312 protein-coding genes and 1 tRNA gene (1 of these 313 cut by a window edge) are annotated in these 351,688 nt (G+C 64.0%); 116 read left to right on the top strand and 197 right to left on the bottom strand.

The window, feature by feature from the left end; translation table 11 throughout:
- Positions 1 to 205: 205 nt before the first annotated feature.
- The 23 genes from AC1Q64_RS09435 to surE all read right to left on the bottom strand — a co-directional run bounded on the left by AC1Q64_RS09435 (position 206) and on the right by surE (position 23,041).
- A complete protein-coding gene (locus AC1Q64_RS09435) occupies positions 206 to 730 on the bottom strand; it encodes a phosphoribosyltransferase (RefSeq protein ID WP_060986468.1) in 525 nt (174 codons plus the stop codon).
- A 55-nt stretch (positions 731 to 785) separates the two neighbouring features.
- On the bottom strand, positions 786 to 2,162 hold the full coding sequence (locus AC1Q64_RS09430) for an adenylosuccinate synthase (protein ID WP_291437944.1): 1,377 nt from the start codon (positions 2,160 to 2,162) through the stop codon (positions 786 to 788).
- Between the two features lie 27 nt (positions 2,163 to 2,189).
- Positions 2,190 to 3,338 (bottom strand): ATP phosphoribosyltransferase regulatory subunit, encoded by a 1,149-nt coding sequence (locus tag AC1Q64_RS09425; protein ID WP_291437945.1) that lies wholly within the window; start codon positions 3,336 to 3,338, stop codon positions 2,190 to 2,192.
- 90 nt (positions 3,339 to 3,428) lie between these two features.
- On the bottom strand, positions 3,429 to 3,608 hold the full coding sequence (locus AC1Q64_RS09420) for a DUF2065 domain-containing protein (RefSeq protein ID WP_492251132.1): 180 nt from the start codon (positions 3,606 to 3,608) through the stop codon (positions 3,429 to 3,431).
- A 31-nt stretch (positions 3,609 to 3,639) separates the two neighbouring features.
- Positions 3,640 to 4,548 (bottom strand): protease modulator HflC, encoded by a 909-nt coding sequence (gene hflC, locus AC1Q64_RS09415; protein ID WP_291437947.1) that lies wholly within the window; start codon positions 4,546 to 4,548, stop codon positions 3,640 to 3,642.
- 9 nt (positions 4,549 to 4,557) lie between these two features.
- The gene (gene hflK, locus AC1Q64_RS09410) at positions 4,558 to 5,928 is read right to left on the bottom strand and encodes an FtsH protease activity modulator HflK (RefSeq protein WP_291437948.1); all 1,371 of its coding nucleotides are present in this window, start codon (positions 5,926 to 5,928) and stop codon (positions 4,558 to 4,560) included.
- Positions 5,929 to 5,981: 53 nt separating this feature from the next.
- The gene (hflX, locus tag AC1Q64_RS09405; RefSeq protein ID WP_291437949.1) at positions 5,982 to 7,127 is read right to left on the bottom strand and encodes a GTPase HflX; all 1,146 of its coding nucleotides are present in this window, start codon (positions 7,125 to 7,127) and stop codon (positions 5,982 to 5,984) included.
- A gap of 93 nt (positions 7,128 to 7,220) precedes the next feature.
- Complete coding sequence (gene hfq, locus AC1Q64_RS09400; RefSeq protein ID WP_492251131.1) at positions 7,221 to 7,475, bottom strand: RNA chaperone Hfq; 255 nt, start codon at positions 7,473 to 7,475, stop codon at positions 7,221 to 7,223.
- A gap of 105 nt (positions 7,476 to 7,580) precedes the next feature.
- Positions 7,581 to 8,924, bottom strand: coding sequence for a ribosome biogenesis GTPase Der (gene der, locus AC1Q64_RS09395; RefSeq protein WP_291437959.1), 1,344 nt, complete (start codon positions 8,922 to 8,924; stop codon positions 7,581 to 7,583).
- 13 nt (positions 8,925 to 8,937) lie between these two features.
- The gene (bamB, locus tag AC1Q64_RS09390; RefSeq protein WP_291437951.1) at positions 8,938 to 10,101 is read right to left on the bottom strand and encodes an outer membrane protein assembly factor BamB; all 1,164 of its coding nucleotides are present in this window, start codon (positions 10,099 to 10,101) and stop codon (positions 8,938 to 8,940) included.
- Positions 10,102 to 10,103: 2 nt separating this feature from the next.
- Positions 10,104 to 10,802, bottom strand: coding sequence for a YfgM family protein (locus AC1Q64_RS09385; RefSeq protein WP_492251130.1), 699 nt, complete (start codon positions 10,800 to 10,802; stop codon positions 10,104 to 10,106).
- Between the two features lie 14 nt (positions 10,803 to 10,816).
- Positions 10,817 to 12,079, bottom strand: a complete 1,263-nt coding sequence (gene hisS, locus AC1Q64_RS09380) for a histidine--tRNA ligase (RefSeq protein WP_492251129.1) — start codon at positions 12,077 to 12,079, stop codon at positions 10,817 to 10,819.
- Positions 12,080 to 12,232: 153 nt separating this feature from the next.
- Positions 12,233 to 13,513, bottom strand: a complete 1,281-nt coding sequence (ispG, locus tag AC1Q64_RS09375; protein WP_492251128.1) for a flavodoxin-dependent (E)-4-hydroxy-3-methylbut-2-enyl-diphosphate synthase — start codon at positions 13,511 to 13,513, stop codon at positions 12,233 to 12,235.
- Entirely contained in the window at positions 13,513 to 14,448 is a 936-nt protein-coding gene (locus AC1Q64_RS09370) for a helix-turn-helix domain-containing protein (RefSeq protein WP_492251127.1), read from the bottom strand. Before AC1Q64_RS09370 ends, ispG begins: the two co-directional genes overlap by 1 nt.
- Entirely contained in the window at positions 14,441 to 15,274 is an 834-nt protein-coding gene (gene pilW / locus AC1Q64_RS09365) for a type IV pilus biogenesis/stability protein PilW (RefSeq protein ID WP_291437955.1), read from the bottom strand. The genes AC1Q64_RS09370 and pilW overlap by 8 nt, the downstream gene beginning before the upstream one ends.
- A 33-nt stretch (positions 15,275 to 15,307) precedes the next feature.
- Positions 15,308 to 16,420, bottom strand: a complete 1,113-nt coding sequence (gene rlmN, locus AC1Q64_RS09360; protein WP_492251126.1) for a dual-specificity RNA methyltransferase RlmN — start codon at positions 16,418 to 16,420, stop codon at positions 15,308 to 15,310.
- A gap of 90 nt (positions 16,421 to 16,510) precedes the next feature.
- The gene (ndk, locus tag AC1Q64_RS09355; protein WP_015013410.1) at positions 16,511 to 16,936 is read right to left on the bottom strand and encodes a nucleoside-diphosphate kinase; all 426 of its coding nucleotides are present in this window, start codon (positions 16,934 to 16,936) and stop codon (positions 16,511 to 16,513) included.
- A 90-nt stretch (positions 16,937 to 17,026) separates the two neighbouring features.
- Positions 17,027 to 18,595 (bottom strand): pseudouridine synthase, encoded by a 1,569-nt coding sequence (locus AC1Q64_RS09350; protein WP_291437957.1) that lies wholly within the window; start codon positions 18,593 to 18,595, stop codon positions 17,027 to 17,029.
- On the bottom strand, positions 18,595 to 19,332 hold the full coding sequence (gene scpB / locus AC1Q64_RS09345; RefSeq protein WP_492251125.1) for an SMC-Scp complex subunit ScpB: 738 nt from the start codon (positions 19,330 to 19,332) through the stop codon (positions 18,595 to 18,597). The genes AC1Q64_RS09350 and scpB overlap by 1 nt, the downstream gene beginning before the upstream one ends.
- 147 nt (positions 19,333 to 19,479) lie before the next feature.
- Positions 19,480 to 20,523 (bottom strand): RluA family pseudouridine synthase, encoded by a 1,044-nt coding sequence (locus tag AC1Q64_RS09340; protein ID WP_291434385.1) that lies wholly within the window; start codon positions 20,521 to 20,523, stop codon positions 19,480 to 19,482.
- Between the two features lie 5 nt (positions 20,524 to 20,528).
- The gene (locus tag AC1Q64_RS09335; protein WP_291434387.1) at positions 20,529 to 21,458 is read right to left on the bottom strand and encodes a peptidoglycan DD-metalloendopeptidase family protein; all 930 of its coding nucleotides are present in this window, start codon (positions 21,456 to 21,458) and stop codon (positions 20,529 to 20,531) included.
- 12 nt (positions 21,459 to 21,470) lie between these two features.
- Positions 21,471 to 22,253, bottom strand: a complete 783-nt coding sequence (locus AC1Q64_RS09330; protein ID WP_492251124.1) for a protein-L-isoaspartate(D-aspartate) O-methyltransferase — start codon at positions 22,251 to 22,253, stop codon at positions 21,471 to 21,473.
- Entirely contained in the window at positions 22,253 to 23,041 is a 789-nt protein-coding gene (gene surE / locus AC1Q64_RS09325) for a 5'/3'-nucleotidase SurE (RefSeq protein ID WP_291434390.1), read from the bottom strand. Before surE ends, AC1Q64_RS09330 begins: the two co-directional genes overlap by 1 nt.
- 169 nt (positions 23,042 to 23,210) lie before the next feature.
- Here surE and AC1Q64_RS09320 point away from each other — a divergent pair, with 169 nt between their 5' ends.
- The 5 genes from AC1Q64_RS09320 (at position 23,211) to AC1Q64_RS09300 (ending at position 30,469) form a co-directional block, all read left to right on the top strand.
- Entirely contained in the window at positions 23,211 to 24,185 is a 975-nt protein-coding gene (locus tag AC1Q64_RS09320) for an NADPH:quinone oxidoreductase family protein (protein WP_492251123.1), read from the top strand.
- A gap of 159 nt (positions 24,186 to 24,344) precedes the next feature.
- Positions 24,345 to 25,880 (top strand): GGDEF domain-containing protein, encoded by a 1,536-nt coding sequence (locus tag AC1Q64_RS09315; protein ID WP_492251122.1) that lies wholly within the window; start codon positions 24,345 to 24,347, stop codon positions 25,878 to 25,880.
- Between the two features lie 139 nt (positions 25,881 to 26,019).
- On the top strand, positions 26,020 to 27,615 hold the full coding sequence (locus AC1Q64_RS09310; protein WP_492251138.1) for an alkaline phosphatase D family protein: 1,596 nt from the start codon (positions 26,020 to 26,022) through the stop codon (positions 27,613 to 27,615).
- A gap of 276 nt (positions 27,616 to 27,891) precedes the next feature.
- On the top strand, positions 27,892 to 29,739 hold the full coding sequence (locus AC1Q64_RS09305) for a gamma-glutamyltransferase family protein (RefSeq protein ID WP_492251121.1): 1,848 nt from the start codon (positions 27,892 to 27,894) through the stop codon (positions 29,737 to 29,739).
- Positions 29,740 to 29,830: 91 nt separating this feature from the next.
- Entirely contained in the window at positions 29,831 to 30,469 is a 639-nt protein-coding gene (locus AC1Q64_RS09300) for a hypothetical protein (RefSeq protein WP_492251120.1), read from the top strand.
- Between the two features lie 147 nt (positions 30,470 to 30,616).
- On the opposite strand, the gene AC1Q64_RS09295 is transcribed toward AC1Q64_RS09300, so the two are convergent.
- From AC1Q64_RS09295 to AC1Q64_RS09280, 4 genes are all read right to left on the bottom strand, one after another.
- Positions 30,617 to 32,566, bottom strand: a complete 1,950-nt coding sequence (locus AC1Q64_RS09295) for a sensor domain-containing diguanylate cyclase (RefSeq protein ID WP_492251119.1) — start codon at positions 32,564 to 32,566, stop codon at positions 30,617 to 30,619.
- 79 nt (positions 32,567 to 32,645) lie between these two features.
- Positions 32,646 to 33,401: a sulfite exporter TauE/SafE family protein gene (locus AC1Q64_RS09290; protein ID WP_492251118.1), complete on the bottom strand. Its 756-nt coding sequence runs from the start codon at positions 33,399 to 33,401 to the stop codon at positions 32,646 to 32,648.
- Positions 33,402 to 33,576: 175 nt separating this feature from the next.
- Positions 33,577 to 34,206, bottom strand: coding sequence for a pyridoxamine 5'-phosphate oxidase family protein (locus AC1Q64_RS09285; protein ID WP_492251117.1), 630 nt, complete (start codon positions 34,204 to 34,206; stop codon positions 33,577 to 33,579).
- A 220-nt stretch (positions 34,207 to 34,426) separates the two neighbouring features.
- Positions 34,427 to 34,993: a carboxymuconolactone decarboxylase family protein gene (locus AC1Q64_RS09280; RefSeq protein ID WP_492251116.1), complete on the bottom strand. Its 567-nt coding sequence runs from the start codon at positions 34,991 to 34,993 to the stop codon at positions 34,427 to 34,429.
- A 131-nt stretch (positions 34,994 to 35,124) separates the two neighbouring features.
- Between AC1Q64_RS09280 and AC1Q64_RS09275 the strand changes: the two genes are divergently transcribed.
- Positions 35,125 to 36,018 carry an AraC family transcriptional regulator gene (locus AC1Q64_RS09275; protein ID WP_492251115.1) on the top strand — a complete coding sequence of 298 codons (894 nt, stop codon included), beginning with the start codon at positions 35,125 to 35,127 and terminating at the stop codon, positions 36,016 to 36,018.
- Between the two features lie 166 nt (positions 36,019 to 36,184).
- Here AC1Q64_RS09275 and AC1Q64_RS09270 read toward each other — a convergent pair whose 3' ends face one another.
- From AC1Q64_RS09270 to AC1Q64_RS09260, 3 genes are all read right to left on the bottom strand, one after another.
- Positions 36,185 to 37,831, bottom strand: coding sequence for an acyl-CoA synthetase (locus tag AC1Q64_RS09270; RefSeq protein WP_492251114.1), 1,647 nt, complete (start codon positions 37,829 to 37,831; stop codon positions 36,185 to 36,187).
- A gap of 102 nt (positions 37,832 to 37,933) precedes the next feature.
- The gene (locus AC1Q64_RS09265) at positions 37,934 to 39,592 is read right to left on the bottom strand and encodes a diguanylate cyclase domain-containing protein (protein ID WP_492251113.1); all 1,659 of its coding nucleotides are present in this window, start codon (positions 39,590 to 39,592) and stop codon (positions 37,934 to 37,936) included.
- A gap of 12 nt (positions 39,593 to 39,604) precedes the next feature.
- Positions 39,605 to 40,699, bottom strand: coding sequence for an ABC transporter substrate-binding protein (locus AC1Q64_RS09260; RefSeq protein WP_492251112.1), 1,095 nt, complete (start codon positions 40,697 to 40,699; stop codon positions 39,605 to 39,607).
- 58 nt (positions 40,700 to 40,757) lie between these two features.
- Here AC1Q64_RS09260 and dnaG point away from each other — a divergent pair, with 58 nt between their 5' ends.
- The 4 genes from dnaG to AC1Q64_RS09240 all read left to right on the top strand — a co-directional run bounded on the left by dnaG (position 40,758) and on the right by AC1Q64_RS09240 (position 48,541).
- Positions 40,758 to 42,815: a DNA primase gene (gene dnaG, locus AC1Q64_RS09255; RefSeq protein WP_492251111.1), complete on the top strand. Its 2,058-nt coding sequence runs from the start codon at positions 40,758 to 40,760 to the stop codon at positions 42,813 to 42,815.
- A 267-nt stretch (positions 42,816 to 43,082) separates the two neighbouring features.
- A complete protein-coding gene (gene rpoD, locus AC1Q64_RS09250) occupies positions 43,083 to 45,458 on the top strand; it encodes an RNA polymerase sigma factor RpoD (RefSeq protein WP_291434418.1) in 2,376 nt (791 codons plus the stop codon).
- Positions 45,459 to 45,863: 405 nt separating this feature from the next.
- The gene (locus AC1Q64_RS09245) at positions 45,864 to 46,889 is read left to right on the top strand and encodes a Bug family tripartite tricarboxylate transporter substrate binding protein (protein WP_492251110.1); all 1,026 of its coding nucleotides are present in this window, start codon (positions 45,864 to 45,866) and stop codon (positions 46,887 to 46,889) included.
- Between the two features lie 77 nt (positions 46,890 to 46,966).
- Positions 46,967 to 48,541: a methyl-accepting chemotaxis protein gene (locus tag AC1Q64_RS09240; protein WP_492251109.1), complete on the top strand. Its 1,575-nt coding sequence runs from the start codon at positions 46,967 to 46,969 to the stop codon at positions 48,539 to 48,541.
- 200 nt (positions 48,542 to 48,741) lie between these two features.
- Here AC1Q64_RS09240 and AC1Q64_RS09235 read toward each other — a convergent pair whose 3' ends face one another.
- The 3 genes from AC1Q64_RS09235 to AC1Q64_RS09225 all read right to left on the bottom strand — a co-directional run bounded on the left by AC1Q64_RS09235 (position 48,742) and on the right by AC1Q64_RS09225 (position 52,052).
- Complete coding sequence (locus AC1Q64_RS09235; RefSeq protein WP_492251108.1) at positions 48,742 to 49,755, bottom strand: tripartite tricarboxylate transporter substrate binding protein; 1,014 nt, start codon at positions 49,753 to 49,755, stop codon at positions 48,742 to 48,744.
- Between the two features lie 82 nt (positions 49,756 to 49,837).
- Positions 49,838 to 51,052, bottom strand: a complete 1,215-nt coding sequence (locus AC1Q64_RS09230) for a CaiB/BaiF CoA transferase family protein (protein ID WP_492251107.1) — start codon at positions 51,050 to 51,052, stop codon at positions 49,838 to 49,840.
- A 22-nt stretch (positions 51,053 to 51,074) separates the two neighbouring features.
- Entirely contained in the window at positions 51,075 to 52,052 is a 978-nt protein-coding gene (locus AC1Q64_RS09225) for a hydroxymethylglutaryl-CoA lyase (RefSeq protein ID WP_492251106.1), read from the bottom strand.
- A gap of 118 nt (positions 52,053 to 52,170) precedes the next feature.
- Between AC1Q64_RS09225 and AC1Q64_RS09220 the strand changes: the two genes are divergently transcribed.
- The 3 genes from AC1Q64_RS09220 to AC1Q64_RS09210 all read left to right on the top strand — a co-directional run bounded on the left by AC1Q64_RS09220 (position 52,171) and on the right by AC1Q64_RS09210 (position 54,095).
- On the top strand, positions 52,171 to 53,073 hold the full coding sequence (locus AC1Q64_RS09220; protein ID WP_492251105.1) for a LysR family transcriptional regulator: 903 nt from the start codon (positions 52,171 to 52,173) through the stop codon (positions 53,071 to 53,073).
- A gap of 205 nt (positions 53,074 to 53,278) precedes the next feature.
- Positions 53,279 to 53,587: a winged helix-turn-helix transcriptional regulator gene (locus AC1Q64_RS09215; protein WP_056639856.1), complete on the top strand. Its 309-nt coding sequence runs from the start codon at positions 53,279 to 53,281 to the stop codon at positions 53,585 to 53,587.
- 148 nt (positions 53,588 to 53,735) lie between these two features.
- Positions 53,736 to 54,095: an FKBP-type peptidyl-prolyl cis-trans isomerase gene (locus tag AC1Q64_RS09210; RefSeq protein ID WP_056061897.1), complete on the top strand. Its 360-nt coding sequence runs from the start codon at positions 53,736 to 53,738 to the stop codon at positions 54,093 to 54,095.
- 139 nt (positions 54,096 to 54,234) lie between these two features.
- On the opposite strand, the gene AC1Q64_RS09205 is transcribed toward AC1Q64_RS09210, so the two are convergent.
- The 4 genes from AC1Q64_RS09205 to ppsA form a co-directional block, all read right to left on the bottom strand.
- Positions 54,235 to 54,768 carry a hypothetical protein gene (locus tag AC1Q64_RS09205; RefSeq protein WP_291434430.1) on the bottom strand — a complete coding sequence of 178 codons (534 nt, stop codon included), beginning with the start codon at positions 54,766 to 54,768 and terminating at the stop codon, positions 54,235 to 54,237.
- A gap of 123 nt (positions 54,769 to 54,891) precedes the next feature.
- Complete coding sequence (locus tag AC1Q64_RS09200) at positions 54,892 to 56,988, bottom strand: VC_2705 family sodium/solute symporter (RefSeq protein ID WP_291434432.1); 2,097 nt, start codon at positions 56,986 to 56,988, stop codon at positions 54,892 to 54,894.
- Positions 56,981 to 57,325, bottom strand: coding sequence for a DUF4212 domain-containing protein (locus AC1Q64_RS09195; RefSeq protein WP_492251104.1), 345 nt, complete (start codon positions 57,323 to 57,325; stop codon positions 56,981 to 56,983). The genes AC1Q64_RS09200 and AC1Q64_RS09195 overlap by 8 nt, the downstream gene beginning before the upstream one ends.
- Before the next feature lie 67 nt (positions 57,326 to 57,392).
- Complete coding sequence (ppsA, locus tag AC1Q64_RS09190) at positions 57,393 to 59,783, bottom strand: phosphoenolpyruvate synthase (RefSeq protein ID WP_291434434.1); 2,391 nt, start codon at positions 59,781 to 59,783, stop codon at positions 57,393 to 57,395.
- A 264-nt stretch (positions 59,784 to 60,047) separates the two neighbouring features.
- On the opposite strand from ppsA, the gene ppsR reads away from it, so the two are divergent.
- The gene (ppsR, locus tag AC1Q64_RS09185) at positions 60,048 to 60,869 is read left to right on the top strand and encodes a posphoenolpyruvate synthetase regulatory kinase/phosphorylase PpsR (protein WP_056061884.1); all 822 of its coding nucleotides are present in this window, start codon (positions 60,048 to 60,050) and stop codon (positions 60,867 to 60,869) included.
- 239 nt (positions 60,870 to 61,108) lie between these two features.
- On the opposite strand, the gene AC1Q64_RS09180 is transcribed toward ppsR, so the two are convergent.
- The 8 genes from AC1Q64_RS09180 to ahpC all read right to left on the bottom strand — a co-directional run bounded on the left by AC1Q64_RS09180 (position 61,109) and on the right by ahpC (position 70,792).
- On the bottom strand, positions 61,109 to 61,507 hold the full coding sequence (locus tag AC1Q64_RS09180) for a hypothetical protein (protein ID WP_291434437.1): 399 nt from the start codon (positions 61,505 to 61,507) through the stop codon (positions 61,109 to 61,111).
- Positions 61,508 to 61,579: 72 nt separating this feature from the next.
- Positions 61,580 to 64,699, bottom strand: a complete 3,120-nt coding sequence (locus AC1Q64_RS09175; protein ID WP_492251103.1) for an efflux RND transporter permease subunit — start codon at positions 64,697 to 64,699, stop codon at positions 61,580 to 61,582.
- A gap of 9 nt (positions 64,700 to 64,708) precedes the next feature.
- Positions 64,709 to 65,839: an efflux RND transporter periplasmic adaptor subunit gene (locus AC1Q64_RS09170; protein WP_492251102.1), complete on the bottom strand. Its 1,131-nt coding sequence runs from the start codon at positions 65,837 to 65,839 to the stop codon at positions 64,709 to 64,711.
- Entirely contained in the window at positions 65,836 to 66,408 is a 573-nt protein-coding gene (locus tag AC1Q64_RS09165; protein WP_492251101.1) for a hypothetical protein, read from the bottom strand. The genes AC1Q64_RS09170 and AC1Q64_RS09165 overlap by 4 nt, the downstream gene beginning before the upstream one ends.
- Before the next feature lie 36 nt (positions 66,409 to 66,444).
- Positions 66,445 to 67,722: a TolC family protein gene (locus tag AC1Q64_RS09160; RefSeq protein WP_492251100.1), complete on the bottom strand. Its 1,278-nt coding sequence runs from the start codon at positions 67,720 to 67,722 to the stop codon at positions 66,445 to 66,447.
- Positions 67,723 to 67,900: 178 nt separating this feature from the next.
- A complete protein-coding gene (locus AC1Q64_RS09155; RefSeq protein WP_492251099.1) occupies positions 67,901 to 68,254 on the bottom strand; it encodes a hypothetical protein in 354 nt (117 codons plus the stop codon).
- 186 nt (positions 68,255 to 68,440) lie between these two features.
- Positions 68,441 to 70,054, bottom strand: a complete 1,614-nt coding sequence (gene ahpF, locus AC1Q64_RS09150; protein ID WP_492251098.1) for an alkyl hydroperoxide reductase subunit F — start codon at positions 70,052 to 70,054, stop codon at positions 68,441 to 68,443.
- Between the two features lie 162 nt (positions 70,055 to 70,216).
- Positions 70,217 to 70,792, bottom strand: a complete 576-nt coding sequence (ahpC, locus tag AC1Q64_RS09145; RefSeq protein ID WP_291434469.1) for an alkyl hydroperoxide reductase subunit C — start codon at positions 70,790 to 70,792, stop codon at positions 70,217 to 70,219.
- A 284-nt stretch (positions 70,793 to 71,076) separates the two neighbouring features.
- On the opposite strand from ahpC, the gene bfr reads away from it, so the two are divergent.
- The 5 genes from bfr to AC1Q64_RS09120 all read left to right on the top strand — a co-directional run bounded on the left by bfr (position 71,077) and on the right by AC1Q64_RS09120 (position 76,801).
- A complete protein-coding gene (gene bfr / locus AC1Q64_RS09140; RefSeq protein ID WP_099729799.1) occupies positions 71,077 to 71,553 on the top strand; it encodes a bacterioferritin in 477 nt (158 codons plus the stop codon).
- Positions 71,554 to 71,979: 426 nt separating this feature from the next.
- Positions 71,980 to 72,288: a DUF3649 domain-containing protein gene (locus tag AC1Q64_RS09135; protein WP_099729798.1), complete on the top strand. Its 309-nt coding sequence runs from the start codon at positions 71,980 to 71,982 to the stop codon at positions 72,286 to 72,288.
- Positions 72,285 to 74,111, top strand: coding sequence for a PepSY-associated TM helix domain-containing protein (locus tag AC1Q64_RS09130; RefSeq protein WP_492251097.1), 1,827 nt, complete (start codon positions 72,285 to 72,287; stop codon positions 74,109 to 74,111). The genes AC1Q64_RS09135 and AC1Q64_RS09130 overlap by 4 nt, the downstream gene beginning before the upstream one ends.
- A 5-nt stretch (positions 74,112 to 74,116) precedes the next feature.
- Positions 74,117 to 74,449 (top strand): DUF3325 domain-containing protein, encoded by a 333-nt coding sequence (locus tag AC1Q64_RS09125; protein WP_492251096.1) that lies wholly within the window; start codon positions 74,117 to 74,119, stop codon positions 74,447 to 74,449.
- 177 nt (positions 74,450 to 74,626) lie between these two features.
- Positions 74,627 to 76,801 carry a TonB-dependent receptor gene (locus AC1Q64_RS09120; protein ID WP_492251095.1) on the top strand — a complete coding sequence of 725 codons (2,175 nt, stop codon included), beginning with the start codon at positions 74,627 to 74,629 and terminating at the stop codon, positions 76,799 to 76,801.
- Between the two features lie 183 nt (positions 76,802 to 76,984).
- On the opposite strand, the gene AC1Q64_RS09115 is transcribed toward AC1Q64_RS09120, so the two are convergent.
- Together AC1Q64_RS09115 and AC1Q64_RS09110 are read right to left on the bottom strand one after the other, a co-directional pair.
- Positions 76,985 to 77,587, bottom strand: coding sequence for a hypothetical protein (locus tag AC1Q64_RS09115; RefSeq protein ID WP_492251094.1), 603 nt, complete (start codon positions 77,585 to 77,587; stop codon positions 76,985 to 76,987).
- Positions 77,588 to 77,638: 51 nt separating this feature from the next.
- Positions 77,639 to 79,264: a methyl-accepting chemotaxis protein gene (locus AC1Q64_RS09110; protein ID WP_492251093.1), complete on the bottom strand. Its 1,626-nt coding sequence runs from the start codon at positions 79,262 to 79,264 to the stop codon at positions 77,639 to 77,641.
- Positions 79,265 to 79,634: 370 nt separating this feature from the next.
- Between AC1Q64_RS09110 and AC1Q64_RS09105 the strand changes: the two genes are divergently transcribed.
- From AC1Q64_RS09105 to AC1Q64_RS09080, 6 genes are all read left to right on the top strand, one after another.
- Entirely contained in the window at positions 79,635 to 80,837 is a 1,203-nt protein-coding gene (locus AC1Q64_RS09105) for a PepSY-associated TM helix domain-containing protein (RefSeq protein ID WP_492251092.1), read from the top strand.
- The gene (locus AC1Q64_RS09100; RefSeq protein ID WP_492251091.1) at positions 80,834 to 81,076 is read left to right on the top strand and encodes a hypothetical protein; all 243 of its coding nucleotides are present in this window, start codon (positions 80,834 to 80,836) and stop codon (positions 81,074 to 81,076) included. The genes AC1Q64_RS09105 and AC1Q64_RS09100 overlap by 4 nt, the downstream gene beginning before the upstream one ends.
- Before the next feature lie 380 nt (positions 81,077 to 81,456).
- On the top strand, positions 81,457 to 82,206 hold the full coding sequence (locus tag AC1Q64_RS09095; protein ID WP_492251090.1) for a TonB-dependent receptor: 750 nt from the start codon (positions 81,457 to 81,459) through the stop codon (positions 82,204 to 82,206).
- A 78-nt stretch (positions 82,207 to 82,284) separates the two neighbouring features.
- A complete protein-coding gene (locus AC1Q64_RS09090; RefSeq protein ID WP_492251089.1) occupies positions 82,285 to 84,468 on the top strand; it encodes a TonB-dependent siderophore receptor in 2,184 nt (727 codons plus the stop codon).
- Between the two features lie 392 nt (positions 84,469 to 84,860).
- Positions 84,861 to 85,829, top strand: coding sequence for a porin (locus tag AC1Q64_RS09085; protein WP_492251088.1), 969 nt, complete (start codon positions 84,861 to 84,863; stop codon positions 85,827 to 85,829).
- Between the two features lie 271 nt (positions 85,830 to 86,100).
- Positions 86,101 to 86,817 (top strand): formylglycine-generating enzyme family protein, encoded by a 717-nt coding sequence (locus AC1Q64_RS09080; protein WP_492251087.1) that lies wholly within the window; start codon positions 86,101 to 86,103, stop codon positions 86,815 to 86,817.
- Positions 86,818 to 86,997: 180 nt separating this feature from the next.
- Here the strand turns inward: AC1Q64_RS09080 and AC1Q64_RS09075 are convergent, their stop codons facing one another.
- On the bottom strand, positions 86,998 to 88,434 hold the full coding sequence (locus AC1Q64_RS09075; protein WP_291438305.1) for an NAD-dependent succinate-semialdehyde dehydrogenase: 1,437 nt from the start codon (positions 88,432 to 88,434) through the stop codon (positions 86,998 to 87,000).
- Between the two features lie 78 nt (positions 88,435 to 88,512).
- Between AC1Q64_RS09075 and AC1Q64_RS09070 the strand changes: the two genes are divergently transcribed.
- On the top strand, positions 88,513 to 89,685 hold the full coding sequence (locus AC1Q64_RS09070) for a pyridoxal phosphate-dependent aminotransferase (protein ID WP_492251086.1): 1,173 nt from the start codon (positions 88,513 to 88,515) through the stop codon (positions 89,683 to 89,685).
- A 902-nt stretch (positions 89,686 to 90,587) separates the two neighbouring features.
- On the opposite strand, the gene AC1Q64_RS09065 is transcribed toward AC1Q64_RS09070, so the two are convergent.
- The 4 genes from AC1Q64_RS09065 to AC1Q64_RS09050 all read right to left on the bottom strand — a co-directional run bounded on the left by AC1Q64_RS09065 (position 90,588) and on the right by AC1Q64_RS09050 (position 98,060).
- Complete coding sequence (locus AC1Q64_RS09065) at positions 90,588 to 92,084, bottom strand: efflux transporter outer membrane subunit (protein ID WP_492251085.1); 1,497 nt, start codon at positions 92,082 to 92,084, stop codon at positions 90,588 to 90,590.
- A 100-nt stretch (positions 92,085 to 92,184) separates the two neighbouring features.
- Positions 92,185 to 95,418, bottom strand: coding sequence for an efflux RND transporter permease subunit (locus AC1Q64_RS09060; RefSeq protein WP_492251084.1), 3,234 nt, complete (start codon positions 95,416 to 95,418; stop codon positions 92,185 to 92,187).
- Positions 95,419 to 95,446: 28 nt separating this feature from the next.
- Positions 95,447 to 96,709 (bottom strand): efflux RND transporter periplasmic adaptor subunit, encoded by a 1,263-nt coding sequence (locus tag AC1Q64_RS09055; RefSeq protein ID WP_492251083.1) that lies wholly within the window; start codon positions 96,707 to 96,709, stop codon positions 95,447 to 95,449.
- A gap of 469 nt (positions 96,710 to 97,178) precedes the next feature.
- A complete protein-coding gene (locus AC1Q64_RS09050; RefSeq protein WP_492251082.1) occupies positions 97,179 to 98,060 on the bottom strand; it encodes an alpha/beta hydrolase in 882 nt (293 codons plus the stop codon).
- A gap of 192 nt (positions 98,061 to 98,252) precedes the next feature.
- On the opposite strand from AC1Q64_RS09050, the gene AC1Q64_RS09045 reads away from it, so the two are divergent.
- Positions 98,253 to 99,170: a LysR family transcriptional regulator gene (locus AC1Q64_RS09045; protein WP_291438411.1), complete on the top strand. Its 918-nt coding sequence runs from the start codon at positions 98,253 to 98,255 to the stop codon at positions 99,168 to 99,170.
- An 87-nt stretch (positions 99,171 to 99,257) separates the two neighbouring features.
- A complete protein-coding gene (locus AC1Q64_RS09040) occupies positions 99,258 to 99,539 on the top strand; it encodes a VF530 family protein (protein ID WP_291438409.1) in 282 nt (93 codons plus the stop codon).
- Between the two features lie 154 nt (positions 99,540 to 99,693).
- On the opposite strand, the gene AC1Q64_RS09035 is transcribed toward AC1Q64_RS09040, so the two are convergent.
- The 3 genes from AC1Q64_RS09035 to AC1Q64_RS09025 form a co-directional block, all read right to left on the bottom strand.
- A complete protein-coding gene (locus tag AC1Q64_RS09035; protein WP_055400923.1) occupies positions 99,694 to 100,653 on the bottom strand; it encodes an alpha-E domain-containing protein in 960 nt (319 codons plus the stop codon).
- A 2-nt stretch (positions 100,654 to 100,655) separates the two neighbouring features.
- Positions 100,656 to 102,209: a circularly permuted type 2 ATP-grasp protein gene (locus tag AC1Q64_RS09030; RefSeq protein WP_492251081.1), complete on the bottom strand. Its 1,554-nt coding sequence runs from the start codon at positions 102,207 to 102,209 to the stop codon at positions 100,656 to 100,658.
- Between the two features lie 85 nt (positions 102,210 to 102,294).
- Complete coding sequence (locus tag AC1Q64_RS09025) at positions 102,295 to 104,862, bottom strand: DNA internalization-related competence protein ComEC/Rec2 (RefSeq protein ID WP_492251080.1); 2,568 nt, start codon at positions 104,860 to 104,862, stop codon at positions 102,295 to 102,297.
- Between the two features lie 137 nt (positions 104,863 to 104,999).
- On the opposite strand from AC1Q64_RS09025, the gene AC1Q64_RS09020 reads away from it, so the two are divergent.
- Positions 105,000 to 105,458, top strand: coding sequence for a RidA family protein (locus tag AC1Q64_RS09020; protein ID WP_008906002.1), 459 nt, complete (start codon positions 105,000 to 105,002; stop codon positions 105,456 to 105,458).
- Positions 105,459 to 105,565: 107 nt separating this feature from the next.
- Here AC1Q64_RS09020 and AC1Q64_RS09015 read toward each other — a convergent pair whose 3' ends face one another.
- The 4 genes from AC1Q64_RS09015 to AC1Q64_RS09000 all read right to left on the bottom strand — a co-directional run bounded on the left by AC1Q64_RS09015 (position 105,566) and on the right by AC1Q64_RS09000 (position 112,792).
- Complete coding sequence (locus AC1Q64_RS09015) at positions 105,566 to 107,356, bottom strand: methyl-accepting chemotaxis protein (RefSeq protein WP_492251079.1); 1,791 nt, start codon at positions 107,354 to 107,356, stop codon at positions 105,566 to 105,568.
- A gap of 217 nt (positions 107,357 to 107,573) precedes the next feature.
- On the bottom strand, positions 107,574 to 109,931 hold the full coding sequence (gene parC / locus AC1Q64_RS09010) for a DNA topoisomerase IV subunit A (RefSeq protein WP_492251078.1): 2,358 nt from the start codon (positions 109,929 to 109,931) through the stop codon (positions 107,574 to 107,576).
- Entirely contained in the window at positions 109,928 to 110,776 is an 849-nt protein-coding gene (locus AC1Q64_RS09005; protein ID WP_492251077.1) for a lytic transglycosylase domain-containing protein, read from the bottom strand. Before AC1Q64_RS09005 ends, parC begins: the two co-directional genes overlap by 4 nt.
- 33 nt (positions 110,777 to 110,809) lie before the next feature.
- Entirely contained in the window at positions 110,810 to 112,792 is a 1,983-nt protein-coding gene (locus tag AC1Q64_RS09000; protein ID WP_492251076.1) for a DNA topoisomerase IV subunit B, read from the bottom strand.
- Between the two features lie 157 nt (positions 112,793 to 112,949).
- Here AC1Q64_RS09000 and AC1Q64_RS08995 point away from each other — a divergent pair, with 157 nt between their 5' ends.
- The 6 genes from AC1Q64_RS08995 to AC1Q64_RS08970 all read left to right on the top strand — a co-directional run bounded on the left by AC1Q64_RS08995 (position 112,950) and on the right by AC1Q64_RS08970 (position 117,934).
- Positions 112,950 to 114,167 carry an MFS transporter gene (locus tag AC1Q64_RS08995; protein WP_492251075.1) on the top strand — a complete coding sequence of 406 codons (1,218 nt, stop codon included), beginning with the start codon at positions 112,950 to 112,952 and terminating at the stop codon, positions 114,165 to 114,167.
- A gap of 17 nt (positions 114,168 to 114,184) precedes the next feature.
- Positions 114,185 to 114,340 (top strand): hypothetical protein, encoded by a 156-nt coding sequence (locus AC1Q64_RS08990; RefSeq protein ID WP_291436022.1) that lies wholly within the window; start codon positions 114,185 to 114,187, stop codon positions 114,338 to 114,340.
- A gap of 80 nt (positions 114,341 to 114,420) precedes the next feature.
- Positions 114,421 to 114,975, top strand: a complete 555-nt coding sequence (locus AC1Q64_RS08985) for a class I SAM-dependent methyltransferase (RefSeq protein ID WP_492251074.1) — start codon at positions 114,421 to 114,423, stop codon at positions 114,973 to 114,975.
- Between the two features lie 30 nt (positions 114,976 to 115,005).
- Complete coding sequence (gene dapA / locus AC1Q64_RS08980) at positions 115,006 to 115,902, top strand: 4-hydroxy-tetrahydrodipicolinate synthase (RefSeq protein WP_291436018.1); 897 nt, start codon at positions 115,006 to 115,008, stop codon at positions 115,900 to 115,902.
- A 47-nt stretch (positions 115,903 to 115,949) separates the two neighbouring features.
- Positions 115,950 to 117,047, top strand: coding sequence for an NlpB/DapX family lipoprotein (bamC, locus tag AC1Q64_RS08975; protein ID WP_291436016.1), 1,098 nt, complete (start codon positions 115,950 to 115,952; stop codon positions 117,045 to 117,047).
- 104 nt (positions 117,048 to 117,151) lie between these two features.
- A complete protein-coding gene (locus AC1Q64_RS08970; protein ID WP_492251073.1) occupies positions 117,152 to 117,934 on the top strand; it encodes an MBL fold metallo-hydrolase in 783 nt (260 codons plus the stop codon).
- A 131-nt stretch (positions 117,935 to 118,065) separates the two neighbouring features.
- Here AC1Q64_RS08970 and AC1Q64_RS08965 read toward each other — a convergent pair whose 3' ends face one another.
- From AC1Q64_RS08965 to AC1Q64_RS08955, 3 genes are all read right to left on the bottom strand, one after another.
- Entirely contained in the window at positions 118,066 to 118,341 is a 276-nt protein-coding gene (locus AC1Q64_RS08965) for a hypothetical protein (RefSeq protein WP_082522412.1), read from the bottom strand.
- A 251-nt stretch (positions 118,342 to 118,592) separates the two neighbouring features.
- Positions 118,593 to 119,114 carry a hypothetical protein gene (locus AC1Q64_RS08960; protein WP_492251072.1) on the bottom strand — a complete coding sequence of 174 codons (522 nt, stop codon included), beginning with the start codon at positions 119,112 to 119,114 and terminating at the stop codon, positions 118,593 to 118,595.
- A 19-nt stretch (positions 119,115 to 119,133) separates the two neighbouring features.
- Positions 119,134 to 120,258 (bottom strand): JmjC domain-containing protein, encoded by a 1,125-nt coding sequence (locus AC1Q64_RS08955; RefSeq protein WP_492251071.1) that lies wholly within the window; start codon positions 120,256 to 120,258, stop codon positions 119,134 to 119,136.
- A gap of 54 nt (positions 120,259 to 120,312) precedes the next feature.
- On the opposite strand from AC1Q64_RS08955, the gene AC1Q64_RS08950 reads away from it, so the two are divergent.
- Positions 120,313 to 120,837 (top strand): FKBP-type peptidyl-prolyl cis-trans isomerase, encoded by a 525-nt coding sequence (locus AC1Q64_RS08950; protein ID WP_146871156.1) that lies wholly within the window; start codon positions 120,313 to 120,315, stop codon positions 120,835 to 120,837.
- Positions 120,838 to 120,918: 81 nt separating this feature from the next.
- Here AC1Q64_RS08950 and AC1Q64_RS08945 read toward each other — a convergent pair whose 3' ends face one another.
- From AC1Q64_RS08945 to coaBC, 4 genes are all read right to left on the bottom strand, one after another.
- Complete coding sequence (locus AC1Q64_RS08945; RefSeq protein WP_492251070.1) at positions 120,919 to 121,419, bottom strand: outer membrane lipoprotein; 501 nt, start codon at positions 121,417 to 121,419, stop codon at positions 120,919 to 120,921.
- A gap of 215 nt (positions 121,420 to 121,634) precedes the next feature.
- Positions 121,635 to 122,081: a dUTP diphosphatase gene (gene dut, locus AC1Q64_RS08940; protein WP_291436007.1), complete on the bottom strand. Its 447-nt coding sequence runs from the start codon at positions 122,079 to 122,081 to the stop codon at positions 121,635 to 121,637.
- A gap of 127 nt (positions 122,082 to 122,208) precedes the next feature.
- Positions 122,209 to 122,577 (bottom strand): hypothetical protein, encoded by a 369-nt coding sequence (locus AC1Q64_RS08935; RefSeq protein ID WP_492251069.1) that lies wholly within the window; start codon positions 122,575 to 122,577, stop codon positions 122,209 to 122,211.
- A gap of 24 nt (positions 122,578 to 122,601) precedes the next feature.
- Positions 122,602 to 123,825, bottom strand: a complete 1,224-nt coding sequence (coaBC, locus tag AC1Q64_RS08930) for a bifunctional phosphopantothenoylcysteine decarboxylase/phosphopantothenate--cysteine ligase CoaBC (RefSeq protein WP_492251068.1) — start codon at positions 123,823 to 123,825, stop codon at positions 122,602 to 122,604.
- 91 nt (positions 123,826 to 123,916) lie between these two features.
- Between coaBC and pyrG the strand changes: the two genes are divergently transcribed.
- From pyrG to AC1Q64_RS08900, 6 genes are all read left to right on the top strand, one after another.
- Positions 123,917 to 125,575: a CTP synthase gene (gene pyrG, locus AC1Q64_RS08925; protein ID WP_291436002.1), complete on the top strand. Its 1,659-nt coding sequence runs from the start codon at positions 123,917 to 123,919 to the stop codon at positions 125,573 to 125,575.
- Between the two features lie 12 nt (positions 125,576 to 125,587).
- Positions 125,588 to 126,445 (top strand): 3-deoxy-8-phosphooctulonate synthase, encoded by an 858-nt coding sequence (gene kdsA / locus AC1Q64_RS08920; RefSeq protein WP_492251067.1) that lies wholly within the window; start codon positions 125,588 to 125,590, stop codon positions 126,443 to 126,445.
- 3 nt (positions 126,446 to 126,448) lie between these two features.
- The gene (locus AC1Q64_RS08915) at positions 126,449 to 126,739 is read left to right on the top strand and encodes a DUF1330 domain-containing protein (RefSeq protein WP_056640013.1); all 291 of its coding nucleotides are present in this window, start codon (positions 126,449 to 126,451) and stop codon (positions 126,737 to 126,739) included.
- Between the two features lie 106 nt (positions 126,740 to 126,845).
- Positions 126,846 to 128,132 (top strand): phosphopyruvate hydratase, encoded by a 1,287-nt coding sequence (eno, locus tag AC1Q64_RS08910; protein WP_291435998.1) that lies wholly within the window; start codon positions 126,846 to 126,848, stop codon positions 128,130 to 128,132.
- 33 nt (positions 128,133 to 128,165) lie between these two features.
- On the top strand, positions 128,166 to 128,444 hold the full coding sequence (locus AC1Q64_RS08905) for a septum formation initiator family protein (RefSeq protein WP_015013327.1): 279 nt from the start codon (positions 128,166 to 128,168) through the stop codon (positions 128,442 to 128,444).
- A gap of 96 nt (positions 128,445 to 128,540) precedes the next feature.
- Positions 128,541 to 129,086 carry a hypothetical protein gene (locus AC1Q64_RS08900; protein ID WP_492251066.1) on the top strand — a complete coding sequence of 182 codons (546 nt, stop codon included), beginning with the start codon at positions 128,541 to 128,543 and terminating at the stop codon, positions 129,084 to 129,086.
- Here AC1Q64_RS08900 and AC1Q64_RS08895 read toward each other — a convergent pair.
- From AC1Q64_RS08895 to AC1Q64_RS08885, 3 genes are all read right to left on the bottom strand, one after another.
- Positions 129,067 to 129,537 (bottom strand): CZB domain-containing protein, encoded by a 471-nt coding sequence (locus AC1Q64_RS08895; protein WP_291435993.1) that lies wholly within the window; start codon positions 129,535 to 129,537, stop codon positions 129,067 to 129,069. The two genes, AC1Q64_RS08900 and AC1Q64_RS08895, sit on opposite strands and share 20 nt — an antisense overlap.
- Before the next feature lie 200 nt (positions 129,538 to 129,737).
- On the bottom strand, positions 129,738 to 130,730 hold the full coding sequence (gene hslO, locus AC1Q64_RS08890) for an Hsp33 family molecular chaperone HslO (protein WP_291435991.1): 993 nt from the start codon (positions 130,728 to 130,730) through the stop codon (positions 129,738 to 129,740).
- Between the two features lie 49 nt (positions 130,731 to 130,779).
- On the bottom strand, positions 130,780 to 131,304 hold the full coding sequence (locus tag AC1Q64_RS08885; protein ID WP_492251065.1) for a gamma carbonic anhydrase family protein: 525 nt from the start codon (positions 131,302 to 131,304) through the stop codon (positions 130,780 to 130,782).
- 113 nt (positions 131,305 to 131,417) lie between these two features.
- On the opposite strand from AC1Q64_RS08885, the gene AC1Q64_RS08880 reads away from it, so the two are divergent.
- The 3 genes from AC1Q64_RS08880 (at position 131,418) to AC1Q64_RS08870 (ending at position 134,982) form a co-directional block, all read left to right on the top strand.
- The gene (locus AC1Q64_RS08880; RefSeq protein WP_492251064.1) at positions 131,418 to 132,221 is read left to right on the top strand and encodes a ferritin-like domain-containing protein; all 804 of its coding nucleotides are present in this window, start codon (positions 131,418 to 131,420) and stop codon (positions 132,219 to 132,221) included.
- Between the two features lie 112 nt (positions 132,222 to 132,333).
- The gene (locus AC1Q64_RS08875; RefSeq protein ID WP_291435986.1) at positions 132,334 to 133,599 is read left to right on the top strand and encodes an EAL and HDOD domain-containing protein; all 1,266 of its coding nucleotides are present in this window, start codon (positions 132,334 to 132,336) and stop codon (positions 133,597 to 133,599) included.
- A 102-nt stretch (positions 133,600 to 133,701) separates the two neighbouring features.
- Complete coding sequence (locus tag AC1Q64_RS08870) at positions 133,702 to 134,982, top strand: EAL and HDOD domain-containing protein (protein ID WP_492251063.1); 1,281 nt, start codon at positions 133,702 to 133,704, stop codon at positions 134,980 to 134,982.
- 79 nt (positions 134,983 to 135,061) lie between these two features.
- Here the strand turns inward: AC1Q64_RS08870 and AC1Q64_RS08865 are convergent, their stop codons facing one another.
- The 3 genes from AC1Q64_RS08865 to AC1Q64_RS08855 form a co-directional block, all read right to left on the bottom strand.
- Positions 135,062 to 136,024 carry a Bug family tripartite tricarboxylate transporter substrate binding protein gene (locus AC1Q64_RS08865; RefSeq protein ID WP_492251062.1) on the bottom strand — a complete coding sequence of 321 codons (963 nt, stop codon included), beginning with the start codon at positions 136,022 to 136,024 and terminating at the stop codon, positions 135,062 to 135,064.
- Positions 136,025 to 136,111: 87 nt separating this feature from the next.
- A complete protein-coding gene (xerD, locus tag AC1Q64_RS08860; protein ID WP_291435981.1) occupies positions 136,112 to 137,011 on the bottom strand; it encodes a site-specific tyrosine recombinase XerD in 900 nt (299 codons plus the stop codon).
- 106 nt (positions 137,012 to 137,117) lie between these two features.
- Positions 137,118 to 138,083, bottom strand: a complete 966-nt coding sequence (locus tag AC1Q64_RS08855; RefSeq protein ID WP_056640033.1) for a tripartite tricarboxylate transporter substrate binding protein BugE — start codon at positions 138,081 to 138,083, stop codon at positions 137,118 to 137,120.
- 185 nt (positions 138,084 to 138,268) lie between these two features.
- Here AC1Q64_RS08855 and AC1Q64_RS08850 point away from each other — a divergent pair, with 185 nt between their 5' ends.
- Both AC1Q64_RS08850 and AC1Q64_RS08845 read left to right on the top strand, forming a co-directional pair.
- On the top strand, positions 138,269 to 139,174 hold the full coding sequence (locus tag AC1Q64_RS08850) for an AEC family transporter (protein WP_492251061.1): 906 nt from the start codon (positions 138,269 to 138,271) through the stop codon (positions 139,172 to 139,174).
- Positions 139,171 to 139,818 (top strand): GDSL-type esterase/lipase family protein, encoded by a 648-nt coding sequence (locus AC1Q64_RS08845; RefSeq protein ID WP_492251060.1) that lies wholly within the window; start codon positions 139,171 to 139,173, stop codon positions 139,816 to 139,818. The genes AC1Q64_RS08850 and AC1Q64_RS08845 overlap by 4 nt, the downstream gene beginning before the upstream one ends.
- Positions 139,819 to 139,896: 78 nt before the next feature.
- Here the strand turns inward: AC1Q64_RS08845 and queG are convergent, their stop codons facing one another.
- On the bottom strand, positions 139,897 to 140,958 hold the full coding sequence (gene queG, locus AC1Q64_RS08840; protein ID WP_492251059.1) for a tRNA epoxyqueuosine(34) reductase QueG: 1,062 nt from the start codon (positions 140,956 to 140,958) through the stop codon (positions 139,897 to 139,899).
- Between the two features lie 12 nt (positions 140,959 to 140,970).
- Here queG and tsaE point away from each other — a divergent pair, with 12 nt between their 5' ends.
- From tsaE to AC1Q64_RS08825, 3 genes are all read left to right on the top strand, one after another.
- The gene (tsaE, locus tag AC1Q64_RS08835) at positions 140,971 to 141,501 is read left to right on the top strand and encodes a tRNA (adenosine(37)-N6)-threonylcarbamoyltransferase complex ATPase subunit type 1 TsaE (protein WP_492251058.1); all 531 of its coding nucleotides are present in this window, start codon (positions 140,971 to 140,973) and stop codon (positions 141,499 to 141,501) included.
- A 6-nt stretch (positions 141,502 to 141,507) separates the two neighbouring features.
- A complete protein-coding gene (locus AC1Q64_RS08830) occupies positions 141,508 to 142,971 on the top strand; it encodes an N-acetylmuramoyl-L-alanine amidase (RefSeq protein WP_492251057.1) in 1,464 nt (487 codons plus the stop codon).
- A 119-nt stretch (positions 142,972 to 143,090) separates the two neighbouring features.
- A complete protein-coding gene (locus tag AC1Q64_RS08825; RefSeq protein WP_056061641.1) occupies positions 143,091 to 143,432 on the top strand; it encodes a cupin domain-containing protein in 342 nt (113 codons plus the stop codon).
- A gap of 81 nt (positions 143,433 to 143,513) precedes the next feature.
- On the opposite strand, the gene AC1Q64_RS08820 is transcribed toward AC1Q64_RS08825, so the two are convergent.
- Positions 143,514 to 145,094, bottom strand: coding sequence for a methyl-accepting chemotaxis protein (locus AC1Q64_RS08820; protein WP_492251056.1), 1,581 nt, complete (start codon positions 145,092 to 145,094; stop codon positions 143,514 to 143,516).
- 244 nt (positions 145,095 to 145,338) lie between these two features.
- On the opposite strand from AC1Q64_RS08820, the gene AC1Q64_RS08815 reads away from it, so the two are divergent.
- Positions 145,339 to 145,578 carry a YMGG-like glycine zipper-containing protein gene (locus tag AC1Q64_RS08815; RefSeq protein ID WP_492251055.1) on the top strand — a complete coding sequence of 80 codons (240 nt, stop codon included), beginning with the start codon at positions 145,339 to 145,341 and terminating at the stop codon, positions 145,576 to 145,578.
- A 110-nt stretch (positions 145,579 to 145,688) separates the two neighbouring features.
- Here the strand turns inward: AC1Q64_RS08815 and AC1Q64_RS08810 are convergent, their stop codons facing one another.
- Positions 145,689 to 146,336, bottom strand: coding sequence for a DedA family protein (locus AC1Q64_RS08810; protein ID WP_492251054.1), 648 nt, complete (start codon positions 146,334 to 146,336; stop codon positions 145,689 to 145,691).
- 109 nt (positions 146,337 to 146,445) lie between these two features.
- On the opposite strand from AC1Q64_RS08810, the gene mutL reads away from it, so the two are divergent.
- Together mutL and AC1Q64_RS08800 are read left to right on the top strand one after the other, a co-directional pair.
- Complete coding sequence (mutL, locus tag AC1Q64_RS08805; protein ID WP_492251053.1) at positions 146,446 to 148,524, top strand: DNA mismatch repair endonuclease MutL; 2,079 nt, start codon at positions 146,446 to 146,448, stop codon at positions 148,522 to 148,524.
- Positions 148,525 to 148,591: 67 nt separating this feature from the next.
- Positions 148,592 to 149,284, top strand: coding sequence for a PA4824 family protein (locus tag AC1Q64_RS08800; RefSeq protein ID WP_492251052.1), 693 nt, complete (start codon positions 148,592 to 148,594; stop codon positions 149,282 to 149,284).
- Between the two features lie 88 nt (positions 149,285 to 149,372).
- Here AC1Q64_RS08800 and AC1Q64_RS08795 read toward each other — a convergent pair whose 3' ends face one another.
- Positions 149,373 to 150,536, bottom strand: coding sequence for a glycerophosphodiester phosphodiesterase (locus tag AC1Q64_RS08795; protein ID WP_291439027.1), 1,164 nt, complete (start codon positions 150,534 to 150,536; stop codon positions 149,373 to 149,375).
- Between the two features lie 276 nt (positions 150,537 to 150,812).
- Between AC1Q64_RS08795 and gdhA the strand changes: the two genes are divergently transcribed.
- The 4 genes from gdhA to AC1Q64_RS08775 all read left to right on the top strand — a co-directional run bounded on the left by gdhA (position 150,813) and on the right by AC1Q64_RS08775 (position 156,753).
- Positions 150,813 to 152,156, top strand: coding sequence for an NADP-specific glutamate dehydrogenase (gene gdhA / locus AC1Q64_RS08790; RefSeq protein WP_492251051.1), 1,344 nt, complete (start codon positions 150,813 to 150,815; stop codon positions 152,154 to 152,156).
- 114 nt (positions 152,157 to 152,270) lie between these two features.
- Entirely contained in the window at positions 152,271 to 153,404 is a 1,134-nt protein-coding gene (locus AC1Q64_RS08785) for a PilT/PilU family type 4a pilus ATPase (RefSeq protein ID WP_492251050.1), read from the top strand.
- Positions 153,405 to 153,418: 14 nt separating this feature from the next.
- Positions 153,419 to 155,818: a GspE/PulE family protein gene (locus tag AC1Q64_RS08780; RefSeq protein WP_492251049.1), complete on the top strand. Its 2,400-nt coding sequence runs from the start codon at positions 153,419 to 153,421 to the stop codon at positions 155,816 to 155,818.
- Positions 155,819 to 155,919: 101 nt separating this feature from the next.
- Positions 155,920 to 156,753: an alpha/beta hydrolase gene (locus tag AC1Q64_RS08775; protein ID WP_492251048.1), complete on the top strand. Its 834-nt coding sequence runs from the start codon at positions 155,920 to 155,922 to the stop codon at positions 156,751 to 156,753.
- A gap of 37 nt (positions 156,754 to 156,790) precedes the next feature.
- On the opposite strand, the gene AC1Q64_RS08770 is transcribed toward AC1Q64_RS08775, so the two are convergent.
- On the bottom strand, positions 156,791 to 158,167 hold the full coding sequence (locus AC1Q64_RS08770; RefSeq protein ID WP_291439445.1) for a serine hydrolase domain-containing protein: 1,377 nt from the start codon (positions 158,165 to 158,167) through the stop codon (positions 156,791 to 156,793).
- Positions 158,168 to 158,384: 217 nt separating this feature from the next.
- On the opposite strand from AC1Q64_RS08770, the gene AC1Q64_RS08765 reads away from it, so the two are divergent.
- From AC1Q64_RS08765 to AC1Q64_RS08755, 3 genes are read left to right on the top strand one after another with little or no spacing between them, the layout of a single operon-like run.
- Entirely contained in the window at positions 158,385 to 159,626 is a 1,242-nt protein-coding gene (locus tag AC1Q64_RS08765; RefSeq protein ID WP_492251047.1) for a multidrug effflux MFS transporter, read from the top strand.
- A complete protein-coding gene (miaA, locus tag AC1Q64_RS08760; RefSeq protein WP_492251046.1) occupies positions 159,613 to 160,614 on the top strand; it encodes a tRNA (adenosine(37)-N6)-dimethylallyltransferase MiaA in 1,002 nt (333 codons plus the stop codon). The genes AC1Q64_RS08765 and miaA overlap by 14 nt, the downstream gene beginning before the upstream one ends.
- Positions 160,611 to 161,261, top strand: coding sequence for an ABC transporter ATP-binding protein (locus AC1Q64_RS08755; RefSeq protein ID WP_291432644.1), 651 nt, complete (start codon positions 160,611 to 160,613; stop codon positions 161,259 to 161,261). The genes miaA and AC1Q64_RS08755 overlap by 4 nt, the downstream gene beginning before the upstream one ends.
- Positions 161,262 to 161,357: 96 nt before the next feature.
- Here AC1Q64_RS08755 and AC1Q64_RS08750 read toward each other — a convergent pair whose 3' ends face one another.
- Positions 161,358 to 161,786, bottom strand: a complete 429-nt coding sequence (locus tag AC1Q64_RS08750) for an Hsp20/alpha crystallin family protein (protein ID WP_291432645.1) — start codon at positions 161,784 to 161,786, stop codon at positions 161,358 to 161,360.
- A gap of 159 nt (positions 161,787 to 161,945) precedes the next feature.
- On the opposite strand from AC1Q64_RS08750, the gene AC1Q64_RS08745 reads away from it, so the two are divergent.
- The 4 genes from AC1Q64_RS08745 (at position 161,946) to AC1Q64_RS08730 (ending at position 167,604) form a co-directional block, all read left to right on the top strand.
- Positions 161,946 to 164,630 (top strand): FtsX-like permease family protein, encoded by a 2,685-nt coding sequence (locus AC1Q64_RS08745; RefSeq protein WP_492251045.1) that lies wholly within the window; start codon positions 161,946 to 161,948, stop codon positions 164,628 to 164,630.
- Between the two features lie 125 nt (positions 164,631 to 164,755).
- Positions 164,756 to 165,241 (top strand): DUF4279 domain-containing protein, encoded by a 486-nt coding sequence (locus AC1Q64_RS08740; protein ID WP_492251044.1) that lies wholly within the window; start codon positions 164,756 to 164,758, stop codon positions 165,239 to 165,241.
- Positions 165,242 to 165,358: 117 nt separating this feature from the next.
- Positions 165,359 to 166,414: a PLP-dependent cysteine synthase family protein gene (locus AC1Q64_RS08735; protein ID WP_492251043.1), complete on the top strand. Its 1,056-nt coding sequence runs from the start codon at positions 165,359 to 165,361 to the stop codon at positions 166,412 to 166,414.
- A 20-nt stretch (positions 166,415 to 166,434) separates the two neighbouring features.
- Positions 166,435 to 167,604 carry a lipocalin-like domain-containing protein gene (locus AC1Q64_RS08730; protein ID WP_492251042.1) on the top strand — a complete coding sequence of 390 codons (1,170 nt, stop codon included), beginning with the start codon at positions 166,435 to 166,437 and terminating at the stop codon, positions 167,602 to 167,604.
- Between the two features lie 56 nt (positions 167,605 to 167,660).
- On the opposite strand, the gene AC1Q64_RS08725 is transcribed toward AC1Q64_RS08730, so the two are convergent.
- The 5 genes from AC1Q64_RS08725 to AC1Q64_RS08705 all read right to left on the bottom strand — a co-directional run bounded on the left by AC1Q64_RS08725 (position 167,661) and on the right by AC1Q64_RS08705 (position 172,398).
- On the bottom strand, positions 167,661 to 168,662 hold the full coding sequence (locus tag AC1Q64_RS08725; protein WP_291432649.1) for a branched-chain amino acid ABC transporter permease: 1,002 nt from the start codon (positions 168,660 to 168,662) through the stop codon (positions 167,661 to 167,663).
- A 12-nt stretch (positions 168,663 to 168,674) separates the two neighbouring features.
- Complete coding sequence (locus tag AC1Q64_RS08720; protein ID WP_291432650.1) at positions 168,675 to 169,559, bottom strand: branched-chain amino acid ABC transporter permease; 885 nt, start codon at positions 169,557 to 169,559, stop codon at positions 168,675 to 168,677.
- Positions 169,560 to 169,658: 99 nt separating this feature from the next.
- Positions 169,659 to 170,855, bottom strand: coding sequence for an ABC transporter substrate-binding protein (locus AC1Q64_RS08715; RefSeq protein ID WP_291432651.1), 1,197 nt, complete (start codon positions 170,853 to 170,855; stop codon positions 169,659 to 169,661).
- Positions 170,856 to 170,915: 60 nt separating this feature from the next.
- Positions 170,916 to 171,626, bottom strand: a complete 711-nt coding sequence (locus AC1Q64_RS08710) for an ABC transporter ATP-binding protein (RefSeq protein WP_291432652.1) — start codon at positions 171,624 to 171,626, stop codon at positions 170,916 to 170,918.
- A gap of 1 nt (position 171,627) precedes the next feature.
- A complete protein-coding gene (locus tag AC1Q64_RS08705) occupies positions 171,628 to 172,398 on the bottom strand; it encodes an ABC transporter ATP-binding protein (RefSeq protein ID WP_015013285.1) in 771 nt (256 codons plus the stop codon).
- A 369-nt stretch (positions 172,399 to 172,767) separates the two neighbouring features.
- Between AC1Q64_RS08705 and AC1Q64_RS08700 the strand changes: the two genes are divergently transcribed.
- Positions 172,768 to 174,603, top strand: coding sequence for an ABC transporter transmembrane domain-containing protein (locus AC1Q64_RS08700; RefSeq protein ID WP_492251041.1), 1,836 nt, complete (start codon positions 172,768 to 172,770; stop codon positions 174,601 to 174,603).
- A 47-nt stretch (positions 174,604 to 174,650) separates the two neighbouring features.
- On the opposite strand, the gene AC1Q64_RS08695 is transcribed toward AC1Q64_RS08700, so the two are convergent.
- The 22 genes from AC1Q64_RS08695 to rpsO all read right to left on the bottom strand — a co-directional run bounded on the left by AC1Q64_RS08695 (position 174,651) and on the right by rpsO (position 195,366).
- On the bottom strand, positions 174,651 to 175,133 hold the full coding sequence (locus AC1Q64_RS08695; RefSeq protein ID WP_492251040.1) for a DUF1178 family protein: 483 nt from the start codon (positions 175,131 to 175,133) through the stop codon (positions 174,651 to 174,653).
- Between the two features lie 176 nt (positions 175,134 to 175,309).
- The gene (locus AC1Q64_RS08690) at positions 175,310 to 175,615 is read right to left on the bottom strand and encodes a DUF2818 family protein (RefSeq protein WP_291432655.1); all 306 of its coding nucleotides are present in this window, start codon (positions 175,613 to 175,615) and stop codon (positions 175,310 to 175,312) included.
- 73 nt (positions 175,616 to 175,688) lie between these two features.
- Complete coding sequence (nuoN, locus tag AC1Q64_RS08685) at positions 175,689 to 177,182, bottom strand: NADH-quinone oxidoreductase subunit NuoN (protein ID WP_291432656.1); 1,494 nt, start codon at positions 177,180 to 177,182, stop codon at positions 175,689 to 175,691.
- A gap of 29 nt (positions 177,183 to 177,211) precedes the next feature.
- The gene (locus AC1Q64_RS08680) at positions 177,212 to 178,687 is read right to left on the bottom strand and encodes an NADH-quinone oxidoreductase subunit M (RefSeq protein ID WP_492251039.1); all 1,476 of its coding nucleotides are present in this window, start codon (positions 178,685 to 178,687) and stop codon (positions 177,212 to 177,214) included.
- Between the two features lie 13 nt (positions 178,688 to 178,700).
- Complete coding sequence (gene nuoL, locus AC1Q64_RS08675) at positions 178,701 to 180,722, bottom strand: NADH-quinone oxidoreductase subunit L (protein ID WP_291432658.1); 2,022 nt, start codon at positions 180,720 to 180,722, stop codon at positions 178,701 to 178,703.
- A 31-nt stretch (positions 180,723 to 180,753) separates the two neighbouring features.
- Positions 180,754 to 181,062 (bottom strand): NADH-quinone oxidoreductase subunit NuoK, encoded by a 309-nt coding sequence (gene nuoK / locus AC1Q64_RS08670; RefSeq protein ID WP_005793248.1) that lies wholly within the window; start codon positions 181,060 to 181,062, stop codon positions 180,754 to 180,756.
- Positions 181,059 to 181,727: an NADH-quinone oxidoreductase subunit J gene (locus AC1Q64_RS08665; protein WP_291432659.1), complete on the bottom strand. Its 669-nt coding sequence runs from the start codon at positions 181,725 to 181,727 to the stop codon at positions 181,059 to 181,061. Before AC1Q64_RS08665 ends, nuoK begins: the two co-directional genes overlap by 4 nt.
- A 50-nt stretch (positions 181,728 to 181,777) precedes the next feature.
- A complete protein-coding gene (gene nuoI, locus AC1Q64_RS08660) occupies positions 181,778 to 182,290 on the bottom strand; it encodes an NADH-quinone oxidoreductase subunit NuoI (RefSeq protein ID WP_010463942.1) in 513 nt (170 codons plus the stop codon).
- Positions 182,291 to 182,302: 12 nt separating this feature from the next.
- Positions 182,303 to 183,385 carry an NADH-quinone oxidoreductase subunit NuoH gene (gene nuoH, locus AC1Q64_RS08655; RefSeq protein ID WP_274108678.1) on the bottom strand — a complete coding sequence of 361 codons (1,083 nt, stop codon included), beginning with the start codon at positions 183,383 to 183,385 and terminating at the stop codon, positions 182,303 to 182,305.
- The gene (nuoG, locus tag AC1Q64_RS08650) at positions 183,382 to 185,514 is read right to left on the bottom strand and encodes an NADH-quinone oxidoreductase subunit NuoG (RefSeq protein ID WP_492251038.1); all 2,133 of its coding nucleotides are present in this window, start codon (positions 185,512 to 185,514) and stop codon (positions 183,382 to 183,384) included. Before nuoG ends, nuoH begins: the two co-directional genes overlap by 4 nt.
- 14 nt (positions 185,515 to 185,528) lie before the next feature.
- The gene (gene nuoF, locus AC1Q64_RS08645; RefSeq protein WP_291432661.1) at positions 185,529 to 186,884 is read right to left on the bottom strand and encodes an NADH-quinone oxidoreductase subunit NuoF; all 1,356 of its coding nucleotides are present in this window, start codon (positions 186,882 to 186,884) and stop codon (positions 185,529 to 185,531) included.
- On the bottom strand, positions 186,884 to 187,372 hold the full coding sequence (gene nuoE, locus AC1Q64_RS08640) for an NADH-quinone oxidoreductase subunit NuoE (RefSeq protein ID WP_291432662.1): 489 nt from the start codon (positions 187,370 to 187,372) through the stop codon (positions 186,884 to 186,886). Before nuoE ends, nuoF begins: the two co-directional genes overlap by 1 nt.
- Positions 187,369 to 188,622: an NADH-quinone oxidoreductase subunit D gene (locus tag AC1Q64_RS08635; protein ID WP_291432663.1), complete on the bottom strand. Its 1,254-nt coding sequence runs from the start codon at positions 188,620 to 188,622 to the stop codon at positions 187,369 to 187,371. The genes nuoE and AC1Q64_RS08635 overlap by 4 nt, the downstream gene beginning before the upstream one ends.
- 27 nt (positions 188,623 to 188,649) lie before the next feature.
- Positions 188,650 to 189,258 (bottom strand): NADH-quinone oxidoreductase subunit C, encoded by a 609-nt coding sequence (locus tag AC1Q64_RS08630; RefSeq protein ID WP_291432664.1) that lies wholly within the window; start codon positions 189,256 to 189,258, stop codon positions 188,650 to 188,652.
- A gap of 10 nt (positions 189,259 to 189,268) precedes the next feature.
- Positions 189,269 to 189,748, bottom strand: a complete 480-nt coding sequence (locus AC1Q64_RS08625) for a NuoB/complex I 20 kDa subunit family protein (protein ID WP_007849129.1) — start codon at positions 189,746 to 189,748, stop codon at positions 189,269 to 189,271.
- Between the two features lie 24 nt (positions 189,749 to 189,772).
- A complete protein-coding gene (locus AC1Q64_RS08620) occupies positions 189,773 to 190,132 on the bottom strand; it encodes an NADH-quinone oxidoreductase subunit A (RefSeq protein WP_056061547.1) in 360 nt (119 codons plus the stop codon).
- 73 nt (positions 190,133 to 190,205) lie between these two features.
- Positions 190,206 to 190,290: transfer RNA gene (locus AC1Q64_RS08615), tRNA-Leu, on the bottom strand.
- A gap of 115 nt (positions 190,291 to 190,405) precedes the next feature.
- Positions 190,406 to 190,771, bottom strand: coding sequence for a preprotein translocase subunit SecG (secG, locus tag AC1Q64_RS08610; RefSeq protein ID WP_291432665.1), 366 nt, complete (start codon positions 190,769 to 190,771; stop codon positions 190,406 to 190,408).
- 42 nt (positions 190,772 to 190,813) lie between these two features.
- Entirely contained in the window at positions 190,814 to 191,563 is a 750-nt protein-coding gene (tpiA, locus tag AC1Q64_RS08605) for a triose-phosphate isomerase (RefSeq protein ID WP_492251037.1), read from the bottom strand.
- Positions 191,564 to 191,565: 2 nt separating this feature from the next.
- Positions 191,566 to 192,552, bottom strand: a complete 987-nt coding sequence (locus AC1Q64_RS08600) for an NAD(P)H-quinone oxidoreductase (RefSeq protein ID WP_291432740.1) — start codon at positions 192,550 to 192,552, stop codon at positions 191,566 to 191,568.
- Between the two features lie 96 nt (positions 192,553 to 192,648).
- Entirely contained in the window at positions 192,649 to 194,892 is a 2,244-nt protein-coding gene (gene pnp, locus AC1Q64_RS08595; protein WP_492251036.1) for a polyribonucleotide nucleotidyltransferase, read from the bottom strand.
- A 207-nt stretch (positions 194,893 to 195,099) separates the two neighbouring features.
- Positions 195,100 to 195,366, bottom strand: a complete 267-nt coding sequence (rpsO, locus tag AC1Q64_RS08590; protein WP_005793232.1) for a 30S ribosomal protein S15 — start codon at positions 195,364 to 195,366, stop codon at positions 195,100 to 195,102.
- Positions 195,367 to 195,696: 330 nt separating this feature from the next.
- On the opposite strand from rpsO, the gene AC1Q64_RS08585 reads away from it, so the two are divergent.
- On the top strand, positions 195,697 to 195,999 hold the full coding sequence (locus AC1Q64_RS08585) for a hypothetical protein (RefSeq protein WP_291432668.1): 303 nt from the start codon (positions 195,697 to 195,699) through the stop codon (positions 195,997 to 195,999).
- Positions 196,000 to 196,089: 90 nt separating this feature from the next.
- On the opposite strand, the gene AC1Q64_RS08580 is transcribed toward AC1Q64_RS08585, so the two are convergent.
- Together AC1Q64_RS08580 and AC1Q64_RS08575 are read right to left on the bottom strand one after the other, a co-directional pair.
- Positions 196,090 to 196,566 carry a molybdenum cofactor biosynthesis protein MoaE gene (locus AC1Q64_RS08580; protein ID WP_492251035.1) on the bottom strand — a complete coding sequence of 159 codons (477 nt, stop codon included), beginning with the start codon at positions 196,564 to 196,566 and terminating at the stop codon, positions 196,090 to 196,092.
- Between the two features lie 48 nt (positions 196,567 to 196,614).
- The gene (locus AC1Q64_RS08575; RefSeq protein ID WP_291432670.1) at positions 196,615 to 196,845 is read right to left on the bottom strand and encodes a hypothetical protein; all 231 of its coding nucleotides are present in this window, start codon (positions 196,843 to 196,845) and stop codon (positions 196,615 to 196,617) included.
- A gap of 88 nt (positions 196,846 to 196,933) precedes the next feature.
- On the opposite strand from AC1Q64_RS08575, the gene AC1Q64_RS08570 reads away from it, so the two are divergent.
- From AC1Q64_RS08570 to dapA (AC1Q64_RS08560), 3 genes are all read left to right on the top strand, one after another.
- On the top strand, positions 196,934 to 197,188 hold the full coding sequence (locus AC1Q64_RS08570) for a hypothetical protein (RefSeq protein WP_291432671.1): 255 nt from the start codon (positions 196,934 to 196,936) through the stop codon (positions 197,186 to 197,188).
- Positions 197,189 to 197,197: 9 nt separating this feature from the next.
- Positions 197,198 to 197,557: a hypothetical protein gene (locus AC1Q64_RS08565; RefSeq protein WP_291432672.1), complete on the top strand. Its 360-nt coding sequence runs from the start codon at positions 197,198 to 197,200 to the stop codon at positions 197,555 to 197,557.
- Positions 197,558 to 197,822: 265 nt separating this feature from the next.
- Entirely contained in the window at positions 197,823 to 198,710 is an 888-nt protein-coding gene (dapA, locus tag AC1Q64_RS08560; RefSeq protein ID WP_492251034.1) for a 4-hydroxy-tetrahydrodipicolinate synthase, read from the top strand.
- Here dapA (AC1Q64_RS08560) and moaD read toward each other — a convergent pair.
- The 8 genes from moaD to AC1Q64_RS08520 form a co-directional block, all read right to left on the bottom strand.
- Positions 198,697 to 198,948 (bottom strand): molybdopterin converting factor subunit 1, encoded by a 252-nt coding sequence (gene moaD / locus AC1Q64_RS08555; protein WP_291432674.1) that lies wholly within the window; start codon positions 198,946 to 198,948, stop codon positions 198,697 to 198,699. The genes dapA (AC1Q64_RS08560) and moaD overlap by 14 nt on opposite strands.
- Complete coding sequence (locus tag AC1Q64_RS08550) at positions 198,945 to 200,186, bottom strand: molybdopterin molybdotransferase MoeA (protein WP_291432675.1); 1,242 nt, start codon at positions 200,184 to 200,186, stop codon at positions 198,945 to 198,947. Before AC1Q64_RS08550 ends, moaD begins: the two co-directional genes overlap by 4 nt.
- On the bottom strand, positions 200,171 to 200,740 hold the full coding sequence (gene mobB, locus AC1Q64_RS08545) for a molybdopterin-guanine dinucleotide biosynthesis protein B (protein ID WP_492251033.1): 570 nt from the start codon (positions 200,738 to 200,740) through the stop codon (positions 200,171 to 200,173). The genes AC1Q64_RS08550 and mobB overlap by 16 nt, the downstream gene beginning before the upstream one ends.
- A 145-nt stretch (positions 200,741 to 200,885) precedes the next feature.
- Entirely contained in the window at positions 200,886 to 202,331 is a 1,446-nt protein-coding gene (gene thrC, locus AC1Q64_RS08540; protein ID WP_291432677.1) for a threonine synthase, read from the bottom strand.
- Between the two features lie 39 nt (positions 202,332 to 202,370).
- Positions 202,371 to 202,685 (bottom strand): response regulator, encoded by a 315-nt coding sequence (locus tag AC1Q64_RS08535; protein WP_291432678.1) that lies wholly within the window; start codon positions 202,683 to 202,685, stop codon positions 202,371 to 202,373.
- Positions 202,686 to 202,720: 35 nt separating this feature from the next.
- A complete protein-coding gene (locus AC1Q64_RS08530) occupies positions 202,721 to 204,055 on the bottom strand; it encodes a homoserine dehydrogenase (protein ID WP_492251032.1) in 1,335 nt (444 codons plus the stop codon).
- A 72-nt stretch (positions 204,056 to 204,127) separates the two neighbouring features.
- Positions 204,128 to 205,156, bottom strand: coding sequence for a DUF1176 domain-containing protein (locus tag AC1Q64_RS08525; RefSeq protein ID WP_492251031.1), 1,029 nt, complete (start codon positions 205,154 to 205,156; stop codon positions 204,128 to 204,130).
- Between the two features lie 37 nt (positions 205,157 to 205,193).
- Positions 205,194 to 206,438 carry a pyridoxal phosphate-dependent aminotransferase gene (locus tag AC1Q64_RS08520; protein WP_291432681.1) on the bottom strand — a complete coding sequence of 415 codons (1,245 nt, stop codon included), beginning with the start codon at positions 206,436 to 206,438 and terminating at the stop codon, positions 205,194 to 205,196.
- Positions 206,439 to 206,587: 149 nt separating this feature from the next.
- Here AC1Q64_RS08520 and AC1Q64_RS08515 point away from each other — a divergent pair, with 149 nt between their 5' ends.
- The 4 genes from AC1Q64_RS08515 to AC1Q64_RS08500 all read left to right on the top strand — a co-directional run bounded on the left by AC1Q64_RS08515 (position 206,588) and on the right by AC1Q64_RS08500 (position 210,057).
- Positions 206,588 to 206,959 carry an Mth938-like domain-containing protein gene (locus AC1Q64_RS08515; protein WP_492251030.1) on the top strand — a complete coding sequence of 124 codons (372 nt, stop codon included), beginning with the start codon at positions 206,588 to 206,590 and terminating at the stop codon, positions 206,957 to 206,959.
- Between the two features lie 224 nt (positions 206,960 to 207,183).
- Entirely contained in the window at positions 207,184 to 207,669 is a 486-nt protein-coding gene (locus AC1Q64_RS08510; protein WP_015013251.1) for a peroxiredoxin, read from the top strand.
- A 239-nt stretch (positions 207,670 to 207,908) separates the two neighbouring features.
- Entirely contained in the window at positions 207,909 to 209,669 is a 1,761-nt protein-coding gene (locus AC1Q64_RS08505) for a PhoH family protein (RefSeq protein ID WP_492251029.1), read from the top strand.
- A gap of 1 nt (position 209,670) precedes the next feature.
- Entirely contained in the window at positions 209,671 to 210,057 is a 387-nt protein-coding gene (locus tag AC1Q64_RS08500; RefSeq protein WP_492251028.1) for a hypothetical protein, read from the top strand.
- Between the two features lie 129 nt (positions 210,058 to 210,186).
- Here AC1Q64_RS08500 and dnaB read toward each other — a convergent pair whose 3' ends face one another.
- The 5 genes from dnaB to rpsF form a co-directional block, all read right to left on the bottom strand.
- On the bottom strand, positions 210,187 to 211,599 hold the full coding sequence (dnaB, locus tag AC1Q64_RS08495; protein WP_056061481.1) for a replicative DNA helicase: 1,413 nt from the start codon (positions 211,597 to 211,599) through the stop codon (positions 210,187 to 210,189).
- Positions 211,600 to 211,766: 167 nt separating this feature from the next.
- A complete protein-coding gene (gene rplI, locus AC1Q64_RS08490; protein WP_015013247.1) occupies positions 211,767 to 212,219 on the bottom strand; it encodes a 50S ribosomal protein L9 in 453 nt (150 codons plus the stop codon).
- A gap of 12 nt (positions 212,220 to 212,231) precedes the next feature.
- The gene (rpsR, locus tag AC1Q64_RS08485; RefSeq protein ID WP_005795932.1) at positions 212,232 to 212,513 is read right to left on the bottom strand and encodes a 30S ribosomal protein S18; all 282 of its coding nucleotides are present in this window, start codon (positions 212,511 to 212,513) and stop codon (positions 212,232 to 212,234) included.
- A 17-nt stretch (positions 212,514 to 212,530) separates the two neighbouring features.
- The gene (gene priB / locus AC1Q64_RS08480) at positions 212,531 to 212,821 is read right to left on the bottom strand and encodes a primosomal replication protein N (RefSeq protein ID WP_291432685.1); all 291 of its coding nucleotides are present in this window, start codon (positions 212,819 to 212,821) and stop codon (positions 212,531 to 212,533) included.
- A 15-nt stretch (positions 212,822 to 212,836) separates the two neighbouring features.
- Entirely contained in the window at positions 212,837 to 213,214 is a 378-nt protein-coding gene (gene rpsF, locus AC1Q64_RS08475; protein WP_015013245.1) for a 30S ribosomal protein S6, read from the bottom strand.
- A gap of 308 nt (positions 213,215 to 213,522) precedes the next feature.
- Here rpsF and grpE point away from each other — a divergent pair, with 308 nt between their 5' ends.
- From grpE to dnaJ, 3 genes are all read left to right on the top strand, one after another.
- Positions 213,523 to 214,074 carry a nucleotide exchange factor GrpE gene (gene grpE, locus AC1Q64_RS08470; protein WP_291432686.1) on the top strand — a complete coding sequence of 184 codons (552 nt, stop codon included), beginning with the start codon at positions 213,523 to 213,525 and terminating at the stop codon, positions 214,072 to 214,074.
- Positions 214,075 to 214,166: 92 nt separating this feature from the next.
- Positions 214,167 to 216,119, top strand: coding sequence for a molecular chaperone DnaK (gene dnaK / locus AC1Q64_RS08465; protein WP_291432687.1), 1,953 nt, complete (start codon positions 214,167 to 214,169; stop codon positions 216,117 to 216,119).
- Positions 216,120 to 216,203: 84 nt separating this feature from the next.
- Entirely contained in the window at positions 216,204 to 217,349 is a 1,146-nt protein-coding gene (gene dnaJ / locus AC1Q64_RS08460) for a molecular chaperone DnaJ (RefSeq protein ID WP_056061470.1), read from the top strand.
- Between the two features lie 39 nt (positions 217,350 to 217,388).
- On the opposite strand, the gene AC1Q64_RS08455 is transcribed toward dnaJ, so the two are convergent.
- Positions 217,389 to 218,297 carry a lytic transglycosylase domain-containing protein gene (locus AC1Q64_RS08455; RefSeq protein WP_492251027.1) on the bottom strand — a complete coding sequence of 303 codons (909 nt, stop codon included), beginning with the start codon at positions 218,295 to 218,297 and terminating at the stop codon, positions 217,389 to 217,391.
- A 271-nt stretch (positions 218,298 to 218,568) separates the two neighbouring features.
- On the opposite strand from AC1Q64_RS08455, the gene AC1Q64_RS08450 reads away from it, so the two are divergent.
- The 13 genes from AC1Q64_RS08450 to accD all read left to right on the top strand — a co-directional run bounded on the left by AC1Q64_RS08450 (position 218,569) and on the right by accD (position 233,666).
- On the top strand, positions 218,569 to 219,933 hold the full coding sequence (locus AC1Q64_RS08450; RefSeq protein WP_492251026.1) for an MBL fold metallo-hydrolase: 1,365 nt from the start codon (positions 218,569 to 218,571) through the stop codon (positions 219,931 to 219,933).
- A 136-nt stretch (positions 219,934 to 220,069) separates the two neighbouring features.
- Positions 220,070 to 221,026, top strand: coding sequence for a LysR family transcriptional regulator (locus tag AC1Q64_RS08445; RefSeq protein ID WP_291432690.1), 957 nt, complete (start codon positions 220,070 to 220,072; stop codon positions 221,024 to 221,026).
- A gap of 21 nt (positions 221,027 to 221,047) precedes the next feature.
- Positions 221,048 to 222,469, top strand: a complete 1,422-nt coding sequence (gene leuC, locus AC1Q64_RS08440) for a 3-isopropylmalate dehydratase large subunit (protein WP_492251025.1) — start codon at positions 221,048 to 221,050, stop codon at positions 222,467 to 222,469.
- A gap of 69 nt (positions 222,470 to 222,538) precedes the next feature.
- Entirely contained in the window at positions 222,539 to 222,664 is a 126-nt protein-coding gene (locus tag AC1Q64_RS08435) for an entericidin A/B family lipoprotein (protein ID WP_005795904.1), read from the top strand.
- A gap of 11 nt (positions 222,665 to 222,675) precedes the next feature.
- Positions 222,676 to 223,326, top strand: a complete 651-nt coding sequence (gene leuD / locus AC1Q64_RS08430) for a 3-isopropylmalate dehydratase small subunit (protein ID WP_492251024.1) — start codon at positions 222,676 to 222,678, stop codon at positions 223,324 to 223,326.
- An 89-nt stretch (positions 223,327 to 223,415) separates the two neighbouring features.
- Positions 223,416 to 224,489, top strand: a complete 1,074-nt coding sequence (gene leuB, locus AC1Q64_RS08425) for a 3-isopropylmalate dehydrogenase (protein ID WP_291432693.1) — start codon at positions 223,416 to 223,418, stop codon at positions 224,487 to 224,489.
- A 414-nt stretch (positions 224,490 to 224,903) separates the two neighbouring features.
- The gene (gene asd, locus AC1Q64_RS08420) at positions 224,904 to 226,034 is read left to right on the top strand and encodes an aspartate-semialdehyde dehydrogenase (RefSeq protein ID WP_291432694.1); all 1,131 of its coding nucleotides are present in this window, start codon (positions 224,904 to 224,906) and stop codon (positions 226,032 to 226,034) included.
- Between the two features lie 288 nt (positions 226,035 to 226,322).
- The gene (locus AC1Q64_RS08415; RefSeq protein WP_291432695.1) at positions 226,323 to 228,935 is read left to right on the top strand and encodes a motility hub landmark protein FimV; all 2,613 of its coding nucleotides are present in this window, start codon (positions 226,323 to 226,325) and stop codon (positions 228,933 to 228,935) included.
- A complete protein-coding gene (gene truA, locus AC1Q64_RS08410) occupies positions 228,935 to 229,810 on the top strand; it encodes a tRNA pseudouridine(38-40) synthase TruA (RefSeq protein WP_291432696.1) in 876 nt (291 codons plus the stop codon). Before AC1Q64_RS08415 ends, truA begins: the two co-directional genes overlap by 1 nt.
- Entirely contained in the window at positions 229,807 to 230,607 is an 801-nt protein-coding gene (locus tag AC1Q64_RS08405; protein WP_291432697.1) for a phosphoribosylanthranilate isomerase, read from the top strand. Before truA ends, AC1Q64_RS08405 begins: the two co-directional genes overlap by 4 nt.
- Entirely contained in the window at positions 230,585 to 231,868 is a 1,284-nt protein-coding gene (gene trpB / locus AC1Q64_RS08400; RefSeq protein ID WP_492251023.1) for a tryptophan synthase subunit beta, read from the top strand. Before AC1Q64_RS08405 ends, trpB begins: the two co-directional genes overlap by 23 nt.
- The gene (gene trpA, locus AC1Q64_RS08395) at positions 231,869 to 232,678 is read left to right on the top strand and encodes a tryptophan synthase subunit alpha (protein WP_492251022.1); all 810 of its coding nucleotides are present in this window, start codon (positions 231,869 to 231,871) and stop codon (positions 232,676 to 232,678) included.
- Positions 232,679 to 232,793: 115 nt separating this feature from the next.
- Positions 232,794 to 233,666, top strand: coding sequence for an acetyl-CoA carboxylase, carboxyltransferase subunit beta (gene accD, locus AC1Q64_RS08390; RefSeq protein WP_015013229.1), 873 nt, complete (start codon positions 232,794 to 232,796; stop codon positions 233,664 to 233,666).
- Positions 233,667 to 233,773: 107 nt separating this feature from the next.
- Here the strand turns inward: accD and AC1Q64_RS08385 are convergent, their stop codons facing one another.
- Positions 233,774 to 234,325 carry a YggT family protein gene (locus AC1Q64_RS08385; protein ID WP_291432701.1) on the bottom strand — a complete coding sequence of 184 codons (552 nt, stop codon included), beginning with the start codon at positions 234,323 to 234,325 and terminating at the stop codon, positions 233,774 to 233,776.
- A gap of 79 nt (positions 234,326 to 234,404) precedes the next feature.
- On the opposite strand from AC1Q64_RS08385, the gene AC1Q64_RS08380 reads away from it, so the two are divergent.
- Positions 234,405 to 235,040 carry an LON peptidase substrate-binding domain-containing protein gene (locus AC1Q64_RS08380; RefSeq protein ID WP_492251021.1) on the top strand — a complete coding sequence of 212 codons (636 nt, stop codon included), beginning with the start codon at positions 234,405 to 234,407 and terminating at the stop codon, positions 235,038 to 235,040.
- Between the two features lie 27 nt (positions 235,041 to 235,067).
- Here AC1Q64_RS08380 and AC1Q64_RS08375 read toward each other — a convergent pair whose 3' ends face one another.
- The 17 genes from AC1Q64_RS08375 to AC1Q64_RS08295 all read right to left on the bottom strand — a co-directional run bounded on the left by AC1Q64_RS08375 (position 235,068) and on the right by AC1Q64_RS08295 (position 255,214).
- Positions 235,068 to 236,876 (bottom strand): polysaccharide biosynthesis protein, encoded by a 1,809-nt coding sequence (locus AC1Q64_RS08375; RefSeq protein ID WP_492251020.1) that lies wholly within the window; start codon positions 236,874 to 236,876, stop codon positions 235,068 to 235,070.
- Positions 236,863 to 238,368, bottom strand: coding sequence for a DegT/DnrJ/EryC1/StrS family aminotransferase (locus AC1Q64_RS08370; protein WP_492251019.1), 1,506 nt, complete (start codon positions 238,366 to 238,368; stop codon positions 236,863 to 236,865). Before AC1Q64_RS08370 ends, AC1Q64_RS08375 begins: the two co-directional genes overlap by 14 nt.
- Positions 238,365 to 238,997 (bottom strand): acetyltransferase, encoded by a 633-nt coding sequence (locus tag AC1Q64_RS08365; RefSeq protein ID WP_291432705.1) that lies wholly within the window; start codon positions 238,995 to 238,997, stop codon positions 238,365 to 238,367. The genes AC1Q64_RS08370 and AC1Q64_RS08365 overlap by 4 nt, the downstream gene beginning before the upstream one ends.
- Positions 238,987 to 240,141 carry a UDP-N-acetylglucosamine 2-epimerase gene (gene neuC / locus AC1Q64_RS08360; protein WP_492251018.1) on the bottom strand — a complete coding sequence of 385 codons (1,155 nt, stop codon included), beginning with the start codon at positions 240,139 to 240,141 and terminating at the stop codon, positions 238,987 to 238,989. Before neuC ends, AC1Q64_RS08365 begins: the two co-directional genes overlap by 11 nt.
- Positions 240,138 to 241,157 (bottom strand): N-acetylneuraminate synthase family protein, encoded by a 1,020-nt coding sequence (locus AC1Q64_RS08355; RefSeq protein WP_492251017.1) that lies wholly within the window; start codon positions 241,155 to 241,157, stop codon positions 240,138 to 240,140. Before AC1Q64_RS08355 ends, neuC begins: the two co-directional genes overlap by 4 nt.
- Positions 241,158 to 241,165: 8 nt before the next feature.
- Complete coding sequence (locus AC1Q64_RS08350) at positions 241,166 to 241,966, bottom strand: SDR family oxidoreductase (protein ID WP_291432707.1); 801 nt, start codon at positions 241,964 to 241,966, stop codon at positions 241,166 to 241,168.
- Complete coding sequence (locus AC1Q64_RS08345; protein WP_492251016.1) at positions 241,966 to 243,360, bottom strand: glutamate-1-semialdehyde 2,1-aminomutase; 1,395 nt, start codon at positions 243,358 to 243,360, stop codon at positions 241,966 to 241,968. The genes AC1Q64_RS08350 and AC1Q64_RS08345 overlap by 1 nt, the downstream gene beginning before the upstream one ends.
- Before the next feature lie 17 nt (positions 243,361 to 243,377).
- Positions 243,378 to 244,106: an acylneuraminate cytidylyltransferase family protein gene (locus AC1Q64_RS08340; RefSeq protein ID WP_291432709.1), complete on the bottom strand. Its 729-nt coding sequence runs from the start codon at positions 244,104 to 244,106 to the stop codon at positions 243,378 to 243,380.
- A complete protein-coding gene (locus tag AC1Q64_RS08335) occupies positions 244,103 to 245,296 on the bottom strand; it encodes a glycosyltransferase family protein (protein ID WP_492251015.1) in 1,194 nt (397 codons plus the stop codon). Before AC1Q64_RS08335 ends, AC1Q64_RS08340 begins: the two co-directional genes overlap by 4 nt.
- Before the next feature lie 94 nt (positions 245,297 to 245,390).
- Positions 245,391 to 246,158 carry a class I SAM-dependent methyltransferase gene (locus AC1Q64_RS08330; RefSeq protein WP_291432711.1) on the bottom strand — a complete coding sequence of 256 codons (768 nt, stop codon included), beginning with the start codon at positions 246,156 to 246,158 and terminating at the stop codon, positions 245,391 to 245,393.
- Positions 246,159 to 246,211: 53 nt separating this feature from the next.
- Positions 246,212 to 247,519: a type III glutamate--ammonia ligase gene (gene glnT, locus AC1Q64_RS08325; protein ID WP_291432712.1), complete on the bottom strand. Its 1,308-nt coding sequence runs from the start codon at positions 247,517 to 247,519 to the stop codon at positions 246,212 to 246,214.
- 27 nt (positions 247,520 to 247,546) lie between these two features.
- Positions 247,547 to 249,301: an asparagine synthase (glutamine-hydrolyzing) gene (gene asnB / locus AC1Q64_RS08320; protein WP_291432713.1), complete on the bottom strand. Its 1,755-nt coding sequence runs from the start codon at positions 249,299 to 249,301 to the stop codon at positions 247,547 to 247,549.
- Between the two features lie 9 nt (positions 249,302 to 249,310).
- Positions 249,311 to 250,732: an aminomethyl-transferring glycine dehydrogenase subunit GcvPB gene (gcvPB, locus tag AC1Q64_RS08315; protein ID WP_291432714.1), complete on the bottom strand. Its 1,422-nt coding sequence runs from the start codon at positions 250,730 to 250,732 to the stop codon at positions 249,311 to 249,313.
- A gap of 1 nt (position 250,733) precedes the next feature.
- Positions 250,734 to 252,110: an aminomethyl-transferring glycine dehydrogenase subunit GcvPA gene (gene gcvPA, locus AC1Q64_RS08310; RefSeq protein WP_492251014.1), complete on the bottom strand. Its 1,377-nt coding sequence runs from the start codon at positions 252,108 to 252,110 to the stop codon at positions 250,734 to 250,736.
- Between the two features lie 179 nt (positions 252,111 to 252,289).
- A complete protein-coding gene (locus AC1Q64_RS08305; protein ID WP_492251013.1) occupies positions 252,290 to 252,832 on the bottom strand; it encodes a sugar transferase in 543 nt (180 codons plus the stop codon).
- Positions 252,833 to 252,840: 8 nt separating this feature from the next.
- Positions 252,841 to 253,674 (bottom strand): aldolase/citrate lyase family protein, encoded by an 834-nt coding sequence (locus tag AC1Q64_RS08300; protein ID WP_492251012.1) that lies wholly within the window; start codon positions 253,672 to 253,674, stop codon positions 252,841 to 252,843.
- A 13-nt stretch (positions 253,675 to 253,687) separates the two neighbouring features.
- Positions 253,688 to 255,214, bottom strand: coding sequence for a lipid II flippase MurJ (locus AC1Q64_RS08295; RefSeq protein WP_492251011.1), 1,527 nt, complete (start codon positions 255,212 to 255,214; stop codon positions 253,688 to 253,690).
- A gap of 119 nt (positions 255,215 to 255,333) precedes the next feature.
- On the opposite strand from AC1Q64_RS08295, the gene lysS reads away from it, so the two are divergent.
- The 3 genes from lysS to AC1Q64_RS08280 all read left to right on the top strand — a co-directional run bounded on the left by lysS (position 255,334) and on the right by AC1Q64_RS08280 (position 258,710).
- Positions 255,334 to 256,878 (top strand): lysine--tRNA ligase, encoded by a 1,545-nt coding sequence (lysS, locus tag AC1Q64_RS08290; RefSeq protein WP_492251010.1) that lies wholly within the window; start codon positions 255,334 to 255,336, stop codon positions 256,876 to 256,878.
- A 120-nt stretch (positions 256,879 to 256,998) separates the two neighbouring features.
- Positions 256,999 to 257,988, top strand: coding sequence for a GGDEF domain-containing response regulator (locus tag AC1Q64_RS08285; RefSeq protein WP_492251137.1), 990 nt, complete (start codon positions 256,999 to 257,001; stop codon positions 257,986 to 257,988).
- Between the two features lie 62 nt (positions 257,989 to 258,050).
- Positions 258,051 to 258,710: a mechanosensitive ion channel family protein gene (locus AC1Q64_RS08280; RefSeq protein ID WP_492251009.1), complete on the top strand. Its 660-nt coding sequence runs from the start codon at positions 258,051 to 258,053 to the stop codon at positions 258,708 to 258,710.
- A gap of 60 nt (positions 258,711 to 258,770) precedes the next feature.
- Here AC1Q64_RS08280 and nagZ read toward each other — a convergent pair whose 3' ends face one another.
- The 21 genes from nagZ to AC1Q64_RS08175 all read right to left on the bottom strand — a co-directional run bounded on the left by nagZ (position 258,771) and on the right by AC1Q64_RS08175 (position 278,437).
- Complete coding sequence (gene nagZ, locus AC1Q64_RS08275) at positions 258,771 to 259,862, bottom strand: beta-N-acetylhexosaminidase (RefSeq protein ID WP_492251008.1); 1,092 nt, start codon at positions 259,860 to 259,862, stop codon at positions 258,771 to 258,773.
- Between the two features lie 69 nt (positions 259,863 to 259,931).
- On the bottom strand, positions 259,932 to 260,333 hold the full coding sequence (gene acpS / locus AC1Q64_RS08270; protein ID WP_492251007.1) for a holo-ACP synthase: 402 nt from the start codon (positions 260,331 to 260,333) through the stop codon (positions 259,932 to 259,934).
- Between the two features lie 58 nt (positions 260,334 to 260,391).
- Positions 260,392 to 261,174 (bottom strand): pyridoxine 5'-phosphate synthase, encoded by a 783-nt coding sequence (locus AC1Q64_RS08265; RefSeq protein ID WP_492251006.1) that lies wholly within the window; start codon positions 261,172 to 261,174, stop codon positions 260,392 to 260,394.
- Positions 261,171 to 261,935: a DNA repair protein RecO gene (gene recO / locus AC1Q64_RS08260; protein ID WP_291432725.1), complete on the bottom strand. Its 765-nt coding sequence runs from the start codon at positions 261,933 to 261,935 to the stop codon at positions 261,171 to 261,173. Before recO ends, AC1Q64_RS08265 begins: the two co-directional genes overlap by 4 nt.
- 92 nt (positions 261,936 to 262,027) lie before the next feature.
- Positions 262,028 to 263,032: a GTPase Era gene (gene era, locus AC1Q64_RS08255; RefSeq protein ID WP_291432726.1), complete on the bottom strand. Its 1,005-nt coding sequence runs from the start codon at positions 263,030 to 263,032 to the stop codon at positions 262,028 to 262,030.
- Positions 263,029 to 263,712 carry a ribonuclease III gene (gene rnc / locus AC1Q64_RS08250; protein ID WP_492251005.1) on the bottom strand — a complete coding sequence of 228 codons (684 nt, stop codon included), beginning with the start codon at positions 263,710 to 263,712 and terminating at the stop codon, positions 263,029 to 263,031. The genes era and rnc overlap by 4 nt, the downstream gene beginning before the upstream one ends.
- Entirely contained in the window at positions 263,713 to 264,075 is a 363-nt protein-coding gene (locus tag AC1Q64_RS08245) for a DUF4845 domain-containing protein (RefSeq protein ID WP_291432728.1), read from the bottom strand.
- A gap of 37 nt (positions 264,076 to 264,112) precedes the next feature.
- Positions 264,113 to 265,087, bottom strand: a complete 975-nt coding sequence (gene lepB, locus AC1Q64_RS08240) for a signal peptidase I (protein WP_492251004.1) — start codon at positions 265,085 to 265,087, stop codon at positions 264,113 to 264,115.
- A complete protein-coding gene (gene lepA, locus AC1Q64_RS08235) occupies positions 265,087 to 266,895 on the bottom strand; it encodes a translation elongation factor 4 (RefSeq protein ID WP_121943428.1) in 1,809 nt (602 codons plus the stop codon). Before lepA ends, lepB begins: the two co-directional genes overlap by 1 nt.
- Positions 266,896 to 267,406: 511 nt before the next feature.
- Positions 267,407 to 268,855, bottom strand: a complete 1,449-nt coding sequence (locus AC1Q64_RS08230; protein ID WP_492251003.1) for a Do family serine endopeptidase — start codon at positions 268,853 to 268,855, stop codon at positions 267,407 to 267,409.
- A 179-nt stretch (positions 268,856 to 269,034) separates the two neighbouring features.
- The gene (locus AC1Q64_RS08225) at positions 269,035 to 270,096 is read right to left on the bottom strand and encodes a MucB/RseB C-terminal domain-containing protein (RefSeq protein WP_492251002.1); all 1,062 of its coding nucleotides are present in this window, start codon (positions 270,094 to 270,096) and stop codon (positions 269,035 to 269,037) included.
- Between the two features lie 36 nt (positions 270,097 to 270,132).
- Positions 270,133 to 270,783 (bottom strand): sigma-E factor negative regulatory protein, encoded by a 651-nt coding sequence (locus AC1Q64_RS08220; RefSeq protein WP_492251001.1) that lies wholly within the window; start codon positions 270,781 to 270,783, stop codon positions 270,133 to 270,135.
- Positions 270,784 to 270,792: 9 nt separating this feature from the next.
- Positions 270,793 to 271,419: an RNA polymerase sigma factor RpoE gene (gene rpoE / locus AC1Q64_RS08215; protein ID WP_015013192.1), complete on the bottom strand. Its 627-nt coding sequence runs from the start codon at positions 271,417 to 271,419 to the stop codon at positions 270,793 to 270,795.
- A 646-nt stretch (positions 271,420 to 272,065) separates the two neighbouring features.
- Positions 272,066 to 273,310, bottom strand: a complete 1,245-nt coding sequence (gene fabF, locus AC1Q64_RS08210; protein WP_056061355.1) for a beta-ketoacyl-ACP synthase II — start codon at positions 273,308 to 273,310, stop codon at positions 272,066 to 272,068.
- 48 nt (positions 273,311 to 273,358) lie between these two features.
- Entirely contained in the window at positions 273,359 to 273,598 is a 240-nt protein-coding gene (gene acpP / locus AC1Q64_RS08205) for an acyl carrier protein (protein ID WP_003058049.1), read from the bottom strand.
- 103 nt (positions 273,599 to 273,701) lie between these two features.
- Positions 273,702 to 274,451: a 3-oxoacyl-ACP reductase FabG gene (fabG, locus tag AC1Q64_RS08200; protein ID WP_492251000.1), complete on the bottom strand. Its 750-nt coding sequence runs from the start codon at positions 274,449 to 274,451 to the stop codon at positions 273,702 to 273,704.
- The gene (fabD, locus tag AC1Q64_RS08195) at positions 274,448 to 275,398 is read right to left on the bottom strand and encodes an ACP S-malonyltransferase (protein WP_492250999.1); all 951 of its coding nucleotides are present in this window, start codon (positions 275,396 to 275,398) and stop codon (positions 274,448 to 274,450) included. Before fabD ends, fabG begins: the two co-directional genes overlap by 4 nt.
- Before the next feature lie 59 nt (positions 275,399 to 275,457).
- The gene (locus AC1Q64_RS08190; RefSeq protein ID WP_492250998.1) at positions 275,458 to 276,435 is read right to left on the bottom strand and encodes a beta-ketoacyl-ACP synthase III; all 978 of its coding nucleotides are present in this window, start codon (positions 276,433 to 276,435) and stop codon (positions 275,458 to 275,460) included.
- Positions 276,435 to 277,487, bottom strand: a complete 1,053-nt coding sequence (gene plsX / locus AC1Q64_RS08185) for a phosphate acyltransferase PlsX (RefSeq protein WP_492250997.1) — start codon at positions 277,485 to 277,487, stop codon at positions 276,435 to 276,437. Before plsX ends, AC1Q64_RS08190 begins: the two co-directional genes overlap by 1 nt.
- Before the next feature lie 107 nt (positions 277,488 to 277,594).
- Positions 277,595 to 277,777 (bottom strand): 50S ribosomal protein L32, encoded by a 183-nt coding sequence (gene rpmF, locus AC1Q64_RS08180; RefSeq protein ID WP_005794249.1) that lies wholly within the window; start codon positions 277,775 to 277,777, stop codon positions 277,595 to 277,597.
- A gap of 111 nt (positions 277,778 to 277,888) precedes the next feature.
- Positions 277,889 to 278,437, bottom strand: coding sequence for a YceD family protein (locus AC1Q64_RS08175; protein WP_056061340.1), 549 nt, complete (start codon positions 278,435 to 278,437; stop codon positions 277,889 to 277,891).
- A gap of 25 nt (positions 278,438 to 278,462) precedes the next feature.
- Here AC1Q64_RS08175 and AC1Q64_RS08170 point away from each other — a divergent pair, with 25 nt between their 5' ends.
- Together AC1Q64_RS08170 and AC1Q64_RS08165 are read left to right on the top strand one after the other, a co-directional pair.
- A complete protein-coding gene (locus AC1Q64_RS08170; protein ID WP_056747581.1) occupies positions 278,463 to 279,062 on the top strand; it encodes a Maf family nucleotide pyrophosphatase in 600 nt (199 codons plus the stop codon).
- A complete protein-coding gene (locus AC1Q64_RS08165) occupies positions 279,059 to 279,835 on the top strand; it encodes an SAM-dependent methyltransferase (RefSeq protein WP_492250996.1) in 777 nt (258 codons plus the stop codon). The genes AC1Q64_RS08170 and AC1Q64_RS08165 overlap by 4 nt, the downstream gene beginning before the upstream one ends.
- A 250-nt stretch (positions 279,836 to 280,085) precedes the next feature.
- On the opposite strand, the gene AC1Q64_RS08160 is transcribed toward AC1Q64_RS08165, so the two are convergent.
- The 4 genes from AC1Q64_RS08160 to AC1Q64_RS08145 all read right to left on the bottom strand — a co-directional run bounded on the left by AC1Q64_RS08160 (position 280,086) and on the right by AC1Q64_RS08145 (position 283,333).
- Positions 280,086 to 281,132, bottom strand: a complete 1,047-nt coding sequence (locus tag AC1Q64_RS08160; protein ID WP_492250995.1) for a S49 family peptidase — start codon at positions 281,130 to 281,132, stop codon at positions 280,086 to 280,088.
- Between the two features lie 92 nt (positions 281,133 to 281,224).
- Positions 281,225 to 281,605, bottom strand: a complete 381-nt coding sequence (locus AC1Q64_RS08155) for a Rieske (2Fe-2S) protein (RefSeq protein WP_291432742.1) — start codon at positions 281,603 to 281,605, stop codon at positions 281,225 to 281,227.
- A gap of 26 nt (positions 281,606 to 281,631) precedes the next feature.
- Entirely contained in the window at positions 281,632 to 282,306 is a 675-nt protein-coding gene (locus AC1Q64_RS08150; protein WP_492250994.1) for an HAD family hydrolase, read from the bottom strand.
- A 25-nt stretch (positions 282,307 to 282,331) separates the two neighbouring features.
- The gene (locus tag AC1Q64_RS08145; protein WP_492250993.1) at positions 282,332 to 283,333 is read right to left on the bottom strand and encodes an RluA family pseudouridine synthase; all 1,002 of its coding nucleotides are present in this window, start codon (positions 283,331 to 283,333) and stop codon (positions 282,332 to 282,334) included.
- Between the two features lie 599 nt (positions 283,334 to 283,932).
- Between AC1Q64_RS08145 and AC1Q64_RS08140 the strand changes: the two genes are divergently transcribed.
- From AC1Q64_RS08140 to queF, 4 genes are all read left to right on the top strand, one after another.
- Positions 283,933 to 287,103 (top strand): Rne/Rng family ribonuclease, encoded by a 3,171-nt coding sequence (locus AC1Q64_RS08140; RefSeq protein ID WP_492250992.1) that lies wholly within the window; start codon positions 283,933 to 283,935, stop codon positions 287,101 to 287,103.
- Positions 287,104 to 287,331: 228 nt separating this feature from the next.
- Positions 287,332 to 288,117, top strand: a complete 786-nt coding sequence (gene yaaA / locus AC1Q64_RS08135) for a peroxide stress protein YaaA (RefSeq protein WP_492250991.1) — start codon at positions 287,332 to 287,334, stop codon at positions 288,115 to 288,117.
- 36 nt (positions 288,118 to 288,153) lie between these two features.
- On the top strand, positions 288,154 to 289,062 hold the full coding sequence (locus tag AC1Q64_RS08130; protein WP_492250990.1) for a 2OG-Fe(II) oxygenase: 909 nt from the start codon (positions 288,154 to 288,156) through the stop codon (positions 289,060 to 289,062).
- 99 nt (positions 289,063 to 289,161) lie between these two features.
- Positions 289,162 to 290,007, top strand: coding sequence for an NADPH-dependent 7-cyano-7-deazaguanine reductase QueF (gene queF, locus AC1Q64_RS08125; RefSeq protein WP_110959394.1), 846 nt, complete (start codon positions 289,162 to 289,164; stop codon positions 290,005 to 290,007).
- Positions 290,008 to 290,042: 35 nt separating this feature from the next.
- On the opposite strand, the gene AC1Q64_RS08120 is transcribed toward queF, so the two are convergent.
- The 4 genes from AC1Q64_RS08120 to AC1Q64_RS08105 form a co-directional block, all read right to left on the bottom strand.
- Positions 290,043 to 290,309 (bottom strand): hypothetical protein, encoded by a 267-nt coding sequence (locus AC1Q64_RS08120; protein WP_056061307.1) that lies wholly within the window; start codon positions 290,307 to 290,309, stop codon positions 290,043 to 290,045.
- Between the two features lie 93 nt (positions 290,310 to 290,402).
- On the bottom strand, positions 290,403 to 291,962 hold the full coding sequence (locus AC1Q64_RS08115; RefSeq protein ID WP_492250989.1) for a methyl-accepting chemotaxis protein: 1,560 nt from the start codon (positions 291,960 to 291,962) through the stop codon (positions 290,403 to 290,405).
- 187 nt (positions 291,963 to 292,149) lie between these two features.
- A complete protein-coding gene (locus AC1Q64_RS08110) occupies positions 292,150 to 293,367 on the bottom strand; it encodes a Y-family DNA polymerase (protein WP_492251136.1) in 1,218 nt (405 codons plus the stop codon).
- 135 nt (positions 293,368 to 293,502) lie between these two features.
- A complete protein-coding gene (locus AC1Q64_RS08105) occupies positions 293,503 to 294,411 on the bottom strand; it encodes a DMT family transporter (RefSeq protein WP_492251135.1) in 909 nt (302 codons plus the stop codon).
- A 174-nt stretch (positions 294,412 to 294,585) separates the two neighbouring features.
- Between AC1Q64_RS08105 and AC1Q64_RS08100 the strand changes: the two genes are divergently transcribed.
- A complete protein-coding gene (locus tag AC1Q64_RS08100) occupies positions 294,586 to 295,467 on the top strand; it encodes a LysR family transcriptional regulator (protein WP_492250988.1) in 882 nt (293 codons plus the stop codon).
- 30 nt (positions 295,468 to 295,497) lie between these two features.
- Here AC1Q64_RS08100 and AC1Q64_RS08095 read toward each other — a convergent pair whose 3' ends face one another.
- The 5 genes from AC1Q64_RS08095 to amaB all read right to left on the bottom strand — a co-directional run bounded on the left by AC1Q64_RS08095 (position 295,498) and on the right by amaB (position 302,192).
- Positions 295,498 to 297,183 (bottom strand): thiamine pyrophosphate-binding protein, encoded by a 1,686-nt coding sequence (locus AC1Q64_RS08095; protein WP_492250987.1) that lies wholly within the window; start codon positions 297,181 to 297,183, stop codon positions 295,498 to 295,500.
- 38 nt (positions 297,184 to 297,221) lie between these two features.
- Entirely contained in the window at positions 297,222 to 298,448 is a 1,227-nt protein-coding gene (locus AC1Q64_RS08090; protein ID WP_492250986.1) for a pyridoxal phosphate-dependent aminotransferase, read from the bottom strand.
- Positions 298,445 to 299,362, bottom strand: coding sequence for an amino acid ABC transporter substrate-binding protein (locus AC1Q64_RS08085; protein WP_492250985.1), 918 nt, complete (start codon positions 299,360 to 299,362; stop codon positions 298,445 to 298,447). The genes AC1Q64_RS08090 and AC1Q64_RS08085 overlap by 4 nt, the downstream gene beginning before the upstream one ends.
- A 74-nt stretch (positions 299,363 to 299,436) precedes the next feature.
- Complete coding sequence (locus AC1Q64_RS08080; protein WP_492250984.1) at positions 299,437 to 300,633, bottom strand: NAD(P)/FAD-dependent oxidoreductase; 1,197 nt, start codon at positions 300,631 to 300,633, stop codon at positions 299,437 to 299,439.
- Between the two features lie 23 nt (positions 300,634 to 300,656).
- Positions 300,657 to 302,192 (bottom strand): L-piperidine-6-carboxylate dehydrogenase, encoded by a 1,536-nt coding sequence (gene amaB, locus AC1Q64_RS08075; protein WP_492250983.1) that lies wholly within the window; start codon positions 302,190 to 302,192, stop codon positions 300,657 to 300,659.
- A gap of 256 nt (positions 302,193 to 302,448) precedes the next feature.
- On the opposite strand from amaB, the gene AC1Q64_RS08070 reads away from it, so the two are divergent.
- Both AC1Q64_RS08070 and AC1Q64_RS08065 read left to right on the top strand, forming a co-directional pair.
- A complete protein-coding gene (locus tag AC1Q64_RS08070; protein ID WP_492250982.1) occupies positions 302,449 to 303,366 on the top strand; it encodes a LysR family transcriptional regulator in 918 nt (305 codons plus the stop codon).
- Positions 303,367 to 303,439: 73 nt separating this feature from the next.
- Positions 303,440 to 304,126: a DUF4336 domain-containing protein gene (locus AC1Q64_RS08065; protein ID WP_291439526.1), complete on the top strand. Its 687-nt coding sequence runs from the start codon at positions 303,440 to 303,442 to the stop codon at positions 304,124 to 304,126.
- A 67-nt stretch (positions 304,127 to 304,193) separates the two neighbouring features.
- On the opposite strand, the gene AC1Q64_RS08060 is transcribed toward AC1Q64_RS08065, so the two are convergent.
- The 3 genes from AC1Q64_RS08060 to AC1Q64_RS08050 all read right to left on the bottom strand — a co-directional run bounded on the left by AC1Q64_RS08060 (position 304,194) and on the right by AC1Q64_RS08050 (position 306,687).
- Complete coding sequence (locus tag AC1Q64_RS08060; RefSeq protein WP_492250981.1) at positions 304,194 to 304,862, bottom strand: hypothetical protein; 669 nt, start codon at positions 304,860 to 304,862, stop codon at positions 304,194 to 304,196.
- 32 nt (positions 304,863 to 304,894) lie between these two features.
- Entirely contained in the window at positions 304,895 to 305,557 is a 663-nt protein-coding gene (locus tag AC1Q64_RS08055; RefSeq protein ID WP_156379467.1) for a CPBP family intramembrane glutamic endopeptidase, read from the bottom strand.
- 275 nt (positions 305,558 to 305,832) lie between these two features.
- Entirely contained in the window at positions 305,833 to 306,687 is an 855-nt protein-coding gene (locus tag AC1Q64_RS08050) for an IclR family transcriptional regulator (RefSeq protein ID WP_056747541.1), read from the bottom strand.
- A gap of 285 nt (positions 306,688 to 306,972) precedes the next feature.
- Between AC1Q64_RS08050 and AC1Q64_RS08045 the strand changes: the two genes are divergently transcribed.
- The 8 genes from AC1Q64_RS08045 to AC1Q64_RS08010 all read left to right on the top strand — a co-directional run bounded on the left by AC1Q64_RS08045 (position 306,973) and on the right by AC1Q64_RS08010 (position 314,899).
- A complete protein-coding gene (locus AC1Q64_RS08045) occupies positions 306,973 to 308,079 on the top strand; it encodes an ABC transporter ATP-binding protein (RefSeq protein WP_492250980.1) in 1,107 nt (368 codons plus the stop codon).
- Positions 308,076 to 308,948 carry an ABC transporter permease gene (locus tag AC1Q64_RS08040; protein ID WP_492250979.1) on the top strand — a complete coding sequence of 291 codons (873 nt, stop codon included), beginning with the start codon at positions 308,076 to 308,078 and terminating at the stop codon, positions 308,946 to 308,948. Before AC1Q64_RS08045 ends, AC1Q64_RS08040 begins: the two co-directional genes overlap by 4 nt.
- A 4-nt stretch (positions 308,949 to 308,952) precedes the next feature.
- Complete coding sequence (locus AC1Q64_RS08035) at positions 308,953 to 309,747, top strand: ABC transporter permease (protein ID WP_121454591.1); 795 nt, start codon at positions 308,953 to 308,955, stop codon at positions 309,745 to 309,747.
- Between the two features lie 15 nt (positions 309,748 to 309,762).
- On the top strand, positions 309,763 to 310,059 hold the full coding sequence (locus AC1Q64_RS08030; RefSeq protein ID WP_233574535.1) for a (2Fe-2S)-binding protein: 297 nt from the start codon (positions 309,763 to 309,765) through the stop codon (positions 310,057 to 310,059).
- Positions 310,056 to 311,444, top strand: coding sequence for an FAD/NAD(P)-dependent oxidoreductase (locus AC1Q64_RS08025; protein ID WP_492250978.1), 1,389 nt, complete (start codon positions 310,056 to 310,058; stop codon positions 311,442 to 311,444). Before AC1Q64_RS08030 ends, AC1Q64_RS08025 begins: the two co-directional genes overlap by 4 nt.
- Complete coding sequence (locus AC1Q64_RS08020; RefSeq protein ID WP_492250977.1) at positions 311,441 to 312,601, top strand: NAD(P)/FAD-dependent oxidoreductase; 1,161 nt, start codon at positions 311,441 to 311,443, stop codon at positions 312,599 to 312,601. The genes AC1Q64_RS08025 and AC1Q64_RS08020 overlap by 4 nt, the downstream gene beginning before the upstream one ends.
- A 50-nt stretch (positions 312,602 to 312,651) precedes the next feature.
- A complete protein-coding gene (locus AC1Q64_RS08015; RefSeq protein WP_492250976.1) occupies positions 312,652 to 313,722 on the top strand; it encodes an ABC transporter substrate-binding protein in 1,071 nt (356 codons plus the stop codon).
- Positions 313,723 to 313,915: 193 nt separating this feature from the next.
- Positions 313,916 to 314,899, top strand: a complete 984-nt coding sequence (locus tag AC1Q64_RS08010) for a c-type cytochrome (RefSeq protein ID WP_492250975.1) — start codon at positions 313,916 to 313,918, stop codon at positions 314,897 to 314,899.
- Between the two features lie 130 nt (positions 314,900 to 315,029).
- Here AC1Q64_RS08010 and AC1Q64_RS08005 read toward each other — a convergent pair whose 3' ends face one another.
- The 9 genes from AC1Q64_RS08005 to AC1Q64_RS07965 form a co-directional block, all read right to left on the bottom strand.
- Positions 315,030 to 315,794: a cupredoxin domain-containing protein gene (locus AC1Q64_RS08005; RefSeq protein WP_492250974.1), complete on the bottom strand. Its 765-nt coding sequence runs from the start codon at positions 315,792 to 315,794 to the stop codon at positions 315,030 to 315,032.
- Between the two features lie 4 nt (positions 315,795 to 315,798).
- Positions 315,799 to 316,269: a group I truncated hemoglobin gene (locus AC1Q64_RS08000; protein ID WP_492250973.1), complete on the bottom strand. Its 471-nt coding sequence runs from the start codon at positions 316,267 to 316,269 to the stop codon at positions 315,799 to 315,801.
- Between the two features lie 10 nt (positions 316,270 to 316,279).
- Entirely contained in the window at positions 316,280 to 317,212 is a 933-nt protein-coding gene (locus AC1Q64_RS07995; protein ID WP_492250972.1) for a DUF3034 family protein, read from the bottom strand.
- Positions 317,213 to 317,359: 147 nt separating this feature from the next.
- The gene (locus AC1Q64_RS07990) at positions 317,360 to 318,682 is read right to left on the bottom strand and encodes a HupE/UreJ family protein (protein WP_492250971.1); all 1,323 of its coding nucleotides are present in this window, start codon (positions 318,680 to 318,682) and stop codon (positions 317,360 to 317,362) included.
- An 8-nt stretch (positions 318,683 to 318,690) separates the two neighbouring features.
- On the bottom strand, positions 318,691 to 319,833 hold the full coding sequence (locus AC1Q64_RS07985; RefSeq protein WP_492250970.1) for a hypothetical protein: 1,143 nt from the start codon (positions 319,831 to 319,833) through the stop codon (positions 318,691 to 318,693).
- Positions 319,834 to 319,930: 97 nt separating this feature from the next.
- Positions 319,931 to 320,182, bottom strand: coding sequence for a hypothetical protein (locus AC1Q64_RS07980; protein ID WP_291434677.1), 252 nt, complete (start codon positions 320,180 to 320,182; stop codon positions 319,931 to 319,933).
- Between the two features lie 17 nt (positions 320,183 to 320,199).
- Complete coding sequence (locus tag AC1Q64_RS07975) at positions 320,200 to 321,753, bottom strand: DUF4331 domain-containing protein (protein WP_291434678.1); 1,554 nt, start codon at positions 321,751 to 321,753, stop codon at positions 320,200 to 320,202.
- A 408-nt stretch (positions 321,754 to 322,161) separates the two neighbouring features.
- Positions 322,162 to 322,953: an anti-sigma factor gene (locus AC1Q64_RS07970; RefSeq protein WP_492250969.1), complete on the bottom strand. Its 792-nt coding sequence runs from the start codon at positions 322,951 to 322,953 to the stop codon at positions 322,162 to 322,164.
- Between the two features lie 7 nt (positions 322,954 to 322,960).
- On the bottom strand, positions 322,961 to 323,536 hold the full coding sequence (locus AC1Q64_RS07965) for an RNA polymerase sigma factor (protein WP_291434682.1): 576 nt from the start codon (positions 323,534 to 323,536) through the stop codon (positions 322,961 to 322,963).
- Positions 323,537 to 323,782: 246 nt separating this feature from the next.
- On the opposite strand from AC1Q64_RS07965, the gene AC1Q64_RS07960 reads away from it, so the two are divergent.
- Entirely contained in the window at positions 323,783 to 324,196 is a 414-nt protein-coding gene (locus AC1Q64_RS07960) for a c-type cytochrome (protein WP_492250968.1), read from the top strand.
- Between the two features lie 15 nt (positions 324,197 to 324,211).
- Here AC1Q64_RS07960 and AC1Q64_RS07955 read toward each other — a convergent pair whose 3' ends face one another.
- From AC1Q64_RS07955 to AC1Q64_RS07930, 6 genes are all read right to left on the bottom strand, one after another.
- Positions 324,212 to 325,378 (bottom strand): alpha-hydroxy acid oxidase, encoded by a 1,167-nt coding sequence (locus tag AC1Q64_RS07955; RefSeq protein ID WP_492250967.1) that lies wholly within the window; start codon positions 325,376 to 325,378, stop codon positions 324,212 to 324,214.
- A gap of 142 nt (positions 325,379 to 325,520) precedes the next feature.
- Positions 325,521 to 327,809, bottom strand: a complete 2,289-nt coding sequence (locus AC1Q64_RS07950; protein WP_492250966.1) for a bifunctional diguanylate cyclase/phosphodiesterase — start codon at positions 327,807 to 327,809, stop codon at positions 325,521 to 325,523.
- Positions 327,810 to 327,893: 84 nt separating this feature from the next.
- Positions 327,894 to 330,197 (bottom strand): penicillin-binding protein 1C, encoded by a 2,304-nt coding sequence (gene pbpC / locus AC1Q64_RS07945; RefSeq protein ID WP_492251134.1) that lies wholly within the window; start codon positions 330,195 to 330,197, stop codon positions 327,894 to 327,896.
- A gap of 60 nt (positions 330,198 to 330,257) precedes the next feature.
- On the bottom strand, positions 330,258 to 331,127 hold the full coding sequence (locus tag AC1Q64_RS07940) for a methylglyoxal synthase (protein ID WP_492250965.1): 870 nt from the start codon (positions 331,125 to 331,127) through the stop codon (positions 330,258 to 330,260).
- 55 nt (positions 331,128 to 331,182) lie between these two features.
- Positions 331,183 to 331,551, bottom strand: a complete 369-nt coding sequence (locus AC1Q64_RS07935; RefSeq protein ID WP_291434692.1) for a hypothetical protein — start codon at positions 331,549 to 331,551, stop codon at positions 331,183 to 331,185.
- 71 nt (positions 331,552 to 331,622) lie between these two features.
- Positions 331,623 to 337,607, bottom strand: a complete 5,985-nt coding sequence (locus AC1Q64_RS07930; RefSeq protein WP_492251133.1) for an alpha-2-macroglobulin family protein — start codon at positions 337,605 to 337,607, stop codon at positions 331,623 to 331,625.
- Positions 337,608 to 337,829: 222 nt separating this feature from the next.
- Between AC1Q64_RS07930 and AC1Q64_RS07925 the strand changes: the two genes are divergently transcribed.
- Both AC1Q64_RS07925 and AC1Q64_RS07920 read left to right on the top strand, forming a co-directional pair.
- Positions 337,830 to 339,947, top strand: coding sequence for a catalase (locus AC1Q64_RS07925; RefSeq protein ID WP_492250964.1), 2,118 nt, complete (start codon positions 337,830 to 337,832; stop codon positions 339,945 to 339,947).
- A 42-nt stretch (positions 339,948 to 339,989) separates the two neighbouring features.
- Positions 339,990 to 340,598: a hypothetical protein gene (locus AC1Q64_RS07920; protein ID WP_056061194.1), complete on the top strand. Its 609-nt coding sequence runs from the start codon at positions 339,990 to 339,992 to the stop codon at positions 340,596 to 340,598.
- A 123-nt stretch (positions 340,599 to 340,721) separates the two neighbouring features.
- Here the strand turns inward: AC1Q64_RS07920 and AC1Q64_RS07915 are convergent, their stop codons facing one another.
- The 3 genes from AC1Q64_RS07915 to argH all read right to left on the bottom strand — a co-directional run bounded on the left by AC1Q64_RS07915 (position 340,722) and on the right by argH (position 344,919).
- Positions 340,722 to 342,179: a diguanylate cyclase domain-containing protein gene (locus AC1Q64_RS07915; RefSeq protein ID WP_492250963.1), complete on the bottom strand. Its 1,458-nt coding sequence runs from the start codon at positions 342,177 to 342,179 to the stop codon at positions 340,722 to 340,724.
- 221 nt (positions 342,180 to 342,400) lie between these two features.
- Positions 342,401 to 343,390, bottom strand: a complete 990-nt coding sequence (locus tag AC1Q64_RS07910; RefSeq protein ID WP_099729640.1) for a Bug family tripartite tricarboxylate transporter substrate binding protein — start codon at positions 343,388 to 343,390, stop codon at positions 342,401 to 342,403.
- A 41-nt stretch (positions 343,391 to 343,431) separates the two neighbouring features.
- Positions 343,432 to 344,919, bottom strand: a complete 1,488-nt coding sequence (argH, locus tag AC1Q64_RS07905) for an argininosuccinate lyase (protein WP_260666738.1) — start codon at positions 344,917 to 344,919, stop codon at positions 343,432 to 343,434.
- A 52-nt stretch (positions 344,920 to 344,971) separates the two neighbouring features.
- On the opposite strand from argH, the gene AC1Q64_RS07900 reads away from it, so the two are divergent.
- Positions 344,972 to 346,222 carry a sensor histidine kinase gene (locus tag AC1Q64_RS07900; protein ID WP_492250962.1) on the top strand — a complete coding sequence of 417 codons (1,251 nt, stop codon included), beginning with the start codon at positions 344,972 to 344,974 and terminating at the stop codon, positions 346,220 to 346,222.
- Positions 346,203 to 346,952, top strand: coding sequence for a LytR/AlgR family response regulator transcription factor (locus AC1Q64_RS07895; RefSeq protein WP_116749246.1), 750 nt, complete (start codon positions 346,203 to 346,205; stop codon positions 346,950 to 346,952). The genes AC1Q64_RS07900 and AC1Q64_RS07895 overlap by 20 nt, the downstream gene beginning before the upstream one ends.
- A 90-nt stretch (positions 346,953 to 347,042) precedes the next feature.
- On the opposite strand, the gene arsA is transcribed toward AC1Q64_RS07895, so the two are convergent.
- The 3 genes from arsA to add all read right to left on the bottom strand — a co-directional run bounded on the left by arsA (position 347,043) and on the right by add (position 351,171).
- Positions 347,043 to 348,890: an arsenical pump-driving ATPase gene (gene arsA / locus AC1Q64_RS07890; protein ID WP_492250961.1), complete on the bottom strand. Its 1,848-nt coding sequence runs from the start codon at positions 348,888 to 348,890 to the stop codon at positions 347,043 to 347,045.
- A gap of 139 nt (positions 348,891 to 349,029) precedes the next feature.
- Complete coding sequence (locus AC1Q64_RS07885) at positions 349,030 to 350,073, bottom strand: Bug family tripartite tricarboxylate transporter substrate binding protein (protein WP_492250960.1); 1,044 nt, start codon at positions 350,071 to 350,073, stop codon at positions 349,030 to 349,032.
- A gap of 12 nt (positions 350,074 to 350,085) precedes the next feature.
- The gene (gene add / locus AC1Q64_RS07880) at positions 350,086 to 351,171 is read right to left on the bottom strand and encodes an adenosine deaminase (protein WP_291434711.1); all 1,086 of its coding nucleotides are present in this window, start codon (positions 351,169 to 351,171) and stop codon (positions 350,086 to 350,088) included.
- A 69-nt stretch (positions 351,172 to 351,240) separates the two neighbouring features.
- Between add and AC1Q64_RS07875 the strand changes: the two genes are divergently transcribed.
- Positions 351,241 to 351,688 carry the beginning of a LysR family transcriptional regulator gene (locus tag AC1Q64_RS07875; protein ID WP_492250959.1) on the top strand. The gene runs 494 nt beyond the window's last position, so the window shows 448 of its 942 coding nt (coding positions 1-448); it begins with the start codon at positions 351,241 to 351,243; the stop codon falls past the right edge of the window.

Below are 351,688 nucleotides of genomic sequence, written 5' to 3'. Positions count from 1 at the left end.
ACCGAGCGAAGCCTTGTATTCTATACCGGTTTTTTAACCACCAAGAAGACAAAACCAAACTTTCTTCAACCACCACTTCAGCAACCCAAGGCAGCGCACAAAGCACCACCTCAAACCACATCCACCGACCCACTCACTTTCGCAGCAAGGTCTCAGTAGCGAAGCCTTCGACTATAGCACGGCTTGAAGGAATTGCAAGAAAAAATCAAACCCGCCACTTTTCCAGGAGCTTTTCGGGACTCAAGCTGTCATAGCCCTCGAAAGGTTGGTGGATCCAAGGATTGCTCGGCAAAAACTCAACGGAGTAGTCTGGCGAAAACGTAGATAGACCCTTAGTCCAGATCACGGCGCTGCGCAGCTCAGTGATGGGCGCGTAGTTGGTCTTAAGCATGTTGATCACTGCGTGCAAAGTATGCCCCGAGTCGGCCAGATCATCGACCAAGAGCACTCGCCCCGCAATTTCGCCCTTGGGCGTGGTTATGAAACGTGCAATATCAAGATGCCCCTGCACCGTTCCTGCTTCCGCACGATAAGAACTCGTTGACATGATGGCCAGCGGCTTATCAAAGATCCGGCTGAGGATGTCGCCTGGTCGCAACCCACCGCGCGCAAGGCAGAGAATCGTGTCGAATTCCCAACCCGACTGGTGCACCTTCAGCGCCAGTTTTTCGATGAGGCTGTGGTACTCGTCATAGCTGACATAGAGATGTTTTCCGTCTTCGGTCAACATGAATGACTCCTGAATGATTGGCGAATATTCGATAGCAGCAGCACAAGACTACAGATCAGGTCGCGACATAGGGATGGCGCATCATGATCGTATGGTCGCGATCAGGACTGGTTGAGATCATATCGATCGGAACGCCTGTCACTTCTTCTATACGCTCCAGATAGCGGCGCGCAGTTTCGGGCAGCTTGTCGTACTCAGTCACCCCGACGGTGGAATCGCTCCAGCCAGGCAGTGTTTCATAGATCGGCGTGCACCGTGCGATGTCCTCAGCGCCCATGGGGAGCAAATCAATACGCTGCCCATCGAGCTCGTAGCCGGTGCACAACAACAACTCGCTCAACCCGTCCAGGACATCCAGTTTGGTGATGCAAAGACCAGTGAGGCCATTGACTTGGGCACTGCGCTTCAACAAAGCTGCATCGAACCAGCCACAGCGACGGCTGCGCCCCGTTGTCACTCCCTTTTCAGCGCCCACAGTGCTCATGTGATACCCGGGGGTGCCAGGGACTTCCCAATCTAACTCAGTGGGAAAAGGGCCGCCACCAACACGAGTGCAATACGCCTTGGTAATACCGAGGATGTAATGAAGCATACCCGGCCCCACGCCAGATCCTGCAGCCGCGTTGCCCGCTACACAGTTACTGGAGGTGACGTACGGGTATGTGCCGTGGTCCACATCCAGCAAGGTCCCTTGAGCGCCCTCAAAAAGAAGATTGGCACCCGCCCGATTGGCCTCATTCAGCTCACGCGACACATCGGCCATCATGGGCTTTAGCAACTCTGCATGGCGCATGGCCTCGGCGTAAACCACATCGAACAGCACCTTGCCATCCTGGATGTAGGGCTTCAGCGCATCGCCAAAAACGAACTTTGCGGAGCCCAGGTACGTGGTGAGCACGTGGTTGTGCAGGTCCAGCAATTCACGCAGCTTAGAAGCAAAACGCTCGGGGTATTTCAAGTCCTGTACGCGCAAGGCGCGGCGAGCAATCTTGTCCTCATAAGCCGGGCCGATGCCACGGCCCGTGGTACCAATCTTCTCAGTACCGCCCTGCTCCCGAGCCGCCTCGCGCGCCACATCAATCGCAGCATGAAAAGGAAGGATCAGTGGACAAGCCTCACTGATACGCAGGCGCGAACGCACCTCAACACCGGCCTTCTCCAGACCCTCAATTTCTTCGAACAGCTTCGCAGCAGACAGAACCACACCATTGCCGATGTAGCACTTGACCCCCGGGCGCATGATGCCACTCGGAATCAAATGCAGCGCCGTCTTCACGCCGTTGATCACCAGTGTGTGGCCAGCGTTGTGCCCCCCCTGAAAACGCACCACACCTTGAGCGCTCTCCGTCAGCCAATCGACCAACTTGCCTTTGCCCTCGTCGCCCCACTGGGTACCGACCACCACTACGTTGCGACCTTTGGTTGCTTTCATCTCAAACCCAATTCAAATGACAATTGCTCAAACAGCCTGCACGACCCAATGGCCCGCAACCTGAACCAGTTCCCGATCACAGTGGAACTCGTCCACCTCACTCTCGTGCCCAGGCAAAACACACACGACCGTCTCCCCGGCAGACCGAAGTTCTGCGATCGCTGAATTCACATCAGCGGCCTCGCCCCAAGGTGCGCGAATCGCTGCCTTCAGCGCACGGGGCGGCACCACGCCAACCACCTGCTTGATATCCAAACTGAACCCCGCCGCAGGGCGATTTCGACCAAACACGGCCCCCACCTCGTCGTACCGCCCACCGCGCACCAGGGCATCGCTAGCACCCGGCGCATAGATAGCGAAGCGCGCACCGCTGTAGTAGGCATACCCCCGGAGATCGGCCAAGTCAAAAGTGACGGAGGCCCCTTCAAGGCGCGAAGCTAGCCATTTCAAGTTTGATAGCACCTCAGGCACACCAGAAATGCGCTTGAGCACCTTTTCTGCCTCAGCCAGAACAGCGGAGTCTCCGTACAACCGAACGAGGGCCAGGAGGCCCTGTCGAGACTCCTCGGGAAAACTGCGCGTCAAAACCGACAACTCACCCGCATCCTTGGCTGCCAAAGCAGCGTGAATTCCGCTGAGCAATTGTGGGCTCACGCTCACACCAGCCAACAAGTTGCGGACGATGCGAACGTCAGCAAGATCAATGGTGGTGTTGCGTACATTGGCAACTCGCAAACACTCCCTCGCCAATTGCAACGCCTCAAGGTCGGCTTCTACCCCGGCATGCCCATATATTTCGGCACCAAACTGAAGAGGCTCGCGCGTGGCATGGGGGCGGTCAGGACGCGTGTGCAACACAGGGCCGCAGTAGCAAAGACGCGTCACGCCTTTGCGATTGAGCAAATGCGCGTCAATGCGAGCCACTTGCGGAGTTGTATCAGCCCGAAGCCCCATGGAACGACCAGAAAGCTGGTCCACCAGTTTGAACGTCTGTAGATCCAACGCTTCACCAGTGCCGGTGAGGAGAGATTCCAAATGCTCCAACAGCGGAGGCATTACCAGCTCGTAACCATAACAACGGGCTGTATCGAGCAGCCCGCGACGCAATTCTTCGATGTGCCGCGCTTCAGACGGCAAGACATCGGCAATGTGATCCGGAAGGACCCAAGCAGACATGGAGAAAAGGGGAGGCTGTTAAAACCGTGATTCTACCGGGACCGGGCGAGACTCCCCAAGGAATCTCCTAGTCGAGGAGTGTGACAGCCGTCAGAAACAAAGCATCAGAGCGCCAACAACAAGGGCCACCAACGCAAAAAAGCGTATTTGGCCATCCTGCAATTGCGCGATTTGCGCAACTGTACGTTTCCAGATTTGAGGGGACAGAAAAGGCAAAAGCCCCTCAATCACCAGCACCAAGGCGAACGCAGTCCAGACACTGTCCCACATCATTCACATTTTGCCGACCATCATCACTTATTTACTTACGTGGTGCAGCAGGCGCCGATGCAGGAGCTGAGCCGCGAAAGACTTTGAAGAAGTCAGAAGACGATGGATCCAGCACCATCACATCGCTTTTCTTGTTGAAGCTACCCTTATAGGCCTCGAGGCTGCGATAGAACTGAGCAAATTGAGGATCCTTGCCAAATGCTTCGGCATAGATACGGGCCGCTTCCGCGTCGCCCTCACCCTTCAGCTTTTGAGCATCCCGATAGGCATTCGCGATTGTGATCTCGCGCTGGCGATCTGCGTCTGCACGAATTTTTTCGCCTTCGGCCGCACCTGTAGAGCGCAATTCGTTGGCCACCCGCTTGCGCTCCGCTTCCATGCGCCGGTACACCGATTCGGTAATGGCTTCCACGTAATCCACGCGGGTAATGCGTACGTCCACGACATCAACCCCCCAGGGCTTGGACCCACGAACTGTCTCCAACACTTCGCGTTTGACATCAGCCATCAGCGCTTCTCGTTTCAGCGAGAGCAGCTCTTTCACCGTGCGCTTGTTGATTTCTTCCTGGAAAGCATTGCGAACCACCCGATTGAGTTGCATGGCGCCCGCCGTCTCGTCCAGCCCAACGTTGCGGATGTACTCGGTGGGTTCGGAAATGCGCCAGCGCACATACCAGTCGATCACGACGCGCTGCTTTTCAGCAGTCAGCATGGGCTCCGTGTCCGTGCTATCCAAGGTCAACAAACGCTTGTCGATGTAGGTGACGTTCTGGAATGGGGGAGGGAGCTTGAAATTAAGGCCAGGCTCCGTGATCACTTCCTTGATCTGACCCAGCGCATACAGCACACCAAACTGCCGCTGGTCCACGACAAAAAGCATGGAGCTCATGAGAGCAAGCACCACTAAAAGGGTAGATGCAATAAAACCGACTCTGTTCACGAACTACTCCTAGCGTGATTCACGTTCACGGGTACGGCTGGTGTCGCGCGCCCGTGCGTCATTCGAAAAGGCAGGTGCGGGTGTCGCTGGTGACACCGCTGGAGGCGAGCTTGTTGTCGCGGGAGCATCCAGTGCTCCCGATCCGCTGGCGACGCCCTGCATGATTTTGTCGAGTGGCAGGTAGAGTAAGTTGGAACCTTGACGCGACTCCACCAACACTTTGGTCACGTTCCCGTAAATCTGCTGCATGGTGTCTAGATACATACGATCACGGGTTACCTGAGGAGCCTTCTGGTACTCCGCCAGAATGGAAGCAAACCGCTGTGCGTCACCCTGCGCCTGCGCTACTATCCTCGCCTTGTACGCAGCAGCCTCCTCGTTTAGCCGAGAGGCGGAGCCCACAGCACGTGGAATCACGTCATTGGCGTAAGCCTGGGCTTCGTTTTTGGCACGCTCGCGCTCCTGCCCCGCTTTGAGTACATCATCAAAGGAAGACTGCACCTGCTCAGGCGGCCGCACACCGCCCTGCTGCAAATTGATGCCAACAACTTCGACGCCAACCTTGTAACGGTCCAAGATGGTCTGCATCAGCGCGCGAACGCGAGGGGCTATCTGATCACGCTCCTCAGCCAGTGCCGTGTCCATGCGCATCTTGCCCACCACCTCGCGCACGGCGGTCTCAGCTGCCTGAACCACAGCGTCCGAGGGGTTCTTACTTTCGAACAGCCATGCCCTGGCATCGCTCAGACGGTACTGAACAGCAAATTTGATCTCAACTATGTTTTCGTCCTCGGTCAGCATCGCGGACTCTCTCAAGCCGGTGCTTTTGATGACCGTGTCCCGCCCCACATCCGCAGAGCGAATTTGCGTCACAAAAACAAGCTCATGACGCTCAATCGGATAAGGCAAGCGCCAGTTGAAACCTGCGCCCACGGTGCTCTTGTACTTACCGAATTGCGTAATGACGGCTTGCTGACCTTCTTGCACGATGAAGAAACCTGTGCCCATCCAGATCACGAACGCAACACCAGCAATCAAGCCAACGCCTACACCCGCGCTTTTCATATCCGGCTGAAAGCCACCACCAGTCCCTCCCCCAGGGCCACGACCAGAACCGTTTTTTCCCCCGAACAGGCTGCCAAGCTTGCGATTGAGGTCGCGCCAGAGCTCATCGAGGTCAGGTGGCTGCTGGCCATTGCTTGGCCGCTGATCCCCGCCCCTCTGCCCCCCTGGTGGCGCTGCAGGTCGCTCATCAGGGCGCACGCCACTGTCCTCAGACTTATCATCCCCGCGACCCCAGCGTGGATCGTTCAGATTGAACATGCCCCGAATACGGTCTGGCAGTGAAGCCCAGCGTAGGGTGGGAGTATGAAAATTCATGCGCAAAATCTCTGGTTCTCTGATGGCATCATTCGATCATGCATTGTGCCCAATCAGCGCAACGCATCCGGCAATTCAAGGGCGTCTGCTGGGGTCATATCCTCATGCACAGCCAGCAACCTAGCGGCCAAAGCGCGGCGCAGATCATCAAGACCTTCTCCAGATCGAGCACTTACGAACAAACGGGAAAGCGACTGCCCCCCAACTTCGTATTGGTCTACCAGCAGGGAGGGACGTCGTTCTTCAGGCAGCGCGTCGAGCTTGTTGAATACCAGTATCTGTGGAATATCCGACGCCCCGATCTCCTGCAACACGCGCTCCACCTGCGCCATCTGTTCCGGAAAATCCGGATTGGAAGCATCCACCACATGAAGGAGCAGATCAGCATCGACCGCCTCCTGCAGCGTGGCCTGAAACGCATCCACCAATCCGTGCGGGAGATCCCGGATGAAGCCCACCGTATCGGACAGAGAAACAGATCGCGCCGCATCTGCCAGATACAACTGGCGTGTTGTGGTGTCTAGGGTGGCAAAAAGCTGGTCCGCTGCATACGCTCGCGCTTTCACCAAAGCATTGAAAAGCGTGGACTTACCCGCGTTGGTGTATCCAACGAGCGAAATATTGAAGGTATCGCGCCTCTCGCGCTGGCGCCGCTGCGTGGAGCGCTGACGCTTGACCTTGACCAAGCGCTCTCTGGTGCGCTTGATCGCGTCACCAATCATGCGTCGATCCAGCTCGATCTGCTTTTCACCCGGACCACCCCGGGCACCGATACCGCCAGTCTGGCGCTCCAGGTGAGACCAACGCCGCACCAGCCGTGTACTCACGTACTGCAGCTTGGCGAGCTCAACCTGAAGCTTCCCTTCGTGGCTGCGCGCCCGTTGCGCAAAGATTTCAAGAATTAACAGCGTGCGGTCATTGACTGGAAGCTCAATATGGCGCTCCAGATTACGCTGCTGCGCGGGGCTGAGTGATTGGTCAAACAGCACCTCCATTGCACCATGCATTTGGGCCAATGTGCGAATTTCATCCGCTTTACCTGTGCCGATGAACAGCGCCGCATCTGGCGCTTTGCGCTTGCAGGTAATGCGAGCAACGGGTTGCATGCCGGCGGTTTGGGCTAGCAGACCCAATTCCTCCAACTCAGCGTCGAAATGGGGAAGACCAAAGTCGACCCCCACCAGCAACACCGGCGTCATAGCGGACGAGGATGCTGAGGACGAACTCAAAACCAACCACCCTCTCTCCGCCCCACCCCTCTCGGCAAACGAGCCCCGCTGCCAGACAACAACTCAAGAGTTGCTGCTGTCAGCATCAGGGGTTTCTGAGGTAGAGAAAGTGACCGCCCGACCCGGAACGATCGTAGAAATCGCGTGCTTGTAAACCATTTGTGTCACCGTATTGCGCAGCAACACCACATACTGGTCAAAAGACTCGATTTGCCCCTGCAGCTTGATCCCGTTGACCAAATAAATGGACACTGGAACGTGTTCCCGGCGCAAAGCGTTGAGGAAGGGGTCTTGCAAAAGCTGGCCTTTATTGCTCACGATATTCTCCGTGTTCAAGTGTTGTTGTAAACCAGCACCTTACCACAGCCAGGCGCACGCCCTGGCTTTAACCCACATGGCCCCTCGACTGAAGAGCCTTTGTCGTCAGGCCTCGTCTTTGTCCGCGAACGGATTGTGCGAGGTTTTCATCTCAATGCGCAAAGGAGTTCCCACAAGATCAAATTCCTTGCGGAAGCGCCCTTCCAAGAATCGCTTGTAAGCATCAGTCACGTGCTCCAGCGAATTGCCGTGGATCACGATCACGGGCGGATTCATGCCACCTTGGTGCGCATACCGCATTTTCGGGCGGAACATCCCAGCCCTCTTGGGGCTTTGGAACTGAACCGCCTCCAGGAGCAGGCGGGTGAGTACGGGCGTGGACATCTTGCAGGTGGCCGCCCGATGGGCCTGAGCGATAGATGTCCACAAGGGACCAAGTCCCTGACGCTTCTTCGCAGAAATGAAATGCAAAGAGGCAAACTTCAGAAATGCAAGCCGTGTCTCAATGGAACGCTCAAGGAGCTGCCGCTGGTAGTCATCCACGGCATCCCATTTGTTCACCGCCAAGACCACAGCGCGTCCACTCTCCAGAATATAGCCGGCGATATGGGCATCTTGGTCCGTCACACCTTGGGTGGCATCGAGCAATAGCAGCACTACATTTGCGGATTCGATAGCTTGCAGCGTTTTCACCACCGAGAACTTCTCAATGGCCTCGAAAACCTTGCCCTTGCGACGCAAGCCCGCAGTATCCACCAGCTCAAAGCGCTGGCCATTGCGCTCAAAAGGCACGGTAATGGCGTCGCGGGTCGTACCGGGCATATCGAATGCCACCAGCCGCTCTTCGCCAAGCCAGGTGTTGATCAGTGTGGACTTGCCCACGTTGGGGCGCCCCGCAACGGCAAGTTTGATGACCCCCTTGTCCAAGGCCGTATCCGAGTCGTCCGGCTCGGGCAAATTCAGCGGCTCCAGAGCAATTTCAACCAAGCCGCGTATACCCTGCCCGTGCGCTGCAGAAACTGGATAAACCTCACCCAGCCCCAGTTCATAGAACTCCGCCAATTGGACGCCCTGGAGCATGCCCTCCGCCTTGTTGGCAACGAGCACGCAGGGCTTGCCCAGGCGACGCAAGTAGTTGGCAATGTCATGGTCTTGCGCAGAGACACCCGCACGTGCGTCCACTACAAAAATCACCACGTCCGCCTCAGCGACCGCCTGCTGAGTCTGCTTGGCCATCTCGCGGTAGATGCCAGTGGAGGCGTCGGGCTCAAAGCCACCGGTATCGATGACGATGTACTCGTGCTTTCCTTGCTTGCCGTTACCGTAGTGTCGGTCACGCGTAAGTCCTGCAAAGTCGGCGACGATGGCGTCACGCGACTTGGTCAGGCGGTTGAAGAGCGTGGACTTGCCGACATTCGGACGCCCCACGAGGGCGATAACTGGCTTCATTGAATAAGACCGATCAATCTGGACGGAATCCGTAAATACCGCCATTGCGGGTAACAACCACCAGCGTATCAGCGCCCATCACCGGAGCAGCTGCGATGGCAGAACCATCTGTCGCCAGCCGGTTCAGGGGCGAACCATCGGTACGAGACAGCAAATGCACCAAACCCGAGTCGTCGCCGACGACCACCGAGCGCCCCAGAAGCAGCGGTGCAGTGAGTTTGCGGTACTTGAGCCTGTCGATGCTCCACAAGCGTGAACCATCTGAGCGGCGCCACGCTACAAGCGTGCCATTGCTTTCAGAACCAAAAATGGCCTCCGCATCGCCGTGGACTCCGTCTGCTCCGCTGGCAGGCTGCGTCCAAACCGTAGTCCCCCTGGCGGTGTTCACACAACCCACAGCGGCTTGAAAGGACCGTGCGCACACTGTTTCGCCCACACGGCTGGTGCGCCCTACCAACTCCACAAGGCGCTCCACATCATTCGTGCCCCGTGCGCTGGCAATGGGAGCCTCCCATCGCACACTGCCATTGTCAGGATTCAATCCGACCAACCGACCCGACAATCCCACGACCAGCGTGTCACCCACTGCGAGCAAAACACCGGCCTGGCGCAATATCAATGGCTCCCCGGGGCGCTGCTGGGCCCAAAGACGGCGACCTGTAGACAGATCGAATGCAGACACAGAACGATCCGCCGACAAAACGAAAACACGACCGCCTGCAACCAAAGGTGGTGTGAATACCTGGGCAGCAAGCGCCTCACGCCAACGCTCTCGACCACCGTCGATCACGATCAGTGCATTGTTACGCGAGACTACCGCCGCGAACTTGCCATCGCTACCAACAGCAGCCGACAGAGGCTCAGCGAGCGCTGCTCGCCAGATATCTCCACCCGTGCGCGCATCAAGGGCTGCCACCGTGCCATCAGCTGACGCGACGGTCACGACATTGCCAGCAACATGCGCCTCCAAAGGCAGCCCCACCACACTGCCAACTCGCGCAGTCCATGCTTGTCGCACGCCCAGAACTGCCACATTGGTTCCGAGGTCGGCGGGCACAGGCTTGGACTTTTCAGCGCTCCACAAAGAACAACCGGCCAAAGTGGCGGCCACAAGTGCCACCACCAGACAGCGTACGAAAAACTGGTGCCCAGACCCTGCGTTGATAGGCGACGACATGGCTATTTGGACTCCGCAGGTGTTGCGATTGAGGAGGCAGCGGAAGCCACAGTCACACCTTGCAGCGAAACACCCAGCGCGTTCAGCTTGATTTCCACCAGACGGCGATACTCGACACTGTCTTCAAACCCTTTATAAGCCTTGGTGTACTCGGCAATGGCTTCCTGACGCTTTTCCTGGAGCATCAGGACATCGCCCTTGCGGTCCGCCACAACAGAAGAGAACTCCGGCGCAAAACTGCCGGACAGTTGCTTGAGTGCTTCGTCATAGTTCTTTTGATCCATTAGTACACCAGCCAGTCGCAACTTGGCCAAGGCCTTGAGGCCCTCGTCTGACGATCGCTCTGCAACCCAGGTAAGCGCTTCTTTGGCACCGTCAGCATTGCCAGCACCCTGCATAGCCCTGGCAAGGGTCAAGCCCGCCTGTCCAGCCTGGACAGTCCCTGCATATTTGGACTTCAAATCGGCAAAAGCTTGCTCCATGCGGACGTTGTCCGCAGACCGCGCAGCCACATCCACTGCATCAAACAATGCAGCCGCCTGCGTTGCCTGCCGGGTTTGCCAGTACTGGTAACCGTTCCAGGCGGCAGCGGCGCCCGCAACGACAATGACTACGGAGCTGATCAACGTGCCCCAGGTGTTCCAGAAATGCTTGAGCTGGTCTAGCTGCTCTTGTTCTTCAAGGTCGAGATGATTTGCCATGGAATCTGATTGTGTTAGCGGGTGGATTGTAGGGTGGCCGACCATTGGGCAACCAAGTCCAGCGGGCGCTCGATTTGCTCACCTTCGCCGTCACGCAAGGCTTTGACAGTCACCATGCCACGGGACAGCTCATCATCGCCAAACACCAGTGCGTGCATGGCACCACTGGCATCGGCTTTCTTAAACTGCGACTTCATGCTACCCATGCCATCCAGTGAAGGGGCTGCATGCATTTGGACGCGAACACCGTGCTGACGCAATTGCTCGACGGTAGCCACTGCCCGAGGCAACACAGCCACCGAGGGAACAATGGCATAAACGTCGGGAACCAGCGAGGGGGATGCACTGTGCTGCTCCTTGAGCAACTCCAATACCCGCTCCACCCCCAACGCCCAACCCACCGCCGGTGCCGGCTTGCCGCCGATCTGTTCGATCAAGTAATCGTAACGCCCTCCACCGCAGATCGTGCCCTGCGAACCCAGCTGATCCGTCACAAACTCGAACACGGTGAGGTTGTAGTAATCCATGCCACGCACCAGACGGGGATTGACAGACCACGCAACCCCATTGGCGTCGAGAATGGCTTTTACTGCATTGAAGTGCGCCAGAGACTCCTGCCCCAGAAAGTCAATCAAACGTGGCGCAGCTTCCACCAACGACTGCATCGCCGGATTCTTGGTGTCGAGGATGCGCAAAGGATTGCTGTGCAGCCGCCGACGCGCCTCCTCGTCAAGAACATCGACACGCTGCTCCAAATACGCGATCAACGCAGCCCGGTGAGCCTTGCGCTCGTCTGGCTGTCCCAGGCTGTTGAGTTCGAGGCGCACATTCTGGAGACCCAGATCGCGCCACAGGGCACTGGCCAGAAGAATAAGCTCGGCATCGACCTCAGCGCCCGGAAAACCCAGTGCCTCAGCACCGATCTGGTGAAACTGGCGGTAGCGCCCACGCTGGGGACGTTCATGGCGAAACATGGGGCCCATGTAGTACAGGCGTTTGCCGCCGTCATACAACATGGAGTGCTCTGCTACTGCACGTACCACGCCGGCCGTCGCTTCTGGGCGAAGCGTGAGCTGCTCCCCATTCAGCCGGTCCTCAAACGAGTACATCTCCTTCTCGACAATATCGGTAACCTCGCCCAATCCACGCACAAACAAGGGTGTGGGTTCGACGATGGGTGTGCGAATATTGCGATACGCGTAGCGCGCCATCAGGTCGCGCACCTTGGCCTCCAGCCATTCCCAACGGGCAGAGTCCGGGGGCAGGATGTCGTTCATGCCCTTCACCGCAACCAGCTTCTCTGGCTTGGACGAGGGAGTGCTTTTTTCGTTACTCACAGCGCTTCTTTTCTATGTCTGGCAGAAATTTAAATAAGCTGCACCGCACACCTCCTGAAGGCTCACCGGGGCAGGTGGCGGCAGCACTACCGGTCAAACAGCGGGCACCCCGGCGCCAAAGCGCTTTTCGATGTACTGCTCGACGATGCGATGGAATTCATTGGCGATGTCGTCGCCACGCAGGGTCATCGCCTTTTCCCCGTCGATGAAGACCGGGGCAGCAGGCGCCTCTCCCGTGCCAGGCAGACTGATCCCAATGTCTGCGTGCTTGCTTTCACCCGGGCCGTTGACAATGCAGCCCATGACTGCAACCCGCAACGTTTCAACACCCGGATAACGCACACGCCATACAGGCATTTGCGCACGCAGGAAATCGTCGATCTGCTTGGCCAGGTCTTGAAAGGTGGTACTGGTGGTTCGGCCACAGCCCGGGCAAGCGGTGACACTGGGCACAAAGACCCGCAAGCCTAACGCCTGCAAGATTTCCGACGCAACGACCACCTCTTGGGTACGCGCCTCACCGGGCTGGGGCGTCAGCGACACACGAATCGTGTCACCAATGCCCTCTTGCAGCAGCACGGACAAAGCAGTAGCCGAAGCGACCGTCCCCTTGGTACCCATACCCGCTTCGGTCAGTCCCAAGTGCAAAGCATAGTCGCAGCGACGCGCCAACTCGCGGTACACAGAGATCAAATCCTGCACTCCACTGACCTTGCAGGACAAGATGATCTGGTTACCGTCCAAACCCATGGCCTCTGCACGACGCGCAGACTCGATGGCCGATGTGATGAGTGCCTCATACATGACCTGACGAGCCTCCCAGGGGGCGCTGCGGCGGCTGTTCGTATCCATCAACTCGGCCAGCAGCTCCTGGTCGAGACTGCCCCAATTCACACCGATGCGCACAGCCTTGTTCCAGCGCATGGCAGCCTCGATCATCTGGCCAAACTGCTTGTCGCGCTTGTCGCCTTTGCCCACATTGCCTGGGTTGATTCGATACTTGGACAAAGCTTGGGCGCAGTCCGGAAACTCGGTGAGCAGTCGGTGTCCGTTGTAATGGAAATCACCCACCAACGGAACACTCTCACCCATGCGATCCAGTTGTTCTCGTATGTACGGTACCGCTGCAGCAGCTTCTGGAGTGTTGACAGTGATGCGGACGAACTCCGACCCCGCCTGAGCGAGTTCCTTGACCTGAATCGCTGTCCCGATGGCATCGACGGTGTCGGTGTTGGTCATGGACTGCACGCGCACGGGTGCATCCCCACCCACAGTCACCACACGTGAACCCCAGACGACTTTCGCCTGGCGCGAACGTCGAGGTAAGGGAGAAGCAACCGCTACCGGCCCAAAATCAAGCGGGGAGTTTTCCACTATTTCACCTCAAAACGCGCTACGTTTTCACGCGCGATTGCCGTCAGATCAAACGGCTTTCCACGAACAATCACTTCCGTCGCGTCCGCGCGACCGATAATCACTGCCAAGGGCGTGGGCGCAGACACCGAAACCGACTCTCCTGCCGCCAGGTTGCGTTGTAACGCCAGTGCCCCATTGGCATCCCGAACTTGCACCCACGATGCACCGCGTGCACGCAGCACCAAGGGACCGGAAGGAATATCTGCCGCGCCATCAGCCGCCGGAGCATTGCTCACCGCGACGCCACTGGCAACGGCAGCAGGCGCTGGAGATACAGCGACAGCAGGTGCAGAAGACACAGGCAGCGAAGCCGCTGCGGAAGCGGCGGGCAATGCGGGAGAAGATATATCGGCAGGACGCTCCACCGTTGATGGCACTGCCGCAGGCGCAGGCCCGGAAGCGCTGGCCGGCAAAGCGTCAGGCACCGCGACGGGCACTGGATCGGCAGAATCCCCGGGCGCGGAATGCCGGGGGACAAAGAACAGAACCACAGCTCCCACCAAAAGCGCAAGAACGACCAAGACCACGGAACGCGAGCCAGAACCTGAACCCGCGAATGACGCCGAAGAGGAAGCCGACGATTTGCCAGCACTACCCTTCACAGGTGCATTGATACCTGCGCTATCCACAGACAAACGAGGGCTCTGACTTTGGGGTAGCAAAGACAAAATGGGTGCCGCGTCAATCTTGAGGGTACGGCACACACTCGATGCCAGTGCACGCACAAATACAGTGTCAGGCAGCACCGTGTAGTTATCCGACTCCAGAGCTTCCAACTTGCTAACCGGTACCTTCAACGCAACCGCCAGGGCCGCGATGTGCATGCCTGCTGCCTGCCGGGCCTCCTTGAGCAAGCCGCCCGCCGTCATTCCACTCTCCACCACCTCACTCATTGAAAGCCCCGCGTTCGTATGCACTCAACTCCCGAGAATCCGGGAAACGCTTGCGCAACTGAGCAGCCAGTTGCCTCATTGCCACGGTGTCGCCCAAAGCGCGCTCCACCTTAATGCCCAGCCACAACGATTCGGAGTTCGCGAAATCGCTGTTGTTAAGCCGTCGAATGTAAAACTGCGCACGCGACAACTCGTTGCGCCGCAGCAAGAGCGCTGCGAGGTGGTAACCGACCACCGGATTCGCAGCATCGAATTCATAGGCCTTCAGGAAAGACTGCTCCGCCTCAGGAAACTGTCCTGCCCCCGACTGACACAGGCCACGGGCCATCCAAGTTTTGCCACGCGCCGCGTAGGCGGGGTTGGCAATGGCACGCACAAAATATTGGTCGGCCTCCACATACTTTTGCTGCTGACACATCAGCCAGCCATAGTTGTGAAGCACGTTGGAGTCATTTGCCCGCAGCGACAAGGCACGGCGAAAGCTCTCTTCCGCCTGTGCATAGTCACTCAGGCGCATGTAAATCAGACCACGCAGATTGAAAGCGTCGGCATAAGACGGGTCCGCAGCAAGCGACTGCTTGACTTCATCCAGGGCCACAGCCGTTTGCCCCAATTCGAAATAGTTAGAAGCCAACTCCAGGCGGATGCGTGCACGGCGCCGCGACTCAGGCTCGTCGGACGGCGTCACCAAACCTGCATCGGCATCACTGACTGCAGACGAAGTGTTTGTCGCGCACCCCTGAAGCGCCCATATGCAAACCACCGCACTGCATGCCGCGAGTGTCCAGCGGCCAATATGCTGCCAGCGTCCAACCATTCCCGCCATGTAGAGCCTCCTTGAAGTTTGCCGACTGCCTGATCAAGTCACCGGTTTGAGCACGATTGTGCGCTGCTTTGCCATGCGTTCTGCGGCCCGGGTACGATCTTTGACATCACCCGCCAACTGACCGCATGCCGCATCAATGTCATCACCGCGCGTCTTGCGCACCGTGGTGATAATGCCCGCGTCGCTCAGCATCTTGGCAAAGGCCTGCACCTGATTTTGCGAGGACCGCAACAGCCCTGATGCGGGAAACGGATTAAAAGGAATCAGATTGAATTTGCAGCGAATCCCGCTGCGCTTGACCAACTCGATCAGTTGGCGCGCATGCTCCGCTTGATCATTGACACCATCGAGCATGCAATATTCGAAGGTGATGAAGTCACGGGGTGCATGCGCCAAGTAGCGGTTGCAAGCATCCAACAGCTCTTCGATTGGATACTTGCGATTGAGCGGCACCAGACTGTCGCGCAGGGGGTCGTTGGGTGCATGCAGCGACACCGCCAGTGCCACGGGACAGTCTTGCGCAAGGCGATCCATCATGGGCACAACGCCCGATGTCGACACTGTCACACGGCGGCGCGACAGGCCATAACCGTGATCGTCCAGCATGACTTTGAGCGCAGGGACCAGTGCCGAATAGTTTTGTAGCGGCTCACCCATACCCATCATGACCACATTCGAGATCACACGGTCTTCTGTCTGCAAGCGCTTGCGCAGGGAGTGCTCTGCGAACCACAACTGGGCAACAATTTCACCCGTCGTCAGATTGCGACTGAAACCCTGATGCCCCGTAGAACAAAAACGGCACCCGACAGCGCAACCAGCCTGCGATGACACACAGAGGGTTCCACGATCATCCTCTGGGATGAACACGGCTTCCACCGCGTTGCCATCACCCACATCAAACAGCCACTTCACAGTGCCGTCCGAGGACACATGCTCTGAAACAATGGGCAGCGCCTCGACCTGCGCACAGCCCTTGAGCTTGTCACGCAAGGCCTTGGCCAAATCGCTCATAGCGTCGAAATCGCTGGCACCGCGCTGATGAATCCAGCGAAACAGCTGGGTGGCGCGAAACCGCTTTTCCCCCAGCCGCTCGCAAAAAGCCGCCAGGCCGTCGAGGTCGAATTCCAGCAGATTCGTGCTCATGGTGCCAAATCCACTGGAGACCAGGCATAGCTACCCCCATGACACGGGACTCCCACCAGCGTGGGTACGGACATGGGGAGCATCACCATCTCAACGCGAGTAGATGTTCAGGCCGGGGAAGAAGAAAGCCACTTCGGCCTGCGCGGTTTCGGCGGCGTCGGAGCCGTGCACGGCGTTAGCGTCGATGCTGTCAGCGAAGTCGGCGCGGATGGTGCCAGCTTCTGCCTTCTTGGGGTCGGTTGCGCCCATGAGTTCGCGGTTCTTCAGGATGGCGTTCTCGCCTTCCAGGGCCTGGATCATCACAGGGCCGGAGATCATGAAGTCCACCAGGTCCTTGAAGAAAGGACGCTCTTTGTGTACAGCGTAGAACTGTTCGGCTTCCAGGCGCGACAGATGGGCCATGCGGGCTGCCACGATCTTGAGGCCAGCAGCTTCAAAGCGAGCATAGATCTGACCGATGACGTTCTTGGCCACTGCGTCGGGCTTGATGATGGAGAGAGTGCGTTCGATTGCCATATTGATTTCCTGAATGGTTGTTGCTGTGATTCGTTTGCCCACCGGACAAAGCCCTCGATTCTAACCGGGGAGTGTGACGGAGGTTAGCGCTCAGCGCCCACCACCTCCACGCCGAGGGCCACCGCCACCCGGGCGTCGCTTGTCCTGGCGGTGGCGCGAGAGGCTGTCCATGCCGATGTAACCCACCGACGTTTTCATTGGATCGGGCTGTGCTGCACCGCCTCGCTGGCGATCACCCCCTGCCGCGTTGTTGCCACGGGCAGGACCCTGGCCACCATCGCGGCGCGGCTTCTGACCACGGGGACCACCAGGGACAGCTGGCGGCGACATGTCGCGGCGAGAGCCATCACCACGCGGCCCACCACGACCACGGTTGCGCGGCTTGCCATTGCGCCCGCCAGCACCCCCCCCCTCGGGACGCCCCTCAACGGGCTCGGGGCGCCCAGCGCCTGCGGCCTGAACCAGCGCACGAATATCACTCTCGTCCAGTTCCAGCCAGGCTCCGCGCTTGAGACCACGCGGCAGAACCATGGCACCGTAGCGGATGCGGATCAGGCGGCTGACCGCATGGCCCACCGATTCGAGCATGCGGCGCACTTCACGATTGCGGCCTTCGGAAATGGTGACTCGGTACCAGCAGTTGGAACCCTCTCCACCACCGTCTTCGATGGAGCCGAACGATGCCATGCCGTCATCAAGGCGCACACCATCCAGCAGCTTTTGTTTTTCCTCATTGCTCAGAGCACCCAGCACCCGAACGGCGTACTCGCGCTCCAACCCAAAGCGCGGATGCATCAGTTTGTTGGCCAGCTCGCCAGAGCTGGTAAACAGCAAGAGGCCTTCGGTGTTCAGATCCAGGCGTCCTACCGACTGCCACTTGCCCTGCATGAGCCGGGGCAGCTTGCGAAAGACCGTTGGTCGGTTTTGGGGGTCGTCATGGGTCACGACCTCGCCCACGGGTTTGTGATACGCGATCACGCGCGCCGGGGGCGGGTCGATGCGATAGCGGATCGGCTTGCCGTTCACCTTGACCTGATCGCCAAACTGGATGCGCTGCCCGATGTGAGCAGGTTCGTTGTTGACCGAAATCCGCCCTTCCAGTATCAATTGCTCCATCTCCAGACGCGATCCAAGACCCGCCTGGGCCAGCACCTTGTGCAACTTAGGTGTTTCGACCTGCGGCAGCAGCACTCGCTTCGGCGGCACCAAGTCTGCAGAGGCATCTTCTTCGTCGAAACGACCGGACACCACATCTTCGAACTGATATCCCTCCACAGCAGCAGCGGCTTTGCGTTTGTCACGCCCGGCTCCATCAGGACGCTGGGGCCGCTCGCGGAATTCGTCACGGGGGCTGCGCTCTCGCTGCGGCGTGTCGCCCTCGCCTTCTGCCGCCAAGACAACCTCTTCAGGCGATGCCGACTCCATGGCGAGCGACTGCACCTGGACTCCTGGCGCCTCGGGCGCGAGAGCCTCCAATGCGGGCGCCGATGTGCCCACCTGCACGGCAGCCTCGGTTTCAGGCAACGTCACCTCGGCAGGGACAGCTACCGCCTTCTTGCGAGGAGCACGCTTGGTAGCCGGCTTTTTGGCAGCAGACACCGTGTCAGCGGCATTCAACCCAGGCACGTCGGCCGGATTTTCTGAGGTCGAGTCGTTCATCAAGTATTTCCCTGGATACCACCCGGGGTATCAACATGGTCGTCGCGGAGATCAGTCTCCACATTCTGAAAAAAATCATCCACGGGCCGCTTACCGCCCATATCAGTCGCAGCCTCAACAGGCTCCAGAGGCTCCTGCACACCGGCTTCGTGCAACAGATCAGGTTCGGCTCCAATGGCTCCCTGAGCGGCTGCGGCTAGAGCTTCCAGCACATTCGCATTGCCGGTCGGGTCATCGAGCACCGGCAGCTGGTCCAGAGACTGAAGGCCCATATCGTCCAGAAACTGCCGGGTCGTGGCGAACAATGCCGGGCGCCCCACCGTTTCGCGGTGGCCAATGACCTCCACCCACCCCCGGTCTTCCAACTGTTTGATGATCAGGCTGTTGACCGTCACACCCCGAATGTCCTCGATATCCCCCCGCGTGACCGGTTGCCGGTAGGCAATGATGGCCAGGGTTTCCATGGTGGCCCGGGTGTAGCGTGGCGGCTTTTCGGGGTGCAGACGGTCGAGGTATTCACGCATTTCGGGGCGGCTCTGAAAGCGCCAACCCGTCGCCACCTGCACCAGCTCTACCCCGCGCTGCGCCCAATCAAGCTGCAGCTCCTGTAACAACACCTTGAGGGTATCGGACCCCAGCGCATCATTGAACAACACCCGCAGCTCGCGCACAGGCACAGGCTGCTGCGCACAGATCAACGCAGTTTCGAGGACCCTTTTGGCATCCACCGTGTTCATGGTTCAGCGATTCCTGGAAAAGTGCCACGCGTTGCAACGGGTGTCACATCAACAGCAGGGGCAATCATTGGTGCGCCGCGCAATGACGCTGGCGCATTGGTAGGGCCCGGCGGGATTCCGGCTGCGGGCTAGGGCCGGTGAGGCCGGTCAGGGCGCATTGTAGCCCAGGCTCCATTCAGACAGCGCCTGGCGCATATCGTCCGGCACAGGGGCACGGAACTCCAGTGCCTCACCTGTCACGGGATGCGCAAAAGCCAACCGGTAGGCATGCAGGCCCTGACGTTGCAAGGCCCCAACCGGCGCACCACCGTAGAGGGCATCGCCCACCAAGGGGTGGCGCAGAGACGCCATGTGCACGCGGATCTGGTGCGTGCGCCCGGTGTGCAGGGTGCACTGCACCCAGCACCCGTGGTCGGCCCCCTCTAGAAACAGGAAATCGGTACGGGCTGTTTTGCCGGGATGCAGAGCCAAGTCCACCACCGCCATGCGCAGACGATTGCGAGGGTCTCGCCCGATGGGGGCATCCACCGAGCGGGTCGGGGCGCCCGTCCAGGCCCCATGCGCCATCGCCACGTACTGGCGCCTGACCTTGCGCTCGGCAATCAACGCCACCAGGGCGTCCATGGCCGCACGGTCCCGGGCGACCACCATGAGGCCGCTGGTGTCCTTGTCCAGACGGTGAACGATGCCTGCGCGTGGCACCAGCAGTGCTTTTTCGTCGCGCGCCAACAGACCGTTGAGAAGGGTCCCGCTCCAATTTCCAGGCGCGGGGTGCACCACCAGGCCTGCGGGCTTGTTCACCACCAGCAGGTGTGCATCTTCGTACACCACATCGATGGCCATGGGCTCGGGCCGGAAAGCCTGGCTTTGCAGCGTAGGCCGCATTTCCAGCACCACTTGGTCGCCAGCCTTGACCCGCGTGGCCGCCTTGAGAACAGGCTTGCCATTGAGGCTGACCAGCCCCTGGGCCAGCAACTGCTGCAGATAGCTGCGCGAGAACTCGGGAACCAGATCCACCAGCGCACGGTCCAGCCGCTCGCCGTGTTGGCCTGACCCTATCTGCAGGGAGCGCAACTCGCTGTCCGCGTCGGCCAGTGCTTCCGATTCATCGGCCAGCAGGAGAGATTCGCCCTCCCGCGCCGCAGCCGTTTCGTGTGCTTCGGGAGCACCGCCCGGCGAGTGATCCGCCATCGGACTCAACGGGACGGCAGATAGCGTGTGGGATCGACCGGCTTGCCCTGCCGGCGGATTTCAAAGTGCAGCTTGACACGGTCGGCGTCGGTATTGCCCATTTCGGCAATCTTCTGGCCCTTGCGCACCGCCTGGTCTTCCTTGACCAGCAGGGTCTGGTTGTGTGCGTAAGCGGTGAGGAACGTGTTGTTGTGCTTGAGGATGACCAGGTTGCCATAGCCGCGCAAACCCGCCCCGGCATAGACCACGCGACCGTCGGCCGCCGCCAGCACCGGGTCTCCCGCCTTGCCGGCAATGTCGAAGCCCTTGTTGCGCGCCTCGTCAAACCCGGCAATCAGTGAACCCGATGCAGGCCAGATGAATGCCAATTCGTCCTCGCCCGCAGGCGCTGCTGCAGGTGCCGGTGTGGCTGGCGCCACCGCCACCACCGTGCCCGACGCAGCAGAGGCTGCGGGCTTGGCACCACTGGCTGCCGATGCAGGAGCCGCAGCAGGGGCGCTAGCGGGAGCGACGGAGGAGGACGTGACCGGGCGTGTCACCACGCCATTGTCGGCAGACGCCACAGCGGCCGGGGCAGCGGAAGGCGGCAACACGCGCAGCACCTGACCAACTTCGATCAGGTTGGCGTTTTCCAGATTGTTCCAGCGGGCAATGTCTTTCCAGCTCTGCCCAGACTCCAGGCCGATGCGAATCAGGGTATCCCCAGGCTTGACCGTGTAGTAACCCGGCTTGCCGGCGTTTTCTGCACCAGGCAGAGGCTTGATGGGGGTACCCACCACCAAGCCCGGCTGTGCGGCGGGCGCAGGAGCCGAGGCCGACGAAGAGGTGCCCCGATCTTCCACAGGAGCCTTGTTCATGCGGGTGCCACAGCCGGAGAGCACCAGCCCCGCCATTGCCACGGTAAAACCCACCACAAGACCACGCGATACGAACATAAGCAATTCCCTTTACGCAATCCCCGATTTTAGGGGGACAAAATGCACGGGTTCGAGCACGTTTTGTTTCAATCCGTGCGGGGTTTTGTCGATCACCAGCAACATTTGCTGCCCGCCCGACAGTGCCATGGGCGCCACCAGACGCCCCCCCACGGCCAATTGATCACACCAGGCCAGGGGCACGGCGTCTCCCCCGGCTGCGGCAATGATGGCCGCGTACGGAGCACCTTTGGCATAGCCAAGCATGCCGTCGCCAAACAGCAGGTGTACGTTGGCCAAGCGAAACGGCCGCAGGTTGTCACGCGCTTTGTCGTGCAGCCCACGCAGACGCTCCAGGGTGTACACCTCGCGGGCCAGCAGGCTCAGCACTGCGGCCTGGTAGCCGCAGCCCGTGCCGATTTCCAGCACACGGCCCAGCCCGCCATGGCGCGCGCTCTCGGCTCCCAGCAGCAGTTCACACATGCGAGCCACCACGCTGGGCTTGGAGATGGTCTGGCCCAGCCCTATCGGCAGGCTGGTGTCTTCGTAGGCCTGATTGACCAGCGCACTGTCCACAAACCGGTGGCGCTCCACGGCGCCCATCGCCTGCAGCACGGGGGCCGATGTGATGCCGCCCGCCGCCAGCTTTTGCACCATGCGCGCTCGGACAGCCGACGAATCCAGCCCCACTCCGGCGGGCGCGGCAGCCATGGCCGGCTTGCGCTGTGCGGCGGACGCCGGTGGTACCACCGGCTTGCCCATGGCGGCGTTGCCGGAAACCGGCAGCTTGGCCGGAAACCCCGGGCGGCGCTGCATCACGCGCCGGGGGCGGCAGCCGCCACCGCTGCCAACCGGGCTGCGGTCTGCGCCCAGTAGCCGAGGTTGTCGTGATCGGTCAGATCCACCTTCAGGGGCGTGATGGACACATGGCCCTGCGCGGTGGCATGAAAGTCCGTGCCCTCGGCATCGTCCTTGGCGGCACCGGCGCCGCCGATCCAGTACATGGCTTCGCCACGGGGGCTTTCCTGCACGATGACACGTTCTGCTGCATGGCGGCGCCCCAGGCGGCACAGCTTGGCGGGGCGCAAGGCCTCCAGCGGCATGTTGGGGATGTTCACGTTGAGCAGCCAGGGGGTTTCATTGACCAGTTGCTGCGCACGCATCTGCGCCACCAGTTCCCGCGCCTTGGCTGCGGCGGCTTCCAGCTCGGCCCAGCCTTTGTCTACTTGCGAAAAAGCGATGGCGGGGATGCCAAAGAGATACCCCTCCATCGCCGCACCCACCGTGCCCGAATAGATGGTGTCGTCGCCCATGTTGGCGCCATTGTTGATGCCTGACACCACCAGATCGGGCCGGTAGCCCAGCAAACCGGTGAGCGCGATGTGCACGCAGTCTGCCGGGGTACCGTTCACATATCGAAAGCCGTTGGCAGCCTTGTGTACATACAGCGGTGAATGCAGTGTCAGCGCATTGGACTTGGCACTGTTGTTGTGCTCGGGCGCCACGACCTCCACCTCGACGCCTTCGAGGGTCTTGAGCGCATCATGCAGCGCCACGATGCCGGGGGCCTGGAAGCCGTCGTCATTGGAAATCAGGATCTTCATGGTCTGGGTAGAGGTTGCAACGGATTGTAGGTGGGCGGGCAGTCGCTGCACCGTCGGGTGCCGGGGGCGCCTCCGTCGTGGCCCGTCGCTCGTGGGACATCTGGCACGCCAGCGCCCCACCTATCATGCGGGCCATCATTGACAAGACCGACCGACAGGAGACTTTCCCATGCATGCCTGGCTTTGCACAAACCCCACCGGCGTCGAGGCGCTCACCTGGACGGAGCTGCCCACCCCCACCCCCAAGGCGGGCGAGGTGCTCATCGAGATCAAGGCCGCCAGCCTGAATTTCCCCGACCTGCTCATCGTGCAGAACAAGTACCAGATGAAGCCGCCACTGCCCTTTGTCCCCGGCTCGGAATACGCTGGCGTGGTAGCTGCCGTGGGCGAAGGCGTCACCCACCTGAAGGTCGGCCAGAACGTGGCCTGCCTGTCGGGCACGGGTGGCTTTGGCACCCACACCCTTGCACCCGCAGCCCTGTGCATGCCGCTGCCTGATGGGTTTTCGCATGTCGATGCGGCCGCTTTCATCATGATCTACGCCACGTCGCACCACGCGCTGGTGGACCGCGCCCAGCTCAAGGCGGGCGAAACCGTGCTGGTGCTGGGCGCTGCCGGGGGCGTGGGCACGGCCGCCATCCAGATCGCCAAGGCCATGGGCGCACGTGTGATTGCAGCGGCATCCAGCGACGAAAAATGCGCACTGTGCACCTCCATCGGCGCCGACGCGACCATCAACTACAGCAAGGACAACTTGCGTGAGGCCATCAAGACCCTCACGGATGGCAAGGGCCCGGACGTGATCTACGACCCGGTGGGCGGCGACTTTGCCGAACCCGCGTTCCGTTCCATCGCCTGGCGCGGCCGCTACCTGGTGGTCGGTTTTGCCTCCGGTCCCATCCCGGCACTGCCTTTCAACCTGGCATTGCTCAAGGGTGCGTCCATCGTGGGTGTGTTCTGGGGTGACTTTGCCAAGCGCGAGCCGAAGGCCAACGCCGCCATGATGGGCGAGCTGGCGCAGTGGTATGCCCAGGGAAAGATCAAGCCCGTGATCGACCGCACCATGCCCATGGCCGAGCTGCCCGCTGCCTACGCCCACATGGGCTCGCGCGGGGTGATGGGCAAACTGGTCATGGTGAACTGAAGGCCAGCCGCGCCCCTTTGGAACGTGTGGACAGATCTCGCAAGGGGTCCTCCCCATGTTCTTGGCTGGCATACCCGTGTGGCCCGGTGTGCCAGCACGCACAGCGCCTCGCCTGTGTCACACTTGTGCATTCCAGCATCCTGACACTGGTGCCCGCCCATGGCCGACCGACCACCTTCCGAGATCGCGCGCGAGACGCTCAAACAACTGGCCGCACGCCGACTGGCCCCCACGCCAGACAACTACCTCGCGATCTACGATGAAATAGCGGGCAGCCGCAGCCCGCAGCCTTTCCCTGAGGGGCCACTGAGTAGCATCCAGCGCGTGCTGCCCGGCCAGACACCCGCACAAAAGCGCCTGCTGGGCCAGTTTGAACGCGCCATCATCACCAAGGACTGGACGTCGCTGCAAAGCGTGATGGTGGGTTACGCCAACCTGGGGTTGCATCCGGCCACTGCCTCCAAGCCCATCGAGGTGGCCGATGCGCCCACCGCGCTGGGCGAACTGCACGCCGAGTTTGCCGAGGCCCTGGCCCGCCTCATCGACAACACCCTGCCCGCGCTGGGCGACGACGACCCTCGCGTCATCGACATGGCGCAGCAGCTCGTCACCTTCCTGCGCGAGCCCGCCCCCCTGGTGACCACCGCGCAGCTCATGCTCGGCAACTTCAGCTATCGCCTGTCGTTTGCCACCGAAGAACAAGCCTCCATCCGCGCGAGCCTGCTGGAGCTGCTGCACATGATCTTCGAGAACATCGCCGTGCTCAGCGTGGACGACCGCTGGCTTCAGGGCCAAGCCGAGGCGCTGATGAGTGCCTCGACCCCGCCCCTGACGCTGCGGCGACTGGACGATGTGCAGCGCCGGCTCAAGGACGTGATCTTCAAGCAGACCGAAGCCAAGGCGCGGTCGCTCGAGGCGCAGGAGCAGATGAAAGAGATGCTGGCCACGTTCGTCGAGCGGCTGGCACGCATCACCGCATCCAGCACCAGCTACCAGGGCACCATGGAGCGCTGCGCCGACCTGATCGGCAAGGCCAGCACCCTGCAGGAGATTGCCCCCGTGCTGCAGGAGGTGATGAGCGCCACCCGCGCCATGGCGCTCGACAGCCGCGTGACCCACGATGAGCTGCAGGACCTGCGCGAGCGCACAGAAGCCAAGCGTGCCGAGGTCGCCAAGCTGCAAGAAGAGCTGGACCGCGCCAGCGCCCAGGCGCGACACGACCCGCTGACCGGCAGCCTCAACCGCAAGGGCCTGGACGAGGCCGTGGAACGCGAGATCGCCCGCGCCCGCCGCCTGGGCTCGTCGCTGTGCCTGGCACTGCTGGACGTGGACAACTTCAAGACCATCAACGACCGGCTGGGCCACGCCGGGGGCGACGCTGCCCTGGTGCACCTGGCCCAGGTCACGCGCGAGGTCATGCGGCCGCAGGACCTGCTGGCACGCTACGGCGGCGAAGAGTTCGTGATCGTGCTGCCCGACACCACCGTCGAAGCCGGCGTGGCGGCCATGACGCGCCTGCAGCGCGAGCTGACCACGCGCTTTTTCTTGCAAGGCACCGAGAAGGTGCTCATCACCTTCAGCGCGGGCGTGGCCCAGCTGGGTGACAGCGAGAGCGCCACCGACGCCATCGTGCGGGCCGACCAGGCGATGTATCTGGCCAAACGATCGGGCAAGAATCGGGTGATGGCGGCGTGACTACCTCCCCCCTGTGTCGCCTTCGGCGCCTTCCCCCCAGAGGGGGGACGCCACCAGCACGGCGGGGCGGCCCTTGCTCGGTGACGCTGGCCTGGGCCGTGCCAGTTTTGAGCGCCGCGCAGCGACCCAGCGCCCCGCGATGACTCCGCAATTGAGGCGCAGGTTTCTGCGACATGTAGCAGTCGCTGCCACCTCGACCACCCTCCCCCGCTGGGCCTGGAGCAACCCGCCCGCGCTGCAAAGCAACCCCTTTGCCATAGGCGTAGCCAGTGGCGACCCGGCACCCGATGGCGTGGTGCTCTGGACACGGCTGGCGCTGGCCGACCCTGCGCAGATGCAAGTTGCCCACACCGTGCGGTGGGAGGTGGCGCACGACGCTGGGTTTGCCCAGATCGTGCAAAAGGGCGAGGCCACCGCGCTGCCAGCGCTCGGCCACAGCGTGCATGTGGAGCTGCAAGGCCTGCAACCAGCGCGCTGGTACCACTACCGCTTCATGCTGGGCGACGCTGTGAGCTCCACGGGCCACACGCGGACCGCGCCTGCGGCGGGTGACATGCCAGGGGCGCTGCGGGTGGCGTTTGCCTCGTGCCAGCGCTGGGAGCATGGGCACTACGCGGCGTGGCGGCACCTGGCCGCCGACCAGCCGGACCTGGTGCTTTTCCTGGGCGACTACATCTACGAATACGCCACCCCAAAAACCACCACCGACCTGGCACGCACCCACAGCCTGCGCTACGCCACCACGCTGGCCGACTACCGCGACCGCTACGCCCTGCACAAGAGCGACCCCGCCCTGCAGCTGGCCCATGCCACCTGCCCCTGGGCCGTGACCTGGGACGACCACGAGGTGCAAAACGACTATGCCGCCGATGCAGGCCGTGGCGAGACCGCCGGAAGCGCCGCCTTTCTGGCCCAGCGCAGCGTGGCGTGGCAGGCGTTTTACGAGAACATGCCGCTGCGCACGACCAGCCTCCGGGGCCCCGCGTCCGCCACCGGCTGGGACACGCTGCAGATCTACCGCCGACTGCGATGGGGGCGGCTGGCGCATATCCATCTGCTTGACAGCCGCCAGTACCGCAGCTGGCAGGCCTGCCGCACGCCCGAGGCCAGCAGCGCCCCCGCCGTGCGCCCCGCCGTGCGCCCCGCCGACTGCGCCGAGCTGGCCCAGCCGCAACGCAGCCTGCTGGGCAGTGCGCAAGAGCGCTGGCTGGATGCAGGCCTGGCCACCGATGCAGCCGGCGTCCAGGCCACGCGCTGGAGCGTGATCGCACAGCAGACGCTGTTCTCGCCGCGCCACTACCCGTCTGGCACCGTGCCCACCGACGCCTGGGACGGCTACCCCGCCGCACGCCAGCGCCTGCTGCAATCTGTGGCCCGGCACACGCCGCGCAACACGGTGCTGCTGGGCGGCGACATCCACCAGAACTACGTCTGCCGCGTGCACGCCGACGCTACGCGCGCCGACTCGGCCGTTGTGGCCAGCGAGTTCTGCGGCACCTCCATCAGTTCGCGGTCGGGCACCACGCAGGCCAAGGTGGACGCCATCGTCCGCCACAACCCGCATGTCCTGCTGGCACGCTGCGACCAGCGCGGCTACGGCCTGGCCGACATCACCCCCACGCGCTGGACCACTACCTTGCGCGTGGTGGACGACCCGTTGCGCGCTGACAGCGGCGCCTCCACGCTCGCCCGGTTTGTGGTGGAAGACGGCCGCGCGGGGCCCCAGGCTGCCTGAGGCAACCTGAGAAGGCGTGACCCAACCCGCCAGGCAGGCGAGCCCCTGATCGTTGCGCCCCGCCAGGGCCCCGGTATGGCCTGGGAACAGCCGCTGACGGTCGGTAACAACTATCTTTTTGATAGCTCCTCAGGCATGTTGCACTAGCGCTACCGCCGCAAAACACCTTCAGTCGGTGCGCAAACCCCTCAGGCAGCCCTCGGCACACCCTGGCAGGCTGAGGCAAGGCCTTTTACCATGGCCGGTTCGCAGCTTGCCCACCCCCAGGAGACCCGCATGTCACCCACTGCACTGCCTGCCACATCGCCTGTCCGCCGCCCTTTCCATCGCAGCCTGCTGGCCACGGCGACCCTTGCCGCAGTGGTGGCTCTAGGGGGCTGCGCCGGTGCGCCGTCCCAGTTCGCCTACACCGTGCCCGCGCAGCCTGAAGGCTCGTCCGGCTACAGCGAAAAACCAGGCTGGGCCACGGAGAGGGTTGCCGTGGCCGCCGCCAACCCGCTGGCCACCGATGCGGGCTACCAGATCCTCAAGGCCGGCGGCTCGGCCGTCGATGCGGCCATTGCCGTACAGATGGTGCTGACGCTGGTGGAGCCCCAGTCCAGCGGCATCGGCGGCGGCGCCTTCCTGCTGCACAGCAACGGCAAGCTGGTGGAGGCCTTCGATGGCCGCGAAACCGCACCCGCTGCCGCCGATGAAAAGCTCTTCCTGGGTGCCGACGGCAAGCCCGTGCCGTTCTACGACGGCGTGGTGGGCGGCCGCTCGGTCGGAGTGCCCGGCACCGTGCGCATGCTGGAGATGGCGCACAAGCAGCACGGCAAATTGCCCTGGGCCACCCTGCTCCAGCCCGCCATCACGCTCGCCGAGGGCGGATTCAAGATCAGCGCACGGCTCAACACCCTGGTCAAGGCAGACCCGCACCTCAAGAAGGACCCGGTGGCTGCCGCCTACTTCTACAAGGCCGACGGCGACGCGCGCGATGCGGGCGTGAACCTGCGCAACCCCGAGCTGGCCGCTGTGCTGCGCAAGATTGCCGCTGAAGGCAGCAAGGCCCTGCACGAAGGCGAAATCGCCCAGGCCATCGTGGACAAGGTGCAAAAGCACCCCACCAACCCCGGCAAGCTCAGCCTGGCCGACCTCGCCGGCTACCAGCCCAAGAAGCGCGAAGCCCTGTGCCACGACTACCAGGTGCAAACCAAGGACTACCGCGTTTGCGGCTTCCCGCCACCCAGCTCCGGGGCCATCGCCATCGGGCAGATCCTGGGCATCCTGAAGAACACCGACGCCGCCGCCAAGCCCCTGCAGGACGGCCTGCCCAGCGCGGACTGGCTGCACCTCTACACCGAGGCCGCCCGCCTGGCTTTTGCCGACCGCGCCCAGTACGTGGCCGACCCCGACTTTGTGCAGCCGCCAGCCGGCAGCTGGACCAGCCTGCTTGCGCCCGCCTACCTGGCCGAGCGTGCCAAGCTCATCGGCACCCAGAGCATGAAGGTCGCCCAGCCTGGCAACCCCGGCGCCATCAAGACGGGCTTTGCCCCCATGCCCGACCAGCCTGAATACGGCACCAGCCACATCAGCATCGTCGATGCGTTTGGCAATGCGGTCGCCATGACCACGACCATCGAAGACCAGTTCGGTGCGCGGCAGATGGTGAAAGGCTTCCTGCTTAACAACGAACTCACCGACTTCAGCTTTGCCCCCAACGACGCACAAGGCCAGCCCATTGCCAACCGCGTGCAGCCCGGCAAGCGCCCGCGCTCGTCCATGGCGCCCACGCTGGTGTTTGACAAAGCCACGGGAGAGTTGCTGATGAGCGGCGGCAGCCCCGGCGGCGCGGCCATCATCCACTACACGGCCAAGACGCTGTACGGCGTCTTCAACTGGGGCCTGATGCCGCAGCAGGCCATCAACCTGCCCAACTTCGGCTCCATGAACGGGCCCACGCTGCTGGAAGAAAAACGCTTCCCGCCCGCCACCGTGGAAGCCCTGCGCGCACGCGGCGCCGAGGTGCGCGAGATGAACATGACCAGCGGTCTGCAAGCCATCACGCGCGGCCAGGCACATGGCAAGAAGCTGTGGCTGGGCGGTGCCGATCCACGCCGCGAGGGTGTGGTGATGGGCGACTGAGATCCTGAGCTGCGCAGCCCCACCACGGGGGCGCGCAGCTGCTGCAACGCTCGCACGCTGGCGCGCCCGAACGCCAGCGAAAATCTCCACCATGAATATCCACCGATTGATCCCGACGCTACCACTGACCGCGCACCGGTGCCTGTGGCGCAGCTGCGAGGGCGCAATGCTCGCCTGGGCCCTGTGCGTGGCGCCAGCGCAGGCTCAGGTGCGTGCGAGTGCGCCACCGCAGGCGCAGCCCGCCGCGCTGGCCATGGCCGCGCCGTCCCCATCGCCCACACCTGCTGCCCCGCTACAGCCGCTGCCAGCGGGCGTGGAGCTGGGCATGGGCGCGGACGCCCTGCGCGAAGCAGTGCCCGGTGCAGCGCGCGTACCGCGCCCGCAGCGCCTTGCCGGAGGGCTGACCGGCCTCTGGCGGCTGGAGCCTGTAGTGATCGCTGGGGTGTCCGGTGCGCAAACCTTTTTCTTCGGCGGGCGGGAACTGCGGCGGGTCGAGTTCGTCGCCGATGCCAGCGACCAAGCCGATAGCGGCGCAGCCGCATTTGGAGCCATGCTCGCCTTTGGCCGCAGCACCTACGGGCCGGAGACCGCCGCCAACGACCCCAGCGGCAGCTATGCCGCATGGACCCACGGAGGCCTGGAGGTGTATGCCCAGCGTGTGCCCGCACCGCGCGCGACCGTGCGGTGGGTGATCAAGCAGAGCGAGGGCAAGGACGCCAGCGAGCTGTGATGCGCGGCCGGGCAATCGCACACGCGACTTTACGACTCCGACGCGGTGATGTGAATAAAAAAAGGCCGATAGCGCTTATGAATAAAGCGCCAAAAGCTCCTAAATCAGGAGCGATAGCATCAACGGCAAAGCACCACCAGGCGCCTGTCAATCCGACGAACCTGCGATACCACCATCGGCGAGCGGGCTCAGTGCGGTGTCGATGCTGAAGCGGTTCTTGCCCGCCTGCTTGGCCGCATACATCGCGGCATCGGCCTGGGCGAGCAGCGCATCGGCATCGCTGCCATGGCGCGGGAAAAGCGCCGCGCCCACGCTGGCCGAGATGTGTGCAACAGCACCGTCCAGCAGAAAAGGCTGTTTCATCGCAGACAGCACCTTGCCCGCCACAACCTCGCAGTGGTCAGCATGCTCGATGGTGGCTAGCACGATGCCGAACTCGTCGCCGCCCAGGCGCGCCACGGTGTCTTCGGCGCGCACGCAGTCTTCAAGCCGCCGGCCCACCTGCTGCAGCAACAGGTCGCCCGCCGCATGGCCCCACTGGTCGTTGACGGACTTGAACCCGTCCAGGTCCACGTAGAGTACGGCAGCATGCCGCCCATAGCGGCGTGCCGATTCGAGAACACGCGCCAAGCGGTCGTGGAACATCACGCGGTTCGACAGGCCCGTGAGCGCGTCGTGCAGCACATCGTGCGACAGACGCATCTCCAGCTCCTTGCGCGCGCTGATGTCCTGCGTCACCACCACGAGAAAGTCCGGGTGACCCTGGGCGTCTTTGACGAGGCCCAGCGCTTCGTACACCCACAACAGGCCGCCGTCCTTGCGCCGGTAGGCCTTTTCCATCTCGGGGGAGAACACGGGCGAGTGCGCCACCAGGCGCCGTGCCAGGAATCGGCGCACGGCTTCACGTTCGCTCTCGTCACTCAGTCCGAGGAGGTCGCGCTGGCGCAACTCGTCTAGCGAGTAGCCCAGCATGCGGCAGAACTTGTCGTTGGCACGCAGGATGCGGCCTTCAGGCGTGATGTGGGCGATTCCGGTGGCCGCCTGGTGGAAGGTGGCGCGGAACAAGCCCTCGCTGGACGTCAGTGCATCGGCCACGGCCCGCTGGCGTGCCAGCACCACAATGAGCAGCGCGCCAAAACACAGCAGCGCGACACTGGCACCCGCCGCCAGGGCGATGTAGTCAACGCGCCGCTGCATCACCGGCGCCAGCACCTCGTCGGAGGCCGAACCCACCGTCACCATCAACGGGTGGCCTGCCATCGTGCGGTAGCTCAGGATGCGCGGTACACCGTCCACCGCGCCTTCTTCATCGATCAGCTCACCTTCGGGATCTTGCGTGCGGCGCTGAAACCACGGCAGGCCCCGCGCATCGGCGCCAAAGCTGATCTTGCCCCCCGCCTTGCGGCCGCGCACCACGCCGTCCAGCCCCGTCAGCTCCAGTAGCCCCCATGCGCCCAGGTCGGCCTGGCGGTAAAAGTCAGTGAAGTTCGTCGGGTCCACCGACATCACCACCACACCAACAAAGCGGCCTCCCTCGCCAACGATGCGCAGCGCCATCGGAATGCGCCACTGCCCCGACACGCGCCCCAGCACGGGCTCGCTCACAAACAGGTCATCGCGATCGCTGGCCTGCAGTGCCTTGAAAAAGGCGCGGTCGCTGTAGTTGACGGCCCCAGTCTCCTGGCTGCTGCTGACAATGTCGCCCTGGTCGTTCACCACGCTGATGATGGTGAACATGGGCTCGCGGATCACCCCCCTCTCCACCCAGTCGTGCAGGTCGATGTCGGCGCCCTGCTGCAGGTACTGCTCGCGCACGAAGGCCGCGACCTGCTCGGCCGCCTTGAGGGTGCGGAACACCTGCTGCTCGAAGGCGATGGCCAAGTTGGCATTGGACTGCATGGCCGAGGCAACGGCCTGCTCGCGCTCGAACGCCACGCGCTGCAGCGTGACCAGCCAGAAACCCGCCACAGCAACGATGCAGCCCAGCGCAATCGCCAGGCTCAGCGGCGTGACAAGGCGATAGCGGCGACGCGGGGCTCCGGCCTCAAGACGGTCGTCCGCGTCCGGTGGCCGCGTGGTGTCATCTTTTTGGTGCATGCCCCTCCCAATGTAACGGGGCATGTGCGGCAAGTCGACAACAGGATGGCCACCGGGCGCGGCCCACGCAAATGGAACCCTACGCGAGCCGCGCCAGCACCTTGGGCAGGCTGGCCACCAGCATCGCCACCCCCGACAAGGTCAACATGCCCAGCACGATCTGCCGGAACCGCGCATCGCTGATGCCGTGGTACAGCCGCGCTCCCAGCAGCACGGGCACCAGCATGGCGGGCACCACGATGGCCAGCAACGGGAGTGCTTCTCGGGTGACCAGGCCGGTGGCCAGGTAGGTGAGGAAGGTCACCAGCAGCATGGCCAGGTTGAAGTTCTGGATGATGGCGCGCTGCACGTCCTTGTCCAGACCGCGCAAGGTGCACCACAGGGTGGGCAGCACGCCAGTGAAGCCGCCCAGCCCACCCATCAGGCCGCCCGCCATGCCCACCAGCGCGTCGGCCACGCGCCCGCCGCGCGTGATGCGGGGCAACTGCTTGGCCATCAGCATGGCCGGGCACCACAGCACCAGCAGCGTGCCCAGGATGACCTTGAACGCGTCCATGTCAAGGCGGGGCAACACGGCCACGCCAATGGGGATACCCACCAGGCCGCCCAGCACAAAGGGCAGCAGGCGCACCCGGTCGAAACCCCGGCGCACCGTGGCCGCCGCCACCAGCTGGCCGGTGAGTGCGCCGCACACCGCCAGCAGCGCGGCCAGGCGGGGCTCCAGCGTCCAGGCCCAGAACGACATGGCCACCATGCCGAAGCCAAAGCCCGACAGGCCCTGCACAAACCCGGCGGCCACTGCACCCAAGGCCACGATCAACAGCACGGAATCCATGTCTCCCCCTCTATCTGGTGTGAACGTGCGCGGGGGCTTGCTTCACCCAATAGCGAACCTCAAGCGCCTGCGGGCTTGGCCATTTGGTAAGTGACACGCATGCCTTGCGCACCCAGCCGCCATTGTGTGCGCTGGCAGCGGGGGCAACGCTGTTGCTACCCATCGCGGTGGCCGTTCAATACAGCGTGGCCTGCTGGCGCGCTGGCAGTTCTCGGTCGTAGGCGGCGCCGTCAAACTCGCCTTGTGTGATGGACGCCAGGATGGCACCGGGGGTGGGCACGGGGCGCGGGGTGCCGGGCGGCACGGCATGCCACAGGCGCGAGCGCTGGATGGCGCGCGCGCACTGGAAGTACACCGCCTGCACATCGACCACGACCACACACTTGGGCGGCTGGCCGTTGACCACAAAACGCGCCAGCAGGTCGGGCGCGACGCTGATGTGCGCGCGACCGTTCACACGCAGCGTCTCGCCCACGCCGGGGATGAGGAACAGCAGCGCCACGCGCGGGTCCGCCACGATGTTGCGCAGGCTGTCGGCGCGGTTGTTGCCACGGCGCTCGGGCAGCAGCAGGGTCTTGTCGTCCAGCAGTTGCACAAAGCCGGCGGGGTCGCCACGCGGCGAGGCGTCCAGCCCACCGGGGCCGGTGGTGGCCAGCACGGCAAAGGGCGACGCCGCGATCATGGCGCCGTAGGCGGGGTGCACATAGGGCAGCTCTTTGTGGACGGAGGCATCGCTCAGCGGGCCCAGCAGGGCCTCCAGGCGTGGCAGTGTGTCGATGGCGTGCTCGTCGCGGGCGGGATTCATGGGGCGGCTTCCTTCGGGTGGGTGGGCAAGGGAGCGGCCATGGTGCAGCAGGCCTGCCGCGCTGACAAACGACTTTGCAGCCGGTCATGCGTGCAAAAAACGCACGCATGGGTCTTCGCGAAGGACTGCCTGCGACTACTTCGTCACAGGACCGCGTCAGCTGCAGCAACAGAAGCGGCGCGCATCCGGCCCACCGGCCAGACGCGCGCCGCCCCATCGTTCAGCGCGACGGGCGCAGCTTGACACCAGGGAAGTCCACCGGCACTGCCAGCGCCACGTTCACGTAGTTGGTGAACAGGTTGAGCGCCACATGGGCCACGATCTCGACGATCTGCTCGTCGCTCACGCCCTGGTCGCGCAACGCCTGCACATCGGCCGCATCCACCTGGCCGCGTTCGTTGACCAGTTGGAGCACAAAGCGCAGCACGACGGCCGTGCGCGGGTCGGCCGATTCGCCCGCCTGCGCGGCGGCCAGGGCCTCGCCACTCACGCCCGCCTTGCGGCCGAGCGCCGTGTGGGCCGCCAGGCAGTAGTCGCAGGCATTGCGGTTGGCCACGGCCACGGCGATCTGCTCGCCCAGGGCGGCACCGATCACGCCGCCGCCCAGCGCGCCAAACGCGCCCCACATGCTTTGCAGCGCGGCGGGCGAGTTGGCCACGGCGCGGAACATATTGGGCGTGGCGCCAAAGGCTCCGTGGACCTGGTCGAGCACGCTGCGCACAGCGCCGATGGCGGCGGTGCGGTCAACGAGGGGGACGCGGGCGACGGAAGAAGAAGTAGCGGACATGGTGTGTTCCTTGAAAGTCATGAAGGGTTGGTGAGAACTTGTGCCTGTCCTCGGCACCCCTGCAGTGTCCGGCGCCAGCGTGTACCATTAGGCACATAAAATCCACAATTCATACCAAATCATCCAAAACCATGCCACCAAGCGTTCCTACACCCGCGCAGGCCTCCACCCCGCTCGACCGGTTGTCGCCGCTGCTGGAGCAGTTTCGGGTGCGGGCGCACCTGTTCCACAACGGGCCGCTGTGTGGCGTGACGCACTTTGCGGCGGCGCCGGGCCGGGGCTTTTTGCATGTGCTGCGCCGGGGCGAGATGGTAGTGACGCACCAGCCCCAGGCGGGCCCACCCAAGCGGCTGGAGGTGTGCGAGCCCAGCCTGCTGTTCTATGCCCGGCCGCTGGAGCACTTCTTTCACAACGCGCCCACCGAGGGCTCGGACTTCACCTGCGCCGCGCTGGACTTTGACGGCGGTGCCAGCCACCCGCTGGCGCGCGCCCTGCCCCCGCTGGTGGTGCTGCCGCTGGGTGCGGTGGACGGGCTGCAGCAGTCGCTGGACCTGCTGTTTGCCGAAACCGACCGCCTGCGCTGCGGCCACCGCGTGCTGGCCGACCGCTTGTTTGAAGTGGTGCTGTTGCAGTTGCTGCGCTGGCTGTTGGACCACCCGCAGCAGGCGCAGATGCCCCCCGGCCTGCTGACGGGTCTGGCCGACCCGCAACTGTCGCGTACGCTCACGGCCCTGCACGAGGCGCCCGGCGAGCCGTGGAGCCTGGCGCAGATGGCGCAGCAGGCGGGCATGTCGCGCAGCGCGTTTGCCGCGCGCTTCAAGGCCGTGGTGGGGGACACGCCCGCCGACTACCTGGCGCACTGGCGGCTGACGCTGGCGCAGGCGCACCTGCGTGCGGGCCGGTCGCTCAAGTCCTTCGCCCGCGAACTGGGCTATGCCAACCCCTCGGCGCTGTCGCGCGTGTTTGCGCAAAAGCTGGGGATGTCGGCAAGGGACTGGCGCGAAGCGGGAGGCGAAGGACGCTGACACCCCGCCCTGGCAGCGCCGCCAAGGGCGCCCGGTAGCCCCTGGCCCGGACTTTCAAGCCAAAAGCGGCGGATGCGCTAGTGGAATATGCGCAAGCAGCTATCAATTACATAGCAAATAGCCACTCACCGCGCGCGCGCCCCTCCACGAGGCGGGTCACGCCTACTCAGACGTTGATGGCTGCTGCCGACCCGGCCTGCTTGCGCAGCTCGAACTTCTGGATCTTGCCGGTGCTGGTCTTGGGCAGCTCCCCAAACACCACGGCGCGCGGCACCTTGAAGCCCGCCAGGTGCTTCTTGCAATGCGCCACGATGTCTTCGGGTGTGGTCTGCGCGCCGGCCTTCAGCTCCACAAACGCACACGGCGTTTCGCCCCACTTGGGGTCGGGCTTGGCCACCACGGCAGCGGCCAGGACGTCGGGGTGGCGGTAGAGCACGTCTTCGACCTCGATGGAGGAGATGTTCTCGCCACCCGAGATGATGATGTCTTTGCTGCGGTCCTTGATCTTGATGTAGCCGTCGGGGTACTGCACGGCCAGATCGCCGCTGTGGAACCAGCCGCCCGCAAAGGCCTCGTCGGTGGCCTTGGGGTTCTTGAGGTAGCCCTTCATGGCAATGTTGCCCTTGAACATGATTTCGCCCATGGTTTCGCCGTCCTGCGGCACGGGCAACATCGTCTCAGGGTCGAGCACGCGCACGTCGCGCTCCAGGTGGTAGCGCACGCCCTGGCGGGCGTTGAGGCGGGCGCGCTCGCCAATGTCGAGCGCGTCCCAGGCCTCGTGTTTGGCGCACACGGTGGCCGGGCCGTACACCTCGGTCAGGCCGTACACATGGGTCAGATCAAACCCCATCTTTTCCATGCCTTCGATCATCGACGCCGGTGGCGCCGCGCCTGCCACCATGGCCTTGACGCCTGCAGGAACGCCCGCCTTCATCGCCTCGGGCGCGTTGACCAGCAGCCCGTGCACGATGGGCGCGCCGCAGTAGTGCGTGACGCCGTGGTTGCGGATGGCATCGAAGATGGCCTGCGCGTCCACGCGGCGCAGGCACACGTTGACACCCGCGCGCGCCGCAAGGGTCCACGGAAAGCACCAGCCGTTGCAGTGGAACATGGGCAGCGTCCACAGGTACACCGCGTGCTTGGGCATGTCCCACTCCAGCACGTTGCTGATGGCATTGGTGGCGGCGCCCCGGTGGTGGTAGACCACGCCCTTGGGGTTGCCGGTGGTGCCGCTGGTGTAGTTGAGCGCAATCGCATCCCACTCGTCGGCAGGCAGGCTCCAGGCAAAGGTAGCGTCGCCACTGGCCACAAAGGCCTCGTACTCGGTGCCGCCCAGGTTGTGCACGGCGGGGCCGTAGAGCGCGTCCTGCACCTCGATCACGCGGACGGGCGTAGTGCCCGTGCGCAGGGTCAGCGCCTTGGCCATGGTGCCGGTGAATTCCGGGTCCACGATCACGGCCTTGGCCTCGCCGTGGTCGAGCATGAAGGCGATGGCCTCGGGGTCTAGCCGGGTGTTGAGGGTGTTAAGCACGGCGCCCGCCATGGGCACGCCAAAGTGCGCCTCCACCATCGGGGGCGTGTTGGGCAGCATCACGGCCACGGTATCGTTCTTGCCGATGCCGGCCTGGGTCAGTGCGCTGGCAAGCTGGCGGCAGCGCGCGTAGGTCTGGGCCCAGGTCTGGCGCAGCGTGCCGTGCACGATGGCCAGGCGATCGGGGTAGACCTCGGCCGTGCGTTCGATGAACGACAGGGGCGACAGGGCGGCAAAGTTGGCTTCGTTGCGGGGCAGGTGCTGGTCAAAGATGGAGGTCATGGGTCGGTGCAAGAAGGTGAACAACACACAGCCTAGCGCCGCAGGCTGACACGAAAGCAACACGGGCCATGCGTCAACGGTGTTGGCTGCGGTGCAGCAGCCTCACAACCTTCGCTTGTGGCTTTGCTTGACGCGGTACATGGCCGCGTCGGCGCTGGCCATCAGTGTGCGCGCATCCTGGGCGTCGCGGGGGAACAGGCTCAGGCCGATGCTGGCGCGCACCGGCAGCGGCTGGCCGTCAATGTCCAGCGGCGGCTCGAACGCGTGCTGCAGCTTGGTCACGATCTGCAGCGCAGCCTCTTCGGAGTCCACGTTTTCGCAGAGCACCGTGAACTCGTCCCCTGCGAGCCGGGCCACGGTATCCACCTGCCGCACGGCGCCGACGATGGTGCGCGCCACCGCCTGCAGCACCAGGTCGCCCACGGCATGCCCGCGCGTGTCGTTGATGGCTTTGAACTCATCCAGGTCCACAAACAGCAGGGCACAACTGCGGCCGCTGCGACGCGACAGCTCCAGTACCTGCGTGAGGCGCTGCTCGAACATGCGGCGGTTGGGCAGGCCGGTGAGTGCGTCGTGGTGCGCCAGGTGGGCCATGGCATCGCGGCTGAGGTTCAGCTCGGCCAGCTGCCGGCTGATCTGCTGCTCCATGTCGTGGAAGCTGCGGGCCAGCTCGCCCACCTCGTCTCCCCGGTGAACGGGCAACGCGCCATGCGCCTGGCCGCGCGAAAACGCCTGCGCCGCCTTCACCATGACCTGCAGCGGTTGGGTGACCAGGCGCGACACACCGGCCGCCAGGGCCACGCCCACCACACTGAGCACCAGCAAGATCTTGAGGATGCTGCGCCCCAGATCCAGCACCTCGCCCTGCACCACCGCCAACGGCTGCGAGAGCCCCACCACCATGAAGCGCCCCTCGTCCGCGTTGCCAAACGGCATGCGCACAAATGCAAACACTCGCGCCTCTTCGTCATCGGTACCGGGCTGGCTGAGCACGGCCTCTTCAGCACGGCCATTGACCAGCGCAGCCACCTGCGGGAACGACTCCTGGATCAGGATGCGCTGGCCCCGGTCAAAGCCAAAGGTCTGCGCGGCGTCCGGGTGCACCAAAAAGTCGCCCCAGCGGTTGCTCAGATAAAACCCGTAGGGCGTAGGCAAGGCGGCGTTGAAGTTGTGCAGAAACGGCGCGGCCGCCACCCGCACCACCACCACGCCCCGCAGCTGGCCCCCCTGCACCACGGGCGACGCCATGTTGAACACGGGCACGGCGGCCTCCTGCGCGGCGTCTTCGTGGTTGATGCCGAACTCGGACACATACACCTCCCCATCGGGCAGGCTGAGGGCCTCGAACACAAACGGGAAGTGCGACTTCTCCTGCAGCAGATCGTCGGGCACGCGCACCAACTTGTCGCCCTGGCGGTCGATGCGCACCAGTTCCAGCCCATAGTCACTGGCACTGATGAAGCGTACCTGCAGGTACGCGGGGTGGGCCTGCAGGCTGGCCTTGAACAACTCGGCCAAACGCCCCTGGTCTTGCTCGACGGCGGCCGCATCAGCCAAGAAGGCCGTATCGCGCGCCACCGTGCCAAAGCCCGCCTGCATGTGGCGCGCCAGCACCTGCGTGGTGGCCAGCAGCGAGCGCTCGGCCCGCCCCTGCAGGCGTTCACGGCTCGAATCGAACGTGTAGTAGCCCGCCAGAATGGCAGCGAACACGCTGAACGAGGCCAGCAGGGCCCCCAGCCTCAGCGCGATGCTCCATGTCATGCGCGCCATCACTCAGAACCGGTTGGGTCGGTCGCCCGACACAATGCGCTGCCACAGCCGGGCGCGCAAGGTTTCGTCTTCCACCGGTTCCAGCCACACGATGGGGCCCATGGGCACATCGCCCGCCAGCGCAGGCGGCTCGTCCAGCGTGTTGGCCAGGCCCTGTCGCCGCGTGAATTCTCGGCTCACGGCGGGGTCGAGCATGTAGTTGATCCACTCGGCAGCCAGAGCCACCTGGGTGGAGCGGCGGGTGATGGCCCAGCAGTCCAGCCAGGCCAGTGCACCCTCCTTGGGCACCACGTAGCCCACATCCAGCCCCGCATCGCGCAGCTGCTTGAGCTGCTGCTGGCCGTAATTGGCATGCATCACCGCCACCTTGTGTTTGCGGAACAGCTCGACCGACTCCTCGGGCAGGCTGTAGAACGACCGCACATTGCGCCGCAGGGCCACCAGGTCCTTGGCCAGCGGGCTGAAACGGGCGGGGTCGATGCGAAACGGCGGCAGGCCCCGGCGCATGGCAGCCAGCGAAAACCCGTGGCTGCTGCCGTCAAACGCCAGCACCTTGCCCTGCCAGCGGGGGTCCCACAACACGGAGATCGAATGCGGCGGGGTGCTGAACTGCTGACGGTCGTACACCAGCCCCATCTCGGAATAGGTGAAGGGCATGGCATAGACCTCGCCCCGCCAGCCAATGCCCGAGATGGTGTGCAGCTGACGAAACCGGGGCAGCTGCCCTGCGGTGTTGCGGATGTTGCCCAGGGGCAATGGCGCGAGCTTGTCATGGAGGATCAGCCGCGCAATTTCTGCCGTGTTGGCGGCCACGAGGTCAAAACCCGGCCCGTCGGTGCTGTCCATCTTGGCGCGCAAGACGTCGTCCGATGCCACGGTGGTGATCTCCACCTTGACCCCGTGGCGCTTCTCGAACACCTCTACAAAGTCCGGGTCGGCATAACCCGGCCAGGCCAGCACCCTGAGGACCGTCGCGGCCTGCGAGGCCGCCGGCAGCAATACGAGCCCCGCCAGCGCCACCAGCAGCACAGGCAGGCTGGTGCACCACCTTCGCAGCGCCCTGCCCGCCAACGCCCCCCGACACGCCGTGAACCCCATGCCAAAAGCCTTTCCAGCAATAACTGGTTACAAACAGTTTACGCGGACAATAGGGCGCGTGACGATCCCTCAGTCTTTCATTCAGGAACTGCTCACCCGTGTGGACGTGGTGGACATCGTGGGGCGCTACGTGCAGCTCAAGAAGGGCGGTGCCAATTTCATGGGACTGTGCCCGTTTCACGGGGAAAAGTCGCCCTCTTTCAGCGTCAGCCCCGCCAAGCAGTTCTATCACTGCTTTGGCTGCGGCAAGAATGGCAATGCCATCAGCTTTCTGATGGACCACGCGGGCATGGGGTTTGTCGAGGCCGTCCAGGACCTGGCCCAGAGCGTGGGCCTGCAGGTGCCCGATGACGACATCTCCCCGCAGGAAAAGGAACGCGCCGCCGCCGCGCGACAGAAACAAGCCACGCTGAACGAGGTGCTGGAGAAAGCCGCCGACGCCTACCGCCGCCACCTGCGCGAGTCGCAGCGCGCCATTGGGTATTTCAAGGGCCGGGGTGTTTCGGGCGCGGTGGCCAAGCGCTACGGCCTGGGCTACGCGCCCGAAGGCTGGCGCAGCTTGGCCAGCGTGTTCCCAAGCTACGACGACCCGCTGCTGGAGGAAAGCGGCCTGGTCATCGTCAACGACGAAGACGGTGGCAAGCGCTATGACCGGTTTCGCGACCGGGTGATGTTTCCCATCCGCAACGTCAAGGGCGAGTACATCGGCTTTGGTGGCCGGGTGCTGGGGGACGACAAGCCCAAGTACCTCAACTCCCCCGAAACCCCGGTATTTCACAAGGGGCGCGAGCTGTATGGCCTGTTCGAGGCCCGCACGCCCATCCGCGAGGCGGGCTACGCACTGGTCACGGAGGGCTACATGGACGTGGTGGCCTTGGCGCAACTGGGCTTTCCGAACGCGGTGGCCACGCTGGGCACGGCATGCACGCCCGAGCATGTGCAAAAGTTGCTGCGGTTTACCGACGCGGTGGTGTTCAGCTTTGACGGCGACAACGCCGGGCGGCGTGCCGCGCGCAAGGCGCTGGACGGCGCCTTGCCCCATGCCACCGACACGCGCAGCATCAAGTTTCTGTTCCTGCCCGCAGAGCACGACCCGGACAGTTTCATCCGCGACCATGGCACCGACGCCTTTGCGCGCCACGTGAGCAACGCCATGCCGCTGAGCCGCTTCCTGGTCGAATCGGCCAGCGAAGGCTGCGACCTGGCCACTGCCGAGGGCCGCGCCCACATGGCCAGCAATGCACGCCCGCTGTGGACGGCACTGCCAGACGGCGTGCTCAAGCGCCAGCTGCTGGGCGAGCTGGCCGAGCTGACCCAGCTCAATGCCCGCGACCTGTCCGACCTTTGGGGGCAGGCAGCCGCCCGCGACGGCCTGCGCTCTGCACACCACGCGCCGCCGCAGCGCCAACAGCCCCGCCCCGCCCCTGATGACGCCCCCAGCTGGGATGTCCCGCCCGACACCGATGGCTGGCAACCCCACAGCGAATCGACAGGCCAGGCCTACGACCCCGGGTACAGCAGTTATGGCAACCAGGGGGGCTATGGAGGCCAAAGTGGCTATGGCAGCGGCAGCAAGCCCCCGTTTCGCAAGGGGGGCGACTGGAAAAGCGGCGGAGGCTGGAAAAAACGTGACAAGGACGCTCCCTGGCCACCCCAGCCCCGCCTGCCCCGCACACCGGCCATGGGCCGGGCCGACCACGCAGCGCGGCTGCTGCTGTCGCACATGGCGTTTCTTGAAGAGCTGACGCACGACGACCACACCACGCTGTCGGCCCAGCCCGCACCCCATGGGCCGCTGTTTGCATGGCTGGAGGCGCAGTTTCATGAGCATGGCGCCCTGGCCTGGGCCGTGCTGCGCGAGAGCCTGCGCGACCACGAGTGCGAGGCGCTGGCCGTGAAGGTGATGACAGGCTCGCATGCACAGACCGAAGGCGAACTGCACGAACTGAGGCTGGAGCTGCGCGATCTGCTCACCCGCATGCAGATCGAGGACATCAAGGAGCAGCAAAAGGTGCTGGTGCTGCAAGTGGCGCAAGACCCGTCGGCCCTGGAGCGCTACCGGGTACTGGCCGAAAAGCGCAAGGAACTGGAGCAAATAACGCCAAAAACCACTTGAATCGAGCCCGGGCGGTATAATATAAGGTTAGTTATTGGCAAGAGCGACAGCAGCACCTCCGAGCCGGACCACCGTGACAAACGCGCACCTATGCGCTGATGGGTCCACTTATCGCAAGGACTGCACACCAAATGATCGCCCAGACATCTTGCCGCTGAGGGTGTCCCCTCCAGACGCAAAGCCCTGGTTGCTTTGCGTTGCCACCCGCGCCGGGATCTGAGGCGCTTGCGTTTTCTTTGTGTCCGTTTTTGATTCTGAGGTTGCTCCATGCCCGCTCAAAAGTCCGCGAAGTTGCCCAAGTCTGCCTCAGGCACCGCCGCAAAGGCTGTCTCCAAAACCGCGGCCAAAGCGCCGGCCAAGGCGCCCCCCAAAAAGGCCGCTGCCGCCGCGCCCGCCCCGGTCGCCAAGAAAGTGAAAACTGTGCCCGTGAAAAGTACCGCCGAGCTGATCAAAGCTGCCGATGAGTTGCTGAAGAAGAAACCTGCCCGCGCCAAAGCTGCGGCTGCCTCCGAAGACGAAGACACCCCCAAGAAGCGCCCTGGCCGCCCCGCCAAGGCAGCCGGTGCCGCCGAAGCCAAGGCCCCCGCCAAGCGTGGCCGCAAGCCCAAGGCAGCTGCCGGTGGCGATGAAAGCGTGGACGATACCGACCTGTCGGACATCGAAGCCGATCTCGAAGGCGAGATCGAAGAGACCCCCGAGGCAGCCGCCACGGTCGAGAAGGTCAAGCCCCTGCGCATGAAGATCAGCAAGGCCAAGGAACGGGCCTTGATGAAGGAATTCGGCCTGGACGAAACCGTCCTGTCCGAAGAAGACATGCAAAAGCGCCGCCAGCGCCTGAAGGCCCTGATCAAGCTGGGCAAGACACGCGGCTACCTCACGCACGTTGAAATCAACGACCACCTGCCCGACAAGCTGGTCGATGCCGAAACCCTTGAAGCCGTCATCACCACCCTGAACGACCTGGGCGTGGCGGTGTACGAGCAGACGCCTGACGCCGAAGCGCTGATCATCACGGACAACGCCCCTGCTGGCGCCACCGAGGAAGAAGCCGAAGAAGCCGCAGAAGCCGCGCTGTCCACCGTGGACTCGGAATTCGGCCGCACCACCGACCCGGTTCGCATGTACATGCGCGAAATGGGTACCGTGGAGCTGCTGACCCGCGAAGGCGAAATCGAAATCGCCAAGCGCATCGAAGGCGGCCTGATGGCCATGATGGAGGCGATCAGTGCATCGCCCGCCACCATCGCCGAGATCCTCAACATGGGCGAGGAGATCCGCGAAGGCAAGGTCGTGATCTCGACCATCGTGGACGGCTTCTCCAACCCCAACGAGGCCGACGACTATGTGGCCGAAGAAGACTTCGACGAATTCGATGAAGCCGATGACGACGACGGCAAGGGCGGCTCCAAGGCGCTGACCAAGAAGCTCGAAGAACTCAAGAAGCAGGCGCTGGAGCGCTTCGACAAGCTTCGCGAGCTGTTCGAAAAAGTGCACAAGGTTTACGACAAGGAAGGCTACGGCACCCCTGCGTACGTGAAGGCCCAGCAGGCCCTGTCGGCCGAGCTGATGACCATCCGCTTTACCGCCAAGACCATCGAGAAACTGTGCGACATGGTGCGCGGCCAAGTGGACGACGTGCGCAAGAAGGAGCGCGAGCTGCGCCGCATCATCGTGGACAAGTGCGGCATGCCCCAGGAAACCTTCATCAAGGACTTCCCGCCCAACCTGCTGAACCTGCAATGGGTCGAGAAGCAGGCCGCTGCGGGCAAGCCCTGGTCGGCCGTGATTGCACGCAATATCCCGCCCATCCAGGACCTGCAGCAAAAGCTGATGGACCTGCAGTCGCGCGTGGTCGTGCCACTGGCAGAGCTGAAAGGCATCAACAAGCGCATGAACGAAGGTGAAGCCACCTCGCGCGATGCCAAGAAGGAAATGATCGAGGCCAACCTGCGCCTCGTGATCTCGATTGCCAAGAAGTACACCAACCGTGGCCTGCAGTTCCTCGACCTGATCCAGGAAGGCAACATCGGCCTGATGAAGGCGGTGGACAAGTTCGAATACCGCCGTGGCTACAAGTTCTCGACGTACGCCACATGGTGGATTCGCCAGGCCATCACGCGCTCGATCGCCGACCAGGCGCGCACCATCCGTATCCCGGTGCACATGATCGAGACGATCAACAAGATGAACCGCATCAGCCGCCAGCACTTGCAAGAGTTTGGTTTCGAGCCCGATGCGTCCATCCTGGCTGCGAAGATGGAGATCCCCGAGGACAAGATTCGCAAGATCATGAAGATCGCCAAGGAGCCGATCTCCATGGAAACGCCGATCGGGGACGACGACGACAGCCACCTGGGGGACTTCATCGAGGACGGTGCGAACACCGCCCCTATCGAAGCCGCCATGCAGGCTGGCCTGCGCGACGTGGTCAAGGACATCCTGGATGGCCTGACCCCCCGCGAAGCCAAGGTGCTGCGCATGCGCTTTGGTATCGAAATGACCAGCGACCACACGCTGGAAGAAGTGGGCAAGCAGTTCGACGTGACCCGCGAGCGCATTCGCCAAATAGAAGCCAAGGCGCTGCGCAAGCTCAAGCACCCCAGCCGTTCGGACAAGCTGCGCAGTTTCATCGACTCGCTGTAAGTCTCGCGACTCAGCCTTCGTTGGCTACAACGCCCTGCCCCGCACCTGCGGCGCAGGGCGTTTTTCATGGTGCGCAGCCCAGAAAAACGGCTATGCACAGCACCCTCCTCCGCGTTTACCCTGATGCCGGCGACAGCAGACTGACAGTTTGGATGGCGACCATTGCGCGCACAGCCCGGGTAGTAGTGTGCGGATCCCCAAGCATGCCACCACAGGCTGACGGCGTTGGGGGGGGGGGGGGGGGGGGGAGGGAAANNNGTACCCACCCCCCCCCCCCCCCCCCCCCCCCCCCCCCCCCCCCCCCCCCCCCCCCCCCCCCCCCCCCCCGCCAGGGCGCTCCAGCAGCGGCCTGAAGATCAGATTCCCGACGCCCTTTCTGCCTCCCCTCTTGTCAAAGGACTTTCCATGTCTGCAGAGATCGACCGCCGCCGGGCCATTGCCCAATCTGTTGCTACCGCCCTGGCATGGACCACGCTCGGCTCCTCCGCATGGGCGCAGAGCGCTGCGACGGCGGCACGCCCTGCCCCTGCAGCCAAGGCGCCCAAACTGGCAGGCACCGTGCGCATCGTGATCCCCGCCAACGCCGGTGGCGGCTGGGACCAGACAGGCCGAGCCCTCGGAGCCGCCATGGTGGCTGCCGGCGCTGCAGACCAGGTGGAATACGAAAACATGGGTGGCAAGGGCGGCACCATCGGCTTGGCCAAATACGCCGAAAAGTACAGCAACGACCCCAACACGCTGCTGATGGGAGGCATGGTGATGGTGGGCGCCGTGGCGCTGCAAAAGCCTACGGTGGACATGACACACATCCAGCCCCTGGCCCGGCTCACCAGCGACTACCTGGTGGCGGCCGTGGCGGCCAACTCCCCCATCAAGACCACCAAGGACCTCGCCGATGCGCTGCGTGCCGACCTCAAGGCCGTGCCCATTGCCGGGGGCTCGGCGGGTGGTGTGGACCATATCTATGCCGGCGTGCTGGCGCGCGCTGCCAAGGCCAGCCCCGAGGGGCTGGTCTACAAACCCTTCGCTGGCGGTGCCGAGGTGGTCGAGGCGGTGCTGTCGGGCAACGCGGCGCTGGGCCTGTCGGGCTACAGCGAGTTCAACGAAGCCATTGCTGGCGGCAAGCTGCGCGCTGTGGGCGTGTCATCGCGCCGCAGTGTCTTTGGCGTGCCGTCGTTCCGCGAGCAAGGGCTGGACGCCGTGATGGCCAACTGGCGTGGCGTGTTTACTGGCAAGGGCGTGCCTGCTGCGCGCGCGGCAGAAATGCTCGCCGCCGTCGATGCGGCCACCCACCATGAATCCTGGTTGCGCACGCTCAAGCAGAACCGGTGGGAACCCTCTTGGCTCACCGGCAAGGATTTGGCAGAGTTCATGGAGCTGGACCTCACCACCGCCCGCGTGATGGTGTACCTGCTCAAGCTGAAGGCCTGAGAAGGTCTGAACGCCCCCGCCACAAGCGCCTCTGAGCACCAGCCGACAGGCCTGCTGCAGAACCTTTGGAGCCTCTGATGAAAATGTCCAACTACTCCATCGGCGCACGCATGGCCACCGCCCTGGGCCTGGTGCTGGCCCTTCTGCTGGGCGCCGCGCTGTTCGGCATTGCAGCCCTGTACCAAACGCTGGGCACCTACGACACCACGGTGCAACAACGCGTGGCCCAGGAGCGCGCCGTGAGCCGCATGGAAAGCGAGTTCAAGACCCAGGTGCTGGAGTGGAAGAACACCCTGCTGCGCGGCGAGGACTCGCGCAAACGCGAGTTGCACTGGGCCGCCTTCCAGGCCAGCGAAAAACGCGTGGCCGACGCCGCCAAGGCACTGGAGCCCCAGTTGACCGACCCACAGGAAAAGGCGGCGCTGCAAAAGTTCACCCAGGCCCACGCACAGATGGCACAGGGCTACCGCAAGGGCTTTGAAGTGTTCCAGTCGCTCGGTTTTGTGCCGTCGGCGGGGGATGCGGATGTGGCCGACATCGACCAGGGTCCGGCCAAGCTGCTGACAGCGTTGAGCGAGCAAGTGGCCGCCAGTAGCGCTGCTATTGCACAGCAGGCGGCGCAGGACGCCCGGCGCGCACTGTTCAGCAGCCTGGTGGCACTCGCGCTGGTCACGGCGCTGGGCGCTTGCGCAGGGTGGCTCCTGACGCGTTCAGTGGTGCGCCCTCTGGGGGTAGCGGTGTCGGTGGCGCACAAGGTCGCAGCGGGCGACCTCACCACCAGCATCGAGGTGGAGGGCAAGGATGAGCCCGCGCGCCTGCTGGAGGCCTTGCGCGCCATGCAGGACAACCTGGAGAACGTGGTCTCCGGCGTGCGCGGCAACGCCGAAGGGGTGGCCAGCGCCAGCGCCGAAATCGCCCAGGGCAACGCCGACCTCAGCCTTCGCACCGAAGAGCAGGCATCGTCGCTGGACGAAACCACGTCCTCCATGCAGCAGCTGCAAGCCACGGTGCAGCAGAACGCCTCCAACGCCCAGCGCGCGAACGAGCTGGCCAAAAGCGGGGCCACTGTGGCGCAGCGCGGCGGCGACGTGGTTACGCAGATGGTCGAGGTGGTGCAAGGCATCCAGGACAGCTCGCGCCGCATTGCCGACATCATTGGCGTCATCGACGGCATCGCGTTCCAGACCAACATCCTCGCGCTCAATGCCGCCGTCGAGGCCGCCCGCGCCGGTGAACAGGGCCGGGGCTTTGCCGTGGTGGCCAGTGAGGTGCGCAACCTGGCCACCCGCAGCGCCAGCGCCGCGCGCGAGATCAAGCAGCTCATCCAGACCAGTGTGGAGCGCGTGCAGGCCGGCTCCGACCTGGCGCGCAATGCAGGCACCACGATGGCCGAGGTGGTGTCGTCCATCCAGGGCGTGAGCGCGCTGATGGAGGAAATCAGCCAGGCCAGCGCCGCACAGACCAGCGACATGCTGCGCGTGACGCAGGCCATCGTGCGCATGGACGAAGCCACGCAGCAAAACGCTGCGCTGGTAGAAGAAAGCGCCGCCGCCGCAGGCAGCCTGAGCGGGCAGGCGCGCCAGCTGGTGGAGGCCGTGGAGGTGTTCCGCCTGCGGCACACCCATCCCGCGCTGCCCGCGCCGCGCGCCTGACACCGGGCGCACAGGGCAGTTGCCCCTCACGCTGCCCTGCGATGGCACCGCGGCCCAACGGAGCCACGGCCCCGGCCTACACGTGAACGCTATCAATACAATAGCTGCTCAGGCATATTGCACTAGCGCAAGCGCCCGAAAACCCTCAAAACCTGCCTGAGGCCCGGCTAACACAAGTCGCAGGCAGCCCCTGCGCTGTGTCAGTCGATCTTCACGTTCGCGTTCTTCACCACCAGTGCCATGCGGGCCGCTTCGCTGCGGAAGAAGGCTGCAGCAGGCTCGGGCGGCGTGAGCTTGATTTCGTAGCCCTGCGCAATCAACGCGTCGCGCGCCTCGGGCATCTCCATGGCGGCCTTGAAGCCGTTGTACAGCCGGGCCAGCTCTGCCTTGGGCAAGCCTGCAGGCGCGACGGGGGCGATCCACCCATCCAGCTCGTAGCCAGGTAGACCTTGCTCGGCAATGGTGGGCACGCCCGGCAATGCAGCCACACGGACGGCCGTGGTCACGCCCAGCGCGCGCAAAGCGCCCGCCTTGATGTGCGCCGCAGCCGGTGCCACCGCCACCACACCCAGCTGCACCTGCCCGCCCAGGATGTCGTTCATGAGCGGGCCCATGCCCCGATAGGGGATGTGTTTGATATCCAGCTTGGCCTGGTCCACAAACATGGCCGCACCCAGGTGCAGGATGGTGCCGTTGCCGGACGAGCCGTAGTTGAGCACGCCAGGTTTGGACTTGGCCAGGGCAATCAGCTCCTGCACGGTCTTGGCGGGCACCGAGGGGTGAGCGACCAGCACAAACGGCGTGGCGCCCAGGATGGTGATGGGCGTGATGTCGGCCAGCGAATCGAACGGAATGTTCTTGTACACGCTAGGGTTGACCACGTGGTTGTTGGATACAACCCCGATCACCGAGCCATCCTTGGGTGCGCGCACGATCTGCGTGGTGCCGGTGATGCCGCCTGCGCCCGGAAGGTTCTCGATGACGATGGGCTGGCCCAGCGCCTTGGCCAGGCTGGTGCTGATGGCGCGGAGGGCGCCGTCGGCCCCCGATCCTGCCGACAGCGGCAAGATCACGCGCAACGGCTTGCCGTCGCCCTGCGCGTGCGCCATGCGCGGTAGGCCCCAGGCCACAGCGCCCAGTGCGGCAGCACCAGTGGCCAGGGCCTGGCGGCGTGTGAGGCAGATGGGGTGAAAGTCGAGGGTGGATGGGGGCACGGTTGTCTCCGGTCGTTGGTGTGGGGAATCCTGGGGCCTGCGGTCTGCGCCGCGTGGTGTATCCCCGGTCGTTAAACAAAAATCAGGCAATGGCCCCGGCGGCGTGCAGCGCAGCCACTTCATCGGCCGTGTAGCCCAGGCCCTGCAGCAGCTCGGCGGTGTGCTGGCCCAGGCGCGGCGGGTCGCAGCGCACATCCAGGCGCTGGCCCGCCATGCGCAGCGGCATCAGCGTGATCTGCGCCGTCTGGCCCGCACGCTCTCCATCGGGCAGGGTGATGTCGGCCAGGCCACCGGTGGCTTGCAGGTGCGGGTCGTCAAACAATTCTTCGGGCCGGCGGATGGGTGCAAACGGCAGGCCGTGGCGCTCGAAGACGGCCGCCAGTTCATCGGCCGTGTGCTGCGCCAGCCGCTCGCGCAGCACGGGCATCAGCGTGGGGCGGGCGCGCACGCGATCGTTGTTGGTGGCCAGGCAGGTGTCGGCCTTCAGGTCGGCATAGCCCATGGCGTCGCAGAAGGTCTGCCACTGCGCATCGCTCACTGCGGCCAGAAAGATCTGCCCGCCGTCCTTCACGCTGAACACGTCGTACACGGCCCACGACGAAATGCGGTCGGGCATGGGGGCGGCTGGTTTGCCGGTGACGGCGTACTGCATCATGTGCTGGCCGACCAGGAACACGTTGTTCTCGAACAGGGCCGAATCCACCTCCTGCCCGCGCCCGGTGATGCCGCGCTGCATCAGCGCCGCCATGGCACCAATCGCGCCGAACATGCCGCCCATGATGTCGTTCACGCTGCTTCCTGCGCGCAGCGGGTCGCCAGGGCGTCCGGTCATGTAGGCCAGGCCACCCATCATCTGCACCACTTCGTCGAGCGCCGTGCGGTGCTCGTAAGGGCCGGGCAAGAAGCCGGTGTGGTTGACGTAAATGAGGCGCGGGTTGACCTGGCTCAGCGCGGCATAGTCCAGGCCGTATTTCGTCATCACGCCAGGCTTGAAGTTTTGCGCCACCACGTCGGCCGATGCGGCCAGCTTGCGCGCCACCGCCAGGCCCTCGGGGCTGCGCAGGTCGAGCGCAACGCTCTTCTTGTTGCGGTTGAACATGGGGAAGAAGCCCGCGCCCGCGCCCAGCAGGTGGCGCGTGCGGTCGCCGTCCACGGGCTCGACCTTGATGACCTCGGCGCCCAGGTCGGCCAGCACCATGCCGCAGGTGGGGCCCATGACCATGTGGGTGAACTCCACCACGCGCAGGCCTTCCAGCGGCAGGCGGGGGGACGGTGGGGTGGGTTGTGTTTCGTTCATGTGCGGAGAGGGGATAAGAAGATCAGGCCGTTGCTGCTTCGCGCAGCGCGGCGGGTGCGGCATTCTGCGGCAGCCCGGCCTGCCACAGCGTGCCATGCAGGGTCTCGCCCGCCAGCCAGCCCGCCACGCGCTGGCGCAGTGCCAGCAAAGCGACCACGTCGATGCCGGTGGCGACGCCCATGCGCTCCAGCATGAACACCAGGTCTTCGGTGGTGACATTGCCGCTGGCGCCCGGTGCATGCGGGCAGCCGCCAATGCCCGCCAGGCAGGCGTCAAAGCGGGTGATGCCCGCCTGCCAGGCCGCGTACACGTTGGCCAGACCCATGCCGCGTGTGTCGTGAAAGTGCGCGCAGGCCAGGCGGTCGCCCACCAGCGCGCGGGCCTTGCAGAACAGGCGAGCGACCGAGGCCGGGTCGGCATAACCCACGGTGTCGGCCAGGCTCACGCGGTCAGCGCCCGCGTCCAGCAGCGCACGCATCAAGCGCAGCACTTCGCTCTCGGACACCTCGCCCTGCAGCGTGCAGCCAAAGGCCGTGCCCACGCCGCCTTCAATCAGGGTGCGGCTGCCGCTGGCATCGCGCAGCGCGCGGACGCGGGCCACCTCGGCCACCACCTCGTCGGGCGTCTTGCGCAGGTTGGCCAGGCTGTGGGCGTGGCTGGCAGACAGGGGCATGATCATCAGGTCGGCGCCCAGCTCCAGCGCGCGCTCGGCACCTTTGTAGTTGGGCACCAGCACCGAGGCAACGAGACCCGGCAGGGTCTTGGCATGGGCCAGCACCTCGGCCGTGTCGGCCAACTGGGGCAACAAGCGGGCGGGCACAAAGGAGCCCACCTCGATCTCGCGCTGGCCGGCGGCATAGGCGGCGTTGATCCATTCGATCTTGTGCGCAGTGGAAACCACGGTGGCAATGCTTTGCAGGCCGTCGCGCAGGCCCACTTCACGGACGATGGCGCGGGCCACCGGGGGCTGCAAGTCGGACGGGATCGGGGAGGTGTGCACGGGATGTCTCTTTCGGATGGGTCTGGGCAAGATTCTAAAAATTCCCGAATGAATCAGAAAATAGATCTCGGAAGCCATAACATTCCTAAACGGAACATCACAAACCTGGAGATTTGCCATGCGCGACCTGGACTTGCAGACCCTGCGCCTCTTTGCCGCCGTGTGCGAGCAGCGCAGCATTGCGCGTGTGGCAGAGCAGGAGTCCATCGTAGGCTCGGCCATCAGCAAGCGGCTGGCGCAGCTGGAAGACGCCGTGGGCACTCAACTGTTAGTGCGCAAACGACGGGGTGTGGCACCCACCCCGGCGGGCGAGACACTGCTGGAGCACGCCCGCACCATGCTGGCCAGCGTGGGGCAGATCGAGCGCGACATGGCGGCCTACGCCACCGGAACCCGGGGCCATGTGCGCATGCTGGTCACAGCCTCGGTCATGGCCGAGTCGCTGGCCGACGATGTGGCGGCCTTTCTGCAAGACCCGGCACACCGCAACATCCAGATCAGCCTGGAGGAACGCGTGAGCCCGGACGTGGTGCAAGGCGTGCGCGACGGCAGCGCGTCCATCGGCATCTGCTGGGACGCAGCCGACCTGTCGGGCCTGGAAACCAGCGCCTACCGCAGCGACCACCTGGCCGTGGTGGCACACGAGTCGCACCCCGTGGCCCAGCTGCAGAGCGTGCGGTTTGCCGACGTACTGGAGCACGAATTCGTCAGCATGCCCGCGCTCAGTGCAGTGCAGGTGCTGCTGGCGCGGGCCGCTGCGGTGGAGGGAAAAATGCTGGCCCACCGCGTACTGGTGTCCAACTTTGACGCCGCACTGCGGGTGGTGCGCGCCAACCTGGCCATCAGCGTGGTGCCGCGCGAAGTGGCCCAGCCGTTTGCCCAGTTGGCACCGGTGCGCATCGTCCCGCTGAGCGACCCCTGGGCCCAGCGGCGCTTTGCCATCTGCTACCGCAGCGCCCAGTGGCTGCCCCCTGCGGCCCAGTTGCTGGTGGGGCATCTGGCGGGGCTGGGACGCGCCTGAAGAGGCCCAAAAACCGTGGCCCTGTCGCAACAGTTTGATACGCAACATCGTATTTTTCGCCACTAGCGCATGTGTGCTGTGCGTTCTGAGCTACTAAACTTGTAGCAAAATGGGTTCCGCGCTATAGTCTCAGCGCATCAGCGGGCCTGGTTGACGGCCACCCGCACTGAATCCAGATCCAACACTTGCGCGAGGAGAAGCGTCCATGAGCTCCAAAGAAAATGCTTCCATCAACCAGCTCTTCGAGCGACTTGAATGCCGCTATGCGCTGCGCGTGCTGTGGGCCCTGAAGGACGGCCACCCCCAGACGTTCCGCCTGTTGCAGGACAGTGTCGGTGGCATCACCCCCAACACGCTCAACACACGCATCAAAGAGCTGCGCGAAGCCGGTTTTGTGGACCATGGCAGCGACGGCTACACCGTCACTCCCTCGGGCGCTGACCTGCTCAAGCGTCTGTCGGACGTGCAGGCCTTTGCCACCCGCTGGGTCGCAGGCCGCGCCAAGAAGGCCTGAGCCCCTCAGCTTCCCCCCTGCTCCCCCAGGGAAAAGCCCCGCCGGACTTCCGAGCGGGGCTTTCGCTAAAATGAGGGTCAAATTAGCTTCAAGCGCCAACAATACAAGCGCCTGAAGCTATATTTTTAATAGCAAACAAGGAATTCCCATGGCACTGACCACCACCGCATCCGGCCTGCAATACGAAGACACCACCGTGGGCGAAGGCGCCGAAGCCACCAAAGGCCAGAACGTGTCGGTGCACTACACCGGCTGGCTGTACAACAACGGTGAACAAGGTGCCAAGTTCGACTCCAGCCGTGACCGCAACGACCCCTTTGAATTTGCACTGGGCGCCGGCATGGTCATCAAGGGCTGGGACGAAGGCGTGCAAGGCATGAAGATTGGTGGCCAGCGCACCCTGATCATCCCTGCCGCCCTGGGCTACGGTGCACGTGGTGCGGGCGGTGTGATTCCCCCGAACGCCACACTCAAGTTCGACGTGGAACTGCTCAAGGTGGGTCGCTGATCGCAGCCCCTTGCTTGTCCCACAAAACGAAAGCGGCCCACGGGCCGCTTTTTCATGTCCACGCATCACGCGAGTGAGCAGGTGAACTCACGGGCTCCAACGTTCCTACAAATCAACGCGGCGCCACAACCCAGTGGCCTCAATCAAACAGCGCCTTGTCCAGCCGCTCGAACTTGGCATCCCCCACCGCCTCACGGATCTTGGGGGCCAGGGCAGCCAGGTCTTCAAAACTGCCCGCGCCCTCCACCGCCAGGTTCAGGCGAAACCCACGCAAGCCCAGCGCCGCCGTCAGCTCGGTCGCTATCGGGTAGGCCGCCTGGTAGCGCTCCATGGGCGAGCGTCCAGAGCCTTCCAACGGCGATGCCACTGTCCCCAGATCGGTGGCTGGAGCTTCTGCCAACGCGGCGGCGACAGGGGCAGCAGGGGCTGCGCTGCTGGCAACGGGGGTCACGGCTGCGGCTGACGTGTGCCCCCCCACCGGCGCCAGCAGCCCCTGGGCGATCATGGACTGCACGTCATCCTGCGTGATGCCCATGGCCGCTGTGGCCGCCAGAATCTCCCCCGTGGTGCGCTTGCCATCAAAAAGAATGAAGGCCGAGCGCTGGCGCGAACTCAGGCTGCCATGACGGTCCTTGAGTGCTTCCTGTCCAGCGGGGGTTTTGACGAGAACCATGAGTCTCCTAGTAGTGAGCAATGGTGGGGACCGCCGCAAAGCTATCACCTGCAAACCAGAATCCCATGTTTTGGCAACTCTGCAAATCGGGGTTTACACATAACCCCTGGCGGCATCGGCCCCTCACATCTCCGAGCGGATGCGTGGCAGCGGCGGCGGGGGCCGGGTGATCCAGCTGACCACCAGGGTGACGAGCAAGCCACACGGCACACCAAACACCCCGGCTGAAATGGGCTGGATGCCAAACCACAACCCGTCGGCCAGCAGCCAGCGCGGCAGCATCTGCATGGCAGGCACGTGCGACAGCATGTAGTACACCGTGATGGCCAGCCCGCCCAACATGCCCGCCACCGCGCCCTGCCGCGTGGTGCCACGCCAGAAGATGCCGAGCACCATCACCGGCACAAAGGCGGATGCCGCCAGCGAAAACGAAGCCGACACCATGGGCAGGATTTCGGACGGCTTGAGCGCCGCCACAAACGCGGCCGACAGGGCCACGGCGAGCAGCGTGAACTTGGTCAGGATCACCCGCTGCTCGGGCGACGCTTGGCGGCGCGTGTCCTGAAAATACAGGTCGCGCACGAGCGCATTGCTGATGGTGAGCAGCAAGCCGTCGGCCGTGGACAGCGCCGCTGCCAGGCCCCCTGCCGCTACCAGGCCCGACACTACATACGGCAGCCCGCCCAGTTCGGGCGTGGCCAGCATGATGAGGTCGGCCCCCAGCCGGATCTCGCCAAACTGGATCAGGCCATCGCCGTTCACGTCTTCCACCGACAGCAGCGAGCTGTCCACCCGCGCCCACTGCGCCATCCAGGTGGGCAGGGCCTCAAAACTGCTGCCCACCAGGTTCTGCATGACCTCGAACTTCACGAGCACCGCCAGCGCAGGCGCGCTGAGGTACAGCAGCGCAATGAAAAACAACGACCAGCCCACCGACGCACGCGCCGCCGACACCGTAGGCGATGTGTAGTAGCGGGTCAACAGGTGGGGCAGCCCAGCGGTGCCCACCATCAGGCAAAACATCAGCGCCAGAAAATTGCGGCGCGTGAGTTCGTAGTCCCGCTGCTCTTCGGGTGTGCCGTTGGGGTCGCCTGCGTAGGCCTGGCTATGGGGTGGCAGCCCACCCAGTGGGCGTGCGCGCTCATAGTTCTCGCGCATTTCGCGGGTCCAGCGCTCGCGGGCCGCCGCGGCATCGCGGGGCAGCGCGGCCAGCTCGCGGCTGGCGGAGACGATCAGGCCCACATCGGCGTTCTGGGCACGCAGGGCACGGATGCGCTCGCGCCCCTTCTCGCGCTCGCGCTCCAGGGCCGCTTCCACATCTTGCAAGCGCGCCTCGAAGTCCTTGGCGCGCTGCAGGTAGGCCTGCACCACCTGGTGCTCTGCAGGGGAGTCGAGCAGCTGTGCCTCCAGGTCGGCAATCTTGCTGATCTGAGCGCCATACACCAGTGGCGCCAGCGGGTTGCCCAGCTGCTTGTATGCCAGCCACGACACGGGAATCATGAACGCCAGCAAAAGCACTACGTACTGCGCCACCTGCGTCCAGGTGATGGCCCGCATGCCGCCCAGGAACGAGCACAGCAGCACCCCACCCAGGCCCAGCATGATGCCGATCTCGAACTGCACGCCGGTGAGGCGCGAGGCAATCAGCCCCACCCCGTAGATCTGCGCCACCACGTAAGTGAACGAGCACAAGACGGCGGCCAGCGCAGCAATGACGCGCGGCCAGCGCCCGCCAAAACGCACATGGAAAAAATCGGGAATGGTGTACAGGCCCATGGCGCGCAGGTGTGGCGCAATCAGCATGGCCACCAGGCAAAATCCACCCGTCCATCCCAGCAGATAGGCCAGGCCACCGGCCTGCCCCGGCGTGCCCGAAAAGCCCTGCAGGTACAGCGCGCCCGACAGGCTGATGAACGACGCCGCACTCATCCAGTCGGCCGCCGTGGCCATGCCGTTGTACATGGGCGGAATACGCCGCCCGGCCACGTAGTAGTCCTCGGGGTCCGTCGTGCGGCCATAGACGCCGATGCCCGCATACACCATCACGGTGAGGAACAAGAAGATCGGGCCGATCCAGTGGCGCGACAGACCCTGGTGCTCAGCCCAGGTCATCAGGGCCAGAAAACCCAGCACGCCCGCCACATAGAGCGCCAGGATGCGGTGCAGCCGCCACAAATAGGCGCGGTCTGCCTCTGCACTGCTTGGCTTGCGCTCAGCCATGGGAGCGGTCTTCAGCCGGAGGAGCGGAAAGCTCCAGCGCCTCGCGGTGCTGCTGGTCCTGCCGCTCGAAGTGGTTCATGGCCCAGCCGTAAGCGACCACGATGCCAATGAACACCAGCACGGCGCCCTGGGCCGCAATCCAGTAGCCCAGGGGCCAGCCACCCAACACCAGCACCTGCAGGTCGCGGGCAAAATAGGTGGCGCCAAACGACACCAGGGCCCACAGCAGGAGCAAACCTGCCTTGAGCCACAGGTGGCGCACGTCGTGCAAGTCGGGGGGAAACGGCCCCGCCATCTCGGCGTCGGCGGGGCGGGTAGCGGACTGCTGCAACGGCATCACAGGCACGGCATCACGGGCGCGGTGGCGAGTGGTGCTGTCAGCACATGGCAGCCCGGTCGGTGCGTCAGCCTGCCAGTTGCTGCCAGGTGGCAATCACGCTGTCAGGGTTGAGCGAGATCGACGAAATCCCCTCTTTGGCCAGCCACTGCGCAAAGTCAGGGTGGTCGCTGGGGCCCTGGCCGCAGATGCCGATGTACTTGCCCTGGGCCAGGCAGGCCTTGATGGCCTGGTGGATCAGTGCCTCGACAGCGGGGTCACGCTCATCAAAGTCTTGCGCCAGCAGCTCCAGGCCCGAGTCGCGGTCCAGGCCCAGGGTGAGCTGGGTCAGGTCGTTGGAGCCGATGGAGAAACCGTCGAAGAACTCCAGGAAGCGGTCAGCCAGGATGGCGTTGCTGGGCACCTCGCACATCATGATGACCTTGAGGTCGTCCTTGCCACGCGAGAGGCCGTGGGTAGCCAGCAGCTTGGTCACGCGCTCGGCCTGGCCCAGCGTACGCACAAAGGGCACCATCACCTGCACGTTGGTCAGGCCCATGTCGTTGCGCACGCGCTTGAGCGCCTCGCACTCCATCGCAAAGGCTTCACCGAAGTCTTCGCTGATGTAACGCGCTGCACCACGGAAGCCCAACATCGGGTTCTCTTCCTCGGGCTCGTAGCGGCTGCCGCCGATCAGCTTGCGGTATTCGTTGGACTTGAAGTCCGACAGGCGCACGATGACGGGCTTGGGCCAGAAGGCGGCAGCAATGGTGGCCACACCTTCTGCGACCTTGTCTACGTAGAACGCGCGGGGCGATGCGTGGCCGCGGGCCACGGATTCCACAGCCTTCTTCAGGTCGGCGTCGATCTGCGGATAGTCCAGGATCGCCTTGGGGTGCACGCCAATGTTGTTGTTGATGATGAACTCGAGCCGCGCCAGACCCACGCCCTCGTTGGGCAGCTGGGCGAAGTCAAAGGCCAGCTGGGGGTTGCCCACGTTCATCATGATCTTGGTCTTGATGGGGGGCATCGCGCCGCGCTGCACTTCGGTCACTTCGGTTTCGAGCAGGCCGTCGTAGATCTTGCCCGTGTCGCCCTCGGAGCAGCTCACCGTGACCAGCGTGCCATCCTTCAGCCGCTCGGTCGCGTCGCCGCAGCCCACCACGGCCGGGATACCCAGCTCGCGCGCAATGATGGCGGCGTGGCAGGTGCGGCCGCCCCGGTTGGTGACGATGGCGCTGGCGCGCTTCATCACGGGTTCCCAGTTGGGATCGGTCATGTCGGTGACCAGCACATCGCCAGGCTGGACCTTGTCCATCTCGGAAATGTTGTGTACCAGGCGCACGGGGCCGGTGCCAATCTTCTGGCCGATGGCGCGGCCCTCGGCCAGCACGGTGCCGTGGCCCTTGAGCTTGTAGCGCAGCTCGGCCTGGCCCTTGGCCTGGCTTTTCACGGTTTCAGGGCGGGCCTGCAGGATGTAGAGCTGGCCGTCGGTGCCGTCCTTGCCCCACTCGATGTCCATGGGGCGGCCATAGTGTTGCTCGATCACCAGCGCGTAGCGGGCCAGTTGCTCCACGTCGGCGTCGGTCAGCGAGTAGCGGTTGCGCTGCTCGGTGGGCACATCAATGGTCTTGACCAGCTTGCCGCTGGCGGCCTTTTCCTCAGGCGTGGAGAACACCATCTGGATCAGCTTGCTGCCCAGGTTGCGGCGGATGAGCGCCTTCTTGCCTGCCTGGAGCATGGGCTTGTGCACGTAGAACTCGTCGGGGTTCACGGCGCCCTGCACCACCGTCTCGCCCAGGCCGTAGCTGCTGGTGATGAAGACCACGTCCTCAAAGCCGGATTCGGTGTCGATGGTGAACATCACGCCGGCGGCGCCCAAGTCGGACCGCACCATGCGCTGCACACCAGCCGACAGGGCCACCACGTCGTGCTCGAAGCCCTTGTGCACGCGGTAGGAAATGGCGCGGTCGTTGTACAGCGACGCGAACACTTCCTTCATCTTGTGCATGACTTCGTCGATGCCCACCACGTTCAGGAAGGTTTCCTGCTGGCCTGCAAACGATGCGTCGGGCAAGTCCTCGGCCGTAGCGGACGAACGCACGGCAAACGAGGCAGCGGGGTTGCCAGCGCTCAGCTTGGCAAATTCGTCGGCAATGGCCTTTTGCAGGTCAGCCGGGAAAGGCTGGGCCTCGACCATGGCGCGAATCTCGGCACCGACCTGTGCGAGGGCACGCACGTCTTCGGTATCCAGGCTTTTGAGCTTGGCGCTGATGCGGTCAGCCAAGCCGTCGTAAGCCAGGAACTCGCGGAACGCGTGGGCGGTGGTGGCAAAGCCCGTGGGCACGCGCACACCCTGCGGCAGCTGGGAGATCATCTCGCCGAGGCTGGCGTTTTTACCGCCAACGGCCTCGACATCGGTCATTCTCAGGTTTTCAAACGGTACGACCAGGGCGGTCGGGCTGAAAAGTGCAGACATGGGAAAGCTCCAGAAGTTGAAACCGGGTCTGCGCGCCTGCCCCCTGAGAGCGATGGGCGAGCGGCCATGCACAGGCTGCAGCTTTGTCGTTGTGGTTGTAGGCCGACGGTGTGCATGGTGAGAATTGGATAATTGTGACAATTGTAGGCCCGCGCATCTGGCAACGGGCTGACGCTTTCACGCGACTGACGCAAAACGGGGAATTGCCACTTCTTTGTGGTGTCCACCCGGCTGGCGCAAGCCGCATCCAAAAAAAGGGGCTCCATGCACTCGCGCACCGTATTTTTTGTCTCTGACGGCACCGGCATCACCGCCGAAACCTTCGGCAACGCCATCCTGGCCCAGTTCGAGATGAAGCCGCGCCATGTGCGCCTGCCCTTCATCGACACCGTGGACAAGGCGCACCAGGCGGTGCGTCAGATCAACCACACCGCAGAGGTCGAGGGCAAGAAGCCCATCGTTTTCACCACGCTGGTCAACATGGACGTGCTCAAGGTCATCCAGGAGGGCTGCAAGGGCATGCTGCTGGACATGTTCGGCACCTTTGTGCACCCGCTGGAGGAAGAACTGGGCATCAAGTCGCACCACCGCGTGGGGCGCTTCAGCGACGTGAGCCGCAGCAAGGAATACACGGACCGCATCGAGGCCATCAACTTCAGCCTGGCCCATGACGACGGCCAGAGCAACCGCGACCTGGCGGGGGCCGACGTGATCCTGGTGGGCGTGAGCCGCAGCGGCAAGACCCCCACCAGCCTGTACCTGGCCATGCAATGTGGCTTGAAAGCCGCCAACTACCCCCTGATCCCCGAGGATTTCGAGCGCCGCCAGCTGCCCCCGGCCCTGGTGCCGTTTCGCAGCAAGATCTTTGGCTTGACCATCAGCCCCGACCGCTTGGCCGAGATCCGCGCCGAGCGTCGCCCCAACTCCAAATACGCCAGCATCGAGAACTGCCGCGCCGAAGTGGCCGAGGCCGAGGCCATGATGCGCCGCGCGGGCATCCGGTGGTTGTCCACCACCACCAAGTCGATCGAAGAGATCGCCACCACCATCCTGCAGGAAGTGCGACCCGAGCGGCTGGTGTATTGACCCCGGCGATCGCATCAACCAAGCTAATTACCGAGACGGTGTTCGCCCCCAGACTCGGAGCTTATGGGTCCAGCAGCCCCATCCGAATAGCTATGAATTTGATAGCTATAAACACATAATTCACTAGCGCATGCGCCCGTTTTTACCCAAAGCCCGCTGCACTCAAGGACTGCAGGGCCCACGAGGCGCAGCGGCTACCGGCAGTCCAAGGGGCCACAGCCCCTCCTTCTAAGCCGCCCCTACTTCACTGCAAACCGCACATTCGCGGCCTTCTTGCTGGGCAGCGTCACCAGCGCCACCACCTTCGTACCTGAGGCCACCTTGAAAGCGCCCTTGGCTTCGAGCTTGCCTTCGCCTGCGGGCGCCAGCACAGCCTCCGATTTTTCGGTGCCGTTGAGCAGGGTGAGCTTGGCGCTCACGCCCTCGGTCTTGGCGGGTTTGCCGTGATCGCGCAGGTGCAGGGTGATGGTGTCGGGTTTGGCGACTAGTTCGTAGTCCATGTCGTTGGCCTCGGCCACGATGCCGCCGTGTTGGGGCTTGTGGTCGTGGCCTGCGCCGTGGTCGCCAGCGGCGTAAGCGGCGGTGGTGGCCACAGCTGCGAGGGCCAGGGCGGCGAAAAGTTGGCGGGTGGTTTTCACAGGAGTCCTTTCAAAGGGGGGATGAAAAAAGCAAACAAACAAAGGGAGCAAAAAAAGAAAAGGAAAACCAGCTCAGAACGCCTCGGCGTTCTTGTCGTCCAGCAGGCGTTCGGCGTCTTTGCGGCCAAACAGCCAGAACAGGGCCGGGGTGAGGAAGGTGTCGAGCAGCGTGGAGCTGATGAGGCCGCTGAAGATGACCACGGCCACCGGGTGCAGGATTTCGGTGCCGGGGCGTTCGGCCTCCAGCAGCAGCGGGGCCAGGGCAAAGGCGGTGACCAGGGCGGTCATCAGCACGGGGCTCAGGCGCTCCAGCGAGCCGCGCACGATCATCGCGGTGTCAAAGCGCTCGCCTTCCACGCGCATGAGGTTGAGGTAGTGGCTCACCTTCAAAATGCCGTTGCGCACAGAGATGCCCGCCAGCGTGATGAAGCCGATCAGCGCCGCCACCGACAGCGGCTGGCCCGACACCCACAGCCCCAGCACCGCGCCCACCAGCGCCAGCGGGATGTTGACCATGATGAGTGCCGACAGCGTGGCCGAGCGGTAGCGCGTATAGAGCACCACAAACATCAGCACCAGCGAGACGATGGCCAGCAGGCCCACCAGGCGGCTGGCTTCTTCCTGCGCCTGGAACTGGCCGCCCAGGGTGATGAAGTAGCCCTCGGGCAAGCGGGTGACGCCCACGGCCTGGCGGATGTCGGCCACCACGTCGGACAGCGCCCTGCCCTGCGCGTTGGCCGACAGCACGATGCGGCGCTTGCCGTCGTCGCGGCTGATCTGGTTGGGGCCGTCGCCCTCTTCGATGGTGGCCAGGCGCGACAGGGGCACGGGGCCACGGGGCGTGTCGATCAGCACACGCGCCAGGCCGTCGATGGAGCGTGCGCTGTCGGGCAGGCGCACCACCAGCGCAAAGCGGCGGCTGCCTTCCACCACCTGGGCCACTTTCTCGCCCTCCACCAGCGTCTGCAGCGCGGCCAGCACCTGGGGTACGGGCACGCCCATTTGTGCAGCGGCGGCGTAGTCCACGCGCACGGTGATCTGCGGCGCCAGCACCTGCTTTTCCACCTCCAGGTCGGCCAGGCCGGGGATGCCCGCCAGCCGCGCGCGCAGGGCCTCGGCCTGGCCGCGCAGGGTGTCCAGGTCGTCGCCAAAGAGCTTGATGGCGATCTGCGAGCGCACGCCCGACAGCATGTGGTCGATGCGGTGCGAGATGGGCTGGCCAATGGCGATGGCCGCAGGCAGGTGCGCGAGACGGCTGCGGATGTCGGCCTGCACCTCGGCCATGCTGCGCTTGAGCTGGGCCGCAGGCAGCAGGCCCACGTCCAGCTCGCTCACGTGCACGCCTTCGGCATGTTCATCCAGCTCGGCGCGGCCGCTGCGCCGCCCCACGTGCGTGACCTCGGGCACCTGGCGCACCAGCACCTCGGCCTGGCGGGCCAGCGCGCTCGATTCGGCCAGCGTGACGCTGGGGTTGAGCCGCATGCCGATGAGCAAAGTGCCTTCGTTGAACGGCGGCAGAAAGGTGGTGGGGAAGAACGGCACCGCCGCTGCCGACAGCGCCACCGCCACCGCGCTCACGGCCAGGGCCGTGCGTGGGCGCGCCAGCACGGCCGAGAGCCCGTTGCGGTAGCGCGCCTTGAGCCAGGCCACCACGCGGGTGTCGCCATGGTCCAGGTTCTTCATGCGCGGCAGGAGGTAGAAGGCCAGCACCGGCGTGACGGTGACCGACACCAAGAGCGAGGCCAGCGTGGACACGATGAACGCAATGCCCAGCGGCACAAACAGCCGCCCCTCGATGCCCGGCAGTGCAAACAGCGGCAAGAACACCAGCACGATGATGGCCGTGGCATACAGGATGCCCGAGCGCACTTCCATGGACGCGAGCTTGACCACCTCGATCGCGTGCAGGCGGTGGTGGGGGTGCTTGGCGCGGTCCATCTTCAGGCGGCGCAGCACGTTTTCTACATCGACCACCGCGTCGTCCACCAGGCCGCCGATGGCAATGGCCAGGCCGCCCAGCGTCATGGTGTTGATGGACAGGCCGAAATACTTGAACACCAGCGCCGTGATGAAGATGGACACCGGGATGGCCGTGAGCGCAATCACCGTGGGCCTGAGCGTGCCGAGGAATACGAACAAAATCACCGCTACGAACACCGAGGCGCCCATGAGCTTGCCCTGCAGCGTGGTGACCGAGGCCTCAATGAAGCTCGCCTGGCGGAAGGTGACGCGTGGCGACTCCATGCCTGCGGGCAGCGAGTTCTTCAGGTCCACCAGCGCGGCCTCGATGCTGCGCGTGAGGCCGATGGTGTCGGCCGTGGGTTGCTTCTGGATGCCCAGGATGACGGCGCCCTGCCCTTCAAAGCCCGCATCGCCCCGCTTGGTGGCGGCGGCAAAGGTGGCATCGGCCACCTGGCGCAGCAGCACGCTCTGGCCGTTTTTGGCGGTGAGGGCCAGGTTCTGCAGGTCTTCGAGCCGCGAGGTGCGGCCCAGGTGGCGGATGAGGTATTCGCGCCCGCCCAGCTCCAGAAACCCGCCCGAGGTGTTGGCCGCAAAGCCCTTGAGCGCGCCCGTGAGCTGGTCGTGCGTGATGCCCAGCGCTGCCATGCGCGCCGTGTCGGGCAGCACCTGAAACTGGCGCACCTCGCCACCGATGGGGATCACCTGCGCCACACCGGGGATGGCCATGAGGCGCGGGCGCAGCACCCAGTCGGCGTATTCGCGCACGGCCATGGGCGTGGTCTTGGCCGCGTCGATGGGGATGGCCACCTGCATGATCTCGCCCATGATGGAGCTGATGGGCCCCATGCGTGGCGTGATGCCGCTGGGCAGGCCCTCTTCCATGGACGACAGGCGCTCCGACACCATCTGGCGCGCGCGGTAGATCTCGGTACTCCAGTCAAAAGTGACGTAGATGAACGACAGGCCCGCACTGGAGGTGGAGCGCACGCTCTCCACACCGGGCAGGCCGTTCATCGTGGTCTCCAGCGGGAAGGTGATGAGCTGCTCCACCTCTTCTGCGGCCATGCCGCCCGCCTCGGTCATGAGGGTGACGGTGGGCTTGTTGAGGTCGGGGAACACGTCCACCGGGGTGCGCGAGAGCGTGAAGGCGCCATAGGCCATGAGCACGCCAGCGGCGATGAGCACCAGCAGCCGGTTGGCCAGGCTGTTTTCTAGAAGCCACTTGAACATCGTGACTCCTTAGCGGACCTGGTTGATGAGCGTGGCGCCCTGCGTGGCCACGCGGTCGCCGGGCTGGAGGCCCGAGGTCACGGCCACCGAGGTGCCATCGAGCGGCACCGCCGTGACCACCCGGGGCACAAAGCGCTCGGGCGACTCCTTGACCCAGACGATGGTCTGGTTGGCCGGGTTGCGCAGCAGCGCGGCAGCGGGCACTTGCACGCCATCGACCTTGTCGGTGGACTGCACGAACACGCGCACGGGCTGGCCTATTGCCAAGTGAGCCAAGGTGCCCAGCGCGGCAGAGTCACCCGCAAACTGCAGCGGCTGCGCCTGGTCGCGCAGGCTCCGCGCCGCGCCCAGAAAGCGCAGCGGCACGCGCTGCCCGCCCACGGCCAGCGTGGCACCGGCCACGCTGTGTGCCTGGGCCGGGTCGTAGGCCAGGGCCTCGATGCGCAGGCGCGATGGGTCCACCACCTCAAACACCAGCTCGCGCGCATCCACCACCTGCCCGGCCACGGCATTGGCCGAAGCGATGACGCCCGACACCGGGGCCACCAGCGCATCGCGTGTGGCCAGGCCCGCGCCCACGGCGCCCAGGCGCTGGGTGAGGCTTTGCAGCTCGCTCTCGGCAGCCTCGATGTCCTTGCGCGGCACGGTGTCGGCCAGCTCCGTCAGGCGCGCCACGCGCCGCGCAGCCAGGTCGCGTGCAGCGCGCAACTCAGCCTGCTGGGCCAGTTGGTTGGAGCGCTCGATGGCGCCCGCCGTGGGCACCACATAGGCCAGCACCTCGCCCTTGCGCACAGCCTGGCCCACGCCGGGCAGGCCCTTGGGCCCGGCCTCCAGCCGCCCGGCCAGCACGGCCTGCACCTTGCCGCCTGCGTTGGGGTCCATCACCACGGTGCCGGCCAGTTCAAAAGCCCTAGCGTGCTGCCCGGCGGCCGTCACCAGAGTGCGCACGCCCAGTTGGCGCTGCGCGGGCTTGGGCAGAAAAACGCTTCCATCGGGCTGGCGGCTGGGGCCGTTGCCGCTGGGCGCGGTTGGCGCGTCGCCATGGTCGTGGCCGGGGCCTGCCAAGGCTGGCAGGGGTGCGGTGAGCGTGGCGGCCATCAGCAGGGCCAGCAAGGAAGGCATGGGGTGCAAGCGCTTCATGCTGCACCTCCCACGCGCTGGTTGTTGCCCATGCGGGCAGCACGGCCCCGGTGCAAACCCCACACGGCGACCAGCGCCAGCAGCACGGCGGCCACGGCGCCTGCGATCAGCACAGTGCGGCGGGCCAGGCCTGCGGGTGCGGCATCGGTGTGGGCGGCGGGGTGCAGGTCGATCTCGCCTGCGAGCAGGTCAGTCTCATTGCCTGCGGCCACGGTGGCGGTGACGGGGCTCACACCCTCGGCCAGCGGCGCAGCCAGGGTGGCCTGGAACTCGCCCTCGGCCACGCGGGTGACGGGCACGTTGGTGCCCGCAATGTCCAGCTCCAGCCGGACGTCTTTCACGGGGCTGTTGTCGCCCGCGTGGTCCAGATAGAGCGCGATTTTTTGCCCGTCGAGCACGCCCACGAGTTCAAACAGGTCGGAGGTGGCGGCAAAGCGCGGCAGGGCTGTGCCCGCTGCGGCGGCGGGGGCTTCGCCATGGTCGTGGCCAGCATCGGCCAGCGCTGTCGGCGGTAGCAAGCCCAGCAGCAGGGCCAGGCCCAGTGTGGAGAAAGCGGAAGAGAGTGTCATGGTTGTCTTAAAAATTGGTCGGGATTCACAGGGAGTTCATTGCGGCAGCAGGCCCAGGGCCTGGCGCAGATGGGAGATGGCGGCCGCTGCGTCGATGCGGGCGCGAGCCAGCTGGCGTTCAGCCTGGGCGGCCTCCAGCTCCACACGCAGGCGTGTGGGGCCGTCGGCTTCGCCCAAGCGGAAGGCCTTGTCGATAAAGCCGCGTGTGCCCTGCGCCAGCACCGCGTGCCGTGCCAGCGCATCGCGCTGGGCCTGCGTGGCCTTCACGCGGGCCACGGCGGCGGCGATGTCGGCGGCCAGGCGCCTCTGCTCCACGGCAGCACGCGCCTCGGCATCGATGGCATCGGCGCGTGCTGTAGCCTGTTTTGCCTGCGCACGGTCGCCCCCGCCTAGGGGTATGCGCAGGCCCACGGTGAAGGTCTGCTGGTAGCGGTCGCCCGCCTGCTCGCGGCCGCGCGTGGCGGCCACCGTCAGCTCGGGGTTGGCGCGGGTTTGCACGGCGGCCAGGTCGGCGACGCGGCGGGCCACCTCGGCTTGGTCCTGCCAGTCGGCCGCCGCTGGGTGCTGGGCAGCGGCTGCCGTGGCATCGGGCACGGGGGGCTCGGGCTCGGCCCCGTCCGCCAGCGCCAGGGTGGGCGCGGCCTGCACGCCCCAGGCGGCCAGTGCGGCCTGCGCTGCGTCCCGCGCGCCCTGGGCCTCGGCCATGGCGGCTTCGGCCTGGGCCACGGCGCCGTCGGCCTGCGCCTGGTCGGCACGCGACAGGTCGCCTGCACGCACGCGGCGCGCCACGTCGGCGGCCAGGCGCTGCGCGTTCAGCAGCCGGTCTTGCGCCAGTGCCTGATCGGCCTGCGCGCGCTGCGCGGCCCACCACGCTTCGCGCACGGTGGCGGCCAGTTGCAGCTGCGCGGCGCGCTGACGGCTGTCCAAAGCCTGCGTTTCGGCGTCGGCCAGCGCGGCCTTGCGGGCGCGCTCGCCGGGCAGCCACAGCGGCAGGGCCAGACCCACTTCGGCTTCGCGGCTGCCCTGGTTGCTGCCAGGGCGGTCGGTTTTGGTGGACAGCTCCAGCGCCATGGGCTCGGCCGTCCAGGCCGCTGCGACGCTGCGTGTGGCCTGCACGGCCTCGCGCCGCAAAGCTGCAGACTGCGCTTCGGGCTGGCGGTTCCAGGCCTGGTCAAACAGGGCCTGGAGTGTGAGCGGCGCTGTGCCGGGGATTGTGGTCTGGGCCTGCGCAGCGCTGCTGCCCAGCACCCAGCCCAGCGCCATCACCACCAACGCGGCGATGGGCGTGTGTTGTCGTTGTTTCGTTGGTTGCATCCGATTCCTCTGCAGTGGCCAGGGCCACAGGTTGAAATCGGCGAGGCGTGATGGGAGGAGGAGCCGATCAGCGGCGCGCGCAGGCGTCAGCGCGCGGGTCGCGACTGCCTCGAAAGGCAGCTCTTCAACACCATCAACAAAATGGAAACGGGACAGCCCGGAGCCCCCGCCTCGCCGCTCAGGCGAGGACGGACCAGTTGGGGCGTTCGGGGCGTGAGAGCGGCGCTGGAGGCCAGGCTGGTGCAGCCTGGCCCGGCGGGCGTGCCGCAGTCACCACGATGGCGTGGTCACCGGGACTGTGCGCGAGACCGCTACCCGAGCCATGGCAGGCGTGACAGTCCATGTCCACCGGGGTGGCACTGGATGTCTTGGATGGATGGGCAGGGGATTCATCGGCCACGTGATCGTGCACATGGTGGCCAAAGTGCGAGGCTTGCGGTGCCGTTTCATGCCCGCAATAAGGCGAAGCAGCCGCCCAGATGGACTGGAGCGGCATGAACACCAACAGGGAGATCAACAGCAAGCGGCGCATGGGCAGCCGGATTCTAGGGAGGTTTGTAGAACCCCTACAAAAACAGCGGATCGCCCGAATCAGCCCAAGGGTCTTTGGGTGATTGAGTGGCAAAAGGCCCCAAGCCTGAATCCGCAGCTGGATTCACGCGGCAGGCGCCCTACCTGCAGGGACGAGGGCAGCATACGCCCCATCCCCTGCATGACATCAAGCAGCAACCGCCTCGGGCTGCACTACCTGCGCCTTGGCCCCTTCAGCCACCACTGGCATGCGGATCAGGTGGTCAAACGCACTCAGTGCTGCCTTGGAGCCATCTCCTGCTGCAATCACGATCTGCTTGAACGGCACCGTGGTGCAATCGCCCGCAGCAAACACGCCGGGGATGTTGGTGCGACCATGCGAGTCGACGATGATTTCGCCAAACTTTGACAGCTCCACCGTGCCCTTGAGCCATTCAGTGTTGGGCACGAGGCCGATCTGCACAAACACACCTTCAAGCTGCACTGTGTGCTCCACGTTGGTCGCGCGGTCCTTGTACTTGAGGCCGTTGACCTTGCCATCGGCGCCGGTGATCTCAGTCGTCTGCGCGTTCGTGTGAATGGTCACATTGGACAGGCTCTTGAGCTTGTTGACCAGCACGGCGTCGGCCTTGAGCTGGTCGGCAAACTCGATGAGCGTGACGTGGGCCACCACGCCAGCGAGGTCGATAGCCGCTTCCACACCGCTGTTACCGCCGCCGATCACCGACACGCGCTTGCCCTTGAACAGCGGGCCATCGCAGTGCGGGCAGTAGGCCACTCCCTTGTTCTTGTACTCGGCTTCGCCTGGCACGTTCACGTTGCGCCAGCGGGCGCCGGTGGACAGGATCACCGTCTTGGCCTTGAGCGAGCCGCCGTTGGCCAGCTGCACTTCGATCAAACCACCGGGCTGCGCGGCGGGGATGAGCTTGTCGGCGCGCTGCAGGTTCATGATGTCCACGCCATAGGCGCGGGTGTGGGCTTCGAGCGCGGCGGCGAACTTGGGGCCGTCTGTTTCCAGCACCGAAATGTAGTTTTCGATCGCCAGCGTGTCGTTGACCTGGCCGCCAAAACGCTCGGCCGCCACGCCGGTACGGATGCCCTTGCGGGCGGCATACACAGCTGCTGCTGCGCCAGCGGGGCCACCACCGACGATGAGCACGTCATACGGGTCCTTGGCGCTGAGCTTGGCGGCTTCGCGGGCGGCGGAGCCGGTGTCCAGCTTTGCGACGATCTCTTCGATGGTCATGCGGCCCGAGCCGAACACCTGACCGTTCAGGAACACCATGGGCACGGCCATGATTTCGCGCTCGGTCACTTCCTGCTGGAAGGCACCGCCTTCGATCACGGTGGTCTTGATCTTCGGGTTGACGACGGCCATGAGCGACAGCGCCTGCACCACGTCCGGGCAGTTGTGGCAGGTCAGGCTCATGTAGACCTCGAAGTTGAAGTCGCCGTCCAGGGCCTTGATCGAATCGATCACGTCCTGCTCGACCTTGGGCGGGTGGCCGCCGGTCCACAGCAGGGCCAGCACCAGCGAGGTGAACTCGTGGCCCAGTGGCAGGCCAGCAAAACGCAGCGAGTTGGTGGCGCCCACGCGCTGCAGGCTGAACGATGGCTTGCGTGCATCGTTACCGTCGGTACGCAGGGTGATCTTATCGCTGCGCAGCGATTGGATGGTCGTCAGCAGCTCGCGCATGTCGCGCGCTGTCTCGCTGTCGTCCAGGGAAGCCACCAGCTCAAACGGCTGCTGCACGCGCTCCAGATAGGCGGCGAGTTGGGTCTTGAGTTGTTCGTCGAGCATGGTGGTGTCCTTTGAAATTCGAGTTGTGTTGTCTGGGAGGTTGAAGCCAAACGGGCTGCAGTTCAAGCCTGCATCTCAACTTCCGGGCGTAAAAAAGCCGGACGGCACGGCGCACAGGCGCCATGACGGTGTCCGGCTTCAGAGGCCGAGAAAAGCGAATGCTTAGATCTTGCCGACCAGGTCCAGCGAAGGCGTCAGGGTCTTGGCGCCTTCCTTCCACTTGGCGGGGCAAACTTGGCCAGGGTTGGCGGCGGTGAACTGGGCAGCCTTGAGCTTGCGCAGAGTTTCCGACACGTCGCGGGCGATTTCGTTGGAGTGAATTTCCATGGTCTTGATCACACCATCGGGGTTGATCACGAACGTGCCACGCAGTGCCAGACCTTCTTCAGGAATGTGCACGCCGAAAGCGTTGGTCAGCTGGTGCGTTGGGTCGCCCACCAGGGGGAACTTGGCCTTGCCCACGGCGTCGGACGTTTCGTGCCACACCTTGTGCGAGAAGTGGGTGTCAGTGGTCACGATGTAGACCTCGGCACCGGCCTTCTGGAATTCAGCGTAGTTGTCGGCAGCGTCTTCGATTTCGGTGGGGCAGTTGAAGGTGAAGGCTGCAGGCATGAAGATCAGCACGGACCACTTGCCCTTCAGGCTGGCTTCGGTCACTTCGATGAATTCACCCTTGCCGTCACGGTTGACAAAAGCGGTGGTCTTGAAGGGCTGAACTTGCGTATTGATCAGGGACATTGCTGTTTCCTTTGTGGTTGGTTGACTGAACAGGACTGAAGTTTAGGCATTTCTCAGCCATCAATCCAATTAATTGATTGCATTGAATCAATTGCCAATTACTATACAACGCCCTGTGCGACCTCCCGATGACAACCCTGGTGCGCCACGGGGCACGCCGGATGTGAACGCGAACGCCTCTCAGCATCACACGCAGCCCGCGCGCCGCCGCAGGGGCTTGCCTTGCGCTGCTGGATACGGGTCACGACAATCGACGCCCAATTCACACACTACAAGGAGTCCCCATGAAAGGTGACGCACAGGTCATTGGCCATCTGCAGGCCCAGCTCAAGAACGAACTCACGGCCATCAACCAGTACTTCCTGCACTACCGCATGCTCAAGCACTGGGGCTTCGACAAGCTGGCCAAGAAGGAATATTCAGAATCCATCGGCGAGATGAAGCATGCCGACTGGCTCATGGACCGCATCTTCACGCTGGACGGCCTGCCCAACCTGCAGGACCTGGCCAAGATCCAGGTCGGCGAAGACGTGCCAGAGATCCTGGCCTGCGACCTGCGCGCCGAACAAGGTGCCCAAGCCACTATCAAGGATGGGATCGCCCACTGCGAAAGCGTGCGTGACTATGTATCGCGCGACCTGCTGCAAAAGATCCTGGACGACACCGAGGAGCACATCGACTTCCTCGAAACCCAGATCGACCTGATTGGCAAGGTAGGCCTGCAAAATTACCTGCAGTCGCAGATGGGCGATGTGGAGTAACGCCACGGATTCACCAGAATGGTCCACGAAAGCGGGCACAAAAAATCAAAACGGGCTTCGGCCCGTTTTTTTGTGCCTGTGCGCTGCAGCTTTTGAGATGCCCCACCCGTGTTGCCATGCCCCCAGCAATCACGGGTTGTTGCAAGTGCACATCAACGGAAGAAAATTCCCGCGACACAAATGCGAATGCTTCTCAACAAAAGTAGAATATCAGCCTACCACCAGCGGCCGGGTTCAGTGACACCCTGATTCCCGAGCCCGCCAGCAAGCCAGTCAGCCCGGCTCACGCCGCCCGTTGCAGCCAGCGTTTGTGCGTTTTGTACACACACCTGTCTGGAGCTCGTTGCCGATGCCGCACCGTACGACCCGCCCCTGCCTTGCGGGGCCCTTGCCCCCATACACCCCCGGATATCCCCGGGCCCGGCCATGAAGGCCACCCGCGTCGATGGACGCTACCGGCTTGCCATCACCTCCCGCGCCGTGGCGGCGATAGGGGGCGGCTACGCGCTGGCGGCAGGCTTCTCGGCAGCGCTGTCGCTCCTGCTTGCGCAGTGCATGCCCCGCGTGGAGGCTGTGCTCACGGCCACCATGCTCTCGTGGGTGGTGTATGCCGCCGCCGCTGGCTGGGCTTTTTACACACGCACCGCCTGGGGCGCCTGGGGTGGCACGCTGCTGCCCGCACTGGTGCTGGGCGCCTGCGCCACGGCACCGCATTGGATGAAAGCCGCCGCATGACCAGCAGCACACTCCCCTCCCGTCCCCCGGCAGAACGTGCCCCTGCAGCCACCGCGGCCAACACTGCTTCTGAAGCAGCACGCTCAGCCAAGAAGCCCAAGGCGCCCAACGACCGCGAGGGATTCCGCCAGGCCATGTCTTGGCTGCACACCTGGGCCGGATTGATCCTGGGCTGGCTGCTGTTTGCGATCTTCCTGACCGGCACGCTGTCGTTCTTCAAGAACGAGTTCAACCTGTGGATGCGCCCCGAGATGCATGGACTGCAGCCGGTGGATGCCACCGATCCGCAGGTGGCGCAAAAAGCCCTGGGCGCGCTGGTGCGCCGGGTGCCCAACGTCACGCAGTGGATCATGCACCTGCCCGACGACCGCGACCCTGCCGTCAACATCTTGTGGCGCGACACGGGCAATGGCCGTTTCGAGACGATGCGCATGAACCCGCAGACCGGCGAGGCCATCGACGCGCGCCAGACTATGGGCGGCGACTTCTTCTACCGCTTCCACTTCGAGCTGCGCACCGCGCAGAAGGGGCGCTGGACCCTCGAAGGCCGCTGGGTGGTAGGCGTGGCCACCATGCTGATGTTTGTGGCGCTGATCTCGGGCGTGATCACGCACCGCCGCATCTTCAAGGACTTCTTCACCTTCCGCCCCGCCAAGGGCGGCCAGCGTGCCTGGCTGGACGCACACAACGTCAGCGGCGTACTGGTGCTGCCGTTCTATCTGATGATCACCTTCAGCGGGCTGATGATCTTCCACACGCTCTACATGCCTGCGGGCATTGCCACAGCCTATAAGGGCGAGAAAGGCGTGGACTCCAACGCGTACTTTGCCGACCTGCAGGGCGAGAAGGCCGAAAGCCGGCCCCGCGGCGGCGCCACCGATAAAGTTGCGCCCCTGCCCGCCATCACGCTGTTGCCCATCCTGAACGAAGCCCGCACCCGCTGGGACGACGGGCGCATCGGCAGCCTGCAGGCGCGCCGCGATGCCAAGGGCCGCGCCGTGGTCGAAGTCACCCGCCACGAAGGCGACCGCTTGCAATACCGACCACCGCGCCTGCTGTTTGATGCCACCGCCGGCCAGTGGCTGGACCAAGCCGATGCCACCGGCCCCGCCGTCAAGACCTACGGCGTGTTGTACGGCCTGCACATGGCGCGGTTTGCCGACATCGGCCTGCGCTGGGCGCTGTGTGGCTTTGGCCTGCTGGGCAGCCTGATGATCGCCACCGGCATGGTGCTGTGGTCGGTCAAGCGCAGTGCCAAGTCGCAGACGCAGGCCCACCGCAAGGGCGCTGCCAATGCAGGGAATGCGACCACACCCAGGGCGCCGTTTGGCGAGCGCCTGGTGGCAGCCATCAACATCGCCACGCTGGCGGGCCTGCCGCTGGCCTGCGGCGTGTACATCGCCTCCAACCGCCTGGTCCCGCTGAACGCAGAGGGCCGGGCCGATGTGGAACTGGCCTGGTTCTTCAGCGCCTGGGGCCTGGCCCTGGTGTGGGCGCTGGCCTGCGCCGTGGTGCGGCCCAGCCGCATGGGCTGGTCGGTGCCGCTGGGCGCCGCGGGGCTGGTGTGGGGGCTGCTGCCTGTCATCAACGCCCTGACCACCCACACCCACCTGGGCGTCACGCTGCCTGCGGGCGAATGGGTGTGGGCCAGCATGGACCTGGCGTTCCTGACCACCGGGCTGGTGCTGGGCTGGCTGTCGTGGCGGCTGCGCCCGGGCCGTTGGCCCCGGGGCACCACCGCGGCGGCCAAGGCGCCCCGCACGGCCCCAGCGGCTGTCTTGCCCGCTGCGCCCGAAGTGTCTGTTTCAACGTCGGGGGCCTGAACACCATGTCCGCATTTCTGCTGTGTTTTGCGGCCTGGTCGGTGATGGCGCTGGGCATGGACCGCCACCATGAAGACGCCACAGGCCGCGAAGGTGCGGCCCACCGCCTGCAACAGCTGCGCCGCGCGGGGTGGCTGTTGCTGCTGCTGTCGCTGTGGCTGGCCGCTCACCCGGCCGATGGCGTGCCTGCCTCGCTCGGCGTGACCGCATGGGCCGTGGCCCTGTCAGTAGCTGCCGTGGCCGTGACGGCCACTGTGACCTGGCAGCCCCGGCGCACACCGCTGCTAGCGGGGTTGGCCCTGCTGGCTGGCCTCGCCGCCTGGGCTGGGGGGTGGTGAGCGGAAAGGATGCGGCGGCCCCGCTGGCTCGTCGCACTTTCTGATCCGCCTCTCTCCCCTGCATTTTTTCATCCCGCTCTCTGCGCCCCTCCCAGCCACCGGCCCCATGGGCCCGCGCCAGGCCCGGTGCCTGCGGAGCCGTTTTCAACCGCGTTGCGCACACACCAAGGACAAACCATGCACGCACCTTTCCGCCGCCCCTTCCGCAACCCCCAGGCCCTGCACCCGCTGGCCGCTGCCGTCCTGGCCGCGTGCTGCGGCACCGCGCTGGCACAAGCAACACCGCCCTCTGCGCCGCCCCAGACACTGGGCGAGGTCACCGTGCAATCCACCAGCGGCTATGACGGCTATTCGCCCGCCGTCAGCACCTCAGCCACCAAGGGCAGCGCGCCGCTGCGCGATGTGCCCCAAGCCGTGAACGTGGTACCCGAGCAGCTCATGCGCGACCAGGGTGCGCGGTCGATGGAAGACGTGCTGCGCAACGTGCCCGGCGTGGCCATGAGCCACGGCGACGGCCAGCGTGACCAGGTGGTGATCCGTGGCTTCACCGCCATTGCCGACCAGTTTGTGGACGGCGTGCGCGACGACGCGCTGTACTTCCGCGACCTGGCCGACATCGAGCGCGTGGAGGTGCTCAAGGGTCCCGCCGCCGTGCTGTACGGGCGCGGCTCCTCGGGAGGCCTGATCAACCGCGTGACCAAAAAACCCAAGTTCGGCGAGACATCGGGCGAGGCCTCGCTGGGCCTGGGCAGCTACGCCTTTCGCCGCGCCACGGCCGATGTGAATGTAGGTATCAGCGACACCGCTGCGCTGCGCATCAACGCCGCCGTCGAAGACTCGGGCAACTACCGCGACCAGCAGTTCGTCAAGCGCCACAACTTCGCGCCGTCGCTCGCACTCAAGCTCGCCGCACAGACCGACCTGCTGCTGCAGTACACCAACGCGCGCGACAAGCGCCTGACGGACTTCGGCATTCCCGCACTCAACGGCCGTCCAGTGAACGTGCCCGCCAGCACCTACTACGGCTCCAGCAACGCCGCGCAAGACGACACCACCACCAGCACCATGCAATCGCTGGCGGCCACCCTCAACCACCGCTTCAACGACGACTGGTCGGTGCGCAATGTGACACGCGCATACGACTACACGCTGGACCGCTACAACACCCTGCCCGGCGGCACCACCAACCCGGTGAACCTGACCGTGGGCCGCACACGCTCGTTCATCCTGCGCGACGAAAGCGGCCTGTTCAACCAGACCGACGTGACCTGGCGCAACCAGCTCGGCGGCCTGAAGCAGGAGTGGCTGATGGGCATGGAACTGGGCCAGCAGAAGAAGCGCGCGGAGTCCGTGTCGGGGGGAGCAGACCGCGTCTCCATCTTCAACCCCGCAGGCGTAGCCGCGCCCGTGATACCTGCTGCCAGCTACACCGCCGACAGCGCCATCCCCAGCCATACCACCCAAGACACTGCCGCGCTGTACTGGCAAGACCAGATCACACTGGCCCCGCAGTGGAAGGCGCTGGTGGGTGCGCGCTACGACGTGTTCAAGCAGCAGACCGAGTTTGATCGCAAGCTCTCCGCGTTGTCGCGCACTGACAAGAAGTTCAGCCCCCGCGCAGGCCTGGTCTGGCAGCCCAGCGACGCGGTGTCGTACTACGTGTCATACAGCAAGTCGTTCCAGCCTTCGGCAGAGACTTTTGCGCTGGCCGCCAACAACACCGCCAACGAACCCGAGATCACGCAGAACAAGGAAATCGGCGTGAAGCTCGACCTGCTCGATGGCCGCATGAACATCACCGGCGCGCTCTTCAACCTGGAGCGCACCAACATCAAGAACACCGACCCCACCAATCCGTCGCGCCAGATCAACGTGGGCACACAGCGCACCAACGGCCTGGAGCTGACCGCCAACGGCCGCCTGCCCGGCCGCTGGGACGTGAGCACCGGCTACGCATGGCTGGACGGCCGCATGACCAAGTCGCTGGCCACCACCACGTCCACGCAGTTGCCCACCGCCGCCATAGCCGCCCAAGGCAAGGTTCCCGCACTCACACCGCGCAACTCCGCCTTCCTGTGGGCCATGAAAGACCTGGGCCACGGCCTGCGCATGGGCGGCGGCGTCAACTACGTGGGCGCCCGCTTCACCTCGCTGACCAACCTGGTCACCCTGCCCGGCTACACCACGGTGGACGCAGCGCTGCAGTACACGCAGGGAAAGTGGGAGGTGGATGTGAACATCAAAAACCTGCTCAACCACAAGTACTACGTGTCGGCCCACGGCAGCAATGACAACCTGATCTTGCCCGGCTCGCCCCGTGCGTTGCAGGTCACACTGCGCTCGTACTTCTGACGAGGACAAAAGGCTGACACATCACCGTCAGCCAACCGGTCGCCACGACTTGCCACAGCTGGATCAGAGACGCCGCTGACGCCCTCCAGTAGTTCGTCAGCAGCTATATAAAAAATAGCTAAATCCGCGTTAGGAGCGTCGCACGGACGCACTGAGCGAAGCGTGCGATGGGGTGGATGGCGCTCAGCTCATGCCCCAGGTTCCGTCGTAGAGCTCGGCCCTCAGCCCCAGCTCCATGACCTGTGCAACTAACATGCGCACCGATTGCCTGGCCTTGTCGCCTTCTGGGTCATTGGGTTGCGGTGACTGCGCAGGGCGGTGGGCACGACCGGCATCGCGTCCCCACACTCCGCGCCAGCGCGCCATGTTGGTGGTTTCCAGCGACACCGCATTCAAGGCATCGATGTAGATGTATCCGGTGGCCATCACCTGCTGGATGCTCTCCCGTTCAGCCACACTGGCACTGGTGATCTGTTCGCTTTGCAGCGCCGACATCGCCACGCCGATCAAACGAGTCAACGACGAGGACGTCTGCACGGAGAGATCCACCAACCGATGGACCTGGTCGTAAAGACCGGCATCGCCCCGCGCTCGGTTCGCGCCGAACCTATCTACAGAAACGATGGCCAGTGTGCCGGACATGGCCGCCAGCATGTGGGATGCCAATGCAAACAGGTTCACGATTCCCCGCGGGCCTTTGCGCTGCTCAGGGCTTTCCACCTTCGGCAAATAGTCAAACTGCTGCGCGAAGAGTTCCTGGATCAGGCGTGGGGACTCGTCAGTCATTGCCGACCTCCGGGCCTTGGATGCGGATCGGGCCAGTACGGGCGCAGCGGATCAGGCTGCATAGCCAAGACTGGGCCGCCGCTCGTGGCTGACCATGGCAGCGCCCGACTGCTCTTCAAGCTTGAAGATTTGCACCGCCCGCGTCAGCTGCTGGGCCTGCATGTCCAGACTCTGGGCGGCTGCCGCGCTTTCTTCGACGAGCGCAGCGTTCTGCTGAGTGACCTGGTCCATCTGGTTCACTGCCTGGCCGATCTGAGAGACGCCAGCGCTTTGTTCAGAGATGGCAGCACTGATCTGCCCCACAACCGCCGTCACACGCTGGATGGCGCCAACCACTTCGTCCATGGTCTGGCCCGCCTGATCCACCAGTTGGGTACCAGCGACCACCTTCTCCACGCTTTCGCTGATCAATGCCTTGATCTCCTTGGCGGCCGTGGCACTGCGTTGCGCAAGGTTGCGCACCTCAGTGGCCACCACGGCAAACCCGCGCCCTTGCTCACCCGCCCGCGCTGCCTCGACAGCGGCGTTCAGCGCCAGGATGTTGGTTTGAAAGGCGATGCCGTCAATCACGCCAATGATGTCGGAAATCCGGCGCGAGCTGTCGTTGATACCCCGCATGGTGTCCACCACCTGCGAGACCACTTCGCCGCCCTGGGTGGCCACGGTGGTGGCGCTGAGGGCCAACTGGTCTGCCACTTTGGCGTTCTCTGCGTTGTTAATTACCGTGGTGCTGAACTGCTCCATGGTGGCGGCTGTCTGCTGCAGTGCGCTGGCCTGCTCTTCGGTACGGTGGCTCAGATCGATATTTCCGCGCGCAATTTCGGATGTGCCCATGGCAATCGAATCCGATGCACAGCGCACCTTGGCAACAATGTCCGCCAGGTTCTGCTGCATCGCGCTCAGAGAGGCCAGCACGCTTCCCTGGATGGCACTGTCGGCCCCATCCATTTTCGACAGGTCACCGTTCGCCACACGGCGCGCCGCATCGCTGAGCACATCGGGCTCGGCCCCCAGTGCGCGGGACAGGCTGCGTGTGATCAGGTAGCCGGAGATCAGCGCCACCAACGCCGCCACCAAAGCAAGGGCCACCATGTAGGTGCGCTGCACGGCCATGTCTGATTCAGATTGCTGGGCGAGCTGGTCCGATCGCTCGTTGGTGAACGCTTGGTATTCGTTGGTCTTGGCGACCAGGGCGGCCAGCAGAGGGCGGCATGTCTCGTTGAACATCGTGATGGCCTCATCCCGCTGGCCATTCAGCGCAAGTTCCACAATTTTCAAAGCCACCGGGCTGTAGGCGTGTTCGATCTTGTCGATGTCGTCCACAAGCGTCTTGATGTGCGCCGGCACATGGCCTGCCACCGCCATTTCTTTCAGGCGAGCCAACCGGTCCTGAACATCAGCATGGGCTTTGTTCACAGCGAGCTTCTCAGCCGCGCGATCCGATTCCGTGGTGGCGATCACCAGGTTACGCGCCGCAATGGCACGGCGGTTGACGGCCGACTGCACGTCCTTGGCCAGATGGGCACGGGCATTGATGCCGGTGACGTAGTCGTGGAACAGTTCCTTCTGCTTTGTCATGTCATAGATGGCGATCCCAGCCACCAGCAGGATCAGGGTCACCATCAGGCTGAAGGCCAGACTCAGTTTTCTACGGACGGTCATGCGGTAGCGGTTCATGGGATATCACCTTGTTCATTGATACGGCTCAATTTTTGGTGAATTTATCATTTTGGTCAATTTGTTTTTATCAATTAAGGCGGGGTTCAGCAGCACAAATTCAAATTCGCAAAATCACAACGATTGATCGGGAATCATTCTCATTTGCGAGATAAAATTTCGCTCCGCAAGCGAAAGCCCTTTCTCTCGGCTGCAGCCAGCTCCCTCCGTCATCAGATGCATTCGGGTTGCCTGGCTTGAACCACTCCTTTCTCTCTGCCCCTTCCGGTATGGCCGCCGCTCGGCGTCTGGCCTTTCTGTGCGTGCATGCGCAGCGCTCTGGAAGTCCCAGCCCTCACAGCAGCAACGCGCTCAGCAAGGTCGTCGCTCCATGCTGAGCCCCTCCGCCCTGCGCCGCTGGAGCTGGACCCACAAGTGGTCCAGCCTGGTGTGCACTGTCTTCATGCTGCTGCTGTGCATCACCGGTCTGCCGCTGATCTTTCACCACGAAATCGGCCACCTGCTGGGCACCGAGGTGGAGACGCCTGCGATGCCCGCCAACACGCCGCGCGCGAGCCTGGACGAGGTGTTGGCCACCGCACAGGCGCTGCACCCCGAGCGGTTGGTGCAGTTCGCGTCGCATGCGGGGGACGATGACAACGTCTGGTTCGTCACGCTCACGCCCACACCGGCGCCCACCGATGATTTCCGCTCCGTGGCGGTAGATGCGCGCACGGGCCAGGTGCTGGCGCAGCCACGGTTTGACGAAGGCTTCATGTACGTGATGTTCAAGCTGCATGTGGACCTGTTTGCGGGGCTGCCGGGCAAGCTGTTTCTGGGGTTCATGGGCTTGCTGCTGCTGGTGGCCATCGTCACCGGGGTGGTGCTGTATGCACCGTTCATGCGCAAGCTGGCGTTTGGCGAGGTGCGGCGGGATCGGTCCACGCGGGTGAAGTGGCTGGACCTGCACAACCTGCTGGGCATCGTCACGCTGATGTGGGCCTTCGTGGTGGGTGGCACGGGCATGATCAACACGTGGGCCGACCTGCTCATCAAGTACTGGCAGTACGACCAGCTCTCGGTACTGCTCAAGCCGTATGAGGGCCAGCCCATCGTGCCCGCTGCCGGGCGGGGGCCGCTGCAGCAGGCGCTGGTGGCCGCGCAGGCCCAGGCACCGGGCACCAAGCTGTCGTTCATTGCGTTCCCGGGCACGGCGTTTTCCAGCCCGCACCACAACACGTTTTTCCTGCGCGGCAACGAGCCGCTCACCTCGCGCCTGCTCAAGCCCGTGCTGGTGGACGCGCGCACAGCGCAGGTCACCGCATCGCCCACGCTGCCGTGGTACCTGACGGCGCTGCTGGTGTCGCAGCCGCTGCACTTTGGCGACTACGGCGGTATGCCGATGAAGATCCTCTGGGCGCTGCTCGACATGGCCACCATCGTGGTGCTGGGCAGCGGGCTGTATCTGTGGCTGCGCAAGGGCGTGCAGACGAGGAGCCCTTCGGCACAAGCCGCGGGCATCGCCACCGATCACTTGGCGGGCGGTGCATTGCCAACATCAGGCGCGGCGCGCACTACCGAGGGGGCCGCATGAACCAGCACAGCCCTTTCTGGGCCCTGTGGGGCTGGCCCATCGTGATGGGCGTTCTCACCACCACCGGGCTGATCACGGCCCTGGTGTCTGACACCTGGGGCGACTGGTGGTCGTGGGTGGCGCTGGGTGTGCCGGTGGCGGTGATGGGCTGGTATAGCTGGCCTCGTACATCCGCCACATCAGCGGCAATGACAGCCGCAGCCGATGCAACCGGCATGCCTTCCTCCGCACCGCGCTGAGTTCATTGTTTTTGGATCCCCTCTTCCATGCGTTCCGCACCGTTGCCCCGCACAAACCGTCAGCCACATCTGGCGTTCCTTGTCACCTCCGTGGCCCTTGCCGCACACAAGGGCCTGCAGGGGTTAAGCGGGCTGACCTGGGGGCCGCGCGGGACTCGCCCGGCTGGATCTTGCTGAGCGTGGGCGTGGATTTCTAGAACCGGCGCCATTCGGCGCAATGCAGCCCAGATCCGATTCCGGGCCAAAAAGCCACCGAACGCCTTCCTTCAGGCGCTGGCAGCTATCTAAAAGAGAGCATTCATTCCCCCGCATCGCCAGGGGCGTGGAGCACTGCGCTCCGCTGTTTTGTTGTTACTGAAACCACTGAAAGGAAATCATCCATGCCGTCCAAACCACACCATCCAGCCCCGCTGCGGACCGCCCTGCTGGCCTGCGTCGCGCTCGCTGCGATGAACACCGCCCAGGCGCACCAGGTCTGGCTCGAAAACGCCGGGGGCCAGGCGCGCCTGCACTTTGGGGAGTTCAACGAGAACCTGCGCGAGACATCGCCCGGCCGGTTGGACCAGTTCAAGGGTGTGCCCGTGCTCGAACAGCAACGCACGGGCGCCGCCGCCCAGCGTGTGGAAGGCCAACTGGGCAAGGACGCTTTTGTCTACCCCGCCGCCGGCACGCCCGACACCCTGTTTGCCACCGCCACCTACCCGCTGATCGACCGCAGCAAGCGCAACCTGCCCGCGATGGTCTGGCAGCCCGCCGCCCGCTGGGTGGCCAGCCTGGCCAAGCCCGTGGCCCCCACCGCAGCGCTGGACCTGGTGCCCACCGGCAAGCCCGGTGAGCTGAAAGTGGTCTACCAGGGCGCCCCGCTGCCCAAGGCCAAGGTGCAGCTGGCCGCACCCTCGGGCTGGACGCGCGAGGCCGAGGCCGGTGAAGACGGCACGGTGACCTTCGTCACCCCCTGGAAGGGCCAGTACGTGGCCGAGGTGAAGCACAGCGACAAGACCCCGGGCGAGGCGCAAGGCGCGCCCTACGGCGAAGCCAGCTACGTGACCACGCTGAGCTTTGTGCTGGCCGACGGTATGGCATCGCCCGCGCTGCCCCCTGCGGTGACACCAGCCTCCGTGGGACGCTGACCGGCGCCCATTTCAAGCCAAAACGGCCGCTTGCGCTAATCGAATATGCCCAAGTAGCTATCTAATTAATAGCAAATCATGCATCCTTCCACACCCCCCTCGCGCGCGTGCCGCGCGCCGCGCACCGCTGTGGCACAGGCCGCCCTGCTGCTGCTGTGCGGCGCAGCAGCCCATGCGCAAACCGCCCCGTCCACTACGGCCGAGACCACACTGGCCCCTGTCACCGTCTCTTCGGGCGCGGGGCAGGAGAACCCCACCGCGCCCGTCACAGGCTTTGTGGCCCAGCGTGCGCTCAGCGCCACCAAGACCGACACCCCACTCATCGAAACCCCGCAGGCCATCAGCGTGATCACGCGCGACCAGATGGAAACCCAGGGCGTTCAGACACTGCGGCAGGTGACGGCATACACCGCCGGTGCGGTGTCGAACTACTTTGACAGCCGCGTGGACAGCTTTGCTGCGCGCGGCGGCACGGTGAGCCAGTACCAGGACGGGTTGCTGCGCACCTACGGCACCTACAACACCAGCAGGCCAGACCCATACACGCTGGAGCGCGTGGAGTTTCTGCGCGGCCCCACCTCCGTGCTGTACGGCCAGGGCAGCGTGGGCGGCGTGCTCAACCTGACCAGCAAACGGCCGCAGGCCGACACCCTGCGCGAGGTGCAGGTGCAGCTAGGCAACAACGCACGCAAGCAGATCGCCGCCGACCTGACGGGCGCGCTCGACCAGGACGGCCAGTGGCTCTACCGCCTGGTGGCCGTGGGCCGCGACAGCGGCACGCAGGTGGACCATGTGGGCGACAACCGCGTGGTGTTTGCGCCATCGCTCACCTGGAAGCCCAATGCCGACACGTCGCTGACGCTGCAGGCGCTGCACCAGAAGGACCAAAGCGGCTCGCTCATTGGCTTCTTTCCGTGGCAGGGCACGCAGCTGCCCAGCCGCTACGGCCAGATTCCGCGCAACACCTTCATCAGCGAGCCGGGCTGGGACGCGTATGACACCAGCAACAACTCCTGGGGCTACCTGTTCAGCCACCGCCTGAACAGCGACTGGACGGTGCGCCAAAACCTGCGCCGCACTGTGAGCGAGGTGGACTACCGCACCATCTACACCAGCTTCACCGCCAATGCCGCCACCGGCCGCCCCGCGCGCCCCGTGTTCAACAGCGACAACCGCACGCTGGTGCGCGATGCGGTGTGGAACCTCAACACCGGCCGCATGCTGCTCGTCGACACGCAGCTCGAAGGCAAGCTGCAGGCGGGCAATACCGCGCACACAGTGCTCGCAGGCCTGGACGTGCAGCGCAACCACACCGGCCAGCAGGCCTGGCGCGCGGTGGCGTCGTCCATCGACGTGTACAGCCCCGTTTACGGCAACTTCACGCCGCCCACTGCGGCGCAGCTGGTGCGCCAGCCCAGTGTGGTGCAAAAGCAGTTGGGGTTCTACGCGCAAGACCAGATCCAATGGGGCCGCTGGACAGCCACGCTGGGCCTGCGCCACGACAGTGCCCAGACCGATACCGAAGGCCGCCCTGCCGCTGCCGTGGACGACAAGGCCTGGACCAAACGCGCAGGCGTCACGTACCAGATGGACGGCGGCTGGGCGCCGTATGTGGGCTATTCCGAATCGTTCCAGCCCCTGGGCGGGCTCGACGCGTACGGCACGCCCTACAAGCCCCAGCGCGGTGAACAGTGGGAGGCCGGCGTGAAGTGGCAGCCGCCAGGCCAGGGCATCAGTGCGTTTGCCGCCGTGTACACCCTGCGCGAGAAGAACCGCAAGACCACCGACCCCAGCAACCCGCTCAACAGCCTGCAGATCGGCGAAGTAAAGGTCAACGGTTTCGAGGCTGAGGTGCAGGCCAGCATGGCGCGCCAGTGGGACTTCACGGTGGGCTACGCCTTCACCGACGCCCAAATCAGCCGCAGCAACGCAGGCGACCAGGGCCAGCCCGTGGCCAGCGTGCCCCGGCACACCGCGTCGGCCTGGCTGAGCCACCGCTTTGCAGCGCAGGGACGTGGCGGCTGGGTGGTGGGCGCGGGCGTGCGCTACACCGGCTCGCAATGGAGCGGCACCAGCGCCATCAGCACCCCTGCCGCCACGCTGGCCGATGCCATGGTGGCGTACGACGCTGGCGACTGGCGTGTGGCTTTCAACGTGGTCAACCTGACCGACAAGGTGCACATCACCCAGTGCCTGGCACGCGGGGATTGTTTCTACGGACAGGCGCGGACGTACACGCTGACCTCGACCTATCGGTTCTAAAGACCGCCATGTGGGGCCTGCGCCGCTGCTGGAAATGGCTCCACAGAGGCCGTGGCGCAGGGCCCCGCGCCACACCGGTCCCAGCACGCGCGGGGCTTGCGCCGCATTCGCAACCCTGATGGGGGTGCCGGGCTCCGGCTGGTCCCGGGGACTTGTAAGCGGTATCACAACCATGTTGCGCCGCTACGACATCTTGATGACAAAAAGGTGTTTTCCCCGCTGGCGGCCAATCACGGCGGCCAGTAGCATCCCCCTCCGTTGCAAAGTGCAACGATCACATCACCACAGGCACCAAACTTGCTTGTAGCGGCGGCCCAAAGGCATCACCCCTGTGCGTTTTTGGCCGGTGATTATTTGTCATCAAACAAAATTTGATTTAAGGAACCTCGCGAATGAAAACATTGAACCGTTGCGCCCTCGCCGCGCTGGCCCTGGTGGGTACGTCTGCTGCCTTTGCACAGAGCAGCGTCACCCTGTACGGCCGGGTCAACACCAGCTTTGAACACCAAAAAGACGGCAATGTCTCCAAGACCGGCCTGTTCAATAACTCCTCCCGCTTCGGCTTCAAGGGCCAGGAAGATCTGGGCGGCGGCCTGATGGCGGGTTTCCAGCTGGAAAGCGGCTTTGACTCCAGCTCCGGCGCTTCCGACTCGCGCGGCATTTTTGCCCGCCAGAGCGAGGTGAACCTGTCCGGCGGCTTCGGCATGGTGCGCCTGGGTAACTTCACGTCCGAGTCGTACTACGCGACGGCCGACTTCATCAGCAACCACAACCACGACACCGGCTCTTCGGCTGACGCCCTGTACGCCTACCCCGCCCGTGACGTCAACAAGATCGCTTACCGCACCCCCAGCCTGGGCGGCGCAACGTTCGAGGCCGGCTGGGCCCAGCACGAGCAGCCCAGCGGCACCGGCGGCAAGAACAGCATGGACCTGGCTGCCAACTACGAAATCGGCAAGCTGGGCCTGGGGGCTGGTTACTCCAAGCTGGGCGACCAGAACCAGTTCGCAGTGCGCGCTTCGTACTCCACCGGTCCTTTCGTGATGGGCGCCTACGTGCAACGCGACAAGAACGTGTTCATCGCCAACGGCGGCAACCGCACCAACCTGCGCCTGTCGGCCGCGTACATCATGGGCGTGTCCGAGTTCCACGTGAACGTGGGCCGTGCCGGCGACTACTCCAAAGTGTCCAACAGCGCCGCCACCCAGTACACGCTGGGCTACAACTACAACCTGAGCAAGCGCACCAAGATCTACACCTACTACACCCGCATCAACAACAGCCAGGCTGCCACCTACGGCGTGTCGGCTCCGGGTAACGACTTCAGCTCCTTCGCCGTGGGCGTGCGCCACAACTTCTGATAGCGCCCCACATGCTGCTGCCCTGACTGGTGGGAGGGCAGATACACAGCCAATTACCCCGCACTTCTTTGGAGTGCGGGGTTTTTTTATGCCCCCGCATGCCGGTGGAGGTATGTGGCCACATTGCGGACTGAGCGTCGCCACGTTGGCACCACGGGTCCGTCAGCGGTTCCAAATCCAGCGCCGCCCACAGGCTTTTGCAGCGGCAGATACTCTGTGCCACACCGGCCGGGCAATGACCTCCTGGCTTTGAAACGGGGAATACAGGAACATGCAAACACAGCGCCACGCAGCCAGCGCCACCCTGGTGCTCTGGGCCCTGACTGCGTCTGCCCAGACCACAGGGCCGGTGGTACTGGACGACCTGCGCGGCCTGCGCATCGACAAGACTGAGGTCACCATCGCCCAGTTTGCGCGCTACGCACAGGCCACAGGCACCACCACCCGTGCCGAGCGCGAAGGTGGCGGTTTTGAATACGTCGGTGGCTGGCAGCGCCGCGCGGGCTGGACCTGGCAGCGCCCCGATGGCGTGCTCCCAGACACCGACCAGTTGCCCGCCGTGCACCTCACCCACGCCGAGGCCCAGGCCTATTGCCAATGGGCGGGCGGCCGTCTGCCCACCGCCACCGAATGGCGCGCCGCTGGCTTCACCGAGTTGCGCGCCCAACCACCCGCACCCTGGGTGCGTGGCACCACCTACCCCTGGACGACGGGCCAGAGCCCGCAGGGCGCCAACACCAGCGACCCCGACCCCTGGCCCCGCGCAGCACCCGTCAACGCCACCGCAGCCGGGGTGAACGGCCTGCACGACATGGGCGCCAATGTGTGGGAATGGGCGGCCGATGCGCGCGGCGACGAGCGGCGCACGATGGGTGGGTCCTGGTGGTATCCCGCGTCGCAAATGCGCGCGGATGTGGAGGCCTGGAAGCCTGCAGACTTTTATGCGGTGTACATCGGATTTCGCTGCGTGTACGACCCGAAGCCTTAGGGCTGGAAGGGGCGGCACCATCTGTGAGGGGATCTTTTCTATGCCCGCAAACCGCACGACCTGCCGTCGCCCCCTCTCGTGCGACCTTGAAAAGATCGTGATCAGGTTCTCAGAAAGCAGAAAGGCCCCCGACGCCTATGGCACCGGGGGCCTTTAACTACCGCGCTCAGAGCGCGATGGTCACACGTTCATGATCGACACCAGGCGCGTGTTCAGGTGCGCCTCGATGGCCTCCGGGCCACCCTCGGAGCCGTAGCCCGAATCCTTCAGGCCGCCAAATGGCAGCTCGGCCGCAGGGGCTGCGGCTTGGTTGATCCAGAGCATGCCCACTTCCAGGCGCTGGGCCAGCAGGTGCGCGTTCTTCAGCGACGAGGTGAAGGCGTAACCGGCCAGGCCAAACGGCAGGCGGTTGGCTTCGGCAATGGCGTCTTCAATCTTCTCAAACCCACGGATGGCGGCCACGGGGCCAAAGGGCTCTTCGTTCACGATGCGGGCCGACAGGGGCACGTCGTTCAGCACCGTGGGCTGGAAGAAGTTGCCTTCGCTACCAATGCGCTCGCCACCCGTCACCAGCGTGGCGCCCTGTTGCACGGCGTCAGCCATCAGGTCGGCCATGGCGGTGATGCGGCGCGGGTTAGCCAGCGGGCCCATCTGCGTGCCGGCGGTCAGGCCGTCGCCCACCTTCAGGCCCTGGGCGTATTTGGCAAACGCGGCGACAAAGTCGGCGCGGATGCTTTCGTGCACCAGGTATCGTGTGGGCGAAATGCAGACCTGGCCTGCGTTACGGAACTTGGCCCCGCTGCCGATCTTGATGGCGAGTTCGAGGTCAGCGTCTTCGGCAACGATAACCGGGGCGTGGCCGCCCAGTTCCATCGTCACGCGCTTCATGTGCTTGCCCGCCAGCGCCGCCAGTTGCTTGCCCACGGGCGTGGAGCCGGTGAAAGTGACCTTGCGGATGATGGGGTGCGGGATGAGGTAGCTGGAGATTTCAGCCGGATCGCCATAGACCAGGCCCACGGTGCCTGCAGGGACACCCGCATCCGCAAACGCGCGGATCAGCTCGGCGGGGCTGGCGGGGGTTTCCTCAGGCGCCTTCACGAGGATGGAGCAGCCTGCGCCCAGCGCGGCGGCCAGCTTGCGCACCACCTGGTTGATGGGAAAGTTCCAGGGCGTGAACGCGGCCACGGGGCCCACCGGGTCCTTGAGCACCATCTGCGTGGCCTTGAGGTTGCGCGAGGGCACTATGCGGCCGTACACGCGCAGCGATTCGTCGGCAAACCATTCGATGATGTCAGCCGATGCCATGGTTTCGACCTTGGCTTCTGCCAGGGGCTTGCCCTGCTCTTGCACCATGATCGCCGCGATGGCCTCGGCGCGCTCGCGCATCAGCGCTGCGGCGCGGCGCATGGTCTTGGCGCGCTCGGCGGCGGGCATGTCGCGCCAGGCTTCAAAGCCCTTCTGTGCGGCGTCCAGCGCGCGGTCCAGATCGACCTTGGTGGCGTGGGCCACACGGCCGATTTCTTTGCCCGTGGCGGGGTTGAACACGGCAATGGTTTTGCCTTCGGCGGCGTCTTGCCACTGTCCTGCGATGAAGAGCTGGGTGTTGGGATAAGTCATGAGCGTTGGGGTCAGCCAAAAAAATCAAAAAAACGACTATACGCCTGCGATGATGGCTGCGTATTTCAAGGAGATTGCATGCGAGAAGTAGTCCGAAGCCTCGAAGAGTCGCGCATCCGCGAGGTGGCCAACGAAGGCCTGGGGCGCAGCGATGTGCTGAAGTTCTGGTTTGGCGAGAGCGACGAGGTGACGCCCGACTTCATCCGCGACGCGGCCATTGCGTCGCTGCAAAAAGGCGAGACCTTTTACGCCCACAACCTGGGCCTGCCCGAACTGCGCCACGCGATTGCGGGCTACATGCATGGCCTGCACCCGCAGCAGCACACCGATGCATGGTTTGACCGCATCGCAGTCACATCCGGCGGCGTGAACGGCCTGATGGTGGCCGTGCAGGCCCTGGTGGACGCGGGTGACGAGGTGGTGCTGGTCACCCCCGTGTGGCCCAACCTGGTGGCGCAGCCGCGCATTCTGGGCGCACAGGTGCGCACCGTGCCGCTGGTGGCCGACGCACAGGGCGCGTGGCGCCTGGACATGGACGCGCTGCTGGCAGCCATCACGCCCGGCACGCGCCTGCTGGTCGTCAACGCCCCTAACAACCCCACGGGCTGGACGCTGACGCGTGAGGAGCAAGCCACCATCCTGGCGCACTGCCGCCGCACGGGCACGTGGATTCTGGCGGACGAGGTGTATGAGCGGCTGTACTACGCTGGCGACACGGCCAACGGTGCCGCACCGAGCTTTCTGGACGTGGCCGAGCCCGAGGACCGGCTGATCGTGACGCACAGCTTTTCCAAGAGTTTTCTGATGACCGGCTGGCGTCTGGGCTGGCTGGTGCTGCCACCGTCGATGACACCTGCGGTGGGCAAGCTGATCGAGTTCAACACCTCGTGCGCACCGGTGTTTGTGCAGCGCGGGGCCACGGTGGCGCTGCAGCGCACGGATGAGGTAACGCCCGCGCTGGTGAACCATCTACGCAACTGCCGGGACACGCTGGTGCCGCTGCTGGCCGAGGTGCCGGGAGTGTCGGTGGCCACGCCACATGGGGGCATGTATGCGTTCTTCCACATCGACGGGCATGACGAGTGTTTGCCACTGGCCAAGCGGCTGGTGCGGGAGGCGGGGCTGGGGCTGGCGCCGGGCAGTGCGTTTGGGGGAGAGGCTGCGGGGTGGTTGCGGTGGTGTTTTGCGAGTCGGGATGTGGGGAGGTTGGAGGAAGGGGTCGAGAGGTTGAGGGGGTGGCTGAAGGGGTGATCTGGAGTTTTTTGAGCCTTTTTGGCCGCAGGCGCTAGTGGGATATGCGGTGGTAGCTATTGATTTTGTAGTGTTTGGTGGGGTGTGCTGATTAGGCCGCATGCTGGTGTTGAGGGCGGAGGCCGGGAGTCGCCCGGCATGCGAGTCCCTTTCTTTCGCGTCGCCGAAAGAAAGGAACCAAAGAAAGGGCGACCCCACTGTCTGCGTCCCCGCCGCTGCGCGCCGGGGCAACCTGCGGTGCTCGGGTTTGGCGGGGTCTCGCTCAACTCGCGCCGCTGCGCGTCGCTCAGACACACGCGAGCCCTGATCCGCCAAACCCTGCGCTCCTCGGCGCATCCACAGGGGCAAGGGGAGCAGAACATCCACACGGGCCTTTGCTTCGCTCGGCCTCTCTCGCGGGCGCAAGCGCCACGCGCTGCGTAGGCGCGGCCGAGCGCAGCAATGGCCCGAGTGGATGTCCGGCTGTTTGGATGTTCGGCTGTCCCACCCCCTGCTGGCTGCGCCTGCGGCGGGGCGGTTGGGGGGTGGCACGCGCGTCGCAGCGCGCGTGCTTCGTGCTCAGACTCGCCGTGGCTGTCTGAACGAAGCTGCAACTCAGCGCAGTGAGTTCCACGGCGCACCCCGCAACCGCACCGACGCAGGTTTGCCCCTTCGCAACGCGAAGGGGTCGCAGACTGGGGGGCGCCTTTTCTTTGGTGACTTTCTTTTGGCGAAGCAAAAGAAAGTTACTCGCTCGCCGGGCGACTCCCGGCCTCCGCCCTCAAGCCAGGCACGCGGTCAAATCAACGCACCGCAGCGTAAGCACACGCAGTTCAAAAGAGAAACAAGCAAGCAGCACACTACAAAAAGAATAGCTACCCAGGCAATTTCCACTAGCGCAAGCAGCCCAAACCGCTCAAAAACTACTGCGACACAGCCGCCACCTTCACCACAGGCTGATCCCCCCACCCTCCCCCGAGCGCCCGAATCAACCCCACGGTCGCCACATACTGCGCCGTCCGCACCTGCAGTTCCTGCCGCCGATTGCGCAACTCGCTACGCCGCGCGTCCAGCAACTCCAGCTGACTCACCAAGCCATTGCGATACCGCGCATCCGACAACTGCGTGGCCCGCCGCGCAGCCGTCACCGCACGTCCCTGCGCCTCGGCCTGGCCGGAGAGCAGGCGCAGCGAGGTCAGCTGATCCTCCACGTCACGAAACGCATTCAGCACCTGCCCCCGGTGATCGGCGAGCGCAGCCTCCAGGCGCGCCTTCGCCCCCTCGATCTGCGCATCGCGCTGGCCGCCGTCAAAGATCGGCAGCGACAGCAGCGCACTCACGCCCCATGCACGGGCCGACCACTTGAACAGGTCACCCAGCTCGGGCGACGCATGCCCCGCATTGCCGGTGAGCGTGACGGCCGGGAACCAGGCCTTCTGCGCCACGCCCACGCGGGCTTGCGCGGCCAGCACGGCAGTTTGTGCGGCCGACACATCAGGACGACGCGCCAGCACCGTGCCAGGCACGCCAGGCGGGATCACCGGCAACGCGGCATCGCCCGTCGCGGGCGGCAGCACGAAGCCGCTGGCCACCTCGCCCGCCAGCACGGCCAGCGCGTTGGTCAGCAAGGCCTGCTGGCGCTGCAACGCCAGGGCTTCGGATTCGGTGGCGGCCACCTCGGTCTGCACACGGGCTACGTCCAGCTCAGCCACATCGCCCGCCTGCAGGCGACGCTGCGTCAGGCGCAGCGTGCCTTCGTAGGCAGACAAGCTCTCTTGTACCAGCACCTGCTCGGCCTGCACGGCGCGCAGCTGCAGATAGGTTTGCGCCACGTCGGCCTGCACCATGAGGCGCGTGCTCTGCAGCAGGGCTTCGCGCGCGTCGGCGTCCAGCCGCGCGGCGTCGCTGGTTTGCGAGAGGCGGCCAAACAGGTCCAGCTCGTACGAGGCGTTGAGCCCCGCCGTGCCCAGCGTGGATGGCACCACGCTGCCCGTGCTGTTGACACCGGCCTGACGTGCAACGCCCGCCGAGGCGCCCACTTGCACCGAGCGCGCAGCATCGGCAGAGCGCAGCAGCGTGCGGGCCTCGGCCAGGCGTGCGGCGGCCTGCTGGATGCTGGTGTTGGCCTGGCCCGCGCGCTGCACCAGGTCGGCCAGCACCGGGTCTTGAAAGCCCAGCCACCATTCGCCGCGTGGCTGTGCCTCGGCGGGGGCAGCCACCGTCCAGGGGGCGGCGGGCAGCGCGTCGCCACCTGCCGTGAAACTGGTGGGCACGGGCACGCCCGCATGCGGCGCGGGGGCCACGGGCTGGGTCATGCAACCGGCCAGCACCAGGGCGGCGGCCAGGGGCGCCAGCAGGCTGCGTTTGCGCACGGCAAGGGCACTGTCGGTGGAGTTCTTCTTCAATAGCAGATCGGTCATGGTTGGTCTCCTGCCCCAGCCGATGCTCCCTCTGCAACCGGCAGCGTGGACATCGTGGAGCGAGCATTCAGGGCTACAAAGGCGGTTGTGGTCGTGAGCATCATTCGTGCTCCTTGCGGGGCGCAGCCAGCACCGGCTGGCCCATGCCACCCCCGTGGGGCGTCTGCGAGATGGGCGCCACATGCGCGCCGTGCTCCACCAGCGGGCGGTTGCCAGCCAGCTTGCGCAGCAGCACGTAGAACACGGGCGTGAGGAACAGGCCGAAGGCCGTCACACCAATCATCCCGGCGAACACCGCCACGCCCATGGCGCTGCGCATTTCGGCGCCTGCACCCGTGGACAGCACCAGGGGCAGGACACCCATGACGAAGGCCAGCGAGGTCATCAGGATGGGGCGCAGCCGCAGGCGGCTGGCCTCGATGGCGGCCTGGACGGGCGTGCGCCCGGCAAACTCCAGCTCGCGCGCAAACTCCACAATCAGGATCGCGTTCTTGGCCGACAGCCCCACCAGCACGATGAGCCCGATCTGCGTGAACACGTTGTTGTCGCCCTTGGTGAGCCACACGCCCGTCATCGCGGCCAGGATGCCCATGGGCACGATCAGGATGATGGCGATGGGCAGCGTCAGGCTTTCGTACTGCGCGGCCAGCACCAGAAACACCAGCAGGATGGCCAGCGGGAACACCAGCACGGCGGAGTTGCCGGCCAATATCTCTTGGTAGGTCAGCTCGGTCCACTCGAACGTGATGCCCTGGGGCAGCGTCTCCTTGGCGATGCGCTCGATGGCCGCCTGCGCCTGGCCCGATGAATAACCGGGCGCGGGCCCGCCGTTCACATCAGCAGCGAGGTAGCCGTTGTAGCGCATGGCGCGCTCGGGGCCAAAGCTGGGCTCCATCTTCATCAGTGCAGACAGCGGCACCATTTCACCGGTGGCAGACCGCACCTTGAGCAGGCCCACATCTTCAGCCCGCGCCCGGTAGGCCGCATCGGCCTGCACGCGCACGCTGTAGGTGCGACCGAACTGGTTGAAGTCGTTGGCATAGAGGCTGCCCAGGTAGATCTGCAGCGTGTCGAAGATGTCCGTCACCGGCACACCGAGCTGACGCGCCTTGGTGCGGTCGATGTTGGCGTACAGCTGCGGCACGTTGACCTGCCAGCTGGTGAACAGCCCCGCCAGCTCCGGCGTCTGGTAGGCCTTGGCCATGAAGGCCTTCACGGCGTTATCCATGGCTTCGTAGCCCAGCGAGGCACGATCTTCGATCTGCAGTTTGAAGCCTCCCGTGGTGCCCAGGCCCGCCACGGGGGGCGGCGGGAACATGGCGATGAACGCGTCCTGGATGCTGCCAAACGCCTGGTTCAGCTGCCCGGCCACCGCGCCGCCGCTCTGGTCGGCGCGGGTGCGCTCGGCAAAGGGCTTGAGCGTGGCGAACACGATGCCGGCGTTGGAGCTGTTGGTGAAGCCGTTGATCGACAGGCCTGGGAAGGCGATGGCGTCCTCGACATTCGGGTTCTCCTTCATGATTTCGCCCATGCGACGGATCACGTTCTCGGTGCGGTCCAGCGTGGCGCCGTCAGGCAACTGGGCAAAGCCGATCAGGTACTGCTTGTCCTGCGCGGGCACAAAGCCGCCGGGCACGATCTTGAACAGGCCCATGGTGGCACCCACCAGCGCGAGGTAGATCACGAACATCAGTGCCTTGCGGCCGATGACGCGCTTGACGCCGCCGCTGTAGGCCTCGGAGCCGCGATGGAACAGGCGGTTGAAGCCCCGGAACAGGCCACCAAACACCTTGTCCATGCCACGCGTGAGCGCGTCCTTGGGCTCGTCGTGGCCCTTGAGCAGCAGTGCTGACAGCGCGGGCGACAGGGTCAGCGAGTTGATCGCCGAGATCACTGTGGAGATCGCAATTGTCACCGCGAACTGCTTGTAGAACTGGCCGGTGAGGCCGCTGATGAAAGCCAGCGGCACGAACACTGCCACCAGCACCAGCGCGATGGCGATGATGGGCCCAGACACTTCACGCATCGCACGGTAGGTGGCTTCGCGCGGGGTCAGGCCCGCCTCGATGTTGCGCTCTACGTTCTCCACCACCACGATGGCGTCGTCCACCACGATACCGATGGCCAGCACCAGACCGAACAAACTCAAAGCGTTGATGGAGAAGCCCAGCAGGTGCAGCACCGCAAACGTGCCCACCACCGACACCGGCACGGCCAGCAGCGGGATGATGGAAGCGCGCCAGGTCTGCAGGAACAGGATCACCACCAGCACCACGAGGGCGATGGCTTCGAGCAGCGTGTGGATGACCGACTTGATCGAGGCACGCACGAACTGCGTGGGGTCGTAGGCAATGCGGTACTCCACGCCTTCGGGCATGTTCTTCTGGATCTCGTCCATGGTCTTGCGCACGTTGGCCGAGATGTCGAGCGCGTTGGAGCCCGGCGCCTGGAACACGCCCATGCCCACGGCGGGGTCGTTGTTGAGCAGCGAGCGCAGCGAGTAGTCGGCCGCACCCAGCTCCAGGCGGGCAATGTCGCGCAGGCGCGTCACCGCACCGTCGGAACCGGTCTTGACGATGATGTCGCCGAACTCTTCTTCGGTCTGCAGACGGCCCTGTGCGTTGATGGACAGTTGCAGGTCCACGCCGGGCAGGCCGGGTGATGCGCCCACCACGCCGGCAGCGGCTTGCACGTTCTGGCCGCGGATGGCGGTCACCACGTCGCTGGCCGAGAGGCCGCGCTGCGCGACCTTTTGCGGGTCGAGCCACACCCGCATGGAGTAGTCGCCACCGCCGAAGATCTGCACCTGGCCCACGCCGCCGATGCGGGCGAGGCGGTCCTTCACATTGAGCACCGCGTAGTTGCGCAGGTAGTCGATGTCGTAGCGGTTGTTGGGCGAGACCAGGTGGACCACCATGGTCAGGTCGGGCGCGCTCTTGACGGTGGTGACGCCCAGGCGGCGCACTTCCTCGGGCAGGCGCGGCTCGGCCTGCGAGACGCGGTTCTGCACCAGCTGCTGGGCCTTGTCGGGGTCAGTGCCGAGGGCAAAGGTCACGGTCAGCGTCATCACGCCGTCGGTGGTGGCCTGGCTGCCCATGTAGAGCATGCCTTCCACGCCGTTGATGGACTCCTCCAGCGGCGTGGCCACGGTCTCGGCGATCACCTTGGGGTTCGCGCCCGGGTACTGTGCGCGCACCACCACGGAGGGCGGCGCGACTTCAGGGTATTCGGAGATGGGCAGACCGCGCAATGCGATCAGCCCCCCGAGGAAGATGAGCACCGACAGCACCCCGGCAAAGATGGGGCGGTCGATGAAAAAGCGGGACAGGTTCATGGATGCAAATTCCTGGTGTCCAGCGCGCTCAGGCGGCTGGCGACTTGGCGGCGTTCTTGGCTTCCTTGCGATCACCCGCAATCTCGGCCTTGGCGGTCATGGGGACAGGCTGCGGCGCCACCACGGCACCGGGGCGCACGCGCTGCAGGCCGTTGACGACGATGTTCTCGCCCGCCTTCAGACCCGACGTGACCACGCGCAGGCCGTCAATCGGCGCGCCCAGGGTGACCTCGCGGTATTCGGCCTTGTTGCCCTCGCCCACCACCATCACGAACTTCTTGTTCTGGTCGGTGCCCACGGCACGCTCGTTGATGAGCAGCGCCTGGGTGTTGCGGGCCTGGCCCATGCGGATGCGGGCGAACTGGCCGGGGATGAGCGAGCCGTCTTCGTTGTCGAACACGGCGCGCACGCGCACGGTGCCGCTCTTGGCATCCACCTGGTTGTCGATGAGCTGCAGGCGACCGGCGTGCGGCGTGCCACCCGTGGTGCCCGTGCCCATCTGGACAGGGATGCGCTCGATGAGCTGGCGGGCGCTATTGCCGCGCTGGCCGCTTTGCAGGTCCGCCAGGGCCTTCACCACGATCTGCTCATCGGTGTCGAAGCTCGCGTAGATGGGGCTCACGGACACCAGCGTGGTCAGCACGGGGGCGCCCGCACCGGCCGCCACCAGATTGCCCACGGTGACTTCGATGCGGCCCACACGGCCCGCCACCGGTGCGCGCACCTGGGTGTAGCCCAGGTTCAGCTTCGCGGTCTGCAGCGCGGCCTGGGCGGCGCGCAGGTTGGCATCGGCCTCGCGCTGGGCGTTCAGGCGCTCGTCGTGCTCGCGCTGGGCAATGGCTTTTTCTTCGAGCAGGCGCGTCGCGCGCTCCAGTTCGCTGCGCGTGTACGAGACGCGGGCTTGCGCGGCCACCACCTGGGCCTCGGCGCGGTCCACTTCGGCGGCGTAAGGGGCTGGGTCCACCGTCACGAGCAGCTCGCCCTGCTTGACCAAAGAGCCTTCGCGGAAGTGCACGGCCTGCACGGCGCCCGAGACGCGCGGGCGCACATCCACGCGCTGCACGGCTTCGAGCCGGCCTGAAAACTCGTCCCACAGGGCGATGTCTTTTTGGAGCACGGCCGCCACCGACACCGGCATGGCCGGGGGCGCAGCAGGGGTGCCATCGGCCTGGGCGGCGGGCGCCTGGAACACTAGGATGGCGGCGGCCACGGTGGCCGTCACGGCCGTGGCAAGGGTGGCCAGACCCAGGGGGCGGCGCTGGGAGAACTTGGAGAAGGATGGGAAGTTCATGGTGACTTTCGATCAGTAGGGGTGCCCTTGTGGAGCACGCTGTGAAGCTTGTCTGCCGTGCGCTGGCGCCTGTGGGCTGTGCTCGGCAGGGGTCAATGCAAAAGGGGCGGAATGCAGTCTCGGCAATGACACAGTGGAAAGGTCAATACACCCGGCGACAAACACCGGGGCGGCCTGCTCGTCTCCGTCAAAAGACGCTGCGGTCCAGCGTGCTGTGACAGCGGCCGCAACCCAACGGGATAAGGGATGTATTCATGATTCGTTCTTTCCTCCGTGTCGTTTGAATGGGTGGCGCGGCCTCTGGAACCTGCAGGCAGGACAACGCCGGGCAAGCGTTATCCCTCCGGCACGCCGGGCCGGAAATCAAGGTGCAAAAAGGGGGTGGGGCTCGCGACGAGCCCGCGTTCTTCTGCCTCCACCAGGGTGGAGGTCAGCAGCTGTCAGGGGTATGAGAGGGTGTCAGGGGCCGTCAGGACGGCACCGGACTTCGCGTGGAGGCAAAGAACTGCCGGAACTGCTCTTGCGCACCCGCCGCACACGGACATTCGTGCGGGCCGGTCTGCAGCAGGGCATCGGGCCACTGCGGGTTCTTGGAAAACACGTGGCGGGTGACCGGCAGGCCAGCAGCCTCCAGCCGGGCCGCGTAGGCCAGCGCCTCGTCGTGCATGGGGTCGGTGTCGCCCACCAGGATCAGCGTGGGTGGCAGCCCCGCCAGGCGCTGCGCACCGGCAGGCACCGCATAGGGGTGCTCGGCATCGCGCGGGCAGCGCAGAAAGTTGCGCCAGCCCTCGGTCCACTTGCATCCCGTGGAATCCCCCGTGGCCTCGCGCAGCGACGCGGTGCCCACACAGGGGTCCAGCATGGGCGACAGCAGGATCTGCCCCGCCAGCGGGGGGTGAGACTGGTCACGCGCCATCAGTGCCACGGCCGCCGCCAGGTTGCCACCGGCCTCTTCGCCCGCCAGGTACACGGCGGCGCCCTGCCCGCCGAGCTTGGTGCGGTGCTTGTGCACCCACTTGAGCACACCGTAACCCGTGTCCACCGGCTGCGGAAAGGGCGTGAGCGGATACGCGACCGACACCACCACGGCCCCGGCACTCTCCAGCAGAGAGGCCACCGTGCAGCCGTTGTCCAGATCGCCCGACATGAAGGCCCCGCCGTGGAAGTGCACGACCACCGGTGACGCCTGGCCGGTCTTCTTGCGGCCGTACATGCGCACTTCCACGTCCTGCCCCTGGGCCACCTCAATGGTGGAATCGGTGCAGAGGGACGCAGCCACCCCGGACGCCTTGGCGGGCGCCGCAGCGGGCTGCGTGGGCAAAGAGGATGAAGACGGGCGGTCGGGCTGCATGGCAGGTACCCAGTAGGTAGGTGGATAGGTGGAAGGTCGGTTGACGATGGATGAAATGTAGTGGCTTGGGCCTTTCTGATAAACAGGTCAAACACCACCGCACTGTTTCCAAAAGCTCAACAATCAAACTGCGGTGCCCGTGTGAGAATTCTTCAGCACCCAATCTGGGTGCTGAAGACTCAAGGAGAAGCCATGGACCAGATTCAGGCCATGCGCATATTCGTGCGGGTGGTGGAGGCCGGCACGTTTACCCGGGCAGCGGATTCGCTGAACCTGCCCAAAGCCACGGTGACCAAGCATGTGCAGGCGCTGGAGGAGCGCCTGCGCGTGAAGCTGCTCAACCGCACCACACGCCGCGTGACGGTAACGCCCGATGGTGCGGCCTACTACGACCGCACGGTGCGCCTGCTGACCGACCTGGACGACATCGAGGCCAGCATGACCAACGCGCGCGCCAACCCGCGCGGGCGGCTGCGCATCGATGTGGGCACGTCAGTGGCACAGTTGCTCATCATTCCGCACCTGGCGGAGTTTCATGCCCGCTACCCGGACATCCAGGTGGACCTGGGCGTGAGCGACCGCACCGTGGACCTGATCGGGGACAACGTGGACTGCGTGATCCGGGGGGGCGAGCTGAGCGACCAGTCGCTGGTGGCGCGCCGCATCGGCAACCTGGAGTTCGTCACCGTCGCTGCGCCCGACTACCTGGGGCGCAAGGGAACCCCAACGCACCCGCTGGAGATCGAGGAGAAACACGCCAGCGTGATCTATTTTTCGCCACAGAGCGGGCGGCACTACCCGCTGGAGTTTCGCCGGGGCGATGAGTCCATCGATATCACCGGCCCCTACCAGCTGAGCGTGAACGAGAGCAACGCCTACGTCACGTCCATCGTGGCGGGCCTGGGCATTGGCCAGATCACCAGCTGGCAGGCCCAGCGGCACTTTGATAGCGGCGCCCTGGTGCGACTGCTGCCCGACTGGACCCAGCCCCTGCTGCCCGTGTATGTGGTGTACCCGCCCAACCGCCACCTGAGCGCCAAGGTGCGCGCTTTTGTGGACTGGGCGGCCGAACTTTTTCAGCGCGAGGCACACCTGCAGCGCACAGCCTGACTCCCCCGTACCGCTCCACGGTGACAAGGGTTAGATTCATGCTGGCCTCACACGACGTAGTTGCCCTCTGTCTGTATGCTTGGAGCCATGAGTACCCCAGAGACACCACCGCCACCGCCACCAGCCAGCAAGCCCACCCAGCCGCGCAACCCCCTGCACGGCGTAACACTCGAAGCCATGGTGGTAGGCCTGGCCGATTATTTTGGCTGGGATGAGCTGGGGCAGCAGATCCCCATCCGCTGCTTCCAGATCGACCCCAGCGTGGGCTCCAGCCTCAAGTTCCTGCGCAAGACCCCCTGGGCGCGCGAGAAGGTCGAGAGCCTCTACCTCTTCATGCTGCGCGACCAGCGGCGCAACGCGCAGGAATAAGAGCAACGAACAAAACTCCCCCTGGCGTCGTTGTCGCGCCTTGCCGTACTGCTTGTACTGCCTGCGGCGAAACGCCTAGCCAGAGCCGCTTCGCTGAGTTTTGTTGGCCGCTCTGAACCACGCCCCCCGCGCCGCGGCCTTTTCTTTGTGCCTCTCAGTCGCCCGAGGTCACCAAAAAGTCGCGGCTGATGCCGCCACCCAGGTCGTTGACCCGGTCCAGGAACTGCGTAAGGAACGCGTGCAGGCCCGTGGCCAGGATCTCGTCGATCCGGCCGTACTGCAGGTCCGCCAGCAAGCGCCCTGCCCTGCGGCTGGTTTCGGCGGACTGCCCGTTGGCCAGCACGGCCAGGTTGTCCACCACCTCACGCAGGCAGGCGTGCAGCGAGCGCGGCATGTCGCGGCTCAGGATCAGCAGGTCGGCCACGCGCCCGGGCGTGATCACGTCGCGGTACACCTTGCGGTACACCTCGAACGCCGACACGCTGCGCAGGATGGCGCTCCAGTGGTAGAAGTCGCTCTCCTGGTTGCGGTCGCTGGGGCGGCCGAAGAAGTCGTTCTTGACGGCGTGGAACTTCACATCCAGCAGACGCGCGGTGTTGTCCGCGCGCTCCAGGAAGGTGCCCATGCGCAAAAAGTGAAACGCCTCGTCCTGCAGCATGGTGCCCAGCACCACGCCGCGCGAGAGGTGCGAGCGGTACTTCACCCATTCAAAGAACTGGCCTGGGTCGCGCTCGAAGGCGCCGCCTTCCAGTTGCCGGTGCAGCTCCAGCCAGGTCTGGTTCTGCGTCTCCCACACCTCGGTGGTCAGCGCTCCGCGCACGGCCCGCGCGTTCTCGCGTGCGGCACGCAGGCACGACAGGATGGACGACGGGTTGTTGCCATCGTGCACCATGAACTCCAGCACGTTGGCGGGCGTGACTTCACCATGTTTGGCGGTGTAGGCAGGGATCAACTCGCTGATGGACAGCAGGCCCTCCCAGCCTTTTTGCGCCACATCGGCGGCTTGGGGCAACAAGGAGGTCTCGTAGCTGACATTCAGCATCCGGGCTGTGTTCTCAGCCCTCTCTGTATAGCGGGACATCCAGAACAAATGGTCAGCGGTGCGGCTCAGCATGTTCAGAGGCTCCCTTGCGATTGGCTTTGCGACTGACCCTGGCCCAGGGACTGCGATTGCGATTGCGATTGCGACTGGGATTGCACGGCCTTGGGTTGCGCGGAAGGCGTACCCTCGCCCAGCACCCAGGTGTCCTTGGTGCCGCCGCCCTGCGACGAATTCACTACCAGCGAGCCCTCTTGCAGCGCCACGCGCGTGAGGCCGCCGGCGGCCATCTGCACCTCGCGACCGCTGAGCACAAAGGGGCGCAGGTCGATGTGGCGGGGAGCGATGCCGCTTTCCACATACGTGGGACAGCTCGACAGGCTGAGCGTGGGCTGCGCGATGTAGCCCGCCGGGTTGGCCAGCAGCGCGCGGCGAAAGTCCTCGATCTCGGCCTGCGTGGCTGCAGGGCCGATGAGCATGCCGTAGCCGCCAGCACCGTGCACCTCCTTCACCACCAGGTCCTTGAGGTTGGCCAGCACGTGCTGCAGGTCGTCCTGCTTGCGGCACATCCAGGTGGGCACGTTCTTGAGGATGGGTTCCTCGCCCAGATAAAAGCGGATCATCTCGGGCACGTAGGGGTACACCGATTTGTCGTCGGCCACGCCCGTACCCACAGCGTTGCAGATACCCACATTGCCTGCGCGGTAAGCCTCCATGAGGCCGTAGCAGCCCAGGGTGGAATTGCGGCGGAAGACTTGGGGGTCGAGGAAGTCATCGTCCACGCGGCGATAGATCACGTCCACCCGCTGCAGGCCGCGTGTGGTGCGCATGTACACGAACTTGTCCTTGACCACCAGGTCCTGGCCCTCCACCAGCTCCACACCCATCTGCTGGGCCAGGAAGGCGTGCTCGAAGTACGCGCTGTTGTGCATGCCGGGCGTGAGCACCACCACCGTAGGCTCATCGGCCGTGGCCGGGGCGCTGGCACGCAGGGTTTCGAGCAGCATGTCGGGGTAGTGGGCCACCGGCGCCACCTTGTGCAGGCTGAACAACTCGGGGAACAGCCGCATCATCATCTTGCGGTTTTCGAGCATGTAGCTCACACCGCTGGGCACGCGCAGGTTATCTTCGAGCACGTAGTACTCACCATGGCCCTGGGCATCGGGGGCGCGCACGATGTCGATGCCTGCGATGTGCGCGTAGATGTCTTGCGGCACATGCACACCGGCCATCTCGGGCCGGTATTGCGCGTTGTTCAGGATCAGATCGGCGGGCACGATGCCGGCGCGGATGATGTCCTGGCCGTGGTACACGTCATGGATGAAGCGGTTGAGCGCAGTGACGCGCTGCACCAGCCCCTGCTGCATGCTGGCCCACTCGTGGGCCGGGATGATCCGTGGGATCAGGTCGAACGGAATCAACCGCTCGTTGCCTGCGCCGCCCTCGTCCTTGGCGCCATAAACGGCGAAGGTGATGCCCACGCGCCGGAAGATCATCTCGGCTTCGGCCCTGCGGGCCTGCATCACGTCAGGGGGCTGTTTGCTCAACCACTGCGCATAGCGCTTGTAGTGTTCCCGCACATCGCTGCCATCAAACGGCAGCATGGCGTACATCTCGTCAAATTTCTGCATGAACGGGCCTCCTGCGATCAGGATAGCAAGTTGTGAGCCCGCCCCCGCGCAACACCCCTGGCGGCGCTGCGCCATCAGCCTCGAATCAGTCGTCCCGTGGCACCATGCGGTGCTGCCAATAGCGCTCACCGGTGTCGCGTTCACAGGCCACCTGCGCGGGTTGCGACGAGGACCAGCGGGCCGCACCACAGCGCGAAGACTCCACCACCGCAATATGGCGCGCGCGGTACCGCTGCAACACCTCCGGCGCCGGATGACCAAACCGGTTGCGGTACCCGGCCTGCACCAAAGCAGTGCGCGGCTGAACGGCCTCCAGAAAGGCCACTGATGACGAGGTCTTGCTGCCGTGGTGCGGCACCAGCAGCAGGTCGGCCCGCAGGGGCGCGCTGCGCGCCAGCAAGGCTTGCTCCTGTGGCGCCTCGATGTCGCCCACCAGCAAGGCCGAGGCCCCCTCTGGCCCGGCCTCCGTGATGCGCAGCACGCAGCTGAGGGCGTTGGGACGCGGGGCCTTGGCTGCCACAGGGGCGTCGTCCCCGGGCAAGGGATGCAGCACCTCGAACGCCACACCATCCCATTCCCAGCGCTGGCCTGCCAGGCACGGCCGGCTGGGGCGCAAGCGTTGGAGGGCGTGCTCGGCCTCGATGGAGCCGGTCAAGTGGGCACGGGGCTGCTGGGCCAGCACGGCCGCCGCCCCGCCCGTGTGGTCGGCATCGCGGTGGCTGAGCATGAGCACATCCACCTGTTCCCCCAGCGCCCGCAGCAGCGGCACCAGCACGCGGTGGCCCGCATCGCTCTCGCGGCTGAAGCGCGGCCCTGCGTCGTACAGCAATGTGTGCGTGGCCGTGCGCACCAGCACGGCATTGCCCTGGCCGATGTCGGCGGCCAGCAGCTCAAACTGCCCTGCGGCCGGCCGCGCGGGCTGCCACCAAAACACCGGCAGCAGCAGGGGCAACGCCAGCAAACGCAGGCGCCAGGGCAGGCGCATGGCCAGCAGCGCGCCCCCAGCCACCGCCGCCACACCCGCCCACAGTGGCGCGGCCGGCAAAAACACGGCAGCCCAGGGCCACTGCGCCAGCCACTGCAGCAACGCAGTGAACGGCTGCAGGCTGAGGGCCGCCGCACTCCACAGCGGGGCCCACAACACGCCCGCCAGCGCCAGCGGTGTGACCACCAGGGTGACCCAGGGTATGGCCACCAGGTTGGCGACAAAGCCCACCAGCGACACCTGGCCAAACAGCAACAAGCCCAAGGGCGTCAGCGCCAGCGTCACCACCCACTGCTCGCGCACCAATGCATAAAAGCGGCTTGTAGCGCTAGTGCCACCTGCCTCAGCAGCTATTGGATTAGTAGCAAACAACACACCTACGGCCACAAAGCTCAACCAGAAGCCCGCCTGTGCCAGCGCCCAAGGGTCTACCAGCACCACGGCCCCGCAGGCCAGCAGCCACACCTGGGGCCAGGGCCAGCGGCGACCGCTCCACTGCAGCAGCCCCACAATGGCCAGCATGGTCACCGTGCGCTGCGCGGGCACGCCCCAGCCGCTGAACAGGGCGTAGGCAGTGGCCAGCAGCACACCCGACACCAGTGCGGCGGATTGCGCAGGCACCGCCAGGCTCAACCGGGGCGAGCGCCGCCACAGCGCCCGCACAGCCAGCGCCGCCAGCCAGGCAAACAGCGTGATATGCAGGCCCGAAATGCTCATGAGGTGGGCCACCCCGGTGGCACGGAACACATCCCAGTCCGCGCGGTCGATGGCGCGCTGGTCGCCGGTGACCAGCGCAGCCACCACCCCCGCCGTGCGCGCGCGGGTGGGGTCGGCGGTGTCGCCCTCCGGTCCATCCCGCCCAAACACCAGGCGCTCCATGATGGCGTCGCGCACCCGCTGGCGCAGTTGCTCCACCGGGTGCTGCCAAGTGGCATCTACTCGCACCGGAGGCTCGTCCTTGGGACCTGCGCGCACATAGCCAGTGGACTGCACGCCCTGCTCCCACATCCACAGTTCGTAGTCAAAACCGTGCGGGTTGCGCAGGCCATGGGGTGCCTTCAGGCGCACAGTGATCTGCCATCGCTCGCCCGCACGCACCGGGGCTGGCTGGCGCTGCAAATCCAGCACCTCGCCCGCACCGCCGAAGGCGCCGCCATACCAGGCCACATCCACCAGCGGCGGCAATGACACGGCCGCGCCCTGCAGCGTCGCTGCCTCCACCGCCATACGCCAACGGGTGCCTGCCTCGTTGATCTGCGGCATGGCAGCCACCATGCCGGTGATGCGCAGGTCCTTGCCCTCCAGGGCCGCTGGCAATGCCTGCGCCTGGTAGGCCACCGCCCGCAGGCCGGTGCCACCCGCCATGGCAAGCGCACCCGCCAGCAACACCAGCCAGGGCGCGATGGCGATGGCCCAGTGGGCCCAGCGCTGCCCTGGGCGCAGCCTTGCCGCAGCCACTGCGCAACCACCCAGCAGCAAGCCGGCCCCCAGCAGCCATCCATAGGCCGCAGCGGGCCACAGCGTGGGCTGCTGCAGCTGTAGCCCGGCCCCCGCCACCACACCGAGCAACACGGCTGGCAGCAGCCAAGGGCGCGGGGGCAAGGGCAGATCCACCCCGTGGCCGGTGGTGGGCAGCGGCGCGGCATTAGGGGCGCTTATGACGGACATGCGCTGATGCTACTGCGCTGCTGGGGCCTGCCACACGGGTGCGAGGGCAAGGCGCTGTGTAACACTTACCGCGCCCGGCGGCCTGCACACCAGCCCGCCCTCCTCCATTCACCCCGCCCTTCCTAACGAGGACCACCATGAGCGTTTATGACAAGCTGAAAGAACTCAACATCACACTGCCCCCCGTGTCGGTGCCCGCCGCCGCCTACGTGCCCTATGTGCAGACAGGCAACCTGGTGTTCTTGAGCGGCCACATCGCTCGCAAGGACGGCAAGCCCTGGGCAGCGCAATTTGGCCGTGACATCGGTACCGAAGAAGGCAAGCAGGCCGCTCGCGCCGTGGCCATCGACCTGATGGGCACACTGCAGGCCGCCTGTGGCGGCGACCTGAACCGCGTCAAGCGCATCGTCAAGGTCATGAGCCTGGTGAATTCCACGGGCGATTTCACCGAGCAGCACCTGGTGACCAATGGCGCCAGCGAACTGCTGGGCCAGGTGTTTGGCGAGAAGGGCGTGCATGCGCGCAGTGCCTTCGGCGTGGCGCAGATCCCCATGGGCGCGTGCGTGGAGATTGAACTGATCGCCGAACTGGCCTGACAGACCGCTCGCCCCAGCAAAAAACCCATGGCATCGCTGCCATGGGTTTTTTATTGCCTGTGCAACGCAGGAGCCTGCGGCAGCCGGGGCACATTCACCTCAGCGCGTCAGAAGGACTCCCAGTCCTCGTCCGCCCCGGCCGTAGCGCCCTGCTTGGCACCTTGCCTTGCGCCTGGCGAGGAAGGAGACGCCTTGGCCAATGCCGCCGGGGCACTCGCAGTGCTGATCCGGGCTGCAGGGGCACCGCCCGCAGTGGCGGACGCTGCGGGCTTGTTGCGGGCGGCTGGCATGGTGGTTGTCGCCTTGGCCGAGCCGCGCGCGACCCCAATGGCGGCCTGTGCAGGCCCGTAGCTGGCGGCGTTCACCTTGAACATGGACACCTCGCGTGCCAGATGATCGGCCTGCTCGCGCAGACTCTGCGCTGCCGCAGCGCTTTCTTCCACCAGCGCGGCGTTTTGCTGGGTCATCTGGTCCAGGTTGCTGATCGCCTTGTTGACCTGCGACACCCCCGCGCTCTGCTCGGACGATGCGGCAGTGATCTCGCCGATCATGTCGGTCACGCGCTGCACGGACTGCACGATGTCGGTCATAGTGGTTCCCGCGTCAGACACCAGGCGCGAGCCGGTCTCCACCTTCTCCACCGACGCGCTGATAAGTTGCTTGATCTCCTTGGCCGCCTCGGCACTGCGCTGCGCGAGGCTGCGCACCTCGCTGGCCACCACGGCAAAGCCGCGCCCTTGCTCCCCAGCCCGTGCGGCCTCCACGGCCGCATTGAGCGCCAGGATGTTGGTCTGGAAAGCAATGCCGTCAATCACGCCGATGATGTCCGCAATCTTCTTGCTGCTGTGGTTGATGTCCTCCATGGTGGCCACCACCTGGGTCACCACCTCGCCGCCCCGGCGCGCGACGCCGGTGGCACCCGCTGCCAGGCTGCTGGCCTGCTGGGCGCTGCCCGCGCTTTGCTGGATGGTGCTGGTGAACTCCTCCATCGCGGCGGCCGTCTCCTGCAGGTTGCTGGAGGTCTGCTCGGTGCGGGCCGACAGGTCCTGGTTTCCGGTTGCGATTTCTGCACTGGCAATGGCAATGCTGTCCGTACTTTGGCGCACCTGGTGCACCATGCGCCCCAGCGCATTGCTCATGGCATAAAGCGAGCGCAACAGGTCGCCAAACTCGTCGCTGCGCGTAACGGACTCCTGCAGGCTCAGGTCGCCACCCGCAATGCGTTCAGCCAGTCCGTTGGCCTGGGCCAATGGCCGCTGGATGCTGCCGATCAGGTAATACGCCCCCACGATGATGGCCAGCAGCAGCAGGCCCACGGCCACCGCTGCGATCTTGACGGTGAGCATGCGTGAGGCTGCCATCTCCTGCTGCCTGGCAGCCGCGTTCTGTTGCTGCTGCTGCACAAAGTCGCGCAGGACTTGCAGGTAAGTGGCCACGGCCGGGTTGTACGACTGCTTGACCAGCGCAATGGCCTGGTCCTGCTGCCCATCCGCCTTTAACTTGCGGGCCTGGCCGCGCAAGTCGATCATGGCCTTGCGGGCTTCGGCGATCTTGGCCATCTGCGCCTTGTCGGCGTCGGACAGGGCCATGGCCTCCAGCGACTTTTGCACCTCGCTGATCTGCGCCGTGGTGGCGGCAATCACGTCCTTGAACTCGGCCTCCACCGCTGCGTCGCCACTGACGATGAGCGCCTGGGTACGCGCCGCGTTGGTTTCGGTCAGCCCCGACCAGCGGATCGCGGCCTGCACGCGAGCCTCCATGTCCTTGGCCACAGCATCGGCCTCGGCTTGCACTTTGGCCGACCGGTAGCCAGAGAACCCCACCACGGCGGCCAGCAGCACCACAATGAGCACCACTGCCAGCCAGAGTTTGTGCGCCATCCGAAATTGTTTGGGCATGGATGTCTCCTGAAGCGTTGTGTTTGCGTACAGATGTTGCTCTTTTTTTCACCATCGCACAAACACCCCGCCTCGGCATCAGGGTCTGCCCTTGTCCGGCACGGGCCTCACCTTGGCGCCCTTGCTGCACGGCGCCCGCCCTCGGCGCCGCGCGCTGGGTGCCGGGCGGACATCGGCGCCGCACTGCGCGGACGACCGGGCCCCGAGCCGGAGGCCACTACTCGACGCGCGTCACTGTCGTGGGCTTGAAGCCCAGGTCTGCGGCCTTGCCCTTGCGGCCACGTGCAGCGCGGGCGTTGTTCAGGCTGCGGATCTCCAGCGTCTCATCGCGCTGCTTGCCGCCCCGGCCAATGCCGTCGAGGCGAATGCTGCGCGTGTAGGCCGCCGCGCCCGCGAGCTGGTCCTTGTCCTCCAGGTCAATCAGCATCAGCCCCCGGCCGCCATTGGCCATGGTTTTCAGCTCGGTGATCTCGAAGGTCAGGATGCGCCCGCCTGTGGAAGCGCAGGCCACGTGCGTGGCGGGCGGCACCGGCTTGCTGCCCGTGGTGCCCGCAGCATGCGACGGCACACACACGGTTTCGCCCTCGCCCAGCGTGAGAAAGGCCTTGCCGCCCTTTTGGCGCGAAACCATGTTCTCCACCGCCGCCAAAAAGCCGTAGCCGCCCGAGTTGGACAACAGCAGCGTGGCGTTGGCAGGGCCCGCAAAATAGTGCAGCAGTTGCGTGCCCGATTCCAGCTCGATGAGCGTGGTCACCGGCTGGCCGTCGCCACGTGCGCCAGGCAGCAGCGACACGGCCACCGAGTAAACACGGCCGTTGCTGCCAAAAGCCAGCAAGGTATCGACCGTACGGCACTCGAACGTGCCGTACAGCCCGTCACCGGCCTTGAAGGCAAAGCTGGCGGCCTCGTGGCCATGGCCGGTGCGGGCGCGCACCCAGCCTTTTTGCGAGACGACCACGGTCACAGGCTCGTCCACCACCTTCACTTCGGCCACGGCCTTTTTCTCGGCCTGGATGAGGGTGCGGCGCGCGTCGGCAAAGGTCTTGGCGTCGGCCTCGATCTCCTTGACCATGGTGCGGCGCAGCGAGCCGGGGTTGTTCAGGATGTCTTCGAGCTTGCCCTGGCTTTCGCGCAGTTCTTTCAGCTCCTGCTCGATCTTGATGGCTTCGAGCCGCGCGAGCTGGCGCAGGCGGATTTCAAGGATGTCCTCGGCCTGCCGGTCGCTGAGGTTGAAGCGCGCGATGAGCGCGGCCTTGGGCTCCTCGGCCGCACGGATGATGGCGATCACCTCGTCGATGTTGAGCAGCACGGTCTGCCGCCCTTCGAGGATGTGGATGCGGTCCAGCACCTTGTCCAGCCGGTGCTGGCTGCGGCGGGTGATGGTGGTCTGGCGGAAGGCAATCCACTCTTCCAGCATCACGCGCAGCGACTTTTGCACAGGCTTGCCATCGAGCCCCACCATGGTGAGGTTGATGGGGGCGGAGGTCTCCAGGCTGGTGTGGGCCAGCAGCGCGGTGATCAGCTCCTGCTGCGGGGTCTTGCCCGTCTTGGGCTCGAAAACCAGGCGCACGGGCGCGTCTTTGCTCGATTCGTCGCGCACCACGTCCAGCACGGCCAGCATGCTGGCCTTGAGCTGGGTCTGGTCCTGACTCAGCGCCTTCTTGCCGGCCTTGACCTTGGGGTTGGTGATTTCCTCGATCTCTTCGAGCACGCGCTGCGTGCTCACGCCAGGCGGCAGCTCATTGACCACCAGCTGCCATTGGCCACGGGCCAGTTCTTCGATCTTCCAGCGCGCGCGCACCTTGAGGCTGCCACGGCCGGTGCGGTAGGCGTCAGCAATGTCGCCCGCACTGCTGATGATCTGGCCGCCACCGGGGTAGTCCGGGCCGGGCACCAGGGCCAGCAGGTCGTCCTGGCTCAGAGAGGGCGTCTTGATGAGCGCGATGCAGGCGTCGGCAATCTCGCGCAGGTTGTGGCTGGGGATTTCGGTGGCCAGGCCCACGGCAATGCCGCTAGCGCCGTTAAGCAGCGCAAACGGCAGGCGCGCGGGCAACTGGCGCGGCTCCTCGGTGCTGCCGTCGTAGTTGGGCATGAAATCGACCGTGCCTTCATCGATCTCGTCGAGCAGCAGGCTGGTGATGCGCGAAAGGCGCGCTTCGGTGTAACGCATGGCAGCCGCACCATCACCGTCGCGGCTGCCGAAGTTGCCCTGGCCGTCGATGAGCGGGTAGCGCTGGGCAAAGTCCTGCGCCATGCGCACCAGCGCGTCGTACGCCGACTGGTCGCCGTGCGGGTGGAAACGGCCCAGCACATCGCCCACCACGCGGGCGCTTTTGACCGGCTTGGCGGCGGTGTTGCGCGTAGGGCCGCTGTAGCCCAGGCCCATGCGGTCCATCGAATACAGAATGCGCCGCTGCACGGGCTTGAGGCCGTCGCACACATCGGGCAGCGCGCGGCCCTTGACGACCGAAAGCGCGTATTCCAGGTAGGCACGCTGGGCATAGCCCGCCAGGCCCAGGGAGTCGCCCCCGTCATCGCCTGCGGTGGTGAAATCGAGAGTGGGTTGGTCGCTCATTCGTTGGGTACAGTTTCTGGATTCACGTTCTGGGGAGCGGTGGGTGTCTGCGCCACGCGGGTGGGCGGCAGGTTGCCCCGGTTCTGCGCGCCGCCCGACAGCTCCATCCGCACGCGACCGGGCAGCGCACGCTGGGCCAGCACCGGCGCCGGGGGCTTGAGCTGGGCATACAGGCCCAGCACGGTGCGGACATAGTTCTGGGTTTCCTTGAAAGCCGGAATCTGGTTGCCCGCCTTTTGCACCGCGCCTTCGCCGGCGTTATAGGCGGCCACGGCCAGATCCATGCGGCCAGGGAACAGGTCCAGCAGGTGGCGCAGGTAACGGGTGCCGGTGGGTACGTTCACGGCGGGGTCGGCGAGCTTTTGCTCGACCGAGCGCTTCTTGTCCGCATTCACACCAAAACGGCTGGCCGTGGCGGGCATGACCTGCATCAGGCCCACGGCGCCTTTGGGCGACACGGCGGCGGCGTCAAAGCCGGATTCGGTGGCGATCACGGCCTGCAGCAGCTCGTAGTCCACGCCATGTTGGCTGGACGCAGCGCGCAGGTGGTGCTTGACACGCTTGTAGTCAGGCGCAATGTCAAAAAAGGCCAGCAGGCGTGCACCCGCTGCGGGCAACGCGTAGGGCATGGGGGACGCATTGGCAGGCGCATCACGGGTGGAGTCGAAGTCGCTGCCGCGAAAAAACAGCTGGTAGCGCGCATCGACCTGCTCGGCCGCAAAGTGCGTCACGCCGCGCTCGTCCACATACGCCCACAGGTCTGCATGGGCAGTTTGCTGCAAAAAACAGAGCAAACAACCCAATAAGTACCAGCGCAAGCGGCCGACTTTTCGAAGTGATGTCATGACAAGCAGCGTGGGCGCCTGTGGCTCAGCCCGTCAGATATCGATCTCGACCGCATCGCCATGCAGCTCCATCAGCTCACGGCGCGCGGCGGCTTCGCCCTTGCCCATGAGCTTGGTGATGAGGCCTTCGGTGGCGGCAAAGTCCATGTCGCCCAGTTGCACGGGCAGCAGGCGGCGGGTGTCGGGGTTGAGCGTGGTTTCCCACAGTTGTTCCGCGTTCATCTCGCCCAAGCCCTTGAAGCGGCTGATCTGGCACTTCTCTTTTGGCACGCCGTCCTTGGCGCACTTGTCGAGGATGGCCGTGAGCTCGCCATCGTCCAGCGCATACATCTTGGCCGCAGGCTTCTTGCCGCGCGCGGGTACATCCACGCGGAACAGCGGTGGGCGCGCCACGTAGATGTGGCCGGTCTCGATGAGCTTGGGGAAGTGGCGGAAGAACAGCGTGAGCAACAGCACCTGGATGTGCGAGCCGTCCACGTCGGCATCTGACAGGATGCAGATCTTGCCGTAACGCAGGCCCGAGAGGTCGGGCGTGTCGTTGGGCCCATGCGGGTCCACGCCGATGGCCACCGAGATGTCGTGGATTTCGTTGTTGGCAAACAGGCGGTCGCGCTCCACCTCCCAGGTGTTGAGCACCTTGCCCCGCAGCGGAAGGATGGCCTGGCTTTCCTTGTCGCGGCCCATCTTGGCGCTGCCGCCGGCCGAGTCGCCCTCGACCAGGAAGACTTCGTTGTGTGCAATGTCCTTGCTTTCGCAATCGGTGAGCTTGCCCGGCAACACGGCCACGCCCGAGCCCTTGCGCTTTTCGACCTTCTGCCCTGCCTTTTGTCGGGTCTGCGCGGCCTTGATGGCCAGTTCGGCCAGCTTCTTGCCGTATTCAACGTGCTGGTTCAGCCACAGCTCCAGCGCGGGGCGTACAAAGCCGCTGACCAGGCGCACGGCGTCGCGCGAGTTCAGGCGTTCCTTGATCTGGCCCTGGAACTGCGGGTCGAGCACCTTGGCCGACAGCACATAGCTGGCGCGCGCAAACACGTCCTCGGGCAGCAGCTTGACGCCCTTGGGCAGCAGGCTGTGCAGTTCGATGAAGCTCTTGACCGCATTAAACAGGCCGTCGCGCAGGCCGCTCTCGTGCGTACCGCCCGCGCTGGTGGGGATCAGGTTGACATAGCTCTCGCGCATGGGCTGGCCGTCTTCGGTAAAGGCCACTGCCCAGGCCGCCCCTTCGCCCTCGGCAAAGCTCTCGTTGCCGCTGTCGGCAAAACCCTCGCCTTCAAACAGCGGGATGACCGGGTCGCCGGTGAGCGTTTGCATCAGGTAGTCGCGCAGGCCGCCCTTGTACTGCCAGGTCTGCGTGTCGCGGGTTTTTTCGTTGACGAGCTGTACCGTCACGCCGGGCATGAGCACGGCCTTGCTGCGCAGCAGGTGGGTCAGCTCGCCCATGGGCAAGGCGCTGGATTCGAAATACTTGGCGTCGGGCCACACGCGCACCGAGGTGCCTTGCTTGCGCTCACCGGCCTCCAGCGGGCGGGCCACCAGGGGCTCGACCACATCACCGGCCGCGAATACCAGCCGCGCGGCCTTGCCCTCGCGGTAGCTGGTGGCCTCCAGCCGGGTGGCCAGGGCGTTGGTGACCGACACGCCCACGCCATGCAGGCCGCCCGAGAAGCTGTAGGCCCCGCCCTTGCCCTTGTCGAACTTGCCGCCCGCGTGCAGGCGGGTGAATACCAGCTCGATCACCGGCGCGTTTTCCTCGGGGTGCAGGCCGAACGGGATACCACGGCCATCGTCCTCGACACTGACCGAGCCATCGGCATGCAAGGTGACGCGGATCTTCTTGCCGTAGCCGGCCAAGGCCTCGTCCGCAGCGTTGTCCAGCACCTCCTGGATGATGTGCAGGGGGTTGTCGGTGCGGGTGTACATGCCCGGGCGCTGCTTGACGGGCTCCAGGCCCTTGAGCACGCGGATTGAGCCTTCGGAGTATTCGCTCGCGGAAACGGAAGAGGGTTTGGCTGCCATGGGGCGGATTGTAGTGCGGCACCGCAGCAATAGCTGGATAAATAACCAGCTCTCCCAACCTCTGCGCCAACCTCGGTGTTCTTGCCGCCCCCACCGCCAACTGTATTGGTCGCAGGTGTATCAGCGCGTTTCACACAATCTGGCTACATTCCTGCGCATGCATATGAATCCTCCGAAACTATCCATGTTCCAGGTGCTGGCGTGCGGCGCGGCCGTCGTGACCCTGTCCATGGGCATCCGCCACGGGTTCGGGCTGTGGCTCCTGCCCATCACCCAGGAAATGGGCTGGACCCGCCAGTCGTTCGCACTGGCCATTGCCATCCAGAACCTGTCCTGGGGCCTGATCGGGATTTTTGCGGGCATGGTGGCCGACCGGTTCGGGGCCTTCCGCGTGTTGATCGGGGGGGCGGCCCTGTACGGCCTGGGACTGGCGGGCATGGCGCTGTCGCCCACGCCCACACTGTTTGCACTAACGGCCGGGGTGCTGATTGGTGCCGCACAGGCGGGCACCACCTATGCCGTGATCTATGGTGTGCTGGGGCGGCAGATTGCGCCCGAAAAACGCTCATGGGCCATGGGCGTGGCAGCGGCGGCGGGTTCGTTCGGGCAGTTTCTGATGGTGCCGGTCGAAGGCTGGCTGATTGCGGGCCTGGGCTGGCAGCAGGCCCTGCTGGCTCTGTCGATGGCCGTGCTGCTGATCGTGCCGCTGGCCTTTGGCCTGCGCGAGCCGGGCTTCAAGGGTGCAGCCCCGGCCAAGCGCGAGCAGACCATCATGCAGGCGCTGGGTGAGGCGTTCCGATACCCCAGCTTCAACCTGTTGATGGCGGGCTACTTTGTGTGCGGCTTCCAGGTGGTCTTCATTGGGGTGCACATGCCCAGCTACCTCAAGGACCATGGCCTGTCGCCGCAGGTGGCCAGCTATGCGCTGGCGCTGATCGGGCTGTTCAATGTGTTCGGCACCTACATCGCCGGCACGCTGGGCCAGCGCATGCCCAAGCGCCACATCCTTGCGTTCATCTACTTCGCCCGCGCGGTGGCGATCAGCATCTTTTTGCTGGTTCCACTGTCACCGCTGTCGGTGTACGTGTTCTCGGCGGTGATGGGCGCGCTGTGGCTGTCCACCGTGCCTCCGACCAACGCCACCATTGCCCAGATCTTTGGGGTGCAGCACCTGTCCATGCTGGGCGGCTTTGTGTTCTTCAGCCACCAGATCGGCAGCTTCCTGGGCGTCTGGCTGGGGGGCTATCTGTATGACGCCACCGGCAGCTACGATATCGTCTGGTACATCGCCATCGGCCTGGGCATTTTTGCCGGGCTGGTGAACCTGCCGGTCAAGGAAAGCCCGATCGCGCGCAACACCCCACAACCCGCCTGACACGTTGCCCCCACTGCATGAGCCACACCACCCCGCCCCGCAAACCCGCGCCCCGCGCCCTGCGCTGGCTGGGTGGTGCCGTGGCCGTGCTTCTGTGCCTGGTGGTGTTCGGCTTGTACACCGTGCCCGAGTTCATGGTGATGCTGGCCGACCAGATGTGGGCGTGTTTTTGACATGCCCAGCAGGCTTTTGAAGGTTTTTGGCAGCAGGCGCTAGTCAATCATGCTCCAGCAGCTATCATTTTTATAGTTCTATGCACGGTACGGAAGCCCCTTCGGAATGGGTGCGGCGCTGGAGCCACCTGATCGCCCCCCACAGCACCGTGCTGGACGTGGCCTGCGGTGCGGGCCGCCACCTGCGCTACCTGCGCGCACTGGGGCACAACATGGTGGGGGTGGACCGGTCGGCCGAGGCCATTACAGCCTGTGAGGGGCTGGGCGAGATGGTGCTGGCCGACATCGAGAACGGCCCCTGGCCTTTTGCAGGTCGCCAGTTTGGCGGCGTGGTTGTCACCAACTACCTATGGCGCCCACTGCTGCCCACCATTGTCGCCAGCGTGGCGGCGGGCGGGGTGCTGGTCTATGAAACGTTCGCCCAGGGTAACGAAACCGTGGGGCGCCCGGCAAGAGCGGAGTTCCTGCTGGCGCCCGGCGAACTGCTGCACGTGTGCAAGGACTTGCGCGTGGTGGCCTATGAGGACGGCTTCATCGACGAACCCGCGCGTTTCGTGCAACGTATCACGGCTGTACGGGAACTCCCGCAGGCGGGTGGACCCTCACGACATCTTTTGTCTACCGGGGCTAGTTAGAATGCCCTTTTACCGTTTACCACTGCGGACATGACCTCTTCTTCCGTGCCACTCACCGGCAGCATCGTCGCCCTCGTCACCCCCATGCATGAGGACGGTAGCGTGGACTACCCCACCTTGCGCAAACTGATCGACTGGCACATCGCCGAAGGCACCGACTGCATCGGCGTGGTGGGCACCACGGGCGAGTCCCCCACGGTGAACGTGGAAGAACACTGCGAAATCATCCGCGTGGCCGTAGAACAGGCCGCCAAGCGCGTGCCCATCATGGCCGGCTGCGGCGCCAACTCCACCGCCGAAGCCATCGAACTGGCCAAGTTCGCGCGCGGCGTGGGTGCCGACAGCCAGCTGCAGGTCGTGCCCTACTACAACAAGCCCACCCAAGAGGGCCAGTACCAGCATTTCAAGGCCATTGCAGAAGCCACGGGCGACCTGCCCATCGTGCTGTACAACGTGCCTGGCCGCTCGGTGGCCGATATGCAGCACGACACCGTGCTGCGCCTGGCCCAGGTGCCCGGCGTGATCGGCATCAAGGAAGCCACCGGCAACATCGAGCGTGCCCAGTGGCTCATCCGTGACGTCCCAAAAGGCTTTGGCGTGTACTCGGGCGACGACCCGACCGCAGTGGCCCTGATGCTGTGCGGTGGCCACGGCAACATCAGCGTGACGGCCAACGTGGCCCCGCGTCTGATGCACGAGCTGTGCGTGGCGGCACTGGCCGGCAACGTGCAACGCGCGATGCAGATCCAGTTCCAGCTGATGCCGGTGCACAAGCACCTGTTTGTCGAGGCCAACCCCATCCCGGTCAAGTGGGCCATGTCCCGCATGGGCCTGTGTGGTGGCACCATGCGCCTGCCCATGACGCCCCTGGCCAGCAGCAACGAGGCTGTGGTCGAGTCAGCGCTGCGCACCAGCGGCCTGATCTAGTACGGGCTCTGCGCCCGCTTCCCGAGACACTTCCCAAGGATTTCCGCGTGAAAGCTGCTACCACCCGCCTGAGCCTTCTGGCTCTTGTCATGGCCCTGTCCGCCTGCTCCACCAGCATTCTGGAGGGCGACAAGATCGACTACAAGAGCGCCGCCAAGGGCTCGTCGCTGGAAGTCCCCCCAGACCTCACCCAGCTGTCACGCGACTCACGCTACGCCATGCCAGGCGGCTCGGTGTCTGCCGCCGCCATGCAGGCCGGCCAAGCCGCACAGCCATCGGGCACGGCCAATGCAGCCGCACTGCAGCTGGGCGATGTGCGGATCGAGCGCGATGGCAGCCAGCGCTGGCTGGTGGTCAACCGCCCCGCCGACAAGCTGTGGGAACCCGTGCGTGACTTCTGGCAGGAAAGCGGCTTCACGCTGGCCCAGGCGGATGCGAATGTGGGCATCATGGAAACCGACTGGGCGGAGAACCGCGCCAAACTGCCCCAGGATTTCATCCGATCCACCATCGGCAAGCTGATGGAGTCCCTGTACTCGACCGGCGAGCGGGACAAGTTCCGCACCCGGCTGGAACGCAATGCCAACGGCAGCACCGAGATCTACATCACCCACCGCGGAATGATCGAGGTCTATGGCAACGTCACCAAGGACAGCACCGTCTGGCAGCCCCGCCCGTCCGATCCGGAACTCGAAACCGAATTCCTGCGCCGCCTGATGGTCAAGCTGGGCGTGAGCCAGGAGCAATCCAAGGCCGTTGCCGCAGCGCCCGCAGCGCGCGCCCAGTCAGCACGCATGGCCACGGTCAACAATGTGCCGGTGGTGCAGCTGGACGAGGGCTTTGACCGGTCATGGCGCCGCGTGGGCCTGGCCCTGGACCGTACGGGTTTCACGGTGGAAGACCGCAACCGCAACGAAGGCACCTACTTCGTGCGCTACGTGGCGCCCAATGTGGAGAAGAAGGAGCCCGGCTTCTTCAGCAAGCTGTTCAGCTCTGCGGCCGCAACGCCTCCGCTCAAGTACCGCATTGTGGTGCGCAGCCAGGGTGAATCGACCACGGTGTCGGTGCTCAATGAGGCTGGCGCCCCCGAGTCCTCGGCCAATGCTGAGCGCATCGTGCGCGTGATTGCTGACGACCTGAAATAAAAGCCGGCCGCAGGCCGCCACCCACAGCCGGAGCCCCCTCTGCCTTCTGGTGGACGGTGGCTCTGGTTTTTTGGGCCGCCACAAACCCACCCTTTCGCCCCGCCATGCTTCGATTCAAGAACCTGGGCAGCGGCAGCACCGGCAATGCCACGGTCGTCGAAGGCCGCAGTGGCAGCCAGGTTCGCCGCCTCCTGATCGATTGCGGGCTCGGCATCCGGCAGCTGCAAGCCCGTCTGGCGCAAGCGCAGCTGCAGGTGAAAGATCTGGACGCCCTCTTCATCACCCACGAACACTCGGACCACATCGGCTGTGCGCAGACACTGGCACTGCGCTTTCGTATCCCCGTGTGGATGAGCGAAGGCACCTATGCAGCCCTGGGGTCGCCAGACTTGGACGGCTTGCTGCGGGTGGCGCGCGACATGGAAGCCATTGACATGGGCGCCTTCGAAGCCAGGCCGTTCACGGTGCCCCACGATGCCCGTGAGCCCCTGCAGCTGCGCTGCTCCGACGGGGCGGCACACCTGGGCGTGCTGACCGACCTGGGCCACGCCAGCGCCCACGTACTGCAGCAGCTGCAGGGATGCCACGCCCTGATGATCGAGGCCAACCACGACCCCGACATGCTGGCCGCGTCCCGCTACCCGCCGTTTCTGAAACGCCGCGTGGGCGGACTGTATGGCCACCTGGCCAACTCTGCAACAGCGGAGATCCTGCGCGCCGTGCAGCATGGCGGCCTGCAGCGCGTGGTGGCAGCGCACCTGAGCGCGCAAAACAACCTACCCCACCTGGCCCGGCAAACACTCGCCGCCGCACTGGGCTGGGCCGATGACGACATCCAGGTTGCCAGCCCCACCGAGGGGACAGAGTGGTTCAGTGTGAGCAATTGATGACCAATGGCATGGACCGCACAGCAGTGAAGTGAATAACCCTCGCGCAGCACATAAAAAAAGCCCCGGACCTTGCGGTGCGGGGCCGTGGCACAGGCCAACCATGAGGTCAGCCCAGAGCCTGCAGCGATTTACTTGGCTGCGGAAGCGCCGGTAGCGGCGGTGGCAGCAGCGTCAGCAGCAGCCTTGGCAGCGTCAGCGGCAGGAGCAGAAGCGTCAGCAGCAGGTGCAGCGGCGGCAGGAGCAGCAGCGTCGGAAGCGGCAGGAGCTGCTGGCTCGGCGGCGGGAGCAGGTGCTGCGGCAGGGGCTTCCACGGGAGCGGGTGCTGGAGCGGGTTCTTCCTTCTTGCCACAAGCGGCGAGTGCAGCAGCAGCGATCAGGGCGGCCAGAACGAGAGAGTTCTTCATTTCGATTTTCCTATTTGGACAGACAGAATCTTGAAAAGCCACGGCGTCAGGCTTCCTGAGCCCATGCACGCATTGGCACAATGCACTTAGTTGCACCTTTTTGGGCACAGCCGCAGATTATATTGGTATTTAGTCAATACTGACTAACACTGACGAAAGCTTTACGCCAGCTTGACTTTGCGCAGTATCTCGCCGGGCGAGCCCGCCGCGTGGTGCCCCTCCAACGGGCGCAACCCCGATGGAGCCTGTGGCTACAACCCCAGTGTGGTCGAGGGAAAGCCTGGTGCACTCTTGCTGCGCACCCACTCGTTGAGAGACTCACGCAGCAATACCCGGCGGTCGGGCTCGCTGCCCGTAACCCCCACGCAGCGGTCGGGATCGAGCCGGTGCAGCACCCATTGCGGCGACCACAGCGCGCTCGGCAGGTCCAGCGGGTCGGCGGTCGGGCTGCGGCGGCAGGTGATGATGTGGTCCCAGGTGCCGCGCCAGCGCACAAAGCGGGCGTGGCGGCGGATCACGTCGTCGTAGCTGCAAGCCAGCATGGTGAAGCGCCTGCCGCTGCGTGCCCAATCCTGCAAGGCCTCGACCACGGCACGCTCGCCCAAGGGCCAGTCATGAAAATGGGCATCGCTGATGAAAATCTCTTGCCAGCCGTCCCGCGCCGCCGTTGCAATGGCGTCGCGCACCAGTTGCTGAAACGCCTCACGCCCGCTGAATCGCCCACTGGGCAAGTCACGCAAAGGCTCGGCGGAGGGGGTTGCTGTGTCGGTCATCACTGGCTCCTGGTCAGTCTCAGCCGGCCCAGGCATGGGCCCAGCCCGCATCGCACCACGACGAAAGCAGCTCCAGCGCGTCGTCGCTGGCCCGTGCCAGATCGCGTGCCGACAGTTGGCGCTCATCGGCCAGGCGCCGCATCAGCGTGGCGTCGCGCCCTGCTGCGCGGTAGCTTTCGCCGTTGATGAAGATGTGCTGTGCGTCGTACATCATGCGGCTCTTGCGGTCCAGCCGCACTCCTTCCAGCATCACCTTGGGGTCGCCAGGCTCAAACCACACGCTGGGCTTGGGCTCGGTCAGGTACTCGCCCAGGGCGCGTTCCAGCACCAGGGGCTGGGCCAGCGCGCGCGACAGCGCCTGACGCGCAAAGTCCTGCAGCCCTGCAGGAATATGCGCCGGCTGCGCCACCGCGTCCTGTCCGGCATCGCGGTACAGCAACGGGTGGTCGTCCTCCCCGGCATCTTCCGCGAGGCGCACCAGCAGTTCTTGCGCCAGCTCGGCGCGGGCTGGAGCGCGAAAACCAATGGAGTAGGTCATGCACTCGCCTTCGGCGATACCGTCGTGGGCATAACGCGGGGGCAGGTACAGCATGTCACCCGGCTCCAGCACAAACTCCTCCTCAGGCTCGAACTGGGCCAGCACCTTCAGAGGAATGCCGTCGCGCAGCGACAGATCCTTTTGGCGCCCGATGCGCCAGCGCCGCTTGCCGTGCGCCTGAAGCAAAAAGACGTCATAACTGTCGAAATGGGGCCCTACGCCACCGCCATTGCTGGCGTAGCTGATCATGAGGTCATCCAGCCGCGCCTCGGGCACAAAGCGAAACTGCTGCATCAGTGCATGCACCGCGTCGTTGTGCAAGTCCACGCCCTGTACAAGCAGCGTCCAGTCCGGCTGCTGCAACGCGGGCAGCGCCCGGCGGTTGAAGGGCCCATGGCGCAGTTTCCAGGCGCCTTTGACCTGTTGCACCAGGCGGGACTCCACGCCCTCCTGCCCCGCCAGCGCAAACAGCTCGGCCCGCAACACCGGCGGCGCAAACTGTGGGATGGCCTGGCGCACCAACAGAGGCTTCTTCTGCCAGTGGCGGCGCATGAATTGCGCGGGAGTGAGGCCGCCGAGCAGGGCCAGGGGTTGCTGGATGTCCATGGGGAAAGTGTTGCCCTTTTGCGGGGCCGTTGGTCAAACTGCGACAATTCTCCTATGGAAATTACCCAACAATGTGTGGTCGCACTGACCTGGACCCTGAAAGACACCCTGGGCGAAGAACTCGACGTACTCGATGAACCCGTGGAGTTTCTGGTGGGCGGTGATGATCTTCTGCCCCGCATCGAAGAGGCCCTGCAAGGCCATGGCCCCGGTGCCTCGCTGGCGCTGCACCTCGAACCCGAGGACGCTTTCGGTGACTTCAACGACCAATTGCTGTTTCTGGAACCCCGCGCACTCTTCCCCGCCGAAATTGAAGAAGGCATGACCTTCGACGGCATGGCACTGCCCGAGGGCTGCAACCCCGATGCCCCCCGCACGGCCCTGTACACCGTGGCCGAGATCTACCCAGAACATATCGTGCTCGACGGCAACCATCCGCTGGCTGGCATCGCGCTGCGCCTGCAACTGACTGTGGAGGCCGTGCGCGAGGCCACTGAAGAGGAGATTGGACGTGGCACGGCAGGAACCGGCTTCTTCCGCGTTCAGCCCCAGGCGCCAGGCAGCTCGTTGCTGCACTGATCTCCCTAAGAACCTGTTCTAAAAGCAAAACGGGCGCCCCGAATCAAATCGGGGCACCCGTTTTTTGTGGTGTCGATCAGATCACATGCGCGAGATCTGGCCGTTGTATAGACGCACGCGGTCGCCGATGCGCAGGTCACCCGGGCTGCTCACGTCGTACACGCGGTAGCCACCTTGGTCCAGTTGCACAGACAGCCGGTATCCCTGCACATATTCCTGGTTGTTGCGTCCCTCGATGGCGTTGCCAGCCACTGCACCGCCCAGAACGCCTACCGCAGTGGCTGCGGCGCGGCCCGTGCCCTTGCCCACTTGGTTGCCCAGCACGCCACCCACCACGGCGCCCAGAACGGCACCGGTGCCGGTGGTCTGGCCTTGGCTACGACCTTGCAGGACCTCAATGTTGGAAACTCGGCCATATTCCGTGCCCGCCTGATTCTGCGGATAAGCAGGAGCCGTCTGGTAACCACTGGAATAGCCACCGGAATACTGCGGCGCGGGTGCGGGGCGGCTGTGGCCGCAAGCGGCCAGCGAAGCAACCAGAACCACGGTGCCCACGAGGGCGAGAGGACGGTGGAATTGCATGTTCAATCTCCTGAAGTTATCGGGCTAAGCATTGGCAAGAGAATCAAGAAGGATCCCAGCTCAATGCCCATGTGCAGATTGGAACAACGCCTGAGGATGCCGTAGCGTAGACACAGGGGCCATGGGCATGTCGGTAACAGACCCATCGAAACGTAAGCGGATTCTTACAAACCGGCTACGCAGCCCCTAGGCACCAAGCCATCAGTCGGTGCGCGTCAGGACTTGCCCGTGGAGCCGTACCCGCCCTCGCCCCGCTGCGTGGCTGCAAACTCGGTAACGATGTTGAACTGGGCCTGCACCACCGGAACAATCACCAGCTGGGCCAACCGCTCCATGGGCTCCAGAGTGAAAGCCACGTTGCTGCGGTTCCAGGCGCTCACCATGAGCTGCCCCTGGTAGTCGCTGTCGATCAACCCCACCAGGTTACCCAGCACGATGCCATGCTTATGACCCAGACCCGAGCGCGGCAGAATCAGCGCGGCGTAGCCGGGGTCTTCCAGGTAGATCGCAATTCCCGTGGGCACCAGCTGCCAGGCATTGGGCTGCAGGGTCAGCGGCGCATCGAGACAGGCACGCAGGTCCAACCCCGCGCTGCCGGGCGTAGCGTAGGTGGGCAATTGGTCCGCCATGCGCGGATCGAGAATCTTGACGTCAATCTTCACGGTTTTTTCTTTCCTGTTCCTGTACCACTGCGCTGCTGCGCCACTTGTCGCAGACGCTCCTGCAACGATTCCACCCCTGCACGCACGCCAGGGGCCTGAGCGCCCCCAGCCTGCACAGCCGATTGCATCAGCCAACCCAGTCCCCACCACACCACACCACACCCATGATCACCAGGCCCGGCAGCGAGCCCTGGCCCAGCAGGAGCAACGCAATGCCATGCAACACCATCATCAGCAGCAACACCGCCCGCACCGTGCGCAAAGCGCCCGCCAGCGGCAGCATCAACTGCAGCAAGTCGGGCTGCAGGGCCTGGGACGCTGAAGTCGCTGGCGCATTGGCCTTGGGTGGCCGAACAGCCCCATTGGTGGCTGCAGCGCTTGCCTGGGCCGCTCGGGCTTTTTGCAAAGGCGCCTGGGTTGTCAGGCGCTCCACATAGGCCGCAAAATCGCCATCGGGTGGCGTATCCCAATCAGGCTTGGTGGCACCAGTTGTCATCACACCTCCCCACGGTGGTGGTCGTCAAGAACGCAGAGGTGGCAAACGCGCGGCGATCTCGGCAACAAGCTGCTGCGCCAGCACCCGTTTGGACGCGCGGGGCAGCTCGCGGTGGCCCTGCGCGTCCACCAGCAACAGCGCGTTGTCGTCCTGCCCAAAGGTGGCGGGGCCGATATTGCCAACCAACAAAGGGACGCCCTTGCGCGCCCTTTTGGCTGTGGCATGGGCCAGCAGGTCATGGCTTTCGGCGGCAAAACCCACGCAAAAGAGGTCGCCCTCCAGCGCGTGCGGCGAGCGGGCCACAGTGGCCAGAATGTCGGGGTTCTCAACGAACTCCAGCGATGGGGACTCGCCGGAGCCGTCCTTTTTGATCTTCTGGTCGGACTGATGAGCGGGGCGCCAGTCGGCCACAGCGGCCGTGGCAATGAACACCGAGGCGGTCTGCACATGCCGCTCTACGGCTGCCAGCATCTCCTGGGCAGACTGCACATTGACGCGCCGAACACCGCGTGGCGTTGGCACATGCACCGGCCCTGCAACCAGGGTGACATCTGCCCCCGCCTCACGGGCCGCACGGGCTATGGCAAAGCCCATCTTTCCACTCGACAGGTTGGTAATGCCGCGCACCGGGTCGATGGCTTCAAACGTGGGCCCTGCCGTGACGAGCACCGACCGGCCAGCGAGGGTCTTGGGCGTGAAAAAAGCGATCAGCTCGTCCAGCAACTCCAGGGGCTCCAACATGCGGCCATCGCCCGTCTCGCCACAGGCCTGGTCACCGTTGCCCACACCCAGCACCACCGCACCATCCTGCGCCACCTGGGCCAGGTTGCGCTGCGTGGCAGGGTGGGCCCACATTTCGCGGTTCATGGCGGGGGCCAGCAGCAATGGCACGCGCCCTGCCGGGCGCGCAAGGCACATCAGGCTGAGCAACTCGTCCGCCCGGCCCTGCACCAGACGCGCAATAAAGTCCGCGCTACAGGGCGCAATCAGGATTGCATCCGCCTCGCGGCTGAGGTTGATGTGGGGCATGTTGTTGGGCTCGCGCGCATCCCATTGCGAGCCATACACCGCGCGGCCAGAGAGGGCCTGCATGGTGACCGGGGTAATGAACTGCTCGGCCGCCTCGGTCATCACCACCTGCACGGTGGCGCCCTCCTTGATGAGCTGGCGGCACAGATCGGCTGCCTTGTAGCAAGCCACGCCCCCACTCAGACCCAGAACAATGTGTTTGCCAGCAAGCTCATTCATGGGTCGAATTTAGCAGACGGGGGTGACCCTGCCCCCGGGGGTGTCGCCGGGGCGCCATCTATAATCCCAATTTCCCACCACCAAAAAAGACATGACCAAATTTGTCTTCGTCACCGGCGGTGTGGTGTCTTCCCTCGGTAAGGGAATCGCCTCAGCCTCCCTTGCCGCGATCCTCGAATCGCGGGGACTCAAAGTCACCCTCATCAAGCTTGACCCCTACATCAACGTAGACCCGGGCACCATGTCGCCGTTCCAGCACGGCGAGGTGTTCGTGACCGACGACGGCGCAGAAACCGACCTGGATCTGGGCCACTATGAGCGTTTCATCGAAACGCGCATGAAGAAAACCAACAACTTCACCACGGGCAAGATTTACCAGTCCGTGCTGGAGAAGGAACGTCGCGGCGACTACCTGGGCAAGACCGTGCAGGTCATTCCCCACGTCACCAACGAAATCCAGGAATTCATCAAGCGCGGCGCCGGCATCGGCACGCCCGATGCCGTGGATGTGGCCATTGTCGAAATCGGCGGCACCGTGGGCGACATCGAATCGCTGCCTTTCCTGGAAGCCGTGCGCCAGATGAGCCTGCGCATGGGGCCAAACAACGCCGCCTTCGTGCACCTGACCTACCTGCCCTGGATTGCGGCAGCGGGCGAGCTCAAGACCAAGCCCACCCAGCACACCGTGCAGAAGCTGCGCGAGATCGGTATCCAGGCCGATGCGCTGCTGTGCCGCGCCGACCGTCGCATCCCTGAAGAAGAGCGCGCCAAGATCTCGCTGTTCACCAACGTGCCCGAATGGGGCGTGATCAGCATGTGGGATGTGGACACCATCTACAAGGTGCCCCGGATGTTGCACGAACAGGGCCTCGACGGCCTCATCTGCGACAAGCTGCGCCTGAACACCCCGCCCACCAGCCTCAAGCGCTGGGACGACCTGGTGTATGAAACCGAACACCCCCAGGGCGAAGTCACCATCGCCATGGTGGGCAAGTATGTAGACCTGTCGGACAGCTACAAGTCGGTCAACGAGGCCCTGCGCCACGCGGGCATGCGCAACCATGTGCGCGTGAAGATCGACCATGTCGATTCCGAGACCATCGACAGCGCCGACGCCGCCGCCAAGCTGGCCAAGTACGACGCCATCCTGGTGCCCGGTGGCTTCGGCCAGCGTGGTGTGGAAGGCAAGATCGCCACGGCCCAGTTTGCCCGCGAGCGCAAGGTGCCTTACCTGGGCATCTGCCTGGGCATGCAGGTAGCCACCATCGAATATGCGCGCCATGTGGCGGGCCTGGCCCACGCCAACAGCACTGAGTTCGACCCCAGCACGCCCCACCCCGTGATCGCACTGATCACCGAGTGGAAGGACGCGGACGGCACCATCAAGAAGCGCGATGAAAACTCCGACCTCGGCGGCACCATGCGCCTGGGCGCTCAAAGCTCGGATGTGGCCAAGAACACGCTGGCCCACAGCATCTACGGCGATGTGGTGACCGAGCGCCACCGCCACCGCTACGAAGCCAACGTGAACTACCTGGACCAGCTGCGCAAGGCGGGCCTGGTGATCTCCGCGCTGACGCAGCGTGAAGAACTCACCGAAATCGTGGAGCTGCCGCAAACCGTGCACCCCTGGTACATCGGCGTGCAGTTCCACCCCGAGTTCAAGTCCACGCCCTGGAACGGCCACCCGCTGTTCAACGCCTTCATCAAGGCCGCCGTGGAACACCAGCAAGCCGCGAAAAAAGCATAAGGGAACCCCACCATGCAGCTGTGCGGATTCAACGTCGGCCTGGACCAGCGTTTCTTTTTGATCGCGGGCACCTGCTCCATCGAAGGTCTGGAGATGTCGCTCGACGTCGCGGGCCAGCTCAAGGAAGCCTGCACGGCTTTGGGCATTCCCTTGATCTACAAGGGCTCATTCGACAAGGCGAACCGCTCCTCCGGCACCAGCAAGCGCGGCGTGGGGTTGGATGCGGGCCTGAAGATCCTCGATGAAGTGCGCCGCCAGCTGCAGCTGCCGATCCTGACCGACGTGCACGACACCTCGCACGTGGCCGAGGTGGCCAGTGTGGTGGACGTGCTGCAGACCCCTGCCTTCCTGTGCCGCCAAACGGATTTCATTCGTGCGGTGGCACAAAGCGGCAAGCCGGTGAACATCAAAAAGGGCCAATTCCTGGCGCCCTGGGACATGAAGAACGTCATTGACAAGGCACGCTCTGCAGCGGCCGAGGTCGGACTTTCGGAAGACCGGTTTCTGGCCTGCGAGCGCGGCGTGAGCTTTGGCTACAACAACCTCGTGGCTGACATGACCAGCCTGGCCGAGATGCGCAACTCGGGCGCCCCCGTGGTGTTCGACGTGACCCACTCGGTGCAAAAGCCCGGCGGCCTGGGTGCCGTGAGTGGTGGCGCGCGCGACATGGTGCCCGTGCTGGCACGCGCGGGTGTGGCCGCGGGTGTGGCGGGCCTGTTCATGGAAACTCACCCCCGGCCCGCTGAAGCCTGGTCGGACGGCCCCAACGCCGTACCGCTCAAGCACATGAAGGCGCTGCTGGAGACCTTGGTGGCGCTGGACGACATCACCAAGAAAAGCGGATTTCTCGAAAACAACTTTGGAGCCTGAGACATGAGCAGTGGTTACGTCATCGCATCCGTCACCGTCACCAACCCTGAGCAGTACGAAGAGTACAAAAAGTGGAGCACCCTGGCCATGCAGGCGCATGGCGCCGAGGTGTGCATTCGCGGCGGTAAGGTGGAAGTGCTGGAGGGCGACTGGAACCCCGGCCGCACTGTGCTGCTCAAGTTCCCCAGTTTCGAGGCGGCGCGCGCCTTCTACGACACACCCGAGTACCAGAAAGCCAAGGCCGCGCGCGAAGGCGCAGCCATCATGCGCATGGTCTGCGTCGAAGGCGTCTGAACGCTGAACGCACCCGCGATACTCGCTCACTAATTGATAGCTGCTGGCGCACATATCACCTGCACCAGAGCATGATTTGATTTCAAACTTCTGCAAAAGGAAAACCATGAGTGCCATCGTTGACATCGTCGGTCGCGAAATTCTGGACAGCCGCGGCAACCCCACCGTCGAATGCGACGTGTTGCTCGAATCGGGCGTGATGGGCCGGGCCGCTGTGCCTTCGGGCGCATCCACCGGCAGCCGCGAAGCCATTGAAATGCGCGACGGCGACAAGGGCCGTTACCTGGGCAAGGGCGTGCTCAAAGCGGTGGAATACATCAACACCGAGATCAGCGAAGCCGTGCTGGGCCTGGACGCCTCCGAGCAGGCTTTCCTGGACAAGACCCTGATCGACCTCGATGGCACAGAGAACAAGAGCCGCCTGGGCGCCAACGCGATGCTGGCCGTGTCCATGGCTGTGGCCCGCGCTGCAGCCGAAGAGTCTGGCCTGCCCCTGTACCGTTATCTGGGCGGCATGGGCAGCGTGCAATTGCCCGTTCCCATGATGAACGTGATCAACGGCGGCGCACACGCCAACAACAGTCTGGACCTGCAGGAGTTCATGATCATCCCCGTGGGCGCTCCCACGTTCCGCGAAGCCGTGCGCTGGGGCGCCGAAGTGTTCCACGCCCTGAAGAAGATCCTGCATGACAAGGGCATCAGCACTGCTGTGGGCGACGAAGGCGGCTTTGCCCCCAGCGTTGAAAACCACGAAGCGGCCATCCGCCTCATCCTGCAGGCCATCGAAGCCGCTGGCTACACGGCAGGCGAGCAGATCGCCCTGGGCCTGGACTGCGCCGCAAGCGAGTTCTACAAGGACGGCCACTATGTGCTGGAAGGCGAAGGCGGCCTCAAGCTCACCGCCCAGCAATGGACCGACATGCTGGCGGCATGGGTTGACAAGTACCCCATCATCAGCATTGAAGACGGCATGCATGAAGGCGACTGGGACGGCTGGAAGCACCTGACCGAACGCTTGGGCGACAAGGTGCAGCTGGTGGGTGACGACCTGTTCGTGACCAACACCAAGATCCTGAAGGAAGGTATCGACAAGCGCATCGCCAACTCGATCCTCATCAAGATCAACCAGATCGGTACGCTGACCGAAACCTTTGCTGCCATCGAGATGGCCAAGCGCGCAGGCTACACCGCCGTGATCTCGCACCGCTCGGGCGAAACCGAAGACAGCACCATTGCCGACATCGCCGTGGGCACCAATGCGGGCCAGATCAAGACCGGCTCGCTGTCGCGCTCCGACCGCATCGCCAAGTACAACCAGCTGCTGCGCATCGAAGAAGACCTGGGCGACATCGCTCAGTACCCCGGCCGCGCTGCGTTCTACAACCTGCGCTGAGCCCTGGCAGCCCTCGCCTGAGCGAGCCCTCCGTTGGTCTCCCGCATCGTCCCCGTCATCCTGCTGGCCTTGCTGGCAGCGCTGCACGCCCAGCTTTGGCTGGGGCGTGGCAGCGTGCCGCGCGTCAATGCGATGCAGCGGCAGATTGATGTGCAGAAGGCGGCCAATGAGCAGGCCCGCCAGGTGAATGCGCGGCTGACCTCGGAGGTGCATGACCTCAAGGAAGGCCTGGACATGGTGGAAGAAAAAGCGCGCAGCGAGCTGGGCATGGTCAAGCCCAACGAGGTGTACGTGCAGTTCACGCCCCGTTGATCTGCCGCGCGGGGCCATGCCGCCGCGTTGCGATATCCCACGCCGTTGACACCCATAACGCAGACATTACCGGGGGCTGCGTCTTCCTTCATCTCCGTGCAGCAGCCTTCTCCCCCACCACCCCTGATTGCCCTGCTGGGCGCCCCCCACACGGGTGTGGCAGCATTGGCCCAGGCGCTGCACCAGCAGATCACCCCAGGCTCGGTACACATCACGCTGCACCACCCTCACCTGGCCAGCCCGCTGCCCGCACAGCACACAGGCGCCGACGCAGTGGCATTGACTCTGCTGATGGGACTGGACGAACCCTGCCCCGACGGGGAGCGGGCTGCACAGGAGGCCCTCGACACCCAGTTGCGCGCCGCCCTGGCGGCTGCAGCGGTCCCCTACCGCGTGGTGTATGGCGCTGGCGAGCAGCGTATCCGCAATGCACTCATTGCTATACAGAAGATAGCGCCCCAGGCATATTCCACTAGCGCGAGGGCTGAATGGGACACTGAAAATGCGCCAAGAACCGCCCGGCTGCGCGCCTGGAACTGCGAGAAGTGCAGCGACCCCACCTGCGAGCACCGGCTGTTCACCGCGCTCGTCGAGCAGCGGGACACCCCATCAGCACCCGATGTCACACCAGACCGCGCTTGAGCTCCTTGAGTAGCAACACCACCTGGCTGGAGCCATAGCGGTAACCGCCGTTGAGCACCTGCACGGCCCGGTCCCATTCGCCCTGCTGGGCCAGTTCCACCAGTGTGGCGGCCTGCTCGTGAAAGTATTGATAGCGTGCCACCAGCAACGGGTAGGCCGGCTGGTCGCCCAGCAACTCGCCGCCTACGCCGTGCAGCCAGCGGCCCAGCGCACTGCGGTCAGAGCGGCGCACCAGCGCCGGGTCCAGCCCGACGGAGGTACGACCCTCCAGGTAATCCATCAGGCGGTCTTTCCAGCGCTCATGGGCATTGATGGCTGCGTCGATGTCCAGCGCAGCGAGCAAGGTATCGGCACGCCGCGAGTCTGGCGCGGCCTCGCTGTCGTACAGCGCCAGCGGGTGCGCAGCCGGACTGGCTCGGTGCCCCCCCAGAACGCGGCGAAGAAACTCCATGACACACCTCGGTAGATTCCTGCGCGACCCGCTGCGGTCGCATGAACACACACACAGGCCTTGCGGTCAGACCTGGTGCAACGGCACCACGCAGCGGCAGGTGCTGCTGCATGGTGACCCAGGAATCTTAGGCGTGGATGGCGGGGGCGATTGTCAACGATGGTCAGCCGCCCACCGCGCCCGATGGAGGCTCCGGACGGCTACTGGATGCCTGTGGGCCCCGGGGGCTGCGCAACCGCTGGCGAGACAAAAATCTGCGCGGCATCCACGGCATCAAACCGGTACTGCTGGCCGCAGAACTCGCAACCCACCTCGATGTCATCGCGCTCGGCAAGGATGCTCTCGGCTTCTTCCGCGCCCAGGTTGCGCAGCATGTTGCTCACGCGCTCGCGGCTGCAGGTGCAGGCAAAACGCGGGCCGCTGGCGCCCTGCTGGGGCTCAAAGCGCAGCAGCTTTTCCTCCCAGAACAGACGGCGCAGGATGGTGTCCACATCCAGCGTCAACAGCTCTTCGCGGGTGAGGCTGGCGGCCAGATGGGCGATGCGGTTGTAGTCCTCGTTGTGGCCGATCTGGTCTTCGTTCTCGCGGTGCGAGAGGCCGGCGGCCAGGTTGCCCTCGCCCTTGATGGGCATGCGCTGGATCAACAGGCCCGCAGCCACCTGGTCATTGGCGCCCAGCACCAGGATGGTGTCGAGCTGCTCGGACTGCAGCATGTAGTGCTGCAGCACGTCCGACAGGCGTTCCAGCTTTTCGTGGTGGTCGCCGTGCAGGGGCACCACCCCCTGGTAGGGCTGCTGGCCGGGGTGTCGGTCCTTGGGGTCCAGCGTGATGGCGCAGCGGCCGCCGCCGCCCACGTTGACCATCTGGGACAGGCGCGTGCCGTCGGGCACCTCGCCATTCACCGTGGCGGTGGCGCGCAGGCTCAGGTCCGACTGCACCTCGACCACGGCCAGTTTGACAGGGCCATCACCAAACACCTGCAGCACCAGCGCGCCATTGAACTTGATGTTGGACTGCATCAGCACACCGGCGGCAGCCATCTCGCCCAGCAACTCGCTCACGGGAGCGGGGTAAGCACCGGTGGCGGTGTTGCCCGCGCGGCGCTTCAGGATCTCGGTCCAGGCATCGGTCAGGCGCACGATCATGCCGCGCACGGGCAGACCATCGAAAAGAAACTTGTGGAGTTCAGACACGCAGGGGTTCCAGGAGAAAAAATCAGCAGCGAGCGCGATGGAGCGGCATTCAGCCGATTTTGTGCAGGCCGCGTTGAAAGCGGCGCGCATTGTCGATGTAGTGCTGGGCGCTCTGGCGCAGGCCTTCGATCTGCTCAGGGGTGAGTTCACGCACAGCCTTGGCCGGGCTGCCAATGATCATGGAGCCATCGGGAAACTCCTTGCCCTCGGTGACCAGCGCACCGGCGCCCACCAGGCAGTTCTTGCCGATCTTGGCGCCATTGAGCACCACGGCACCAATGCCGATCAGCGACTCGTCGCCGATGGTGCAGCCGTGCAGCATGACCTGGTGGCCCACCGTCACGCGCTCGCCCACTACCAGGGGCTTGCCGAAGTCAGCGTGCAGCACGCTTGCGTCCTGGATGTTGGAGCCTGCGCCAATGGAGATGCTCTCGGTGTCGCCCCGCACCACGGTGCCGAACCACACGCTGGCGTCTTCACCCAGCACCACATTGCCCATCACCTGCGCACTGTCGGCGACCCAGGCCGACGCCGCCACTTGGGGAGCCACACCGTCGAGTTCGTAAATTGCCATGCACCCACTCCGCTGAAACAAAAGAAGCGGCACGCCACGGCGCGCCCTGAGAGGTCGCCAATCGTTACAAAGCGCAAGCCTTGGTGCCGATGGCAAGGCCTAGAATTGTAAGGATGGAGCTTCGCCACCGTGCACTGCAGGTCTTGTGCCTGGCAGACCCCGAACAAAAAGCGGCTGCAGCGCTTGACCTGCATGCCCAGGCAGCTACGCTTTCAATAGCAGACGCTGCCCCTGCGGCTCCCGCCGACCCAGACGCCCTCCCTGGCCGCCCCGAACGCCCCCTGTTGCTGCGCCATACCCAGGTGGCACGCCGCTCTCCCGCGAGCCCCGAAGGCCGGGCCATTCTCATCCACGCGATAGCCCACATCGAGTTCAACGCCATCAACCTGGCGCTCGATGCCGTGTGGCGCTTTGACGGTATGCCCCGCACCTACTACCAGGACTGGATGCGCGTAGCGGCCGAAGAGGCCAAGCATTTCAGGCTGCTGCGCGACCACCTGCGCAGCCAGGGCCATGACTATGGGGATTTTCCGGCCCACCAGGGGCTGTGGACCATGTGCGAGAAGACCCGGCACGATGTGCTGGCCCGCATGGCCCTGGTACCGCGCACGCTGGAAGCCCGAGGGCTCGACGCCACGCCGCAGATCCAGGCCAAGCTGCGCCAGGTGGGCACGCCAGACGCCCTGGCCGCCGTTGCCATCCTCGACGTGATCCTGCACGACGAAGTGGGCCATGTGGCCATCGGCAACCACTGGTACCGCTGGCTGTGTGAGCGCGCGGGCCAGGACCCTGAGACCCTCTATGGCACGCTGGTGCAGCGGTACGAAGCCCCCCGCCTGAAGCCCCCGTTCAATGAAGCCGCGCGACGCAGCGCCGGGTTCAGCGATGCCGAGCTGCGCTGGCTGCAGCAGGCATGAGCCCCACGCCATGACGAAGAGCCTGATGACGGCCTGAGGGGAATACGATGGCTCCTACAATTCTTGGCAAAGCCCCCAGCGGGCCAGCGCTCCCTATTTCACGAACACGCCCATGACCCAAGCCTTCCCCCCAGGCACGCCCCCCGCGCCCCCTTCCGGCAACCAGTCGTCGGTCGCCATGATTGCGCGCCAAGCCATCGTGAACGCGCAGCAGGTGGTGGTTGGCTACGAGCTGTTCAACCGCTCGCGCAGCGGCGCCGCCCACACGGCCGCCACCGACGTCATCCTGGTATTCACCGCCCTGTCGCACGCCGGCACCGAAGAGCTGGTGGGCAAAAAGCTGATCTTCGTCAACTGCACCCATGAAAGCCTGTCGGGCGGCCACCTGGAGCTACTGGACCCGGACAAGGTGGTGCTGGAGATCCCCCCGCTGGGTCATGCTGCCGCCGAAGAGGTTGCCACACGCCTGCCCATCCTGACCGAGCTGCGCGACCGGGGCTTTCACCTGGCCTTCAACCACACAGTGCTGCAGTCGGCGTATGCACCGTGGCTGCCGCTGGCGGATTACATCAAGCTGGACCTGTCGGTGCTAGCGGCCGACCAGCTGGCGGTGCTGATCAGCTACGCGGGCCGCCACAGCAAGGCAGAGCTGATCGCCGAGAAGGTGGAGACGGCCCAACAGTACGACATGGTGTCCAGCCAGGGGGTGCAACTGTTCCAAGGCTACTGGTTTGCCCGCCCCTCTCTGGTCGAGACCAAGCTGCTCACGCCGTCGCAGGCCAGCATCATCGAGCTGATCAACCAGGTGCGCAAACAGGCCAGCACCGACGAGATTGAAGAAGTGCTCAAGAAGGACGCCGGCCTGGCCTTCAACCTGATGCGCCTCATCAATTCGGCCGGTTTTGGCCTGTCGCGCGAGATCACCTCGTTCCGCCAGGCCGTGATGCTGATGGGCCTCAAGAAACTGTTCCGCTGGGCGGCGCTGCTGCTGACCGCATCGCGCAACAACGGCACGCCATCGTCGGTAGGCCACACCGCCGTGGTGCGTGGGCGCCTGATGGAACTGCTGGCACTGGAGACTCTGCCCCCCGAGGACGCCGATCAGGCCTTTGTGGTGGGCATCTTCTCGCTGCTGGACGTGATGCTGTCCATGCCCATGGAGTCGGCCATTGGCCTGCTCAACGTTCCTGAACCCGTGGCGGCCGCGCTGCTGCGGCGCGAAGGCTTCCTGGGCGATCTGCTGACCCTGGCCGAGGCCTGCGAATCCAGCGACGACGCCGTGTTTGACCGCACCGCCGGCCTGCTGCACCTGACCAGCCAGCAGATCAACTTTGCCCACCTGCAGGCACTTGCCTGGGCCGACCACATCACCGATTGACATGCGCCACAGCCATCCTGGTGGCCGGTGGTCAGACTTTGATTCTCTGCCAATGCCCAGCGGTCTAGAATGACCGCACAGCCCTTCATTTCAGTGGACCCCATGTCGAGCACACCCGAACAAGACACCCCGGACGCCGCAGTGCCTGTGGTCGAACCCGTGGACGAGAACCTTGCCATCATTGCGCGCCAGGCCATCGTGGACGAAAGCCGCGCGGTCTATGGCTACGAGCTGTTCGACCGCTCCACCGCATCTGACTCTCACACCGCAGCCAGCGATGCAGCCCTGCTGTTCAATGCCCTGTCTTACGCGGGCACCGAAGCACTGGTCGGCAAGAAGACGGTGTTCATCAACTGCACCCATGACAGCCTCTCGGGCGGCCATCTGGAGCTGATCCACCCTGAAAAGGTGGTGCTCGAAGTGCCCCCGTTGCCCGACAGCGCCACTGCTGAAGAAATCGAAGGCCGCGTGCCCACGCTGGAGGCCCTGCGCACGCGCGGCTTTCGCCTCGCTTTCGACCAGCAGGCCCTCAAGCGCGCCTACACCACCTGGCTGCCCATGGCTGCCTTCATCAAGCTCGATATGCAGGCCTTCAAGCCCGAGCTGGCAGCACCCCTGGTCAAATTTGCCACCACCCACAGCAAGGCCACGCTGGTGGCAGAAAAGGTGGAAACCGCCGAACAGTACGAGCTGATGCGCGGACTGGGCGTCAAGCTGTTCCAGGGCTACTGGTTCGCTCGCCCTTCACTGGTCAAGGCCACCACCATTCGCCCCTCGCAGGCCACCATCATTCAGCTCATCAACCTGGTGCGCAAACAGGCGAGCACGGCCGAGATCGAAGACCTGCTCAAGAAAGACCCCACCCTGTCTTTCAACCTGCTGCGGTTCATCAACTCATCGGGTTTTGGCCTGTCGTGCGAGATCACATCGTTCCGCCATGCAGTGATGATCCTGGGCCTGAAAAAGCTGTTCCGCTGGGCGGCTCTGTTGATGACCACCTCGCGGGCAGGCGGAGCGCCACCAGCCGTGGGCCAGACCGCCGTGGTGCGCGGGCGCCTGATGGAGCTGCTGGCTGCTGAACTGCTGCCTCCCGAAGAATGCGACAACGCCTTTGTGGTGGGCGTGTTCTCGCTGCTGGACACCATGCTAGGCGTGCCACTCGAAAAGGCCCTGGAGTCCGTGGCACTGCCCGAACCCGTGATGGACGCCCTGCTGCGTGGCACCGGCGTATTTGCACCTTTCCTGGAGTTGACCAAGGCCTGCGAAAGCGGCGATGAAGTGGCCTTTGCCAAGAACGCCGATGCGCTGCACCTGTCCAACCGTCAGGTGAACTGGGCCCACCTGCAAGCGCTGACATGGGCAGAGACCCTGAACGAAGAATAGCCTCGTTCTTCCACTCTCCCCAACGCCACAGGCCCTGCTTTGTCAGGGCCTGTGGCGTTTCTGGGGTGCCCCACCCCGATCAGTTGCCCTGGATGCCCGCAGCGCGGATGATGCGCGCGTTGTTCTCGGACTCCAGCGCGATCTGGCGCACGAACTCGGCCGTGGTGCCACCGGTGGGCGCGTTGTCGGTGGCATCGAGCTTGGCACGGATGTCCGGCAGGGCCAGGGCCTTGTTCACCTCGGTGTTGATGCGTGTGATGACCGTCTTGGGAGTCTGCGCGGGTGCATAGAGGCCAAACAGGGACGACAGGTTGGCTGCTGGCTGCCCCAGCTCGGCCAGCGTGGGCACCTGGGGCAGCGAATCCAGTCGCGCTGGAGCCCCCACCGCCAGCGGCTTGAGCTTGCCCGCCTGGATGTGCTGCAGCACGGCGGGCCCAGCGTTGGTCGATAACACCTCAAACTGCCCGCCCAGCGCGTCGTTCATCTGCTGGCCGCCGCCCTTGTAGGGAATGTGCGTGATCTGCACCTGCGCCACCGACTGGATCTGCTCCAGCATGATGTGGCCCAGCGAAGCCTGCCCTGAGGTGGCCCAGCGCACCGTGCCGGGCTGAGCCCGCGCACGGGTGATCAGGTCCTTGAAGTCGGTCGCACGGCTTGCGGGCGTACCCAGCAGCAGCACCGGCGAATACATCACGCTGACCACGGGTGCGATGTCCTTTTGCGGGTCGAAGGGGGACTTGCCCAGGTGCGGATTGAGTGCCAGTGGGCTCACCGCCGCAAAGCCAAAGGTGTAGCCGTCCGGCGCCGACTTGGCCACGGCATCCACACCCAGGCTGCCGCTGGCTCCCGCCTTGTTCTCAATGACCACAGGCGTGCCCAGCTGCACGGCCAGCTTGTCAGCCAGCGCGCGGGCGATGTTGTCGCTCACGCCTCCGGCCGGGTAGGCCACGACGATGCGGATGGGTTTGGCCGTAGGCCAGGTTTGCGCCAGGGCCAGCGCAGTGGCGCCTGCCAGGCAGGCGCCAACGATCAGTTGCTTCATTCGGGACTTTCTTGTCAACGGAGATAAAGAGAACGAAAAGCAGAAAACGGAAAGCGGACCATCCAACCCCATTTTCGGTAAAGGACCCTAGCCCCTCGGGTGGTGCTGTGCATGCAGGGACTTGAGCCGCTCGCGCGCCACATGGGTGTAAATGGTGGTGGTGGAGATGTCGGCGTGGCCCAGTAGCAGCTGCACCACGCGCAGGTCGGCGCCATGGTTGAGCAGGTGCGTGGCAAACGCGTGGCGCAGCGTGTGTGGCGACAGCGGCACCGTGATGCCCGCCACCTGCGCCCATTTTTTGACGATGACCCAGAACATCACCCGCGTCATGCCACTGCCGCGCTGGGTCACGAACAGGTCGTCTGTCTGCTGCCCACCCAGGATGGCGCTGCGGGCCTCGTTCAGATAGCGCTCCAGCCAGGCCCGGGCCTCTTCGCCAAACGGCACCAGGCGCTCCTTGCTGCCCTTGCCCATCACGCGCAGCACGCCTTCGTTCAGACCGACCTGGAAGGTCTTGAGCGTGACCAGCTCGGTCACGCGCAGGCCACTGGCGTACATCAGCTCCAGCATGGTGCGGTCGCGCAGGCCCAAGGGGTTGCCCAGGTCGGGCGCGTTCAGCAGCGCCTCCACCTGCGCTTGCGACAAGGTCTTGGGCACGCGCAGCGGCTGTCGTGCGGCCTGCAGCCGCACCGTGGGGTCGGCGGTGATGCGTCGCTCGCGCAGCGCCCAATGAAAGTAGCGGCGCAACACCGTGAGGCGCCGGTTGGCTGATGTGGCGCGCGTCTGCGCATGGCGGGCGGCAAAGTAGCCCTGCAGGTGGTGCTCGGCCGTGTCGTCCAGCGCCAGGGCGGGCTGCTGGTCGGCCAGCCACTGTGCGTACAGCGTCAGGTCACGCCGGTAGGCAGCCAGCGTGTTGCGCGACAGGCCATCCTCCAGCCACAGGGCGTCCACAAAGGTGTCGATGGCATTCAGGCTGGGAGCGAGCATCCAAAAACCATAGCACGTATCGCACCTTTCGCCAGCGTCACCCACAAAAAAGCCGCCCGGAAATAGGGCGGCTTGGTGGGGCGGCTTGAGAGTGAAGCCGTGTTGCTTATTCCAGTGTCAGCTTCTGCTTGACGACCACATCCTTGTACACAGCGAACTCGGCCTTGATCTGCTCGGCAAACTGCTCGGGCGTGTTGCCGATCACGAGCGAGCCCGTGTCTTCAATGCGCTTTTTCACGGCCGGGTCTTCCAGGGCCTTACGCACACCGGCATTGATCTTGTCCACCACGTCCTTGGGCAGACCCTTGGGTCCGACGATGCCGTAGTAGGCCATGCGGTTCACCGGCTCCAGGCCCAACTCCTTGAAGGTGGGCACATTGGGCAGGGCCGCCACACGCTGGGGCGCTGCCACCACGATGGGCACCAGGCGGTTTTCCTTGATGAAAGGCAGCGCCGAAGGCAGGTTGTCAAAAATCATGGGCACCTGGCCGGCCACAGTGTCGTTCAAGGCCGGGCCCGCGCCCCGGTAGGGGATATGGGTCACAAAGGTGCCTGAGAGGTTCTTGTACAGCTCCATCTGCAGGTGGCCGATGCCGCCCGTGCCGGACGACGAGTACGAATACTTGCCGGGCGACTTCTTCAACTCCGCCACGAACGACTTGTAGTCCTTGGCCGGGAAGCTGGGGTTCACCGCAATGATGTTGGGCGTGGCCGCGATGTTGATGATGGGCGAGAAGTCCGTCAGCGGGTTGTACGGCGTCTTTGGGTTGATGGCAGGGTTGGCTGCGGTGGTGGACACCGTGGCCACGCCCAGCGTGTAGCCGTCGGCCGTGGCGCGGGCCAGCTCGGCAGCACCCACAATGCCGCCGCCACCGGCCTTGTTGTCCACGATCACGCTCTGGCCGAGCACGCGGCCCAGCGGCTCGGCGATCACGCGCGCAATGATGTCGGTGGTGCCACCGGGTGCAAAGGGCACAACCAGTCGGATCACCTTGTTGGGGTAGCCTTGTGCGGCGGCCGATCCAGCGGCGGCTGCCAGGACGGTCAGCGCGAGCCATTGACGACGATGCATGGAAATCTCCTTCGTGCGGGGTAACAACAAACAGCGCCGATGGTATGCCCAACGCGCGCCAAACCACCCTGCGGATTCCACATAAGGGCTAACCCTGAAAACAGAGCGCACCGGCAAAGCCTCTGCCCCCACCGACTCGCCAACAGTGGCCCAGCGGCTTGCCATGCATCAAGTATTCTCGGTGCGTGAACTACGCCCAACTGCTGCTCCCCGACTTTTCACTCATCTTCCTGGGCTACCTGATCTGCCGGTACACCGCCCTGAACCGCTCGGTCTGGCAGCCGGTGGAGAGCCTGGTGTATTACCTGCTGTTCCCCGTGCTGCTGTTCCAGTCCATTGTCAAAAGCCCGATGGATATCGGCGCGGCGTCGGGACTGATCGGGGCGGGCATGCTGTCGGGCGTGATCGGCATCGGGCTGGCCTACAGCCTGCCGCACTGGCCCTGGGTGGGCAAGCGCATCGATGTGCGCGACCACGCGGCCAGCGCGCAGGTGGCGTTCCGCTTCAACTCCTTCATTGGCCTGGCGATTGCCGAGCGGCTGGCAGGCACGCAGGGCCTGTTGATGATTGCTGTGCTGATCGGTGTGTGTGTGCCCCTGTTCAACGTGGCCGCCGTGTGGCCTATGGCCCGGCACGGGCAGCACAGCTTTGCGCGCGAGCTCTTGCGCAACCCGCTGATCATCGCCACCGCCTCGGGGCTGGTGGCCAATCTGCTGGGTTTTCAGATCCCTGAATGGGCGGTGCCCACGGTCAGCCGCATCAGCGCCGCGTCGCTGGCGCTGGGCCTGATGGCAGCCGGGGCGGGGCTGCAGTTTGGCCTGCTCACACGGGGCAAGACGCTGAGCGTGTCGGTACTGGCCATCCGCCACCTGGTGCAGCCGCTGGTGGCGTTTGCCATGGCGCGCATATTCGGACTCGATGCCGTGCAGACCACCGTGCTGCTGGCTTTTGCGGCGCTGCCCACGGCATCGACCTGCTATGTGCTGGCGGCGCGCATGGGCTACAACGGGCCGTATGTGGCGGGGCTGGTCACGCTGTCCACCCTTCTGGGCATCGTGAGCCTGCCGTTTGCTCTGGGGGTGCTGCGATGAACCTTGGCCTGAACCGCAGGCTGCTGCTCGGCGCCAGCCTGACCACCGCGTTCGGCCTGATCGCCTGCGGCCGCAAACCGCCGCGTGCCCAAGCCATCCCGGCAGGCGCCACGGTGCTGGCGCTGGGCGACTCGCTCACGTCGGGCGTGGGCGCGTCGGCCGACACCGCCTACCCCGCCGAGCTGGCGCGCCTGACGGGCTGGAAGGTGGTCAACGGGGGCGTGTCGGGCGACACCTCGGCCCAGGCGCTCGCGCGCCTGCCAGACCTGCTGCAAAAGCACCAGCCCGCGCTCGTCATCGTAGGCATTGGCGGCAATGACTTTTTGCGGCGCCAGAGTGCAGCCACCGCGCGCGCCAACATCCTGCGCATCTGCACCGAGGCACGAGCGAGTGGTGCCCAGGTGCTGCTGGTGGCCGTGCCCGAGCTGTCGCTACTGGCGGCCGCTGGCCGACTGAGCGATCACCCGCTGTACGAAGAAGTTGCCAGCGAGCTGAAGATCCCGCTGCATGCCAAGGGCTGGTCGGGAGTGCTGGCGCAAGAGCGGCTGAAGTCAGACCAGATCCATGCCAACGCCGCCGGTTACGCCGAGTTTGCCCAGGGGCTGGCGGGCACCTTGCGGCAGACGGGGTTGCTGGCGCAGTGAGTCCCAGGCTCAGCGGTCATTACTCACATTTTGATAGCTGCCAAGGCATATCGCACTAGCGCTACTGGTCGATTTCGTTCACAAACGCTCTCCAGCCGCATCCAGAGCCCAGGCCACATGCTCACGCACCAGGGCGCTGGCGTCCTCCGCGCGTGACTGCAGCGCCGCGCGCAAGGTCTCGTCGCCAGTGGCATGCAGCGCATTGCCCAGTGCCACGGCCACATTGCGCAGCCAGCGCTCATGGCCAATGCGCCGGATGGGGCCACCCTCGGTCATGCGCAGGAACGTGGCCTCATCCCACGCAAACAGGTGCGCCAGCTGCTGGCCCGACAGGCCCTTGCGCTCGTCAAAGTCGGGCAGGCGGCTGACCTGCGCAAACTTGTTCCAGGGGCAAATCAGCTGGCAGTCGTCACAGCCATAGATGCGGTTGCCCATCAGCGGGCGCAACTCCACTGGGATGGGCCCTGCGTGTTCGATGGTGAGGTACGAGATGCAGCGGCGCGCGTCGATGCGGTGCGGCGCAATGATGGCCTGCGTGGGGCACACATCGATGCACGCGCTGCAGCTGCCGCAGTGCGCGGTGACGGGCGCGCTCGGGGGCAGCGCCATGTCCACATAGATTTCGCCCAGAAAGAACATCGACCCGGCCTCGCGGTTGAGCACCAGCGTGTGCTTGCCGCGCCAGCCCTGGCCGCTGCGCGCTGCCAGCTCGGCCTCCAGCACGGGGGCGGAGTCGGTGAACACGCGGTGGCCGAACGGGCCGATGGCCTCGGCGATGCGGTCGCTGAGCTTTTGCAGCCGGGCGCGCAGCACCTTGTGATAGTCCCGGCCCCGGGCGTAGACCGAGACAATGCCCTCCTGCGGGCGGGACAGGCGAGACAATTCGGCGGCCTGCCAGCCTTCTGGTGCGTCCATGGCAGTATCGCGCGGCAAATAATCCATGCGCGCCGTGATCACGCTCACGGTGCCGGGCACCAGTTCGGCCGGGCGCGCGCGCTTCATGCCGTGGGATGCCATGTAATGCATGTCACCATGGAAGCCCTGCGCCAACCAGGCCGCAAGACCCGGCTCTGCCGCAGACAAGTCCACCCCCGCCACGCCGATTTGGGAAAATCCCAGCTCGCGGGCCCACTCCTGCATTTGAGGAACGAGTTGACTGTTGCACCACATACCGGCCAGATTGTAGAAAGCGGCAACGATACTGCGGCCGCCCCCCCTGCCGAAACCACGCGCCATTTCACCTGGCACAGCGAGGAAGACACCGCTGCCTTCGCGCAGCGCCTTGCCGCACAGCCCTTGCTGGCCAACGCCTTTGTGACCCTGCACGGCGACCTGGGCGCGGGCAAGACCACCCTGGTGCGCCACCTGCTGCGCGCCCTGGGCGTGCAGGGCCGTATCAAGAGCCCCACCTATGCGGTGGTGGAGCCCCACGAGGCGCCGAGCTTCTCCATCTGGCACTTCGACTTTTACCGTTTTGACGACCCACGCGAGTGGGAAGACGCGGGTTTCAGGGACATTTTTGCCAACCCCGGCCTCAAGGTGGCAGAATGGCCGGAAAAGGCCGCAGCGCTTACCCCGCTTGCAGACCTTGCTATCCACATTGAAGCAATGGATGACACCGAAAGGAAGGTCACGCTGCATGCCCCCACCGCCACGGGGCGCAGCCTGCTGCAAGCTCTCTGAGACACCGTGAACGAACCCACCCTGCCCGACCGCCACGCCGCTTCCCAGCCATCGCGCCGTGCCGTGCTGCGCGCCAGCAGCCTGGTGCTGCTGCTGGGCGCACAGCAGATTGCACGCGGCGCCACCATCGTGGCCGTGCGCGTCTGGCCCGCACCCGAATACTCGCGGGTGACCATCGAGTCCGATGGCGCGCTGGTGGCCAAGCAGTTCTTCGTGACCTCACCGCCGCGCCTGGCGGTGGACATCGAGGGCATCGACCTGAGCCCCGAGCTACGCGAACTGGTTGCCAAGGTCAAACCCGACGACCCCAACATCGCGGGCATCCGCGTGGGCCAGAACGCACCGGGTGTGGTGCGCCTGGTGGTGGACCTCAAGCAGCCCGCCATGCCGCAGGTGTTCACCCTGCCACCCGTCGCCGCCTACCGCCACCGGCTGGTGTTTGACCTGTACCCCGCAGCGCCTGTGGACCCGCTGGAGGCACTGATTGCCGAGCGCCTGCGCGATGCCAATACCCCGGCCGCCACGCCAGTACCGCCGCCCGCACCCGCCACAGCCCGCGCCCCGGCACCAGCCGCCGAGCACGACCCGCTGGGCGACCTGATCGCGCAGCGCGCCAGTGGCCCCGCGCCTGGCAACACCGCGGCCCAGCCGCCAGCACAGCCACCGGTGGTGGCCGCAGCGCCTGCACCGGGTGCAGCGACCGCGGCGCCTTCACGCCCTGGCAACCGCGCCACGGCCACCGAGACGGACCGCATCATCATCGTGGCACTCGACCCCGGCCACGGCGGTGAAGACCCGGGCGCCATCGGCCCCGCTGGCACCCGCGAAAAAGACGTGGTGCTGCGCGTGGCCCACCTGCTGCGCGACCGCATCAACGCCACCACCGTGGGCGGCAACCCCATGCGCGCCTACCTCACACGCGATGGCGATTACTTTGTGCCCCTGGGCACCCGCGTGCAAAAGGCCCGGCGCGTGCAGGCCGACCTGTTCGTCTCCATCCATGCCGATGCCTTCACCACGCCCGAGGCGCGCGGCGCCAGCGTGTTTGCGCTGAGCCAGGGCGGGGCCTCCAGCACCGCCGCCCGCTGGCTGGCCAACAAGGAGAACCAGGCCGACCTGGTGGGCGGCATCAACGTGCAGTCCAAGGACCAGCATGTGCAGCGCGCGCTGCTGGACATGAGCACCACCGCACAGATCAACGACAGCCTCAAGCTCGGCACCGTGCTGCTGGGCGAGATCGGCAACGTGGGCAAGCTGCACAAACCGCGCGTGGAGCAGGCAGGCTTTGCGGTGCTCAAGGCGCCCGACATCCCCAGCGTGCTGGTCGAAACCGCCTTCATCAGCAACCCCGAAGAAGAAAAACGCCTGCGCAGCAGCGCCTACCAGGAGCAGCTGGCCGACGCGTTGATGCGCGGCATCACGCGTTACTTCGCCAAGAACCCGCCGCTGGCGCGCAGCCGGTCGGTGTAGGTAGGCCGGGACATAGCGCGCGGGACGGCGAGCCCACCTTGCGCGCACTGCCAACTGCAGGCACAGTAGCCTGCATCGGCCGGGCGCGCACCGCGCCTTGGCCAGCAAGGAGAACTGCCATGGCCCTGCCCCACGCCCAATCTGGTCAGATCGTCAGCGTGCGTCCCCTGGGAGCACGACTGGCCGACACCGTCACCACCGCCGTCCTCAAAGCCGGCCAGCTCGAAGTCATGCGGGTGGTCCTGCCCGTGGGCAAATCCATGAAAGAACACCAGACCCCCGGCGAGGCCACCGTGCAGTGCATCGAGGGAGTGGTGGAGTTTGCGAGCGAGCTGGGCGTGCAGCAATTGCATCCCGGCGATTTTGTGCACCTGGCACCGCGCGCGCTGCATTCGCTCAAGGCGGTAGAACCTGCGTCACTGCTGGTGACGATGTGCCTCAAGCCTGCGGAGAAAACCTGAGGCCTCTTCGGCCTCTTGGCCTCTTTGCACTCCGGGCCACGAAGGCCTGAGGGGGTGAAGACCGTGCGGCGCTGAAGGCGGTCAGCGCCCCAGCCGGAACACGCTCACGATCTCTGCCAGCCTTGCGGCCTGGTGCTTGAGGCTGTCGGCCGCAGCCGCGCTCTGCTCCACCAGGGCAGCGTTCTGCTGGGTGACCTGGTCCAGCTGCATCACCGCCTCGCCCACCTGGCTGATGCCAATGGTCTGCTCACCCGTGGCGCTGGAGATTTCACCAATCAGGTCGCTCACCCGCTGCACCTGGGCGACGATGTCTTCCATGCTCTGCCCGGCGTTGCTCACCAGCTGGGTGCCGTTCTCCACCTTCTCCACACTCGCGCCGATCAGGGTCTTGATCTCCTTGGCCGCTTCGGCGCTGCGCTGGGCCAGGCTGCGCACCTCGCTGGCCACCACGGCAAATCCCCGGCCCTGTTCGCCCGCACGGGCGGCTTCCACCGCCGCGTTCAGCGCCAGGATGTTGGTCTGGAAAGCGATACCGTCGATCACGCTGATGATGTCGGTGATCTTTCTGGATGCGGCCGAGATGTCCTGCATGGTGGTCACCACCTGGCCCACCACCTCGCCGCCCTTGACCGCCGCCTGCGATGCCGTCCCGGCCAGCGTGGCCGCCTTGCGTGCGGTGTCGGCGTTGTTCTTCACGGTGCTGGTGATCTCTTCCATGGAGGCTGCGGTCTCCTCCAGATTGCTGGCCTGCTCTTCGGTGCGCTGGCTCAGGTCGGCGTTGCCCATGGCGATCTCGCTGGAGCCCGTGGCAATGCTGTCGCTGCTATGCCGCACGTCGCCCACGATGCGCACCAGCGAGGTCTGCATCCCCTGCATGGCACGCATCATCTCGGCCACCTCGCCACGCCCTTGCACCTCGATGGACAGGGACAGGTCACCCTCGCCAATGCGCTGCGCCACCGCACTCACCGCGCCCAGTGAGCGACGGATGCGCTGCACGACCACCCACGACAACACCACCAGCAGCGCCAGCCCTGCCACACCCGCCACCAGCACGGTCATGCGGTACGACTGAATCAGCTCTGCCGCCTCGGTTGCCTGTTCGGCCGAGCGGCGCACCTGGTACTCCACCATCTTGTCGGCAATGGCGTTGTATTTGTCCAGCACCGGCGCAAACGTGCCCAGCGCATAGGCGCGCGCCTGGGCCATGTCGCCCGCCTTTTTCAGCTCCAGCGACTTGTCGCGCGTTTCCAGGTACGACTTGCGGATGGTGGCCAGCTCCTCCTGAATGCGCAGGCCCTCGGGGCTGTTCTCCAGCTCGGTGTATCGCTTTTGCACCTTGCTGGTGTCGGCGGTGGTGGCGGCCATCGTGTCTTTGAAGTAATTTTGCAGGTCGTCGCCCTCGGTCTGGGCGATGGAGAACACGCGCGTGGAGTTGACGGCAATATTGCTGCGCCAGCGCAGCGCCAGCTGCAATCGCTCCACCTGCTCGGACGCGAGGTGGTCCACCGTGGCCCCCAGGCGCTGCACCCGCACCAGGCTCAGCGCCAGGACGACCACCAGGGCCAGTACCGCTACGGCGACGATCAGCCCGATCTGCTGCGCCACCGTCAACTGGGCGCCCGCACCTCCCCGGCCGGCTTGCTGTGTGTGCTGGGTCATCGCGTGTCCTTTTGTAAGTTATGTACGCCGAGGAAATGATCTGCCTGCGCAACCCGGTTGGCAACAGCGCCGGGCGCAGGGAAACCCTTAGTAGCGCAGTGCTACCTGTCCTACAGCCGACGCCCTTGCCTGCCTACACCGGCACCTGGGAGTGGCAACGACAGTAGAGGCACAGGTCGAGCTTCAGCCGCCACCGCGGATTGGGGACCACGGCCTGACTCCATAACCATCAAGGAATCTCGCCATGAACATCCGTCACATCCTTCTTGCGACCACCTGCACTGCGGCCCTGGCACTGGGTGGTTGCGCTTCGAATCCATCGGGCGCCCAGGTCGGCACCGGCGTCGGCGCTGTAGTCGGCGGGGTTGCTGGCAATGCCGTGTTTGGCGGCCCCGTGGGCACCATTGGCGGCGCGGCGGCTGGCGCCCTCATCGGCCACGAAATCGGTGAAGACCGCGACCAACGCCGCCCTTATCGCCGTTAAGCCCTGGGGATCCTCCCCGCCCAGAGCGTTGATCTGGTCATAAAAAGAGCGGCAGGCGCATAATTTACATGCGCCTGCCGCTCTTTATTTGATAGCGAATTAACGGATCTTCAAGCTGCGCGTGCTTGGCGCCCGGCGCGCCAAGCGCCAAAGATGGCAATCAGGCCAGGCACAAAAATCATGGCCCAGATGATCTTGTCCAGGTTCTCCTTGACCCAGGCAAAGTTGCCGAAGAAGTACCCGGCCGTGGCAATGCCCAGCACCCACAGCAGCGCCCCGCCCACGTTGTAGGCCGTGAACTTGGCGCGATTCATCTCTGCCACGCCCGCCACGAAGGGCGCAAACGTGCGGATGAAGGGCATGAAACGCGCAATGACGATGGTGATGCCGCCATAGCGCTCGTAAAACTCGTGCGCCTGGTTGAACGCCCGGCGGTTGAACCAGCGCGAATCCTCCCACTGGAACACCTTCGGCCCAAAGTAACGGCCGATCGAATAGTTGCACTGGTCGCCCAAAATGGCCGCCGCCAGCAGCACCGCGCACGCCAGCGGAAAGTTCATCATGCCCGCGCCACACAGCGCACCCACAATGAACAGCAGCGAGTCGCCCGGCAAAAACGGCATCACCACCAGGCCTGTCTCGACGAACACGATGGCAAACAGCAGGGCGTACACCCACATGCCATAGGTCTGCACAAACGCCTCCAGATACTTGTCCACATGCAGGATGAAGTCGATGAGAAAAGTGACAAGTTCCATGAAAAGGCGGGCCCGGGCGCGGCGCGGAAAAAAAGGTGGGCGCATTATCCCCATCGCGCCCCACCCCAGCCCGATACCCCTGCGCAGCCCCCGCCCTAAAATCCGGTGGGTGAACGACCCCACCCCCTTCCTCGCAGCGGCCCAGCCCGCATCCAGCCCCCCCACCTCCACGCGCCGCCCCATCCGCGACCTGCCGGATGAACTCATCAGCCAGATCGCAGCCGGCGAGGTGGTGGAGCGCCCCGCTTCGGTGGTGCGCGAGCTGGTGGACAACGCGCTCGATGCGGGTGCCACGCAGATCACCGTGCGCCTGTCGGCCGGGGGCGTGCGGCTGATCACCGTGGAAGACGATGGTGGTGGCATCCCGCAAGAGGAGCTGCCCGTGGCCCTGCGCCGCCATGCCACCAGCAAGATCACCAATCTCAACGACCTGGAAACCGTGGCCACCATGGGTTTTCGGGGCGAGGCACTGGCCGCGATTGCCTCGGTGTCGGAGATGTCGCTGCTCTCCCGCCCCATCGCCCAGTCCAGCGCCTTTTTGCTGGACGCCCGCAGCGGCGAGCTGCGCCCCGCCGCACGCAGCACCGGCACCACCGTGGAGGTGAAGGAGCTGTTCTTCTCCACCCCCGCGCGCCGCAAGTTCCTGAAGACAGACGCCACCGAGCTGGCGCACTGCATTGAATCCGTGCGCCGCCACGCGCTGGCGCGGCCCGATGTAGGCTTTGCCATCTGGCACGAAGGCAAGCTGGTGGAGCAGTGGCGCGCGACCTTCGTGCCTGGCCAGGGGGATTCGCAGGACGCGCTGGCACGCCGCCTGTCGGACGTGCTGGGCGAAGACTTCGTCACCCAATCGGTCGCCGTGCAACACCGCGTGGGCCCGGTCACCGTCACCGGCCGCGCAGGCCTGCCCGACGCGGCCCGCTCGCGGCCCGACCACCAGTATTGCTACGTCAACGGCCGCTTCGTGCGCGACAAGGTGCTCACCCACGCTGCCCGCAGCGCCTACGAAGACGTGCTGCACGGCCACAAGCAGCCCATCTATGCGCTGTATGTCGAGATCGACCCGGCGCGCGTGGACGTGAACGTGCACCCCACCAAGATCGAGGTGCGCTTTCGCGACAGCCGCGAGGTGCACCAGGCCGTTCGCCACGCGGTGGAAAACGCGCTGGCCGCGCCCCGCGCTGCCGCTCTGGCGGCGACGGGGGCAGCGCCAACCCCCTCCGCAGCCAATGACACGGAGCATTTCAAGCCCCAGACGCCCCAGGCGCCGGTGTGGAATGCCCAGGCTGCTATCAAATTTGAAGAACGCGGCCACCGCGTGGAAGACCTGCAAGCCCTGTGGGGGCCGCGCAGTGCGCCATCCTCCAGCCCCATGGCAGACCAGGCATCGGGCGCGACCGTGGGTGGGCTGTGGGCGCCCTCGGCCCAGGCAGATGCGCTCGCAGCGCGCACAACGCCCGCTGCACTCAATGCATCTGCCATGCCATTGGGTGGTGCGCCGTTTGGAGAGTCAGAGGCTCAGTTGGCAGGCGCACCCACCGAGCCCCTGGCCAGCAACCCACCCACGGCCTGGCCTGTGGGCCGCGATGGCAACGAAGCCGCCTGGCCCCTGGGCAAGGCCGTGGCCCAGTTGCACGGCGTGTACATCCTTGCCGAGAACGCCCAGGGCATGGTGGTGGTGGACATGCATGCCGCCCACGAGCGCATCGTCTACGAACGCCTGAAGGCCCAGGTGGACAGCGGGGCGCGCATTGCCAGCCAGCCCTTGCTGATCCCTGCCACCTTCGCCGCCACACCGCAAGAAGTCGCCACGGCCGAAGAATCTGCCGAAGTGCTGGCCACGCTGGGCCTGGAGGTGGTGCCCTTCTCCCCCAAGACCCTGGCCGTGCGTGCCGTGCCCACCACGTTGGCGCAAGGCGACCCGGTGGAGCTGGCCCGCAGCGTGCTGGCCGAGCTGGCCGCCCACGACGCCACCACCGTGGTGCAACGCGCCCGCAATGAAATCCTGGGCACCATGGCCTGCCACGGGGCCGTGCGGGCCAACCGCCGGCTCACCATCGACGAGATGAACGCCCTGCTGCGCCAGATGGAAACTACCGACCGCTCCGACCAGTGCAACCACGGCCGCCCCACCTGGCGGCAGTTGAGCATGAAGGAGCTGGATGCGCTGTTCCTGCGCGGACGGTAGCGGCGGGCACTTCCCCGCCCGCGACATAGCCAGAGCCTTTTTCTCCAGCCATTGCCCACCGCCCTCCATGACCCAGCACCGCTACCACCGTACCGCCCACGCCACCGCCACCGCATCGCGCATGCTGGCAGCCACCACCAGCCTGTGCCTGGCCTGGTCCGCCCACGCCGGGCGCCCTCTGTCTGTGGACGATGCAGGCGTGGACGAGGTGGGCCATGGTCACGCCGAAGTGTGGTGGGAGGGCCAGCGCGGCCAGCCCGGCACGGTATACATGGCCCCTGCCTTCACACCCATGGCAGGACTGGAGCTGGGCGCCGTGCTGGCGCGTGACCGCAACGAGCGCCACACCCTGCAAGGCGTGCAGGCCAAGTGGCTGTGGAGCCCCGCGCAAGAGCAGGGCTGCAACGCAGGCAGCAGTGCCGGTGTCGTTCACCGGCGCCAGAGTGCCGGGCAAAGCGCGGGCAGCGTGGTGGCGCTCAATCTCATCGGCACCTGCGCCGCGACCTGGGGCGTGGTCAATGCCAACCTGGGCAGCCAGCGCGAGCGCGGCCAGTCCTGGCGCGCCACCTGGGGAGCATCGGTAGAACGCAGCTGGGGTGCCATCACGCCGCACCTGGAGGCCTTTGGCACCCAGGGCAGCGCCCCCACCTTTCAGACGGGCGCACGGTGGGAGTGGGCGCCTGGCAAGCAGCTCGACGCTACCGTGGGCCGCCAGCAAGGTCGCACCTTGTTGAGCTTGGGGTTTGCGCTGGGGTTCTGACACAAGCGCAATGCATAAAAAAAGCCCGCGCATGCGGGCTTTTTTGTGGGCATGCGGCACGCCACACTGTCGCGGCCGGATGTCGCGGTCAGTTGTCCCGCGCAGCCTTGGCGGTGTCAGCAAAGTCGCTGAACACGCCGTCCACACCCAGGTTGTAGAACAGCTTGTACTCGGCCTTGGGATCACCCTTGAAGTCCGAGGCCAGGCGCTTGGCTTCGTTGCGGAAGGTGTAAGCGTGCACGAACAGGCCTTCGGCGTGGGCGTTCTTCACCACGTCGGTGGGCGCCATCATCACGCGGTCGCGCTCGTCGATCTTGCCGTCGCCATTCAGGTCGTCGGCCTTGCCGTCCTTGTTCGCATCCACCTGCTTGGAGGGGATCAGGTACGGCTTCCAGGGGCCAATGCCGTCGGCATAGGTCTTGACTTCCTTGAGGCCTGCGGGGGTCAGCAGGCTGGCGAAGGTGCGCGAATCACCAGCCACGGCAAAGTCATAGGGCTTGTCGTACGGGGCCACCAGCGACATGGTGCCATCGGGGTTCACATCGTCTGCATCCACCAGTTGCACCAGGCGCACCTGGGTCTTGGTGCGCAGGTACTTGAGGTTGGATACCTCGAACGACTGGATGATGACTGGCGAGCTCTTGGAGGTGTAGCCGTACTTGGCCAGGATGGTCAGCAGGCGGTCTTCCAGCGGCAGGCCTTGCTTGACGTGGTAGGTGGGGTGCTTGGTCTCTGGGTACACGCCCACGGTGCGGCCAGCCTTGGCGCCTTCGGTCTTGGCCAGGTCCAGCACTTCTTCAAAGGTGGGGATCTGGAACTTGCCGTTGTACGACTGGTCGCGGTCCGACAGAGGCTGGATGGCGCGCAGGGTCTTGAGTTCGGCCAGGGTGAAGTCGGTGACAAACCAGCCTTCCTCCTCTACGCCATCGACCACTTTCTTGGTCTTGCGGCCCGCAAACTCGGCGCGGGTGGAGACATCCGTGGTGCCCGTGATGTTGGGCTCATGGCGGGCAACCAGCACACCGTCCTTGGTAGCCACCAGATCGGGCTCGATAAAGTCCGCGCCCATGTCAATGGCCAGTTTGTAGCCCTCCAGCGTGTGGTCGGGCCGGTAGCCCGCCGTGCCCCGGTGGCCGATCACCAGGGGCTTGTCGCCGTTCAACGTGGGGTAGGGATAGTTGTCGCTGCCGCCGCAGGCTGCCAGCGTGGCCACCATGGCCAGCGCTCCCCATTTCACACCAGTGATGTGCATGCTCTTCTCCTCGCTATGTTGTTGGTAGAACCGCCGAACTGTGGGGGCGGCATGTGACAAGACCATGACGTCCGTTTTGCAAACGCATGACGGCCGCGCCACACGCCAACCGCACCAATATGTGGCAAATATCTCGGCCACATTCCCCACCATTGTGCATAGGCATCGGCATGAACGTATAACTTTTGAACATAATTCGATGTTGCAGTGCGCCAAATCGGTGCATTAGCGATTTTTGACGTTGTTGACCTTTTGATGCTGAAAGCCTTTTGAACCATGAAACACGCGACCGCCGAGAGCTTCCTGTCCCACGTGGCGCTCCGCAACCCCGGCCAGCCGGAATTCCTGCAAGCTGTCACCGAAGTGATGGAAAGCCTGTGGCCGTTCATCGCGCAGCACCCGCGCTATGCCGAGCACGGTCTGCTGGAGCGGCTGGTGGAGCCCGAGCGCATCGTGATGTTCCGCGTGTCCTGGGTGGACGACCATGGCAGCGTGCAGGTCAACCGGGGCTACCGCATCCAGCACAGCATGGCGATTGGCCCCTACAAGGGCGGCCTGCGTTTTCATCCGTCGGTCAACCTGTCGGTGCTCAAGTTCCTGGCGTTTGAGCAGACCTTCAAGAACGCACTGACCACGCTGCCCATGGGTGGTGGCAAGGGTGGCTCCGACTTCGACCCCAAGGGCAAGAGCCCTGGCGAAGTCATGCGCTTTTGCCAGGCGTTCGTGACCGAGCTGTACCGCCATGTGGGCCCCGACACCGATGTGCCCGCCGGCGACATCGGCGTAGGCGGCCGCGAGGTGGGCTTCATGGCGGGCATGTACAAGAAACTGGCCAACAACGCGGCCAGCGTGTTCACCGGCAAGGGCCTGTCGTTCGGCGGCTCGCTGATCCGCCCCGAAGCCACGGGCTATGGCACCGTGTACTTCGCGCAGGAAATGCTCAAGACCCGGGGCCGTTCGTTCGACGGCCTGCGCGTGTCGGTGTCGGGCTCTGGCAACGTGGCGCAGTACGCCGTGCAAAAGGCGATGGAGCTGGGCGCCAAGGTGGTGACGGTGTCGGACTCCAGCGGAACGGTGGTGGACGAAGACGGCTTCACCCCCGAAAAGCTCGCCATCCTCATGGATGTGAAGAACCACCTGTACGGCCGCGTGAGTGACTACGCCGCCCGCACCGGTGTGAAGTTTGAAGCCGGTGTGCGTCCCTGGCATGTGGAGGTGGACGTGGCCCTGCCCTGCGCCACCCAAAACGAGCTGGACGAGAACGACGCGAAAACGCTCATCCAGAACGGCGTGCTCTGCGTGGCCGAAGGCGCCAACATGCCCTCCACCATCGAAGCCGCCAAGGCCTTTGAGGCCGCAGGTGTGTTGTATGCCCCGGGCAAGGCCAGCAACGCCGGCGGTGTAGCCACATCTGGCCTGGAGATGAGCCAGAACGCGGCCCGCCTGTCCTGGCCCCGTGAAGAGGTGGATGCCCGCCTGCTGCAGATCATGCAGGGCATCCACGCGGCCTGCCTGCACTATGGCAAGCGTGCCGATGGCAGTGTGAGCTACATCGACGGCGCCAACATCGCCGGCTTTGTGAAGGTAGCCGACGCCATGCTGGCGCAGGGCGTGGTGTAAGAGCATGTTCACACAGCAAATCACTGGGGCTTCGGCCCCTTTGTTTTTGGCGCGCAGCGCAGTGCAGGCTATGCTGCACACGGAAACAAATACACACACTTTCGGGAATCCGACATGGAAATTTTCAGCTTCTTGAATGTCATGGTCGAAAAAGGAGGCTCGGACCTCTTTTTCAGTGTCGGCGCGCCAGTGAACCTCAAGATCGAAGGGGTCACGCACCCCTTGAAGATGCCCGCCTTGCTGCCCGGCCAGGTCAAGCAACTGGCCTACGCGGTCATGAATGAAAAGCAGATCGGCGAGTTCGAGGCCAAGCAGGAGATGAACCTGTCCATCTCGGCCGAGAACCTGGGGCGCTTTCGGGTCAACGTGTTCGTGCAGCGCGGCGAAACCGGCATGGTGGTTCGCTACATCAAGAACAAGATCCCGCCGCTGGCCGCGCTGGGCCTGCCCCCGGTGCTGGAAAAGCTGGTGCTGCGCAAGCGCGGCCTGGTGCTGGTGACCGGGGCCACGGGCTCGGGCAAATCGACCACGCTGGCGTCAATGATCAACTACCGCAACGAGAACGTGACGGGGCACATCCTCACCATCGAAGACCCACTGGAGTTTTTGCACGCACACAAGCGCTCGGTGGTGGACCAGCGCGAGGTGGGCATCGACACGCAGTCGTACGAAGAAGCCCTGAAGAACGCACTGCGCGAGGCGCCTGACGTGATCATGATCGGCGAGATCCGCGACCGCAACACCATGAAGCAGGCCATTGCCTATGCCGAGACCGGCCACCTGTGCCTGTCCACACTGCACGCCAACAATGCCAACCAGGCCATGGAGAGGGTCATCAATTTCTTCCCCGAAGACGCCCACCATCAGCTGCTGATGGACCTGAGCATGAACCTGGCTGGTGTGATCTCGCAGCGCCTGATCCCCGGGCTGCACGAAAAGCTGGTGCCCGCGGTGGAGGTGATGCTCAACTCACCCTACATCGCCGACCTGATCGCCAAGGGCGAGTTCTCGGGCATCAAGGAGGCCATGGGCCACAGCACCGAGATCGGCATGTGCACTTTTGACCAAGCGCTGTACCAGCTCTACACCGACGGCCGCATCTCGCTGGACGAGGCGCTGCACAACGCCGACTCGCGCACCGACCTGGCGCTGCGCGTGCGCCTGGCGGCGGGCGTGACCACGCAGGATGCGGGGGACCTTTCCATCGACACATCCTCGCCCATGCAGTCGGCCTCGCGGCTGTCGTGACGGGCAGCGCGCGCATGCAGCATTGGCCGTTTCCGCCGTTCTTTCGCGACGCGCGGCCGGTCGACGCCCTGACACCTGCAGACGCCATCGTCTTCACGACCGGCGGGCACACCCGCCACGGCGTGCTGGAGCAGTTTGACCCACAAGCACAACGCGCCCTGCTGATGCCGCCGGACGGTACCTCGGCTGTGGCGCTGCCGTTTGCGGCCATCAAGAGCATTCAGCTGATGCCGCCCATTCCGCTGGCGGCCGACGCCGACCTGACAGCGCGTTACCAGGCCGCCGGAGGGCACGAAGTCCACACCACACCGCGCCTCTTCACCGTGCAATTCATCGACGGTGAAAACCTGCGCGGCGAAACCAAAGGCTTTGTCAAAACCCGCCAAGGCCTGTTCTTCTATCTGACCACTGACGCGGTGCACTGCGTGCGGATATTTATCCCCACCACGGCAATGCGCAGCTACCAAGTGGGGGGTCTGCTGGGCCAGCACCTGATCCAGTCCCGCCTGGTCACCGCCGACACGGTGCAGCAGGCGCTGACCGAGCAGGAGCGCCGGCGGCAAGGCCAGACCGCCAACGGCGAACCCATCCGCAGCCCGGCGCAGCTGGCAGGCCAGATCACACAGATCGGCAGCTTTGTGCCGGTGCGGCTGGGCGACATCCTCATCAACCAGGGACTGGTGAGCAACGACCAGATGCGTGATGCCCTCACGCTGATGCAGCGGGGCAACAAGCACCTGCTGGGCAACATCCTGGTTGAGATGGGGGCGCTCAGTCGGGCCCAGCTGACCGAGGTGGTGGCGCAGCAGTTCAGCATTCCGATGGTGGCGCTGGACGGTTTTGTGGTACAGCCCGAGGTGCTGCGCCTGGTGCCCAAGGAATACGCTGTGGAGCACCAGGTACTGCCCCTGCTGGTGAGCGACAAGAGCCTGGTGGTGGCGGTGGAGAGCCCGGTGGATGCCGACTACCTGGACGAGCTGCGGTTCTCGGCCCAGAAGCAGGTGGTGCCCGTCATTGCCAACCCCGACGAGCTGGCGACGCGCATCACGTTCGAATACTCCAAGCTGGGCATGGACCGCACCGATCTGTCGATCGAGGAAGAACTGCGGCAACTGTCCCAGCGGCTCACGGCCAGCGACGCGGCGCCGGGCCACGCAGACCTGCAGCGGCAGGTGTCAGACAACGACAGCCTGGTGGTGCGGCTGGTCAACAAGACCATCCTGGACGCCCAGGCACGGGGCGCGTCGGACATCCACATCGAGGCCTACCCCGAGGAGCAGCCCACGCTGATCCGGCTGCGCGTGGACGGCGATTTGACCGAATACATGCGCATCCCCTTCGTGCTGCGCGCGGCCCTGCTGTCGCGCATCAAGATCATGGCCAACCTCGATATCTCCGAGCACCGGCTGCCGCAGGACGGAAAGATCGACTTTTCGCGCTTTGGCCACACCAAGCTGGAGCTGCGGGTGGCCGTGTTGCCCACCACCAACGGGCTCGAAGACATCGTGATGCGACTGTTGGCATCGTCCAAGCCCATTCGGCTGGCCAAGCTGGGCATGGACGGTGCCCTGGTCGAGCAACTGCAGCAGATGGTGCACCGCAGCTACGGCCTGATCCTGGTCTGCGGCCCTACGGGGTCGGGAAAGACCACCACCCTGCACTCGCTGCTGGCCGAGGTGAACCACCCCGACACCAAAATCTGGACCGCCGAGGACCCCGTCGAGATCACGCACCACGGCCTGCGCCAGATCCAGATGCACCCGCGCATCGGGCTCACGTTTGCTACCGCCATGCGCGCTTTTTTGCGAGCCGACCCGGACGTCATCATGGTGGGCGAAATGCGCGATAGCGAAACCGCACACATCGCCATCGAAGCCTCGCTGACCGGCCACATGGTGATGTCCACCCTGCACACCAACAGCGCCCCCGAGAGCGTGATCCGCATGCTGGACATGGGACTGGACCCCTTCAACTTTGCCGATGCACTGGTGGGGGTGCTGAGCCAGCGCCTGGCACGCCGCCTGTGCCCCGACTGCAAGCAGCCCTACAAGCCCGACGCCGACGAGCTGCAGCAGATCGCCACGGACTACGCGACAGGCACCGGTATGGCGCCCGAGAGCCTGCTGGCCCCATGGCGCAACCGCTTCGTGCCCGCCGGAGCCGCCGACTGGGTGCTGTATCGCGCCCAGGGGTGCAGCCATTGCGACCACACTGGCTACAAAGGCCGCGTGGGCATCTACGAGCTGATGGCCGCCTCGCCAGGCATCAAGAAACTGATCCAGACACGCACGCCCGTGGACCAATTGTTTGAGGCCGCTACTGCACAGGGCATGCTGCGGCTGCTGCAGTACGGGCTGCTCAAGGTGCTGGAGGGCGTGACCGACCAGCGCAGCGTGCACGGCGCCTGCACCTGAACCGCCGATCCCGTGGACGATCTCGCGGGGAATCGTCCACAGGTTCCAATACCACCCGTCCTCACCGAACTTTTGTGCTGGGGCCAGAATCTGTCATGACGATGAAACGAATCCCTCTTCTCGCATCCCTGGGGCTGGTGGTAGCCGTGAGCGTGGGTTGCGCCACCCTCGACGCCAAGCAGCGCGAATGGATCTTCCAGCCCAGCGACCGCAGCTGGGGCGGCGCGCAGTCCACCGAAGACATGCAGGACGTGTGGATTGAATTCACCTCCGACACCAGCGCCAAGGCCGAGCGCTTGCATGGCCTGTGGCTGCCCCACAGCAAGGCCAACGCACCGGTGCTGCTGTACCTGCACGGTGCGCGCTGGAATGTGGCGGGCTCGTCGGGCCGCATCCGGCGCATGCAGGAGCTGGGCTTTTCGGTGCTGGCCATCGACTACCGGGGCTTTGGGCGCAGCAGCGCCGGCCTGCCGTCTGAAGCCACGGCCGCCGAAGACGCCCGCGCCGCCTGGACCTGGCTGGCCGAGCAGCACCCGGGCAAGCCACGCTATATCTTCGGCCACTCGCTGGGCGGCGCCATCGCCATCGACCTGGCACGCCAGGTACCGGATGAAATGGGCACCATCGTCGAAGGCACCTTCACAAGCATCCCCGACGTGGTCAGCACCTTCAAGTGGGGCTGGCTGCCGGTGTCGCCCCTTATCACGCAGCGGTTCGAATCCATCCGCAAGGTGGCCGAGATCGGCTCTCCGCTGCTGGTCGTGCATGGCAGCGACGACAGCCTGATCCGCCCCACGCTGGGCCGCCAGCTGTACGAGGCAGCGCGGGAGCCCAAGCAGTTTGTGCTGGTGGAAGGCGGCTCGCACCACAACACCAACGCTGTGGGACAAAGGCAGTACCGCGAGGCCGTGGCCTCGCTGTTTCACCTCAAGTAAGCGCAGCGGCGCGCCGCGTCGTCTCAGCGTAGCGGTGTCAGCGGCGCACCGCCTGGGCCAGCGCCGCCCAGGCTTTGAGGGTGAGCGGGTGCGTAAAGCCTGCCCCGGCCACGGGGTGGGACGACAGTTTGATCACCACCATCTCGGCGGCTGGGTTCACGTGGATGAACTGCCCGTGGATACCAGCGGCCTCATAGGCGCCATCGGCGTTGTGCAGCACCCACCACTGGTTGCGGTAGCTGTAGCCGGGCCGAAAGGCCATGCCACCCATCTTGAACTTCTCGCGGTCGCTGCCCTTGGCGGTGTCGTCGATCACGGCCTTGTCAAAAATCTTCTGGCCGTTGAAGCTGCCGCCCAGGCGCAGCATTTCGCCAAACCGTGCGAGGTCTCGCGCCGTGGCATTGAGGCCCGCCCCCTGCAGCGGCGTGCCCACGCTGTCCACCATCACATGCGCGTCCTCCTCGGTGCCCAACTTTTGCCAGATGTTGTCGCTCATCAGCTCGGCCCAGTGTTTGCCGGTGGCACGCGACACGATCCAGCCCAGCACCTCGGAATGCACCGTGCGGTACACAAAGCCTGCGCCGTGTTCGCCTTCCTTTTTGAGCGTCTTGAGGAAGTCGTAGACATTGGTCGGCCCCTGGTAACCGGGCGGACGCGGCAGCAGGCCGCTGGACCAGCTGTAGCCAAAGATCTCGGTGGTGGGGTCGGTGTAGACCTCGCGAAAGCGCACGGCGCCCGTCATGTCCATCACATCGCGCACCTTCATGTCGCCCCAGGCCGATCCAGCCAGCTCGGGAACATACTTGGTGACCAGCGCCTCGGGGTCGATCTTGCCCTCGTGCGCCAGCTGCGCCGCCATGAGCCCGGTGAACGACTTGGTGACCGAGAACAGCAGATGCGGCGTGTAGGGCTTCATCTGGTTGTCGTAGCGCTCGTAAACCACGCGGCCCTTGTGCATCACCACCAGCGCATCGGTGTAGGTGCGGGTGAACCATTGGTCCACCGTGATGGGCTGGCCCTTGTCGTCATCGAATGCCACTGCGCCCAGTGGTCGCAGGTCGGACGGCAACGCAGATGGTGCCGCCGCGCCCCGGCGGATATTGCGTGTGGGCTGCAGCTCGCGCAGGTGCTGCACGGCCCAGCGCAGCTGCGGGTATTTGTACGAGTTGCTGAGGTCCACACGCTGCGCCCCTTCGGGTGGGAAGGCGCTCATGTAGCCCAGCTTGTCCAGCGTCACGGTCTCAGGTGCGGGCAGCGCGGGGGCCTGGGCCTGTGCCGCAAAGGCGGCACCCAGTGCCGCTGCAGCGCAGGCTGCACGCCACAGCGTTGCAGGAAATGCCCTTGGGCGCTGGGGCCGCGCAGGACGCACGGGGTGCGCGGGGTGCGCCTCAAAAGCGCTGTGGATCTTGTGCATGGCTTGTCTCCTCGTTGTGTTGTGCGGTGTCCCGGCGAGCCACTCCAAAGAGCGGGACAGCCCGCCAGCCACCGCCACACAATGTAGCTGCGCCCCCCGCCCGGCAGGATGTCACACGCGCGACCCGCTCCCTACATGAATCTGCGCGATTTCTCACCGCCGCTGACAACAGCCTCGCCAGCGATACCAAGACCCCATCTGGTACGCTCAGACAGATATGTCTGCCCCCTCCGCCACCGCAGCGTCTGCGGCCGCCCCTGTCTCCGTCCCGCCCGGCCTGGCCATTCTGGTACTGGCCTTGCTGCTCTCCATCCAGCCCGTCACCACCGACCTGTACCTGCCCGCCCTGCCCGCGCTCACCCGCAGCCTGGGCGCGCCCATGGCGGCGGCGCAGCTCACGCTGAGCGGGCTGCTGCTGGCGTTTGGTTGTTCGCAGATGGTGTGGGGCCCGCTGTCTGACCGCTTTGGGCGCCGCCCCATCCTGCTGGCGGGCCTGTCCATCTACACCGTGGCATCGTTGGGCAGCGCCATGGCACCCAGCATGGGCCTGCTGATCCTGTGGCGCATTGCCCAGGGTGCGGCCATGGGCGCGGTGGTGATGTGCGCGCGCGCCATCGTGCGCGACCTCTACACCCCACTGGAGGGCGCACGCGCCATGTCCAAGGCGCTCACGGGGCTGGGCATCGTGGCCTGCGTGTGCGCACCCATGGGCGGCCTGCTCAGCGAATGGTTGGGCTGGCGCGCAGCGCTGCTGGCGCTCACCATGTACGCCGTGGTCACGCTGGCGCTGGTGGCCTTGCGCTTGCCCGAGACTCTGGCCCACCGCAACCCCCAAGCGCTGCAGCCCCGTGCGCTGGTGGGCACCTGGCAACAGGTGTTGCGCAGCCCCAACTTCTGGGCGTTTTCGCTGCAGACCACGGCCACCTATGGCGGGCTGTTCACCTTTCTGGCGTCGTCCTCGTTCGTCTACATCGACGTGCTGGGCCTCACGCGCACCATGTATGGCTGGGTCATGGCGTCTGCCTGCGTGGCCTACTTTGCGGGCACCTTTGTGTGCCGCGCTCTGCTGGCGCGGTTTGGCCTGCAGCGCACGGTGGCCATTGCCGGTGCCTTGAGCGCCAGCGGCGGCACGCTGATGGCGCTGGTGGCCTGGATGGGCTGGCACCACCCCTGGGCACTGACGCTACCGTTCTACCTGTTCATGGTGGCGCACGGCATCCACCAGCCCTGCGGGCAAAGTGGCGCCGTAGGGCCCTTCCCCAAAGCAGCAGGCGTCGCATCGGCCCTGAACGGTTTCATGATGATGCTGGCGGCCTTTGCCATTGGCGGCTGGCTGGGGCTGCGGCTCGATGGCACGGTGTGGCCGCTGGTCAACGGCATCTGGTTCTGGTCGGTGGTGCTGGCCGTGATCTCGTGGACGCTGGTGCAGAAGTTTGGAGCGCCCCGTGAGCACGCCTGACACTCTACCTACCATCGCCCTGGCGGGCCCCACGGCGTCGGGCAAGACCGCCGGCGCGCTGACGCTGGCCGCCGTGCTGGGCAAACAGGGCCGGCCGGTCGAGATCATCAGCGTGGACTCGGCCCTGGTGTACCGGGGCATGGACATTGGCACGGCCAAGCCCACGCCCGACGAGCGCGCCGCCGTGCCACACCACCTCATCGACATCCGCGACCCGCTGCAGGCCTACAGCGCCGCCGAGTTTGTGCAGGACGCCACCCGGCTCATCGCCGAGATCCGCGCGCGCGGCGCACTGCCACTGCTGGTGGGCGGCACCATGCTGTACTTCAAGGCGCTGTTTGATGGCATTGACGACATGCCCGCCGCCGACCCCGAGGTACGCGCCAAGATCGAAGCCCAGGCGGCCGAGTTGGGCTGGCCCGCCCTGCATGCCGAGCTGGCGCGTGTGGACCCCGTGACGGCTGCACGCCTGGCCCCCGGCGACAGCCAGCGCATCCAGCGGGCACTGGAGGTATGGCATGTGTCAGGCCAGCCGTTGTCGAGCTTTCACACTATCAAAAAGGTAGCAGGCAACACAAATAACACCGGCGCTAGCGCGCTTTTCTCCTTGGAGCCCGAGAACCGGGCCTGGCTGCACGAGCGCATCGCCCAGCGTTTCGACACCATGCTGGCCGGAGGATTCATTGACGAGGTGGCGGCCCTGCGCGTACGCGGTGACCTGCACCCCGACCTGCCCTCCATGCGCTGCGTAGGCTACCGGCAGGTGTGGGAAGAACTCGACTTCCAGGCCAGCCGTCCTTCAGGCACCCCGTTGAACACGGCCTTCCTGCGCGAACGCGGCATTGCCGCCACACGGCAACTGGCCAAGCGCCAGATCACCTGGCTGCGCAGCATGCCGCAGCGCCAAGCCATCGCCTGCGACCAACCCCATGCCGTGGCCACGCTGGTGCAGGCCGTGCTGCAACGCCTGAAGCAGCCCACGCCATGACGCTGCTGCACGTGGAGAACCTGGGCAAGCACTACGGCAGCACGCCGGTGTTCGCCAACGTGCAGTTCACCGTGGCGCCGGGCGAGTTTGTGGCCATCGTGGGGGATTCGGGCGTGGGCAAGTCCACGTTGCTCAACTGCCTGGCGGGCCTCGACACCTGGGACACCGGCAGCATCACCCACGGCACCACCGACCTGAGCCAGTTGGACGACACCGCCCGCGCCCTGTGGCGTCGCGCGCAGGTGGGTTTTGTGTTCCAGGCCTTCCACGTGTTACCGCACCTGGACGTGGCACAGAACGTGGCCCTGCCGCTGATGCTGCTGGGCCAAAGTGATGCCGCCCGCGTGCAACACATGCTGGCCGCCGTGGGCCTGGAAGGGCTGGGTACACGGCTGCCGCAGCAGCTCAGCGGCGGGCAACTGCAGCGCGTGGCCATCGCCCGCGCACTGATACACCGCCCCGCCCTGCTGCTGGCCGACGAGCCCACCGGCAACCTCGATCCCACCACCGCCACGCGCGTGATGGACCTGCTGCTGGCGCAGACGCGCGAGCACGGCGCATCGCTGGTGCTGGTCACCCATTCCGACGCCGCCGCAGCGCGGGCCGACCGGGTGCTGCGCCTCACGGCCAGCGGCATCGCCGGTTAGGCCTCGAACGCTCCCAGCAGGGGCCGGACGAGGACTTCAAGCCGATCACGCAACCCAGCCCAGCGGTTCCGGCCAGAAGGGTTGTGTGAGCCGCGCTCACTCGATGTTCAGCCGCTGCGCCGCCTTGTTCACCTTCTTGGGGAGGTTCAGCGTCAGCACCCCGTTGTCGTACTTGGCCTTGGCCTGCGCTGCGTCCACATCTGCGGGCAGCTGAAAGCTGCGGGCCACGGCGCCGTAGTAGCGCTCGCTGCGCAGCACCTTCTCGCCCTCGCGCTTTTCATCGTGCTGGCGCACCTCGGCGCGCAGGCTCACCACGTTGCCTTCGAGGGATACATGGATGTCCTCCTTGGCCACGCCGGGCACCTCGGCCTGCACCGTATAGCCGCTTTCGGTTTCTTTCACATCCACCTTGATCTGGCTGGGCGAAGGCAAGTTGTCGCCATGCAACGGGCGCACGTAAAAGCCGGGGGCAATGTCCTTGAAAAAGTCGTCAAACAGACTGCCACGGGTCACGAGAGAGTTCATGGTTTTGGCTCCTGAAAAGGGGTTGAAACAGACAGCTGAGCCAGCGCAGGAGGGCGGGCCCTGACTCCAAGATAGGCCTGCGGTATCGCGGCTTCAAGGGGGTTGAAATGCAAGGTTGATGTGCGTCAAAAACCCAGGCTCCCGACGCCTGCGGCCACAATGCAGGCCATGCTCGCCCTGCTCCGCACCTTCTCCTGGCAAGACCTGCGCCACCACCCCTGGCGCAGCGCCGCAGCGGTGGCGGCCGTGATGCTGGGTGTGGCGCTGGCGTTTGCGGTGCATGTGATCAATGCGTCGGCGCTGGACGAGTTCTCGCAGGCTGTGCGCGCTGTCAACGGCCAGCCCGACCTGGAGCTGCGCGCCATGCAAGGCAGCCTGCCCGAGGCGCTGTATGAACGCCTGGCCACCGACCCACAGGTGGCCCGCGCCAGCCCGCTGCTGGAGCTGTCGGCCATGGCGCAGGCAAGCACTACCAATGCCAATGCCAAAGCACATAGCGCACCCTGGCGCACCCCGCTGCGCGTGCTGGGCGCCGATGCCTTGCTGCTGCCCACCATGGCGCCGGCACTGATGCCACGCCCGTGGGACAGCGCCGACCGCTTCGCCCTCTTCGCACCCGCCACGGTGTTCCTCAACACGGCAGCGCTGCAGGCACTGGGGCTTTCTGCCGCCGCTCCAGCACCATCGTCGCTCCTGCCCCGCCTCACGCTGCAGGTGGGTTTACAACAGGCGCTCATGGTGCAGGTGGCAGGCACCGTGACCGCCGGCGGCGCGCCGCTGGCCGTGATGGACATTGGCGCTGCGCAAGACCTGTTTGGCCGCGCAGGCGCACTCACCCGCATCGACTTGCAACTGCAGCCTGGCACCGACCGCACTGCGTGGGAGACCACACTGCGCGCGCAGCCCGGCTGGCCTGCCAACCTGGTGCTGGCGCAGCCTGGCGATGCCACCCAGCGCATCAGCAACCTGTCGCGCGCCTATCGGGTCAACCTGACGGTGCTGGCGCTGGTGGCACTGTTCACCGGGGCGTTTCTGGTGTTCTCGGTACTGGCCCTCAGCGTGGCGCAGCGCGGGCCGCAGTTTGCGCTGCTGGCCGTGCTGGGCGCCACACCGCGCCAGCGGCTGGCACTGGTGCTGGCAGAGTCGGCAGCGCTGGGCTTGCTGGGCAGCGTGCTGGGCATAACGCTAGGTACCGCGCTGGCGGCCACGGCGCTGCAACTGCTGGGCGGCGACCTGGGCGGCGGCTACTTTGCGGGCGTGCGGCCCGCGCTGCAATGGAGCGCCCCCGCCGCCCTGGTGTACGGCGCACTGGGCGTGGCGGCCGCCTTGGCGGGTGGCTGGTGGCCCGCCCGCGCCGCGCAGACCCTGCCCCCGGCCCAGACCCTGAAGGGCCTCGGCGCCGCAGCCAGCCAGGCGGACAAGGGCACTGTTGGTATCGTTTTGATAGCTACCGGGGCACTGTTGACTTGCGCCCCACCCATATTTGGCATTCCACTGGCCGCCTATGTGGCCATCGCGCTGCTGCTGGTGGGCGGCATCGCACTGCTGCCCTGGGGCATGGCGCGGTTGCTGGCGTGGCTGCAGCCCCTGGCCGCGCGCCACGCGCTGCCACTGCTGGCGCTAGAGCGCGCGCGGCGCATGCGGGGCAGCGCGGCCATCGCGGTGGGCGGTGTGGTCGCGTCCCTCAGCCTGGCCGTGGCGCTGACGGTGATGGTGTCCAGCTTTCGCGGCTCGGTCACGCAGTGGCTGGACGCGGTGCTGCCGTCGCCGCTGTATGTGCGCTCGGCACTCAGTGCGGGTGGCACGGGCGGCGGCGAGGCAGCGTTACTGCCCGCAAGTTTTGCCGAAGCGGTGGGCCAGTTGCCGGGGTTGGACCGCGTGCAGCCCCTGCGCGCCAGCCCGCTGCAGTTGTCCCCCACGCTGCCTGCCCTCACGGTGCTGAGCCGCCCCCTTGGCGATGAGCCGGCACAGACCCTGCCCCTGGTGGGCGAGGCCCTGCCCGTGCCCCCCGGCCACACGGGCGTGTACATCAGCGAAGCCGTGGTTGACCTGTACGGCCTGCGCCCCGGCATGGATTGGCCCGCACTTTCCAAGGCTTTTAGCCCTCAAGCGCTAGAGAATCATGCGCCAGCAGTTATCTTTTATATAGCAGGCATCTGGCGGGACTACGCCCGGCAAACCGGCGCCGTGGTGATGGACCGCGCCGTGTGGCTGCGCCTGACCGGCGACGCCCGCACCAGCGACCTGGCCCTGTGGCCGAGCGAGGGCGCCGACCTGTCGGCCTTGCAGGCGTCCATCCGCGCACTCTCTGCGACCCAAGCTGGTCGCCAGCCCTCCATTGCGGCGGGTGCAGCCACTGGCGACGGCAACGAGGCCCTGGTGGAATTCAGCTCCGCGGCCACCATCCGCGAACGCTCGCTGCGCATCTTCGACCGCAGCTTTGCTGTCACCTACTGGCTGCAGGCCGTGGCCATCGGCATCGGCCTGTTCGGCGTGGCCGCCAGCTTCAGCGCCCAGGTGCTGGCACGGCGCAAGGAATTTGGCCTGCTCGCTCACCTGGGCCTCACCCGGCGCCAGATCCTGACCGTGGTGGCAGGCGAAGGGGCTGCGTGGACCGCCGTGGGTGCAGCGGCGGGCGTGCTGCTGGGGCTGGCCGTGTCGGTGGTGCTGGTGCACGTGGTCAACCCGCAGAGTTTTCACTGGACGATGGATTTGGCGGTGCCGGGGGGGAGGTTGCTTGCGCTGTGTGCTGCGGTGGTGGTGTCAGGCACGGTGACCGCATGGTTGGCGGGGCGGGCGGCGGCGGGAAGGGATGCGGTGATGGCGGTGAAGGAGGATTGGTAATGCCGCATTGAGAGGCCTTGTCAGCACTATCAGCCGCCCAGTTTAGACAGCAGCTTTGTCTGGGGACACCGTGAACCCAAAGCCATCCAGAAATTGATCGGGACGTCAATATTTGAAAGAAATCAATGGCCCAAATATCAACAGCGGTTCGAAAACGCTTGAAGCGCGGCATGCGACGCCGAGAACAAATTCTTGGCAAACCTTCGCATGTCGGCAAACCCCGCCTCTATCGCTTTGACGCATCGCTGAGGATCGCCGGCATTGGTGAACACCATGAAGCAATTTCGAAACGAACAGGAATTGCACCTACGCGCGCGCATCGTAAAGGCGAGACGCGATTTGCCCAGAAAAGGTGGGTAGAAGATATTTGGATACTGGAATCACCTCTAGGGGCATCGGCCTCACTGGATGAGCACATCGAATGGCTTTGGAACGCCATTGCTCCCCATCGGGACTATTTTCGACAGCTGATTTCACAGTCATCGTCTGCTGGCGTAGTTCTTGGGTGCTTTTCTGAAAGCCCATACCCTTACTTCACAGTACAACCTGATTCCTTGCAATTGCTGAGACAGCTGGACTTGGGGATCTCGTTCAACTTCACATGCGTCTAGGCAAGGCAATCGCTTAAAAGACAGATGCCCACGCCTATCGGCTCGCGCGGTACCGCGGCCCCAGCGACTCGCGGCAACCGTACTAGCGGCCAATCCAACGTACCCGACAATCCCCCCATGACCCTCCCCTCCCCTTGGCTCCACGAAGCCATCGCCCGCATTGAAGCCGACTACCAGCGCAGCGCCGACACGCATCTGATCCCGCTGCGCCTGCCCGCGTTTGCCGCACATGGCATTGACCTGTACCTCAAGGACGAATCCACCCACCCCACGGGCAGCCTGAAGCACCGGCTGGCGCGGTCGCTATTTTTGTATGCGCTGTGCAATGGCTGGGTGCATGAGGGCTCGACCATCGTCGAGTCGTCCAGCGGCTCTACGGCGGTGAGTGAGGCCTACTTTGCGCGGCTGCTGGGGCTGCCGTTTGTGGCGGTGATGCCGCGCAGCACCTCGCCCGAGAAGATCGCGCAGATCGAATTCCACGGCGGGCGCTGCCACTTTGTGGACAGTGCAGGCGCGGTGTATGACGCGGCCCGTGCGATTGCCGAGGAGACAGGCGGCCACTACATGGACCAGTTCACGTATGCCGAGCGCGCGACCGACTGGCGCGGCAACAACAACATTGCCGAGAGCATGTTCACGCAGATGGCGCGCGAGCCGCACCCTGTGCCGCGCTGGATTGTGGTGGGTGCAGGCACAGGCGGCACCAGCGCCACCATTGGCCGCTATGTGCGCTACCAGCGCCATGCCACGCAGGTGTGTGTGGCCGACCCGGCGGGGTCGGTATTCAGCGCGTACCACCGTACGGGCGACGCGGCGCTGACGGCGCCGGGATCCCGCATTGAAGGCATTGGGCGCCCACGGGTGGAGCCGAGCTTTGTCCGCACACTGGTAGACCGCATGGTGGATGTGGCGGACTGCGAGTCCATCGCCGCCATGCGCGCGCTTTCGCAGTTGCTGGGGCGGCGCGTGGGGCCGTCCACGGGCACCAACTTTGTGGCCATGCTCACACTGGCCAGCGAGATGCGCGAGCGGGGCGAGCGCGGCTCCATCCTGTCGCTGCTGTGTGATGCGGGCGAACGGTACTTGCCCACGTATTTCGACACCGAATGGGTGGACCGCACGTTTGGCGACTGCTCGGCCGCGCAGCAGAAGATGGACGCACTGATCGGCTGACGCTCGCTCCCCTCCGCACCATGCCCTTTTCTGCTTTGCCTCCAGGCCTCTTGCCGCTGCCACTCGGCCTCACGGTTACTCGCCGGCGGTTTCTGGCCACGCAGGTGCCGTTGGGCCTGACGGCAATTAGTGCTGCGGGGTGGTTACCCGATGCAGCGTATGCGTTACCCGCACGCACGTTGAGCTTTCCGCGTGACCACGGTAGCCACCCGGAGCTGCGCACCGAGTGGTGGTACATCACCGGCCACGTACAGGCGCAGGGGCAGCCATGGGGGTTTCAGATCACGTTCTTTCGCTCGCGGGTCGATGGCACGCAGCGGCTGCAGTCGGCCTTTGCGGCCAAACACTTGCTGTTTGCGCACGCTGCGATCACCGATGTGCGCGGTCAGCGACTGCTGCACGACCAGCGAATTGCGCGTGCAGGTTTTGGTGTGGCGCAGGCCAGTGAGGCCGACACCCGCATCCGGCTACAGGACTGGACGCTGGAGCGCAGTGACGCGGCCCGCAGTACGCCCGCAGGTGCACGAAGCCGCTATACCACCCACGTTGCGGGCAGCGAGTTTGATCTGGACCTGGTGTTCGATGGCACCCAGCCCGTGCTGCTGCAAGGGCAGCAGGGGCTGTCGCGCAAGGGGCCGGACGCCGAGCAGGCCAGCTACTACTACAGCCAGCCACAACTCACTGTCAGCGGCACCTTGACGGTGGGGGGCAAACGCATGGCTGTCGCGCCGGACACCGGCCGCGCCTGGATGGACCACGAATGGAGCGAGGCGCTGCTGCACCCCGAGGCCCAGGGGTGGGACTGGATCGGCATGAACCTGCACGACGGCAGCGCGCTGACAGCCTTCCGCCTGCGGCGGGCTGATGGCACTGCGTTGTGGGCGGGGGGGTCGTGGCGGGCGCCCGGGCAGCCGGTGCAGGTGTTTGATGCGTGGTCTGTGGTGTTCACCCCCCTGCGCTGGTGGGCCAGCCCTCGCAGTGGCGCGCGCTACCCAGTGCGATGGCGGGTGCAGACGCCAGCAGGCGCCTTTGAGGTGAACGCGCTGCTGGACAGCCAGGAGCTTGACAGCAGCGGATCAACGGGCGCCATCTACTGGGAAGGGCTGTCGGACCTGGTGAGCGTTACAGGTCAGCCCTTAGGCAGGGGCTACCTGGAGATGACCGGATACGCAAAACCTCTGCGCCTGTAAAGGCAGCAGCGGCTTGGTGTTCAAAGGATACCGCTAGAACAGGCGGCGTCACATCCTCAATGCTTGGCAGAGTTGCCTGCGCGGCGCTGTGCCAGCCAGGCGATGATCTCGCCCATGATGCCGCGGCGGAAGGCCAGCACGCAGATCACGAAGATCAGACCCGTGACCATGGTGACGGATTCACCCAAGGTCTTGAACCATTCCACGCTGGTCAGTGCCGCCAGCAGGTTGCCGAACTCGCCGATCTTGTTCTCCAGCAGCACCACCACGGCCGAGCCGATGAGCGGGCCTGACAGCGTGCCCAGGCCGCCCACCAGTGTCATCAGGATGACCTGGCCCGAGGCGGTCCAGTGCACATCGGACAGCGTGGCAAAGCCCAGCACCAGGGTCTTGAGAGAGCCTGCCAGACCCGCCAGAGCCGCCGACAGCACAAAGGCCAGCAGCTTGAAACGGTGCGTGTCGTAGCCCAGCGAGATGGCGCGGGGCTCGTTCTCCTTGATGCCTTTGAGCACCTGACCGAACGGCGAGTGGATGGTGCGCACGATCAGCAAGAAGGCGGCGACCACGATGACCAGCGCCACGTAGTACATCACCAGATCGCTTTGCAAATCGATCAAGCCAAACAGCTTGCCGCGCGGCACGCCTTGCAGGCCGTCCTCACCTCCCGTGAAGGGTGCTTGCAGACAGGCAAAGAACAGCATCTGCGCCAGCGCCAATGTGATCATGGAGAAGTAGATACCCTGGCGGCGAATGGCCAGCCAGCCAAACAGCAGGCCCAGCAGCGCGCCACCAGCGGTGCCCAGCAGCAGGCCCACTTCAGGGGTCAGGCCCCACACCTTGATGGCGTGGCCGGCCACGTAGGCCGCGCCCCCCAGAAAGGCTGCATGGCCAAAGGACAGCAGACCGGTGTAACCGAGCAGCAGGTTGAACGCGGAAGCAAACAGTGCAAAGCACATGAGCTTCATCACGAAGACGGGATAGGCGCCGAGAAAAGGCGCGGCAATGAGGGCCAGCAACAGCAGGCCGTAACCAATGGTGGCAGTGTTCTTGGAATTCATGCTGGCAGCCCCTTATTTTTCTTTGCCGAACAGGCCGGCGGGGCGAATGAGAAGAACGATGACCATGATGACAAACACCACAGTGGAAGACGCTTCGGGGTAGAAAACCTTGGTGAAACCTTCGATGACCCCCAGGCCCAGCCCCGTGAGGATGGAGCCCATGATGGAGCCCATGCCGCCGATCACCACCACGGCAAACACCACGATGATGAGGTTCTGGCCCATGAGCGGCGTGACCTGGTACACAGGGGCGGCCAACACACCCGCGAAGGCAGCCAGCGCTGCGCCAAAGGCATAGGTCAATGTCACCATCACCGGCACATTGATACCGAAGGCCTCGACCAGGCGGGGGTTTTCAGTGCCTGCGCGCAGGTAGGCGCCGAGCTTGGTCTTTTCGATCACATACCAGGTGGCGATACACACCACCACCGAGGCGACGACGACCCAGGCCCGGTAGTTGGGCATGATCATGAAGCCGAGGTTGGTTGCCCCTTCGAGCAGCTCGGGAGTGTCATAGCCGAGGCCCGACACGCCATAGATGGAGCGAAAGACGCCTTCGATCAGCAACGTGAGACCCAGCGTGAGCAACAGCCCATACAAGTGATCGAGCTTGTAGATCCAGCGCAGCAAAAGGCGCTCGATCAGCACACCGAACAAACCCACCACCAGCGGTGCCAACACCAGCATCAACCAGTAGTTGATGCCAAAGTAGTTCATGGCCATCCATGTCAGCAACGCCCCGGTCATGAACAGCGCACCGTGCGCAAAGTTGATGACGTTGAGCAGGCCGAAGATCACAGCCAGCCCCAGGCTGAGGATTGCGTAAAACGATCCGTTGACCAGCCCCAGAAGGAGCTGGCTCAACAGGCCGGGCAATGAGACACCAAAGATTTCCATGGGAGGCAGCAGCAGGTGGAGAGAGTTCAGGTCAGAGGGTCACACCGTGCCCCGGCACACTCCAAGGGTGGCCGGGCCGGTGTGGGTCCTCTCAGGGGTTTACTTCCAGAGCGGGCACTTGCTCTCGGCCTTGGTGGTGAACACCGAGTCACCAGGCAGTTTCTTGATCAGCTTGTAGTAGTCCCAGGGCTTGGTGGACTCTGCGGGCTTCTTCACTTCCATCAGGTACATGTCGTGCACGTAACGACCATCGGCACGCAGTTGGCCTGCACCGAAGAAGTCGTTCATCTTCATGCCACGCCATGTGGTCATGACCTTGTCGGCATCCACCGTCTTGGCGGCTTCAACGGCCTTCAGGTAGTTCATGGTGGCCGAGTAGTCGGCTGCCTGGATTTCGGTAGGCATGCGCTTGGTCTTCTCGAAGAAGCGGGCCGAGAACTTGCGGGTCTCGTCGTTCAGGTCCCAGTACCAGCTGGTGGTGAACTGCAGGCCTTCGGTGTTGCGCAGGCCCAGGCTGTGCACATCGCTGATGAAGATCAGCAGGCCGGCCAGCTTCATGCTCTTGCCAATGCCAAACTCCTTGGCGGCCTTGATGGAGTTGATGGTGTCGCCACCCGCATTGGCCAGACCCAGGATCTGTGCCTTGGAGTTCTGTGCCTGCAGCAGGAAGGACGAGAAGTCGGACGCGTTCAGTGGGTGGCGCACGGCACCCACCACGTTGCCGCCCTTAGCCTTGACCACAGCGGTGGTGTCGGCTTCGAGCGCGTGGCCGAAAGCGTAGTCTGCCGTCAGGAAGTACCAGCTCTTGCCGCCACCATCGACAATGGCAGAACCCGTACCCTTGGCCAGCGCCACGGTGTCATACGCATAGTGCACGGTGTAAGGTGTGCACTGGTCGTTGGTCAGAGCCGAGCTGGCGGCGCCGTTGTTGATGTAAACGCGCTTCTTCTCGGCTGCCACCTTGGCAATGGCCAGTGCGGTGCCCGAGTTGGTACCACCGAACACCATGGTCAGGCCCTGGGTGTCGATCCACTCGCGGGCCTTGGAGGCTGCGATATCGGCCTTGTTCTGGTGGTCGGCGCTCATCAGCTCGATGGGCATGCCCAGCACCTTGCCGCCAAAGTCGTCAATCGCCATCTGGATGGCGACCGCGCCGTTCTTGCCTTCCACGTCGGCGTACAGGCTGGACATGTCGGTGATGAAACCGATCTTGACCTTGTCCTGCGCGTGCGCGGCCGAGGTGGCCAAGCCTGCAACGCCCAGCATCAGTGCCAGCACTTTGAGTTGTTTCTTCATGGATTTGTCTCCTGAGGGTGTGGTGGAAGAAAACGGTGGGGAAAAGGGTGGGGGCGTGGCTCAGACGCCCAGCAGTTCGTTGAGCACAGGCATCTTGGCTTCGAGCTCGGCAGCACCGAACTTCTCCACGATGCGGCCGTGCTCCATCACGTAAAACCGATCGGCCAGCGGTGCGGCAAAGCGGAAGTTCTGCTCCACCATGACCACTGTGTAGCCCTTCTGGCGCAGCATGGTGATCATGCGGGCCAGGGCCTGCACGATGACGGGCGCCAGGCCTTCGGAGATTTCGTCCAGCAGCAGCAGGTTGGCACCTGTGCGCAGGATGCGGGCCACGGCCAGCATCTGCTGCTCACCGCCCGACAGGCGCGTGCCCTGGCTGTTCTTGCGTTCGGCCAGGTTGGGGAACATGGCGTAGATCTCCTGCACCGACATGCCGGGCGTGCCCGTCTTGAGGACGGGCGGCAACAGCAGGTTTTCTTCGCACGACAGGCTGGAGAAAATGCCACGCTCTTCGGGGCAGTAGCCCACGCCCAGGTGCGCAATGCGGTGCGTGGGCATGTTCACGGTTTCCACGCCATTGATCTTGACCGAACCCTTGCGCGCACCGGTCAGGCCCATGATGGCGCGCATGGTGGTGGTGCGGCCGGCGCCGTTGCGGCCCAGCAGTGTGACCACCTCACCCGGCTGGACGACGATGTCCACGCCGTGCAGCACATGCGACTCGCCGTACCAGGCTTCGAGGTTCTTGATTTCGAGTGCGGGGGTGCTCATATCAATGCGCCCCTTGGAGTTGACCATCTGTCGTGCCCATGTAGGCTTCCATCACTTGCGGGTTGTTCGAGACTTCAGCGTAAGGCCCTTCGGCCAGCACGGCGCCACGCTGCAACACCGTGATGCGATCGGCGATGGTGGAGACCACCTTCATGTTGTGCTCCACCATCAGGATGGTGCGGCCCGCAGAGACTTTTTTGATCAGCTGTGTGACGCGGTCCACGTCTTCGTGCCCCATGCCCTGTGTGGGCTCGTCCAGCAGCATCAACTCGGGCTCCATCGACAGCGTGGTGGCAATCTCCAGCGCGCGCTTGCGGCCGTAGGGAAGGTTCACGGTCACTTCATCGGCCAGATCTTCCAGACCCACCTCCGTCAGCAGTTGCATGGCTCTGTCATCGAGCTGCCGCAGGGTACGCTCGCTGCGCCAGAAGTGGAACGAGGTACCCAGCTTGCGCTGCAGGCCCAGGCGCACGTTCTCGATGAGGGTGAGATGGGGGAACACGGCAGAGATCTGAAACGAGCGGATCACTCCGCGGCGTGCGATCTGCGCGGGCTGCTCTCGCGTGATGTCATGCCCGTTGAACCGGATGACGCCAGAGGTCGGCTCCAGAAACTTGGTGAGCAGGTTGAAGCACGTGGTCTTGCCCGCACCATTGGGGCCGATCAGCGCATGGATGGAACCGCGCCGAACGGCCAGGTTCACATCACTGACAGCGGTGAAGCCCTTGAACTCTTTGGTCAGGCTGTTGGTTTCAAGAATGACGTCGCTCATTGCGCCTTGGCCGCTCCGTAAGGTGCTGAAAAGAGGAGCCTTGCAACAAGGTCTCCCGATAGGATGAATCGCACCGCATCGTATGTCTCCCTACCCTGCAGTAGATACTGGGACTAATGCCTATGTATAAATGCCTACGTACCCGCCCTGAGAGTCCATGGCGAAGTCACGACACCGGCACGAGCGGCGCGCCAGCGCTCAATCTGATGCCTTGCCGGGACTGGAGCAACCCACGCAGAGGACGCGCAGCCCTGCGCCCGTCGCTGACTTTTTGCTGACATCCCTTGCCTTTCAGCACAGATGCATGCGCCGCGTCGAACGTGGGGCCTACTTATCCGTTTGTCCGGCACAGCGCCCTACACTGCCACAATGGCATCCCTCTCCTCTTCCACGCCCGCCCGGGGCGCACCCCGCTCGCTCACGGGGCTGCTGCCCTTTTTGCGCCCCTACAGGGCACGCATCGCACTGTCGCTGGTGTTCCTGGTGCTGGCAGCGTTGGCCACACTCGCATTCCCCATGGCGCTGCGCAATCTCATTGACGGGGGCCTGGTCACCGCCACGGGCGACCGGGGGGCACAGGCCATGGCACTTCGCGGCCATTTCGAAGAGCTGTTTGCCGTGGCCATGGCGCTGGGTGGGTTTTCGGCCGCACGTTTTTACATGGTGAGCTGGCTAGGCGAGCGCGTAACCGCTGACCTGCGCAACGCCGTCTACAGCCATGTGCTGCAACAAAGCCCGCAGTTCTTTGAGACCACACAGACCGGGGAGGTGCTCTCGCGGCTGACGTCCGACACGACGCTGGTGCAGACCGTGGTCGGATCATCACTGTCCATGGGGCTGCGCAATGCGGTCCTGGGCCTCGGTGCACTGATCATGCTGGTGTGGACAAATCCTTATGTGATGTCGGTGGTGCTGCTGGCCGTGGTGCTGGTGGTGCTGCCCACGATGTGGATCGGGCGAAGGGTGCGCAGGCTGTCACGCGACAGCCAGGACCGGGTGGCGGACTCCAGCGCCATCGCGGCAGAGGTGCTCAACGCCATCCCTGTGGTGCAGAGCTACACCGCCGAGCCGCGCGAAGCCACACGGTTTGCACGGGCCACCGAGGACGCCTTTCACACGGCGGTCAAGCGCACCAAGGCACGCGCCTTGCTCGTGGCTTTCATCATCATCGCCAACGCGGCCCTGCTGCTGTGGGGGCTGTACCGTGGCACAGAAGCCGTGTTGGCCGGGCAGATGAGTGCAGGTCACCTGGGTCAGACGGTGGTGTATGTCATCCTGCTGGCGAGTGCAGTGGCGGTGCTGGGTGAGGTGTACGGAGACCTGCTGCGTGCAGCAGGTGCCACCGAGCGCTTGATGGAACTGCTGTCAAGCAGTTCGCCCGTGGCGAACCCTGTGACGCCCAAGCAGCTTCCAACCTCGGGGCGGGGTCTGGAAGTGCAGTTTGACAGCGTGCAGTTTCACTACCCATCGCGCCCGGATCAGCCAGCGCTGCAGGACTTCTCGCTACACCTGTCGCCCGGCGAGACCGTGGCACTGGTGGGCGCCAGCGGGGCGGGCAAGACCACAGTGTTTCAGTTATTGCAGCGCTTTTACGACGTGGATGGGGACGGAGAGGCAGGCGCGCCAGGTTTGCCAGAAGGACGCATCCTGTTGAACGGTGTGGACATCCGCGACCTGACACTGGATACGCTGCGCACCCATACGGGCACGGTGCCCCAGGATGCTGTGATCTTCTCCGCCTCTGCCATGGACAACATCCGCTATGGCCGTCCCGATGCATCCGATGAGGAGGTCATGGAGGCCACCCGAGCCGCCTTCGCGCACGACTTCATCATGGCCCTGCCGAAGGGCTACCACACGTTTCTGGGCGAACGGGGCGTGCGTCTGTCAGGTGGCCAGCGCCAGCGAATTGCCATCGCCCGTGCCATGCTTAAAAACCCACCTCTGTTGCTGCTGGACGAGGCCACCAGCGCCCTGGATGCGGAAAGCGAGCGTATGGTGCAGGCCGCGCTGGACACCGCCATGCAGCGCCATACGGGCAGAAGGACCACGCTGGTGATCGCCCACCGCCTGGCCACCGTGCAAAACGCGGACCGCATCTTGGTGCTGGACCACGGTCAGATCGTGGAGCAAGGGACCCACAGCGCTTTGATGGCCCAAGGGGGGGTGTATGCGCGCCTGGCTGCACTGCAGTTCACCAGTTGATTCCGGCGCCATTCCGCAATGGCTGCCCCCAGGACCGGGTGCAGTGGCTACTGCAGGGTTTCCTTGACTGCCGCTGGCAGCGGCATGACGGCAATGCCCTCATCCAGCAGCTGCAACGCCTCCTGCGCGGTGGCCTGGCCACGAATGGCCCGATCCTGAACCTCGCCGTGGTGCATGCGCCTGGCTTCGTCGGCAAACCGGGAGCCGACATCTTCGGTATTCGCGACGACCTTGCGGGCCAGCTCCAGCCACGCTGCCTGTAGCGCTGGGGGAAGCGTTGATGCCTCGACCTGCGCGCTGGAAACAGCACGCGAAACAGAAGTTGTGCCGGACGGTGCCGTCGCAGCTGCGGCGGGCTCGCGGGCGCCCAGATTCAGGCGCGGCGCGCTCAGCCGCTTGTCGATATGGACGTCTGCGCACAAAGGGCACTGCACCAACCCGCGCTGCTTCTGGCTCTGAAAGTCATCTTCAGAACCAAACCAGCCTTCAAACACATGGCCGTGCCGACATTGGAGATCCAGTACCTTCATAAGATGCATCGTACGCTGGCGAGCGCAATCCCATGATGGGCGCTACCAGGCACATCAACGTCCAGGTGCAGAGTTGTGTTCAGAAGTGCTCCACCCCATTTGCCGGCCTACAGCTGGCAACGGGGAAGTGCCCTCAAAGCTTTGTCGAATGGCTCTGCCCGGAACCGACCGCTGCTTCAGCCGTGGCGCCGCAGCAGATACCGATAGACAAACCCGGGGAAGGCCAGCGTGAGAAACATGGTGCCGGTGATGGCGTAAAACTCCCAGCCCTGCGGTGCAATCTGGCCTGCACGGCGCTCCAGCAACAAGGCCAGTCCGCCCACCAAGAAGTACAGCAAGATCAACTCGGCCAGGCGGCCCACCAAGGGCTTGCCGCCAGCCGAAGCCGGTCCCATCACCAGCCAACGCTGATTGACGAAGGGCAGATTGGCGGCAATCAACGCCGCCACAATCACGAGCCAAACCGAACCGGTAAGTGACACAGAAGAACTGATCGAAGCAGCAAATTGGGAGTGGGAGCGGTAGCCCGCGCGATGTATACGCTCGCGCTACCGATCAGGTCGCCAGTGCGCGCACCACGGCGTCGGCACACAGGGCCATCAAACCACCTGGCAACAGACCTAACACCAGCACCAGAGCGCCGTTGATGGTCAACACCACGCGCACATCGACGGGTGCCGATACGTTGGTAGCGGTCAATGGCGCGTCGAAATACATGACCTTCACCACCCGCAGGTAGTAGAACGCACCGATCAGTGACATCATCACAGCAAACACAGCCATCGCCAGGTAGATTGACTGGCCCGAGGCCACCAAGGCCTGCAGGACCGCCAGCTTGGCGTAAAACCCCACCAGCGGGGGAATACCAGCCATCGAGAACAGGCAGACCGCCATCACACCTGCATACAGGGGGCTGCGCTGGTTGAGACCTGCGAAATCAGAGATTTCTTCGCTCTCGAAACCTTCCCGGGCCAGCAGCAGGATCACGCCAAAGGCAGCCAGGGTGGTCAGCACGTAGGTGATGACATAGAACATGGATGCACTGTAGGCATTCTCTACCGCAGTGGCATCCACATTGCCATTGATCACCCCCGACATCAGGCCCAACAGCACAAAACCCATTTGGGAGATCGTCGAGTACGCCAGCATGCGCTTGAGATTGGTCTGCGCAATGGCTGCCAGGTTACCGACCAGCAGCGAACCAATCGCCAGCACGGCCAGCATCTGCTGCCAGTCAATGGCCAGGGGCAACAAGCCATCCACGAGCAAACGGATGGTGATGGCAAACGCGGCCAGCTTGGGCGCGCCACCAATCATCAACGTCACAGCCGTGGGCGCGCCCTGGTACACATCGGGAATCCACATGTGGAAGGGCACCACGCCCAGCTTGAAGGCCAGACCTGCCACCACAAACACCAGGCCAAACACCAGCACCTGGTGCTTGATCTGACCGGAATTGACTGCCTTGAACACCTGGCCGATGTCCAGCGAGCCCGTTGCGCCATACACCATGGACAATCCGTAAAGCAAGAAGCCGCTTGCCATGGCACCTAGTACAAAATACTTCATGGCCGCTTCTGTGGCAGTGGCGTTGTCGCGGCGCAATGCCACGAGGGCATAGCTCGACAGTGTCAGCAGCTCAAGACCCAGGTAGATCACCAGGAAGTTGTTGCCCGAAATCATGATGAACATGCCGAGCAAGGCGAACATGGACAGCGTGAAAAGTTCGCCACCCCGCAACATATCGCGGTCGGCCGCGTAGGGGCGGCCGTACACCAGGGTGACCATCATGGCCACGGTGGCAAAACACTTGAGCCAGTTGCCCATGGCGTCACTTACCACCATGTTGCCGAAGCCATAGAAGGTGTTGCCACTGCTGGCGTACATGGCCTGCAGGGCGGCCACCACGGCGAGCGTGAGCATGGTCAGCACGTAGGTACTGGTGCGGCGGGGGCTGTGAACACCCAGATCAACCAGCGCAATCACGCAGGCCATCGTCAACAGCACAATTTCAGGGTAAATCGCTAGCCAGCTGATGTTGTCAATCATCTCGAATCTCTCAGTTCAGTCTGGTCTGTTCAGTTCAGCTTGGTCAGCGCCACATGCTTGAGCAGTTCTGCCACCGAGGTGTCCATCACGTCGGTGAACGGACGGGGATAAAGGCCCATGGCCAGCACTGCAATGCCCAGCACAGCGAGCACCAGGAACTCACGGCTGTCGATGTCCGTCAAGCCCTTGACGTTGTCATTGCCCACCGGACCCAGGTAAACGCGCTTGAACATCCACAGGGTGTAAGCGGCGCCAAAAATAAGCGCAGTAGCAGCTGCCAAGCCAATCCAGAAGTTGGCTTTGACGGCACCCAGAATCACCATCCACTCACCCACAAAGCCGGCCGTACCCGGCAGGCCGCAGTTGGCCATGGCAAACAACAGCGCAAACGCCGTGAAGTTGGGCATGGTGTTGACCACACCACCATACGCTGCGATCTCGCGAGAGTGCACACGGTCGTACAACACGCCAATGGACAGGAACATCGCGCCCGAGACGAAGCCGTGGGCAATCATCTGCACCAGGCCACCCGAAACACCCAGATCATTGAAGATGAAGAAGCCCAGGGTCACAAATCCCATGTGCGCCACCGACGAATAGGCCACCAGCTTCTTCATGTCCTTCTGGACCATGGCCACCAGGCCCACGTAAATCACAGCGATCAGCGACAGGGCGATCATCAGCCAAGCCCATTGCCGCGCAGCGTCAGGGGCGATCGGCAGTGAAAACCGCAGGAAACCATAGGCGCCCAGCTTCAGCATGATGGCGGCCAACACTGCGGAACCGCCCGTGGGCGCCTCCACGTGCACGTCGGGGAGCCAGGTATGGACAGGCCACATGGGCACCTTCACAGCGAAGGCGGCGAAGAAGGCGAAGAACAGAAGAGTCTGCGCACGGCCGCTCAGCGGCAGCTGATGCCAAGTCGCAATATCAAAGCTGCCACCCGACTGGTTGTACAGGTAGATCAGCGCGATGAGCATCAACAGTGAACCGAGCAACGTGTACAGGAAGAACTTGAACGCAGCGTATATTTTGTTCGGACCGCCCCAGATACCGATGATGAGATACATCGGAATCAGAGTGGCTTCGAAGAACACGTAAAACAGAATGCCGTCGAGTGCGCTGAACACACCGATCATGAGCCCCGAAAGGATCAGGAAAGCGCCCATGTACTGGTTCACGCGCTCAGTGATCGATTCCCAGGAGGCGATCACCACGATGACGGTGATGAATGCTGTCAGCGGCACAAACCAGAAGGAAATACCGTCCACGCCAAGGTGGTAGTGGACATTGAAGCGCTCGATCCAGTCAGCCTTCTCCACAAACTGCATGGCTGCAGTACCTAGCTTGAAGCCATCGTACAAAGGTAGCGTGACGAGGAAGCCGATCAACGCACCGACCAGCGCCAGCCAGCGCACGGCGCGCGCATGCTCATCGCGCCCGATGGCGAGCAACAGCGCGCCAAACGCAATCGGTGTCCAGATTGCAAGACTCAACAGACCCATTTTTATTCTTCTCCTACTTGTTGAGCCAGACGAAATACGTCATGAGCACAAAAACACCCAGAATCATGACCAGCGCATAGTGGTAAATAAAGCCCGACTGCACCCAACGTACAGCACCGGCAACCCAGCGCACGAGCTTCCATGACCCATTGACCAAGGCGCCATCAATCACTGCCTGATCCCCACCCTTCCACAGACCCACGCCCAGCGCACGTGCGCCACGGGCCAGAATGTTCTCGTTGATCCAGTCGAGGTAGTACTTGTTTTCAAGCAGTGTGTAGATCGGCTGTACGCGCGCCTTGATCGCAGTGGGCAACGCAGGATTGACCATGTACATGTAGTACGACAGGGCCACACCCGCCAATGCGAGCCAGAACGGTGCCGTCTGCAAGCCGTGCAATGCCATGGCCCAAGCGCTGTGGAAATGCTCTGCCATGTGCGCCATGGAAGGGTGCTTGGCCGCATCCACAAAAATGACATCCTTGAAGAAGTCACCAAACAGCATGGGCTGGATGAACAGGAAACCCACCACCACCGAAGGAATGGCCAACAGCACAAGAGGCACCGTGACCACCCATGGAGACTCGTGAGGCTCGTGGTGCTCATCATGACCGTGACCATGATCATCGTCATGGTGCGCGTCCGGGTTCTGGTCGAAACGCTCATTGCCATGGAACACCAGGAAATACATGCGGAAGGAGTAGAACGCCGTGATGAACACGCCCGCCAGCACCGCGAAATGCGCAAACCCGGCTGCAGGCAAATGGCTGAAGTGCACCGCCTCAATGATGCTGTCCTTGGAGTAGAAGCCCGAGAACAGCGGAGTGCCGATCAGTGCCATGGAACCCAGGAGCGAAGTGATCCACGTGATGGGCATGTATTTGCGAACCCCACCCATCCAGCGGATATCCTGATTGTGGTGCATACCCATGATGACCGAGCCTGCCCCCAGGAACAACAAGGCCTTGAAGAACGCATGGGTCATCAGGTGGAACACCGCCACCGAATAGGCCGAAGCGCCAAGAGCAACAGTCATGTAGCCCAACTGCGACAGCGTCGAATAGGCCACCACACGCTTGATATCGTTCTGGATGATGCCCAGGAACCCCATGAACAGTGCCGTGATGGCGCCAATCACCAAGATGAAGTTGAGCGCAGTATCAGACAGCTCGAACAGTGGTGACATGCGCGACACCATGAAGATGCCGGCGGTCACCATGGTGGCGGCGTGGATCAGCGCAGAGATGGGGGTAGGACCCTCCATCGAATCAGGCAGCCAGACGTGCAAAGGGAACTGTGCCGACTTGCCCATCGCGCCGATGAACAGGCAGATGCAGATCACGGTGACGAGCATCCAGCTGGTGCCGGGGAACGACAGCGCGCCAAGTTCGCCCGCCTTGGCGAAGATCTCGCCATAGTTCAAGGTGCCGGTATACGCTGCGATCAGGCCAATACCCAGAATGAAGCCGAAGTCACCGACACGATTCACCAGAAAGGCCTTCATGTTGGCGAAGATGGCCGTGGGCTTGTTGAACCAGAACCCGATGAGCAGATAGGACACCAGACCCACTGCCTCCCAGCCGAAGAACAGCTGCAGCAGGTTGTTGCTCATGACGAGCATGAGCATGGAGAACGTGAACAGCGAGATGTAGGCAAAGAAGCGGTTGTAGCCCTCGTCCTCTTCCATGTAGCCAATGGTGTAGATGTGAACCATCAGCGACACGAAGGTCACCACCACCATCATCATTGCCGTAAGGCTGTCGATCAGGAAGCCCACCTCCATCTTCAAGCCACCCACCACCATCCAGGTGTAGAGGGTTTCGTTGAAGCGGGCACCGTCGAGCGCAACGCTCTTGAGCGTCATGGCCGAAAGGATGAACGCAACAAGCACCCCGAGGATGGTCAGGGTGTGGCTCAGGCGACGACCGATCCAGTTACCACCGAAGGTCGTACCGAAGACGCCGGCCAGTACGGCACCCGCCAGCGGTGCCAGCGGCACAGCCAGGAGCGTTGAAGCAGAGAGGGTTTGACTCATTCTTGAGAACCTTGGGAATACTCGTGACCCATCAACCCTTGAGGGTGTTGAGGTCTTCTGCGTTGATACTGGATTTGTTGCGGAACAGCAGCACCAGAATGGCTAGGCCAATCGCCGATTCAGCGGCCGCCACGGTCAGGATAAAGAACACGAACACCTGGCCGTGCATATCTCCCAGGTAGTGGGAAAACGCCACGAAATTCATGTTCACCGCCAGCAGCATGAGCTCGATCGCCATCAGAAGCACGATCAGGTTCTTGCGGTTCAGGAAGATGCCGATCACGGCGAGCGCGAACAGCATGGCCCCCAGCGACAGAAAGTGGCCCAGAGTCAATGTCATGCTTTTTTCTCCTCGGCGGCAGCTTGCGCCGGCTCCTCGACAGCAGGCTTTTGAGTAGCAGCCACCTTGATCACAGCCAAACGATCAGCAGCGCGTACACGGATCTGTGATGACGGATTGATGGCCTTGCTGTCCTTGCGCTGGCGCAGTGTCAACGCAATGGCTGCGACCATGGCAACCAAAAGAATGACCGCAGCGATCTCAACCGGATAAAGGTACTCGGTGTACAGCAGCTTGCCCAACGCCTTGGTGTTTGAATATTGCACCACATGCCCTGCGGCATCCACCGCCGTCGCAATTGCTTTGGGCTCGTCAATGCTGCGGAATCCGCCCATCAACACGCCAGCCATTTCGAGGGCGATGAGTGCCCCGATGAAGGCCGCCAACGGGAAATGTTTCCAGAACCCTTTGCGTACGGTATCGATGTGGATGTCCAGCATCATCACCACAAACAGGAAGAGCACCATGACCGCGCCCAGGTAAACCAGCACGAGCGCAATCGCCAGAAACTCCGCCTTGAGCAACAGCCATACAGCCGCCGCCTGCGAGAACGCAAGGATGAGATACAGCACCGCATGCACAGGGTTGCGAGCAGTGATCACCCGGAAGGCTGCAAACAGCAGCACCACCGAGAAGAGATAGAAGAAACCAGTCTTGGCGTCCATGAATCGGGTCTTTATAGAAAGTCTGGCAAAGAGGCTGAACCCCGTACCGCTCAGCGGTACTTGGCGTCTGCAGCCTTGGCTGCCGCAATTTCACCTTCGTACCGGTCGCCCACGGCCAAGAGCATGTCCTTCGTGAAATACAGGTCACCACGCTTTTCGCCGTGGTACTCAAAGATGTGTGTCTCGACAATCGAATCGACCGGGCAGCTCTCTTCGCAGAACCCGCAGAAGATGCACTTGGTCAGGTCGATGTCATAGCGCGTGGTACGGCGCGAGCCGTCAGCGCGCACATCAGATTCGATCGTGATGGCCATCGCAGGGCATACGGCCTCACACAGCTTACAGGCAATGCAACGCTCCTCACCGTTGTCATAGCGGCGCAGTGCATGCAGGCCACGAAAACGTGGCGACAAAGGCGTCTTCTCTTCGGGGAACTGCACAGTCACCTTGCGGCGAAATGCATAGCGGCCGGTCAGGGCCATCCCCTTGAGCAACTCCACGAGCATGAAGCTCTTGAAGAAATCCTTGAACGAAAAAGGTGCAGCAGCAGCAACAGCAGTCATTTGTGTCCCCGCTTATTTCCAGATATTCCAAGGCGAGAGCAACCACCCGCCAACAAACAACAAATACACCAGCGTGACCGGAATGAAGATCTTCCAACCCAGGCGCATGATCTGGTCATAGCGGAACCGGGGGAAGGTTGCCCGGATCCAGATGAACATGGACACGACGAGGAAGGTCTTGAGCCCCAGCCAGATCCAGCCTGGAACCCAGTTGAACACGGCGCTGTCGATCGGGGGCAGCCAACCGCCCAAGAACATGAGAGCAGCCAGAATGGATACGAGCCACATGCTGGCGTACTCGGCCAGAAAGAAGATCGCGAAGCCCATGCCCGAGTACTCGACCATGTGACCAGCGACGATTTCCGCTTCACCTTCAACGACGTCAAAGGGGTGACGGTTAGTTTCAGCCACGCCGGAAATCAGATACACGAGGAAGATAGGCAGAAGAGGCAGCCAGTTCCAGGACAGGAAAGTCAGGCCTTTGTCCGCTGCCATGCCCCGGCCCTGCCCGAGTACGATCTCGGTCAGGTTCATACTGCCCGACACCATGATCACGACGAGGAAACAGAAACCCATCGCGATTTCGTAGCTCACCATCTGTGCCGAAGCACGCAACGCGCCCAGGAAGGCGTACTTGGAGTTCGAGGCCCAGCCCGCGATGATCACGCCATAGACCTCAATGGAAGTGATTGCCATGACCAGCAGCAAACCAGCATTCACATTGGCCAGGGCCACATCGGGGCCGAAAGGAATCGCCACCCAGGCAGCCAGGGCGGGCATGATGGCCATGACAGGTCCGAGCACGAACAGGCCCTTGCTGGCCGCCGTGGGCTGGATGATTTCCTTGGTCAGCAGCTTCAGCGCGTCAGCAATAGGCTGCAGCAACCCCATGGGGCCCACGCGGTTGGGGCCATGTCGCACCTGCATGAAGCCCAGCAGCTTGCGCTCCCACAAAGTGAGATATGCCACAGCGCCCATGAGCGGCGCCAGGATGCAGACGATCTTGATCAGGATCCAGAGCACTGGCCAGACAATACCGGTCCACCAGCCAAAGGAGAGCAGGTTCAGGCCCGCGTTGTAGATCGCATCGATCATGCGGCCACTCCTTCACGTGCCAGGCGCGCGTCGGCAGTCAGCTGCAGCGACGTGGAACGGCGCAACAGTCCGTCGAGTTGATAGATAGAAGCCACCACAGGTTCACCAGCTGCTGTCGTCGCACCAGGCACAGCCTTCACGGTGTTCGACAGTTGTGCTGCCGGCACTTGCGTGACCGTGCCTGCCGGGGCATTGGTAGCACGAGCCAGAACATCCTGCGAGGTTTCAAAGTCGAATCCCGGTACGCCCAGCAAGTTGGCCAGCACGCGCAGGACCTTCCATGCGGGACGGGTATCACCCAGAGGACGCACCACGGCATGGAAGCCCTGTATGCGGCCTTCCGCGTTTACAAAGCTGCCCGATGTTTCCGTAAATGGAGCAATTGGCAACAGAACGTCACTGAACTCCAGGTTGGCCTTGAAGGGACTCAAAGTGACCACCATCTCTGCGCCAGCAAGGGCGGCTATCGCCTGAGCACCTGCGGCGGAATCATGAACCGGCTCGGTGTTCAGCAGCAAAGCTGCCTTCAAACCACCGGAGAGCATCTGACCCGCATTCAATCCACCATTCACAGGATGAGCACCCACAAACTGGGCGCCCACTGTATTGGCCGCTTCCGTGAGATAGCCGACGGATGCACCCGTCTGCTCGCCAATCCAGTTGGCCAGGGCCAGCAATTGCGTAGCCTGCGCGTGGTGCGCCGCACCGTTGCCGAGCAACACGGCCTTGCGCTCGCCGCCCAGCAGCGAGCGGGCGATGGCCTGCGCAGCATCGTCGGCAGCTGCAGCACCTTGCGGAGCGGTAACGCCCTTTTCCTGGGCGATGGCCGAAGCGATGCGTCCGAGCGTGTACACCCATTCGCTCGCGCCCTGGGCGACGAACGACTGCACAGGCATGGCCCAGTCGTAGGCCACGTCAGCGATGGCGCTGACCTGGCAGCCATGACGGGCCGCTTGGCGGATGCGCTGCGCAAACAGTGGATGGTCCTTGCGCAGATTGGAGCCCACGACCAGCACGCGCTGCAGCGTGGACAACGAGGCGATGGAGGTGCCGAGCCAACGAATGCCTTCAGGAGCAGCAAACTCGGCGTTACGCAGGCGATAGTCGATGTTGTCGCTACCAAGGCCACGCACCAGGGCGCTGGCCAAGTACAGCTCTTCCAACGTGCTGTGCGGACTCACGAGCGCGCCGATGCTGGATGCCCCGTGGTCGCTCTTGATGTTCTTAAGGCCATTGGCCACGTACTCAAGCGCCGTCTGCCAGTCAACTTCCTTCCAGACCCCACCCTGCTTGAGCATGGGCTGGGTCAGGCGCTCGTCGCTGTTCAGCGATTCGTAAGAGAAACGGTCGCGGTCGGCGATCCAGCATTCGTTCACAGCCTCGTTCTCGAGCGGAACGACGCGCATGACCTTGTGGTTCTTCACCTGCACAATGAGATTAGCACCGGTGGAGTCATGCGGGCTGACGGAACGGCGGCGCGACAGTTCCCATGTACGGGCGCTGTAACGGAAAGGCTTGCTGGTCAATGCACCCACGGGGCATATGTCGATCATGTTGCCCGACAGCTCCGAGTCCACCGTGTCGCCGGTGACCGTGGTGATTTCAGAGTGCTCACCACGATGGATCATGCCCAGTTCCATCACGCCGGCCACCTCCTGACCGAACCGCACGCAGCGGGTGCAGTGGATGCAGCGACTCATCTCTTCCATGGAGATCAGCGGGCCAACATCCTTGTGGAACACCACGCGTTTTTCTTCCTCGTAGCGCGAAGAGGAACCACCGTAGCCCACGGCTAGGTCTTGCAACTGGCACTCGCCACCCTGGTCGCAGATGGGGCAGTCCAGGGGGTGGTTGATCAGCAAAAACTCCATGACCGACTGCTGAGCCTTGATGGCTTTGTCGCTCTTGGTGCGCACGATCATGCCCTGCGTGACCGGCGTGGCACAGGCAGGCATGGGCTTGGGAGCCTTCTCCACGTCCACCAGGCACATGCGGCAGTTGGCGGCAATCGAAAGCTTCTTGTGGTAACAGAAATGCGGAATGTAAGTGCCAGCCTTTTCGGCTGCATGCATCACCATGCAGCCTTCGGCGACTTCCACTTTCTGACCGTCCAGTTCAATTTCAACCATATGTTCTCTCGCGATCAGACGGAAGTCGCGGCCTGCGGGGCCTTGTTCCGGATCAGTGCCTCAAACTCGGGACGGAAGTGTTTGATCATGGCGCGCACCGGCATAGCTGCAGCATCGCCCAACGCACAGATGGTGCGCCCCTGAATGTTGTCCGCCACCGAATTGAGCAAATCAAGATCACCTTCGCGGCCCTGACCATGCTGGATACGATCAATAACTCGCCACATCCAACCTGTGCCCTCGCGGCAAGGCGTGCATTGGCCGCAGGATTCGTGCGAATAGAAATACGACAGACGCAGCAGGCTTTCGACCATGCTCCGGGAATCGTCCATGACGATCACTGCGCCCGACCCCAGCATGGAGCCAGCTTTGGCGATGGAGTCATAGTCCATCGTGCACTCCATGATGACGGATGCAGGCAAGACAGGCGCTGACGAGCCACCAGGGATCACCGCCTTGAGCTGACGGCCTTTGCGCACACCACCGGCCAACTCCAGCAGCTTGGCGAATGGCGTGCCGAGGGGCACCTCGTAGTTGCCAGGCTTCTCTACGTCACCAGACACCGAGAAGATCTTGGTGCCGCCGTTGTTGGGCTTGCCACACTCCAGGTACGCCGCGCCGCCATTGCGAATGATCCACGGCACAGCAGCAAAGGTTTCCGTGTTGTTGATCGTGGTTGGCTTGCCATAGAGGCCAAAGCTGGCCGGAAACGGCGGCTTGAAACGGGGCTGCCCCTTCTTGCCCTCCAGCGATTCGAGCAATGCAGTTTCTTCACCGCAAATGTAGGCGCCGAAACCATGGGCTGCGTGCAGCTGAAAACTGAAACTGCCACCCAGGATGTTGTCACCCAGGTAGCCCGCCGCACGCGCTTCTTCCAACGCGGCCTCGAAACGTTCGTAGGTCTGGAAGATCTCGCCGTGGATGTAGTTGTAACCCACAGAAATACCCATCGCGTAGGCAGCGATGATCATGCCTTCTATGACGATATGCGGATTGAACTGCAGGATGTCGCGGTCCTTGCAGGTACCAGGCTCGCCTTCGTCGGAATTGCACACCAAATACTTCTGACCTGGGAAGGAGCGGGGCATGAAGCTCCACTTGAGGCCCGTAGGAAAGCCCGCACCACCGCGGCCACGCAGGCCGGACTCCTTGACAGTGGCAATGACCTGATCTTGAGTGAGACCGTCACTGCCATCTTTACCCAGGATGCGACGGAGCGCCTGATAGCCACCACGCGCTTCATAATCCTTGATGCTCCAATTGCTGCCGTTCAGGTCCGCATAAATCTGCGGATTGATATGACGGTCATGGAAACAGGTCTGAACGCCCGTTGCCTGGAACTGGGAGAGTATTTGTGCTGCCGTGGTCATCACTGACCCTCCGAAGCCCGAAGGCCGTCGACAAGCTGGTCGAGCTTGTCGTTGTCCATGAAGCTGCACATCGTGCGATCGTTCACCAGCATCACCGGGGCATCAGCGCAGGCGCCCAGGCATTCGCATTGCTGCAGAGTAAACAGACCATCAGGCGTGGTCTCACCCATCGAGACACCCAGCTTCTTTTCGAGATGATTCAGCGCCTTTTGCCCGTCGCGCAACTGGCAAGGCAAGTTGGTACAAACGTTGAGCTTGTACTTGCCCACAGGTTGCTGGTTGTACATGTTGTAGAAGGTCGTGACTTCGTGCACAGCGATCTGCGCCATGCCCAGATAGTCGGCGATCACTGCTTCGCTCTCAGCGCTGACATAGCCCTGCTCTTGCTGAACGATGGACAAGCACGCCATCACCGCAGACTGTTTTTGGTCCGCAGGGTACTTGGCCACTTCGCGCGCAAACCGCGCCTTGGTCGCTTCGGTAATCATCGGTCAATCTCTCCGAACACGATATCCATGGTGCCAATGATGGCGACAGCGTCCGCGATCATGTGGCCACGCGCCATTTCGTCGAGCGTGGCCAAGTGCGCAAAACCTGGCGCGCGGATCTTGAGACGATACGGCTTGTTAGCGCCATCGCTCACCAGATAGATGCCGAACTCGCCCTTGGGGTGTTCCACGGCCGCGTAGGCTTCCCCTTCTGGCACGTGGAAACCTTCCGTGAAGAGCTTGAAATGGTGGATCAGCTCCTCCATGTTCGACTTCATGGATTCACGTGCGGGCGCAGCCACCTTGTGGTTGTCGGTAATCACCGGACCAGGATTGGCCCTGAGCCAGTCCACACATTGCTTGATGATGCGATTGGACTCGCGCATTTCCTGCACGCGCACCAGATAGCGGTCGTAGCAGTCCCCTGTCTTGCCCACCGGCACATCGAAATCCACACGGTCGTATACATCGTACGGCTGTGTCTTGCGCAGGTCCCAGGCGATACCCGAGCCGCGGAGCATAGGCCCGGTCATGCCGAGGTTCAAGGCCCGTTCAGGCGGCACTACGCCGATGCCCACAGTACGCTGCTTCCAGATACGGTTGTCAGTGAGCAGTGTTTCGTATTCATCCACACAGCCCGGGAAACGCTGGGTGAAATCATCAATGAAGTCCAGCAGAGACCCTTGGCGATTCTGGTTCAGGGCCTCCAGCGCCTTGGCATTCTTGATCTTGCTGACCTTGTACTGCGGCATGCTGTCGGGCAGATCGCGGTAAACACCACCCGGACGGAAGTAGGCCGCATGCATGCGCGCGCCAGAAACCGCCTCGTACATGTCAAACAGGTCTTCCCGCTCGCGGAAGGTGTAGATCAGAATGGTGGAACTGCCGCAGTCATTGCCATGAGAGCCAAGCCACATCAGATGGTTGAGCAAGCGCGTGATCTCGGAGAACATCACGCGGATGTACTGCGCGCGCAACGGCACTTCCAGGCCCAACAGTTTCTCGATGGCCAGACAGTAGGCGTGCTCATTGCACATCATCGACACGTAGTCCAGCCGGTCCATATAGGGCAGCGACTGGATATAGGTCTTGTGCTCGGCGAGCTTTTCAGTGGCGCGATGGAGCAGACCGATGTGCGGGTCAGCGCGTTGCACGACCTCGCCATCCAACTCCAGCACCAGTCGCAACACGCCGTGCGCCGCAGGGTGCTGCGGACCAAAGTTCAGGGAATAGTTCTTGATTTCAGCCATGATGAATCACATGAGGCGCGGGGCGGCTCAGTGCAGGCCTCCGTACTTGTCTTCGCGGATGATGCGGGGCGTGATTTCACGCGGCTCGATGGACACAGGCTCATACACCACGCGGCGCTGCTCGGCGTCGTAACGCATTTCGACATGACCGGACAATGGGAAATCCTTGCGGAAAGGGTGTCCGATAAATCCGTAGTCCGTGAGAATGCGGCGCAGGTCGTTATGACCATCAAACACGATGCCAAACAGATCGAAGGCTTCGCGTTCGTACCAGTTGGCCGCATTCCACAAATCAGCTACCGAGGAAACGACCGGGAAATCATCGTCCTGGCAGAACACCTTCACGCGCACCCGCTGGTTGAGGCTGACCGACAACAGGTGCGACACCACACAGTAGCGGGCACCCTCGTGGACTGCATCGCCATACGCAGAATAGTCGACACCGCACAAATCGATCAACTGCTCAAAACGGCAACCTTCAGAATCGCGCAACAAGCGCATCGCATCCAGATAGTCCGCAGCAGCGACCACCACGGTGACCTCATCAAGAGCGACCGAAATCTGGCGCACTTTGGCACCCAGTGCCGCAGAGATATTGTCCTTGAGCCTCTCAGGCCGAATGGCAACAGCTGTCATCATCAACCCTTCAGACGCGAGCAATGGTGTTGGTGCGGCGGATCTTCTGCTGCAGCTGGATGATCCCGTAGATCAAAGCTTCTGCCGTTGGAGGACAGCCTGGCACATAGACATCCACCGGCACGATGCGGTCACAACCGCGCACCACCGAATAGCTGTAGTGGTAGTAACCACCGCCATTGGCACACGAACCCATCGACAAGACCCAGCGCGGCTCGGACATCTGGTCGTACACCTTGCGCAGTGCTGGAGCCATCTTGTTGCACAGCGTGCCGGCCACGATCATCAGGTCGGACTGGCGGGGACTGGCACGGAATACTTCCGCACCAAAACGGCCAATGTCATACCGGGCAGCCGCAGCGTGCATCATCTCGACAGCACAGCAGGCCAGACCAAACGTCATCGGCCACAAGGAACCTGTCTTGGCCCAATTCACCACAGAGTCATAGCTCGTGGTGATGAAGCCTTCCTTCATCACGCCTTCAATCATTGCATTGTCCTTGTTGAAGTCCGCTCATTCCCAATCCAGGGCACCCTTTTTCCATTCGTAGGCAAAACCCACGACCAGGATGGCCAGGAAAATCACGACCGCCACAAAACCAGCCACCCCCACCTCGTGCAGCGTCACCGCCCACGGGAAAAGGAATGCGATTTCGAGGTCGAACAGAATGAAGAGAATGGCCACGAGGTAGTAACGCACATCGAATTTCATGCGCGCATCCTCGAAGGCTTCAAAGCCACATTCGTAGGGGGAGTTCTTTGCGGCATCCGGGCGATTGGGACCCAGTATGTAGCCGAGTACGAGGGGGACAACGCCTACGGCGATGCCGACCAAGATGAACAAAAGGACGGGGAGGTACTGATCGAGGTTCATCTTGAGGATGTGCTCACCGCTGTGGCCTTGCCCGTCAGGACCCAAGCCGGGTCATGCAGGCAGGCCTTTGTTTTGGTGCCGTCGGCGAGACTCGAACTCGCACAGCTTTCGCCACTACCCCCTCAAGATAGCGTGTCTACCAATTTCACCACGACGGCTGATTTTTGCATCTGGATGGCATGAGGAACCTTGCGGCTTTTGGCTCTCCAGACAATCCGGAATTCTACTCCGGAAAAACCCTGCTTCGGCCCTCTGGGCCGAAATTCAGTTCAATTATTTGGTCGGGATCTGCGCGGCGCCCGAGGCAGGAACAGCAGGCACGACAACCGCCTCAGAAGCAGGCGCGCCAGCAGGCACCGCAGCGGCAGGCGTTTCCAGAACGCTACCCGAACTGGCGGGACGAGCATTGCCAAAGTAGGCCAACGCCAGCGTAGAAACAAAGAACACCGCAGCCAACACCGCCGTGGTACGGGACAAGAAATTGGCACTGCCACTGGCGCCAAAGAGGCTGCCCGAGCTGCCGCTACCGAAGGCTGCACCCATGTCGGCACCCTTGCCATGCTGGATCAAGATTAGGCCGATCATGACCAGGGCCGCCAACATCTGCACCGCCAAAATCACATTCACGATAACGTTCATTCTCTATTCACTCCTGATTGAATTGTTTGACTCGCAGCCGCCTCAACGGGCGGCCGCAATGATTTGTAGAAAGTCAGGCGCCTTCAGCGAAGCACCACCGATCAGGCCACCGTCGATATCGGGCTGCGCCAGCAACTGCGCCGCATTGGCGGCATTCATGCTGCCGCCATACAGCAACCGAATGCGGTCTGCATGCTCGCTCGCCGCAGCAAGCTGGGTGCGCAGCACTCCATGCACCGCTTGCGCCTGCTCCGGCGATGCAGTACGCCCCGTGCCAATCGCCCATACAGGCTCATACGCCACCACGATCTCGCTGATGCAATGGCCGTTGAGATGAATCACCGCTGCGAGCTGCCGCTTGACCACGGCTTCGGTGAGCCCTGCCTCGCGCTCTTGCAATGTCTCCCCCACGCAGACCACAGGAGTTACACCCGCCGCCAATGCGCGCTGCGCCTTCTCGGCCACCACCACGTCCGTCTCGCCGTGGTACTGGCGGCGCTCGGAGTGCCCCACTAATGCGTAACGCACGCCGAAATCCTTCAGCATGGCCACCGACACCTCACCGGTATAGGCGCCCACCTCATGGCAAGACACATCCTGTGCAGCCACCGCAATGGTGGTGCCTGCCGTGAGTGCTTGTACCTGCGCCATATACGGCATGGGCACTGCGACGGCCACATCACAAGCCACATCCGCCACGCCTGCAATCAACGCCTTCAGCAATGCCTCGTTGGCAGCCAGACTGCCGTTCATCTTCCAGTTGCCTGCGATGAGTTTTTTCTTGTTGCTCATGATTACCACGTCAAAACAATCTTGCCGATGTGCTGGTTGGATTCCATCAATGCATGGGCCTGGGCAGCATTCGCGGCAGCAAACGTGCTGTGGATGACCGGGCGCACCTTGCCCGTTGCCAGCAGGGGCCAAACACGCTCGCGCAGCGCCCGGGCAATCGCCCCCTTGAAAGCCACAGGACGCGGACGCAACGTAGACCCCGTGATGGTGAGCCGCTTGCGCAGCACCAGACCTGCATTGAAACCGCTCTGCACCCCCCCTTGCACGGCGATGATGACGATACGGCCATCCTCCGCCAGGCATTCCACCTCGCGAGCGACATAGTCGCCGGCGACCATGTCGAGCACCACGTCAACACCATGCCCCTCGGTAATTCGCTTCGCCTCGGCCACAAAGTCCTGCGACTTGTAGTTGATGGCGTGATGCGCTCCCAGTGCCAGGCAAGCCGCACACTTGTCATCGCTGCCAGCGGTGGCAATCACAGTAGCACCGAAGGCGCGAGCCAGCTGGATGGCGGTCACGCCAATCCCGCTCGTACCGCCCTGTACCAGCAGCGCTTCCCCTGACTGCAACCGCGCACGGTCAAACACATTGCTCCACACCGTGAAGAACGTCTCTGGAAGTGATGCAGCCTCCACGTCACTGAAACCATCAGGCACCGGCAGACACTGCACAACCGGCGCCACACACCACTGCGCATAGCCACCGCCTGCCACCAACGCGCAAACACGGTCACCCACACGGATACCCGCCTCCGCCATGGCCGACGCATCGCCCGACTCAACCACCCCTGCCACCTCCAAGCCCGGAAGATCGGAGGTCCCGGGCGGCGGCGCATAGTGTCCCAATCGTTGCAAGACATCGGGGCGATTGATGCCACTGGCCGCAACGCGGATCAGCAGCTCACCCGCACCCGCCACGGGCACCGGGCGCTCACCCAGACGCAGCACTTCAGGCCCACCAAAAGATGTGATCTCGACAGCATGCATAACGGGTTTCACCGGAGAGGGATTGAGATGATTTAGGCCGCCAGCGCATGATTTACATGCACCAGCAGCTACCCAAATCAATAGCAGATCAACGATTTAGCCGTTCACCTGAGCAGACGCACCATCTGCAGGCAAGTCCTGCTGCTGTTGCTGCTCTGCGGGATGACGTCCAACATCGCGGCCATGGTCGCGGCGTGGTTCGCGATCACCACGCTCTGCGGGCGCAGGACGGTCGCTGCCACCGGCGGGACGATCGGCCAGCACCTTCATGGACAGCTTCACGCGGCCCTTTTCATCGGTTTCCATGACCTTGACCTTCACGATCTGGCCTTCGGTCAAGTAGTCGGACACCTTCTCGACGCGCTCGTGGGCGATCTGGCTGATGTGCAGCAGACCATCCTTGCCGGGCAGCAGGTTGATCAGCGCGCCAAAGTCAAGGATCTTGGTCACAGGGCCTTCGTAGATCTTGCCGATCTCGACTTCTGCCGTGATCTGCTCGATGCGCTTCTTGGCTTCGTCGGCCTTGGCAGCGTCGGTGGCTGCAATGGTGATGGTGCCATCTTCCTCGATGTTGATCTGGCAGCCGGTTTCTTCGGTCAGCGCGCGGATCACAGCGCCGCCCTTGCCGATCACATCACGGATCTTTTCGGGGTTGATCTTCATGGTGTACAACTTGGGTGCGAAGTTCGACACTTCGGTCTTGGCTTCACCCATGGCCTCTTGCATCTTGCCCAGGATGTGCATGCGCGCTTCCTTGGCCTGGGCCAGCGCCACCTGCATGATTTCCTTGGTGATGCCCTGAATCTTGATGTCCATCTGCAGCGCCGTGATACCGCCAGTGGTACCCGCCACCTTGAAGTCCATGTCACCCAGGTGATCTTCGTCACCCAGGATGTCAGTCAGCACGGCGAAACGGTTGGCGTCCTTGATCAGGCCCATGGCAATACCGGCCACATGCGCCTTCATAGGCACGCCAGCGTCCATCAGCGATAGGCAGCCGCCGCAGACAGAAGCCATCGACGAGGAGCCATTGGACTCAGTGATTTCGGACACCACACGCATGGTGTAGGGGAACTCTTCCTTGGTAGGCAGCACAGCCACCAGAGCGCGCTTGGCCAGACGGCCGTGGCCGATTTCGCGGCGCTTGGTCGAACCCATGCGGCCCACTTCGCCAGTGGCAAAGGGAGGCATGTTGTAGTGCATCATGAAGCGGTCTTCATACTCACCGGCCAGCGCATCGATGCGCTGCGCATCGCGCTCGGTGCCCAGCGTGGTCACGACCAGCGCCTGGGTTTCTCCACGCGTGAACAGGGCCGAGCCGTGGGCACGGGGCAGCACGCTGTTGCGGATCTCGATGGGACGCACAGTGCGCGTGTCGCGGCCGTCGATGCGGGGCTCGCCAGCCAGGATCTGGCTGCGCACGATACCGGCTTCGATGTCGAACAACATGCCCTCGACCTTGACGGAGTCGAACTCCACGCCACCGGCCTTGAGGCCGGCCATCACAGCGGCGTAGGCCTCGCGGCAGGCCTGGGTGCGTGCTTGCTTGTTGCGGATCTGGTAAGCAGCGCGCAGCTTGTCGTCGGCCAGGGCCACCACCTTGGAGATGAGGGCTTCGTCCTTGGCAGGCGCTTCCCATTGCCACACAGGCTTACCGGCATCGCGCACCAGTTCGTGGATGGCGTTGATGGCCACGTTGCCCTGCTCGTGACCGAACACCACGGCACCCAGCATGATTTCTTCGGACAGTTGCTGGGCTTCAGATTCGACCATCAGCACTGCGGCTTGGGTACCAGCCACCACCAGATCCATCTGCGAGTTCTTGCGCGCAGTCTGGCCGGGGTTGAGCACGTATTCACCGTTGATATAACCCACGCGTGCGGCACCGATGGGGCCGTTGAACGGAATGCCCGAGATGGCCAGGGCTGCGCTGGTAGCGATCAGCGCTGCGATGTCAGCGTCCACTTCGGGGTTCAGCGACACCGTGTGGATGACCACATGCACTTCGTTGAAGAAACCTTCGGGGAACAGCGGACGGATGGGGCGGTCGATCAGGCGGCTGGTCAGGGTTTCGTGCTCGCTGGGCTTGGCTTCGCGCTTGAAGAAGCTGCCAGGGATCTTGCCGGCGGCGTAGGTCTTCTCGATGTAATCCACCGTCAGGGGGAAGAAGTCCTGGCCGGGCTTGGCCGACTTGGAAGCCACCACGGTGGCCAGCACCACGGTGTCGTCAATGTTCACCAGCACGGCGCCGGAGGCCTGGCGGGCGATCTCGCCCGTTTCCATGATGACGGTCTTGTCACCCCACTGGAAGGTCTTGGTGACTTTGTTGAAAATACTCATGTTCAGCTCCTATTTTGATAGCTGGTAGCGCTCTACCAGATTGTCTTGGAGGGCAATTCAGAACACGATGCCATTCCAGGGAACCTGCGCACCAATCCATGGCGGCAACTTCATTGGAATGACACAGCTTCGCTCCGTTTTGCGACTCCGAAGTAAAAAACGCCTGAGCTAGCGGACTAACCCAGGCGTTTTCGCATGCAATGAAAATTACTTGCGCAGACCCAACTTGGCGATCAGCGCGGTGTAACGGTCAGCGTCCTTGGCCTTCAGATAGTCCAGCAGCTTGCGACGACGGCTCACCATGCGCAGCAGGCCACGACGACCATGGTGGTCCTTGGCGTGCGTCTTGAAGTGGGGAGTCAGTTCGTTGATGCGAGCGGTCAGCAGGGCCACTTGCACTTCTGGGCTACCAGTGTCATTGGCAGCACGGGCGTTCGCCTTGACGACTTCGGCCTTGATGGAGGATGCGATCATGTTTTTTCCTTGAATGTGATCTGCCGCAAGCGGAAGACCATGGTTTTACTTGCGCCAGCAGCTGGAACGGCCGCGAGCGTGCGTCTTGCACCATGCAAAACCTTCGGATTATAACCCGACCCCCGATTCATACACAGTCCGGTCACTGACGCTGCGCTTGTACGACCGTACGAGCCCCATCGTGAGCGACCTGGCGCGGGCAGTGTCGCGCAATTCTCACAGTGGTGCACATCGCAGGATGCGCATGCAGACGCCGGCGCGGGCAGCGGTAGGGCGCTTTAAGATGACCAGACTCCGCTCCAGCCGACTCAATGCACCGGAAAACTCGCCATGCCATTTCCTCTTCTGCAACAGCTCGCCCCCAAAACCACCCTTCGCACTTGGACAGCGCCTCTGCTTTGGCTCACTCTGGCGCTATGTCTTGCACAACTGCCCGAGGCGGGGCATGCCGCCAGCCAGAATTCAACCCAAAGTGTCCACGGCGAATTCAGCAAAAAGAAAAAATCCACCAAGGTGAAACAAGAACGAAGCGCCTCTGAGGAAAGCCGCTCAGATCGTGATCGCCGACTCTATCGGGAGTGCAAGGGCCGCGCCAATGCGGGCGCATGCCTGGGGTATACGCAAAAACCTTGAGTCAACGCGCCACCACGCACCCACAAGCTGGCTGAGGGGCCTCGCACTTTCCTGAAAGTCTATGTGCCCCACTTGGGGATGCCCCCAAGTTCAGGCATTTACTGCTGTGATCCCCCACCGCGCCAGCGCTGCATCGTCGCTCACCCGGGCATCCACCCAGCGGGAGCCTTGGGGAGTTTGTTCCTTTTTCCAGAATGGCGCCTGGGTCTTGAGATAGTCCATCAAGAACTCGCAGGCCTGAAAGCTCTGTCCCCGGTGGGCACTGGTCACCGCCACCAGAACGATCTGGTCGAGTGGCAGCAGCAGTCCCACGCGATGGATCACGCGGGCACCAAAAATATCGAAGCGCCGAAAGGCCTCGTCCACCATGGCTTCGATGGATTTTTCGGTCATGCCGGGGTAATGCTCCAACTCCATGGAAGACACCAGGTCACCGTCGTTGCGATCGCGGACCGTGCCTACAAAGCTGCAGACAGCACCCACACCCTTGTTCTCGCGACGCAAGGCAGCGATTTCGGTGGACAGGTCAAAGTCCTCGGTCTGGATGGAAACGCGGGGCAAGGTCATGACAAATAGCTCTCAGCAGGGAGTGTGGAGTTCAGACAGGAAGGCACGTCAGGGCGAACGATGCAGCCGTGGCGCGGCCAGCAGGGCGCGCTCTTCTTCGACCACCTTGTTCAGCTGCGCCAGTGCGGGCGATGGGGGTAATTGGGTCAGCAATGCCTGCAGGCGCGTAACGTCGCCCACGGTGGGTGCCACCTTGATCTGAGCAATGGCGGCAGGCAGGTTGCCGCCCCGGACCAGCGCCAGCACCTTGGCGGGCCATTCACTTTTGTTGCGTGCCATAGATTGGTAAAAACGTTTGTCTGTACGATTCGCCCGCACTGTACCCGCATGCGATCCTGGACGCGATCTTCCAAGCCCCCAAAGCCCCATGGCCACACAAACGATTCAGACCGACCTCTACAAGCTCTACCCATCCCCGCGCAACACGGTCCGCGATGTGTTCGAGCACCAGGTCTTCGTACCCCACCCCTACGCCATCATTGACCTGGATGTGATGGAACTGGCTGGCAAAACAACGCTGTTTGGCGCTTGCCGCCTGTCGGACATGAAAATGGGACAGGTGGTGACCTTCGAGCAGGCCTCCGATCAGGCCAGGTTCGAGCGGCTGTTCACCCCCGACTGAACCCACCCCATGGACGACGACAACCAGATCCACGTGCCGCCCTCCTTCATGGCGGTGTACACCGACGCACGAGGTCGCCTGACGGAAAAGGCGGACGGCGTGCGCGCCCGCTACGAGCTGTGCGAAGACCTGGCGGGCCACCTGGTGGAGCACGCGCAGACGCTGTACCACGTGCAGGCGCCTTCCGAAGCGGAGATCCTGAGGCGCATCCACGCCGGACTGTGCACCGCGGAATCCGGCGTGTCGGTGCCAGAGGCCACTTGGATCGTCACTCGCCTGGCCGAACTGCTGGTGTGGCCATGCCCTGAGCTGGTGCCGCCCCAGCCTGAACCTCCATACGATGCGGCCCAGTCACCGCTGGCAGGCTGACCACCTTTGGAACACAGAGGGCGTCTCGCTATACTGCGCCCCATGCCTACGCACACCCTCTTTGCCATGACCGCCGCTTCTGCGGTGGCATTGCAGTGCGTGGTCAAAGCCAAAAAACCCCAGCTCATCTGACCGGAGCTGTGTGGTTCCGTCCCGGATGAGCGACGGAACCCCTTGGCAAAAACTCCCCTTTTTGACTCCAGGCTTTTCGCGCGCGCACCTGTGACGGTTCTTCCCTTGGTCGAACCTCGAAAGGATGCTTCGCATGCCCACATTCTCTGCCTCCCCCACCCTGTTCCGGGGTCTCTGGATTCCACTGGTCACCCCGTTTCACGACGGCGCCGTGGACCACCCCGCACTCACCAAGCTGACCAAGACCCTCGCCGACCAGGGCATCGCGGGCTTTGTGGCCTGTGGCTCCACCGGCGAAGCCGCTGCGCTCGACAAGGCCGAGCAGCTGGCCGTGCTGGAGACTGCGCTGGGAGCCTCCCAAGGGCTGCCGGTGGTGATGGGGCTGTCTGGCTACCACCTGGGCCACACGCTGGAATGGGTGCACACCCTGGCGCAGTACCCCTTGGCAGGGCTGCTGGTGCCTGCGCCGCACTATATCCGCCCGTCGCAAGAGGGCTTGTTGCAGTGGTTCCGAACCTTGGCCGATGCCAGCGCCGCCCCGCTGATCGTCTACGACATTCCCTACCGCACGGGCGCCACGCTGGCCACCGACACTCTGCTCGCGCTGGCAGAGCACCCGCGTATCCGAGCCATCAAGGACTGCGGAGGCAACATAGCCAAGACCCAGGCGCTGATCGCAGATGGGCGTCTGGCGGTGCTGGCGGGCGAAGACGCGCAGATGTTCTCCACCCTGGCCCTGGGCGGCGATGGCGCCATTGCCGCCAGCGCGCACTGGCAGGCGCCGCGTTTTGTGGAACTGATGGAGCTGCTGCGCGCGGGTCACCTGCCCGAGGCCCGCCGCGTGTGGCAAACCTTGTTGCCGTGGATAGAGACATGCTTCGCTGAGCCCAACCCAGCGCCGCTGAAGGCCGCATTGGCACACGCGGGCTGGATGCGCAATGAATTGCGCGCTCCGATGATGGCGGCCTCTGCCACCTTGGCGCAGCGCCTGCAAACCCTGCTCGGGCTCAACCTCCGGTAACTGGAGGGAAGAAAGCCACCTCGGCCCCATCGGCCAGGGTGGCGGACTCATCACTCAAGGTCTGATTGAGCGCCATGCGCACGGCCCGGCCCCGCGCAAGACTGCTGGCATAGTCCCCACCGCGCGCGATCAGCTCATCACGCAAGGCACCCAGCGTGATGGCAGCGGTTTCGACCGCCTCGCTGCCTTGCCCAATGGCCTCACGGATCGACGCGAAGTAGCGCACAGAAACCTTCATCCCAGCAACTCCGAAAACGCAATGAACCGCACCACATCGCCCGGTGCAATCGTCTGGCCCGCCGGATTGTCCACCACCCCATCGCCCCAGGCGGCCGAGGTGAGCACGCCCGAACTCTGGTTGTCGAACAGGTCCAGCCCGCCCGCCGCGTTGTGCCGCACGCGCAGAAATTCGCGGCGTTTATCGGCCTTGGGCCAGATGAAATCAGCACGAACAGCGATGGATTGAGGATCCACGTCCTGCACACCCTGCAGCCGCAGCACAAAGGGCCGCACCAGGAGTGCAAACGTCAGAAAGCTCGACACAGGATTGCCAGGCAAGCCCATGAAATGGGCGGCGCCAATGCGGCCATAGGCAAACGGCTTGCCGGGCTTCATCGCGATCTGCCACAGGTCCAGCGTGCCCAGCGTCTCCACAGCGGGCTTGATGTGGTCTTCCTCACCCACGCTCACGCCGCCGCTGGTCAGAATCAGGTCGTGTGCGCTGCTGGCTTGGCGCAGGGCGTCGACGGTGGCATCGCGCCGGTCAGGCACGATACCAAAGTCGGTCACCTCGCAGCCCAGGCGCATCAGCATGGCACGCAAAAAGAAGCGGTTGCTGTTGTAGATGGCGCCGGGGCGCATCTGCTCGGGCGGGACTTCGCCGGGCATGACCAGTTCATCGCCCGTGGAGAACAGCGCCACGCGCGGGCGGCGCGCAACCTGCAGCTGGTGCTGGCCGATGCTGGCAGCCAGCCCCAGTTCTGCAGGGGTGAGGCGCGTGCCCGCCGACAGCACCACCGCACCCCGGGTGATGTCCTCGCCCGCGCTTCGGATCCATTGGCCCACTTTGGGCACAGCATTGATACGCACTGACCCCAGGCCATCAGTAGCAGCAAGGGCTTCACAGTCTTCCTGCATCAGGATCGCGTCGGCGCCTGCAGGCACTGGCGCGCCAGTGAAGATGCGCGCCGTCGTGCCTGGCCGCAGCGGGTCGCCCGCACTGCCTGCAGGAATGCGCTGCGACACAGGCAACACCACCCCCGCCGCAGCTACATCGGCGCAGCGCACGGCATAGCCATCCATCGAGCTGTTGTCCTGTGGTGGCACTTGCAAGGCAGACACGCAGCTTTGCGCCAGCACGCGGCCGTCGGCATCAAAGGTGGTGACGGTGTCCACGCCTGGCAACGGCTGGACTTGCGCCAGCAGGTCCGCCAGCGCTTCGTCCAGCGGCTTCAGGGGCTTCATTGCGGGGCGCATGGAAGCAGCCCCCCGTGCAGTTCCCAGTTGTATTCAAAGCGCTGCTCGTACTGGATAATCCATTCCACCACCTGGTCGGGTGCGTTCAGGTCCAGCAAGGGCAATTGCGTGGGGACCGGCAGGCTCTCGGCGGCGTCGGTGGCCACGGCAACCACAAAATCGTCTTCTGGGTAACGCACGGGCTTTGCCACTTGCCCCGGCTCGGGTGCTCGCCAGACCTCGATCTTGAGCAGGTCGCTGTCCTTGAAACCCTCCACCAGCACCCAGTCCACGCCCTGGTACAGCTCGGCCAGCAGGTGGTGAACGCTGAGCGTGGCGGGCTGCTCGAACTCGCGCACCAGCATCAGGCGCTTGTCCGATGCCGCGACCACCTCGAAAGCCCCCGCCTCGCGGTGGCGGTAGGTGTCCTTGCCAGGGTGGTCCACATCAAAACTGTGGTGAGCATGCTTGACCACCGACACTCGCAGGCCCCGCAGCCGCAGCGCGGGGATCAACTGCTCGACCAGCGTGGTCTTGCCACTGCCGGAAAACCCGGCAAAACCGACAACCTTCATCCACTGCTCCTTGATTAGCTATGTTATTTATAGCTTTAAGTGCATACCAGACTAACGCCCGGGGCAATATTGACCACAAAACGTCCCTGTCCTGGCCCGCCAGGCATCTGCCGGCCGCTCACGCGGACAGGCAGGTACCGACCGTTCACCCCAGTGCTGCAGGGGAGCAATGGCGTTCGATGTAGGCCTTGACCAGGTCCACGTCGGCGGGCATCACCTGTACACGCTTGGGCAGGTCTTCGATGCCTGCAAACTTGGCGGGCCGCTCGGGCGCATGGCCCAGCGCTTCCACAATGGTTTCAGCAAACTTGATGGGCAGCGCCGTCTCCAGCACGATCATCGGCACGTTGGGGTCTTGGTGGTGCTCCAGGGCCACCTTCACCCCGTCAGCGGTGTGGGTGTCGATGGTCACGCCATGGCGCTGATAGTTGTCGCGGATGGTGGCCAGGCGGTCGGCGTGGGTGCTCTTGCCACTTTCAAAACCGTATTTGGTGGCGGCATCGGCAAACAGCGGCTCTGCGCTCAGGTCAAAGCGGCCATAGGTTTGCAATGCGGCGCTGAACAAGGCCTTGGTACGTTGGCCGTTGCGGCCCAGCAGGTCGAAAATGAAACGCTCGAAGTTGCTGGCCTTGCTGATGTCCATCGAGGGGCTGGACGTTTCGTGCGTGTCTGCACTGCTGCGCACGCGGTACACGCCGGTGCGGAAGAACTCGTCGAGCACGTCGTTCTCGTTGGTGGCCACCACCAGCTTGGCAATGGGCAGACCCATCATGCGCGCCACATGGCCCGCGCACACGTTGCCGAAGTTGCCCGATGGCACCGTGAAGCTCACCTTCTGGTCATTGGTCTCGGTGGCCTGGATGTAGCCTGCAAAGTAGTACACCACCTGCGCCAGCAGGCGCGCCCAGTTGATGGAGTTGACGGTGCCGATCTTGAACTTGCGCTTGAACTCCAGGTCGTTGGAGACGGCCTTGACGATGTCCTGGCAGTCGTCGAAAACGCCTTCGATGGCGATGTTGTGGATGTTCTCATCTTGCAGGCTGAACATCTGCGCCTGCTGGAAGGCGCTCATGCGGCCGTGCGGGCTGGTCATGAAGACACGAACGCCCTCTTTGCCGCGCATGGCGTATTCGGCGGCACTGCCGGTATCGCCACTGGTCGCGCCCAGGATGTTGAGCTGCTCGCCACGGCGCTTGAGCTCGTACTCGAACAGGTTGCCCAGCAGCTGCATGGCCATGTCCTTGAAGGCCAGCGTAGGGCCGTTGGACAGGGCTTCGAGCCAAAGGCTGTTTTCGAGGTGGCGCAGGGGCACGATCTCGCCCGTGCCAAACACTTCGGCGGTATATGTCTTGGCGCACAGTGCCTTCAAATCGGCAGCGGGGATGTCGTCGATGTACAGCGACAGGATCTGGAACGCCAGCTCGGCGTAGCCCTGCTCATGGTAGGCCTTGCGCAGGCGAGTGAGCATGGCGTCATCCACCTGGGGGTAGTGCTCGGGCAGGTACAGGCCGCCATCGGGCGCCAAGCCTTCGAGCAGAATGTCGCAGAACTGCTTGCGGTCTGCATGGCCGCGGGTGCTGAGGTACTTCATGAGGGGTTCCCGTCGGTATCTGTGAATGTTGTGAACTGGCTAAAAGCTGATGCCGTACACACGAATGTCAATGTAGAGACGCGAGGCGATCAGCAGGAAGAACCCGCCGATCAGAATGAGCCAGTGCAGTGCCCGGTCCTGGCGGGTATCGGTGTACTCCAGCAGCACAAAGTAAAGCCACGCAGCCACGAAGCTGACCACCCCGTTGAGGATCGCCTGCGTGCGCGACATGGACCCGAACAGGGCCAGTGCGACCAGCAGGCCAAACCAGAACGCCAGATGCCAGCGCGGCAAATCGACATGCGCCATCTTGAGCAGCGCCGACAGCGTCAGGGCGGCAACCAGTGTGGGCATGGCGGGGCAGCATCATGGCGCGGCGTGGCCCATCATCAGTTGAGCTCTTCCTTGCGAATGCGCGTGATGGGAGCCAGCACGGTAGGCAGTGCCTGCATCTGCGCAATGACGGCATCCATCGTGCCTTCGCGGGTGTCGTGGGTCAGAATGATGAGGTCGGTCTGGGTCGATCCTTCGCCTCCGACTTCGTCGGCTTCGCGCTGAAGCACGGCATCGATGCTCACGCCAGCCTCGGCCAGCAGGCCCGTGACCTTGGCCAGCACGCCGGCCTGGTCGGCCACGCGCAGGCGCAGGTAGTAGCTGGTGACCACTTCGCTCATGGGCAGCACGGGCAGCGCGTCCATGGCATCGCTCAGAGTCTGTGGCTGGAAGGCCAGGTGCGGCACGCGGTGCTCAGGGTCGGCCGTGTGCAGGCGGGCAATGTCCACCAGGTCGGCAATCACCGCGCTGGCGGTGGGCTCGGAACCCGCGCCCTTGCCGTAGTACAGCGTGGTGCCCACGGCATCGCCCTGAACCACCACGGCGTTCATCGCGCCTTCCACATTGGCGATGAGGCGCTTGGTCGGCACCAGGCTGGGGTGCACGCGCAACTCGACGCCCTTCTCGGCGCGCTTGGTGATGCCCAACAACTTGATTCGGTAACCGAGCTGCTCGGCGTACTTGATGTCGGCCGCGCCCAGCTTGGTGATGCCTTCCACATAGGCCTTGTCGAACTGCACCGGGATACCGAAGGCAATGGCGCTCATCAGCGTGACCTTGTGCGCGGCATCCACACCTTCGATGTCGAAAGTAGGGTCGGCTTCGGCGTAACCCAGGCGTTGGGCTTCCTTGAGCACCACATCAAAGTCCAGGCCCTTGTCGCGCATTTCGGACAAGATGAAGTTGGTGGTGCCGTTGATGATGCCGGCAATCCACTGGATGCGGTTGGCCGTGAGGCCTTCACGCAGCGCCTTGATGATGGGGATGCCACCGGCCACGGCAGCCTCGAAGGCCACCATCACGCCCTTGGCCGATGCGGCGGCAAAAATCTCGGTGCCATGCACGGCCAGCAGGGCCTTGTTGGCGGTGACCACATGCTTGCCCGCCGCGATGGCTTCGAGCACCAGTGCGCGGGCGATGCCGTAGCCGCCAATCAGCTCGATCACGATGTCGATATCAGGGTTGGCGATGATGGCTCGGGCGTCATTGACGACCTGGATGCCGTCACCCACCACCGCCTTGGCGCGCGCTACATCCAGGTCGGCCACCATGGTGATCTCGATGCCACGGCCAGCGCGGCGGCTGATCTCGTCCTGGTTGCGCTGCAACACGTTGAACACGCCGCTGCCGACGGTGCCGATGCCCAGAAGGCCTACTTGGATGGGTTTCATAGCAATGGGAATAGAAAGAAAAACAATGATTCGGGAGGGACAAAGAAGGCGTGGTGTAGTGCAAAGGCTCCATCAGCGCGTCACGTAGCTCGGCAGCTGCCAGGCACCACCCGCAAAGCCACGGCACATCCCGTCGCCAGACTCGCCGCTCAGTACAAAGCCCTGACCGTCGAATTGCCACTCGCGCACCCGCCAGCAGTCGCCAATGCCACGGCCCTTCATCGCGGAATGCACGGTGCCCGAGGCCGGATCGAAATCTCCATCCACGTCCTGCAAGGGCTCTGGCTTATAGGGAGGGCGGTCGTTGGCCACCCACAGCAGGCTGCTGAAGTTGTAAGCCCCCATGCCACACGGCACAGACAGCAGCACCTTGCGCTCCGTCAGGCGATGGACCTGCACATTGGCGGGGTTGAAGGCATCGTCGCCAGTGCACTGACCCTCGGTGCTTGCGCGGTCCAGCGCAGCGACCAGCGGCTTGGCCAGCGCGGCATCTGCCTTGCGAGCGGGCAACGGGATCACGGCCTTGATCACTGGGGCCGGCAAGGGCCACAGCACCGAAGCCTCGGGCTTCGTACCCTTGCGCACCAGTGCACCTGGTGTGCCGACCCGGCCCTGGGCCTCGTCCATCTTGAGCAGCACGGCAGTGGCCCCTGCCAGTGACAGGACCCATCGGTCCTTACCAGCGGCCACGGTGGCCTCTTCGTTCTTGAGCAGCTCTTGCAGCAGGCGGGGCACTTGCGCTGCGGGCACGCGGGGTGTGTCACCCTTGAGTCCCTGCAACGACAGTGCGCCCACCTTGAGGTGCAGTGAGTCTGGGGAGGCCTTCTCGGTGGACACCTGCAGGTCCACCAGCACCGGTGTATCAGGCCCCGCATCGCGGGTCAGCCGCAGGGAGACCGGCTCAGACTCACCGCTCCCCGACTGGTAGCCCACGGCTCTGCAAGTGCGGGTGTTGTCACATTGCAGGGCCCAGTCATTGTGCTGGAAGCTGACGGGCTCCTTGCCTTTGTCGGCAGCCTGCACGGGGCCGTGAAACCCCGTCACCACAAGCACACAGGCAACGACTTGCCGGGCCAGATCGAAAGTGGTGGGGCTGCGCATGGTGCGTGTCGCCTTGTATTTTGGGCAACGCTAAGGATCAGGCCGCGAGTGCCGCGGCGAGCTGCTTTCGCTTGCGGTATTGCTCCAGGAAGCGTGCAACGCGACCAATGGCGTCGCGCAGATCGTCTTCATGGGGCAGGAACACGATGCGGAAATGGTCGGGAGCAGACCAGTTGAAACCTGTGCCTTGCACCAGCATCACCTTGGTTTCCTGCAGCAGCTCAAGGAAAAACTGCTGGTCGTCCTCGATGGGATACACCGCCGGATCGAGGCGCGGGAACATATACAGCGCGGCCTGAGGCTTCACGCACGTCACGCCCGGAATGGCCGTGATCAGTTCATAGGCCAGATCACGCTGCTTGCGCAGGCGGCCGCCCTCGCAGACGAGTTCGTTGATGCTCTGGTAGCCACCCAGCGCCGTCTGCACGGCCCACTGGCCAGGTACGTTGGCACACAGACGCATGTTCGAAAGCATGTTCAGGCCCTCGATGTAGTCCTTGGCAGGCTTCTTGTCGCCCGAGACCACCAGCCAGCCAGCACGGTAACCGCAAGACCGGTAGCTCTTGGACAGCGAGTTGAAGGTGAGCGTGAGCACATCCTCGCTCAACGAACCAATGGCCGTGTGCTTGGCGCCGTCGTACAGCACCTTGTCGTACACCTCATCCGCAAAGATCACCAGGCCGTGTTCGCGGGCGATGGCGACGATGCCCTTGAGCAGCTCGTCAGAATACAGCGCACCTGTGGGGTTGTTGGGGTTGATGACCACGATGCCTTTGGTGCGCGGCGTGATCTTGGCGCGGATGTCATCCAGATCGGGCATCCAGCCATTGGCCTCGTCGCACAGGTAGTGCACCGGCGTGCCGCCCGACAGGCTGGCCGCCGCCGTCCACAACGGGTAGTCGGGCGATGGCAGCAACAACTCATCGCCCGTGTCTAGCAGCGCGTTAGTTGCCATCACGATCAGCTCGCTGGCGCCGTTGCCCAGGTAGATATCGTCCAGCGCAACTCCCTTGATGCCCTGCTTCTGGGTCTCGTGCATCACGGCCTTGCGGGCAGCGAAGATGCCCTTGCTGTCCGAGTAGCCCGCCGAGTTGGGCAGGTTGCGGATCATGTCCTGCTGGATTTCTTCGGGGGCATCAAAGCCGAACACCGCCAGATTGCCGATATTGAGCTTGATGATCTTGTGCCCGTCCTCCTCCATCTGCTTGGCCGCGTCCATGATCGGGCCCCGGATGTCGTAGCAAACATTGGCAAGCTTGGCGGATTTTTGGACGGTTTTCATGCGCTGACAGTAGTGCGGTGGGGTCAGGAGGCAGCCGGAGCCGGCGCCCTCAGGCGAAACCTATAATTTGACCACAGAACCGCAGTCCTCCCCTTGAGCCAAGAGCCGCTGCCAAGCCCCGCAGCACCTAAGGCCCACCACTTCCTGCCATGAAATTCCAGCCCGACCGCTCCAACGCACAGACCATCAGCGGCTATGGCCCTGGCTGGATCGGCATCGACGCCGACAAAATCACCCACAGCGTCATCATTGGATCGGCGGGCCTGCGCCAGCCCTGGCCATGCAACCGCTTCGAGGAGCTGACCCCGGAGCATTTTGCCCAGCTGGCCGGGCTGGAAACCGAACTGGTTATTTTTGGCAGCGGTCTGCGCAACCGTTTTCCCCCGCCCGCGTGGCTCGCGCCCCTGATCGCGCGGCGACTCGGGCTGGAGACCATGGACACCCAGGCAGCCTGCCGGACCTACAACATCCTGGCCAGCGAAGGGCGCAACGTGGTCGCAGCCCTGATTCTGGAAGTCTGAACGCGCGCCCACCTCCTGCCTGGAAGCCGGACGCACCGGGAAAGCAACTTATGCACAGCCTTGCCAAAGTGCCTGCCGCACCATGCCGGACACACTGTCTTACATTTGGCCGGGAACCGATTTCAGGGTAAAATCACGGGTTGCGGTCGGGGGCACCACCAAGAGCAATAACACACCCACTCCCCCGGCTTACCAACGACTACATCCTGAGAGATTGAAGTGATATGGCGATCGTTGTCAACAAACCCCTCCCTGAATTTGAAGCCAACGCAACCGGTGGTATCAAGGTCTCCAACACCTCCCACCTTGGCCAAATTCTGGTTCTCTACTTCTATCCCAAGGACAACACGCCGGGCTGCACCACGGAGGCCATGCAGTTTCGCGACAAGTACAAGGATTTCGTGAAGGCGGGCGCCGCAGTGTTCGGCGTCTCGCGCGACAACATGAAGTCGCACGACGACTTCAAGGAAAAGCTGGAACTGCCTTTCGAGCTGATCGCTGACACCGAAGAGAAGATGTGCCACATGTTCGGCGTGGTCAAGAACAAGATCATGTACGGCAAGAAGGTCAAGGGCATTGAGCGCAGCACCTTCCTGATCGGTCCCGATGGCCTTCTGGTACAAGAGTGGCGCGGCCTCAAGGTGCCAGGCCATGTGGACGAAGTTCTCAAGACCGTCAAATCCCTTAAGGCCCTGAAAAAGGCCGCCTGAGCTGACGGCCTGATCACATAAGGGCAGTTGCACCCACTGCAATCCATCCAAGGGCTCTGGGGCATCTACGCGACACACCGCCCGTTTTGCCCTGGCAAGACACACGGAGTGGGCATAATGGATCAATGCCCCTGGTTATTGCACCGTTAGCACCCACCCAAAAAGCCGCCTCGGCCTCCAGGCGGCTTTTTGCTTTCTGACCCATCCGTCACTACTTTACCGACCGAGGCCCTGCCACCATGCCCCTGCCCCCCGCCCCCAGCCGGCGCGCTGCACTCCTCGCGCCAGAAGCCTTTGAAGTCACGGCCCGCCCCCGCGTAGTAACCACCTCGGCCAACGAAGCCGTTGCTACACCCCAGCGCACCACTACGGCCCCAACCCGCGCCGGACGCAAGGCAGACAGCGTGGCCTCGTCGCTGGCAGCGCCCGAAACGGCCCCACTGGTTCAGATCGAGACCCGCGCCCGCACACCCGAACCCGCCGCTGCCCCTGTGGCACGCAGCACAGGCACGCGCAAGGCGCGCAGTACCAGTACCCCTGCTTCCGTCACCGTCAGCGCCGCGCCAGCCACCGCGCCCACCACACGCAGCCGCAAATCCGCATCGCAAGGCCCGACCAAGCTCTTTGTGCTGGACACCAACGTGCTCCTGCATGACCCGACCAGCCTGTTCCGCTTTGAAGAGCACGACATCTTCCTGCCGATGATCGTGCTGGAAGAACTGGACGGCCACAAGAAGGGCATGACCGAAGTGGCCCGCAATGGCCGCCAGGCCAGCCGTACCCTGGATGCACTGGCTGCCGCCCAAGGCGCCGACATGGCCAAGGGCCTCAAGCTCGACTCCACCGGCCAGCGCGCTGCGGGTGGCCATCTGTTCTTCCAGACGGCGCCACTGGACTACAGCCTGCCCACCAGCCTGCCCCCGGGCAAGGCCGACAACCAGATCCTGGGTGTGGTCGAAGCCCTGCGCAAGCTGCACGCCCCGCGCGAGGTGGTGCTGGTGTCCAAGGACATCAACATGCGCGTCAAGGCGCGCGCCCTGGGCCTGAACGCCGAGGACTACCAGAACGACAAGACGCTGGAAGACGGCGACCTGCTGTACGCCGGTGTGCTGGCCCTGCCCCCCGACTTCTGGGCCAAGAGCGGCAAAAACGTGGAAAGCTGGCAAAGCGGAGCCCACACCTACTACCGCATTGGCGGCCCCATCGTGCCGCAGCTGATGATCAATCAGTTTGTGTACTTCGAGGCCCCCGGCGAGCCCAGCCTGTTTGCGCGCGTGAGCGAAATCCGCGAGAAAACAGCGGTGCTGCAGACGCTGAAGGACTACGGTTCTGCCAAGAACGCGGTATGGGGCGTGACCACGCGCAACCGCGAGCAGAACTACGCCATGAACCTGCTCATGGACCCCGAGATCGACTTCGTGACGCTGACCGGCACCGCTGGCACCGGCAAGACGCTGCTGGCCCTGGCTGCAGGCCTCACTCAGGTGCTGGACGACCGCCGCTACACCGAAATCATCATGACCCGCGCCACCGTGAGCGTGGGCGAGGACATCGGCTTCCTGCCCGGCACCGAGGAGGAAAAGATGGGCCCCTGGATGGGCGCGCTGGACGACAACCTGGAGTTCCTGGCCAAGGGCGACGGCGGCAATGCGGGCGAATGGGGCCGCGCAGCCACCAACGAGCTGATCCGCAGCCGCATCAAGATCAAGAGCATGAACTTCATGCGCGGGCGCACCTTCCTGAACAAGTACGTCATCATCGACGAGGCGCAGAACCTGACGCCCAAGCAGATGAAGACGCTGATCACCCGCGCAGGCCCCGGCACCAAGATCATCTGCATGGGCAACCTGGCACAGATCGACACGCCGTACCTCACCGAAGGTTCCTCGGGCCTGACCTATGCCGTGGACCGCTTCAAGGGCTGGCCGCACAGCGGTCACATCACGCTGGCGCGTGGTGAACGCTCACGCCTGGCAGACTTTGCCAGCGAGGTGCTCTGAGTTGGCTGCAGGCTGGGTTGCAGCACTGAAGCTGGTGCCCTGGGGCGACGTCATCGAGGCGACGCCCCAGATCCTCCAGGCGGCCAAGACGCTGCTGGGCACCACCCAAAAGGGGAATGCTGAAGCTGCTGCGGGTGCACTCAAAAGTGCTGGTGGCGAGCCCGCCATTCCCGTGGCCTTGCAACTGGAACATCTGCGCGAGCGGGTGGCACTGCTGGAGCTGGAGCAGCAAGAATCTGCCGTGCTGATCCAGTCGCTGGCCGAACAGAATGCCCAGGTGGTTCAGGCGGTGGAAGTGCTACGCCGACGCCAGCAACGGCTCACCATGGCGGTGAGCGTGCTGGCAGTGGCATGCACAGGTTTGCTGGTGTGGGTACTGATGCAATAGTGCAATAGTGCGACCACGCATGCTGCGCGACTGAAACCACGGGCGCTGCACGGCATAGCACCTGAACTCGTCCGCTATAAATTCAATAGCTGCTAGCGCATATAAAACCGGCGCTAGCAGCTATTTTTATTAGAAATCGTCGCCTGAACCCATCGCCAGGTTCTCAAAGCGCGTCTGGTTCTTCTGGAAGAACAGCTTCACGGTGCCCGTGGGGCCGTTCCGCTGTTTGCCGATGATGACCTCGGCCACGTTGGGCTCCTTGGAGTCCTTGTTGTAGTAGTCGTCGCGGTAGATGAACATGATGATGTCCGCGTCCTGCTCGATGGCGCCCGATTCGCGCAGGTCGGACATCATGGGGCGCTTGTCAGTGCGCTGCTCCACGGAGCGGTTGAGCTGAGACAGCGCAATCACAGGGCACTGCAGCTCCTTGGCCAGCATCTTCAAACCCCGGGAAATTTCGCCCAGCTCCGTCGCGCGGTTGTCAGAGCCCGACGAACCCGAGCCACTCATGAGTTGCAGGTAGTCCACCACGATCAGGCCCAGCTTGCCACACTGGCGTGCCAGCCGCCGCGCATTGGCGCGCAGCTCGCTGGGCGTGAGGCCTGGAGTTTCGTCGATGTGCAGCGACACCGTACGCAGCTTTTCGATGGCTTCGGTCAGGCGTGGCCATTCATCGTCGGTGAGCTTGCCAGTGCGCAGGTTGCCCTGGTTCACCCGGCCAATCGAGCCCACGATACGCACCGCCAATTGGGCGGCGCCCATTTCCATCGAGAAGATGGCGACTGGCAAGCCCTCGTTGAGCGCCACGTGCTCAGCAATATTCACCGCGAACGAGGTTTTGCCCATGGACGGACGCGCCGCCAGCACCACCATGTCGCCCGCCTGCAGGCCACTGGTCATGCGGTCCAGGTCGGCAAAACCGGTAGGCACGCCCGTGACGTCCACGGGGTTGTCCGCCATCTCCTGCACCCGGTCGAGCAGGTCGATCACCAGCGTGTCGAGCGACTGGAAGCCCTGTTTGGTGCGCGAGCCCTCTTCGCCAATGGCAAAGATCTTGGCCTCGGCCTCATCCAGGATGCGCTCCACCGTTTTGCCCTGGGGATTGAACGCATTGGTCGAAATTTCGTCACTGGCGGTGACCAGCTTGCGCAGGATGGCGCGCTCGCGAACGATTTCGGCATAGCGCCGGATGTTGCTGGCGCTGGGCACGTACTGCGCCAGATTGTTCAGGTAGGCCAGCCCTCCCATCTCCTGCGCCTTGCCCTGGTTTTGCAGGTGCTCGAACACCGTGATCACGTCGGCTGGCTTGCTGGCATTGATCAGCGCGCCAATGGCCGTGTAGATCATCTGGTGTTCATGGCGGTAGAAATGACTCTCCACCAGCAGGTCGCCCACACGGTCCCAGGCATTGTTGTCCAGCAGCAGGCCGCCCAGCACGCTGGACTCCGCCTCGATGGAGTGCGGCGGCACACGCAGCTGGGCAATTTCACGGTCCGGTACGGGCGTGAAACCATCGTCAAGGGGGGGGAAAACGGCAGACATGGAATCCTCGGAGCGAACTTGGCATCCTAGCGCCCACAAGGCGCTGCGTCATGGCACAAGTCTGTGGATAAGGCGGGGGCAAGCAGTGGGCAACCGTGTACAAGCCAAGGTCACACAAAGACAAAAGCCGCCCGAAGGCGGCTTTTTCAAAAAGTCCTGACGGACGATCAGGCGGTTTCGCCGTAGACCGATACGTTGACTTCCACGACCACATCGGTGTGCAGAGCCACGCTCACAGCGCTGTCGCTGACGACCTTGATCGGGCCGTTGGGCAGGCGGATTTGCGACTTAGCAACCTTGTAACCTTGCTTGTTCAGCTCTTCGGCGATGTCGTGGTTGGTCACGGAACCAAACAGACGACCGTCCACGCCAGCCTTTTGCGTCAGCTTGACGGTGGTACCGGCCAGCTTTTCGCCTTGGGCTTGGGCTTCTGCCAGCTTGGCAGCAGCGGCCTTTTCGAGTTCAGCGCGCTTGGCTTCGAACTCTGCCTTGGCAGCTTCGGTGGCGCGACGGGCGCGGCCAGCGGGGATCAGGAAGTTGCGGGCGTAGCCGTCTTTGACCTTGACGATTTCACCGAGGTTGCCGAGGTTCACAACCTTGTCGAGCAGGATGATTTGCATGGGTTGTGCTCCTTAGATCTTGTGCTGGTCGCTGTAAGGCACCAGTGCCAGGAAGCGTGCACGCTTGATGGCGGTGTTCAGCTGACGCTGGAAGATGGCGCGCGTGCCAGTCAGGCGTGCGGGGATGATCTTGCCGTTTTCGGCGATGAAATCGCGCAGCGTATCGACATCCTTGTAGTCGATTTCTTCAACACCAGTCACCGTGAAGCGGCAAAAGCGCTTGCGCTTGAACAGCAGGGACTGGGTATTGCGCTTTGGGCGCTTGTCTTTGTTGAACTTCTTGAACGTGGCCATTGCGGACCCCTTGAAAATTAATTTTGTTGAATATCCTGGATGTGCAGCACTGCAGTCTTGCCATTGCGCGGTGTGGCCAGAAATCCATGAAAAGTCCAGAGACTTCCGATGTTCTGCCTTGCCAGTCGCTCAGCCATCGCACCAAATGCAATGGCCTTCATGGCGGCCTTGACTTCGCGGGGGTGGCCTGCCTCGGTTTGCTGGGACTCGTGTTCGAGGCGCAGCGTGAGGGCAGACAGTCCGGCTGGCGTGTATCGCAGGGGCTCAGCCTCTGCGATACAGGCGGTCAAGACGACGCGGTTCTCCACTCCAAAGAGAAAGGATCAGCGCTCGCCGGCCGCTGCGTATTCAGCTTGGCTGGCCTTGCGGGCTTCTTCGCGCTCGACGGTCTTCATCATGGAAGAAGGGCCGGTTTCAGCCTTCTTCTTTTGCACGGTCAGGTGGCGCAGCACGGCGTCGTTGAACTTGAAGGCATGTTCGAGTTCAGCCATCACAGCCTGGTCGGCTTCGATGTTCACGCACAGGTAGTGAGCCTTGGCCAGCTTGTTGATCAGGTACGCCAGTTGACGACGGCCCCAGTCTTCCACGCGGTGCACCTTGCCACCGCCAGCGGTGATCATGCCCTTGTAGCGCTCCAGCATCGCTGGAACTTGTTCGCTTTGATCCGGATGGATCAACAAAATGATTTCGTAATGACGCATGCAGACTCCTTTTGGGTGAGACCACCCACCGCGTCTAGAAGTGGTGTGGCAAGGGAAAGCCTGCGATTATAGCCCGACAGCTAGCGCTTGTACACTCCGGTTGCTCCAAACCGCATCGGCTATGGCCGATCGCCTCTCAATCGGAGGCACGGCACTTGCAAAACCGGCAGCTGGGCCGACATGCGTTACAACAATGCGCGCCATACCGTGACCAACACAATGGCATATCCCTGGCGCAGACCTTGATATAGCCGGGCGAGCCCCCAGATACCGCGCGTACCGTTTTTTTCACCTCTTCAGATCCTGACATGTCAGACCAAAGCCAAACCACCCCCGCCCCGAGCGCCCCTGCCCCCGAAGAAGTCGAAGCCGCCATGGCTGCCCACGCCTCTGACGAGCTGGCACGCCTTCAGGGCGAACTGGCCGAGCTGAAAGCCAAAAGTGCCGATCTGGCCGACCAGTTCCTGCGCGCCAAGGCCGAGGCCGAGAACGCCCGCCGCCGCGCTGAAGAGGAAGTTTCCAAGGCCCGCAAGTTCGGCATCGAGAGTTTTGCAGAGAGCCTGCTGCCCGTGGCCGACAGCCTGGACGCCGCCCTGGCCATCAAGGAAGCCACGCCCCAGCAGCTGCGCGAAGGCGCCGACGCCACGCTGCGCCAATTGACGTCCGCGCTGGAGCGCAACAAGGTGGTGGCCATCAACCCCGCCGCAGGTGCCAAGTTCGACCCCCACCAGCACCAGGCCATCAGCGTGGTGCCAGCCGAGCAAGAAGCCAACACGGTGGTGGCCGTACTGCAAAAGGGCTATGTGATCGCCGAGCGCGTGTTGCGCCCTGCCCTGGTCACCGTGACGGCGCCCAAGTAAGCCGCAAAAAAATCGAACCGGAAGACTTGAACCAAACCAAGTTATCCACAAGTTACTAGCCATCCAAACCATTCAAGCATTCGGAGAAAATCATGGGAAGAATCATCGGCATTGACCTGGGCACCACCAACAGCTGCGTCTCCATCATGGAGGGCAACACGACCCGCGTGATCGAAAACAGCGAAGGTGCACGCACCACGCCATCCATCGTGGCCTACCAGGAAGACGGCGAGATCCTCGTCGGCGCCTCGGCCAAGCGCCAGGCCGTGACCAACCCCAAAAACACGCTGTACGCCGTCAAGCGCCTGATCGGCCGCAAGTTCACCGAAAAAGAAGTGCAAAAGGACATCGACCTGATGCCCTACAAGATCGTGGCGGCTGACAACGGCGACGCCTGGATCGAAGTGCGCGGCAACAAGCTGTCGGCCCAGCAAGTGTCTGCCGACATCCTGCGCAAGATGAAGAAGACGGCCGAAGACTACCTGGGTGAGCCCGTGACGGAAGCAGTCATCACCGTGCCCGCGTACTTCAACGACGCCCAGCGCCAGGCCACCAAGGATGCTGGCCGCATTGCGGGCCTGGACGTCAAGCGCATCATCAACGAGCCTACCGCTGCAGCGCTGGCCTTTGGTCTGGACAAGCAGGAAAAGGGCGACCGCAAGATCGCCGTGTATGACCTGGGTGGCGGCACGTTCGACGTGTCCATCATCGAAATCGCCGATGTGGACGGCGAAAAGCAGTTCGAAGTGCTGTCGACCAACGGCGACACCTTCCTGGGCGGCGAAGACTTCGACCAGCGCATCATCGACTTCATCATTGACGAGTTCAAGAAAGAGTCGGGCGTCAACCTCAAGAATGACGTGCTGGCCCTTCAGCGCCTGAAGGAAGCGGCCGAGAAAGCCAAAATTGAACTGTCGAACTCGGCCTCGACAGACATCAACCTGCCCTACATCACGGCCGACGCATCGGGCCCCAAGCACCTGAACATCAAGCTGACCCGCGCCAAGCTGGAGCAACTGGTGGAAGAGCTGATCGAGCGCACCATCGCCCCTTGCCGCATGGCCATCAAGGACGCTGGCGTGTCGGTGTCTGACATCCATGACGTGATCCTGGTGGGCGGCATGACCCGCATGCCCAAAGTGCAAGAAAAGGTCAAGGAATTCTTCGGCAAGGACCCCCGCAAGGACGTGAACCCGGACGAAGCCGTGGCCGTGGGCGCCGCCATCCAGGGCCAGGTGCTGTCGGGTGACCGCAAGGACGTGCTGCTGCTGGACGTGACGCCCCTGTCGCTGGGTATCGAAACCCTGGGCGGTGTCATGACCAAGATGATCACGAAGAACACGACCATCCCGACGAAGTTCGCACAGACCTTCTCGACGGCCGACGACAACCAGCCTGCCGTGACCATCAAGGTCTACCAGGGCGAGCGCGAAATGGCTACCGGCAACAAGCTGCTGGGCGAGTTCAACCTGGAAGGCATTCCACCGGCAGCCCGCGGTGTTCCGCAGATCGAAGTGTCGTTCGACATCGACGCCAACGGCATCTTGCACGTGGGCGCCAAGGACAAGGGTACGGGCAAGGAAAACAAGATCACCATCAAGGCCAACTCGGGCCTGTCGGAAGAAGAAATCCAGCAGATGGTGAAGGACGCCGAACTGAATGCGGCCGACGACAAGAAGAAGCTGGAGCTGGTGCAGGCCCGCAACCAGGGTGAGGCCGCCGTGCACAGCGTGAACAAGAGCCTGGCCGAACATGGCGACAAGCTCGACGCTGGCGAAAAGGACGCGATCGCCGCAGCCGTGAAGGCCTTGGAAGAAGCCCTCAAGGGTGAAGACAAGGCCGCGATTGACGAAAAGACCACGGCGCTGATGGCTGCCAGCCAGAAGCTGGGCGAAAAGATGTACGCCGAATCCCAGGCAGCGCAAGCTGCTCAGGCTGCCGGTGGTGCAGAGGCCGCAAGCGCATCGGCTGGTGGTGCGTCAGCCAAGCCCGCAGACGACGACAACGTCGTCGATGCCGAGGTGAAGGAAGTCAAGAAGGGCTGAACGAGCCCCCGTTGACCCGAGCCGCCGCGCAATGCCCGTCAGGGGCTGCGCGGCGTTCCTGTTCCAACCGGGTTCTGAATCACTATGTCCAAACGAGACTTTTACGAAATCCTGGGCGTTCCCAAAAACGCCTCGGACGAAGAAATCAAGAAGGCCTATCGCAAGCTGGCGATGAAGCACCACCCTGACCGCAACCAGGGCGATGCGGCCAAGCCTGCCGAAGAGAAATTCAAGGAGGCCAAGGAGGCCTACGAGATGCTCTCCGACCCACAAAAGCGCGCTGCCTACGACCAGTATGGCCACGCCGGAGTAGACCCCAACATGCGTGGCCCTGGGGGCGCGGGCGCGGAAGGGTTTGGCGGTTTTGCAGAAGCTTTCGGCGACATCTTCGGCGACATGTTCGGCCAACAAGGCGGGCGCGGGCGCGGAGCCGGCGGACGCCAGGTCTACCGTGGCAGCGACCTCAGCTACGCCATGGAGATCACGCTCGAAGAAGCAGCCCGTGGCAAAGACGCGCAGATCCGCATCCCGTCCTGGGACACCTGCGACACCTGCCATGGCAGTGGCGCCAAGCCCGGCACCAGTGCCAAGACCTGCGGCACCTGCCAGGGTGCGGGCACCGTGCAGATGCGCCAGGGCTTCTTCAGCGTGCAGCAGACCTGCCCCCACTGCCGCGGCACGGGCAAGATCATTCCGGAGCCTTGCACGACCTGCCATGGCCAAGGCAAGCTCAAGAAGCAAAAGACGTTGGAAGTGAAGATTCCTGCGGGCATCGACGACGGCATGCGCATTCGTAGCACCGGCAACGGCGAACCCGGCACCAACGGCGGCCCACCGGGCGACCTGTACATCGAGATCCGGTTGAAGAAACACGACATCTTCGAGCGCGATGGCGACGACCTGCACTGCCAGGTACCCGTGAGCTTCATCACGGCAGCGCTGGGCGGCGAGATCGAGGTTCCCACGCTGCAAGGCAAGGCAGCCATCGACATCCCTGAAGGTACCCAGGCCGGCAAGCAGTTCCGCTTGCGCGGCAAGGGCATCAAGGGCGTGCGCGCCAGCTACCCCGGTGACCTGTACTGCCACATTGCGGTCGAGACGCCCGTCAAGCTCACCGAACACCAGCGCAAGCTGCTGCGTGAACTGGAAGATTCCCTCAAGAAGGGCGGAGCGCGCCATTCGCCCAGCGGCGAGAGCTGGACGGACCGGTTGAAGAACTTCTTCAGCTGATCCAGCCGCCACTGCCCTCAGCGAAAACCGCCCGCAGCTTCATGGCCCGGGCGGTCTTTTCATACGCACTGCAGGCTGCAGGACCAGCCCTGTGGACTTGCCAGGCCGCTCGTGCTGGGGCGCGCGATAAAAGCCGAGGATGCGGCGCACGTATTCCCTGGTCTCGCTGTAGGGCGGCACACCGCCATGACGTTCTACCGCCTTCTCGCCCGCGTTGTAGGCAGCCGAAGCCAGTGCCACATCGCCCCCAAAACGGTCCAACAACCAGCGCAGGTAGGTCAGCCCCCCGCGCACGTTCTGCTCGGGGTTCCATACGTCGCGCACGCCAAAACGCTCTGCCGTCTCGGGGATGAGCTGCATCAGCCCCTGCGCGTTCCTGGGCGACAGCGCCCGCGCCTGAAAGTTGGACTCAGACCGTACAATGGCCAGTGCCAGGCGCGGGTCCACCTCGAAACGAGGCGCGAGCCGCTGCACCAATTCAGCGTGACGGCGCTTGTCGTCGGGCAGGTTGCTGACATAGCGGTCCACCACCTCCTGGGGCACGACCTCCTGAGCAGAATCGCGCACCTCCAGCCGGGGAGCCTCGCCCGTGGTCAGGCAGTCCGGCAGGCGGTCGCCCAGCACCAGCCCCTCGGAGAGGCCGCGCGCCTTTTCGTGCCCTCGTTGGGCGGCCAGGGCCAGCAAGGTGGCGGCTGCTGCTGGGTCGGGCACCACATCGCGCCCCCTCATCAGCAGGCTGCCCAGGCGGTACTGCGCCTCCACACTGCCATAACGAGCGGCATCGCAGTACCGCTGTGCGGCCCGGTGCGGCTGGCGCCGCACTTCGGCGTCATAGCCCTCTTCCAGCCATCGCGACAGCACAGGAGGCTCGTCAGCCCATTCGGGCGGATCGTCCAGGGCCTGCGCGCGCACCTGCGGCCCGCCCGTCAGCAAAACTGCTGCCAGCAAGGCGCTGTGCGCGTGACGGGAATACCTGGGTTGCATACCTTGACCTTTGGGATAAAGGTCCCGCCAGAACGGGGCATCAGGAGATGGGTTGCCCACTGTAGTACGGCCGGGGGATTTGCAACAGAAAAACATTGCCAGCGGTAATTTCTTGATCTGAGGCAAGAATCCGCCCACCAGCCGCAGCCCTGGCCGATCTGCGCAGTAGCATCAAAGCCCACCAGTCGGCCTGAGGGCCGCAATCAGGGCAAGAATGGGGACAAGGAGCATCGGCATGAACGTCAACATCACCTTTCTGGGCGGCTCTGGCACCGTCACCGGCTCCAAGTACCTGGTGCGCTACAACGGCAAGAGCCTGTTGGTCGATTGCGGCCTGTTCCAGGGCTACAAGCAACTGCGCCTGCGCAACTGGCAGCCCCTGCCCGTCACACCGCACCAGATCGACGCCTTGGTGTTGACCCACGCCCATCTGGACCACAGCGGCTACCTGCCCCTGCTGGCGCGCGACGGCTACACCCATGCCATCCACTGCACCCCGGGCACGCGTGACCTGTGCACCATCCTGCTGCCCGACAGCGGGCACCTGCAAGAGGAGGACGCCGCATTCCTCAACCGCCACCAGCTCAGCAGCCACAGCCCCGCACTGCCCCTGTACACCCGGCTCGACGCACTGCACTGCCTCAAGCAGTTCCAGAGCCACCCATTTCACAAGGCTTTCGAGCCCCTGCCCGGCTGGCGCGTGACGTTTTCGCCTGCAGGCCACATCCTGGGCGCCGCCAGCGTGCTGCTGGAGGTGGGAGGCCGACGTATTCTTTTCTCGGGCGACCTGGGCCGGCCCGATGACCTGCTCATGAACCCGCCCGACGCACCACCCCAGGCCGACACGGTGCTCATCGAGTCCACCTACGGCGACCGCGAGCACCCACCCGAAGGCTTGCTCGACGAACTGGGCCCGGCACTGCAGCGCCTGGCAGCGCGTGGCGGCATTGCCGTGGTGCCGGTGTTTGCCGTGGGGCGTGCACAGGTGGTGCTGCACGCGATTGGCCTGCTCAAGGCACAGGGTGTGGTGCCCGCATCGCTCAAGGTGTTTCTGGACAGCCCCATGGCCGTCAGTACCACGGGGCTGTTCCAGCACCACATGCAGGAACACCGCCTGAACGGCCGCGAGGTGCAGGCGCTGGAGCATGGCGCGACCATGATCCAGACGCCCGAGCAATCCAAGGGGCTGGCCAAGCTGCATGGCCCCATGGTCATCCTGTCGGCCAGCGGCATGGCCACCGGAGGGCGCGTGCTGCACCACCTGGCACTGCACGCGGGCGACCACCGCAACATGATCATCCTGACCGGTCACCAGGCCCCGGGCACCCGTGGTGCGCGGTTGGCAGAGGGCGAAAAGACCATCCGCATCCACGGACAGGACGTGGCCGTGCGCGCCGAGGTGGTGCGGCTGTCCTCTGCGTCAGCCCACGCTGATGGCAACCAGCTCATCGCCTGGCTGCGCAGCATGGGCCACGCGCCAGACCAGGTGTATGTGGTGCACGGCGAAATGGGCGCCTCGGACCTGCTGCGCCAGCGCATTGAGCATGAGCTTCGCTGGCGTGCCACTGTGCCAGAACACGGTAGCACCTGCACCGCCTGAGCCACGGTAGCGTTTTGGGCCTCAGCGGTTCTACCCTCGCGCAGAAGGGCAGCGCCGCCATCGCATATCGCGATGTCAAAGCGGCAGTAATGCGGGGAAAATAGGGAATCTTCTCATTTCGAGAAGCCCAAACCCCATGAAAAGCTCCGAGCGCAGTTTTGCGCGCCGTATCGACCTCACCTCGCTGCAACTGTTTGTGGCGGTGTGCGAGCTCGGCAGCATCGGCCGTGCGGCCGAGCGCGAATTCATTGCGGCATCGGCCGTCAGCAAGCGCCTGTCGGACCTGGAAACTGCGGTGGACACCGCACTTCTCTACCGCCACAGCCGGGGCGTCACCCTTACACCCGCAGGCGAGAGCCTGCTGCACCACGCGCGCACCGTGCTGTTCGGGCTGGAGCGCATGCAGGGCGAACTGAGCGAATACGCCGATGGCGTACGCGGCCATGTCCGCATGCACGCCAACATCTCCGCCATCTTCCAGTTTCTGCCCGAAGATCTGGGCGCCTTTGCGCGCGAGCACAGCCAGATCAAGATCGACCTGCAGGAGCACCTCTCCAGCGATGTGGTGCACGCCGTGCAAGAGGGAGCCGCCGACCTGGGCATCTGCAACATCGGCATGGCGAATGGGGGCGGAGCCCTGGAGCTGCAAAGCCGCCCCTACCGCGCCGACAATTTGGTGCTGGTTGTGCCTCGAGCGCATGATTTATCTGCGCTGGATGCTATTAATTTTGAAGACGTCCTGGACTGGGACATCGTGGGCCTGCATGCCAACAGCAGCATCAGCCTGGCCATGCGCGCCGCTGCCGCTGCTGCCGGGCGCCCGCTGCGCCAGCGCATCCAGGTCACGGGGCTCGATGCCATGTGCCGCATGATCGACAACGGCCTGGGCGTGGGCCTGCTGCCCGACCGGGCGTTTGAACTGATGCGCGGCGTGGGCAACCTGCAAGCCATTCCGCTGACCGATGCCTGGGCCCACCGCGAACTGCGGGTGGTCGCCCGCGACTTTGACGCCCTGCCTGTCACCGCACGACTGCTGGTCGAGCACCTGGCACCCCGGCCAGACCCCGACACTAAAATCCAATCACCCACCTGAAAGCAGAAAGAAAGCCACGCCATGGGACGCACCCTGTACGACAAGATCTGGGACGAGCATGTCGTCCACACCGAAGAGGACGGCACCTCCATCCTCTACATCGACCGCCATCTGGTGCACGAAGTCACCAGCCCCCAGGCGTTCGAAGGCCTCCGCGAGGCGGGCCGCAAGGTCTGGCGCATGAGCTCTATCGTAGCCACGGCCGACCACAACACGCCCACCACGGGTTGGGAAAACGGCTACGACGGCATCACCGATCCGATCAGCAAGGAACAGATCACCACGCTGAACGACAACATCGCGCAGATCACACCGGCAGCGTTCTTCCCCTTCATGCACAAGCGCCAAGGCATCGTTCACGTGATCGGCCCTGAAAACGGCGCCACCCTGCCCGGCATGACCGTGGTGTGCGGCGACAGCCACACCAGCACGCACGGCGCGTTTGGCGCACTGGCCCACGGCATCGGCACCTCCGAGGTCGAGCACGTGATGGCCACGCAAACCCTGCTGGCCAAGAAGGCCAAGAACATGCTGGTGCAAGTGGACGGCACGCTGGCCAAGGGCGTCACGCCCAAGGACGTGGTGCTGGCCATCATCGGCAAGATCGGCACTGCGGGTGGCACGGGCTACACCATCGAATTTGCAGGCTCCGTCTTCCGCGCAATGAGCATGGAAGGCCGCATGACCGTGTGCAACATGGCCATCGAAGGCGGCGCACGCGCAGGCCTGGTGGCGGTGGACGACAAGACTATTGAATACGTCAAGGGCCGCCCCCTGTCGCCCACGGGCGTGGAGTGGGACCAGGCTGTGGCTTACTGGAAGACGCTGCATTCGGATGCCGACGCCACGTTCGACACCGTCGTCAAGCTCGACGCGGCCGACATCCAGCCGCAAGTGACCTGGGGCACCTCGCCCGAAATGGTGCTGGGCATTGACGCCCGCGTGCCCGACCCGGACAAGGAAAAGGACGCCAACAAGCGCGGCGCTATCGAACGCGCCCTGACCTACATGGGCCTGCAGCCCGGCAAGCCGATCAACGACATCACCATCGACAAGGTGTTCATCGGCTCTTGCACCAACAGCCGCATCGAAGACATGCGCGAGGCCGCCGCCGTGGTCAAGAACCTGGGCCGCAAGGTGGCCAGCAATGTGAAGCTGGCCATGGTCGTGCCTGGCTCGGGCCTCGTCAAAGAGCAGGCCGAGCGCGAAGGCCTGGACCAGATCTTCAAGGCCGCAGGCTTTGAGTGGCGTGAGCCCGGCTGCAGCATGTGCCTGGCCATGAACGCCGACCGCCTGGAGCCCGGTGAGCGCTGCGCCTCCACCAGCAACCGCAATTTTGAAGGCCGCCAGGGTGCTGGTGGTCGCACACACCTGGTGAGCCCCGCCATGGCTGCAGCTGCTGCCGTGCATGGCCACTTCGTGGACATCCGCCAGTTTTCCTGAGCCGAACGCTCATCCCATCATCCGTCCGTTGTCCTCTCTACTGCCCCAACCGCCTGAAGGAGCCTTGTCATGAAAAAGACCGCCACCCTCATCGCCCTGTCCCTGGCCTTTGTGCTGGCTGGCTGCAATACCGTCAAGGGTGTGGGCCAGGACATTGGCAAAGCAGGCAGCGCCATCGAGCGGGCCGCCAAGTAACTAATACCGCCATGCAAAAATTCACCTTGCTCAAGGGCCTTGTGGCCCCCATGGACCGCGAGAACGTCGATACCGACGCGATCATTCCCAAGCAGTTCCTCAAGTCGATCAAGAAGACCGGCTTTGGGGTGAACCTGTTTGACGAATGGCGCTACCTGGACCACGGCGAGCCAGGCCAGGACCCCGCCAGCCGCAAGCCCAACCCCGACTTCGTGCTCAACCAGCCGCGTTACAAAGGCGCGAGCATCCTGATCGCACGCAAGAACTTCGGCTGCGGCTCCAGCCGCGAGCACGCGCCCTGGGCCTTGGATCAGTTCGGCTTTCGCGCCATCATCGCGCCCAGCTTTGCCGACATCTTCTTCAACAACTGCTTCAAGAACGGCCTGCTGCCCATCGTGCTGCCTGACGCCACAGTGGCCCAGTTGTTCGACGAAGTGCTGGCCTTCCCAGGCTACCAGCTCACCATCGACCTGGAGCGCCAAGTCATCGTGCGCCCCCAAGGCGAAGAGATCCCGTTCGACGTGCAGGCGTTTCGCAAGTACTGCCTGCTCAACGGGTTTGACGACATCGGCCTGACCCTGCGCCAGTCCGACAAGATCAAGGCCTTTGAAGCCCAGCGGCTGGCGACCAAGCCCTGGCTGGCGCACACCATGGTGTCGTGAGACGGGACGAGCATCCAAAATATCAGTCAGACTGGCCTCTAGCGCTTTACTCATAAGCGCTAGCAGCTATCAAAAACAAAGCAAATTCAATGAAAATCGCAGTTCTGCCGGGTGACGGCATTGGCACCGAAATCGTCTCTGAAGCCGTCAAGGTTCTGGAGGCCCTGGAACTCCCATTCGAGATGGAATCCGCCCTGGTGGGCGGCGTGGCGTATGACGCCCACGGCCACCCACTGCCCGAGTCCACACTCAAGCTCGCCAAGGAAGCCGACGCCATCCTGTTCGGCGCTGTGGGCGACTGGAAGTACGACAAGCTCGACCGCCCCCTGCGCCCCGAGCAAGCCATCCTGGGCCTGCGCAAGAACCTGGGCCTGTTCGCCAACTTCCGCCCCGCCATCTGCTACGAGCAACTGGTAGGCGCATCGAGCCTCAAGCCCGAGCTGATTGCGGGCCTCGATATCCTCATCATCCGCGAGCTGACGGGCGACATCTACTTCGGCCAGCCGCGCGGCCGCCGCGTGGCCACTGACGGCCACTTCCCAGGCGCCGAAGAAGCGTTTGACACCATGCGCTACAGCCGCCCCGAGATCGAGCGCATCGCCCACGTCGCCTTCCAGGCCGCGCGCAAGCGCAACAAGAAGGTCACCAGCGTGGACAAGGCCAACGTGCTGGAAACCTTCCAGTTCTGGAAGGACGTCATGACCGAGGTGGGCCAGCAGTACCCAGACGTGGAACTCCAGCACATGTACGTGGACAACGCGGCCATGCAACTGGTCAAGGCCCCCAAGGCGTTTGACGTGGTGGTCACGGGCAACATGTTCGGCGACATCCTGAGCGACGAAGCCTCCATGCTCACCGGCTCCATCGGCATGCTTCCCTCGGCCTCGCTCAACAGCAGCAACCAGGGCCTGTACGAGCCCAGCCACGGCAGCGCCCCCGACATCGCCGGCAAGGGCGTGGCCAACCCGCTGGCCACCATCCTCTCGGCAGCGATGATGCTGCGCTTCAGCCTGAACCAGGAAGCCGCCGCCCAGCGCATCGAAGCCGCCGTGCAAAAGGTGCTGGCCCAAGGCCTGCGCACGCCCGACATCTACAGCGAAGGCACGACCAAGGTGGGCACGGCGCAGATGGGCGACGCCGTGGTGAAGGCGCTGAAGGCGTAACCCCCCCCAGCCCTTCGAGCCTTCCACAGCGGCGGCGCGTGGCATCCACAAAAGGCGATCCTCTGTGATCGCCTTTTTTTATGGGCGTGGACCGACTCGCACACCCATCCAGCCCTCCAGTGGCACTGTTGCAAAGCGGACCATGGCGTTCCCGCAACGCTGCAAGCCCCGTGCAAGCCCCGTGCAAGCCACGATCCAGTACAATCTATCGCATGTTTGCCGCCCGCCCGTTCAACCTGAACACCGCTACTGCCGCCCTGGCAGGCGTGGCCGCGCGCGCAATCACCACCAAAACCACGACCATTATTAAGGGCTGATCCAGCTCCGGTACCGTCGTGCGCCCTCTCCCGGCCAGACGAGCCGGGGCAAACAGTCTGGTCTGGCACTGTTTCTAAATCTGAAAGGGGCGTTGAAATGAGCAAGTTGGTAGGTTTGGTCGGCTGGCGCGGCATGGTCGGCTCGGTGTTGATGGACCGCATGGTCGAGGAAAAAGACTTCGACCTGATTGAGCCGTTGTTCTTCTCGACATCCAACGCAGGCGGCAAAGCCCCCACGCAGGCCAAGAACGAAACCACACTGCAAGACGCCTTCAACATCGACGCCTTGAAGCGCTGCGACATCATCATTACCGCACAAGGCGGCGACTACACCACTGAAGTCTTCCCCAAGCTGCGCACTGCGGGCTGGAACGGCCACTGGATTGACGCCGCTTCCACCCTGCGCATGGAAAAAGACGCGGTCATCATCCTTGACCCCGTCAACATGCCCGTCATCAAGGACGCGCTGGCCAACGGCGGCAAGAACTGGGTGGGCGGCAACTGCACCGTGAGCTGCATGCTGATGGGCGTGGGCGCGCTGTACAAGGCCGGTCTGGTCGAGTGGATGAGCACCCAGACCTACCAGGCTGCATCGGGCGGCGGCGCGCAGCACATGCGCGAATTGCTAACCCAATACGGCACGCTCAACGCCGAAGTGAAGGCCCTGCTCGACGACCCCAAGAGCGCCATTCTGGAAATCGACCGCAAAGTCATCGCCAAGCAGCGCGCCCTGACCGGTGCCGAAACCGCCAACTTCGGCGTGCCTCTGGGCGGCTCATTGATCCCCTGGATCGACAAGGACCTGGGCAACGGCCAATCCAAGGAAGAATGGAAGGGCATGGCCGAAACCAACAAGATCCTTGGGCTGGGCGAGGGCTTCAGCTCTGCGGCCATTCCCGTGGACGGCTTCTGCGTGCGCGTGGGTGCCATGCGCTGCCACAGCCAGGCCCTGACCTTCAAGCTCAAGAAGGACGTGCCCGTGGCCGACCTCGAGGCCATGATCGCAGCCGACAACGAGTGGGTGAAAGTGGTACCCAACACCCGCGAAGCCACCATCAAGGACCTGACCCCCGTGGCCGTGACCGGCACCATGACCATCCCTGTGGGTCGTATCCGCAAGCTGGCCATGGGACCTGAGTACGTCGGCGCCTTCACCATCGGCGACCAGCTGCTGTGGGGGGCCGCAGAGCCACTGCGCCGCATGCTGCGCATCCTGCTCAACGCCTGAACGCCCCACCCCATAAGCGCGCGCAAGCCCTCTTGCGCGCGCTTTTTTGCGCCTGAGACATCGACACACTCGGTTACGTGGCGTTGGCAATTGGCAACATCTGCACACCCCAATTTGGGGCGCCAGGACCCCACTCAAAGCTTCGGAGCCACCTCAGCTTGTCAGTGCAAAACATTGATGCTATGGTGCTTTTTACATATTTTCACGCGCCGGGGCGGGGATCAGACCATGAGAACAAAAGCACCGCTCGTCCGAGCCGCAAAAAATCCTAATCAGTTGTTGGCAAACATGCATCGTTGGAAATTTTCTGTCCTGGCGGCTGCGGCCGTGGCTTGCGCTGGTTTCTACACCAGCGACGCGTCTGCGCTGGCACTGGGCCGCATCACCGTGCAGTCTGCCTTGGGCGAGCCGCTGCGCGCTGAAATCGATCTGCCACAGATCACCCCCGCCGAAGCGGACTCGCTGCGTGCCACTACGGCCACGCCTGAGGTCTTCCGTGCCCAGGGCATGGAATACACGCAGACCATGAACAACCTGCAGATTCAGCTGCAGCGCCGAGCCGACGGCACCGCCGTGTTGCGCCTGTCAAGCGACCGGCCTGTGAACGAGCCCTTCCTGGACCTGGTGCTGGATGCCAACTGGGGCTCGGGCCGCCTCGTTCGCAGCTACACCATGCTGTTTGACCCACCAAGCATGCGCCGTACAGCGCCTGCCGTCACAGCAGCCCCCCAGATTTCTGCACCAGCGGCGCCCCAGGTGCCTGCGACGCGACCTGCTGCAACAGCCCGCGCCAGCGAGCCGGCCGCCGCTCCAGCCGCACCTCGCGCTGCGGCTCCACGCCCCGCACCCGCAGATGGCGTCACAGTGCAGGCAGGAGATACCGCCGGTCGACTTGCGAACGCTTACAAGCCGGCAGGCGTCTCACTCGATCAGATGCTGGTCGCCATGATGCGCGCCAACCCGGACGCGTTCATCCAGGGCAACGTCAACCGCCTGAAGGCTGGTGCTGTGCTGCAGATGCCCGACCAAGGCACGGCGCAAGCCACCCCAGCCCCCGAGGCACGTCAGATCCTGGCCGCGCAGGCCCGGGACTTCAACGACTTCCGCCGCAAGCTCGCGGGTGCAGCCCCTTCGACTGAAGTGGCAGCGGCGCAGCGCTCTGCCTCTGGCACCGTCCAGACGCGCGTCGAAGACAAAAAACCCGCGACTGCGGCACCCGACAAGCTGACCCTGTCCAAGGGGGCTGTCAAGGGTCAGAAGGCGGCCGAAGAACAGGTCGCCAAGGACAAACAGGCCAATGAAGCAGCCACACGGATGGCGGAGTTGTCCAAGAACATCACCGACCTGAACAAGCTGAGCGCAGCATCTGCAGCTGCCGGAAACAGCCCTGCGCCCGCCGCCGCGAGTGCGGCCAGCGCACCTGCAGGTGTGACCGTGCAGGCCCCTGCCGTTCCTGCAACACCGAGCGCGCCGCCTGCGCCCGAAGCCCCAGCATCCGCCCCCGTAGCGGCAGCCAGCACCCCGCCAGACACCGCAGTGGCAGCCGAAGTGGCCGCATCGGTACCCGCCACAGAGGCGTCTGCACCAGCACCTGCCCCCAAGCCAGCGCCCACACCCAATCCTGCTCCTACCCCCGTAGAGGAGCCCAGTTTCTTGTCCACCCTCATGGACGACCCGCTGCTGCCCATCGGCGGCGGCATCCTGATTGCTGGCCTGCTCGGATTTGGCGCTTACCGCCTGGTCCAGCGCCGTCGCCAGAACGGTGGGGTGGACAGCTCCTTCCTGGAAAGTCGCATTCAACCCGACTCGTTCTTCGGAGCCAGCGGCGGCCAGCGTGTAGACACCGCCAACAGTGACATGACCACCGGCTCGTCCATGGCGTATTCACCCAGCCAGTTGGATGCTGGCGGCGACGTGGACCCTGTGGCAGAAGCCGACGTGTATCTGGCCTACGGCCGCGATCTCCAGGCCGAAGAAATCCTGAAAGAAGCCGTGCGCCACAACCCAGGCCGTGTTTCGGTGCACGTCAAGCTGGGTGAAATCTACGCCAAGCGCCAGGACCGCAAAGCCCTGGAGGCCGTCGCGGGTGAAGTGTTCAAGCTGACTCAAGGCGAAGGGCCTGACTGGAACCGCATTGCCGAACTCGGACGCGACCTGGAGCCCGAAAACCGCCTGTACCAACCTGGCGGCCGCCCCGGAATGGCCGAGGATGAATCGCCTTCCGTGCCACCGGGCGGGTTCCCCAGCACCTTCACTGGTGCAGGCAGCCCTGCCGCAGCCCTGCCACCAGACTTGGACCTCGACCTGGATCTGGACCTGCCCGATGACGCGCTGACGGACGCCCCCCCTGCTGCAGCCGGTGGTTTTGCTGCGGCCGCTGCGGCTGCTGCGGCCAACAACCGCAGTGAAGCCAGCGAACCACAGACGCTGCGCCCCGAGTTGGATCTGCCCAGCATCCCCGACGAACCCACGGCCGCGTGGAGCAGTCAGGAAACCGCTCCGAGTCCCATGATGGCGCCGCCTCCAGTGGCCAATCTGGACTTCCCCAACAGCGACGACCTGACCATGGCGCCGTCCGGCCCCATGCCGCTCCATGGCGAGCCCCAAGACTCCGGCCCTATGGAGTTTGATCTGGGCGACCTGTCGCTGGACCTGAACGCCCCCTCCAAGCCCATGGCAGCTCCCGCCGCCAAGGCCCCAGCGGCTCCCGCACCGGATTTCACTGATGATGGATCGGCCGCAGCGCAGGACGACCCGCTGGCCACCAAGCTCGCGCTAGCGGAAGAGTTCAACGCCATTGGCGATACCGACGGAGCTCGCACGCTGATTGAAGAGGTCGTGGCGGAGTCCAGCGGCGCCCTCAAGACCCGCGCCCAGCGCATGCTGGCCGAACTGGGCTGATGCCGCTCGGCCCCTCCGCTGATTCAGGCCCCAGCACCCCTCCAGGCCGCCCCGTGACCCGGGTGGCGTTGGGTGTCAGTTACAACGGCCAAGCCTACAGTGGCTGGCAAAGTCAGCTGTCTGGCAACACCGTTCAAGACAAACTCGAAGCGGCTCTGGGCCGCTTTGCTACACATCCGGTCAGCACCCTCTGTGCGGGCCGGACCGATGCGGGTGTACATGGCCTGATGCAGGTGGTGCACTTTGACACCCCGCTGGACCGCCCTGCTGCGTCCTGGGTCCGTGGTACCAACACCTTCCTGCCATCCGACATTGCGGTGCAATGGGCTCAGACCGTCCCAGACAACTTTCATGCACGTGCCAGCGCCGTGGCCCGGCGTTATGCCTATGTACTGCTGCAGTCGCCAGTACGGCCCAGCGTGGATGCCGGGCGGGTGGGCTGGGTGTTTCACCCGCTGGACCACGACGCCATGCGACAGGCGGCCGACTACCTGGTCGGCGAACATGACTTCACCTCGTTCCGTGCCTCTGCATGCCAGGCCAAGACCCCCGTCAAGACCTTGCAACGCATCGATATCGCGCGGCGGGGCGCGACCACACCGCACCCCGAGCTGGGCTGGAGCCCTTGCTATTGGCGGTTCGAATTCGAGGCTAACGCCTTCTTGCACCACATGATCCGCAACATCATGGGCTGCCTGATCACTATCGGCCAGGGCGCCCAGTCTCCTGAGTGGATGGCCCAGGTGCTTGCCGCCCGGTCCCGCAAGGTAGCGGCGCCCACGTTTTCGCCAGACGGGCTGTACTTTCAAGGGCCTGTCTACGACGCCGCCTGGGGGCTACCCCAGCGCACGGCTGCGTATGATTGGCTTCCATGAACCAGGCCCCCACACCGATCACAACTGCCCCCACCGTCAGCCAACGCCTCCAAGCCCCTTTCCAGGCGTCTGCCAACTTACGCACCCGCATCAAGATCTGCGGACTGACCCGAGAGGAGGACGTGGATGCAGCAGTGGCCGCAGGCGCCGACGCTGTGGGCTTTGTGCTCTACGCCCCCAGCCCACGTGCGGTCACCGCTGAGCGGGCCGCGCAGTTGGCACAGCGCCTGCCGCCGTTTGTCACGCCCGTGCTGCTGTTCGTGAATGAATCCACTCCTAACGTGATAGCAGCTAGCGCAATGATTGCCGGCGCTACCGTGCAATTTCATGGTGATGAGACACCACAGGATTGTCTGGCTGCCACCCACCAGGGCGCCCGCCCCTACCTGCGTGCCGCACGAATTCCCCTCGGCGACGGAGCGGCACAGTTTGACCTCGTAAAATACGCACACGATTACTCTCACGCCCAAGCCATCCTGCTCGACGCCCATGTCGAAGGTTTTGGCGGCAGCGGCAAGGCATTCAATTGGTCACTCCTTCCACCAAGCGTCAGCTCTCACCTCGTTTTGTCTGGTGGACTCACGCCTGCAAACGTGACCGATGGCATTTTGCAAGTCCGCCCGCGAGGCCTCTCGCTGGCGGTTGATGTCAGTTCCGGCGTCGAAGCCGACGGCCCCGATGGCAAGCCCATCAAAGGCATCAAGGACGCCGAAAAAATCCAACGCTTCGTTGCCGCCGTGCGTGCGGCCGATGCCCAACTTGCAAAGAATCCCCATGAGCTCCTATCAGCAACCTGATGCTTCCGGCCACTTTGGCCCCTATGGTGGCAGCTTCGTCAGCGAGACCCTGACCCACGCCATCCAGGAGCTGCGCGAGGCCTACGCGCGCTACCAGAACGACCCTGAATTTCTGGCGGAATTCCACTACGAACTCAAGCATTTCGTGGGCCGCCCCTCGCCCATCTACCATGCCGCGCGCACCAGCCGCGAAATGGGTGGCGCGCAGATTTATCTCAAGCGCGAAGACCTGAACCACACGGGCGCGCACAAGATCAACAACGTGATCGGCCAAGCAATGCTGGCAAAACGCATGGGTAAGCCCCGCGTGATCGCCGAAACCGGTGCTGGCCAGCACGGCGTGGCCACAGCCACCATTTGCGCCCGCTATGGGCTTGAATGCGTGGTGTACATGGGCGCCGAGGACGTGAAGCGCCAAAGCCCCAACGTGTACCGCATGAAGCTGCTAGGCGCCACCGTGGTGCCCGTGGAATCTGGCAGCAAGACCCTGAAAGATGCACTGAACGACGCCATGCGCGACTGGGTGGCGAATGTGGACAACACTTTCTACATCATCGGCACCGTGGCAGGCCCGCACCCCTACCCCATGATGGTGCGCGACTTCCAGAGCGTGATCGGCAAGGAGTGCATTGAGCAGATGCCCGCCATGCTGACCGAGCAAAAGGTGCTCGGCGGCCAGCCTGATGCCGTGATCGCCTGCGTGGGCGGTGGCAGCAACGCCATGGGCATCTTCCACCCTTACATTCCGTTTGAAAAGACGCGTCTCATTGGCGTGGAGGCAGCGGGTGAAGGCTTGGACTCGGGCAAGCATTCCGCATCGCTGCAAAAAGGCAGCGCGGGCGTGCTGCACGGCAATCGCACCTTCATCTTGCAGGATGACAACGGCCAGATCACCGAAACCCACAGCATCAGCGCGGGTCTGGACTACCCCGGCGTGGGCCCGGAGCACGCCTGGTTGCAGGAAATCGGGCGTGCAGAATACGTCGGCATTACCGACAAGGAAGCGCTGGATGCCTTCCACTACCTGTGCCGCACCGAGGGCATCATCCCCGCGCTCGAATCCAGTCATGCCGTGGCTTACGCCATGAAGCTGGCCAAGACCATGCGCCCTGACCAATCGATCCTGGTCAACCTATCGGGCCGGGGTGACAAGGACATCGGCACCGTGGCCGACCTCAGTGGCGCCGATTTTTACTGCCGACCCAGCTGCCAGGGGCAGTCCGTCAAGGGCGGCGAGCAACCCATCAAGGTGGTGAAATAAATGAGCCGTATCGCATCCACCTTCTCTGCCCTGCAGGCGCAGGGCCGCAAGGCGCTGATTCCTTATGTGACCGCCGGTTTCCCGTTCGCAGACATCACCCCCGCGCTCATGCACGGCATGGTCGAGGCTGGCGCCGACGTGATCGAGCTGGGCGTGCCCTTCTCCGATCCCATGGCCGATGGCCCCGTCATCCAGAAGGCGGGCGAGAAAGCCCTCAGCCTGGGCATTGGCATGGTGCAGGTGCTCGACCATGTGCGCGAGTTCCGCAAGCGCAACAGCACGACGCCCGTGGTGTTGATGGGCTATGCCAACCCCGTGGAACGCTACGACCAAAAGCACGGTGATGGCGCGTTTGTGCGCGACTCTGCCGCTGCGGGGGTGGACGGCGTGCTCATCGTGGACTACCCGCCCGAGGAATGTGAAGCATTTGCCGACAGTCTGCGTGCGCACGGCATGGACCTGATCTTCCTGCTGGCCCCTACCAGCACGGACGAGCGTATGGCCCAGGTGGCGCGCGTGGCCAGCGGCTATGTGTACTACGTATCGCTCAAGGGCGTGACCGGCTCAGGCGCGCTGGACACGGCGGCCGTAGAGCAGATGCTGCCCCGTATTCGCCAGCACGTGACCATCCCGGTGGGTGTGGGCTTCGGCATCCGCGACGCCGCCACCGCCCAGGCCATCGGCAAGGTGGCCGATGCCGTGGTCATCGGCAGCCGCATCATCCAGTTGATTGAAGACCAGGAGCACGCCAAGGTGGTGCCCCTGACCATCGACTTCCTGCGCGGCATCCGCAAGGCCCTGGACGCCTAGTCGCATAATGCAGCCCGGCGCATTCTTCGGGGTGCGCCGACAGATTCACACCCGGCCTGCCCCGCAAACGCCTACGGGCTTTGTAGCAGGTCGCGCCACTGAAGAGGAGAACACCATGTCCTGGCTCGAAAAACTTCTGCCCGCCAAAATCCAGCAAACCGACCCCACCGAGCGCCGTCAGGTGCCCGAAGGCCTGTGGATCAAGTGCCCGAGCTGCGAGACGGTGCTCTACAAGGCCGATCTGGAGCACAACCAGAATGTGTGCCCCCACTGCAGCCACCACCACCGCATCGGTGCGCGCGCCCGACTGGACGCATTTCTGGATGCTGAAGGCCGCTACGAAATCGGCCAGGAAGTCCTGCCCGTAGACGCGCTCAAGTTCAAGGACAGCCGCAAATACCCCGAGCGCCTGAAGGAGGCCCTGGAGAACACGGGTGAGACCGATGCACTGATCGTCATGGGCGGTGCCGTCAAGAGCATCAACGTGGTGGCCGCGTGCTTCGAGTTCGACTTCATGGGCGGCTCCATGGGCTCCGTGGTTGGCGAGCGCTTTGTGCGTGGCGTGGAAACCGCCATCGAGCAAAAAGTACCCTTCATCTGCTTTACCGCCACCGGCGGCGCGCGCATGCAAGAAGGCCTGCTGTCGCTCATGCAGATGGCAAAGACCAATGCCGCCCTCACCCGCTTGGCCAAGAAGGGCCTGCCCTACATCAGTGTGCTCACCGATCCCACCATGGGTGGCGTGAGCGCAGGTTTTGCCTTTGTGGGCGACATCGTGATTGCCGAGCCCAAGGCGCTGATCGGCTTTGCTGGCCCGCGCGTGATCGAATCCACCGTGCGTGTGACCCTGCCCGAGGGCTTCCAGCGTGCAGAATTCCTGCAAACCAAAGGCGCGGTGGACTTCATCTGCGACCGCCGCGAACTGCGCAACACCGTGGCCAGCAGTTTGGCCATGCTGCAACGACTCCCTGCTGACGCGGTGATGTAAATACCCGGTCCCCGAAAAGGGGACTGAGTGAGGCCTCACCACGCCATTGCTATATTTTAAATAGCAAATAGAGCATATTTGGCTAGCGCATCGGGCCTTTGGGATGCTTAACGCATCACACTGGCCTGCAAATGGCCCAGAACAATCATCACAACCTGCAGCACCACCAGCGCCACCAATGGCGACAGGTCGAAGCCGCCCATCAGCGGAATGACGCGCCGAAAAGGACGCAACACAGGTTCACACAGGCGCGCAATCACATCCGCCAGCGGTGAACGGCCACCCTGTACCCAGGACAGGACGGCATAGACAATCAGCAGGCCGATCAGCCCCGAGACCGCCACGCGCAGCAGCCCGAACAAGGCCAGCCAGGGCAACCACGCCCATGCCGATCCCGCACCGAGCAGCAACGTCAACAACGCGTACTGCACCAGCTGCACCAGCATCGCAGCCACCAGACTGGACACATCCCAACGCCCAGCAGGGGGGATCACCCGTCGCAGCGGCATGACCAGCCAGTCGGTCAACGCAAACACCAACCCACCGACCGGGTTGGAGAACGGCACCCGCTGCCACTGCATGTACAGCCGCAAGAGGCAGGCCCCAGTCAGCAAGCCGCCAACAACATCAAGCAGGAAAGAGGCGATCTGATAGAGCATGGATGTGACAAAAACAGTGGTACACAGCAAAAGCCAACGGTGTCATGGGATGATAGCGGGCGAAGGCACCCACACGCCCATGACCCCACCCCTCACCTTGTCGTCCCTGCCGCTTTTCCCACTGGGATCCGTCCTGTTCCCGGACGGAGTATTGGCCCTGCGGGTGTTTGAGGTGCGCTATCTAGACATGGTGCGCAAGTGCCATCAAGCAGGTGCACCCTTCGGCGTGGTCGCCCTCACCCAAGGCCATGAAGTGCGCCAGGCCGGCGCGCCGAAAGAACGCTTCAACGACGTCGGCACCTTGGCCATCATCGAGCAATTGGAGACACCCCAGCCCGGACTGATCACCCTGTTATGCCGCGGTAGTCAGCGTTTTCGTATCACTCAACGCCATCACCTGCAGCACGGCCTCTGGATTGCTGACGTCGATCACGTCGAACAGGATCTGACAGTGCCGGTTCCGGACGATCTCAAAAAGGCGTCAACTGCATTGGCGCAGGTCTTACACACGCTGCAGGTACGCGACCCAGACATGTCCCGCATGGTTACCCCCACTGCCGCGCAATTGAACGATTGCGGCTGGGTGGCGAACCGATGGTGCGAACTGCTGCCAGTGCCACTGGAGCTGAAACAGCGGCTGATGGAGCTGGACAACCCCCTGGTCCGCCTGGAACTGGTGGGGGATGTGCTGGAGCGGACGGGGATCGCGCAGTAGCGCGAGAGACACAGGTCGCAGCCTGAATCAACGCACTGAGTATTCAGGAACCAGACTCTGGAGCCAGGCACGCAGCGACGAAGCTGCCGGGGCAACCCCTAAACTCTCGATATCGCTGCAGACCTTCTCCGGGTTCAGGCGGCCCGGTGAGCTGGTTTTGGCCACGTGCAGTTTGGGATGTGGTGTCGGAATAGTGGTTTCGCCATTGGCAAGAAGCTCTTCGTAGAGTTTCTCTCCGGGTCTGAGCCCTGTGAACACCACAGGAATTTCCTGCTCGTTTTTGCCAGACAACCGTATCAATATCTTCGCGAGATCAAGGATCTTGACGGGCTCTCCCATATCCAGCACAAAAATCTGCCCTGATTGGCCCATCAAACCAGCCTGCAGAACCAGTTGGGCAGCTTCCGGAATCGTCATGAAGTAACGAACAATGTCCGGATGCGTGACTGTTACCGGACCGCCACGTGCGATCTGCGCAGAAAACAACGGAACAACCGAGCCACTGGAACCCAACACGTTTCCAAAACGCACGGCCACAAAACGCGTGCTTTCGCATTCGCTAGCAACCGACTGCATGACCAGTTCAGCGAGCCGTTTACTCGCACCCATGACATTGGTCGGGTTGACCGCTTTATCGGTGGATATCAGCACAAAACGCGTAGCTCCGACAACGCCGGCGACGCGAGCAGCATTCAACGTTCCCAACACATTGGTGCGCAGGGCTTCTACCTCGTTCAAAGACTCCATCAAGGGAACATGCTTGTAGGCGGCAGCATGAAATACCACCGTCGGTCGGTGGAGCTGAGCGATGGCAAGCAATCGCTCATATTCTCGGACGTTGGCGGTGTAGTAAAGGCCTTGCATTTGGGGGTGAGCCCTGCGTAGCTCTTGCTCCAGTTGGTAGATGGCGTATTCGGACACGTCAACACACACAAGCCGCGCAACACCAAAGCGCGCAATCTGGCGGCACAATTCAGATCCGATCGAACCTCCTGCACCGGTGACCAGCACCGTCTCTCCGGCAATGAGATCAGACAGGCCCTTTTCATCCAGCGCCACGGGCGCTCTACCCAGCAAATCCTCCAGCTCGATACGCCTAGGTTGACCATCTTCAGCGCGCAGCCACTCGTCTGGCCGCGGCATTGTCAAAAGGGGCAGACTCGCTTCGCTAGCACCCATGAGCACTTCTCGCCGGGCATCAGACCCTGCGGCCAAGACCACAAGGGCGGCTACCGCTTGGGTGCGCGCAGCAATATGGGAGAGGTCGCCCAAACCTCCCAGCACGCTCAGTCCCTGCAGGCTGCGGCCTTTTTCGGCCGCGATGGGACTGACGATACCCACCGGCGACCACAGCCGCGTCCCGCGCAACGCAGGCAGTGCCACTGCTGCGTCTTGAACCGAACCCACCAGCAGCAGGGGCTTGCCGGTAGGTGCACTTTGCCCACGGTTGACCAGCAACAGTCGGGCGCTGATGCGGGCACCGCCCAGAAGCAGCAACACCAACATGGGATGCAACAGCAGCACCGAGCGCGGGAAAGACCCGACTCGCAGCATCAGCACTGCAGACGCAGACAACAAACCGGCGAACACCACGCCATATACAAGGCGCGTGAGTTCGGCCACGCTGGTATAGCGCCAAATGTGGCGGTACACCCCCCATACCAGCAGACTCGTACCAAACCCGAGCAACGGCCATGGCAGGGTGTCAACCATCATGGCCTGGAATTCATCGGGTACATCCAAGTTGAAGCGCAGCCAGAAGGTAAGCCACCAGCCGAATGCGACCAGTGCCAAGTCCAATACAAATGCCAGCAGATTGTTCTTATGCCAGCGCACGAGTATCCAAAGACGACGTTAAGACACGGCGCAAATGAGCAATTACCCGATCCTGCTGCGCTTCAGACAAATTGGATCCCGATGGCAGGCATAAGCCAGTTTCAAACAACTGGCGAGAAACATCCACCCCATCAGCATGGGGAAAATAAGGAGCATTCCTGAACAACGGCTGCAGGTGCATGGGCTTCCACACGGGCCGCACTTCAATTGAATGTCGCTCCATCAACCGCATGAGAGCCCTGCATTGAGCAGTGGCACCTTCGCCCTCGAGCGTGAAGCACGTGAGCCAACGGGTTGAGAGACAACCCTTCGGCTCAGGCATCCAACGAAGGAAGGGGATATCGGCCAGTGCTTGCTGGTATCGCTCGAAGACGCGCCGACGCTGCTGAACACGCTCATCCAGGACACGGAGCTGTCCACGTCCAATGCCCGCGAGTACGTTGCTCATGCGGTAGTTAAAGCCCACCTCCTCATGCTCGTAATGGGGTGCCACCTCGCGCGCCTGGGTAGAAAGCTTCCTCGCTCGTGCTATGAGCGTAGCGTCGTTGGACACTAGCATGCCACCGCCCGATGTGGTGATGATCTTGTTACCATTGAACGAGTACACCGCTAACTGGCCGAAGCTGCCGCTGGCGCGCCCCTTGTGCCGGGCCCCCAAAGACTCCGCCGCATCTTCGAGCACGGGCACGTTGTAACGCTCGCAAATGGGCAGCAGCGCCTCCATGTCAGCGCTCTGACCATAAAGGTTGACAAGGACCACACAGCGAGGAAGGCGGTTCTCCCGGCGTGCCGCTTCAAAAGCTCTCTCCAGTGCCCGCGGAGACATGTTCCAGGTATCCGGCTCCGAGTCGATGAAGACCGGCAGTGCGTTGCAATAGAGGATGGGATTACAGCTGGCTACGAAGGTCAATGAAGAACAGAAAACAATGTCTCCTGGCTGTACGCCCAGCAACAAGAGGCCAAGGTGGATGGCCGCCGTACCAGAGCTCAGGGCTGCGGCGTGGCCCACGCCCACATGCATAGCGAGTTCACGCTCAAACGCATCCACGTGCGGGCCGAGTGGAGCGATCCAGTTGGTGCGGAAGGCCTCTTCGACAAAGGCAGTTTCCTCTTCACCCAAATGGGGCGAGGAAAGCCAGATGCGCTGAGACAACTCCCGCCGGAATACCACATCCACCGGTTGGTCCAGCTCGTTCAGCACTGGAATGTGATCAATCTGGTGGCAATCCATCAATTCGAGCACAAACGCGGCAGTAGCGTCCTCATGTACCACTGTTGGGGGCAGCATCGGCAACTCACCAACCAAGACACAATCGCCGTGACCGTCCAAGCGAGCGCGTCGCAGATCACCATCAGTCAAAGTGCGCACCAACTGACCGTCTTCTCTGAGCACCATCAAAAAGCCTTTGGCCGTGGTGTCCAGCCGCAGCAGCGCTTCCCGCAGGGTGCAACTGGGTGCAACGCACAGGGCGTTGAACTCTGCCTGATTCATGAAATGCTCCTGGCCGGAACACCAACATAGGTGCCGGCCTGTTGAATGTCGTGGTGCACCACTGCGCCAGATCCGATCACTGCATCGTCGCAGATCAGTCGCCCGGGTAGCACCACAGCACCGGATCCGATCAAGACCCGCGAACCGACATGCGCACCTCCCCCAAGCACAGCGCCGGGTGCAATATGGGTGAACGCACCCACTTTGCAGTCGTGATCCACCACTGCACAGTGGTTAACGATGACGCTGCGCGCTAGCACCACGCCAGGCGCAATCACCGCCTGGGCCGCCACAAAGCAGCCCTCCCCAACTCTCGCGTGCGGCGAGACACTGGCCCTTGGGTGGATCACCGAGACTAGCTGACGAAGACCGAGTAACAAGCTCTCATTTTCACGCGCGCGGTTGTCCCCGATAGCTACGTGTAAAGCACCGCCCTGGGACTCCAAGGAGGACAACGCCGCCAGCGGAATGCCTGGCAGCAACTCCCCCCTGCACAGTTGATCATTTCGATCAGACGCGACCAATGCCCAGTCAGCATGCGCTTGTTGCAGGGCATCTGCGACAACACGCCCGTGTCCACCTGCACCAAAAATCAGCAACGATGGGGACTGGGAAGCTTCAATAGGCATTAGTTTTTTCCAGCACCGAAAGTGTCAGAGGAAGCCGCGCCAGCAGTTCTGCGATCCGAGCACTCGACTGCCCATCTCCATAGCGGTTTTCGCACGGGTAGCGCTCGCGGGCCAAGGCCTGTTGCAAGGCCATGCTCAGGGCTACAGCATCGGCGGGCACATCCACAGTATTGACGTTACGTTCGCGCAGCCTCTGCCGGTCACCAATATTGATGACCGGGGTACCAAAACTTGCCGCTTCGATGATGCCCGACGAAGAGTTGCCCATCATTACTGCCGCATGGCGCATCGCTTTGGCGAATAGACCACGATTCAGGTGCGGGATGCGTCGCGAGCCAGTGGGGAGAGATCCTTCGTCGAGTGCCTGCAGCACACCCAGTGCACCGGCATCGGCATTAGGCTCCACCCACAGTACAGGACAGCCTTGCAAATTTAGCGCGTCCAACAAAGCCCGCGCCTGTTCATACGCAAAGTTTGCCTGCTGAACCACTGGATGAAACACCACCAGGACAAACGGCTGAGCGCTAGGCATATCCAGCGCTGCCAGGGCCTCCTCGCGCGTGCCTGAAGCCAGGTCCACCAGACCGTCGAGTCCCGGTGCACCCACCACATGGATACGCTCCGGCATTTCGCCCATACACACCAAGCGGTCTCGCGACGCTTCGGTAGCAACCAGATGGTAGCTGCTGAGTTTGCTGATGGCGTGACGCATTGGCTCATCGACCGTACCAGAACGCTCACCGCCGTGGATGTGAACAGTAGCAACCCCCTGATTCAGAGCTGCAATAGCACCAGCCAACATCTCTCCCCGATCACCCAACAACAACAGAACGTCAGGTCGATGCTTTTCCAATAGCGCCGCCATACCTTGCAAGCAATGCGCCACGGCCGCGGACATACTCGCAGGGGTGCGCGTGAGCACATCCACTGGTAGCTCTGCCACCACCGGCAGGCCAGCCGCATGTATTTCGTCCACCGTGTGTCCGTGCGTAGCGCTCAGATGGACGCCAGTCACGGCCACGCCCAGTACCAACGCAGGGTCGGCAGCGACAAGTTGTAGCGTACTGCGCATCAGACCGAAGTCGGCCCGCGTGCCGCTGAGGTACAGCACGCGCCGGACTGCTGCAATGTGCTCAAGACTCACGCGCTAGGCTCCGGACTCAGATCGGACCAGTTCAGCACGGTGCCGCTCGCGACCGGGTGGCGCAGTTGCCTCCCCGCTAACACACTCAAATCACGCGGGGCGATACCGGTGGCCGGGCGCCGACAACCTAGCATCTCGAGGCGCAGCGGTACACCGGCCGCAATGTCCTCTAGGGCCACAACGCTGCGGCGGGCCACACGAGCAGTGTTCTGCTCTTCCGGACAAGGCGCCTTCACACCGTTCCCGCGCATAGCGGCCACTCGCCGTATGCCCCGAACCATCTCGGAAAAACCATCTGGCTCCAGCGAAGCGCTATGGTCTGGGCCGGGCAAGCTGCGGTCCAACGTCAGGTGTTTTTCGATCACGCATGCGCCTAGGGCCACGGCCGCCAATGGGGCTTCTATGCCAAGGCTATGGTCCGAATAGCCTATCGGCACACCAAGTTCGCGTCGCATCTGCTCCATCGCCGTCAAGTTCAGAGCGTCGTCTGAGGCAGGATAGGCCGAGGTGCAGTGCATCAAAACTATGCCATCAAGGTGGCCGCGGGCGGTGCGGGTCCAGACCAGGGCTTCAGTGATCTCCTCCATGGTGGCCATGCCTGTAGACATCAGCAGCGGCAACTGGGTTGCCGCTGCGTGTTCGACTAACTGGCGGTGCGTGAGCTCACCAGACGACAGTTTGAGTCGCCGAACGCCCAGGCGGACAAGCATATCAACCGCGAGTACAGAGAAGGGGGTTGAAAAAAATTCGATTCCAATGGTTCTACAGTGCTCCAGGATCTGTACATGCTCTGCTTCTGTCAGCTCCAGCCGCTCCAGCATGGCGTATTGGTCCAGCTCGCCCGTCTGGCGGCTTTGGTATTCGGCTGCAGGGGCGCCGCGCACCACGAGGTCAGCAGCGCGAAACGTCTGAAATTTGACAGCGTCAGCGCCAGCAGCCTTGGCCGCATCGCATAGGCACAGAGCACGCACCACATCGCCATCATGGTTGACACCAGCTTCGGCAATGACGAACACCCCCGAACTCACCATGCTGTCCACCCACCATCCACTACGAGGTTGTGACCACTGATGTATTGCGACGCATCGCTAGCGAGGAAGGTCATCGCATTGACAATGTCGCGCTCAGACGCCATACGCCCCAAGGGAACGCGCCGAGAGTAGTTGTTTACGAAAGCCTCATTCTGTCCACTGAACACTCCGCCCGGAGTGATCGCATTGACGCGCACACCCCTGTCACCCCAATAGCTCGCCAAATATTTAGTGAGCCCCCAGAGCCCCGCCTTGCTGGCTGAATAAATGGCAGGCGTGTTGATGGGACGGCCTAAGTACTCAGAACCTTCGTAAATACGCTGGTCAGGCGCCACAATGCCGTAGATCGACAGTGTGTTGACAATGACCCCGCCTTGCCTCTCGGCCATTGGGGTACCAAACACCTGAGAAGCCAACATGGCTCCTGTCAAGTTGACCGCCATCACAGCATTCCAGTCCTCAAGCGGAAAATCCTCAAATGGTGCGAAGAAATTCTCGCTCTTAGTCGCAGCGTTGTTGAACAGCACGTCGGCCTCACCCCATAACTCAACAAGGCGCTTACGTACTGCCACCAGGGAGTTACGCTGGGCCACGTCGGCAGCCACCTTCATCAGTTGGTCGTGAATCGGCCCCAGCTTTTCTAGGGCCTCTTCGGAAACGTCCAGAGCGCAGACTCGGGCGCCAGCTTCTATGAATCGAGCGACGGCCTGCTTACCCAGAATCCCGGCAGCCCCCGTCATCACGATAACCTTCCCGTCGAGCCGGAAGTCGCTACTGTTTGCTGCAGTGTTCATCAGTTAAATTGCCGGAATACCGGCTTGATCACGGGCCCCTGAAGAAATTTGTCCACGCCCTGCTCCAAGGCCAAGGCATAAACGGCTAGTGCCCTGCGCGCGGCCTCGAAGGTGCGATCCAACTCCCCCTCACCATGGGCAAAGCTTGGTGCGATCCAAGGCATTAGAACGCCATGACGGATCATCTCCTGCGAAAACAGTGTGCGCAGAGGAAGGCTAGGCACGCCATCAGCGCCAAGCGTGACGTAATTCATAGAGATCCCGTTGCCCTGTATCTGGAAGGCCTGTTCTACCCCCGCCTCCCGGGCGAGTTCTTCCAGCCCTGTTAGGAGCCGGGCACCGTAACGCCAGAGGTGGTCGGTCACACCAAACTGCTCGTAGATGTTGACGGTTTCCAAGAACGCGGCCAAGCTTGCCATCTCCCCACCATGCGTGGTGGAAATCAAGAACGTTCGCTCTTGACCAGCCCTGTTGATCCCCCCCACCTCCATGATCTCTCGCCGGCCTGTTAGCGCCGCCACGGCAAAGCCGTTGGCCATGCCCTTACCAAATGTGGTCAGGTCCGGCCTGACACCGTACAAGTGTTGGGCACCTTTAAGGTGCCAGCGAAAGCCAGTGATCATTTCGTCAAGGATGAAGAGAGCACCGTCTTTGACGCACAACTCCTGCACCTGGACGAGGAAATTGTCGGAACGATTCGGACACTCGCTGCACGTCGGTGGCATCAGGCGGTTCACACGCGCGCAGTGACCGCAAGGCCCCACAGTAGTTGCAGGCTCAAGCATCACGCCAGCAATCTGACCTGGATAAGCATCAAAAAGCGCACGCAGACTTTCGATGTCGCCATAGTCGAACAATAGTGTCGCTGCATGGTGAGTTTCAGGAATACCACGCTTGAGTACGGTGGCCCCGATAAACCAGTCGTCGAACGAGAAGAATGGATGTTGACGTGGGACGCAGATAAACGTGCGCCCGGTAAATGCTCGTGCAAGCTTCGCTGCGGCTGTAGTGACGTTGGAACCATTCTTGGCGAACTTCACCATGTCGGCGCCATCAATCAACCCGACCAGGCGTTCTGCGGCCTCCAACTCAATCACCGAGGCTCGCGTGAGATTGACACCAAGCTCCATGCCTCGCTGCGCAGCACGGTTCACTCGCTCGTCGGCGTAACCCAGAGTTACAGCGCGCAACCCCATGCCGTAGTCGAGAAGCGTGCGACCAACCGAATCTGTAACGTAGGCGCCCTTGCCACTTACCAGTATCTCTGGTGCATTTGACGGGTACTGATCATCACCACGGGAATAGGTGTGCGCACCGCCAGGAATGACCTTGTGCAGGCGTTCACTGTACGAGCGTGTATCCACCTGGGTTGAGCCTTCAGGTTCAGCGGTCATGGTATGTTTTGCGCCCCTCATAGTTGCTCCGGCAGACGTCCTTTGAAATGGCGAATGATCGACTCTATGCAAAGGAAATCTATTTCGTCGTCTACCTCGTAATTCTGCCAACGCTGAACTCGTTTCCCACCCAAACGCTCCGGATAGAAGGTTCGCTGGCTACGCAAGATAGCCGTCTTAATCAAATAAATACCGCCATACGGGTACCAAGCAGGCGTGCAGTCTGGCTGACCTTTGTCCACAGGCATCCAAGATGAAAGGCCGTCGCGAATGTCCTTGCGCTTGATGTCTAACGGATGCTCACGGTGCATTTGCCCAACGGTCACGACAGCATCAAGGTCGTCCCAGCGCTCTAACAGCATATCGATGGTGCTGGCAATGTCACCGTCGGCACGCAGGGGCGAGGTCGGTTCCAGCAACATAATGGCGTCGAATTCCTCACCTTGTGCGGCGAGAAATTCCACGGCATGAATTGCCGAATCGGCTGAAGTAGAGTGGTCTTGAGCGAGCATTTCGGGACGCAGGAATGGAACACGTGCGCCGTGCTGCATTGCAACGTCCGCAATCGCCTGCGAGTCGGTAGAAACCACTGTAGTGGTAATAGCCGGACATGAGCAAGCCGCCTCAATAGTCCAAGCTATAAGGGGCCTACCATGCAACGGCCGCAAATTCTTTCCAGGCAGTCTTTTACTACCTCCGCGTGCGAGTATCAAACCCAGAATCTGGCGAGACTGCTTGGCACTCATCGGGTGTTTCTTTTTCTTGCAAGAGCATAAACATGGGATGCAATGGCCTGCGCGGCACGATCATGCTTCGCAAAATTGGCGCGGCTCACTGGCGTACCGCCAGCTAAACCACGGTCGAGCAGTGTCGTCAGCATTGCTGGATTGTCAGCCCTCTCGCTCATGCCAAACAGGGAATAGTCGATTCCAGTGCTGCGAACGTAAGGCGAATAGCCGATATTAATGATGCGTTTTCCTGCGAAATGCGCCTGCACGCCAACTGTGGTGATCTGTACCACAACCTGGTCGGCTGCCATCAGCAACGGCAGCAGCGGTTCGCATTCAGGCTGACTCCAGTGAATCCGCGGGTGCAGCGGAGGCGGCGTGAACGCACGCCACTCGTTCGGGTGATAGCGCACTACGAGACATGCGCTGGGTCGCGCCTCAACCCATTCGACGAGTTGCCGCTGTAGCTCATCGCCTAAACCACTGCCAGCAAGTTCCGCTGGCAGCGACTGAGCAGCCTCTAGATGGCCAGCCCAGAGCACTATGTTCTGTCCACGCCAGCCGCGCTGAGCGCGCCAAGCCGCTCCAAGCGATGCGGCTTCATCTGTCACGAGACTGTCGAATGCTGGGTTACCGGTAACAAAAATCTTTTTCGCGTCTATGCCTGCAGCGATGAGATTCCCGCGAGTTGCTTCGCACAACACAGTCAAGCAGTCGGCCTGGACAGCTCTGCGTAAAAACGGGTCGCCCTGTAGAGAGAACAAATCAACCATGGTCAGACACGGAATGCCCAACTCGACCGCAGCCTCGATTGCTGCTTGCTCGCTCCGCGGCGAGTTGGTAGTGATCACCACATCGACCAGCAAATGACGCAGTACCGCGCGGAAAAAACTGACTGGTAGGAACGCATTGCGCCCCTCCTGCTCCCAGAGCGCCCAAGCTGCCTCCTCCCCGTCACGATCGACCCACTCAAGAAAATTGAAACCGAGATATGCGAGCGACTCCTCGCGCGTAACAGACGGGTGGCCGCTACTAGTCACAGCAAGCAGCCGCTCGCCATAGGCAAGCGCACGCTTACCGCCCGGTAGCATCGTGAAATCACGAAAGCCAAGAGGCTTCTCGCCTGCCGCTCGCGCGGCGTTGAAGGCAGTAGTGAGCGCCATCACACGAATTTCGCTGTCAGGCAACCGTTCGCGGATCGCGCGCATGACTGGGAGGCACATTTCAATATGCCCGCCCCCATAGCTAACCAACAGTATCCGCGCGTGCCGCGTCACGTCGATGGCCTTAAGGGCTGTTCGTTCATATTCTTTCAATTACCAAAAGGTGCCAATTCATGAGTAAGGGTCCGCTAATCTGGAGCCGGGTCTCAGGCGCCCCTGCACTCTCTCTAGACAAAACGGTATAAGTACCCATTGCATCGCGGTTGGCGGGTCGCGGGATATCAATATCAATTGCAAACGGCTGTTGGCGAGTGATTCGATAACCATATTTCGCTACATGGCGCGCGACCGACGGTATCGAATAAATGTTGTAAAAAGAACTCCGGTTGCGTACATGTTCGTTAACCTCAATCTTGCACGAGATATCGCCATCGTAAAACAGGCTGGTCAGCGCAATCCAGCGTGGATTGAGTCGGCTGAAAATCGCATCCAAAGGTTGTTCGAAACCCGGCAGCCAAGACAGTGTCTGCAGGCTCACTACTCCATCAACATCGGCCCGAGGCGCAAGGTTAAACCAGTCGCCTTCAACAAACGAAAGGTTGGTAGCCTGCCGCTCGAGAGCGAAATGGCCCGCGAGTGCGACCAGCGCATCCGAATAGTCAATTCCGAGAAACCGAGTTGCGGCGTGACGCTGAGAGAGGTAGTAGGTTGCAGCACCCGCGCCGCAGCCAAGGTCGACTACCAAATCAGACTCGGCGCAAAGGCCACTGACAAACTCCGAAAAATGTTTGGTCGACTGCTTCTGCTCAAGCCATTGCGCTAGGTGGTAAGCGTAAGCAACCTTGTCGATGTCTCGCCACTCGTCAACGCGCTGCGTAGAGACATGTGCGAGCGAGTCTGGAGTCATGGACATCAACTTACTTTCTGCTTCAGACGGTCAGAACAGAATTTCGTTGAACATCAGAAAAAATCCACATAGCGCCGGAATTCCGCAGGCGGCACCACGAACAGCATTTCATCCCACTCAGCACGCTTGATCTCAGCGAACTCTGCGACAAAGTCAGCGCCCAAGCCCTTACAAAGCGTTTGGTCGGCCTCCAGCGCATTAAGTGCATCGGGCAAACTTGCTGGCAGGCGTTTGATGCCACGTGCAGCAAGTTCGGCCAAGCTGAATTGGTAGAGGTTTTCATTGCAAGGCTGGCCAGGATCGAGCTTTCGCTGAATGCCGTCCAGACCGGCATGAATAACGGCCGCAGTCAGCAAGTAAGGGTTGGCTGATGCGTCTGGCACCCGCAGCTCAAGTCGCCCTCCTGGGATGCGTACAAAGGCCGTGCGATTGTTGTCGCCCCAAGCGATGTTGATGGGCGCCCAAGTTGCACCCGAACGCGAGCCGCGTGATACCAAACGACGGTAGGAATTGACACAGGGAGCGGCAATTGCGGTGAGGCCTGGCGCGTGCGCAATCAATCCACCCAGGAAATGGTACGCCAGTTGCGACAAACCCATGCCGCGAGAGTCGGAGGCATCCTCGAAAGCATTATCTCCAAACTGCCTACCAGCGGACATGTGCATATGCAAGCCGCTGCCCGACCGCTCGGCAAACGGCTTGGGCATGAAAGAACACAGCAGGCCATACTTTCTGGCAATCGCCTGAGCCGCCATCTTAAAGTAGGTGAGGTTATCCGCCGTTCGCAATCCATCAGCGTAGGTAAAGTTCATCTCGAACTGGCCGTTGGCATCTTCATGGTCAATTTGATAAACGTCGATACCAGCACTGCCTAATGCTGCCCGCAACTCCACTAGAAAGTCAGACACCGAGGACAGGTGACGGAAGTCGTAGCATGGTTTGTCAAGTGACTCTGATTCCGTTGCAACGACCCAGCTACCAGCAGTTGCCCCTGGCCGGAGCAGAAAGAACTCCGGCTCCAGGCCCGTGAAAAACTCCAAACCGGTCGTTTCACGGAAATCGGCCAACGCCTTCTTAGCAATCACGCGTGAGTCGAATGCATGAGGCTTGCCGTCAACATGCCCATCGCAAGCAACGCTGGCTGTTGACGTCATCCAAGGCACCGGGCGAATCGAGTCACGGTCGCCGATAGCCATGAACTCCCGGCCATGGGGCTCCATACCCATGCCGGCTATTGCAAAACCTGCAAAACCTGCGCCTGCGCCAAAGATCATCTCCTTGTGCTTGCCTGGCACCAGCTTCGCCTTAGGGCGACCGTGGATATCCACAAACTGAGCAAGATAGTATTCAAAGTCAGCCATGGTCCTGCTGTCTCCACCTGGTGATTCTTAATTGTTTTCGGGAAAGAACTCTTGTAGCCAAAGCTTGGCCATGAGCACGGTGCGCAGTTGCTTGGTGTGATTGTGCAGACCGCTGCGGTGCTCATCCAGCATGACCTGCAGTTCACTACGATCAAAACGCCCACCGTCGGGCAGCGCAAGAACCTCCCGCGCCCATTGATATAGCGGACCTTTGATCCAGTCGCCTATGGGCAGCGTGGGCATAGTCTTAGGTCGGAACACAAAATCGCGGTCGAAATAACTCTCCGCCGCTTTCTTGAGGAAGTACTTACCAACACCCTGATAGAACTTGGATGTTATGGGCAAACGTGCAAACAACTCACTCACCCGATGGTCCAGGAAAGGTGCCCGCCCTTCAATGGACCAGCAAGCGCCCATGCGATCACCCTTAACAGTGTTGTTACCGGGCATGAGCGACGTCAGCTCATATGCAGCAACTTGCTCCATCGGCTCTAAGTCACGAAATGGCTCGATGATGCTCATGAACTTGTCGAGCGCGCCTTCAGCATGAGGCTGAAAAGTCGGATTCATCATGCGCTTTCGGTCTTTTTCGGTGCTGTAGCTGATAAGGTCGAAATAGCTGCGCATCGAAAAATTGGCACGCGTCATCTCTGAGAAGAACTGCTCGTTGTGACGGAACCCCAGCATGACTTCGTCCGGTCCGTCGCCGGTAAACATGACAATCTTGCCCATCTCGTGCGCCTTGCGAGACAGCAGGTAAAACAGGAAAAAGGAGAAATCTCCATGCGGTTGCTCTGCATGCTTCACCACCGAATGAGCGATTTCTGGAATATCGGAAGGCCGGATATCCAGTGCACACAGGTTGATATTCAGGTCCGCCGCCACGCGCTCAGCGTAGGCATACTCTGAGAAACCTTTGTCTTCGATACGCAGTCCAATCGCATCCAGCCGAGGACGATTCCACTGAGGCACTAGTCGGTTCGCAACAACCGACGAGTCCACTCCGCCCGAGAGAAAAAGGCCACCATCCACATCGAAACGCATCTGCAGATTGACTGCTTCATCTAGGGCGCACTCTAGGTCGGCCTGTGACACATCGACTCGCTCCCCATCTAACGGCCAACTCCAGTAGCGCACGGGCTCGGAAAAGTGGCCACCACCGTAGCGGATGAAAGTACCGGGCGATAAGTGGCGGATCCCCTCAAAGCAGGTTTCCGGCGGTGGGCAATAATTAAAGGTGAATACATTGCCCAGCGCACCTTCATTCACTTTGCGCTCGAATTTGGGCAGCGCAAGGATAGCTTTCATTTCACTGGCAAATGCCATACCGCCTTGGTACGGAGCATAAAAGCAGGGCTTGATACCTTGGCGATCGCGGGCCAGCATACCGGTCTGTGAGCGCTGGTCCCAGATAAAGAAGGCGAACATGCCGACAAGATCGTCAAGCATCTTTTCCCCCTTTTCACACCATAGGTGCACCAGCACTTCGGTGTCGCAGCGCGACTTGAACTTGTAACCCTTGGCCTTTAGTTGTTCGCGCAACTCGATGAAGTTAAAAATCTCGCCATTGAAGACGACCCAGACCTTGCCATCCGTGCTCGACATTGGCTGCATGCCATTCTCGGGATCAACTACGGCGAGGCGGGCATGCCCTAGAACGGCCCCCCCCAAGTCTTCGACTCCTTGCTCATCAACTCCGCGGTACTTGATACTGTCGATCATCTTCCACACGTCGCCTTTGGTCACGCCTTCAGCGTTAACCACACCCGCTATTCCACACATGGCTAGTCCTTAAGTCTTGATATCGAGTCGCGCAATCTTGCGGCTCAGGGGAGCTCTGTCGACCAATGCCTCATCTGTCGCGTCTTCATTGAAGACGCGCTGGAAAATCTCAACCTGACGGTCAAGACTGGCTTTCGTTTCAGTCTCGGTGGGCTCGATAAGCATGGCCGACTTGAGATCACCCGGGAAATACACGCAACCCGCGCCCACTAATGTGGGTGGATGAATGCCGTAGTCAATGAGTCGTTTGGCAAACTGACGAGCAGAAGTATTGAGCCTTTCGCCGGACAGCAAGGTTTCATGCTTGCAGACTTGGCGATATACCGGCGGCAACATGGGTGCCAACCGGTGCTGCAGATAGTTGGCATTGAGTACCGCATTCTCCGAAGCCTCGCGCAATCCCTGCGCCCCCATTGTGCGCAGATAGCCATAGGCGCGCAGCAACACCCCCACATGGCCATGAAAGCTCTTCATTCGGCCAACGGACAGCAAACGATCGCTGTCCGGCTGGGCAATGCCATTCTTGCGGGTCACGACTGGGCCGGGCAAGTAGTCTGCAAGAGCGGCTTTCACCGCCACAGGGCCAGCCCCCGGGCCGCCTCCGCCATGTGGCGTAGAGAACGTCTTGTGCACATTCACATGCACCACATCAAACCCCATGTCACCAGGACGGACGATTCCCATCAACGCATTCAGATTTGCGCCGTCGTAGTACAGCAGTGACCCGTTGGCGTGCACGGCATCCGCGATATCCACGATCTGATCTTCAAACAAACCCAAGGTAGAAGGATTGGTCAGCATGAAGGCTGCCACATCAGGCGTCAACATCTCGCGCAGGGACACCATATCCACGCGACCCTTGATATCCGAAGGAACGATCCGGCACTCGAACCCAGCCATGGCCGCTGACGCGGGGTTGGTGCCATGGGCCGAATCAGGGACTAACACCACCGAACGTCGGGAGCCAATATGGGAAAAATGTTTGCGGATTACCAGCAGACCCGCTAACTCACCATGGGCTCCAGCGGCAGGCGCCAAGCAGCAGGCGTCCATGCCGGTGATTTCACTCACCATTTCCTGAAGACGTTCATACAACTCCCACAGACCGCGCAAAGTGTCCGAATCCTGCATCGGATGGGCGTTCTCGAAGCCAGGCAAATGAGCAAGCGCATCATTGCGCTTCGGGTTGTACTTCATCGTGCACGAACCCAGTGGATAAGGTCCGTTGTCCACCCCATGGGATTCCTGGCTCAGGCGAGTGAAGTGACGCACGACATCCACTTCACCCACTTCGGGCAAGCCAATTGCAGTGCGCTGACGAGCAAAGGATGGCAGCACTGGTGCCATGAGAGCCCCGCCTGCAAAAACGTCGCTGGCCGAGCCAGGGCGATGTAAATCAATAATGGACTGAGAGGGAGACGTGGCTGACATATCAGGACTCCTGCAGGCACGCACTCGCGTGTTTCACATACGCCTGTAAATCGGCATGACTCTTGGTCTCTGTCGCGGCAATCAGCAAGCCTCTTTCATGACCCACGAGCAACTTATCGATCGGCACGCCTGCAAAAACACCGCGATTGCACATGCGAGCACAGAACATGGCTGCATCCATTGGCAGTTCGACGGCAAACTCGTTGAAATGGTCGCCGCTGCGCAGTAACTTGACTCCCTCCAACCCCGTGACCAGCTCACGCAGCTGTAACGCTTTGGCTGCATTCGTTTGAGCGATACGCATGAAGTTGCGTTCGCCCAGACAGGCCAGATAAATTGCCACACGAATAGCATTGAGGGCTTGGTTGGAGCAGATGTGGCTCGTCGCCTTGTCACGGGCTACATGCTGCTCTCGATCCTCCTTTACCAATGCATAACCAAGCTTTCCATTGAGGTCATGCACTCTGCCGACCAGACGACCAGGCAGATAACGTTCAAGGGGTTTGGCGCACGCGATGATGCCAACATAGGGCCCACCAGCACTCAGGGGCAAGCCCAGAGGCTGCCCTTCGCACACCACGATGTCTGCACCAAGCGTGCCAGGCGCTTCCAGCCAGCCGCAAAGCAAGGGATTAACGCATACTGCAAGCAGCACATTGTTCGATTGACAAACCTGTGCAATCGCCTGGACATCCTCAATCACCCCCAAGGCATTCGGGCTTTGCAAGACAACACCAGCCACGTCACCAGCCAAGACCATATCCGCAATCGCTGCGATGTCTGCCATGCCAGTGTGTAAATCCTGTCCTACATACACCAGCTGAACGCCGCGGGGCATCAAGTAGGTGTCGAGTACCTCGCGATATTGCTGCCAGACAGCTTGAGCAACCACCACACGGCGTTTGCCGCTGGCAGAGCACATCATCCAGCAAGATTCGGCCAATGCGGTGGCGCCGTCGTAGACGGAGCAGTTCACACAGTCCTGCCCCAAAAGACGCCCTACCAGCACCTGGAACTCATACAGCGCTTGGAGCAGACCCTGACTCATTTCAGGCTGATAGGGGGTATACGCGGTCAAAAACTCCCCGCGCGAGACCATGGCATCCACTACTGCCGGAATGTAGTGCTCGTAAGCACCACAGCCGAGGAAACTAGAGTGGGACTGCACTGTGGCGTTCATATCCGCCATGGCGCGGACGTCACGCATGAGCTCCCATTCACTGAGAGCGGGGGGCAACCTGAGCGCACGACGCAACCGCACCTGCGCGGGTACATCAGCAAACAGCTGCTCTATCGAATGAAGCCCCATCACTTCCAGCATGGCTTCGACATCCGAGCCCGTGTGCACGTTAAAGCCGACGGGCGTTCTCTGCGTCACAGAGTCATTCTGTCTTTGGTTCACGGGATCAAAGCACCTGCTGAAAGGCGCGAAGTTGGACGAAAAAATGGGTAGAAAGATTATAGGGAGGCACCTCTTTCGAGACCACGAGGTAACGAACCCTCAACCCATGGTTTCAAGAGTAGCATGCACAGCTTCCTCGTTGCCGCAGGGCGAAACTAATTCGAAGCCGCCCCCCCAAGTCGCCTGATGGTCCAGACCAGTATTTGGAGGTCAAGCCAAACGCTCGCTTCACGGGCGTAGCGCAGATCAGCGTTGAGCCGCTGCTCATAAGTCGCATCAGACCGGTACAAAGCTTGTGCAAGCCCCGTGACGCCGGGACGCACACTGCAGCGCTCTGCCCAGTCGGCTTCCGTGTAGAGGCTGCGCTGCGCCGGCACATCCGGACGCGGACCAACCAGGCTCATATCACCCTTCAACACATTAACAAGCTGAGGCAGCTCGTCGATGCTGGTGCTGCGGATGAAACGACCTACGCGAGTGATGCGCGGATCCTTGTCGGTAGTGAAATAGGGGCCTATTTGTGCAGCGTTTGTCACCATGCTGCGAAATTTGTACATACCAAATTCGCGTCCATTCAGCCCTAGCCGGGTCTGCCGGAAAACCACCGGGAATCCTGTTTCTAAAGCAATCGCCAGCACAGCACCTAGCAGCAGCGGGCTCAGGACCAGCAGCGCCACCAAGGAAAGCACGATATCCACGCCCCGCTTCAATCCACTGCCTCCACAGTCCGCACGGACATGGACGTTGCGATAGAACGTATCACACTGCTGATGCGCAGCCTGTCTGCAGCGACCTGCTCGGGCGTACGCGTTGACAAGGTCTGCTCAGACTGCCGCAGGGCTGCAACCTCGGCCTCAAAGGTGTGCAGGGCTGCGCCCGGCTCATATGGCCGGTGAAAAGTGCGCGACAAAATCACGCCTTGTGAGCCCAAGCGAACATGCTCAGCCAACACATCACGGCCCGGAAGAAGCCCCTCGTCCAGCCGTGCGATGCCGCCAAAGCCAAAGCGCAGGCCATACGCACGGGCCTTGTGTGCCACGCTGTCCAGCATGCCCTGCTCCAGGGGCTCGAACATGAATCTGCAGCCCAGCGACAGATGCAAGTCGTTCAACCCCACAAACACTTCACGCAGACCAGGGGTATCAACCCAAGACTCCAGCGAATGCAGCGCACCCGCCGTCTCCAGAAGCGCAACGATGGGAACGCGCCCTGCCACAATGTGGCTGAAGGCGCGCAACTCGTCGGGGGTATCAAACATAGGCAGCATCACCGAGTCTGCACCTTGCGCCAGCACAGTGTCCAACTCCACGGCTGTGCCTTCGTGCAACGGGTTCACCCGCACCATGAGCTGCGACCGCTGCAGCTGGGCCTTGATACGGCCTACATCTTCGGGTTGGTGCGTGCTGATGAAAGTGTTCCGCCCAGCCTGGCGTGCGGCCTTGCCATTCCTTTCCAGATCGACAAACAAGCGCATACCGGGCAGCGCATCGCAACGGCGCGCCAGATCTGGGTCATTGGTGATCTGCAGAAAATCCATCATGGTTGGAGTCGGATTATGACCGCAGGGCCTGGCGCAATCCGGGGCCGACGAACCATCCGGACGCTATAACAACAATAGCAGAAACTACAGATGTAAAAAGCGCTTGAACCTGTTTTGATGCAGAAACCGCAGAAGATCCGACGCCCGCAAGGCCAAGCCATTGCGCCAAGGCCACCAAGGCTATCAGCACGACAAAGGGCGCAAGCAACGCTCTCACCGGCACCCAGCGCCGTATGGCAGGTATGCCCAGCGCGGCCCAGGCAACCACCGCAGCAGCAAGGAACCCAGCATTGAGTGCCCACATCAGCTGATGCCCCGCCGTGTAACCCACGGCCCCAACAACGAGCACGACCGCCAGGGCCAGCGCATAGGCCAGCACTGCAAAGCGCATGCGCCCCACGGTGGCCAAAATGGTCAAAGCCACAGCCAAAAGCGCTTGCGGCAACAAGCCCCAGGCGCCCACACTACCCCAGGCTGCAATCGGCACCAACGCTGAGGCGTGCATGCGCCCCCAGCCGAAGAGCACACTGGCAATAGCGGGCGCCCCCACCAACAACGCCGCTGCCGCTGCACAGGCCAATGTCCAGGCCAATATCAGGGCACTGCGTACGGCGGATGTCATTGCTTCCCCGTTTGAGTTGTCAGAGTCGGCTTGCCTCCCGTACGCGTGGGCAATGGCGGGGAAAGCCAGCGAAGCGACCAATTGGATGGCCAGAACCAACGGCAACTCCACCAGTTTCCACGCATAGTTGAAGGTGGCCAGAGCCCCCTCACCCGTACCGGAGGCGAAAGTACGCGCCACGAAGGGCAAGGTCAGCGGCAGACCTGCACCCAAGGCCGCCCACATCCAGATGCGCCAGCCGGGCAATGGTCCAGGCGCGGCGGAAGAAGAGATTTGGGAGTTGCCGTGGTGGTACAGCGGCCGCATGCGCCAGCCCTGCCACAACAGCCTGATGAACACCGCTACCAAAAGAAAGACACCCAACGTTGGCACCGCCCCCTCGCCCGTCGCAGATCCACGCGTACTCCAGAAGACCAGCGCCGCGATCAACACACCGTTGACCACCAGGTTCGCGCTATACAGCCCCAGAAAATCCCTCTCATGCTGCAGCCGCGTTGCCCACAGACCCGCCAGCATGGCAGCTGGCAACGCAACGGCACTCCAGACCAGCGCTTGACTGACCGAGCCCTCAAGGGACGCAGGCACCCCAGGCACCAGCAAAGCCCCCAATGAAGCGTGAGCAGCCACCATCGCACCGGCCAACAGGATGCTCCCCCCCAGCAAGTATCTGGCCACCCGATTTTGTGTGGCATTTTGCTGGGCAACCGACTCTCTCGCCCAATGCGGCAGCAGAACATAGGCCAACGCACCACTGACGAGCACGCCCGCAAGCCAATCAGGCAGAGTCAACATCACGATGGCCACATCTGCCATGCCTGAGCTGCCAAAGGCCGCAGCCAGTGCTGTTTCGCGCAACACCCCCAATACGCGACTGGCCAGCAACAACAGCAGCGAGAGGAGGCCAGCTTTAAGGAACATGCGGCAAATTATCCGGGCTCAGACGGGCACAAGCTCCCCACGGCACGTGCAAAAAACTAAAATCACGGGTTTTGGTTCGAACAACGCCTCTGAACGCCTCCATTTGCGGGCGGCTCTCCATGTCTGACAACACCACAACCCTCCCCCCTCAGGACGACAACCAACTCATCGCCGAGCGCCGCGAAAAGCTCCGCGCTCTGCGCGAGGCACAGGCCAACGGCGGTGGCGTTGCTTTCCCCAACAACTTCAAGCCCGGCCACAAGGCAGCACAGTTGCACCTGGAATACAGCGCTGCCACCAACGAGTCCCTGGAAGCCACGCCAGTGAACGTCTCCGTGGCAGGCCGCATGATGCTCAAGCGCGTGATGGGCAAGGCCAGCTTCGCGACGATCCAGGACGGCTCGCTGGGCGAAGTGGGCGGGCGCATCCAGCTCTATGTGACCCGTGACGCGGTGGGCGAAGAGTTGTACGCCGCCTTCAAGCACTGGGACCTGGGCGACATCGTGGGCGCCGAAGGTACGCTGATGAAAACCAAGACCGGCGAGCTGTCGGTCAAGGTGACCAGCCTGCGGCTGCTGACCAAGAGCCTGCGCCCCCTGCCCGACAAATTCCACGGCATGGCCGACCAGGAACAGAAGTACCGCCAGCGGTACGTGGACCTGATCACCGACGAGCAGGCCCGCAAGCGCTTCGTGGCGCGCAGCAAGGCCGTGAGCGGCCTGCGCGAGTTCATGGTGAGCCACGGCTTCCTCGAAGTCGAAACGCCCATGCTGCACCCCATCCCGGGCGGCGCCAATGCCAAGCCATTCGTGACGCACCACAATGCTTTGGAGCAGGAGATGTACCTGCGCATCGCGCCCGAGCTGTACCTGAAGCGCCTGATCGTGGGCGGCTTCGAGCGCGTGTTCGAAATCAACCGCAGCTACCGCAACGAGGGTATCTCGGTGCGCCACAACCCCGAGTTCACCATGATGGAGTTCTACGCGGCGTACTGGAACTACCTGGACCTGATGGACTTCACCGAGACGCTGATCCGTGAAGTGGCCCTCAAAGCCACTGGCTCGCTGCAGATGACCTACCAGGGCCGTGCGGTGGACCTGACCCAGCCTTTTGCACGACTGACCATCCGCGAAGCCATCTTCCAGTACACCGAGGCTGGTGCCCATGTGGACGACGCCGCCTGGCTCATCAGCGCGCTCAAGAAACTGGGCATGACCGAAGAGAAGGACAAGCTGTCGGCCCGCACGCTGGCCAGCCTGCAGGTGCTGTACTTTGAAGAAACGGTGGAGGACAAGCTGTGGCAGCCCACCTTCATCATGGAGCACCCGACTGAGATCTCGCCCCTGGCCCGTGCCAACGACACGCGCCCCGAGGTCACGGAGCGTTTTGAGCTGTACATCACCGGCCGTGAGTTCGGCAATGGCTTCAGCGAGCTGAACGACGCCGAAGACCAGGCCGCGCGCTTCCACGCCCAGGTGGCCGCCAAAGACAGCGGTGACGACGAGGCCATGTTCTACGACCATGATTTCGTGCGCGCGCTGGAATACGGCATGCCACCCACGGGGGGTTGCGGCATTGGTATTGACCGCCTCATGATGCTGCTGACTGACAGCCCCAGCATTCGCGACGTGATTCTGTTCCCTGCGTTGCGCCGGGAGTCCTGAGGCCTGATTTGCGTCGGAGGGCGGTCTGCGACCGCCCCCTCTACAAGTCAACAGGCACCAAGGAGACACACTGTGCCCTTCAGCTCCAGCAACGCCCCCTACCCTTCCAACGAGCCCCCCCTGCCCTCAGGCAACGCTTTTTCGGTGCTGGTGGTCGAAGACCAGGGCTCCGTGCGCGCGGCGCTGGTGGCCGAACTGCGGAGGGCAGGGGTGTCAGACATCTTCGAGGCGCCCGAGTGTCAGGCCGCGCTACACCTGTTCAAGACGCATCGACCCGATCTGGTGCTGCTGGACATCAAGCTGCCGGGCCAGGATGGCTACTGGGTGGCGCAGCAGATGCGCGAGAGCGAGGCGGGCGACTGGACGCCCATCATCTTCCTGTCGGGCCTGGACAACGAGCTGGATGTCTGGCGCGGCATTGAGGTGGGCGGCGACGACTACCTCGTCAAACCCGTCAAGCCTATCGTACTGATGGCCAAGCTGCGCGCCATGCGGCGCCTGCTGGACATGCGCCGCCGACTGGTGTCGATGTCGGCCGAGTTGCATGCCGCCAACCAGCGGCTCAACGAGATGGTGGAAATCGATGCCCTCACAGGCCTCGTCAACCGCCGCGGGTTCGACCGCATCCTGCACAACGAGATCTTGGCCGCGCGGCGTGACGGCACGCCGCTCACCCTGATGCTGTGCGACCTGGACCACTTCAAGCTCTTCAACGATGCCAGCGGCCATGTGCAAGGCGACGCCTGCCTGAAAGAGGTAGGCCGCCTGTTGCGCGAGGTCTGCGTGCGCCCCCGGGATGTGGCCTCACGCTACGGAGGGGAAGAGTTCGCCCTCATCCTGCCCAACACGCCCCGCTCGGGCGCCATGACCTTTGCACGCGCGTTGGGGCAGCTGCTCAAGGTGCGCGCGATTGCGCACGCTGACTCCCCGCTGGGTGACAGACTGACTCTGTCGGGCGGCATTACCACCTGCGTGCCAGACGACAGCACCAACGCCGAAAGCATGATCATGCGTGCCGACCAGGCGCTCTATGCTGCCAAGGCCCAGGGCCGCAACCGCTTCTTCAGTTTTGAAATGCAAATGGACACCGTGGAGCAATTGCGCAATTGAGTTTCTTCCACTTCTTTTCGTTTGACGCGACCGAACGCAACGCCCGTACCGCCGTCTCCCGCATGCAAGTTCTGAAAACCCGACTACCCGAATGGATGCAGGACTGGCTCGAAGTCATCATCCCGGGATCGCAGATTCTGCTCATCCTGTTCGCTGCGTGGCTGCTGCAACGCACCCTGCGCCGTCTGGTACGCCGTGCGAGTGCCCACTACCAACTGCCCAACGAGTTGGTGGTGCCCATCAACGGCCTGATCCGCTGGCTCATCATTGCAAGCGCCGTGCTGCTGGTGCTGGAGCGCATGGGGGTGTCGGCCACCGTGCTCTGGACCGCCTTCACCGGGTTTGCCACCGTGGGAGCCGTGGCGTTTTTCGCAGCATGGAGCGTGTTGTCCAACCTGTTCTGTGCGCTGCTGATCTTCACCGTGCGGCCCTTCAGGATTGGCGACTACATCGAGGTGCTGGACACTGCCGAAAAGCCCGGCGCCAAGGGGCGCGTGGTGGACATCAACCTGCTCTACACCACGCTGGAAGACCACGGCGCAGCAGCCGGTCACGTGGCTTGGCTGCAGATTCCGAATGCGCTGGTGTTCCAGCGCGTGGTGCGCAGGTTTCAGGGGGTGCCGCCGCCCCCTGCCCCGCCTGCGGCCACTGCGGATGCGGTAGCCAATGCCTCACCGGCCGCACCGACGCCTGTGACGCCAGGGCCCTTCAACACGCCCTAGCGGGTAGCCGCGCGGCACCGTAAGGGGTGGCGCCGTACCGGACACACCAAAACACGCAGGTCAGGGCAACAAGTCCAGCGCCTGCAGGTAGGCAGGCTGGTACATCAGTTCATCCCAGGCTTGCGGCAGGGTTTCGGGCAGCAACGCCAGGCGGCGGGATTCGCTGTCCACACTGGGTTGCCAGCGCCCCTGGTTACGGGCGTTGTCAAGGCCCGTGATGAGTTCGTCCACCGCCTTGCCATCACCCACGCTCTGGTTGCACAGCAGCACCAGGTCGCAACCCGCTTCCAACGCCGCCACGGCGGCATCGGTGTAGCTGACCACCTGGCCGTCCAGGCGGCGGGCCCCTTCCATGCTGAGGTCGTCGCTGAAGATGGCGCCGTCAAAACGCATCTGGCGGCGCAGGATGTCCTGCAGCCAGCGCTGCGAAAAACCGGCGGGGCGGCTGTCCACCTTGGGGTAGATCACATGGGCAGGCATCACGCTGGTGAGCGTGCTGCTGAGCCAGGGGTACGGCGCGGCGTCGTCGGCCAGGATCGCCTTGAGGCTGCGCTTGTCCACAGGCACCTCGGTGTGCGAGTCGGCCTTGACAAAGCCGTGGCCAGGAAAGTGCTTGCCACAGTTGGCCATGCCCGCCTGCAGCAGGCCGTGCATGAGGCTCTTGGCCAGCAGCGCCACCACACGGGGGTCGCGGTGGAAGGACCGGTCTCCGATCACTCCGCTTTCGCCCCAATCCAGGTCGAGCACGGGCGTGAAGCTGAAGTCCACACCGCAGGCGCGCAATTCGGTACCCAGCACATAACCCGCCGCCGTGGCCGCATTGGTGGCGCGCAGGGCGCCGCTGCCGGGCACAGCCTTGGCGCCCTTGCCGTCATCCATCCACATCTGTCCCAGCGCGCGCATGGGCGGCAGATGGGTGAAACCATCGGTGCGAAAGCGCTGCACGCGGCCGCCTTCGTGGTCCACACAGATCAGCAGGTCGTCGCGCACCGCCTTGATGCTGCTGGTGAGCTGCAGCAGCTGTGCGCGGTTTTCCCAGTTGCGGGCAAACAGGATGACACCACCCGTGAGTGGGTGCGCCAGGCGGCGGCGGTCATCGGCATTGAGGGTGGTGCCAGCGACGTCGAGGATGAGGGGGGCGTGTTCAGTCATGGGACGTTCCAAGGTCAATTTGCTACATTATCAATAGCTACCAGCACATATAAATCGAGCGCTTCAGTGCTATTTGGCTTGAATTTTCTCTACCACGCAGAAGCTGGCGGCATAGTCGGTCTCATCGGTCACGCTCAAGTGCGCCTGCAGGCCTTGGGCCTCAAACCAGTCCTTCAGCGCGCCGTGCAGCACGATCACGGGCTGGCCACTGCGCAGTTTGGCCACCTCGCAGTGACGCCATGTCATGGGCATGCGCATGCCCAGGCCGATCGCCTTGCTGAAAGCCTCCTTGGCAGAGAACCGCGTGGCCAGATAACGCAAACCCCGGTCGGGCCAGCGCGCGCTGCGTTCGCGCCAGGTGGCCAGTTCGCCCTCGGCCAGCACCTTTTCGGCAAACCGGTCGCCGTGGCGCACCAGGCTGGCCGCAATGCGACGCACGTCGCAGATGTCAGTGCCGATGCCGTAGATCATGAAATATCAGTAAAAACAACCGGTAGCGCTAGATGAATATGCACCGAAAGCTATCAAATCAGGAGTTATCAGCACTTGCAAACCCTTGGGCAATGCACTCCAGGTACGCCTGCACCGTCGCTGCGTAGCCCAGCTCCAGCGCATCGGCAATCAGCGCATGGCCAATCGAGACCTCCAGAACGCCCGGCACTTCGCGCACAAAAGCCGCAAGGTTGTCCCGGTTGAGGTCATGGCCAGCGTTGACGCCCAATCCGACATCCCGCGCAGCCTGGGCGGCTGCGGCATAGCGTTTGAGCTCGGCCGCCTGCTGCGCCGAGCCCCAGGCAGCGGCATAGGGCTCGGTGTACAGCTCCACCCGGTCAGCTCCCACGGCCTTGGCAGCTGCCATCTGCTCGGGCACCGGGTCCATGAAGAGGCTCACGCGCACGCCCAGCGCCTTGCATTCGGCCACCAGGGGCGCCAGCCGCTCGGCATCTTGCGGAAAGTTCCAGCCATGGTCGCTGGTGAACTGGTCTTCGCTGTCGGGCACAAAGGTCGCCTGGTGCGGGCGAACCTGGCGGATGAAGTCCATCAGATTCTGCGACGGGTTGCCCTCGATGTTGAATTCGCGGTCGGGCCAGGCCTTCATCAGCGTCGCCAGCTCATGCACGTCCTGGCTGCGGATATGGCGTTCGTCGGGCCGGGGGTGCACCGTGATGCCCTGCGCACCCGCTTGCAGGCACAACTCGGCGGCGCGGGTGACGCTGGGAATGCCCAGGTGTCGCGTGTTGCGTACCAAGGCCACCTTGTTGACGTTCACGGACAAAGCGGTGCGCTGGAGAGAGTGGGAGGATGGATTCATAGGGCCTGCAAATCGATCATGAGCTGGCGGGTACGCAGCGTCGGGCTGCCGCAATGGTATTGCAGCAGGGCGCGCAGCTGCGGCTTGAGTTCGGTCGCCACGGGGGCACATGCGCGCAAGGTGGCGGTGTAGCTGGCCACATCATCCAGGCCACGCTGCAAAGCCAGCCACTGGTTTCCCAGCAGGCCCGCGCGGTCCGCTGCAGATGCCGCGCGCAAGCCCCCTTCGGGCACCAGCGTGTAGCGGGTATCGGGTTTCAGAGGGGCGAAGGTCATGGTCTGCACATCCAGGCCTGGCAACAAGCCGATCTCGCGCAGGAGGAGGAGCTCAAAACTGCGCAGTACCGCCTCCAGCGCATCGCCGTGTTCGCTGGCCAGCACGCGCACCACCCCGGCGTAGGCATCAAACAATGCCGGGTGCGGGTCTGCCCTTGCCATCAGGCGCAGCAGCAGCTCGTTGAGGTACATGCCCGACAGCAGAGCATCGCCCGTGGGCATCACATGCCCCCCCACCCATTCGGCGCCCTTGAGCGTGTGGATGTCCGCATGGCCATCGCCCGTGAGCGTATAGGTCACCAGCAAGGGCTGCAGCGGCAGCAGCACCGGGCGAAAGTTGGAGCTGGGCTTCTTGGCCCCTTTGGCCACCAGCGCGGTTCGCCCTTGCCGGCGGCAGAAGACCTCCAGGATCAGGCTGGATTCACTCCAGTCGTAGCTGTGCAGCACGAACGCGGGTTCATCGGAGATGCGCTTGGCAACGGCCACGGTGCTGCTGGAAGGGGTGGTGTGATAGGACCGCCACTGACACCTGCCGTCGTGTGGGCTGGCAGCCAGGCAGAAAGATCAGGGTTCAGAACTCACTCGTAGCCAAAGGAGCGTACACGGGCTTCGTCGTCAGCCCAGCCAGAGCGGACCTTGACCCACAGCTCCAGGAACACCTTGGCATCCATGAGCTTTTCCAGCTCCTGACGGGCCTCGGTGCCAATGCGCTTCAAGCGCTCGCCCTTGTCACCGATGACCATCATCTTGTGGTTGTCACGCTCAACCACGATGGTGGCGGCGATCTTGACCAGGCGCTTGTGCTGCTTGCTCTTTTCCTCCTCGAACTTGTCGATGACCACGGTCGAGGTATATGGCAGTTCGTCGCCCGTGAAGCGAAACAGCTTCTCGCGCACGGTTTCGGAGGCCAGGAACTTCTCGCTGCGGTCGGTCAGTTCGTCCTCGCCGTACCACCAGGCCTGCTCGGGCAGGTATTTGGCGCAGATGCCAAACAAGCGCTCGATGTCGCCCTTGTTCTTGGCCGACATGGGCACGAACTCGGCAAACGGGTGGCGCTCCTGCATGCTCTTGAGCCAGGGGGCAAGCTCTGCACGGCGGTGCACCATGTCCAGCTTGTTGGCCAGCAATAGCGTGGGAATACCCGGTTTGAACAGCGACAGCACTTTGGCGTCAGCCAGGGTGAAGTTGCCGGCTTCCACCACAAAGAGGATCAGGTCCACGTCGCCAATCGCACCCATCACGGTCTTGTTCAGCGACTTGTTGAGCGCGGTGGCATGCCGGGTCTGGAAGCCCGGGGTGTCCACAAAAATGAACTGCGTCTGCTCCAGAGTGCGAATGCCCGTGATGCGGTGGCGCGTGGTCTGCGCCTTGCGCGAGGTGATGCTGATCTTCTGCCCCACCAGGGCATTGAGCAGGGTGGACTTGCCCACGTTGGGCTTGCCAACAATAGCGATCACGCCACAGCGTTGGCCAGGCACGGCAGCCGGAGCCCCCGCAGCAGCCAGCATGGCTTCCAGATCGTTTTGCACCGGGGCGCCTTCAGCACCAGCGTCAGTAGCTACATCTTTGGTAGCGTCATTCATAAATTCTTTGCTTTCAATGTGGCCAGCATGGCTGCAGCGGCAGCTTGCTCACCCGCCCTGCGTGAACCGCCAATGCCACGCTCGCTCAGGCCCAGTTCGGGAATATCGCACTCGACGTCGAAGGTCTGGCGGTGGGCCGCACCCACCGTCGCCACCACTTTGTACTGCGGCAGCTTCATTTTGCGACCCTGGAGCCACTCCTGCAACGCGGTTTTGGCGTCCTTGGACGCAGCCTGCATCTGCGGGTTGATCTCCACACCCTGAAAAAGGCGGTGCACCAGCGCTTCTGCGCTGGCGTAGCCAGCATCCAGATACACCGCCCCAATCAGGGCCTCCAACGCGTCCGCCAGTATGGAAGGACGCTGCTGCCCCCCCGACTTGGCTTCACCCTCGCCCAGACGCAACACTTCGGACACTTTGAGCCGCAGGGCCAGCTGGTGAAGGGTGTCCTGCTTGACCAGGTTGGCACGCACCCGCGAAAGATCGCCTTCTGGCAATTCTGACAATCGCTGGTACAGCAGGCTGGCCACCGCCAGGTTCAAAACGGAGTCGCCCAGGAATTCAAGCCGCTCGTTGTGGTCCGCTGAGAAACTGCGGTGCGTGGTGGCACGCTGGAGCAGCGAAGGATCGGCAAACACATGCTGCAGGCGGCCCTGCAGCGCTAAAAGACCGGGCTGCACCTAGTTGGTCTGCGCTTCAAAGCGGTAGACCAGATAAGCTGGACCCGCCAGAGCAATCTCGCGCGAGTATTTGAACGACACCACCACCTTGTCGCCACGCTTTGTCACCTCAAGGTCAGACCCCTTGATGGACTTGATGTCATCAATGGCCGCAGCACGATCAAACGCTGCGCGCACCCCGGGCACCGTACTCTCCACCTTGGCCTTCTCAATGGCCTTCTTCGCAGATACGTACTCCAGAAAGATCGGCACCGACTGTCCGCCAATGGCAAACGCGGCTACAGCCATCACCCCCACAAAAATCAACCCGAAAAACGACAGCCCGCGTTGGCTTGAGCGGCTTGCAGTGCGATATGTCTTCATCAATCACCCCCTCAATGTAATTTGCAATCGCCCGCACTCAATGGAACGGGCCGATACGCTTGAGATTACCGAAATTCATCCAGACAAAAAAGGCCTTGCCCACGATGTTGCCCTCCGGCACAAACCCCCAGTAACGGGAATCCAGCGAGTTGTCGCGGTTGTCGCCCATCATGAAGTAGTGCCCGTCCGGCACCTTGCAAGTGACACCTTCCACACTGTAGCGGCAGTTTTCGCGATAGGCAAAATTGCTGGCCCCTTGCACGAAGGCAGGCACATCAGGGTTGTTCAACAGCCGGTGCGGCTGGTCTCCCAGCTGCTCTTCAAATTGCTTGAAATACCGCATCGAGTCTTCTTCAAAGAAGTCTGGCAATGCCTTGGTGTCAACAGCTTTACCGTTGATGGTGAGGCGCTTGTTGATATAGGCCACCTCATCGCCCGGCACCCCCACCACACGCTTGATGTAGTCCATGCTGGGCTGCGGTGGATAGCGGAATACCAGAACATCGCCGCGCACTGGCCCGGTGCCCTCGGTCAAGCGCGTGTTGATGACAGGCAACCGAATGCCATAGGTGAATTTGTTCACCAAAATCAGGTCGCCCACGAGCAGGGTTGGGATCATGGAGCCCGATGGAATCTTGAAGGGCTCGAAAAGAAACGAGCGCAAGAAGAACACAGCCGCGATCACCGGGAACAGCCCAGCTGTCCAGTCCAACCACCAAGGTTGCATGAGAATGCGGCCCTTGGCTTCCTGTACATCCACATCCACCTTCTGGATGCCCATGCGGTCCAGCTCTGCACGCCGCTCGGTGGCAGCATCCTCGATGGCCTGCGCTGCTTGGCGCCGCCGGGGCAGAAAATACATGCGCTCTGCCAGCCAGTAGACGCCGGTGACAACCGTCGCCAGAAACAGGAGCAGCGCGAAGTTGCCCTCGATAGCGCCGGTATACCAGGCACCGATGTAGCCGACGAAGGCCGTCAGTACCAGCGACGTCAAAATTTGCATGAATTGCATCAGTCTTCCACCTGCAAAATGGCCAGGAACGCCTCTTGAGGCACCTCGACCGATCCGATCTGCTTCATGCGCTTTTTGCCTGCTTTCTGCTTCTCAAGAAGCTTGCGTTTGCGGGTGATGTCGCCCCCATAACATTTGGCCAACACGTTCTTGCGCAATGCCTTGATGGTCTCGCGCGCAATGATGTTGGCCCCGATGGCCGCCTGTATGGCCACGTCGTACATCTGACGGCTGATGATCTCGCGCATCTTGGCGACCACCGCGCGGCCGCGGTACTGCGACTGCGAGCGGTGCACGATGATGGACAAGGCATCCACCTTTTCGCCGTTGAGCAGGATATCGACCTTCACCACATCGGAGGCACGGTACTCCTTGAACTCATAGTCCATGGAGGCATAGCCACGCGAGACCGATTTGAGCTTGTCGAAGAAGTCGAGCACGATTTCGCCGAGTGGCATTTCGTAAGTGAGCATCACTTGGCGACCGTGATATGCCATATTCATTTGCACACCACGCTTCTGGTTGGCAAGCGTCATCACCGGGCCCACATAGTCCTGCGGCATGTACAGATGGACCGTCACGATGGGCTCGCGGATTTCCTCCAGGCGCCCCTGGTCAGGCATCTTGGAAGGGTTCTCGACCATGATCACTTCGCCGTCGGCCTTGACCACCTCATAAACCACACTGGGGGCGGTCGTGATGAGGTCCTGGTCGAATTCGCGCTCCAGTCGCTCTTGCACGATCTCCATGTGCAACAGTCCGAGGAAACCACAGCGGAAACCAAATCCCAGCGCCTGACTCACCTCGGGCTCGTAGTGCAGTGAGGCGTCGTTGAGCTTGAGTTTCTCTAGCGCGTCGCGCAACGAGTCGTACTCGCTGGCTTCGGTGGGGTAAAGACCTGCAAACACCTGGGGCTGGATTTCCTTGAAACCCGGCAGCGCTTCAGTTGCGGGCCCTGCATTGTTGGGGAGCTTCTTTTCAAGCGTGATGGTGTCGCCTACCTTGGCGGCCTGCAACTCCTTGATACCAGCAATGATGTAGCCCACCTGCCCCGCATCGAGGGAATTTCGCGGTTCGTTGGCGGGCGTGAACACCCCCAGGTTGTCGGCGTTGTACACCGCGCCCGTGGCCATCATCTTGATGCGCTCGCCCTTGAGCAAGCGGCCATCGACCACACGCACCAGCATGACCACGCCCACATAGCTATCGAACCAACTGTCGATGATCATCGCGCGCAGTGGCCCATCGGCATTGCCACGTGGTGCGGGCACCTTGGCAACAATCGCTTCCAGAATCTCATCGATACCCATACCGGTCTTGGCAGAGCAAGGGATCGCGTCGGTGGCATCAATGCCGATCACATCTTCGATTTCGGCCTTGGCGTTGTCTGGATCGGCGTTGGGCAGATCCATCTTGTTGAGCACCGGCACCACTTCTACACCCAGGTCCAGAGCGGTGTAGCAGTTGGCCACAGTCTGCGCTTCTACCCCTTGCGATGCATCCACCACCAACAGCGCACCCTCACATGCAGACAACGAACGACTCACCTCATACGAGAAGTCCACATGCCCTGGCGTGTCGATCAAGTTGAGGTTGTAGACCTGCCCATCCTGGGCCTTGTACTGCAGCGCAGCGGTCTGCGCCTTGATGGTTATCCCACGCTCTTTTTCGATATCCATCGAGTCCAGAACCTGGGCCTCCATCTCACGATCAGCAAGACCTCCGCACCGCTGAATCAAGCGGTCGGCAAGCGTCGACTTGCCATGGTCGATGTGCGCAATGATGGAAAAATTTCTGATGTGATTCATCAACGGAAAGCGTCAAGTGATTGAATTAAAACAGCGCGCACAAGAAAAAAGGGCGCGTCGAGTGGCGACGCGCCCTGAACCAACAATCATTGGCAACTGCGATAGTTGGAGCTTCATTGTAGGCAAAAAGGCCGCCTGAAAAAGCCCACCCCTCGGTATCCGAGGGAAGTTGCCAGGGTGCAACAGGAATTTTATACACAGTTTATGCACAGTCTGCACAGGAACAACGCTGGACAACTTGTGGGTGAGCTGTGGATCAACTGTGCATTGCACAAAAACATCCCACATCGTGAACAGAGCGCCAGTCGATATGCAGATAAGCGTTGAACGCAAGTCTCTATTCTATCGAAACTGGTTGATGGATCTCTAAAAAGTTAGCAAAAGCTAACATCTAGACAGATCCGGACGCTGCAAACTGCACATCGAAAAAATCGTCACCTGCCGCAATGGCCCCCTCACGAAGTAGGGAATCGCCCCGTGCGGGGCCATCCCCTCTGGGTCTCATGGCGCATCACCTGCCGGGGCGAATCAGCGCGTACTGCGCCCATTCACCGCGGCGATACAGCACGTTGATGGACTTGCTCTTGTCAGCCTTGGACAACACGGACTCAAACTCCTTCACGCCCGCCACTTCGGTGTTGGCGACCGACAGGATGATGTCCCCCTCGCGGAGGCCAGCGCGTGCTGCCGCGTCCGTGGCGGTAGCTACTACCACACCGCCCTTGAGCTTGAGTTCTTTCTTCTGTGCATCCGTCAGGTCCGTCACTGACAACCCGATCTGCTGCGCAGCGGCAGAGGCCTTGGGCTTCTCCTCGCGCTCGGTCACTTTGGTGGCAGGCTTGTCAGGCTCAATCTCCGCGATGGTGATGGCCAGATCACGGGACGCACCGCGACGGAACACCGTCACCGAACTACGGTTGCCTGGTTTGGTGTTGCCGACCAAGCGTGGCAAGTCTGCCACCTTCTCGATGGGCTTGCCATCGAAGCGCGTGATGATGTCACCCGCCTCCACTCCAGCTTTGTCGGCAGGTGATCCTGCTTCCACACCAGTCACCAGAGCACCTTGCGCCTTGCCCAGCCCAATCGACTCAGCAACATCCTTGGTGACTTGCCCGATCTGCACACCGATGCGGCCACGCGTCACACGCCCCGACGCGCGCAGCTGCTCACTCACGCGGATGGCTTCGTCCATGGGAATGGCGAACGAGATACCCATAAACCCGCCCGAACGGGAATAGATCTGGCTGTTGATACCCACCACCTCACCACGCATATTGATGAGTGGCCCGCCAGAATTTCCGGGGTTGATGGCAACATCTGTCTGGATGAAGGGAAGGTAATCACCCGTATCGCGCTGCTTGGCACTGACGATGCCCGCAGTGACCGTGTTTTCCAGCCCAAAGGGCGAGCCAATCGCCATCACCCACTCACCCACTCGAAGGCGACTCACATCCCCCACTTTCACAGCAGGCAGTCCAGATGCCTCAATTTTCACAACGGCAACATCGGTGCGCTTGTCTGCGCCCACGATGCGCGCCTTGAACTCGCGCTTGTCGGTCAAGGTCACGATGACCTCATCAGCGCCGTCAACCACATGCGCGTTGGTCATCACAAACCCGTCAGAGGTCAAGATGAACCCCGAGCCCACGCCGCGCGGCTGAGCCTCTTCTTCCTGCTGAGGCCGCTGGGGCCTCTGCTGACGAGGAACATTGGGGATAGGCACCCCAAACCGGCGAAAGAATTCCAGCATCTCTTCGTCCATGCCATTGGCATTGGCCCGACTGGACGCTTTCTCCACGGTGCGGATATTGACCACTGAAGGCCCCACCTGATCCACCAGATCGGTGAAATCAGGCAAGCCGCGAACCAGCGGGGCGGGTTGTGCCAACGCCGCATGGGGCGCTACCGAGACTGTGGCCAGACCACCCATCAGGCATGCCACTGCCAACGAACGCAACATACTTCCATCAAACTTCGGCATCTTCGACCTTTCTTGATTCTTGGCGAATGCTGTTCACGAATTGTGTGAGACTGTGAAGAGTGTGAGGCCAAATGGTTCCGTGCATGTGTGGCGCCCTCCATGCCCACACAGCCAGGCACGCCCCCATGCGATATGCCTGGCAGACCGCCCTGCGTCTGTCAACGCAGGCGTTCCAGCTGACCTACAAAAAGGCGAAGTGTCTGCAGGGGTACCTCTCCCACTGCGGTCAACCACATGTCTGACGGCCCACGCTGGGCCACCAACTGTGTGGCGCCCATGCTGGACACCTGGGGCTGAGTGGGGTGGCGCTGGGGATCGAAGGGCTCCAAAAACAACGATACCGAGGCCAGCCCATCGGAGTAAAGACACTGCAAGACACTGGAGGCATCTGGCGCGTCAGACACCGCCCTTCGGTGACAACTGACAGGCACAAACCCCGCTACGGGCTGGCGCAAGGCCCAACCTTCGGCCTTGGCTGTGGTCTTGACCACCGAGGGTGCTACCACCTTGTAACCCGAAGTAGCGTCCATCAGACGCGACAGCTGATCGACCTTCACTGGCGCATTGAGATCCAGCTCGGAGAAAGCCGCTTGCTCCAAGACCCGACCATCAGCCGCCAGCGTCTGCAGCTTCACCACCAGCCCGGTTTCGCGCTCGCTCCAGAGCCGGTAACCGAAGCGCAGGGTGTCTGAAGGCTGGAACCAGACCACATCCGACACGAAGCCAGCCACCCGCTCCTGCCCCAGCAGGCGGGGCGTGTAAAACTGGGCGATCGATGTGCCACTGACCACAGGTACACGTGGAAACAGCCCGGATGCATCGCGACGGTCTGACCGCACAACACGCGCCTGGTGCAGGAAGGTACGAACCTCGTCATTGCGGCGATAGACCGTGCGCGGTGTGCCACTGAGCGACTCGACCCGCTCCAGTTGTTGCTGGCCTTCGCATGCATGCCAGATGCGCGAACTGGACATGGCCCCGTTGGCCGACAACACCACAAAGGTCCCGGCATAGGTTCGGCTGCAGGGTGCGCTGTGCATGCGCTCGATCCACTGCGCCATACCGCGCTCGGCCACTGCGCTGTTAGTTGAATCGGAGGACGAGGCAGGAGCCCCCGCCGCAGACGCCGCGCACAATCCGCACAGCGCGGCAGCTATCAGCGAGCCAAACCATCGAACCCAGTGAACTCCAAAAACCTTCGCTGCTCCAGAGAGGTTCATCACACGATCTCAGCGCTAGAAATTGCCGTCCACACTTCAGCGGCCAGGGGTCTCAAAAGTAGCGTTGCGCAAAAAGCCAGCAGGCATCTGCAAGGCCGATGTGCTGCCAAACTGCTTATGGGCTGCCAGCAACTCATCCAATCGAGGGTCCCGGATCATCACCTGCTGGCCGTCCGCATCGGTAACTGCCACGACAGGCGCGCCTTGCGCTACCGAACGCTCAGGGGAAGCAACAGCCAGCTGAGCACCCGCCCCGCCTGCGCCCTGCAGTTGGGAGAACGAGGTCCAGCCAATGGCTGCCACTGCAGCCAGCGACGCAAAACCCGCAACCATCTTCCAACGGAATACCGAAGCGTTGGCTGCTACAGGCAGGTGGACCGCTACGTTGCCCAACTGCGCGGGAACATGGGGACGCTGCGGCAGAGCCTCCTTGGCAAGCTCTTCGCGCAAGCGGGACAGAAACACCGGATTTGCTGGGCGCGCCAAGTCAGAAGAGCGCAACACATCACCGACGAGGTGATAAACCTCCCATGTGCAGCGGCCTTCGTCTTCCGACGCCCAAGCCAGTGCTTCGGCAAACTCATCGCCATTCAGTTGACCATCCGCCAGCGCCGATAGCTGCTCATCCCGCCCCCCGGGCAAGCTGACACCCGCCGAAGCGGTGATACCTGTTTGTGCCTTGTTCATTCGATCACCTCACCACCGTTTGCCCGACTGGTTTTCGAGCAAGGGACGCACTTTGGCCGAAATGGCTTCACGCGCCCGAAAAATTCGAGACCTCACCGTACCGATGGGGCACCCCATCGCGGTGGCAATTTCTTCGTAACTGAGCCCTTCGATCTCTCGCAGCGTGACAGCTTGGCGCAGATCATCGGGCAAAGCCTCCATGGCTGCATTCACGACCTGGGCGATTTCCTGGGCCGCAAGAACAGTTTCGGGGGTTTCGTCGCTGGTTAGTTCGTGTCCAAGGCGGGAAGTTTCATCTTCATCCTCGGAGCCCCGGAAGGCATTTTCGGAAATGACCGGGTTGCGCTTCATGTCCATCAGCGCCTTCTTGGCTGTGTTGACAGCAATCCGGTAAAGCCAGGTGTAGAACTGGGCGTCGCCGCGAAACTGATGCAGCGCCCGGTAGGCGCGAATGAAGGTTTCCTGGGCAATGTCCTGAACCAGGTCCGTGTCGCGCACCATGCGCCCGATCAGTCGTTCGATGCGGCGTTGGTACTTGATGACCAGCAATTCATAGGCGCGCTGGTCGCCCGCTACCGTGCGCTCCACCAATTGGAGGTCGCTGTCTTCGGAGGGGGAAGGCGGAATTACAGTCATGGATACTCAGGATTCACGCCCTACGGCAGCTTGCCGGGCGGTTTCGTCAGCGTTGTCAGCGCCCGATCTGGCGCGCGAATATACCGCACGGCGCAAGTCCATCCAGCGCTCTGGCTGGCTGGAGCGACCCAGCCACAGCCACAAGGGTGAAAGCCCGACGGGCAAGATGCGCACCCATAGATACGCCTGCAGATCCAGAAGTACCTCAGGGGGCGCAGAGAGCGCCAGCGGCGCACTGGTGGGCGGCGCCACTAGATTCAGCGTCCAGGCTTGGCCGTCGAATCGCAAAACCCCACGGGGTTGGCGCCACCAAAAATGCGTTGCACCCGCGACTGCAAGCACCCAGAGGCAGAGAGCTACTGCGATGGCCAGATGTGCGGCCCGCCCCCCTTGCGCTACCCAGGCAACCAAAACGGAAGCACCAGCAAGCACCCAAGCAGCCAACAGCACACCCAAGACCTGGCTGCGCTGCATCGGATATTGGACGGAAGGAGGCTGTCGCAAAAGCCGTGTCATAAGGCCGCCCCCTTCGACGGGTGGGTCAAACGCCAGCTTGATGCCGAACCGACACAACGGCTACTGACACGCCACCCGCAATCCCACGAGCGAGACGTACTGGAAATGAACCCGTGATATCTGCGCGCAATCAGACGCGTTTGAACACCAGCGTTCCGTTGGTGCCGCCAAAGCCGAAATTGTTCTTGACGGCCACATCGATCTTCATGTCCCGTGCCGTATTGGCGCAGTAGTCGAGATCACACTCCGGATCCTGGTTGAACAGGTTGATGGTGGGTGGCACTTTTTGTTCGTGCAATGCCAGCACGGTGAACACACTCTCAATCCCACCCGCACCGCCGAGCAAGTGGCCCGTCATGGATTTGGTGGAACTCACAACGGTCTTGTAGGCATGGTCGCCCAAGGCCGCCTTGATAGCGTTGGTTTCGTTGATGTCACCCAGGGGGGTAGACGTGCCGTGGGCGTTGAGGTAGTCCACCTGATCGGCATTGATCCCCGCATTGCGCAGCGCACTAAGCATGGCGCGCCGGGGTCCATCCATGTTGGGGGCGGTCATGTGACCTGCATCGGCACTCATGCCAAAACCGCTGAGTTCAGCGTAAATTTTCGCACCCCGGGCTTTGGCATGTTCGTACTCTTCCAGGACCATCACACCGGCGCCTTCGCCCAGCACAAATCCGTCGCGATCCTTGTCCCAGGGACGGGATGCTGTCTTGGGGTCGTCGTTGCGGGTGGACAGGGCCCGCATGGCGGCAAACCCGCCAATGCCCAGCGGGGATACCGTGGATTCGGTACCGCCTGCCACGACCACGTCTGCATCGCCGTATTCGATCATGCGCCCCGCCTCGCCGATGCAGTGCAAGCCCGTTGTGCAGGCCGTCACCACAGCAAGGTTGGGGCCCTTGAAGCCAAAGCGCATGGACACATGCCCTGCCACCATGTTGATGATGGATGCAGGTACAAAAAATGGCGTGATGCGCCGTGGTCCGCGGCTCACCAGTTCGGCGTGGGTGTTTTCGATCAGCGGGAGGCCGCCAATGCCGGAGCCGATCACGCAGGCAATGCGTGTGGCGAACTCCTCACTGAGCGCTTCACCCGTGGGAAGCCCTGCGTCCTGCACGGCCTGAGCCGCAGCAGCGATGCCGTAGTGGATGAAGGTGTCCATCGCGCGCGCATCCTTGGCGCTGATGTACGACTCCAGGTCAAGACCTTTGACCTCTCCCGCAATCTTGCAGGCGAAGTTCGACGCATCGAACTTGGTGATGAGATCAATGCCGGACTGGCCGGCAAGGAGATTGGCCCAGGACTCGGCCACCGTGTTACCCACGGGGCTGACGCAACCCAGGCCGGTCACGACAACGCGACGACGGCTCATGCGTATAAAACCTTCTGCTGATCGCTTGAGTCAGGCGCAGGGCGCCGCTCAGGCCTTCTGGTGGGTGTTGGCGTAGTCGATGGCGTTTTGCACCGTGGTGATCTTCTCGGCGTCTTCGTCCGGGATCTCGATGCCGAATTCGTCTTCCAGAGCCATCACCAGTTCGACCGTGTCGAGCGAGTCGGCACCGAGGTCTGCCACGAAGGCCTTTTCATTGGTGACTTGGGACTCTTCCACACCGAGTTGTTCGGCAATGATTTTTTTGACGCGTGCTTCGATATCGCTCATGGTTTCCCTCTGGGGGTTGTGAATGAATCCGCGATTCTAGCCGCTTAAGGAGAAGCCCCTAAACGACCCGCCGTCCGGATGAACCGGCGTTAACTTGTCTTAATTACATGTACATGCCGCCATTGACGTGCAACTCCTGCCCCGTCACATAGCCCGCCTCGCGCGAGGCCAGGTACGCCACCGCGTGCGCGATGTCGGCCGGCTTACCCATGTGACCCAGCGGGATCTGCGCATTGAGCGCTTTTTGCTGGTCTTCGGACAACACGGAGGTCATGTCGGTCTCGATGAAACCGGGTGCCACGCAGTTCACGGTGATGCTGCGGCTGCCCAGCTCACGGGCCAATGCGCGCGTCATGCCCGCCACACCCGCCTTAGCAGCTGCGTAGTTGGCCTGGCCTGGATTGCCCGACGCACCCACCACGCTGGTGATGCTGATGATGCGCCCAAAGCGCTGCTTCATCATCGGCCGGATGGCGGCGCGGCTCGTGCGGAATACCGCCTTGAGATTGGTGTCCAGCACGGCATCCCAGTCGTCGTCCTTCATGCGCATGGCCAGAGTGTCGCGCGTAATGCCCGCGTTGTTCACCAGCACATGCAGGCCACCTTGCTGCTTGACGATGGCGTCCATCAGAGCCTCGACCGCAGCCACATCGTTCACGTTCAGATTGGCACCGCGGCAACCAGGGTAAGCCGACAGCGCCTGGCTGATGCGCGCAGCGCCTTCATCCGTGGTGGCCGTGCCTACCACCTGGTAGCCGCGCACCGCCAACTCCAGGGCAATGGCAGCACCGATGCCGCGCGATGCACCGGTCACCAGCGCCACTTGCGCTGCTGTCTGGGTCGATTCCGTCATGCCAACAACTCCCGGGTTTCAGCCAGCGTGGCCGAGTCAAACAATGCTGCACCGACCAGTTCTGGGTCGATGCGTTTGGTGAGGCCTGCCAGCACCTTGCCAGGGCCACATTCAATGATGTGCGTCACACCGCGGCCTTTCAGCGCACGCACGCATTCCACCCAGCGCACGGGGCCAAATGCCTGACGGTAGAGCGCTTCGCGAATGGCATCAGCGTCTTGCTGGACCACCACGTCCACGTTGTTGATCACCGGAATCTGAGGGGTAGCAAGCGCAACCTCCGCCAGCGCCATACGCAGCTTTTCAGCCGCAGGCTTCATCAGGCTGGAATGGAAAGGCGCCGACACCGGCAGGGGCAATGCGCGCTTGGCGCCCGCCGCCTTGAGCACCTCACAGGCCTTGTCCACACCCGCCTTGGTACCGGCGATCACGGTCTGGATCGGGTCGTTGAAATTGACAGCCTCCACCACCTCGGCCGTACCTGGCCCGAACGATGCCAAAGCCTCAGCACAACCAGCGATGACCTTGGAAGCCTCCATGCCCAGAATGGCCGCCATGGCACCGGTGCCGACAGGCACCGCCTCTTGCATGGCCGCCGCACGCAGCCGCACCAGCGGGGCCGCCTGCGCGAGCGTCAGCACACCCGCCGCCACCAAGGCGGAGTATTCACCCAGCGAATGCCCGGCAACGACCACCGGGGCTGCGCCGCCTTCTGCGCGCCACACCCGCCATGCCGCCACGCCAGCGACCAGCATCACCGGCTGGGTGTTGGTGGTCAGGGCCAAAGCCTCCTTGGGGCCTTCCTTGATCAGCAGGCCGACATCCTCACCCAGAGCATCCGAGGCTTCCTGCAGGGTCTGCGCCACCACCGGGTGGTCACCCCAACCATCGAGCATGCCGACCGATTGCGAGCCTTGCCCCGGAAAGACAAATGCAAAAGACTTCATGAAAAATCCAGAAATATGATCAAACTGGCCGGTAGCGCAGGTACTTATTGCGCCAGCAGCTACAACTTCAGGAGCACAGCGCCCCAGGTAAAACCACCACCCACGCCTTCGAGCAGCAGGGTTTCGCCTTTCTTGACCTGACCAGTGCGCACCCCATGGTCCAAAGCCAGCGGAATGGAAGCTGCCGAGGTGTTGCCGTGTTGGTCCACCGTGACCACCACCTTGTCCATGGACATCTTCAGCTTACGGGCGGTGCCCTGCATGATGCGGATGTTGGCCTGGTGCGGAATCAGCCAGTCGATATCGGCCTCGGTCAGCCCGGCCTTGGCCAGGGCCGCGTGGGCTGCCTTCTCCAGCACACCCACTGCCAGCTTGAAGACCGCCTGCCCGTCCATCTTGAGGACCGGGTCGCCAAGCACCTTGCCGCCGGATACATTGCCGGGCACACACAAAATATCGACATGCTTGCCGTCGGCGTGCAGATCGCTCGACAGGATGCCGGGCGTCTCTGAAGCTTCCAGTACCACGGCACCAGCCCCGTCACCGAACAACACACAAGTGGTGCGGTCGTTGAAGTCCAGGATGCGACTGAAAACCTCTGCACCAATCACTAGCGCACGGTTGGCAGCCCCGGTTTGGATCATGGCGTCCGCCACCGACAGGGCATAGACAAAACCGCTGCACACAGCTTGCACGTCAAACGCAGGGCATCCATTGGCGCCCAGCTTGTTCTGCAAGATGCAAGCAACTGACGGGAACACCATGTCCGGCGTGGACGTGGCCACGATGATCAGATCGATATCAGTTGGCTGCAAGCCGGCGGCCTGCAAAGCATTGCGTGCAGCCTCCAGGCCCAGGTCACTCGCCGTGACGTCGGGCGCAGCAAAGTGGCGCGCCCGGATGCCGGTGCGCTCCACAATCCATTCGTCGGAGGTTTCTATACCGCGCTGGCCCAGTTCGGCGACCAGATCGGCATTGGTCAACCGGCGGGGAGGCAAATAGCTGCCGGTGCCGGTAATGCGGGAATAACGTCTCATTATTGTGCGGTCGCCGCAACGCCAGGCAGGGGCTGGGCATCTGCAGGCGCCAGCAGTGGCGCCGCATGCGCAATCCGGGTCCGGACACGGTCGAGCAGGTTGTTGCGGGCTGCATCATACGCCCGGTTCAACGCCTGCTCGAAAGCCATGGCGTCCGCTGATCCGTGGCTCTTGAACACCAGGCCGCGCAGGCCCAGCAGCGCCGCACCGTTGTAACGACGGTAGTCCATGCGCTTCATCAACGCTTTTAGGATCGGATAGGCGACGATGGCAGCAATTTTGGTAAAAATATGGCGCGAGAATTCGGTTTTGAGTGCCCCTATGATCATCGAGGCCACACCTTCGCTGGCCTTGAGTGCCACATTGCCCACAAAACCGTCACAGACCACGATGTCCACCGTACCCTTGAAGATATCGTTGCCCTCAACGTTGCCATAGAAGTTCAAATCACCAGAATTAGCCGCAGATCGCAGCAATTCACCTGCTTTTTTGATAACTTCGCTGCCCTTGATGACTTCTTCTCCGATGTTCAGCAGCCCCACGGTGGGCTCGCCACCCTCTTGAAGGACAGAAACCAGGGCAGAACCCATCACAGCAAACTGCAGCAGGTGCTCGGCCGAGCAATCGACGTTGGCTCCTAGGTCCAGCACCGTGGTGGCGCCGCCGGTGGCGTTGGGCAGCTGGGTGGCGATGGCAGGACGGTCGATACCGTCCAACGTCTTGAGCAGATAGCGGGCAATGGCCATCAAGGCACCGGTATTACCCGCAGAGACAGCAGCCGAAGCCGTGCCATCCTTGACCTGCTGGATGGCCACGCGCATCGAAGAATCCTTCTTCTTGCGCAAGGCCACTTCCACCGGATCATCCATAGCCACCACTTCGGTAGCAGGAACAATAGTGGCTCGTTCATGGGAGAACGACTGCAGGCTGTCCGCCAGGCCAACAAGCAGCAGGCGGGCATCGGGGTGGTGGTCGAGAAACTGGCGGCACGCCGCGAGCGTGACGCGGGGGCCATGGTCGCCCCCCATGCAGTCAACAGCCAGTGTGATCATGGGCGACTTGTCCGGCCGGCCCAAGGGGCCGAGAGATGAATACGACGGTCAAAACAAAGGCCCGCGCTACAGGGTTTGTAGCAACGGGCCTTTGGATGGAGTGAAGGTCAGGCTTCAGACTTGTTCTTCAGCACCTGACGGCCACGGTAGAAACCGTTGGGGCTGATGTGGTGACGCAGGTGCGTTTCACCGGTGGTAGGTTCCACAGCAATGCCTGGCACGTTCAGGGCATTGTGCGAGCGGTGCATGCCGCGCTTGGAAGGGGACTTTTTGTTTTGCTGAACGGCCATGATGGCTCCTGATCTGGAATAGGTTGGTAAAAACGCGATCAGCCCAAAAAGACACGATGGGGTTCGCGTGAAGCCCACGATTATAACCCAAATGCTTTTTGGGTCGGTGACTCAGTCTTTGGCGTCCTTGCGCAGCGCAGCCAGCGCGGCAAACGGGTTGGGCTTTTCGGCGTTGGCTTCTTCAAAATCGTCGTCCGAAGACGCCAGCGGCACGGAGGTCGGGCACTCGTCGTGTTTGGGCACCACGGGCAACGCCATCAACAGTTCGTCTTCGATGAGTTCGTGCAGATCAAACTCGCGACTCAAGGCCAGCAGGTCTTCTTCGCTCTCATCGTCCAGAGCCTCGGCCGTGGCTTCGTCTGCCACAAAGCGGAACTCACGATCCACCTCCAGGGGCACATCCACCGGCGTCAGGCAGCGCTGGCACTCCATGGGGAAGCTGGCGCGCACCTTGATGTGCAACCAGACCTGTCCCATGCCCCCCAGCGCAGTGCGCACCTCGCCCGTCGCTTCCCAGTCCACCAACAGATCGGGGTGCAGGCCCTTGGCCTCTTGCGCCAGGCGTTCGTACTTCAGCAGCGAGTCGTGGCCCGCCAGCCGACCGCCTGCCTGTGCAAAGGCTTTCACGTCGAGGCGCTGTGCGGAGAATTCCTTGGTCATGGCGGCAGTGTAAGAGAATCGGCGCATGCATCAATCCCCCTCCCCGCAACGCCCTCTGGTATTGGGCTCGACCTCGCGCTACCGGCGCGAATTGCTGGAACGGCTGAACCTGCCTTTCGAAGTGACCGCCCCCCATGTCGATGAGACCCCCCTGCCCGGTGAAGCACCCCGCGCCCTGGCCTTGCGCCTGGCTCTGGCCAAAGCGCAAGCTGTGGCGCGGCAGCACCCCGAAGCCGTGGTGATCGGGTCCGACCAGGTGGCCGACCTGGCCGGAGAGCCGCTGGGCAAACCGGGCCAGCACGATCGCGCGGTGCAGCAGTTGCGCCAGATGCGCGGCCAGACGGTGGTGTTCCAAACCGCTCTGGCGGTGGTGTGCGCGGCCACCGGCTTTGAACAGGTGGACCTCGCCCCGGTGGAGGTGAAGTTCCGAGACCTGTCTGACGAAGAAATAGAGCGCTACCTGCGCGCCGAACAGCCCTACGACTGCGCGGGCAGCGCCAAGAGCGAAGGCCTGGGCATTGCCCTGCTGGACGCCATCCACAGCGACGACCCCACGGCACTCATCGGGCTGCCACTGATCCGCACATGCCGCATGCTGCGCGCAGCAGGGCTGGTGCTGCCATGAACGTAAAAACCGGCACGCTGTACCTGGTGCCCGCCCCCCTCGACTTTGGCTGCGACACCCAGGCCCCGCTGCAGGACGCCCTGCCCTCGGCCACCCTGCAGACGGCTGCACGCCTGACCCACTGGGTGTGCGAAAACGCCAAGAGCACGCGCGCATACCTCAAGCGCATCGACGCGCTGCACCCCCTGGCAACCTCCCTGCAGCAGCAACAGATTACCGAGCTGCCCCGCGAGGTCCACAAGAAGGGCGACCATGGCGACAAAGGCTCTGCCCCGTTCGACGCACGTCCTTTGCTTGCCGCGGCGCTGAACGGGCACGACATTGGCCTGGTCAGCGAAGCGGGCATGCCCGCAGTGGCCGACCCTGGCTCGTCGGTGGTGCGGGCCGCGCACGACCTGGGCCTGCGCGTGGTGCCGCTGGTGGGACCGGTGTCGCTGCTGCTGGCCTTGGCAGCCAGTGGCCTGAATGGACAAAACTTCGCCTTCGTCGGCTACCTTCCACAAGACGGACAAGAGCGCACGCAGCGCATTAAAGAGCTGGAAGGCATCGCGCTGCGCACGGGCCAGACCCAGCTGTTCATCGAGACCCCATACCGCAACCCTGCCCTGTGGCAGGCATTGGTACAGACCCTGCAGCCCCACACCCGCCTGGCGCTGGCCAGCGGCCTGACCCTGCCCGACGCGCGCGTGCAAAGTCAGCTGGTACGCCAGTGGAAACAGCAACCAGCGCCACCGGACAACCGCACACCCGTGGTGTTTGCACTGGGGCGTTGAGGCCGCAACATCATCTTACGGGGCCTCGCCTGAAATGCTACATATTTAGAAGCACTCAAGGCATGTCGCACTAGCGCAATCGCCTCAAAACACCTTAAACCGCCCCGCAACTGCCTCCGCACCAGGACCAAGGCATGCGCACAATGCCCCCACAAAAAAGCCCCGGCAGATACCTCTGCCGGGGCTTTGAATAGCTATCTATCGGGGATCAAGGGCTTGAGCCCCCCCCCTGCCGCTTCCAGCGCGGATATCAGCGCAACTGCGGCCCCGATACGGCCAGCGACTTGACGGCCCCCATGCCCACGGCCGCGCCAAACCGCTTGGCCAGGCGCTCGGCCACGTTGTCACGGCGGGTGTAGTCGATGATGTCTTCGGCCTTGACCACTTCGCGCGCCACGTAGTCCAGGTTGCCCAACTTGTCCGCCAGACCCATTTCCACGGCCTGCTGGCCGGTCCAGAACAATCCACTGAAGGTATCGGGCGTGGTCTTGAGACGATCACCCCGCCCGGCCTTCACCACGGCAATGAACTGCTGATGGATTTGGTCGAGCATGGTCTGTGCATAGGCGCGCTGCTTTTCGGTCTGCGGGCTGAAGGGGTCCAGAAAACCCTTGTTCTCACCCGCCGTGAGCAAGCGGCGCTCCACGCCCACCTTCTCCATCACGCCAGTAAAGCCAAAACCGTCCATCAGCACGCCAATGCTGCCCACGATGCTGGCCTTGTCCACATAGATATCGTCAGCGGCGGCAGCGATGTAGTACGCAGCCGAGGCACAGGTTTCTTCGACCACGGCGTAGATCGGCTTGTTGTGCTTCGCTTTCAGTCGCACGATCTCGTCGTTGATGATGCCCGCCTGCACCGGACTGCCACCGGGCGAGTTGATGAGCAGCACCAGCGCTTGCGAGCCCTCATCCTCCAGCGCACTGCGCATGGCGGCCACCACAAACTCGGCGCTGGCCTCGGCGCCGCTGGCGATCTCGCCCTTGATGTCCACCACAGCCGTGTGCGGCGTGCTTTTGCTGGTGCTGGGCGATGCCTGGCGCAGGGCCACGAACGCAACAGCGGCAAACAACACCAGCCACGCCAGGCGGAAAAATATCTTCCAGCGGCGGGTGCTGCGTTGTTCGTTGAGGGCGGCAAAGGCCAGCTTTTCCAGCGTGGCGCGTTCCCACCCGGGTTCACGCGATGAATCGCTCACAGGTGCTCCTGAATTAGTAGCTGCGTGCGCCCACAGATCGGGCGCGGAATTGTTTTTGGTGTCAAAGCCCGACGAACCGGGCTGCTGGGGGTCTGTCATGTCATGCGTCCTGGGCACTGCACCGCTGCGGGCCGCGCGTCGCGGTGACCCGCACCGGGCGGCAGCACATCCGGGTAATTCATCTGCATTTTCTAGAACTCTACGGGCTGCAGGTTGTAGGCAGTATGCCAGCGCACTACGCCATCGCTCTCCGACAGGGCAATTTTCACCAACCCGCCGCGGCAGGGACCGCCCGCGCACTGGCCGGTATGGGGCAAGTAGGCCGCCCCGTGGGTGGCGCACAACAGCCAATGGCCCGTGTCGTCAAAAAAACGGTTGGGCTGGTAGTCCATCTCCATCGCCACATGGGTGCAGCGGTTGAGGTAAGCGTGCGGCAGGCCCTGGTAGCGGATCGCAAAGGCCCGGCAGGTCTGGCCTGCGTACTGCACATCAAACGGCACAGCCAGCCCCCCATCGACGAGGTCAGCACTGCTGCACAGCGCGATGGACTGATCAGGGGAGGGTGTGGTCATGGGCTCGTCCCGCTCCGGTACCGGCGTCAAGCGTTGTGCAGCAGCCAGTCGTGCAGTTCGCGCACCGAATGCACCACCGCGAGCGGCTGGAGGGCGTGAAAGGCGTCGGGCTCGTGGGCGCCATAGCTCACCCCAACGCTCACACAGCCTGCATTGACGGCCATCTGCAGGTCGTGTGTGGTGTCGCCAATCATCAGCAGGCGCTCAGGCGCCACGTCAAATTCGGCCATCAGCTCCTGCAGCATCAGGGGGTGCGGCTTGCCAGCGGTCTGGTCCGCGGTACGCGAGCCATCGAACACGCCGCGCAAGTCCACCGAATGCAGCGCCTCGTCCAGTCCACGCCGGCTTTTGCCCGTGGCCACGGCCAGCAGGTGGCCGCGTTCGCGCAGATCGTTCAGCAGCGGCAACACGCCGTCGAACAGGCTCAGGTCGTCCTGGTGCTGGATGTAGTGGAAGCGGTAACGGTTGCCCAGCTCGGTGTACTTTTCGGGCGGCACATCGGGGGCGGCATGGGCCAGCGCCTGCATCAGGCCCATGCCAATCACATAGGCGGCCTCCTTGTCGGTGGGCACCGTGCCGCCCACGTCGCGCACCGCTGCCTGGATGCAGCGCACGATGATGGCGGTGGAGTCGAACAGGGTGCCATCCCAGTCAAAGGCGATGAGGTCGAAGCGGCGCGGACGGAAGTTTTTGGCAGACATGGAGGGGGTTCTTCGCGCAGGATCGTCAGGCAGTGGGCACAAAATCGGCCAGCTCAGGGGGTAGCTCGGCAATCAGTTGCACACGCTCGCCCGAGGCGGGGTGGTTGAACTGTAACCGCCATGCGTGCAAGAACATTCGCTTCATCGATAGCTTCTGCAGGCGCTTGTTGAGGTCAAAGTCACCGTATTTATCGTCACCCACAATGGCGTGGCCCTGGCTGGCCAGGTGCACACGGATCTGGTGGGTGCGACCGGTCTTGATGGTCACCTCCAGCAGGGACATCGCCGGCAGGCCTTGAGCGGCGCGAGCGGGCACGGTGCTGCGCACCTTGACCAGCGTGATGGAGCGCATGCCATCCGGGTCATCGGCAGTGGTCACACGCACGCGGCGCTCGCCATCGGCCTGCAGGTACTTGTGCAGTGGCTGGTCGATGACTTTTTTGTTGGCTGGCCAGGTGCCGATGACCAGCGCCAGATAGGTCTTGCCCGTTTCGCGCTCGCGGAACTGGTCCTGCAAGTGAGTGAGCGCTGACCGCTTTTTGGCCACCAGCAGGATGCCCGAAGTCTCGCGGTCCAGCCGATGCACCAGCTCCAGAAACTTGGACCCCGGCCGCGCCTGGCGCAGCTGCTCGATCACGCCAAAGCTCACCCCACTGCCGCCATGCACCGCCACACCGGCGGGTTTGTCGATGGCGATCAGGTGCTCGTCTTCAAGCAGGATGGGAAACTCGCGCGCGGGCGCGGGACGCTCGGCCTTCTCGGCCACCTTGTCGGAAATGCGCACGGGCGGCAGACGCACCACGTCGCCGGCTTCCACACGGGTGTCAGCACTCACGCGGCCTTTGTTGATGCGGACCTCGCCGCTGCGAATGATGCGGTAGACATGCGTTTTTGGAACGCCTTTCAAGTGGCGTATCAAAAAGTTGTCGAGCCGCTGGCCAGCGGAGTCAGCATCCACTTCCACCAGGCGGGCTGCGGGAAGCCCCGCAGGGGCTGTGGGCGGTTTGGCCCCTATAATGTGTTTCACCTGCGCGTTGTTATGTAAGTGGTTGATTTGTCTGGAGTTTAGTCCACACAGCCCTTACCCCTCACGCAGGCAGGTCGATGCCAGCGGGCGTCGTGCGCGCAGATTGCAGGCCAGATGCCTGTGATGGCCTGCACGCCGTGCGGCGGGCTGACAGATTGAAACACTGATACGGAATCCCCCAAGCTGGCAGATGTTCCCTACCCGGGCGCAGCCTGTCAGCGGATCAAAGCGAGCATGTGGTTGTTGATGAGCTGGATGGTGACCTTGTGGCGGTGGCTGATGCCCCCGGCTGCACGCTCCAATTCGGCCCCAGCGCCCAGCCAGCAAGCGCAATCAGCTACTTTTTTGCTAGCAAAACTGCGCTCCTACCACTCGCCCCCATCCACGCGCCCCTGCCTCACGATGCTGCGCTAGAGCGCGGCAGATCATTGGCATTCCCGGCAATTCCCTTCGTTTCGATGCGTCAGTCCAGGCATTCACAGCTCCTGTAGAGCTTGTTGTTAATGGTTTGGAACTGTGGGCGGCAGCCCGCGCAGCTTTCCCTGCTGAGAGGGTTGGTTGCCCCGCTGCTGTCCGCAACACACTGAAGGAATCGCATCATGAAGCGGATGCTCATCAACGCCACGCAGCCCGAAGAACGCCGCCTGGCCATCGTCGACGGACAAAAGCTCCTCGACTACGAAATCGAAATCGAAGGGCGCGAACAACGCAAAGGCAATATCTACAAAGCCGTCGTCACACGCGTCGAGCCTTCGCTGGAAGCCTGTTTTGTGGACTACGGCGAAGACCGCCACGGCTTCCTGCCGTTCAAGGAAATCTCGCGCAGCTACTTCACCCCTGGTGTCTCGCCCAGCCAGGCCCGCATCAATGAAGTGATCAAGGAAGGCCAGGAACTGCTGGTCCAGGTCGAAAAGGAAGAACGCGGCAACAAGGGCGCAGCCCTGACCACTTTTGTATCGCTGGCGGGCCGCTATGTGGTGCTGATGCCCAATAACCCCCGGGGCGGTGGCGTCTCGCGCCGCATCGAGGGCGAAGACCGCGCCGAGCTCAAGGAGGCGATGGACCAGCTCGAATACCCGAACGGCATGTCCATCATCGCGCGCACCGCCGGCATTGGCCGCACCGCGCCCGAGCTGCAGTGGGATCTGAACTACCTCCTCAAGCTGTGGAACGCCATCGACGGCGCCGCCAAGGGTGGCAAGGGCGCCTTCCTGATCTACCAGGAATCGAGCCTGGTGATCCGCGCGATCCGCGACTACTTCAACAACGACATCGGTGACATCCTCATCGATACCGACGACATCTACGAACAGGCGCAGCAGTTCATGGCGCACGTCATGCCCGAGCATGCCGCCCGCGTGAAGCGCTACCGCGACGACGCCGCCCTGTTCAGCCGCTTCCAGATCGAGCACCAGATCGAATCGGCCTACGCTCGCACCGTGCAACTGCCTTCGGGCGGCGCCATCGTGATCGACCACACCGAAGCGCTCGTCAGCGTGGACGTGAACTCGGCCCGCGCCATCAAAGGCGGTGACATCGAGGAAACCGCCACCCGCACCAACCTGGAAGCCGCCGACGAAGTGGCTCGCCAGATGCGCCTGCGCGACCTCGGCGGCCTGATCGTCATCGACTTCATCGACATGGAGGAGAGCAAGAACCGCCGCGAAGTGGAAAACCGCCTGCGCGACGCCTTGCGCCAGGACCGCGCCCGCGTGCAGTTCGGCACCATCAGCAAGTTCGGCCTCATGGAAATGAGCCGCCAGCGCCTGAAGCCCGCCCTCTCCGAAGGCTCGTCCATCCCCTGCCCCCGCTGCGGCGGCTCGGGCCACATCCGCGACACCGAATCCTCGGCGCTGCAGATTCTGCGCATCATCCAGGAAGAGTCGATGAAGGACAACACGGCCGCCGTGCACTGCCAAGTGCCGGTGGAAGTGGCCTCATTCCTGCTGAACGAAAAGCGCACCGAGATCGCCAAGATCGAGCTCAAGCAACGCGTGGCCGTGCTGATGGTTCCCAACAAGACGCTGGAAACCCCCAACTACCGCCTGGAACGCCTCAAGCACGACGACCCGCGTCTGGACCACATCGAAGCCAGCTACAAGCTCGCCGAAGAAGTGGAAGACCCCACGGCCGTGACGCGCCGCTCGCAAGAGCCCACCAACAAGCAGACCCCGGTGATCAAGGGCGTACTGCCTGACGCACCCGCCCCAGTGGCCGAGCCCCGCCCCGAAGGCGCTGCACGCCCACCCCGTGGTGGCCAACGCCCTGCAGCCGCTGCCACCCCTGCACCTGCACCAGTAGCCGCTCCGGCGCCCGCCCCTGCTGCACCGCAAGAGCAAGGCTTCTTCGCCTGGCTCAAGAGCCTGTTTGGCTTTGGCAGCGCACCGGCAGCCCCCACCCCGGTCACAACGGCATCGCCCGCAGCCGCACCTGCCGCTGCTGAAACCACCGGCCGTGGCGAACCCCGCCGCGAAGGCCGCAACGGTGAAAGCCGTGGCCGCCGTGGTGGCCGCGATGGCAACCGGGACGGTCAGCGCGAAGGCGCACCACGTGATGGCAACCGCGAAGGCAGCTCTGGCGAAGGCCGTGGCCGCCGTGGCGAACGCTCGGCCGAAGGCCGCGCGCCCCGCGATGCAGACAGCCGCCCGCCACGCGACGCAGAGCGCCGCCCCGAAGGCGAAGCCCGCGGCGAAGGCCGTGAAGGTGGCCGCAACGGACGTGGCGAAGGCCGTGAAGGTGGCCGTGCCCGCCGCGACAGCGAGCCGCGCAACCAGAACGCTGGCATGAACGGTGACAACGCCACCGCCGCAACCGCTCAGGTGGATGGCCCCAACGCGGGCAACACCGGTGGCGCAGAAGGCCAACCAGCGCAGCAACCCCGTGGCGAACGCGGCCCACGCCGCGAACGCGGTGATCGCGGTGGCAACCGTGGCGAACGCGGTGAACGCGCTCCCCGCGCGGTCGAGGCCCAGGAGGCAGGCGCCCCAGCCGCCGCTGGCGACTTTGTCGACACCGCCCCACTGGCATCGCTGCCGGACCTGGACCTGAGTGGCAATGACGCAGCAGCCAACGGCAATGGCGCCACCGAAGAGCAGCGCCGCGAGCGCCGCTCCCGCGACCGCTATGGCCGTGATCGCCGCGAACGTGGCGAGCGTGGCCCGCGCGACAACAACGGCAACGCCGAAGCGGCTGCACCAGCGATGCTGGACTTTGACCCCACCCAGGCCGAGCCCACACCGGCACAGGACGAGGCGCCGCGCCGCAGCTACTTCAGCAACGCGCCCGCCGCCGAGCCCGTGGCACCGGCTGCAAGCCCTGTCGCAGCCCCTGTTGCAGCACCAGCCGCTTCAGCCACTGAGCCAGCCGCAGCGCCTGTTACCACGGCACCTGTTGCAGCGCCCGTTGCAAACCCTGCAGCCGCCCCGGTGGCTGCACCGGCGCCTGTCGCAGCACCCGCACCGGCGGTAGCCGCCCAGGCTCCCGTGGCGACAGCTGCACAAGCCAAGGGACTGCCCCGCGTTCAGGCGTTCACGCTGCCCATCGATGAACTGCAGCAAGTGGCTGCTGCATCGGGTCTGCAGTGGGTGAACTCGGACGCCGACAAGATCGCTGCCGTGCAGGCCGCCATCGCTGCCGAGCCCAAGCCCATCCGCGTGCCCCGCGAGCGGCCCCCGGCCGTGGTGCTGGACGAAGGCCCGCTGGTGCTGGTGGAAACCCGCCGCGACCTGTCTGCCATGACGCTGCCGTTTGAGCAGCCCCCAGCAGCCTGATACGCTGCAGTGGCTGCTGCCCCCAGGGCCGCAGCCTGCGCAAAGAAGGCGGCTCAGGCCGCCTTCTTTTTTTGGGCAACTGAGCAAGCACCGTACTGGGCACCAATACCCGCAAGCGACAGAAGACGGTCGTCCAGCAGGTACCATTTCAGGCCGTGGGTGCAGCCAGCAACCCGCACTTTCCAGGCCCCGCTTAACCCTCCGAGGTCCACGAACCCTTCGCCCCCCATGCTGTTCCTGCTGTCTCCCGCCAAATCGCTCGACTACGACACGCCCGTGCCCGAGAGCCTGCCGCACACCACACCCCAGTTTGTGCCGCAGTCCACCGCGCTCATCGAGGTGCTGCGCGAGCAGTCGCCGCAGCAGATTGCCTCGCTGATGGAACTGAGCGATGCGCTCGCGGCCCTGAACGTGGCACGCTACCAGGCCTGGCGCCCCCGCTTCACGGCCACCAACTCGCGCCAGGCGGTGCTGGCCTTCAATGGCGACGTGTACGAGGGGCTGCAAGCCCGCAGCCTGAGCGCTGACGACCTAGACTGGTCCCAGAGCCATGTCGCCATCCTCAGTGGCCTGTATGGCGTGCTGCGGCCGCTGGACCGCATGCAGCCCTACCGCCTGGAGATGGGCACGCGCCTGGCCACCGACGCGGGCAGCAACCTGTACCAGTTCTGGGGCCGCCAGATTGCCGAGCACCTGAATGTCCGCCTGCGATCCGACACCACGCCCGTGGTCGTCAATCTCGCGTCGCAGGAATACTTCAAAGCCGTGGACCGCAAGGCGCTCAAGGCCCGCGTGATCGAATGCGTGTTCGAAGACTGGAAGGGCGGCGGCTACAAGATCATCAGCTTTTATGCCAAGCGCGCACGCGGCCTGATGGCGCGCTACGCCATCACCCATCGCCTTGCCACGCCCCACCAGCTCGAAGGGTTTGATCTGGACGGCTATGCCTTTGCCCCGGCATCCTCCGAGCCCGAGCGCCTGGTCTTCCGGCGCAAGACCCCGGCCTCCGCATAAATCCGCCCACCACCCTGCTCTTGTTGAAGGACCGCCATGGCATCGCGTTCTGACCAGCACCCGGACAGCACTACCACCACCCAGCACGCCAGCGCAGCGCGGCAGGCCATCACCCCCGAGTTGCGCCGCTGGATCATCGAGCAGGCCCAGGCGGGCTACGCCGCGCCCGTGGTGCTGCAGTCCATGCGTGACGCAGGCTGGGACGAAGACGTGGCGGCGGATGCGCTGGAGATCACGCTGCAGGAGCACCTGAACGATCTGGCCGTGCAGCAGGGCCTGCCCTCGGCCGTGCGAGTGCCCGAGCCCCGGCTGGATGAATCCCCCGCGCAGGTGGACTGCGGAGACCGCACCGTGAATGTGCTGCTGGCCATGGCACAGCCGCGCATCGTGGTGTTTGGCAATCTGCTGTCGCCCGAGGAGTGCGATGCACTGATCGCCGCTGCAGAGCCCCGCATGGCACGTTCGCTCACCGTGGCCACCAAGACCGGGGGCGAGGAGATCAACGCCGACCGCACCAGCGACGGCATGTTTTTCCAGCGCGGCCAAAGCCCGTTGATCCAGCGCATCGAGGAGCGCATTGCACGCCTGCTCCAGTGGCCCATCGAAAACGGCGAAGGCCTGCAGGTGCTGCACTACCGCCCGGGTGCCGAATACAAGCCCCACTACGACTATTTCGACCCCGCCGAGCCTGGCACGCCCAGCATCATCCAGCGCGGCGGCCAGCGCGTGGGCACCCTGGTGATGTACCTGAACACGCCCGACAAAGGCGGCGGCACCACCTTCCCAGACGTGCACCTGGAGGTCGCGCCGCAGCGCGGCAATGCTGTGTTCTTCAGCTACGAGCGGCCACACCCGTCCACCCGCACCCTGCACGGCGGCGCCCCGGTGATCGCCGGGGACAAATGGATTGCCACCAAATGGCTGCGCGAGCGGGAGTTTCAGTAAAAACCCGGCATGCGCTAGTCGAACATGCGCCAACAGCTATAAAAATAGTAGCAACAGCACAGCCCCCCCTTGGAACCCACACACCCGAAAGACCAGGCCATGAACACGCCAGAACAATCGCAACTCGGCAAGGCATCGGCCTATATCGACCAGTACGACGCCTCGCTGCTGTTCCCCATCCCGCGCGCGGGCAAGCGTGCGGAGATCGGCATCACCGGCGCGGCGCCCTTCTTCGGGGCTGATCTGTGGACGGCGTTCGAGCTGTCATGGCTCAACCAGCGGGGCAAGCCGCAGGTGGCGCTGGCGCACATCACCGTGCCCTGCGAGACGCCCAACATCGTCGAGAGCAAGTCGTTCAAGCTGTACCTCAACAGCTTCAACAACACCCGCTTTGCCGACGCTGCCGAAGTGCAGGCACGCATCCGCGCCGACATCAGCGAAGCCGTGTGGCGTGGCGCCGAACACCCCGCCACCGTGGGCGTGAAGCTCATCGCACCAGAGCTGTTCGACCAGGAGCCCGTGCACGAGCTGGACGGCCTGAGCCTGGACCGGCTGGACGTGGAATGCACGCGCTACCAGCCTGCGCCCGACCTGCTGACGGCCACATTCAACGAAGCGCCCGTGACCGAGACCCTCACCAGCAACCTGCTCAAAAGCAACTGTCTGGTGACCGGACAGCCCGACTGGGGCAGCGTGCAGATCAGCTACAGCGGCCCGCAGATCAACCAGGAAGGGCTGCTGCAATACCTGGTGAGCTTTCGCAACCACAACGAGTTTCATGAGCAGTGTGTGGAACGCATCTTCATGGACGTGTGGACCCGCTGCAAACCCATCAAGCTCACGGTGTATGCACGCTACACGCGCCGCGGCGGGCTGGACATCAACCCCCTGCGCACCAGCCACCCGCAGGCCCTGCCGCGCAACGTGCGCACTGCCCGGCAGTAGGCCTGCCCCCGCCGCCCGTCAACCGACCGCATCCGTCAGTTGCGCGCATCGATCCAATCGCACCGCAGGGTGTGGCGCAGGTGCGCGCGGGTGCGCCAGGCGACATACAGGCTGGGGACAAAAATGCCGATCAGGCAGACCGGCGCAGCGCAGGGCTCGCCAAAAGCGCAGATGGGAAACCAGCCCACCCAGCCCAGCATCCAGACCGTCAGCACCAGGTCCCACAGGTGGTATTCGAGCGGGTGGTCGGCCTTGTGCGCCACATGCCACTGCTTGATGCGCTGCAGCTCGTCGAGGGTCATGGTGATCTCCCGGACAACGGGAAAATCACTGTAAGTTACGAGTAAGAATTCGTCAAGGTGCGAGTGTCACTTGGCGGCTCATTGCAGCGCCGTTCACCCCAGCCGGAACACATCCACCGAGCGGCCCAGCGACACCGCGCTCTCCTTGAGCCCCTGGGCTGCAGCGGCCGACTCCTCCACCAGCGCAGCGTTCTGCTGCGTCACGGTATCGAGCTGGGTCACTGCCTCGTTCACCTGGGCAATGCCTTGCGACTGCTCCTTGGTGGCACTGCTGATCTGCTGGACCAGCGTGCTCACGCGCTCCACGGCGTGCACGACACCCTCGATGGTGGTGCCCGCATGGTCCATCTGCTGCGCGCCGCTGGCGATCTGGTTCACAGTGACGCCGATCAGGCCGCTGATCTCCTTGGCCGAGCTGGCACTGCGTTGCGCCAGTGCCCGCACCTCGCCAGCCACCACCGCAAAGCCCCTGCCCTGCTCGCCCGCACGGGCAGCTTCCACAGCGGCGTTGAGCGCCAGCAGGTTGGTCTGAAAGGCAATGCCCTCGATCACGCCCACGATCTCGCTGATCTTGGTGGACGACAGCTTCATCTGCTGCATGGCCGCCCCCACCTCCTGCACCGCCTGGCCACCGCGCGTGGCGATGTCGCTGCTTTGTGCGCTCTCGTGCGACACCTTGGCTGCTGTCTCCGACGTCTGCAGCACCGTGCTGGCCAGTTGCTCCATCGCAGCGGCGGTTTCTTCCAGGCTGCTCGCCTGTGACTCGGTACGGGCGGACAGGTCCATCCCGCCGCGCGCGATTTCATCGGCCGATTCGATGAAGTTGCGCACCTCGGTGCGCACGTCGCCCACCACGGCGCGCAGGTTGACCTGGGTCTGCTGCAGGCGCTGCATCAGCGCACCCAGGGGCTGGGGGTAGTCGGTGCCCACCGACGTGGCGAGGTTGCAGGCCGAGATGTCGGACGCGAAGCGGGTGGCATCGTGCACGCCCTGCAGCACGGTGGCCTGAAAGCGCCACAGCGTCCACCCCGCCCCCAGCAACAGCAGCACCAGGCGGGCCACCCAGGCGGTGGTGCCTTGCAGACCCATCACATCGGGCAACAAGGCCAGCAGCACCGTCACCAGCAGCAGGATCGCCATGCGGGGCAGCAACGCCATCTGCGCCAGGCGCTGCTGCCAGCCACGCACTCCGCGGTAGCGCACGTTGCCCGAGTCCAGGTAAAAGCTGCTTGCGCCCGAGGCCGCCTCACTGCGCATCTGGGCATACAGGGCTTCTGCAGCAGAAATTTCTGCCGCGCTGGGCTTGGTGCGCACCGACATGTAGGCACGTGGCTTGCCGCCTTCCATGATGGGGGTGACATTGGCGCGCACCCAATAGTGGTCGCCGTTCTTGCGGCGGTTCTTGACCAAGCCCGTCCAGGGCTCCCCCCGGCCAATGGTGCGCCACATGTCCTTGTAGGCATCGGCGGGCATGTCGGGGTGGCGGATGATGTTGTGGGGCTGGCCGATGAGCTCGTCGTAACTGAAGCCGCTGACGCGCACAAACGCCGGATTGCAGTGGGTGATCTCGCCCTTGGTGTTGGTGCTGGACACCAGCAGCTCATCACCGGGGTAGTCAAAATTCTGCTGGGTTACGGGAAGGTTGATGCGCACTCGAAGCTCCTGAAGGGCCTGCGGCAGGGGCAGGCAGCGCGGCTTTTGGTGGGGTGTTGTTGTAACCGCTTGATACGAATCAAGTCTAACTGCTCATTCCCCCGCTTGGCTCCAAAAGGTGCCTCCCCACGCCCGTTAATGCGCTAACACTTTGAACCTGTTCAGAGCCTTTTTGGAATCCGCTGCGTTAAAAAAGCTGCCCGGTTTCCAGGGCCACTTCCGCCTGCGGCCCGCGCCGACGCCCATCGGCAGCCACAGTGGCACGCGGCTCCAGCGCTGGCTCCTCTCCCCGCCGCGCCAGCGTGCTGGCCCGCACGCCCAGCAGCCGCAGGCGCTTGTCCAACGGCACGCGCTTGAGGCATTGCCCGGCCAGCTGCCGGATGGTGGCTCCGTCGGCGGTGTAGCTGTCGGCGGTGTGGTCACGCGTCGCGATCTTGAAGTCGTCGTAGCGCAGCTTGATGCCGATGGTGCGCGCCACATAGCCCTTGCGCTGCAGGTCATCGGCCAGGCGCAAACACAGGTCAGTGAAGATCGCGCCCAGTTCGGCCCGGTCGCGCACCGCATGCAGGTCGCGGTCGAAGGTGGTCTCACGGCTCATGCTCACCGGCTCGCTCTCAGTCACCACCGGGCTGTCGTCGCGGCCCCAGGCCACACGGTGCATCCACGCCCCGGTGGACTTGCCAAAGTGGCCCATCAGCCATTGCTCATCCTGCGCAGCAAGCTGCCCGATGCTCTCAATGCCCAGCCGCGCTAGCTTCTCGCCCGCCTTGGGACCGATGCCATTGATCTTGCGCACGTTCAAGGGCCAGATCTTGCTCTGCAGGTCTTCCTCGTAAACGATGGAGATGCCGTTGGGCTTGTTGAACTCGCTGGCCATCTTGGCCAGCAGCCGGTTGGGCGCCACGCCGATGGAACAGGTCAGCCCGGTCCTGTCAAAGATGCTTTTCTGGATGAGCCTCGCCAGCACCCGCCCGCCTTCGCGCTGCCCGCCGGGCACGTCGGTGAAGTCGATGTAGACCTCGTCCACCCCCCGGTCCTGCATCACCGGTGCAATCTCGGTGATGGTACTTTTGAACAGGCGCGAGAACCGCCGCACCTCCTCAAAATCCACCGGCAGCACAATGGCCTGCGGGCACAGCTTGGCCGCCTTCATCATGCCCATGGCCGAGCCCACGCCGAACTGCCGTGCGGGGTAGGTGGCAGTAGTAATGACCCCCCGGCCCACGTAGTCCTTGAGCAGCGGAAAATCTTCCACCGGGATGAAGCGCCGCTCGCGCTCCGCGGTGCCGTCTGGCCCGCGCAGCAGCAGCTCGTCCACCTTGCGCCGCCCCCCGCCGATCACCACAGGCAAGCCCTTGAGCTGCGGATAGCGAAGCAGCTCGACGGACGCGAAGAACGCGTCCATGTCCAGGTGCGCGATACGGCGCAGCTTGCCGGTAGGGGCAGCCTGCGCAGGAGGTGGGGTTTCAGAAGAATCGGGCTCGGTGGCGGTCACACCCGGTATTGTGCGGGGCGGCGCCCTCCTACCGCAGACGGATGATTAGCGATTGCGCCGCGCGCTGCGCTCCCCGGCTCCGATGGCCCCCAGCATCAACACCACACCCCCCAGCTGCCAACCGCCCAAGGTGTGCTGAAAGTACACCCAGTCCACCACGATAGCGACCGTCGGATAGGCGAACTGCAGCACCGCCACCCGGGCCGTCGCCAGGCGGGCCATGCCCGCGTACATCAAGGTATACGCCAAGCCGGTGTGGATCAGCCCCAGCCCAGCCAGCCATGCCCAAGAGACACCCCAGGCAGGCCAACCGTGTCCCACAGGGGCCACCCACAGCACGGCCGCACCCAGCGCACATTGCCACCACGCCAGGGTCCCCAGCGGCAGCACCCCCAAGCGCTTGGCGACCACGGTGACGGTGGCTGTGCACAGCGCACCTATCAGGCACAGGCCCACGCCCACCCAGTAGCCTGGCGTGTGGCTACCGCCCGATGGAGCCAACCCCTCGGCCACGCCCGTGGCCAGCACCAGCCCCACCATGGCGACCAGCACCGACACCACGCGCTGCCGGGGCACGGACTCTTTCAACCACCAGGCCCCCAGCAGCAACACCCACAGCGGTTGCACATGGAACAGCACCACCGCCACCCCGGTGGGCACCTGCTGGATTGCGGTGAAAAACAGCCACCAGCTCGCCAACATGAGCCCGCTGAGCAGCAACACCCACGGCAAAGCAGCCCAGCCCACCCAGAGCCCCCGCCACAGTCCCACCCAAGACTGGTTGCGCCAGGCCATCCACAACGTGAGCCCCATGAGGCCAAACGCGCACCGGAACCAGGTCACTGTCAACGGCGCCGCCTGCGCCTCGTTCACAAACACACCGATGGTGCCCAGCAGCGCGTTGCCCAGCACGAATGCGACCCAGCCATCCAGCCGGCGGGCATCCGGCAGCATGTGGGCAACGGCCACAGGTGAAGCGGACGCTGGAACCACGGGTTCGGATGTACCTGAAACGGTAGGGGAAGACTGCTGCATATCCGCAGTGTGGCTGCCAGTCCATGCCATCCAAAGCGCATAATTTGAGCACCAATAATTCGATTATCGAATACATCATCACTAGGGCAATCCATGAGCTACCGCGATTTGCAATTCGACTGGCTTCAGTGCCTGGTGGCTGTGGTGGATGCAGGCTCGCTCTCCGGCGCGGCGGCCGAGGTGCACCGATCCCAGTCGGCGGTCAGCATGCAACTCAAAAAGCTCGAAGACGCCGTCGGCCACCGCCTGCTGGAGCGCGATGCCCGCAAGCAGCACCTCACGCCCGAGGGTGAAACCCTGCTGGGCTATGCGCGCCGCATTCTGGAACTGCATGCGGAAGCACATGACGCACTGAACGGCGACGCCCTCACAGGCCGGGTGCGGCTGGGGGTGCCGGATGACTACGCAGCGCGCTACCTCACGCCCGTACTCAAACGCTTTGCGCCCCGGCATAGCGCGGTGGAGATTGAGCTGGACTGCGAGCAGTCCACCGCACTCATCCCGCGCGTGGCCAATGGTGGCCTGGACCTGGCCCTGATCTCGCGCGACCACGCACGCCGGGGCACGCTGCTGTTCCATGAGCCCATGGTGTGGGTGGGGTCGGCGCAGTTCGAGTTGTGGAGGCGTGACCCGCTGCCGATTGCGGTGTACGAATCGGCCAGCCTGGCGCGGCGCGGCGCCATCCACGCGCTGGCGCAGCAGGGGCGCCGCTACAAGGTGGTCTATCACAGCTCCAGCCTGGCCGGGCAAATTGCAGCGGTAGAAAGCGGTCTGGCCGTGGCCGCCCTCACCCACTGCAGCGTGCCACCGCAGCTGCAGGTGCTCGGCACGGAACAGGGACTGGGGCCTCTGGCGCCCATGGAGGTAGCGGTGTACCGCAGCCGCGCATCGCGCGGCTCCAAGGCGGTGGACAACCTGCAGAACCTGCTGGTGCAGACCCTGAGGCAATCAGGCGGCGCCCGCGTGACCGGCTGAACGCCTAGCGCCTACTTACGAAACGGGAGCCTACTTCTTGGAGAGTGCAGCGCTGCGGATGCCCTGCAGCGTGCCCGTGGGCGTGATCGCCTCGGGGTCGATCAGGCAGTGCAGCACGCTGGGCAGGCCGCTGGCACGGGCGCGCGCCAAAGCGGGGGCAAAGTCTTCCGTCCGCTCCACCCGCTCGCCGTGGCCCCCAAAGGCCTGGGCGTAGGCCTTGAAGTCGGGGTTCTTGAGCTGCGTAGCGCTGATGCGGCCGGGGTATTCGCGCTCCTGGTGCATGCGAATGGTGCCGTACATGGCGTTGTCCAGCAGCACCACGATGATGGGCAGACCGTACTGAACGGCGGTCGCAAATTCCTGACCGTGCATCAAAAAGTCGCCATCGCCCGCAAAGATCACCACCTCGCGCTGCGGCCACAGGCGCTTGCCGCCCACGCCTGCGGGCAGACCGTAGCCCATCGACCCGCTGGTGGGCGCCAGCTGGCTCGCGTAGGTGGTGAAAGGCCAGAAGCGGTGAATCCAGGTGGCAAAGTTGCCAGCGCCGTTGCAGAAGATGGTGTCGGCAGGCAGCACGTCTTTGAGGTGCTGCATCACCTGGCCCATTTGCAAGCTGCCAGGGATGCGGATGGGCGCCGGATCGCTCCAGGCCAAGTACTCGGCATGGGCAGCTTCAGCGTGCGCCTTCCAGGGCACGGCCGCCGTGGGTCGCACAGAATTCAACGCAGAAGCGAAAGCCTGGGGCGTGGCGTGGATGGCCTGGGTGGGGCGATACAGCTTGCCCAGTTCATCCGCATCGGCATGCACATGCACCAGGGGCTGCACGGGGGTGGGAATGTCGAACAGCTCGTATCCCTGCGAGGGCACTTCTGACAGCCGCCCACCCACCACCAGCACCAGGTCCGACGCCTTGATGCGCGCCAGCAGCTTGGGGTTGACGCCCAGACCCAGGTCACCGCCGTAGCAGGCATGTGTGGCCGGGAACAGCATCTGGCGGCGGAACGAGCAGTACACCGGGATGGACCACGCTTCGGCAAACGCGGTGAACTCGCGCACCGCCTGCTCAGACCAGCGGCTGCCGCCCAGGATGGCCACGGGATTTTTGGCGGCTTGCAGGCGCTGGGCCAGCTCGGCCATCTGCGCAGTGCCAGGGTGGGTCTCCGTCACCTGGTAGGGCAACGCGTCGGCCACCGTGGCGGCTTCGGTCAGCATGTCTTCGGGCAGCGCCACCACCACGGGGCCGGGGCGGCCGGATGTGGCAATGTGGAAGGCGCGCGAGATCAGCTCGGGCACACGCGCCGGGTCGTCGATCTGCACCACCCACTTGGCCATGGTGCCGAACACCGCGCTGTAGTCCAACTCCTGGAACGCCTCGCGCCCCATGGCCCCGCGCGCCACCTGGCCCACGAACAGGATCATCGGCGTCGAGTCCTGGTGGGCAATGTGCACACCGGCCGAGGCATTGGTGGCGCCGGGCCCGCGCGTCACAAAACAAATGCCGGGCTGGCCGGTGAGCTTGCCCTGCGCCTCGGCCATCATGGCCGCCCCGCCCTCCTGGCGGCACACGGTCACGCCGATGTCGGCATCGTGCAGCGCATCGAGCACAGCCAGGTAGCTTTCGCCGGGCACACAAAACAATTGCTTCACGCCATGCGTGATGAGCTGCTGGACCAGGATCTGGCCGCCGGTGCGGGGGGTGGAGGGCGTGGTGTTCATGTCAGCGGTGACGGGTCAAAAATGGTAATCAGAAAACGTCAAAACAGTGCATGGCATGCACGCTGAATGCGCGCGCAGGCCTCTTGCAAGTCAGCCGTGGATGCAGCGTACGAGATACGGAAGTACGGTGCCAGCCCCAGCACCCCACCGGGCACCACCGCCACATGGTGCTCGCGCAGCAGGTAGGCGCAGAAGTCGGCATCGGTGCGCAGCAGCATGCCGCCCGGCGTGGTGCGGCCCAGCACACCTTCGCAACTGGCAAAGGTGTAGAACGCGCCCTCCGGCACGCGGCAGCGCAGGCCTGGCGAAGCATTGAGCGCGGCCACGACCAGGTCACGCCGGTCCTGGAACGCTTGGCAGCGCTCGCGCACCACGTCTTGCGGCCCCGTCAGTGCCGCCACGGCAGCAGCCTGGCTGATGGACGAAGGGCACGATGTAGCCTGGCTCTGCACCACGGCCATGGCAGCGATGAGCGCCTTGGGGCCAGCACCGTAACCCAGACGCCAGCCGGTCATGGCATACGACTTGGAGACACCATTCACCGTCAGCGTGCGATCGCGCAGCGAGGGCAGCACAGCGGCGGGCGTGGCAAAAGCCCGGCCGTCGTACAGGATGTGTTCGTAGATGTCGTCCGCCAGCAGCCACACCTGCGGGTGGCGCTCCACCACTTCCAGCACGGGCCGCAGCTGCTCGGCACTGTAGGCGGCCCCGCTGGGGTTGGAGGGCGAGTTGATGAACACCCAGCGCGTGCGCGGCGTGATGGCCGCCTCCAGCTGCTCGGGCGTGATGCGAAAACCGTTGGCCTCGGTGCAGGGCACCACCACCGGCACGCCGCCCGCAATCAGCACCATGTCGGCATACGAGGTCCAGTACGGCGCGGGCAGGATCACCTCGTCGCCAGGGTTCACCGAGGCCATCAGCGCGTTGTAAAGGATCTGCTTGGCACCCGCGCCTGCGGTGATCTCGTTGAGCTGAAAGTCCAGCCCGTTGTCGTGCTTGAACTTGTGCTGAATGGCGGCCTTTAGTTCGGCCGTGCCATCCAGCACCGTGTAGTGCGTCTCCCCCCGCGCCATGGCCTGCTGCGCGGCCTCCAGGATGTGCGCGGGCGTGTCGAAGTCGGGCTCGCCCAGGCCCAGCACGATCACGGGCTGGCCCTGGCGCTTGAGCTGGTTGGCCTCTTGCGTCAGGCGCACGATTTCCGAGACGCCGATGGCGCCGAGGCGGTCGGCCGCGCGGAAGGCCGTGGCGGGGATGGCAGCGTTCATTGCTGGTAGGTCTCCAGGGGCTTGTCGTTGGGGGTGGCGAACAGCTGGCGCAGCGTGGTGCCCAGTGGAAGGTTCAGGCTCATGTTCTTGGGCGGAATGGGGTTCACAAACCACTTGGTGTAGATCTTTTCCATCTCGCCGCTTTGCATCAGCTTGGTCAGCACACCGTCCACCGCCGCCTTGAACGTGGGGTCGTCCTTGCGGAACAGCAGCGCAATCGGCTCAGCGCCCAGCGGCTCGCCCACGATGCGGTAGGCCGATGGGTCCTTGGAGTTGGCAATCATCCCGGCCAGCAGGTTGTCATCGAGCACAAAAGCATCGGCGCGGCCGGTTTCAAGCAGCAAGAAGCTCTCATGGTGGTCCTTACCCAGCACAGTCTTGATGGACGCGCCACCCAGCGCGCGCTCTTGCTTGCGCAGCAATTGCACGGCGGTGGTGCCGGTGGATGCCGCAATGGTGCGGCCTGCGAGCTGGCTGACGGACTTCAGGTCCGAATCCTTGCGTACCGCCATGCGTACTTCGCTCACGTAAGTGGTCACCGCAAAGGCCACCTGCTGCTGGCGCGCGGTGTTGTTGGTGGTGGGGCCGCAGCCGATGTCCAGCGTACCGTTCTGCACCAGGGGCAGCGTGTTCTGCGCCGTCACGGCCATGTATTCGAGCTTGGCGTCAGGCGCGATTTCTTTCAGCACGCGCTCGCACAACTCCACGTGGTAGCCCACGTATTTCTCATTGGCGCCCAGCGCGTAGGCCATGGGCGGCGAAGTCTCGCGCACGCCCAGCACGGCCTTGCCCGATGCCTTGATCTTCTCCAGCGTGGGCTGGGTGACCGTCTGCGCCTGCGCGGGGGCCGTGGCCATGCAGGCCAGGGCCAGGCCTGCGGCGAGCGCTGTGAAGGTCTTGCGGGAAATTGCCATGTCGTTGTCTCCGTATGTTTTGTGGTTGGCAGGTTGAGAAAGGGGTGAGGAAAAACTGGCAGCAACGATGCTGCTCAGATCACATTCTTTTCGAGCAGTGGTGCGTTGCGCGCAATGCGTTCAATGGACAGCGGCGACAGGTCCAGGCTCCGGTATCTGCCCGTCAGCAACAGCTCGGCCACGCCCCGGCCCACAGCCGGGCACTGCTGCAGGCCATGGCCCGAAAAGCCGTTGACAAACACCAAGTTGTCGCACGCCGGGTGCAGGCCCACGATGGCGTTGTGGTCGAAGGTGTTCATCTCGTAATAGCCCGCCCAGGCGCCCTGCATGCGCAGCGCCTCAAAGCCCGGGACGCGTTCGGCCAAGGTGGGCCAGATGTGGTCCTCGAACGCGGCGTACTCAGGCTCCAGTGGGGCAAAGTCGGCGTCGTTGTCGGCTGCAGGCGCAAAGCCGCAGATAAAGCCCTTGCCCTCGGGCCGCAGCCAGATGCCGCTGGTGTCGATGAGCAGTGGGCAGCCCGGCAGCGCTGCTGGGCTGCCCAGGTTAAAGACGGTGCGACGCTTGCCCACCACGGGCAAATCAATTCCCGCCCAGCCCGCAATGGCTGCCGCCCAGGGGCCACCGGCGTTCACGGCGTAGCGGCAAGGCAGCACGGCGCCGCTTTGCAAGCGCACCGCGTTCACATGCAACACGCCATCGCTGGCCGCCGTGTCGAGGCCCACCGCCTCGTCGGCCACATAGCGCACGCCCTGGCTCTGTGCCTTCTTGCGCAGCGCGGTCAACAGCAGGTAGCCGTCAAACCACCCCTCGCCCGACAGGCCCAGCGATCCCAGCGCCACATCCCGCAGTGCCAGCCACGGAAAGCGCTCGGCCAATTCACGCGGGCTGAGCAGCGCCACGTCGGCACCGTACTGCCTTTGCAACGCATAGTTCTCGCGCAGCGTGGCCTCGCCTGCCTGGGTGGCCAGATACAGGTAGCCGCCTTCGTGCAGACCGATGTCCGGCACATCGCCGTTGCAGGCCAGCAGCGTGCCCACGTTGCGCAAGAAGCCGATGCCAAACGCCGATATCTGGATGTTGATGTCCGTCGAGAACTGCTGGCGGATGGAGCTGGCCGACAGCGCCGACGATGCACGTGCATAGGTCGGGTCGCGCTCAACCACCACCACCTCGCTGCCCGGTTGCTGCAGCGTGAGGAAGTACGCAATCGCACTGCCAATGACACCACCGCCGATGATGACGATGGGGTGTGATTCCTTAGCGATCAACATGAACGGGGCAACCAGCGCGTGGGTTACACGTCAAACGTCACGCCCTGCGCCAACGGCAATGCGGTGGAGTAGTTGATGGTGTTCGTCGCCCGGCGCATGTAGGCCTTCCAGCTGTCCGACCCCGCCTCGCGGCCACCGCCGGTTTCTTTCTCACCGCCAAACGCGCCGCCAATTTCGGCGCCGCTCGGCCCAATATTCACGTTGGCAATGCCGCAGTCCGAGCCCGCGGCCGACATGAACTGTTCAGCCTCGCGCACATTCAGCGTGAAGATGGACGACGACAGTCCCGCGCCCACGGCGTTGTTCATGGCAATGGCTTCGTCGATAAGTTGATAGCGCACCACGTACAGGATGGGCGCAAAGGTTTCGTGCAGCGCGGGGCCTTCGTGCTTTTGCAGCTCTACCAGCGCGGGGCGCACGTAGTACGCATCTGCACCGCCCAGGCCTTCCACGCGGCCACCGCCGTGCACCGTGGCACCCAGCGCGCGGCTTTGCTCCAGCGCTTTTTGCATGCCGTCAAATGCAGGGCGGTCAATCAGCGGGCCTACCAGCGTGCCAGCGGTGCGCGGGTCGCCCACCTGCACGTTGGCGTACACCTTGGCCAGCTGGGGCACCAGCTGGTCGTAAATGCTTTCGTGCACAAACAGGCGGCGCAGCGTGGTGCAGCGCTGGCCCGCCGTGCCCATGGCGGCAAACGCAATGCCGCGCAGCGCCAGGTCCAGGTCTGCCGTGGGGGCGACGATGGCGGCGTTGTTGCCACCCAGCTCCAAGATGCCGCGCGCAAAACGCGCTGCCAGGCGCGGGCCCACGGCACGGCCCATGGCGGTAGAGCCTGTGGCCGACAGCACGGGCACGCGGGCGTCGTCTACCAGCACCTCGCCAAGGTCACGCTGGCCCACGATCAGCTCCAGCAAGCCCTCGGGCGCGTCGCTTCCAAAGCGTGCGATGGCGCGCTGCGCAATCGCGTGCGTGGCCAGGGCCGTGAGCGGGGTCTTTTCCGAAGGCTTCCACACCACCGAATCACCGCACACCAGCGCCAGCGCCGCGTTCCACGACCACACGGCCACAGGGAAGTTGAAGGCCGAGATCACGCCGCACACGCCCAGCGGGTGCCAGGTTTCCATCATGCGGTGGCCGGGGCGCTCGGTGGCAATCGTCAGGCCGTACAGCTGGCGCGACAGGCCCACGGCAAAGTCGCAGATGTCGATCATCTCCTGCACCTCGCCCAGGCCTTCGGACGGGATCTTGCCCGCCTCGATGGTCACCAGCAGGCCGAGGTCCGCCTTGGCGGCGCGCAGCTCTTCACCCAGCAGGCGCACCAGCTCGCCCCGGCGCGGTGCGGGCACATTGCGCCATGCCAAAAAGGCTGCATGCGCGCGGCCGATGGCAGCGGTGGCATCGGTCGGGCTTTGCTGTGGCACCTGGGCCAGCACCTCGCCCGTGATGGGCGAACGTGCCGCCAGCGTGCCGCCGGTGTAGGCGGCGCGGGGCACGCCCAGGCGTTGCAGCAGTTGATCGACTTCGGACACAAGGGGGGTGGCGGCAGGGGTGGCAGACATGGCGGCTCGCAAAGGTGAGTGGAGGCGAATAGAAGGAAGCAGCGTGGGAGAAAACGCGCGATCAATGTGCCAATATCCGCCAATCGCACCGTGCTGGATAGCAAAAAAATGGAACTACTTAATCACAAATCAGCATGAAGTACCTGAAAATGGCAGAGCTACCCGAGCTTGATGTACTAGCGCCACAGCCCAAAACCATGCCCAACCTGACAGAGCCGCTCATTCCCTCTGCGCATGATTGATCCCATTTGCCACCATGACCCTGCTGCGCCGCGCCTTCCTGCCCTCCACCGCCGACCTGCTGGCCTTTGAGGCGGCGGCACGCCACCAGAGCGTGTCGCGCGCGGCCGAAGAGCTGCACCTCACCCAAAGTGCCGTGTCGCGCCAGATCCGCCAGTTGGAGGAGCAGATCGGCACCGCCCTCTTCCACCGTGTGCGCCAGCGCGTGGTGCTGACCGACGCGGGCCGCGTCTACGCGGCCGACGTACAAAACGTGCTGCAACAGCTGTCTGCCAGCACACAAAAGGCCATGGCGTTCTCCAGCACCGACGGCCTGCTCAACCTGGCCGTGCTGCCCACGCTGGGCACGCGCTGGCTCATCCCGCGACTGGGCGGCTTCATGGCGCTGCACCCTGAGGCACTGGTCAACTTCTCGGCCCGCACCGAGCCGTTTGACTTTGCAGGCACACCGTTTGACGCTGCCATCCACTTCGGCACGCCGCACTGGGCAGGCGCCGTGTGCGAATACCTGATGCACGAAGAAACCGTGCCCGTGTGCAGCCCCGCTTACCGCGACCGCCACAACATTCACACACCGCAAGACCTCACGCGCGTGGTGCTGCTGCAGCAAAGCACCCGCCCCACCCAATGGGCCGAATGGTTCGAGCTGGTGGGCGCCCCCACCGCCCTGGCCCTGCGCGGCCCGCAGTCAGAGCACTTCGCCATGATCGCGCAGGCCGCTGTGTCCCACCTGGGCGCGGCGCTACTGCCGCGCTTTTTGATCGAGCAGGAGCTGGCAGCAGGGAGCCTGGTGGAGCTGTCAGACCAGGTGCTGACGAGCACCGATGCGTATTACCTTGTGTACCCGGAAGCGCGGGCGCAGACGCCGCTGGTGAAGGCGTTCAGGGATTGGGTGGTGGGGGAGTGCGCAGTGCAGAGGTTGGGGAAAGGATGACGGCGGCAGCGACCACCAGCATGTCGAATTCGTTCAAGACGCCGCCCCCAGGGCCAGGGCACCATCCTGCGTCATGCAACTTGAATCCCTCGACACCCATCTCTGGCACGCCACCCACGCCTTCAAGGCCAATGGCCTTCCCATCACCACACGCATGACGGTGGTGCGCCTGCCGGGGCACCAGCTTCTCGTCCACTCACCGATTCCGATGCCCGCCGGCAGTGCACTGCTGGGGCAGCTGCAGGCACTTGGCACGGTAGCTTTCATCGTGGCGCCGAACAAGATGCACCACCTGTTTCTGGCGCCTTGCGCCCAAGCCTTCCCGAACGCCAGGGTGTTTGGCCCCAAGGGCCTGGTACAGAAGCGCCCAGACCTTGCGGCCAAACTGCATGAACTGCCCGCAGGCGACCTGCCGGAATGGCTGCCAGACCTGGAGCATTTGGCTTTTGAGGGCATTCCCGCAGGCAATGAGTCGGTATGGTTCCACCGAACGTCGGCCACGCTCATCGTGACAGACCTGCTGCAGTGGATGGCGGGTGACCTGTCTTGGTCCACGCGTGTCTATGCCACGCTGACCGGGGTGAGACGGCAACTGGCCGTTCCGCTCACGGTGCGCGCGCTGGTGCGTGACCGTGGTGCCGCAGCCCGCAGCGCTGAGCGCGTGCTGCGCTGGCCCTTTGAGCGGGTAGTGACGGCCCATAACCAAGTGCTGGACAACCATGCCTACGCACAGGTCACACAGGCGCTCGCAGTGCTATGACCGAAAAAACACCCCATCATCTGCGGAACGCCGTGGGCCTCAATGCCACGCCACCACCCCGTACCCCTCAAAGATGTCGGAGCACATACCCCAACCCGGTATTGGCCAACAGCCCCACCAGCACCAGCCCACCGGCTACCCCGGCCGCATGTACCTTGCCGAGGGCTGCGCGCTCGCGCACCCAGTGCCATTCGGCGATACAAAACCACAGCAGAGCCAGCAGAAACAGCCCCACGCCGACCGCAGACAGCACCCCGCCCACCAGGGCCAGCGACGTGCTGATCGACACGGCCAGCGCAAAGGGTGCGACCAGGTAGCACTGCTCGTAAAACGGGTTGCGCAGGTTGAGACGGTGAATGGGTTGGCGGCTATGGCGCAGATACCACACAGCCCCGGCCAGCGACCAGATGCCAAAAGCCATGGTGCGATACAGCAGCAGGTTCTCCTCGGACTTCAGCAACGCGCCCGCGAGCGTGCCCATCGGAGGCGCTCCCTGCTTACGCAGAGCCAGATCGAGCACATGAGCCACCAGCACGCACAGGATGAGCAAAAGCGGCGGGCTGATCGCATCGCCGTAGAGGTCATCGCCTTCGCGGTCTTGCTCCGCCTGCACATAAGTGACCATCTGGCGCGGGCGCCGCACGATGCGCCACAAGGTCTTGGGCAACAACACCAGCCAGATCAGGGCTTCATACACAAAGTCTTCAAACGACTTGAGGATTTTGAGAAAGTCCACAAACAACTCCTTCAGGCCTTGGGCGCATCCAGTCAGGGGCCCACGCTGCGTGAAAAGGCCAGCGCAAAGGCCATGATCGCCCAGTCGTTAGCGATGTGAGCGATGGTGCTGGCCCACAGATTGCGGGTGTAGAGAAATACCGCCGTCAGCACCAGGCGCGCGGTGCCGATGACCAGCAAGGCCTGGCCGACATGCCATTGGTAGGTGGGCAGGTGCAGCGCACCAAACAGCAACGCCGTGGCCACCCACGCCACAGCAATTGCCCAGCGGGCAGGCATGCCGACGCGGTGCAGCAAGGCGACGGTGGCCAGCAGCGGGAGAATAGTGACCAGCTCCTCACCCAGCAATTGCACAGCCACCAGCGCAAACCGCGCTACCAGTTGTGCAGATGTCAGGCCCGCAACGGCATCCACACTGGCGTTGGCACTGAGGTGCGACATGCCAAGCCCATACACAGCCACCAGCCCAGGCAAGCCCAACACCAGTGGCACGGCAGCCAATGCCAACGCCACGTCGCGCCAGCGGGGGCGTCTGAAAAGGGCAACCCAGTCTGGGCCCACGGCGACGCGCAATCCTGCCCACTGCACGCCCACAAACAGCACTGCTGCCAACGCCCCGGTCCACGGGCTCGGGTCCCAGCCCGGCATCGTCAACAACAACACGAAAGCGATGGCACTGGCGACCCACAACGTCATGCAGCCGTTGGTGGACAGAGATACGGGATGGCCAAAACAGTAGGGCAAGTCCGGCTTCGCTGATAAGGAGGTTGGTGCGGGTGATGTATGCGGCAAGGTGGTTCCATGGGTATGCGCTGCATCCCTCCAAAAGGATGCGGCTCTGGCCCTAGGTTACCTGTGGATCAAGAAGACGGCCATGGGCCGCTGGGGCCTGCCCCTCACCGAATCTCGCATAGAAGAGGTGTGACTCTCAGTACCACACCCCAGGCCCCCCAGGCCGAGATTCAGGCCGCCTACTTCTGCTCCTGTCCCGCGGGCTGAATGGCCTGGTCGGGGCGCACGCTCGACAGGCTTTGTGCCGGCCGCCGCAGCGTCACATCAAACGGATTGATCTTGGGCCCCACTGCCAAAGCTTCGCGCTTGAGCAGTTCCACCACGGTGGGTAACCGGTCGTCATTGAGCCGCGCAGAAATGGTGCCCACGCTCAGCGCCGCCACCGCGCGCCCTTCGCGGTCCAGGATGGGTACGGCCACGCCAGCCATGCCTTCCAGCAACCCAGTATTGCGGCCCGCATAGCCCAGTTGGCGCACACGCTCGATTTCGGTGCGCAGATAGACCTCGTCAAACACGCCGTATTCGCGAACACGCGACAGGTTGAAGCGGATGACCTCTTCGCGCTCTGCCTCGGGCAAAAACGCCAGGATGGCCAGCGCGCCCTGCCCCACGCCCAGGGCCACGCGGCCGCCGATGTCGCCAGTGAACGAGCGGATGGGGAACGGCCCCTCGCTGCGGTCCAGGCACACGGCATCGAACCCGCTGCGCACCAACAGAAAGATGCTGTCGCCCAGGCTGGCGCACAGGCGCAGCAGCGCGGGGCGGCACAGGCTGCGCAGGTCGCCGGGGTTGCCCGCTTTGGCAGCCAGGGCGAAGAAGTCCATGCTCAGTCGGTAGAGCTTGCTGCGCTCGTCCTGCTCGACCATGCCCTCTGCCACCAGCGATTGCAGCAAACGGTGCGTGGTGCCTTGCGTGAGGCCCACGGCACGCGCCAATTGGGTGACTCGCCCGCCCTCGGCCTGCACGGCCGACAGGGCCCGGATGACGGCAAACACCCGGGGTACGCCGCCGGTGGCGGTGGATGCGGCTTCCATACCTCGCTCCTGTGGAATTCGTTGATCAAATTGAAAGCATCATATTTCATTGAGCGGAATAAATTCAATAAAAATTCTGATTAATGGAATACCCGAAGCATTCTGGTTTGTTTATTGCAATAGATTCAATTGAATCGAGCGGCTGTTCCAGCCTTTGTGCGGCACTTGCACCACCCAGGTGCAAGCACACCGAAGGCCCGCAGCCCATCCATGCAACTCCACAGCAGGTGACACGCACAGCCCCCAGGCAAACCGTGCGATGCCACCACCGGAAAGGCTTTCGCCATGTCGTTTCTCAAGCTCACGGATGTGACCAAGTTCTATGGCGGCACCTGCGCGGTGCAGTCCATGAACCTCACGGTGCAAAAGGGTGAATTTGTGTCGTTGCTGGGCCCGTCGGGCTGCGGCAAGACGACCACGCTGCAGATGGTGGCGGGGTTTGAGGCCGTGACCAGCGGGCGCATCGAACTCGATGGCAAGGACATCACCCACGCCAAGGCCAACACGCGCGGCCTGGGCATCGTGTTCCAGAGCTATGCGCTGTTCCCGCACATGACGGTGGCGGCCAACGTAAGCTTTGGGCTGGAGATGCGCAAGGTGCCCAAGGCCGAACGCGCCGAGCGCGTGGCCCAGGCGCTGGCGCTGGTGCACCTGGAAAAGCATGCCACGCGCTACCCGCGCGAGTTGTCGGGCGGCCAGCGCCAGCGGGTGGCGCTGGCACGTGCGCTGGTGATCGAGCCGCCCGTGCTGCTGCTGGACGAGCCCCTGTCCAACCTCGACGCCAAGCTGCGTGAGGAGATGCAGTTTGAACTGCGGCAGATTCAGCGCAAGGTGGGCACCACCACCATCATGGTCACGCACGACCAGAGCGAGGCCATGTCCATCAGCGACCGCGTGGTGGTGATGGAAGCTGGGCGCGCCACGCAGATCGACCACCCGCACCGCGTGTACGAACACCCACGCACGCGCTTTATCTCGACCTTTGTGGGCAAGGCCAACCTGTTGCCGGGCAAGGTGACGCATGCCAGTGGCACCCACACGCATGTGGCCGTGGGTGGGCTGACGGTGGAAATCAACGGCGCCCGCTACCGCCCCGGCGCCGCCGTGCTGCTGAGCGTGCGGCCTGAAAAAGTGCAACTGGTGCCCGCCGTGCAAGGCCGGATGGATGGCCAGGTGTACGAGCGATTCTTTCTGGGCAGCCAGTGGCTGTACCGCGTGGGCACCCCCGTGGGCGACCTGATGGTGTTGGCGCCCAACGACGGCCGCCCCGACCTGGCCGAGGGCGAGCGCACGGGCGTGGACTGGCCCGACCACTGCATGCGCCTGCTGCCCGCCGATGAGACCGCCCTGGCCGAGCCGGAGGCCAAAGAAATCGCCGAGGTGGCGCCATGAACTTGGCCACCACCTTGCTGCACAAAAAGGCCGCACCCTGGTGGCTGTCAGGCCCGGCGGTGGTGCTGTTCACGGTGCTGCTGCTGGTACCGCTGGCGCTCACGGCGGTGCTGTCGTTCAACGCGTTCGACCCGGCCGCAGGGGTGAAGGCGGGCGAGTTCACGCTGGAGCATTACGCCCATGTGTTCACCGATTCGTATTACCACACCATCTTCTGGCGCACGTTCTGGATTGCCGGGCTGGTCACGCTGATCTGCGTGGCGATTGGCGCACCCGAGGCCTACATCCTGAGCCGCATGGGCAACCCGTGGCGCTCCATCTTGCTGCTGGTGGTGCTGGCGCCACTGCTGGTGTCGGTGGTGGTGCGGGCCTTTGGCTGGAGCATGCTGCTGGGCCCCGAGGGGCTGGTGAATGGCGCACTGCAGTGGCTTGGCATTGGCCCCGTGAAGATGCTCTACACCGAGATTGCCGTGGTGATTGCGCTGGTGCATGTGATGCTGCCCTTCATGGTGATCCCCGTGTGGACATCGCTGCAGAAGCTGGACCCGGGTGTGGAGAACGCCGCCCTGTCGCTGCAGGCCACGCCGTTCACCACGTTGCGGCGCATTGTGTTGCCGCAGGTGCTGCCTGGCATCCTGTCCGGCAGCCTCATCGTGTTCGGCCTGGCGGCCAGTTCGTTCGCCATTCCCGGCCTGCTGGGCGGGCGGCGGCTGAAGATGGTGGCCACCGTGGTGTACGACGAGTACCTGCACGAGCTGAACTGGCCCCTGGGCGCCGCCATTGCGCTGACGCTGCTGGTGGCCAACCTCGTGGTCATGCTGAGCTACAACCGCTTGGTTGAAGGCCGCTACAAGAAAGCGTTGGGCTGAAACTATGCAGAAGAACGGACCTTTAGCCCTCGCGTTCAACGCGCTGGTCATCACCTTCATGCTCGCCCCCTTGCTGGTGGTGTGCATCGTGGCGTTCACGCCGCACAACACGCTGACGCTGCCCACCACCGAGTTCTCGCTGCGCTGGTTCAAGGCGGTGTTCGAACATCCGGACTTCGTGCAGTCGTTCTGGAACAGTCTGTGGCTGGCGCTGGCATCGGCCACGCTGGCCACAGTGCTAGCCGTGCCTGCGGGCATTGCCATCACGCGCTACGAATTTGCGGGGCGCGGCTTTTTGAATGGCTTGTTCCTATCGCCACTGATCATTCCGCACCTGGTGCTGGGCGTGGCCCTGCTGCGCCTGTTTGCGCTGCTGGGCGGCACAGGCAGCTTTGGCTGGCTGGTGTTTGCGCATGCGCTCATCGTCACGCCCTACACGCTGCGGCTGGTGGTGGCGGCGCTGGTGGGCTTTGACCGCAGTGCCGAGCATGCAGCCCTGTCGCTGGGCGCCAGCCAGGCCACGGTGTTCACGCGCATCACGCTGCCGATGATCCTGCCCGGCGTGACGGGCGGGTGGATGCTGGCCTTCATCAACAGCTTTGACGAAGTGACCATGTCGATCTTTGTCACCTCGCCCAGCACGGTGACGCTGCCGGTGCGCATGTACATGTACGCCACCGAGTCGATTGACCCGCTGATGGCTGCGGTGTCGGCACTGATGGTGGCCCTGACGGCCTGCGCGATGGTGATTCTCGACCGGGTGTATGGCCTGGACCGCGTGCTCGTAGGGCGCAAATAAATGGGCACGACTTCCATGACTGTGAACACAGCCCTGCTCCACCGCGTGGCCGAAAAAGACCGCGCGCCCGTGCCCTTCGTGCTCGATGGCGAACCCGCCACCGCGCTTGAAGGCGACACGGTGCTCACGGCCATCCTCACCCACCGCGCCCAATTGCGCCGCAACGAATTCAGTCATGAGCCCCGTGCCGGCTTTTGCCTGATGGGCGCGTGCCAGGACTGCTGGGTGATGACGGCTACCGGCGAACGCCTACGGTCTTGCGCCACCTTCATCCAGACAGGCATGCAACTGACTACCGGAGGGGCCGCATGACCGCCCCCACCTTGCAACCCGTGATCGTGGGCGCAGGCCCCGCGGGCATCCGCGCGGCGCAAACCCTGGCGGCGCATGGTGTGCGGCCCACCGTGATCGACGAGGCCGCACGGGGTGGCGGACAAATCTACCGCCGCCCGCCTGCCCACTTTGCCCGCAGCCCGCAAACGCTGTACGGCACCGAAGCATCACGCGCCACGGCATTGCACAGCACGCTGGATGGCCTTGCCGCCCACATCGACTACCAACCTGACAGCCTGGTGTGGAACGCCCAGGGCGGCCAGCTTGATGTGCTGCACAGCCCCACACAGACCACGCGCGCGGTGCCCTACGGCCAGCTCATCGTGGCCAGCGGCGCCACCGACCGCGTGCTGCCCGTGCCGGGCTGGACGCTGCCTGGCGTGTACACGCTGGGGGGAGCGCAGGTGGCGCTCAAGTTCCAGGGCTGCACCATCGGCCGCAACGTGGTGCTGATGGGCACCGGGCCGCTGCTGTATCTGGTGGCGTACCAATATGCCAAGGCGGGCGCGACGGTTGCAGCGGTGCTGGACACCGCCCGCTTTGCCGACCAACTGGCTGCCCTGCCCGGCATGCTGACGCAGCCCGCCGTGCTGGCCAAAGGGATGTACTACGTGGGCTGGTTGCGCGCGCATGGCGTGGCGGTGCACACCGGCGTGCGGCCTGTGCGCGTGGAGGGCGAAACACGGGTCAACGCCGTGGTGTGGACCGATGGCGCGGCCGAGCACACCGTGCCCTGCGATGCTGTGGGCTTTGGCTACGCCCTGCGGTCCGAAACCCAACTGGCAGACCTGCTGGGCTGCCGCTTTGCCTGGGCACCGATGCACCGCGCCCACCTGCCCGAGCGCGACGGGGCAGGCCGCACCAGCGTGGCCGGCGTGTACCTGGCGGGCGATGGCGCGGGCATCATGGGCGCTGATGCGGCCGAATGGGCGGGTGAGCGCGCTGCGCTGGCGCTGCTGGCTGACCACGGCGTGAAGGTGGACACTGCACGCGCGGCGGAGCTGGAACGCAAGCCGACCAAGCTGATGACGTTTCGCCAAGGGCTGGAGCACGCCTTCCCCTTCCCCACCAACTGGGCGGACCACGCGCCCGACGCGCTGGTGGTGTGCCGCTGCGAGAACATCACAGCCGGTGAGCTGCGCGCCTGTGCGCGCGATGCGGGCGCAGACGAGATGAACCGTCTTAAAGCCCTGACCCGCGTCGGCATGGGCCGCTGCCAAGGCCGCATGTGCGGTGTGGCTGCGGCAGAAATCCTGGCCCAGGCTACAGGCAAGCCCATCGACCAGGTGGGGCGGCTGCGCGGACAGGCGCCGATCAAGCCCATTCCCATCCACCTGCAAGCCCAGGCGGAGGCCAGCGCATGACCACGACCACCCGAACCATCGACACCGACGTTGCCATTGTGGGCGGCGGCATCATGGGCGCATCGGCCGCACTGGCACTGCGCCGCAAAGGTGTGGCGGTGGTGCTGCTGGAGCGCGACCTGTGCGGCTCGCGCTCCAGCGGCGTGAACTACGGCGGCGTGCGCCGCCAGGGCCGCCCTGTGAGTCAGCTGCCGCTGGCGCAGCGCGCCCACCAGGTGTGGGCCGACCTGCCCGCGCTGATTGGCACCGATGGCGAATACCAGCGCAGCGGGCACTTCAAGATCGGGCGCAGTGAGGCGGACATGGCTTCGCTGGAAGCCTATGCCACCCTGAGCCGTGACTTCGACCTGGGCATTCAACTGATCTCCGGCACCACGCTGCGCGAGCGCTGCCCTTGGCTGGGCGGGCGTGCCGTGGGTGGCTCGCTGTGCCCCGACGACGGCCAGGCCAACCCGCGCCTGGTGTCGCCCGCGTTTGCGCTGGCGGCCAAGCGCGCGGGTGCGCAGATTCTGGAGCGCACACCGATGACCTCGGTGGAGCACGACGGGCAGCTGTTTACCGTGCGCTCGGGCACCACCGTGGCGGTGCGTGCGCCCGTGCTCATCAACTGCGCAGGAGCCTGGGCCGGTGCGCTGGCCGCGCAGTTTGGCGAGGCCGTTCCCATTCACTCCGGCCATCCGGCCATGGCCGTGACCGAGCCCCTGCCCTTTTTCATGCACTGGAGCCTGGGTGTGGAAGGCGGCGGCATCTACTGCCGACAAGTAGAGCGCGGCAATCTGGTGCTGGGCGGCGGCGCAGGTGTGGCGCTGGATGCCGACCGCGCCCGCTCCGAGCGCAGCGCCATCGCTACCCTGGCAGTGCAGGCGGTGGAGCTGCTGCCCGCCCTCAAGAACGCACATTTCATTCGCACCTGGAGCGGCACCGAGGGCTACCTGCCTGACCGCCAGCCGGTGCTGGGCAAGAGCCACACCACGCCCGGCTTGATCCATGGCTTTGGCTTTGCCGGCGCGGGCTTTCAGATTGGCCCCGGCGTGGGTGAGGTGCTGGCCGAGCTGGCACGCGATGGCCGCAGCACCACGCCGATTGATGCCTTTGCGATTGAGCGATTTCTCCCAACGACGGTGGCTGACGTGGCCAGCACTGCCGCTGCCCACTGACCCCGTTTGCCACCGACAAAACTCCCCTCCCCACCAGAAAGGAAACCACCATGACCTTCTCCCCCCGCTTTGCCAGCCGCACCCGCCGCGCCCTTGTGACGGCCGCCGCACTGACCGCCGTGGCCGCCGCAGGCACCGCCACCGCGCAGACCAAAACGCTGTACATCGGCATGAATGGCGGCACCATGGAGAAGGCGTACACGCAGTACGTGTTCCCGGCGTTCGAGAAGCTGCATGGCGTGAAGGTGGTGGTGGTGCCTGGCACGTCCTCAGACATCCTGGCGAAGGCCCAGGCCAACAAGGACAAGCCGCAGATGCACGTGATGTTTCTGGACGACGGCATCATGGTGCGCGCCATGGGCATGGGCCTGTGCGAAAAGCAAAAGCCCAACCCGCACCTGAACGACATCTACCCCGCCGCGCGCTTCAAGGACGACCTGGCCAGCGGCGTGAGCCTGGGCATGACCGGCATCGCCTACAACACCAAGATGTTTGCCGAAAAGGGCTGGGCCGCGCCTACGTCGTGGATGGACTTTGCCGAACCCAAGTACAAGGGCAAGGTGGTGTTCCAGTCCATGCCGTCGTCGTCGTTCGGGCTGCACGGCTTCTTGATGTTCAACCGCATCCAGGGCGGCAACGACAAGAACGTGGAGCCTGGCTTCAACAACTGGGCCAAGACCATCGGCCCCAACGTGCTGGAGTACATCCCCAGCTCAGCCAAAATTTCGGAGATGGTGCAGACGGGCGAAGCGGCGATCTTCCCGCTCACGCCGACCAGCGTGGCGGCCTTGAAGGCCAAGGGCATTCCGGTGGAATACGCACAGCCCAAGGAGGGCTCGGTGGTGCTGATGACCGGCCAATGCGTGATCGCCAAGAACAGCGAGCCCGAACTGGCGCAAAAGCTGGCCGAATTTCTGCTGAGCCCGCTGGCCCAGGCCAACGTGCTGCAGTTTGGCGCGCAGATCCCCACCAACCCCAAGGCGCCTGCCGTGGGTGAAGGTGCCGCCCAGGTGGCGCAGATCAGCCAGTGGATGAAAAACGCCGTGACGCTGGACTGGGACAGCGTGAACGCCAACCGCCCGGCGTGGAACGCGCGCTGGAACAAGACCATCGAGCGCTGAGAGGATATGGAGAACGTGTGAGCGCGCTACGCCTGCTCACACCGGCGGGCCGTTTGTGACAAATGTCACCGGCCCCGCCATACCCTGCGGTGGTGGGGTGCCACAAACCGCTTCTTCGACTTCAGAATCCGGCGCCTGGGCATGCTGATTCGTTCAGCCCGTCCGCCACCATTCGAAGAAGAGGGATACCACCATGAAACGCTGGATCAAATGGACCGCAGGCAGCGCGCTGCTGCTGGGCGTGATCGTTGTCGCCACCGCCGCCAGCGGCCTGTACCTGGCCGAGCAAAAACGCAACCGCTACATCGACATCAAACCCCGCCCCGTGGCCTACACCACCGATGCGCAGACCATCGAACGTGGGCGCTATCTGTATGCATCGCGTGGCTGCACCGACTGCCATGGCGCACAAGGCACGGGCCGCGAGTTCGTCAACGATGGCAAGGGCACGCGCATCGTAGGGCCTAACATCACGCCGGCTGGCGTGGTGGCGCGCTACCAGCCCGAGGACTGGAACAGCGTGATCCGCCACGGCGTCAAGCCCAATGGCCGCCCGGTGCTGGTCATGCCCAGCGAGGACTACAACCGCTTCACCAACGAAGACCTGAACGCCCTGGTGTCGTATGTGCGCCAGTTCCCCCCCAAGGAGGGCACGCAGGCCGTGATCGATCTGCCGCACCCTGCCTGGGTGCTGTATGGGCTGGGTGCCATTCCCGACGCGGCCTCGCGCATTGACCACCAGCTGGCCCCCTCACGGCCGACGGCTGCCGGAGTGACGCTGGCCAACGGCCAGTACGTGGCCAACATGTGCATCGGCTGCCATGGTGCCGACCTGTCGGGCGGCAAGATCCCGGGCGGCCCGCCAGACTGGCCTGCGGCGGCAGACATCCGCCCTGGCACACACAGTGCCGACAGCGCCCTGGCACGCTACCCCAACGCCGCAAGCTTTGTGGCCATGCTGCGCACGGGCAAGCGGCCTGACGGCACACCGATCCAGGTGATGCCCTTCGAGTCGCTCGGGCAACTCAGCGATGTGGATGCGCAGGCGCTGTACCTGTACCTGAACGCACCCCCTGGCAGCGTGAAGCAGGACGTGGGCGGCGCAACGGCCGGCAGCCAAAAGAGCAGCGCCAACAGCGTGCCCTCCGGGCCGGGCGGGCTCAAACTGCCGGGCTGACTTGAGAGCTTGTGGACGACCCCGCAGGGGACGCCCGCAGACACTCAGACGAAAGAGCGGGCGACGGACCACGCCCTCAAAAATCGCTGCCCTGCTGACCCCCCCTTGGACCACCCGCTGTGGTGGCGGGTCAGCTGCCCGGGTGCTGATGTGCCTGGGGAGGCGAGACGGGCGCCAGGCTGTACGACCCCATGGGCCCACCGGGGCTGTTGCCAGGGCCTGCGGGCGCGGCTGGCGGTGCACGGCGCACCCGTGGCACCACGCTGAGCTGCACGGTATCCAGCACCGGGCCGGGCACCACATTCAGCGCCTTGCGCGGCAGGTCCACCAGTTGCTCGGCGTGCCACACGCGCACCTGTGCGGCGCCATCCGGCACGCTGGCAAATCGGGCAATGCCATCGTTGTCGGTCTTGAGTGTCCAGGCCGAATCGGTCACAAACACGTGGCCGCGCATGGAACCGTGCAGGTGGCAGCCCAGCAGCACCACGCCAGGGGTGTCGAGTTTGACGTCCGCAAAGTTGGCGGGCTTGCCATCGGCCTTGCCCGCGAGGCGCAGCTCAAAGTTGGAAGTCGCTGCAGCCGGTGCTGCTGCGGCGGACGCACCAGTGGGGTTGCCGCGCACGTGGTGGTCCCACCGGTCCTGGTTGGTAAACCGCACGGTGGAGCCCGGCATCACCACCGTGACGGCGGGCACAAAACGCATGCGCTCCTGCTCGATGGTGGGGCTGGGCTGCAACAGGCTGGGGGCCGCGCCCGCAGTGGCACTGGGGTAGACCACCACCACCGCGTCGGGCACGGGCTTGCCATCGCGGTCCAGCACCTGGATCTGGACATTTCCGGCGGAAGCGCTGGTGAATATTGCGCTAGCCGCTATGAAAAAAATAGCGTTTTTCATTGTCTTACCGCTTGGTGATCACATCACGGTGCATGGGCGCCAACAAGGCCAGCAGGCGGTTTTGTTGAGCGAACGGTATGCCCTGGGCATCCATGGCGCTTTGCAGCACCTCCACCAGGGCGTTGAAGTGGCCCTTGTTGATGTCCATGTCGGCATGGGCCGATTTCATGTCAGCGCCTTCATATTTGCAAGGGCCGCCGCTCAACTGGCAGAACTGGTCGGTCAGGCTTTCCTTCAGGGCGGCTGGTTTGGTGTCCTTGAAGTGGCTGCCGATGCGTGGGTCCTTTACCAGACGGTTCACGAAATCGTCCACCAGGCGGGTGATTCCGGGCTTTTCACCCAGGGCCTGGTACAGGCCTGCAGGGGTGGTGGTGGTGGTCGCCGCTGGAGCCGCAGCGGTCTGCGCAAAGGCCGGGGCAGCAAGCAAACCGCTCAGAGCGATGGCCAGTGCCATGAGGGTTTTGGGGTGCGTCATGACAATCTCCTCAGAAAGCGACTTGGGCCGACAGGTAGTAACCGGTCTGGCGGCGGTTGTTGGTGACGCCGGGCACGATGCGGCCCAGGTCCACATAGGCCAGCGTGAGCGATACGTTCTTGCTGGGCGCCCAGGCCACAAAGATGTCCTTCCAGTCGTCTTCGCGCAGGGCAGTGCCCAGGCCTGCCGCAGCGCCCAGCGCCTGCAGGTTGTTGGGCTTGAAGCGGTATTCGGCACCCACCGCCAGGTTCTTGTTGATCAGGTACGCCACCGAGAACTCGGGCTGCAGGCTGCGGCTGTTCTTGCCGGGCACGGCCGAGCCAAAGCCCAGCAGGCCGTTCTGGTTGGCGTTGGTGTAGCGCAGCGTGCCATTGACCAGCACGCTTTGCGCCAGCAGCAGCTTGGTGGCGCTCACGTACACATCGGTGCCGCTGGTTTTGGTGCCCAGAAAATCCAGCACCGAGCCGATGGAGCCCGGGTGCACCCGCTTGTGCTCCAGCCCCACCGCAATCTGGGGCATCCAGCTGTCGCTGTTGAGCACCGCGTCGCCCGCCACTTTGAGCTTGATACCCAGCACGTCCATCTTGATGTGCTGGCCGGGTGTCACGCCAAACGGCGCAATGCCGTTGAGCGCGATCGCGGGCGAGGCATCAAAGTCCTGGCGCGCCAGCGACAGCTCCAGGCGGTCGTGCAGGCCCAGGGCCACGCCATAGCCGTTCAGGCTGTAGTCCTGCGTGGCAGCGCGGGTGGCGTGGGCGCTGACGCCCACCTCGCCCTCGGTGGCGTTGCTGCCAATCACCGCCCAGGGGGTCAAACCGCCGCCCGCCGACCCGGCAATGGTGCTGACACCGCCGGTGAGCAGCAGCTTGCCGGTGTCGGCCTGGGCCGCCCCGCAGGCCAGCGCAACGCCCGCCAACGCGGCAATGGAAAGGGGACTCTTCATGGGATGCTCCTTGTGTTTGTAAATAAATGCTACGACAGCTTCATTACGCACACAGGCAGCATCTGGATGCGAATCCCAGAGTGCCGCGCAGGGTCTTTGGCGCATCAACAGGGTCTGGCCAACCCGCTGGACCGACCACCGGTGTCTTCAGCCAGCGAAGGCCAAGCGCTGCACGGTCCAGTACAGCGACAGCACCAGCAGCGCAATCGAGCCGCCACGCACCACCACCGAGCGATACCAGGCCCAGCGCGCCAGCACCACCGAGACAGCGCACCACAGGGCTACGACCAAGAGTTGGCCCATTTCGACCCCCAGGTTGAACCCTGCCAAGGCCCACAGCAGCGAAGCCCCCGACACGCCAGCTTCCACCAGTACCCCGGAAAAACCCAGCCCGTGCACCAGCCCAAATCCCAGAGCAAGCCAGCTACCGCGAAGGCCGTTGACAGGAAACAGGTTCAGCAACGCCGAGATGCCGATGCTGATGGCAATGGCGGGCTCCACCCAGTTGCCCGACACGGTGACCCAGCCCAGGCCCGCCAGTGCCAGCGTGATGGAGTGGCCCACCGTGAAACAGGTCACCGTGATGAGCAACGCCTTGATCCCGGCAAGGCGGTCGCTGGCGCCGGAAGGCGGGGTTTCAGCGGTTGGCGTTGTGCCGGACTCCGTATGCGAAGGCAGATCGCGATGGCGACGAGACTGCGGCCGCGCCAGGGAGATGGGCAGCAACAGTGCCAGCAAAAAGGCCAGGTGGTCGTAGCCAGACAGGATGTGGTACACCCCCTCGGTCACAAAGTGCAGCAGCGTGGCCAACCCGCCGCGTGGGGTCCCCGGCTCTGTTGCGTCCGCATCTTGAGCCCCTTCCGCGCCTTCCCCCCCCGCTTGTACGGCGCGGCCGCCCGCGGAGCGCAGGTCGGTGCCGGAGCGCCCGTCAGGGGCCAGCACGGCTGCCAGCGTCTGGCCGCTCAACGCGCCGCCCACCAGCAGTCGGTGTGTGGGGTCGATGCCCTGCATCAGGCCGTAGCGCAGGGTGACCGCCTGGGCTGGCGCACAGGGCAGCGTGGCAGCCAGTCGCGCGTAACGCCCATCGGTGCGCTGCTCCAACGCTTCAAAGCGCCAGGCAGGCACCGTCGCCGTGCCGTCGCACTGCCACAACATGCCCTGGCCCACCCACTGGACGATGGCGGGCATGGACTGCCGCACCTCGCCCCATGTGAGCTGGCGGTCGCCATCGGCATCGAGCTGCTCCAGCGCGGCATCCACATCCTTCAATGCCACCGACAACACAAGGCCTATCGATGCGCCCGCCCCTGCAGTGCCCAGGGATGCCGGCGCATCCGCCACCCGCAGATAGGCGTCGCTGGCCTTGTGGGCCCAGGCGCTGGGCGCCAGTGCTGCGGCAGTCAACGCGACAGCCACCATGGCCCGCAGGGAACGCCCGTGTGGGCGCAGGAGGCCCGTTATCCAGTGCATGCAGCGCATCATTGGGCTCCCCGGGTCTGCCAGCGCGCCAGGCGCAGGTCTTGCAGTCCTGCTTGCTGCAGGGCCTGCCGCACGGCCTGGTGGGCAGCAGCATCGCCCGACTGCTCAGAGGTCTGCAGTGCAAGCCACCAGTCGAGTGGCTCTTTTTGCAGGGCAAGGTTGGTGCGGGCCGCCTTCCATGCGGCGGCGGGTTGCCCCTGCAACCACAGTGCCAGCAAGGCACGCTCCCGGGCGTGGGCGTCCAGCCCCTCTCCGCGCGCCGCGATGGCGGCAAAACGCGCTTCCAGGTCGCGCACCAGGGGCTGCCACGCGGCGTCCCCCATCAGCCGCAAGGCCTGCGCGCGCCGCAGCAGCACGGAGTCGCTGTCGGGCTGGTGCCTGAGCACCTCCAGCGCGGCGCTCGCACGATTGCGGCGCAACAGCTGGTCGGCATAGGCCAGCGCGGTGTAGCCGTCGGGGGCATCGGCCAGGCTGCGGCGGTAGGCCGCGTCGGCAGCGTCATCGCGCCCTGCGCGCTCTTCGCTCTCGGCCAGCAGCGACCCGATCCAGGCCCGCTGGGCAGCATCCCCCGCAACCTGCTGCCGCAGGGCGGTGAAGCCATTGCGTGCGGCATCGTGCTGGCCTTGAAGTGAACGGGTTTCGAGCAGGCAGGCGGTGGCATACAGCGCAGCACCGTGGCGGGCTACGTTGCGGCAGGCGGCCTCGGCGGCCTCATAGCGCGCGGCCACACGCTCCAGCGTGGCCAACGTGAGCCAGCCCTGCACCTGTGCGGGGTTGGTTTGCAAGGCGCGCTCCAGCGTGGCGCGCGCTGCTGAAAATTCATGGCGCCCTTGCTCCACGGTGGCTTGCAACACCAGCAGATCGGCCGGGGCGTCCGCCTGGCCCCACCAGCTTGCCAGCGCCGCTTGAGCCCGGCCCAGGTATCGCGGGTCAGCCGTCTCACGTGACAACGTGATCCATCGCCGCGCCGTGGTGGCGGCGGCCTGGGGTGTGGCGGGAGCTGCGCTCACACGCTCGGGCAGGCGCTCGACCACCTCGGCATCCAGGCTGGGGGTCAAGTCCTGCGGCAAGGCAGCCATGGCCGTGCCCGCCCAGAACACCAGGCACAAGGCCGCGCACAAACAGTGAGGAGATTTCTTCATGGGCTCGTGACAACAACGGATATCGGGGTAGACGCACTCACCCACGGATGTTCCTGGCCGCGCCCATTCAGGGCGCAGCCAGGTCATCGCGCTAGGGTCAGAGCCGCGAATCGGGCTCTTCAGTCTCGGTGCTGGACAGCACCAGCTGGTCCACCGCCTGAGGCTCGGTGGTGTCCGACGCACCGCTGGCCACAATGGGCTGCACATACGCGAACGCATTCACCATCACGGGGCCCCCATTGCCAGGGTCTGCCGTGTTGTCGCCGCTACCGCCCCCGCCGCAACCGGTGATGGCCAATGCCGCCACCGAAGCAAGGGCCAGGCGCTGAATCCGAAGGTTCTTTTGCATGGTGTGGCTCCTTCGGATCAGAAGTTCTTGGCACCGGGCAGCGGTGGATTCACATAAGGGAAAGCTGTACGGTAGTCGGTGGCCTTGGTGCGCGAGCCGTCCACAAACGCTACGCCTCCCGCAGGGGCATCACCCGGCTTGCAGCCCACCTTGAGCGTGTCCGTGGCACCCGTCACTGTGCACAGTGCCCCCATGGCCACGCGCAGCGATACGTCCACCACATCGTCACCCAGGCGGCGTCCGTTGGGGAAGCCTGCCGCGTCCCCTGCCACCACCCCCAGCGGATTCTGCGCAGGTGCAGCCGTGGCGGCAATGCCTGTGTTCAGGCGCAGCATTTCGGCCAGGGGACCGCCTGCACCCAGGCCGGTGATGTTGCCGGGGCGGTTGACGGTGGGCAGCCCGGTAAGGAACGCCGTCATCAGGTCGGTGCGCGGGAAGTTGGTGGGGGCCTTGGCGCCAAACAGCGTCTCGACCAGCGCGGGCAGCGTGGGGTGCGTCACGTAGTCCGCAAAGTTGGCAGCATCATCCTTGGGCTTGGACGCGTTGAACTTGTCCTTGTCCTTGAGACCAATCACCACCTCGTTGACCAGCGGCATGCCCAGGCGCGAGACCTGCGTCCATGCGCCACCAGCCTTCTCGCTGGCCTGCAGGCCCGATTCGGGCTTGCCATTGAGCAAGCGGGCCTGGCGCAGGCTGGCAGTGGTCCAGCCGCCAATGACCTTCTCGCCCGACGCTGCCGTGAGGCAATTGGTGGGCACTTCCACCGCGAGCGAAGTCACGTTCTTGTTGGCGATCTGGCCAGCGCCGAAGGCCGCAGCATTCGACTCGCTGGTGATGACGGCGGCAGGCGCATTCACCAGGTCAAAGATGGTGCCCAGCGACACCGGGAACGGGTCCTGCCGCTGGCCCACAAACACCTTGCCGGGGGTGGAGCAGCCGGGGATGTTGATGCCATACACATACTTGCCGGCATAGGCGTCGTAGGCGGCCGCATTGCCCAGCGATTTTTCTCCGATGTAGTCGATGGGCTTGGTGAAGGTAGCGCCCCCACCGGCCATGGTGATCTGCTCGCGCTTGCCGGTACGGCGGTCACCGCGCACGATGAACATCTCATACTCTTCGCGGTAGGCCAGCGGGTCGCCCGCCGCGCCGCTGATGCCACCGGCATTGCGCAGCGGGATCGCCACCTTCTTGCGGGCACCGTCAGGGCCGATATCGAGGGTGATGCCATTGCCACCGTTGTTCAGCGTGTTCTTGAAACGGAACTGAAAGGTGATGTCCTCCGCCGCGTCGCCGTTGTTGTCGATGTGGATCTCGTACAGCGCATTCGAGTCCAGGCTGAAGTAGTTGGGGCCGCCATAGGCATCCTGCAGGGGCAGGTAGTTGGCGATCATGGTGACAAAGCCCGCTCGACCCGGTTCGTAGCTGTTGAACAGGTAGAAGTCACTGCCGTCAACCTTGGGCTGGGTTGTGATGAACGGCGCCTCGCGGTGACTGGAAGCCAGGCTGACACCGGCGGTACCTGCGGCCAGCATGGCCAGCACGGCCAGACTGAGTTTTTTCAATGGCATGGAAATCTCCTCGTAGATGGTGGTGGGGAGCGAGCGCCCCACCCTCAATACGCCGAGGCGGTGCCGCTGGATTCAAACCCCCGGAAATCATTTTTAAACAGCAAAAATAGAAATGCAATAGTATTTACATCACAATTATCATTTTGTATTGAATGCTGCCTACTTGACGGGCGCGCGTAGCGGGGCGTGCCTGCGGCGCCCAAAATAGCTTCATGCATCCGTGCCTGGATAGCGCCGCACAGGTCGGCAGACCGTGAAACCCCAGGGCGCCAACGCTGCCCCGGAGGTTGCCCCATCGGCACCCGCCCTGCCAGCCAAAAGGCAGGGCCCATCAAAAAGGCCCCGTGCGGCCGATGAGCGGCACAGCACGGGGCCTGTGGCAGCGCAGTGCTGCATCAGCGCAGGCGATCAGGTCGCCTTGCGGATGAGTGCGCCCTTGAACAGCACCGGGCCGGTGGGGCCGGTAGCGCTGGGCACGCCGCCGCGTGGCTCCAAGCTGATGGCCAGCGTGGGCACTTCTTTCACATCGCCCTCCTGGGCCACCAGCTTGAGCAACTTGTCCTGCCCCAGCACGCCCAATGAGCGCGGGCCGCCAGCGGGCGGCAGCGCCCACAGTTGGAGGGACTTGTCCGTACCCTCCTGAAAGCCGCCCACGCGCTGCAGCACCAGCTGGTTGTTCTTGGGGTCGAAAGTCACCAACATCGACGCATCGGCCTTGTCATCTGCCAGCACGGCCACGTACTGGATCTGGGGCGTGGCTTGCAGTTGTTGTTGCAGCGTGGCGATCTGCGCGCCCGTGGTGGCACGCAGGCCTCCATTGACCTGCACCCCCACCACCACAGCCGCCAGGGTGGCGATGGCGCCCGCAGCCGCCGCACCGCGCCACACCAGCAGGTTGCGCCACCAACCTCCTGGTGCCTCAGCGGCCTGTGGAACACGGGCAGCCAGCATGGCTGCAGCAGCCCGGTCGGCCTGCACCAGGTTGTCGATGCGCGTCCACACGGCGGGCGCGGGGCTGGTGGCGGGCTGCAACTCGGTCAGGCCGGACCAGCGGGTCTGCCAGACCAGGGCGGCAGCGCGCACGGTGGCGTGTTCGCGTGCCAAGCTTTCAAATCGGCGGCGGGCGCCGCCACGCAGCGTGCCCAGGGCATAGCTGGCAGCCAGACGGTCGAGCAGTTCGGGGTGTTGGGTAATGTTCATGGCAACCTCACGCGAAACGCGCCATGCAGGTGCGCAGCTGTTCCAGGCCCCGGCGAATCCAGGTCTTGACGGTGCCCAGCGGCAGCTTGAGTTGCTCGGCCAGCTCGCCGTGGCTCTGGTCGCGCAGGTAGGCCAGGCTCACCACTTCGCGCTGCTTGTGATCGAGCTTGCCCAGGCAGTGGTGCAGTGCAAAGGCCTGCTCGCTGGCATCGGCGGCGTCCATGGGGTTGGGCGTATCTCCCTCCAGCGTCTGCGCCATCTCGTCATCCAGCTCATTCATGAGATCGGCCCGGTCGGTGGAGCGCTTGCGCAGGGCGTCCAGCGCCCGGCTGCGCACGATCAAACCCATCCACGCCATGGGCGGACTCAGCGATGCGCGGTAGTTGCCCGCGCCGCGCCAGATGGTCAAAAACGCCTCCTGAAGCACATCCTCCGCCGCGTCGCGGTTACGGACGATGCGCAAGGCCAGGCCAAAAAGCTGCGACGAGGTGCGCTCGTACAGTCTTTTCAGCGCGGAATCGTCCTGCGCGGCGATGCGGTCAAGGAGGTCCATCAGTTCACTGTCTGGGTGGAGGGTGCTCATGCGCCCATTGTCTTGGATTGATCGGGTTGGCAGGCCCTGCGGGGCTTTGCTGTGGGTGAATACGCCACAGCAGGCACTTTGGATGTAGCCGGGCACAAAAACGGTGCCCCGGCTCCGTAAATTGGTGTAGCTGAGGTGTCGGGCACCCCAACCGCGACGGGCATGAATCCAGACAGCGGGATTGTCCGTACTGCCAGAGTCCCCTCTGCCCACAACGCTCGCACTTTCCACCCCATGCTGCCCGCCATGCCTCTGCCTCGCCCACTGTTCCCTGTTCATTGGGTTGCCGTTGCGGCCACCTTGCTGTGGGGGGCCCACAGCCCCGCTGCGGCCCAGTCGGTGGAGCGTGGCGCTGCGCTGTACGCGGCGCATTGCAGCAGCTGCCACAGCCCGGACCAGCATGGCGACGGCCCGGCGCACCGGGGCGTGGTGGGGCGCCGCGCGGGCGCGCTAAAGGATTTTGACTACTCGCCCGCGCTGCGCGCAAGCAAGCTGCTGTGGACGCGTGCCACGCTCAAGGCCTGGCTGACCGACCCCGAGGCGCTGATCCCCGGCCAGGGCATGGACTACCAGCTCGACAATGCGCAGGGCCGCGAGGACGTGGTGGCCTACCTGGCCACGCTCAAGCGCCTACCGGCGCCGACGACGGCCGCGCGGTAGAGGGCTTTCAGCCGCTCAGGCCGTGGGAAAGGTACCGGGCAGCAGGATCGACGAATCGACGTTGTTGATGTTGGTATGGCCACAGAACGCCATGGTGATGTCCAGCTCTTTCTGGATGATCTGCAGCGCACGCGTAACGCCCGCCTCGCCGTAGGCCCCCAGGCCGTACAAGAAGCTGCGACCAATCAGCGTGCCCTGAGCGCCCAAAGCGCGGGCCTTGAGCACGTCTTGCCCGCTGCGTATGCCGCCGTCCATCCACACCTCGATGCCTTTGCCCGCCGCTGAAGCAATGCCGGGCAGCGCGGCGATGGAGGACGGCGCGCCGTCGAGCTGGCGGCCACCATGGTTGCTGACGATGAGCGCATCGGCACCGCTGTTGACGGCCAGGCGGGCGTCCTCAGCGTCCATGATGCCTTTGAGGATCAGCTTGCCGCCCCAGCGCTTCTTGATCCATTCCACATCTCCCCAGTTGAGCTGCGGGTCGAACTGCTCTGCCGTCCATGACGACAGCGACGACAGGTCGCCCACGCCCTTGGCGTGGCCCACGATATTGCCAAAACTGCGGCGCTGGGTGCCCAGCATGCCCAGGCACCAGCGCGGCTTGGTGGCCAGGTTGATGAGGTTGGCGATGGTGGGCTTGGGCGGGGCCGAGAGGCCGTTCTTGATGTCCTTGTGGCGCTGGCCCAGGATCTGCAGGTCCAGCGTGAGCTGCAGCGCCGAACAATTGGCCGCCTTGGCGCGGTCGATCAGGCGTTCGATGAAGTCGCGATCGCGCATGACATACACCTGGAACCAGAACGGGTGGCGGCCCGTGTGTTCGGCCACGTCTTCGATGGAGCAGATGCTCATGGTCGAGAGGGTGAACGGGATGCCAAACGCCTTGGCCGCCTTGGCCCCCAGGATCTCGCCGTCGGCATGTTGCATGCCGGTGAGGCCGGTGGGTGCAATGGCCACGGGCATGGCCACGTCCTGCCCCACCATGGTGGTGCGGGTCGTGCGGCCTTCCATGTTCACGGCCACGCGCTGGCGCAGCTTGATGCGCTGGAAGTCGCTCTCGTTGGCGCGGTAGGTGCCCTCGGTGTACGAGCCCGAATCGGCGTAGTCATAGAACATGCGCGGCACGCGGCGCTGGGCAATGACACGCAGGTCTTCGATGCAGGTGATTTTGGACAGATTGGGCACGCAGGCTCTCCAGGATGGGGAATGCGCCGAATGGTAGGCGGTGGCGCGGAGGCCAGCCATCAAAATTTTTTCGACGGCTTGCAACAAATTTCCAGCGACGGACAGCGCCATGCCACCCGGACGCCCGACTTCAGCAGATGGACTACTGGGCCGCGGCCACTTGAGAGGACTCGGGCAACACCACCTCGGGATCGGCATCCGGGCCCTGGTACAGCATGAAGCGCATGCGCCCGCCGCGCTTGGCCGCATACATGGCGCCGTCAGCATGGCGCGACAGCTCATCGAACGTGCTGCCGTGCTGCGGGAACAGCGCAATGCCGCCGCTCACGCCCACCCGCACCGGCTGCCCCGCGAGGGCAAACGCCGCGTCACAGGCCGCCAGGATCTTGCGCGCCACCAGGCAGGCGTGCTCCACCCCATCCAGCCCCGGCAGGAGCACCACAAACTCATCGCCCCCCTGCCGGCACACCGTGTCGGATGCACGCACCGCTGCCTGCAGGCGATGGGCAAACTGCACCAGCAGGACATCGCCCACATCGTGGCCCAGACGGTCGTTAACCTCCTTGAAGCCATCAAGGTCCAGGTACATCACCGCCAGCGACTTGCCTTCGCGCCGCGCCTGCGCCATGGCCAGCTGTGCACGGTCCTGCAGCAGCACGCGGTTGGGCAAGTCCGTCAGTGCGTCATACTGAGCCAGGTGCGCCATGCGCTCAGCCATGGCCACAGCCTCGGTCACATCGCGCAGCACCGCCACTGCGCCTGTCACCGTGCCATGGCGGTCGGTGATGGCACTGGCCGTCTCCTCCACCAGGAAGCGCTGGCCGCTGGCGCGGTGCACCAGCACGCCGCGCACGGGGTCCGTGCCTGCACCCTGCTGTATCGCGGTGCGCAGCGTGTTGGGCAAGGGTTCGTCGTTGTCGGGGCTGCGCAGACTCACCACCTCGTCGACGTTGTGCCCAGCCGCGTCAAACGCCTGCCAGCCTGTGAGGCGCTCTGCCACAGGATTGAGGTAGGTCACCAAACCGTTGACGTCCGAACAGACCACGGCATCGCCGATGGATTGCAGCGTGAGGCGCACACGCTCCTTCTCGTCGAACAGCTCGTTCTCCATGCGCTTGCGCTCGGTGATGTCCGTCACTTGCACAAAGAGCCCGGTAACGACGCCACGCGCGTCGGTGTCGGGCAGATAGGACACGATGCTGTGACGCGGCAGTCCCTGGGGGCCCTCGTCCGTGCGTTCAAACCGTTGCGGCGCACCCGATAGCGCCAAGTCGTAGTAGGGCTTGCTGGCCGCGTAGCGGGCCTCGCTCAGCAACGCGCTGATGTGGCGGCCGCGGACCGGTGCAGGGAAGGTACCAAACTCCTCCAGAGCTGCGCGGTTGGCAAAACGGTTGCGCATACCAGCATCCCAGTACGCAATCATCGAGGGAACGTTGTCTAGCGTGGTGCGCAGGTCGTGCTCGGCCTCGGTCAGCCGCGCAGACACATGCTGGCGCAGCACCAGTTCCCGCACAAAGAGCATGGCCAGCCCCAGGCATGCGAGCATCAACAGTACGGCAAACCCTCCCAGCACCCAGGCGCTGCGTCTCCACTTGGCCAGGATGGTTTCGGTGGACTGGGCCACGTTCAGGATCAAGGGGTAGTTGCCCACTGGCCGGAACGAATACAGGCGCTCCACTCCATCCAGCGCGGCTACGCCAACAAACGAGCCAGAGCCCTCTTGCTGCATGCGCACCATATTGGGCGTGCCCGCAAGGTTTTTTCCTACATCAGCATCGCCATACGGAAAGCGGGAGATCACCACCCCGTCCTGTCGGAACATGTTGATGCCGCTGCTGGGACCCAGGTTCACTGAGCCAAAAAGTTCGTTGAAATAGCTCAGGCGGAGGGCGCCCACTACGACCCCCGCAAAGCTGCCGTCTGCATGGTAGTAAGCGCGCGAGATGGGCAGGATGTTCAGGCCGGTCACCCGTGAAGGCACAGGCTTGCCAACAAATAACCCGCGCTGGCCCTGGTCGCGAAAAGCCAGAAAGTAGTCGCGGTCGCCCAGGTTGGCGCGGCGGGGAGTCAGGGAGCCTGAGTCCAGAATGACGTTGCCCTGAGCGTCCAGCACCAGCACATCGCCCGCGCCGCGCGCACGCAGCGAGTTGTCAAACACTACGCGCGAGCGCAGGTCAGGCGGCAGCGCCCACACCTCGGGCTGCGCCACCTCGCGGGCCACGCCCTCGAGGGATTTGTCGAACGAGTCCAGCGACCAAGCCAGCCCCTGCTCCAAGGTGCGGGCCAGGTTGGTACTGGTCTGCTCCGCGTAGGTCCACTCGTCGTTGCGAATGGTCCAGATGGTGCGGGCAAACAACGCACCGATGCCCAAGGCCACCAGCAAAGCCAGCCAGATCAGGCGGTGAGAGAAAAACTGGCGGAACGAGAACATACAGATAGTTTGTAACTATTTTAAACAGCGACCTGAACGGTACAGCACCGCCAAGTCACACCGTATTCCTCGGAATTGATAGCGTCAATGCGCACCTGCCCGGAGAGTTGCGGCCACCACACCTGCGCCACGCACCTCCAGCCGGACCTCGTCCAGCACCTTACCCTGCCCGTCGGTGAGTTGCACCACATGCCGCCCGGGCCAGGGCAACCAGGCCAACCGAGGCCCACGGCCCAGAGTTTTGCCGTCCAGCCGCCACTGCACCGCATCGCCCGTGGCGGTGAACTGCAGGCGCTGGCGCATGGGCGGGATGTCCGGGTCCAGCGCGATCACCGTGCCGGACGCCGGGGCGGTGATGCGGGCGGAGGCACCCGCAGGAGGCGCCGTAGGGGTGGTGGCAGTGTTTTTAGAGAATTTTTGGCCAAATGCGCTAGTGGAATATGGCTCTGAAGCTATTGAATCAATAGCAAATAAAGACTGCTGCGTGCCAGGCACAAACCATTCGTCGCGCGCGGCTTCCAACGGCTGGGGGACACCTGCAGACGGCGGCTGCCCCGGGCCAAACCGCACTGCCGCCCGCACCAAGCCCTGAGGGGCCTTGGGCGCCCGGCTGGGCTCGCGGGCATGCAGGAAACCCATCACCGCCGCCCAGATGGGCGCAGCACCGCTGGTGCCGCTGACCTCATGCATCGCAGCGCCGCTGGCATTGCCCACCCATACGCCCACGGTGTAGCGCTCGGACCAGCCCACTGCCCAGTTGTCGCGCATGTCCTTGCTGGTGCCGGTTTTCACCGCCGTCCAGAACCGCGTGGCCAGCACGCTGTCGGTGCCAAAGGTGCGGGCTCGTGCATTGCCGTCGGACAGGATGTCTCCCACGATAAAGGCAGCGTTCGCATCCATGGCGGGCGTGAAGCGGGGCTTGGCATCGGCCAGCGCCACATCGGTCAGCCGCCCGCCGTTGGCGAGCGTGACTGCAACAGGACTGGCCCGCCCGCCGTTGGCGAGCGTGCGGTAGGCATTGGTCAGGTGCAGCAGCGGCACCTCGGGGCTGCCCAGCGCCAGGCTGTAGCCAAAATAATCACCGCTTTCGCGCAGCGGCAAACCCACCGCCCCGAGCTGGCGGTGGAACGCGTCGGGCGTGACCATGACCAGCGTGCGCACGGCGGGCACGTTGAGCGACGCTGCCAGCGCCGTGCGCACTGACACCCAGCCCTTGAACTGTCGGTCGTAGTTCTGCGGAATGTAGAGCCCCGCGGCCGTGGTGATCTGCGCGGGCGAATCCTCTACCAGCGAGGCCGCCGTGAGCCGCCGTTCTGCAATCGCCTGGGCATACAAGAACGGCTTGAGCGTGGAGCCCGGCTGGCGCAACGCCAGCACCCCATCGACCTCGCTGGCCTGGCTGAGCTGGCCGGACGAGCCGACCCATGCCAGCACAGCGCCCGTGGCGTTGTCCAGCACCAGCACCGCGCCGTCCTCCACATGGCGCCCGCGCAACTCGCGCAGGTGCTGCTGCAGGCTCTGCATGGCAAACCGTTGCAACGGCGCGCGCAGCGTGCTGGCCACCCGCTCGGGCACAACGCTGTCCTTATCCCGCTGGCGCAGCAGGTAGCGCGCAAAGTGTGGTGCCACACCCTCGCTGGCATCGAAGGCACGGCGTTGCAATGCGGCCGTGGTGAACAGGTCCAGCGCATTGCAGTTCACACGCAGCGCCCCGGCACCAGCGCGCTGCTGCATCTCGCGCAGAACCCCGCAGGCGCGCTGCGCCACCAGTGCAGGCCGGGCATTGGGCGCACGCACCAGGGCCGCCGCCACCGCTGCCTCGCGGTCATCCAGGCCATGGGCTGCCTTGCCAAACAGGGTGCGGCTCAGCGCGTCGATACCCACCAGCTCACTGCGAAACGGCACGAGGTTGAGGTACGCCTCCAGGATCTGGTCCTTGCGCCAGCGCCGGTCCAGCACCTGGGCGGCCACGGTCTGGCCGACCTTCTGCACCACCGTGCGCCCCCCGGGACCCTGGCGCCAGTCCCCATCCAGCAGACCCGCGAGCTGCATGGTGATGGTGCTGGCCCCGCGTGTACGCTGGTTCCACAGGTTGCCCCAGGCGGCGGCCGAGGCCGCACGCCAGTCCACGCCGCTGTGTTCAAAAAACCACTTGTCTTCGCTGAGCACGAGCGCCTGGCGCAGCGCGGGCGACACATCGGCCAGTGGCACCCACTGGCCACGCCGCACGGTGGCGTCGGTGCGCAAGCGCTGCAGCACCTCGCCTTCGCGCGAGAGGATCAGGGTGTCCGAGGGCTTGAAGTCCGCGCGCACCTCGTCAAACGTGGGAATGGCCCAGGCGCCCGAGGCGCAGGCCGCCAGCACCAGAGCGATGGCCTGTGTGCGCATGCGCAAGGTGGGGAAGGAAGCGAAAGGAAGGAACACAAACGCACAGAGAAAAAAGTGCCATCAGCGCGCTGCGCGCAGGCGCACGGCGTCGCACCAGCGCTGCGCCACGCCTGGCACGGTGACACACACCGCGTCGTGCGTGGCGGTGGTCACGGCGCGCTCCAGCAGCTGAATGTCGGCCTCGTGCTGGCGCGCCACATGCGGGTCCTCAAAAAAAACGGCGCGGTGGCAACGGCGCTCTAGCACCAGGTCGGCAATCTGCGCATCGCCACCCAGCGGCCCGCTGTTAAAACGCTGCACCCAGGGCTGCCCTTCGGGCCAGCCCTTGCTCCACGCCAGGGCGTTCAGTCGCTGGCCCGTGGTGCCGGTGGCCACCCGATGGCGAAACTGCGACAGCACATCAAAGTTGCGATCCGCAAAGTCGAGCATGGCCTGCTTGCACGCGTCGTGCGCAATCAGGGCCAGCGTCTGGGTACCATGGTCATGAAACCGGTCGGCCTGCGGGTCGCGCGGCAGCCCGGCGTGGATGCGCTCCATCTCGATCCAGTCGCGCGCGCTAGCCACGGTGGAGAGAAACGGCTTGCCATGGATCACGCACTGCCGCTTGAGGGCCAGCGCCTCGGGGAAGATGGAAGAAGGGTCCACGGGGTCGGTAAGGTAGATCGCGCCATCGAGCGTGCGCCCTTCCCCCATGCCCACCACCTCTGCCACCACTTTCATCAGCCCACCGTCGCGCCCGTAGGGGTAACGCACCAGCGGCCGGTACCCCTGCAGCATGCCCGCAGCGACGATGGCATCGTGCGTGCGGCCCACGGCGTGCAACCCCAGCTGCAGTTCCCGGATACCGGCCTCGCAGGCGCGCAACCAGGAAAAGAGCGCCGCATCTTCGGTGTGGTGGTGCAAGCGGTTGGCAGCGAGACCCAGGATCATGGCGGGTTGACTTTCTGAAATCGAAGGGATCGGAGCATCGTAAACCCCAGACGACTCAGCGATCGGAGTGCTCACGGTCAAAACGCCCCTCGGCCTCGGTCAGGTGGCGCAGCAGCACATGTGAGATCAGATTGACGCCTATACCGCCAAACACCACCGGCAGGAGGTACAGCGCAATCGTCAGCTCGGAACTGAACCACGCATCGTCAGCCAGAGACGGCGTGCTTTTGGCCTGCGCCGCCATGGACTGCAGCAGGTACACATCCACCCCCGCGACCAGCACCAGCGCCACGCCAAACCCCAGCACCGCCCAGCGGGAGATCGACCGCGTGACGAGCAGCAGCGCATAGATGCCCACCGGCAGCACCAGCGAGAAGCCGACCAGCAGCCAGAACCGCAGCTCCAGAAAGACGCTGAGACTCATGGCGTGCAGGCCTGGAGTGGACGATGGGCGAGGCGGTGCATGGCGACTTTGGGGCGTTGGGACGTTGGGGCTTATTTGGCCACCTGCACCTTCACCCGTGCGTTGGGCGACTCGCCAAACATCTCGGGCGCATACATGGCCTCGACCCGGCTCGGTGGCAGTGCAAAGTCGCCCGCGTTGTTCAGGCGCACGGTGTACTCCATCTTGACCGAGCCCTTGGGCAAGTACTCGTAGTAGCTGCGGAAGGACTCAAAACTGCGCTCCTCGAACGCGGGCCAGCCTGCGCCGCTCTTCTTTTCGCCCTGCGTGGCGATCTCGGAATCGCGGCCCAGGCCGCTGCCCAGGATGGTGGCCCCGCCCGGGATGGGGTCGGTGATGGCCACCCACGTCATGTCGGCGCTGGCGTTGACCTCCAGCGTCACGCGCAGCACGTCGCCCCGCGTGTACTGGCCGGCGGGCAGCGACTTGTTGGCCTGCTCCACGGGGGTGATGGTCTTCTTGATCGCATAACCCGCTGCGAACGGCGCCTTGAGATCGATGGCCGCCACCGACTGCAGCGTGAGCCAGGGCTTGCCTGGGCCCTGGTGCGTGACGGCCAGCTGCTCCTTGCCACCCGCCCGACCCGCGCCGGATGCCCAGGGCAGGAACATGCCGTTGTTCTTGAGGTTGCCGGGCGATGCGGGTGCACCAAACCAGGTGATCTGGTTGGGGGCGCCGGTGGCGTCCGATGCCTTCACGCGCTCGACCTTGCTCCAGTCCACGCTGGCGGTGTTGCCACCCATGCTGGCCTTGGTGGAGCCTGAGACCGGCACAGCCTCAAACTTGGCGCTGAACTTCTCCAACGCCAGCCCACCCCACAAGTTGGCGGTGGTGGTGTGCCAGGCTCCCGCCTGCTGGCGGCTGATGAAGCCGTTGGCCAGGCGACCCATATCGTCCTTCCACGCCGGGTCGTCCATCACGGCGAGCATCAGGCGCGCGGTGTTCACGTCGCCGTTCTGCATCAGCCACCACCAGTAGTCGTCCTGCTCGTTGCTGAAGATGAGCTTGGTGCCCTGGAACGACAGGCGGCTGCGCAGGATCTGCATGGCCTCGGCCAGGCGCTTGTCGCGCTCGGGCACATCTGCCACGCGCTTCAAGATGTTGACCCAGTCGATCACCGTGTGCGTGGGCCACTGGTTGGGCGCGATGGTGATGCTGCTCACCATCCGACCCTGGGCCTTGCCGTAGCGCGACAGCGCCTCCAGCGCGGCCACCTTGCGCATGTCCAGGTCCTTGCGCGGGCTCCAGAAGTTGCGCTGGATGCGGCCCTCCACAAACGCGATCAGGCCACGCTCCATGGGCGCACGGGCTTCATCGGGCAAGGCAAACGCGGGGTTGATGCTGGCGGCTTCGTGCGTGGCGGCCAGTACATAGGCCGTGAGGGTGTCGCTGCCCCGGTTCCCGTCGCCATCACGCGGCGGGAAGTAGTTGGCCAGACCATCGCTGTCGAGGTAGGTGGGCAACTGCGCCACCACCGTCTGCCACAACGCTCCGTCGCGCAGGCCCACGGCCTTGCTGGTCTTTTGCTCCAGGCAGGCAAACGGGTAGCGAGCCCACCAGTCGCGCACGCCAGGCAGGCCTTCGGCCAGCTTGGGCTGTAGCGACATCTTGAGACCGCCTCGGCCGGGCAAAGCATCGGCGGGCGGGTTCACGTCCAGGCTGTAGCTGCCGTCCACCTGCACCAGAGTGGCCTGCTGCACCGTGAGTGGCACGGCCGGCACGATGCGCTGGCGGGCCTTGAGGGCGTCGCGGGCGCCGCTGACCTGGTCCTTGGCTTCAATCTCCCACAGGATGGCCTCAGCGCGAGTTTGCGCCAGCTGCGCGGGGGCCGTCACGTCCCAGGCCACTTCGCGCGCCTCTCCAGGCAGGATGTCGATGGTTTGTGGCTTCAGGTCCAGCAGTGTGGCGCGCGGTGCCACCTCGACCTTCATGGCGGCCTTGGTGGTGTTGCGCAGCGTGATCTGCGCGCGGAACTGGTCGTCCTCGCGCACCAGCGGCGGCAGGCCGCTGATGATCTGCAGGTCCTGCGTGGCGCGGATGCTGGTGCTGCCGGTGCCAAACAGCCCGGTGGACGCATCGGCCACCGCCACGATCTTGAAGGTGGTCAGCGCATCGTTGAGCGGCACGGTGACCTTGGCCTGGCCGTTGGCGTCGAGCTTGAGCGCGGGCTCCCACAGCAGCAGGGTGTCCAGCAACTCGCGCGTGGGTGACTTGCCCCCACCACCGCCAGCGGGTACGGCCTTCTTGCCGTAGTGGCGTCGGCCGATGATTTCCATCTGCGCCGTCGACGTCTCCACGCCCCAGCTGCGCCGCTGCAGCATGGCTTCGAGCAGGTTCCAGCTGTTGTTGGGCATCAGCTCCAGCAGGGCCTGGTCCACCGCGGCCAGTGCCACCTCGGCATTGGCCGCGGGCTTGCCACCGGGCAGCATGGCGGTGATGGTGACCTGGGCCTTGCCACGCACGGCGTAGCTTTCCTTGTCGGTGGTGACTTTCACGTCGATCTGATGGGCCGCTGTGCCCACGCGGATCTCGGCCAGGCCCAGGCGGAACGCGGGCTTGGACAAATCCACCAGCGCCGTAGGCGCCTGGTATTCCTTGCCTTCGTACCAGAACGAGGCCCACCACTCACGCGGCGCCTTGAAACCCCAGGTGAAGAAGCTGTACCACGGCACCTCGCGCAGGCGGCCGCGCAGGGCCAGCACACTCACGTACACGTTCGGCCCCCAGTCGGGCTGCACCTTCAGGCTCACCGTGGGGTCCTGGCCGTTCAGCTGCACCACCTGGGTTTCGATGATGCCTTCGCGCTCCACAGCCACCAGCGCGGTGGCAAAACGGAACGGCATGCGCACCTGGAACTTGGCGGTCTCGCCAGGCTGGTAGCTCTTCTTTTCGGGCAGCAGGTCGATGCGGTCGTGGTCTTCACCGCCAAACCACAGCTCGCCCTGGCGCGTGACCCACACCGACGAGGCAGCCACGCTGGTGTTGCCGTCCTTGTCAGTGGCGGTGACCACCAGCTCCACCTCGCCCGCTTCGTCGAGCTTGGATTCGCACAGCAACAGGCCGCGCGCGTCGCTCTTGCCGCTGCACAGCGTGCCCAGATCCTTGGTGTCGGTCTGGTTGTCGTAGCTGTAAAAGCCACCCACCATGCGCTTGCGCGTGGTGGTGGTGATGCGGGCCATGGCCTGCACCTGCAGCGAAGTGTCGGCCGCAGGCTTGCCGTTGTGCTGCAGCGCCAGGGCCTGGAAGCGGATCTTCTGACGCGCAGACACCCAGCCCTCGGTCTTGATGCCCGCCACCACACCGGCAGGCCACAGCGCTTGTGTGCTGCGGATGGTCTGCACCTCGCCATTGGGGTCGGCGTAAGTGGCCTCCAGCAGCAGCTCCTGCGGCTGGCGTGCCTGGGGCACGTTGTCGATGGTGACCTTGCCTGCACCGTTCTTGTCGAGGGTGAGCGGCAGCTTGTCGGCGATCACGCGCGCATCCTGGCTGGCGGTGGCTTCTTCGTCGTCGCTGCCGGCGTTGCTCTGCTCACGCTTGCGGGGCGGGTTGAAGCTGAACGTGTCGTAGTCGCTGAACTGCAGGGACTTGCCGCGCACCAGGGCCGACACGCGCACCGGCAGGTTGGCGGCGCCACCGCCGGCCACGTAGTTGATCTGCACGTCGGTGGGCACAGAGCGCACGCGCACCAGCGCCTTTTTCTCGACCGGGGCAATGCGCCCTTCCAGCACCGGCAGGCGGAACTCCTCCACGCGGAACGAGCCCGACGCCAGGCTGCCGTTCACCGTGCCGTTGCCTCCCAGCTCGACCTGGTACACGCCCAGCTTGGCGGCGGGCGGGATGGCAAAGGTGCTTTGCGCACTGAGCCCCCCCGTGGCCGTGCCGCGCCACACCAAGGGCTGGGTGAACTGCTGGCCGCTGCCCAGGTGGGTGATGACGAGGGTGTCGGGGCGCGAGGCTGAGAGAGCAAATCCCTGGCGCGTTTCGGCGCGCAGCAGGTGCTTCATCGACACGGTTTCGCCAGCGCGGAACAGCGTGCGGTCGAAGATGGTGTGGGCACGTTCGTCAGGCGCGGGAGCCCGGCTGGTGGGCACATTGAAGCGCCAGGGCTCGATGCCGCGCTGCCAGTCGCTCCAGGTGAAGGCCATGTCCTCCACGCCATCCGCGCCCTTGTGGCGTGCGCTCACAAAGTACGACTGGCCGACCTCGTCCTCAGAATTGGAATTGCAGCCGGGGGGTTCGGACGAAAGGCCCTCCACACGGGCAATACCCTGTGCGTCGGTCACGGCCTGCGCCAGCTCATTGCCCCTGCAGTCCGACACGCGCACCGTGGCGCCCTGCACGGGCTGGCCCTTGTCCAGCGTGGTGACCCAGGCCATCGCGTTTTCACGGCCCAGCTTGAAATGCACGCCCAGATTGGTCACCAGCGCCGAGGTGCGCACATACATGGTGCGGCCTTCGCCATGGCGGTCGTCCAGCAGCGAGGCGCCGAGCTTTTGCGATGCAATCTCCACCACATGGAAGCCGGGCGTGAGCGGAATGCCCACCACCTCGAACGGGCGCGGGTCGTTGCTCGCGGGCTTGGGCAGGTCCAGCGTCTTGACACCGCCCTTGCCTGCCAGCAGCGACAGCATGCGTGACTGCACGTAGTCCTTGTCGTTGTCGAGCACCTTGGGCAGAGGGCCGGTCACGTCCTGGCGCGCCTGCTTGCGATCCACCACATAGCTGTCATAGCGCTGCACCTTGCGGAACCAGGCAATGACGTCTGCGTCGGTGCGGGGCTTGAGTGTGCTCACCTTGCCAGCCGGTACGGTGGCTGTCGCCACACCCGCTTGCAGCCCCTGCACGCGCAGGGCAGCCTCCACGTTGCGCAGCGTCACGGGCAGCAACGAAGGCGGGTTGTCCGACGCGGGGCCTTCTGCAAACCGTTCCACGATGCCAAAGGGCGCGGCCGCAAACTTGGCCAGCGGCGGCATGCCGCCGGTAGACACCTTGAGCGGGAAGTTGTCGGCATTGCGCAGCGGGCGCCCCGAGGCGTCCTTGAAGTCCTTGGGCAGCTCGATGGTGAAGGCCGTGTTTTCGGACAACGGCGCGTTGAACTGCAGGCTGTTGACCAGGGCATCGGCCTGGGCGCCCTCTGCGCCGCCATCGATCTGGGGCTTGAGGGTTTCCTTGCCAGATTTCAAGCGGATGGCCGCCGCCAGATTGCGCGGCACGGGCGCATTGAACGACAGCATCATCGGCCGGATCGGCAGGCAGGCAGCCTGGGCGTTTTCGCGCTCGCAGCTGAACTCGGCCGAGAACGGCTCACGCACCTTGAAGTCAAAGCGTTTTTCCACCGTGTTGGCGACTCCGCTGGGGGTGGCCACCCCCTTGCCGAACACGATCTGCATGCGCGAGCCCGAGGTGAACCGGCGGTTGCAGGCCAGTGTGGCAAAGGACAGGGGCTCGCGTGCTGCGTCTTTCTCCAGGCCCAGGCCCTTGAGGATTTCGGCGCGCTGCGCCCCCTCGATCAAACGCACGGGGATGCGCTCGCCCACGCCTTCGGCCGTGCACCACACGTTGCTCTGCACGCTGGCCGTGGTGGCCGGACCATTGAGGAACAGCACAAAGAACTGCTCTTCGTCGATCTGCTCGTAGGTGCTGGGGCGGAGGTTCTGCACAAATGGCCCGCCGCTATTGAACTGATAGCTCTTGGCGCCCGTCAGTTCTGCGCCAGCGGGCGATTTGAAGCCCGGCTTGACGCTGGCGGTGCAACGCACGCCTGGCGGCAGGTCGCGCTCGAAGTCAAACACCCACTCGCGCTCGCCAGTCCAGCGGCCCGTGCCCTTGGTCACACTGGCGTCGCTGCAGCTCAGGCTCAGCGGCGCGGGCGCCTTGGGGTCCCCAAAATTGACCGCAGCAGCGTCGAACTTGGCCACCGCCTGGCGCACGCGCGCCACCTCGCCCTGGGGCGAGAAGCTGGTGATCTGCAGGGCCTGGGCCCCCCAGGCCACCAGAGACAGGCTGGCGGCCAACATCCATTTTTTTGCGTTCACGCTATCCCCTCCGAAGGAACCAGCAAGCGTAACAAAGTGCCATGTCGCCCGGGTGTGTGTTGCAAGCACTTACGTATCGGCCGGGCAAGCCGTCATCACGCGCGCCCGACGACGCGCCGATGGGGCCATGTCCTACCCGCTGGGAACGCTCAGCGCCCAAAGATGGTGGCTTCGTTTTACCCCACGCACCACCCAGGAGCGCCCATGGCACGACCCCCTACCTCGCGCAGCGCGGCCCACAAATCGCCGTCTGCCCTGCCTTCTTCCACCCAGTCCGATAACTTTCGCGGCAACGCGGGCGAGCTGCAGCAGCAGGCGGGCGGCAAACACCCGGTGCTGACCACCCAGCAGGGCATCCCGGTCGCCGACAACCAGAATTCGCTGCGCACTGCGCCGCGCGGCCCCACGCTGCTGGAAGACTTCATCCTGCGCGAGAAGATCACGCACTTTGACCATGAACGCATCCCCGAGCGCATCGTGCATGCACGAGGGACGGCAGCCCATGGCTTTTTTGAGCTGACGCACTCGCTCAAAAAATACACCACCGCCAAGGTGTTGACCGACATCGGTGTGCAAATCCCGGTGTTCACGCGCTTTTCCACCGTAGCCGGTGGGGCGGGTTCGGTAGATACACCGCGCGACGTGCGCGGCTTTGCCGTCAAGTTCTACACGCCCGAGGGCAACTGGGACCTGGTGGGTAACAACATCCCCGTGTTCTTCATTCAGGATGCTATGAAGTTCCCGGACCTGGTACACGCCGTGAAGATGGAGCCGGACCGGGGCTTTCCGCAAGCAGGTAGCGCGCACGACACCTTCTGGGACTTTGTCTCGCTGATGCCCGAAACCCTGCACATGGTGATGTGGGCCATGAGCGACCGCACCATTCCCCGCAGCCTGCGCATGATCGAAGGTTTTGGCGTGCACAGCTTCCGCCTGCTGAACGCGGCGGGCGAGAGCACGTTTGTGAAGTTCCACTGGCGGCCCAAGCTGGGCATCCAGTCCACCGTGTGGGACGAGGCCGTCAAGCTGCAATCGGCCGACAACGACTACCACCGGCGCGACCTGTTCGAAGCCATCGAGGCGGGGGACTTTCCCGAGTGGGAGCTGTCGGTGCAGCTGTTCACTGAGCAGGATGCCGAACGCTTTCCGTTTGACCATCTCGACCCCACCAAGCTCATCCCCGAAGAACTGGTGCCCCTGCAGCCCATCGGCCGCATGGTGCTCAACCGCTGGCCCGACAACTTTTTCGCCGAGACCGAGCAGGTGGCGTTCTGCCCAGCCAACGTGCCGCCCGGCATCGACTTCAGCAACGACCCCCTGCTGCAGGGCCGCCTGTTCTCGTACCTGGACACGCAGCTGTCGCGCCTGGGCGGGCCCAACTTTGCGCAGATCCCCATCAATGCCCCCAAGTGCCCGTTCCACAACATGCAGCGCGACGGCCACATGCAGATGCAGGTGCCCAAGGGCCGCGTCAACTACGAACCCAGCAGCCTGCAGCCTGACACGCCCCGCGCCTCGCTGGCACAAGGCTTTCGCCACTTCGCGCAGGCCGACGATGGCGTGAAGGGCCGCGTGCGGGCCGAGAGTTTTGCCGACCACTACAGCCAGGCGCGCATGTTCTACCGCAGCCAGAGCCCGCTGGAGCAGGCCCACATGGCCTCGGCGCTGGTGTTCGAGCTGTCCAAGGTCGGCACACCCCATGTGCGCGAAGCGGTGGTGGGCCATCTGCTGCATGTGGACGCAGACCTGGCCCAGCGCGTGGCCGACGGCCTGGGGCTCCCAGCCCTGCCCCCTGCCCCGGCCACCACCGAGCCGGTGCAGGACCTGCCCCTGTCGCCCGCCCTGCGCATCATCGACCGCATGAAGCCCACGCTGCAGGGCCGCTCCATCGGCATTCTGGTGGCCGACGGCTCCAACGGCGCCTCGGTGGCCAACCTGCGCAAGGCGCTGGAGAAAGTCGGCGCCACCGTGAAGATCGTGGCCCCCAAGGTGGGCGGTGCCGTGCTGAAAGACGGCACGCTGCTGCCCGCCGACGGTCAGCTGGCGGGCACACCATCGGTGGTGTTTGACGCCGTGGCCTCCATCCTGTCGCCCGACATGGGCGCACAACTGGCCAAGGAGGCGGCGGCCGTCGACTGGTTCCGCGACGCGTTCGGCCACCTCAAGGCCATTGCCGCCTGCAAGGGCACCCGGGCCATCCTGCAGGCCGGTGGCATCGAGCCCGATGCAGGCGTGGTGGACCCGGCCGATGCCCAGGGCTTCATCGCCGCTGCCCAGACCCGCCAGTGGGAGCGCGAACCCAAAGTGCGCACCCTGGCCTGAAGCCCCACCTTTTCGTTCACCCCACCAACACAAGGAGTCACCATGCCCAAAAGCCACTACGACAGCCACCAACTCGACGACCTCGTCCTGCAGATGATGGAGACCGAACTCGGCGGCGAACAGGTGTACCGCACCGCCCTCACCTGTGCCATTAACCCCGACCTGAAGAAGGAGTGGCAAGGCTATCTCGAAGAAACGCTGGCGCACCAGAACGTGGTGCGCGGCATCTGCGATGCGCTGGGCCTGGACCCTGATACGCAGTCGCCCACCCGGGCCGTGGTCAAGCACATTGGCACATCCCTGGTGCAGGCGATGCAGCTGGCCAAAAAGTCTGGCAGCCCGGACGCCGCGCAGCTGGTGGCCTGCGAATGTGTGGTGCACGCGGAGACCAAGGACCACGCCAACTGGGAGCTGCTGGGCCAGGTCGCCAAGGTGGCCACGGGCGATGTGGGCCACACCCTCAAGGTAGCGCACAAGGCCGTGGAAAAAGACGAGGACCACCACCTGTACCACACCAAAGGCTGGTGCCGCGAGCTGGCCATTCAGGCCCTGGGCATGCCCGCCGTGCTGCCCCCGCCCGAGGAGGTCAAGAACGTGGAGACCGCCATTGGCGCATCGCGCGCCGAGCAACAGCGCACGGCCATGCTGTGACCGGGTTCAGGGGCCGCACGGCAGGCCCTGTGGCAGCAAACGCTCCTAAAAATATAGCTGCAAGCGCTTTATGTACTAGCGCCAGCAGCTATTTTTGCTTGATTTCCATGCAAAACATGCTTCTCAGGCCAACGGCGGCGGGGTCTCCTGCGGCAACTCTGCAGCGCCGGGGGCTTCGGCCAATGTGGCCAGCCCTTTGCCGCTGCGCTTGCTGGTGTACAGCGCCCGGTCCGCCCGGTCCATGAGCGCGGGCATGGATTCCACAGCAGGGCCCTGGAACAAAGCGACCCCAACGCTTGCGCCAGTCAGCACGTGTTGGCCACTGTCGAGTCCGATGGGCGCCACCAGCGCTGCCAGCACATTGTGGGCCAGTTCCATGGCGGCCTCCGGGGACGCCACAGCGTTCAGCACCAGTGCAAATTCGTCGCCGCCCAGGCGGGCGGCGGTGTCATTGGCACGGGCCAGCCCGGCCAGACGCTGCGCCACACGCACCAGCACCTGATCGCCACTGCCGTGCCCCAGACTGTCATTGACCGCCTTGAAACCATCCAGGTCCACCAGCAACAACGCGCCAGCGCGGTGGTCACGGTAGGCCGTCAGCACCGCCTGCGACAAGCGGTCTTCAAACAGGCGCCGGTTGGGCAGCCCCGTCAGGCGGTCATGGCTGGCCAGGGACAGCACCTGCTGGTGGGCGCGCACCAGCCGAGCGCTCAACAGCCCCAGCACCAGCGCGAACGCGTAGGCCAGCATCACCACCAGCGCAGGTGCACGGCCTGCGGCCCCCCACCCGCCCGTGGGGACCGCGCCCAGGATCCAGCTGCCGCCACCCGGCAAGGGCACATCGAGCGTGGCCGGCTCCTCGTCGAACAACTGAGGGCGGCCGATGAACACCGCGCCCTGCGCGCCCATGGCGTCCAGTCCACGTGCCGCCACCTGAAAACCCATCTGGTCCGAGTTCAGGCCCACGTCGGCGAACAGGGTGTCGGCATTGACGGTGAGCGACACGATGCCCCAGTAACGGGGCCCACCCACCGGTGCACGCCCCGGCGGATGCGCCAGAAACACCGGCGTGCGGCTGATGATGCCGAGCCCCCCTTGCACCAGCGGGATGGGACCCGCAACGACGGTGCGACGGGTCTGGATGGCCCGCTCCACCGCGCCACGCTGCTGCGGGTTGTCCAGGTACCGCAGGCCAATCGCTCGCTCATTGCCCACGCGCGGGTACACATCGCTGATGACGTTGTCGGGCGCCAGAGCCAGGTTGCGGATATTGCGCTGGTGCTCCAGCAGGCGGCCCACCACGGTGGCAAAGATGTCGGGCGACATGCTGCCTTGTGCGGCAATGAAGGCGGACACCGTTTCGGGCACCGACAGCGTGCTCTGCAATTGCCTGTCCAGGCGGTCGCGGATCTGCAGCAGGTGGCTTTGCGCCTGCGCAGCAATCTCGGCCCGCGCCTTGGTGTGAGAGATATCGATGACCACCCAGGCCAGCAAGGCGGCCAGCATGCTGCTGCACACACCCACCGCGAGGGGCAGGTACCGGTGATGGATCCAGTTCGAAGGAAGGCGGCTGGTGGGCATGAATGAGGTCCGGGATGGGTGCCGGATGGTGCCATGGTCTGTGCAGACCGGCCAGCACCGACTGCGCTGGGGCTGGCCGCTTTGGAGACACCCCGGCCGGTCGGTGAGACGGCCACTTGTGGCCACAGCCCCACGGCACGGACAGCACGTACCACACGCACCGCTGTTAATGCGAACGCGGGCTGGGGTCAGGCGGCTTCGCAGCAGCCCTCGCCCGTCCTTTACTGCGCTACAAACCCGCTGGTCTTGATGATGCGCGTCCAGGCTTCGGTGTAGGCCTTTTCGCGCGTGGCCAGCTGCTGGGGCGACATGTAGCCCACTGTGAGGCCCATGGCGGTGAGGTGTTCGCGCACATCAGGCTGGGCCACGACCTTGGCCAGCGCGTTCGAGAAGTCGGTGATGAACTTTTGCGGCGTGCCGGTGGGTGCGTAGATGCCGTAGTACGGCAGGTCTTCAAAGCCCTTGAGGCCCATCTCGTCGAACGTGGGCACGTCGGGCATGGAAGCCTGGCGCTTGGTGCCCAGCACGCCCACCACGCGCACCTTGCCGGCCTTGTGGTTTTCCATGAAGTCCTGCACCGAGGCCACGCCCGCGCTGATCTGGTTGCCCAGCATGTCAGCCATCATGGGGGCGCTGCCCCGGTACGGTGCCGAGACCAGGTCCAGCTGGTACTTTTGCCCCACCAGCTTGACCAGGAACTCTGGAGTGGACGCTGGCGCAGGAATACCCACCGCGCCCTTGCTGCCACCGGCCGTCTTGACCCACTGCACGTATTCGGTGAACGACTTGGCCGGCGTGCCGCCCGACACGGCAAACGCATTCACAAACGTGGCAAAACCGCCCACCGCCACAAAGTCGCGCGCGGGTTCGTAGCCGGGGTTCTTCACCACCTGGGGCAGGATGGAGATGGTGTGGTCGTGCGTGAGGAACAGCGTGGTGCCGTCGGGCGCCGAGGCCTTGAGTGCCTGCGCGGCAATCTGGCCGCCCGCGCCGGGGCGGTTTTCGACCACCACAGGCTGGCCCAGCTCATCCTTGAGCTTCTCGGACAGCGTGCGCGCAATGGCGTCCGTACCGCCGCCGGGCGGAAAACCCACAAGCAGGCGGATGGGCTTGGCCTGCTGGGCGGACGCCAGGCCCACGGCCAACGCGGCCCCCACAAAAGCACCAGTGCGCACAAGGCGGGACAGCAGGCTGCGGCGGGAAGTTGTCATGAAAAAGCTCCAGGGTAGAGGGTCAACAGGCGGTGCAAAGATCAGGCCAGGCGGGCGCGGTGGCGCGCCAGCTGGGCACGCACCTGCGCCGGGGCCGTGCCGCCCAGCGTGTTGCGGGCGTTGAGCGAGCCGCGCAGGCTCAGGCACTCGTACACATCCTTCTCGATGGCGGGGTGAAAGCCCTGCAGCACGGTCAGGGGCAGCTCCGACAGGTCACACGCATGGGTGGTGGCAGCCTTCACGGCGTGGGCCACCGTCTCGTGCGCATCGCGGAAGGGCAGGCCCTTCTTGACCAGGTAGTCGGCCAGGTCGGTGGCCGTGGCATAGCCCTTGAGTGCGGCCTGCTCCATGGCCTGGGCGTTGACGGTGATGCCGCCCTCTTTCTTGCCCGTGGCGGGGTTCAACTGGCCGCCGACCATCTCGGCAAAGATGCGCAGCGTGTCCTTGAGCGTGTCCACGGTGTCGAACAGCGGCTCCTTGTCTTCCTGGTTGTCCTTGTTGTAGGCCAGGGGCTGGCCCTTCATCAGCGTGATGAGGCCCATCAGGTGGCCGACCACACGGCCGGTCTTGCCGCGCGCGAGTTCGGGCACGTCGGGGTTTTTCTTCTGCGGCATGATCGACGAGCCGGTGGTGAAGCGGTCGGCGATCTTGATGAAGCCGAAGTTCTGGCTCATCCAGATGATGAGTTCCTCGGACAGGCGGCTCACGTGCACCATGCACAAGCTGGCCGCGGCGGTGAACTCGATGGCGAAGTCGCGGTCGCTCACGGCGTCCAGGCTGTTCTGGCACACCACTGGGGACCCGTTCGCATCCACCATGCCCAGCGTCTTGGCCACGCGCTCGCGGTCCAGCGGGTAGGTGGTGCCGGCCAGGGCCGCGCTGCCCAGTGGCAGCACGTTGGTGCGGCGGCGCACGTCGGCCATGCGCTCGGCATCGCGCTTGAACATTTCCACATAGGCCAGCATGTGGTGGCCAAAGCTCACAGGCTGGGCCACCTGCAGGTGGGTGAAGCCAGGCAGGATCACCTCGACGTTCTGCTCGGCCACATCCACCAGCGACACCTGCAGTTCTTTCAGCAGGTCGCCGATCAGGTCGATCTCGCCGCGCAGCCACAGGCGCACGTCGGTGGCCACCTGGTCGTTGCGGCTGCGGCCGGTGTGCAGGCGCTTGCCTGCGTCGCCCACCAGCTGCGTCAGGCGGGCTTCGATGTTCAGGTGCACGTCTTCCAGGTCCAGCTTCCACTCGAAGGCGCCGGACTCGATTTCCGACGTGATCTGCGCCATGCCGCGCTGGATGGAGGCGTGGTCTTCGGCACTGATGATGCCCTGCGCGGCGAGCATTTCAGCGTGCGCCAAGCTGCCCGCAATATCGGCCTGCCACAGGCGCTTGTCGAAGAAAACGCTGGAGGTGTAGCGCTTGACCAGGTCGCTCATGGGCTCAGAAAACAACGCAGACCAGGCCTGGGCCTTGGTGTCGAGCTGGTTGTGGGACGGCGCAGAGTCGGCGCTGGTGGCTTGGGCTTTGGACATAAGGAGGGCAATAATCCGGTGGTTCAGACACCCGGACTGCCCGGATGCCGCAATGCAAAACACCCAAATTTTATCGACCCAGCCCCCGCCGCCGGATTCCGCCCTGCCAGACAGGCCAGCGCGCAGCGTGCGGGCCGCTGCAGGCGCCGGGCCGGGCGGGCAGCCGCCACGCGGGCGAGCCCTGGTGTTTGATGCCTGCCAGGTCGGTGTGGTGCTGCGGGCCGTGCTGTTTGTAGAGGTGGTGGTGGGCGTGGGTGCCATGTATGGCGCCAGCAGCCCCATTGAATGGCTGGCCAGCCTGGCGCTGCTGACCGGCGGTGCGCTGCCGGCCACGCTGGTGTGGCTGATCACGGCCTGCAGCCTCAAGACGGTGCTGCAGCGCCTGTCCACCGCGCAGCAATATGCCGCCGGGGTGCTGCTGGGGGCCGTGGCCGGTGCCTACGCCTGCGCCATGCTGGCGCTGGTGGGCCTGTCTGCATCGCCCCCCTGGCTGGCCAGTGCCGCCACGGGCGCGTTGCTGGCGGCCATGCTGGTGGCCGCGCTGGTGCTGCGTGCCCGGGGCCGCACTCCGGCCGCCACCACGGCGCGCCTGACCGAGCTGCAGTCGCGCATCCGCCCGCATTTTTTGTTCAACACACTCAACAGCGCCATTGCGCTGGTGCGTGAGGAGCCGGCCAAGGCCGAGTCGCTGCTCGAAGACCTGTCGGACCTGTTTCGCGTGGCACTCGTCGAGCAAGGCGAATCCACCACACTGGCCGAAGAGATCACCCTGGCGCGGCGCTACCTGGGCATTGAGCAGGTGCGCTTTGGCAAACGCCTGCAGGTGCAATGGAACCTGGACCCGCGCACCGACAGCGCGCGCCTGCCCCCGCTGCTGCTGCAGCCGCTGGTGGAAAACGCCGTCAAACATGGCGTGGAGCCCAGCGCACGGGGTGGCAAGCTGCGCGTGCTGACCGAGCTGCGCGGCACCCGCGTGGTGGTGCGCATCACCAACACCCTGCCCCCCAAAGAGGGCAAAACCGGCAGGCACGACGAACCCAGCACCCGGGGCCATGGCATCGCGCTGGCCAATGTGCGTGCGCGGCTGGCCTTGCTGCACGATGTGCAGGGCGAGTTCACCGCTGGCGTGCAGGACGGGCTGTACCAGGTGCGCATCACCCTGCCCGCAGCCGACCCCACCCCTGCCGCCCGCCCGCGCACGCCCTTGCGCGGGCGCGGCGACCTGCGGGGCGGTTACCGCCGTGGCGCGGTGGCCCCGACCGAACCTACCCCCTCCAAACCCCATGAACATCCTGATCGTTGACGACGAAGCCCTGGCGCGCAGCCGCTTGCGCACCCTGCTGTCCGACTGCTCGGACATCCAGCGCTGCACGGTGGCCGAGGCCTCCAACGCCGCCGAGACCATGGCGCTGCTGGGCCCCACGGGGGGACGTGCGTACGACCTGGTGCTGCTGGACATCCACATGCCCGGCCAGGACGGCCTGGCGCTGGCCCATGCGCTGCAGGCCCTGCCCCAGCCCCCGGCCGTGGTGTTTGTGACAGCCCATGCAGACCACGCGGTGAGCGCGTTCGAGCTGGATGCCGTGGACTACCTGACCAAACCCGTGCGCCGCGAGCGCCTGCAGCAGGCCCTGGCCAAGGTGCAGCGCACCAGCCGCCCCGCAGGGCCCAGTGCCGTGCCCAGCCTGCCCGAGGGCGAAACCCTGCTGATCCAGGACCGGGGCCGCACCGAACGCCTGCCCCTGGCCGAGGTGCTGTACTTCAAGGCCGAGCAGAAGTACGTGACCGTGCGCACCACCACGCGCAGCTACATCATGGACGGCTCGCTGAGCGAGCTCGAAGCCAAGTTTGCGCCGCGCTTCCTGCGCATCCACCGCAACGCGCTGGTGGCGCGCCGCGCCGTGCGCGCGCTGGAAAAACACTATGACCCCGAGGAAGGCGAAGGCTGGGCCGTGCGGCTGCAGGGCTCGACCGAACTGCTGGCAGTGTCGCGGCGGCAGGTGGCGGCCGTGCGCGAGGAGCTGGCTCGCTAGAAACAGGCCCTCGCAGGCCCTTGAGGGCGTTTTCAAGCAGTTTTTGGTCTTTTTGGCCGCTAGCGCTAGTTCAACATGCCTGAACAGCTATCAATGAGATAGCAGATCTCCTGTGACTGCAGGAGGTACGGCCACCAGCCGCCCCAATGCCTCCACGCCCACAGGCGGCTGTGCCAACCAGGGCAACACGTAGGTACGCTGCGCCAGGCCGTTGGCAATGCGTGCGGCCTGCCGCTGTTCACCCACCAGGCGGGCCTGCAGCAGCGGGTCGCTGGTGCCGGTGGCGGCCACGCTTTTGTTGATGACCCAGGCCCAGGGCTCGATGTGGGCACGGCGCAGGTCGTCCTGCAGCGCGGCCGCCTGGCTCACGGGAGTGACCTCGGGCAGCGTGACGATGACCACATGGGTCATGTCAGCGTCCTGCAGTCGCATGAGCGGGGTGATGATGTGTTTGGAGTTTGCGCTGCCCTCGTACTGCTGCGTCATCTGCCGGTGGTAGGCGCCGGTGGCGTCCATCAGCAGCAGGCTGTGGCCTGTGGGCGCCGTGTCCAGCACCACAAAGGCGCTGCGGGCCTCGTTCACCACGCGGCTGAAGGCGTGGAACACGGCCACCTCTTCGGTGCACGGTGATTGCAGGTCTTCCAGCAGCAGGGCGCGGCCCGCGTCGTCCAAGGCCTTGCCGCGCGTGGCCATGATCTTGTCGATGTAGGCCTGGATTTCGGCGTGCGGATCAATGCGCCCCACCTTCAGCCCCGGCAGGCTGCCGTCCAGCTGGCTTTGCACATGGGCTGCCGGGTCGGTGGTGGTGAGGTGCACGCTGTGCCCGCGCTGCACCAGGCCCACCGCCAGCGCGGCGGCGATGGTGGTCTTGCCCACGCCGCCCTTGCCCATCACCATGATGAGGCCGTGGCCTTTGGCAGCCAAGGCGTCGGCCATAGCCGACAGCGGCTCGGCCTGCAGCGAAACACCCGCAACAGCGGCGGGTGCACCCAATGGCACATCGCCCCCACCCAGCAGGCCCCGCAGCGCCGCCAGGCCCACGGTGTCAAAGGCGCGCAGCGGCACCTCGTCGCGCGGCAGCTGGGCCAGCGCATCGGGCATCTGGTCCATGGCCTCGCGGCCCAGCGCTTCGATGGCGTCGGCCACGCCGTCCTGCCCCGGCTGGCTGGCATGGAACACACCGTTGATGGCCAGGCGCTGGTTGGCAAGACCCAGGGCGCGCAGCTCCAGCGCCGTGCGCGCGGCCTCTTGCATGGGGCGGGGATCGGGGCGGGTGACCAGCACCACGGTGGTCAGGGCCGGGTCACTCAGCGCGGCCAGGGCGGCGTTGAAGCGCGCCTCCTGCATCTTCAGACCCGAGTGCGGGCCCAGGCACGACGCCCCCCGGTCGTTGCCCGCCAGGAATCCGGTCCAGGCCTTGGGCAGGCTCAGCAGGCGCAGCGTGTGGCCGGTGGGCGCGGTGTCGAACACCACATGGTCGAACACATGGCCGATGTCGCTGCCCTCGCTGGCCAGCAGCGCGGCAAATTCGTCGAACGCAGCGATCTCGGTGGTGCAGGCGCCCGAGAGTTGCTCGCGCACCGTGGCGCGTTCATCGCTGGTGGCGGTGGCCTCCAGCTGCGCCAGCACGCGCTGGCGGTAGGCCTCGGCGGCGGTATCGGGGTCGATGTTGAGCATGTGCAGCCCCGGCACACCGGGCACCGCCACCGGCTGGTTGGACAGCGGGACGCCCAGCATTTCATCGAGGTTGGAGGCTGCATCGGTGCTGACCAGCAACACCTGCCTGCCCGCATCTGCCAGGGCAATGGCCGCCGCAGTGGACAACGACGTCTTGCCCACCCCGCCCTTGCCGGTGAAGAACAGGAACCGCGTGGGCTGTGCGAGCAGGCCCAGACGAACCACGGCGGAATGGGGCGAGACAGATACAGAGGTGTTCATGCGATCAGCATGGCACAGCACCCCACCTTTTGTCTGGCGCAAATCACACCCAGCCCTCCACAACCGCCAGCCCATTGACCTGCATCAAGAGCCAGTTGGCACTGTGTGCTGCACCGCAGACTCCACCGCCGTCGGCAGTTTATTCCTTGATGTTCGCGGCCTTCACGATCGCGGCGTACCGGGCGCTTTCGGTCTGCACAAACCGCGCAAACTCCGCCGCACTGCCTTTGCCCGCCACGGCGCCGCCATCGGCCAGTTTGGTGCGCACATCGTCCATGCGCAGCACTTCGCCCAGCTCGCGGTTCAGGCGTTCCACCACGGCGGGGGGCGTCTGCGCGGGAGCAAACAGGCCCGTCCACGAGACCATGTCAAACCCTTTGAAGCCTGCGGTCTCGGCCACGGTCGGCACGTCGGGCAGCGAAGGCAGGCGCTGGCCGTCCGTCAGGGCAATGGCCTTGAGCTTCTTGCTGTGGATGTGCGGCGCTGCCGTCACGCTGATGAGCACGGCCAGGTCCACCTGGTTGCCGATCACATCGGTCACGATCTGGGCGCCGCCCCGGTACGGCACATGCACCATGAAGGTCTTGCTCTGGCCCTTGACGCGCTCCATGGCCAGGTGCAGCACCGTGCCCACGCCCGACGTGGCATAGCTCAGCTGCCCCGGCTTTTCGCGCGCCAGGCGGATCACGTCGGCCAGGTTGTTGGCAGGCAGGCCGGGGCGCGCCACGATCACCATGGGGGCCGTGGTCACCAAGCCCACCGGGGCCAGGTCCTTGAGGGTGTCGTAGCGCACCGCCACCGGGTTCACCAGCCGCGCAATGGCGACAGGACTGTCGGCCCCCAGGACGAAGGTGTAGCCGTCCGGCGCGGCCTTGACGGCCTTCTCCATGCCGATCACGCCCCCAGCCCCCGCCACGTTCTCAATCACCACGCTCTGCTTGAGGCGCTCACCCAGCTTCTGGGCAATCAGCCGCGCCGTCACATCCACATTGCCCCCAGCGCTGAACGGCACGATGAGCGTGATGGGCTTGGCGGCAGGCCAGGCGGGCTGCGCCTGCACGGCCACGCCGCAGCCGCCCGCCAGCAAGGCTGCGGCGAGGTGCACCGTTAGGCGCCGGGTGCGGGAAGGCACGGCAGATTGCGACGAAGACAGTGCCGATAGGCGCGACAAACGGGAAGACATCAAGAAACTCCTTCAGAGCGGTGCGGCAGAAAAAGCAGAGGTCTGCGCCAGTTGCTGGTCAAACGCGGCCAACCACTGCGCATGCCATGCACGGCGCGTGCCATCGTCGATCCAGGCGGCATCCAGGCCGTTAACCAGAAAGCTGCGCAGGTCGGCCGCGCCAAAACCAAAGTCGCGCACCATCATGGCCCAGGCCTGTGTGGGGTTCACGTGGTGCAGCGTCGGGTCATCGGTGTTGGGGTGGATGCGCAGGCCCGCTGCTGGCATGTGGCGAATGGGGTGGTCCAGCGCCCAGCGCTCGGGGGCCAGGGTGCGCAGGTAATACGAGTTGGTGGGCACCACGGTAAAGACGATGCCCCGGTCTGCGCATTCGCGCACCAGGGCCGGGTTGTCGAGCACCGTGTAGCCGTGGTCGATGCGGTCCACCTGCAACACATCGATGGCCGTACGCACGTTGTTCCAGGGCATGCCGAACTCGCCGGCATGGGCTGTGGTCTTGAGCCCGCCCCGGCGCGCCAGTGCATAGGCTGGCGCAAACCACTCGGGCGGGTGGTCTACCTCGCGGTAATCAATGCCAATGCCAATCACCTCTTCGCGCCGGTGGGCCAGCACCCATTCGACCATCTCGGTGGCGGCTGCGGGCGGGGCCTCGCGGTCAATCGCTGCAATCAAACGGCCGGTGATGCCGAAATCGGCTTCGGCATCGGCAATGGCGCGCAAGATGCCGCCCAGCGCCTGCGGGTAGGCCAGGCCCGACTGCTGGGCGGTGCCCGTGGGGTTCCAGAAGAACTCGGCATAGCGCACCTGGTGCGCAGCGGCATCCTGCAGGTATTCGTAGGTCAGGCGGTGCAGGTCGTCGGGGGTGCGGATCAGTTCAGCGTCCAGCGCACGCAGCACCCGCAGCACGCCGACGGGCTTTTCGCCCCGGGTGTAGAAGGCCTCGATCTCGGCATCGCTGATGGCCGCGCCCGCCCGGCGCACCAGGTGGGTGAACGTATCGCGCCGCACGGTGCCCAGCAAATGGCAGTGCAGCTCGACCTTGGGCAGGGCGTGGAGAAAGGTGTACAGCGGGTCTGCGGGCGCGGCGAAGGTGGGCATGGCCGCATGCTATGCAGCGCGGGGTGATAACGGAAGTGATTTAATTTGATGGCGCAATAAAAGCAATTGATGAGCAAACCCCCTTCAACACCCCCCGCAGCAGAGCCCACACCAGCACACTGCACCCCCACGCTGCGCCAGTTGCGCAGCTTTCAGGCGGTGGCCAGGGCCATGAGCTTTCGGCAGGCGGCCGAGGCCCTGTCGCTCACGCAGCCCGCGCTGTCGGCCTCCATCCGCGAGCTGGAGACCGTGCTGGGCGCCCCGGTGCTGGAGCGCAGCACGCACCATGTGCGCCTCACCCCGCAGGGCGCCCTGCTGTTGCCGCAGGTCGAGCGCCTTATCAATGGCTATGAGCAAGGGGTGGATGGGCTGTTTCGCACGCTGCACGATGGCAAGCGCGTCCTGCGCGTGGCCGCCCTGCCCTCGGCCATGCACCTGCTGGCCGAGCCTCTGCGTCAATGGCTGGCGCAGCACCCCGATGTGGACCTGCGCCTGTACGACCCGCTCAACGACGATC

Source organism: Acidovorax sp. GW835-FHT14G06 (assembly GCF_058793595.1).
Note: the sequence above shows the minus strand (reverse complement) of the source record. Positions and strands in the feature narration are given on the sequence as shown.

Coding starts and splice junctions, on each gene's coding strand:
- trpB (WP_492251023.1), top strand. CDS start 230,585: ATGAGCTCCTATCAGCAACCTGATGCTTCCGGCCACTTTGGCCCCTAT.
- AC1Q64_RS09060 (WP_492251084.1), bottom strand. CDS start 95,418: ATGAACCTGTCCCGCTTTTTCATCGACCGCCCCATCTTTGCCGGGGTG.
- AC1Q64_RS08225 (WP_492251002.1), bottom strand. CDS start 270,096: ATGAACCTCTCTGGAGCAGCGAAGGTTTTTGGAGTTCACTGGGTTCGA.
- AC1Q64_RS08345 (WP_492251016.1), bottom strand. CDS start 243,360: ATGACCGCTGAACCTGAAGGCTCAACCCAGGTGGATACACGCTCGTAC.
- nuoF (WP_291432661.1), bottom strand. CDS start 186,884: ATGACCACGGCAGCACAAATACTCTCCCAGTTCCAGGCAACGGGCGTT.
- xerD (WP_291435981.1), bottom strand. CDS start 137,011: ATGCTCGCTCCCAGCCTGAATGCCATCGACACCTTTGTGGACGCCCTG.
- AC1Q64_RS09370 (WP_492251127.1), bottom strand. CDS start 14,448: ATGAGTGAGGTGGTGGAGAGTGGAATGACGGCGGGCGGCTTGCTCAAG.
- grpE (WP_291432686.1), top strand. CDS start 213,523: ATGTCAGACCAAAGCCAAACCACCCCCGCCCCGAGCGCCCCTGCCCCC.
- AC1Q64_RS08505 (WP_492251029.1), top strand. CDS start 207,909: ATGCCCCTGCCCCCCGCCCCCAGCCGGCGCGCTGCACTCCTCGCGCCA.
- AC1Q64_RS07980 (WP_291434677.1), bottom strand. CDS start 320,182: ATGCAAAAGAACCTTCGGATTCAGCGCCTGGCCCTTGCTTCGGTGGCG.
- AC1Q64_RS08445 (WP_291432690.1), top strand. CDS start 220,070: ATGAAAAGCTCCGAGCGCAGTTTTGCGCGCCGTATCGACCTCACCTCG.
- truA (WP_291432696.1), top strand. CDS start 228,935: ATGCCGCTCGGCCCCTCCGCTGATTCAGGCCCCAGCACCCCTCCAGGC.
- AC1Q64_RS08855 (WP_056640033.1), bottom strand. CDS start 138,083: ATGCATCGTCGTCAATGGCTCGCGCTGACCGTCCTGGCAGCCGCCGCT.
- AC1Q64_RS09050 (WP_492251082.1), bottom strand. CDS start 98,060: ATGCAGCCCGACCGCCCGTCTTCATCCTCTTTGCCCACGCAGCCCGCT.
- AC1Q64_RS09310 (WP_492251138.1), top strand. CDS start 26,020: ATGACTCCGCAATTGAGGCGCAGGTTTCTGCGACATGTAGCAGTCGCT.
- fabG (WP_492251000.1), bottom strand. CDS start 274,451: ATGACGGAATCGACCCAGACAGCAGCGCAAGTGGCGCTGGTGACCGGT.
- AC1Q64_RS09100 (WP_492251091.1), top strand. CDS start 80,834: ATGAACCAGCACAGCCCTTTCTGGGCCCTGTGGGGCTGGCCCATCGTG.
- nuoG (WP_492251038.1), bottom strand. CDS start 185,514: ATGGTTGAAATTGAACTGGACGGTCAGAAAGTGGAAGTCGCCGAAGGC.
- AC1Q64_RS08550 (WP_291432675.1), bottom strand. CDS start 200,186: ATGCGCCCCGCAATGAAGCCCCTGAAGCCGCTGGACGAAGCGCTGGCG.
- AC1Q64_RS09315 (WP_492251122.1), top strand. CDS start 24,345: ATGGCCGACCGACCACCTTCCGAGATCGCGCGCGAGACGCTCAAACAA.
- AC1Q64_RS09215 (WP_056639856.1), top strand. CDS start 53,279: ATGAGCTCCAAAGAAAATGCTTCCATCAACCAGCTCTTCGAGCGACTT.
- nuoN (WP_291432656.1), bottom strand. CDS start 177,182: ATGATTGACAACATCAGCTGGCTAGCGATTTACCCTGAAATTGTGCTG.
- AC1Q64_RS08245 (WP_291432728.1), bottom strand. CDS start 264,075: ATGAAGACATATCGCACTGCAAGCCGCTCAAGCCAACGCGGGCTGTCG.
- AC1Q64_RS08435 (WP_005795904.1), top strand. CDS start 222,539: ATGAAAAAGACCGCCACCCTCATCGCCCTGTCCCTGGCCTTTGTGCTG.
- AC1Q64_RS08525 (WP_492251031.1), bottom strand. CDS start 205,156: ATGCGCAGCCCCACCACTTTCGATCTGGCCCGGCAAGTCGTTGCCTGT.
- AC1Q64_RS08995 (WP_492251075.1), top strand. CDS start 112,950: ATGCATATGAATCCTCCGAAACTATCCATGTTCCAGGTGCTGGCGTGC.
- AC1Q64_RS09260 (WP_492251112.1), bottom strand. CDS start 40,699: ATGGGGTTCACGGCGTGTCGGGGGGCGTTGGCGGGCAGGGCGCTGCGA.
- AC1Q64_RS08055 (WP_156379467.1), bottom strand. CDS start 305,557: ATGACGTTGTGGGTCGCCAGTGCCATCGCTTTCGTGTTGTTGTTGACG.
- AC1Q64_RS08520 (WP_291432681.1), bottom strand. CDS start 206,438: ATGAAAACCGTCCAAAAATCCGCCAAGCTTGCCAATGTTTGCTACGAC.
- add (WP_291434711.1), bottom strand. CDS start 351,171: ATGCCCACCTTCGCCGCGCCCGCAGACCCGCTGTACACCTTTCTCCAC.
- hflX (WP_291437949.1), bottom strand. CDS start 7,127: ATGACGCCGGTGTTGCTGGTGGGGGTCGACTTTGGTCTTCCCCATTTC.
- AC1Q64_RS09035 (WP_055400923.1), bottom strand. CDS start 100,653: ATGCTGAGCCGCACCGCTGACCATTTGTTCTGGATGTCCCGCTATACA.
- ndk (WP_015013410.1), bottom strand. CDS start 16,936: ATGGCAATCGAACGCACTCTCTCCATCATCAAGCCCGACGCAGTGGCC.
- parC (WP_492251078.1), bottom strand. CDS start 109,931: ATGAGCGACCAACCCACTCTCGATTTCACCACCGCAGGCGATGACGGG.
- lepA (WP_121943428.1), bottom strand. CDS start 266,895: ATGAATCACATCAGAAATTTTTCCATCATTGCGCACATCGACCATGGC.
- AC1Q64_RS09130 (WP_492251097.1), top strand. CDS start 72,285: ATGACCAGCAGCACACTCCCCTCCCGTCCCCCGGCAGAACGTGCCCCT.
- AC1Q64_RS09090 (WP_492251089.1), top strand. CDS start 82,285: ATGCATCCTTCCACACCCCCCTCGCGCGCGTGCCGCGCGCCGCGCACC.
- dnaK (WP_291432687.1), top strand. CDS start 214,167: ATGGGAAGAATCATCGGCATTGACCTGGGCACCACCAACAGCTGCGTC.
- AC1Q64_RS09425 (WP_291437945.1), bottom strand. CDS start 3,338: ATGTCTGCTTGGGTCCTTCCGGATCACATTGCCGATGTCTTGCCGTCT.
- AC1Q64_RS09195 (WP_492251104.1), bottom strand. CDS start 57,325: ATGCCGTTGCAGCAGTCCGCTACCCGCCCCGCCGACGCCGAGATGGCG.
- kdsA (WP_492251067.1), top strand. CDS start 125,588: ATGCAGCTGTGCGGATTCAACGTCGGCCTGGACCAGCGTTTCTTTTTG.
- AC1Q64_RS09300 (WP_492251120.1), top strand. CDS start 29,831: ATGAATATCCACCGATTGATCCCGACGCTACCACTGACCGCGCACCGG.
- nagZ (WP_492251008.1), bottom strand. CDS start 259,862: ATGACTGAACACGCCCCCCTCATCCTCGACGTCGCTGGCACCACCCTC.
- AC1Q64_RS07995 (WP_492250972.1), bottom strand. CDS start 317,212: ATGAAGAGTCCCCTTTCCATTGCCGCGTTGGCGGGCGTTGCGCTGGCC.
- yaaA (WP_492250991.1), top strand. CDS start 287,332: ATGCTGTTCCTGCTGTCTCCCGCCAAATCGCTCGACTACGACACGCCC.
- pnp (WP_492251036.1), bottom strand. CDS start 194,892: ATGAGTATTTTCAACAAAGTCACCAAGACCTTCCAGTGGGGTGACAAG.
- AC1Q64_RS08020 (WP_492250977.1), top strand. CDS start 311,441: ATGACCACGACCACCCGAACCATCGACACCGACGTTGCCATTGTGGGC.
- ppsA (WP_291434434.1), bottom strand. CDS start 59,783: ATGTCTGCACTTTTCAGCCCGACCGCCCTGGTCGTACCGTTTGAAAAC.
- bfr (WP_099729799.1), top strand. CDS start 71,077: ATGAAAGGTGACGCACAGGTCATTGGCCATCTGCAGGCCCAGCTCAAG.
- AC1Q64_RS08700 (WP_492251041.1), top strand. CDS start 172,768: ATGGCATCCCTCTCCTCTTCCACGCCCGCCCGGGGCGCACCCCGCTCG.
- AC1Q64_RS09435 (WP_060986468.1), bottom strand. CDS start 730: ATGTTGACCGAAGACGGAAAACATCTCTATGTCAGCTATGACGAGTAC.
- AC1Q64_RS09110 (WP_492251093.1), bottom strand. CDS start 79,264: ATGAACCGCTACCGCATGACCGTCCGTAGAAAACTGAGTCTGGCCTTC.
- AC1Q64_RS08280 (WP_492251009.1), top strand. CDS start 258,051: ATGCAAGTTCTGAAAACCCGACTACCCGAATGGATGCAGGACTGGCTC.
- rpoD (WP_291434418.1), top strand. CDS start 43,083: ATGCCCGCTCAAAAGTCCGCGAAGTTGCCCAAGTCTGCCTCAGGCACC.
- AC1Q64_RS08785 (WP_492251050.1), top strand. CDS start 152,271: ATGGAAATTTTCAGCTTCTTGAATGTCATGGTCGAAAAAGGAGGCTCG.
- AC1Q64_RS08530 (WP_492251032.1), bottom strand. CDS start 204,055: ATGAAACCCATCCAAGTAGGCCTTCTGGGCATCGGCACCGTCGGCAGC.
- AC1Q64_RS09155 (WP_492251099.1), bottom strand. CDS start 68,254: ATGCGCCGCTTGCTGTTGATCTCCCTGTTGGTGTTCATGCCGCTCCAG.
- AC1Q64_RS08725 (WP_291432649.1), bottom strand. CDS start 168,662: ATGAATTCCAAGAACACTGCCACCATTGGTTACGGCCTGCTGTTGCTG.
- AC1Q64_RS08050 (WP_056747541.1), bottom strand. CDS start 306,687: ATGGAAGCCGCATCCACCGCCACCGGCGGCGTACCCCGGGTGTTTGCC.
- gdhA (WP_492251051.1), top strand. CDS start 150,813: ATGAAACACGCGACCGCCGAGAGCTTCCTGTCCCACGTGGCGCTCCGC.
- pilW (WP_291437955.1), bottom strand. CDS start 15,274: ATGGCGGGAATGGTTGGACGCTGGCAGCATATTGGCCGCTGGACACTC.
- AC1Q64_RS07900 (WP_492250962.1), top strand. CDS start 344,972: ATGCAAAACACCCAAATTTTATCGACCCAGCCCCCGCCGCCGGATTCC.
- leuC (WP_492251025.1), top strand. CDS start 221,048: ATGGGACGCACCCTGTACGACAAGATCTGGGACGAGCATGTCGTCCAC.
- AC1Q64_RS09025 (WP_492251080.1), bottom strand. CDS start 104,862: ATGTCCGTCATAAGCGCCCCTAATGCCGCGCCGCTGCCCACCACCGGC.
- accD (WP_015013229.1), top strand. CDS start 232,794: ATGTCCTGGCTCGAAAAACTTCTGCCCGCCAAAATCCAGCAAACCGAC.
- AC1Q64_RS08230 (WP_492251003.1), bottom strand. CDS start 268,855: ATGTTGCGTTCGTTGGCAGTGGCATGCCTGATGGGTGGTCTGGCCACA.
- AC1Q64_RS09160 (WP_492251100.1), bottom strand. CDS start 67,722: ATGCAACCAACGAAACAACGACAACACACGCCCATCGCCGCGTTGGTG.
- AC1Q64_RS09045 (WP_291438411.1), top strand. CDS start 98,253: ATGGACCAGATTCAGGCCATGCGCATATTCGTGCGGGTGGTGGAGGCC.
- AC1Q64_RS08965 (WP_082522412.1), bottom strand. CDS start 118,341: ATGAAGAACTCTCTCGTTCTGGCCGCCCTGATCGCTGCTGCTGCACTC.
- AC1Q64_RS08775 (WP_492251048.1), top strand. CDS start 155,920: ATGAAACGAATCCCTCTTCTCGCATCCCTGGGGCTGGTGGTAGCCGTG.
- AC1Q64_RS08715 (WP_291432651.1), bottom strand. CDS start 170,855: ATGAAGAAACAACTCAAAGTGCTGGCACTGATGCTGGGCGTTGCAGGC.
- nuoH (WP_274108678.1), bottom strand. CDS start 183,385: ATGATCGATGCGATCTACAACGCGGGCCTGAACCTGCTCTCCTTTGGC.
- AC1Q64_RS08000 (WP_492250973.1), bottom strand. CDS start 316,269: ATGACGCACCCCAAAACCCTCATGGCACTGGCCATCGCTCTGAGCGGT.
- moaD (WP_291432674.1), bottom strand. CDS start 198,948: ATGAAGGTTTCTGTGCGCTACTTCGCGTCGATCCGTGAGGCCATTGGG.
- AC1Q64_RS08620 (WP_056061547.1), bottom strand. CDS start 190,132: ATGAACCTCGATCAGTACCTCCCCGTCCTTTTGTTCATCTTGGTCGGC.
- lysS (WP_492251010.1), top strand. CDS start 255,334: ATGTCTGACAACACCACAACCCTCCCCCCTCAGGACGACAACCAACTC.
- AC1Q64_RS09245 (WP_492251110.1), top strand. CDS start 45,864: ATGTCTGCAGAGATCGACCGCCGCCGGGCCATTGCCCAATCTGTTGCT.
- bamB (WP_291437951.1), bottom strand. CDS start 10,101: ATGTCGTCGCCTATCAACGCAGGGTCTGGGCACCAGTTTTTCGTACGC.
- AC1Q64_RS08010 (WP_492250975.1), top strand. CDS start 313,916: ATGAAACGCTGGATCAAATGGACCGCAGGCAGCGCGCTGCTGCTGGGC.
- AC1Q64_RS08340 (WP_291432709.1), bottom strand. CDS start 244,106: ATGAGTGCCAAGCAGTCTCGCCAGATTCTGGGTTTGATACTCGCACGC.
- hisS (WP_492251129.1), bottom strand. CDS start 12,079: ATGAACGACATCCTGCCCCCGGACTCTGCCCGTTGGGAATGGCTGGAG.
- der (WP_291437959.1), bottom strand. CDS start 8,924: ATGAAGCCAGTTATCGCCCTCGTGGGGCGTCCGAATGTCGGCAAGTCC.
- AC1Q64_RS08780 (WP_492251049.1), top strand. CDS start 153,419: ATGCAGCATTGGCCGTTTCCGCCGTTCTTTCGCGACGCGCGGCCGGTC.
- AC1Q64_RS09135 (WP_099729798.1), top strand. CDS start 71,980: ATGAAGGCCACCCGCGTCGATGGACGCTACCGGCTTGCCATCACCTCC.
- nuoL (WP_291432658.1), bottom strand. CDS start 180,722: ATGAGTCAAACCCTCTCTGCTTCAACGCTCCTGGCTGTGCCGCTGGCA.
- AC1Q64_RS08040 (WP_492250979.1), top strand. CDS start 308,076: ATGAACTTGGCCACCACCTTGCTGCACAAAAAGGCCGCACCCTGGTGG.
- AC1Q64_RS09265 (WP_492251113.1), bottom strand. CDS start 39,592: ATGACATGGAGCATCGCGCTGAGGCTGGGGGCCCTGCTGGCCTCGTTC.
- AC1Q64_RS09330 (WP_492251124.1), bottom strand. CDS start 22,253: ATGCAGCGCCGCCCGGGGTTTCCGGCCAAGCTGCCGGTTTCCGGCAAC.
- AC1Q64_RS09040 (WP_291438409.1), top strand. CDS start 99,258: ATGAGTACCCCAGAGACACCACCGCCACCGCCACCAGCCAGCAAGCCC.
- fabD (WP_492250999.1), bottom strand. CDS start 275,398: ATGAAGTCTTTTGCATTTGTCTTTCCGGGGCAAGGCTCGCAATCGGTC.
- AC1Q64_RS08450 (WP_492251026.1), top strand. CDS start 218,569: ATGAACGTCAACATCACCTTTCTGGGCGGCTCTGGCACCGTCACCGGC.
- AC1Q64_RS08875 (WP_291435986.1), top strand. CDS start 132,334: ATGACCCAAGCCTTCCCCCCAGGCACGCCCCCCGCGCCCCCTTCCGGC.
- AC1Q64_RS07965 (WP_291434682.1), bottom strand. CDS start 323,536: ATGAGCACCCTCCACCCAGACAGTGAACTGATGGACCTCCTTGACCGC.
- AC1Q64_RS08885 (WP_492251065.1), bottom strand. CDS start 131,304: ATGGCAATTTACGAACTCGACGGTGTGGCTCCCCAAGTGGCGGCGTCG.
- AC1Q64_RS07940 (WP_492250965.1), bottom strand. CDS start 331,127: ATGATCCTGGGTCTCGCTGCCAACCGCTTGCACCACCACACCGAAGAT.
- AC1Q64_RS09320 (WP_492251123.1), top strand. CDS start 23,211: ATGCATGCCTGGCTTTGCACAAACCCCACCGGCGTCGAGGCGCTCACC.
- AC1Q64_RS08710 (WP_291432652.1), bottom strand. CDS start 171,626: ATGAGCACCCCCGCACTCGAAATCAAGAACCTCGAAGCCTGGTACGGC.
- rpoE (WP_015013192.1), bottom strand. CDS start 271,419: ATGACTGTAATTCCGCCTTCCCCCTCCGAAGACAGCGACCTCCAATTG.
- hflK (WP_291437948.1), bottom strand. CDS start 5,928: ATGAATTTTCATACTCCCACCCTACGCTGGGCTTCACTGCCAGACCGT.
- AC1Q64_RS08005 (WP_492250974.1), bottom strand. CDS start 315,794: ATGAAAAACGCTATTTTTTTCATAGCGGCTAGCGCAATATTCACCAGC.
- trpA (WP_492251022.1), top strand. CDS start 231,869: ATGAGCCGTATCGCATCCACCTTCTCTGCCCTGCAGGCGCAGGGCCGC.
- AC1Q64_RS08815 (WP_492251055.1), top strand. CDS start 145,339: ATGAACATCCGTCACATCCTTCTTGCGACCACCTGCACTGCGGCCCTG.
- asnB (WP_291432713.1), bottom strand. CDS start 249,301: ATGTGTGGAATAGCGGGTGTGGTTAACGCTGAAGGCGTGACCAAAGGC.
- AC1Q64_RS08810 (WP_492251054.1), bottom strand. CDS start 146,336: ATGGAACTTGTCACTTTTCTCATCGACTTCATCCTGCATGTGGACAAG.
- ppsR (WP_056061884.1), top strand. CDS start 60,048: ATGCACTCGCGCACCGTATTTTTTGTCTCTGACGGCACCGGCATCACC.
- AC1Q64_RS09210 (WP_056061897.1), top strand. CDS start 53,736: ATGGCACTGACCACCACCGCATCCGGCCTGCAATACGAAGACACCACC.
- AC1Q64_RS07930 (WP_492251133.1), bottom strand. CDS start 337,607: ATGTTGGCCGCCAGCCTGTCTCTGGTGGCCTGGGGGGCCCAGGCCCTG.
- surE (WP_291434390.1), bottom strand. CDS start 23,041: ATGAAGATCCTGATTTCCAATGACGACGGCTTCCAGGCCCCCGGCATC.
- AC1Q64_RS08955 (WP_492251071.1), bottom strand. CDS start 120,258: ATGGACATCCAGCAACCCCTGGCCCTGCTCGGCGGCCTCACTCCCGCG.
- AC1Q64_RS08935 (WP_492251069.1), bottom strand. CDS start 122,577: ATGACAACTGGTGCCACCAAGCCTGATTGGGATACGCCACCCGATGGC.
- AC1Q64_RS08825 (WP_056061641.1), top strand. CDS start 143,091: ATGGCCCTGCCCCACGCCCAATCTGGTCAGATCGTCAGCGTGCGTCCC.
- AC1Q64_RS08030 (WP_233574535.1), top strand. CDS start 309,763: ATGACTGTGAACACAGCCCTGCTCCACCGCGTGGCCGAAAAAGACCGC.
- AC1Q64_RS08945 (WP_492251070.1), bottom strand. CDS start 121,419: ATGCAATTCCACCGTCCTCTCGCCCTCGTGGGCACCGTGGTTCTGGTT.
- AC1Q64_RS07985 (WP_492250970.1), bottom strand. CDS start 319,833: ATGAAGAAATCTCCTCACTGTTTGTGCGCGGCCTTGTGCCTGGTGTTC.
- AC1Q64_RS08510 (WP_015013251.1), top strand. CDS start 207,184: ATGGCGATCGTTGTCAACAAACCCCTCCCTGAATTTGAAGCCAACGCA.
- nuoI (WP_010463942.1), bottom strand. CDS start 182,290: ATGACTGCTGTTGCTGCTGCTGCACCTTTTTCGTTCAAGGATTTCTTC.
- AC1Q64_RS08130 (WP_492250990.1), top strand. CDS start 288,154: ATGGCATCGCGTTCTGACCAGCACCCGGACAGCACTACCACCACCCAG.
- leuB (WP_291432693.1), top strand. CDS start 223,416: ATGAAAATCGCAGTTCTGCCGGGTGACGGCATTGGCACCGAAATCGTC.
- AC1Q64_RS08405 (WP_291432697.1), top strand. CDS start 229,807: ATGAACCAGGCCCCCACACCGATCACAACTGCCCCCACCGTCAGCCAA.
- AC1Q64_RS07895 (WP_116749246.1), top strand. CDS start 346,203: ATGAACATCCTGATCGTTGACGACGAAGCCCTGGCGCGCAGCCGCTTG.
- AC1Q64_RS09000 (WP_492251076.1), bottom strand. CDS start 112,792: ATGGCAGCCAAACCCTCTTCCGTTTCCGCGAGCGAATACTCCGAAGGC.
- AC1Q64_RS09205 (WP_291434430.1), bottom strand. CDS start 54,768: ATGGTTCTCGTCAAAACCCCCGCTGGACAGGAAGCACTCAAGGACCGT.
- AC1Q64_RS08565 (WP_291432672.1), top strand. CDS start 197,198: ATGGACGACGACAACCAGATCCACGTGCCGCCCTCCTTCATGGCGGTG.
- AC1Q64_RS08350 (WP_291432707.1), bottom strand. CDS start 241,966: ATGAACACTGCAGCAAACAGTAGCGACTTCCGGCTCGACGGGAAGGTT.
- ahpC (WP_291434469.1), bottom strand. CDS start 70,792: ATGTCCCTGATCAATACGCAAGTTCAGCCCTTCAAGACCACCGCTTTT.
- AC1Q64_RS08765 (WP_492251047.1), top strand. CDS start 158,385: ATGTCTGCCCCCTCCGCCACCGCAGCGTCTGCGGCCGCCCCTGTCTCC.
- AC1Q64_RS07910 (WP_099729640.1), bottom strand. CDS start 343,390: ATGACAACTTCCCGCCGCAGCCTGCTGTCCCGCCTTGTGCGCACTGGT.
- AC1Q64_RS08580 (WP_492251035.1), bottom strand. CDS start 196,566: ATGACCTTGCCCCGCGTTTCCATCCAGACCGAGGACTTTGACCTGTCC.
- AC1Q64_RS09070 (WP_492251086.1), top strand. CDS start 88,513: ATGCGAGAAGTAGTCCGAAGCCTCGAAGAGTCGCGCATCCGCGAGGTG.
- AC1Q64_RS08585 (WP_291432668.1), top strand. CDS start 195,697: ATGCCATTTCCTCTTCTGCAACAGCTCGCCCCCAAAACCACCCTTCGC.
- ahpF (WP_492251098.1), bottom strand. CDS start 70,054: ATGCTCGACGAACAACTCAAGACCCAACTCGCCGCCTATCTGGAGCGC.
- fabF (WP_056061355.1), bottom strand. CDS start 273,310: ATGAGCCGTCGTCGCGTTGTCGTGACCGGCCTGGGTTGCGTCAGCCCC.
- rpmF (WP_005794249.1), bottom strand. CDS start 277,777: ATGGCCGTTCAGCAAAACAAAAAGTCCCCTTCCAAGCGCGGCATGCAC.
- AC1Q64_RS08265 (WP_492251006.1), bottom strand. CDS start 261,174: ATGAATCCATCCTCCCACTCTCTCCAGCGCACCGCTTTGTCCGTGAAC.
- AC1Q64_RS08175 (WP_056061340.1), bottom strand. CDS start 278,437: ATGACCAAGGAATTCTCCGCACAGCGCCTCGACGTGAAAGCCTTTGCA.
- AC1Q64_RS09085 (WP_492251088.1), top strand. CDS start 84,861: ATGAAAACATTGAACCGTTGCGCCCTCGCCGCGCTGGCCCTGGTGGGT.
- rplI (WP_015013247.1), bottom strand. CDS start 212,219: ATGCAAATCATCCTGCTCGACAAGGTTGTGAACCTCGGCAACCTCGGT.
- AC1Q64_RS08845 (WP_492251060.1), top strand. CDS start 139,171: ATGAACCTTGGCCTGAACCGCAGGCTGCTGCTCGGCGCCAGCCTGACC.
- AC1Q64_RS07975 (WP_291434678.1), bottom strand. CDS start 321,753: ATGCCATTGAAAAAACTCAGTCTGGCCGTGCTGGCCATGCTGGCCGCA.
- rlmN (WP_492251126.1), bottom strand. CDS start 16,420: ATGAGCACGAATCTGCTGGAATTCGACCTCGACGGCCTGGCGGCTTTT.
- AC1Q64_RS07970 (WP_492250969.1), bottom strand. CDS start 322,953: ATGAACATTACCCAACACCCCGAACTGCTCGACCGTCTGGCTGCCAGC.
- AC1Q64_RS08575 (WP_291432670.1), bottom strand. CDS start 196,845: ATGGCACGCAACAAAAGTGAATGGCCCGCCAAGGTGCTGGCGCTGGTC.
- AC1Q64_RS08045 (WP_492250980.1), top strand. CDS start 306,973: ATGTCGTTTCTCAAGCTCACGGATGTGACCAAGTTCTATGGCGGCACC.
- AC1Q64_RS09290 (WP_492251118.1), bottom strand. CDS start 33,401: ATGGATTCCGTGCTGTTGATCGTGGCCTTGGGTGCAGTGGCCGCCGGG.
- AC1Q64_RS09340 (WP_291434385.1), bottom strand. CDS start 20,523: ATGGCGGATCACTCGCCGGGCGGTGCTCCCGAAGCACACGAAACGGCT.
- AC1Q64_RS08190 (WP_492250998.1), bottom strand. CDS start 276,435: ATGAGACGTTATTCCCGCATTACCGGCACCGGCAGCTATTTGCCTCCC.
- AC1Q64_RS08385 (WP_291432701.1), bottom strand. CDS start 234,325: ATGCTCTATCAGATCGCCTCTTTCCTGCTTGATGTTGTTGGCGGCTTG.
- AC1Q64_RS09175 (WP_492251103.1), bottom strand. CDS start 64,699: ATGTTCAAGTGGCTTCTAGAAAACAGCCTGGCCAACCGGCTGCTGGTG.
- eno (WP_291435998.1), top strand. CDS start 126,846: ATGAGTGCCATCGTTGACATCGTCGGTCGCGAAATTCTGGACAGCCGC.
- AC1Q64_RS08705 (WP_015013285.1), bottom strand. CDS start 172,398: ATGAGCGACGTCATTCTTGAAACCAACAGCCTGACCAAAGAGTTCAAG.
- AC1Q64_RS08415 (WP_291432695.1), top strand. CDS start 226,323: ATGCATCGTTGGAAATTTTCTGTCCTGGCGGCTGCGGCCGTGGCTTGC.
- pyrG (WP_291436002.1), top strand. CDS start 123,917: ATGACCAAATTTGTCTTCGTCACCGGCGGTGTGGTGTCTTCCCTCGGT.
- AC1Q64_RS07920 (WP_056061194.1), top strand. CDS start 339,990: ATGCCCAAAAGCCACTACGACAGCCACCAACTCGACGACCTCGTCCTG.
- AC1Q64_RS08665 (WP_291432659.1), bottom strand. CDS start 181,727: ATGGACGCCAAGACTGGTTTCTTCTATCTCTTCTCGGTGGTGCTGCTG.
- AC1Q64_RS08535 (WP_291432678.1), bottom strand. CDS start 202,685: ATGCCCACACTGGTTGCCGCCCTGACGCTGTCGGCGCTGCTCAAGATG.
- AC1Q64_RS08295 (WP_492251011.1), bottom strand. CDS start 255,214: ATGTTCCTTAAAGCTGGCCTCCTCTCGCTGCTGTTGTTGCTGGCCAGT.
- AC1Q64_RS09430 (WP_291437944.1), bottom strand. CDS start 2,162: ATGAAAGCAACCAAAGGTCGCAACGTAGTGGTGGTCGGTACCCAGTGG.
- AC1Q64_RS09065 (WP_492251085.1), bottom strand. CDS start 92,084: ATGACCGATCTGCTATTGAAGAAGAACTCCACCGACAGTGCCCTTGCC.
- AC1Q64_RS09055 (WP_492251083.1), bottom strand. CDS start 96,709: ATGAACTTCCCATCCTTCTCCAAGTTCTCCCAGCGCCGCCCCCTGGGT.
- rpsR (WP_005795932.1), bottom strand. CDS start 212,513: ATGGCCACGTTCAAGAAGTTCAACAAAGACAAGCGCCCAAAGCGCAAT.
- AC1Q64_RS09420 (WP_492251132.1), bottom strand. CDS start 3,608: ATGTGGGACAGTGTCTGGACTGCGTTCGCCTTGGTGCTGGTGATTGAG.
- asd (WP_291432694.1), top strand. CDS start 224,904: ATGAGCAAGTTGGTAGGTTTGGTCGGCTGGCGCGGCATGGTCGGCTCG.
- AC1Q64_RS09125 (WP_492251096.1), top strand. CDS start 74,117: ATGTCCGCATTTCTGCTGTGTTTTGCGGCCTGGTCGGTGATGGCGCTG.
- AC1Q64_RS08570 (WP_291432671.1), top strand. CDS start 196,934: ATGGCCACACAAACGATTCAGACCGACCTCTACAAGCTCTACCCATCC.
- AC1Q64_RS08140 (WP_492250992.1), top strand. CDS start 283,933: ATGAAGCGGATGCTCATCAACGCCACGCAGCCCGAAGAACGCCGCCTG.
- AC1Q64_RS08895 (WP_291435993.1), bottom strand. CDS start 129,537: ATGGAGTTTCTTCGCCGCGTTCTGGGGGGGCACCGAGCCAGTCCGGCT.
- acpS (WP_492251007.1), bottom strand. CDS start 260,333: ATGATCTACGGCATCGGCACTGACATCTGCGACGTGCGTCGCATTGCG.
- rpsF (WP_015013245.1), bottom strand. CDS start 213,214: ATGCGTCATTACGAAATCATTTTGTTGATCCATCCGGATCAAAGCGAA.
- AC1Q64_RS09030 (WP_492251081.1), bottom strand. CDS start 102,209: ATGCAGAAATTTGACGAGATGTACGCCATGCTGCCGTTTGATGGCAGC.
- AC1Q64_RS07885 (WP_492250960.1), bottom strand. CDS start 350,073: ATGTCTTCCCGTTTGTCGCGCCTATCGGCACTGTCTTCGTCGCAATCT.
- AC1Q64_RS08090 (WP_492250986.1), bottom strand. CDS start 298,448: ATGAACGCTGCCATCCCCGCCACGGCCTTCCGCGCGGCCGACCGCCTC.
- AC1Q64_RS08950 (WP_146871156.1), top strand. CDS start 120,313: ATGGAAATTACCCAACAATGTGTGGTCGCACTGACCTGGACCCTGAAA.
- AC1Q64_RS09165 (WP_492251101.1), bottom strand. CDS start 66,408: ATGACACTCTCTTCCGCTTTCTCCACACTGGGCCTGGCCCTGCTGCTG.
- AC1Q64_RS08220 (WP_492251001.1), bottom strand. CDS start 270,783: ATGAACAAGGCACAAACAGGTATCACCGCTTCGGCGGGTGTCAGCTTG.
- AC1Q64_RS08695 (WP_492251040.1), bottom strand. CDS start 175,133: ATGAAGGTACTGGATCTCCAATGTCGGCACGGCCATGTGTTTGAAGGC.
- AC1Q64_RS08300 (WP_492251012.1), bottom strand. CDS start 253,674: ATGATGGATTTTCTGCAGATCACCAATGACCCAGATCTGGCGCGCCGT.
- AC1Q64_RS08630 (WP_291432664.1), bottom strand. CDS start 189,258: ATGACAGCTGTTGCCATTCGGCCTGAGAGGCTCAAGGACAATATCTCT.
- AC1Q64_RS08600 (WP_291432740.1), bottom strand. CDS start 192,552: ATGCATGCTGTCGAGATCACATCTTTTGGTGGGCCTGAAGTGCTGCGT.
- AC1Q64_RS09335 (WP_291434387.1), bottom strand. CDS start 21,458: ATGTTCGTATCGCGTGGTCTTGTGGTGGGTTTTACCGTGGCAATGGCG.
- AC1Q64_RS07915 (WP_492250963.1), bottom strand. CDS start 342,179: ATGCCCACCAGCCGCCTTCCTTCGAACTGGATCCATCACCGGTACCTG.
- AC1Q64_RS08800 (WP_492251052.1), top strand. CDS start 148,592: ATGACCCAGCACCGCTACCACCGTACCGCCCACGCCACCGCCACCGCA.
- AC1Q64_RS08745 (WP_492251045.1), top strand. CDS start 161,946: ATGCAGGCCATGCTCGCCCTGCTCCGCACCTTCTCCTGGCAAGACCTG.
- AC1Q64_RS08070 (WP_492250982.1), top strand. CDS start 302,449: ATGACCCTGCTGCGCCGCGCCTTCCTGCCCTCCACCGCCGACCTGCTG.
- coaBC (WP_492251068.1), bottom strand. CDS start 123,825: ATGAATGAGCTTGCTGGCAAACACATTGTTCTGGGTCTGAGTGGGGGC.
- AC1Q64_RS09120 (WP_492251095.1), top strand. CDS start 74,627: ATGCACGCACCTTTCCGCCGCCCCTTCCGCAACCCCCAGGCCCTGCAC.
- AC1Q64_RS08635 (WP_291432663.1), bottom strand. CDS start 188,622: ATGGCTGAAATCAAGAACTATTCCCTGAACTTTGGTCCGCAGCACCCT.
- AC1Q64_RS08015 (WP_492250976.1), top strand. CDS start 312,652: ATGACCTTCTCCCCCCGCTTTGCCAGCCGCACCCGCCGCGCCCTTGTG.
- AC1Q64_RS08625 (WP_007849129.1), bottom strand. CDS start 189,748: ATGATTGAAGGCGTGATGAAGGAAGGCTTCATCACCACGAGCTATGAC.
- era (WP_291432726.1), bottom strand. CDS start 263,032: ATGAATGACGCTACCAAAGATGTAGCTACTGACGCTGGTGCTGAAGGC.
- AC1Q64_RS09170 (WP_492251102.1), bottom strand. CDS start 65,839: ATGAAGCGCTTGCACCCCATGCCTTCCTTGCTGGCCCTGCTGATGGCC.
- AC1Q64_RS08380 (WP_492251021.1), top strand. CDS start 234,405: ATGACCCCACCCCTCACCTTGTCGTCCCTGCCGCTTTTCCCACTGGGA.
- nuoK (WP_005793248.1), bottom strand. CDS start 181,062: ATGACATTGACTCTGGGCCACTTTCTGTCGCTGGGGGCCATGCTGTTC.
- argH (WP_260666738.1), bottom strand. CDS start 344,919: ATGTCCAAAGCCCAAGCCACCAGCGCCGACTCTGCGCCGTCCCACAAC.
- AC1Q64_RS09385 (WP_492251130.1), bottom strand. CDS start 10,802: ATGGCAAATCATCTCGACCTTGAAGAACAAGAGCAGCTAGACCAGCTC.
- AC1Q64_RS08515 (WP_492251030.1), top strand. CDS start 206,588: ATGAAATTCCAGCCCGACCGCTCCAACGCACAGACCATCAGCGGCTAT.
- queF (WP_110959394.1), top strand. CDS start 289,162: ATGAACACGCCAGAACAATCGCAACTCGGCAAGGCATCGGCCTATATC.
- AC1Q64_RS08880 (WP_492251064.1), top strand. CDS start 131,418: ATGGAGCTTCGCCACCGTGCACTGCAGGTCTTGTGCCTGGCAGACCCC.
- plsX (WP_492250997.1), bottom strand. CDS start 277,487: ATGATCACACTGGCTGTTGACTGCATGGGGGGCGACCATGGCCCCCGC.
- acpP (WP_003058049.1), bottom strand. CDS start 273,598: ATGAGCGATATCGAAGCACGCGTCAAAAAAATCATTGCCGAACAACTC.
- pbpC (WP_492251134.1), bottom strand. CDS start 330,197: ATGCGCACACAGGCCATCGCTCTGGTGCTGGCGGCCTGCGCCTCGGGC.
- AC1Q64_RS09015 (WP_492251079.1), bottom strand. CDS start 107,356: ATGCCCAAACAATTTCGGATGGCGCACAAACTCTGGCTGGCAGTGGTG.
- AC1Q64_RS08370 (WP_492251019.1), bottom strand. CDS start 238,368: ATGAATCAGGCAGAGTTCAACGCCCTGTGCGTTGCACCCAGTTGCACC.
- tpiA (WP_492251037.1), bottom strand. CDS start 191,563: ATGAGCAACAAGAAAAAACTCATCGCAGGCAACTGGAAGATGAACGGC.
- AC1Q64_RS08730 (WP_492251042.1), top strand. CDS start 166,435: ATGCCCTTTTCTGCTTTGCCTCCAGGCCTCTTGCCGCTGCCACTCGGC.
- dapA (WP_492251034.1), top strand. CDS start 197,823: ATGCCCACATTCTCTGCCTCCCCCACCCTGTTCCGGGGTCTCTGGATT.
- AC1Q64_RS08065 (WP_291439526.1), top strand. CDS start 303,440: ATGCAACTTGAATCCCTCGACACCCATCTCTGGCACGCCACCCACGCC.
- AC1Q64_RS08985 (WP_492251074.1), top strand. CDS start 114,421: ATGCACGGTACGGAAGCCCCTTCGGAATGGGTGCGGCGCTGGAGCCAC.
- AC1Q64_RS08025 (WP_492250978.1), top strand. CDS start 310,056: ATGACCGCCCCCACCTTGCAACCCGTGATCGTGGGCGCAGGCCCCGCG.
- rpsO (WP_005793232.1), bottom strand. CDS start 195,366: ATGATCGCATCCTCCATCAAGGCCGAAGTCGTCAAGGCGAACGCCCGT.
- AC1Q64_RS08150 (WP_492250994.1), bottom strand. CDS start 282,306: ATGTCTGCCAAAAACTTCCGTCCGCGCCGCTTCGACCTCATCGCCTTT.
- AC1Q64_RS08820 (WP_492251056.1), bottom strand. CDS start 145,094: ATGACCCAGCACACACAGCAAGCCGGCCGGGGAGGTGCGGGCGCCCAG.
- AC1Q64_RS09020 (WP_008906002.1), top strand. CDS start 105,000: ATGAGCGTTTATGACAAGCTGAAAGAACTCAACATCACACTGCCCCCC.
- AC1Q64_RS08035 (WP_121454591.1), top strand. CDS start 308,953: ATGCAGAAGAACGGACCTTTAGCCCTCGCGTTCAACGCGCTGGTCATC.
- AC1Q64_RS09220 (WP_492251105.1), top strand. CDS start 52,171: ATGCGCGACCTGGACTTGCAGACCCTGCGCCTCTTTGCCGCCGTGTGC.
- gcvPB (WP_291432714.1), bottom strand. CDS start 250,732: ATGTCAGCCACGTCTCCCTCTCAGTCCATTATTGATTTACATCGCCCT.
- AC1Q64_RS09305 (WP_492251121.1), top strand. CDS start 27,892: ATGTCACCCACTGCACTGCCTGCCACATCGCCTGTCCGCCGCCCTTTC.
- AC1Q64_RS08735 (WP_492251043.1), top strand. CDS start 165,359: ATGACCCTCCCCTCCCCTTGGCTCCACGAAGCCATCGCCCGCATTGAA.
- AC1Q64_RS08865 (WP_492251062.1), bottom strand. CDS start 136,024: ATGAAGCAACTGATCGTTGGCGCCTGCCTGGCAGGCGCCACTGCGCTG.
- AC1Q64_RS08120 (WP_056061307.1), bottom strand. CDS start 290,309: ATGACCCTCGACGAGCTGCAGCGCATCAAGCAGTGGCATGTGGCGCAC.
- AC1Q64_RS09080 (WP_492251087.1), top strand. CDS start 86,101: ATGCAAACACAGCGCCACGCAGCCAGCGCCACCCTGGTGCTCTGGGCC.
- AC1Q64_RS08870 (WP_492251063.1), top strand. CDS start 133,702: ATGTCGAGCACACCCGAACAAGACACCCCGGACGCCGCAGTGCCTGTG.
- AC1Q64_RS09280 (WP_492251116.1), bottom strand. CDS start 34,993: ATGTCCGCTACTTCTTCTTCCGTCGCCCGCGTCCCCCTCGTTGACCGC.
- thrC (WP_291432677.1), bottom strand. CDS start 202,331: ATGAAGTACCTCAGCACCCGCGGCCATGCAGACCGCAAGCAGTTCTGC.
- mobB (WP_492251033.1), bottom strand. CDS start 200,740: ATGAAGGTTGTCGGTTTTGCCGGGTTTTCCGGCAGTGGCAAGACCACG.
- AC1Q64_RS09230 (WP_492251107.1), bottom strand. CDS start 51,052: ATGAACGAAACACAACCCACCCCACCGTCCCCCCGCCTGCCGCTGGAA.
- AC1Q64_RS08740 (WP_492251044.1), top strand. CDS start 164,756: ATGGCCCAAATATCAACAGCGGTTCGAAAACGCTTGAAGCGCGGCATG.
- AC1Q64_RS08755 (WP_291432644.1), top strand. CDS start 160,611: ATGACGCTGCTGCACGTGGAGAACCTGGGCAAGCACTACGGCAGCACG.
- scpB (WP_492251125.1), bottom strand. CDS start 19,332: ATGAACACGGTGGATGCCAAAAGGGTCCTCGAAACTGCGTTGATCTGT.
- AC1Q64_RS08915 (WP_056640013.1), top strand. CDS start 126,449: ATGAGCAGTGGTTACGTCATCGCATCCGTCACCGTCACCAACCCTGAG.
- AC1Q64_RS08720 (WP_291432650.1), bottom strand. CDS start 169,559: ATGGAAATCTTTGGTGTCTCATTGCCCGGCCTGTTGAGCCAGCTCCTT.
- amaB (WP_492250983.1), bottom strand. CDS start 302,192: ATGTCTGCCACCCCTGCCGCCACCCCCCTTGTGTCCGAAGTCGATCAA.
- AC1Q64_RS09075 (WP_291438305.1), bottom strand. CDS start 88,434: ATGACTTATCCCAACACCCAGCTCTTCATCGCAGGACAGTGGCAAGAC.
- dnaB (WP_056061481.1), bottom strand. CDS start 211,599: ATGTCTGCCGTTTTCCCCCCCCTTGACGATGGTTTCACGCCCGTACCG.
- AC1Q64_RS08770 (WP_291439445.1), bottom strand. CDS start 158,167: ATGCACAAGATCCACAGCGCTTTTGAGGCGCACCCCGCGCACCCCGTG.
- AC1Q64_RS07960 (WP_492250968.1), top strand. CDS start 323,783: ATGCCTCTGCCTCGCCCACTGTTCCCTGTTCATTGGGTTGCCGTTGCG.
- AC1Q64_RS07950 (WP_492250966.1), bottom strand. CDS start 327,809: ATGTTCTCGTTCCGCCAGTTTTTCTCTCACCGCCTGATCTGGCTGGCT.
- secG (WP_291432665.1), bottom strand. CDS start 190,771: ATGAACGTTATCGTGAATGTGATTTTGGCGGTGCAGATGTTGGCGGCC.
- AC1Q64_RS09350 (WP_291437957.1), bottom strand. CDS start 18,595: ATGAACGACTCGACCTCAGAAAATCCGGCCGACGTGCCTGGGTTGAAT.
- queG (WP_492251059.1), bottom strand. CDS start 140,958: ATGCAGGAGTGGGCCCGCGAGCTGGGATTTTCCCAAATCGGCGTGGCG.
- AC1Q64_RS09005 (WP_492251077.1), bottom strand. CDS start 110,776: ATGACATCACTTCGAAAAGTCGGCCGCTTGCGCTGGTACTTATTGGGT.
- AC1Q64_RS08095 (WP_492250987.1), bottom strand. CDS start 297,183: ATGAACACCACGCCCTCCACCCCCCGCACCGGCGGCCAGATCCTGGTC.
- AC1Q64_RS09275 (WP_492251115.1), top strand. CDS start 35,125: ATGCCACCAAGCGTTCCTACACCCGCGCAGGCCTCCACCCCGCTCGAC.
- AC1Q64_RS07925 (WP_492250964.1), top strand. CDS start 337,830: ATGGCACGACCCCCTACCTCGCGCAGCGCGGCCCACAAATCGCCGTCT.
- AC1Q64_RS08365 (WP_291432705.1), bottom strand. CDS start 238,997: ATGCCTATTGAAGCTTCCCAGTCCCCATCGTTGCTGATTTTTGGTGCA.
- AC1Q64_RS08170 (WP_056747581.1), top strand. CDS start 278,463: ATGCATCAATCCCCCTCCCCGCAACGCCCTCTGGTATTGGGCTCGACC.
- AC1Q64_RS08330 (WP_291432711.1), bottom strand. CDS start 246,158: ATGACTCCAGACTCGCTCGCACATGTCTCTACGCAGCGCGTTGACGAG.
- AC1Q64_RS08110 (WP_492251136.1), bottom strand. CDS start 293,367: ATGGACGCGTTCTTCGCGTCCGTCGAGCTGCTTCGCTATCCGCAGCTC.
- glnT (WP_291432712.1), bottom strand. CDS start 247,519: ATGGCTGACTTTGAATACTATCTTGCTCAGTTTGTGGATATCCACGGT.
- AC1Q64_RS08160 (WP_492250995.1), bottom strand. CDS start 281,132: ATGACAGACCCCCAGCAGCCCGGTTCGTCGGGCTTTGACACCAAAAAC.
- AC1Q64_RS08680 (WP_492251039.1), bottom strand. CDS start 178,687: ATGGGTCTGTTGAGTCTTGCAATCTGGACACCGATTGCGTTTGGCGCG.
- AC1Q64_RS08960 (WP_492251072.1), bottom strand. CDS start 119,114: ATGACCGACACAGCAACCCCCTCCGCCGAGCCTTTGCGTGACTTGCCC.
- AC1Q64_RS08165 (WP_492250996.1), top strand. CDS start 279,059: ATGAACGTAAAAACCGGCACGCTGTACCTGGTGCCCGCCCCCCTCGAC.
- AC1Q64_RS08990 (WP_291436022.1), top strand. CDS start 114,185: ATGAGCCACACCACCCCGCCCCGCAAACCCGCGCCCCGCGCCCTGCGC.
- AC1Q64_RS08970 (WP_492251073.1), top strand. CDS start 117,152: ATGCTTCGATTCAAGAACCTGGGCAGCGGCAGCACCGGCAATGCCACG.
- AC1Q64_RS09270 (WP_492251114.1), bottom strand. CDS start 37,831: ATGACCTCCATCTTTGACCAGCACCTGCCCCGCAACGAAGCCAACTTT.
- AC1Q64_RS08795 (WP_291439027.1), bottom strand. CDS start 150,536: ATGCACATCACTGGTGTGAAATGGGGAGCGCTGGCCATGGTGGCCACG.
- arsA (WP_492250961.1), bottom strand. CDS start 348,890: ATGAACACCTCTGTATCTGTCTCGCCCCATTCCGCCGTGGTTCGTCTG.
- AC1Q64_RS09200 (WP_291434432.1), bottom strand. CDS start 56,988: ATGGCTGAGCGCAAGCCAAGCAGTGCAGAGGCAGACCGCGCCTATTTG.
- AC1Q64_RS07990 (WP_492250971.1), bottom strand. CDS start 318,682: ATGCACTGGATAACGGGCCTCCTGCGCCCACACGGGCGTTCCCTGCGG.
- AC1Q64_RS09295 (WP_492251119.1), bottom strand. CDS start 32,566: ATGCACCAAAAAGATGACACCACGCGGCCACCGGACGCGGACGACCGT.
- AC1Q64_RS07935 (WP_291434692.1), bottom strand. CDS start 331,551: ATGAGTCTCAGCGTCTTTCTGGAGCTGCGGTTCTGGCTGCTGGTCGGC.
- leuD (WP_492251024.1), top strand. CDS start 222,676: ATGCAAAAATTCACCTTGCTCAAGGGCCTTGTGGCCCCCATGGACCGC.
- AC1Q64_RS09240 (WP_492251109.1), top strand. CDS start 46,967: ATGAAAATGTCCAACTACTCCATCGGCGCACGCATGGCCACCGCCCTG.
- AC1Q64_RS08750 (WP_291432645.1), bottom strand. CDS start 161,786: ATGAACTCTCTCGTGACCCGTGGCAGTCTGTTTGACGACTTTTTCAAG.
- AC1Q64_RS09285 (WP_492251117.1), bottom strand. CDS start 34,206: ATGAATCCCGCCCGCGACGAGCACGCCATCGACACACTGCCACGCCTG.
- AC1Q64_RS08100 (WP_492250988.1), top strand. CDS start 294,586: ATGAGCTACCGCGATTTGCAATTCGACTGGCTTCAGTGCCTGGTGGCT.
- AC1Q64_RS08105 (WP_492251135.1), bottom strand. CDS start 294,411: ATGCTGCCGGATGCCCGCCGGCTGGATGGCTGGGTCGCATTCGTGCTG.
- AC1Q64_RS09095 (WP_492251090.1), top strand. CDS start 81,457: ATGCCGTCCAAACCACACCATCCAGCCCCGCTGCGGACCGCCCTGCTG.
- AC1Q64_RS08085 (WP_492250985.1), bottom strand. CDS start 299,362: ATGGCAATTTCCCGCAAGACCTTCACAGCGCTCGCCGCAGGCCTGGCC.
- dnaJ (WP_056061470.1), top strand. CDS start 216,204: ATGTCCAAACGAGACTTTTACGAAATCCTGGGCGTTCCCAAAAACGCC.
- AC1Q64_RS08080 (WP_492250984.1), bottom strand. CDS start 300,633: ATGTTGATCGCTAAGGAATCACACCCCATCGTCATCATCGGCGGTGGT.
- AC1Q64_RS09105 (WP_492251092.1), top strand. CDS start 79,635: ATGCTGAGCCCCTCCGCCCTGCGCCGCTGGAGCTGGACCCACAAGTGG.
- dapA (WP_291436018.1), top strand. CDS start 115,006: ATGACCTCTTCTTCCGTGCCACTCACCGGCAGCATCGTCGCCCTCGTC.
- lepB (WP_492251004.1), bottom strand. CDS start 265,087: ATGCAATTCATGCAAATTTTGACGTCGCTGGTACTGACGGCCTTCGTC.
- AC1Q64_RS08335 (WP_492251015.1), bottom strand. CDS start 245,296: ATGCGCGCGATCCGCGAACGGTTGCCTGACAGCGAAATTCGTGTGATG.
- AC1Q64_RS08155 (WP_291432742.1), bottom strand. CDS start 281,605: ATGACCACACCCTCCCCTGATCAGTCCATCGCGCTGTGCAGCAGTGCT.
- nuoE (WP_291432662.1), bottom strand. CDS start 187,372: ATGATTACCGAAGCGACCAAGGCGCGGTTTGCGCGCGAAGTGGCCAAG.
- AC1Q64_RS09115 (WP_492251094.1), bottom strand. CDS start 77,587: ATGACTGACGAGTCCCCACGCCTGATCCAGGAACTCTTCGCGCAGCAG.